Here is a 453,618-nt window from a genome sequence, read left to right as displayed (position 1 = left end):
CGGTCGTGGCACCGACATCCAGCTCGGCGGCAATCTCGAAATGCGCATCCAGCGCGAGACCCAGGGTCTGGAAGGCGCCGAGCGCGAGGCCAAGATCGAAGAGATCAAGCGCACCATCGCGTCGGACAAGGCCAAGGCCCTGGCCGCTGGCGGCCTGATGGTGATCGGCACCGAGCGGCACGAAAGCCGCCGCATCGACAACCAGCTTCGCGGTCGTTCCGGCCGCCAGGGCGACCCCGGCCATTCGGCATTCTTCCTGAGCCTGCAGGACGATCTGATGCGCATCTTCCCGGTGGACAGCATGGATTCCATGCTGGGCAAGCTGGGTCTTGAGCAGGGCGAATCCATCACCCACCCCTGGGTGACCAAGGCCATCGAGCGCGCCCAGGGCAAGGTGGAAGCGCGCAACTTCGACATCCGCAAGAACATCCTGAAATACGATGACGTGATGAATGATCAGCGCAAGGTGATCTTCGAACAGCGCATCGAAATGATGGATGCCGAGGACATCTCGGAAACCGTCGTGGAAATGCGCCACGACGTTGTCGAGAACATCGTCGCCAAGGCCATTCCGCCCCGCTCCTATCCCGAGCAGTGGAACATCGAGCAGCTCGAGGCCGCCGCCAAGACCTATCTGAACATCGAAGTACCGATCAAGGACTGGGCAGCCGAGGAAGGCATCGATGCCGAGATCGTCACCGAGCGCCTCAAGGGCGCCGTGGACGAGGCGGCTGCCGTCAAGGAAGCCAGCACCATTGCCACCATGGAAGCGGCTGGCACGCCCAACCCCACCATCATGCGTCAGGTGGAAAAATCCATCCTGCTGCAATCGGTCGACGGCTTGTGGCGCGAGCACCTGGTGACCCTGGACCACCTGTCCAAGGTGGTCGGCTGGCGCGGCATTGCCCAGCGCGATCCGCTCAACGAATACAAGCAGGAAGCCTATGAGCTGTTCCAGGCCCTGCTGGCCAATCTGCGCGAACTGGTGACCACCCAGCTCAGCCACATCGTGCTGCAGCCGCGCCCCGTGGCGCCGCCGACCCCGGACCTGAGCCGCCTGCAGGAAACCCATATCGACCCGCTGACCGGCGAGAATGATGCCGATGAAGGTGACACCATCGCCGACTCGCTGGGTGCGGTGGGCAGCGATCCCTCGCTCAAGCCGATCGACCCCAAGCTGCTGATTGGCGTCTCGCGCAATGCCCCCTGCCCCTGTGGCTCGGGCAAGAAGTTCAAGCACTGCCACGGCCAGTTCTAGGACGCGGCACAGCAGAAATAACAAAGGGCCCGGACATCTGTCCGGGCCCTTTGCTTTGGCTGGGTCTTGGTGGGCGGTGGCGCTTACACCAGCGCCTTGATGGTCTTCTTGCGCCACACGAACTGGTACCAGCAGCCCTGCAGCACCAGCATCATCACAAAGCTGGCCGCATAGGCCACCCAGATGCCGGTGAGGCCCAGGCTCGTCTGGCTCAGCACGATGGCGCCCGGCAGTTCGATGCCCAGGATGCAGATCAGCGACAGCACCATGGGCGCGATCACCGTGCCGCTCGAGCGCATGATGCCCGAGAACACCACGCTGCCGCCAAAGGCCAGAATGCTCCACAGCACCACATGCAGCAGCGTCTCGGCGACGTCGATCACCGCCGGATCGGTGATGAACAGCGCCACCAGATGCGCGCTGAACAGATAGGCCAGCACAATCAGCGTGCCGGTGATGATCACATTGAGCATCAAGCCGGTGCGGGTGATGGCGCCCAGCTGATCCACCTTGCCGGCGCCGATGGCCTGCGCGCCAAAGATCGAGGCGGCAATGCCGATCGACATGGCCGGGAACTGCACATAGCTCATCACCTGGCCCAAAGCGCCATAGGCGGCCGTGGCGCTGGAGCCGAAGCGATTGACCAGGCCCACCACCACAATGCCCGAAATCGAGGACACCACCATCTGCAGCCCCGCCGGCAGGCCAAGCCGCAGGATGAGTCCGAGCAGCGCGAAATCGGGACGCAGCATGGCCGCCAGCAGCTTGCCATCGGGCGCCAGCGGCATGTCGCGCAGGCGCAGATAGACGAACAGGAACAGTAGAACACTGACAAAGCCAGCCACCGAGCCGAAAGCAGCCGCATTGGCGCCCAGCTGCGGCAGGCCGAACCAGCCCTGGATCAGCGCCGGCGTCACCACCAGGCCCACCGCCAGCGACAGCACCAGCGAGAACAGCGGCGTCATGGTGTCACCCACCCCGCGCAGCACCGAGGTGGCCACGATGAACAGGAAAAAGCCCGGCATGCAGCCCAGCATCACCTTGGCATAGCTGGCCGTGATCGGGGCGATATCGGCCGGCACGGCCAGAACGGTGAGGATCTGGTCGGTCCAGATGACACCCACCACGGCCACCACCACGCCCATCAGGAACGCGGTGGCCAGCGTCGTGCCAGCGATCTGCTTGACCTTGTCGATATTGCGGGCGCCCCAGGCCTGCCCGATCAGCACCGTCGAGCCCGATGACAGCCCGATCAAAAAGCTGAGCAGGAAGAACATGATGGGGAAAAAGGTCGCCGTGGCCGCCAGAGCGTCCACACCCACCAGTTGCCCCACATAGATCGAATTGAGGGTGCCGGACAGCGACTGCAGAATATTGCTGGCCATCAAGGGCAGAAGGAAAATGACGAACCGCTGCCAGAGCGGCCTGGATTGAAAACTCACCTTGAACTCCCAAGACCTGAACACAGACGCGTCACATCACGGCCCCCACGATAGGGCAAAGGGGTCACACAATGGGTTGGACCTTTGCGGGGACCTGTTCACATCCCTAAAGAGTAGGATGCCGGCTGGACGGGCGCTGGTGGCGTAGCAATGACACGGCGCTGTCTCTACGCCCGCCGCCCAAAGGCGTCAACGCCTCCACCGCGGCAGCAATCACCGGGTTTGATGCCCGTCATCACCACTTGTCATGGCCAATCCTGCGCTTTGCCAGTGCATCAAATGCAAGGCCCCGCTATGGCTTGGGCCATGCAGACCACCCTGTCCAATGGCACACGATTTGCCGACCAGTTCTTCGCCGGCGCCCGGGCCTGCATCCCCGTTGTGCTGTCCGTGGCCGCCTATGGCATGGTCTGGGGCGTGCTGGCGCGCGGCGCCGGCCTCAGCCAGCTCGAAGTGCTGCTGATGAGCGGACTGGTCTTTGCCGGCTCCGCCCAGTTCGTCGCACTCGACCTCTGGACGGCAACGCCCGCCACCCTGCCGATTGGTCCGCTGATCCTGGCGGCGCTGGTGATCAACCTGCGCTATCTGCTGCTGACCGCCACGCTGCGCCCGCTGTTCCGCCCCGACCAGACGGGACGCGGCGCGCTGATGATGGGCATCGTTTCGGACGAGACCTGGGCCATGACCATGCTGGAAATGCAGCAGGGGCGCGGCACCATCGCCTTCCTGCTCGGTGGCGGCGTGCTGGCCTATGTCTGCTGGCTGCTGACCACGCTGCTGGGCTTCATGCTGGGCTCGGCCATTGCCGATCCGGCCACCTATGGCCTCGACTTCGCCTTTACCGCCACGTTCCTCGTGCTGCTGCTGGGCATGTGGAAGGGCAAGGCCGACCTCTTGCCCTGGGCGGTCGCCGCGCTCAGCGCCACCATCGCGTCCCATCTGGTGCCCGGCAATTGGTATGTGCTGATCGGCGGCCTGGCGGGGAGTCTGGCCGGCGCCATAGCCGATAGCGTGCGCCATGTGGACTAGCCCCCAGGCCCTCGCCGCCATCTTGGGCATGGCGCTGGTAAGCTTTGCGGTCAAGGCGCTGGGCCTGCTGCTGGCCAACCGCCTGCCGCGCCACGGCTTTGCCGCCGCCTGGTTGCGCCACGTGCCGGGCGCCGTGCTGGCCTCGCTGGTGGCGCCGGCGCTGGCCACGGGCAATCCGGCCGAGCTGATCGCGGCGCTGGCCACGGGCCTGGTCTATTGGCGCAGCCGCAGCCTGCTGCTGGCCATGGCCCTGGGGGTGCTCACCGTTTATCTCGCCCGCCTGGCTCTGGCGGGATAAACCGCCGACCCCGTTGCAGACCGGCCCGACCTGGGCTAGAGACTTTGACCGTGCCCCTCTGGCGGAATGGTAGACGCAGAGGACTCAAAATCCTCCGCCGCGAGGCGTGCCGGTTCGAGTCCGGCGGGGGGCACCAGAGACCATGAGAGTGTCCTCCAACTACCTGACGTAAATGCGTTTCTATTTGAGTCGTACAACCTGGGGCACGTTTGGGGCGCGTTCTCTTGACGGGCAACAAGCGGTCGCTCTGGTAGCCACCCATCCACGCAAAAAAATCGGGAGCGCGCAACAAACGCTCCCCCTATATTCGCTCTACCTGCCTAGTCTCATTTCATTCCCAAGGCTGAGGCCGGTTTGCATTCCACAATTGTTAGCTTCCTAACATCCGTGATTTGAAATCGCTGTGGGATTGGAGCGGCCATGAATATATTGGGAGCTCTCAGGGGATTGCAAATGCCGATCAAGACTACTGACGTGTTTGGCCTTCGAACCACGGTAAGCGAGCACTCGTACGTAGACCGAGGAAAACTCGACAAAGCACTTCTCGATTTGTCGCAACAAAATCAGCACATTGCGCTCAAAGGCGAGTCTAAATCTGGCAAGTCCTGGTTAAGACAGAGAATTTTCCAAGACGCTGTGGTGGTTCAATGTCGGGTCCATCACCTGATGCCAGATATTTACACACAGATCCTGGCGAAGCTGGACATTAAGATCGCAGTCCAACAGTCGTCGGGCTTCGGTGGTTCAATGACATTGGAGGGCACAGCAGAGGCGGGCTGGAAATGGCTAGCAAAGGCGACCGTGACGGCAGGGGGTGCTGCCTCGGCCGACATCTCCACGGAGAAAGTGACTCGATCCGTAGGCCGCAACGAACTTGACATTGAGTTTATTGCGGATGTGATCAAGGCCTCAGGGAAGAGGATCGTAATCGAGGACTTCCACTACCTATCCCATCCGGTACGGGAGGTATTTGCCCACGAGCTCAAGACGCTCTGGGATTACGGCGTTTACGTGATAATTGTCGGTATCTGGCACCGGAAGAACTACTTAACGTTCCTAAACGGTGATCTCGCTCTTCGTCTCACGGAGGTAAACGTTGGATGGACCGTCGAGGAACTGGCCAAGTCTTTTCAAAAGGGCTGCGCTGCTCTCAACGTTGACGTTCCGCGCGCTATTATCGAGCGAGCGGCCAAGGACAGCTACAGTAACATTGGAATTCTGCAGTCAATCGCGCTCGGCTTCTTGACTGCAAGTGGGATTCAAGAGGAGCAAGAGGTAGCTCCAACCTTGGCTGACTCTGTAAAACTTGATGATGCTGGAATGCAATATGCGGACCAGCTAGCAGCTGTCTACGCGAATTTTGCCGAGCGCGTTTCGGAGGGCATTCGTAAACGCAAAGACGCGACGCAAATCTATGCTTTCGCTTTGTGGTCAATAATGGAGTCACCTGACAACGAAGCTATGCAGGGGCTATCCGTCGATTGGATCTTTCAAAAATCACACGCGCGCCAACCTCGTATACAAAAGCCGAATTTGCGGAAAGTTCTGCGTAAGTTCTATAGCCTCCAAGTGGACGATAAAGGAAAAGGCTTGGTGATTGCTTTTGATGAGGGCAGTGACGTTGTCATTATTATCGACAAGGGCCTCCTTTTCTATCGAAAGTATCGCACAGAGCCTTGGCCGTGGGAGAGGATTGCGGAAGAGGCTAAAGAGCGAGATGAGGGTCTCATCGGGGAAGACGACTAGTCACTGGGCCCCCTGCTTCGGGAGCAGGGGGACAATTGTTCGAATCACTCTACTCCGACCAATCAAGCCCGGCCTCTCACCAGGCCGAGCTTTTTCGTCCCGACACAGTTGGCGCGGATAAGCGCCCTCTATGTTCCCGGTTGACTTCAAAGAGCTTTTTGCTGTGTTTAGCCAACCGAGCCGACGCCTCTTTGGCGGAGTGACCTTGGCGAACGATGAAATGTTCTCTGTCGCCGAGAATAGTGGGGCGAGAATGACTGAACAGACGGCCGAACGCCTCGATGCGATCGTCACCGGCATAGGAATTGCGGCCTCGACGCTGGCGCTGCTAAGTGCCTTCTTCCCCAATGCCACCGGGTTGACGATCGCCAGTGCGGCGGTCGCCTTGCTAGCGGCACTATTCCGCCTCTTCATTTCGCGCCGCCTTGCGGTCTTTGAGGAAGCGGAGAAGGCGTTGCACGACGGGCGGATTGCTGAACTTGAGAAGCTCACAGTACATCTTGCGGGTAGTGAGCGGCTTTCCGCCTTTGTTCGGCTGGGCACGGCTGGCGAGATACTGAAATCGAAAAACGTCTCCAGCGTCACTGACCATGGCGTCGGCCATTTCGGTGTTACCTTTACTCGGGCGTTTAGGACGACCGACTACGCCGTAACGCCAATAGGCGGTGCTGCTCAGGCTTACGAGGTCCTGGACCAAACTCCTCAGGGGCTGAACCTGCGGATACAGGGTGGTGACCCGAAGTCACCTATGGCGTTCCTGTTTGAGGACAAGGGATTTTAGGCCTTAGGTGGTAGGCCCTCCAGGCAAACGATTACCTAGATCTGGCCCCCTTCGAGTCCGGCGGGGGGCACCAAATCATGACATTGCTGGACCCAACGCACACAGGCGTGACCCGCCTGCGGGACTTTGCCGTGGGGAAATCGCGGCTTGGCCAGCGCGTTAACCCTATTCCTTACCGAGGCATTAATCGTTTGCGTCGCATTTTAGCACAAAGTTCACCGCATACCCGTGACGAGGCTAAACCATGAAACGCAAGTCCCTCTTGCTGTCCGCACTCCTGTTGCTCTCGCCTGCCGCCATGGCAGCCGACCTGGGCTGGAACGGTGGGGACTCGGGCTCGATCTATTCCCCCGTGCCGGCCTCGGGCTGGTCAGGCTTTTATGCCGGCATCAGCGGCGGCTATGGCTGGGGCACTGCGCTGCGCAAGCCCACCGCCGGCGGCGCCGAGACCTCCAACGGCACGACCGGCTTCGTGCTGGGCGGCCAGATCGGCTACAACCTGGATCTTGGCGGCATGGTGATCAGCACCGAAGCGGACCTGCAGGGCACCAACCTGGGCTATGAGCAGGCCATTCCCGGCATCGGTACCTTCAAGACCGGTGTGGATTTCTTCGGTACGTTGCGCGGCCGCGCCGGCATGAGCTTTGGCCAGGTCATGCCCTATCTGACCGCCGGCTTTGCCGCTGGTCGCGGCACCGCCAGCGTCACCAGCCCGGCCAATGTGGTGACCTCGCAGTCCGCCAATCATCTGGGCTGGACAGTGGGCCTGGGCATGGAAGCCATGGCCACCCAGAACATCACCTTCAAGGCCGAATACCTCTATGTCGACCTGGGCACACAGGGCTACGCCGGCCTTCCGGTAGGCAATTCGGACGTCACCCAGCGCTTCAGCGTCATCCGCGGCGGCGTCAACTACAAGTTCTAACGGCCCGGCGGCCTCGGCCGCCGATCCCATGCAACGACAGGCCCGGTCAGGCGCAAGCCTTGCCGGGCCTGTCGCCGTTTCGGGCAAGCGATCATTTGCCCGTTATTTGCTGGAAATCGCACAAGCCAAGGTCTATCCAGCCCATGCCTGATCCCACCATGATGGAACCTGCCATGGCCGCGCTGCCGCATCCACTCGACAAGAAATCGGCCGGACTGGCCTTTGTGCTGGGCCTGGCGACCATTCTGGGGGCCTGGGGCAGCCAGATCATCGGCGGGCTCTACCCGTGCGAATTGTGCCTCGAACAGCGCATGGCCTATTACTACGGCCTGCCGCTGCTGCTCATCGTGCTGGTCACCTGGAACCGCCTGCCGCTGGCGGTGTGGTATCTGGTCATGGCGATCGTCACGGCGATCTTTGTCTGGGGCACCTATATGGGCGCCTATCACGCCGGCGTCGAATGGGGCTTTTGGCCCGGCCCCACCGCCTGCACCGGGGTGGGCGACGCCATGGACTTCAACGCGCTGAGCAATATGACACCGGTGATCGGCTGTGATGTCGTGCAGTTCCGTCTCTTTGGCCTGTCGCTGGCCGGCTACAATGCGCTGATCTCGCTGGCCATCGTCACCCTGCTGGGCATTTCGATCTGGGCCCAGATGCGCGGCAATCGGCGGGGCTAGTCGCCCTCGAGGACTGACTCGATATCCATGGCCGCCGAGATCACGCGCAGGATCTGCACCCGGTCGACGCCAATGGTGTAGAAGATTCCATAGCGGCCATATACGCGCCGTCGGATGGCACTGGCTTCAAAGCCAGCCATCACCGGAAAGCGCAGCGCCTGGCTTGCCAGGCCCTCACAGGCCGCCTGCAACTCATCAACAAAGCTCAGGGCACGGGCCGGATTGTCGGCAGCGATATAGAGCGCAATGTCCAGCAGATCCCGCTCCGCCAGCGCCGTCAGCTCGACGCGCATCACGAGGCCTTCTTGGCACCTGCATCCTTGATCCGGCTCCTGATCCGGTCAAAGACCTCATCGGCCGGATGGACCCGCCCCGCATTGACATCGTCCTGGCCGGCCTGAAGCTTAGCTTCGAGCTCCCGGAACCGCGCTTCACGCTCCTGCACCAGGCGGACGCCTTCGCGCAGCACTTCGCTTTTGGAATGATAGCGGCCCGTGGCCACCAGCTCATTGACGGCCTGTTCGAGGGCCTCACCCAGTTCCGCACTGATCGCCATGTGTCGGCCTCCTGCTTACCAACCAATAATAGTTATTGGTCACGGCTGTCGCAAGGCCACCATCATTACGGCTCGAGTTCGATGTCCCAATAGAGATAATCGAGCCAGCTCTGGTGCAGATGGTTGGGCGGGAAGGCGCGGCCATTGTTGTGCAGATCATGCACCGTGGGGTGATAGGGCGCCTGATGCGGGAACATCTTGATCTCGCTGGGCATCCTGTTGGCTTTTTTCAGATTGCACGGCGCACAGGCGGCCACCACGTTTTCCCAGGTGGTCTGGCCACCCTTGGAACGCGGAATGACGTGATCAAAGGTCAGATCATCGCGCGAGCCGCAATATTGGCACTGGAACCGGTCGCGCAGGAACACGTTGAAGCGCGTGAAGGCCGGATGGCGGGCCGGCTTCACATAATCGCGCAGCGAGACCACGCTGGGCAGGCGCATCTCGAAACTGGGGGAGTGGATCACCGTGTCGTACAGGCTGACGATATTGACCCGGTCCAGGCACACCGCCTTGATCGCGTCCTGCCAGGACCACAACGACAACGGATAGTAACTGAGCGGCCGGAAGTCGGCGTTCAGAACCAGAGCGGGACAGGCCTCAGGCGACACGTGAATGGTCACTTGAGTCTCCCGAAAAGGGAATCGAGTAAGTCCATATCCCCTTTATACTAGGCCCTTTGTGTCAGGGCTGTGAAGCGGGGGAGGAAGTGTTATTTTTGCGGCAGACCGGCGATGAAGGCCGTCGCATAGGCCAGCCCGTCGGGGGCAATGCCATGCCCGACGCCGGGGCTGACGTGATAGTGCACATCCACCCCCGCCGCCCGCAGCGCCGCATCGGCCTCAGCGCTATGGGCCGGATCAACCACGCCATCGCTGTCCCCATGCACCAGGCACACCGGCGGGCGCGCCAGCGCGTCCTGGCCAAAGCCCTCGGGCGGCAGGAAGGCGCCGGAAAAGCCGATGATGCCCATCAGCTGCTGCCCCTTGGGCAGCGCCAGGCCGACATGCAGCGCCATCATCGCGCCCTGGCTGAAGCCGACCAGCAGCGTCTGCGCCGGCGCAATGCCGGTCTGGCTCCACAGATCGCCCAGAAACTCGACGAGCACCGGCGCCGCCCCGATCACGCCCAGCTGGCGCTTGGCCAGTTGGTCCGCGTCGAAGCTGACATCGAACCACTGATAGCCCGCGGCGAACTGCTTGCAGGCATCCGGACCATTGGGCGCAATGAACACCGCATCGGGCAGCACATCCTGCCAATGCGGCGCCAGCCCGATCAGATCATTGCCATCCGAACCATAGCCATGCAGCAGCACGACGGCCTGTTGCGGCAGGCCGCCCGAACGGGGTGGCAGCATGGGGCCGGAGAGCTTGGTCAAAGGGCAATTCCTTCCTTGTCGCGCAGGACAGCGAAATAGCGCCAGAACAGCAGGGCGGCGGCCGAACGATGCGGCGCCCAGGCGGTGGCGAGGCCGATCATGTCCTTGATCGTCGGACGGGCGTCAAGCCCGAGCCCATGCGCAACCGCCTTGAGCAGGGCCAGATCGCCGGCCGGGAACACATCGGGGTGCCCGGCGCAGAACATGAGATAGACCTCCGCCGTCCAGGGGCCGATGCCCTTGTGGGCCACCAGATAGGCCACAGCATCGGTGACCGGCAGGGTTTCGAGATGCGCAAAGTCCAGCGTGCCATTGGCCATGGCCTCGGCGATCGCCCGCACGGTGCGGTATTTGCTGCCCGAAAAGCCCACGCTGCGCACTGCTTCCTCGCTGAGGTCGAGATAGCGCAAGGGATCGAGCGCGCCGTCCAGCGCCGCAAAGCGCGACCAGATGGCGCTGGCGCTGGCCACCGACACCTGCTGACCGCAGATCACCTTGGCAATGCCGGCAAAGCCAGGCTCGGTGATGCGGGGCGCGACGTCGCCCGCCACGGCCCGCACTGGCGCGAGACGAGGATCGAGCGCCACGAGATGATCGAGAGCCTCGGCAATGGCCGCAACACTGTCGAGCCGTCGTGACGACACCATCGGCCTCATGTTATCACCCGGCTGTGCCATACGATCCGTCCCGTCCTGTCCTGCGTTTTGCCCCCAGCCCCAATGGCCGGCTGCACCTCGGCCACGCCTATTCGGCGCTGGTGACCTGGCAGGCCGCCGCGCGGCTGGGCGGCACCGCCTTGCTGCGCATCGAAGACATCGACACCGAACGCTGTAAACCCGAATTTACCGAAGCCATCGCGCAGGACCTACATTGGCTGGGGCTCGACTGGCCCGAGCCCGTGATGCACCAGTCGCAGCGCATGGACACTTATGCCGCGGCCGGCAATGCGCTGCGCGACCAGCACCTGCTCTATCCCTGCTTTTGCAGCCGCACCGAAATTGCTGCCCTCGCCACCGAGACCGACCCGGACGGGGCGCCGCTCTATCCGGGCAGTTGCCGGCATCTGCATCGCGGCGAACAGATCGAGCGGCTGGAGCGCGGTGACCCCGTGCAGTTCCGCCTCGACACCAGCGCGGCCATGGCGCGGGTCGGCATGCTGACCTATACCGTGCTGGGCCCCCTCATCACCGACCGACCGCAAATCCGCCATGCCCGCCCCCAGCGCTGGGGCGATGTGGTGCTGCAGCGCAAGGGCACGCCCACCAGCTATCACCTCAGCGTTGTCGTCGACGACGCAGCGCAGGGCATCACCCATGTCACGCGCGGCCGCGACATGGAGGCGGCCACCGATATCCACGCGCTGCTGCAGATGCTGCTGGGCCTGAGTTCCCCCATCTATCACTTCCACCGCCTGATCCTGGATGCCGATGGCCGCAAGCTGGCGAAATCGAAAGGCTCGCCATCGCTGGCGAGCCTTCGTGAAGCCGGATGGACGCCGGATGATGTGCGTCGCGCCGTGGGGCTGGAGAACTAGGCCGCCGCCTGCGCTTTTGCCAGCGGCCCAACCACCTGGGCGATGGCCGCAGGAAACGGCGTCGCGAAATCGGGACCGAGCAGGGCATCGAGCCGCGGATCGACCAGTTCCATCGGGTTGTTCCACAGATAGCGCATCTTGACGATCTCGCGCAGCACGCCATTGACCAGGCCCACGGCCTGCAGCAGCAGCCATGGCACGGGCGTCACCTGCAGCGGCTTTGGCCAGGCGGTCTGGATGGCCTCCATCATCGTGCCATGTGTCACATAATGCCCGGCGAAGTGGAAGGTCTCGAAAGCCCCCAGTTCAGCGCGTTTGTCACCCAGCACGGCAAAGGCCCGGCCGAGATCGGGCAGGTAGGCCCAGGCATGGCTGAGATCGAGCGCAGCCAGGTGGTGGATCTTGCCCTTGCCGATATCGGTCAGCATGGCCTGGTCGAACCAGTCGCCCACATTGGCTGGCGCATAGAAATCGCCGGCGCGCAGGATGATGGTCTGGAACTTGCCCGCCCGGCTGGCGGCGGCCAGCATCTCTTCCTGCCGCACGCGGATGGCGCCGCGCGGCGTCTGCGGGTTTTGCGGCGTCTGTGGCGTGATCCACCGGTCCGTGGCGGCATAATTGTAGATATTGCCCGGGAACATCAGCGTCTTGCCGCCCTCGCCCATGGCAGCGATCACTGTGGCCAACTGCGCCTCGGCCCGGCCCTTGTCCCATTTGTCATAGGGCAGGTTGAGCGCATTGACCACGATATCGGCCGGCGCAATGGCAGCCTTGAGATCGTCCAGGCTCGCCGCATCGCCGGGCACAAAGCGCACGCCGCTGATCGGATGGCGATTGCTGCGCCCCATGCCGATGACGCTGTAGCCGGCCGCGAGGAACGCCCGCGCCGCGTGATGGCCGATATGGCCGTTGATCCCCAGTATCGTCACAGTGCCTTTGGTCATTTTGGCTCTCCACTTGTCTTGACCACCAGCATGCGCCATTCATTGTCGTGGTGCGATTGCCGTAAATCGAACAGCGGGCATTCAATTATGAATAGAGAGCCGGATTGGGCCCTGTGGCGCAGCTTTGCCGCCGTTGTCGCCAATGGATCGCTGTCCGGCGCGGCGCGGGAACTGGGCATCAGTCAGCCGACGGTGGGCCGCCATGTCGAAACGCTCGAGGCCGATCTGGGCCTGCCGCTGTTTGAACGGAGCCTCACCGGCCTCAAGCCCAATGCCACGGCGCTGCGGCTGTTTGACTCGGTGTCCCGCGCCCAGGCGCTGCTGGCCGAGGCGGCCATCGTCGCCCAAGGGGCGCTGGATGATTTTGGCGGCACGGTGCGCATCACGGCCAGCGAGATGATCTCCAACCACGTGCTGCCGCAGCTGCTGCTGCCGATCCGCCAGCGCTATCCGCGCATTGCCGTCGAGATCGTGCCATCGGATTCCGCCGAAAACCTGCTGCTGCGCGAAGCCGACATCGCGATCCGCATGTTCCGCCCCACCCAGCTCGAACTGGTGACGCGCCGCCTCGGCGCCATCGAGATCATCCCGGCCGCCCATGCCGACTATCTCGCCCGGCGCGGCACGCCCCGCCAAATCACTGACCTCTACGACCACGACCTGATCGGCTTTGACCGCTCGGACGCCATCGAAACCCATGCCCGCAGCCTCGGCTTCCCCCTGACGCGCGACAATTTCCAACTGCGTTCCGATTCGCAGCCCCATCTATGGGCCCTCATGGTGGCCGGGCTCGGCATCGGCTTTGGCCAGGCCAAACTGGTGGCCAGCACCCCCGGCATGGTGGCCTTGCCGATCGATCTCAAGATCCCGCCGCTGGACGTCTGGCTCACCACTCACAGGGAATTGTTCACCTCACATCGGATTCGTGCGATCTATGATGCCCTTGCCGAGGGTCTCGAAACGTATATCAACGGCAAGGCACCCTTTCGGTAGGACTCAATGCAAACAGCGCTCAACATCGCCATCGCGCTTGCGATGCTCTTCGTGGTCATCGTTCTGGGCATGGGCCTGTGGAACATGCTCAAGGCCGGCCCAGGCAACACCAGTCAGCGCCTGATGCGGCTGCGCGTGATGGGGCAGGCCATTGCCCTGGCGCTGCTGCTGGCCGCGCTGTTCCTGTTCGGCGGACGGCAGGGCTGAACGGCACCATGGTCAAGCTCAACGTCATCTATACCAAGACCGGCGACGACGGCACCACCGGCCTGGTGCGGGGTCCGCGCCGGCCCAAATATGATCTGCGGGTGGAAGCCTATGGCACGGTGGATGAGGCCAATGCCTGCCTCGGCCAGGCCCGTCTGCATTCGTCCGGCATGCCGCGCATCGACATGCTGCTCAGCCGCATCCAGAACGATCTGTTCGATGTCGGCTCGGACCTGGCGACGCCTGGCGCCGATGATCCGGCCGCCGAGTATCCGTCGCTGCGGGTCCGGGCCGTTCAGACCGCAGCTCTCGAGGCCGCTATCGATCAATACAACGCCAGCCTGGAGCCGCTGACCAGTTTCGTGCTGCCGGGCGGCTCGCCGCTGGCGGCAACGCTGCATCTGGCGCGCACCGTTACCCGTCGGGCCGAACGCATCACCGTCGAACTGGCGGCCGCTGAGCCCGATACCAATCCCGAAGCCATCCGCTATCTCAATCGCCTGTCGGACCTGTTGTTCGTGCTCTCGCGGGTGGCCAATGGAAATGGCAGCCGTGACGTGCTCTGGGTACCCGGCGGCAATGGCGATCAGCGCAAACGCGACGGATAGTCTGGTCGGACGCGCCTCAGGCGGCGCGGGGCGGCGCCGGATGGTCCAGCGCCATCTGCGCCCTGTCGAGCGCCAATACGATCTCTTCGGCGGCCGGATCGAGCCAATCGTCGGCGAACACCACGCGGTTGCGGCCGGCGTGCTTGGCAGCGTAGAGCGCCGCATCAGCCTGGGCGAACAGCTCCGCGGACGATGTATCGCCCTTGGCCAGGGCGACGCCAAAGCTGGCGCTGATGTGGATTGATTGCCCCTCCCAGCCGATGGCCATTCCGTCAATGGCCTGGCGCAGGCGCTCGGCCACCTGCTGGGTTACAGCCAGAGAGGTGTCGGGCAGCAGCACCGCCAGCTCCTCGCCGCCCAGCCGCGACAGCAGATCGCGGGTGCGCAGGCTGGCGCGCAGTGTGCGTGACACCTGCTGCAACACATGGTCACCCGCCGCATGGCCAAAGGTGTCGTTGACGGTCTTGAAGTGATCGAGATCGATGATGACCAATGCGGCCAGCTGATCGGGATGACGCAGGCCCTTGATGCCACGTTCAAAGGCGCGACGGTTGGGCAGTGCGGTCAGGGAATCGGTGAGCGCGCTGGTCTTCCACTCCTGCTCGCGCAGAATCTGCGCCAGCTCGCGCTCGACAAACAGGCCCAGCACCACCGCGCCCAGCACTGATGCCATCACCACATAGGGGCCAACCTGGGTCAGCAGCGACCAGACGCTGGCATAGCCCATGATCGCGCCGGTGAGCACATAACAGGACACCACCAGCCCCAGCACCAACAGGTGCCGCGCCTTTACGGCGGTTTTCGGTCGCAGGCCATAGCGCCAGCCCAGGCCCAGCAGAGCCGCTGCGACCATGCCAATAGCGCCCGGCAGCGCGCCCGAGCCGCCCAGCCACACGCGATAGGCCCCGCCCATGAGCACGGCCACCAGGGCGGCCGGCCAGCCGCCGAAGGCGGCAGCAAAACCAATGACAATGCCGCGCGGATCCACCATCACGCCGCCGCCGATATGGGTGGGCGCCATGATCGCGGCGACAGCGCCCAGGCCAAAGACCAACCCCTGGACCACCGAGCGCACACCGCGTGGCCAGTCCTGCCGTTCAACAACGCCGAACAGGATTGCCATCAGCGCCAGAACGCCGGTGCCCTGCATGATGGCGATGAACATATCCTGCAAGATCATGGGGCTAGGGTCCGACCTCTCGTCTATGCCCACATCACCCGACAAACGTAAGGGATCAGTGAAAAAGCCACGGCAAGCGCGATTGGATTGGTTCAGGCTTAGCTATGGATTAACGCTGCCAGTGCCGGCGCGACGCAGTGGGTGGTATTTCCATCAAACTGTCACAGGGGCGGAAGGCTTTGTTTACGGCTGACCCTTAGCCTCGGAAAATGGACATCAAGCAACAAGGAGGTCCGACATGAATGCCGACCTCTCCACGCAGATGCTGGCCATGAACACCATGAAGACGCAGAACAGCGTCCAGATCGCGGTGTTCAAAAAGGCCAATGAGATGCAGAACGAACTGCTGACCACGCTGACGCAGGCCGCGCTGTCGCCGCCCCTGCCCGGACAGGGCACCCAGGTGGACAAGCGCGCCTGACCCTTAAAGGGAGCGCATCAATGAGCAACGCCCTGGGCATCAGCCCGGCCGTGATGATCAACCGCATCGTCACGCGCAACGCCACCCCACTGGCGGCCCACTTGGGCAAGGTGGCCGAACTGCGCATGAAGCTGGAAAATGCCCGCGCCGCCGAACAGGCACAGGCAGAACTGCTCAACCCTGCTGAGCCGGCCGCCAAGCCCGCCATGGTGACCGGCGCCGACGTCGACCGCCTGGTCTAGCTCTCAGGACTTCAGATCGCTTAGCGCCTGCACGACCGCTTCACCATCGGGCGTATTCCACTCCGCCGGGCCCTGTAGCACGGCCAGTTCGCAGCCATTTTTGTCCAGGATCAGCGTCGCCGGCAGACCAACGGCCACCGCCTGCTGCTTGAGCCGTTCGAAAGCGGAAAAACTGCTGTCGGCGTAGAGCGGCAAATGGGCGAATGTGTTCTCGTCCAGGAAGGCCTTGGCCTTGTCCAGACCGCCGGCGCCATTGTCCAGATTGATCGGCAGCACCATGAAATCATCGGAATTGTACTTGGCGGCCAGCGCATCGAGCGCCGGCATTTCCGCCCGGCAGGGCACGCACCAACTGGCCCAGAAATTGACCAGCAGCGCCTTGCCCTTGAAATCGGCAATGGTCATCGGCTTGCCGGCTGCGTCGGTGAAGCCCAGCGTGGCATAGCCGCGCCCTTCGCCGGTGCCGTTGAGCGCCGCCAGCTCGCCCACCGCTGCCGCATCGATCGCGGCTGCGGCCGCTGGTTGCGCGACGCATTCGCCGGCCTGTCCGGCATTGCCGAGCCAGACCCACGTCGCTATAGCTACGCCCAATCCCGCCACCCCCAGAGTGACCAGCAGCCGCCTGCGGCCGGACGGTCGGGGGGCTGGCGCTTGCGTTTCGGTCATAACAGTTCTCCGAGGTAGTCGATGAGCAACAAGATGTGGGGCGGCCGGTTCGCCACGGGCCCCGATGCCATCATGGAAGAAATCAACGCCTCGATCGGGTTCGACCAGCGCCTGTTCCGCCAGGATATTGCCGGATCGATCGCCCATGCCACAATGCTTGCCGAGACAGGCATTCTGACGCATGCCGACCGCGACAGCATCCTGGCCGGTCTAAACGAGGTGCTCGCCGAAATCGAGGGTGGCACCTTCACGTTCTCGCGGGCACTGGAAGACATTCACATGAATGTCGAAAGCCGGCTGCGCGAGAAGATCGGCGACGCCGCCGGGCGCCTGCATACCGCGCGCTCGCGCAATGACCAGGTCGCCACCGACTTCAAGCTCTATGTCCGCGACACCATCGACACGCTGATCATCCAGGTGACGACGCTGCAGCTGGCCCTGGCCAACAAGGCCGAGGACGAAGCTGCCACCATCATGCCCGGCTTCACCCATCTGCAGAGCGCCCAGCCGGTGACCTTTGGCCACCATCTGCTGGCCTATGTCGAAATGCTCGGCCGCGACGCCGGCCGCCTCGCCGATGCCCGCAAGCGGCTCAATGAAAGCCCGCTCGGCTCGGCGGCCCTCGCCGGCACGCCCTACCCCATCGACCGCCACATGACGGCCGAAAAGCTGGGCTTTGACCGCCCGACCGCCAATTCGCTCGACGCGGTCTCCGATCGCGACTTCATCATCGAGACCGTTGCTGCTGCCGCCATCTGCGCCATGCACCTCTCCCGCTTTGCAGAGGAAATGGTGATCTGGAGCTCGGCCCAGTTCGGCTTTGTGCGCCTCTCCGACAAGTTCACCACCGGCTCCTCCATCATGCCGCAGAAGCGCAATCCGGACGCCGCCGAACTGGTGCGCGCCAAGATCGGCCGCATCCTGGGCGCCCTCACCAGCCTGATCGTGGTGATGAAGGGCCTGCCGCTGGCCTATTCCAAGGACATGCAGGAGGACAAGGAAGTGGCCTTCGACGCGCTCGATGCGCTGTCGCTGTCGCTGGCCGCCATGACCGGCATGGTGGGCGACATGGTGCCCAATCGCGAGCGCATGCGCGTGTCGGCCGCTGCCGGCTTTTCCACCGCCACCGACATTGCCGACTGGCTGGTGCGCGAGCTTAACATCCCCTTCCGCGATGCCCATCACATCACCGGCCAGATCGTGGCCCTGGCCGAGCAGAAGAACTGCGGCCTGGAGGGCCTGACCATCGAGGACTTCAAGTTCATCGACCAGCGCATCGATAGCCGCATCCACAAGGTGCTGACCGTGGAAGCCTCGGTGGCCGCCCGCCAGAGCTATGGCGGCACCGCCCCGGCCAGTGTGCTGACCCAGGCGGCGCGCTGGAAGACCCTGCTCACCGGCCAGCAACATGATCCCCGTCCGCTGCCCGCCAAAAAGCATGGCGGCCATGGTGACGGCGGGGTTGCGTAGCCGCCAGCGCCATCTAGTCTAGGCGCACAAGTGATTTGGATCGGACCGGATGGCGGGTATTCCCCGGCAGATGCGACTGACGGAACGCCATGTGGGCTATGTGCAGCCCACGGGCGTGTCCACCGACATGCCCGCCCCGCCCGAGGGCATGTGGACGGCCTCCGAGGCTGAACACCAGGCCATCATCGAGCAGCTCTTGGGGCCGGACCGGGCCGACCGCGAAGTCTGGATCTTTGCCTATGGCTCGCTGATCTGGCGACCGGCGTGCGATTTCGTCGAGAGCCGCAATGGGCTGGTGCATGGCTGGCACCGCGCCTTTTGCCTGGGCTGGAACAATCGCTTCCGCGGCTCGGACGAAAACCCCGGCCTGATGCTGGCGCTTGATCGCGGCGGCGCCTGCAAGGGCGTGCTCTATCGCCTGCCGCCCGACCGCATCGATACCTGCATGATGGCGCTGCTGCAGCGCGAAATGGCCTGGCTGCCCTCGGCCTTTCCGCCACGCTGGGTCAATGCCCGCTCGGGCGATCGCACTATCCGGGCGCTGACCTTCTGCATCGATCGCCATTCGGGGCGCTATGTGTCCGGCCTCACCGACCAGGCGATTGCCGAAGTGCTGGCCAAGGCGGTGGGCGCGCGCGGCTCGATGGCCGAATATCTCTTTGCCACCGTGCAGCACCTGGAGGCCATGGGCATCCATGATCCCCATCTGTGGCAGCTGCAGGCCCTGGTCGCAGACCATATCGAAGCCGCTTATGAGCCGGATCGATAAGTCTTGCTTTCGTTTTGCGCGCCGCTGCACTAGGGAGTTATCCCGCAAACTTCCACCATCGCGGTGTCATTCCGGCGCAGGCCGGAATCCATCCTGATATGCTGCCAATCCGCCGATCTCAGGATGCTCGCCGGCCGTCGCCGGAGCGACATTGGGAGTGGTGAACACTGTTGAGGACGATGAGCTTGGTCCACCATTTTCAGCATCGCGACGGCACGCTCTATGCCGAGGACGTCAATCTCAACGCCCTGGCCGAAAAGGTAGGCACGCCGTTCTACGTCTATTCCAGCGCCACGCTGCGTCGCCATGTGCGGGTGGTGAAGGCAGCGTTTGAGGGCATTCCGACGCTTTTGGCCTATGCCATGAAGGCCAATTCCAACCAGGCCGTGCTCAAGCTGATGGCCTCTGAAGGCGCCGGCGCCGATGTGGTCTCGCTCGGCGAGCTCGAACGCGCCCTGGCCGCCAGCATTGCGCCCGACATGATCGTCTTTTCCGGCGTCGCCAAGACCATTGCCGAGATGCGCCGTGGCCTGAGCGTGGGCATCAAGTGCTTCAACGTCGAGAGCGAACCCGAGCTGGAGCGCCTCTCCATGGTGGCCGCCGAGATGGGCGCCACCGCCCGCGTCTCGGTGCGCATCAACCCCGATGTCGACGCCAAGACCCATGCCAAGATTTCGACCGGCAAGGCCGAGAACAAGTTCGGCATCGCCTATGGCCGCGCCCGCGCCGTCTACCAGCGCATTGCCGAGCTGCCCAATCTGGTGGCCGTGGGCGTGGACATGCATATCGGCAGCCAGATTACCGACCTCAGCCCCTTTGGCGACGCCTTTGACCTGTTGGCGAGCCTAGTCGATGACCTGCGCGCCGATGGCCATGACATCCGCCATGTCGATGTGGGTGGTGGCCTGGGCATTCCCTATCACCTCGAGGAAGACGCCCCGCCGCTGCCCGAGGCCTATGCCAGGGTGGTGCGCGACAAGATTGGCCGGCTCGGCTGCACGCTGGTGATCGAACCGGGGCGCCTCTTGGTGGGCAATGCCGGCATCATGGTCACCAAGGTGGAATATGTGAAGGAAGGCGGCACCAATTTCGTCATCGTCGATGCGGCGATGAACGATCTGATCCGCCCCACGCTTTACGAGGCCCACCACGATGTGGTGCCGGTCAACCACTCCAACCTGCCGCCCATCACGGCCGATATCGTCGGCCCGGTCTGCGAAACCGGCGACTATCTGGCCAAGGCGCGCACCATGCCCGGCGTCAAGGAAGGCGATCTGCTCGCCATCATGAGCGCCGGCGCCTATGGGGCAGTGATGGCCTCAACCTATAATTCGCGGGCCCTAATTCCCGAGGTGCTGGTGGACGGCGACCGTTTCCATGTCATCCGCCCGCGCAAGTCGCTCGATGAGCTGATCGCGCTCGACAGCGTGCCCGACTGGGTCTGACGCCGACCTATTGCGGCTCGCGATGCTGCCGGGCGAGGGACACCACCTCGACCGGCTTGCCCGCCAGGGCATCGTCGATCTTGGTGAGCAGGTCCGCCAGGGTGAACGGCTTGACGATGACGTCATAGATCAGCGCATCGAGCCCATGCGCCCGTTCGCGCTGATCGGCAAAGCCGGTCATCAGCACGATGATGATATGCGGATACTTGGCCGCCACGTCGAGCGCCAGGGCAATGCCGTCCATGATGGGCATCTTGATGTCGCTCAGCAGCAGATCGAACCGCCCCTGCTCGGCATCGGCGGTTTCGGCCGCCAGTCCGCCATCCTCCTCGGCGACCACCTCATGGCCCTTCATGGTCAGCGCACTGACCACAAAGGCGCGTACGGAGGGATCGTCTTCGGCAACAAGTATGCGGGCCATCAATGATGCTCCGGTGTAGCAGGTTCGGGTGTCGCCGCGCCGTGACCGGCAGCGGCATCGGAAGTCGGTTCGCCATGGGCGTCGCCAGCCGGCGCAGCGTGATCGGCGGCGGCCGGTTCTGTCGCGCCATGGGCATCGGTTGCACCATGGGCTTCCGCGGCTGGGGCTTCGGCGCCAGGGGCAGCATGTCCGTCGGCCGCGGGCGCAGCATGACCTTCAGTCGCCGCTGCCCCATGGGCATCGGCCGGTGCAGCCTCGCCGCCGTGCGCGTCGCCGGTTTCGGCGGCAGCGCCATGGGCGTCGCCGGTTTCAGCAGTGGCGCCATGGGCATCTGCGGCACCATGCGCATCTCCCGCCGCACCATGGTCCTCAGCGGCAGCCTCTGCACCAGCAACAGCCGGCAGCGCCGACTCGGCAAAAGCCAGGCGGATGCGCACGGCGCCGGCCGGCGGCTGCGACAATTGGGTGTCCAGCGTCGCCCGCTCACCCGCCATCAGATCATGCACCAGGGGATCAACACTCCACTGGTAGACCGTGGCGCCATGCTCATCGAGCAGCGTCACCACCACCGAGGGCACGGGCGCCGGGCTGGCCCGCAACCCGACAATCTGCGCTGAGACGATCAGCATTTCCTTGCCATTGCGCGTGGTGCGCAGCGTGCTGAGGCCGGTGAAATCAAGCCCCACCACATTCACGCCCAGCCCAATCCTGTCATAGACGGCGGCCATGGACGGGAACTGCTGCACGATCTGCACACGCCCGAAATAGGCGCCGGCGGCGGTGCCAGCCAGGGCCAGCACGGCCAGAACCCGCGCGATACGCCGCAACCGCGCCACCGGCAGTTCGGACATCATCGAGCTCTGGCGGCGGGAAAAATTCTTCTGGCGCCGGCGCACTTCGGCCGGGTCCATCTTGCCGGCCACGCGGCCCGCTGCCGCGGCCTTGTCGGCCTTGGCAGACTTCTTTCCGGCGCGCTTGAGGAGATCGGCGGCCCTTTCCTCGGTGGCCATGGCCTCATCGAGGCCGTCTTCGGCGATCACCTCTTCGGCCTTGCGCACTTCGGGCGCCGGCGGCGGCTCATCCTTGGGCAGCGGCGACTGTTGCCAGGCCTCCTGGCAATGGGCGCACTGCACCTTGCGGCCGGTGGCACCAATGGCCTCGTAGGTCACCTGATACTTGGTCTGGCAATGTGGGCAACTGATGATCATGGGGCCAGACGATGCTTGCGAACGCGACTACAGCGCCCGCCAGTCTAGAGCCAGGGTGTTAAGACTCCTCAAACCCAGGTCGCGGCAGCACAATCCACCACATTTGTGCCGCTTTCATCCCGCCTAGGACGGTGCATGCCGCTTCGTTGCGCACACGCTGCTATGCTGCGGCCGATCCCTGATTCGCAGGGCCATTCCGAACCTTGGGGAGCCGGCAGTCTTGATCGAATTTTCCGATGTAGGATTGCGCTATGGCAATGGTCCTGAGGTGCTGCACGACCTGACCTTCAAGGTCGAGCCGGGGTCCTTCCACTTCCTCACCGGCCCCTCGGGCGCCGGCAAGACCAGCCTGCTGCGGCTGCTGCTGCTGTCACTCAAGCCGTCACGCGGCCGGGTGACCATGTTTGGCGAGGATGTGAGCCATCTCAGCCAGGATCGCCTGCTGCAGATGCGCCGCCATATCGGCATTGTCTTTCAGGAATTCCGCCTGCTCGACCATCTGACCACCTTCGAGAATGTGGCGCTGCCGCTGCGCGTGCTCGGCCAACCCGAGGCCGAATATCGCCCCAATGTCACCGAACTGCTCGAATGGGTCGGCCTGGGCGAGCGCATGAATGCGCCACCGTCGCTGCTGTCGGGCGGCGAAAAGCAGCGTGCCGCCATTGCCCGCGCCGTCATCGCCCGGCCCAAGGTGCTGCTGGCCGACGAACCCACCGGCAATGTCGATCCGGAACTCTCCAGCCGCCTCGTGCATCTGTTTGCCGAGCTCAACCGCACGCTGGGCATGACCATAATCCTCGCCACGCATGAATTGCCGCTGCTCGACAAGTTCAGCTATCCGCGCATGCTGCTGAACAAGGGGGAACTGACGATCCATGATTGAGCGTCTGTTGTCCCTGCTGCCGCGTCGCGGAGGCGCTGCCCCCATTGTCCCGGAAAAGAGCGTCGCCGGCCGCACCCTGCTGCTGATGATCACCATCATGGGCTTTCTCTCGGCGGTAACGCTGGGCGGCGTGGTGCTGGTGCAGAAATCGGCCATCGCCTGGTCGTCCGATGTCGGCCGCGAGGTCACCATCCAGATCCGGCCGGTGTCCGGCGAAGTCATGGACTCCAATCTGCGCACCGCCGTCTCGCTGGCCGAAGCCACGCCGGGCGTTGCCAGCGCGCGGGCCCTGACCGTCGAGGAAAGCCAGAAGCTGCTTGAGCCCTGGCTGGGCGCCGGACTTGACCTGTCGGCCATCGAAATCCCCCGCCTTGTGGTGGTGCAGCTGGCCGATCCGGTCGATGCCGATATCGAGGGGCTGCAGCGCAATCTCGCTGCCATCAAGGGCGCCAGCCTGGACACCCATGCCGCCTGGCGGCAGCAGCTCAACACCATGGCCGGCACCATCGTGCTCTCGGGCCTGCTGGTGCTGGTGCTGATCGGCGCGGCCACCGTGCTGGCCATTATCTTTGCCACCCGCGGCGCCATGGCGACCAACCGCGAAATCGTCGACGTGCTGCACTATATCGGCGCCTCCAACAGCTTCATTGCCGGCGAGTTCCAGGGGCGGTTTCTCTCCATCGGCCTGCAAGGCGGCCTGTTGGGTACGGCGGCCGCGCTGGCCTTCTTCCTTTTGGTTGGCACCGCGGCGGGCAATATGCTGCCCAGCGAAGCGGGGGCCCAGATCGGCGTGCTGTTCGGGCGCTTTGCGCTGGGGCTCGACGGCCTTTTGATGATCGTGGCCGTCATTCCGGTGATTGCGGCGCTGACGGCCGTCACCTCGCGCCAGACCGTCCGCCGCTACCTCAGCCAGACATCCTGACGCGCTACGGCCTCGCCAAGCCGCAATTTGCCCGCTATGACGCTGCCACGGCATCAGGCCGAGGGAGACTCTTTGTGGCGGTGTTTCAGGCAATTCGTACGGCCGTGTTCTATGTGCTGTTCATCGGCCAGACCGCCATCATCGCCATTATTCTAGGGATTATCGCGCTGGTCACCGGCCGGACCCGGGTGAGCTGGGCCATGGCCGTCTATTGGTGCAGCTCGAACCTGGCCTATCTGCGCGCTCTGACCGGTGTGAAGACGCTGGTCACCGGCGCCGAGAACATCCCCGAGGGCGGCTGCATCATTGCCGCCAAGCACCAGAGCGACTGGGATGTGTTTGCCATTTTCCCCTATACCGGCCGCCCTGCCTATATCGTCAAGAAGGAGCTGATGCGCATTCCCTTCTTCGGCTGGGCCGCACGCTCGCTGGACTGTATCGAGGTCGACCGCAAGAAGGGCGCTGAGGCCATTCCCTCCATGATGCGCCAGGCCCATGCCGCCGTCGAACGCGGCTGCCGCATTGTCATCTTCCCCGAAGGCACCCGCCGCGCGCCGCTGGCGCCGCCCGACTACCGCCAGGGCATTGCCCGCCTCTATGCCGAGCTCAAGGTGCCCGTGGTGCCGGTTGCGCTCAATTCCGGTCTGTTCTGGGGCCGCAACAGTGCCATCATCTGGCCCGGCACGGCCGAGGCAAAGTTCCTGCCGGCGATCGAGGCGGGCCTTGCGCCCGACGTCTTCATGGACCGACTCAAAAAAGCCATTGAGTCGGATTCCGATGCCCTCATTCTCAAGGCTGACGAACAGGGGCTTTCCCGCCCGGTCGGACCCGAACTGCGCAGCAAGCTCGATGCGCTCCGGCAAGCGACCCAGGGAAGGCCATAACCACTATATATTGACCAAAAACACGAACAGCCCCATAGATGTAGTTGTCACTCGTTAGGCGAGTTGACACCACGTGCATTTTGTTCTATTTTTGTTCTAATGCGATGAGCGCTGTGGGGATAGCGTGTGATGGTTGGAATCGAGAACAAGGTCGTCAGCCATGCCTTCGGGCGACACAGCCATTGGCAGGGTCGCTCCGGCCGTGCCTATGACCTGGTGAGCGAGAATGTCGACAAATTCGCCATGGGCGACGCCGACCTTTATGTCATCGCCAAGGGCAGCCATGTCATGTGGGTGGGCTCGACCAGCGAGCTGGTGGGCGATCCGCTGAGCCGCTCCCGCTTCCGCCTGGCGCTTGATTGCGCTGACCGCGTCTTCCGCCTGCTGACGCCGGGCGCCGCTGCAGAACGTCTGTCCACCATCTGGGATCTCGAAGGCGCCGCGCCGATGGCCGACGCCCAGGCCGCCTGAACACAGGTCAGGCTGCGGCAGTGGTCTCAGCCAGCAGCAGATCGACCAGCGCCGTCAACTGCCGGTCGCGGATCCCCAGCTCGGACAGATGCCGCGCCGTATTGACCACATAATCAATATTGGGGCCCGAAAGGCCCACCCCGGCCCGCACCATGGCCAATTGCTGCTCAAGGCTCAGCTTGCCGGCGAACTGGGCATGGCGCTCATCGACCACAAAGGTCAGCGCCGTCACCACGCCGCCGCCGCGCAAATGCACCGGGCGCATCACATCGCGATAAACCGCCGTCACCTGCTCACGGGCTTCGAGATAGGCGCGCACATCGCTCCAATCGCTGTCGGCCACCTCGAACGCCATGCCGCGACAGGCGCCGCCCCGCGTCAGTCCGAACACCAGACCCGGCCGCTCCGGCGTGCCGCGGTGGTGATGCGACACAATCGACAGGCTGCGATGGGCACCGCGCAACAGGCCCTGCTCGGCCCGGAGATGGGCAAAGCCCGGATTCCAGATCAGGGAACCATAGCCAAATACCCAATGGGTGGGCGGAGCCGTCAATGTGTCGTGTGTTGTCATGTCCTGGCCCAAAATCTAGGCAAGCCTTGGCGCCAAGGCAATTGCCATGACTGGATATGCGCCCTGCTCGATGCAGACCACCCGCTTTTGCCGGGCTTAACCCAGCCGATAGCGCTTTGCCGCCGCCCCGGCTAAGAGTTTGCACCATGAAAAAACGAATCATCATTCTGGGCGGCGTGGTCATCGCCGTCATCCTGGCCTGGTCCACCGCCTGGTTTGTGCTCTCCGGCATGGTGCGCCAGCAGATCCTGGCGCAGGCCGAGGCCGATGGCATCACCAGCCCAAGGATCACCTGCGGCACGCTCAACGTCAGCGGCTTCCCGTTCCGCTTTGACGCCGACTGCCAAGACGCTGAGATCATCTCCGGCGATCTGGCGCTCACCGTGCCCGGCATCCGCGCCAGCATCCGCGTCTATGCGCCCACCCATCTCTTGGCTTCGGCCAAGGGCCCGCTGCAACTGGTCGACAGCTTCACCGGCACGCGCAATGCCGTCGCCTGGTCGACGCTGGAAGTCAGCATTCGCCTCCAGGACTGGCGCATCGCCCGGGCTTCGGTGTCGGGCAAGGATCTGGTCTGGTCGGACACGCTGCTGGGCGACACCACCATCGCCACCGCGCCGCTGATGGAAGCGCATCTGTTCGACATTCCCGAGCGCCACGACGCCGACCGGCACCTGGCCGGGCTCGCCGGCTATGTGCTGGCCAAGGATCTGGCCTATCCCGGCCTGACCCTGAGCCAGACCAATGCTGAAATTCAGCTCGAACTGGCCGGCCTGCCCGATGATGTGCGCAATTGGGGCGCGCCGGACATGCTGGCCAATATGCAGGCGGCAGGCAGCACGCTCGATATCGTGGGCATCCATGGCACCGACGCCGATTCGGTGCTCGATGCCACCGGCTCGCTCAAGCTTGATGCCCAGGCCCAGCTCGAGGGCCAGATCACCATCACCTCGACCGGCGTGGCCGAACGCATTGGGCCGCTGCTCGAAGAGCCCCTGCGCACCCTTGTGCTGGGCGCGCCCGGCGCTGACGGCAGCTACTCCAACCAGCTGAACTTCCGCAATGGCGGCATTTTCTCGGGCCTCGTGCCGATCGCCGCGATCGGCCCGCTGTTCTAGCCAGCGACGCCGCTAGGCGTCGTCGCCACCACCATGCTCGCGCACGAAGGGCACTTCGGACGCGGGTGGCGCATCATGCGGCCGGCCGAAATCGGCCGCGGCGGTTTCCTGCCCAGCCGAGATGATCGACCGGCGGATGGCGCGGGTGCGGGTGAACATGGCTTCGAGCGCCGGGCCATCGCCCATGCGCACGGCCCGCTGCAACACGCTGAGATCCTCGGTGAACCGCCCCAGCATTTCGAGCACGGCATCACGATTGGTCAGGAACACGTCGCGCCACATCACCGGGTCCGAGGCGGCGATACGGGTGAAATCGCGGAAACCCGAGGCCGAGAACTTGATGACCTCGGACTGGGTTGCCGCTTCCAGATCAGCCACCGTGCCCACGATATTATAGGCCACCAGATGGGGAATATGGCTGGTGATGGCCAAAACCATATCGTGGTGACCGGCCTCCATGCTTTCCACATGGCTGCCCATGGCGCGCCAGAAGCCCGCCAGCTTCTCAGTCTGGGCGGGATCGACCTCGGCGCCCGGCGTCAGCACGCACCAGCGGCCGGCAAACAGCTCGGCAAAGCCGGCCGAGGGTCCGGAATGCTCCGTGCCAGCAATCGGGTGGGCCGGGATGAAATGCACCCCCGCCGGCACCTGGCTCTTGAGCACCTTGACCACATGGCCCTTGACCGAGCCGACGTCGGACAGGATCGCGCCCGGCTCCAGCGCCGGGGCAATGGTCTGCATCACCCCTTCATAGGCGCCCACCGGCGTGCACAGGATCACCAGATCGGCGCCGCGCACGGCTTCGGCGGCGTCGAGCGTATAGATATCGCCCAGCCCCAGCTCACGCGCCTCGTCCAGCGTTTCCTGCTTGCGCGTGGCAATCGAGATCACCTCGACCAGCCCCTGCCGCCGCGCCGCCAGCGCGATGGACGACCCGATCAGCCCGATGCCCACCAGGGCAAGCTTGCGAAAATGAACACTCATGAGATCTTGACCAATGCCTTGAGAATGCCGACGACGCCCCGCATCGCCTGTTCCGAACCAATGGAAATGCGCAGCCCATGCGCGATGCCATAGGAGCCCGCCACCTCGCGTACCACCAGCCCGCGCTCCATCAGCGTGTTGAAGGCCAGGCGCGCATGCTCGGCGTCCGGGAACAGCACCAGCACGAAATTGCCCTGGCTGGGCACCACATACATGTGGTTGCTGGTCAGCTCCTGGGTGATCCAGTCGCGCCACTGCGCATTATGCGCCTTGAGCCGCGCGGTGAACTCGATATCGCGGGCTGCCGCGGCGCCGGCCATCTGCGCCGGCAGGTTGACGTTGAACGGCCCGCGGATGCGATTGATGGCGTCGACCAACTCGGGCGTGCCCACCATCCAGCCAATGCGCGCCGCCGCCAGACCCATTTTGGAGAAGGTGCGGACCATGACCACGTTCTGGGCCTCGCGCACGAGATCGAGCCCCACCGCGAAATCCTCGGCCGTGACATATTCGGCATAGGCATTGTCGATGACGAGCAGGATATCGGGGCGCAGGCCCGCATGCAGCCGGCGCACTTCGGCGTCGCTGATATAGGTGCCGGTGGGATTGTTGGGATTGGCCAGCCAGACCACCTTGGTGCGCGGCGTTACCGCGGCCAGCAATCCATCGACATGAGCGGTATAGTCCACCTCATCGACCATGATGATCGCAGCGCCCGTGGCCCGGGTAATGATGGGATAGACCGAAAAGCCATATTGGCTCATCACCGCATTGTCGCCCTCGCCCAGATAGGTCTGCGCCAACAGGTGCAGCAGATCGTCCGAGCCATTGCCGCAGACGATGGTATCGGGGTCGATGCCATGCACCTCGCCCAGCGCCACGCGCAGCAGCCGCGACGAGCCCTCGGGATAGATCTCCAGATGCTGGGCGGCCGCGGCAAAGGCTTCCTGCGCCTTGGGGCTGGCGCCCAGGGGCGATTCATTGGCGGACAGCTTGATGGCATTGCTGCCCGCCGCGCCCGACTTGCCGGGCACATAGGGAGCGATATCAAGAATTCCAGGCTGCGGCTGCGGGCGGATCGGGTCGGACATGATGCCAATTCTGGGCGGAAAAACCGCGCGGACCATAGTCAAACTGCTCGGCGATGGCAAAGCGCTTCTGCAGCCTCGGCTCGCAGCGCTGACGACGGCCAGGCAGGGCCCTGCCCTGCCCTGTCCTGATCCGGGACGGTCAATGCGGTTTATCGTGAAGATGGGGCGCAGGCGCCCAGCCTGGGCGGCCTCCGGCGGGATAACGCTATAGATTTTTTGGGCCTCTCGCACGTTAACCCCCTGATCACATTTGCTGATTCTGGGCCGAACTTAACCAGGCGTTAGCACTGATGAAGGCAAATTGGGGCTGTTGCCACAGAGCTCGGCCCGCAGGCGCGGCGCTGGTGGGTCCCAGGCGTCCTACCCCCCAGAGCTAGCCGTGAACGAAGCAGCATTTTTGAGTCTGCGCCGATTCGAGCCCGTTTCGTTCCCCACCCGTTCTGTCCGTTAAGGCCTGTGGCAGGACTGTGACAAGCCTGTGCTTTCTTGGGACAATGCGCCCTGCCTCTCGCAACTGTCGCAGGGACCGCCTACATTGCCCGCACATGACCTTTGCGCCCGCCCAGTCCGTCAAGGCGATCCTTGGCCCGACCAATACCGGCAAAACCTATTTTGCCATTGAACGCATGCTGGCCCATCCTTCCGGGATGATCGGCCTGCCGCTGCGCCTGCTGGCGCGCGAGGTCTATCAGCGCTGCGTCGAACGCGTCGGCGAACAGGCCGTGGCCCTGGTGACGGGCGAAGAGCGCATCGTGCCCGCCAAGCCGCGATTCTGGGTCTGCACCGTCGAGGCCATGCCCACCGACATAAGGGTCGACTGCGTCGCCATCGACGAAATCCAGACCGCCACCGATTTCGACCGCGGCCATGTCTTCACCGACCGCATCCTGCACGCACGGGGCACCAGCGAGACTCTGCTCTTGGGCGCGGCGACCATGGAGCCGGTGATCCGCAAGCTCCTGCCCCATGCCGATATCATCGACCGGCCGCGCTTCAGCCATCTGACCTATGCCGGCTCCAAGAAGATTTCGCGCCAGCCGCCGCGCTCGGCCATCGTCGCCTTCTCGGCCCGCCAGGTCTATGCCATTGCCGAACTGATCCGCCGCGAGCGCGGTGGCGCCGCCGTGGTCATGGGGGCGCTCAGCCCCCGCACCCGCAATGCCCAGGTCGAACTCTACCAGAATGGCGATGTCGATTTTCTCGTCGCCACCGACGCCGTCGGCATGGGGCTGAACCTTGATATCCATCACGTCGCCTTTGCCGACGACAGCAAGTTTGACGGTCATACCAGCCGTCCGCTGACCCCTGCCGAACTTGGCCAGATCGCCGGCCGCGCCGGTCGCCACGCCAGAAATGGCACCTTCGGCGTCACCGGCGGCACCGAGGGATTCGACGAGGAAATGGTCGTGGCGCTCGAAACCCACGATTTTGCCCCGCTCAAAGTGCTGCAATGGCGCAACAATCAGCTGGATTATTCATCCATCAACGCCCTGCTCAACAGCCTGGAAAAGCCGCCCGAGGACCGCGCGCTGACCCGCGTGCCGATCGCCACCGACCAGCGCGCGCTCGAGTTCGTTGCCCGCAATGAAGCCGGCAAGCTGGCGCGCGGCCTCGATGGCGCGCGTTTGCTGTGGGAATGCTGCCAAATCCCTGATTATCAGGGCATTTCGCCGGCCAACCATGGGGAGATCGTCACCCGTGTTTACTCCGATCTCGTCCGTCGCGGCAAAGTCGACGCAGACTGGATTGCCGAGCAGGTCCGCTTTTGCGACAATGCCAGTGGCGACATCGATACACTGAGCAACCGGATCAAGCAGATCCGCACCTGGACCTTCATCGCAAACCGCAAAAACTGGCTTGCAGACCCTTCACATTGGCGCGAAAAGACCCGAGACATTGAAGACCGTCTGAGTGATGCGCTGCATGAGCGGCTCACCCAGCGGTTCGTCGACCGGCGCACGAGTGTGTTGCTTCGTCACCTGAAAGACAAACGTATGGCATCTCCCGAGATCAATGAGCGTGGCGAAGTGCGGCTGGAAGGCCATCTCATCGGCACGCTTGAAGGCTTCCGCTTCACCCTGGCCCGCACCGACGGCGACGTCGACAGCAAGGGCCTGCGCACAGCGGCCGACCACGTTGTGGCGCCCGAAATCCACAACCGGGCGGAACGCCTGGCAGGCGCACCCAACGAAGAGCTGGTGCTGGCCACCGATGGCCGGCTGCGCTGGAAGGGTGACCTGGTTGCCGAGCTGATCGAAGGCGAGACGCTCTATCGTCCCCGCATCCTGATCCTGGCGGACGAAAGCCTGACCGGTCCCGATCTCGAACGCGTACAGGACCGGCTCAACCTCTGGCTGCGCCACCACATCAATACCGTGCTCGAGCCGGTGATGGCCCTTGAGGCCCCCGCTGACCTCGAAGGCGCGGCCCGTGGCATCGGCTACCAGCTGTTCGAAAACCTCGGCCTCATTCCCCGCAGCCAGGTCTCCGACGAGGTCAAGAACCTCGACCAGGACGTGCGCGGCCGCATGCGCAAGCTGGGCATCAAGTTCGGCGCCTATCACATCTATCTGCCGCTCTCGCTCAAGCCCGCTCCGCGCGAGCTGGCGCTGATCCTGTTTGCGCTCAAGCATGGCGGCGTGCGCCAGGCCGGCGTCACCGACATTCCCCATATCGTGCTGTCGGGCCGCACCAGCTTTGTGGTCGACCCCGAAGTCGATACGCGCCTTTATGAAATTGCCGGCTTCAAGGTGGCCGGCAAGCGCGCCGTGCGCGTCGATATTCTCGAGCGTCTCGCCGATATCATCCGCCCGCTGATCGCACTCGACCCGACCCGTCACCAGGGCGAAGTGCCCGCTGGCGCCGCCGAGGGCAATGGCTTCCGCGTCACGGTGGAAATGACCTCGCTGCTGGGCTGCTCGGGCGAAGATTTCGCCTCGATCCTGACCTCGCTGGGCTATCGCGTCAAACGCCTGCCCAAGGTAGCGGCACCGGCTGCACCAGCTGACGCCAGCGCCGAGGCCCCGGCGCTGGAAGAAACGCTGACGGAAAATCCGTCCGCGACCGAACCGGTCGCCGAGGCGCCGCTCGACGCCATTGCCGAGACGCCCACCCCGGCCATGGATGCCTCCATGCCGCAGACCACCATTGTCGAGGCCGCGCCGGCCACCGCCGAGCAGACCCCGGCCACGCCGGCCGAGCCCGAGTTCGACGAAATCTGGTCGCCTGCCGGCAAGCGCAGCGAGACCAAGCGTCACGAACCCCGTCGTCGCCCCGAAGGCGAGGGTCGTCAGCGCCCGCATGCGGCCCCGGCCGCCAAGCGTCGCCCGGAAGGGGAAGTGCAGGACCTCACCAAGGCCCAGCACCTCAACCCCAAGCCCAAGTTCGAAGGTCGCGGCCGCAATGACAACCGCCGCCCCGAGGACCAGAAGGGCGAACGCGCCAAGTTCGAACGGCCGCGCAACGACAAGGTCGAGCGCCCGCGCGAAGAGAAGCGCGAAAAGGCCTTCGATCCCGATAGCCCCTTTGCCAAGCTTGCGGCCCTGCGTGACCGCAAGGCCGAGTAGACCTTGCCGGGACCTGTCGCGCCCGCCCTCCGCAAGGAGCGGCTCGACAGGTTCCTGTTCTTTTCCCGCGCGCTGAAATCCCGCACGCTGGCGCAGAAGATCATCGAATCGGGCGCCATCCGCGTCAATTCCGAACGCACCGACCGCACCGACCACAAGGTCGGCGCGGGCGATGTGCTGACCATGACGCTGCACAACCGCATCCTGGTCTGGCGCATCATCGACCCGGGTACCCGCCGCGGCCCGGCCAGCGAGGCTCAGGGGCTTTACGAGGATCTGTCGCCACCAGCGCTGCCCAAGGCCGAACAGAGCCCCTATGAGGCCGCGCTGGCCCAGCGCGACGATGGCGCCGGCCGCCCCACCAAGAAGCAGCGCCGCGACACCGACCGGCTGCGCCCGGACGCCGACGAGACCTAGCGGCTGGCCGAGCGACACGTCTGCAGGTCAGATATGCCAAAGCGAAGGCCATTGCTGGCAAGCTCTGCCCCGGGCCAGCCTTGCAGCGACACCAGAAAAAGTTTAGCAACGAAGCCGTTGAGACCTGCCGCGCTGCGCCATCTGCCCCAGCCCGGCTCCTGTTCGGGATGCCCGCCTAGATGACCTATATCGTCACCGACAATTGCATTGCCTGTAAGTACACCGACTGCGTGGAAGTCTGTCCCGTGGACTGCTTCTACGAGGGCGAGAACATGCTGGTGATTCACCCGGACGAGTGCATCGACTGTGGCGTCTGCGAGCCCGAATGCCCCGCCGAAGCCATCAAGCCCGACACCGAAAGCGGTCTCGACCACTGGCTGCAGATCAACACCAAATTCGCCTCGGTCTGGCCCAACCTCACCGAGCGCCGCGACCCGCTGCCCGAGGCCAAGGAGAAGGACGGGGAAACCGGCAAGTTCGAGAAGTATTTCTCCGAGGCCCCCGGCGAAGGCGACTGATCGCCGCCCAATCGGCCGCGCCAAAATCAAACCGCCTGCGCCAGGACTGGAGCAGGCGGTTTTTCATTTTTGGGTTAGGCCTGCGCCTGAGCGCCCAGCGGCGGCAGCGGCATCAACCGGCCCATCAGCGCCCGATAGGGCGCCAGCAGCAGCAGCGCGGCGAGGAACTTGACCAGGAAATCGCCCGAGGCCAGCGAGAACCATAGCGGCACCTCCGGCCCAACGCCCAGCCAGGGGGCGGGGAAGCCCAGCGAGCCATCGGCCAGGCCGAAGAGACCATCAATACCGGCCAGCGCCGGGGCGAACGCCACCGAGAAGAAAATGGTGGTGTCGATCAGCGAACCAAAGAGCGAGCCGGCCAGCGGCGGCAGGAACCAGGCCCGGCTGGCGCGCAGGCGCGAGAACACCGCGATGTCGAGCAGCTGGCCGACGAGGAACGCGGTGGCCGAGGCCAGGGCGATGCGCTGCGTGGTCGCCGGGGCGCCATCAGCGCTCCAGGGCAGGCCATGAAAGCTGAGATAGAACGACAGGCCCAGCCCCACCGCAAAGCCGGCCAGCACCACCAGCCGCGCATTGCGCGGACCATCGAAGCGATTGGTGAGGTCGGTGATCAGGAACGCAAAGGGGAAGGTGAAGGCGCCCCAGGTGAGCAGATCGGCCAGATTGACCGTGCCCAGCTGCAGCTGCAGCGGATAAAGCACCAGGATATTGGACGCCGCGACAACGACGACCATGGCGGCCACGGCCGCGAACAGACGAGCAAGCATGACAATGCACCTCTATGTAACCCGCCTGCCGGCATCAGACCGGAGCGGGGGTGCGCCAGGATTGGCGCAAAAGAAAACCGCGCAGAGAAACGCTCCCTACGCGGTCAATTCGTTTGGCGTCCGTATCGCTTAGGCAGCGAGAGCGGCGCGCACTTCCTTCTTGATGCCCTGGGCGAGCGGCGACAGCTGCTCGTCGCTCTGCTTGAGCAGGAAGGCATCCAGACCACCGCGGTGTTCGACCGAACGCAGGGCATAGGCCGAGATGCGCAGCTTGACGGGGCGGTTCAGCGCCTCGGAAATCAGCGTCACGTTCAGCAGGTTCGGGAGGAACCGGCGACGCGTGCGATTGAGCGCGTGCGAAACGTTGTTGCCAACCAAAACGCCCTTGCCGGTGAGTTCACAGCGACGTGCCATGGTTATGTATCCTGTTGCAAAAGGCCACTGTCGCGGGGATCGAGCCCCGCAGCGGGCCTGTCTTGTCCTGAAATCTTGGGCCTCTTTAGAGAAACTGCAGGGCGCCGTCAAGACAATGGAGCCCTCAAACCCCTGCGAGTGCCTTGCGCGGGTGGATTGAGCGCGGCACTTTCGAACATTCCCCTGATTCGCGCAGCAACCGCAGAGACGCCCGACCGTGATCCAGTTTCGTTTTGCCTCGTTGGCCACTCTGTTGCTGCTGGCCTGCGCGCCGGCCCGCGCCGCCGATGTCGATGCCCGCGCCAGCTATATCCTGACCCTGGGCGGCATCAACATTGCCTCCATGGACGTCGGTCTCACCGATGACGGCGCCAGCTATGCAGTCGACCTATCGGCCAATGTCACGGGCCTGGGCGCTGTTGTGGCCAGCGGCACGGCCAAGGCCAACACCACCGGCCGCTCCTCGGGATCGCAATTGGTGGCCCGCACCTTCGGGCTGCAGACGCGGGCCAATGGCGATAATTTCAAGATCGATGTGACCTTCTCCGGTGGCGATGTCGATAGCTTCAAGGTCGAGCCGCCCATCATCGACAATTATGATCGCGTGCCGCTCGAACGCCGCCATCTGACTGGGGTCACCGACTTCCTCTCCGCCTTCCTGCTGCGCGGCAATGGCCTCGACAAGAGCCTCTGCCAGCGCCGCGTCGGCATCTTCACGGGCGTCGAACGCTTCAATGTCGAGCTGAGCTTTGCCGGCACCGACGAGGCCACCTCCCCGCGCACCGGCTACCAGGGCCCGGTTGTGCTGTGCTCGGTGAACTACAAGCCCGTTTCGGGCCATTTCACCAGCTCCGACATCACCACCTATCTGGCCGACAATGACCGCATTGTCGTCTGGTACGCCCCGCTGGGCGAGACGGGCTATTTCATCCCCTATCGCGTGCTGCTGGGCACCAGCATGGGTGATCTCTCCATGGTGCTGACCAGCATGCGCCCCTGAGGCGCAACCAGCCTAGATCAACGCCGCTTTTGTCAGGCCCGACAGGGCCGGCGCGCGATTGCACATCCGCCAGGACGCGGTCGCCCTTTCAGACGCCGCGTCCCGCTTCGGGACGGTCAACAGCGATTTTGACAATATTGTCGCACTGAGCGCCCCAATCGCCGCCCCGCAGACCTTAACGCCTACGGTTTTCTTGGCGCCGCCTGCGCTTACCTTTGCGCAGCACTTCAACTAAAAGCGCGGAAATTAATCGCTTCTTCATGTCGGTGAACGGTTCCGGCCGGCATTTGCTGGCCTGCGGCATGCCGAGGGTGCCTCTTGTGTCTCCACCGCACCAACCCGCTACATATGGCCGTGAACAAAGCCGCATTCCGGCGGCTCGCTCGATTCGCCCCCTGTTCGTTCCCGCTTTGATCGCAAGGTTAACGTAGCTGCATCATCGTGCTGACCACCGTACCGCAGCGGGACAGGCAACAGCCGCTCAGCCCTGTCGGGCGGTGGCGGCGTTGAGGCCGGGCACCCGCACGAATCGCTCTTCGCGGCGGCGACGGGGCACGGCCGGGAAGGCCTCCTTGCGGGCCCTGACGCAGATGACTCCGCTCATCGCCGGCCCGAGCAGCCGCCCCAGCGTCTCGAACAGGCGAGCCGACTTCAGCACCAGCGAACTGCGCACCGGCGGCAGGAACAGCCCGTCGCGCCAGGCCTCAGGCACAAAGCTGTGGTCGCGCAGCAGCTTGTCGAGCTGCCCGCCCGAATAGGGATTGCCCTGGCCAAAGGGCGTGTTGTCGCGCTGCGCCCAGATGCCCCGGCGCCGCGGCACCACCAGAATCAGATGGCCATTGGGCGCGGTGATGCGCCAGAGCTCGCGCATCAGCTCTTCGGCATCGGCCACATGCTCGATGGCATGAATGGCAATGGTGAGATCGATCGCCGCATCGGTGAGCGGCATTTCCAGCGGATCGCACAATACCGTGTGCGACGGCCCCTCGCGCGGCCAGGCCGACGAGCCCTGCCGCGCCGGCATGAAGGCCAGCACCCGCTCGGCCCGCTGCAGCGTGAAGCGCAGATAGGGCGTGGCAAAGCCCAGCCCCAGCACGCGTTTGCCTGAGACATCGCCGGCAAGCGCGGTCACCTGTTCGCGCACCAGGGCGCGCGAAATGCGCCCCAGCGGCGTGCGATAAAACCCGATCAGGCGATGGACGTCAGCAGTCATGCGCGCAACTCTGCCGCTTTCAGCGGGACTTGTCTAATGCCGCCTTGTCATGTCAGGTCGGGCATCCCAGCTTTCAACTGCCCTGACTTCCGGAGTAGCCCCTTGAGTGTGATCGTCGACGTCTTTGCCGCCCGCAGCGACAATTTTGGCTATCTTGTCCACGATACGGCGACCGGCCGCACCGCGACGATCGACGCGCCCGAGACGGCCGCGATTGTGGCGGCGCTGGAGCGGCGCGGCTGGGAGCTGACCGACATCTTCATTACCCACCACCATATCGACCATGTCGAAGCCATTCCAGAGCTCAAGGCTGAGTTCGGCGCCCGCGTCGTCGGCCCCAAGGCCGAAGCCGAAAAGATCGCCGATCTCGACGTGCTGGTAGGCGGCGGCGACACGGTGACCCTGGGCGAAACCAGTTTCGACATCTTTGACACCCCCGGCCACACGCTGGGCCACATCGTCTATCACGACCCGGTCGGCAAGCACCTGTTCAGCGCCGACGCCCTGTTCTCGCTCGGCGTCGGCCGCATGTTCGAGGGCACGCCTGGCCCGATGTGGGAGGGCGTCAAGCTGATGCGCGCCCTGCCCGACGACACGCTGGTCTATTGCGGCCATGAATATACCGCCAGCAATGCCAAATTCGCCCTATCGGTCGACCCCGACAATGCCGCGCTGCAGCAGCGGGCGGCCGAGGTCACCGCGCTGCGGGCCGAGGGCAAGCCGACCATCCCCTTCAACCTCGGTGAGGACAAGGCGGCCAATCCCTTCATGCGGGCCGATGACGCCGGCATCGCGCGCCATTTCGGCCTTGAGGGCGCCAGTCCCGCCGAAGTCTTTGCCGCCATCCGCAAGGCCAAGGACAACTTCTAGGCCTTCTCCGCCCCCCGCCCCAAGCGGCACCAAAATCACAGAGCCGGCGCAGGATCTGCGCCGGCTTTTTCGTACCTGACGAAAATCAGAACCCTGGGTAAAACCGCCCCTTTGGCGTTAACCACGCCCTAGTTTCGCCTCCCAAATCGTTAACAAATCGTTAGCATCTGGCACGCCGATTGCAGTGTCAGGGGCATAGGGCGCGCAATGCTGTCTCATTTCGACACAGCTAGCCCCGATTTGAGACAGGCGGGATCAAGATGCGTGATATCGAGACAGTTCAGCCCGGATTGCCCATGGTGCTGGAGGCATCTGCTCCGCGTCCCTCGCTGCACCGCATCCAGCCCGGCGCCGCCTTTGTCAGCCAATTGCTCGCCGCGCGCGACAACATGGCCCCCCAGCGCGCCCGTCGCCGCAGCACGCCGCAAGGCGCCACGACGGCCTATGCCGAAACGGCCCGCGTCGCCGTCAAGCGCATGCCCATGGGCTATCGGAAGACCGTTGTGGCCTAGTTCATCGTCACATCGCGCCCGGCGCTGGTGATCGAGACGGTGAAGCCCGCCACCACATCGATCAGGCTCATCACCATGAGCAGGAAGAACACCGAGCTGGAGGCCGCGCCGACCAGCAGGAACTCCACCAGGAACAGCACGAACAGCAGCATCGAGAGCATGTGCTCGACGATGGAACTGCGGCTGGTATTGGTGGATTTGAGCACTTCCACGAACAGGCAGACCACCCCAACCACCAGGATGAAATCCCCGGCCGATACCGCCCAGGGCATGCCCGAGGGCATGGGAATGGCAAACATGCCGGCGCCCCAGTTGACCGGATTGGCGCCGAAGAAGATGAACACCACCAAATTGTAGAGCACGAAGGGCACCACCAGCAGCGGCGGGATGAAGGCGCCGCGCGGACGGCGGTTGCTCGTGGTCGGCATGATCACGGTTTCGGTCAATTCAGGGCCTCCGGTGGCATTGGCCACACCATGCCAGAGCTTGTCCGCGGGCGAAAGGGGCGCGCGGGCGCAACAAAATCGCTCTAGCCTGTCCAAATGCCCGCGCCCCGTTCGACGTGCAGGCAAGCGCCGGAGATTCCGGCTGCGCAGACAGGCGGCCAGGGCCGCTAAACAGGAGGACGCCATGGCAACGCCCAAGAACATCATTTGCATCTGGTATGATGGCCAGGCCGAGGAGGCCGCCAATTTCTATGCCGGGCTGTTCCCGGACACCAAGGTCACCGGGGTCCACCGCGCGCCCAGCGACAATCCCTCCACCAAGGCCGGCGCGGTGCTCACCGTGGAATTCACCGTCATGGGCATTCCCTGCGTCGGGCTCAACGGCGGCCCGGCCTTTCCGCACTCCGAAGCCTTCTCGTTCCAGGTGGCCACGGACAACCAGGACGAGACCGACCGCTACTGGAACGCCATTGTCGGCAATGGCGGGCAGGAGAGCATGTGTGGCTGGTGCAAGGACAAATGGGGCATCTTCTGGCAGATCACCCCCCGCGCCCTGGTCGCGGCGATCACGGCGGGCGGCGCGGAAGCCAAGCGCGCCTTCGACGCCATGATGACCATGAGGAAGATCGACATCGCCACCATTGAGGCGGCCATCAAGGGGTAAGGGCTCTATCACTGGTCGTTTTGGGGGCGCCTGACGTCACTCAGGCGCTGCCCTTGGATCATTGGCGCAGGATCTTGTCCATGGCCTTGCCTTTGGCAAGCTCGTCGACGAGCTTGTCGAGGTAGCGAATCTCGCGCATCACCGGCTCGGCAATCTCCTGAACCTTGACGCCACACACAGAGCCGGTGATGCGGGAGCGCGCCGGATTCATGTTTGGCGCTTGCGCGAAGAAGTCCGCAAAATTGGTCTTCTTGTCCAATTCGGCGGTGAAGGATGATTGGCTGTGGCCGGTCAGCCAGCAAATGATCTCATCCACCTCTTGTTTTGTCCGTCCCTTGCGCTCGGCCTTGGCGATATAGGCCGGGTAAACGCTGGCGACGGCCATGGTGTAGATGCGATGATTTTTCTGGTCCATGGCTCTCTCCCCGCCATTAGCCTCTCAGGTCAGCCTGGCACAATGGTTCGACCAGGGGAACAGATGCCGCCTGTTGCAGCCCGGCGTGATAGGCCGGCAGGGACGGCGGCTGCTGTGTGTAGGCGTCCGTCCCCCTTTTGTTTGTGCGCGGCTCACTTCGAATGGCGACCCGATATCACGAGGCGCGGGCGGTCAGTTCGATGACAGGGATGATGTCGCGCGTGGTCTTTTTCTCGTAGTCGGCAAACTGGGGGAACAGCTCCGCTTGCCTGGCATAGGTTTGGTCGCGCTCTTCACCCGCGAGCTCACGGGCATGAACGGGAACGCGCGAAATGGTGGTGCCATCGCCCACCGAAATATCGAAATCGGGGTTGGCAAGCAGGTTGTGATACCAGGCCGGGTTCTTGGGGGCACCACCGTAGGATGCGAACACGTACCAGCGGCGTTCACCGCCGGGCAGATACATCAGAGGCTGCGTGCGCTCCTGTCCGGACTTGGCGCCAATCGAATGCAGCAGCAAGACCGGCGCGTCCTTGAAATAGCCACCAGGCTTGCCGCCGTTGGCATTAAAGTCTGCAATGACCTGTGCGTTGAAGTCGTTCATGGGTCTTCACCTCCTATCGGTTCAAAGACCAAACGCCTCACGGTCCCGCTGACCGCCCTCTTGCGCCCTGGCCTTATGTTGATCGGTGCGTCGTTCCCTCAAGACCGATGACCATCTTGAGGCGATAGGCTCAAGCTAGTGGTCGCGGCCGGCCTGAACAAGAAGCAGGATCGAAACGAAGAAAGCCGCCCAGATGGGCGGCTTTCCAGGAGAGCGGGGCCTTAGGCCTTACTTCTTGAGCTTGAGCGGACCGACCATCTGCTCGGGCTTGACCTCGGCGTCGAACTCTTCGCCGCTCAGCAGGCCCAGCGCGATGGCGGTCTCACGCAGCGTGGTGCCATTCTTGTGCGCCGTCTTGGCGATCTTGGCGGCGTTATCGTAGCCGATTTTGCGGTTGAGCGCAGTCACCAGCATCAGCGACTTGTCGACCAGCTCCTTGATGCGCGCACGGTCAGGCTCGATGCCCACGGCGCAATTGTCATTAAAGCTCTTGGCGGCATCGGCCAGCAGGCGCACCGACTGCAGGAAGTTGTAGGCGATGACCGGCTTGAAGACGTTAAGCTCGAAATTGCCCTGGCTGGCGGCAAAGCCGATGGCCGCGTCATTGCCCATCACCTGGGCGACGACCATGGTCATGGCTTCCGACTGGGTCGGATTGACCTTGCCCGGCATGATCGAGCTACCCGGCTCGTTCTCCGGAATGGTGATCTCGCCCAGGCCCGAGCGGGGGCCCGAGGCCAGCCAGCGCACGTCATTGGCGATCTTCATGAAGGCCACGGCCAGCTGCTTGAGCGCGCCCGAGGTGCCCACAAAGGCGTCGTGCCCGGCCAGCAGAGCAAACTTGTTGGGCCCGGTGACGAAATCATGCCCGGTCAGCCCGGCGATTTCCTTGGCCACGGCCACGGCATAGTCGGGATGGGCATTGAGCCCCGTGCCCACCGCCGTGCCGCCCAGCGCCAGCTCCTTGAGCTGGGGCAGCGTCACCTTGATGGCCGAGACGGCATAGTCGATCTGGGCCACCCAGCCCGAGATCTCCTGGCCCAGCGTCAGGGGCGTCGCATCCTGCAGATGCGTGCGGCCGATCTTGACCACATCCATATAGGCTTCAGCCTTGGCGGCCAGCGTGTCGCGCAGCAGGGCCACGCGCTCGAACAGATAATTCTCCAGCGCCTCGACGGCGGCGATGTGCATGGCCGTGGGATAGGTGTCGTTGGACGACTGGCTCATGTTGACATGGTCATTGGGGTGCACGGGCTTTTTCGAGCCCATGGTACCGCCGGCCATTTCAATGGCGCGGTTGGAGATGACCTCATTGACATTCATGTTGGACTGCGTGCCCGAGCCGGTTTGCCAGACCACCAGCGGGAAATGCCCATCGAGCTTGCCGGCGATCACCTCATCGGCGGCGGCCACGATCAGGTCGCGCGTGGCTTCGTCGAGCAGGCCCAGCTTGTGATTGGCCAGCGCGGCAGCCTTCTTGAGCACGCCAAAGGCGGTGATGATTTCCTTGGGCATCTTTTCGCCGCCAATGTCGAAATTGGCGAGACTGCGGGCCGTCTGCGCGCCGTAGTACTTGTCGGCAGGCACATTGATGGTGCCCATGGTGTCCGATTCAACGCGGGTCGTCATGGCAGTCTCCAGGAAACAGGCCGCCGCAGCGGGCGAGCAGGAATGGCAGGCAGAACAAAAACGGCCGACCCTTTACAGGGTCGGCCGCTTGCATATCAGACCGGAGCGCATTGCGCTGTCCGTCTTTCGATTACTTCTTGGCCGCGAGGATCTGGCGACCGCGGTACATGCCGGTCTTCAGGTCAACGTGGTGCGGGCGGCGCAGCTCGCCCGAATCCTTGTCTTCGACATAGGACGAGGAAGCAAGAGCGTCGGCCGAGCGGCGGAAGCCGCGCTTCATCGGCGAGGTCTTTCGTTTTGGCACTGCCATGGTCGGTACTCCGAATTCAATATCATTGCGCCGCCAGAGCGGCCCAGAGACTTAACTCTGTGGGGATTGGCGGTTCCTATAGAGCAAGTGCGGGGGCTTGGCTAGGGGGTTTGTGGAACCCCGTTTGCCCTGTGCGCAAGCCGGCCCGGCCGGCCCGCCACCGCTAGAGCGCCAGCCGCCCGCCCGCCCCCACGCAGGCAGCCCGCTCACCATATTCCCCCACGCGCTGCACGATGACGCCAGCGATCCGCTCCATCCCCGCCGAGGGGCGCCCAGGCTGGCGCAGCAGGGGATTGGGCAAGGCCGTGACCAGAAGGCTCGCCTGGCGCCAGCTCAGCCGGTCCGGCGCGATGCCAAAGGCCCGCTCGGCCCCGGCCACGGCGCCGAACTGGCCTTCCGGTCCCCATTCGGCGATGTTGAGATAGATCTCCATGATCCGCCGCTTGGGCAGCACCAGGTCGATATAGATCGCCAACGGCACCTCAAGCGCCTTGCGCAGCACGCTCTGCCCGTTCCACAGGAACAGATTGCGCGCCACCTGCATGGTGATGGTGGAGGCCCCTCGGGCGTCTTCACCGGCCATATAGCGCTCAACCTCGTCGCGCAGCGCGCCCAGGTCCACACCCCAATGGCGGCAGAACTGCCCATCTTCGGACAGCACAACGCCCGCCTTGAGACGATCAGAGATCGCGTCGATATCCCGCCACTGCCGATCCACCGGCCGTCCCGTGACATAGCGCTCGAGCATGGGCACAGAAATCGGATCGACAAACAGATAGAGCGGGGTCAGCAGCAGCGGAATCGCCACCAGCACGGCCAGGGCGATGCCCAGAGTGCGGAAGAGACGCCAGATGCCCTTGGGTTTTCGTCTTGCCATGCCATCCCTTAGCCGAGCGGGCCGGCCGATTCCAGCCTGTGCCGGCCCCGTATCTGTCCGCACGCTCTATCACCAATGGCCTCGCCATCTTGCCGCCCGCAAGGGGACAGGCTAGCAACGGGGCATGTATGATTTTGATGCCGAAATGGCCCATTGCGCCAATGACGTGGAACGCGCCCTGGGTGACCGCCTGAGCGCCGCGCGCCTGTCCGGACCCGGCCCGGCGCCGGAGCGGCTGGTGGACGCCATGCGCCATGGCAGCCTGGAAGGCGGCAAGCGCCTGCGCCCGCTACTGGTGCGTCAGGCGGCGGCCATCTTCAGCGTGCCGGCCGAGCGCACCCTGCCCGCCGGCCTCGCCGTCGAGATGATCCATTGCTATTCGCTCATCCACGATGACCTGCCGGCGATGGACAATGACGATCTGCGCCGCGGCCGCCCCACCGTGCACAAGGCCTATGACGACGCCACCGCCATTCTGGCCGGCGACGCTCTACTGACCCATGCCTTCGACCTGCTTGCCGACCCGGACTGCCATCCCGACGCCAGCGTGCGCATTGCCCTGGTGACCGAGCTGGCCCGCGGCTCTGGCGCCGGCGGCATGGTGGGCGGGCAGATGCGCGACATCGAGGGCGAGCAGGGGCAACTCTCGCCTGCCGAGATCGCCACCATGCAGGCCATGAAAACCGGCGCACTGATCCGCGCCAGCGTGCGCATGGGCGCCATATTGGGCGGCGCCGATGCGCGGGCGCTGGCCGTGCTCACCGCCTATGCCGAGGCGTCCGGGCGCGCCTTCCAGCTGGCCGACGATATTCTGGACGTGACGGCCACCGCCGAGGCCCTGGGCAAGGCCGCCGGCAAGGACGCGGCCCTGGGCAAGCAGACCCTGGTGGCAACGCTGGGGCTCGAGGGCGCGCGCAAGCATCTGGCCGATACGGTCAATGCCGCGCTGTCGGCGCTGCGCACCTTCGGCCCCAAGGCCGATGGCCTGCGCGCCACCGCCCGCTTTTTCGCCAGCCGGGAGCACTGAGCCATGGCCATTCTCGCCAGCGTCAATATCGGTGAACCCCAGCCCATTCCGGGCAAGACCGCCAAGACCGGCATCTACAAACAGCCCGTGGAAACCGATGTGCAGGTGACGCGCGAGGGCCTCGTGGGCGACGCCGTCCTCGACCGACGCCATCACGGCGGCCGCGACCAGGCCGTCTATGTCTATTTCGCCGATGACTATCAGTGGTGGTCCCAGGAGCTGGGCACCGAGCTCGCCCCCGGCACCTTTGGCGAGAACCTCACCATTGCCGGCGTCGAAGGCCATGCCGTGGCCCCCGGCGATCGGTTCCAGATCGGTCCGGTGACCCTGGAAGTCACCTCCCACCGCACCCCCTGCAACGTGCTGGCCGCGCGCATGGGCGACAAGGGCTTCGTCAAGCGCTTCCACCAGGCGGGCCGCCCCGGCGCCTATTGCCGCGTGATCGAGGACGGCAGCCTCCGGGCGGGCCAGCCCGTGCTCATCACGCTCTTTGAGGGCGATCGGGTCAGCGTGCGCGATCTGATGGCGCTGGAGCGCGATGCCGACCCCGCGGTGATGCGCCGGGCGCTCAAGGCGCCGATCCATCACAAGATGCGCAGCGAATACGAAGACAAACTTGCCCGCCTGTTCTGAAAGAAGCCGATGAGCCTTGCATCCGTAACGGCCGACCTCGCCACCCGCGCCCCCGATCTCACCGTCGAGGTCACCGAACTGTCCACGGCCACCGTGCAGCTGGCTGCCGAGGTTCATGGCGTGGCCCCCGGCCAGATCGCCAAGACATTGTGCATTCGCGTGCGCGACGAGGTCGTGCTGCTGGTGACCCGCGGCGATGCCCGGCTCGACAACCAGAAGGCCAAGGCGGCCTTTGGCGGACGGCCGCGCATGCTGGGCGCCGAAGAGGTCGAGCAATTGACCAGCCATCCCGTCGGCGGCGTCTGCCCCTTTGGCCTGCCGGCGCCACTGCCGATCTATCTCGACAGCTCCCTTCAGATCTATGATCTGGTCATTCCCGCCGGCGGCCACACCCATGCCTCGGTGCGCCTCAGCCTGTCGCGACTGGCGGCGCTGTGCGGCGACAACTGGGTCGACGCCTGCCTGCTACCGACTTGACTTTATTCACACCTTCGCAATAGCCACACAGTAGTGTGTGCGGCGATGGATCTGGCGCCAAGCCGGCATCGGGAAACAACAGTCTTGCTCGCCAAAGTCATCGACAGTCCCGCCCCCATCCAGGCAACGAACGAGGAGCGCTACGAGCGCCAGTTCGCCAAAGGCTTTTCAAGACTGCGGTTCGAGCCCGCGCTGGAAGCTGAGTACCGCAAGGCCCTGGCCGACGAACAACGCCCTGCCGCCATGGTCTGCGCAGCCGCCACACTGATCATCTGGTTCTGCTTTGTCGCCTTCGACTTTGTCCGGCTCGATGTGGCCCGCAACGGCATCCCGCGCCCTGACCTGTGGTTTCTGGTGAGCGGGCGCATTGCTTCGCTTGTTATCATCGCTGTCATCCTGCTCAGTCCGCTGCGCAAGCGCATGCCGCTGGGCACTGTGGCCGTGATCGTCTATTCCCTTGTGGCGACCGTGGCCGCAATCAACGCCATCATCTACAAGTCCCATGGCATCCCGTCGGCCGATGCGGCGCTGGTGGTCGCGGTGCTCGCGGCCTTCCTGCCGCTGGGCATGGTGTTTTCCTGGGCCCTGATCGCGTCGCTCTTGCCCATCGGCGCAGCCACAATTGCCGGCTTCCTGCTGCTCAACGACATCACCGGGCGCGGCCAGTTCGGCCTGATCTTTGTGCTGGTGCTGGCCGTGCCGGTGGGCAGTATCGGCGGCTATATGCGCGAGCTGGCCCATCGCCGCCAGTTCCTGCTCACCGGCATGCTGGCGCGCCAGGCCCAGTTTGATCCGCTGACCGACCTGGCCAACCGCCGCCTGTTCCAGCGCCACGCCACGGCCGCCCTGGCTCATGCAGCGCGCACCGACGAGCCTATCGTGCTGGCGGTGATCGACATCGATCATTTCAAGCTGTTCAACGACCAGCATGGCCATACAGCGGGCGATGTGGCGATCTGCGCCGTGGCCGATGCCATCCGCAATCTGGCGCGCCGTCCCATGGATATGGCCACCCGCCTGGGCGGCGAGGAATTTGCCCTGCTGCTCTATGGCACCGATATGGAGCGGGCCCGGCAGGTGCTGGAGGCGCTGCGCAGCCGCGTGCTCGAGGTCACCCCGCCCCGTCCGCAGGACAGGGGCGTGACCATCAGCATCGGCGTGACCGAGCCGCAGCCCGGCGAGGACCTGCTGGCCGTCTATCACCGGGCAGACCAGCTGCTTTATGCCAGCAAACGCAATGGCCGCGACCGCATCACCGAGGGCTGAGCCCCGCTATTGCGCCGCCGTCCGCGCGCCGTTGCCGAACTTTCTTTCGATATAGTCGGCCACCATCACCTTGAACTGATCGGCAACATCGGTGCCGCGCAGTGTCGCCACTTTCTGCCCGTCCACGAACACCGGCGCGGCCGGCGATTCCCCGGTGCCCGGCAGCGAAATGCCGATATTGGCATGCTTGGATTCGCCCGGACCGTTGACGATGCAGCCCATCACCGCCACCGACAGCGTCTCAACGCCAGGATAGCGCTCCTTCCACTCCGGCATCGAGCTCGACAGATGCGCCTCGATATCCTTGGCCAGCGTCTGAAAGGTCGTCGAGGTGGTGCGCCCGCAACCGGGGCAGGCCGCGACCACCGGCACGAACTGGCGGAAGCCCATGGTCTGCAGCAGCTCCTGCGCCACCTTGACCTCGGTAGTGCGATCGCCGCCCGGCTCGGGGGTCAATGAGATGCGAATGGTGTCGCCAATGCCCTGCTGCAGCAGAATGCCGAGCGCCGCCGAGGAGGCCACCACGCCCTTGGTGCCCATGCCGGCTTCGGTCAGACCCAGGTGCAGCGCATAATCGCAGCGCGCCGCCAGATCCTGATAGACCGCGATCAGATGCTGCACATCGCTGACCTTGGTGGAGAGGATAATCTTGTCGCGGCCCAGGCCGATCTCCTCGGCGCGCTGGGCGCTGAGCAGCGCCGACTGGATGATGGCCTCGCGCTGCACGGCGGCAGCGCCAAGCGGCGAACCGGCGGCGGCATTCTCGTCCATCAGCCGGGTCAGCAGCTCTTCATCGAGCGAGCCCCAGTTGACCCCGATGCGCACCGGCTTGTCATATTTCAGCGCCAGCTCGATCAGCGTCGAAAACTGCGTGTCGCGCTTGGCCTTGAAGCCCACATTGCCCGGATTGATTCGATATTTCGCCAGCGCCTCGGCACAGGCCGGATGGTCGGTGAGCAGCTTGTGGCCGATATAGTGGAAATCGCCCACCAGCGGCACGTCATAGCCCAGCACGGCCAGCCGGTCGCGGATGATCGGCACCGCGGCCGCGCTCTCGTCGCGATCCACCGTGATGCGCACGATCTCCGACCCGGCCCGGGCCAGCTGCATCACCTGCCGCACCGTCGCATCAATATCGGCGGTGTCGGTATTGGTCATGGACTGCACGACGATGGGGGCGCCGCCGCCCACCAACACGCCGCCCACATTGACCCCAACCGAATGCCTGCGTGCGAGCGGACCAGCCATGAAACACCTCTAATACCTGCCCGGAGAAATAAGCCTGTCGCTCTAGCAGCGCAATGCTTCTCGATTGTGTCGAACTGGCATCGCGCGCGCACTCGTGTAGCATCCGTCCAGCGGAGGAGGATTGTGATGAGTTTTGCCGCCTATATGGCCAATATCGAAAAGCAGACGGGTGTGACGCCGGACGAATTCGTGCGCCTGGCCATCGAGAAGGGCCTGACCGCGCCCGGCGCCAAGGCGACGCCGATCACCGACTGGCTCAAGGCCGACTATGGCCTGGGCCAGGGCCATGCCATGGCCATCGTCAAGCTGCTGCGTGATCGGGGCGTATTGGCATGAGGCGCACCTTGATCCTCCTGCTGTTCGCCCTGGCCAGCAGTGCTGCCCAGGCGGAAGCGCTCAAGGGCAATATCTATATCCACGATCCGTCCATCGCCGTGCTCGACAATGGCCTTGTCTCCTTTGCCACCGGCGTCGAAAGAGCCCCCGATGGCGGCACGCCCCGCACCAAGACCTCGCCCGACGGCATCACCTGGCAGGAGGCCGGCGCCCTGCCCGGCGGCATGCCAGCCTGGATCGTCCGTGAACTGGGCTTTACCCCGCGCAATATCTGGGCCCCCTCGGTGTTTGAGACGGGCGGCACGCACTACCTCTATTATTCCGCCTCGAGCTTCGGCCGCAACGACAGCGCCATCGGCCTGATGACCAATGCCGCGCTTGATCCGACGCAGCCCACCGCGGGCTGGGTGGACCAGGGCCTGGTTGTCCGCTCCCGCGCTGGCGACAGCTTCAACGCCATCGACCCCTTCCGCACCGATGTCGGGGACAAGGCCTATCTGAGCTTTGGCTCCTTCTGGGATGGCATCCGCCTGCTGGAGCTGGACCCGGCCAGCGGCAAGCCTCTCCCCGGCGCTGAACCCATGCCCATCGCCTCGCGCGGCGGCGGCGCCATCGAGGCGCCGGCCATCATCGCCCATGACGGGCGCTTCTACCTCTTTGTGTCCTTTGACAGCTGCTGCCGCGGTCGCAGTTCCACCTACCGCATCATGGTGGGCCGGGCGGACGCCATTGAGGGGCCCTATGTCGATGCCAGCGGTACACCCATGCTGGAAGGTGGCGGCACCGAACTGCTGGCCAGCACTGGAAGGACTATCGGCCCCGGCGGCCAGGAGGTCTTCGAGCGCGATGGCGCGCCCTGGCTGGCCTTCCACTATTATGACGGCGAAGACGGCGGCCGCCCCAAGCTGGGGCTGCTGCCCATCGGCTGGACCGCCGAGGGCTGGCCCACCCTGCCCGATCTGCCGTGATAGACGGGTCGGGGCCTTGAACGCGGTCCCGGCCCTTCCCATTTATTGGCTATGTTCAAGACACTCCTCCCCCGCATCATTCTGTTCCGCAAGGAAGTCGTGCTGCTTTGGCAGGCGTTCTTTGCCCCCGAGACCCCGTTCTACCTCAAGGCGGCGACGGCCCTTACCGCCTTCTATCTGGTGAACCCATTCGACATCATCCCCGACGTCATTCCGGTGCTCGGCTGGGTTGATGACATCATCCTGGTGCCGCTGATGGTCAGCTGGATCGTCTCGCGCCTGCCCATCAAGGCCCGCGCCGACCATCGCGATCGCAATGATCGCGGCCCCAATCGGGGCGGTCCCACCATCGACGGCCGCGCCCGCCGGCTCTAGCCGCGCGCCTGTGAAAAGAGGAAGGCCCGGATCGCTCCAGGCCTTCTTGTTGTTTATTCGAAGCGGATCAGCAGATCCTTGGCGTCGATCTGGTCGCCCGGCTTGACCAGCACTTCGGCGATCACCCCGTCGATCTCGGCATGGATGGCCGTTTCCATCTTCATCGCCTCGATCGAGCAGATCACATCGCCCGCCGTCACCTTCTGGCCAGCCTTGGCATTGAGGCCGGAAATGACGCCCGGCATGGGTGCGCCGACCTGCTTGGCATCGCCCAGCGCCGCCTTGGCGCGCACCTTGACTTCGCCGACCTTGAGGCGATCCGGCACCAGAATGGTGCGCGGCTGGCCATTGAGGTCGAAGAACACGCGCACCTCGCCCTTCTCGTTGGTCGGGGCGCGGCCGAGATACTGCAGGACCAGCGTCTTGCCCTTCTCGATATCGACCAGCAGTTCGTCGCCCTCGCTCAGCCCATAGAAATAGACCGGGGTCGGCAGCGCTTCGGTGGGGCCATAGCGGTCCTGGGTCTTTTCGAAATCCGAATAGACCTTGGGATACATCAGGTACGACGCGAGACGGAAATCATCGATGGGATGACCGACCTCTTCGGCGATCTTGGTGCGCTCGGCTTCCAGATCGACATCCTTGAGATAGGAGCCCGGCCGCTCGGTGAGCGGGGCCTTGCCCTTGAGGACTTTCTTCTGCAGTGCCTGGGGGAAGCCGCCCGGCGGCTGGCCCAGATCACCGGCGAAGAAGCCCACCACCGAATCGGGGAAGGCGATATCGCGATTGGGATCTTCGACATCGGCGCGCTTGAGCCCGGCCGAGACCATGGCCAGTGCCATGTCGCCCACCACCTTGGACGATGGCGTCACCTTGACGATATCGCCGAACATCTGATTGACGTCCGCATAGGTCTGGGCGACCTCGTGCCAGCGGGTTTCCAGACCCAGCGAGCGCGCCTGTTCCTTGAGATTGGTGAACTGGCCGCCCGGCATTTCATGCAGATAGACTTCCGAGGCGCCGCCCTTGAGATCGCTCTCAAAGGCCCGATACTGCGTGCGCACGGCTTCCCAATAGAACGAGATCTGCCGGATCGCCTTGGCATCAAGGCCCGGATCACGATCGCCATCGGCGAGGGCCGCGACCAGCGAGCCCAGCGTGGGCTGGCTCGTCGTGCCGCTCAGCGCATCCATGGCCGCATCGACCGCATCGACGCCCGCATCCACTGCCGCCAGCACAGTTGCCGCCGCCGCACCCGAGGTGTCGTGGGTATGCAGGTGAATCGGCAGGCCGATCTCCTGCTTGAGCGTGGCGATCAGCTTTTTGGCCGCAGCCGGCTTGAGCAGACCCGCCATGTCCTTGAGGCCCAGCACATGCACGCCCGCCGCTTCCAGCTCCTTGGCCAGACCGACGTAGTATTTCAGGTCATACTTGGCCCGGTCGGGGTCCAGCATGTCGCCGGTGTAGCAGATGACGCCTTCGGCCACCTTGCCCGCCTCGACAACCGCGTCGAGCGAGACGCGCATGTTCTCCACCCAGTTCAGGCAATCGAACACGCGGAAGATGTCGACGCCGCCCTTGGCCGCCTGGGCGACAAAGAACTTGACCACATTGTCGGGATAATTGGTGTAGCCCACGCCATTGCTGCCGCGCAGCAGCATCTGGGTGAGGATATTGGGCGCGCCTTCGCGCACCTTGGCCAGACGCTCCCAGGGGTCTTCGTTGAGGAAGCGCATGGAGACGTCGAAGGTCGCGCCGCCCCAGCATTCGAGGCTGAAGAGGTCCGGCAGGCCGCGGCTATAGGCCTGGGCAATGCGGGTGATGTCAAAGCTGCGCATGCGGGTGGCCAGCAGGCTCTGGTGCGCATCGCGCATGGTGGTGTCGGTGAACAGCACCCGCTTCTGGCTCTTCATCCAGTTGGCCAGCGCCACCGGACCGTCGCGATCCAGAATCTGCCGGCTGCCCTCGATGACCGACAGCGGCGGGAACTCGGGCACCATGGGCGCCGCAGCTTCCGCCGGCGGCTTGGGCCGATCGCGCACTTCGGGATGCCCGTTGACGGTGACGTCGGCGATGTAGCTCAAGAGCTTTGTCGCGCGGTCCTTGCGCGGCTTGAAGTTGAACAGCTCCGGCGTCGTGTCGATGAAGCGCGTGGTGTAGCGGTTCTCGACAAAATCGGGATGGGTGATGATGTTCTCAAGGAACGCCAGATTGGTCGAGACGCCGCGAATGCGGAACTCGCGCAGGGCGCGGTGCATGCGGGCGATCGCCTCTTCGGCGCTGGGCGCCCAGCAGGTGACCTTTTCCAAGAGCGGATCGTAAAAGCGCGTGATGACCGCGCCGGCATAGGCCGTGCCGCCATCAAGCCGAACGCCGAACCCGGTCGCGCCGCGATAGGCAGTGATGCGGCCATAATCGGGAATGAAATTGGCTTCCGGATCCTCGGTGGTCACGCGGCACTGGATGGCATTGCCGTTAAGGTGGATATCCTGCTGCAGCGGCACGCCGGATTCGGGCGTCCCGATGACGGCGCCATCGAGCAGATGGATCTGCGCCTTGACGATGTCGATGCCGGTCACCTCTTCGGTGACGGTATGCTCCACCTGGATGCGCGGGTTCACTTCGATGAAGTAGAACTTGTCGGTATCGGCATCCATCAGGAATTCGACCGTGCCGGCGCCGCGATAGCTGGCCGCATTACCCAGGCGCACCGCGGCGTCGGTGAGTTCCTTGCGCACGGCTTCGCTGAGATAGGGCGCAGGGGCGCGCTCGACCACCTTCTGGTTGCGCCGCTGCACCGAGCAGTCGCGCTCGAACAGATGCACCAGATTGCCATGATCGTCGCCGATCAGCTGCACTTCGACGTGCCGGGCACGCTCGACCAGCTTTTCGAGATACATCTCGTCCTTGCCGAACGCTGCCTTGGCCTCGCGCTTGCCTTCGCTGACTTCGCTCAACAGGCTCTTTTCGTCCATGATGCGGCGCATGCCGCGGCCGCCGCCGCCCCAGCTGGCCTTGAGCATGAGCGGATAGCCGATCTCGGCGGCAAGGCGCTTGATCTCGTCCGGGTCATCGGGCAGCGCCTCGGTGGCGGGCACCACCGGCACATTGGAGGCGATCGCCATATTGCGCGCGGCGACCTTGTTGCCCAGGTCGCGCATGGTCTGCGCCCGCGGGCCGATGAAGATGATGCCGGCTGCCTCGCAGGCGTCGACGAACTCCGGGCTCTCCGACAGCAGGCCATAGCCGGGGTGGATGGCGTCCGCGCCCGACAGGCGTGCAATGCGGATATATTCGTCGATCTGCAGATACGCCTCGACCGGGCCTTTGCCCTTGCCGATCAGATAGGCCTCATCGGCCTTGAAGCGGTGCAGTGCCAGCTTGTCTTCCTCGGCATAGGCCGCCACGGTCTTCAGACCCAGCTCATTGGCGGCGCGGAAGACGCGAATGGCGATTTCGCTGCGGTTGGCGACGAGGATTTTCTTGATGGGCATAAGTGTCCGTCCGAGCAAGAGGGGTTGAGGACCGTTGGGTCCGGCTCAGCAATCTACGAACGGTGCGGCCGGGTGCCCGGCTGCACCGCGGAATATAGCGCGTCTATGTCCGGCTGAGATGACCGGCCAGATGGCTCATGTCATAGCCAGCATCAGCCGCCTGCGCGATGATGGCGCTGGCGTCCATGGCCCCTGCCTGGCTGAGGGCCCACAGGGTAGTGGACCGCGTACCGCTGCGGCAGAAGCAGAAGACCGGACCGGCGCTCCCCTCGAGCACTTGTCTGGTCTGTTCGACCATGGCGGGGGACACCCCGTCACGACCCAGGGGAATGGCATGGTAGGCCATGCCATTGGCAATTGCGGCGGCTTCGATATCGGCACCAGCCGGCTGGTCGGGCGATTCCCCGTCCGGACGATTGTTGATGATGGCGACGAATCCGGCGGCTTTGAGGGCAGCGACGTCTTCAGGCCAAACCTGCCCTGAAACACTGACGTGATCGTTGATCCGCTTCAAATCCAAGTCACTACTCCCGATGCCACCAATCGGCTTCCCCGCTCCCCTTATATCCGTGCGCCGCATCGCGACGCAACCGGGTGCACGCACAAGCTGTCATCACCCTGTCATCGGCTGGTGGCGCCGGGGCTGATCAGGCGGCGTTGGCCACGCTTGTGGCCGACAGGGGCTGCGGGCGCCCCAGCAGATAGCCCTGAAAGGCGGTGCAGCCAGCCTGCTGCAGCAGGCGCAACTGCTCCTCGGTCTCGACGCCCTCGGCGATCACATCCACCGGCAGGGCCCGGGCAATCTCGCAGATGGCCGAGACAATGATCGCATTGATGCGGTTCTCAGCCAAATTGCTGACATAGCTGCGGTCGATCTTGATGATGTCGCAGGCAAAGCTGCGCAGATATTGCAGGCTCGCATGGCCGGCGCCGAAATCGTCGATGGCAATGCGCACGCCCAGGGCCCGCAGCGCATCGACCTGCGCCAGCTCGACCCCCCGCGCCTGCAGCGGCACGGTCTCGGTGATCTCGACAATGATCTGGGCGGGATCGGTGTTCATTTCCTCCAGCACCGCAGCAAAGCGCGGCGCGAAATCGGCATGGCGCAGCTGGGCCGGCGAGACGTTGACCGCCACTGGCGTGCGCAGGCGCGGCAGGTCGCGGCAGGCCCGGCGCAGCACCCATTCGCCCAGCTTGTCGATGAGATCGCTCTCCTCGGCGATGGCGATGAATTCCGATGGCGGGATCAGGCCGCGCACCCGGTGGCGCCAGCGCACCAGCGCCTCATGCGAGCGCACCGCCATGTCCCGGCCATAGACCGGCTGGTAGTGCAGCTCCAACTCGTCCATCAGCAGCGCCGCGCGCAGTTCGCGTTCGACAAAGCGCCGATGCCGCTCATCGCCCAGCATGTCGCGGTCAAAGGCCACGACCATGCGGCGGCCATTGCGCTTGCCCTTGTAGAGCGCCAGATCGGCCTTGGAGATCAGCTCGTCAGCCTCTGTGGCGTCCTGCGGCGACATGGCGATGCCGATGGTGGCCGAGAGCCGCACCGGGCGCCCGCCAATGCCCACAGGCCGATCCAGCCGGCGCAGCAATTCTTCGCCCAGCCGCTTGAGGGCCGGCTTGTTGTCATGCCCGAAGATGGCAATGCCGAATTCGTCGCCACCCAGCCGCCCAACCACAGCCTGTGGCATCAATTCGCGGATGGTGGCAGTCAGATGCACCAGCGCCGCATCGCCGGCCCCATGTCCGGCGGTGTCATTGAGCACCTTGAGATTGTCCATATCGAGCTGCAGATAGCCAACCGGGCGATAGGCGCCGTGATAGACCTCGTCGCGCAGGGCATCGAGGAAGAACGAGCGCGTGGAGACGCCCGTGAGCGCATCCCGATGCGCCGAGGCCAGCCGCGCCTGCTCGGCAGATTGCGCCTGGCGGAGACGGCCCCGCAGCACGTAATAGCTGAAAACCTGGGTGACCATCAGCAGCACGACCAGGCCGGCAACCGAGAGCTGGATCATCAGCTGCGTATTGAGCCCATGGGTCTCACCGAAGACGATCCAGGCCATCAGCCCGATCAGGACGGCCGAGCCCACGACCACGGTGCAAGTCAGGTAGCCGTCCAGGATACGAGAAGGCGCAATACTATGGCGCATGGTGGCCTATCCTTCAGATCCGATACGCAGGATCGCAGACACAATGCCGCACCGACCGTAAAAAATGCGTGAATGCAAAATGAATACTGTGTATTTCCAGTAGTTTAACAGAAATTTACGAACGCGCGACAGTCAATCTATCCAGCCTATGTGACAACGGGCCGACACCGCGGGACCAAACGCAATCGTGGTGAACCGCGCCTTAAGGCGTGCCGGCCCCCACCCAGGCGCCCCAGATATCCTGCCGCTCGGCAACAAAGCGGTCCGCCACGCTTTCCACGCTCGCCCCGCCCTCGCTGAGCTGCGCCAGCAGCGTGCTCATCTCCTGCAGCGGCAGGCTGGAGCGGCGGAAATAGCCCGCAACCACCGGCACATCGGTGGCCAGCCACTCGCTGATCGCCACCACCACAGTTTCCGGCGCAAAGGCACTCGGCTTGGGATCGGCGCAGCTGACCTGGGCCAGGCACTTGGCGGCACCGGCGTCATAGGCGCCCATGTCGAGCGCGGTGAAGCTGAGCTGGGCCAGGATGGCATTGGGCTGCCAATAGTAGAAAACAACCGGCTCCTTGCTGCTGACCGCCTGGGCAATCAGCGTATCCATCTCGAGCCGATTGGCCGGCTCGACCACATCGACTTGTCCTGTCAGCCCATAGGCCTTGACCAGATTGCGGTTGATCACCGCACAGGCCCAATCGGGCGGGCAGGAAATCAGCCGCACGCGACCGGTGCCGGCCAGCGCAGGCAGCACCGCGGCCAACTCGCTGGCCGCCTTGAGCTGGGGCTGCGCCTGCGCCAGATAGTCGGGGATGAACCAGCCCTCGAGCTGGGCCTGGGCATAGGTGGTGGCGGCGGCACGCAGGGTCTGCGCATTAACGCCGGCATTCCACAGTTCGGCAATGCGATTGGGCCACATCTCGGGCGCCACCGCCGGCTCGCCCGTCGCGCTCATCGTCGACCCAATGGCCGCCAGATCGGCCTGCATCACCCAGACGGTGCAGCCAAAGGCCTTGGCCAGCAGACGCGCGTGGATTTCGGCGAGGATCTGCGCCGAAGGCCAGCCGACGCGGGCAATCGAGATGGTGCGCGTGCCGCACAGCGGCGCCGGTTGCGCCACGGCTTCCGGACTGGGGGCCGCGCCGCCATCCTGGGCGTGATCGAGCACGGTGAACTGCGCCCAGGCCGGCGAGACCAACAGGCCGACAACCGCCAGCATCAAAGCGCCAATCAGACGATTCATCACGACCCGGCCGTTGCAGAAGACTTTGGCCAACTTGCAGAAAACGCGCCTGTTAAGCAACAGCGCGCTTGGCCGCAAACCCAGATCAATACCCGGTGACTCCCTCCCCTCAAATGTGCAACAGTTGCTGCAGCGGGGCGCGGGTTGCGCCCCCTTTATCGCGTTGACCCGCCCGGCAAGACGCGCCCGTTCAAGGGCCGCTCCACGGATCAACCCATCAGAGGGACGTACATGCTCAATCTCAAGACAACGCTGGCCCTGGCCGTAGCTGCCTCGGCTCTGGTCGCCGCCGCACCGGCCATGGCGCAGGATACCGGCGCCACCATCGGCTTCATCGGCGGCTTCACCGGCCCCATTGAATCGCTGACTCCGCCGATCTTTGCCGGCGCTGAGCTGGTTGTTAAGCAGGTCAACGAACAGGGCGGCATCCTGGGCGGCGAGCTCAAGCTGATCTCCGCTGACGGCGCCTGCGACGCGACGGCCGCTGCTGCCGCTGCCGACAAGCTGATCAACACCGACAATGTCACCGGCGTCGTGGGTGCCCTGTGCACCGGCGAAACCATCGGCGCCTTCAATGGCTCGGGCCTGTCGGGCAATGTGGTGTTCATCTCCCCGGCCTCCTCGGCCCCGGCCCTGACCACCCTGGAAGACAACGACCTGGTGTACCGCACCACCCCGTCGGACGCGCTCCAGGGCGTCAAGATGGCTGACCTGCTGCTCGCCAAGGGCGTCAAGGACATCGCCATCACCTATGTGAACAACGACTACGGCAAAGGCTTCGCCGAAGCCCTGACCGCAGCCTACACCGCCGGCGGCGGCACGGTTGCAGCCAGCGTCGCCCATGAAGAAGGCAAGGCCGACTACCGCGCCGAGCTGGGCAATCTGGTCGCCAGCCAGAACCTGGTGATCCTGGCCTATGCCAATGCCTCGGGTAACACCATCCTGCGCCAGGCCGTCGAGTCCGGCAATTTCACCACCTATGTCGGCGGTGACGGCATGGTCGGCGACGACCTGCTCAGCGGCATCGACGCTGCAGCCGTGGAAGGCCTGATCGCCACCCGCGCCGGTGCTCCTTCGGGCGGCGCCGTGGACATCTACAACGCCTTCACCAGCGACGGCTTTGTGGCCAACGCCACCTATGCCCCCCAGGCCTATGACGCAGCGTTCCTGCTGGCCCTGGCCATCGAGAAGAATGGCTCGGCCTCGCGTGACGGCCTCTCGGCTGCCCTGCGCGATGTGTCCTCGGCGCCCGGCGAGAAGATCCTGCCCGGCGAATGGACCAAGGCTGTCGAGCTGATCAAGGCCGGCACCGACATCGACTATGAAGGTGCCGGTGGCGCCCTCGACTTCGACGCAGCCGGCGACGTGGATGGCATCATCGTCGAGCTGGCCGTCGAAGGCGGCAAGTTCGTCGAAAAGGGCCTGATCAAGTAGGCTCCATCCGGCGCAAGCCGACAAAACCCTCCGGTGGAGGGTTTTGAGGAGACGACGCCCGGAGCGCTGCGCGCGCAGGGCCCGGCCGTCGATCCGCACAATCTATTCAGGCCCGGGAGAAATCCCGGGCCTTTTGCTTGGAGCCAAGATGCCCGATCCCGAGACGCTGAAATTTTACGCCGACAATGCCGAAGCCTATGCGCAGCATGCCGAGCGCCCATCGGCGCAGCTGGCCGGCTTTCTGGCGCAGCTCCCGCCGGGCGGCGCCGTGCTGGAACTGGGCACGGGCAATGGCCGCGATGCCGCCGCCATGCGAACCGCCGGCTTTGCCGTGACGCCCTCCGACGCCTCCCCCGAACTGGCGGCCGAAGCCGAAAAGCGCCTGGGCATGCCGGTGCGCATCATGGCCTTCCACGAACTGGCCGATGAGAGCGCCTATGACGGCGTCTGGGCCTGCGCCTGCCTGCTGCACGCGCCGCGCCATGAGCTGACCGACGCGCTGGCACGCATCTTTGCCGCGCTGCGCCCCGGCGGCCGATTGATGGCGAGCTTTAAGGCCGGCGACGCCGAAGGCCGCGACCAGTTTGGCCGCTACTACAATTATCTGAGTGCCGATCAGCTACACGATCACCTCCGCGCTTCCGGGCCCTGGGCCAGCCTGGACATCACCGCGGCCGATGGATCGGGCTACGACGGCAAGCCGACGCGCTGGCTCTGGGCAGAGGCGTGCAAAGCCGCTGCGCGGTGACGGGGCGGGCGCTGTCGCGCAACCGCGCCGCCGCTCCGTTCCGCACGAAACAGCGCCCATCGTCCGCCCGTGTCAAAACCACTGCGCCCCGCCACAAGGACACGCAGCAATGGCACAAGACGACCGCCACCCCTGCCTCGCAGAGATTGACATTGATGGCCTCTATTGCGGCAAGCCTGGACAGTTCTTGCAATGGCGCGGCATCATCGCCGATATCGTCGGCGCGCCGCTGGAGTATGTGTCGCGCCGCCACCCCTTCGAGGGCCCGGCGGACGTCCCCAACCCGCCACTGACGCTTGAGTTTTGGGAGCCACGGATCACCGATCAGGCCTGGGGCCGGGATCTGCCCGCCGGGATCCGCGCCGGGCGCTGGGACGCCACGCCCGAGGAACCCCTGCTGATTGTCCTTTTGGCCAGTGTCCCCGGCGCCATGTTCCACGCCCGCCACGCCGGCGCCATCGCGCAACGCCTCGATGACATCGACGAACTGGTGCATGTCCTCGGGGACGGCTGGGTCACCAGCCTGCACGAACACGCCCGCCGCTGCTTTGCCGAACAGGCCATCACTGGCAAGGACATCGCCATGTCCGGCGGCTACGAACCCGGCGGCTGGTGGACACCCCGGCTCGACGACTAGTGGTTTGTAATGGGGGACGGACGGTGACGAGCCGGACCATCCCTCCGCCAGTGCAGAGCCCTCGGGTCAAGCCCGAGGGTGACGACGGTGGCGGGGCAGGAGAGTGGCAGCGTGCAGGAGTGGCCGCCATTCCTCTCCCCGCGTCATCTCAGCCAACAGCCGTTTGGCCTAGCGCGGCGCCCGTCGCCGCACCCTGCCCGCTACGCGTCCTGGCGGACGCGTTCGGGGATCAGACCCTTGGGGGCGTAGCGCAGGGCGATGGTGATGACGAGGCCGAGCACGAAGACGCGCATCTGGGCCGAGCGCGATTCGATGTCGGGGATTTCGGACCAGCCAACCGTGGTGGACCAATAGCTGATCGTCTCAAAGATCGCCTTGGCCACCGGCTCGCTGACCACCCAGACCAGCCAGATCAGCACCGCGCCGAAGACCGCACCCCAATTGTTGCCGGCGCCGCCGACAATGATCATCACCCAGATCAGGAAGGTGTGGTTGATCGGCTGGTAGCTACTGGGATCAAAGATCTGCGTGAAGCTGACCAGCATGGCGCCGCCAATGCCCATCAGCACCGAGCCGAAGATGAAGATCTCGAGCTGGCGCGATTTGACGTCCTTGCCCATGGAAGCGGCGGCAATGTGATTGTCGCGGATGGCGCGCATCATGCGGCCCCAGGGGCCGGAATAGGCGCGGCTGACCAGCCACATGGCCAGGCCCAGCACGACAATGGCCAGCGCCAGATAGCCGCCACGGGCCAAGAGCAGCGCGGTCACCTGATCGGCGCCGCCAGCCTGATAATCCTGCGGCAGCGGCGTCGGCCATGGAATGGGCGAGACGGTCAGCGTGCCACGGGTCAGCCAATCCATGTTCTTGATCAGCGCGCGGATGATTTCGGAAATGCCGATGGTGGCAATGGCGAGGTAATCGGTGCGCAGGCCCAGGGCGATCTTGCCCACGATATAGGCGACGCCAGCGGCCAGAATGCCGCCGAAGATCCAGCCGAACACCGCATTGAGCCCCAGCCCGCCGACAAAGCCGGCATTGGCCTCGATATAGGCCGCCGCCGGATCGATCTGGCTGCGATAGACGCAATAGCCCACAAACCAGGCCAGCACCACCAGCGTCGCCTTCCAGCGCCCGGTGATGCCAATGCGATCACTGCGCCGCGCCGCCAGCACCAGCAGCACGCCCAGCGCAAAGGCCAGGAGCGCCCGGCCGAGCAGCATGGGGCCATCGCCGCCCCAGAATTCGGCATTGACCGGATAGGACATGAAGGTGACGGCAAAGCCGCCCAGCATCAGAAAGCCCATGATGCCGAAGTTGAACAGCCCGCCATAGCCCCACTGGATATTGAGCCCCAGGGCGATCAGCGCATAGGCGGCCGCTTCCACGAGGCGGCTCGAGGTAAAGGGCAGGCCCATCAACCAGCCGACCACCAGGATCAGCACGAAGAGACCCGCAAAAAGGCTGAGCGAGCGCCGGATCATGACGAGGCTCCCTTGAAGATTCCCGTGGGTCGCACCAGCAACACCACCACCAGGATCACGAATGCCACGGTGAGCTTATATTCGGTGGGCACCAGCGCCAGCGTCGCCGGCAGCTGCGCCCATTCGGGCAGCACGGCATTGAGCGGGCGCAGCACCATGGTCCAGTTGAACACGGCCAGCGATTCGGCAAAGCCGATCAGCAGGCCCCCGGCGATGGCGCCATAGGCCTGGCCCAGCCCGCCCACGATGGCGGCGGCAAAGATCGGGATGATGATGTTGAAGGCGAGGTCCGGCTTGAGCGTCACGTCGAGCGCCAGCATGGTGCCGGCCATGCAGGCCAGCGCGCCGGCGACGACCCAGGTGACCCGGACCACCAGCGCGGTATTGATGCCCGAGACCTGGGCCAGATCGGCATTGTCGGCCATGGCGCGCATGGCCTTGCCCAGGCGCGAGCGCGTCAGGAACAGATGCAGCGCCAGCACGGAGATCACCGTGACCACGATCATCAGCAGCTGCGGCTCGGTGATGACCAGCGGCCGGGTGGACCCGAGGAAGCTGGTGTCGATGCGGAACACGTCCTTGGTTTCGGTCTCAAAGAACGAATAGCTGCCGGCCCCGAAGAACAGGCGGATCAGGCCCTGCACCATCAGCGTCACGCCGATCGAGGCAATGAGCAGGATCACCGGCTTGGCGCCGCGCTTGCGCAGCGGGGCATAAAAGCCCTTGTCGATGCCCAAGGCAAAAATGGCCGACATCACCATGGCCAGCGGCAGCACGACAAAGCCGGTGGGAATGGGCGTGACAATGCCCCAGCTGGCAAACAGCGCCGCCAGCATGAAGGCAAAAAAGGCGCCCGAGGTCATCAGCTCCGAATGGGCGAAATGGGCAAAGCGCAGGATGCCGAAGATCAGCGTGATGCCGACCGCGCCCAGGGCATAGATGCAGCCCAGCACGGCGCCGGCGATCACGACCTGGTTGATGAAGAAGACGAGTTCGGTCACGGCTTAGCCCCCGAGGAAACTTTTGGCGACTTCGGGATCGGCAATGAGCTCGGCGCCCGTGCCGGTGAAGCGGTTCTGCCCGCCAGCCAGCACAAAGCCCTTGGAGGCAAAGGCCAGCGCCTGGCGCGCATTCTGTTCGACCATCAGGATGCCAACGCCCTCGGCATTGACCCGCACGATGGTCTCAAAGATCTCGATGACATAGCGCGGCGACAGGCCCGCCGAGGGCTCATCGAGCATCAGCAACTTGGGCTTGCTCATCAGGGCGCGGCCCATGGCCACCATCTGACGCTGGCCGCCCGAGAGCTCGCCCGCCGGCTGCCGGCGCTTTTCCGCCAGCACGGGGAACATCTCGTAAACCCAGGCCATGGTCTCGGCAAAGCTGTCCTTGCGGGTGAAGGCCCCCATCTCAAGGTTCTCTTCCACGCTCATGGAGGTGAAGACGTTCTTTTCCTGCGGCACAAAGCTCAGCCCCTTGGGCACGAGCTTGTCGGGCAGGGAATTGGCGACATTTTCGCCAAGGAAATCAATGGTACCGGCGGTGACCTTGAGCAGGCCGAAAATGGCCTTGAGCGTGGTCGACTTGCCCGCGCCATTGGGGCCGACGATGACGCCGATGTCGGATTGCTCGATGGCCATGTTGACGCCATTGAGGATCGGCGCGCCGCCATAGCCGCCCACGACATGCTTGAGTTCGATAAGTGGCATCTACGCGACCTCCACCGGTGTGCCGAAATAGGCTTCGACAATCGCCGGATTGGCGCGGATTTCGCTCATCGGGCCTTCGGCGATCTTTTCGCCCTGGGCCATGACGATGACCGGGTCGCACAGGCGACCGATCAGATCCATGTCATGCTCGATGACAAAGAAGGTGTAGCCCAGTTCGGTGTTCATGCGTTCGATATTGGCCGCCAAATCATTGAGCAGGGTCTTGTTGACGCCGGCTGCCACTTCGTCGAGCAGCACCACCTTGGCGTCCACCATCATGGTGCGGCCAAGCTCGAGCAGCTTTTTCTGCCCGCCGCTGAGATTGCCGGCCAGCTCATTGCGCACATGGCCCAGCTTGAGGAAATCGATGACGTCGAGCGCCTTCTTGCGCACCTCGGTCTCGCGCGAGCGGCTGAGGCCGGGGCGGAACCAGGCATTGCCCAGCGATTCGCCGGGCTGGTCGCCGGGGACCATCATCAGGTTCTCCAATGCCGTCATATTGGAGAATTCATGCGCGATCTGAAAGGTGCGCAGCATGCCGGTGCGGAACAGCTCATGGGGCGCCAGGCCCGTCACGTCGCGCCCGTCAAAGATGATCGCGCCCTCGTCGGGCACGATATTGCCGGCCACGATGTTGAACAGCGTGGACTTGCCGGCGCCGTTCGGGCCGATCAGCCCGGTGACCGAGCCACGCCGGACCGAGAGGGAGCAGTTGTTGACAGCGGTCAGACCGCCAAAGCGTTTGCTGACGTTGCGAACGTCAATAACCAGGTCGGAGGACACCAATAAAGCCTGTTTCCTGAGCCAAGGGTGCCCGGTTTAGTCCGGGCGATTTTGCGGCATCTGCTCATATGGCGGGCACATGGTCAACCATGTGCTGATTGGAGGCGTTCTGCGCCCCCTAGAGATAGGCCAGCACGGCATTGGCCGTGGCCTCATTGTTGGCGCACATCACGTCGTAAAGCGTGGCGAGCCGGGTCAGCGCCTTGACGTCGACATCATGCGGCTGGGCCGACAGCGGATCGATGAAGAAGATCAAGACGTCCAGCCGCCCCTCGGCGATCATGGCGCCCAATTGCTGGTCGCCGCCCAATGGTCCGCTCTTGAGCAGGGTGACCGGCAGGCCCGTCGCCGCGATCACCCGGCTGCCCGTGGTGCCCGTGCCCCACAGCTCATGCTCGGACAGCTTGTGCCTGTGCCGTTCGGCCCAGGCGCACAATTCGTCCTTCTTGTCGTCGTGTGCCACCAGCCCGATACGCGCCATGCCGATCTCCATTTTGCTCCCTGCTTCAAGCATGGTTCAGGCAAAAAGGGCAATGGCCTCGGCCAGCAGGACCGCAACCGTGTCACGCGGCACGGCGTCGCCGGGCAGGAGGCGCAGCACGCGGCCTTTCTTGAGCCCCTCGCCCACCAGAAGGCCCGCATCATCCTGCAGTAAGCGCCCATGCTCGAAATAGAGCGACACCCGCTCGGGCTGGGCAAACACCGCGCAGACATGCCCGGCCTGGGCATGGCGGAAATTGACCGAGCGCCAACCGGGCATGACGCGGCCACGTAGCCCGGGATGGCAGGCAATGGCCGCGATCAGCTCGCGGGCCAGGCTGGCGATGGGGGCCGGCATGGGCGCCAGCAGACCGTCCACCGCTGGCCAATCCAGCGCAATCTGCTCCCGCTGCGTCATGAAAAAAGCTCCGCACAGGACATCTGATCTGTGTCCGATGCGGAGCTATGGCATCACGGTGCTGACAGGCCCCGTCAGCAGGCTTGGGCTAGAACTCGTTCCAGTCCGGCGAGACGGCGGCACTGCTGGTGGTCTTGAGCGCCCGGACCGGTTTGGCAGAAGCGGCCGGCTTGATAGCGGCCTTCGGCCGGGCCGGCTGACGGGTGGGCGCGGTGGCGTGGGCCGCCTCGTCACCCAGGACAAACACGTCGACGATCTCGTCGAGCTGGCTGGCCTGGCCCTCGGTCTGCTCGATGGCCGCATTGGTCTCTTCGACCAGCGCCGCATTGTGCTGGGTCATCTCATCCATCTGCCGCACCGCCACGGCAATTTCGCCCAGGGCATCGGACTGCTGGCGATTGGCCGAGGCAATGGTGTCGATCAGCTGCGCGCTTTCCTGCGCGCTGGTCAGAATGTCGAGCAACGTATCGGCGGCCTTGGACACCAGCTGGGTGCCGCTGCGCACTTCAGCCGCGCTGGTCTCGATCAACTGTTTGACCTCGGCCGAGGCATTGGCCGCCGACTGGGCCAGACGGCGGACTTCCACGGCCACCACGGCAAAGCCCTTGCCGGCATCGCCAGCGCGGGCGGCTTCCACCGAAGCATTGAGCGCGAGCAAATTGGTCTGGAAAGCGATGTCGTCGATCAGCCCGATGATGTTGGAGATCTTGGACGATGACGCCTGGATGGCGCCCATGGCGCTATTGGCTTCGCCCATGACAGTGCCGCCCACGGTAGCGTTCTGCGACACGGCCTGGGCCTTGTCGCTGGCGACCCCCGCCATCTTGGCATTCTCCACCACGGTGGAGGACAGCTGTTCGACTGCGGCGGTGGTCTCTTCAATAGTCGCGGCCTGGCGCGTGGTGCGATCGGCCAGATCATTGGCGCCGGCCAGGATTTCACCCGTCGCCGTCCGCAGCGACCGCGACGTCTGGCGCAATTGGCCAACGATGGATGTCAGGCGATCGGCGACCGCATTGGTGTCGCTCTTGATCTGCTCGAATTCTGGCTCGAAATCTTCGGTAATGCGGCTCGTCAGGTCGCCACGGGCGAGATCCTGCAGCACGGCACCGGTCAGATCGACCGCGCGGCTGACCTTCTGCTTAGCCGCCTCATCCGCGGTGCGGGCCTCGGAGGTGAGCTTCTCGAAATAGGCTGAAACGCCGATGTCGATATCGAGCAGCATGGACTTGAGCACGTCCGAGAGCACCAGGCTCATCTGCCGGCTCGCCGCCATCACCTCTTCAGGATCGGGCGCAACCTTCTGGCCAAAGCGCCCGCGCTTGGGCTGGACGGCGGCCTGCATCAGCTCTTCGACCAAGCCCTGCACCAGCGTCTCGGCGATCACGCCATAGCCGCCAATGTGCCAGCGCGGCTCGAGGCCGATCTGGGCATGGCGCAGGCCAACCTTGCCGCTGGCCTCGAAATAGGCATCGTCAAAGGCGCCGGCCCCGATGGCTTTCCAATGGCCGATCTGCTTGCCCTGCGCCCGGTCCATCTGCGGCTTGCCGTCGAAGAAGCGGGCAACAGCCGGTACGGTTCTGATCTTGGCGTAGAATTTGTCCAGCGCGATCGGCAGGTGCTTGTCCAGAGCGCCCTGCACGCTGGACAGCCTTTGGCGGGCAGCGTCGTCGAGGCCGATAAAGTCGAGGCGGTCCTGAAGCTCCGGCTTGTTTTTCATAGTGCGCACCAAATGTTCAATATTGAATCACTTGATCAGCGCTCAAATCCCAGGCGTTTGATGCGGATCAATCCTACGCAATCTTACGCCTCATACTGTTAACCATGGATAAATACCTGTTTGGAAGGAATAATCCATCGCTGCGGCGGAACACAGGGGGCCAATAGCAACACGTCCCGACTTGTTGCTGGCAAGTACCGGGCAGCCAGAACCTGGTGCACCGCTGGGGGTATGGGCGGCAATTAACCAGCCCGCCGCGCCGACGGCAACACCACCGGCCGCGGTGCATCCAAATGCACGCTTTGCCCCTCGCCCAGGGCCCGAATCGTTTCGACCAGATGACCGGCCTGCTGCGACAGGGCCGCCAGGCCGCCAAAGGCCTGGGCAATACTGTCCACGGTTGCCAGTTCAGCCTGGCTGCTGTGCAACAGCGCCTCAAGCACGGCAACATTGTCGCCAATGGCCTGCTGCATGCCCGCCAGCCCCTGGGCCGCCTCGCCAACCAGGCGCGAACCGCCATCGACTTCGGCGACACTGTTCTCGATCATCTGTTTGATATCGGCCGAGGCCGCAGCCGCCGATTGCGCCAGACGGCGCACTTCCACGGCAACCACCGCAAAGCCCTTGCCCGCCTCGCCGGCGCGGGCAGCCTCCACCGAGGCGTTGAGGGCCAGCAAATTGGTCTGAAAGGCAATATCGTCGATCAGCCCGACAATATTGGCGATCTGCGCTGAGGCGGCGCCAATGCGCTGCATGGCCGCCGTCGCCTCGTCCATGACGCGACCGCTGCTCGAAGCGCCCGCAGCAATGGCGTGCGCCTGGGATCTGGCCTGCTCGGCCAGCGCCACACCATCGGCAATGGTCTGCTTGCAACCCGCCAGCGTGCCGCCGGCCTGATCGAGCGCCTGCCCCTGCTGGTCGGCATGTTCGCCCAGCGTCTCGGCCACGGCGGCCAGAGCCTCGGCCTGCTCGGCCTCGGCATGCCGGCGCGTGGCCAGTTCGGCTTCCAGCACCGCCGTTCGGCTGGCCAGGGCGCCCGCGATCTCTGTCAGACCCGCGAGCCCGGGCGCATAGGCCTGGCCCGCTGGGGGCGGAACCAGATCGGACAGGACATCGCCCAGCCCGGCCAGGCCATCATCAAGGGCGGCCACGGCCCGGTTGACCGGCTCGGCCAGCGCCCGCAGATCGGCATCGAGCCGGTCCAGCGACAGCCGCTGACCATAGTCCCCCGCCGCCACGGCGGCCATTATGCCCGCAATCTCATCATGCAGCTGGCTGAGGATCGCGTCGTGCTGCGCACGCTCGGCCTGATTGTCCTGCTCCATGGCCCGCAGGTCGCGCAGCTTGCGCCCCTTGTCGCGCACCGTGGCGACGGCCTCGGCCATAAAGCCCAGCTCGTCGGCCCGCTCCAGCCCCGGCACGCGGGCATCGAGTTCATTGTCGGCAATATCGGCCATGGCATCGGTGAGGCCGATGACCGGGCGCATCACCCGCGCCGCAAACAGCAGCGCCACCAGCGCCGCGCCAACCAGCACAATGCCGCCGGCAATCAGCACGCCCAGGCCCAGGCCGGTCACGGCGGCCGCGGCGACCGCCGGCCGCTCCAGCGCCAGCATAGCCCAGTCATGGCCGGCAAACTGCAGCGGCCGCGCCATGGCGCGATAGGCCTGACCATCGGCAAGGGTGAGATCGCCCACCGCCTGTGGATCGGCCAGCATCGCCGCCACGCCGGCGCTGCCGACAAGGTTTGCCATGGGCTGCACCGTCCCGAGGCCGGCCGCAGCCAGGATTGCCCCGTCGTCGCCGACCAGCAGCACGGCACCATCGTTGCCAAGGGTCTGGGCTCGCCGCGCGGCCTGCTCAAAAAACGCCAGCGGCAAGGCAACGGACGCCACGCCAACGGCCTGCCCCTCGGCAACAACCGGTGTCGCCAGGAACGCCATGGGCGCATCGCCCGCCGCGCCATAGCCGGCGACATCGGCCATTGCGACGCTGCCGGCCGGGGCAGCAATGGCCGACCGCACCAGTGTCCCCAGGGCCGAGCTGGCCCAGGGGCCGGCGCCTGTCGCAAAGCCGGTGCCGAAATCGGCGCGCTTGTCGACCGAATAGACCGCCGTCAGATTGGCGTCGAACAGGGCAATATCAGCATAGCCGCGCCCCAGCCGCTGGGCGCGCAGCGGACCATGCCAATGGGCATGGGCTGTGTCGTAGGCGCCAAGGCTGGTGGAAGCATCGAGTTGGTAGCGCGCATCAGCCGGATTGGGATTGGCAGTGATATAGGCGGCCTGCAGTTGCTCGGCCACATCGCCCTGCTGCGGCAGGGCGGCAGAAAATTCTGTGATGGCCTGGGCGGTGTCACCGCGCGCGGCCAATAGCGTCAGATCGAGCGCGGCACCATCGAGTGCCGCCTGCAGATCAAGAGCAGCGGCATCGGCCGCCGCCGTGAGCCGCTGCTGTGTCTGCTGGCTGGCCTGGCCGAGGCCCAGCACAACACCCACCCCGCCGACCGTGACCACGCTGGCCAAGGCCACGCCCATGATCACCGCAGGCAATTTGAAAGACAGTTTCAGCTGACGCACTTCAACACTTCCCCACACAGCCGGACCGCCGCCTGCACACAGCGGCGTCAGCCAGGACCAGCACCGGCTCCCGGCCTCCTGGCCGCCGGCGCCCCTCCACACTGACCGGTGCCGCTTAAGCCCAGGTTAAGTACAATTGTGGCGGCGCCCACCAATGCGAAAGGGGCGCCGCTAGCGACGCCCCTTCTGGCTGTTTCAATTCGGCTGGAACGACCTAGAACTCGTTCCAGTCCGTCGAGATGGCCGCATTGCCCTGGCTGAGATATTGCGTGGCGGCCTTCTGCTTGCTGGCCGGGGCAGCAACGGGGGCCGGACGCTTGGCCGCGCGGCTCGGCGCGGCATGGGCGACGGGCGCCGCATGGGTGGTGAACACGGCCACGATCTGGTCGAGCTCGCCGGTCTGGCCCTCGGTCTGCTCGATGGCCGCATTGGTTTCTTCCACCAGCGCCGCATTGTGCTGGGTCATCTCGTCCATCTGGCGGACGGCGACATTGACCTCTTCGATGGCCGAAGCCTGCTCGCGGCTCTCGCGGGCAATGCCTTCCATCAGCGCATTGTTCTCGCGGGCCGCCTCGAGCATCTTGCTCAGCCGTCCGGCTGCATCCGACACCAGGCGCGAGCCCATGGTCACTTCATTGGCGGACTGTTCGATCAGCAGCTTGACATCAGCCGAGGCCGAAGCCGCGCTCTGCGCCAGGCGGCGGACTTCCACGGCCACCACGGCAAAGCCCTTGCCGGCATCGCCAGCACGGGCCGCTTCCACCGAGGCATTGAGCGCCAGCAGATTGGTCTGGAAGGCGATGTCATCGATCATGCCGATGATGTTGGAGATCTTGGCCGAGCTGGCCTCGATGGCCGACATGGCCTCATTGGCCTTCTGCATCACCTGGCCGCTCTCTTCAGCGGTGCGGGTGACTTCGCTGGCATTGACGCTGGCGTCGCGGGCGCGTTCGGCATTCTGCAACACCGTGCCGGCCAGCTGTTCCATGGTCGCCGAGGTTTCCTCGATGGTGGCGGCCTGCTTGGTGGTGCGTTCGGAGAGGTCATTGGCGCCAGCAAGGATCTCGCCCGTCGCCGTGCGCAGGGTCTGCGAGGTGGTCTTGAGACGCTCCACCACGTCGGTCAGCCGGTCGGCCACCGCATTGGTATCGGCCTGCAGCTCGCCAAAGGCGCCATGGAACTGGCCCTGCACGCGCTCGGTGAGGTCCGTATTGGCCAGGGCCTTGAGCACGCGGCCGGTTTCACTGAGACCGCCATCGACGGTCTGCACCAGGCTGTTGACACTGCTGGCCAGGCCATTGAGCTCGGGATCGGGGAACTCGGCCTCGACGCGGCGGGTGAAGTCGCCGGCAATGGCGGCATCCACCACCGCGCCGAACGCGCCCTGCAGCTCGCTCATCATGGTGCGGCGCTGCTGCTCGTCGGCGATGATGCGGGCGGCTTCCGCCTCGGTCATCTGGCTGACCTTGAGGCCCTGTTCGCGGAACACGGCCACGGCGCGCACCATATTGCCGATCTCGTCGGTCCGGTTCTCGCCCTCCAGCACGATGTCGAACTCGTTCTTGGCCAGGCGCTGCATATTGGCCGTGAGCTTGGAGACCGGCTGGCTGATGGAGCGGGCGATCAGACCGCCGAGCACCAAAACCACCGCCATCACGGCCAGGGTGATCACACCGCTGGTCAAAGCGGCTTCCCAGAAGATGGCATCGACCTGGGTCAGCAGCACACCCGAAGCCACCGTCCAGCCCCAGGGCTCGAACGCCTTGGCAAAGGTCACCTTGTCCTTGGACAGGCCGTCCTTGTCCTTGAAGGCATAGTCCACGAAGTAGCTGCCCGACGCCTTGGCGCCGTTGATCATCTCTTCCATGTAGCGCTTGCCATTGACGTCGGTGGTGTCGCGGCGGTTGGAGCCCTCTTTTTCGGGCTGATAACCGTGCATGATATTGTTGTAGTCAAAGTCGTCGATGAACAGATACCCGCCATCGCTATACTGCATGTGGCGCAGCGTTTCCTTGGCCGCCTGCTGGGCTGCCTCGGTGGTCAGCGTGCCGGCCTGCGCCTGATCGTAATAGTTCTGCACGATCGAGACGCCGGATTCCACGACCGACTGGAGTTCGGTCCGTTTGAAATCGCCCAGGTTATCGCGCAGCGCGCTCAGCTGGTAGGTCACCACGCCGGCAAAGCCGAGCGCAAAAACCAGCAGCAGGCTATACAGCCGACGTGCGATGGAACCGGTGAAGAGGCGCAACATTCCTGGACTCCTGTCTCGTCAGGGCGACCCGTCCGGTCCGACCCGCCTTGGGCCGCATTCGAGCATCCGGATGTCGTTCTGACGACTATTCAATTGGTGTGGTCGGGCGGCGTTCTGCCGTCCGACGGGTTGGTTGGACACAGCATTCTTTTCGGTGCCCACTTGGAATGAATAATCTAGATAGCGTTAATGCGCCGTGAATTGTGATCGCGGTCGCCACGGAAAAAAGGGCGCCGCAAGCGGCGCCCTGTCAGACAGGTCCGGTTCAGCCGGCGCTGATCTAGAACTCGTTCCAATCCGTCGAAACGGCCGCATTGCCCTGGCTGAGATAGCCGCGCGCCGCCGAAGCCGAGCGCTGCGCCGGGGCTGGCCGAGCGGGTTCGGGCCGGCGGGCGGCCGGCGGAGCCTTGGTGCTGCCGGCAATGGTGAACACATCCACCACGCGATCGAGCTCGCTGGCCTGGGCCTCGGTCTGCTCGATGGCGGCATTGGTCTGTTCGACCAGCGCAGCATTGTGCTGGGTCATTTCGTCAAGCGTCCGCACCGCCACCGACACTTCCTCGATGGCGACGGCCTGGGTGCGGCTGGCGGCGGCGATCTTGTGCATCATGGCCGCATTCTCATCGATCGCGGCCAGCATGCCGACCAATTGCTCGGCGGCGCTGGAGACCAGACGCGTGCCGCCCTGCACTTCCATGGCCGACTGCTCGATCAGCGTCTTGACGTCGGCCGATGCACTGGCCGCCGACTGGGCCAGGCGCCGCACCTCAACCGCCACCACGGCAAAGCCGGCACCGGCATCACCGGCCCGCGCCGCCTCCACCGAGGCATTGAGCGCCAGCAGATTGGTCTGGAAAGCAATGTCGTCGATCAGACCGATGATGCTGGAAATCTTGGCCGAGCTGGCGGTGATCCGCTCCATGGCCGCATTGGCCTCGTTCATCGTCACGCCGCTCTGGGCCGCATTGCCCGACACCGCCTGTGCCTGGCTGCTGGCGGATTCGGCCATTTCGGCATTGCTGGTCACCGTGCCGGCCAGCTGTTCCATGGCCGCCGAGGTCTCCTCGATGGTTGCGGCCTGCTTGGTGGTCCGCTCGGCCAGATCATTGATGCCCGACAGGATCTCGCCCGTCGCTTGCTTGAGCGAGCCGGAAATCTGCTTGGCATTGCTGACCACATCGGTCAGCCGGTCGGTTACGGCATTGGTGTCTTCCGCCAGCCGGGCAAAGGCGCCCTGATAGGTGCCGGTCATGCGCTGCCGCAAATCGGTATCGGCCAGCGCCGCCAGCACATGGCCCGTCTCGGACAGGCCGCGGTCCACCGTCTCGACCAGCTGGTTGACGCTCTGGGCCAGGGCATTGAGCTCGGGATCGGGGAACTGGGCATGCACGCGCTTGGAGAAGTCCCCCGAGATGGCCGCATCCACCACCTCGCCAAAGGCCGCCTGCAGCGTCATCATCATGTCGGTGCGCTCTTCCCGACGCCGCAGCGAGGCCTGCTTTTCTTCGTCGGTCATCTGCACCAGCGCCAGGCCACGCGTGCGGAACACCTCCACCGCACGGGCCATGTCGCCCACTTCATTGCCGCGCCCCAGATAGTCGATCCTGGTGTCATACTGGCCATCGGCCACCTGCTTCATCACCTTGGCCAGGCGCGGCACCGGCGCCATCATGAAGCGCGACAGCAGATAGCCCAGGCCACCCAGCACCACCAGAACGCCGGCGCCCACCATCAGCAGCAGCTGGACCGTTGCCTGGATGCGCGCATCGATCTCGGCGCGGTCGATGCCGACAAAGACAATGCCCACCGGCTTGCCGGCCTGGTCAATGATGGGCTGATAGGCGGTGTAGAACGGGCGACCCACGATATTGGCCGCACCGTAATAGACCTTCCCCTCCATCATCGAGCGATAGGCGGCGCTGTCCTGGCCCAGCTTGGTGCCCACGATGCGCGCGCCGTCGGCCCCCACGATGGTGGTGGTCATGCGCACGAAATCCTGATCGGCCTCGCTCCAGCCAAACAGCGTGGCGGCCTCGCCGGTGACCCGCTTGATGGAATCCACCAATTCGTCATTGCTGAACTGCTTGGGCATGGCCCAGGTCTTGATGGCGTCAATGCTGCCAGTGTCGGACCATTGCACTTCCGCACCCGGCAGGCTGCTTTCCAGAATGGTCGCCGCAGTCTTGAGATTGGTGTCCTGCTGCTTGATCGCATCGCGGCGCGAGGACTCGCTGAGGTTCAGATAGAGCGCCAGCGTCACCACACTGACCGACACAATCACCGCCGAGATCACCAATGCGGCAATCATCGTGGTCAGCTTGATACGACCGGCAAAGGCAGCAATACGACTGGTCATGAATAGACTCCAGGATCATCCGCCAGGCGCAAAAAGCCCGCAGTCACAAAACAGTAACAGCACAAAATTAACCAAGTATTGCCTCTATTTATGCGGCTAAGCCATTGAAATAAAACGAGGTTGATGCCTGACGTCGCCGCTTTTACAGCGATATGGACTGCTTTGACGATCTTCGCGCCGAGCCGGCCTGGCGCGATTGCGCCCCTGGCCAGGGCCCTGCGCCATGGGCCACGAGCAGGCGCCGCAAAACAATAGGGGCGCCCTGCCGGACGCCCCTATTGTCGTGCTGTTCGTTGAGACGAGCCTAGAAAGCCGTCCAGTCATTGTCGAGAGCGGCATTGCCGTGGCGCTTCGGCACCGGTCGGCGCGGCGCCGCAGCCGGTGTCCGCGCCGCGGCCGGCCGCCGGGCCTGTGCTCCGGCCGAACGTCGATCATCGTCCACGGCGAACACATCGACAATCAGGTCGAGCGCGGTTGCCTGGGCCTCGGTCTGCTCGATGGCGGCGTTGATCTCCTCCACCAGCGCCGCATTGTGCTGGGTCATCTCGTCCATGGTGCGCACGGCGATCGACACCTGATCGATGGCGCCCGCCTGGTCGCGGCTATCGCTGGCAATGCCGGTCATCAGCTCGCTCGACGAGCGCGAGGCTTCCAGCACCGCCTCAAGCTTGCTGGCGGCATCGCCCACCAGCGAGGTGCCGCCGCGCACTTCATTGGCGCTCTGCTCGATCAGCTGCTTGACCTCGCTGGAGGCATTGGCAGCCGACTGGGCCAGCCGCCGAACCTCGACGGCCACCACGGCAAAGCCCTTGCCGGCATCGCCGGCACGCGCCGCTTCCACCGAGGCATTCAGTGCCAACAGGTTGGTCTGGAACGCGATGTCATCGATCAGCCCGATGATGTTGGAGATCTTGCCCGAGGACTGCGAAATGCGGCTCATGGCCTGCGTCGCCTGTTCCATCACCAGGCCGCCGTCTTCGGCAGCGCGCATGACGGTGGAGGCCACCGCACTGGCCTTGCCGGCCTGATCGGCATTGCGCATCACCGTGCGCGCCAGCTCTTCCATCGCCGCCGAGGTCTCTTCGATCGTGGCGGCCTGACGCGTGGTGCGCTCGGACAGATCATTGGCGCCGCTCAGGATTTCGCCGGTAGCAGTCTTGAGCGTACCAGAGGTCTCGCGCAACTGACCCACCACTTCGGACAGCTTGTCGGCAACCGCATTGATGTCGGTCTGCAGCGTGGCGAACGCGCCCTCGTAGGCGCCATCCATGCGCTGACGCAGATCGGTATTGGCCAGGGCGGCCAGCACACCACCAATGCCGGTGACGCCGCGGTTGAAATTGGCCACCAGCGCATTGATGCTCCTGGCCAGGCCATTGAGCTCGGGATCGGGGAACTCGGTCTCGACCTGGCGGGTAAAGTCACCAGCCGAAGCGGCATCCACCACCTGGCCGAAGGCCGACTGCAACTGGGTCATCATCTCCTGACGGGCATCGCGATCGGCAATGATACGCGCAGCCTCGGCTTCGGTCATTTCGCTGACGCGCAGCCCATTGGCGCGGAACACGTCCACGGCCCGCGCCATGGCGCCCAGCTCATTGCCCCGGCTGAGATAGGGCACTTCGGTGTCGAACCGGCCTTCGGCAATGGCATCCATGGCCTTGGCGATGCGCGGAATGGGCCGGGTGAGCAGGCGCGTTGCAATTAGGCTGATCGCGCCCAGCACGACCAGCAGCACCAGGCCAAGCAGCGCCGTCGAACCCAGGCTCGCATCAGCGGCCGCCTCGGCAACGGCGGCATCGCTACCCACAAAGAACGCGCCGATCAGCTCGCCCTTGAGACTGCTCATGGGCTGGAACGCGCCGAAAAAGCGCGTGCCCTGCATGGTCACGGTGCCAAAATAGGGCAGGCCCTGCGCCAAAGCGGCCTGTTCGGGCGAGGCCGGATCGAGCGCAAAATCGATGACCCGCTTGCCGTCAGCAGCCTCAAAGCTGGTTGATTTGGCGATGAACTGACCGCTGGCCGGATCAAGCCCGAAGATGGCCGCCGCGCCATGGGTGATACGCGTCACCGAATCGATGGCCGCCGTGTCGTGGAAGAAGGGCAGCGAATAGGCCTGCAGCGCAGCAATACTGCCATCCTCGGCCCAAGTCAGCACCGCGCCGGACAGGCGTTTTTCCAGGATCGTGCCGGCCACCTGCAGATTGGCGACCTGCTGGTTGATCGACTGCTGCACGGCCTGGCGCCGCAGATCGAGATAGCCACTGACCGAATAGGCTGTGATCGTCACCACGATACTGCCCAACACCAGTCCGGCAATAGCCGTCGTCAGCTTGATATTGCCCCAGAAACCCGACTTCGCCTTCATTCCGCGCATTCCCCCCGCTGCCGAACAACCACAATCTTGTATGGTAGCCCCGGGATAGCGCACAGCATCTTAACATCGCGTTGCCGTGGCGCAGTAAACCGCTATCAGACAACAAAACGGGGCCCTGAGGCCCCGTTTTCATCGGCTCTGCAATCACCGGCGCCGGCGGGACTAGAACTCGTTCCAGTCCTGCCCGACAGCCGTATTGCCCTTGCTGAAATAGGACTTTGCCGCGCTGCGGATCTTGTCCTGCAAGCCCCGCGCACCCTCGGCAATGCCCCGCACCGGATTGGACGAACGCGCCACAGGCGCCTCGGCCCGCTGCCCATCCTCGGTGTCGAACACTTCCACAATACGGTCCAGCTCGGAGGCCTGCGTCTCGGTCTGCTCGATGGCCGCGTTGATTTCCTCCACCAGCGCCGCATTGTGCTGGGTCATTTCGTCCATGGTGCGCACAGCCGTGTTGACCTCCTCGATCGAGGCGGCCTGGGCACGGCTTTCGCGGGCAATGCCGCTCATCAGCTCATTGGACGAGCGTGCCGCCGTGAGCATGGATTCCAGCTTGCTGGCCGCGTCGGCCACCAGGCGCGACCCGCCATTGACCTCATGGGCCGATTCCTCGACCAGCAGCTTGACCTCCGACGAGGCCGAAGCGGCAGACTGTGCCAGGCGCCGCACTTCCACGGCGACCACGGCAAAGCCCTTGCCGGCGTCACCAGCGCGGGCCGCTTCCACCGAGGCGTTCAGCGCCAGAAGGTTGGTCTGGAAGGCGATGTCATCGATCATGCCGATGATGTTGGAGATCTTGGACGAGGAGTTCGAAATGCGCTCCATCGCCTTGGTCGCCTGTCCCATCACCACGCCGCCCTCTTCGGCGGTGTGCGACACGCTGGCGGCGGCCTTGCTGGCCTCATTGGCCCGCTCGGCATTGTGCATCACCGTGGCGGCAAGCTGTTCCATGGCCGCCGAGGTCTCCTCGATGGTGGCGGCCTGCTTGGTGGTGCGCTCGGAGAGGTCATTGGCGCCCGAGAGGATTTCGCCGGTCGCCGTCTTGAGCGAGCGCGAGGTCTGCTTGAGCTGGCCGACCACTTCGGTCAGCTTCTCGGCCACCGCATTGGTATCGGTCTTGAGCTTGGCAAAGGCGCCGTCATACTCGCCCATCATGCGCTGCGTCAGATCGGTATTGGCCAGCGCCGCCAGCACCACGCCGGTTTCGCCGACGCCACGATCGACCGTATCGACCAGATGGTTGACCGAACGCGCCAGGCGGTTGAGCTCCTCATCGGGGAATTCGACATCAACACGGCGGCTGAAGTCGCCGGCGATGGCGGCATCGACCACCGTACCGAAAGCCCGCTGCAGATTCTGCATCATATCGGCCCGCTCGGCCTGACGGTTGAGCACCTGGGCCGCCTCGGCCTCGGTCATCTCGGCCACCTTGAGACCGTTTTCCCGGAAGATCTCGACGGCCCGCGCCATGGCGCCGATCTCGTCATGGCGTTCACCGCCGCGCACCGTCACACTCAGATCGCCATCGGCCAGCGCCGCCATGGTATCGGTCAGCCCCGTGATCGGGCGGCTCACCGAGCGCGAGAACAGATAACCGGCCACCGCTGCAATCGCCAGCAGGCCCGCGCCGACCAGCAGCATCATATTGCGCATGGCCACCACCGGCGCCTGCGCCTCGTCCTTGCCGATCACCGTCACCACCGCCCATTGGGTATTGCCCACGGTCAGTGGCTTGGCGGTCAGGATCATGTCCATGCCGCGATAGGCGTTCGAGGTGCCCGAAACGGCCGTGCCGGCCAAAGCAGAGGCCACGTCGGGCGATTCAAACCGGGCGACCAGCGCATCGGCCTCGGCGGTGAAGCGCGAATCCGAGCGCATGAGGAAGTCTGAACCGACCAGGAAGCTCTCACCGGTTTCGCCCAGGCCCTCGGCCTTGCTCATGATGGCATCCACCGATGCCGTCGAGATGGCCACGGCCAGCACGCCCACCAGCTTCTGGCGATTGTCAAACAGCGGCGTGGCCATAAAGCTCTGCGCCGAACCGGCGGCCGCAGCATAGGCGGCAAAATCGGCAAAGGCCACCTGACCGGACTCGGTCATGCCGGCCGCAGCCTGAAAGGCCTGCCCCAGGCCCGTGGCGGCACCGGGACCACCGGCGCCGAAATTGGTCGCGAAATCATCGCGCTTCATCACCGAATAGATCAGATTGCCAGCCGGATCGAGCAGCATCAGATCGGCATAGCCGCGCGCAGTGAGCTGGCGGCGGAACGCCGGATGCACCTTGGAATGGGCAAAATCATAATTGCTGCGCTTGGCGTCGGTCGACGCATCGAGCAGTTCACGCTGGCTCGGATCGGGATTGTTCTTGATATAGGCGTCCTGCAGGGCGACCACCGGATCCTTGGGCGGCTTGGCCGTGCCAAACTGACCCCAGGTGATGTTGAAGTCCCGCATGGTGGTCTGGGTCGATTCGGTCGCCGCCGTGATCGCCAGATCCTTGGAAATGCCATCGAAATAGGCGGCCAGTTCCGACGACGCCTGGGTGGCGATCGTGTCGATCTGGCGTCTGGACAGCTCATCAACCGTTGCCGAACCAATCAGATAGCTGGCAATCCCCACGCCCACGCTCACCAGCAGTGCTGAACCAACCAGTGCCAAAGGCAATTTCTGGGCGATTTTGAAATGCGGCAACAGTCCCATCAAATACTCCAGCTTTCCTATGCAATGCTGCGCCCGTCACGCTCGACGTGATCTTGGCTCTGGCGCGTCGCAATTGCGCCGATGGCAGCAAGACTCCCCCATGCGGGCAAAGCCCGGCTATGCAAACGATACACATGGCGCATTAACCACTTATTACGACGCATTTTTTGCGCCGCCGGTCCGGTCTGGCGGGGGAATTTGCCGCCCAAAACGCCGAACCCCTCCCAGCGCGCGGGCTGGAAGGGGTTCGAAAAATTCAGGTCGAAAAGGCGGGCGGGCGACTAGCTCAGCTAAGCTTAGCTTAGCTCAGCGCGCCGATCACCGCCTCGATGCGCTTCTTCATGGTCGAAGCGTCATAGGGCTTGACGATGTAGTTGTTCACGCCAAAGGAAATGGCTTCCTTGACCTGCTCCTTGTCGGAACGGCCGGTGGCCATGATGAAGGGCATGGCCTGGGTGCGCGGATGCTTGCGGATCACCTTGAGCAGCGTCAACCCGTCGATATCTTCCATGTTCCAGTCGGAAATGATCAGGTCCACATTGGACTTTTCCAGCTTGCCCAGGGCATCCCGACCGCTCTTGGCTTCAATGATGTCCTTAAAGCCCAGTTGGGTAAGAATATACTTGCAGATACCGCGCATGGACTGCTGGTCGTCAACGACAAGAACACTGACAGCGCTGGCTTTAGGCATGGTCTTGATCACCTTCTTGGTGCGCGGGGCAACCACCCCGTGCATTCGGACAAACACTAAGCAACAAGCGTTACAAATGTCTCAATTGGTACCGCCACATTGCATATGAGCGGCCTTAGGCCGCTGATTTGATGCGCACCAACGCATTGGCCAGACGCGCCGCAATGGCCTCGACGGGCGCCTGCTCCACCACCGCGCCTTCCTCGAAGGCGACACGCGGCATGCCATAGACCAGCGCCGAACGCTGGCTCTGGCCGACCGTATAGGCGCCGGCGTCGCGCATCAGTTTCAGCCCCCGGGCGCCGTCGCGGCCCATGCCGGTGAGAATGGCGCCCACAGCCATGGGACCAACCGCCTTGGCGACCGATTCAAACAGCACATCCACGCTCGGGCGATGGCCCGAAGCCAGGTCGTCATGCGTCAGGCGGCACTTGAGCATGCCTGACGAGCGCTCGACGCGCAGGTGGAAATCGCCCTTGGCCACATAGGCATGGCCGGGCTGCAGCTGCATGCGGTCTTCCGCTTCCACAACCTTGAGTGCGCACAGTTCGTCGAGGCGCGCTGCAAAACGGGCGGTGAAGCCGGCGGGCATGTGCTGGGCGATGACCACGGGCGGGCAATCGGCGGGCAGCTGGGTCAGCACGGCGCGAATGGCTTCGACGCCACCGGTCGAGGCGCCGATGGCAATCAACGCCCCATTGGGGGCAGCGGCCGTCTTGATGGCGACCTGGGGCACGCTGACCTTGTCGGCAGCCCGTCCCCGCACGTCCGACTTGGCCGCGGCGCGGATCTTGTCGCGCAGGCCGGCGCCGAAATTGTCGAGGCCCCCCTGCAGGTCCGCACTGGGCTTGGCCACGAAGTCGACGGCGCCCAGTTCGAGCGCCAGCAGCGTCTCGCTGGCCCCCTTGGTGGTCAGCGTCGACACCATGATCACCGGCGTGGGCCGCAGGCGCATCAGCTTTTCGAGAAACTGCAGCCCGTTCATATTGGGCATTTCGATGTCGAGCGTGACGACATCGGGATTGAGTTGCTTGATCTTCTCGCGCGCGTCGATCGGATCGGTGGCCGTGCCGACCACGACGATATCGCCATCGCGCGTCAATGTGCGCGACAACACTTCGCGGATCAGCGCGGAGTCATCAACTACAAGAACCTTGATACTCATGCCGCTGCTCGATTGTTGGATTTGGGTTTGCACTGGTAGATGGTCTTGCCGACCAGGCGGAAGCCTTCGCCGCCGGACCCCAGGTTCTCGGAATGACCGATGTAGAGAAAGGCGTCGGGCGCCAGGAGCTTGCTGAAGCGTCCAAACACTTCGCCCTGTGTCGGCTTGTCGAAATAGATCGCGACATTGCGACAGAAGATGGCGTCAAACGGCCCCTTCATCGGCCACTGGCCAATCAGGTTCAGCGGCTTGAACGACACCAGCTCGCGCACCGCGTCGGGAATCTTGACCGTGCCGTCGCCCAGCCGCTGGAAGGGCTTGAGGCGTTCCGGCGACAGGCCCGCGGTTTCATTTTCCGGATAGATGCCGCGCGCCGCCTTGGCGATCACGGCCGTGTCGATATCGGTGGCCAGGATCTTGAAGTCCCAGCGCTTGAGCTCGGGGATCGCGCCCAGCAGATCCATGCCGATGGTATAGGGCTCCTGCCCGGTCGAGCAGCCGGCCGACCAGATGCGCAGGCGCGCACCGCGCGGCTTGCTGGCAACCAGACCGGCCACATAATTGCGCAGATGATCGAAATGGTGATCTTCGCGGTAAAAGCGCGTCAGATTGGTGGTCAGGGCATTGACGAAATCCTGCCCGTCCTGTGCCGAACCGCCCCGCTCCAGATGATCGACATAGCTGTCAAAGCTGGACAGCCCCAGGCTGCGCACGACCTTGGACAGACGCGAAACCACCAGGGTTCGCTTGGCATCGCTTAGCGAGATTCCGGCCACCTTGTAGACCCGAGCCTTGATCCGCGAAAACTCGCGCTCGCTAAGGGAGATTTCCCCCTGTTCCATCCGACGTTCCCCAATTGCCCCAGGCGTCCATGCCGGACACCCGTCTAAGCACTGGCTCGCCGTGCCGGCACTCTTGCCGGCGCCACAGACGCGCCACTCGATCCCATGCGTCCGGCCAGACGGCCCAGTGCCGTCTCTCCCTGACCTATGGTGGCAGCTATAGTGTCGGTTTCATTACTTAGATTGCGTAAATGGCCCTCAAGATTTGTCAGCATATTCTGCAATGAGAGCGCCTCGGCCACCCCGGTTTCCGCCTGTGCGCGGCCGCGCCCAAGCGCGGAACGGATGTCCTTGGCCGAGCGGCTGGTGAGCTGGGCCAGCTGGCGCACCTCATCGGCGACCACGGCAAAGCCAGCACCCTTTTCCCCGGCCCGCGCCGCCTCTACCGCGGCATTGAGCGCCAACATATTGGTGCGGAAGGAAACATCTTCGATGGCCTGCACCATCTTGTCGATGTCCAGCGTCATCCGGTCGATCTCGACCACCACCTGACCGGTGCGCTGCGCCGCCAGTTCGGCATCACCGGCCAGCCCCTGCGCCGCCCGGCCCAGGCGCCGCGCCTGCTGGATCTGCTGGACACCACTGCGCATCGATGTGTCGAGCGTTCCGACATCCTCGCGATTGTCTTCGGACGCCGCGTCCATACGCCTCAGGCGCATCTCGAAGCCTTCGACCAGCTCGCTCACCTGCGCCAGCCGGCCTTCGAGCCGGCTGCGCAGCCCGCGCTCGACCGTGATCTGGTCACCCAGCGCGCGCAGCACATCCTCGGCGCGGCGAGCAATCGAGCCCAGCGGCCCATCAAAGGCGTCGGGCAGGTCATCGCGGCCAGCGATCACGCCATCGAGCTGGCGCAGCCCCTCGTCAAGCGCCTCCAGTCCGGAGTTGAGCGCCCCCATGGCCGGGTTGCGCGCCACGGTCGCCGCATCGAAGCGGAAGCCGGTCTGCCCGGCCGCCAGCGCCCCGACAAAGGAATCCAGCTCATCGTCCTCGATATAGCTCCCGGCCGGCACCAGCTCGACCAGGTGCCGATTGGTGGCAATGGCATAGCGGCGCACGGCATAGCGTCGCTCGCCCAGCATGGCCATGGTTTCTTCCGGCACGCCGCCCCCGGCGCCGAGATAGCCCGGGCCAAACAGCGCATCGATTGTCGCGCCTTCCACGGCACCGGCCGCCAGCCGGGCCATGCCGGCGCTCGCCGCCAGGATCACGCCGCCCTCGTCGAGCACAACCACCGGCTCATGCATATGGCCGATGGCGCTCTTGAAGTGATGCGCGCGCTCCAGCCGCTTGCCCAGCCGCCCCACGATCTCGGAAATGCTCAGCACATCATCGGCGCTCTGGCTGAGCCCGGCGGCCAGAGCGACATCGACCAGCATGCGATTGTTCTTGCGATCGAGCCACATCGCCAGGCCGGTGGTGGCCAGCAGCGCCACGACGGCCAGGCCAGCCAGCAGCCCGAACTGCACCGGGCCTGCCACCGTCAGCACCACCAATCCACAGGCCAGCGCAGACGCGCCCAGCCAGATGGCCGCGATGATCAATGCGAGGCGCAGACTGGACATGACAGGGCCGGCGAACCGAAAAACGGCAGGGTTTTGGACATTCTCCAAACCTAAACCGGCAATGGTTAACCAACTCTATAGCAACGCCCCTTGGGGAAAGGCTTTGCTAACCTAAATTGTCAGAGTCTCAATCGAGCGGGCTATTTCTGCCCCATTCTGGCGCACAATTGTCCAATCGGGACAGCAACGACCGGCAAAGACAGTAGATCGTCTCCACCAGCCAATAGAAAAGGCCGCCAACGCGTGGCGGCCCTGATTGGCAATAAGGCCAGAGGCCCTAGAACAGTTCGATATCGTCCACCGGCGGAGCGACCACGACGCGGCGCTTGGCGATCGCCAGTTCTTCGCGGGCCACATTGGCACCGACATCGCTATCGAGGCGCTTGCAGAAAGCGCGGCCGGAATGCGGCTTGAACAGCACGCGCCGCGCATAATTGCCGCCCAGATCCTCGCCCATCATCACATAGCCTTCGTCGGCCATGAAGCTGCGCACGAATTCGATGTTCTTCAGGCCCACATCATCGAGCGAGGCATTGATCTTGCCGCCGCCGAAGATCTTGATCTCCAGGTTGGACTTCTTGCCCGTGCCCTTGCTGAGCACCTTGTTGATCAATTGTTCCATGGCAAAGGCGCCATAGCGGGCCGAGGCGCCGTAGCGATCCTTGGCCGAACCGGACTGCTCGGCCAGAAGGAAATGGTTCATGCCGCCCACATTGGCGACCCGGTCGCGCACGCAGGCGGAGATGCATGACCCCAGGACCGTTGAGAAGGTCAGGTCAACATCGCCAGAAACGTGGCACTCACCCTGATGGACGGTGGTGACAACGCCACGATCGAATTCAGGTGGCAAGGAATTCGGCAGTGCCATAAGCGCTCTCGGGCCCCAGGTAACTTAATTGTTCCGATGGTAGCTTTAAACTCGTTATCCAATCGCTAACCACATCGTTCGATGTCTCAGATTGTGGCAACAGATTGCAAGGCCTGCTTTAGAAATCCCGGGATAGGGTGGCATCACGGGGTTAGGACAACAAGTACATGTCACTGCAGAAACTGGCAAAAGAGCTCGATGAAACAGCACGCCAAAGTGCGGCCATGCTGGAAGGCATTACCGATGCCCTCGAAATTCTGGCCGACAGCAAACTGAACAAGGATGCTGCCGTCCGCGATGCCGTTGCCATGATCATCACGGCCCTGCAGGGTCAGGATCGAATCGAGCAGCGTTGCCACAATCTGGCGCTGGCCACGCGCCAGTTCGCCATTCTCCCGCCCTCCTCACCCGACAGCGTCTATGACGAGGTCTGGGCCAGCCTGACGCTCGATGAACTGCGCGTCCCGGCGCTGTCCGGCATTGCCGCCCACCAGGCGCACGGCGACGTCGACCTGTTCTAGCGCGTAGCGCCCGTCCCTTTGTCTGACTGATCCGCCGCCACGCGCCGGTCGCTTGCACAGTGTTGCAGCGGCCGCTGTGCGCTTTGGCACGCTCACCGGTGTTCTGGCCCGGCCCCGCACAGTCCCACCACACGCGGCAATGAGAAAGGGCGCCTCGCGGCGCCCTCTGCATCTTCGGCAAGATTGGGTGTGGACTAGCCGTCCAGCTTGGCGCCGCTGACCACCGCATGCAGGTCGATCAGGCCAACCATGCGGCTGTCATGGGTGACAATGCCATTGAGCAGTTCGGTATCGACCGAATTGCCCTCGGGCACATTGTGGATGTCTTCGCGCGAGACGGTCAGGATGTCGCTCACCGCATCGACCAGGATGCCGACCCATTTTTCGCCCACGCTCATCACCACCACGACGTGGTTCTTGGTGGGCGAGGTCGGGCCGTCGCCGAAGCGGGCGCGCAGGTCAAAGATCGGCACGATGGTGCCGCGCAGATTGATCACGCCGCGCACGAATTCGCGGGTATTGGGCAGCGGCGTCGCCCCGTTCCAGGCGCGGATTTCGCGCACGGTGGTGATCTCGACGCCATAGGTCTGTTCTCCGATGGAGAACGCAATCAGCTGCATGGAATTGTGAGCGGCGATGGCGGAGTTCTCGCCCGAGTCGTCGCGCAGGTTGAGCGCTTCCATTTGGTCTGCCTTTCTGCCGCCGGTTCTGGACGGCTACGCTTTTACACTCGGCTGTCAGGCCGCATTCTTGTGGATCAGTTGGGTCTTCAGGCCCTGCACATCGACGATCAGCGCGACATTGCCGTCGCCCAGGATCGTGCCGCCGGCAATGCCTTCAACGCGCTCGAAATTCTCTTCGAGCGATTTGATCACGACCTGCTGCTGCCCGATGATGTCGTCAACGATCAGCGCCACCTTCTGGCTGCCTTCGGCCTCGCACAACACCACAAAGCGGCTTTCCGGATCGGTCTGGCCCTTCATGTCGAAGCGCTTGGCCAGGTCGATCACCTGCACATATTCGCCCCGAACCTGCAGCACCTGGCCGCCGCTCGGCACACGTTCGAAGCTGGCGCGCGACACCTGGATGGTTTCCACGATCGAGGACAGCGGCACCACATAGGGGCTGTCGCCGACCTTGACCAGCATGACGTCCAGCACCGCCAGCGTCAGCGGCAGGCGCAGCGTCATGCGCGTGCCCTTGCCGGTGGACGAGCGCACATGCACCGAGCCGCCGATCTTCTTGATATTGCTCAGCACCACGTCCATGCCCACGCCGCGGCCGGACAGGTCGCTGACCTCGGCTGCCGTCGAGAAGCCCGGCGCAAAGATCAGCTGGTCGATCTGCTCGTCGGTCGGATTGGTGTCGGGCGGAATGACGCCCTTGTCGCGCGCCACCTGCAGCACGCGCTCGCGGTTGATGCCGCCGCCATCGTCCTCGACGATGATCAGGATATTGCCACCGGCCTGCTCGGCCGACAGGCGAATCGTGCCGGTTTCGCTCTTGCCGCGGCCCAGGCGCACCTCGGGCTGCTCAATGCCATGATCGGCCGAATTGCGGATCATATGCGTCAGCGGATCGCTGAGCTGCTCGATCACGGTCTTGTCGATTTCCGTGTTCTCGCCGATCGTTTCGAGCTTGATCTTCTTGCCCGTCTTGGTGGCCAGTTCGCGCACCAGGCGCGGCATGCGCGAGAACACCGATTTGACCGGCTGGGCGCGGATGGCCATCACCGAATCCTGCAGGCCACGCGTGGTCTGCGCCAACACTTCCAGGCCGCGCACCAGCTCGGTATAGCGGGCGCGCAGGGTCTCATCCATCTGCTGGGTGAGCATGGACTGGGTAATCACCAGCTCGCCCACCATGTTGACCACGCGGTCGACCTTGTCGAGGTCCACGCGGATCGACTGCACGCCAACAGCGCGACCGGCATGCTCTTCGCCGTCGGCAGCCGGAGCCGCTGCAGCCAGCGCCGTCGGCTTGGCGCGCGGCGGCGCAGCCGGCTTGGGCGGCGGCGCCATGGTTTCGGCCAGCTCGGAAAAGCTCAGGCCCGGCGCTTCTTCAAACTTGTCCTGTGCGCTGGCGGCACTGGCGGCCTTGGCAGACGATTTGGCAGCGGACTTGGCCGGCGCAACGCCCACCTCGTCGTCGGCCAGCGCCAGCAGGTCGAGGCCCGCATCGGCCGCTGCGGCCGGAGCCGACTTGGCGGACGCCGGCGCCGCACTCGCGCCAACCTGGGTGACCGTGATGTCGCAGTCGCCTTCGACGAATTCAAACACTTCCCGGATCGCCGCCTCGGTCAGCGTGGGCGAGACAATGCTGATCTCCCACGAACAATAGACGGCAAACGGCTCGAAATTGGCCAGCGGCGGGATTTCCCCGAGCACGGCGCGCGTATGCATCTGGCCCAGGGCCGCCAGTTCGCGGAACAGCAGCAGGGGATCATTGGCGCGCTCATAAAGCGCGCGGTGTGGGGTGAAGATGACTTCCCAATGGCCCGATTCGGGCTGCAGCGGGGCGGTATCGAAGGCGTCCTCGGCCGGGGCTGCGTCGTCCTCGGCAGGCGCCTCGAGATTGACCATCACCGGGGTGAAGTCGATATCGAACTCTTCGATGATCTCGCCACCGGTCTCGTCGTCGTCATCGGCCGATTCGCCGCGCGCCAGGGCGTCGAAGCGCTCTTTTTCTTCCATGCCATAGTCGGCAGCCAGCACATCGCCGGACTGCGCCGCCTTGACGTGGTCGGCGATAATATCATTGGCGCGGATGCACAGCGCGCAAACATCGTCGGTCAGCTCGACCCGGCCATCGCGCACATAGTCCAGAAGGGTTTCGTAAGCATGGGCAAAGCCCACCAGAGCGGAGAACCCGAACGCGCCGGCGCCGCCCTTGATCGAGTGAATGGCCCGGAACACTGCATTGAGGCGATCGGAGTCACGCTCACCCGCCTCGATGGCGGCGAACTGTTCTTCCAGCTCGTTCAGGAGCTCGGAGCATTCGTCGAAATAGGTCGCTTTGAAGTCGTCGAGATCGCTCATACGAAACCGTCCAACCCTAGAGGGCTCTGGATGCTTAGTGGACTACGCGGTGAATGACGGAGATCAGTTTCTCCGGATCAAACGGCTTAACGATCCAGCCCGTGCCGCCAGCGGCCTTGCCCTGGTCGCGCTTGTCCTGGCTGGTCTCGGTGGTCAGGATCAGGATGGGCAGGCTCTGGTGATTGCCAGTGGCCCGCACATGGCGGATGAACTCGATGCCGTCCATCACCGGCATGTTGATGTCGGTGATCACCACATCCACCGATTCCTTCATCAGCACGTTCAGCCCCTGCTGCCCGTCTTCGGCCTGCAGAACTTCAAATCCCGCATTGCTCAACGTGTGATGCAACATGGCGAGAATTGTTCTTGAATCGTCCACGGTCAGAACGCGCAAAGTCGTCATCCTCTCATCATCCCTGAAAACTGGGCATCCAGGCCCAGCCGCTCGATAGCGGCAGCAAAGGCAGGGCTCGGCTGCTCTATCGCGAAATCAAAACGGTTCCTGCGTGCCGTTTCCGCAGCGCTGATCAGCATGAACAGCGCATTGGTGCTCACCCGTTCCACCGCATTGGCGGAAATGGTCACTGCACCTTCATCGAGCGCATCCACCAGCACGTCGCGGACACCCTCAAGGGAGTCGAGATCCACGATTGCGGGCAGCGCGACGGATTTTCCGGCCTGTTTGACCATGACGAATGAGAGCCCCCAGAGTTTCTCCGTCACCAGTTTCCATGCGAACGGTTTAAGAAGTGCTAAATTCCGGTCCGGAACCTACAAGACTCCCTGCAGAATGCGGCATGATCGGCCCCACCAGCGCCTTTGCCGCCCCCCATCTGCCCGGCCACGGCCCGACCACCCCTGCGCGGTTTTTCTTGCGTTGCACGCACCCGCGGGGCTAGGCAGGCACACCAGCCTCGATCGGACCCGTCATGACTTCAAAAATCGCCCTGACCGGACTTGCCCGCGACCTCGCCGCGCGGGCGCAAACCGGCAAGCCCATCCGCGTTGGCGTGATAGGCTCGGGCGAAATGGGCACCGATCTGGTGACGCAGATGTCGCTGATGACCGGCATCGAAATGGCCGCCATCGCCACGCGCCGCCCCCATACCGCACTCGAGGCCATGACCATTGCCTATGGCGAGGATTCCCGCGGCAAGGTGACGGACTCCCCGGCCCAGGCCACCGCCGCCATCGAAGCTGGCAAGATTGCCATCACCTCGGCCGAAACCCTGGTGACCACGCCCAATATCGACGTGGTCATCGACGCCACCGGCAAGCCGGGCGTTGCCGCCGACTATGACCTGTTGGCCATGGAACACGGCAAGCATCTGGTGATGATGAATGTCGAGGCCGATGTGACCATCGGCCCCTATCTCAAGGCCCAGGCCGACCGGCTGGGCGTGATCTATTCGGTGGGGGCCGGCGACGAGCCCAGTTCCTGCATGGAGCTGATCGAATTCGTCAGTGCCCTGGGCCTGCCCATTGTGGCGGCCGGCAAGGGCAAGAACAATCCGCTCAACTATGACGCCGTGCCCGACGACTATCGCGAGGAAGCCATCCGCCGCAACATGAACCCCCGCATGCTGGTGGAGTTCGTGGATGGCTCCAAGACCATGGTGGAAATGGCCGCCATCGCCAATGCCACCGGCCTGGTCCCCGACGTGCCGGGCATGCACGGCCCCAAGACCGACCGCGACGACATGGCCAAGGTGTTGATTCCCAAGGCCGATGGCGGGATTCTCAACAAGATGGGCGTTGTCGACTATACCGTCGGCAAGGGCGTGGCCCCCGGCGTCTTCGTCATCGTCAAGGCCGAGCACCCCCGCATCATCGAGCGGATGGATGATCTGCACATCGGCCATGGGCCCTATTATGCCTTCTTCCGGCCCTATCACCTGACGAGCCTGGAAGTCCCGCTCACCTGCGCGCGCATCATGCTGCATGGCAAGCCCGACATGGTGCCCCTGCCCCAGCCGGTGGCCGAGGTCTGCGCCGTGGCCAAGCGCGACCTCAAGCCGGGCGAAACCTTTGATGCTATTGGGGAAACCTGCTATCGCAGCTATACCATGACCATCGCTGACAGCCGCGCCGCCAAGGCCGTTCCGGTCGGCCTGCTCGAAGGCGGCAAGGTGACGGCAGCGGTCAAAAAGGGCGAATTGCTGACATCAGCCAATAGCCAGCCCGACACCAGCACCCGCCTGTTTGCCCTGCGCCAGGCGCAGGACCGCATGCTCGGCCTGCTCTAGCAGCCCGGTGCGCCAGCAGTCTCCCTTCAGTTCATTCCGCTAACGTCCGGTTAGCCCGAACCGCAACACAACGGGCGCTTGCCCGCAGGCGGGCGGACATGAGAAGAGGATGGCACCATGCGCCCCACCATCCTGGTGGGGACACGTTCAGCCAGAGGCCAGTCCCGTGCACGTCATTCCAACCATCCTCGTCGCCCTGGTGGCACTGCTGCATCTCTACATCATGGTGCTGGAAATGTTCCTGTGGACCACGCCGCGCGGCCACAAGGCCTTTGGCCTCAGCCCCGAGTTTGCACAGACCACCAAGGTGATGGCCGCCAACCAGGGCCTCTACAACGGCTTCCTGGCCGCCGGCCTGATCTGGGGCCTGGTCTATCCCGACCCCTATTTCGCCTGGCAGATCCAGATGTTCTTCCTGGCCTGCGTGGCCGTGGCCGGGCTCTATGGCGCCGCCACCTCGAGCCGCAAGATCCTGTTCATCCAGACTGTGCCGGCCGTGATCACCATCCTGGCCGTGATCTTCCTCTAGGCGCCAAAAAAGCATCGCCGTCCCCCAGGAGGGACGGCGGCACGCTTGCGGCAACCTCAGGACGCAGAGCGGTCAGACCGCGAAGGCCGCCAGCACCCGCACCCAGCTGCGAATGCCGCGGTGAAAGCTCTCGAGATCATATTTCTCATTGGGGCTGTGGATCTGATCATCCACATGGGCAAAGCCGATCAACAGCGTATCGAGCCCCAGGATGCGCTTGAAATCGCCGGCGACCGGGATCGAGCCCCCCGAGCCGGTGATCACAGCGGGCTTGCCCCATTCGGCCGAGAGCCCGGCCAGCGCCTGCTGCAGATAAACGCCATCGCTGGGCACGGTAATGGCGCGCGAACCGCCATGGGCATGAAAGCTGACCGAACAATCGGCCGGGATCATCGCCTCGACATGGCGGCGGAAGGCGGCGCGGATCTTTTCCGGGTCCATGCCCGAGACGAGGCGGAAGCTGATCTTGGCGCTGGCCTTGGCGGGAATGACCGTCTTGAAGCCATCCCCGGTATAGCCGCCGATCATGCCATTGATCTCGCAGGTCGGCCGCGCCCAGAGCATTTCGAGCACGCTGCGATTGGCCTCGCCGGCCGGCTGCGACAGGCCCGCTTCACCCAGGAACGCCTTGTCATCAAAGCCCAGGCCGGCCCATTGCGCCTTGAGCTCGGGACTGATCTCGGCGACATCGTCATAAAAGCCGGGCAGCGTCACGCTGCCATCGGGCGCGCGCAGGCTGGCAATGATCTCGGCCAACAGCTGATTGGGATTGCGCGCGGCATTGCCGAACATGCCCGAATGCAGATCCTTGTTGGCGCAGGTGACGGTGATCTCCTCGGCCACCATGCCGCGCAACATGGTGGTGACCGATGGCGTCTGCCGGTCCCACATGTCGGTGTCGCACACCAGCGCCACATCGGCGGCGCCCAGCTCGGCCTTGTTGGCCTCCATGAAGGGCGGCAGGTTCTTGCCGCCGCTTTCCTCTTCGCCCTCCAGCATCAGCGAGACGCGCACCGGCAGCGATCCCGTCGCCGCCTTCCAGGCGCGGCAGGCCTCGATGAAGGTCAGCATCTGGCCCTTGTCGTCCGACGCGCCCCGCGCCACGATGATCTTGCGGCCGGCGGCATCGGTGGTCAGCACCGGCTCGAACGGATCGCTGTGCCACAGCGCCAGCGGATCGACCGGCTGCACGTCATAATGGGCATAAAACAGCACATGCGGGCCCGCCTGATCCGGCCCATGCGCCACCACAACCGGATGGCCCGGCGTCGCCCGCGCCTCGGCGGCAAAGCCCAGGCCATTGAGCTCGACCACCAGCCAATCTGCCGCGCGCTGGCATTCGGCGGCATAGGCCGGATCGGTGGAGATGGACTTGATGCGCAACAGGCCGTAGAGCCGCTCCAGGCTCTGGTCGAGCCCGGCGTCAACGGCGGCCAGCACCTGGTCGACGGCGGCGGGGGAGAGTTTGGTGTCGGACATGGCGGCGATTCCTTTTTGCCGCAACACTGTCCAAGCGAGCCCGCCCTGTCCAGCCTTGCTTGTGTCCATAGCGGGCAAGGTCTAACTCATATAGTAACACTAATGGTCGCCACCGGAACGGCGGCCGCAGCAGGAGGGGAACAGGCCATGGCCAGCACACCGCAGGATCAGCGCACATCGGGCGAGTTGATGGCCGCCATCGCTGGCCGCGTGCCGCTGCGGAACCTGCATTCCCAGGTGCTCTGGCACCTGGGCGTGGCCATTGTGCGCGGCGACTATCCCGAAGGCTCCATCCTGCCCTCCGACAGCGAATTGCTGCAGCAGTTCGCCGTGTCGCGCACCGTGCTGCGCGAAGCCCTCAAGACCCTGGCTGCCAAAGGCATGATCGAGGCGCGCGCCCGCATCGGCACCCGCGTGCTGCCCCATGCGCGCTGGAACCTGTTCGACGCCGATGTGCTGGCCTGGCATTTCGAGACCGGGCCCGACCTGGGCTTTCTGCGCAGCCTGTCGGAAATCCGCATCGGCATCGAGCTGGAATCGGCGGCCCTGGCCGCCAGCCGCCGCACGCCCGAACAGGCTGCCGCCCTGCTCGATTGCGCCCGCCGCATGGGCGAGGCCGCCACGCCCGAAGACTTTGCCCGCACCGACCTCGAATTCCACCGCACCGTGGCCGAGGCGACCTCGAACCCCTTCATGGCCTCGATCAGCACGCTGGTGGAACTGGCGCTGACCGCCGCCTTCACCTTCAGCTCCCCGGTGCGCGATCCCGCCGCCATGGAGGCCACCGTCGCCGCGCATGGCCGCATCGCCCGCGCCATCGAGGCCGGCGACCCCGACGAGGCGCGCGACGCCATGAAGGCCGTCATCACCACCGGCTTTGCCCGCGCCGCCGCGCGCATGGAGGGCGAAGGGGCCTGACCCCCGCCAGCGCTATTTGGATTGTCGGCGCGCGCGGCAACTGACCTGGCCACCGACTTGGCCATCAGTACCAAGGCGACGATCATCAGCGTGGTTGTCGCGGCGCGACTAAATGAATCCAAGATCGACGCGCCACTGGTCCCCCAAATGGGCAGGCGTCAGCGCATCGGGCAGATGGGTTGTCATCGACAGACGCAGCCGGAACACTCGCCGCAGGCCTTACCGGTTCTGCCGATGTCACCAGCACCAGACGAGAGTGTTTTCCTCGCCAGTCGTTTGCAAAATAATGGCCACAGCCCCATGCGAGGCATCGATTCCTGCAGACCTGCGGCGCAGGCCGGCGAGCCCCTTTGCGCCACCCATACCGCGACCGCGGCAGTTCGGTCGAAGAGGGTGGTACGCAGGAGCAAGAACAGGGCTGGGGAGAGACAGATTGAAGACGTCCTGAGACTGGGCGACGTAGGGGTTGCGCGTGGGCAATGCTACCCCTTCGTTCAGTCCGTCAATCGGGTCGAGTTCATCTGCATGCTCATAGTTCCAACACCACACCTCGCCCTCGTCGCCGCTGCATTTTCTTGTCTTGCCGTCCCTGCAGTCGCGCAGTCCGCCCCCGAGAACCGGTCGCTCCCGCGCCTGGAGGCGATCCAGCCGCTGGGTTCGAGCGGGACAGCGGGGCCGATCCGCAATGTGCAGATCACCGTCTCCGGCGCCTATGCCAATGCGGTCAATACCAACCAGCCCACATCGCGCGACCAGAAGACCTGGGTGGGTAGCCTGGGCGTCTCGGCCGATCTGGGCGACTGGATGTATGCCGGCATCACCGGTACCTATTCGCGCGAGGACATCACCTCGACCAACCTCGCCTTTGCCCTGCCCATGGCGGGCCTTGCCAATGTGCTGGGTGTCGACGGCATGGTGGGCGTGCGCCCGCTCCCCTTCCTGGCCATGGGCGTGACCGCGGGCATGGGCCGCTCGGATGCGTCCTATCGCTTCACGGGCGTGGGCATGGCCGGGCCCGCCACGCCCGCCGATGGGTCCACCGCGCGCCTGGGCGCCTTCATGGCGGCCTTCTACCAGCTCGACCGGTTGGGCCTGACAGCCAAGGCCGAGCTGCTGGGCAGTGCCTCCAATATCACCTATGGCCCCGGCAATATTCCGGCCTCCGACAGCTTCGGCAACACGCTGCTGGTGGTGAGTGTGGGCGCAAAATACGCCCTCACTGACCAGTTGAGCGTCACCGGTGGCGCGGGCCTGGTGCAGCTGATCTCCGAAAAAGTGCCGGCGGCGCAGACCGGGCTCGACCCCAGCTGGGGCCTGCTCGAGGCTGGGCTCGACTACCAGCTGACCGACCAGCTCTCCATCGGCGGCCGGCTCACCACCTGGGTGTTCAACGACCGCATGAGTTTCAACCGCGCTGCCGTCTCGGCGACCTACAGCTTCTAGGAGAGGTTCCCATGGCCCTTTTTCGCTCCACCAAGCCGGTCTGGCGCGCGTTGGGTGTGCTCGCCCTGGCTCTGCCTCTCGCAGCCTGCGACGTGGCGATGAACTCTATGGTTGCTTATTACGACCTGCCCCCCGCCGAACGTCAGGAATTCATCCGCCAGACTTTTGGGGAGGGCAAGCAGATCGGTTCTTTCATCAGCGGCGAGATGATCCTGGGGACGGCGGCGCTCTATGTCAGCTTCGACGAGTTCCGAGCGCTCATCGTGGATGAGGAAAGCCTCTACCGCTATGGCCTCGGCCTCTATCTCGCCCGGTTTCCAACCACCACCTACGAAGAGTTCACGCGGCAAACCACGAACGTGATCACCGGCGAAATCTTCATCAGCCGCGAGCAGTTCGACTTCTACCGCAGCTGGGGCATGGCCTATTACGACGAAATCCGGTCCCGCCCGGAAAACCGCTATCTCGTTGAGCGCGAGGAATTGTTCCGCAAGCGGGTGCAGCCCATGGAACAGGAGATGAAGGAAATCGGGATCGGCCCCTATATCGAGTTGATCCATGACACCGACAAGCTCAACAAGCTGCTGACTGATGATCGCTTCGCACAGGACTGGCTCATCAGGGCCCTTGACGAACCCAAGCCGCGCAGCAGCGGAAACTGGCCCGGCACGCTGGGGCCGGTGCAGACGCCCGTGTCGCCCGGTACGGCCAGCTAGTGCCCCATTGCCGGGCGCTACACACTGGCGCTGAGCACAAGCGAGCCAATGCCAAATGCGATCTGACCGGTTCCGGCAATCGGTGAGATCGTCTATCGCCCGCCTTTGCGCACCTCCGAGGGCGCCACACCAAAGCGGCGGCGGAACATGCGGGAGAAATTGACCGTGTCATAAAGCCCGCATTGCTGGGCGATATCGCCAATGCTCAATTCTATCGGCGCGTGCTCCAGCATGTCGCGCGCGCGATCAAGCCGCATCTCGCGGATGGCTTCGGCCACACCCAAGTCCTGCGCGGCAAAGGCCCGATACAGCGTGGCCCGCGAAACCCCCAGGGCCCCCGCCACCCGTTGCGCCTCAAGCTGGGGATCGGCGAGCCGATTGGCAATATAGCGCAGTGCTGTGTGAAACAGCGCATGGTCTTCGCTCATCGGCTGGTCGTTCTGGCTGCGCGGCGCCAGCGCAAACAGCATCAGCTGGATGGATTGCTCCATCAAGAAGCCCTGCGCCTCTGTGCCCAATTTCGCGTGATACTGTCCCAACCGGCGCAGTTGCTCGCCCACCAGATGGCGCATCGACGACATGGCCAGCCGCGCCATGAGCGTGCTTGCATCGGGAACATCCTCGCCCAGCACGCCCTGCACATCGCTCCGGCGCAGCACGATGAAACTGGCCTGGTGCTCGGTCCAATGCACCTGGCTGGGCTGGCTGGCGTCATAGACGAACAGGCCGTTGGCCTGGGTCACCAGCCTCTGGCCCGCGCGATCGGTCGTCATCCGGCGCCCGGCGCGCACCAGGCCGATGCTGATCGTGCCCAGTCCGTCCCGCTCGAACTGCTGGCGTGTGCGGTGGCCGCTGATGGCCGAGGATCGAGTCTCGAAGAAATCGGCGCGGTGGTAGCTGAGCCCCGTCGCCCGCGCCTGAAAGGTGCCAGCGGCCTCGCGTGCCCGGTCTGGTGCAAAGTCGGAGAAGGCCAGGTCACACCAATAGTCATAGCGTGAGCGGTCGGGCACGCCATCGGTCGATACACGGACAAGGCTGGGGGTCTCGGAATAGCCATAGCGGTCCATGCGCCATGGGCCCAGCTCCGGCTTCCACGTCCATGCCTCACCCATGCTGCCCTCTTCCATTCTCCCGGCGACAGCTTATTGTGCAGGTCGATTTTGGCAATCCTGTTGTGTGGCACTTCATGCGCGCTGAGCGGATCACGGCGGACCCCGGCTTTGCTCCTCTACTCTGTACCCAGGCCCTGACCGCGCTGCATCACAATCTGCTCCGCTCGGCCGTGTTGACCATGATTGCTTTCGGCGCCATCGACACGGGCGCCTGGCCAGTCGAATCTGTCGTTGGGGCCACCACGATTCTGGCAGTTGTGCCGTATGTTGTACTGTCGCTGTCCGCCGGACGCTGGACTGACCGCTGGTCGCGCGCCGGCGTCATCCGCCTGTGCAAGCTAGCCGAGGTGGCCATCGCCGGTATCGCTGCTGTCGGCCTGCTGAGCGGAAATCTGGCCATGCTGCTGGCGGCCGTGCTGGTTTGCGGCGTCGAGGCGGCGGTGCTGGGCCCGGCTAAATTCGCCATCCTGCCAGAGCTCGTTGCAGCCAAGCGTCTTGTCGCTGCCAATTCCTGGGTCACGGCAACCAGCACCATCGCCATTCTGCTTGGGCTGGTGCTCGGCAATGTTCTGGCAGCGATATCCTCGGGTCCCGGGCTATTGTCCATATTGGGCGTTACGCTGGCTTTGGCTGGCGTTGGTCTGTCCCGCGCCATCCCGGATGCCGAGGCCCCCCAGGCTGGTTTGGCATCGTCCGCCTGGAGCGACGCCGCCCGTATTCTGACTGAGGTCGCTCGACAGCCCCCAGTTCTCCTGGCCATCCTGGGCTGCAGCTGGTTCTGGTTCCAGGGTGCCTTCAACACGACCGCCATTCCCCTGCTCATTGCCGCGATGGGCGAGGGGGAGGTCGCTGTGTCCATCGTCTTCCTGGTTTCAAGCATCTGCGTGGCAGCCGGCGCCATGGTGGCGCGCCTTGTTCAGGGCAAGCTCAGCCACCCTGCCGTCCCGGCTGCCGTCGCCCTGATGACGGTGCTGCCCGCGACCGACATCGGCTTTTTGTCGGCAGCCCATTCCTATTCCCGGCTCCTGATTGATATTGCGCTGATGTCCACTGCGTCCGGGCTCTACATCGTTCCGGTTGGCCTGGCCATGCAGGTCCTGCCGCCGGCGGCCGACCGCGGGCGATACATCGGGATCAACCACGTGTTCAACGGCCTCGCCATGCTCTTGGCTGGCGCATGCGTCGCAGGACTTGGTGTGCTGTCAATGCGCCCGGACAGCGCAATTGGCAGCATCGGCGTGATGAGCGCCTGCGTCGCCATCATCACGCTGCCGACCCTGCTGCCAAGCCTAACAGCCTTTCGGACAAGGTCAGCGACCGCGGATCTCGCCGCATAGCCAAGACAGACGCCCTGACGCACCTCGAGGAGCCAACAGCTGCATTCGTCCGTCCGTGGGGATGTCTGTCGGGTCGAGCTTGCGGCGCGGGGCAAGGGCAAACGGGAATATGCCGTGCCGAGAGCTTTGCAGATAGGTCGGGTCGAACACGCCAATGTCCCACTTGGATGTCCCACCAAGCAAAACCCGCAGCAAAGTCTTTGGCCTTTATCGGAATGGTGGAGCTGAGCGGGATCGAACCGCTGACCTCGTCATTGCGAACGACGCGCTCTCCCAACTGAGCTACAGCCCCGTTCCGACGGCACTGATATGGACAAAATCGGAGGCGAGGGCAAGGGGGTGCTTTGGCTCTGCGCCCCCCTGCGCAGCTCAGACATGACCGAAGGCGATCAGGCTCCTGGCGGTGGCGATGACGGCCTCGTCGGCCGGGATCAGCGTCCGGCCCAGCCGCTGCGGGCCGCGACGACCGTCGACGCGCTTGACCACGCCCAACTCGCCCAGATTGTCGCGCACGTCACGGTCGAACAGTGCCACAAGGCGCAGCACCCAATCGGGCAGTTCGCGCGTGGGAATGCGGCGATCCGGAAAGGCCGGGCGCAGCAGCGCGCCCAGCTGCGCCATGGAATAGCTGCCCTGCGAGGCGATGCAGCGCTGGCCGCCAGCCGCCGGATTGGTCATGGCATCAATCTGCAAGGCCGCCACATCGCGCACATCGATCAGCGAGAAGCTGAGGCGCGGCACGGCGGGGAGGCGCCCGTCGATCAGGCGCCGGACCATCATCGATGACGTACCAGGGTCTTGATCGAGCAAGGGCCCCAGGATCACCGCCGGATTGATCACCGCCAGATCATTGTGACGCCCGGCCGCATCCACCAGCGCCCAGGCGGCCTGTTCGGCCAGGGCCTTGGAGGCCGGATAGGCCCCGGTGGCCGGCGATTGCAGATTGCTCCAATCGGCCTCGGTCATCACCCGCCCATAGTCGGCATGGCCATATTGGATGGCGGCAATCGAGGAGGTGAGCACAATGCGCTCCACGCCACTGGCCAGGGCCGCCGTGACGGCGCGGCGCGTGCCCTCGACAGCCGGGCCGATCAGCTCCTGCGGGTCCTTAGGCGTCTCCAGCACAAAGGGCGAGGCGGTATGCTGTAGATAGCGCACGCCAGCCATGGCCTCGGCCCAGCCGGTGTCGCGTGTCAGGTCCAGCGCCACGAACTCGAGCCGGCTGGTGTCGGCGCCGGCGCGGGTCAGGGTCTGACGCACCGCATCGGCCTTTGCCAGTTGGCGCAGGCTCCCCCGCACGCTATAGCCTGAATTGAGCAACTGCAGGGCGACATGGCCGCCCAGGAAGCCGGATATCCCGGTAACAAGAACACGATCGGACATGGGTCTCTCCCGATGAAACTGAACGATATGTATGATATTCGTTCAATTCGTTCAATAGGCGGAGAGCACTGATGGTCACTCCGGCGCAGACGCGCACCTCAGACAAGCGCGACAAGCTGCTCGATGCGGCGCGGGAGCTGTTCCTGCGCCAGGGCCTGCGCGCCACCAGCATGGAGGCCATCGCCCGCGCCGCCGGCGTGGCCAAGCCCACACTCTATGCCTATTTTCCGGACAAGGATGCGCTGTTCCTGGCCATTGTTGCCCAGGTGCTCGATGACAAGGCGAGGGCCTTTGCCGCAGGCCTGGCCGGTCCCGGAGCGGTGGATGTGCGCATCGGCGCGGCGCTGGCCGCCGAATTTGCCGTGGTCAGCAAGGCCATCGGCACCTCGCCCCATGCCGATGAATTCTTCGCCGCCCATCGCGCCAGCGCGGCCCTGGTGGCTGAGGCTGAGGCCAAGGCAACCGCGCAACTGGTGGCGGCCCTCACCGCGGCGGGGGTGACCTCTGCGGAACGGCTGGCGCACCTGCTGCTCGATGCCTGCTTTGGCCTGGCGCAGAAGAACAGCAGCCGCGACACGCTGGGCGAGGACATCCGCCTTCTAGCCCAGCGGCTGATTGCTCCGGAACTGATGGCAAAGCCCTAGTCGGGCTGGCCGCCGATCGCCTGCACGGCGCGCGCCCCGGCGGCAATGCCCTGCGTCAGGGCCGTCGCCTCGTCGGCGTCCTTGAGCCAGGCCGCGACAAAGCCGGCGGCAAAGGCATCGCCCGCGCCCGTGGTATCGCGCACCGGCACCACCGGCGCCGGCAGGCTGAGGCTGATGCCATGCCGGTCGCCCAGCACCGCACCGGCCGCGCCGCGCTTGATCACGACACGGCCGAACCGCGTCCCCAGGGCAACCACCTGCGCAGCGACGTCAGCCAGCCCGGTCAGGGCCTCGGCCTCTTCGGCATTGGCAAAGATCCAGTCGGCGCCGGTGACCCAGCTCAGGAAAGTCTCGGTGCCCACGTCGCGCAGGAAACCCACCGAGGCCGGATCAATGGCGATGGCGATGCTGCGCGACTGGGCCTCGGCAAACAGGCCCTGCACAGCCGCACGCGGCCCGGGGGCAAACAGGCTATAGCCCGAGACCAGCACCAGCCTGACGCCATCGAGCAGGTCGGGCGGCAGGTCGGCAGCACACAGGTTCAGATTGGCACCGCGATCGGTGAGGAAGCTGCGCTCGCCATCGGGATCGACAATGGTCACCAGCACGCCCGAGGGCAGGTCCGGGTCACCCGCCAGCACCGGCACCACATCGCGGCCGCGAAAATAGTTCTCATAGGTGCTGCGGTCGGCCGCGCCCACCCGGGCGGCGAACAGCACATTGGCGCCCATGGCGCCCAGCCAGACGGCCTGGTTGGCGCCCGAACCACCGGGGCGGCTGCGCACGGTGGCGCGCCGGTCACTGCCTTTGATGATCGGTCCCTCGGGGACGACGATGACATCGGTCATCACATCCCCGACCACCAGCACCCGGGCGGTCATGCGCGGTGGATGACCGGCTTGCTGGTCTTGCGGGCGGCCAGGGCCACCGCGATATCGGCGCCGACCCGGGCATTGTTCTTCACCAGCGCAATATTGGACTCCAGCGACTTGCCGCCGGTGAGCTCGAAGATGCGCTTGAGCAGGAAGGGCGTCAGCGCCTTGCGGGTCACCCCGCCGCGCTCGGCATCGGCAATGGCCTCGGCAATGCGCGCCTCGATAGCCGCGGCATCGAGTGCATCGGCTTCCGGGATCGGATTGGCCACCAGAACGCCGCCCATGCCCAGATCCGCCTGGATGGCGATCAGCCGGGCAATGTCGGCGACATCGTCAAAACGGTGGTCGACCGGATAGCCGCTCTGCCGCGTCCAGAAGGCGGGGAATTCGTCGGTGCCATAGCCCAGCACCGGCACGCCATTGGTTTCGAGCACTTCGAGCGTCTTGGCGATATCAAGGATCGACTTGGCGCCCGCGCAGACCACGGCCACCGGCGTGCGGCCCAATTCCTCGAGGTCGGCGGAAATATCGAAGGTGTCCTCGGCGCCGCGATGCACGCCGCCGATGCCGCCGGTGGCGAACACGGAGATGCCGGCCAGGGCCGCGATCTGCATGGTGGTGGCCACCGTGGTGCCGGCCATGGCACCTTTGACCAGCAGCGCCGCGATATCGCGCCGGCTGGCCTTGGCGGCCGTGGCGCCTTCCAGCGCCAGGCGCTCGAGATCCTCACCCGAAACGCCCACGCAGAAGCGCCCGTCCATGATGGCAATGGTCGCCGGCACGGCACCGCGGGCGCGGATTTCGCCTTCCACTTCACGCGCCATCGCCAGATTCTGCGGATAGGGCATGCCATGGGTGATGATGGTGGATTCCAGCGCCACCACCGGCTCGCCGGCTGCCAGCGCCTGTTTGACTTCCGGACTGATCGACAAATAGGCCTTGGCCGACATGATATTGCGCTTTCCATCACAGGGATCAGGCGCCGCCGGGGCGCCGTTTGCGCGGGTTTTGCGCCTTGTTGCCGCAGGGCGTCAAGCCCCGCAAATTCCTGGCCTGCCATCCCTTGTCCATGGGGGGATTTCGCTCTAGGGTTTGCCCAGCATCCAACGGAGAAAGGGCACTTCGCTGACCGCACACAAGGTTGATCGCGCCGTTGCGGCCGATCGATACGCGCCCCGAATGGGGCTCAGGCCAGCCAAGACCACAAGCGCCCCCGGGCGCCCCTTTCCTGTACCCCGCACCACGGACCGGCGGATGCCGAGCCCACAAACATGAGCCTTGCCCTGTGCCCGTTTGGGCACGGGACCCCATAGTGTCGCCGACAGGCGCCGTGCATTGACCGACCGAGACAATATTAAACTGGAGACCCGCCCCCGATGAACAAGTCGCTCGCCCTTGCCCTTGGCACCATCATGATCGCCAGCCCGGTGCTGGCCCAGGAAGAGCCGGTCCTGAATGTCTACAACTGGTCCGACTATATCGCCGAAGACACCATCGCCAATTTTGAGGCCGCCACCGGCATCAAGGTCAACTACGACGTCTATGACAACAACGAGATCGTCGACGCCAAGCTGCTGGCCGGCAATTCCGGCTATGACATCGTGGTGCCCTCGGGCAATTTCCTCGAGCGCCAGATCCAGGCCGGCCTGATCCTGCCGCTCGACAAGGCCAAGCTGACCAATCTGGGCAATCTCGACCCCGCCGTGATGGCCACCGCCGCAGCCCAGGATCCGGGCAACGCCCATGGCGTGCCCTATATGATCAACACCATCGGCTATGGCTACAATGTCGCCAAGGTCAAGGAGATCCTCGGCGATGCCGCGCCCACCGACAGCTGGGACCTGATCTTCAAGCCCGAATTTGCCGAAAAGCTCGCCAGCTGCGGCATCAGCCTGCTCGACAGCCCGTCCGAAGTGGTCGGCATTGCGCTGAACTACCTGGGCCTCGATGCCAATTCGGAGAAGGAAGAGGACCTGGCCAAGGCTGAGGAACTGCTGACCTCCATCAAGCCCTATATCCGCTACTTCCACTCCAGCCAGTACATCGATGACCTGGGCAATGGCGAAACCTGCGTGGCCCTGGGCTATTCGGGCGATATCTTCATCGCCGCCGACGCCGCTGCCGCCGCCAACCGCGGCGTGGAAGTCCAATACGTCATCCCCAAGGAAGGCGCCGCCACTCTGTTCGACTTCCTGGCCATTCCCGTGGATGCACCGCACCCGGACAATGCCCACAAGTTCATCAACTACATCCTGGAACCCCAGGTTGTCGCCGCGATCACCAATTACGTCTTCTACGCCAACCCCAATCTGGCTGCGACCGAGTTCGTGGCCGATGAGGTCAAGACCAACCCCGGCATCTATCCGCCGGCCGAAACCATCGCCAAGGCCTTCGTGATGAAGGCGCATAGCCCTGACTTCGAAGAGGTCTTGACCCGCACCTGGACCCGCATCAAGACGGGTCAGTAAGTTCGATCCGGGGGCGGCCGTCGGCCGCCCTCCAATTCTACTCTAGGGGCCGACATGGTCAAAAAGCCGCAACTCGCAATCGACACCCGTCCCTGGCGCGACCCCGCGGCCAAGCCTTTCGTTCGCATCAAGAACGTCACCAAGAAGTTCGGCGACATCATCGCCGTCTCCGATGTATCGCTCGACATCTACAAGAGCGAGCTGTTCTGCCTGTTGGGCGGCTCGGGCTCGGGCAAATCGACCCTGCTGCGCATGCTGGCCGGCTTCGAGGCGCCCACCAGCGGCACCATCGAGATCGACGGGCAGGACATGACCCATGTCGCGCCCTATAACCGGCCTGTGAACATGATGTTCCAGTCCTATGCGCTGTTCCCGCATATGAATGTGGAACAGAATATTGCCTATGGCCTCAAGCGCGACGGCCTGCCGCGCGCCGAAATCGCCGAGCGCGTGCGCGAACTGCTCGCCCTGGTCAAGCTGAGCGACTACGGCAGCCGCAAGCCGCACCAGCTCTCGGGTGGCCAGCGCCAGCGCGTGGCCCTGGCCCGTGCGCTCGCCAAGCGCCCCAAGCTGCTGCTGCTCGACGAACCGCTCGGCGCGCTCGACAAGAAGCTGCGCGAGGAAACCCAGTTCGAACTGGTCAAGATCCAGGAAACCCTGGGCGTCACCTTCATCGTGGTGACCCACGACCAGGAAGAGGCGATGTCGCTCGCCACCCGCATCGGGGTGATGAACCAGGGCGAGATCGCCATGATCGGCGAACCCACCGACATCTATGAGTTCCCCAATTCCAAATTCGTCGCCGGCTTCATCGGCTCGGTCAACATGGTCGATGGCGTGGTCACCGAAGACGAGCCGGCCCATGTGCGCATCCGCTCCGACGAGCTGGGCTGTGACATCTATGTCGGCCATGGCGTGGACTGCGCCCCCGACCAGCATCTGAGCTGGGCCATCCGCCCCGAAAAGATCGTGCTGAGCCGCGAAAAGCCCGAGGGCATCCACGACGCCAATGTGACGCGCGGCATGGTCGAAGACATCGGCTATCTGGGCGACATGAGCGTCTATCAGGTGCTGCTGCCCAGCGGCAAACGCCTGCGCGTGACCCAGACCAATGTGACGCGCGGCAATCCCGACGCCATCACCTGGGACGAGGAGGTCTATCTCTCCTGGGGCGTCAGCGCCGGCTCGGTGCTGACAGTATGAGCACCTTCGACGCACAATCGGCGCCCCCGCCCCGCCCCCGCGCCTGGTCGGGCGTGGAGCGCGCGCTGGCCGCCGTCGGCCTCTCCGGCAAGGCGCTGGTAATCGCGGCGCCCGCCATCTGGCTGGCCATCTTCTTCCTGGTGCCGCTGGCCGTGGTCTTTGGCATTTCGCTGACCATGAAGCAGTTCGGCCGCCCGCCCTATACGCCGCTGCTGACCAATGAGGACGGCACGGTGCAGCTGACGCTGCACCTGAACAATTACCTGCGCCTGTTCAGCGACAGCCTCTATGTCGCCGCCTATCTCAGCTCGATCAAGATCGCGCTGATCTCGACCATCATCACCCTGCTGATCGGCTATCCGATGGCCTATGCCATCGCCCGCGCGCCCGACCGCTGGCGCAATATCCTGCTCATGCTGGTCATCCTGCCGTTCTGGACCTCGTTCCTGCTGCGCGTCTATGCACTGAGCGGCTTCATGCGCGGCAATGGCGTGATCAACCAGTTCCTGGGCCTGTTCGGCATTCCGCCGCTGGTGATGATGCAGACCGATTTCGCCGTCTATGTCGGCATCGTCTATACCTATCTGCCCTTCATGATCCTGCCGCTCTATACCAATCTGGTCAAACTCGACGGCGCCCTGCTGGAGGCCTCGGCCGACCTGGGCGCCCGGCCGGTGCGCACCTTCCTCTCCATCACGCTGCCGCTGTCGCGTCCCGGCATCATCGCCGGCTGCATGCTGGTGTTCATCCCGGCGATCGGCGAATTCGTCATCCCCTCGCTGCTGGGCGGCCCCTCGACGCTGATGATCGGCCGTGTGCTGTGGGACGAGTTCTTTGCCAACACCAATTGGCCCCGCGCCGCCGCCGTGGCCATTGCCATGCTGATCGTGGTGGTGGTGCCCATCATGCTGCTGCAGCGGGCGCAGGACGCCGTGCAGGACAAGGAACGGGGGAATTGAGATGAGACGCGGCTGGTTCCTGCCCATCACGGCAACCCTGGGCTTTGCCTTCCTGTATGCCCCCATCATCTCGCTGGTGGTGTTTTCGTTCAACGAAAGCGACCTGGTGACGGTCTGGTCGGGCTTTTCCACCAAATGGTACGGCAAGGTACTGGCCGACCCGCAGATCCTGGGCGCTGCCTGGCTCAGCGCGCAGATCGCCTTCTGCGCCGCCAGCATTGCCCTGGTGCTGGGCACGCTCTGCGCCGTGGCGCTGGTGCGCTTCCGCAAGTTCCGCGGCCGCACCCTGCTGGCCGGCACGGTGTCGGCGCCGCTGGTCATGCCCGACGTCATCACGGGCCTGTCGCTGCTGCTGCTGTTCGTGGCCATGGAGGCCACCATCGGCTGGCCGTCGGGACGCGGCCTGCTCACCATCATCATCGCCCATTCCACCTTCTGCATGGCCTATGTGGTGGTGGTGGTGCAGTCGCGCCTGCGCGACCTCGATATGAGCCTGGAAGAAGCCGCCATGGACCTGGGCGCCACCCCGGTGCGCGTGTTCTTTGACATCACCCTGCCCATCATCGCCCCGGCGCTGATCTCGGGGTGGCTGCTGGCCTTTACCCTCTCGCTCGACGATCTGGTCATTGCCAGCTTCGTCTCCGGCCCCGGCTCGTCGACCCTGCCCATGGTGATCTTCTCCAAGGTCAAGCTGGGCGTCTCCCCAGACGTCAATGCCCTGGCCACCATCATCATCGGCTTTGTCGCCCTGGGCGTGCTGCTGGCCACCATCGTGCAGCTGCGTGCCCATCCCAAGCGCGCAAAGGCCTGACAGGGCAGCCGAAACCGTCGATCCAGTGGCCGCAAAACGGCCTCTGGACAGATGCGAAAAATCGGCGCACCATTCCTGTCATGTTCAACCAACGTGAAGGAGGTGATCCAATGTCCTATGAGATGACGGCGCTCGAAGCAGGTCTTGGGTATAAGGTGTTTGTGCGGGAGATGCTCGCCTGACACCCCCCTCCTCCGGCCTCGAGGCCGAAACTCAGGAAGGGCCGCCCCTGCGGGCGGCCCTTTTTGCATGGCCGCAATTTCAGAACTTGACCCCGGCCCCAAGCCATTGATACCGCTGCCCTCAATTCTTGGAGTGCGCCCAATGTCCTCGGCCAATTTCGTCCTGACCCTGTCCTGCGCCGACCGTCCCGGTATCGTGGCGGCCGTCACCACGGAGCTGGCGGCGCTTCAGGCCAATATTGCGGAATCCAACCAGTTCTGGGATCGCGAAACCGGGCGCTTCTTCATGCGCCTGGCCTTTGCCGCGCCCAGTGGCGTCAGCCGCGACGCCATCGAGCGCGCGCTGAAATCCCCCATCGAGCGCTTTTCGATGAAGACGAGCCTGGTCGATCAGAGCCGCCGCAAGCGCATCGTCATCCTGGTCAGTAAGTTCGACCACACCCTGCTGCACCTGCTCTACCAGATCCGCGTCGGCTGGCTCGACGCCGAGGTCGCCGCCGTGATCTCCAATCACCCCGATGCGCAAAAGATCGCCGAGGATGCTGGCATCCCCTTCTACCTGTTGCCGGTCAGCAAGGACACCAAGGCCGCCCAGGAGGCGCAGGTGCTCGACATCATCCAGAAGGTCGGCGCGGACCTCGTGGTGCTGGCGCGCTATATGCAGGTGCTGTCCAATGAGCTGTCGACGCGGCTGTTCGGGCAGGTGATCAACATCCACCATTCCTTCCTGCCCAGCTTTAAGGGCGCCAAGCCCTATCACCAGGCCCATGAGCGCGGCGTCAAGATCATCGGCGCCACCGCCCATTATGTGACGCCGGACCTGGACGAAGGCCCGATCATCGAGCAGGAAACCGCCCGCGTCACCCATGCCATGAGCGCCGAAGACCTGGTGGCCGCCGGCCGCGACATCGAAAGCCGCGTGCTGGCCCGCGCCGTCAAGCTGCACCTGGAAGACCGGGTGATGCTGAACGGGCGCAAGACCGTGGTATTTGGCTGAGGTCGGTCTCTCTCGTTTGGCGAGAGATCAGAGCGTCTAGACCGGCAGGTCTTCGAGCCGCAGGGAATCGGCCAGCGTGGTGGTATCGAGCACCGCGCGGGTGGCCAGCGTCACGCGCTCGAACACATGGCGGATTTCACAGCTCCCCTCGTCCCGGCAATCCTCGCATTTGCGATAGGCGATCTTGGATAGGCACGGCAGCGGCGCGATGGGCCCGTCGATCAGCCGCAGCACTTCGCCGAACATGATCTCCTCAGGCGCCCGCAGCAGCTCATAGCCGCCCGAGCGGCCGCGCCGGCTGGCGACAAAGCCCGCCCGCTTGAGCTCGAGCAGGATCTGCTCGAGGAACTTCTTGGGGATCGCCTGCGCCTTGGAGATCTCGCCGATCATCATGGTCTCGCCACGTGGCGCCCGGGCCAGCGACACCAGCGCACGCAGGGCATATTTGGCTTTTTGCGAGATCATGGGACGAGGCTATTCCATTGGTCAGCTGGCAAGGCAGGGCCCAAGGCTAACGCGACCGGGCGGCTCAACAAACGGAAAATCCGCACCATAGTGAATGCCCGCCCCGCTAGGCCTTGGGTTCCGGTTCGACCGGCGGCACCACAGGCCCGCCTTCACTGATTTCCTCGGCCACCTGCTCGGCTTCCGTCATCGTCTCGACCGGCGGCGCATCGCTGACCACCACAACGGCGTCGCCGTCGCTCTTGATGGTTTCGACCGTGTCTTCAGCAACCGGTGGCACCACGGGCCCGCCTTCGCTGATTTCCTCAGCCACCTGTTCGGCTTCGCTGATCGTTTCGGCCGGCGCCGCATCGGCGACCACCACAACGGCGTCGCCATCGCTCTTGAGAGTTTCGACCGTGTCCTCGGCCATCGGCGGCACAACCGGCCCGCCTTCACTGATTTCCTGAGCCACCTGTTCGGCTTCGCTGATCGTCTCGGCCGGCGGCGCATCGGCGACCACCACAACGGCATCGCCATCGCTCTTGATGGTTTCGACCGTGTCCTCTGCCACCGGCGGCGCAACCGGGCCACCCTCGCTGATCTCCTCGCTCACCTGCTCGGCGACGCTCAGCGTCTGGCTGGGCGCCGCATCGGTCACCACGATAGTCTCAGCACCATCGGTCTTGCTGGTTTCGACCACCGCAGCCGCGCCGGCAGCCGCCTTGGCCAGCAGGTTTTCCCCGCTCGGCAGCTTGGGCTCGACGGGCGGCACCACGGCAGCCGGGGCCTCGCCGCGCTCGCCGCGCAGCCAGGCCAGCATGCCCAGGCCGATTTCGCGCTCGCCCATGATCACCGTATCGGCGCCCAGATGGCGCAGATGCTCGGCTTCTTCATCGGAATGGGCGCGGGCAATGATGCGGATCGACGGATTGAGCTTGCGGCCCACTTCGCACACCGTGCCGGCCTCAAAGCCATTGGGAATGGCGATCAGCAGGCAGGCGGCGGCCGGCAGATTGGCCAGCTTGAGCACCTCGACATCGGCGGCATTGCCGAACACCACCTCGATGCCCGTGGCACGCGCCGACGCCACCGAATGCTCGGTATCCTCGATCACCACCAGCGGCGCGCCGGCGGCATGGATGCCCTCGCCCACCACGCGCCCGACGCGGCCAAAACCGACCACCACGGTATGGCCGGTCTGGATGCTGGCTTCGGGCCGATCATCGCTCTCGCCCGCGGTCTCGGTGACCGCCTGGCGCGGCTCGGCGGCAACGGCAGCAGCCGCCGCGTCCTCTGATGTCACCGGCGGATCAACACGCTCGACCTCGCCGCCCGCACGGGTGGCACGGCGCTGCGCCACGCGGGCTTCCAGATAGGGCTTGGCGCGATCAATGCCCCAGAACACCACCGGATTGAGCACGATGGAGATCAGCGCGCCGGCCAGGATCAGATCCTTGCCTTCGTTGGGCAGGATGGCCAGAGCCACACCCATGCTGGCCAGGATGAACGAGAATTCGCCGATCTGTGCCAGCGAGGCCGAAATGGTCAGCGCTGTTGCCAGCGGGCGCCGCGCCAGCAGCACAATGGCCAGCGCCGCCACGGACTTGCCGATGACGATGATGAACACCGTCGCCAGAACCGGCAGCGGATTGGTGACGATGATCGAGGGATCAAACAGCATGCCCACCGACACAAAGAACAGCACGGCAAAGGCGTCGCGCAGCGGCAGGGTTTCCTGCGCGGCGCGATGGGACAATTCACTCTCCGACAGGATCATGCCGGCAAAGAACGCGCCCAGCGCCAGCGACACGCCGAACAGCACGGCCGAGCCCAGCGCCACGCCCAGGGCAATGGCCAGCACGGCCAGGCGGAACAGCTCGCGGCTGCCGGTATGGGCGGTGCCATGCAGCGCCCAGGGAATGACGCGGCGCCCCACCACCAGCATGAAGCCGACAAAGGCCGCGACCTTGACCATGGTCAGGCCCAGCACGCCCCAGATGCCGACATCGGCGCCGATGACGCGCTCGACAAAGGACACGAACGGGTCATGCACGGCATTGTCGCCGCCATTCAGGCTTGCAATGGCCGGGATCAGCACCAGCGCCAGCACCATGGCCAGATCTTCCACGATCAGCCAGCCCACCGCGATGCGGCCGCGTTCGGTCTCGATCAGGCGGCGATCCTGCAGCGCCTTGAGCAGCACAACGGTGGACGCCACCGACAGCGCCAGGCCGAACAGCAGGCCCGCACCCAGATCCCAGCCCAGAAGCGTGGCGAGGCCCAGACCCAAAAGGGTCGCAAAGGCAATCTGGGCCAGGGCGCCCGGAATGGCCAGCGCCCGCACGCTCATCAGATCCTTGAGCGAGAAATGCAGGCCCACCCCGAACATCAGCAGGATCACGCCCAGCTCGGCCAGTTCGGCACCCAGCGCCTGGTCGGCCACGAAACCGGGCGTATAGGGACCAGCCAAGATGCCGGCAAACAGATAGCCCACCAGCGGCGGCATCTTCAGCCGATTGGCAATCATCCCGAAAATATAGGCCAGCACCAGACCTGCCACGATCGTTGTGATCAAGGGAGTGTCGTGGTGCATGTTGCCTCCGTGGCGGGTTGGGTACCTGGTGCTGAAATCAATCTCTAGCGCCAAGATGGGGTATAGGGCGCTGATCTGCAAGCGCTTTAGCCCAAGTCTATGGCAGCAAAGCGGCCCCGCGCCGCGTTTTTTGGTCATGGCGGCCGCGCCGATCTTGCCCGCGAACGTGCCATGCTTTCGTCGTCAATAGCGTGCTAGCATGCCCTCATAGACTGCATTCCGCACGGGCATGTTCCCAGCACGGCGGGCCCTACAGCAAGGATGTGCCGTGCGTTTGTCCGTTGGCTGCCAGATCAGCTATGACGTCCTCGATACCGCGACCCTGATCTTCAATATCGAGGCCATGCACGGCGGGCGACAGCGCCTGGTCAACGAGAAACTGACCATCACGCCGTCGCTAATGTTTGACGAAAAGACCGCGCAGGAAAGTGGCAATCGCTATCTGCGCCTGACCGCTCCGCCCGGCCCGCTGCAATTGCGCTATGAAGCCGAGATCGCGCTCGATCCGCTGCATCTGGCGCCCGCTGTGGTGGGCGAAGTGCCCGTCGCCATCCTGCCGCTCGATACGCTGGCGTTCCTCAATCCCTCGCGCTACTGCCCCTCGGACGAGCTGGCGCGCTTTGCCACCCGCCAGTTCGGCAAGATCGCCCCCGGCTTTGGCCGCGTTGTCGAAATCTGCAACTGGATCAACAGCGAAGTCGACTATCAATTCGGCACCAGCGACACCACGACGACCGCCGCCGACACCTTCTCGCTGCGCGCCGGCGTCTGCCGTGACTTTGCCCATCTGGGCATCACCTTCTGCCGCGCCCTGGGCATCCCGGCCCGCTTCGTCAGCTGCTACGCTTGGCAGCTCGAGCCGCAGGATTTCCACGCCGTATTCGAGGCCTATCTGGGCGACCGCTGGTATCTGTTCGACCCCACCCGCATGGCCGCGCTCGATGGTCTGGTGCGCATCGGCGTCGGGCGCGACGCCGCCGACACCTCCTTTGCCACCATCTTCGGCCCGGTCAATCCGCAGCAGGTGCAGGTTTGGAGCCAGGCGCTCGACCAGGGCACCGACCAGCAATGGACCACCGACGCCATCAGCGTCGCCAACAACTGAGCCCAGAGGCTCAGGACACCACTGTGATCTTTTCGGCGGCGCGGGTGATGCCGGTATAGAGCCAGCGCGCCCGCTCCTCGCGGAACACGAAACTCTCGTCGAAGAGATACACATTGTCCCATTGGCTGCCCTGCGCCTTGTGCACGGTCAGGCAATAGCCAAAGGTGAATTCGTCGAACTGGCGCCGCTCTGGCCAGCTCATGGCGTCTTCCTCGCCGGCAAAGAAGGCTTTGTGGGTGAGCACCTTGGCCTCGCCCTTGCCCTCGTCGGCCCCCAGCAGCAGGCTCCACTTGCCATTGGTGCGCCGCGTCGCTTCGGTGACGATCCAGATCTGCCCGTTCAGCAGCTTCTTGCGCGGATTGTTGCGCAGGCAGACCATGCGGTCGCCCTCGACCGGCTCGTGGAACGGCAGGCCCTTGAGCTCGCGCAGCCGGTCATTGTACTGCAGCCGCGTCTTGTTGCGACCCACGAGAACCTGATCGGCCTCCAGCACCGCATTGCGGTCGACATTGTCGCGCCCCACCACGATGGATTCGCCATAGCTGCCGCGCTCAAGAAAGCCGCCTTCGCGCACCTGCATGGACAGGTGAATGATCGGATTGTCGGCCGCCTGGCGGTGGATCTCGGTGAGCATGATGTCGGGCTCATCGGCGGTGAAGAAGCCCGCGCCCTGCACCGGCGGCAGCTGGAAGGGATCGCCCAGCACCAGAACCTTGACGCCAAAGCTCAACAGGTCCCGGCCCAGCGCTTCATCGACCATCGAGACTTCGTCGATGACGATGAGATCGGCATCGGCCGCCGGGCTCTCGGGGTCGAGCACGAAGCGCGGTTCGCCATCTTTTTCGCTGACCAGCGAATAGATCAGGCTATGGATGGTCTGCGCGCCCTTGCAGCCGCGCTTGCGCATCACCAGCGCTGCCTTGCCAGTGAAGGCGGCATATTTGACGCTGCGGATATCCTGCGCCAGATGCACCGCCAGCGTCGACTTGCCCGTGCCGGCCCAGCCAAACAGGCGGAACACCTGCTTGCCATTGGGCTCCTTGAGCCAATCGGACACCGCCTTGAGGGCGGCATCCTGCTGGGGCGACCAGACCGGCATCAGGAAATGGTGGTGCGCACGCTGCCGACCCCGGCAATGGCGCCCTCAAGAACATCGCCGCGCACCACTGGCCCGACGCCGGCCGGCGTCCCGGTCATGATCAGATCACCCGGCTGCAGCGTGACAAAGCCGGAGAGATGCGCAATCGCCTCGGCCACGCTCCAGATCTGATCGCTGAGATCGCCCGACTGGCGGACTTCGCCATTGACCTTGAGCGTGATGGCGCCGCTGGTCGGATGGCCGATGCTGGCGACAGGCTCGATAGTGCCGATGGGGGCGGAGAAATCAAAGCCCTTGGCCATTTCCCACGGGCGCCCGGCCTTTTTGGCCTGGGCCTGCAGATCGCGCCGCGTCATATCCAGGCCCACCGCATAGCCATAGACATGGTTGAGCGCATCGGCGACCTCGATATCGGCGCCCTCGGCGCCAATGGCCACCACCAGCTCGATCTCATGCTGCAGATCGTCGGTGCGCGGCGGATAGGGAATGGCGGCGCCCCCCGCCACCACCGCATCGGCCGGCTTGGCAAAGAAGAACGGCGGGTCGCGCGTGTCATTGCCCATCTCGATGATGTGCTCGGCATAATTGCGACCCACGCAATAGACGCGGCGCACGGCAAACAGCCCGCCGCGGGCGATCGGCACGGTCACCGGATTATACGGCGCAAACAGAAAATCACCCACGTTTGAACGCTTCCACATAAGGGGTTAGGAGATCGGCATCGGCGGCGCCGAGACGATCATTGGCCGTATAGGTCTGGTGCCAATAGGGGTAGAGCAGCGGCGGCTGACTGACCGCATCGAGCCGCTGGCGTTCCTCGGCGGTGAGACGCAATTCGGCGGCAGCCAGATTGTCCTTGAACTGCGCATCGCTGCGCCCGCCGATGATCACCGAGGTGACGCCCGGCCGACCCAGCGACCAGGCCAGCGCCACCTGTGCACCCGAGACGCCCCGCTCCTGCCCGATGGCGACGATGACATCGACAATGTCATAGAGCCGTTCACGATCGGGCACCGGCGGCTCGCGATAGCCCTCGACATGGCGACCGCTCTCCGGCCCGCCGTCGCGGCGATATTTGCCTGACAAGAGGCCCCCGGCCAGCGGCGACCAGATCAGGATGCCCAGGCCCTGGTCCTGACTGACCGGCACCAGCTCATATTCGGCTTCGCGCGAATAGAGCGTGTAGTGAATCTGCTGGGAGATGAAGCGCTCGGCCTGGCGCCGTTCGGCCGCGCCCAGCGCCTTCATGATATGCCAGCCCGAATAGTTCGAGCAGCCGATGTAGCGCACCTTGCCCTGGCGCACGAGCGTATCGAGCGCTTCCATGGTCTCCTCGATGGGCGTCTGCCCATCCCATTCATGCACCTGATAGAGGTCGATGACATCGGTCTTGAGGCGTTTCAGGCTCGCCTCGGCCTGGGCGATGATGTGATGGCGCGACAGGCCCACCTCATTGGGCCCATCGCCCATGCGGAAGCGCACCTTGGTGGCGACCAGCGCCTTCTGACGGCGACCATTCTCGCTCAGCGCCACCCCGATCATCTCCTCGGAGACCCCGGCATTATAGACATTGGCGGTGTCGAGCAGGTTGATGCCGGCATCCAGGCATAGATCGATCTGCCGCGTCGCATCGGCCTGGTCGGCCGCGCCGATCTTTTCGGAACCACCAAAGGTCATGGTGCCCATCGTCAGGGTCGAGACCTTCAGGCCCGACCGGCCCAGATAGCGATATTCCATCGGCATTCCTCCTTTGTTCCCCGTGTTAGCGCTAAAGCGCAATCAGAGTCGGGTCAATCGCACTGTGCGGGCCGCGCGCCGCCCCACCATGTTCCGGTTGCACGGCGCAGATTTGACTTTATTCTGCGCCCACCCATTGGGAGGGGTTTGCCATGCTCTACGCCGTGTTGTGCTACAATGACGAAAAGCTCGTCTCCGCCTGGACCCAGGAAGAGGACGACGCCTGCATGGTGCGGCTGGGCGCGGTGCAGGAGACCATGAAGGCCAAGAACAAACTGGGCCCGGTGGTGCGGCTGCAGAACACCGACACCGCCACCACCCTGCGCAAGACCAGCGGCGCGCCCGTGGTGCTCGATGGCCCCTTTGCCGAAACCAAAGAGCAGTTCCTGGGCTTTTATGTCGTGGACTGCGACACGCGCGAAGAGGCCATCCAGTTCGCCCGCGACCTGTCCGCGGCCAACCCGGACGGCGGCGCCTATGAGATCCGGCCGCTGCGCATCTATAACCCCGTCTGAAGCAACCCGGACCCCGAATCAATATTTGCGTTAGGGCGTTCCACCCCCTTGCTTTCCGACCGCCAGTCATCTCCTTATGCTGCTCTCAAAAGCAGTCTGGGAGGACATCATGGCCATCACGCGTGGCATGGTTCGTTGGTTTGGCGCGGCGCTGGTTCTGGGGCTGGGCTTGACCCAGGTACAGGCTGCCGATTCCAAGGTGACGCTCCTCCCCGGCACCGACCTGCCCGGCTTTGACTATGCCGTGGTCAAGGACACCGATCTCGACGCCTGCAGCACCAGTTGCGCGGATGACAAGATCTGCCAGGCCTTCACCTTCAACGAAAAATCCAACTGGTGCTTCCTCAAGGGCGCCGTGGGCGAAGAGACCCAGTTCAAGGGCGCGACCTCGGGCAAGATCAGCCGCGTGCCGTCTGCCGCCGTCATCCAGGCCGAGCGCCAGGCCGAACTGCCCTTCCCCGCCCAGGACGTGATCGACGCGGCCAACCAGCTGGTCAACGAGCTGCCCCAGACCGATGCGCCCCCGCCCAAGACCACCTATGCCGATCTGGTGGCCGCCGGTGACGAGGCCTATGGCGCCGAGAACCATGCTGGCGCCATCATCGCCTATCGTCAGGCCCTGGCGATCAATCCCAATGACAATCTGGTCTGGCTGAGCCTGGCTGACGCCCTGCTGACCCGCGCCAATGCCGTTGCCGGCCAGTCCGAAGGCGACAATAGCTACGATCTGGCGGTCACCGCCTCGTCTGCCGCCATGAATGCCTTCCTGCGCGCCACCGAGCCGCAGGATCGCGCCGACGCCCTGCGCGACCTGGCCTATAGCTTTGAATATCGCGAGATGTGGCGCGAGGCCATTGCCAGCATGCGGGTGAGCCTGGCGCTGGTCGATGACAGCGAACTGGTGACCCATCTGGCCGATGTGGTCGCCCAGCATGGCTTCCGCGTGTCCGACCATGTGGTCGATGCCGAAGCCGCATCGCCGCGCATCTGCGCCATTTTCTCCAATCCGCTGGGCAGCACAGACCTCTCCGCCTATGTGGTGGTGGCCGATGCGCCGCAGGTGTCGGTCGAAACCGAAGCCGACCAGATCTGTATCGAAGGCGTCCAGCATGGCAGCCGCTATGCCATCAAGCTGCGCGCCGGCCTGCCCTCGGCCGATGGCGAAGTGCTGGCCAGCGACGTTGACCTCAATGTCTATGTGCCCGACCGCGCGCCCTTCGTCGGCTTTGCCAATAATGCCTATGTCATGCCTGCCGGTCTCGGCGGCGGCCTGCCGATCACCTCGGTCAATGCCGACACCGCTGAGCTCAAGATCTACCGCATCGGCGATCGCGGCGTTGCCGCCGCCGTGCGCGACGGCATTTTCCAGGGCAATCTGACCGACTATGCCGCCCAGGACATTGCCGACCGCGTCGGCGAACAGGTGTGGACCGGCGAGATCGACCTTGCCCGCGGCCAGCCCAATGAGCTGACCACCACCGCCATTCCGGTGGCCGACGCCATCGGCGAGATGCCGGCCGGCGCCTATGTGGTGACCGCCCGCATCAAGGGCGACCGCGATGATGACTATTGGAGCGAAAAGGCCACCCAGTGGTTCATCGTCACCGATCTGGGCCTGACCACCGTGGCCGGCGACGACGGCGTGCACGCCTTTGTGCGCAGCCTGAGCAGCGCCCAGCCGCTGGCCAATGCCAAGGCGCGCCTGGTGGCGCTCAACAATGACATCCTGGGCGAAGGCACCACCGACGCCAATGGCCAGGCCGTGTTTGCGCCGGGCCTGGCCCGTGGCACCGGCGGCCGCGCACCGCAACTGCTGGTGGCCGAGACCGAAGACGGCGACTATGCCTTCCTCGACCTCTCCAAGCCGGCCTTTGATCTGACCGACCGTGGCGTCGAGGGCCGTCCCTCGCCCGGCCCGCTGGACCTGTTTGCCACCACCGAGCGCGGCGTCTATCGCCCCGGCGAAACCGTGTTCCTCACCGCGCTGTTGCGCGATGACCATGCCAAGGCCGTGTCCGGCCTGCCGCTGACCCTGGAAGTCGAGCGCCCCGATGGCGTGGTCGCCAGCAAGCAACTGCTCGATGACACCGGCCTGGGCAGCTATTTCTCCGCCCTGCCCATGGCCGAGGAAGCCATGCGTGGCTCCTGGACGCTGCGGCTCTATTCGGACCCCAATGCCGAGGCCCTGTCGTCCACCAGCTTCCTGGTCGAAGACTTCGAGCCCGAACGCCTGGCCTTTGAGGTCTCCACCCCCGATGCCGCGCCCTTTGTGGCCGGCGCCGTGACCCCGATCAATGTGGCGGCCAAATATCTCTATGGCGCCACCGCGCCGGACCTGGCCATCGAGGCCGATGCCATCATCCGCCCGGTGACCACGCTGGCCGATTTTCCCGGCTACACCTTCGGCCGGGTGGATGACACCATGGAAACCACCCGCGAGCCGCTGGGCGTCGTGGGCACCACCGACGCCCAGGGCAATGCCGTGGCCGAGGTGACCCTGCCTGAAATGCAGACCACCACGCGGCCGCTGGAAGCCCAGGTGCTGCTGCGCCTGATCGACACCAATGGCCGCAGCATCGAACGCGCCATCAGCCGCCCCGTGCTGGCCACCAGCGACCGCATCGGCATCAAGCCGGTGTTCTCGGACCCGTCGGGCCTGGCGTCGGGCAGCGCCGCCGAGTTCGAGGTGATCGCCGTTTCGCCCGAGGGCAAGGCCGTGGCCAAGAGCGGCGTCACCTGGACGCTGCAGCGCCTCGACACCAATTACCAGTGGTACCGCAATGGCAGCACCTGGCAGTGGGAAGCCATCACCACCACCCGTGACGTCGCCAGCGGCACAGTCGATACGCCAGATGGCGGCGCGATCAAGGTGGGCGCCAATGTCGATTGGGGCCGCTATCAGCTGACCGTGGAAACCACGGGCGATGACGCGACCTCCTCGAGCTATGAATTCTACGCCGGCTACTACTATGCCCAGGCCGGCTCCAACACGCCCGACACCCTGTCGGTCGCGCTCGACAAGCCGGCCTATCGCGTTGGCGAAACGGCCAAGCTCAAGCTCGACCCGCAGTTCGCCGGCACCGCACTGGTGATGGTGATCGACAACCGCGTCATCGACATGCAGGCCGTGGACGTGCCCGCCGACGGCACCACCGTGGACCTGACCGTCACTGACGAATGGGGTCCGGGCGCCTATGTGACGGCCGTGCTCTATCGTCCGTCAGATGCCGGCGAAAAGCGCATGCCCGCACGCGCCCTGGGCTTGGCCTTTGCCGATGTCGAGCCGGGTGACCGCAAGCTCGACGTCCAGCTGACCACGCCCGAAGTCTCCCTGCCGCGCCAGACCGTGACCGTCGATGTCGCCCTGGGCAATCTGGCCGCCGGCCAGACCGCCTATGTCGCCGTCGCCGCCGTGGATCTGGGCATTCTCAACCTCACCAACTTCGGCGTGCCCAGCCCTGACGGCTGGTATTTCGGCCAGCGTCAGCTCGGCATGGACATCCGCGATCTCTATGGCTCGCTGATCGACCCAACCCAGGGCATGGCCGGCGCGCTGCGCTCGGGCGGTGACGGCGGCGGTTCGCGCCTCGGCACGCCCCCGGCGACGTCGGTTCTGGTCGCCCTGCACTCGGGCATCGTCAAGACCGATGCCGACGGCAAGGCCACCGTGACCTTCGACATGCCCGACTTCTCGGGCACGGTGCGGATCATGGCCATGGCCTGGTCCGAAACCGCCGTGGGCCATGCCTCCGCCGATGTGGTGGTGCGTGATCCCGTGGTCGTGACGCTGAGCCCGCCGCGCTTCCTGCGCGTCGATGACGCCTCGCGCCTGCTGGTGGAAGTCAACAATATCGACGGCGCGCCCGGCAGCTATGGCGTGGCGCTTTCGACCGGCACCGGCATTGCCACCACCGCCGAGGCCAAGTCCGTCGACCTGGCCAAGGGCGACCGCACGGCCCTCGACCTGCCGCTGACCGGCGTCGCCATCGGCGACTGGCCGGTGGTGGTGACCATCACCGCGCCCGACGGCAGCACGCAGACCAAGGAGCTGACCCTGGGCGTGCGCCCGATCAGCGCGCCGGTGACCACCAGCACGCTGATTCCGATCAAGGCCGGGGACAGCACCACGATCGATGACTCCATCTTTGCCAGCTACATGGCCAATACCAGCGCCATGACCCTGGCGGTGGGGCCGCTGGCCCGGCTCGACGTGCCCGGCCTGCTGCTGTCGCTGGACCGCTACCCCTATGGCTGCGCCGAACAGGTTTCGAGCCGGGCTCTGCCCCTGCTCTACCTCAATGACGTGGCCAAGCTGATCGGCGTGGCGGGGGACGATGCGCTCAGCCAGGCCGTCAAGGACGCCATTGCCAATCTGCTCAGCAAGCAGAACTCCGGCGGCGGCTTCGGCCTCTGGGGTCCCTTCGATGGCGGCGACACCTGGCTCGATGGCTATGTCACCGACTTCCTGCTCCGCGCCAAGGCGGCCGGCTATGCCGTGCCCGAACAGGCCATGAGCATGGCGCTCGACAACCTGGCCAACCAGCTCGCCTATGCGGCTGACTTCGAAAAGGGCGGCGAAGACATCGCCTATGCGCTCTATGACCTGGCCCGTGCCGGGCGGGCGACCATGGGCGACCTGCGCTACTACCTCGAAGCCCGCCTCGACGCCCTGGCCACCCCGCTGGCCAAGGCCCAGCTCGGGGCAGCCCTGGCGCTCTATGGCGACACCACACGGGCCCAGACGGCCTTTGAGGCCGCCGTTACAGCCCTGAACGAACCGGTGGACGACCGCGCCTATCGCGCCGACTATGGCACTCACCTGCGGGACACCGCAGGCGTGCTGGCGCTGGCGGCCGAGTTCAAGCCCGCCGGCGTCGACCTGGTGGACCTGGCCAACCGCCTTGCCAAGCTGCGCGACCGCGCCGCCTATACCTCGACCCAGGACGACGGCTGGACCCTTCTGGCCGCCTCTGCCCTGGGCGCGGCGACCACGGACGGCTCGATCAGCATCAATGGCGAAGCGCTGACCGGACAGGTCTATCAGCGCCACGAGCAGGCCGACTTCGCGCCCCTCGAGGTGACCAACACCGGTGCCGCCGATACCCAGGCCAAGGTGACCGTGACCGGCTACCCGGCCACCCAGCCCGAAGAAGCCAGCAATGGCTTCACCCTGACGCGCGAATACTTCCTGCCCGATGGCACCGCGATCGATCCGGTCGCCAACCCCATCGCGCAGAACGAGCGTCTGGTGGTGGTGCTGACCGTTACGCCCGATACCCTGGGCTCGGGCCAGTACATGGTGGCCGATCCGCTGCCGGCCGGCTTCGAGATCGAAAACCCCGATCTCTCGGCAGGCGACGGCGCCTCCGACATCGCCTGGCTGACGCTCGATGCCGCCAGCCACGTGGAGTCGCGCACCGACCAGTATGTGGCGGCCTTCCGCTACTATTCGGACGCAAAGACCTTCACCACCGCCTATATGGTGCGGGCGGTGACACCGGGCAGTTTCACCCTGCCTGGCGCCACGGTGGAAGACATGTATCGGCCCGAGCTGCGCGCCAATACCGCAGCCGGCACCGTTGAGGTCACCGCGACCGGGCCATGATCAGGCCCGACGCACCACAAGCCGATCAGGCCCCGCACCCCTGGGTGCGGGGCCTCACCCTTGCCGGGTTTGGCCTGTTCGTGCTCGGCTGCGCCGGCACCATCCAGCTTGCCTCGATCACCACGAAGATCGCGGCCACGCTGCCGCCGGCGCCGCATGCCGAAACCCTCCCCGTCTCGGCCGAAGTCACCGACCGCGACGGCAATCTGCTACGCCCCTTTGCCACCGCCGATGGCCGCTGGCGCCTGCCGGTCAGCCGCGAGGCGGTTGATCCCCGTTTCATCGACATGCTGCTGGCCTATGAGGATCGCAGCTTTGCCAGCCACGACGGCATTGCCTGGACGTCCATGCTGCGCGCGGCCGGCCAGTTCATCGCCGCCGGCGGCCATGTCGTCTCGGGCGGCTCGACGCTGACCATGCAGGTGGCGCGCCTGATCGAGGGCGAACCCACGCGCAATGCCTGGGGCAAGCTGCGCCAGATGGTGCATGCCAAGGCGCTGGAACAGAGCCTGAGCAAGGACGAGATCCTCGACCTCTACCTGACCCTGGCCCCCTATGGCGGCAATATCGAAGGCATCCGCGCGGCGAGCCTGGCCTATTTCGGTAAGGAGCCGACCCGGCTGACCACCGCCCAGGCGGCGCTGCTGGTCGCCCTGCCGCAATCGCCCGAAGCCCGTCGCCCTGACCGCGACCCCGTCGCCGCCCGCGCCAGCCGCGACAAGGTGCTCGACCGTCTGGTCGCCCTGGGCGCCCTGCCCTTTGAAGAAGCGCTGGCCGCCAAGAACGAAGCCGTGCCCACCGCGCGGCGGGACTTCCCCATGCTGGCCGCCCATATGGCCGAGCAGGCGGTCAAGACCCGGCCCGACGAGCGCACCATTCGCCTCACCATCGATCGCAAGCTGCAGGATGCGCTGGAACGCCTCGCTGCCGCCCGCGCCCGGCTCATCGACCCCAAGGTTTCCGTCGCCATTGTCGCCGCCGATATCGAGAGCGGCGAAATCCTCTCCTCGGTCGGCTCGGCCGGCCTATTGGCCACCCAGAGCGATGGCTTTGTCGACATGACGCGCGCCGTGCGCTCGCCCGGCTCGACGCTCAAGCCGCTGATCTATGGCCTCGCCTTCGAGCAGGGCCTGGCCCATCCCGAAAGCCTGATCGAGGATCGCCCCACCGCCTTTGGCGGCTATGTGCCGGTCAATTTCGACGGCTTCAGCCGCGGCACGGTGACCATCCATGATGCGCTGACCATGTCGCTCAATATTCCCGCCGTGGTGGTGCTCGATGCCGTGGGCCCGGCGCGGCTGGTCTCGCGGCTCAAGCGTGCCCATGCCGATCCGCGCCTGCCGGTCGATACCGCGCCGAGCCTGGCCGTCGGCCTCGGTGGCGTCGGCATCTCGCTGCGCGATCTGGTCTCGGTCTATGCCGCCATCGCCCATGGCGGTGAGCCGGTGACGCTGAGCGATGGCATTACCCCGCCGCCGCCGCCCAGTCTCTCGGCGCCGGTGCTCGACCCGGTGTCGGCCTGGTACGTCGCCGATATTCTGGCCGACGTGCCGCCGCCGCTCAATGGCTCGCCCGGCCGCGTGGCGTACAAGACCGGCACCTCCTATGGCTATCGCGATGCCTGGGCCATTGGCTTTGATGGCAAGACCGTCATTGGCGTCTGGGTTGGCCGACCCGATGGCGCGCCGGTGCCGGGCCTGTCGGGCATTCTGGGCGCGGCGCCGATCCTGTTTGAAGCCTTTGACCGGCTCGGCAATCGCCGGGCTCCGCTGCCGCGTGCGCCCAAGGGGGCGCTGATCGCCTCCAATTCGGAACTGCCGGCGCCGCTGCGCCGGTTCCGCCACCCCGACGACGACATGGTGGCGCGCGATGCCGCCCCCGAGATCGCCTTTCCCGGCGATGGCGTCGCCGTGGAACTCGGGCTCGATCAGGGCAGCGCCGCCCAATTGATGGTCAAGGTGCGCAATGGCGTGCCGCCCTTCACCTATTTCGCCAATGGTGCGCCCTTCGGCCGGCCCAATTTCGCCCGGCAGGAGGCCTGGACACCCGATGGTCCCGGCTATGTCACCCTTTCGGTGGTGGACGCCGAAGGCCGGGGAGACAGCGTGACGGTGTTTCTCAACTAGACAGCAAAAAGGCCCGCAACCGGGGTTGCGAGCCTCAAGTGTTGTGACGGTCAGGCTGGCTTAGCTGACCTTGGCCAGCGCCTGCTCGACATCGGCGATGATGTCATCGATATGCTCGATGCCCACCGAGATGCGCACCAGATCTTCCGAGACACCGGCCTTGGCCAGTTCCTCGGGCGCGAGCTGACGATGGGTGGTCGAGGCAGGATGGCAGGCCAGCGACTTGGCGTCGCCGATATTGACCAGCCGCAGGATCATGTTGAGCGCGTCGATGAACTGGCCGCCAGCGACAGCGCCACCCTTGATGCCGAAGCTGACGATGCCCGAAGCCTGGCCCTTGGTGATCTTGTTGGCCGTGGCATTGTACTTGCTGTCCGGCAGGGCCGCGTAGTTGACCCAGCTCACCTTGGGATGCGCCTTGAGGAAATTGGCCAGCGCCAGGGCGTTTTCGCAATGACGCTCCATGCGCAGGCCCAGGGTTTCAAGGCCCATCAGGAACAGGAAGGCGCTGTGCGGCGAGAGGGCCGCGCCGGTATTGCGCAGCGGCACCACGCGGCAGCGGCCGATATAGGCCGCCGGGCCCAGCGCCGCCGTATAGACCACGCCATGGTAGGACGGATCGGGTTCGTTGAGGATCTTGAAGCGATCCTTGTTCTTGACCCAATCGAACTTGCCACTGTCGACGATGATGCCGCCGATCGAATTGCCGTGCCCGCCGATATATTTGGTCAGGGCATGCACGACGATGTCGGCACCGAATTCGATGGGCTTGCAGAGATAGGGCGTCGCCACGGTGTTGTCGACGATCAGCGGCACGCCATGCTTGTGCGCGATTTCGGCCAGGCGCTGGATATCGACCACATTGCCGGCCGGATTGCCGATCGATTCGCAGAACACCGCCTTGGTGTTTTCATCGATCAGCGCCTCGAGGCCGGCGAAATCGCCCTGATCAGCAAGGCGCACTTCAATGCCCTGGCGCGGGAAGCTGTGCACGAACAAATTATAGGTGCCGCCATAGAGCTGGCTCACCGAAACGATATTGTCGCCAACCCCGGCAATGGCCTGGATGGCATAGGTGATGGCGGCCATGCCCGAGGCGACGCAGAGCCCGGCAATGCCACCCTCCATCTCGGCAACGCGCTGTTCCAGCACGGCCGTGGTCGGGTTCATGATGCGGGTATAGATATTGCCCGGCACGGCCAGGTTGAACAGATCCGCGCCATGCTGGGTGTCGTCGAACGTATAGGACGTGGTCTGGTAGATCGGCACTGCGGCCGATTTGGTGGTGGCCTCGGCGGTATAGCCGTGGTGCAGCGCAATCGATTCAAGCTTCATCGGTATCCCCTCTCGCTTTGGGCGGATCTTGTGTCCGCGCCACCGATAGCATTGCCCAGCCGGCTTGGGCAGCCACCTCTTGGCCTTTCCAGACCTTTGGGACGGTGCGGCGCAACCGGGAAAAAGCTGCGCCGCTGCAAGCGATTAGTTCATCAGGTCAAAGGCATCGCCCCAGGTGTCGGCCACTGAATAGCCCAGCTGATAGGGGTCGGACGGGTCCACCCCGATCTGGTGGATGCCGTGGATCCAGCCGCGCCCCGAGATGATCGGCTGCACCGCCGGACGTCCCGCCACGGTGGTGTCGCTGGCATAGGTGACCTCAAAGGTCGAATCGATGATCGAGCGCGCGGTGAAGCGGTCGCCGGGCTTGGCGAGGCCACGCGCGGCCGCCACGGCCAGCCGCGCCGAATTGCCGGTGCCGCAGGGCGAGCGATCAATGCGGCCGGGCGGCATGATGGTGGCGCCCTTGAGCTCGCCAGCCGCGTTGAAGCTGTTGAACATGGTGTAGGAAATGCCCTTGATGACGTCGATCTCGGGATGGGCGATGTCGAGCTGGGCGTTGACGGCGCGGTGGATGGCGCTGCCGGCCTCGACCAGCTTCTTGGCCTGATCGGGGCGGATTTCGAGGCCGAGCTGGGCCGGGTCAATCAGGGCATAGAAGATGCCGCCATAGGCAATGTCGAGCTTGACCTTGCCATAGCCCTCGACCTCGACCACCGCATCGAGCAGGTGCGCATAGGACGGGTTCATGGTCAGCTCGACGCGTTCGCACTTGCCATTGCGGCAGGTGGCGCGGGCCGTGACGAGACCCGAGGCGGTCTCGATGCGCACGATGGTTTCGGGCTCGACCATGGGCAGCATGCCGGTTTCGAGCAGCACTGTGGTGAGGCAAATGGAGTTCGAGCCGCTCATGGCATGGGCCTTGTCACCCTGGAGGATGATAAAGCCGATATCGGCATCCGGCCTTGTGGGCGGAAAGATCAGGCACGTGCTCATCTGCGCCGAGGCGCGCGGCTCGAACACCAGGAAGCGGCGCAGGCTGTCGTCCACCTCGTTGAGATGCTTGATCTTGTCGGCAATGGTTGCCCCCGGCACGGTGATGACGCCGCCGGTGACGATACGGCCCACTTCGCCCTCGGCATGGGCTTCCACCAGCGTGACCGTCTTGGACCAGTTCATTGAGGGCATTCCTTGTCGACTATAGAGATTGCAGCAGCGGCCGCGCGCGGCGGTTCTAGCCTTCGCGCAGCCACACCACCATGCCACCGGGCTCCCGATTGGCCCAGAGGTGATAGGGGATGGCGGTGAGCGTGGCCGGCCGGGTCTGCGGCCGGCTGGTGCGGTAGAGCTGGCCGCCCCAATCACCGGTCTCGGCCGCCTGCGCCGGTGCGCTGAGGCGCACCGCGCCACCCAAAAGATCGGGATCAAAGCGCGCCGTGATCGGCGCGTCCGCGCCCAGCGTCAGGCTCTGCGGGGCAAAGCCGAGATCGGCCTCTTCCACGCAATAGACCACCGGCCCGCGCTTGAGCGCCACGCGGCCGGCATCTTCGCTCACCGCCGGATGCGCATAGAGTCGCTCCACCGGCATATCGAGCGCGATGCGCACCACATCGCCCGCCTGCCATGTCCGCGCGATGCCGAGATAGCCCTTTTGGGCAGCAGCGACATCAAGGCTTTCGCCATTGACCGAGACCTTGGCCGCGCGGCACCAGCCGGGAATGCGCAGGCGCAGCGTGAACTCCACCGGCGACGCCGGATCCAAGCTCAGCGCAATATCACCATCCCAGGGATAGGCCGTCTCTTGCGCCACCCGCACGCTCTGTCCGCCCAAAGCAATGGTTGTGCTGTTGGCAGCATAAAGATGCACGGCCAGCTCATCACCCTTGGTGGAATAGACATAGCTGCCCAGCGAGGCGATCAGCCGGGCAATATTGGTCGGGCAGCAGGGGCAATAATGCCATTTCCAGCGCCGGTGCTGGCCATGGCTCTCCAGCACATTCTCGTAGAAATAATGTTCGCCATCGCGGGCAATGCCCGAGAGCGCGCCGTTGAAAATGGCCAGCTCCACATGGTCGGTGAAACGGGCGTCCAGCGTGATCTGCGCCATGCGATGGCCCCAGAAGGCCAGCGCCACCGCCGCACAGGTTTCGGCATAGGCGGTTTCATTGGGCAGATCATAGGGCCGGGTAAAGCCCTCGTTGACCCCCGACGGCCCCAGCCCGCCGGTGACATAGAGCTGGCGCCCGGTGAGATTGTCGAACAGCCGGTCACAGGCCGCCAGGAGCGTCAGATCGCTGGTTTCCACCGCGAGGTCAGCCATGGCCGAGAACAGATACATGGCGCGCACCGCATGGCCCACCACCTCGGTCTGCTCGCGCACCGGCATATGCGCCTGGCTATAGGAATAGTCCTTATAGACATAATCCTTGGGGTCATCGCCGCGCTGGCGCGCCTCGGTGTCGTAGTAGGACGGCATCTGCCCGCGCTCATCGACGAAATACTGCGCCAGTGCCAGATGCCGGGGATCATGGGTGACGCGATAGAGCTTGACCAGCGCCAGCTCGATTTCCTCATGCGCATCATAGCCGCGCAGCTTGCCCGGTTCGCGCCCGAAGGTGGCATCGATATGCTCGACAGCGCGGATCATCACATCAAGGAACCGTCGCTTGCCGGTCGCCTCGAAATAGGCCACAGCGCCCTCCAGCAGGTGCCCCATGGAATACATTTCATGCAGGTCGCGCAGATTGGTCCAGCGCTTGTCCGGCTCGCGCCGGATGAACCAGGAATTGAGATAGCCATCATCCATCTGCCCCTGGGCGAGCTTGTCGACAATGGCGTCGATCTTGTCTTCCAGCGCCGGATTGGGATGGGCCTTGAGCGTATAGCTGGCCGCCTCGATCCACTTGCCGAAATCGCTGTCAAAGAAATGCTGCATCGAGAGGCCCGAAGGCTGGATCGGGCGCGCCAGCGGCGCCGGCGGCTGGTCAAAATTGAGCACTTCGAGAAAGCGCTCCTCGTCGAGCCGCTGGTGCTGGCTGGGCACGGTGACCTCGCGCACGGTGCGGCTCCAGCTCTCCCAGAAGCCACCGGCGAAATCGACGCTGGCATGGTCCACTGGAACAAAGCGCGCAATACGGGTTCTGTTGGCTTGATCGGTCATCGGACACCTTTCGGGCGGCTTGGGCGGCGCTCAGCCGGCAGGAAACACGGGCGCGGTGGCGCTGTCGAGCCAACTCTGGGCGCGCGGCGTGAGCCGTCCGCTCAGCGCTGCCCGCACCTGGGCATGATAGTGATCGAGGAAGCGCAGTTCGGCCCTGGTCAGCTCATCACGATTGACCATGCCGAGATCGATAGGGACCAGCGTCAGCGTCTCAAAGCGCAGGAAACCCGGGGCAGCGGCAACCACCTCGACCTGGTTTTCGACCCTGAGGCCAAAGCCGTCCTCGCGATAATAGCCCGGCTCGATGGTCATCACATTGCCTGGGGCAAAGGGATGCGCATTGACCACCTTGCCGAAGCGGTGCGGATGCTCATGCACCGACAGAAAATGCCCCACGCCATGGCCGGTGCCATGATCATAATCGAGCCCCAGATCCCACAGCGGCCGCCGCGCCAAGGCATCGAGATGATGGCCGCAGGTACCCAGCGGAAACTGCGCCGTCATCAGCGCGATGAAGCCGCTGAGCACCGCCGTATAGGTCTGGCGCACTGCCGCGTCGGGCGTGCCCAGCATCACCGTGCGCGTTACATCGGTGGTGCCACCGAAATATTGCCCGCCTGAATCGATGAGATAGGGCAGCTCGGCCGTGATCGGCGCATTGCTGGCCGGCTTGGCATTATAGTGGCACATGGCCGCATTGCTGCCCGCCGCCGAGATGGGGGCAAAGCTCTCGTCGACAAAGCCGGGCTGTTCGGCGCGAAAGGCCCGCAGCCGCGTCTGCGCCTCGATTTCAGTGATCGGATTGCCCGCAGCGAGCCGCTCGGGCGCCGTCTCGGCCAGCCAGGCCAGGAACTCGACCATGGCCACGCCATCGGCGACATGGGCCTGGCGGAAGCCGTCGAGCTCGACCGGGTTCTTGACCGCCTTGGCCAGGGTAATGGGGCTGAAGCCGAACTGCGCTGTGCCGCCTGCCGCCTCCACCGCATGGCGCACGGCGACGGGCGCAAAGGCGGGATCAATGGCCACCACCGCCCGGGGCGCCCGTGCGCTCAGCCGCGCCAGCAGGTCATCAGGCCCGGCCAGCACCAGCCCCTCGGCATCGAGCCCACTCCGGTCATTGGGCAGCTTGCGCGCATCGATAAACCACTCAACGCTCCCCTGGGCATCGAGCAGCAGCGTGGAATGCGCCACCGGCAGCATGGGCACATCGCCGCCGCGGATATTGAGCAGCCAGGCCACATTGTCCGGCTGGGTTTCGACCAGCAGATCAGCGCCCATATCGCGCAGCATCGCGGCAATGCGCCGGCGCTTGGCGGGGCTGTCTTCCCCGGCATGATTGAGCGGAAACAGCGTTACCGGCGCCAGCGGCGGCGCCGGCTGGTCCGGCCAGATGGCGTCGACCGCATCTTCGACAAGGGGCACCAGCGTGCCGCCCGCAGCCGCCAGACCAGAGGCCAGCTTGGTATAAAGACTATTGGGGACCAGGCCCGTATTGACCCCGATGCGCATGCCCGCCGTGGCATTGTCGGCCAGCCACTGCTCGATGGGCGCCTCGAAGAAATGAGCAATCTCGAACTGCTCGGTATTGACCTCCTGGCGCACCTGGATCTGGTAGCGACCATCGACAAAGATCACCGCATCGTCCTGCGTCACCAGCGCAATGCCGGCCGAGCCGGTAAAGCCGGTGACATAGGCCAGGCGGGCATCGTGATCGGCCACCACCTCGCCCTGATAGGCGTCAAAGCGCGGAATCACCACGCCATCGAGCTGCCTCTGACGCAGTTGCGCGCGCAGCGCGGCCACGCGCTCATCCCGGGCAATTGGTGCGGAAAGATGGGTCATGCGGGGCGCGGGCCTCATGGTTGGCGCAGCTATTGTCGACAAAGTGAATACTCTATAGGATCGGTGCTGTCAGCGAAAAAAGCGCCCACACCGCAGGGCGCAATTGGGCGGACAAACTTGACTTCGCCCCGGGCCTGTCGGAGGCAGGAGGAACAGATGCTTCTGCCCGGACCGCACCCATGGTAGCCAAAGACGCCCAGCCTATCCGCCGCAAGACTTCCAAGCCCCTTCCCGATGGCACGACAGCCGCGCCGCGCGTGCGCGGGTCCGGCGCCAAAACGGTCTATGACCAGCTGCGCCAGTCGATCCTGGACCTTTCCCTCTCCCCGGGCAGCCCGCTCGACGAGGTGACCCTGTCCGAGCAGTTCCAGATGTCGCGCACCCCCATTCGCGAGGCGCTGGTGCGCCTGAGCGCCGAGGGCCTGGTGCGCACTCTGCCCAATCGCAACACGATTGTCTCATCGATCGATTTCGTACAATTGCCGGTCTATTTCGAGGCACTGCGCCTGATGTATCGCGTCACCACGCGGGCCGCGGCCGTCAACCGCACCGAAGAGCATCTGGTGGTCATCCGCGGCTATGAGGCCGCCTATGCCGACGCCGTGCGCCGTCGCGACGCCCTGGGCATGATCCAGTCCAACCGCGATTTCCACGTCGCTATCGCCCAGGCCGGCGGCAATCCCTATTTCATCGGGCTCTTCGAACGGCTGCTTGATGAAGGTCGCCGCATTTTGCGCATCTATTACCAGAGCTTCGACGACCGGCTGCCGCTGCAATATGTCGACGAGCACAGCATCATGGTCCGCGCCATCGAGGCCCAGGACGCAGTGGCCTGCGACCGCCTAGCTGGCGAGCACGCCGACCAGATCATCCGGCAGATCCAGGCCTATATGGCGCGCGACACCGTTTCCCACATCACCTTGACATAACAGGCACACCAACATGGCACGGATCGCGGTCATCGGAGCAGGCATCGTCGGAGCTGCCGCGGCAACGCGGCTGATCGGTGATGGCCATGCGGTGACCGTCTATGAGCCCGATCCGGCGGGCCTGCCCACCTCCTCGGGCAATGCGGGCCTATTGGCCTTTCCCGAGATCGCGCCCATTGCCAGCCCCGATATGCTGACCGCCGTGCCGCGCTGGCTGCTCGATCCGCTGGGACCGCTGACCCTGCGCTGGATGGATGTGCCGGCGCTGATGCCGTGGCTGCTGGCCTTTCTCGGCTCGGCCACGCCCGCCAAGGTGGCCCGCACGCGCCAGGCCCTGACCATGCTGATGCGCACCGCGCTGACCGACCATGAGGATCTGGCCGCCATTGCCGGCATCACCGGCCATCTGCGCCAGACCGGCTATATTTCTGTCCATGACAGCGAGGCCAGCATCAAATCGGCGCTGCACGAGGCCCAAAGCGTCGAGCAGGCGCTGGGCTATCCCTTTGAACGCCTGAGCACCGAGGCAGCGCGGGCCATGGTGCCGCAGCTCGAGGGTCAATTTGCCGGCGCCGTGCACCAGCCCATCTATTGGATGGTCAGCAATCCGCTGACCGTGCTGCGGCAATACCAGGCCTTTGTGCGCACACGGGCGGAGATGGTGACGGACGCAGTCACCGCCATCGACCGCGGCAGCGACGGGCTGACGGTGGTTGCCGGCGGTACGCCCAAGGCGCGTTTTGACCGCGTCGTGGTGGCCGCGGGCGTCTGGTCGCGCACGCTGGTGCGCCAGATGGGCACGCGGGTGCTGCTGGAAAACGAACGCGGCTACAACACCACCTTCACCGACCTGGGCTGGAACCTGTCCATGCCGGTGGGCTTTGCCGACCATGGCTTTATCGCCTCGCCGCTGGTCGACGGGCTGCGCGTGGGCGGCGCGGTGGAGCTGGCGCGTCCCCAGACCAGCCCCAACTACAATCGCGCCAAGGCCATGCGCGCCAAGATGCGGCGCTATGTGCCATCCCTGCCTGAAGGCGGCACGCAATGGATGGGCCGGCGCCCCTCGACCCCCGATTCCCTGCCGGTGATCAGCCGCGATCCCCACGACCCCCGCGTCGTCTATGCCTTTGGCCATGGCCATCTCGGCCTGACGCTGAGCGCCGTGACGGCGCGGCTGGTCGCCGAGCTGGTCAAGCCCGAGGCGCACGACGCCGCCCTAGCGCCCCTCTCGATCAACCGCTTCCAATAGAGAATGGCCGGCGCCAAGGGCGCCTGTCACCGTCCCCTACCACACCCCGCATCGGGCGAAACCGCGCCGGGCGTCGGCGGCGCCTGGGCCGTCACACGCCCGACATCGGCACAGCCGTAATGTATTTAGTTTGTCGACAAATCCGTTGACTCGCTTCTCCGCATCTGGTGTCTTGCTGGCGCGGGGCAGCGCCAACCTGCTCGGCCCGAAGATTTTTCAGCGCTCGGAGGGAGCTCATCCAAATGTCCGGTATCACTCGACTGGCCCTGGCAGGCCTTATGGCAACGACCAGCGTTCTTGGTTTGACGACGTTTGCAGGCGCGCAGGACGGCACGCCCGGCGGCACCCTGCGCATCCTGGGCACGGCCGATATCGACCACTTTGACCCCACCTCGGGCGCCCTGGTGACCACCAATAATTTCCTGCGTGCGGTCAGCCGCCAGCTGATCAGCTACCAGGCCTCCACCGACGAGAATGTGCGCATCACCCCAGAGGGCGATCTGGCCGTCGAGGTGCCGCAGCCGACCAATGACGGGCTGACCTACACCTTCAAGCTGCGCCAGGGCGCCATGTGGAATGCCCCCTCGGGCCCGCGCCAGATCACCTCGGCCGATTTCGAGCTGGGCATCAAGCGCCTGTGCAACCCCGCGCTCGGCTCCGCCGCGCTCACCTATTATCAGGACCTGATCGTCGGCCTCGCCGATTTCTGTGCCGGCTTCTCCAAGGTCGAGCCGACCGTGGAAGCCATGAAGGCCTATATCGAGGCCAATGACGTCACCGGCATCGAGACCCCTGATGACGAAACCATCGTCATCAACCTCACCCAGAAGGCTGGCGACTTCATCTATATGCTCAGCCTCCCCACCGCCGCCCCGGCTCCGGTGGAAGTGCTCGACTATATGCCCGATGGTCCGGACTACCGCGCCAATTTCATCGCCAGCGGCCCCTATACGCCGGGCACCTATGTCCCCGACAGCCAGCTGCAGCTGGTCCGCAACCCGGCTTGGAGCGCCGAGAGCGATCCGCTGCGCAAGGCCTATGTCGATCAGATCGACATCACCTTCGGCGTCCAGCCCGATGCCGCCCTGCAGCAGTTGCAGTCCGGCGACGGCGACATGACCTATGACATCACCATTCCCCCGGCCATCCTGCAGCTGCTGACGGCCACGGGCGATGACAAGCTGATGACCGTGTCATCGGGCAACACCGCCTTCCTGTTCATCAACACAGTGTCGGACAACAACAATGGCGCGCTCAAGGATGTCCGCATCCGCCAGGCGCTGAACTATGCCATCGACAAGACCGCCATCGTGCAGCAGCAGGGCGGCCCCACAGTCGGCCAGCCGGTGCATGGCATCTTCGGGCCCGGCGTGCTGGGCTATCACGAGTTCAACCTCTATCCCTCGCCCGAGGACAAGGGTGATCCGGAAAAGGCCAAGGCCCTGCTCGCCGAGGCGGGCTATCCCGATGGCATCACGCTCAAGATGCCCTTCCGCAACCAGAACAATGAGCCCGCCATCGCCCAGACCATCCAGGCGAGCCTGGCCAAGGCCGGCATCACCATCGAGCTGACCCCGGTTGCCCCGGCGGACTACTACTCCAAGTTCATGACCAACCCGGTCAACACCAAGGACGGCACCTGGGACATTGCCCCCGTGGGCTGGACGCCCGACTGGGCCGGTGGTTCGGCGCGCTCGGTGTTCCAGCCGCAGTTCACCTTCAACGGCACGCACCAGACCTATAACTACACCGACTACAATAATCCCGAAGCTACGGCGCTCGGCCTTGAGGCCGTCAACGCCACCACGCCCGAGGAAGTCGCCGCGCTCTGGAGCAAGGTCGACGAACTGGTGATGGCCGATGCCCCCGTCGTGCCCTACCTGGCCAACAAGGTGCTGCTCTACCGCGGCCCGGCCGTGCAGAACTTCCAGCCCTATGCGCTGGGCGTCCAGGGCGACTGGACCAACGTCTGGCTGCAGCGCTAGGCTCATTGCATCCCATGGCTCGGGCACCCGCCCGGGCCATTTTGTTTTCCCTGTTACGGAGCGGCTCATGCCAGTGCTGGAGGCCCGCGCGCTTACCGTCTCGATCCCCACCGAGGACGGCATTATCCATGCCGTGCAGAATGTCTCCTTCGCCATCGAGGCGGGGGAAGTGTTTGGGGTCGCCGGTGAATCCGGCTCCGGCAAGAGCGTGATGATGCAGGCCATTCTGGGCCTGCTGCCCAATGCCGAAATCTCGGGCGAAGTGCTGTTCGAGGGTCAGGACCTGCTCAAGCTGCCGCCCCGCACCCTGCGCCAGATGCGCGGTGCCCGCATCGGCATGATCTTTCAGGATCCGCTCTCCAGCCTGCACCCCTATTACACCATCGGCAGCCAGATCACCGAAGCCATTGCGGTGCACGAAAAGGTCAGCCCCGCCGCCGCACGCAGCCGCGCCATCGAAATGCTGGCCAAGGTGGGCATCGCCAATGCCAGCGAACGCTTCGACAGCTTTCCCCATCAGTTCTCCGGCGGCATGCGCCAGCGCGTGATGATCGCCATGGCGCTGATCCTCAATCCCGCGCTGATCATCGCCGACGAACCCACCACCGCGCTCGACGTCACCGTCCAGGCCCAGATCGTGGATCTGCTCGGCAAAATGCGGGACGAATTCGGGACAACCGTGGTCATGATCACCCATGACCTGGGCCTTCTCGCCTCCATCGCGGACCGCATCATGGTCATGTATGCCGGCAATCGCATGGAATATGGCCCAGCCGCCCCCATATTTGCTGCCCCGGCCCACCCCTATACCGCTGGCCTCCTGCGCTCCTCGCCGGCCCACTACGCTGCCGGCGCCGAGGTCATCGCCATCCCCGGCCGGCCGCCCAGCCTGCTGCACAAGCCCGCCGGCTGCGTCTTTGCTCCACGCTGCGCCAATGCCTTGGCCAGCTGCCAGACCGAACATCCGCCGATTCGCCGCTTCAGCGACGGGGTGCAGACCCTGTGCTGGCTCGAGGCTGGTCCCGCTGCCCCGGCCGTCCGGCAGATCGACGACACTGGCCGCGGCAGCCACGAAACCGCGCCGGTCGTGCTCGATGTCCGCGACGTCGAACTGAGCTTCCCCACCGGCGGACTCTTCGGTCGCGCCGGGAAGTTCCAGGTGCTCAAGGACATCAACCTGTCGGTGCGGCGCGGGGAAACCCTTGGCCTGGTGGGCGAAAGCGGCTGCGGCAAGTCCACGCTGGCCCGCGTGATTGCCGGCCTGATTGCCCCCAGCAGCGGCACGGTGCTGCTCGATGGCATCGAAATGTCGAGCCTGGATCCCGCCGGCTGGCGCGAGACGCGGAAGCATGTGCAACTGGTGTTCCAGGACCCTTTCGGCTCGCTCAACCCGCGCCGCCGCGTCGGCGCCATCATCGGCGACCCCTTCCGCATCCATGGCGTAGCGGCAGGCGCCGAGCGCAAACGGCGCGTGCAGGAGCTCATGGAGCTGGTCGGCCTCAACCCCGAGCACTACAACCGCTTTCCGTCCGAATTCTCCGGCGGCCAGCGCCAGCGCATCGGCATCGCCCGCGCCCTGGCGCTCAACCCGGGCCTGATCATTTTCGACGAGCCGGTCTCCGCGCTCGACGTCTCCATCCAGGCGCAGATCCTCAACCTGATGCGCGACCTGCAGCAGCGGCTGGGCCTGACCTACCTCTTCATCTCGCACGACCTGGCCGTGGTGCGGCAGGTCTGCGACCGCATCGCCGTGATGGACAAGGGACAGATCGTCGAGCTCGCAGCGGCCGAGGATATCTATACCCGGCCGCAGCACGCCTATACCCGTACGCTGCTGGCGGCCTCGGTGGTGCCGCCCAAGCCGCAGGACTCCAGCGACCGCCAACTGGTCGAGACAACCCAATGGGTGGCCGCATGACCACAGCTCCCCTGCCCGGCAACGCCCCCATCGTCGTCCAGCGCGGCGCCCTGGCGCTGACCCTGCGCCGCCTGCTGCGCGACCAGGCCAGCATGGCGGCAGTTCTCTTCATCGTGCTGCTGGTGGTTTTTGCCGCCGCCGCGCCCCTGGTCGAAACCTGGGCCGGCCATTCGCCCATCGAACAGTTCCGGGAGACCGGACTTTCCGCCATGGGCCTGCCCGTGGCGCCCAATGGCGAATTCCTGCTCGGCACCGACCAGCTTGGCCGCGACGTGCTGGTGCGCCTGGCCTATGGCGCGCGGGTCTCGCTGCTGGTGGGCGTGGTGGCCTCGCTGGCCGCCGCCCTGATCGGCATCACCATCGGCGTCATCGCCGGCTTCTTCGGCGGCTGGATCGACACCGTTTTGAGCCGCACCATGGATCTGGTGATGAGCGTGCCCTTCCTGCTCTGCGCCCTGGCGCTGGTCTCGGTGTTCGGACCCAGCCTGGCGCTGAGCATCGGCGTCATCGTGTTTTTCAGCTGGACCACCATGGGCCGCGTCATTCGCGGGCAGGTCATCTCGCTGCGCGAACGCGACTTCGTCCAGGCCAGCCGCTCGCTGGGGGCCGGGCCGCTCTCGATCATGCTGATCGACATCCTGCCCAATCTGAGCGTCCCCATCATTGTCTACACCACCATGATGATCCCCAGCTCGATCGTGTTTGAGGCGACACTGTCCTTCCTTGGTCTGGGCATTGTGCCGCCAGCGCCCAGCTGGGGCGGCATGCTGGCCGATGCCGCCGCCAATTCGATCTATCTGGTCGCCTGGTGGCTGGTGATCGTGCCGGGCACGGTGCTGCTGCTGACCACGCTGTCGTTCAACATCCTGGGCGATGGCCTGCGCGATGCCCTCGACCCCAAGGCGCGCCCGGTCCGCCCGCGCCGCAAGCGAGCCAAGCCATGATCCGATTTCTTGCCGGGCGCCTCGCCTTTGCTGCCCTGATCCTGTTCGCACTGAGCACCTTCGTCTTCGTGCTGTTCTTCATCGCCCCAGGCGATCCGGCGCGGCTGGTGGCGGGCGACAAGGCCACAGAAACCCAGCTCATCCAGATCCGCGCCAATCTCGGCCTCGATCGCCCCATCCACGAACAATATCTGGCCTTTCTCGGCCGCGCCGCCCAGGGCGACCTCGGCTATTCCTACCGCAACCAGCAGCCGGTGCTGACACTGATTGCCAACCGCCTGCCGGCCACCATTTCCCTGGTCATTGGCGGCGTCATCCTCTGGCTGAGCGTCGGCATTCCCATCGGCATCATGTCGGCCCGCAACGCCGGTGGCTGGCGCGATCGGCTGGGCCAGGGCTTCATCCTGGTCGGCCTGAGCTTTCCCACCTTCGTGCTCGGCATGGTCTCGCTCTATGTGTTCTATTTCCTGCCCCGCCAGGCCGGCTTCACCCTGTTTCCCGCCGGTGGCTTCAAGCCCTTCTGGCCCAATCCGGCCATCTGGGCCTGGCACATGGCCCTGCCCTGGGCGACCGTGGCGCTGACGACAGCCGCTGTCTATGCGCGCCTCACGCGCGGCCAGATGCTCGAGGTGATGAGCGAGGACTATATCCGCACCGCCCGCGCCAAGGGCGTGCCCGAACACAAGGTGGTCTATAAGCACGGTCTGCGCGCGACACTCACCCCATTGGTGACCCAGCTGGGCGCCGACATCGCGTTCCTGCTCGGCGGCGCCATCGTCATCGAGCAGGTCTATGGCCTGCAGGGCGTCGGCGCCCTGGCCATTCAGGCGGTCAACAACCAGGATCGACCGGTGATCATTGGCGTCGTATTGCTGGGCGGATTTTTCATCGTGATCTCCAACATCATCGTGGACATCATCTATTCCCTGCTCGACCCCCGCGTGCGCTAGACCCGTCCACAGTCTCGCCGCGCGGCAGGACGCGCCAAGCCCTTGTTTCGTCAGTGTTTCGGAGCCCATCGTGATCGTTTCCACCTACACCATCCCCGGCATGCACATCACCGACCGGCTGATTGATGTGCCGCTCGACTGGTTCGGCGGGCGCGACGGCCCGACCATCAAGCTCTTCGCCCGCGAGGTGGTCGACCCGGTCAAGAAGGACGCAGACCTGCCCTTGCTGGTGTTTCTCCAGGGTGGCCCCGGCGGCAAATCCCCCCGTCCCACCGGCGGTGGTCCCGGCTGGCTGGCCGAGGCGATCAAGACGCACCGCGTCATCCTGCCCGACCAGCGCGGCACCGGTCGCAGCACGCCTATCAACGCCGCGACGCTGGCCGGCATGGATGGCACCACGGCCGGCGACTATCTCAGCCATTTCCGCGCCGATTCCATCGTGGCCGATTTCGAACACCTGCGCCAAACCGTCTATGGCGGCAAACGCTGGGAAAGCCTGGGCCAGAGCTATGGCGGCTTCCTGACGCTGACCTATCTCAGCACGGCGCCCGAGGCCCTGGCCGCCTGCTATGTCACCGGCGGGCTTGCCGGGCTCAACCCCTCGGCCGACGAAGTCTATCGCCGCACCTATCCCCGCGTCGCCGCCAAGACCGCCCGCTACTACAAGCGCTATCCCGACGATGTCGCCACCATTGGCGCCATTGCCGATTTCATCGACGCCCATGATGTGCGTCTGCCCGATGGCGACCGGCTGAGCGTGAAACGCCTGCAAACCATCGGCATCGACTTCGGCATGGCGCCGGGCTTTGAGAACATCCACTGGCTGATCGACGAGGCCTTTGCCACCCCCGAGCGCGACCGGCTGAGCGACCATTTCCTGTTCAGTGTGATGACCGCCACCAGCTATGACACCGGCCCGCTGTTCATGGTGCTGCAGGAGAGCATCTATGGCCAGGGCGACGGCGCCACCAATTGGGCGGCCCAGCGCGCCTATGACAGTCGCCCCGAGTTTGCCACCAGTCAGCGGCCGCTGCTGTTCACCGGGGAAATGATGTTCCCCTGGATGCTGGACGACATCCGCTCGCTGCGCCCCTTCAAGGCCGGGGCCGAGGCGCTGGCGCAACGCCCGCACTATTCGCGGCTCTATGATCCGGCGCGCCTCGCCGCCAACGACGTGCCGGTGGCCGCCGTGATCTATCACGACGACATGTATGTCGATGCCGGCCTGTCGCTGGAGACGGCCGCAGCTGTGGGCAATCTCGAGCACTGGATCACCAATGAATATGAGCATGATGGCCTGCGCCAGAGCGCCACGGTATTCCGCACGCTGGTCGACAAGGTGGCGCAGCGCGGCGGCCCGGTCCGCGGCTAGGACACAGGGGACGTCTGCTCACCTTGGCGTGCGCGGGCACGGCGGAGATTGCAAGCCGAGGCCATTGGGATACAAGCTTGGGGCTGAGGCTCAGGCCATGCGAAGGCCCCTCGCCGCCCAGTTCGAGCAGGATGATCCACGTGACCTCGCCATTTGCCTTTGTCTCCGGCGCCCTCGACCGGGCGGCCCCGCTGCGCAGCGATCCCAATATTGCCAGTGACCCGCGCGCCCGCACGATGGTGTTCTGGCGCGGCAAGCTGCTGACGGCGGACGGTGGCACGCCGCTCTGGGTGCCACTGGATCATCCCGCCCTCAAGGATGCCAACGAGCCGCCGGTCTTCCTTGGCCTGCGCCCCGCCGGGCCCGCCTTTGCCAGCGAGCTGACCCAATGGTCCCCGCCCGAGGACGCCACCACCATCGGCGAGTTCACCGACCGCTCCCAGCAGATTCACCCCGCCTGGCCGGAGGCCCGGCTGGTCGAGCTGCGCGCCATGATGCCCGAACTCGATGCGCTCGATGGCGAGTGCGCCGCCGTGGGCCGAGCCCTTTTGGGCTGGCATGCCAGCCACCGCTTCTGCGCCCGCTGCGGCCACGCCAGCCAGCCCGACACAGGCGGCTGGGTGCGCAAATGCCCGCAGTGCAGCGCCCAGCATTTTCCCCGCACCGACCCCGTGGTGATCATGGCCATCACCCATGGCGACAGGCTTCTGCTGGGCCGCGGCACCACCTGGCCGGACCGCATGTATTCCCTGCTCGCCGGCTTTGTGGAGCCCGGCGAGACCATCGAAAGCGCCGTGCGCCGCGAGGTGCTGGAGGAAAGCGCTGTCCAGGTGGGGTCTGTGCGCTATGTCACCTGCCAGCCCTGGCCCTTCCCCATGTCGCTGATGTTTGGCTGCCAGGGCGAGGCGGTGAGCGAGGCGATCACCATTGACCCCCTGGAGCTGGCCGATGCGCGCTGGCTGAGCCGCAGCGAGGTGCAATCCATGCTCGCCGGCACCCACCCCGATATCGCGCCATCCCGGCCCGGCACCATTGCCAATGCGCTGATCACGGCCTGGGCTGAAGACCGGCTCGGTGACGCCAGTGCCTGGCGCAACTGACTAGATCAGGGCCGCCCGCAAGGTCTCGAGCGGCGTTTCATGGAAGGTTTCCGCATAATAGGCGGCAAAGCGCCCGAAGTGGAAAAAGCCATTCTCCATGGCAATCTGCGCCACGCTCTTTTTGACGCTTGAGCTTTGCGTCAGGGCCCGGCGTGCCCGGTCGAGCCGGCGCTGCCGCAGCCAGACGGCGGGATTGAGGCCGGTGGCCTGCACGAAGGCGGACCGCAGCACATGGTCGGGCACGCCCAGGTCTGCGGCCAGATCGGCCACGGTCAGCAGCCCCTCGCTGTCGGCATCGAGCCGGCGCTGCGCCCGCACGAAAATGGAATAGGCGTGACTCTCGCGCAGCTTGCTGGCGCCGCCCAGCGGCGTGACGGCGGCGCAGACCTCCGACACCTTGTCGATGATCAACCCGGGCAAGACCTTTTCCATCTCGCCGGGCGCCTGGCGCGCCGCATCGGGCGCCGAGATCAGCAGCGACGAAAGCCATTCGCGCAGCTCGGCCGCACCGGGATAATTGGTGACCGCGGCGATGGGCGGAATCCGGCGCCGGTCATAGCCCGGCAGGGCCGCCTCATCGACGGTGACATAGAGCCCGCGGGTGACCTGCTCGGTCACCACACTGATCTCGTGCCCACCGCGATGCAGGAACGCGACTGGCGCATAGCGGTCGCCATTGATCAGGCACTTGTGCTCGTCAATGGGCAGGATGAGCACCACCTTGCCAGGCGGGGGTGCTGTGGTCTGACCTACGGCCACATTGATGCGCTCCTCGCCCACCGAGACATGGCCGAAATCCATCTGGGTCAGCGAGCCACGGAATTTTCCGCCGGCCAGCTGCACATAGCGCTGGCCCCAGCCGCGCAGGGCCGTCTCCTGCTCGGCTGCGTCCAGATAGGTCTGTACCGTAAATTGGCTGGTTGAGCGCACGGACCTCACTCCTACCCGGCTTTAGTAGATCACGCCTTCAAATTTGGCAATCACATGCTCTGCTCATAATTTGAGCAGATATTTTTCGGTTTTCGGATTTCGCCGCTCGGCCTGCGCTGTTGGTGTGTCGCCGACCTCGTTGATGGAGACCCCGATGGCCAACAGAACTGCTGCCGCCTTCGGTCTGCTTTGCGTGATTGCCGGCGCCTATGCGCCGACACTCGCCTTTGCGCAGGCCGAGGAGTTCGTTCCCGAAACCGTGACGACCAAGGAACGGATGGATCCCGGACAGAATGTATTTGTGAACATGCAGAACTGGGGCGGCGGACCCAGCGTGGCCTATATCTATGACGCCAAGGATCTGACGCTGAAGGGCAGCGTGAGCGGCGGTTCGCAGAGCCATTTCACCATTTCGGCCGATGGCAACACCGCCTACATGGCCTCGGGCTACTACCCGCGTTACGATTCGGGCGCGGGCGAGCACGTCCTGCAGATCTTCGACGTGCCGACCAATGCGCTGACCAAGGAAATCGTGCTGCCCTACAAGCTGGCGCAGTACACCGACGACATCGCCTTCCTGCGCCTGAGCAGCGATGAGAAGCTGATCTATATCCAGAACGCGACGCCGGCCACCTCGGTGACCGTGGTCGATCTGACCAGCGGCACCGTGGTCCAGGAAGTGCCGACCCCCGGCTGCTTTGGCATCTATCCGACGCTCGAAGACCACGGCTTTTCGACCATCTGCAATGACGGCGCCTTCACCACCTTCACCCTGAGCGAAGACGGCACCAGCGCCGAAAGCCAGAAGAGCGCCAAGATCTTCGATCCCGATGCCGACCCGATCTACCTCTCGTCTGACCGCGCCGAGGGCAATCTGCTGTTCATCTCCTACCACGCCAATGTCTATCGTCTCGACGACAGCAAGGGCGTGATCGAAAAGCTCAGCGTCACCCCCATCGCCGAGGGCGTCGAGGGCAATTGGGGCACCAGCGGCTATTCCGTGGTGACCTATAACGAGCCCAACGGCATCCTGTTCGTGCCCATGCACTCCGAGCACCACGACGGCAGCCACTACCATGGCTCCGAGGAAGTCTGGGCCTATGACCTCAAGAACAAGACCCTGCTCTATCGCTCGCCGCTGGCCGACCTGACCGCCATCCATGTGACCGACGAAGAAGTGCCGCAGCTCTTCGGCCTGAGCCTGAAGAACACCAAGATCTACAAGTTCGACGTCGACCCCACGGCCAAGTTTGCCGCCAAGCAGGTCGCCGAGCATTCGGACTTCGGCTTTGCCACCACGCTGATGGCCTCGCCATGACCGAAATCACCCTTGGCTCCATGCTGACGGCAACGGTGACGGTGTTCCTGTCGCTGCTGTTTGCCCGCGCTGCCTGGCACAAGATCGGCGAATTCACCGAGTTCACCGGCTTTGTGGCCGACTACCAGCTGCTGCCGCAGCCGCTGGTAGTGCCGGCCGCCATGCTGATCGTCGGCGCCGAAGTGCTGGTGGTGGCCCTGCAACTGGTCCTTGGTGGCCAGGTGTTCGGCCTGCTGCTCGGCATGGCCATGCTCACCCTCTATGGCCTGGCCATGGCCATCAACATCCAGCGCGGCCGCACCAGCATCGAATGCGGCTGTGGCGGCGCCGTGCAGCCGCTGAGCTGGTCGCTGGTGCTCCGCAATGCCGTGCTGGTCACCATGGGGGCGGCCGCCGTCGCCACCGCCCCCTATGCGCTTGATGCCGCCGGCGCCGTCGCGGCCCTGGCCTCGGGCTTCACCCTGTGGACCGGCTTCGTGCTCGCCGAGCAGATCCTGGCCAATGCTTCAACCGCCCGGCTGACGCGATAGGCGCGGCTCAACCAAAGGAAATCCTACCATGAATGCACTTGTCTTTGCCGTGGCGGCCCTGTTCGCAATGGTCATTGCGCTGACCGTCGGCCTGTTCGCGCTGGCCCGCCAGGTTGGCGTGCTGTTCGAACGCGTTTCGCCCATGGGCGCCCTGGTCAATGACTCCGGCCCCGAAGTGGGCCAGCAGACGCCGCTGTTCCAGCTACCGAGCCTGAATGGCGGCATGGTGGCCCTGGGCCCCAAGCCCAGCCGCGCCACCCTGGTGTTCTTCCTCTCGCCCACCTGCCCGGTGTGCAAGAAGCTGCTGCCGGTCATTGAATCGGTGCGCAAGGCCGAAGGCCGCTGGCTCGACGTGGTGCTGGCCAGCGATGGCCAGAAGGCCCAGCATGAACGCTTCATCGAGACCGCCAAGCTCAGCGAATACCCCTATGTGGTGTCTACCGAGCTGGGCCTGGCCTATCGCGTCGCGCGCCTGCCCTATGCCGTCCTGATGGACGAGCACGGCATCATCCGCTCCAAGGGCCTGATCAACAGCCGCGAGCAGTTCGACAGCCTGTTCAACGCCTTCGACATGAACGTCAAGTCGATCCAGTCCTACCTCGATCACCAGCACGCCGTTCAGCACTGACCCGTTCCCCTGCGGGCGGCGCCAACCCTGCCCGCCTCTCACCCCACAGTATCGGAGGGCCAGATGGCCAAATTGATCGACTCATTTCTCGGATGGATGGACACCGCTGCGGAGAACCGGGCGCGGCGCATCGCCAATGTCTCGGGCCGCCGCAGCTTCCTGCAGAAGGCCGGCTGGGCGCTGGTCGGCGGCGCCGTGCTGCCCATGCTGCCCTATGACAATTCCAACGGCCAGGCCTTTGCCCGCGGCCTGGGGGAACCGGACGAACTGCCCGAGGATTGCGAATACTGGCGCTATTGCTCGCTGCATGGCTCGCTGTGCAGCCAGTGTGGCGGCAGCGTGACGCAGTGCCCGCCCGGCTCCACACCGTCCAAGGTCGCCTGGGTCGGCACCTGCCGCAACCCCAATGACGACAAGGATTACCTGGTCTCCTACAACGACTGCTGCGGCAAGGGCGGCGGTTGCGGCGACGGTTGTTCGCGCCAGGAAGGCGACCGTCCCGGCTACCGCTATGGCCTGGCCAGCGAATCGAGCTGGTGCCTGGCCAATGAAGACAAGGGCATTCACTGCACAGTGGCCATCGTGGTCGGGCTGGCAGAATGAGGCTGACGCTTTGTCTGACACATCTGGGATTGGCGCTGCTGCTTGCAGCGCCGGTTTCCGCTGAACAAGCCGGTGAACAGCTCTTCATCGATTCCTGCAGTGGCTGCCACCAGTTGGGCGGCGTCGGCGAGCCGGGCCTGGCGCCGCCGCTGGTGGACCCCGCGCTGTGGTCGGGGCTGGGTGAAAAGGCTCCGCAATACCTGGTGGGCATCATGATGGGCGGGCTGACCGGCAAGATCACTGCCCTTGGCCAGGACTATATCGGCCTGGCCATGCCGCCACAGGACTGGATGACCGACGAGGAGATGCAGGCGGTGGCCGCCTATGTGCTGGGCGATCTCAATGGTCTTGAGGCCCGTCCCACGCCCGAGCTGATCGCCGCCACACGCGCAGCACCGCCCCCGCACACCCAGTCGCGCGCCATGCGCAAGGAGGCCCTGCCATGACAATGCGTCGCCTGCCGCTGCTGGTCCTGCTGCCCGTGCTGCTGATGGGGTCGGCCCAGGCCGCCGAGCGCCAGGCCAAGACCAATTTCGTGCTCAAATGCATCGGGTGTCACCTGGCGGACGGCACCGGCCTGCCGGGACAGGGCATTCCCGATTTCGTCGGCAAGGTGGGCGTCTTTGCCGGCCTGCCCGAAGGGCGCGCCTATCTGCTGCATGTGCCCGGTGTCATCGGATCGAGCCTCACCGACAATGAGACCGCCGAGGTGCTCAACTACATCATGGACAAATGGGCCGGCGACTCGCTGCCCAAGGACTTCGTGCGCTTCACCGGCCCCGAAGTGGCTGTGCTCAAGGCGACCAATATCGGCAATGTCGTCAATTACCGCCGCGTCGTTGCCGACAAGCTGGCCAAATCCGGCCTGACTGTCGCCGACTATCCCTGGCCCTGATGGTCAGTCTAACCACGCTGCACGGATCAAGAAGAGGCCCCGCACTGCGGGGCCTTTTGCATGCTTCACCGAAGCGACGCCAGCCTGCTCAACTGCGCTTGATCGGGTTGAGCTTGCGCCAGGCCTCGTATTCGCCCTGCGCATCGGGATGGAGCGGGTAATAGCGCTGCAGCGGCTCGCCGGCCATCAGCTTGAGGCGCGAGAACTCTTCCCACTCGGCATGCTTTTGCCCGTCTTCGATGACCTGCGCGGCCATGGAGACCGGCACCACCACCGCGCCATCGTCATCGGCCACGATGATATCGCCGGGCATCACCGTAACGCCGCCACAGGCGATCGGTACATTGACGGCATTGGGAAAGATGTCGGTCTGCACATGGTAATTGGGCGACCAGCCCTTGAGCCACAGCGCCAGATCGAGCTTTTCGACATTGGGCCGATCGCGCATGACGCCATCGATGATGATGCCGGCGCCGCCGCGCCCCTTGAAATAGGTGCTCATCATGTCCCCGAAAATGCCCGAGCGCATGTCGCCACGCGCATCGACCACCACCACGTCGCCTGCCTGCACATGATAGAGCACATGGCGATGCAGCTGGGTTTCGGGGTCGGCATATTCGCCTTCGTTGAAAATATCCGGCCGCTGCGGCAGGCATTGCAGGGTCAGCGCCGGCCCGCAGATCGACTTGCCATGCGTCTGCGGCAGGATGCCGGTCATATGCGGATTGCGGAAACCCATATGGCCCAGCGTTCCCGCAATGGTGGCGGCACCCAAATGGCGCAGGCCCTCGATCAGGTGCTGCGGCGGGCGCACGATGTCGGCCGTCTTGATCATGGCAGTCTTCTCCCTTGCGGCCCGGCGCCTACCAATTGGTGACCGAACCATCGTTGCGGCGCAGATGGGGCGCTTCCCAGAAGGCGAAGCTCTCCCGATTGAGCAGCGCCTCATTGACCTCAACGCCCAATCCGGGCGCATCGCTGACCGGATAGACCGCACCCACCATGCGGGGCTGCACCGGAAAGAACTCGCTATTGTCAAAGCCCAGCGCCCGCTCGGGCACCCGCGTCTCGAGCCAGGCGAAATTGGGCACGGCGGCGGCAAAATGCACCGTCGCGGCGGTGCAGACCGGGCCGAGCGGATTGTGCGGCATCAGATCGACATAATGCGCCTCGCTCCAGCCGGCCACTTTCATGGCCTCGGTGAGCCCGCCGACATTGCAGACATCAAGCCGGTTGAACTGATGGATGCCCCGCTCGATATAGGGCAGGAACTGCCACTTGCTGGCAAATTCCTCGCCGATGGCGAAGGGAATGTCGGTCATGCTGCGCAGCGATTCATAGGCCTCGGGCGTCTCGTCGCGGATCGGCTCCTCAAGGAAATCCAGCACGCCGCGATCGAGCCGGGCGCAGAAGCTGGCGGCCTCGGCCACCGACAGGCGGTGGTGATAGTCGATCCCCAGCACCACCGCACTGCCCAGCGCCTGGCGCGCCCGGTTCAGCAGATTGGCCGTCGCCGCAATCGACTGGCGCGGCTCGAATATGTCGCGGCTGTCCTGCCCGATGGGAAAGAAGCGGATGGCATCAAAGCCGGCTTCCATCAGCTCCTGCGCGCGCTCGATGGCGCCTTCTCCGGCCGAGTCGCCGGTCGAGGCAAAGGTGGGAATGGCATGGCGCTGCTTGCCACCCAGCAGCTCATAGACCGGCACGCCCAGCGCCTTGCCCTTGATATCATGCAGGGCAATGTCGATCGCCGAGATCGCCGCCTGCAGCACCCGGCCGCCCTCGAAATACTGGCTGCGATACATCTCCTGCCAGATGCGGCCGATCTGCATGGCATCCTGGCCGATCAGGAATTCGCGATAGTGCTCGATGGCGCCGGCCACCGCCTTTTCGCGCCCGGTCAGCCCGCTTTCGCCCCAGCCAAAAACCCCCTGGTCAGTCTCCACCTTGACCAGGAACTGGTTGCGAATACCGACCCGCGCCGGGAAGGACTTGATGTCGGAAATCTTGAGTTTGGGCGGCATGGAGGGCCTCGAACAGTCTGTCAGCTGGCGCGCAGCGCCATTTCGGTTTCGCCATCGAACAGGTGGATGCGCTCCTGGTCGAACTCCAGCCAGACCTTGTCATCGGGCGCGACCCGCGCCGTGGGGGGCAGGCTGATATTGACGATGGCGCCGGCAAGGAAGGCCTGCACAAAGGTGATGTCGCCCGTGGGCTCGACGGTATAAACGCGGGCCGGCACGGCACCGGGCACCGGATCCTTGTGCAGGCGGATGGTGGAGTGCCGTGCCCCCAGAACCACCTTGCGCGAGGTGGCCGTGGCGACCTTGCGCGCATTGGCATCCGACAGCGGCAGGGTCCAGCCCTCGGCACTGCTCAGCACCGGACGACCATCGGCCGAAGAGGCTTCGAGCGGCACCAGGCTCATGGCCGGGCTGCCGATGAAGCTGGCCACGAACATATTGACCGGATTGGCGAAGACATTGGCCGGCGTATCATATTGCTGCAGCAGCCCGCCATTCATCACCGCCATCTTGTCGGCCATGGTGACGGCTTCGAGCTGATCATGCGTGACATAGATGATGGTCGCATGCAGATCCTGATGGAAGCGCTTGATCTCGCTGCGCATCTGCACGCGCAGCTTGGCATCCAGATTGGAAAGTGGCTCATCCATCAGGAACACCGCCGGATCGCGCACCAGGGCGCGGCCCAGCGCCACACGCTGCTGCTGGCCGCCGGAGAGCTCACGCGGCTTGCGCTCGAGCAGATGGGTGATGTCGAGCACCTTGGCGGCCGCCTGCACCTTGCTCTCGACTTCTGCCTTGCCCAGCTTGCGCATCTGCAAGGGGAAGGCGAGGTTCTGAAACACCGTCTTCTGCGGATAGAGCGCATAGTTCTGGAACACCATGGCGATGTCCCGGTCCTTGGGGTCGAGGTCGTTGACCACACGGTCCCCGATGACAATGTCCCCCGAGGTGATCGGGATCAGCCCGGCCACGAGGTTAAGCGTCGTCGTCTTGCCGCAACCGGACGGCCCGACCAGGGCGACAAACTCGCCGTCATTGACCGTCAGCGAGACGTCCTTTGCGGCATAGATCGAGCCATAGGTCTTGACGAGATCCTTGAGAACCACCTGGGCCATTGGAGAACCTTCTAGTGTTTGACGGCGCCTTCGGTCAGCGCACGCACGAAGTATTTCTGGAGGAGGAGGAAGAGCACCACGACCGGCACGCTCATCATGAAGCTGGCCGCCATCAGGCCGGGGAAATCCGTGGTGTTCTCGGAAAAGAACCGCTGGATGCCGACCGGCAGGGTGAGCTGCTCGTTCTTGGTGAGGAAGGTGGCGGCGTAGATATATTCGTTCCACGCCCCGATGAACGAGTAGATGGCCGTGGCAATGATCCCGGGCACCGATAGCGGCATGACGATGTAGAGGAAGGCCTGGAAGCGGGTGGCACCATCGATGCGCGCCGCCTGTTCGAGCTGGAAGGGGATATTGTCGTAGAACCCCTTGAGCAGCCAGATGGCCAGCGGCAGGCCGAAGGTGAGATAGGTCAGGATCAGCGATCCATGCGTATTCACCAGGCCCAGCCAGCGCATCAGGATGAACAGCGGAACCAGAAAAATCACCGCCGGAAACATGTTGCGCAGCAGCACGGCAAAGAACAGGAACTTGCGGCCCGGAAAGCGGAAGCGCGAGAAGGCATAGGCCGCCGGCACCGCCACAGCGACCGCCAGGATGGTGGTGACGGTCGAAACGAAAAGACTGTTCCAGAAGAAGCGCAGGAAATCCTGCCCCACGCTGTTCTGCGGATCGAGCAGCTTCTGGTAGCTCGCCAGCGTCGGCTCGGATGGCCACCATTGCGGCGGAAACTGCATGGCGGCAAAGCCGGACTTGATCGAGGTCAGCAGCATCCACACCATCGGCAGGGCCGTATAGAGCAGCATGAAGGCAAGGAAGATGCGCCCGGCCCAGCGCCAGCCGTCTATGCGCCTGGCGCCACGCGGCGCGCTAGTCTGTGCTGTCGAGGTCACGGGCTGTCCTCCTTCCGCTCATTGCTGCTCAGGGCGCGCACATAGAAGTAGCCCAGCGACATCACGATGATGAACAACAGCACCGAATAGGCCGCCGCCACGCCCCAGCGCTGCCGCCCGAAGGCCAGCTCGTAAATGTGGGTAATCCAGATATGGGAGGCATTGGATGGCCCGCCGCTCGTCGTGATCCAGGGCACGATGAAGGAATTGAAATTGGCCACAGCCAACAGGAGAATGGTGACGGTCGAGACCCCGCTGAGATAGGGGAAGGTCACGTGCCAGAACCGCTGCCAGGCCGATGCGCCATCGACCCTGGCGGCCCGCAGCAATTGCTCGGGCACGGTCTGCAGCCCGGCCATGATCATGATCATGGCAAAGGGAAACTCGCGCCAGATATTGACCACGATCAGCGACGGCAGGACCGTGTGCACATTGTCGATGAAATTGGGCTGCCGGTCGACAAGGCCCAGCTGCACCATGACGGCGCCGATAATGCCAAAGTCAGAATGGTACATCCACTTCCAGATATAGGAGGCGGCAACGGCGCTGATGACCCAGGGAATGATCAGGATGGCGCGCAGCACGGCGCGGCCGGCGAAATCGCGGTGCAGCGCCAGGGCAGAAGCATAGCCCAGCACAAAGGCGATGAGCGTAGATGCGACAGTCCAGATCACCGTATTGAGCGTCACCTTCCAGAACACCTCGCTGGAGAGGATTGCTGTGTAGTTTTCGGTGCCGACGAAGATCTTGTCGCGCAGCTGCAGGCCGGGCGGTGTTTTGAAGAACGACAGATCGATCGTGTAATAGACCGGATAGGCGATGACGATGAGCATCACCACGATGGCGGGCAGCACGTAGAGATAGTCGGCGCGGGCGGTCCACATCTGGCTCAGCAGGCCAGGCTGCCTGATGACCGGTTTGCGGGGCGCGCCGGCGGGGCCTTCCAGAATGGTCAATGACTTGCTCCTCGTGGCAGGGGAGAGAGACCGGCAGCGCCAGGGCGCCGCCGGTCATTGGCATAGAGGGGGCTAGAGCCCGCCACCTTCGGTGATGTCCCTGACCTTCTGGGCGGCATCGGCAGCCGCCTCATCGACGGTCATCGCGCCGGTCAGCACATTCTGCAGCATGTCCGGGATGATGATGTTCATGATCTCGGGCGTTTCGGGCAGGGTGGGGAACGGAATGCCGTAGGGCAGCATGGACGTGGTGACATCGAGGAACTTGATGGTCTCGAGGCGCTCCTTCATCCACTTGGTCTTGAAGCCGTTGAGATTGCCGGGGTTGGAGCCGGCATAGGCCATCTTCAGCGACCATTCCGGGCTGGTCCAGAAGCAGACCATGGCCTTGGCCGCTGCCTCGTCCACTTCGCCACCCTCGACATATTCGGGGTTGAGGATGTGGATGTTGGAGCCGCCGAACACCACGGCGCGCTTGCCGTCCGGGCCGGTGGGGATCAGGCCATACCGCATGTTGTCGATAACGGTCTGGGCCTTTTCCTTGTCCGAACCGGTCGCCTTGGCCTGGAGGTCCAGCATCACATTGTAGTCGGACGGATGGCTGATCATCATGCCCAGCTGACCGGCCAGGAACAGTGGCTGGTTGTCGGCCTGCTGATTGGTCAGGGCCGAAACCGGAACCGACTGGTCGCGGACGTACATGTCATAGGACGCCTGCAGCGCCGCCTTGCTGGCATCGCTGTCGAGTCGGACTTCGCCATAGGTCGGGCTCGGATCGGCCTCGTCAAACACACCGCCGCCATAGGCCCAGAGCTGGGGCATGAAGCGATAAGGCGTATTGCCGGCATTCTTGCGGGCCACCAGACCATAGCCAGACACGCCCAGCTTATCGTGGATCTGCTTGGAATAGGCGACCACGTCATCCCAGGTGGCGGGCGGCGTTTCGGGGTCGAGGCCGGCACGTTCGAAGATATCGGCGTTCCAGATCAGGGCCATGGTCTCGTTATTGGTCGGGATGCCATAGGCCTTGCCCTCCCACATCACGGACTTCATCGCACCCGGCCAGAAATCCTCGCTCTTCCAGCCCACATCCTCGGGGCTCAGCTCCTGCAGATAGCCCTTGGAGGCGAATTCCACGCCGCCCAGGATCTGCAGGCGCACCACCATCGGCCCGGCATTGCCAAGCAGGGCCGTGCGGAACTTGTCCAGCAGGTCGTTATAGGTCAGCGCCTGTTCCTGCAGGTCGATATTGGGATAGGTGGCGCGGAACGCCTCGAAAAATTCTTTGTAGTACTGGCGCAGCAGATCGGGGTCGCCCTCGAACACGCCCTGATACCAGAACGTCAGCTTGCCTTTGTAGTCGAGCGGCGTCACCGCGCCGCATTCCTTGGCGGTGTCATATTCCTCGGTGCCAGCGATTGATCGCACATATTCGGGCGACCACTTGCTGAGATCGACGCTTTGAGCGTGCACCGAGGTGTTCAGCATCGACACCGCAAGCGCAGAGACGACTGCGCCGCGCGCAAGCGCACGGCCCAATGGGTAATTCCTCATCTAGTCCTCCTGTCACCCTGCCAGCGTCTGATCGCGGCAGGTCCCTATGCAGCGGCATACGGGGGCTTTTGCCTCTCCTGGGTATGCGCAGCGGTTATAGCGTTGCAGATGACATATTGCGTGTCAACTGGATCAGATTATACACTATCCAAACGATTTGACGTACGAAGTGACTTAATTCCGCATTGTGAGGTAATCCGATCCGACTATGCTGACCCGGCACAGCCTCACAAACCAAGAGATCTGGATGGACAATTACAAGGCGCAGCCGCCGGCCGGCATGGAGCCAAGCGGCGCCTCCAACGAGGGCGCATCGATCTATATGCAGATCCGCGACGACATCATCTCTGGCCGCCTCAAGGCCAATGAACGCCTGGTCGTGGCCGATCTTGCCAAGCGCCTGAACACCTCGACCAACCCCATTCGCGAAGCCCTGCAGCTGCTGCGTGGCGAAGGCTTTGTCATCATCTCGCCCAATCGCGGCGCCCGTGTGCGGCCCATCGACCAGAATTTCGTGCGCGACATCTACGAGATCGGTGTGCTGATCGAGCCTGCCCTGACCCGCTGGTTTGTCGGCATGGCCACCCACGAGGATATTGCCGAGCTCGAACGCATCCAGGGCGAGATCGAAGACAATAATTTCGCCGACGCCCTGCGCCACAGCGAACTCGACACGCGCTTCCACACCATCATGTACGAGCGCCACTACAACCAGCACGCGGCCGAGCTGTGGTGGAAGCATCGCGAGGTGCTGCGCGCCGTCAGCCGCCGCTTCAACTTCACGCTGGCACGGCGCGCCCAGGTGATGCGCGAACATCGCGAGCTGATCCAACTTATCAAGAACGGCGAAGCCGACGCCGCCGCGGCCCTGGTGGCCCAGCATGTCGAAGGCTCCGGCCGGCACATTCTCGAACACATGCGGGCGGCCGAAGCCGCAAGAGCCAGCTAACGCGCCGCGCCTGACCGGGAGGGTCGGGCCGGCCAAGGGGGGAACGATGAAGATAACGGGCGTCCGGCCGTGGTTGATCAAGACCACGGCGTCCTATTGGGGCGAGTTCCTGTTCGTGGAGGTCACCACCGACGCCGGAATCTCCGGCTGGGGCGAGATCACCACCACCACCTATGTGGCCAACCGCGCGCTCTGCGTCATGCTCAAGCAGATCAGCAAGATCGTCGAGGGTGACGACCCCAGCCAGATCGAGCGCATCTGGCACAAGATCTTCCGCAACTTCACCTATATGGGCAGCCGCGGCGCGGCCGTGGAATGCGTCAGCGCCATCGACATCGCCCTGTGGGACATTCGCGGCAAGGTGCTCGGCCAGCCCATCTACGAGCTGCTCGGCGGCCCGGTGCGCGACGATATCCTGCTCTATACCCACCCCGACCAGAGCAAGTTCACCAGCACGGAAGGCGTGGTCCGCGAAATCCAGGACATCATCGCCTCCGGCCACACGGCGCTCAAATTCGACCCCTTTGCCCAGCAGGGCCCGATCGGCAAGGATGGTCGCGCCCGCGAGCAGTCCGAGGGCTATCTCGATGGTTCGATGACCCGCAAGGACGAGCGCGAAGCCGCCGAACTCACCGCCCTCATCCGCGACACCGCCGGCCCCGACATCGAAGTTCTGATTGATGCCCATGGCCGCTTCGATGTGCCCACCGCCATTCGCCTGTGCCGCACGCTGGAAGAGGCTGGCGATATCGACTGGTTCGAGGAGCCGGTGCCGCCCGAAAGCGTCAAGGCGCTCAAACAGGTGCGCGACAAGGTCAACACCGCCATTTCCTGGGGCGAGCGCGGCCACACCAAATGGGACTTCGTGCCCATTCTAGAGAACGGCCTGGCCGATTACATCATGCCCGACGTCACCTGGACCGGCGGCATCACGGAACTCAAGAAGATCGCGGCCCTCTGCGAGGCCTATTACATCCCCATCTCGCCCCATGACGCCGCCGGGCCGATCAATGTGGTGGCCGGGGCGCAGGTGATGATGACCGTGCCCAATTTCTACCGGCTCGAGACCTCCGAGTGGAACCTGAGCAAATACGACCATCTGATCAACCGGCCGCTCGACAATTCCAACGGCAGTCTCAAGCTCAACAAAGCGCCGGGCCTGGGGATCGAGATGAACCGCGACTATCTCGAGGACAATCAGCTGGCGCTCGACTGAGGCCGCCAATCCAGCACGGGAGGGGAACCCATGGATGACCAACTGGCCGCCGAAAGCATCGGCAACAATGTAAACACCGCATCGCGACCAAGCGAGTTGCGCATTACCGACATCCGAGTCGCCGAGATCGTGGGCGCGCCCTTCACCTCGGCGCTGCTCAAGATCTATACCAACCAGGGGATTGTTGGTCTGGGCGAAGTGCGCGACGGCGCCAGCGCCACCTATGCACTGATGCTCAAGAGCCGGCTGCTCGGCGAAAATCCCTGCGATATCGACCGCCTGTTCCGCCGCATCAAGCAATTCGGCGGCCACGGCCGCCAGGGCGGCGGCGTCTCGGCCATCGAGATCGCGCTGTGGGATCTGGCCGGCAAGGCCTATGGCGTCCCCATCTACCAGATGCTGGGCGGCAAGTTCCGCGACAGGGTGCGCTGCTATTGCGACACCGACGCCGACAAGCCCAGCGGCACCGAAACCGGCAAGCGCCTCAAGGCCCGCATGGACCTTGGCTTCACCTTCCTCAAGATGGACCTCGGGCTGATGCAGATTGCCGATATCCCTGGCGCCGTGGTCGCGCCGGCGGGGTCGCTCGAAGGCTATCGCCTGCACCCCGAGCGCGGCCCGGCCCGTTCACTGGAGGACCGCCGCAACCGCAATGCGGTCTATGACACGCACAATGTCCGCCATCCCTTCACCGGGCTGCACTTCACCGACAAGGGCATCGACCTGCTCGAGCAATATATCCACGAGGTGCGCGAGGTCATCGGCTACGAAGTGCCACTGGCCATCGACCATGTCGGCCATATCTCGCTGCAGAACGGCATCCGCCTGGCGCGGCGCATCGAAAAATATGTGCCGGCCTGGCTCGAGGACGTGATCCCCTGGCAATATGCCGAGCAGTATCGGCAATTGCAGCAGGCCACCACCGTGCCGATTTGCACCGGCGAGGACATCTACCTCAAGGAGGGCTTCGAGCCGCTGCTCAAGGCCGGCATCTCGGTGATCCACCCCGACCTGCTCACCTCGGGCGGGATTCTTGAGACCAAGAAGATCGGCGACATGGCGCAGGACCATGGCGTGGCCATGGCCATCCACATGGCCGAAAGCCCGATCGCCGCCATGGCCGCCGCCCATGTCGCGGTGGCCACCGAGAACTTCATGGCGCTCGAATATCACAGCGTCGAGGTCGACTGGTGGGACGACATCGTCACCGGCCTGCCCAAGCCGCTGGTGCAGGATGGCTTCATCACCGTGCCCGACAAGCCGGGCCTCGGCATCGATGACGTGGTCGACGCCGTGATCAGCCAGCATCTGCAGCCCGGCGTCAGCGGCATCTGGCAGCCGACCGACCATTGGGACCAGGAATATTCCTGGGACCGCACCTGGAGCTGAACAGCGTCGCGCTCCACTGGCTTATCTAGGGACACTACTCTCCATGATCTACGAACTGCGAATCTACGACTGCCTGCCCGGCCGCCTGCCGGCGCTGCTCACCCGATTCAATGACCACACTCTGGCGCTGTGGCAGCGGCACGGCATCCGCCAGGCCGGCTTCTTCACCACCATGGTGGGCGAGAACAGCAATCGCCTGACCTACCTATTGGCCTGGGACTCGCTGGCCGAACGCGAGGCCAAATGGACCGCCTTCATCCGGGATCCCGACTGGCTGGCCGCGCGCGATGCCTCCGAACGGGACGGCCCGATCCTGGCCAATGTGCGCAATGAACTGCTCGCCCCCACCGCCTTCTCGTCCGTGAAGTAACCGCCATGAAGATCACCGACCTGCGCTGCGCCGTCATTGGCAAGCACCCCATCGTCCGCATCGTCACCGACGAGGGGCTCTATGGCCTGGGCGAGGTGGAATTCACCAAGCCCTATCTCAAGCCCTTTGTGCTGCACTTCCGCGACGCGCTGATCGGCCAGGACCCCACCGATGTCGAGCGCTGCATGCTGGCCATCCGCCAGCGCGGCAGCTTCAAACCCTATGGCGCCGCCGTCAGCGCCATCGAGCATGCCCTGTGGGACATTGCCGGCAAGGCGGCCAATGTCCCGGCCTACAAACTGCTCGGCGGCAAGGTGCGCGACAAGGTGCGGGTCTACAATGGCTCCATCCGCCGCAAGCGCAGCGGCGACCGGCCGGAAGACTATGCCGCCGACGTCAAATGGATGATGGAGCGACCCGAAAAATTCTTCATGGTCAAGCAGGGCATCAGCTTTCATTCCAACATGAAGGACAGTGTCGAGGACTTCCACTATGGCGTGCGCCAGACCCAGTCTGGCTATCATGGGGCCATGGACCAGGGGCAGATCTCAGAGCGCGGTTTCAACCATATGCTCGACTGCGTCGCCGCCATGAAGGAGGTGCTGGGCGACACCGTGTCCCTGGCGCTCGACTGCGGCCCCGGCTGGTTCCTCAACGACGCCATCCGCTTTGCCCGCGCCGTCGAGAAATACGACCTGATGTGGCTCGAGGACATGCTGACCGGCGACTATGTGCCCTGGGTCAATCCCCAGGCCTATCGCGAGCTGACGGTGTCGACCTCGACGCCCATTCACACCGGCGAGCAGATCTATCTCCGGCACAATTTCAAAGAATTGATCGAGACCCAGGCTGTGCGCGTCATCGGCCCCGACCCGGCCGATATCGGCGGCATTGCCGAGCTCAAATGGGTGGCTGAGCACGCCTATATGCACTCCATCATGATGGCCCCGCATGGCACGGCCAATGGCCTGCTCGGCCTGGGCGCGCTGATCAATGTCTGCGCCACGCTGCCGGCCAATTATATCGCGTTCGAATATCCAAGCGCCTCAGACCCATGGTGGTCCGACATTGTCATGGGCCTGCCTGAGACCATCGTCACCGACAGTCACATCGACCTCTTGCCCGGTCCTGGCCTGGGGCTCGACATCGATCCGGAAGGCGCGCGGCGCTATCTCCTGGAGGAAGACACCGGCTTCTTCGACCCCTGAGATCGACGCCGCTTCTTGCTCGAAAGCCATGCTGCTTTTCTCGGGAAGGCGCCCTGAAACCACTGGACCCGCGGGGTGAATTCCAGTGTGATCCGCTCCACGTTCCATTGGGGGTTTTAATGCGCGTGCTCATTGTGGATGACAGTCGGTCAAGCCTGGCCATGATCTCGGCGATCATCAAGGCGTCCACACTTGCCGAGGTTGAGAGCTGCCTGCACCCCCACGCCGCCCTTAACGTCAGCCTGGATACCCAGTTCGATCTGGTGCTCGTCGATCACATCATGCCGGACATGGACGGCGTGCAATTCACCAAGGCCCTGCGTGAACGCGAATCCTATCGCACGGTGCCCATCATCATGGTCACCTCGGACTTGGACCCCAACACCCGTATCGAGGCCATCCAGGCCGGCGCCACCGACTTCGTCAACAAGCCCTTCGACCCCACTGAACTACAGGCGCGCGTCGCCAATCTTCTGGCCCTGCGCAGCGCCCAGGTCGAACTGGCCAATCGCGCCAACTGGCTGGGGCGCGAAGTCGAGCGGGCCACCACCCATCTGCTGGCGCGCGAGGAGGAGATTATCTGGCGATTGGCGCGCGCCATCGAATATCGGGACGGCGATACGGGCGAACACGTCTCGCGCGTCGCCCAGATCGCCCAGCTGATCGCCAGCGGCATTGGCCTGAGCCCCCAGCGCTGCCGCACCATCTATCTGGCCGCGCCCTTGCACGATATCGGCAAGATCGGCATTGCCGACGCCATCCTGGGCAAGCCCGGCAAGCTGACCCCGGAAGAACTGGCCATCATGCGCCAGCATGTGACCATCGGCGCGCGCATTCTGGAGAACGGCAGCTCCGACCTGATCCGCACGGCCGAGCTGATTGCCCAGAGCCACCATGAACGGTGGGATGGCACAGGCTATCCAGATCGCCTCTCGGGCACCGACATTCCGGTGGAAGCCCGCGTGGTGGCCATTGCCGATGTCTTTGACGCGCTCTGCTCGGAACGCCCCTACAAAAAGGCCTGGCCAATCGACAAGGCCGTGGCGGAGATTCGCGCCTGCAGCGGCACGCATTTCGACCCTGCCTGTGTCGCCGCCTTCATGGAAAAATGGCCCGAGATTCAAGCCATCATGGGCCCGCAAACCGAATCAACCCACGCCTGACCACAAACGGCATGCCGCACAACAAGGCTTTTGCACGGCTGCGGAAGTAGACGCCGCCGCGGGTGTTATTTCGTCACAATGGGCGAGACTCTCCGGTATCGATTTCCGCACATATCTGACCAGTTTGTACGGCGTTCCGGCGCGGCTTCACGCCACAAGTGCGGGCTTGCGCTGCTAGAGCGCGAAGTAAAGCACCGCCCCAGAGTCCGGTCTGACTCTGGCTACTGAATCGAAGACTCCGGCAACCTGAATCAAGATTCAGACATGACTCTGCGGCGACCAAGATAATTTTAAATATTCATATAAATACTGAGAGTTATACGAAGTGAAATTGCGTCGCGGCAGAATGTAAGCAGGTAATGTTGCTTTAATCAAAGTCCGTTAAATTCAGACATGCGCCGTAGAAAGCACGACGCAACCAAAATTCATGAATAAACGCGTGATCGTGTCCTCACGCGCACCTCCGGGCTGCGCGCGCGAGCAGGTCATTCTTTGAGCGGTTGAAGAGCAATGCCTCGTATTCCAAGTCTCGCAGCAGGGTTGCCATCATGAGCAGTGGCAGCCCTTTCGTCGTTTCACTATCCGGCGAGGCCGGCCTTCGTGGTGCGCAGGAACTGGCAACAACCCTGCGCCAGGCGTTGGCGACACGCGACAATCTCGCCATTGCCACCCAGGCCATTACCAGCGCCGACATCACCACCATTCAGCTTCTGCTGGCCGCCCGCAAACAGGCGCAGGCCGCCGGCAAGTCGCTCATACTGGCGGGGGCGCCCACGGGGGCCCTGCGAGAAGCACTTGTCGCTATGGGCTGCATCGACGCCGGCGGACACGCCGTCAGCGACGATGACAATTTCTGGACCCCAGACACACACCAGCACGAGGGCAAGGCGGCATGAGCAAGACCATCCTGACAATCGATGATTCCGCGTCCATTCGACAGATGGTCAAGATGACCCTGTCCTCGGCGGGCCTGGACGTCATCGAAGCCATCAATGGCTCGGACGGCTACACCAAGGCCACCACCAACACCGTGCACGCGGTGATCACCGATCTGAACATGCCGATCATGAACGGCATCGAATTCATCCGCAAATACCGCCAGCACCCCTCCAGCAAGGGCATCCCGATCATCCTGCTGACCACTGAGTCCGACGAGGAACTCAAGCGTCAGGCCAAGGAGGCCGGCGCCACCGGCTGGATCGTCAAGCCCTTCAAGCAGGATCAGCTGCTGGCCGTCATCAAAAAGGTCACCGGCGCATGAGCTTTTCAGACCCCAATGAGACCTTCCGGCAGGAGGCCCGCGAACTGCTTGAGCAGCTCGAGCTGGGCCTGCTCGATCTGGAACAGAACCCTGGCAATGACGATCTGGTCAATTCGACCTTCCGCGCCCTGCACACCATCAAGGGCTCGGGCGCCATGTTCGGGTTCACCGCCGTGGCCGCCTTTGTGCACGAGTTCGAAACCGCATTCGATCAGGTGCGCAAGGGCCAGAGCTCGGCCACCCCGGCCCTGATCGCTGTGGCCCTCGACGCCAAGGACCATATCCACAAGCTGATCGAACAGCCCGACCAGACCCATGCCGGTGGCGACGCCATTCTGGATGCCCTGCGCGCCACCATCGCGGGAACATCGGCGACAGCCGAGATCCCAGAGGCACCGGCACCTGAAGCCCCCGCAGCAGCCAGCCAGCCCAGCGCGGCAGAGGGCCGCTGGCGCATCCGCTTCCGCCTCCCGGCCGATGCACTGGTCTATGGCACCAATCCCCTGCTGCTGCTCGACGAGATCAAGGCCATCGGCCCCTGCACCATCAAGGCACTGACCGATACCATTCCCGGGCTCGACGTCATCGATCCCGAAGTGCCCTATCTGGGCTGGCAGGTCGATCTGGTCAGCGCCGATCCGCGCGAAGCCATTGATGATGTCTTCCTGTTCCTCAAGGACGGCATGGAGCTCTCGGTCGAGCCGCTGCTCGACGAACCCGGGCAAGTCGCAGCCACGCCGGTGTCCGCGCCGGCAATAGCCGCGCCCGAAGCGGCGGCACAACGGCCCGAGCCCGCCATGCCTGCCCCGGCCCAGGCGGCACCTGTCCATGCCAAGGCCAAGCCGACCAAGACGGCCGAGCCCGACGGCGCATCCGGCTCAGACCGGCCCGCCTCCTCCTCCATGCGCGTCGATGCCGAACGCCTCGACGAGCTGATGGATCGGGTTGGCGAACTGGTGATTGCCCAGGCGCGCCTGACCCAGATTGCCAACATGAGCAGCGACGGCAATCTCAAGACCATCGCCGAGGAACTCGAACGCCTGAGCTCGGGCCTGCGCGACACCACCATGGGCATCCGCATGGTGCCCATCGGCACCCTGTTCAGCCGCTTCCGCCGACTGGTGCATGACCTGTCGCGCGATCTGGGCAAGGAAATCGAGTTCATCACCACCGGTGAGGACACCGAGCTGGACAAGACCATGATCGAGCGCCTGGCCGATCCGCTGGTGCACCTGATCCGCAATTCGGTCGACCATGGCCTGGAAAGCGCCGACAAGCGCCTGGCCGCCGGAAAGCCGGCGCAGGGCACGGTGCGGCTCTCGGCCGTCTATGCCGGTGCCGAAGTGGCCATCTCGGTCACCGACGACGGCGCCGGACTCAATGCCGAACGCATCCGGGCCAAGGCCGAAGAGGCCGGCCTGCTGGCGCCCGACGCCAAGATCGCCGACCAGGACCTCTGGCAGATGATCTTTGCCCCCGGCTTCTCCACGGCCAAGGAAGTGACCTCGCTCTCCGGGCGCGGCGTGGGCATGGACGTGGTCAAGCGCACCATCGACGGCCTGCGCGGCAGCATCGATGTCGCCACCACGCCTGGCCAGGGGTCGAGCATGACGCTACGCCTGCCGCTGACGCTGGCCATCATCGATGGCATGCTGGTGCGGGTCGGCAACGGCCGCTTCACCATCCCGCTGGCGGCCGTGGAGGAATGTGTCGAGCTGCCCGAGGGCATTGAAGCCAATGCACGGGGCCGCAACTTCCTCGACATCCGCGGCAGCCTGGTGCCCTTCCTGCGGCTGCGCGAGGTCTTCGGCACCACCGCCCCCGCCGATCCTCACCAGAAGGTGGTCATCGTCTCCTCCGGCGAAGGCCGGGTCGGCCTGGTGGTCGACCAGATCATCGGCAACAACCAGACCGTCATCAAGCAGCTCAGCAAGCTGCACTCGTCCATCAAGTCGTTCTCCGGCGCGACCATCCTGGGCGACGGCACCGTCGCACTTATTCTCGACACCTCGCATCTGGTCGCCTTCGGCCAGGGCTATGTCGACCAGGGGAGAGCAGCATGAGCAGCATCCAGACCGGCTCGATGAAGGCGCTCACGCTGCGCCTGCAGGACGAGCTGTTTGCCGTCGAGGCCGAAAACGTGCGCGAGATCCTCGATCTCGTGCCGATCACCGAGGTGCCCAATGCCTCGCCCTTCGTCAGCGGGCTGATCAATGTCCGGGGCCGCGTCGTGCCCCTGGCCGATCTGCGCGTGATGTTTGGCATGGACCGCCCCGAGCCCGACCAGGACACCCGCATCGTGGTGATGGAAGTCACCATCGATGGCGAACCCACCGTTGCCGGCATCCTGGCCGACAAGGTGCACGACGTTACGGACATTGAAGCGGCCTCCATTGAGGACGCACCAAAGGTCGGCATGCGCTGGCGCCCCGAGTTCATTCGCGGCATCGGCAAGCGCAATGGCGGCTTCATCATTATCCCCAATCTGGGAAAAATTTTTGAAACGCAGGGGGGCAGAAGCCCGTCCTCGGCAGCATCAGAAGAAAGGTCTGCATCGTGAGACTAACCATCAAGACAAAACTGGCCACCACCTTTGCGGTGATTGTCGCCATGACCGGCGTCGGGATGTTCATGGGCATCCAGAACCTGGGGGCCCTCAACGACTCCATGCAGCGGATTGTCGAGGGCAATGTGCAGCGCGTGCAGACCGCGGCCAGCATCAACGCCCGCTCCCTGCGCATTGCGCGGGACGAGAAGAACTACATCCTGGCCAGCACGGCCGACGAAATGAAGGCCTTGGGCGAAACCATCGCGACCGAAGAGGCCAGCCTGCAGGCCGAAGTGCAAAAGCTCTTCGATCTGTCCAGCGATGCCGGCAAGCCGGCCGTCGAGGCCTATCGCGCGGCCTGGAACACCTTCATGGCCCTGCACAACCAGGTTGAGGACCTGTCCGACAAGAATTCTGCGGTCGTGGCGCGCAACCAGGTGGAATCCGCCCGCGCTCTGCAGGCAAAGGCTATGGAGACTGCCACAGGCATCGACAAGCGGCTCGAGGAGCGCCTGTCAGCGGCCGCCGATCCGGCATCCGTGCAGGCTTTTGGTCGCTTGCTGCGTCTGGAGACCGCGATGATCGGCCTGGCCCGGGACGTGCGGAACGTGATCCTGTCCATGGATGATCCGGCACTGCAGGCGGGCTATTCGGAAACCGTCGACGCCAACGCCGCCAGCCTCACCGCCGAGGCACAGGCCCTCAGCGCCCTGATCCCGGTCAGCGAGGCCGCCGCATTCCGCACCTTCAACGAACAGATGAATGCCTGGATGCCCGAACTCCTCAAAGCGCGCGACGTTGCGCTTGAGAATGGCAATTACTTCGCGTCCCAGCTCGCCAACAACGAGGGCCGCACGGCACGCCTCAAGTCCGTCGACGAACTCAATGTCGTCATCGACCTGAACAATGAGCAGATGGCCAAGGCCACCAGCGACGCCACCGCGCTGTACGAGCAGAGCCGCATGCTGCTGATCGCCCTGCTGATCGGCTCGGCCGCCATCGCCGGCGTCGCCGCCACCTGGATTGTGCTGTCGATCACCCGCGCCATGTCCAGCGCCGTGCAGCTCGCCACTGAAGTGGCCAATGGCAACCTCAGCGCCACCTCGGACGTCAAGTCCGACGATGAAGTGGGCGATCTGATCAAGGCCCTCAATGGCATGACTGCCAAGCTGCGCGAGATCGTCGGCGAAGTGACCAGTGCCGTCCGCAACGTCGCCGCCGGCAGCCAGGAACTCTCGGCCACCGCTGAACAGCTCAGCCAGGGCTCGACCGAACAGGCCTCCTCGACCGAAGAGGCTTCGGCCTCGATGGAAGAAATGGCCTCCACCATCAAGCAGTCGGCCGACAACGCCAGCCAGACCGAAAAGATCGCCCGCCAGTCCGCTGCCGACGCCATCGCCTCTGGCGAAGCCGTCAACAGCGCCGTCAACGCCATGCAGACCATCGCCGAAAAGATCATGGTCGTGCAGGAAATCGCCCGCCAGACCGATCTGCTCGCCCTCAACGCTGCGGTGGAAGCCGCTCGTGCCGGTGAACATGGTCGTGGCTTCGCGGTTGTGGCCTCCGAAGTGCGCAAGCTGGCTGAACGCAGCCAGGCCGCCGCAGCCGAAATCTCGACCCTGTCGGGCACCACGGTCAAGGCCGCTCAGTCTGCCGGCGAAATGCTCGGCAAGCTGGTGCCCGATATCCAGCGCACCGCTGAACTGGTGGAAGAAATCTCCGCCGGCAGCCGTGAGCAGAATGCCGGTGCCGCCCAGATCAACACCGCCATCCAGCAGCTCGACAAGGTGACCCAGCAGAACACCTCGGCCGCCGAAGAAATGTCGGCGACCTCCGAAGAGCTGGCCAGCCAGGCCGAGCAGCTGCAGTCCGTGATCAGCTACTTCCGCATCGATGGCAGCGCGCAGAACACAGCCGTGGCAGCCCGCAAGCCCAAGGCCGCCGATGCCCGCATGCGCGACGCCATCATGGCCAAGTCCCCCCACCTCAGCGCCAGCAAGCCTGCTGGCGGCAAGAAGGCGGCTTCCAGCAGTGGCGGCTTTGACCTCGACCTCGACGACGGCCACGACGACCTTGACGGCGAGTTCAGCCGCCGCGGCGCGGCCTGACAACCCCTGACTAATCGGGGCCACGCCATGGCGCGTGGCCCCCAATAGCCAGCACCAATCGCAAAGCAGTCACGACATCATCGACTTACGGCAGAGAACTGCCTGTATAGACACAGAAGGTTTGAGAGATGAGATTAACTATAAAAGTCAAGCTGATCGCAGCTTTCGGCGCTCTGGTGCTGTTGATGGGTGCAATAGGCCTGTTCGGCCTTTACCAGATGCAGCAGATCAACGCCAAATCCACTGAGATCGCCCAGAACTGGCTGCCAAGTGTCGACGCCGTGAATCGTCTGAACACCCTTACCTCCGATCTCCGGGTGGCCGAACTGCAGCATCTGACGCTGACCGATGAAGCTGGAATGCGGACCTGGGCGGCCAGCGTTGACGCCAATATCGCCAGCATCAGCGAACTTCGGGCCACCTACGAGAAGCTGATCTCCAGCCCGGAGGAACAGGCGCTCTATGACCAGTTCGCCAAGAGCATGGATCGATATCTGCTGCAGCATGAGCGCGGGTTTGCTCTGTCATCGTCCAATCAGAACGATGCCGCACTGCAGGTTTACAACGGTGAGGCGCTGCAGCTGTTCAACGAACTGTCTGCCGATCTGACCAAGCTCGTTGCGCTCAATGCAGCCGGCGCCGAAAAGGCCAGCAACGAAGGTGATGCGCTCTACAGCCTGGCCACCACATTGGTGATTTCCTCGCTGCTGGCTGCCACTGTCATCGCAGCGCTGACGGCCTTCTGGATCATTCTGGGCATCACCCGCGGCCTCAGCCGCGTCAAGCAGGTGGTCAGCGCCGTTGCCCTTGGCGATCTCGACCAACGCGTCGAAGTCAAGAGCAATGACGAGATCAAGGACCTTGTCGATACGGTCAACGTCATGACCGACAACCTGCGGACCACGGCAACGCTGGCCGACCAGATCGCCAGCGGCGACCTGACCGTCACGCCAAAGCCCCTGTCGGACAAGGACACGCTCGGCATCGCCCTGCTGCGCATGGTCGAAAAGCTGCGCGAGGTCATCGCCGACGCCATCGCTTCGGCCAACAACGTCTCGGCTGGCTCCCAGGAAATGTCGGCAACGGCTGAACAGCTAAGCCAGGGCGCAACCGAGCAGGCCTCCTCGACCGAAGAGGCTTCGGCCTCGATGGAAGAAATGGCGGCGACGATCAAGCAGTCGGCGGACAACGCCAGCCAGACCGAAAAGATCGCCCGCCAGTCCGCAGCCGACGCCATCGCTTCCGGCGAAGCCGTCAACAACGCCGTCAATGCCATGCAGACCATCGCTGAAAAGATCATGGTCGTGCAGGAAATCGCCCGCCAGACCGATCTGCTCGCTCTCAACGCCGCAGTGGAAGCTGCCCGTGCCGGCGAACATGGCCGCGGCTTTGCCGTGGTGGCTTCTGAAGTGCGCAAGCTGGCCGAACGCAGCCAGGCCGCCGCAGCCGAGATCTCGACCCTGTCGGGCACCACGGTCAAGGCCGCTCAGTCTGCCGGCGAAATGCTCGGCAAGCTGGTCCCCGATATCCAGCGCACCGCTGAACTGGTGGAAGAGATTTCCGCCGGCAGCCGCGAACAGAATGCCGGTGCCGCCCAGATCAACACCGCCATCCAGCAGCTCGACAAGGTAACCCAGCAGAACACCTCGGCCGCCGAAGAAATGTCGGCGACTTCCGAAGAGCTGGCCACCCAGGCCGAGCAGCTGCAGGCCGCGATCAGCTACTTCCGCATCGAGGCTGGTTCAGCCCATCGTGCCTTGACGGCCCCCGCAGCCGCCAAGGCAAAGGCCCGCGGCGCCGGCCTGCGCGACGCCGTTATGGCCAAATCGCCCCACATGGCCGCGGCAAAGTCTGACGCCGGCAAGAAGGGTCGCACGGGTGGTGGTGGCTTTGATCTCGATCTCGACGATGGCCAGGACGACCTCGATGGCGAGTTCAGCCGCCGCGGCGCGGCATGATCGGAGCGCACCATGGCTGAACAGGCTCAATATGTCACCCTGGGCGTCTGCGAAGAACTCTTCGCAGCACCCGTTGAGAAGGTCCAGGAGATCCTGGACATGCGGCCCATCGCACGGTTGCCGCAGGCCCCCGATACCCTGCTGGGCATGATCGACGTGCGCGGCCAGGGCATTCCGGTGGTCGATCTGCGGCTGGCCCTGGGTCTGCCTGAGGCAGCAGACAATGAGAACACCCGCATCATCGTGCTGACCCTGGCGGGTCAGCACGGCGAACTCAAGCTCGGCCTGCGGGCAGACCGCGTGTTCGAGGTCACGGTGCTCGATGAAGCCGACCTCGACCCGCCACCTTCCGTCAATGGCAGCTGGAGCGGACGTTGCATCGCCGGTATCGGCCGGCGCAACGGACGCTTTGTCACCGTGCTTGATCTCGAGCGCCTGCTTGGCTCGGTCCAGATGTTGACCGAGGCCGCCTGATCGTCCCGGCACGCGAGCTAATCGCGTGCCGCCTCTTCCCGGAGTATTGCCGTGTCCCTGCGCGCTCACGATATTCAAGCCACCGCCACAAGCGATAACGATCACCTGTCAACGCGTGACTTCAAGCGCATCTCCGATCTGATTGGCGCCGAGGTCGGCATCAAGCTGCCGCCCGGCAAGCGCCTGATGGTGGAAGGACGCCTGCGCAAGCGCGTTCGTGCGCTGGGCCTGTCGAGCCTGGACGAATATGCGCTGCATCTGTTTCAGCGCGACGGTCTGGTGGCCGAGCGCGTCCATCTGATCAACGCCGTCACCACCAACAAGACCGATTTCTTCCGCGAACCCGAGCATTTTGACCTGCTCCGGGAGCGGCTGGTGCCCGACCTGCTGGGCTTGCGCAGCCGGGAGCGCAACCCGCTGCTCAAGATCTGGAGCGCGGCCAGCTCAACAGGGGCAGAGGCCTATACTCTGGCCATGGTGCTGTCGGACCTGGCGGCCCAGCGCAACGATTTTCGCTTCGCCATCTTGGGCACCGACATTTCCACCAATGTGCTCGAGCAGGCCGCGCGGGGGGTCTACCCCAGCGACCAGATTGCACCCGTGCCCGCGACCATGCAGCAGCGCTACCTGATGTTCTCGCGACGCCCCGGCCCGCGGCCCGAGGTGCGTATCGTGCCCGAGCTGCGCAAGCTGACGCGTTTCCAGCGCCTGAACCTGATGGATGCCAGCTATCCCTATGATCAGGACGTGGATGTCATCTTCCTGCGCAACGTGTTGATCTATTTCGACAAGGCGGACCAGGAGAAGGTCATCCTGCGGCTGGTGAGCCATCTACGCACCGGCGGGTACCTGATCTTAGGACATTCTGAGTCAATGATCGGCACAAATGTGACGATGCGCCAGGTCGCCCCGGCGGTCTTCCAGAAGGTATGAGAGCCGAACCATGATGGTTTCCCGCAAGATCCGCGTCCTGATCGTGGACGACAGCGCCTCGGTCCGCATGACGCTCAGCGAGATCATCGCCAGCGACCCAGACCTTGAGGTCATGGCGACCGCGGCCGACCCCTATGTCGCGGTCGAGCGCATCCGTCAGGAAGTGCCGGACGTGATGTTTCTCGATATCGAGCTGCCGCGCATGGATGGGCTGACCTTCCTGCGCAAAATCATGAGCCAGCGGCCCATTCCGGTGGTGATCTGCTCCAGTCTCGCCGAGGCAGGTTCGGAAACGCTGATGCAGGCCCTCGAAGCCGGCGCCGTCGACGTCGTGGCCAAGCCGCGGGTTGATACGACCCAGTTTCTGCAGGAATCGCGCATGCGCATCTGCGATGCTGCCAAGGCGGCCGCACACGCCAAGTTCCGCGGCATGCAGAAGGCCGCGCCGCCGCCGATCAATGTCGAGGCCAAGCTGACGGCGGACGCCATCATTCCGCCGGTGTCGGCCGCCCGGGCCGCGTCCATGCGCGCCAACATGCCAGTGACCGATCCGATCATCTGCATCGGCGCCTCCACCGGCGGCACCGAGGCGCTGCGCGACGTGCTCGAACACCTGCCAGCGACCAGCCCGGCGATCATCATCGTCCAGCACATGCCGGAAAAATTCACCAATGCCTTTGCCAAGCGTCTGAACGGGCTTTGCGCCATCGAGGTCAAGGAGGCCGAGGACGGCGATGTGGTCCAGGCCGGCCGCGCCCTGATCGCGCCGGGCAACCAGCACATGCTGCTGCGCCGCGCCGGCAGTCGCTACACGGTCAGCATCGTGGACGGCCCGCATGTATCGCGCCACCGCCCCTCGGTTGACGTCATGTTCCGCTCCGCATCACAGACCGCCGGCCGCAACGCCATGGGCGTCATTCTCACCGGCATGGGCGACGATGGCGCAAGGGGCCTGCTCGAAATGCGCGAGGCCGGCAGCCACACCATTGCTCAGGACGAAGACAGCTGCGTGGTGTTTGGCATGCCCAAGGAGGCCATCCAGCGCGGCGCCGCCGTCAAGATCGTGCCGCTCAAGCGGGTAGCCGATGAGATCGAGGCCTTTGGCCTGAACCCACGCCGCATGGGAGGCACAGCATGACCGCCCTGGCTCGGGTGCCTGTCGCACAGGACAGCGCCGCACCCGCTCTGCGTAGCCTGGCCGACGCTCTGGTCGGCCCGCGCGAACAGATCGAATCCACCTTTCTGGACGTCGGTGCCGGCCTGGCAGAAGGCGCCGACATCCTCAACCGCGTCACCCGCGCCTTTGAGGCCCTGCCCGCACAATTGCAGAGCCCCGACATGGCGGAAGCCTCCTCGCGCCTGGCCGAAGTGGGCGAACAGGCCCAGGCCATGGCCATCCTGTTCGCCAATGAGCAGGCCGACCTCGCCCGCCTCGACACCGTCGTGGCTGCTGCCGCGCACCCGATCGCCGACCTGCGCCGGGCGGTCAAGATGATGAACATCGTGGCCATCAACGCCCGTGTCGTCGCCGCCGGCATCGCCGTGCGGGGCGATGATTTCGAAGTCTTCACCACCGACATCGCTGCGCTGTCCGAAAGCGCTGCCAGCACCATTCAGGCCTTCACCCAGGTCTATGAGCGCCTGACCAGCGAAGTGGCCCAGGCGGCCCACCAGAGCGGCCAGTTCGAGAACGCCCATGCCGACACCCTGGGCGCCCTGGCCCAGAGCATGCAGCAGGCCCTGGATGCGCTGGCCCGGCAACGCGCCATATCGGTGGACGGCACGGCCGAGACCGGCCGCATCACGCGCCAGATCGCCGACCGCATCGGCAATGCCGTAATGGCGCTGCAGGTCGGCGACTCCACCCGCCAGCGCATCGAGCACGTCGAGAGCGGCATCTCAGCGCTCTGCGCGCTGATCGAAAGCGATGATCTGACCGAGGCGCAACGCACGCAGGCCACTGCGGCCATGGGGACGCTGCAGGCCAATCAGCTGGGCGCCGCAGCCGATGCGTTCGAACAGGATGTCGCCGACGCAGGGGCAGCCCTGGCCGACCTGGCTGCCGACGCCAGCGGCATCGTCAGAAAGAGTCGCGAAACCTATGGCCACAACGACGGGGGTGAATCGGCGCTGGCAACCTTGAGCCAGGCCGTCAGCAACGCTGCCAAGGTGCTGCACGATTGCGAATCCGAACGCGGCAAGCTCGAGCAGGTTGCGTCCGCTGTTCTGAGCACCGTCGGCATCCTGCTGGGCCATGTCGAAGCCGTGCAGGAAATCGAAGCCAATATGCGGCTGGTGAGCCTGAACGCGGCCGTCAAATGCGCCCAACTGGGCCCGCGCGGCGCGGCCTTGAACGTCATCGCCCGGCAATTGCGCGAACTGACTGGCGAAACCGTCACAGCCGCCGAAGGCGCCATGCAGGGTCTGCACGAAGCCGGCAAGCTGGCGCGCGCCTTTGGCGAGGCCGCCAGTGGCGACACCACCAGTCGCATCGGCCGGCTCGAACATGACGCGACCGCCTCGCTGCTGCTGCTGCAGGGCGTGGAGACGGCGCTGGCCCAGGCGCTGGGCGCCCTGGAACGTGACGTGCCCAAGGTCCGCGCCCTGCTCGAAGACGCGGCCGGTCGTTTCACCACCCAGGCCATGATCTCCGATGGCATGCGCAGCCTCAAGGAAGAACTGGTGGAACTGTGTCCCCAGGCGGATTTCGACAGGCCGGAGGGCGCCCTGGCCCTGGCGCTGACCGAGCATAGCCGCCGTTACACCATGGATGGCGAGCGCCGCATCCATGAGCAGATGTTCGGCAAGACCCTTGCCGTCGCCGCCCCCACGCCAGCGCCGGCCGATACGGCAACCGACGATCTCGACATCTTTTTCTGACAGACATCCCGCAGGCGGGGACCACCCGCCTGCATGCAGAGCCAGTCACGCGGACACGTCCGAGAGACTGCGGCTGGCAAAGCGATCAGGCAAAGTGACTGGCGGAGAGAGAGGGATTCGAACCCCCGATGGAGTTGCCCCCATGCCGCATTTCGAGTGCGGTGCATTCGACCACTCTGCCATCTCTCCGCGAGATCGGTGAACTACCCCGAGGGGTGGTTGGTCGATACGGGGCGGCTTATGGCATAGCTCATCGGAGCCTGCAACTCCCCTGATGGCGTTTGCTGCGGCTTTACGCACCCGCCAGGCAGATATTGGCAAAAAGCGGCGGGGCGGCCTTGTCGGCTTGCGGCGGCGCGGTCACGAAATCGTGGGGCGGCGAACCGAGCCCGCCCAGGCTACGTATCGAGGATTGGTTTCACCGATACGAGGAACACGACATGACGAACCGTCGCAAGATTGTTGCCGGCATGGCAGCGCTTCCCCTGCTGTCGCTCTCGAACGCCTGGCTATCGCCCCTGCTGGCTGCCACCCCCTCGCTGGATGGCGACGCCATTCCGACGCCCGAGGGCGATATCATCATCCACCCGGTCGACCACGCCAGCCTGCTCATCGGCTTTGGCGACCAGGTGATCTATATCGATCCCGTTGGTGGGGCCGACCGCTACAAGGGCCTGCCCGCGCCCACTGCCATTCTGATCACCCATGGCCATGGCGATCACTTTGACCTGCCCACGCTTGAGGCCATCGCCGGCACGGCGCCGATCATCACCAATGCCGATGTGTTTGGAAAACTACCCGAAACGCTCAAGGCGCAGGCCTCGGCACTGGCCAATGGCGAGGACGGCACGCTCAACGGCGTGGCCGTCAGCGCCGTTCCGGCCCACAACACCACGCCCGACCGCATGAACTATCACCCGGTCGGCGTCGGCAACGGCTATGTGATCACCCTGGGTGGCAGAAAAATATACGTCGCCGGCGACACCGAACCGACGCCCGAAATGCTGGCGCTGACCGATATTGCCGTGGTCTTCCTGCCCATGAACCTGCCCTATACCATGACGCCTGAGCAGGCCGCCGAAGCGATCAACAGCTTCAAGCCTGCCATTGTCTATCCCTACCACTATGGGGAAAGTGACCTGTCGGTGCTGCAGCCGGCGCTGGCCAAAGGCATCGACCTGCGCCTGCGCAACTGGTATCCAAACGGCGCCTGAACCTGCGCAGACGCTTGACTCTTGGGGCATTTGCCCTGATAAGCCGCATCGGAATTGCGCGCTGGCTGGTCTGGCGCGCTTCCTTTGTTTGAAAACGCTGTTCGAGGCTGCCCGCCGGTTTGATCGCCGGCACGCATGTCAGAAGACCGCAGGATCTGGGCTTAACCTGCGGCGCCACAGAGCGCGACACAATGGGACCGGGCGTTTGACGCTCCCGGTTATGCTATGACTTTTGCCGTGATCAAAACCGGTGGCAAGCAGTACAAGGTTGCCGCCAACGACATTCTCAAGATCGAAAAGCTCGATGCCGAAGCCGGCACGATCGTGACCTTTGACCAGGTCCTGATGGTTGGCGACGAAGTCGGCGCTCCGCTGATCGAAGGCGCGCTCGTCGCTGCCGAACTGCTCGAGACCAAGAAGCAGAAGACGGTCATCATCTTCAAGAAGAACCGTCGTCACAATTACCGTCGCCGCAACGGCCACCGCCAGTTGCTGTCGACCGTGCGCATCACCGAAATCCTGACCGGCGGCGCCAAGCCGACCATCAAGGCTGCCGGCGTGACTGCCCCGGCCGCAACTGAAGTGTCCACCAAGCCGGCCAAGATTCGCGCCGCTGCCAAGGCAGCCGCTGCGACCGAAGCCACCGAGGCCAAGGCCCCGGCAAAGAAGGCTCCGGCCAAGAAGGCTGCGCCCAAGGCTGCTGCAACCGAAGACACCGCCGCTGAAAAGCCGGCGAAGAAGGCCCCGGCCAAGAAGGCCGCACCCAAGGCCGACAAGGAATAAGGAGCTAGACCATGGCACACAAAAAAGCAGGCGGTTCATCCCGCAACGGTCGTGATACCGCTGGCCGTCGTCTCGGCGTGAAGAAGTTTGGTGGCGAGACTGTGATCGCCGGCAACATCATCATCCGCCAGCGTGGCACCAAGTGGCACCCCGGCACCGGCGTTGGCCTGGGCAAGGACCACACCATCTACGCACTGGTGGACGGCAATGTGTCGTTCCGCACCCGCGCCAATTCGCAGGTCTTCGTTTCCGTCGACCCGGCAAAGGCCGCCGAATAACCCGGCCGGTCCGTCGAACCAGCCGGTGACCAGTTCCCCGGCTCGCGTTCGCTGACAGCGACATTGACAAGGGGAACCGGTTCACCGGTTCCCCTTTTCGTTTTGGCAGAGCACAGCAGCATGGACAGTCTTTCCCATCGCCTCCCCGCGTCGATCACCACCGATCGCCTCGTGCTGACCACACCCACTCTGGACCATGTTCCCGAGATGGCGCTGCTCGCCAACAATCACGCCATCTACCAGGTGCTCGCGCGCCTGCCGCATCCCTATACCGAGGCCGATGGTCGCTTTTTTGTGCAGACCATTGCGCGCGGCGAGAGCGAATTTGCCTGGTCGATCCTCTATCAGGGCCGCTGGATCGGCATCGTCAGCCTGATCGGCATTGACCTCAAGGACAGCCCTATTCCCGAGATCGGCTATTGGCTGGGCCAGCCCTTCTGGGGCCAGGGTTTTGGCACCGAAGCCGCCAAGGCGGTTGTTGCGGCGGCCGCCACCACCGGTCTGCCGGCCCTGGGAGCAATGGCCCTGACCAGCAACACCGCCTCGCGGCATGTGCTGGCCAAGGCGGGCTTTGTCGAAACCCACCAAGGTGCCGGCACGCGCGGCAGCACCATTGGCAAGCCGACGACCTTCATGCGGATCGAGTTTGCCCGATGACCCGCGATCTGCCCGAAACCATCGCCTGCGCCCGGCTGACGCTGCGCCCCCTGCAGGCCGGCGATGTCAGCGACATCGTCGCCATGGCCAACAATCCCAAGATGCTGGAGACCACGGCCACCCTGCCGCATCCGTTCGGCATGGCCGACGCGGACGCTTTGATTGCCCAGGCCGCCACGTCGGGTGCCCAGGCCATCTATGGCATGGTCGATGGCACGGACCGCCTCATGGGCGTGCTGATGGTCCGCTTCAAACCCGACCAGCCGCCCGAAGTGGGCTATTGGCTGGGCGAGCCCCATTGGGGCCATGGCTATGTTGCCGAGGCGCTGAACGGCCTGCTCGCCGCGGTACGCCAGCTACCCGACTTTGCCGTCGTCTCGGCCCGTGTGCTGCAATCCAATGCCGCCTCGGTGCGTGTGCTGGAAAAGGCGGGCTTTGCCATAGTCGAGCACACCTTCGGCGTGCTGGAGCGCCATCGCGGCAAGCCGCTTTATGTCATGCAGTGGAGGGCGGGATGAACACCACCCTGCTCACCGAGCGCCTGCTGCTGCGGCCGGCCCAATTGGGCGATGCCGAACCGATTGCGCGCTATCTCAATGACTTCGCCGTGGCCGGCAATCTGGCCCGCGTGCCCTTCCCCTACCATCTCAGCGATGCCAAGGCCTGGTTGCGCACGCGCCTGCCCACGCTGCCGGTGGACGACACCAGCTTTGCCATCGACCTGCCCGGACACGGTTTTGTCGGCCAGGTGGGCTTTCACCGCGGCGCACAGGGCCCGGTGATCGGCTATTGGCTGGGCCAGCCCTTCTGGGGCCAGGGAATCATGACCGAGGCGGTTACGGCCAGCCTCGACTGGTTCTTTGCCACCACACAGGCAGACACCATCTATTCGGGTGTCTTTATCTTCAATGCTGCCTCGCTGGCCATTCAGGACAAGCTTGGCTTTACCCAAACCGGCCGCTCGCGGCTGCTCTGCCTTGCGCGCGACGCCGAGGTAGAGCATATCGACACCAAATTGACGCACAGCGTCTGGAAGGCCAGAGAAAAATGAAATTCCTTGATCAGGCCAAGGTCTATGTCCGTTCGGGCGATGGCGGCGCCGGCGCCGTCTCTTTCCTGCGTGAAAAATTCGTCGAATTCGGCGGTCCCAATGGCGGCAATGGCGGCCGGGGCGGCGACATCGTCGTCGAATGCGTCGACGGGCTCAATACCCTGATCGACTATCGCTATCAGCAGCACTTCAAGGCCCCGACCGGCACCCATGGCATGGGTAAGGACCGGGCCGGCGCCAATGGCGAGCCCACCGTGCTGCGCGTTCCCGTCGGGACGCAGATCTTTGAGGACGACAACGAGACGCTGATCGCCGACATGACCGAAGTCGGCCAGCGCATCGTGCTGCTCTCGGGCGGCAATGGCGGCTTCGGCAATGCCCATTTCAAGACCTCGTCCAACCAGGCGCCGCGCCATGCCAATCCGGGCATCCCGGGCGTTGAAAAATGGATCTGGCTGCGGCTCAAGCTGATCGCCGATGCGGGGCTGGTTGGCCATCCCAATGCCGGCAAGTCGACCTTCCTTGCGGCCGTGTCGGCCGCCAAGCCCAAGATCGCCGCCTATCCCTTCACTACGCTCCACCCCAACCTGGGCGTGGTGTCGATTGGCGAACGCGATTTCGTGCTGGCCGACATTCCCGGCCTGATCGAAGGCGCCAGCGAAGGCATTGGCATTGGCGACCGGTTCCTGGGCCATATCGAGCGCTGCGGCGTGCTGATCCATCTCATCGATGGCACCCAGGACGACGTCAAGCACGCCTATCAGGTGATCCGCTCCGAGCTGGCCGCCTATGACGAGCGCCTGGCCGAAAAGCCCGAGATCGTGGTGATCAACAAGATCGATTCCATCCCGCCCGACGAGCTCAAGGAAAAGGTCAAGATTCTCAAGAAGGTCAGCAAGCAGGACGTGCTGCAGGTTTCCGGCGTCACCGGCCAGGGCACCGACATGGTGCTCTATGGCGTGATCGAGACGCTCGACGCCGAAAAGGCCGCCCGACTGGAAGCCGAGCGCCGCAAGGCCGAACCCAATTGGACGCCCTGACCAGTATCAGTGCCGGCAGCGGCGCAACGGAGCGTGTGTTTGCATGAATGCCCTAGCGCCCTATAAGCGCCTGACCATCAAGATCGGCTCGGCCCTGCTTGTTGACAAGCAGGGCAAGCTGCGGGCCGCCTGGCTGGCGGATCTCGCGAGCGACATTGCCGCGCTCAAGGCGGCGGGCTGCGAAGTGGTGATCGTCTCCTCCGGCGCCATCGCCCTGGGCCGTGGCCTGTTGGGCCTGTCGGCGGTTGCCCTGACGCTTGAGCAGAGCCAGGCCGCCGCCAGCGCCGGGCAGATTGCCCTCAGCCAGGCCTGGGCCAGCGCCCTGGGCGCCCATGGCATCGTCACCGGGCAAATCCTGATCACGCCCAATATCACCGAAGAGCGGCGCTACTACCTCAACGCCCGCACCACCATCGCCACCCTGCTGGGTCTGGGCGCCATCCCGATCATCAACGAGAACGACAGCGTCGCCACAGCCGAAATCCGCTATGGCGACAATGATCGCCTGTCGGCCCGCGTCGCCACCATGATCGAGGCCGACTGCCTGGTGCTGCTCAGCGATATCGACGGGCTCTATACCGCGCCGCCGGCGCAGGATCCCAATGCCACCCACATTGCCGAGGTGCGCGTCATCACCCAGGCCATCGAGGCCATGGCCGGCGGCGCTGCCAGCCATCTGTCCCGCGGCGGCATGACCACCAAGGTCGAGGCCGGCAAGATCGCCACCCAGGCCGGCACGGCCATGATCATCGCCAAGGGCACCGAGACCCATCCGCTCGCCGCCCTGTCCCAGGGTGGGCGCCACACGCTGTTCCATCCTGCCCAGAGCCGCGCCCAGGCGCGCAAGCGCTGGATCATGGGCACGCTGGCCCTGACCGGTTCGCTGCAGGTCGACGCCGGCGCCGCCCGCGCCCTGCTCACCGGCAAGTCCCTGCTGCCCATTGGCGTTACCAAGGTGGGCGGCGAGTTCGAACGCGGCGATGCCGTGGCGGTGCTCGGCCCCGATGGCGCCGAGATTGCCCGGGGCCTCGCCGGCCTCGACAGCGACGAGGCACGGCTGGTGATGGGCAAGCGCAGCGACACGGTGATCGAGCTGCTGGGCGTCGCCAACCGCGCCGCTCTCATCCACCGCGACAATCTGGTATTGGTGGGCGCCAAGGAGGATCGCAATGACCACGTCTGATGCAGATGCAGCCATCGCCGGCGTCATGGCCGAACTGGGCCGCAATGCGCGCCAGGCCGCGCGCGCCCTGGCCATTGCCACACCCGAGCAGAAGCGCCTGGCGCTGCAGACGGCCGCTGGCGCCATCAACGCCCATCGCGCCAAGATCCTCGCCGCCAATGCCAAGGACATGGCTGCGGCCCGCTCCAAGGGCATTTCCAAGGCCTTTCTCGATCGCCTCGAGCTCAATGACGCCCGCATCGACGGCATCATCGAGGCCGTGCGCGCCATCGCCGAACTGGCCGACCCCGTGGGCAGCATCATCGCCGAATGGGACCGCCCCAATGGCCTGCATATCGAGCGCGTCCGCACCCCCTTGGGCGTGATCGGCGTGATCTTTGAATCCCGTCCCAATGTGACGGCCGACGCCAGCGCGCTCTGCATCAAGGCCGGCAATGCCGTGATCCTGCGCGGCGGCAGCGACAGCTTCCATTCCAGCCACGCCATCGTCGAATGCATGCTCGATGGGCTGCATGCCGCGCGCCTGCCGGTCGAGGCCGTCCAGCTCGTGCCCACCACCGATCGCGCCGCAGTGGGCGAAATGCTCAAGGGCCTTTCTGGCAATATCGACGTCATCGTGCCGCGCGGCGGCAAGACCCTGGTCGCCCGCGTCCAGGACGAGGCGCGTGTGCCCGTGTTTGCCCATCTCGAGGGCCTGGTGCATGTCTATATCGACAAGGCTGCCAACCTCGACATGGCCGTCAAGGTGACGCTGAACGCCAAGATGCGCCGCACCGGCATCTGTGGCGCCGCCGAAACCCTGCTGGTCCACAAGGACGTGGTGGCGACCCACCTCAAGCCCATCATTGAGGTGCTGGTCGCCAAGGGCTGCGAGATCCGCGGCGATGCCACGGTGATGGCCATGATCCCCAGTGCCATTGCGGCCACCGAGCTCGATTGGCGCACCGAATATGAAGACGCCATCATCTCGGTGAAGGTGGTCGACAGCCTCGACGAGGCCATCGCCCATATCGAGCACTATTCCAGCCACCATACCGAGGCGATCATCACCGAGGACCCCGCGGCGGTGGAGGCTTTTTTCAACCGCATCGACAGCGCCATTGTGATGCACAATGCCTCCACCCAGTTTGCCGACGGCGGCGAATTCGGCTTCGGCGGCGAGATCGGCATTGCCACCGGCAAGATGCATGCACGTGGTCCGGTCGGCGTCGAGCAGCTCACCAGCTTCAAATACCGCGTCCGCGGCACCGGCCAGACGAGACCCTGACCCTTTTGACCCTGCGCCACCCAATCCGCATTCCCGGCGTCACTGCCCTGCCGCCCTCCGGGCGGGGCATGCGCATTGGCCTGTTCGGCGGCAGCTTCAACCCCATCCACGACGGCCATCGCCTGGTGGTCGAGGAAACCCTGCGCCGGCTTGATCTGGATGCGCTCTGGGTTCTGGTGACGCCAGGCAATCCGCTCAAGAACCACGCCGACCTAGCGCCTCTGGCCGACCGGGTCGAGGCTGCGCGCCAGCTGCTCGACAACCCAAAGGTGCGCGTCACCGGCTTTGAGGCCGAACACGGCTTCACCTATTCCTGGCAGACCATCCGCTTTTTGACCACATCCCTGCCCGACCGGCGCTTTGTCTGGATCATGGGCGCGGACAATCTGGTCGATTTTCACCGCTGGGAACGCTGGCGCGATATCGCTGCCATGGTGCCCATGGCCATCTATGTCCGCCCCGGTTCCGGGCGCCTGGCGCCGGTCTCCATGGCCGCCAGCGCCCTGGCGCAATGGCGCTATGATGAGACCGATGCGACCCGCCTGGCCTATGCCAACGCACCGGCCTGGGTCTATCTGCACGGTCGCCAATCACCGCTGTCGTCCTCGGCCATCCGGGCGAGACGGCAACACGTTAAGTCAAAGTGAAGGCGCAATCTTGCGAAACCGTCATCAAACGCGCATATTGAGGGCGTGTGATCTTTGTCACCAAAACAGGAACTGATTGCTTGCCGTTTGCAAAGACGCCTGCACATTCCGATCAACCACCAAGGATGCTGATCCCCCGCATGACCCATGCACTTGCATGGGCGGAAGGCCAATGTTGATGGCCGCGCTGCCCGAAAATACCGCCACGCCCGTTCCCACGCCCATCGCGACTCCGGACCGTCCCATGATCGATGTCATTCTCGGCTGCCTTGATGATGCCAAGGCCGAGCAAATTGTCTCCGTCGACATCATGGGCAAGTCCTCGCTCGCCGACCACATGGTGGTTGCCTCGGGCCGCTCGCAGCGCCATGTCGGCGCCGTGGCCGACCAGATGGTCACCGCCCTGCGCGACGCCGGCTACGGCAAGCCGCGCATCGAAGGCCTGCCGCATTGCGACTGGGTCCTGGTCGACGCTGGCGACGTGATCGTCCATATCTTCCGTCCGGAAGTGCGCGAGTTCTACAACATCGAAAAGATGTGGCAGGCCGACTTCGCCGCTGACGCCCACTAGCCAGCGCGCATGCGACTGAGCATTGCGGCCGTGGGCCGCATGAAGGCCGGACCCGAGCGGGAAATGGTCGCGCGTTATCTCGAACGGGCCGTGGGCGGCGGCAAGCCGCTGGCCCTGACCGGGTTCGACGTGATCGAGCTCACCGAGTCACGCGCCTCTTCCAGCGCCAGCCGCAAGGCCGATGAGGCCAAGGCCCTGGGCGCCAGCCTGCCCGAGGGCATTATCGTCGCGCTCGATGAGCGCGGCAAATCGATCGGCTCGGAAGTCTTTGCCGCCCAGATCGGTCGCTGGCGCGATGACGGCCGCCCGGCGGCCAGCTTTGTCATCGGCGGCGCCGACGGGCTCGATCCCGCCTTTGTCGCCAAGGCCGATCTGGTGCTGAGCTTTTCGCCCCTTACCTGGCCCCACCAATTGGTGCGCATCATGCTGGCCGAGCAGCTCTATCGCGCCACAACGATCCTGGCTGGCCACCCCTATCACCGGGGCGATTGAGCCAGCACATTCACGGTATGGTTAAGCAGCGTTAACCTGCATTTTCCCGCCCGCTTGCTATGGTGCCGGAATTGATTCGGGTGCCCGGCGCACCCTAGCTGGAGACGTCATGGCAGTGCGGCCAGGCAGGACTGTGGGACGAGTGCTGGCCGGCGTGACGCTGGCCCTGGCTGCGTCCCTGCCGCTGCTGGCGCAGACCGAGGTTCCGGCCCAGCCGGAGAGCACTGCCGCCCCGGCCCAGGCGGACCCTGCAGCCACCACCACGCCAGCCGAGGCGACAACTGCGGCACCAGCCACAGCGCCATCCGACCCCAAGCTCGACCTCGAAACCGTCCAGTCGTCCATCAGCCTGAGCCAGAAGCGCATCGACGAGCTCAAGGCCGAGATCGCTGACATGGAAGGCGACCGCACCAAGCAGAATGCGGCACTGATCGCGGCGGCCCAGCGCGTCAAGCTGGCCGAGATCGAAGTCGCCGATGTCGAGCAGCGCCTGTCGGACCTGATCGTGCAGGAGCTCGAAGTCCGCGGGCGGCTCGATGGCTCAAACGCCCAGATCGCCAATGTGCTGGCGGCGCTCGAGCGCATCTCGCTCAATCCGCCCCCGGCGCTGATTGTCGATCCGGCCGATGCCCTGGGCTCGGCCCGCAGCGCCATCCTGATCTCGGCCATCGTGCCGCAGCTGCGCGCCAAGGCCGATGCCGTCACCGCTGACCTGACCAAGCTCACCGACATCAAGGCCGCAGCCCAGGCCGAAGAGGCGACCCTCAAGGCCAATCACGAGGTGCTCGAGGAAGAGCAGCTGCGCATTGCCACGCTGATTGCCGCGCGCAAGCAGGGCATCGGCATGCGCAGCGCCCAGCTCGAGGCCGAAGAACAGCAGGCCATCGAGCTGGCGGCCCGTGCCGCTACCCTCAAGGAACTGGTTGGCAGCCTCTCGGCCCAGGCCAATTCGGTTTCGACGGCCGCCGCCACGGCCGATGCCGGCCTCGACCCCACCGCGCCCGTGATGACCGCCCAGGAGATCCAGGTTGCGCTGGCCAATACCGCGCGGACCGAACCCGCCATCCCCTTCGGCGCTGCCCGCGGCTACCTCACCATGCCGGCCAATGGCGTCAACGTTGCCGACTATGGCACCAGCGACGGCTTTGGCGGCATCAGCCATGGCATTTCGCTGATGACCCGGGCCGACGCCCAGGTCGTTGCGCCGGCCGATGGCTGGGTGCTGTTCAAGGGCCCCTACCTCAATTACGGCCAGATCATCATCTTCAATACCGGGCAGGGCTACACCATGCTGCTGGCTGGCCTTGACAAGGTCAGCGTCGATATTGGCCAATTCGTGCAGATGGGCATGCCCCTTGGCACCATGGGATCACGGACAAGTGGCCGGACCGTAACCACCAACGCTGGCGCTGACCAACCGACCCTTTATATTGAACTGCGAAAAGACAACGAGCCCGTCGATCCCACCGGTTGGTGGGCGACCCCGACACAGAGTGGATAGACCCCTCATGCGCCTAAATTCCGTTTCGACATTGGCCCTTGCGCTGGCGCTGTTGGTGCCCACTGGACTGTCCGTGGCCCAGGAGGCCCAGCCAGCGCCCGCCGGGCAGCAGGCGCCTGCCGAACAGCCGGTTGCTCCCGCCGATCCGGCGGCTCCGGCAGCGCCCGCAGAGGCTGCCGCTGCCGAGGGCCAGGACAAGCCGCGCGATCCGCTCGAGGTCTATGCCGATCTCAACCTGTTCGGCGAGATCTTCGACCGTATCCGCGCCGAATATGTCGATGCGCCCGATGAGCAGAAGCTGATCCGTGCCGCCATCCAGGGCATGCTGACCTCGCTGGACCCGCATTCGAACTATCTGCCGCCGGCCGACTACAAGGACATGGGCGTCGATATCTCGGGCGAGTTCGGCGGCCTGGGCATCGAAGTCACCATGGAAGAGGGCATCATCAAGGTGGTCTCGCCCATCGATGATACCCCCGCTGCCAAGGCCGGCATTCTGGCCAATGACCTGATTGTTGAACTCGACGGCGTCCAGGTCCAGGGCATGAGCCTGGACGATGCCGTGGCCAAGATGCGTGGCCCGATCGGCACCACCATCAAGGTGACCGTGGTGCGCGAAGGCGTCGAGCAGCCGCTCGACTTCGAACTGACCCGCGCCACCATCGCAATGCGCGCCGTGCGCTCGTCGCTGGAAGGCGATGTGGCCGTGATCCGGCTGTCGCGCTTTTCCGAGCAGGCCTTTGTCGGCATCGAAAAGGCCATCAAGGACATGTTCAGCGTCGAAGGACCCAAGCCCAAGGGCATCATTCTTGACCTGCGCAACAATCCCGGCGGCCTGGTCGATCAGTCTGTCTATGTCGCCGACGCCTTCCTCAAGCAGGGTGCCGTCGTGCTGACCCGCGGCCGCGTGCCCGAGGAAAGCGCCCGCTATGATGCCCAGCCCGATCCGCTCGATGCCATGATCGCCGATGTGCCCCTGGTGGTGCTGATCAACGGCGGCTCGGCATCGGCCTCCGAAATCGTCGCCGGCGCCCTGCAGGACCACAAGCGCGCCACCCTGGTGGGTACGCGCTCCTTCGGCAAGGGTTCGGTGCAATCCATCATCTCGCTGGGGCCCGATGGCGCCATGCGGCTGACCACGGCGCGCTACTACACGCCCAACAACCGCTCCATCCAGGCGCTGGGCATCACGCCCGACATCGAAGTGCTGCAGAAGGTGCCCGAGGAACTCAAGGGTCGCGACGAGATCATCGGCGAAGCGGGCCTGGCCGGTCACATCAAGATCGAAGGCCAGGAAGAGACCACGGTCGGCTCCTCGGTCTATGTGCCGCCTGAAAAGGCGGACGACACCCAGCTGCAATATGCCATCCGGCTGATCGACGGCCAGGAAACCAACCCGGCCTTCCCGCCCAAAGCGGAATAGCGCCGGTCTGTGCTAGAAATCGATGGGGCGAGGCAGCTGATTCGCTGCCTTGCCCCATCTGCGTCTGGAACCCCATGCGATGTCCGATAGTCTGAGCAAGCCGCTGACCGGAAAGAAAGGCAAGACAGGCGCCAAACGCCATCTGCCGATCGCCCGCGTCCTGTTCGGCCTGCTGGCCCTGATCGGCCTGGCCTTTGCCTTGCGCGTCGGGCTGGTCAACGACCCCAATGGCGGCCGCCCCACCACCGAAGCCGACATCACATCGACCCGCAATGGCAATGCCCTGGCCAATGACGTGGCCAATGCCGATCATTCGGGGCCGGTGACCATCACCGCCGACCCCCAGCAATATCCCGCAGGCGAGACCCCGCATGCCGAGGGCCATGATGCCACGGCACCGGCCAGCGACATGGGCCAGCCCGATATTTTCGGCGCTTTGCCCGATCTCAGCGAAGAAACTGCGGATGGCCCCATCCCGCGCATTTCGGCCACCGGCCTGACGCCCTTTGCCGCCTATCAGCGCCCCGCAGCCGAAGCCGTGGCCAGCGGCGGTCCCATGATCGCCATCATCGTCACCGGCCTGGGGATCAACGAACAGGGCTCACTGGGCGCGATCGATCAATTGCCGGCCGATGTCACCATGGCCTTCGCCCCCTATGGGCGCACGCTCACCACCACCGTCGCCGCAGCCCGCGCCGATGGCCACGAAGTGCTGCTCGAAGTGCCCATGGAGCCCTTTGATTATCCGCAGAACGACCCGGGCCCACAGACGCTGCTGAGCGGCGAGCCGGCGCGCGCCAACCTCGACAAGCTGTTCTGGCTCATGGCGCGCTTTGGCGGCTATGTCGGGCTGATCAACAATATGGGCGCCCGCTTCTCCGCCTCGGCCGCCGATTTCTCCACCATCATGGAAGAGCTCGGCGCGCGCGGCCTGGGCTATCTCGACGATGGCTCGTCGAACCGCTCGCTGGCGCCGCAACTGGCCGAAGGCAACAAAGTGCCCTTTGCCAAGGCGGACCTGGTGATCGACACCAACCCGTCGCGCACATCCATACTTGCAGCGCTTGCCAGCCTTGAGGCCAAGGCGCTGGAGAATGGACAGGCAATCGGTATTGTCAGCGCACTACCCATTTCCGTGGCTACCGTCGCCGAATGGGCCCGCGAGCTGGACGCCAAAGGCATCGCCCTGGTGCCGGCCAGCGCCCTGATGAAATAGAGTTCCGCCATGACCCAGCCCCGCCCTGACCGCCAATCCCTGCCCTATCGCGACTGCGTGGGCGTCGCCGTGTTCAACCAGCAGGGCAATGTCTTTGTCGGTCGCCGCAAGTCCGATGACACCCCTGAAGACACCTCAGTCGTGGACGCGCCCTGGCAGATGCCGCAGGGCGGCATCGACAAGGGCGAGGATCCCCTGCGCGCCGCCCTGCGCGAGCTGCACGAGGAAACCAATATCTCCAGCGTCAGCCTCTTGGCCGAGGCGCCGGAGTGGATCTATTACGATCTGCCAGACGCGGCGCTCGGCATTGCGCTGCGCGGCAAATACCGTGGCCAGCGCCAGCGCTGGTTCGCCTTTGCCTTCACCGGCAATGACCGCGAGATCGACGTCGCCACCCCGGGCAGTGGCAAGTTCAAGGCCGAATTCGATGCTTGGCGCTGGGAACGCCTGAGCCGCACGCCCAGCCTCATCGTGCCGTTCAAGAAGACCGCCTATGAACAGGTCGTGGCCGCCTTCGCCGATATTCCGCAGCGCTTCACCCACGCCTGAGCCATGAAAACCATCGGCCTGATCGGCGGCATGAGCTGGGAATCCACCGCGCACTATTATCGCGTGCTCAACCAGCAGACGGCGCACATCCGGGGCGGCCTGCATTCCGCGCCGGTGATCGTGCACTCGCTCGACTTTGCACCCATTGCCGCGATGCAATCTGCCGGCGATTGGGACGGTGCCGGCCGTCAGCTGGCCCTAGCCGCACGCCAGCTAGAGGATGCGGGCGCAGAGGTCATTGGCCTGGCCACCAACACCATGCATCTGGTGGCCGATGCCATCACCCAGGCCATCAGCGTGCCCTTCGTGCACATTGCCGACCCCACCAGCGATGCCCTGCTGGCCGACGGCTTTGACACCGTGGGTCTATTGGGCACGCGCTTCACCATGGAAATGGGCTTCTACCGCGATCGCCTGGCTGATCGCGGTTTGACGGCACTGGTCCCCGACGTGGACCGCACCAATCTCAATGCCATCATTTACGAAGAGCTCTGCCGCGGTATCGTCAGCGAGCCATCCCGCAAGATCTATGTGGCCGCCATCGAGCGCCTGGCCGCCAGAGGCGCCCAGGCCGTGATCCTGGGCTGTACCGAGATCACCATGCTCATCGATGATTCCGTCAGTGCCCTGCCGGTCTATGACACGACCGATCTGCACGCCAAGGCCCTGGTGGCCGCCGCGCTGGCCTAAAGCGCTTCCAGCAAAACTGGACACCACTTTTGCGGTTCGGAAACGCGTCCAGACAAGACTCTAGAGCCGGTTCACCGATACAGTGAAGCGGTGAAACGCTCTAGAATTCGTTCCAGTCCTGCGCGACAGCCGTATTGCCGCGGCTGACGAAGCCCTTGGCGGCCTGTTTCACCCGATCCTGCAAGCCCTTGATGCCGCTGCGCGGTGCCGCACCAGCCGCCGGCGGGGTGCTGCGTTTGCCCTGCGCGCCATCGTCCAGCACGAAGATGTCAACGATCCGGTCGAGCTCACTAGCCTGACCTTCGGTCTGCTCGATGGCGGCATTGGTCTGTTCCACCAGCGCGGCATTGTGCTGGGTCATCTCATCCATCTGCCGCACTGCGACATTGACCTCGTCGATCGAAATGGCCTGTTCGCGGCTGTCTTGCGCAATTGCTTCCATCACCTCGCTGTTCTCCCGAATGGACAACAGGATCTGCGACAGCTTGCTGGCCGCGTCGGACACGAGCTTGGAGCCGCTGGCCACCTCGGTGGCGCTTTGCTCGATCAGCAGTTTGACGTCAGCCGAGGCCGAAGCCGCAGACTGCGCCAGGCGCCGCACTTCCACGGCCACCACGGCAAAGCCCTTGCCGGCGTCGCCGGCCCGCGCCGCTTCCACCGAGGCGTTCAGCGCCAGGAGGTTAGTCTGGAAGGCGATGTCGTCAATCAGACCGATAATATTGGAGATCTTGGACGAGGAGGTGGTGATCCGTTCCATGGCATGGGTTGCTTCATCCATGGCAACACCACCCTCTTCGGCCGTCAGCGAGACCGCCTTGGACTTGGCGCTGGCTTCGCCGGCCTTGTTGGCACTCTGCTGCACCTTGGTGGCCAGCTGTTCCATGGTCGCCGACGTTTCCTCGATGGTCGCGGCCTGCTTGGTGGTGCGTTCGCTGAGATCGTTCGCGCCCGCCAGGATTTCGCCGGTCGCCGAGCGCACACCACGCGAGGTGCGGCGCAGCTGGGCGACGATATCGGTCAGCTTGTCGGCCACGGCGTTGGTGTCGTCGCGCAGCCGGCCAAAGGCGCCCTTGTAATCGCCCTGCACGCGCAGGGTCAGATTGGTATCGGCCAGCGCTGACAGCACTTCGCCGGTCTCGGCCAGGCCGGAGTCCACAGTCTGCACCAGATTGTTGACACTGCCCGCTAGGGCATTGATCTCGGCATCGGGGAAATTGGTATCCACGCGCTTGCTGAAGTCGCCCACGACGGCAGCATCAACCACGTCGCCGAAGGCCTGGCGCAGCGAGGTCATCATGGCGACGCGCTCGGCTGCGGTGCGGTTGCGCTGCTCGGTCTCGGCAAGGCCCATCTCACCCATCCGGACGCCATTGTCACGGAACACGGCAACAGCGCGGGCCATTTCGCCCAATTCGTCAGTACGGTGCGTCGAGGGCACTTTGTCCACCGACAGCGGATTGTCGGCGATCTGCGAGGCCGTATGGACCAGCTGCAGCAGGGGCGCAGTGACCGACATGCGGATAAACACATAAAGCGCGATGATCAGCACGACGCTGACGGCCACGCCCACCAGGATCGAGGTGATCAGCGCATCATTAAGGCGCGCCAGGGCGGCGCTGATGTCCCAGGCAAAGGTGGCTATGCCGACCGTGGCCTTTTCGGGGCCGAACTTGGCGGGGACCGCGACATAGGCGATCGGCCCGACCTGCAGCACCTGAACGGCATTGCTGGTCAACGCCTTGCCGGCCAGTTCGGTCAGCGCAGCCATTTCGGCGGCATCTTCGGTGGTGCTGGCAATCAGCTGCGACTGCACGCTGAACCCCGCGCCCGCCAGGAAGCGGTCACCCAGGGATTCCTTGAGCGCCGTATAGGACGCCAGCACGGTATCACTCTTGCCGAAGCGAATCCCGCCGGCGAGCTGTTCGGTGCTGGCCGTTGAGACTGTCACATTGGCTTCTGCCAGTTCGCTCTCCAGCAAGGCCGCATTCTGTGCGGCGCCCATATAGGTGATAACCGCCGACCCGGCGATCATCGCCAGCACGACAAGGCCAATGATCTTGCGAATGAGAGTGAGCTTGAACATAGGGTGCTTTCACAAAGCCGACAGAACGACGGCGGCGGCCGAAGCCGCCGCCAGAAGGATCAGAGCATCGAAACGTCGACGCCCACGGTGATGGCGCCAATCAGATTGCCCGTCGCCGGATCAGCAACCGGCACAGAGACCTGGCTCTGGAAGACCTGGGTGCTCTCGTCCTGCTCGACGTCGCTAACATGGACGGCACCAGCGCCGGCGCCGAAGCTGGCGGTGAACTTGTCCTCGTCACCCTGCCAATAGTCAGAAGTGAGCGAGCTCTGCGCGACATTGAGGCCCTTGGCGTCCATCACGAAGATCTCGGTATATTTGCCGCCGGAGGCTTCCTGCACGCCCTTGAGATATTGCGAGGCGGCATTGGCCAGCGTGGCGTCAACGAGCGGCTTGCTCGCCGCGTCCACTTCGGCACGCCACTGCTTGTCCAGCTCGTCGATCTTGGCCTGGTCATAGCTGGCGGTCACCGCATTCTGGGCGATGATGGCCGAGATAACGGCGGGATCGCTGGCAATGGCAACGATTTCACTCTGCGCCAGCGCAGTCAGCGGCGCGGTGAATTCATCCTCGGCCTGCGTGGCAGCGCCAAAGGACATCAGGGTGACAAGGCCGAGCGCATAGGCGCCGGGACGCAGCAGATTGGTAGTCGTCATGGATTGTGCTCCTCACCGTTCGAGACGGCCTGAGCTCACAATGACGCCAGAACGTAAAGAGTTGATAAATTCCACTCACCGCAGAACTTTACGGTTTAGGCAGCTTGGCGGCGATTTGTTGACACTGTTTGTGCTGCAACAAGACGGAAGACATCCACGATCTCGTCCAGTTTCCGGGCCTCCGCCTCGGTCTGTTCAATGGCCGCATTGGTCTGTTCAACCAGCGCAGCATTGTGTTGCGTCATCTCATCCAGGATGCGCACCGATTGGGACACTTCATCGATTGCCCCCGCCTGATCGCGACTGGCCCGGGCGATATTCTCCACCAGCTGGCTATTATCCCGCGCGGCATCAAGCATGCTGTTGAGCCGTTGCGCTGCATCAGCCACCAGCTGGCTGCCGCCCTTGACCTCCCGGGCCGACTGCTCGATCAGCGCCTTGACGTCGGCCGATGCACTGGCGGCGCTCTGCGCCAGCCGGCGCACCTCAACCGCAACAACCGCAAAGCCCTTGCCGGCGTCGCCGGCCCGCGCAGCTTCCACCGACGCGTTGAGCGCCAGCAGATTGGTCTGGAAGGCAATGTCGTCGATCAGCCCGATGATGTTGGAAATCTTGCCCGAACTGGCCGTGATCCGCTCCATGGCATTACTGGCCTCGGCCATGACGGTGCCGCTTTGCGCAGCAGACTTGGACACGGCCTCGGCCTTGCTGGCGGCATCCTGCGCCATGCGGGAGTTGCCAGCCACTGTGCCGGCCAGCTGCTCCATGGCCGCCGAGGTCTCTTCGATCGTCGCCGCCTGGCGCGTGGTACGCTCGCTGAGATCATTGGCGCCCGAGAGGATTTCACCGGTTGCCGAGCGGACCGAGCGTGACACGGCGCGCAGCTGGCCCACCACATCGGCAAAGCGCGTCACTGTGTCGTTGAGCGCCAGCCGCAGATCCTCGAACTCCGCCGAGAAGCTTGTGTCGATGGTCTGGGTCAGATCGCCCTGCGCCAGCTCCAGCAGCGCAGCCCGCACCGCAGCGACGGCCTGCACTCGCGCCGTGACATCGGTGGCAAACTGGACGACTTTGTAGGGTGCGCCATCGACCCCCAGGATCGGCGCGAATGTGCTCTGAATCCAGACCTCGCCGCCGTCGCGGCTGCGTCGGCGATATTCGCCATTCTTGGAGGCGCCCGCCGCCAGATCAAGCCAGAACTGGCGATAGCCCATGGAACTGGGGTCGGCATCGAACAGAATTGTCGCATTGGGCTGCCCCACCAGCTGGTCGAGCCGGTAGCCCAACCGATCGAGGAAGTTCTGGTTGGCGCTGATGATCTCGCCGGTGAGGGTGAACTCGGCCACGAGCTGGGCTGTGGAAATCGCATTGAGCTGGCCGGTATGATCGGCAGCCAGGTCCAGATGCTGACGGGTCTCGACGCCCAACTCAGCCACACGCTCCGAACTATGGCGCAGCACTTCCACCGCGCGCGCCATGGCACCGACTTCATTGCGCAAGTCGACATAGGGCACAGGCGTGTCTGTCTGACCGTCCGCAATGGCGCTCATCACCGCCGACAATCGCGGAATGGGGCGCGTCAGCCGGCGGGCCAGCAGCAGCGCCAGAGTGCCAATGACCAGCAGTGCGCCGCCGCCCACCACGGCCAGCACCTGCATGCTGCTGCCCAGAACGGCCTCGATGGGCGCGCGGGCCACCGCCACCATCAGCGCACCGATCACGGTGCCGTCGGCCATAGCGATCGGCTGGTACTGTGTGAAATAGTCCTGCCCGTTGATGGTCTCTTCGGTACTGACGGCCGTGTTGGCCATCAGGCTGTCAAACAGCGACGTGCCGGCCGCTATGCTGGCATCAAGCCGGCGCTCGCCATCGGCCTGCAGCAGGCTCGTGCTGCCCACGACAAGGTCAGGGCTGGCTTCGCTGTTGTACACATAGATGGCTGCATCCTGTGCGGCGACCATGGCAATGGTGTCGATGACGCCATGGTTGCGGAATTTGGGCATGGACCGCATGCTCAGTGCCGCCACATTGCCCGCTTCGTCTGCGGTCACTTCCAGGCTGGGCAGGTTGACCCGCAGGATTTCTGCACTGATGCGGGTGGCGTCCTGCACCGCCCTGATGGCATCGTGCTGGGTCGACTGGGACAGGCTGACATAGAAGCCGGCGACAACCGCGCCGATGGCTATGGTGATCGACAGGATCGCCATTGCGGCGATGGCAAAGGTCAGGCGGATATTGGCCAGCAGAGAACCCATGGTGCACCCCAGGTCATATCAGTCGCCCCCAAGGCGCCCGTTTGCGTGTCAGTGTGCGGCCGAGGCGTTAACGGACCGTTGCAGGCGCCTATTTTGTCATAGATACCAATAAGTTGCCTATTCTTTGAGCGCATTGCGCCAACATCGGGCAGGCCGTAGCCGACGCCATCTCGCGTAACAGCCAGCACAAAAACAGAAGCGCCCACGGGCACTTGCCAGTGGGCGCCTCAATATATCGGGTTGTATCGACCGGTGTTAGTGGACGTGGCCGCCGTTGATCTGGCCGGCTTCGATGGCCAGATTGGCCAGCGCGCTCACCACTTCCTGGGCATAGGACTTATGCTCGGGCGTGGCAGCATTGGCGAGATCGGCTTCGGCAGCCTTGATCTGGGCAGCCAGGTCAGCATGGTCGAACTCGGCATACGGCACAGACTGCTCGGCCAGGATGGTCAGGCCATCGGGCGAGACATCGGCAAAGCCGCCCTTGACGAAATAGATCTCGTCCTTGCCGTTCAGGCCGTTCACGGTGATGAAACCGGGACGCAGCGTGGTCATGAACGGGGCATGATCATTCATGACCGTGAAATAGCCTTCCGTGCCCGGAACGGTGACCGAGGTCACGACTTCCGACAGCACCAGACGCTCCGGCGACACGATCTCGATCTTGAGGCCTTCAGCCATAGTTTTGGTCCCTTAGCGGAAGCTCGGGCTCGCCCTTTGGGCAAGCCCGATCGTAAAATTAGGCAGCCTGAGCAGCCAGCTTCTGGGCCTTCTTGACGGCATCTTCGATGGTGCCGACCATGTAGAAGGCAGCTTCGGGCAGGTGGTCGTACTCGCCGGCCACCAGACCCTTGAAGCCCTTGATGGTGTCTTCAAGCTGCACGAACACGCCGGGCGAACCGGTGAACACTTCGGCCACGTCGAAGGGCTGGCTCATGAAGCGCTCGACCTTGCGGGCGCGGGCCACGACCAGCTTGTCTTCTTCCGACAGCTCGTCCATGCCCAGGATCGCGATGATGTCCTGCAACGCCTTGTACTTCTGCAGCACTTCCTGCACGCGGCGGGCCACCTGGTAGTGCTCGTCGCCCACGACCAGCGGGTCGAGAATGCGCGAGTTCGATGCCAGCGGATCCACGGCCGGATAGATGCCCTTTTCCGAGATGGCGCGGTTCAGCACGGTCACGGCGTCGAAGTGGGCGAACGAGGTGGCCGGCGCAGGGTCGGTCAAGTCGTCAGCCGGCACATACACGGCCTGCACCGAGGTGATCGAGCCCTTGTTGGTGGTGGTGATGCGTTCCTGCATCGCGCCCATGTCGGTGGCCAGCGTCGGCTGATAACCCACGGCGGACGGGATACGACCCAGCAGAGCCGACATTTCGGCGCCGGCCTGGGTGAAGCGGAAGATGTTGTCCACGAAGAACAGCACGTCCTGGCCCTGGTCGCGGAAGTTCTCAGCGATGGTCAGGCCGGTCAGCGCCACGCGAGCGCGGGCACCCGGGGGCTCGTTCATCTGGCCGAACACCAGGGCGCACTTCGAACCGGCAGCAGAACCGCCATGCTCGGTCGGGTTCTTGTTCACGCCCGATTCGATCATTTCGTAGTACAGGTCGTTGCCTTCACGGGTGCGTTCACCCACGCCAGCAAACACCGAATAACCACCGTGCGCCTTGGCGACGTTGTTGATCAGTTCCTGGATCAGCACGGTCTTGCCCACGCCGGCGCCGCCCATCAGGCCGATCTTGCCGCCACGTGCGTAAGGAGCGATCAGGTCCACAACCTTGATGCCGGTGACCAGCACCTGGCTCTCAGGGTTCTGCTCGGCGAAAGCCGGAGCGTCCTGGTGGATTTCGCGACGCTCGGCCGAGGCAATCGGGCCGGCTTCGTCGATGGGCTCGCCGATCACGTTCATGATACGGCCCAGCGTGGCTTCACCAACCGGCACCGAGATGGCGGTGCCCAGGTCAGTCACTTCCGCGCCGCGGACGAGACCTTCGGTGGTGTCCATGGCGATGGTGCGCACGGTGTTTTCACCAAGGTGCTGGGCAACTTCCAGAACCAGACGCTGGCCATTGTTCATGGTCTCAAGCGCGTTGAGAATCGCCGGCAGGTGACCGTCGAACGTCACGTCGACGACGGCACCGATGACCTGCGATACGCGACCGGCCTTTTTCTCTGCCATTTGTTTCGTCCTTCGCTTCGATTGCTTAGAGCGCTTCCGCGCCCGAAATGATTTCGATGAGTTCTTTGGTGATCTGGGCCTGGCGCTGGCGGTTATAGCTCAGCTGCAGCTTGCCGATCATTTCGCCGGCGTTCCGGGTCGCATTGTCCATTGCCGACATCTGCGCGCCATAGAACGAGGCACTGTTTTCCAGGAGCGCCCGCAGCACCTGCACCGCAATATTGCGCGGCAGCAGGTCTTCCACGATCGCCTCTTCGCTCGGCTCATATTCATAGGGCACGCTGGGTGCCTCGGCCTGGCCTTCGGCCTTGGTCGGCAGCTTGGCAGGGATCAGCTGCTGGGCCGTCGGCACCTGGCTGATCACCGAACCGAACTTGGCAAAGTAGAGCGTTGCCACGTCGAATTCGCCGGCATTGAACATGGCCAGGATCTTATCGGTCACCAGCTGGGCCTGGGTAAAGCCCACCTGCTTGACTTCGCGGAAGTTGAAGGTGTCCACGATATGGTCAGGATACTGGCGCTTGAGGATGTCGTTGCCCTTGCGGCCCACGGTCAGGATCTTGACCGTCTTGCCCTGGCCGAGCAGCTTGGCAGCATGCTCGCGCGCCAGGCGGGCGATCGAAGAGTTGAAGCCGCCGGCCAGGCCGCGCTCGCCGGTGGCAACCACCAGCAGATGCACCTGATCCTTGCCCGTGCCGCCCAGCAGCACAGGCGCATTTTCCTGACCGTCATAAACGGCACCAAGCGCAGCCAGCACCTTGCCCATGCGTTCAGCATAGGGGCGCGCGGCCTCCGCAGCATCCTGGGCACGGCGGAGCTTGGCCGCCGCGACCATCTGCATGGCCTTGGTGATCTTCTGGGTCGATTTGACCGAGTCGATCCGGTTCTTGAGGTCCTTTAGCGAAGGCATTGGCCGTCGATCTCCCTGCTGGCCTTAGGCCGCGTAGGTCTTCTTGATCTCGTCGAGCGCAGACTTGAGCTTGGCACGGGTGTCGTCGCTCAGGGCCTTCTCGGTGGCGATGGTCTTGAGCAGCTCGGCATACTTGCCGCGCAGTGCCGACAGCACCGTCTGCTCGAAATCACCCACCTTGTTGGCCGGGATGCTGTCCAGATAGCCATTGGCGCCGGCAAAGATCACCGAAACCTGCTCTTCCATCTTGAGCGGGCTGAACTGGGGCTGCTTGAGCAGCTCGGTCAGACGCGCACCACGGTTGAGCAGACGCTGGGTGGCAGCGTCCAGGTCCGAACCGAACTGGGCGAAGGCGGCCATTTCACGATACTGGCTGAGCTCGCCCTTGAGCGAACCGGCAACCTGCTTCATCGCCTTGACCTGGGCCGAAGAGCCCACGCGGCTCACCGACAGACCCACGTTCACGGCAGGACGGATGCCCTGGAAGAACAGGTTGGTCTCAAGGAAGATCTGGCCGTCGGTGATCGAAATCACGTTGGTCGGGATATAGGCCGACACGTCGTTGGCCTGGGTCTCGATCACGGGCAGCGCGGTCAGCGAACCCAGACCATGGTCTTCGTTCAGCTTGGCAGCGCGCTCGAGCAGGCGGGAGTGCAGGTAGAACACGTCGCCCGGGTAAGCTTCGCGCCCCGGGGGACGACGCAGCAGCAGGCTCATCTGACGATAGGCAACGGCCTGCTTGGTCAGATCGTCATAGGCGATCACGGCATGCTTGCCATTGTCGCGGAAGAACTCGCCGATCGCGCAGCCGGTGAAGGGCGCGATATACTGCAACGGTGCCGGATCGGACGCGGTAGCGGCGATCACGACCGAATACTGCAACGCGCCGGCTTCTTCGAGCTGACGCACGAACTGGGCAACGGTGGAGCGCTTCTGACCCACGGCGACGTAGATGCAGTAGAGCTTGTCGGTGTCCGAAGCATTGGCGTCATGCGCCGGCTTCTGGTTGAGGAAGGTGTCCAGGATGATGGCGGACTTGCCGGTCTGGCGGTCGCCAATGATCAGCTCGCGCTGGCCACGGCCGATCGGGATCAGCGCATCGATGGCCTTCAGGCCCGTCGACATCGGCTCATGCACCGACTTGCGCGGCAGAATGCCCGGAGCCTTGACGTCAACGCGGCGACGCTCGGTGTGCTCGATCGGACCCTTGCCGTCGATGGGATTGCCCAGACCGTCGACAACGCGACCCAGCAGGCCCATGCCAACCGGAGTGTCCACGATCGAGCCCGTGCGCTTGACGACATCGCCTTCCTTGATGGAACGGTCATTGCCGAAGATCACGACGCCGACATTGTCGCTTTCAAGGTTCAGGGCCATGCCCTTGATGCCGCCCGGGAACTCGACGAGCTCACCGGCCTGCACCTTGTCCAGGCCATAGACGCGCGCAATGCCGTCACCGACCGAGAGCACCTGACCAACTTCGGAAACCTGGGCTTCCTGGCCGAAATTCTTGATCTGGTCCTTGAGGATCGCAGAAATTTCCGCGGCTTTGATGTCCATTATCCGACCTCTTTCATGGCGATCTTCATCGCAGCGAGTTTTGTCTTAATCGAGCTGTCGATCATCTGGCTGCCGACCTTCACCTGAAGGCCGCCGATCAGGGACGAATCGACGAATTGGTTGAGCGTGACGGTCTTGCCGACCTTGGCCTTGAGCGTGTCCGCCAGTGCGGACACCTGCTCGGCGCTCAGCGGCGCGGCAGAGGTCACATCGGCGGTGATTTCGCCGCGGGCCTTGGCGGCCAGCTCACGGAAACCCACGATGATCGCATCGAGCGCAAACAGACGGCCGTTCTTGGCCACCAGGCGCAGGAAATTGCTGACCAGCGGATTGGTATTGGCCTTGGCCAGTAGGGCATCGAGCGCCTGGGCCTTGGAGTCTGCGGTAATGACCGGCGACCGCAGGAAGCGCGCAAAGTCTGCGCTTTCCCCGATCAGGCGGGAGACATCCGACAAGGACGTCTCGACCGATGCCAACTGGTTCTCGCTCTCAGCGAGATCGAACAGCGCCGACGCATATGGCCGAGCGATCTGGGTAAGCACTGAATTCTGCGCTGCCAATGCCGCATCACCCTCTTGGTTGCTTGCCTGCTTGCCGCCTGAACTGGTTGGATAACCCGGGCGGTCGCTGACGCTTATTCTTATTTGGAAAAGGGGACGTCCGGAGACCCCTTCAAAGTCGCGCTCGCTCTAGCACAAGGCTCGCGCGCCTTGCAAGGCTTGGTCCGACGATTCAATTGCGGCGAAAGTGTCGCAGGGGCGGCTACATAAAGCTCATCGGATCGATATCCACCTGAACCCGCAGATTGCCCGTGGGTTTTTCGGCGGCGCCCAGCCAGAATCGCACATAGCCCGAGAGGTCGAAATCCTTGCCCGACTGGGCCAGGAGCCGCACCCGGTGGCGGCCGCGCACCATGGCGACTGGCGCATCGGCCGGCCCGAACAGGCGCACACCCTCGGCCATGGGCGCTGCCGACAGCAGGCGCTTGGCAAAGCCCATGGCGGTAGTGTGGTCATTGGCCGAGACGATCAGCGCCGCCAGCCGGCCAAAGGGCGGCAGACCCCCGGCCTGCCGCGCCGCCAACTCATGGGCATAGAAGGCCTCGCGGTCCCCGGTCACCATGGCCCGCATCACTGGATGGTCGGGATGATAGGTCTGCAGGAACGCCTTGCCATTCTTTGAGGCGCGCCCGGCCCGGCCGGCCACTTGCGTCAGAATCTGGAAGGTCTTTTCCGCCGCCCTGGGATCGCCATGCGCCAGGCCCAGATCGGCATCGAGCACGCCCACCACCGTCAGCTTTTCGAAGTGGTGCCCCTTGGACACCAGCTGCGTGCCGATGATCAAATCGTATTCACCGCGTTCAATCTCGGCCAGGCGCTCGCGCAACTGGGCATTGCTGCCCATGTCCGAGGACAGAATCACCCGCCGCGCATCGGGGAAACGCGCAGCCGCCTCCTCGGCCACCCGCTCGATGCCCGGCCCCACCGCCACCAGCGCATCGGCCTCGCCGCAGGCACTGCATACGGTGGGCGTGCGCACCTCGTGCCCGCAATGGTGGCACATCAGGACGCCGCGAAAGCGGTGCTCCACCATCCAGGCCGAACAGTCCGGGCATTGATATTGGTGACCGCAGGATCGGCAGAGGGTCAGCGGGGCATAGCCGCGGCGGTTGAGGAACAGCAGCGCCTGTTCGCCACGATCGAGCGCGGCAAACACCTCACGCGCCAATGCCGGTGCGATCCACTGCCCCTTCTCGGGGCCATCGATGCGCATGTCGATGGTTGTGATATTGGGCATCGCCGCTTCGGCATAGCGGCTGGTCAGCAGCACATGGGCATAACGGCCGCTATTGGCATTGTTGCGCGTTTCCACCGATGGCGTCGCCGAGGACAGGATCACCCGGGCTCCGCTCAGACGCGCCCGCACCACCGCCATGTCGCGGGCATGATAGGTAATGCCATCGGCCTGCTTATAGGCCCCGTCATGCTCTTCATCGAGCACCAGCATGCCCAGTTCTCGGAACGGCAGGAACAGTGCCGAGCGGGCGCCCACCACGGCCCGCACCGAACCGTCCAGCACGCCGCGCCAGACTTTGGCGCGCTGCACCGGGGTCATGTCGGAATGCCATTCGGCGGGGCGGGTGCCGAAGCGCTTGGTGAAGCGGTTGATGAAGGTATTGGTCAGCGCAATCTCGGGCAGCAGGATCAGCGCCTGTCGCCCCGCCCGCAGCGTATCGGCTACGGCTTCGAAGAACACTTCGGTCTTGCCGCCACCGGTAACCCCATCAAGGAGGGCCACGCCGAACTGCTGCGCATCGAGCGCCAGAATGTCGTTGAGCGCCGCCTGTTGCCCCTCCGACAGGGTCGCCACGGCCGCATCGGGATCAGGCAGTTCGACAATTGGCCCCGGCGGCATTTCGATGCGTTCAATCGCGCCGGCCTTTTCCAGCCCCTCGATCACTGATGCTGACACGCCCGTCGCCCCGATCAGCGCCGCCTTGGGCCAGGCCAGATCATCATTGAGCGCATCGAGCACGCGCAAACGCGCCGGCGTCAGCTTGCCCGGCTCATGCCCGGTGCGGCGATAGGCCACCACCGGCTTGGGGGCATCGAGTGCTTCCGTCGAGCGCAGCACGGCGCGCAGCACCTGGCCGGGCGCCGCCAGCGTATAGCGCGCCACCCAATCGACCAGCTTGAGCAGCTCATCACTGAGCGGCGGCACGTCATAGGCCATGGCAATGTCGCGCAGCCGATTATGCGCCACCATGTCCTTGGGCGGACCCCACACGACGCCCGGCACCAGCCGCGGCCCCAGCGGCACCGACACGATGGAACCGCGCTCCACCGCCATGCCGGCGGGCACGCGATAGCTATAGGGGCCTTCCACGGCCACGCTGACCATGACGGCCACGATGTCAGGACGATGTTCCATTTGTGCCCGGTCTGTTCGCATCAGACCATATGGGGGCGCAACTGATTCTGCCAAAGCCGGGGCGCCGGCTTTTTCGCTGTCTGAGCTAGAAGCGGCCGCGCAGGCCTGCGGTGATTTCAGCGCTGCGCAGATCGCCACCGGCACTGTTGTCGTCCACGATCGTGCGCACCCCGGTCCTGGTATCGAAATATTCGGCCTTGCCACGCATCAGGAAGGCCTGGTCATAGCGCGCCGCGACCACGAACTCGGCCAGTGGTCCGAGCGCGAAACCCACATCCAGGCCTGCCGCGAAGGTCGGGGCCGGGCGGAAGCTGTCGATCACCAGCAGATTGCGCATCCAATGGTTGTCCTCGGCGCGCCCCATCACCGTCAGGCCACCGCGCAACATGCCGCCGACCCGCACATTGCCATAGGTCTGATCGCCATCGAAGCCGACAAAGAGCTCGGGCAGTTTCTGCCGATAGCTGATGCCAGGAACGCCATCACCAAAATTGCCGGTCGTATCGCGGAACGTGTTGACGCTGTAAACATAGGAGCCGCCATAGGCCGCCCATTTGACATCGGTATATTTGACGCCAGCCTGGACCCGCACCACGGCATCGGGGTCCTTCACCAGATCATAGCCCACCATGGCCGCGCCCGTGACATAGTGCTCAAGGCGGGTATCGGGATGCTGCGACCGATGCGTCCAATTGTCGAAATTATTGGTGCGGATCAGCCAGTCGTAGTCTTCCATATAGCTTGAGCCGAAGCCGGCCACGCTGCCCTCGGCCGAGAGGCTGACGCCGCTGCCGACATCCACGGCCAGGCTACCGCGCAGCACCGGGGCACGCGTCTCCCAGATCAGCTGGCTGAGCGTAGCATCGCCGGTAAAGACATATTCATTGCCGCGCAGATAGAGTGCGCCGATGCCGCCATTGATCCGCACGGCGCTGTCGGGGCTGGTATAGCTGTAATCCTGCGCCAGAGCGCCCGATGTGAGCAGTGCCAGCATCAGCCCGGTGCGGCAGGCGGTAAGCAATGTCGTCATCGGCTGGCTCTCCTGTCAGATTTCACGGTAACGCCAGCCAGTTAACGATGGGTTTACCATAGCAACCGAGAGTGAACCCATGGTCGACTCCGCCTTTGCCACCGATGCCTTCGTCCGCAGCCAGGTCGATGCCTGGCAGCGCGAGCTCGGCTCGGTGCGGCGCCTGGCGGAAAATACGCTCGAAGCCTATGGCCGCGACCTCGACCAGTTCCTGAGCTTTTTGGCCGGCCATACCGGCGGGCCGGTGACACTGGCAACGCTCAAGGCCCTGCGCGCCGCCGATATCCGCGCCTTCATGGCGCAGCGCCGCAACGAGACCCTGGGCTCGCGATCCCTTGCCCGGGTCCTTTCCGCGCTCAAGAGCTTCTTCCGCTTCCTCGAACGTGAGGAGGTGATGGCGACCGAAGCGCTCAATGTCATCCGCACGCCCAAGCTGCCGCGCTCACTGCCCAAGGCGCTGACGGTGGCCGAGGCGCGCGCCACCATCGACACCACCCATGAGCTGGAGGAGCGCCCCTGGGTCGCCGCCCGTGACATGGCCGTGCTCTCGCTGTGCTATGGCGCGGGGCTCCGCATTGCCGAGGCGCTGTCGCTGACCAAGGGCGACCTTGATGCCCAGGTGCTGCGGGTCACCGGCAAGGGCGGCAAGGTGCGCATGGTGCCGCTGATCGACCCGGTACGCCAAGCCATTGATCTTTATCTCGAACTCTGCCCGTTCAAATCCTGGCCCGAGGAGCCGCTGTTCCGCGGGGTCAAGGGTGGCGTGCTCTCGCCCCGGCTGATCCAGCTGCGCGTCGCCCAATTGCGCGGCGCGCTGGGCCTGCCCGCCTCGGCAACCCCGCACGCCCTGCGCCATTCCTTTGCCACCCACCTGCTGGGACAGGGTGGCGATTTGCGCGCCATCCAGGAATTGCTGGGTCACGCCAGCCTCTCCTCGACCCAGATCTATACTGCCGTTGACACCGACCGCCTGCTCGACAGCTATCGCAAGGCCCATCCCCGCGGGTGAGCGATGACCGCTCACACCCACCGGATAAAGACTATCACATCGGACCGAACCGATAGCGTCCAGTTAGCCTTGTCAGCACCGATCCATAGCCGCTAGGAAATCCTCATGCGCACGACCACCATTTTGCTTAGCATCTGGCTTTCTGGCTCCTCTTCGGACCGGAACGAGCGCTGACGCCAGCCCTTCGTCTCACCGGTCCGCCAATGGCGGTCGGTGACTGACAATGGCGGACCTCTTCAGGAACCGCCTCATGTCTTCGACCACCCCGCCCGCCACCACCGCCAATGATCCGCTCGGCTATGGATTTGCCGTCGGCGGCGCGATCCTGTTTTCCACCAAGGGCATCTTCATCAAGCTTGCCTATGGCGAGGGCGTCTCCACCGAAATGCTGCTCAGCCTGCGCATGCTGGTGGCGCTGCCGGTCTATCTGGTGGTCATGCTGACCATTCTGCGGCGCGAACCCCGGCTGCGCGGCCTGCTGACGCCACGCCTGGTGCTGGCCAGCATGGCCGTGGGCATCCTGGGCTACTACATCTCGAGCTATCTCGATTTCCTGGGGCTCAACTTCGTTTCCGCCCAATATGAGCGGCTGGTGCTGTTCACCTATCCCTTCTTCGTGCTGCTGTTCGGCGTGTGGTTCTTTGGCGACCGCATGGTCTGGCGCGTGGTGCCGGCCATGCTGGTGTCCTATGCCGGGCTGCTGGTGATCTTTGGCTGGAACCTGGCGATCAATCCCGATGGCCTGGTGACCGGCACGCTGCTGGTCCTGGGCTCGGCCATCACCTTTGCGCTCTATCAGCACCTGGCCAAGCGGCAGATGCTGGTGCTGGGCTCGGCCCTGTTCACCTGCATCGGCATGTCCACCGCCGCCGTGGCCGGCATCGCGCAGAACCTGATCCTGGCCGGCCCCGCCAGCTATGGTGCGCTATCGCCTGAAGTGTGGGCCTATGGCCTGGCGCTGGGCCTGTTGGGCACCGTCTTGCCAAGCTTTCTGATGAATGCCGGCATGGCCCGCATCGGCGCACGCGCCACATCCTCGACGGCCGCCTTTGGTCCGCTCGTGACCATTGTCATCGCCGTCTGGGTACTGGGTGAGCCTTTTACGCCCTATCACGCACTGGGTACCGCCCTTGTGCTGGCCGGATCGGTGCTGTTCAGCCGGGCCGAACGCCGCGCCCGCCAGGCTTCGGGCTGAACGCCCGGTTAAGCCTCGGGGCGATTCTTTGGCGCCGGGGCTGTTGGCCGCCCAAAAGCCGCTCTAGTGTGGTGGCAGGAGACTGCGGACCGTTTAACGAGGGGACATCATGATGACTTTCAGGACACTGCTCGCGCAGACTGCGCTGGGACTGGTATTGCTGGTTGGTGGCATGGCACCGGCCCTAGCACAGCCGACCAATCCGCCGGCGCCGGGCACGGCCAGCACGCCCGACATCGACTTTGGCGATGACACCAGCCAATGGGCCAATGATGGCGAGTGCGACGATCCGCGCTTTGCCGGCACGGGCGCGGCCACCGAACTGCTGGAGGCCGACAAGGGCCATGACGCTACCGACTGCAAGGCCGCCGTTACGGCCGGCACGGTGACCCTCAAGGACGATGCCACCGCGGCCACCCCGGCTGATACCACCACTGCCGACCTGCCCGATTTCGGCGACGACACCAGCGAATGGGCCAATGACGGCGAATGCGACGATCCGCGCTTCTCCGGCACCGGCTCGGCCGCCGAGCTGCTCGACGTCGACATGATGCATGACGCCACCGACTGCCGCACCGCCTATGAGAACGGCACGGTGATCCTGGCGGGCGACGGCATCGAGCCACCACCGGCCGACGTGGCCACGGTGCCCGGCGCCGGGCTGATCAGCCGTATCAATTTCGGCGATGATTCCGGCGAATGGGCCAGGGACGGGGAATGCGACGACCCCGACTTCACCGGCCCCGGCATGACCGCCAAGCCCTCGCCGGAGAGCCGCATGCGCGACGCCACCGACTGCCAGGCTGCCTTTGACATCGGTACCGTGACGCTGCGCCTGCCCGGCACCAGCGATGTGCCGGCCTTCGACTATGGCACCGACACCAGCATCTATGCCAATGACGGCGAATGCGATGACCTGCGCTTCACCGGCCCGGGCACCGACAAGAAGCTGCTGAGCGAAGATATGGGCGCCGACGCCAGCGATTGCCGCAGCCTTGAGGCCGACGGCCAGGTCAGCATCCGCACCGTCTATACGCCGCAATATGTGGCCGGCGCTCCCTATGACAGCAGCGGCATCGAATTCGGCGACGACGACTCCAGCTATGCCAATGACGAGCAGTGCGATGACCCGCGCTTTGAAGGCCCCGGCGCCGCCTCGGTGCTGCTCGACAGCGACAATGGCCATGACGCCAGCGACTGCCGTACCGCCTATGAAGCCGGCCGGGTCGTGCTGCGCTAGGCCGACCGCCACACGCTAACACTGCAACGGCGGGGGCGACCCCGCCGTTTTTTTTGCCTACCAGGCGGCGAACGTGCCCGGCGTGGCGATGGTGTCGGTGGCGCAATCGAAATCGCCGGCCTTGTCGGCCGCCGCGCGCGCCAGCTCATTGGCATCGCTGTTGGCCCGGGCATCGACATAGGCGATGTGGCAGGTGTTGCCCGGCGCCAATTGGGTCACCACCAGCACCTGACCGCTGTTTTCCCCCGTCTCGGGGTCTGCCAGATGATAGCGCACAATGGTGGCCACGGGCATCCAGCGGCCGGAGGCATTGCTCAAGCGCCATTCGAGCTTGGCGCCAAGGTTATTGAACGGCGGCGGGGTCTGGAACGGGCTGTCGACATCGATGTTGAAGCCATAGCGGATGCCATAGCGGAGATCGCCTTCGCTGACTTGCACCGGATAGCCCTTGTAGCCCGGGCAGGCCCAGATAACGCTGAAGTCGTCGGCCTCCAGCACCAGGCAAGCGGTGTCGAGGTTAAGATCGGTATAGGCGCTGGTAAAGCCCGACTGGGCCAGCGCCGGCGCGGCGCCAAGGCCGATGCCCAGCGCCAGGGCTGACAGCACGATGGATTTGAGGCGCCCCCGGGGGCGGGACTGGGACATGGTTCGACCTCCTCGAGCGCAGTGACAGGGCGGCGCATCCGCCCGATGATCCAGATCAATGTGACGCCAACGCGGCCATGGCAAGCTCTGTTGCATCAGGCTTTGTCGCCCAAGGAGGCCACGCCCATGTTCACCACCCTTTTGATTGCCACCGACGGATCGGAACTGAGCAACAAGGCCCTGGCGGCCGGACTGGACCTGGCCCGCCTGCACGGCGCCACGGTCACCATCATGACGGCCACCGACCCGGTGAGCACGGCCCTGGGGGCCGGCGGCTTTGGCGCCATGGACGCCGGCCCGATCCTCGATCAACTCGATGCGGCCTATGCCGCCCAGGCGACACAGGTGCTTTCGGCCGCTCGCGACATCGCCGACAAGGCCGGCATTGCCGTGCAGACCATCCATGTTCCCCAGCAGCGCCCGGCCGACGCCATCGTGCAGACGGCGTCCGAGCGCGGCTGCGACACCATCGTCATGGGCTCGCACGGCCGACGCGGCATCCAGCGCATGCTGCTGGGCAGCCAGGCCGCCGAAGTGCTGGCGCGCGCCACCATTCCGGTGCTGATCGTGAAATAAGCATGGGCCGCTTGCGCTAAATTGCCTTGCCTTTGGGGGGCGTATTGGGCAGAACCTGCCCCTGTTCCGACCCCTCTTGTGAACGGCACATAGCCCATGAATATCGACGCCATTGCGATCGGCAAGAACCCGCCCGACGACCTCAACGTCATCATCGAAGTCCCCATGGGCGGCGAGCCGATCAAGTACGAGATCGACAAGGCCAGCGGCGCCCTGTTCGTCGATCGCTTCCTCTATACGCCCATGCGCTACCCGGGCAATTACGGCTTTGTGCCCCACACCCTGTGCGGTGATGGCGATCCGCTCGACGTGATCGTGATGAACTCCCGCCCGCTGGTGCCCGGCGCCGTGGTACGCTGCCGCCCCATCGGCGTGCTGTTCATGGAAGACGATGGCGGCCAGGACGAAAAAATCCTTGCCGTGCCGGTCTCCAAGCTCACCAAGATGTATGACGCCATTCAAGATATCGGCGACATGCAGGAAATCCAGGTCGAGCGCGTCAAGCACTTCTTCACCCACTACAAGGATCTCGAGCCCGGCAAATGGGCCAAGATCAGCCATGTTGGCGGCTATGAGGACGCCAAGAAGGTGATCCTCGACTCCATCGCCCTGGCCGAGGCTGCCAAGAAGTAAGCCGGCAAGACGCTGGCGAGCCAAGTTCTGAACGGGGGTGAGCAATCGCCCCCGTTGTCGTTTGAGGGAAAGCGCATGACTGGTCGCATCGTCATCCTCAATGGCGCCCCGCGCGCCGGCAAGTCGTCCATCGCTGCGGCCATGCAGACCGACCTGCCCGGCCACTGGATCAACCTCGGCGTCGATGCGCAGAACCGCAGCCTGCCGCCGCATCTGCGGCCCGGCATCGGCCTGCGCCCGGGCGGCGAGCGCCCCGATCTCGAACCCATGGTCCGCCCGCTGTTCCTGGCGCTCTATGCCAGCATTGCCGCCCATGCCCGCGCCGGCTTTGACGTGGCGGCCGATGTTGGCCATCACGACCACTATTCCCAACCCCTGGGCATCCTGCGCGAATGCGCCCGGAGCCTCCATGGCCTCGATGCGCTGTTCGTCGGCGTCCATTGCCCCATCGAGACCATCATGGCGCGGCGCAATGCAGATGCAGACAGCCTGTATGTTAAAGGCGAGGGCGTGCCGGCGCCGGTGCAGCGCTGGCAGGATGCGGTGCATGTGCCGGGGATCTATGACCTCGAAGTCAATACCGGCGCCATGACGCCGGCGGCCTGTGCCCAGGCGATCGGCGCGGCGCTGGCCGCCCCGCCGCGCCCCAGCGCGTTTGCGCGCCTGGCCGAAATCGGTCCGACGCCGTGACGCGGCGGCGCGTCTAGTCCGCCTTGCGATAGGTCGAAACCACATTGCCCTTGGTGGTCACCACGCTGCGCACCAGATCGAGCCGCGTGGTGGGATCATCGGGCTCGAACAAATGCCGACCCTCACCAGCCACCACCGGATGGGTGATCAGCGTCAATTCGTCCATCAGGCCCGCGAACAGCAATTGCCGCACCAGCGAAATGCCGCCCATGGCGGCAATCGTGCCGCCAGGCGCCGCCTTGAGCGCCCGGACATGTTCGAGCAGGTCGCCATAGATGAGATGGGAATTGGACCAGGTGAGGTCCGCCTGGGTCAGCGAGCTCGACGCCACATGCTTGGGCACACCATTGATGAAATCGGCAAAATCGCCGTCCTGGCTGGCGGTCGGCCAATAGCCGGCCCATTCCGACCAGCCCACGCGCCCCATCAGCACCAGATCGGTCTCCACCTGGATGGCGGTGAGCATCTCGCCCAGATCATCGTCAAAGCGATCGAACTGGAACTTGTAGGGCGCTTCCACCACGCCATCGACGGAATGAAACAGGCCGGCCATCACTTTGCGCATTATTGAAATCTCCCAAGGCTGCGGCCCGTCCCACAGAAGGGCCATTCGATAGCATGACGAACGGGGCACGGCGATTTCGACAGGTTCGCGCGCAGACGAGCGCGCCGGCCGGCCGCTGTCGGCGCCCGGGTGATGGATGGGCGGGCCCGGGGCGGGGAGATGGGGATAGGTCTCGATATCGGGGCTCTCTTCACCCCCTCCTAGCCTCCCCCATCAAGGGGGAGGTACGGCTCCACTCTTGGGCAGCATCACGTTCAACCCACCGGGTTTCACCTCCCCCTTGATGGGGGAGGTCGGGAGGGGGTGATGCCGCTTGCGTCCAGCGCCGCGGCGACCGCGAGAAAGACCGCATCATCGCTTTCCAGCACGTCGAGATTGTCGAAGCGCAGCAGGCGATAGCCCTGGCTTTCGAGGAAGGCTGTTCGCACCGCGTCGCGGGCGATTCCGTCGTCGGTATAGTGGCTGTCGCCGTCGATCTCGATGATGAGCTTGGCCCGGTGGCAGACAAAATCCACCACATAGCGCCCAATCGGCGCCTGCTTGCGAAAGTGCCAGCCGGCCTGGCGCAGGGGATGGATCAGCAGCCAGAACTTGACTTCGAATGGCGTCGGTTGCTGACGCAAGGTTCTGGGCAGCGATGGCCTGGGCATGGCTGACTGGTCCTGGCTGTCCTTTCACGTGGGGCAGTCGACACCCGATTGCTGGGAGGGATCAAGGGGAGCGTCATTGATATCGGGGCTCTCTTCACCCACTCCTAGCCTCCCCCATCAAGGGGGAGGTACGGCTCCACTCTTGGGCAGCATGTTGGCCAACCCATTGGACACCACCTCCCCCTTGATGGGGGAGGTTGGGAGGGGGTGACGCCGCCATCGTCTGGCGCCTTGCTTCGAAATACTATGGGCAACCGATGGTCCCTCAGTCGCTGCCTTTCGGAGACCTAGAAGTCCGACTCAGGGCGATAGCAGCCATCGATTCAGACCAGACCATAAATTCGCTGCCCCACTTATGCCCGCCTTCAACATTGCCCCTATGCTAATTGCAAGGAGGCCGGTCATGAAGCACACGCAACTCAAGACAATGCAGCAACTCGCGCGCGCCAGGCTGACATTTGCCATGATTTCACTGGGCAGATCACTGGTGAAATATAGTCCAGATCAGCCTCGTGTTCCGGCCGGCGATCCAACAGGCGGCCAATGGACGCGAACGCGCGTTGCCGGCAAGTGGAATGAACGCAATCGCCAGGACTGCGAGGTCCAGTATGAGACCGATATGTTTCAGTGTAAATTTATCGTCAGCTGGCGTGCCTGCCAGAGCCAAGCCATGGTCAGACTGGTTGCCTGCATGAAGGGCGATCCGCTTCCCTCATTCAACTATTGATGTGCCATGATTATTGCTGTTCGTACGCTCAACATCAATTCAGCAGGCAAGGTGACACCGGTTGACGTGCGCATCTTCATGCCGGAAGCCGATGACCATGTCTTCATCTGTCGTTATGAGATCGACTGGCCCGACGGAACGATCGCCAGCCGTGCCCAGGGCAACGACATGGTGGAGGCCCTGCATCTGGCGCTGCACAAGCTCGGCAGTGAAATGTACATGTCACGCTATCACCATGAGGGCACCCTGAGCTGGAGGCCCGGATGGGTAGGCTACAATTTCCCGCTCCCCAAGAACGGTCGCGACCTGCTGATCGGGGATGACCAGCGCTTCTTCGGCCTTGATGAAAAATAGGCCCGGAGCGCATGCCCCGGGCCTTCTTCATTCCAGTCCAGACGCCGTATGGTCAGCCCAGATGGGCCAGCACGGCCAGCAGCAAGAGCGCCACGATATTGGTGATCTTGATCATCGGGTTGACGGCGGGGCCCGCCGTGTCCTTGTAGGGGTCGCCGACGGTGTCGCCGGTGACACTGGCCTTGTGCGCGTCGCTGCCCTTCATGTGCTTGACGCCATGGCTGTCGGTGAAGCCGTCTTCAAAGCTCTTCTTCGCATTGTCCCAGGCGCCGCCACCGGCGGTCATGGAAATGGCGACGAAGAGCCCGGTGACGATGACGCCCATCAGCATGGCGCCCAGGGCCGAGAAGCCCGCGGCGGCCCCGGCGATCCAATAGATCACGAAGAACACCACGATCGGGCTGAGCACGGGAAGCAGGCTCGGCACGATCATTTCCTTGATCGCCGCCTTGGTCAGCATATCGACGGCCCGGCCATAGTCGGGCTTTTCGGTGCCGGCCATGATGCCCGGCCGCTCCTTGAACTGGCGGCGGACTTCGACCACCACCGACTGTGCGGCGCGACCGACAGCCGTCATGCTCATGCCGCCGAACAGGAACGGCAGCAGCCCACCAAACAGCAGGCCCACCACCACATAGGGGTCGGCCAGCGAGAAGGTGAGCGTGCCCATGCCCTTAAAGATCGCCGGGGCATCGGGCAGGCCCGAGAAGTAGATGAGGTCCTGCGTATAGGCGGCGAACAGAACGAGAGCGCCCAGACCCGCCGAGCCAATGGCATAGCCCTTGGTGACGGCCTTGGTGGTATTGCCGACAGCGTCGAGCGCATCGGTATTGTGGCGCACGGCCTTGTCGAGCCCGGCCATTTCGGCAATGCCGCCGGCATTGTCGGTGACCGGACCAAAGGCGTCGAGCGCCACCACGATACCGGCCAGGGCCAGCATGGTGGCGACGGCAAAGGCGATGCCGAACAGGCCCGCCAGATTATAGGTGACGATGATGCCGGCAATGATGACCAGCGCCGGCAGGGCGGTGGACTCAAGCGATACCGCCAGGCCCTGGATCACATTGGTGCCATGGCCGGTGACCGAAGCCTCGGCAATGGAATTGACCGGGCGCCGATTGGTGCCGGTGTAATATTCGGTGATGACGATGATCAGACCGGTGATGACCAGGCCCGCCACGCCGCACCAGAACAGGCTCATCGGCGTAAAGGTCTTGTCATTGGCGGCAATGGACACATTGAGATCGCCAAAGACGAACCACAGCACCGGCAGCAGCGCCACCAGCGACAGCACGCCCGTGGCAATGATGCCCTTGTAGAGCGCGCCCATGATGTTGTTGTCGGCGCCCAGCTTGACGAAATAGGTGCCGATGATCGAGGTGACGACGCAGGCGCCGCCGATGGCCAGGGGCAGCACCATGCCCATCAGCCGGAACGGCTCGGGCAGGATGATGGCGGCCAGCACCATGGTGGCCACGATGGTGACCACATAGGTTTCGAAGAGATCGGCCGCCATGCCGGCACAGTCGCCGACATTGTCGCCCACGTTATCGGCAATGGTGGCCGGGTTGCGCGGATCATCCTCGGGAATGCCGGCTTCGACCTTGCCCACCATGTCGCCGCCCACATCGGCACCCTTGGTGAAGATGCCGCCGCCCAGACGGGCGAAGATGGAAATCAGCGAAGCGCCAAAGCTCAGCGCCACCAGCGCATCGATGACCACGCGGTCATTATAGGCAAAGCCCAGCACCTGGGTGAGGACGATGAAATAGAGCGTGACACCCAATAGGCCCAGGCCCGCCACCAGCATGCCGGTGACCGCGCCGGACTTGAACGCCAGATCCAGCCCATTGCCCAGCGAGGAAATCGCCGCCTGGGCCACGCGCACATTGGCCCGCACCGACACATTCATGCCGATAAAGCCCGCCGCGCCGCTCAGCACCGCGCCCAACAGGAAGCCGATGGCGGCATAGATGCCCAGCAGGAAAAAGGCGGCGATCAGGATGACCACGCCCACGATGGCGATGGTGGTATATTGCCGCTTGAGATAGGCCGAGGCGCCTTCGCGCACGGCCGCCGAAATCTCCTGCATGCGGGCCGAGCCGCTGTCGGCGGCCAGCAATTGCTGCGTGGTGATCACGCCATAGACGATGGACAGAGCGCCGCATACGACGATCAGCCAGAGTGCCAAAGTCATAGAAAGTCCCTCTAGATGTTCCTCCAGGGACTCAACGCTGACCCGGCCGGGTCCTCCAACCCGTCGCGGGACGCCCTCCTTAGAGCCCCCTCCGACTATCGAGATTAGCCGGATTGCTTGGTTAAGCAATGGAGAATGCGATGAATTGTCGCGGGGGGCACGGGCGAAGATCGAGGCTGTGGCGCCACCCCCTCCTAGCCTCCCCCATCAAGGGGGAGGTCTCTCTCCACTCCTGGGGCAGCATCGGGTTCAACCCACCAGACGGCACCTCCCCCTTGATGGGGGAGGTTGGGAGGGGGTGATCTACGGCAGCGATTGCTCCGGCCTGCGCCTCAAGCGGGCGTCGCCAAAGCGGTGATCGCATGAACCAGCGCCGGACCATCGCCGGCCACGGCCAGCGTCTTGAGCCGGGCGGTGTCGCCGCTGGTGACGTTGATTGACGATTTGGGCACGCCGAGCGCCTTGGCCAGCACGACGATGACGGCTGCCGTGGCCTTGCCCTTGTCGGGCACCGCCTTGACGCGCACGCGCAGCACGGCGGTGCCATCATCGCGGATTTCGACGCCCTCGATGCCGTCGCGGCCGGCATTGGGGGTGACGCGAACAAAAAGGCTCAGCCCCGAAGGGCTGAGCCGATAGCAGAGCGGCGTTGCTGTCACGGCCGATCAGAGGCCGGCGCGCGCCACGGCGGGATAGACATAATAGCCGATCAGCTGCTGGATGAAGAAAATCAGCAGGAACGCCACCAGCGGGCTGAGATCGAGCCCGCTCATATTGGGCAGGAAGCGGCGGATGGGGCGCAGCACCGGCTCGGTGAGCTGGTTGAGCACGCGCCACAGGCCTTCGACAAAGGCATTGCGCGTGTTGATCACGTTAAAGGAGATCAGCCAGCTCATGATGATCATGGCGATCAGGATCCAGCGATAGAGATCAAGGATCACAAGGATGATGTCGAGCACGGCGCGCATGGGCGTCTCCGGAACAAAAACTGTGCTTTATCTAGTGGGTAGCGGCCCCGGCCACAAGAGAGCCAACCCAAAAGCATGAAGACCCCGCTCCGGTCGCACGGAACGGGGCCTCAATGACTTTGGATCCGGTACGCAAAACTAACTCTCCGGACGGCGCCATCAATGCACGAACCGTGCCAGTCGCCCCGGGGCCCGCAAACCGGGCCTCAGATGTTAAAGCCCTGTGAATTCTCGCAATTTGCGGGCGGCCAAGCGATGCAGAATGCGAGGCGCCTTGCAATTTGCGAGAAGCGCCCCGCCTAGGCGGCGAGGCTTTCGCGGGCGTTGACGCCCAGCATCAGATTGAGATTTTGCACCGCAGCGCCCGAGGCGCCCTTGCCCAGATTGTCATAGACCGCCACCAGCACCGCCTGGGCGCGCGCATCATTGGCGAAGACATGCAGGGTCAGCGTATTGGTGCCGTTATGCGCCTGGGGATCGAGCGCCGGCGTCTTGCCCAGCGCTTCGTCATAGGGCGCAACGACAACGAAGCTGTCGGCGATGGCAGCGAAATGATCGGCAATGGCGGCATGCAGCTCGCGCCCAGTGGGCACGCGCGGCAGCTGGCCGAGCTGCAGCGGCACAAACGTCGTCATGCCCTGGGCGAAATCGCCCACGGTGGGCACGAAGAGCGGCGCGGTGGTGGTGCCGGTATAAAGCGTCATTTCCGGCACATGCTTGTGCTGGAAGGTGAGGCCATAGGGCATGAACTGGCTGGCGGAGTCGCCGGCCGCCTCATATTCGGCAATCATCTGCTTGCCGCCGCCCGAATAGCCGGAAATGCCATTGTAGCTCAGCGGATAATCGGCCGGGATCAGCCCGGCGGCGATCAGCGGCCGCACATGGGCGATCAGCCCCTGCGGCCAGCAGCCGGGGTTGGAGACAAAGCGCGCGCCGGCGATCAGCGCCGACTGGCCCTTGTCCATTTCGGCAAAGCCATAGGCCCAGGCCGGATCGACGCGATAGGCGGTCGAGGCATCAATGACGCGGGTGGTGTCGTTCTCGATCAGCGACACGCTTTCCTTGGCCGCATCATCGGGCAGGCACAGGATCGCCACATCGGCCGCATTGAGCAGCCGCTTGCGCTCGTCCATGTCCTTGCGCTTGTCGGCGGCAATGGACAGCACCTCGAGATCGCGACGACCAGCCAGGCGCTCGCGGATCTGCAGACCCGTGGTTCCGGCTTCCCCGTCGATGAATATCTTGGCGACCATTGGCGTTTCTCCCGTCTGGGCGTCGTAAATGGACCGCGATGGTGACGAGGTCAAGACACCCAGGGCCGCTGCCGCCGCTTGCCGATCCGCCGCGCCAGTGGCAATGCTTGGGCCAAACGACACCAGCAAGGACGAACACCATGACGCCGCACAACCACGCCAAAGCCGGTGACTATGCTGAGGCCGTGCTGCTGCCCGGCGATCCGCTGCGCGCCAAATGGATTGCCGAGACATTCTTTGACAATCCCAAACTGGTCAATTCGGTGCGCAATTGCCTTGGCTATACCGGCACCTGGAAGGGCAAGCCCATCTCGGTGCAGGCCAGCGGCATGGGCCAGCCCTCGCTGTCGATCTATGTGCATGAGCTGATCAACACTTATGGCGCCAAGACGCTGATCCGCGTGGGCACCTGCGGCGGGCTCAATGCCAAGGTGAAGGTGCGCGACCTGGTGCTGGCGCAGGGCGCCTCGACCGACAGCTCCATCGTCAAGGGCCGCTTTGGCGCCTTCAATTTTGCCCCGCTCGCCGATTTTGGCCTGCTGCGCGCCGCCGCCGACAAGGCCGAGGCCGCCGGCATGCGCTATCACGCCGGCAACATGCTCTCGAGCGACATCTTCTACCATGCCAATGGCATGGCGGGTTATGACACCCTGCCCCAGCACGGCGTCATCGGCGTCGAGATGGAAGCGGCGGCGCTCTATACGCTGGCGGCACGCTTTGACGTGCGGGCGCTGACCATCTGCACCATGACCGACTGCCTGATCACCGGCGAGGAAATCGACGCCGAACAGCGCCAGACCTCGCTGCGCGACATGGTGACCATCGCCCTCGACGTCGCCGTCGAAGCCTGAGCACCGCCGTGAGCATCACCCTGCGCCCCGGCGGCCCGGCGGACGCCGACGCTGTCGCGGCGCTGCACAACCGCGTCTGGCAGGTGGCGTTTGCTGAGCTGGCCCCGCCCGAGGCGCTGGCAAAGCTTGACCTCAACAGTCGCCAGGCCAAATGGCGGCGCGTGTTGGCCGAGCCCGTGCCCGACCAACTGGTGCTGCTGGCCGAGGACAAGGGCGTTCTGGTGGGCATGGCCGCCACCGGCGCCTCCGATGACCCGGCCTTTGGCGGACGGGCGGAAATCCACTCGGTCTATGTCGATCTCGGCCAACAGGGGCGTGGCATCGGCGAAAGCCTGCTGCGCGGCCTCGCCCGGCATTTGCGCTCTGTGGGTCGCGACGCCGCCGCGCTCGACGTGGTGGAGGGCAATACCGGCGCCGCCCGCTTCTACCAGCGCCTCGGCGCCCGCGAAATCGCCCGAACCATCGACCCTGGCCCGATCTGGAAATCGAACAATGTCATTTATGCCTGGGATGGGCTGGATGGGCTGATTGGGTGAGAGCGTGGCGGGGCGAGGGGAATGGCCGAGGACGCTGTTGGCTGCAGGACGTGGCCGATCCGAAGTGGCGTGCGGACTGGCGGCTCCTAGCTGGCCGGCGTGCGAAGCACAAATCTAGGTTAGTCCATTACCTTCAGCTTTGGGCACTCCAGTTCGATCATTCGAGATTGCAGAAATGCGGCAGTGGTCGATGCAGTTCCTCGGGCGCGGATGAGAATCCTGCCAAGCATAAACCTGCGCTAGAGAAGCAACTGCAGACAGCCGTCAGAGCACTGGTGCGTCGACAAAGCAAATGCCAATATTCGCTGTATTTTTCTGCGTCAGTTCAATCAGCAGGATTGACTTGCAGTCAGCGCCCTGGCGCAATTCGCTTCAGCCGTAGGTTAACGGTGGGTTGTCTCGGAGCAGGTCATGCCAGTCGTCGATGCCCGCATTCTCATCCTTTGCAAGACGTATCCGTCGCCCAGTGGAAAATATGCGGAGACAACTTGCGTGGCTGGCATGGACGAGACCGGCAACCTTATTCGACTGTTCCCTGTGCCGTTTCGTTTGATCGCTGAGGAAAGACGATTCAATAAGTGGCAGTGGATTAAGGCAAAGATCGAAAAGGCCAAAAAAGATCATCGGCCCGAAAGCTTCACCATCAAGACGGATACCATCGAGGGCGGGCCGGTGGTCGAGCCTGGTAAGAATTGGGGCGAACGTCGCCGCTTGCTATCTCCAGTCAAGCTATTCACTAACTTCAACGAAGTGGAGGATGCGCGCAAGAGCAATGGAACATCGCTGTCTCTGCTGAAGCCTCACAGGATTCTCGGTTTGGATATAGAGCCTGTTTCTAATCCACAGTGGACCGAAGATGACCTAGCAAAGCTGCTTGGCGGTCAGAATCAAGGAGGGCTCTTCGACAATGAAGACAAACCGTCTATCAAGACGCTGCGGAAGCTGCCGTATGACTTCTATTATAGATATGAGTGTGGTGAGGATGGTGCCACCACGGTCTTCAGGCACAAGCTAGTCGATTGGGAGGTCGGCGCGTTGTACCTGACCTGCGACCGCCTTTATGGAGCGGATTGGGAACGCCATTTCCGCGACAAGCTTGAGCGGGAGATCCCGTCAAAGGACTTGATGCTGCTGATGGGGAACCAGCACAGATTTCAGGATCAATGGCTGATCATCAGCTTGATTTACCCACCGCACCAGTTGCAAGGCGAACTCTTCTAGCTCTAGACCGCACGCTTCGGCAGCTTGTCTTGGTAGCGAACGTAGCGGGCTGGGTCGTCGCCAAAGAGGTGAAGCATTTGGTAGCCAAAGGCACCCATGCGCTCGCCGACTATGTATCGGTGACAGGTTTTCGGATCGCGCTCGAAACATAGCAGGCAGACGGCCTGATCCTGCGAAGTGAACGCGAGCTTCTCGATGGCCGCGACGGATTCTGGCTGATCGACATGTGCCGAGTAAACCGTGCGGAAACGAGCATAGTCTCCAGACTTCGCTGCTTCTCTTCCTTCTTTAGGGTCTCCAAGCTCCTGCATGGGCAGATATTTGATGCCAGCGTTCTCGAGATGAACGCGTAGCGAGTTTTTCGAGAAGCCCTTCTTGCGGGACAGCGGAACAGCCCGCACGTCGGCAACAGCTTGCACACCAACCACGGTGAGCGTCTCAATGAGCCGTTCGATGTCTGTGCCTTCATACCCGATCGTGTAGACAGTTTTCATCAAGTGCTCCTTCTACGCCAATACAATTGGCTTCGTTGGCCCCACGCTTGCACAGCCAGCGCGTCTCGATACGATATCAGTTTGCGGGCCGCCAGAGGCCAGGGGCAAATTACAGGACACCAGATTAGCGCCGCATAGGTCGAATATCGACGTTTCCTATCAGCAACTGCCCGTTCGGTGTCGGGCAGGCCAAGATGAAAGCAGGCGCCACACGGCCGGCAGGTTTTTGATTGTCGTGAAGAGCATTTCGAACGACCGAATTGACGACCCCGCCCCCCCCCCCATTAACCCCACTCCACCGCGCCCCTATTCCGCCGCCATCGCTGTGTTAACCTCCCCTTAAGCCCTGGGGGACACGCGCCGATGCAGCTCAAGCCGAATGCCTATCGTCTCAACGAGACCGTCAAGGGCATAGAGACCATGACCCGCTTTGCCCTGGCCGTGCTGGCCCTGGCCTCGGGCGTTTATACTTATCTTGGTGTGCGCGGCCTGCTCGATGGCTCGGCGAGCTTCGTGTTCTTTGCCGCCATCGTCTATTCCACCGCCGTCTCGGTGGCCATCTACGCCTTCTGGAGCTTCATGCTGCGCTTTGTGCCGCTGGTGACCAATGGCGTGCAGCGCATTGGCCTGTTCATCACCATGGCCATCGGCTGCGTGATGATCATGGCCATGTCGAGCTGGCTCAATGCGGCGGCTCTGGCCGGCTCTGCCGCGCTGGAACAGCATATGGCGGTGACCCTGCAAGGCTATGCCGAAGATCTCGACGCCGCCCATGCCAATGCACTGGCCAGCCAAAGCCTCCTCCCCGACGTGCAGCGCGCGGCGGAACGCTTTGCCGGCCTTGCCGCCGACGAACGCGAGACGGGCGCGCTGACCGGCACCACCGGCTCGGGCAGCGTGGTGCAATTGCTCACCCAGATGAGCGCGCAGATGAACCAGCTCGGCGCCAGCATCACCGGCAGCCGCGACGCCGTATCGTCGCTGTTTGAAGATGGCTCCACAAGGCTGGCCACCATGCGCGAACTGGTCTCGACGCCCGGCGCCATCGAGCCGCGCTCGGACAGTTTCCAGGCCGAGGCCGTGCAGCTCTCGGCGGTGATCGCCGCACTGCAGCAGACCGATATTGCCGCTTCCGTGAAGCGCGCAGCGGCCGATCTCTCGGCCGGTTTCATCGCCCCGGTGGCCAATGGCCAGACGGCGGACCTGGCCAATCGGCAGGATCAGGTGATGGAAACCGTGCGCGTCTCGGTAGCGGCGCAATCGGCGGCGCTGAGCACGGCGGCGGACGAAATCCTTGCGACGCCGGCGGTCGAGCAACGCCGCTTCGTGCCGCTGTCGAGCGCCGAGGCCGTGCTGCGCTATTGGCAGGATTTCATCCCGAGCTGGGCCGGCGCCATTTCCATCGACCTGCTGCCGGTGGTGCTGGTGTTGGTGCTGATGATTGTCAATGACGCCATGCGGCGGGATTCGGAATCCATGGTGGAGGCCGAGAACATCACCGCCGCCGAAATGCTGCGCGCCATGCGGCTCTATCGCCAGATGGAAGCAGCCGGGATTGATGTGGCCACCGGCCTGCCTGTTGCGCCAGGCGTAGAGCCCGCCCCTCTGCCCGAGGACAAGCCGGCGCCACTGGCGGCGACAGAACCCGCGTCGGCACCACCGGACGATGCCACGGTGACCCCGATTGACGCCGCGCAACGCAAGCGCACCGACGGCCCGCGCCCGGCATGAAGACCGCGGCCAATGCCCGTCTGCCGAGCCGCAGCGCCCCGCTGCACCGGCGGCTGATCGACCGCTTCATCGCCACCGACGATGGCGCCATCCTGCGCGTGGCCTTTTATGCCCTGCTGGCCGGCACGGCCTCGGTGCTGTTCGTCGACTATCGCGAACTGACTGGCGCGGAAGCGACCAGCCTCGCCACGCCGCTTAGGCCCATTCTGCCGCCGGTGCAGGAGGGCCCGGTGGACGGCAGCATGCCCGCGGTGACCACCGCCCCCGAAGTGCTGGAACAACCCCTCGTCATTAGCCTGGGCAGCGGCGGCGTGTTGAGCCTTGTCGGCACCATCGACCCCGGCGCCGCCGAACGCTTTGCCGCCGAACTCGATGCGCGCGGCGAATATGTGCAGTCGGTGACCCTCGATTCTCCCGGCGGCTCGGTGACCGATGCGCTGGCCATGGGCCAATTGATCCACGCGCGGGGCCTCAGCACCCGCGTCAAGGTCGGGGCGCTCTGCGCTTCGTCGTGCCCGATTGTCTTTGCCGGCGGCACCACGCGCAGCGCCAGCGCCCAGGCGGCCATCGGCGTGCATCAGATCTATGCGGCGGCCCTGGGCGAAACCAACCAGACCGGCGAACAACTGGCAGGCATGGTGATGAGCGACGCCCAGACCACCACCGCCAGCATCATTGCGCAATTGACGCAAAGTGGAATCGACCCCGCACTCTGGCTGCATGCGCTGCGCACCCCGCCCGAGCGCATGTATTATTTCACCCCGCAAGAGCTGACCGGCCTCAAACTCGTCACAGACTTGGCAGAGGATTGAGTCTGTTCGCGACCGTTTCAGCAAAGGACTGATTCGCGTCGGCCTGAGACCGAACCGGTTCGCGCACAACTTTGGAGGGGAAGCCAAAATGACTCAGACACTGACACGTCACCGCGACATCCAGAATTGGGTGAGCAATCGCCAGGGCACGCCGGCCATCGTGCGGCTGCGCAATACCTATGGCCAGGAGCGCGCCCAGCTGCGCCTGCGCTTTGCCAATCACCGCCTGCCGTCCCCGCTCGATGAGCAGGCCTCCACCAGCCCCGTCTCCTGGACGGCCTGGCTGGCCGAGCTCGACCGCCAGCAGCTGGCGCTGCAGATCGATGACGAGGCCGACGCCTTTGCTCTGGTGGAGCGCCGCGCGCCCAACTAGTTGCCGGGCGGCACCGACCGCAACCAGCTTGCCCCCAGCCGGGACGATGCCACATCGGCATCGGCCAGGCAGACCCGATTGCGCCCGTCCGACTTGGCCTGATACAGCGCCCGGTCGGCGCGGCGCAGCAGGTCGGTCAGCGGCTCGCCTGGGCGATATTGCGCCACCCCGAAGCTGGCGCTGATCGCCTGGCCCGGCGCCTGGTCGCCAATGGGGTCATGGGCAAAGCCGCTGCGGGCGCTTTCGGCGAACAGCCGCCCGGCCGCCAGATTGCCCCCCGGCAGGAGCGCGGCAAATTCCTCGCCGCCCAGCCGGCCCAGCACCAGGCGCGGATCGGCCAGCGCGCGCAGGATCTCGGCAAAGCTGACGATCACGCGATCGCCCACGGCATGGCCAAAGCTGTCGTTGATGGTTTTGAAATTGTCGAGATCGGCGACAACAAGGGTCACCGGCACGCCGGCGCGCTGTGCCGTGGCCAGCAGGCGCTCGGCGCGATCCTCAAAGCCGCGCCGGTTGAACAGGCCCGAGAGCACATCTGTCTCCGAGCGGGCGGTCATTTCCGCCATGGCCCGGCGCACCACGATCAGCAGCACTAATAGGCCATTGGCCACCAGCAGCACCGCCCCCATGGTCTGGGAAATGGCGGCATAGGTGGAGCCGATATAGGCCTGCGGCGTCGCGCCCGAACCAATGGCCGCCGCCAGGAGCGGCTTGGCCAGGAACTGCAGCCCGGCCAGCGCCGACAACACCAGCAGCAGCAGGTCGAGCGCCCCGCGCCGCGGCGCGCGCAGGATGACCACAACGCTGAGCGCCTGCATCAGGCCATAGGGCAATTGATAGAGCAGGGCCCGCAGCAGCGAGCCGCGCTCCATGCCGATGATCAGCACGATGGTGACCAGCGCCCCGCCCACCACCAGGCCCAGCAGGCGCCAGGGCGGCGTGATCTCATAATGCCGGGCCAAGCCCACCACATTGAGCGCCTGGGCAAACAGGAAGGCGCAGAAGATGCCGATGCCCACCAGGCGCGGATCGCTCTGCCAGGGCAGGATGAACTCGAGCAGGCCATCGAAAATGCCGATGCCATAGGCCGCCGCCATCCAGCGCGCGCTGGAATTGGCGCGCGTTGTCATGGCGACTACAGCAAAGGCCGTCGCGAATATGCCGGCGACACTCATATTGATCGCCAGGACGAAGACAGCCGCGCTCATCTGCAGTCCGCTTTTATACTGCGCCCATGATAGGTTCATGGCCACCAATGAGACGTTAACGAAGCAGCAACCGTCGCCAGATCTGCGCGCCCATCAATCCCTTGGCGCGATGCCGAAGGCCTCGGCGACCAGGCCATAGGACCGCCGGCGCAGCGCATAGGAATGGATGGTGGTGGTGATCATCACCTCATCGGCCTCTGCCGCTTCGGCCTTTTCGGCGATGGTGTCGCGCACGGTCTCTGGCGAACCCACGATCCACAGGCTCGACTGGTGATCGATCACCGCCTGCTGCTGGGCGGTCAGCACGCGGGCATGCGCCTCCTCCGGGCTCATCAGCTTGCGCTGCTCGCCGGTGGTGAACAGCGCCCAGCTCACCGCCTGCGAGCGCGACAGATATTGCGCCTCTTCATCGGTCGGCGCGCAGATGACCGAGACGCACAGGATCGTGCGCGGCGCCGGGAAAGCTGCGCTGGGCACAAAGCCGGCGCGATAGGCATCAAAGGCGGGCCCGGCCGGGGTATGGCTGAAATGGGCAGCAAAGGCATAGCCCATGCCCAATTGCCCGGCCGCCTGGGCGCTGGCGCCTGAAGAGCCCAAGAGCCACAGCGGCGGCAGGCGCACGCCGCCGGGCGACACCGGCACGCGCGAAAACGGATGCTCGGGCGGAAAGCTCTCCTCGTCAAAGGCCATCAGTTCGGCCAGATAATTGGAGAACTCCTCGCCACCGCCACTGCGCAGCGCCCGCATGGCATAGCCATCGCCGCCCGGCGCGCGGCCCAGGCCGAGATCGATGCGGCCGGGATAGAGCGCCTCGAGCGTGCGATAGGCTTCGGCAATGCGCAGCGGCGCATGGTTGAGCAGCATCACCCCGCCCGAACCGACGCGGATGTGGCGCGTGTGGGCGGCGGCACTGCCGATGAGGATTTCCGGCACCGACGAGGCAATCGAGGGCATGCCATGGTGCTCGGCATACCACAGCCGCGTATAGCCCAGCCGGTCGGCCTCCTGTGCCAAAGCGATGGTTTCGGCCATCGCCTGGCTGGTGCTGGTGCCCTCGGCAATGGGGGCAAGATCCTGCAGGGAAAGGGCAAAGGGGGCAGCCATGGCAATCACCGGTCTGAAAACACTGCGCCCCTTCTATCGGCAAATTGCGATGAAAGCGAGACGTGAAGCGCGCCGGCCACGCTGGCGTAACAAATCCTACATCAGGCCATGCGCAAGATTGACTCCGCCGCCGGTCTGCGGCTTTTACTGTGGGCTCAGTCCGGAGAAACCACTCGTGTCCAAACTGCACGTCCTTGCTGTTGCTGTGTTGCTGGTGTTCGGCGGGGTCGCCACGGCCCAGGCCCAGACCTTGAACCAGGCACAGGTGCTCAGCCAGGACGCCAGCGTGATGGCGCCGTCGCCCTTCGCCAATGTGGTCAGCGAAGTGCGCCTCGGGCTGAACTACCACATGGCCTATTACACCATGCTGCCGCCGCTTGATCCGCGCAGCCTCTATCTCACCCGGCTCGAGGACGTGTCCTTCGACGTGCTGTTCACCACGCCGGACCTCGATGTGTTCCGCTGGCTCGGTTCGCCCCGCCCCGAGATTGGCGCGACGATCAATACCCTTGGCGAAGACAGCCTGCTGCATGCTGGCCTGACCTGGACCGTGCCGCTGTTTGACAGCCCGTTCTATTTCGAAGGCACTTTTGGTGCCGCAACGCACAATGGCTATCTGAGCAATGAAGCCCCGGCCGGCCGCCGCAAATATGGCTGCCGCGTCAATTTCTATGAACGCTTCGGCCTGGGCGTCAACGTCAGCGACAATATGACGGCGACCCTGGCCTATGAGCACATGAGCAATGCGGGCCTGTGCGACTACAATGCCGGCATTTCCAACCTCGGCCTCAAGCTCGGCTGGAAGTTCTAGGGCTTTTAGCCCCTCCGACCGGGCGGCAGCGTTAACGCCCGGTTAGCAGCAATTTGAACTAAATCTTGCTCACCAGCGCCCCGCAGCGCCCTATGGCGCCTCCAATCGAGGAGGCCAAGGCCATGATCCGCATCGTGCTGACGAGCCTGCTCACCCTGCTGGGGCTGCTCTGCGCCAGCCTGCCGGCATCGGCGCAGGTGAACCTGCTGCCCGAAGTCCGCGCCGGCATTTCGGCGCGCGGTATCGACGGCGGCGGCAATCTGCTTGATCCCAATCGCATTGCCGACGCCAATGTCGAACTGCTGTTCGCCCCGCCCGGCATCAACCTGCTCAACCTCACCGGCGAAATCCGCCCGCATATCGGCGCCACGATGAATTTCCGCGGCCAGGATTCCTATGGCTATGCCGGCCTGAGCTGGACCTTTTCTGCCCCGGCAATGCCAGTGTTTGTCGAGGCGAGCCTGGGCGGCGTGGCCCGCACCAGCCTGATCTCGGCCCCGGCCAATGACCCCAGCCGCAATTTTGGCTGCGCCATTGGCCTGCGCGCAGCCGGCAGCATCGGCATCAACCTGCCGGCGGGCATGGCACTAATCACCACGCTCGAACACCTGCCCGACTTCGGCACCTGCGGCACGCCGGCGCGCGCCAATACCAATCTGGGCGTGCGGCTGGGCTTTCGCTTCTAGGGTTTAGGCGGCCTGGCCGGCGGCATAGCCCGAGGCCCAGGCCCACTGGAAATTATAGCCACCCAGCCAGCCGGTGACATCGACCACTTCGCCCACGAAATAGAGCCCCGGCACGTCGCGCGCCGCCATGGTCTTGGCGTCGAGATCGCGGGTATCAACGCCCCCCAGCGTCACTTCAGCCGTGCGATAGCCTTCCGAACCCACCGGCTTGAGCGTCCAGCCCTTGAGCCGGGCTTCGACCAGCGCCAGCTTCTTGTCGGAAAAATCCCCCACCATGCCACTGAGATCCAGCTCGTCGCCGAGGAGCTGCGCCAGTTTCTTGGGCAGCATGCCAGCCAAGACGGTCTGCAATTGCAGCTTGGGCGTAGCCTGGCGCGCCTGGCGCAACACCTCGCCGGCATCCTGATGCGGCAGCAGATCGACCGCAATGCTGTCGCCCTCGCGCCAATAGGACGAGATCTGCAGGATCGCCGGGCCCGACAGCCCGCGATGGGTGAACAACAGGGCCTCTTCAAACGCCGTCTTGCCGTGGCTGACAATGGCATCGGCAGCAATGCCGGCCAGCGCCTTGAGCCGCTCCAGCGCCCCGGTCTCAAAGGTGAGGGGCACCAGGCCCGGCCGTGTCTCGACGAGGCGCAGGCCGAACTGCTCGGCGAGCTGATAGCCGAGACCCGTGGCGCCCATCTTGGGAATGGACTTGCCACCGGTGGCCACGATCAGGCTCTCGCAGGTGATCGACGATGTGGTCAGCTCAAGCGCAAAGCCGCTCTCGGCCTTGGCCACGCTTTCGACGCCGGTTTCGAGCACCAGCGTCACGCCGGCCTTGCGCATCTCGCCCAGCAGCATGGTGTTGATCTGCGTCGCCGGCCCGTCGCAGAACAATTGGCCCAGCGTCTTTTCGTGGAAACTGATGCCATGCTCGCGCACCATGGCGATGAACATCTCGGGCGTGTAGCGGCTGAGCGCCGACAGGGCAAAGCGCGGATTGGCGCTCAGAAACCGGTCGCGCCCGCGCTCGGTGGTGGCATGCACATTGGTGAAATTGCAGCGCCCGCCGCCCGAAATGCGGATCTTTTCGCCGGCATATTGGCCATGGTCGACCACCAGCACCGAACGGCCGCGCTGGCCGGCCTGGATGGCGGCCATCATGCCGGCGGCACCGGCGCCAACAATGACGACATCATAATGAGGCATGGCGGGCTCCTGGACTGTTGCGGCCCGGTCTAGTGCAAGCGGGCGGCCCTGCCAACCGGCACATGCGCATATGGCGCGGTCCGCCGGCAGATCGGGCTACCAAAGGCGGCCACAGCAGGTCATTGACTATTTCCTATTTCGGCGTATGACTTCGCCTGCTTTCCAACCAAAGCAGTCATTTTATGCACAGCATGATCGACATTGCGACCATCGCAACCACCCGGCTCACCGCCGGTGGCGTCGCTGCGCTTATGACCAAAACCACCAAAACCGCCTGACGCTTTTCCCCGGGTCGTCTCCCGACGGGGAGAGGCCGAAAACCGAATGGCCGCAAGCCAAGGCTTGCGCGGGGGCGAAGATGGTAAGGGACTGGAGTTCCAACAAATGGGTTATCGCGTCGCCGTCGTCGGTGCCACAGGCAATGTGGGCCGTGAAGTTCTCAACATCCTGGCTGAACGCAAGTTCCCGGCCGACGAGGTGGTGGCGCTGGCCTCCTCGCGCTCGATTGGCCGCGAAATCTCCTATGGCGACAAGATCCTCAAGGCCAAGAACCTTGACGATTTTGACTTCAAGGGCGTCGACTTTGCCATCATGTCGGCCGGCTCGACCATTTCCAAGGACTGGGGGCCGCGCATTGCCGCCTCCGGCTGCATCGTGATCGATAATTCGAGCTTCTGGCGCTATGATTCCAACGTGCCGCTGGTGGTGCCGGAGGTGAATGGCGACGTGCTCAAGGCCTGGCTGGCCAATCCGACGCGCCTGAACATCATTGCCAACCCCAATTGCTCGACCGCCCAGCTGGTGGTGGCGCTCAAGCCGCTGCATGACTTTGCCAAGATCACCCGCGTGGTCGTCTCGACCTATCAGTCCGTCTCCGGCGCCGGCAAGGAAGGCGTCGACGAGCTGTGGAACCAGACCAAGGGCATTTTCGTCAACGACAGCCCGGGCAATGGCACCAAGTTCCCCAAGCAGATCGCCTTCAACGTCATCCCGCACATCGACGTCTTCATGGAAGACGGTTCCACCAAGGAAGAGTGGAAGGTGATGGCCGAGACCAAGAAGATCCTCGATCCCAAGATCAAGGTGACCTGCACCGCCGTGCGCGTGCCGGTGTTCGTGGGGCATTCGGAAGCGGTCAATATCGAATTTGCCAACCCCATCTCGGCCGACGAGGCCCGCGATGTGCTGCGCGAGGCGCCGGGCGTGTCGGTGATCGACAAGCGCGAGCCCGGCGGCTACGCCACCCCGGTGGAATGCGTGGGTGAATATGACACCTTCGTCAGCCGCATCCGCGAAGACGCCACCATCGAAAACGGCCTCAACATCTGGGTCGTCTCGGACAATCTGCGCAAGGGCGCGGCGCTCAACACCATCCAGATCGCGGAAACGCTGATCGAACATGGCCTCAAGCCCCGCAACGCGGCCTGACCTGACCACGGGCACCGCAGCCTCACGGCTGCGGTGCCCGTCCGCGCGGGCCTAAGCCAAGCGGGAGCGCAGAATGGACCTTGTCTATCGCCCTGGCCGCGCCGCTGACCTGGCTTTGGTCGTTGATCTGTTCGCCCGCAGCCGCGCCATCGCGCTGCCCTTTGTGCCCGTGCTGCACAGCAGGGACGAGGACCTGGCCTTTTTTGCCCGCTATCTCCCAAACGATGCGCTGACCTTGGCGCTGGCGCCGCAGGGTCTGGTCGGCTTTGTGGCCACGACCCCCGGTTGGATCGAACAGCTTTATCTCGACCCCGACTGGCGCGGACGCGGCATTGGCAAGGCTCTGCTCGACCGCGCCAAGGCGGCCCAGGGCAGCCTGCAGCTCTGGTGCTTTGCCCAGAACCTGCCGGCCCAGGCCTTTTATCGCGCCCAGGGCTTTGTCGAGCGCGGGCGCAGCGATGGCGACAATGAAGAGCAGCTGCCCGATATTCTCTATGGCTGGACGCGCCCGGATTGACTAAGCCAAGGCTCCTTGCGGCGCCCGGCCGCCCCTCTGAGCTGAAAGCGCACCATGTCTCCGCGTGACATAGCCCTGGCCCTTGGCGTCGTCGTCATCTGGGGGCTCAATTTCGTCGCCATCAAATGGGGCGTCGACGAGGTCTCCCCCTTTCTGATGACCGGGCTGCGCTATCTCGGCTGCGCCCTGCCGGCCATTTTCTTCGTGCGGCGCCCGGCGGTGGGCTGGCCGATTTTGATCGCCTATGGCCTGACCGTGGGCGTGCTGCAGTTCAGCTTCCTGTTCTCGGCCATTGGCCTGGGCATGCCGGCGGGGCTGGCGAGCCTGGTCATGCAGATGCAGGTGTTCTTCACCCTGGGCCTCGCCATGGTGTTTCTCGGCGAGCGGCCGACGCCGCTGCGCCTGGTGGGCGCAGCCATTGCGCTGTTTGGCCTGTTGACCATCGGCGCTGAACATCTGGGCGGCGCCGTGTTGCTGCCGCTGCTGATGACGCTGCTGGCGGCCTTCTTCTGGGCCAGCTCCAACATCATCACCAAGCGGGCCGGCCAGGTGGACATGTTTGCCTTTGTGGTGTGGTCGAGCCTAGTGCCGCCGCTGCCCATGCTGGCGCTGTCGCTGATTCTCGAGGGCCCCGGCCCGCTGCTGGCCCTGCCGTTCATCAGCCCGCAGGCGCTGTTTTCGATTGCCTTTATCGCCTATGGCTCGACCTTGGTCGGCTATGGCCTTTGGGCCGAGCTGCTCGGGCGCTATCCGGCGAGCCTGGTCGCGCCCTTCACGCTCTTGGTGCCGGTGGTGGGCTTTGCCGCCGCCTTCGTGCTGCTGGGCGAACAGATGACCATGCTCGAGGTCATTGGCAGCCTGCTGATCTTTGCCGGGCTGATCGTCAATGTGTTCGGGCCGGGCTTTGTCGCCCGGCGGCGGGTGGCCTGATGCCCATCGCCCATATCGGCATGGCGCTCCTGGTTGTGGCCATCTGGGGCTTCAACTTCGTCGTCATCAAGCTCAGCGTCGCCGCTTTGCCGCCGCTGCTGGCGGCGTCGCTGCGCTTTCTGTTTGCCGCGGTGCCGCTGGTGTTCTTCATCAAGCCGCCGCGCGTGCCCTGGACGCTGGTCATCGCCTATGGCTTTGCCTTTGGCGTCGGGCTCTATGGCTTTTTGAACCTCTCCATGGCCTGGGGCATGTCGGCGGGCCTGAGCTCCCTCACGCTGCAGACCCAGGCCTTTTTCACCATGGCGCTGGCCTTTGTGCTGCTGGGCGAACGCCCGCGCCCCACCCAGATCCTGGGCGCGGCCATCGCCTTTGCCGGCATCGCCGTGATTGCCAGCGAGCGGCTGGGCGATGCCGCGCTGCTGCCGCTGGGCATGAATTTGATGGCGGCGCTGAGCTGGGGCCTCGCCAATGTGCTGATCAAAAAGGCCGGCCGCGTCGATCCCGTCTCGCTCACCGTCTGGGGCGCGCTGGTCGTGCCGCTGCCGCTGCTGGCGCTGTCGCTGCTGGTCGAGGGCCCGACGGCGGTGATGAGCGCGCTCGCCGGCTTTAGCTGGGCCGATGCGGGCCTGATTGCCTTTCTCGCCTATCCGGCGACATTGTTGGGCATGGCGATCTGGAGCTGGCTGATGGCGCGGCACCCCGCTTCAGTGGTGGCACCATTTACGCTCCTGGTGCCGATCACCGGCATTGCCTCGGGCTATCTGGTGCTGGGGGAGACCATCACCCCCATCGAGATCGCCGGCGCCCTGCTGGTGATTGCGGGCCTGGTGGTGACCCTGCTGCGCAGCCGCCCGCGCCCGAGCGTCTAGTCCCGATCTCAGGGCAAGAAAAAACCACCCCTGCGCGAGCAGGGGTGGTCATCAGGCGCCCGCAGATGCGAGCGAATGACTTACTTGGCGGCTTCAGCAGCAACCAGAGCAGCGAATTCTTCAGCGGTCAGTTCGCCATTGGCATCGGCGTCAACCTTGGCGAATTCCTCGGCGGTCAGGGCCGGGTAGGCAACCTGGGCTTCGACCAGCGACACGGTGCCGTTTGCATCGGTGTCGACCGTTGCGAATTCGGGAGCAGCAACAGCTGCGGTCTCTGCGAAGGCAGCGCCCGAGAGAGCCAGGGTAGCAACGGCGGCGAGAATGATCTTGTTCATGGTATTCAACTCAAGTTGGGGAGGTTTAGGCGGTTTCCGTTTCCGGAACCGACGCACCGCTCTCCGGCGGGGCGCGCTGTCACATAGTCGTTACACTGTGTCTGGACAAGGCCGGAATTGGAGCAATCTCGCGGAAAATGTTAGGCAAAATCAAGGCGTTAGTAGAGATTTGACTATGTGACGCCTGCCGCAGTCTTCGCCCCGCCCGGCACTGAATCCATAGTCATCAGGTAGAGATTTAACCGCGTCAAAATCGCTCACGTGGAAGTGAAGCGGCGCGATGTTGAGGCCGTACGGACAGCAACATGCAGACGCGATCGGACCCGTGATCGGCACTACTGAACGCTTGGGCCGCTAGACTTGTCCGCGCAAACCGCCATTGCACACCAGGCACGAAAAGTCCTGGTCAGGCCGGTGTGCACAAAAAAGCCACCCCAGGCGAACCTGGGGTGGCACGGCATGCCCACGGGGCGGGTGGGCGTACCGTCTTAGTTGGCGGTGGCCGGCGTGTTGGCGCCGGAAGCCAGCAGGCCATATTCTTCGGCCGACAGTTCGCCATTGGCGTCGGTATCGGCAGCAGCAAAAGCCTCGGCGGTCAGATCGGGCCAGGCAACCTGTGCCTCTTCCAGGGTAACGCCGCCGCTCGCATCGGCATCAACCGTTGCGAACTCGGGAGCCATCGGGGGGGCTTCCGTGGTGGTGGTGGTGGTGGCCTGAGCGAAGGCAGCACCGGTCATGCCGAGGACGAGCAGAGTGGAGAGAACGATCTTATTCATGGGAGTTTAGCTCCAATAATGTGGGAGATGAATGCGGTGACCGGTTAGCCGATCCCCGACGGGCTGATCTCCTGCAGCCCGTGAGACAGACAATGACTTGGCAATGTGGTCCACACAGGCCCGAAATCCGGCACGCGCCGGGAAAATATAGGGCCATTTCTGGGCAGCATAATTTCGTTGATCTTCGCTGTCCAACAGTCCATCGCAAAGACTATTCGCACCGCAATTCAAGATTTTATCGGATGGATTGTCCGGCGATCGGCCCGATATGCAGACATGATCGAAATAGACTGCAAGACGATACAATCGTCTTTACTTCACAGCGACGCGATGAATGGTTCGCCCGCACTTCACGCGGGCGTGAGACCAAGTTAACGGCTCGGTAAGGTCAGATTTCGGGGCGAACGAAGTCGCCGCTTTCCCCGTCCATCACCCAGAGCTCGCCGGTGGAAATATCAAACCAGGCGCCATGCACCGCCAGTTTGCCCGCCGCTTCGAGATCGGCCACATAGGGGAAGGTGCGCAGATTGCGGATCGAATTGCGGATCGAGATGCGCTCCAGCGCCGTCTGCCGCTCCGCCGCGGTCATCAGATCATTCTGGCCGACCTGATCGGGCAGATCGCCCAGCATGCTCATCCACTTGCCGATGAAATCGCCAGAGTGCAGCGGGCTGGGCGCCGGATTGAGCGCCGCCTTGATGCCACCGCAGCGGCCATGGCCCATGATGACGATATTGGAGATGCCCAGGCCCTTGACCGCAAACTCGATGCCGGCCGAGGTGCCATGCTGGCCGCCATCGGGCTGATAGGTCGGCACCAGATTGGCCACATTGCGCAGCACGAACACTTCGCCCGGCTCGCAGTCAAAGATCATCTCGGGCGCCGCGCGGCTGTCGCAGCAGGCAATGATCATGGTGGTGGGGTTTTGGCCAGAAGCCGCCAGCTCGCGATAGCGGTCCTTCTCGCGGACATAGCGGCCCGCCATGAAATTGGCGTGACCCTTTAGCAGATGATCCGGAAAGCTGTGCATGTCGTATCGATTAGCGGTATCATCGACCAAGATCAATATGGCGTTCGGCACGCCACTGCATTGGGGATATGCATGCTTATCTACCGCTTCCTGACCGGCGAGGACGACGCCACCTTCTGCCACAAGGTGACCAAGGCCCTCAGCGAGGGCTGGCAGCTCTATGGCAGCCCGACCTATGCCTTTGACGGCCACGCCAAGAAAATGAAGGCCGGCCAGGCCGTGACCCGCATCGCGCCAGACCAGCCCTATGACCCGGACAAGCGCCTGATTGATTTTTGAGGGCTTCGCCTGCGGCTAAGCCAGCCGTCAGGACGCCCACAGCGGTCCGGCTGCCAGGCGCAGCATCAGAGCCTGCAGAAGAAGAATGGTCTTGGCGTCGACGATCTCGCCGCTGCCGACCATGGCCATGGCGGATTCGAGGGACATTTCGAGCACTTCGATATCCTCGCCCTCAGCCGCCAGCCCGCCGCCGGCCTCGGGTTTTTGCCCCTGCGTATAGCGCGCGATGAAGCAGGCGCATTTTTCGGTGAGCGAGCCGGGGCTCGAATAGGCATTGCAGACAAAGATCAGATCACGCGGCGCATAGCCGGTTTCTTCCAGCGCCTCGCGCTGCGCCGCCGCCTCGGGCGCCTCGCCATCGAGCATGCCGGCCGGCACCTCAATCAACCAGGCCTCATCGCCATTCAGATGCGCCGGCAGGCGGAACTGCCGGGTGAGGATCACCGTGCCGGCCTCGGGCGCATAAAGCAGCACGGCGGCCGAACTGCCGTGATCATAAATCTCGCGGGTAATGGTCAGCAGGCCGCCATCGCGCGTGCCATGGCTGACCTGATAGTCATCGAACCGCCCCCAATTGTGGCTCAGCTTGGTGACGGAATGAATGGTGACGGTCTTGGACATCGGCGCTCCGGAATTTTCCGGCGCGAGATATGACCCAAGTGAGGGCTTTGGGCCAGAGGGGCGCGAGCGTAGCTGCTGCGCACACGACCAAAGTCGACGGCACAAGGTCTCATTGTCGCCCGGCGGGGCGGGGGACCATAGTGGACATCGTCCCAACCGCCGGCCCGCAACGCCAATGATCCCAGACCACCCCGACCGCAGCGCCCTGATGGATGAGGTGCATGCCCGCCCCATCGATCTGATCGAAGCGACCTGCCGCGTGCGGCGCCTGGTGATCATCATGCCCGACCGTGCCGGCGCCATGGCGGAGGCCTTTGCCCAGTTTGCCCGCCATTGCGATCACCTTGACCTGCCACCGCCTGCGCCGCACGCCCGCCAGCATGGCTTTACCCGCGATGGCCTGGCCATCACCTGGGAGTTCCACACCGAGTTCCTCACCGTCACCTGGCGCGGCCCGCTCGCCGAGCCGGTCAAGGCGCCACAAGCGCTGGGCATCGAGGGCATTGCCGAGGGCCGGCTGATCGGCGCGATGCGCATCGATGTGATCGCCGACGAGACCGTGCCCGATGCTTTGCTGCCCGGCTTCAGCCTGCCCAGCCTCTGCCTCTCGCGCGTCGAAGATGGCCGCGCCGAGGTGGCGACCGATTTCGTGCCCGATGGCGATCGCTTCACCCGCTTTGAATTCGCCGCCGGCGGCCTGACGCCGCTGCGGCGCTCGATCATCGTGCGGCGCCTCCTGGAAGTTGAAACCTATCGCACCATGGCGCTGCTCGGCCTGCCGCTGGCCCGCGCCGCGACGCCCGAGCTGCGCGAGGTGGAACTGGCGCTGTCCGAACTGGTCGAGGGCATGACCCATGGCGCCGAGGCCGACACCTCGCAGTCGACGCTCGAACAGCTGCAATTGCTCTCGATCCGCACCAGCAAGCTCTCCGAACGGCTGCACTATCGCTTTGCCGCCGGCCGCGCCTATGGCGACATCCTCAAGGTGCGGCTGGGCGGGCTGCGCGAAGCCCCCACCACGCGCGGCTCGACGCTGGGGCATTATCTGGGCAACCGCGTCGATCCGGGCCTGGCCACCTGTGCGGCGGTGGAAAAGCGCCTGGCCAGCGTCGCCGCCAAGATCGAACGCGCCATCGGCGTGCTCAATGTGCAGATCGGCGTGCAGATGCAGCATCAGAATGCCCAGGTGCTGCAGCGCATCGCCCAGACGGCGCGCAGCCAGTTCCTGCTGCAACGCACGGTCGAGGGTCTCTCCACCATTGCCATCAGCTATTATATGCTCGGCATCCTGGCCTATGCCCTGGCCGGGCCGCTCGAGCGCGTGCATTGGGACAAGCCCCTGGTCATCTCCATCGCCGCCCCTTTCGTCATCTTCGCCGTCTGGCTCACCAGCCGCCGCATCCGGTCAGCGCATGATCATTGAGGGGGAGGGGCAAGGCGACTTCATCGAGCTGTCATCGGCAGGCAGTATCGGACCATGACGACCATCTTCCCCTTAGCTTACTAATGCAGAAGAACGCCGATGCTCGAGGTCACGTCGCCACCGCCGCCCGGTATCGTTTCTTTGATTTCGCAGGGTATCGCGCGAGAAAATGAACTGTCGTCGGTCGCCAGGCATGATTTTGCAATCGTGGAGCGTGAAGGCGACGCAATTATCGGCGGCGTGACCGCATCCATCTCGTTTGCCGTCCTGTTCATCAACAACATCTGGGTTGATGGCCACGCCAGAGGGCGTGGGGTTGGTAGGGCTTTGGTTGCCGCTGCCGAAGCTGAAGCTGTCCGGCTGGGCGCAAAAACCGGTTGCGTAGACACGTTGACCACGCAAGCTCCGGGTTTCTATTCAAGCCTGGGCTATGCAGAGTTCGGTCGTCTGGAAGGCTGGGTGGACGGCAAGGCCGTCGACCGCATCTGGTTCAGGCGCCGGCTGTAAAGCCAGGCTTTGACCTCTGGGGTACCTGTGGGCCGACGGATAGACCTTCAGCAGAAAGCGACGACCCGAATGGCCGCGCCACCCGCCACAGCCCCGCCGTTCGCCGCATCCACCCCCTCCCACCGTCCACCCCGCGCACATCGTGTGCGCTATACGAACAAAGTGCGCATTCCGCCAAAAGTGCTAGTCGCGACGGGGTTAACTGCTTTGATTTTGTAACCTTTGGGCGCTAGAAGTCTCGAACCATTCCAAACTGCGACGGCTCTGACCGCTCGCCAGCGAGGCCCCATGACGGTTCGATCCCGCCCCCTTTCGCCCCATCTGCAGATCTATCGCTGGACCATCACCATGGCCATGTCGATCGCCCACCGCGCCACCGGCATTGCCCTTTACGCCGGCACGGTGCTGCTGGTGATCTGGCTGGGTGCTGCCGCCAGCAGCCAGCAGGCACTCAATGTCGTCAACGACCTCTATGCCAGCTGGTTCGGCCAGCTCGTGTTGTTCGGCTACACCTGGGCGCTGCTGCACCACATGCTGGGCGGCATTCGCCATTTCATCTGGGATTTCACCATCGGCATGCTGCCCGGGCAGCGCGAAATGCTCGCCTGGGCCAATCTGATCGGCTCGATCGTGCTCACCGTCCTCGTCTGGACCGTTTTTGTGTGGACCGCCTGATATGACCGCATACCGCACCCCCGACGCCGTGATCGCCAATCCCAAGACCAAGTTCGGCAATGCCAAAGCGTCGACGCGCCATTTCATCACCCAGCGGGTGACCGGCGCGATCAACATCGTCTTCATCGGCTTTCTGGCCTTTATCGTCATCCGCCTGGGCGGCCAGGACCGCACCGACATGGTGGCCACCATCGGCAATGGCTGGATCGGCCTGCCGCTGGCTACGCTGCTGGTCATCGTCACCGTGCATATGCGCAACGGCATGCGCGACACGCTGGAAGACTATTTCCACGGGTCGACCTATCGCTTCTACATGCTGCTCAACACGGCATTCTGCATCCTGATCGCGGTGGCCGGCGTGGCCGCCATTCTCAAGCTCGTCTTCTGGGGTTAAGTCCATGGCGCAATACGAACTCATCGACCACGAATTCGATGTGGTGGTGGTGGGCGCCGGCGGCGCGGGCCTCCGCGCCACCCTGGGCATGGCCGAACAGGGCCTGCGCACCGCCTGCATCACCAAGGTGTTCCCCACCCGCAGCCACACTGTGGCCGCCCAGGGCGGCATCGCAGCAAGCCTGCAGAACATGGGCCCCGACAGCTGGCAGTGGCACATGTATGACACCGTCAAGGGCTCGGACTGGCTCGGCGACAACGACGCCATGGAATATCTGGCGCGCGAGGCCCCGGCGGCCATCTATGAGCTCGAGCACTATGGCGTGCCCTTCTCCCGCACCACCGAGGGCAAGATCTACCAGCGCCCCTTCGGCGGCCACATGACCGAATTCGGTGACGGCCCGCCGGTGCAGCGCACCTGCGCCGCCGCCGACCGCACCGGCCATGCGATCCTCCACACGCTCTATGGCCAGAGCCTGCGCAACAATGCCGAATTCTACATCGAGTATTTCGCGCTCGACCTGATCATGGGCGACAATGGCGCCTGCGAGGGCGTGATCGCCTGGAAGCTCGACGACGGCACGCTGCACCGCTTCCGCGCCAAGACCACGGTTCTGGCCACCGGCGGCTATGGCCGCTCCTATTTCTCGGCCACCTCGGCCCATACCTGCACCGGCGACGGCAATGGCATGGTCGCCCGCGCCGGCCTGCCCCTGCAGGACATGGAATTCGTGCAGTTCCACCCCACCGGCATCTATGGCGCCGGCGTGCTGATCACCGAAGGCGCCCGTGGCGAAGGCGGCTATCTCACCAATTCGGAAGGCGAGCGCTTCATGGAGCGCTATGCCCCCAATGCCAAGGATCTGGCATCGCGCGACGTCGTCAGCCGCTGCATGACGCTCGAAATCCGCGAAGGACGCGGCGTTGGTCCCAAGAAGGACCATATCTACCTGCACCTCGACCATCTCGACCCCAAGGTGCTGCATGAGCGCCTGCCGGGCATCACCGAGAGCGCCAAGATCTTTGCCGGCGTCGACCTGACGCGCGAGCCCATCCCGGTGCTGCCGACGGTGCACTACAACATGGGCGGCATCCCCGCGAACTACCATGGCGAAGTGCTCAACCCGACGCCCGAGAACCCCGACGCTATCGTGCCCGGCCTGATGGCCGTGGGCGAAGCCGCCTGCGCCTCGGTGCACGGCGCCAATCGCCTGGGCTCCAACTCGCTGACCGACCTGGTGGTCTTTGGCCGCGCCGCCGCCATCCGCGCCGGCAAGGTGATCGACCGCGCCGCACCGATTCCGGCGATCAACAAGGCGCAGGACGACAAGATCCTCGCCCGCTTCGACCGCCTGCGCAACGCCTCGGGCAGCCAGCCCACCGCCAAACTGCGCGACGCCATGCAGCGCACCATGCAGGAAGACGCCGCCGTGTTCCGCACCGGGGAAACCCTGCAGTCCGGCGTCAAGCGCATGAGCACCATCTTCGCCCAGCTGCCTGACGTCAAGGTCACCGACCGCAGCCTGGTGTGGAACTCGGACCTGGTGGAAACCCTTGAGCTCGAGAACCTGATGGCCAATGCCATGGTCACCGTGGTCTCGGCCGAAGCGCGCCAGGAAAGCCGCGGCGCCCATGCCCGCGAGGATTTCGCATCGCGTGACGATGTCAACTGGCGCAAGCACACGCTGAGCTGGATCGACACCAACACCGGCGCCGTCACGCTGGGCTATCGCCCGGTGCATGTCGACCCGCTGACGCCCGAAAGCGAAGGCGGCATCGACCTCAAGAAGATCGCGCCCAAGGCGCGCGTCTACTGATGCGCAACCTGGCCGGATATTCGGGCACGCCCCTGGCAAACAAGCTGGGGCTCAAGGATGGACAGCGCGTGCTGTTCATCGACCTGCCCGCGTCTCTGGCCGAACTGGCGACCGCGCGCGATTTTGTCGAGACCGCCCGGCTTCCGGCCGGCGCTCTCGACGCCATCACGCCCGGCTATGATGTGATCCACCTGTTCACCGCTGCCCGGGCCACCCTTGAAACCCTGGCGCAACGGCTGATGGACCTGATCGCCCGCAATGGCATGATCTGGGTGAGCTGGCCCAAGAAGGCCGCCAAACGCGCCACCGATATCACCGAGGACGTCATCCGCACGGTCGTGCTGCCGCTCGGCCTGGTCGACGTCAAGGTCTGCGCCGTGGACGCGACCTGGTCGGGCCTCAAACTGATGATCCGCAAGGAGCTGAGATGAAACGCCTCGCCGCACTGGCCGCAGTGGCCCTGCTGACCACACCCGCCTTTGCCGCTGCCCCCACGGCAGCGCAAAAGGACGAATTCTACCGCGTCTGCATGGGCATCGCCCAGGATGCAAAGCTGTGTGGCTGCAAGGCCGAGGCGGCCATGACCCTGATCGACGAGCGCTTCATGGGCGTGGTGATCAAGTCGATGAAGGGCGCTGCGCCCGCCGACAGCGATTTCGTCGCCTACAACACCTATGTCGCCAAATCCAACCAGATCTGCAAACCCAACTACTAGGCCCGGGGGCAAGCCCCCGACCCCAGCATGGACCCCGGCCGCGGCCGGGACGACATCGCGGATAGACCGAATTCAGTGCCGGTTGCGCGGCACATAGAAAAGGATGACCGACCCATGGTCGAACTGATGCTCCCCAAGGCCGACCGGCCCACCCAAGGCAAATCCTGGCCCAAGCCGGCCAATGCCAAGCGGCTGCGCGAGTACCACATCTATCGCTACGACCCCGACCAGTCGGCCAATCCGCGCATCGACACCTATTTCGTCAATCTCGACGATTGCGGCCCGATGATCCTGGACGGTCTGCTGTGGATCAAGAACAACATCGACCCCACGCTGACCCTGCGCCGCTCCTGCCGCGAGGGCATCTGCGGCTCCTGCTCGATGAACATCAACGGGCTCAACACCCTGGCCTGCACCAAGGGCATGGATGACTCCACCGGCCCCATCAAGATCTATCCGCTGCCGCATATGCCGGTGGTCAAGGATCTGGTGCCGGACCTGAGCACCTTCTACGCCCAGCACCGCGCCATCGAGCCCTGGCTCAAGACCACTTCGCCCACGCCCACCAAGGAGTGGACGCAGACCGTGCCGCAGCGCGCCAAGCTCGACGGGCTCTATGAGTGCATCCTGTGCGCCTGCTGCTCGACGTCCTGCCCGAGCTATTGGTGGAATGGCGACAAATATCTCGGCCCCGCAGCCCTCTTGCAGGCTTATCGCTGGCTGATCGACAGCCGCGACGAAACCACCAATGAGCGCCTCGACGACCTCGAAGACCCCTTCAAGCTCTATCGCTGCCACACCATCATGAACTGCGCCAAGGTGTGCCCCAAGGGCCTGAACCCGGCCAAGGCCATCGCCGAAATCAAGAAGATGATGGTCGAGCGCAAGGTCGCCTGAAACCCTGATCGATCGCTGACAAACCTGCAGCCCCTGGAGCGATCCGGGGGCTGTTTTGGTTTTGGGGGCGTGAACGCCGCTGACGCGGAGCTTGCCGTCACCCCCTCCCAACCTCCCCCATCAAGGGGGAGGTGCAGCGCTGTGGTTGTGGCTGGATGTTGCCCCATGAGTGGAGAGAAACCTCCCCCTCGATGGGGGAGGTAGGAGGGGGTGATGCTATTCGGAAAGGAGCCAATCGACCCCGGCTCAGATCGGGTCCGAAACGGCGCTGCCGATCTGTTTGCGCAGGATGGTGCGGTCGCGGCTGGAGACGCCGATCAGTTCGGCGACGCGCCAGACCATATTGTCTTCCATCTCGTGGTTTTCCTTGTCCGCGAAGACCACGGTCCACATCATGCGGATGATGTTGATACGCTCATCCATCTCCATGCCTGACAGCGTCGAGGTGAAATTGTAAAAATCCACCGCCTCGGCATCGCGGGCCGCGGCCTCCTTGATCAGCCGCTCGACGCTGGATTCATCGAGCCCATATTGCTCCATCAGCGTGGTCTTGATGACGGCGCGCTCGGCCTCGCTCATCTGCCCGTCGACGGCGGCCAGGTGCACCAAAAGGGCCGCCACGGCCACCTTGGGTTCATGGCCCGAGAGCGGCGCTTCGGATTTGGTGAACAGGCTGGTGATGGCCTCGAACATGGCGAGCCTCCGGACGGGAGCGTGTGTCAGCAATGGGGGCCGGCTGGGAGGCAGGCCCGATGACAGTGAACAAGCCATCCGATTTCCTCAATGGGCTGTGGGCCGGGCGGCGCGCTCTTGCCGCGCTTTGATGCGCAATGGCCACACAAGCGCCGGAAGCGGGCCGATTAACAGCCTCGACGGCAGCAAAAATGACTCGACTCCCGGCAGATTCGGAGTCTAAATGTTCCTGTTTTGTTCACACCAACACGGTTGCCCATGGGCCCCTCTGATCGCCAGCAGCGCCTTGCCGCGCTGCGCGACGCCATTGCCGATATCGAGCGCAAGCCGGCGCTGGCCGAGGCACGCCCGCTGCTGCAACCGGGCGCCACGAGCGACTTTCCCATGCCCGCCGCCGGCCTGCTGCAGGAGATCTTCACCGATGAGCAGCGCCATGCCGGCGCGGCGCTGGGCTTTGCCCTGGCCCAGGCGCGCAGCCTGCTCACCCCCGCCCGCCCGGCCGTGATCTATCTGCAGCTGGCGCGCCAGGCCCAGGACAGCGGCCTGCCCTATGGTCCGGGCCTGCGCAGCTTTGGCCTGGACCCGCGCGCGCTGCTGCTGGTGCGCACCCAGACCATCACCGACCTGCTCTGGGCCAGCGAGGAGGCCCTGGCCTGCCGCGGCGTGGCGGCGGTGGTGGCCGATGTCGCCGGCCAGCACAAGGCGCTCGATTTCACCGCCAGCCGGCGCCTGGGCCTGCGCACGGCCGGCATGGGCAGCTCCATGCTGCTGCTGCGCTATGGCGCCGGGCGCGAGGCCAGCGCCGCCCATCTGCGCTGGCGGCTGACGCCGGTGCTGAGCGCGCTGCGCCGCTTTGATGCCCTGGCCCCCGGCGCCCCGCGCTGGCTGGCGCAACTGGAGAAAGGCATTCTCCGCCAACAGCAGACCCAATGGCTTGTGGGATGGAACCGCGATGGACTTGTCACACACCAGGCCGGCCCAATCGCCGGCGCAACCGATGCCGCCCAGCCTGCTGCCGGCGCGCCGCTTCCTCAGCCTCTATCTGCCCAATTGGCCGACCGATTACCTGAAGCGGGTTGAGCCGGGCCTCGCCGCCGCCCCGCTGGTGCTCTACGAACGCATCAAGGGCGGGCTGCGCCTGGCTGCCGTCGACGCCGCCGCCGCCCAGGGCGGGCTGCGCATCGGGCAGAACCTGGCCGATGCCCGCGCCCTGCTGCCCGGTCTCGTCGTGCGCGAGATCGACCGCCCGCTGCTGGCCGCCGCCTTTGCCGATTTTGCCGACTGGCACTCCAATGCCAGCCCGCTGGTGGCGGTGCTGGACGATATCAGCGCCTTTGGCGACCTGGTGCTCGACATCACCGGCGTGGCCCATCTGTTCGGCGGCGAGGCGCCCATGCTGCGCCTGCTGCTGAGCCGGCTGCGCGCCCTGGGCTATACCGTGGCCGGCGCCATTGCCTCAACCATCGGCGGCGCCTGGGCGGTGAGCCATTTTGGCCGCAGCCAGGTGGTGGCCGACGACGCCCTGACCCAGGTGCTCGACACCCTGCCGGTGGCCGCGCTCCGCCTCGATGACAGCCAGGTGGCAGGACTGACGCAGATGGGGCTGACACAGCTCGGGCACGTGCGCCCGCGCCCGCGCAAGCCGCTGCAGGCCCGCTTTGGGCTGAGCCTGCTCACCCGGCTCGACCAGGCCTATGGCCAGCAGCAGGAGCGGCTCAACCCGCGCCTGCCCCTGGCCGAGCGCCATGCCGAACGCCGCTTTGCCGACCCCATCGGCCTGCTCGACGATGTGCTGATGACCACGCGGGACCTGGCCATCCAGCTCGGCCTGCGCTTGGAAGGCGAGGGCCTGGGCGGCCAGGCCTTTCACCTGTTTCTCTATCGTGTCGACCACAAGGTGATGACCCTGTCGGTCAATTCGGCCCGGCTGACGCGCGACCCAGACCATATCAGCGCCCTGTTCAACAACCGCGCCGAACGGCTGGCCGGCGAATATGACCCCGGCTTTGGCATCGACATGATCCGCCTGGCGGTGAGCTCGGTGGGCAGCCTTGACGCCACCCAGCTGGGCGCCTTTGCCGATGACGGCGGCACGGCGGACCTCGACCAGTTGCAGGACCGCATGAGCAGCCGGCTGGGGCCCATGGCCGTGCTGCGCACGCAATTGCTGGCCAGCCATATCCCCGAACGCGCGGCACGCCTGGTGCCGGCGCTGGCCGCCAGTGCCGCGCCCGACGAGGCGCCGGGCCCCCCGCTGCTGCGCCCGCTGCGGCTGCTTCCCGTGCCCGAGCCGGTAGCCATCAATGCCGAAGTGCCCGATGGCCTGCCCGCCTCCATGATCTGGCGCCGCGTCAGCTATCGCATCACCAAGGCGGCCGGGCCCGAGCGGCTGGGCGCCGAATGGTGGCGCAGCGGCCAGCGGCTCGACCTGCTGCCCCTGCCGCCCCCGCCCGAACCCGCGCCCGAAAAGCCGGGCACACTGCCTGCTCCGCCCCCCGTGCTGCTGCAGCGCTTCGACGCCGAGGCCGGCACGCGCGACTATTATCGCATCGAGGACGCCCAGGGCCGCCGCTTCTGGATTTTCCGCAACGGGCTCTATGCCCCCGGCACCAGCCCGGCCTGGTATCTGCATGGGCTGTTTGCATGAGCCAGCCCATTGCCCTGATCCCGCCCGAGCGCAGCCCGACCCGGCCGCTGCCGCCCGCGCCGGCCTTTGCCGAACTGGTAGCGATCAGCAATTTCTCGTTTCTGCATGGCGGCTCGCATCCCGAAGAGCTGGTGACCCTGGCCGCGCATATGGGGCTGAGCGCCTTCGGCCTGGCCGATCGCAACAGCTTTGCCGGCGTGGTGCGCGGCTATGTGGCGGCGCGCGACCTGTCGCCCGCCCCGACCGATTTTCGCTATCTGGTGGGGGTGCGACTGTGCTTTGCCGATGGCACGCCCGACATTGTCGCCTATCCCGGTGACCGGCTGGCCTATGGCCGGCTGTGCCAACTGCTGACCCGCGCCAACCAGCGCGGCGACAAGGGCAAGCCGCGCCTGCTGTTCCCCGACCTGTTCGACGCCGGCGCCGCCGGGGAGAGCCATGCGCTGGGACAATTGTTCATCCTCGTCCCCGACGAGACCGACTGGGGCCTGAGCGAACGCACACTGGCCAGCCTGAGCGCCGCAGCGCCCGGCCGCGTCTGGGTGGCGGCCAGCCATCGCTTTGACGGCGATGACCGCGCCCGGCTCAACCGCATTGACCTGCTTGCCCGCCGCCACCAGGCCGCCATGCTGGCCAGCAATGACGTGCGCTATCACCACGCCAGCCGCAGGATCCTCCAGGACGTGGTGACCTGTATCCGCGAGCACCAGACGCTCGAAAGCGCCGGCTGGGCGCTGAGCGCCAATGCCGAGCGCCATCTCAAGCCGGCGCGCGAAATGGCCCGACTGTTTGCCGATTACCCCCAGGCCCTGGCCGAGACGCAGCGGCTGATCGCCCGCATCGGCTTTTCGCTTGACCAGCTCAAATACAACTATCCCGAGGAGACCGTGGGCAATGGCGAAACCGCCCAGCAGACGCTGGAGCGCCTGACCTGGGCCGGCGCCGCCCGGCGCTATCCGCAGGGCATCTCCGAAAAGGTCAAGCGCTCGATCTGGTCCGAGCTGTGCCTGATCGCCTACAAGGGCTATGCCGCCTATTTCCTGACCGTGCAGGACATCGTGCAATACGCGCGGCACGAGCGCAAAATCCTCTGCCAGGGGCGCGGCTCGGCGGCCAATTCCACCGTGTGCTTCTGCCTTGAGATCACCGAGGTTGACCCCGAGGTCAGCACGCTGGTGTTCGGCCGCTTCATCTCCACCGAGCGCGACGAGCCGCCCGATATCGACGTCGATTTCGAGCATGAGCGGCGCGAGGAGGTGATGGCCTATATCTATGCCAAATATGGCGGCCGCCGCACCGGCCTGACCGCCAATGTCATCTGCTACCGCTCCAAGAGCGCCCTGCGCGAGGCGGCGAAAGTGTTTGGCGTGTCCGAGGACACAGTGGCCGCGCTCAACCAGCTGCACTGGGGCTGGGGCAGTCGCCTCGACACCACGGACCTGACGAGCCTGGGGCTCAACCCGGCCGACCCCACACTGACCCAATTGTTCGAGGTGGTGAGCGTGCTGCGCGGCTTTCCGCGCCACCTCAGCCAGCATGTGGGCGGCTTTGTCATCACCCGCGATGCGCTCGACAGCCTGGTGCCCATTTCCAAGACGGCCATGGACAGCCGCACCATCATTGAATGGAACAAGGACGATATCGATGCCCTGGCCATTCTCAAGGTCGATGTGCTGGCGCTGGGCATGCTGAGCTGCCTGCGCCGGGCGTTTGAATTGATGCAGACCCATTACGGGCAGAGCCTGGCGCTGGTCGACCTGTTGAGCGAAGAGGCCCACCCCGATCAATCCAAGAAAGCCGAGGTCTATGCCATGATCCAGCGCGCCGACACGCTCGGCGTGTTCCAGATCGAGAGCCGGGCGCAGATGAGCATGCTGCCCCGGCTCAAACCGGAGAAATTCTACGATCTGGTGATCGAGGTGGCCATTGTCCGCCCCGGCCCCATCCAAGGCAATATGGTGCATCCCTATCTGCGCCGCCGCCAGGGGCTGGAAGAGCCCGTCTATCACGACGACAAGCTCAAGGGCGTATTGGGCCGCACGCTGGGCATTCCCCTGTTCCAGGAACAGGCCATGCAGATCGCCATCGTCGGCGCCGGCTTTTCCCCTGGCAAGGCCGACAGCCTGCGCCGCGCCATGGCTGCCTGGCGCCGCACCGGCCGCATCGCTCAGTTTGGCGAGGAATTCCTGGCCGGCATGCAGACCAACGGCTATCCGCTCGAATTTGCCAAGAACTGCTTTGCCCAGATCCAGGGCTTTGCCGAATATGGCTTCCCCGAAAGCCATGCGGCATCCTTTGCCCTCTTGGTCTATGCCTCGTGCTGGCTCAAGTGCCACTATCCCGATGTCTTTGCCACGGCCCTGCTCAATTCCCAGCCCATGGGCTTTTACGCGCCCTCCCAGATCATCCGCGACGTGATCGAGCATGGCGTGGAGGTGCGCATTGTGGATGTGAACCTGTCCGACCGCGACTGTGTATTGGAGGGCAAGAGCCGTCCGGCCCGCGCGCACCTGTGGGCCCAGCATGCCTCCATGGTGACCCACGTCCATGCCGACAAGGCCATCCGCCTGGGGCTCGGCCAGATCGTGGGCCTGGCGGACAAGGACATCAACATCATCGTGGCGCGGCGCGGCGCCGGCTATGATTCGGTGCGCGATCTCTGGCTGCGCACTGGCCTGCCCATAGCCAGCCTCGAAAAACTCGCCCGCGCCGATGCCTTTGCCTCGCTCGGCCTCAGCCGGCGCGAGGCGCTCTGGGCGGTCAAGGGCCTGATCGGCACCCATGGCGCCGACACCCTGCCGCTGTTTGCCGCCGCCGGCCGCGTCGAGACCGAGGCCGACAGCGAGGCGGGCCTGCCTACCATGCTGCCCGGCGAAGAGGTGATCCACGACTATTCGACCCTGTCGTTTTCGCTCAAGGGCCATCCGCTGCAGTTCATCCGGCCGCAGCTGGACGCCCGCCGCACCCTAAAGTCCATCGGCCTGCAGCAGGCCCGGCCCAGCAGCCGGGTCGAGGTGGCGGGCCTGGTGCTGGTGCGCCAGCGGCCAGGCACCGCCAGCGGGGTGATCTTTGCCACGCTCGAGGACGAGACCGGCGTCGCCAATATCGTCATCTGGCCGAAAGTGTTCGAGGCCAATCGCAAGACCGTGCTGGGGGCGCGCATGCTGGCGGTGCGCGGGCAGGTGCAGCGCGAGGGCCTGGTGATCCACATCATCGCCGAGCAATTGACCGACATGACGCCGCTGCTGCTCGACCTGGCCCATGGCAAGGACATGGGCGAACGCATCCTGGCGCGTGGCGACGAGGGGCGCTCAGGGCCCCATCCCGGCCGCGACCACAAGGCGCTGCTCGAGATTGAGCGGGCCCGCCGCGCCGCCTATGCCGCCATGCCTGAGGGGCGCAATTTCCACTGAGGCCGAGCCAAGTCAGCCGGCGATGGCGTCAATGGCCTTGGCCAGCGCAATGTCGCGGGCGCTGATGCCGCCAGCATCATGGGTGGACAACCGGATCGTCACCCTATTGTAGCTATTGCTCCAGTCGGGGTGATGCCCGGCCTTTTCGGCCGCCAGCGCCACCCGGCTCATGAAGCCGAAGGCCGCCGAAAAATCGTCAAACTTCAGCACCCGCACCAGGGCGTCCTCGCCTGTGCCGGTCTCCAGCCGCCACGCGCCCAGATCGCGCACCGCGCGCGCCAGGCTGTCTGCATCCAGACGCTCAACCATCGGCTTGATCCTCCCGCCGCACGGCGCGGCAACAACTGCCCGGACCGGCAGCACACCGGGCGGAAACCACCGGCACAGCGGTTAAGACCACCGCAACAGCTTTGCCGCATAGTGACACCATCACCGCCCCGAGGCCAATCACGCTCGCGCTTATGACCCGTATCAGCCGTCCGGCGCCCCGCAGCGCCATCCGACCAGCCGCGCGGGCCCAGGCAGCCTGCCGACGGGCCGTTGCCGTGACAGCACTGAGCCTGATGGCAAGCCTGAACATCCAGCCCGCCCAGGCCGGCGACCTGCTGCTGATGCATCGCTGGTCCACCCCCGCCGAACTGGCGGCGCTCAACGTACTGCGCGACAAGGTGGAATCGCGCGGCGACCGCTGGATTCCCCTGGCCATCAATGGCGATGGCGCCCGGGGCCGCACCGTGCTCGACATGCTGGCCGAGGGCATCGCCCCTACGGTGTTTCTCGAGATGCACCCGGAAATCTATCGGCCGCTGGCCAAAATGGGCCGCCTGCTGACGCTCGAGCGGCAGTTTACCAACACCGGCCTGATCGAGCATCTGCCCGAGCTGGTGCGCCAGGCCATCACCGTGGACGGCGCCGTGGTCAAGGTGCCGGCGGCGCTGCACGCCGACGCCACCATCTATTACAACAAGGACGTGGCCCGGGCGGCCGGCATCGACCCCGAGACCTGGACCAGTCTGGACGCCATGTGGGCCGATTTCCCGGCCATCCGCAAGGCCGGCATCCTGCCACTCGCCATTGGCCGGCAACCCTGGCAGATCACCTATCTGGCCATGTCTCTGCTGGCCAGCCTGGGCGGGGCAGAGCCATACAACGCCACCTTTGGCACGCGGCCCGACCCGCGCGCGCTCAACGATCCGGCCTTTGCCGACATGCTGACCTGGCTGCGGCGCTTCCAGCAGGAAGCCGACGCAGCCGCGCGCGGCCGCGACTGGAACATCGCCACCCGCATGGTGATCTCGGGCCAGGCACTGATGCAGATCCAGGTCGATTCCATGAAGGCCGAATGGCACGCCGCCGGCAAGGCCGAGGGCACCGACTATGGCTGCATCTTCCTGCCCGGCGCCCGCGCCGTGCCCTTCAGCGTGGAAAGCTGGGGCCTGGTGGGCGGCTCCTCCCCGGAGGCCGACGCCACGGCCCGCGCCTTTGCCGACGATATGACCGCCATCGACACCCAGACCCGCTTTGCCGCGGCCATGGGCGCCATACCGGTGCGCCGCGACGCCTGGACCGATCTGGACGGCTGCGCCACAGCCGCAGCGGCCGCCGTCGAGCGCCCCGGCTATGCCGTGCCCACCCCGATGCTCACCACCCCGGTGCCCTGGATCCTGGCCATCCAGACCGTGCTGACCAAATATTGGGATGACGCCAGCATGTCGCCCGAACAGGCCATCCACGCCCTACGCAACGCGGCGCCGCGCGCCCTGGCCAACCCGTCAGGCCATTAGCGACAAATTTACCCTGTCGCCAGAACCTGTCAGACCCCCGCCCCGCTGCCAGCCAGCGGAAAGGCCCCATTAATCCCTTGTGGTGCCTAATGACGCGGCAAAATGAGGGGTAGTGTGTGTTCAGCTCGGCCCGGAAGACAATGCCGGCCCTCGACTATGTATCGATCATGCGATCGGTATATGGTGATCGTCGCGCCATGCTTGCAGGCGCCTTTGCCAGCGCCATCATCGGTGGCCTGAGCGCCTACAAGGCGCAATCGCTGCCCCTGCTGCTGTGTGCGATCGCCTTCGTGGTCATCGGCACCATCCGCTACATCGACATGCGCAGCTTCTGGCGCGCGGGCATCGGCAATGAAGACGCCGCCACTGCCGAACACTGGGAAAACCGCGCCGTGGTCATCGGTGGCGCCCTGGCGGCCGTCTATGGCATCTGGTGCTATATCTCGATGGCCATCGAGCAGGACCCCTTTGCCGCCCTGGCCAGCGCCTCGATCTCGATTGCCGTGATGGTGGGCATCTGCGCCCGCAATTTCGGCCTCGACCGGCTGGTCACCATCCAGATGCTCGCCGTCATCCTGCCGCTGTCGCTGGGCTATTCGGCCCATGGCGACGTCTACCATCTGGTGCTGGCAGCACTGCTGGGCATGATGCTGGTCAGCTTCCGCAAGCTGGCCGCCGATATCCGCTCCATCCTGCTCAGCGCCGTGCATGGGCGCGTCGAGGCCTCGCGCCTGGCGAGCGAACTGGACATGTCCATCAGCATTCTCGAGCACGGGCTGTGCATGCTCGACGAGAACGGCCGCATCGCCGTGATCAACAAGCGCGCCGTGCGCCTGTTTGGCCTGGTGGGCCTGGGTGATCTGCTGCACCAGACCTTTGATACCGTCACCAGCCGGCTCAGCGCCGCCGCGCCGCTGTCGCGCGAGACCATCGAACAGCTCAGCCTGATGGTGGCCAGCAAGACCTCCGGCAAGATCCTGCTGCATCTGCCGCCCGGCTATTTCTATGAAATTACCGTCAGCACCCGCAACCAGCGCGTTGTGCTGCTGTTCGAAGACATCAGCGAGCGCATTGCCTCCGAAGAGCGCATCACCTTCCTGGCGCGACACGACACGCTGACCAACCTGCCCAACCGCAGCCATTTCGGCGACCTGATCGAGGCCGATCTCGCTGCCCGCCGCACCACGCCCGAGCCCGCCCGTCCGGTGGCGCTGATGCTGGTGGACATCGACGACTTCAAACATGTCAACGACAGCTTCGGCCATGTCGCCGGCGACACGCTGCTGGCCCAGGTGGCGCGCCGGATGCGCGAACATGCGCCCCCCGATGCCGTGCTGGCGCGCCTGGGCGGCGACGAATTCATCATCTATTGCCGCAATCTGGACAGCGATGACGAGGCCGAAACCGTGGCCCGCACCATTGTCGACAGTTTCGGCGAGCCCTTTGTCTTTGACGGGGTGACCCTGCCGGTCAATGTCAGCATTGGCCTGGTGACCAGCACCGCCGTGACCGACCAGCTCGACGACCTGATGACCAAGGCCGACCTGGCGCTCTATGCCGCCAAGGCAGACGGCAAGGGCCGCACCCAGGTGTTCCACACCCAGATGGACATCGATTACCACTATCGCCAGCGGCTCAAGACCGACCTGGCCCTGGCCGTGCGGCAGGGCCAGCTGACGCTGGCCTTCCAGCCGCTGCTCGACATCTGCAGCCGCAAGGTGGTGAGCTGCGAGGCTCTGGCGCGCTGGCAACACCCCCAGCTGGGCGCCATCCCGCCCGCCACCTTCATCCCGCTGGCCGAGGAAATGGGCCTGATTTCCGACATCACCGCCTGGGTGATCGAAGAGGCAGCCGCGCAATGCGTGCTCTGGCCGGGCGAGATCAGCGTGGCCGTCAATGTCTCGGCGCGCGATTTCCGCGGCGCCGATCTCGAAGCCCTGGTGCGCGGCGCGCTCGAGCGCACGGGCCTGGCCCCTGCGCGCTTTGAAATCGAGGTGACCGAGACGGCCGTGATCGAACAGCACGAAACGGCCCAGCGCGTGCTGCAGCGCCTCGCCGACCAGGGCATCGCCATTGCCCTGGATGATTTCGGCACCGGCTATTCTTCGCTGAGCTATCTGAACGCCCTGCCCTTCACCAAGCTCAAGATCGACCGCTCCTTTGTGGCCGATATCACCACAAATCCGCGCGCCCTGCGGCTGTTGGCCAATGTGGCACGGCTGGGTCGCGACCTCGACCTGACGGTGATCGCCGAGGGCGTCGAGACCGAGGATCAGCTCAATATCATGCTGGGTCATACCCAGGTGCAGCAGGTGCAGGGCTATTTGTTCAGCCGTCCGCTGCCCCAGCGCGACATTGGCGAGCTCATCGCGCGGCTCAACACGGCGCCCCGGCGCCTGGGCGCAAAACGTCGACACGGTTAATTTGCGTTAAGCTTTTGCCAAAGAACGGAAATTCGCCGGCGAGGCCCGTTAGCTTCTCCTGAAGCATTTATCATTTCCCTGCCGTTATGGCTAACAAGAGATTAATATCGCGCCAGTCCAAGAGGCGCGTATCGCATGTCCACCGTCAGTTCGGCACCCACCGGCACATCCCAGTTCGCCCTGACCCTGATCGACCTGCTCGATCGCGTGCAATACCGCCGGGTCACGCCCAGCGAACAGCTCGACCCGGTCTATCGCCTGCGCTACGAGGCCTATCGCCGCGAGGAGTTCATCCCGGTCAATTCCCAGCGCATCACCCGCGACGCCTATGACGACGCCGCCAACTGCTACTGCTTTGGCGTATATATCGACGACCGGCTGGTGAGCTCGATCCGCCTGCATATTGCCACCCAGGGCGACCCCACCTCGCCCAGCCGCGCCATCTGGCCCGATGTGCTGGGCGACATCCTGGACAAGGGTGGCAGCTATATCGACCCCAGCCGCTTCACCGCCGACCACGAGGCCTCGCTGGCCTTTCCCGCCCTGCCCTACCTGACGCTGCGCATGGCGGTGATGGCCTGCGAGCACTTCAAGGCCACCTATTGCATCTCCTCGGTGCGCCCCGAGCATGCGCCCTTCTACAAACGCGTCTTCGGCTCCACCCAATTGGCCGGCGAGGGCTATTGGGGCGAGCTGACGTTTCCGGTGTGCCTGTACGCCTCCTATATCCCGGTGATGTATCCGCGCGTCATCTCCCGCTATCCGTTCTTTGATTCGACTCCCGAGGAACGCGCCATCCTGTTCGGGCCGGCCGCCCAGGCCATTGCAGCCATTACCCCCACTGCCCGCCAGGCCCAGCGCCTGCGCCAGCTGGAAACCCAGGACTAGTCAGCGCTTGCAGCCCCGGCACGGGCGCCCGGCGCCACGCCGCAACCGGGGCGGCGGGATCATTGTATCGTTTGCAATTTATTAAATTCCTCCAAGGTACGTAAATATCCTGGAGCGCCGCCCTGTCGATTGCGGGATTGCGCTCTCGTGCTGATGCCGGCTTGGGAGCGGGCAATGGCGCGCCAGAAAAGGGACTGGGGGGAGGTCGGCCGCCCGGTTCACCAGAACCCGACCTGTGGACGCCAATGTCAATCAAGTCGAAGCTGACTCTCGCGCTGGGTATTCTCGGCGTCATCATCCTTGTCCTGGCCGCATCGAGCTACCGGACCCTGGTCATTGCCAAATCCAGCATGGGTTCGATCGTCGCCGATCGTGTCGCGCCCCTGGCCCAGCTCAAGCAGGTCGCCGACGGCTATGCCGTCTCCATCGTGGACAATGCGCACAAGGTCCGCTCCGGCGCGATCGACTTTGCCACCGGCAGCGCCAGCATGCAGGCCGCCGAAACCAATATTGCAGCCTATTGGGCAGCCTATCTGGCTACCCAGCTGACCACCGAGGAACAGGCGCTGGTCGAACAGGCCAAGGCCGACATGGTGGCCGCAGAGCCGGCCATGACCGAACTGCGCCAACTGCTGGCCAACCAGGACATGGCCGGACTCGAAGAGTTCATCGCCCACAGCCTCTACCCCGCCATCGACCCGATCAGCACCCAGGTGAGCCTGCTGGTCGATTTGCAGGTCAATGTCGCCCGCGCCGACTATGCCGATGCTGTGGCGCTGTTTGATGGCACCACATTGCTGATGGTGGTGCTGACCGCGCTCAGTGCAGTGGCCATGGTCTATGCCGCCATTGTGGTGATGCGCACGGTCGCCGCCCGGCTGGGCCGCATGGCCGAGGCCCTGGGCGAAATCGCCGCCGGCCATTTCGAGCGCGCCATTCCCTCGGCCGCCGACCGCGACGAAATCGGCAGAATTGCCGCCGCCGCCGAGACCTTCCGCCAGAACGGTATCCAGGTAACCGAGCTGACCCGCGCCGAGGCCGAGCAGTCGCTGGCCGCCATCGCAGCGCGGCGCCAGATGATGACCGACCTGCGCGACGCCTTTGGCGATGTGGTCGATGCTTCGACCGCCGGCAACCTTACACGCCGCGTCACCACCAGCTTTGCCGACGCCGAGCTCAATGCCATCGCCGCCGGGGTGAACCGCCTGCTCGACACCGTGTCGCGCGGCATTGCCGAGACCGGCAGCGTGCTGGCGGCACTGGCCGAAAGCGATCTGACGCAGCGCGTCAAGGGCGACTATGCCGGCGCGTTTGACAAGCTCAAGAGCGACACCAATGCCGTTGCCGACCGCCTGGCCCAGATCATGGGCCAGCTGCGCACCACCTCGGGCGCGGTCAAGAATGCCACCGGAGAGATCCTGGCCGGCGCCAATGACCTGTCCGAGCGCACCAATCGCCAGGTCGCCGCGATCGAGCAGACCTCCGTGGCCATGCAGCAGCTCGCCAGCACCGTGGTCGACAATGCCCGGCGCACCGAACACGCCTCCGGCCAGTCGCAGAGCGTGGCCGATGGCGCCGAACAGGTGGCCGGCGTCATGATCGAGGCCAACCAGGCCATGGAGCGCATCGCCAGCAGTGCTGCCACCATTTCCTCGATCATCGGGGTGATCGACGACATCGCCTTCCAGACCAATCTGCTCGCCCTGAATGCCTCGGTGGAAGCCGCAAGGGCTGGCGACGCCGGCAAGGGATTTGCCGTGGTGGCCGTTGAAGTGCGGCGCCTGGCGCAATCGGCCGCCAATGCCTCCCATGAGGTCAAGGCGCTGATCGAGCAATCCTCTGTTGAGGTGCGCAATGGCTCGGCCCTGGTATCGGACGCCGCCGAACGGCTCTCGACCGTCTTGAGCGGCATCCGCACCAGCGCCGAACTGGTCGGCCAGATCGCCACCGCCACCCAGGAACAGTCCACCGCCATTGGCGAGGTCAGCACCGCGCTGCGCGACATGAGCGTGATGACCCAGCACAATGCCGCCCTGGTGGAAGAGACCAATAGCGCACTCGTGCAGACCGAAGCCGAAGCCAGCCGGCTCGACAGCATCGTGGAGGTCTTCGTGCTCACCGACGCCCGCGCCATGCGCCCGCAGGTCGCCATGGGCCGCACCGGCCGTCCGCTCAGCGCCTACGCCGCCTAAAGACAGCGATCAACACCCGCCTGCCGCGCGCAAAGCTGTGCGGCGGGCCAAAGGGAGCGCGGATCGATATGGGAGAAGGACTGGTGCCGCATAGGTGACTCGAACACCTGACCCCATCATTACGAATGATGTGCTCTACCAACTGAGCTAATGCGGCAACGCGGGCCTTTTACGTCGGGTTTTGGGCCGGTGCAAGAGGCAACGATGCGGGGACGGGCAATTGTGCGGCGCCCGGCGCCTCCATGCGGGCCGAAGAGGCCGACTGCACCATGGGCACTTTCCACTCGAAGGCATCGAGCTGCCCGGTGACCGGCGACAGCGGCTCCCATTCGTCGCTCACCATGCCATCGGCCGTCCAGGCCGGATCGCGCGGCGCCCGCACGGCGCGGGCCAGCCACTCGCGCGCCTTGCCCTGATCGCCGTTTTCGCCCTCTTCGATCTCGGCCATCAGGCTGGCGACGCCCTGGGTGGCATCGGGACCGGAAAACGGCGCCAGCGCCTGGCGGGCCTGCGGCCAGTCATAGGCATCAATCGCCGCGCGGGCCAGCGCCATGCCCGCGGCGCGATGCGGCGGCGGCGATTCGATGATCTCGCCCAGGCGCTTGAGCCGGTCGACGGCCGAGGCGCCAGGCTGGGCATGGGCATAGAGCGCGGCGACATCGGGATGGCCGGTGGCGCGCCAGATGCGGCGCAACAGACTCATGGCCTTGCGCGTTTCCCCGCGGTTGATGTGAATGCGGGCCGCGATTAGCGCGGCGGGCACGAAATCGGGCAGCAACTTGAGCGCGGTCAGCGCATGGTCGAGCCCGGCCAGCGGCGCGCTGGTCTCCGCCTCGCGCGCCCGCGCTGTCTCGATCACCGCCTGGCGGCGACGCTTGGCGGCTCGCGCTTCGCGCGTATTGGCCGGCTCGACATTGACCATGGCAACCGCCTCGGCCCATTGCCCGCGCCGCGTCAGATCGCCGAACACCGCCTCGGCCGCCCAGGCACTGGTGGGCGCCAGGGCCAAGGCCTTGCGGGCAAAGGTCAGAGCGGCCTCGGGCCGGTGCTGCGTGCGGGCCTGATCGTAAAGCCCGGTGAGCGCGGCCAGCGCCGTCTTGTCGCTGGCGATCAGCGCCCGGTAATGCTCGCGCGCGGCCGGCATGTCGCCCAGCGCCAGATCGGCCCGGGCTTCGAGCAGCCGCGCCGCGGCATTGTCGGGCAGGCGGGCCTGCGCTTCACGCGCCAAGAGCCGCGCGCGGGCGGCATCGCCGGACTGTAGCGCCACCACGGCATCGCCCAAGGCTTCCACACCCTGTTCGCGCCGCCGCTCCTGGCTGCGCCGGGCGAGAAGCTTGGGCGCGGCAATGATGCGCCGCACCACCGCCCAGACCAGAATGACCACGAGAGCGACACAAATGAAGATGAACACCGCCGTGCCCAGGCGCGGCTGCATGCGATAATTGGCCACTTCCAGCGTCAGCGTGCCGGGCAGCGAAATCATCCAGGCCGCCAGCGCGGCGATCAACAGGCTGCCGACAATCCAGGAGGCGAGACGGATCATGGCGTCACCTCACCAGCCAGCGCCTGGCTGCGCAGCGTGAGCAGGAACTCTTGCGCCGCCGCCTGATCGGCGATGAGCCCGGGCACTGCGCCAGCCGCGTCGCGCATGGAGGCAGGCAGGCTGGCGATCAGGGCCTGGGCCGCGGCGAAATCGCGGCGATCCACCGCCGCCTTGGCCCGCGACAGCACCGCATCGGGCGAATCGCCCTCAATCTCGCCACTGGGTTGCAAGGCGATGACCCCGGCAAACCAGTCGAGCGCGCCAGCCTGCCAGCCGGCATTGGGATCGACCGGACGCCCGGCCAGCATGGCCGGAACCACATCGGCAAACTGGCGGGCAATGGTATCGGGCCGTGGCAGGCCCGTGGCGGCTGCATTGGCAATGACGGTGGGCACGCTGGCCTTGGGCAGGCCAGCCCGCAGCGCCGCCAGCTCGGTCTCATAGGGTCGGCCGCTGGCAAAGGCGGTTTCGAGGCCCGAGAGGATCAGCGGCAATTGCAGCACGGCGCCGATGTCACTGGGCTGCTGCGCCAGGGCGGCGCTGGTGGTGGCCACGGTGCTTTCGAGGGTCTTGAGGCTGGCTTCGCCGGTGCCGACGCGCGCCGCCACTTCGTCGAGGCGAGAAGTGAGGCTCGCCAAATCGCTGCGCAGGCCATCGAGCGCGGCGCTGTCGCTACTGCCCTGCGGCGCGGCGGCCAGCGCATCAAGCCGCTCGGTCAAACCGGCGATGGAGGCTTCGATCGCTGCGGTGTCGGGTGCAGCGACAGCTTCAGTGGCCGCCGGCGGGGTCGCCGATTCCAGCGCGGCCAGGCGCTGATTGGCGCGGGCCAGTTCGGACTGGGTGGTCTGGGTAACGGTTTCGAGCTCGGGGATGGCCTTGGCCAGCGTGGCGACCTGCGGATCAACCGCCGTCGGGGGCAAAGGCTGCGCCGGCCAATTGCCGGTGACGGCCAGGCCATAGGCGCCACCGAGACCCAACAGGCCACCGATGATCGCTGCACCCACCAGGCCCCCTGCACCCGAGCCGGTCTTGGACGGCAGCGCGGCTGCGGCGGGCTTGGTGGAGCTGGACGATGGGGAGGCAGCTGGCTTGTCATCGGGCTTGCCGGTTGGCGGCACGCCCGGCTTGGGCGGCACGGCGGTGCCGGACGCAGGCGCGCTAGCGGGCTTGGACTCGGCGGCGCTGGCCGGGGCGCTGGGCCGGGCCTTGAGGTCGAGCACGGGCGGCTTGACCGCGCCCGAGCCCGTCTCGCCTGCCTTGGGATCCTTGCCAGTGCTATCCGCCATTGCGCCTATCCTTGTTGTTGCCGGTTGACTATGACCGAGTCTGATCGCGGGAAAAACCCAGCGCCAGGCTCATCATGGCGTCTTCGTCGGGACGATCAGCCAGACTGATGCGGCTGAAATGCGCCGCCAGCAGCGGCTCGGCCACCGCTTCGCTCATGCACAGCATTGCCAAGTTCTGCCGGCTATGCCGATCGAGCCCGCCGGCTAGCCGAGCAAATATCTCCGCCGTGCGCCGCGAATAGACCAGAACCGCGTCGATACCGCCATGGCTGAGATCGGCCAGCACCGGCGCGGGCAGCGCATCAATGGCCACCATGTCATAGATGCGGGCCGTGACCACCATGACGCCCAGCGGGGCCAGCGCATGCGCCAGATCGGCGCTCTGGTGCTTGCCGGCCGGATAGAACAGCGGCCCGCCCAGACCCGAGAGGCCAATGGCATTGACCAGATCGCCCAAAGCCCCTGCCGCGCTGCTGACCCGGGCAAAGCCCGCCACTTCGGCGTCGCGCGCCGTGCGGTCCCCCACGGCCAGCACGGGCAGATGGGCATAGCGCGCCACCACATTCCGATCGACCAGGCTCCGCACCGCATTGGCACTGGTCAGCACCATGGCCTTGAAACCATCCGCCGGCGGCAGCGAGCAATCCAGCGTCTGCCGCTGCATCAGCGGCGCCACACTGGCCGCTATGCCGAGCGCCGCCAGGCGCGCCGCGCTCGACTGCCCATCGGGCTCAGGCCGTGTGACCAGCATGCGCATCAGCTACGCGCCCATTGCGCCAGCCACTCGCTGCCAGCCTGGGCGATGAGGTCTTCGCCCACCTGCCGGCCCAGGGCCAGCGGATCGCTGCCGCTCGCCTGGCTCTCAAACGCCGTCTTGCCATCAAGGCTGAGGATCTGCCCCTTGAGCAGCAGCCCCGCGCCATCGGTGCGGCTCAGCGCGCCCACCGGCGTGCGGCAGGAACCATCGAGCACCGCCAGCATGGCGCGCTCGGCAGTGATGGCGGTATGGGTCGGCGCATGATCCAGCGCCGCCACCAACCCGGCCATGCGGGCATCATCGCTGCGCACTGCCAGCCCGATGGCACCCTGCGCCGGGGCCGGCATGAAAATCTCGGGATCGAGCTGGCTGGTAGCGCGGTGACCCTCGCCCAGCCGGTTGAGCCCGGCCATGGCCAGCAGGGTGGCGTCGGCCACATCATCGAGCAGCTTTTGCAGGCGCGTGCCGACATTGCCGCGGAAGGGCACGATCTCGAGGTCCGGCCGCTGCCGCAGCGCCTGGGCCGCACGCCGGATCGAGGAGGTGCCGAAGCGCCCGCGCTCGGGAAGCTGATCCAGGCTTGCCGCCTTGATTGAAATGAACGCGTCGCGCACATCCTCGCGCTCAAGGAAGGCGGCCAGCACAATGCCCTCGGGCAGGCCGGTGGCCACATCCTTGCTCGAATGCACGCCGATATCGACCCGGCCACTCAGCATGGCCTCATCGATTTCCTTGGTAAACAGACCCTTGCCGCCAATATCCCCCAGGCTGACATTGCTGGCCTGGCTGCGGTCACCGCCAGTGGAGATCACCTCGATGGCGATGTCATCCGGGTTCACCCCATGCGCTTCGGCCAGAAGGCGCCGCACCAGCCGGGCCTGCGCCAGGGCGAGCGGGCTGCCACGGGTGCCGATGCGGGCGAAAGTCTGGGGCGATTGCATTGTCATTTCGTCCTATAGTAGGCACACACACCCCCGAGGGAGTAACCAGTTCATCGTGACCGGGCAAGCACAAGCGACCATTCTGGGTATCGAGACCAGCTGCGACGAAACCGCCGCGGCCATTGTGCTGCGCGATGCATCGGGCCATTCCACCATTGCCTCCAATGTGGTGCGCAGCCAGCTCGATGAACATGCGGCTTTTGGCGGGGTTGTGCCCGAGCTGGCGGCACGCGCCCATGTGACCTATCTCGACCACATCATCGCCCAGGCCTGCCGCGAGGCGGGCATTCGCCTCGATCAGGTCGACGCCATTGCGGCCACCGCCGGGCCGGGCCTGATCGGTGGCGTGCTGGTGGGGCTGACCACCGCCAAGGCGCTGGCCGCGGCGCTCGACAAACCACTGATCGCGGTCAACCATCTCGAAGCCCACGCCCTGACCGCGCGGCTGACCAATAATGTCGCCTTTCCCTATCTGATGCTGCTGGTGTCGGGCGGGCACAGCCAGTTCGTGCTGGTGCGCGGCGTCGGCGACTATGAGCGCTGGGGCACAACGATCGATGATGCGCTGGGCGAGGCCTTTGACAAGGTGGCCAAGCTCCTCAGCCTCGGCCACCCCGGCGGGCCGGCGGTGGAGGCCATCGCTGCCAAGGGCGATTCCAAGCGGTTCAAGTTCCCCCGCCCCCTGCTGCGCGAGGCGCGGCTCGACTTCTCGTTCTCAGGCCTCAAGACCGCCGTACGGCTGCAGGCCGAGGCGCTGGCGCCGCTGAGCGATCAGGATGTCGCCGACATTGCCGCCAGCTTCCAGGCCGCCGTGGCCGAGATCGTCGCGGTGCGGGCCGGCCAGGCGCTGGCGCGCTTTGCTGCCGAACTGCCGGGCACGCGCCCGACCCTGGTGGTCGCCGGCGGCGTGGCGGCCAATCGCCGCATCGGCGCCGCGCTGGGCAAGGCCTGTGCCGCCGCCGGAGCGGACCTCGTGGTGCCGCCTATGGCGCTCTGCACCGACAACGGCGCCATGGTGGCCTGGGCCGGGGCCGAACGCTTTGCCCTGGGCGCCACCGATGGGCTCGACTTTACCGCCCGTCCGCGCTGGCCGCTCGATCTGCCTGACATGAAGGTGAACCATGAAGCCGCTTGAAACTGTGCTCGTTATTGGTGGCGGGGCCTGGGGCACAGCCCTCGCCCAGGCCGCCGCCATGGCCGGGCGCCAGGTGCAATTGCTGGTGCGTGACGCGGCCCAGGCCGACGAAATCAACAAACAGCGTACCAATCGCGCCTATCTCGGTGACCAGGCGCTGCACCCGGCCATCGGCGCGACGACCAGCGCGGCTGCGGCCGATATGATCATCCTGGCCGTGCCCGCCCAGGCCAGCCGTGGCGCGCTGGGCGCGATCGACCCCAAGCTGCTCGCGCATCGCCCCGTGGTGCTCTCGGCAAAGGGGCTTGAGACCGGTACACTGGAGCGCCAGAGCGAAATTCTGGTCGACATGGCGCCCCATGCCATTCCCTTTGTGCTCTCGGGCCCCAGCTTTGCCGCCGATGTCGCGGCCGGCCGCCCCACCGCGGTGACGCTGGCGGGCGACGACGCTGACCAGACCTCCTCGCTGGCCGCGGCGCTGGCCGGTCCCAGCTTCCGCCCCTATGCCAGCGATGATCGTATTGGCGTCGAGATCGCCGGCGCGCTCAAGAATGTCTATGCCCTGGCCGCCGGCGCCATTGATGGCGCGCAGCTGGGCGCCTCGGCCCGCTCGGCGCTGATCGCCCGTGCCTATGCCGAAATGGCCCGCATGGTGCAGGCCATGGGCGGCTCGACCTCGACGCTGACCGGGCTCGCCGGCCTGGGCGATCTGACACTGACTTGCACCTCGGTGCAGTCGCGCAATTACCAGTTCGGCATGGCGCTGGGGCGCGGCGAACGGCCTCAGGCCATCATCGACGCCGGTGCCAAGCTGGCCGAGGGCGTCAGCACCACGCCGGTGGCCGATGCACTGGCGCGCAGCCTTGATGTCGATGCGCCGTTGATTGCCGCTGTCCATGCCGTGCTGACAGGCGAGGAATCGATTGCCACTGTTGTTGCGGGGCTGATGTCCCGCCCGCTCAAACGCGAGGATTAAGAAACATGCTGTTTGTATTTATTGGCCGGGACAAGCCCAATGGGCTCGATCACCGCCTGGCGGTGCGTCCTGTGCACCTGGAACACCTCAAGAGCCTGGGCGACAAGCTCGTGCTGGCCGGGGCACTCTGGGACGCCGATGACAAGCCCGAGGGTTCAGTGATGGTGCTCGAGGCCGAGAGCCTTGAGGCCGCGACATCAGCGTTCTCCGCCGATCCCTTCGTGCAGCAGGGCGTGTTTGCCAGCTGGGAGGTCAAGCGCTGGAACCTGGCGATCGACAATATGTCGGGCCGGAGCTGACGCGCATGGCCTATTGGCTGATGAAATCGGAGCCCAATGTCTTCTCGTTTGACGACATGACGGCCAAGACCGCACGCGGCGAACCCGAGCAGTGGCATGGCGTGCGCAATTATGCCGCCCGCAACAATATGAAAGCCATGGCCCTGGGCGACGAAGCCTTCTTCTACCATTCCAATATCGGCAAGGAGATCGTCGGCATCATCCGCGTCATCGCCCTGGCCCATCCCGACGACACCGCCGAGCTCAATGCCAAGGGCGAGGTGGTGTGGGAATGCGTCGATGTCGAAGCGGTCAAGCCGCTGCCCAAGCCGGTGACGCTCGCGACCATCAAGGCCACGCCCTCGCTGGCCAATATCGAGCTGATCAAGCTGTCGCGCCTTTCGGTGTCCAAGGTTTCGCCGGCCGAATGGGCCGAGATCTGCGCCATGGGCGGGCTCTAGGCGCCCTACCCAATCGGCGCCCGCATTGCTAAGCTCACGCCCGGTGCAACGACACCGGGGGGAGTACAGACAATGGGCTATCTGAGTGTGAACTGGCTGGCCGTCATTCTGGCGGCAGCTCTGGCCTGGGCCTTTGGGGCCGGCTGGTACATGGTGCTGGCGCGGCCCTGGCTGGCCGCCATCGGCAAGGCACCCGAGGACATCAACCGCGCCGACTACACGCCCTATCTCTGGTCGGTGCTCTGCGTGCTGGTGATGGCCTACTTCATTGCCCTGCTGACGCCGGCGATCACCGGCGCCATGACCCCGGCCAATGGCCTATTGGTCGGCGCCCATCTCTGGCTCGGCTTTGTGCTGACCGGCATGGTGCTCAACCACCGCTATGAGGGCAAGAGCTGGACGCTGACCGCCATCAACGGCGGCTATCTCCTCGCCGTGCTGCTGATCGAAGGCGGCATAATCGGGCTGTTCGGCTAGACGCCTAAAGCTCGACCACAATCGGCGGCACATGCTTGGGTTCGTCGACCGGGGCATATTTGCTCAGCAGCGACACCTGGCTGATCGAGAACAGCACGGTCAATGGCATCACGCCCCAGACCTTGAAGGCCACCCAGAGGTCGGTGGCGGCCTTGGGATCGGTGGCAAAATAGGCGTTCGAGCCGCGCCAGACCACTTCATTGATCACCGCGAGCAGCACGAAGAACAGGCCCCAGTTGCGCGTGAGCTTGCTCCAGCCTTCCGGCCGCAGGCGATAGACATCGCCGAACACATATTTGAGCAGCGACTGGCCGAACATCAGGCCGCCCAGCAGCACCACGGCAAACAGCCCATTGGTGATGGTGGGCTTCATCTTGATGAACGTATCGTCCTTGAGCCACAGCGTCAGCCCGCCGAACACCAGCACCACCGCGCCGGTGACCAGCGGCATGACGGCAATCTTTTTCAGGATCAGCCAGCTGGCGGCCAGCGACACCACCATGGCGCCCATGAACCAGGCGGTGGCGACAAAGATATCGGCCCGCGCATTGGCAATGAAGAAAATGACCAGCGGCCCCAGCTCCAGCGCCATCTTGATGATCTGGGGACGCAGTTCGTCCCACTTGATCTCTGGTTCAGCTTTGTCGGTCATGGACATGTCTCAAATCGGCTTTCTGACAATAGTGGGCGCTGGGCCCGCATCATGCAAGCTCTCGCTAGGCTGCAAGCTTGGTCAGATTAGGGCTAGTCGCGCCCGGCAATGGCCTGGGCAAAATCGGCGGCGGTAAAGGCTTCGAGATCGCCCACCCCCTCGCCCACGCCGATGAAATGCACCGGCAGGCCGAACTGGCGCGCAATGGCCACCAGAATTCCGCCGCGTGCCGTGCCGTCGAGCTTGGTCATCACCAGCCCGGTCACCCCGGCGCGCTTGCCGAAGATTTCGACCTGCTTGAGCGCATTCTGCCCGGTGGTGGCATCCAGCGTCAGCAGCGTCGCGTGCGGGGCCGTGGGATCGACCTTCTTGATCACGCGGATGATCTTTTCGAGCTCGTTCATCAGCTCGTCGCGGTTCTGCAGGCGGCCGGCCGTATCGATGATCAGCACATCGCGCCCTTCGGCCCGCGCCTGGGTCACCGCATCAAAGGCCAGGCCCGAGGCATCAGCGCCGGCCGGGCGCGAAACCACGGTGGCCCCGGTGCGGTCACCCCAGATCTGCAGCTGCTCGATGGCGGCGGCGCGGAAGGTGTCGCCGGCCGCCAGCATCACCGACTTGCCTTCGGCGGCATATTTCTGCGCCAGCTTGCCGATGGTGGTGGTCTTGCCCGAGCCATTGACCCCGATCATCAGGATGATGAAGGGCTTTTGCGTGCCAGAGATCTCGAGCGGCTGCGCCACGGGACCGAGCACTTTTTCCACCTCGGCGGCCAGCACGGCACGCACATCCTCGCCCGAGACATCGCGGTCAAAGCGGTCGCGGCGCAGGGTATCGGTGATAGCCGTCGCGGTTTCGATGCCCAGATCGGCCTGGATCAGCACGTCTTCGAGTTCTTCCAGCGTTGCCGCATCGAGCTTGCGCTTGGTGAAGACGGCGGTGATCGAGCCGGTGAGCTGATCGGACGAGCGCTTAAGCCCCGACGCCAGGCGGGCGAACCAGCCCTTGGGCTCGGCCGGTTCAGCCGGCGCGGGCACAGCGGCGGGTGCCGCAGGCGGAGCGCCGACCTGGGCGGCGTGGGTAGCCTCCTCGACCGCCTCGATATAGGCCGGCGTCGCCTCGGGCGGACCGGGCGGCACGGGCGGCACGGGCGCGGGCGCTTCGGGTGCGGCAGGCACAACGGGCGGAACCGGCGGCGTGGGCGCGACATCGCCGCCGAACAGGCGCTTGAAGAAGGACGGTTTCTTGTCGGTCATCGGCGCTCTTTCTAATGGGTTCAGGCGGCGTGGCGCAGCACGTCACCGACGAGGCCATCGGCCGTGGCAGCGGTGATCCGCACATTGAGCAGATCGCCCGCCTTGGCACCCGGCATCTGTACGGGCACGAAGTGTTCGGTGCGACCGATTTCGCCATGCTCGACCAGCACCCGCTCGACATGCCCGACGCGGCTGGCGCAGAGCCGGGCAAACTGGCGCTCCCCCGCCGCCCGCAACTGCGCGGCGCGCTCGCGCACCACCGCACCGGGCACCTGCGGCATGCGCGCCGCCGGCGTGCCCGGGCGCGGCGAATAGGGAAAGACATGCAGATGGGTGATATCGGCGTCGGCGACGATGGCCAGGCTATTGGCAAACATCGCCTCGTCCTCGGTGGGAAAGCCGGCGATGATATCGGCGCCCAGCGCCATATCGGGCCGCAGCGCGCGCAGCCGGCTCACAATGGCCAGGGCCTCCTCGCGGCTGTGCCGGCGCTTCATGCGTTTGAGAATCATGTCATCGCCCGACTGCAGGCTCAGATGCAGATGCGGCATCAGCCGGTGTTCGCTGGCGATCAGCTCATAGAGCGCCGGATCGGCCTCAATGCTGTCGATCGAGGAAATGCGTAAGCGCGGCAGATCCGGCACATGGCGCAGAATGGCCTGGCACAATTGGCCCAGCGTCGGACTGCCCGGCAGGTCCGGACCATAGGAGGTGATGTCCACCCCGGTCAGCACCACTTCGCCACAGCCATTGGCGACCAGCTTTTTGACCTGCTCGACCACAAGGCCCATCGGCACCGAGCGCGAGGGGCCGCGACCAAAGGGAATGATGCAGAAGGTGCAGCGATGATCGCAGCCATTCTGCACCTGGATGAACGCCCGCACCCGGCCGTCCATGCCCTCGATCAGATGGCCCGCGGTCTCGCGGACGCTCATGATGTCGTTGACCTGCACCTTGTCGTTGAGCGGAGCGCCAAACAGCATGGGTGCATAGCTCTTGGCCTGCATCTTGTCGTGATTGCCGATCACCAGATCGACCTCGGGCATGTCGCCAAAGCTGCGCGCCTCGGTCTGGGCGGCACAGCCGGTGACAATGATGCGGGCGGTAGGATTGTCGCGCCGCGCCTTGCGCACCGCCTGACGGGCCTGGCGCACGGCCACCCCCGTCACGGCGCAGGTATTGATGATGATCGCATTATCCAGACCGGCCTTTTCGGCCTCGGCCTTCATCACCTCGGCCTCATAGGCATTGAGGCGGCAGCCGAAGGTCAGCGTCTCGACTGCCATCAGGCCGCGGCCTCGTCCCGCGTCCAGACCCCTGTCTGCGGATCGACCATGCCGGTCCATTCCAGCTCCGCCGGGCCGGTGAGCACCACATGGTCATCGTCGCGCCAGGCAATGCGCAGATCGCCGCCCGGCAGGGTGACGGTGACATTGCGCCCGGTGCGCCGTGTGCGCGCGCCATTGACCGCCGCCGCACAGGCCGCGGTGCCGCAGGCTTCGGTGAGGCCCGCGCCGCGCTCCCAGGTGCGCAGGATGATGCGGTCGGGCGCGACCACCTGGGCAATGGAAATATTGGCGCGCTCGGGAAAGATCGGGTGGTTTTCCAGCATCGGCCCGAAGCGGTCGAGCGCATAGCTCCACACATCGTCCTGCACCCAGAAGGTGGCATGCGGATTGCCCATCGAGGCCACCGAGGGCGAATGCAGCACCGGCGCTTCGATCGGTCCGATCTGCAGCTCGATCTGGCGGGTGTCCATGAACTCTTCGGCCAGCGGGATCTCGTACCAGGCGAACTTGGGCGTGCCCATGTCCACCGTGATCAGCCCGTCTTCGAGCTCTTCGCCGAACAGCAGGCCCGCCACGGTTTCGAAGGTGAAGCGATGCCGGCCCTGCTCGGCCGTCAGCGCCTGCACTACGCAGCGCATGCCATTGCCGCAGGCCTGGGCGCGCGAGCCGTCCGAATTGACGATTTCGATGTAATTGGCAGTGCCGGGCGTGCGCGGATCATGAATGGCCATGATCTGGTCGAACTTGGTGCCCGCCGTGCCATTGATGGCAATGGCAGCCGCCGGCGCCACGCGATCGGCGCGGCCGCGCATATCGACAACCACGATCTGGTTGCCCAATCCGTTCATCTTGAGAAACGGCACGCCGTTCACGCTCTGCCTCGCCCGCACTGGGAATGAATGGCCCCTATATGGCCGATGCGGCACGCAATTGCCAGTGGCCGGGCACACAGGGGCGCCATGTCCCGGCTCGAGCGAACCAGAGGACAATAGAATTGTTCATATTTCTTAAGGGTTTCAGCATTCATGGCGGCTTAACCAGCCCAAGAGCTTGGCCGCGCCAATAGAGCCGATCCGGGTTAGGGTAAGACAATGACCAGACCAGCTGCCGCGTCTTGACGCGCTATCGGAGTGTCCGACCATGAATATGCCCGTGATCACTGACCAGATCATCACCAATTGGCAGCCGCACTTCCCCTCCCTGTTCGGCACCCATTCGCTCGCTCTCAACCACCGCCTGGCCGCCTCGCCGCTGTTTAGCGATGACGCGCTGGCCGCGCTGATCGATGCGACGCCGCGCGAATATTACCACGTCAACTATTCCCAGAAGACGCCGGGCAATCCGCCCAAGCGCCGCGAAGGCCAGATCAAGGGCCTCACCGGCGCCCAGGTGCTCGAAGTCGTGCGCAACGGCAATATCTGGATCAACCTGACCGCCCCCGCCAAGACCAATCCGGCCTATGGCGAACTGCTCGACAGCCTCTATGCCGAGTTTGAGGAGCGCGTGCCGGGCTTTGTGAGCTACAAGCGCAATCTGACGCTGCTGATCTCCTCCCCCAATGTGTCGGTGAAATATCACTCCGACGTGCCCGGGCAGAGCCTGTGGCAGGTGCGCGGCACCAAGAAGGTCTATGTCTATCCCGCCAAGGCCCCTTTCATCTCCCAGCCCGCGCTGGAAAAGCTGATCCTGGGCCAGCTGCGCGAAACCGACATGCCCTATGAGCCCTGGTTCGACGACTATGCCGAAGTGCATATGCTGGAAGCCGGCAAGATGCTGCATTGGCCGCTGAACGGACCGCACCGCGTGGTCAATGAGAACATGCTCAACGTCAGCTTCACCACCGAGCACTGGACCGACGAGCTGCGCAAGCACTACGCCGTCAACTATGCCAATGGCATCCTACGCTCCAAGCTGGGCATGACCAATCTGAGCCAGCAGGTCACGGGCCTGTCCTATTATGCCAAGCTGGCGCTGGCGGGCCTGGTCAAGTTCACCCCGCTCAATCCGCAGAAGAAGAAGATCTACACCGTCGACTTCCAGGTCGACCCCGCCGCCCCCGAAGGCGTGCGCGACATCGAGGCCTATACGTTCAGCAAATGACCTCACTCAGCGCCGTCCCCAGAGCCAATGAGCGGCGACGTATCCCGTCTCCGGCTGTCCAGTCCGGCGTGCGCAGCCATGTGCTGCGCACCGAACTGCTGACCAGCCGCGCGGCCGTGGACGCCATTGCCGTGCAATGGGAGGGGCTCGAGGCGCAGTCTGACGGGGCCGTGCTGTTCCAGGGCTGCGGCTGGGCCCGCGCCGTGTTCGATTTCGAGGCGGCGCGCGGCAATACCGACTTCGCCCCAGTGATCGCTGCGCTGCTCGATGGGCAGCGCCTGGTTGCCATTCTGCCCATGGAGCGCATCCGCACCAGGGCGCGCACCATGCTGGTGCCGCTCGGCCATGCCTTCAGCCAGTATTCCGACGCCCTGCTGGCGCCCGGCACCGACGGCAGCGAGGCCATTGCGCTGCTGCTCAAGGCGGCCATTGCCGCCGTGCCCTGCGACGCGGTGAGCTTTCTCAAGGTGCGCTCGGACAGCGTGCTGGCCCGCAGCATGCCGGCCAACCATATCATCACCGGCACCGAACAGGGCGCGCCCTATGTCGCCCTTGATGCCTTCCCCGATTTCGAGGCCTATTTCGCCACCATCAAGCCCAAGACGCGCAAGAACATGCGCAATGCCCGCAACCGGCTGGAGCGCGACGGCGCAGTGACCCACCATGTCGCCAGCACCACCGCCGAGCAGCTGGGCGTCATCACCCGGACCCTGACCGGCCGGGCCGAGCGGCTTCGGGATCAGGGCCTGACCTCGCGCGCCTTCCGCGATACCGCCTTCACCGATTTCTGCACATCGCTGGCCGGTCGCGCCGATACGCCGCTGCTGGCCATGTCGCTGCACCACAAGGATATGGCCATTGCCGAGCAATGGGGCTTCATCCACAACCAGCGCTATTATGCCTTTGTCGCCAGCCGGGATTTTTCCAATTCCGACGAGAGCCCGGGCAAGATGCATCTGGGCGAGGTGATCCGCACCTGCGCCGAACACGGGCTGCATGGCGCCGACCTGATGGTGCCCGCCATGCCCTATAAGCTGACTTGGGCCACCGAAGTGGTGACCGTCTCGGACTTTGCCCTGCCGGTGACCCTGCGTGGCCGCATCGTGCTGGGCCTGTGGGACCAGATCGCCCGCCCCTGGCTCAAGGCAATGGTGCTCAACATGCCCTCAGGCCTGCGCACCACGCTGATGAAACTGGCCGGCCGCAGCCTTTAGTTGCTGCCCACTGCCGGCGGCGGCCCGCCCCGGAAACTGTCCATCACCCGATCAAGCCGCGCATTGTCGATCTCCGGATTGATCGCGGCCAGGCACGGCAGCAGCACGGCCTTGTTGTCGCGCTCGCGCTGGCCATTGAGCTCGGCCGCGCTGCGCGCCGGCGTTACCCCGGCAAAGCAGGTGGCAAACTGCAGGGGCGTCACATCGAGCGCGGCCGCCACCGCGGCCACCGGACGATTGGGATCGTGCAGCACCTGCTCGACAGTTGAAACCGCAAAAGCACTGCCAGCCAGACAACACAGCGGCAGGGCGAGCACGATGGAACGATAATGCGGCATGGGGCTTTCCTCCTCTTGGCCCGCCGAGCATTGCTGCGGCAACCCGCGCCAGCAAGTGAAGCTTTGGTCATTGTCTTGCCGATCTGGTAAGGTTGGCGCGACGCCTCAAGCCCGATGGCCCGCCTGTTCCTTGACTCCGCGCCCGCTTTCCCGTACAGCGACCCCATTCATCAGGCTTTGCTCCTGACCCGCCGACCGGGACCCCGCAAGGGTCTAGACGATCCCGGAGGCCACCACCCACCAGCGCGTTGCGCCCGTGGGTGCGCTTGGCGTTTGGACTGATGGATCCTATCTCTGCCGGATCGACTGGCAGACACAAGGACGGACAATGTTTGAGAGCTTAAGCGACCGGCTTGGCAAAATCTTTGATGGACTGCGTGGCCGCGGGGCTCTGAGTGCCGCGGACGTCGAGGCAGCGCTGCGCGAAATCCGCCGCGCGCTGATCGAGGCCGACGTCTCGCTCGAAGTGGTCCGCGCCTTTGTCGAACAGGTCAAGGACCGCGCCGTCGGCGCCGAAGTGACCCGCTCGGTCACCCCCGGCCAGCAGGTGGTCAAGATCGTCCATGACGAGCTGGTGGCCGTGCTCGGCGACAGCGCCGTGGCCATCGATCTCAATGCCCCCGCCCCGGTGACGCTGCTGATGGTGGGCCTGCAGGGCTCGGGCAAGACCACCACCACCGCCAAGATTGCCAAGCGCCTCAAGGACCGCAACAAGAAGAAGGTTCTGCTCGCCTCGCTCGATACCCGCCGCCCCGCTGCCATGGAGCAGCTGCGCGTGCTGGGCGAACAGGTGAGCGTGGATACCCTGCCCATCGTCACCAGCGAAACCCCGGTGCAGATCGCCCGCCGCGCCGAGCGCGAGGCCCGCCTAGGTGGCTATGACGTTCTGATTCTCGACACCGCCGGCCGCACCCATATCGACGAAGAGCTGATGGTGGAAACCGTCAGCATCAAGGATATCGCCAAGCCGCATGAAATCCTGCTGGTGGTCGATGCGCTGACCGGCCAGGACGCCATCAATGTGGCGCGGTCCTTTGATGGGCGCCTGGACATCACCGGCATCGTGCTGACCCGCGTGGACGGCGACGGCCGCGGCGGCGCCGCGCTCTCGATGCGCGCCGCGACCGGCAAGCCGATCAAGCTGATCGGCGTTGGCGAAAAGATGGATGCGCTGGAGGATTTCCACCCCAGCCGCATCGCCGACCGCATCCTGGGCATGGGCGACATCGTCAGCCTGGTCGAAAAGGCCGCCGAGCATGTGTCGGCCGAAGACGCCCAGAAGATGGCCAAGAAGCTCAAGAAGGGCTCCTTTGACCTCGACGATCTGCGCAACCAGCTGATCCAGATGAAGAAGATGGGCGGCATGGGTGGCCTGATGGCCATGATGCCCGGCATGGGCCAGATCAAGAAAGCCATGGCCGGCGCCAATATCGACGAGAAGGTGTTCGATCGCCAGATCGCCATCATCAATTCGATGACCAAGAAGGAACGGGCCGAGCCCGACCTGCTCAATGCCAGCCGCCGCAAGCGCATCGCTGCCGGCGCCGGTGTCGAGGTCAGCGAGATCAACAAGCTCGCCAAGCAGCACCGCCAGATGGCCGACATGATGAAAAAGGTCGGCAAGGGCGGCATGGGTGCCCTCGGTGGCATGATGGGCGGCAAGATGATGGGCGGCATGGGCGGCATGCCCGACCTCTCCAAGATGGACCCGGCCCAGCTCGAGCAGATGGCCCGCCAGGCCGGCATCGACCCCGCCCAGCTCAAGGGCCTGCCCGCGCCCAAGCCGCAGCTGGCTGAAAAACTGCCGACCGATGTCGGCGCCCTGTTCAAATCCGCCGGAACCGGTCTGCCCGGGCTTGGCGGCGCACCCCGTTTCCCAGGCCTGCCGGGCCTGGGCAAGAAAAAGTAACCGTTCAACCTAACCTAGGATACCAATATGTCCCTCAAGATCCGTCTGGCCCGTGGTGGCACCAAGAAGCGCCCGTTCTACCAGATCGTCGTCGCCGATGCCCGTTCGCCCCGCGATGGCCGTTTCATCGAAAAGCTCGGCACCTTCAACCCGCTGCTGGCCAAGGACAATGAAGGCCGCGTCGTGATCGACGCCGAGCGCGCCAAGCATTGGCTGAGCGTTGGCGCCCAGCCGACCGACCGCGTGCTGCGTTTCCTCGACGCCGTCGGCGTTGCCAACCGCGAAGCCCGCAACAACCCCAACAAGGCAAAGCCGGGCGAGAAGGCCACCCAGCGCGCTGAAGACAAGGCTGCCAAGGCTGCCGCCATCGAAGAAGCCAAGAACGCCCCCAAGGAAGAAGCAGCCGCCGAATAAGGCTGGCTCTCCGCGCAAGACAGAAAAGCCCCGGTGCGAAAGCGCCGGGGCTTTTTGTTTGATGCGCATCGGCAAGCTCACGCGATGTCATCCCGGCCGTCGCAGGTTTGGGGGCCTCAAGCCTTCAGCGTCCCCAAATCGGCGCCGATTTCGTCGTCCAGGCGCATTGTTGACAGGATCGCGCCGGGCAGAAAGATAGTGATCGATATTACCGCCTGCATCGGAGCTGCTACCTCGTGAGCGCCACGCCCCGCCTCGAATTCGTCGACGAGCCGAGCCCTTCCGACATAGAGGCGGTGGTGGGCATCCTTGGTGAGGCCGCCGAGGCGCAGCGGCCTGGGGGCAACTATCGCGACTATGGCTTCCTCCTCAAGGATGAGGCAGGCACCATCAGGGGGGGCCTTACGGGCTATGTGCTCTACGACTGGATGTTTATTCAGTTCGTGTCGGTGGCGGCGGACCTGCGCGGCCAGGGCCTGGGCAGGATGCTGATGCAGGAGGCCGAAAACTGGGCACGCCGGCAAGGCCTCGGTGGCATGTGGCTCGACACCTTCGCCTTCCAGGCGCCCGAGTTTTACCGCGACCTCGGGTTTGTCGCGTTCGGCACCATCGAGGACCATCCGGCCGGATCACGCCGCATCTTTTTCCAGAAGCGGCTGAGCTAGTCCGTGCGCCCCGGCCTTAGGCCGGGGACATCGTGTTTGGAGAGCCGCTGGGGTTAGGCCTTGAGCTTGGCCAGGATGGCGGCGCCCATTTCTTCGGTGCCGACCGTCTTGCGGTTGTCCTGGGCGATGTCGCCGGTGCGCAGCCCGTCGCTGAGCACGGCCGAGATGGCGTTCTCGATGCGGGTGGCCAGCTCGATCATGCCGAAGCTGTAGCGCAGCGCCATGGCCACCGAGGCGATCATGGCGATGGGATTGGCAATGCCCTTGCCGGCAATATCGGGGGCCGAGCCGTGCACGGGCTCGTAGAAGGCCTTGCGCTTGCCGGTGACCGGATCGGGCGCACCCAGGCTGGCCGAGGGCAGCATGCCCAGCGAACCGGTGAGCATGGCCGCCACGTCCGAGAGAATATCACCGAACAGGTTATCGGTGACCATCACGTCGAACTGCTTGGGATTGCGCACCAGCTGCATGGCCGCGTTGTCGGCCAGGATATGGTGCAGCTCGACGTCCGAATAGTCCTTGGCAACGCCCTTGACCACTTCGTCCCACAGCACGCCGGACTTCATCACGTTCTTCTTGTCGGCCGAATGCACCTTGTTGTTGCGGGTGCGGGCGAGGTCGAAGGCCACGCGGGCGATGCGGTCGATCTCATAGGTCTCATAGACCTGGGTATCGATGGCGCGCTTCTGCCCGCCACCCAGATCGGTGATGGTCTTGGGCTCGCCGAAATAGACGCCGCCAGTCAGTTCGCGCACGATCAGGATATCGAGGCCTTCCACCAGCTCGCGCTTGAGCGAGGAGGCTTCGGCCAGCGCCGGATAGCAGATGGCGGGGCGCAGATTGGCAAACACGGCCATTTCCTTGCGCAGACGCAGGAGAGCCGCTTCCGGACGGTGCTCATAGGGCACATTGTCCCACTTCGGCCCACCCACCGCGCCAAAGATCACCGCATCGGCGGCCTTGGCCTTTTCGGTGTCTTCATCGGTGATGGCCACCTGATGGGCATCATAGGCCGCGCCGCCAGCCAGGCCGCGCTCGGTGGCGAAATCGGTGAGCTGCTCGCTATTGGTCCAGGCGATCAGCTTGTCGACCTCGGCCATGATTTCGGTACCGATGCCGTCGCCGGGCAGCAGGAAGAGGGAATGGGTGGCCATGGTGGCTCCTTGCCGTACTGATGGTTACGCCTGTGGCTCCGCACATAGCCTCATTTGACCTGCCCGCGCAAGCGGTGGAGCCGGTGAGCGCCAGGCGATCAGCTGTTGGCGGCGCCGATGCGGGCGGTGACTTCGATCTCGATCTTCATGCCGGCTTCGATCATCTGCACGATCAGCATCGAGGCGGCCGGGCGAATGTCTTTGAACACCGGACCCACGGCCTTGACCACGGCGTCGACGTCGTTGCGGTCGCCCACATAATAGACCACGCGCACGGTGTCCTGAATGGACGAGCCGGCTTCCTTGAGGGCCTTGTCGATGGTGGCCAGGGCATTGGCGGCCTGCTGGCCGACATCGTCGGGCATGGTCATGGTGGCATAGTCATAGCCCGTCGTGCCGGAGACATAGACGGTGTCCTCATGCCGCACGGCACGGGAATAGCCAAAGGTGGCTTCGAAGGGGGAACCGGTGGAAACGCGCTGGACCATGATCAACTCAGGAGTTTTTGCAGGAAGAATCGGCTCGCGCCGGGCGGATATTGGGTGATTTCGCCAAAAACGGCATAGCCAAGCTTGGCGTAAAAGTCGGGCGCCTGGAAACTGAAGGTATCCAGCCAGATGCCGGCGCAGCCCGCTTCGCGCGCCAGCACTTCGGCCTGGGCCATCAATTGGGTGCCCACACCTTGCCCGCGCAGCCGCTCGGGCACGATGAGCATCTCAATGAACATCCAGTTGAAACTGATCCGGGCGGTCATGCCGCCATCGATCACCCCGGTCTCGGGATGCCGCAGCGTCAGCCCCAGGGTGCGCGGCGCCGGAAAATCCGGCACCTGCGCGCGGTTGAAGGCGATCAGGGCGGCCCCGATGGCCGCTTCGCTGTCAGGCTGCAGAACGGCTTCGTAGCCGATCTCCACCATGGCTCAGAGCCAGGGGCGGTCTGTCGCCATCTTGTTTTCAAAGCTGGTGATCGAGGGATCGGACTTGAGCGTGCCGGCGATATCGTCCAGGCCCTCGAGCAGGATCTGCTTGCGGCTGGGGTCGATGTCGAAATGCAGCGTGCCGCCATCGGGGCCTTTGATAGTCTGGCTTTCCAGATCCACCGTCAGCGTGGCGTTGGAGCCGCGATCGGCATCGTCGAGCAGCAGCTTGAGCTGTTCGGGCGACACCACCAGCGGCAGAATGCCGTTCTTGAAGCAGTTGTTGTAGAAGATGTCGGCAAAGCTGGTGGAGATCACGCAGCGGATGCCGAAATCGAGCAGGGCCCAGGGGGCATGCTCGCGGCTGGAGCCGCAGCCGAAATTGTCGCCGGCCACGATGATGCTGGCCTGGCGATAGCCCGGCTTGTTCAGCACGAAATCGGGGTTCTCGGTGCCGTCTTCGTTGTAGCGCATCTCCGAAAACAGCGCTGTCCCCAGACCCGTCCGCTTGATGGTCTTGAGATACTGCTTGGGGATGATCATGTCGGTGTCGATATTGATGATCGGCAGGGGCGCCGCGACACCGGTCAGGGTGGTGAACTTGTCCATGAGGAAACCTCGCTTTGCCCAGCGTCTTGGCGCAAAAGCCGGCTCCGGGTCAAGCCAGCAAACGCACAATCCGTTCGGCTAGCCGCGCGCCGTGCTCGGCCGCCAGGTCACGACCTTGATCAGATAGAGCACAACGACCAGCCCCAGCACGGCATAGCTCAGCGGATCGAGCACCACTTCGATCACCTCGTAATGCTCATGCAGGATAAAGCCGGCCAGGGTGAGGATGGTGTTCCACACCAGCGCCCCGGCGGTCGAGGCCAGAAGAAAGATGGGCAGCGGCATGCGCGACAGGCCCGCCGGAATCGAGATCAAGGTGCGGATCAAGGGGATCAGCCGGCCGAACAGCACGATGACGGGCCCGAAACGGGTAAACCAGCCCACCGCCATGTCGATCTCGTCAGCATTAAAGGCCATGACCCGACCAAAGCGGTCAGCGAGGGCGCGGACGCGGTTGAGCCCGAACAGCCGCCCGGCAAAATACCAGGGCAGCATGCCCACCACCGCGCCAACGGTGGCCGCGGCGATGACCCCGAACAGGTTGAGCTCGCCATTGGCGGCGGCAAAGCCGGCAAAGGGAATGATCAGCTCGCTCGGAATGGGCGGAAAGATCGATTCCGCCAGCATCACGAGAAAAATGCCGAGATAGCCCCAGCTCGAAATGGTGTGGATGATCCATTCGGTCATGCTGGGTCTCCTGTTGGCCTGGACGGCACACTGTCGGCAAACCACCAACAAAAAGTTAGGGCCCCTGGATTTCCCCAGGAGCCCCTATTGGCTTAGGCCGACTTGGAGGCGCGGCTCATGCGCTTGCGATCATTGGGATCGAGCCAGATCTTGCGCAGGCGGATCGACTTGGGGGTCACCTCGACATATTCGTCTTCGGCGATATAGCCCAGCGACTGCTCGAGGGTCAGCTTCTTGGGCGTGGTCAGGCGCACCGCTTCGTCCTTGGACGTGGTGCGGATATTGGTGAGCTGCTTGCCCTTGAGCGCGTTGACCTCAAGGTCATTCTCGCGGGAATGCTCGCCGATGATCATGCCTTCATAGATGTCCACGCCCGCATCGATCATGATCGGGCCACGGTCTTCCAGGTTCCACAGCGCGAAGGCCACGGACTGGCCGGTGCCGTTGCTGATCAGAACGCCGGTGCGGCGGCCGGGCAGATCGCCCTTGAAGGGCACGAAGGAGTGGAACAGGCGGTTAAAGATCGCCGTGCCGCGGGTGTCGCTGAGCAGTTCGGGCTGGTAGCCGATCAGGCTACGGGTGGGGACCAGCAGCTGGATACGGGTGCGGCCGACGCCCGAGGGACGCATGTCGGTCAGCTCGCCCTTGCGCTCGGTCAGCTTCTGCACAACCGTGCCGGTGTGCTCGTCATCAACGTCGATGATGACTTCTTCAATCGGCTCGTGGCGCACGCCATCGATATCGCGCATCAGCACCTTGGGGCGACCGATGGTCAGCTCGAAGCCTTCGCGGCGCATGTTTTCGATCAGCACCGCCAGCTGCAATTCGCCGCGGCCAGCCACGTCATAGGAATCATTGTCGTCGCCGGGCGTCACCTTGATGGCGACATTGCCTTCGGCTTCGCGGAACAGGCGCTCGCGGATCACGCGGGACTGCACCTTGTCGCCTTCGCGGCCGGCCAGCGGGCCGTCGTTGATGCGGAAGGTCACCGACAGGGTCGGCGGATCAATCGGCTTGGAGGCGATGGGCGTGGTCACCTGCGGCGCGCACAGCGTGTCGGCCACGGTGGAGGTCACGAGACCCGCGATGGCGACGATGTCACCGGCTTCGCCGATGTCCACCGGGGTGCGCTCAAGGCCACGGAAGGCCAGAACCTTGGAAACGCGGCCCTTTTCGACTTCCTTGCCTTCACGGTTGAGCGTGTGAATGGCGTCGTTGGACTTGACCGTGCCCGAGGTGATGCGGCCGGTCAGGATGCGGCCCAGGAAGGGGTTGCGCTCGATGGTGGTGACCAGCATGCGGAACTGGCCTTCTTCCACGGTCGGCTCGGGCACATGCTCGATGACCTTGTCCAGCAGCGGGCCGAGATCGTCCTTGGGACCCTCGGGCTCCAGCGCCATCCAGCCCTGCTTGGCCGAACCATAGAGCACGGGGAAGTCGAGCTGCTCGGGCGAAGCATCCAGCGCGATGAACAGATCAAAGATCTCTTCGAGCACTTCCATGTGGCGCTCGTCGGACTTGTCGATCTTGTTGATCGCCACGATGGGACGCAGGCCCTGGGCCAGCGCCTTGCCGAGCACGAACTTGGTCTGCGGCATCGGGCCTTCGGCCGCGTCCACCAGGATCACCACGCCATCGACCATGGACAGGATGCGCTCGACTTCGCCGCCGAAGTCGGCGTGGCCGGGGGTGTCCACGATATTGATGCGGGTGTCTTTCCAGAGCAGCGAGGTCACCTTGGCCAGAATGGTGATGCCGCGCTCGCGCTCGATATCATTGCTGTCCATGGCGCGTTCTTCGACGCGTTCGTTTTCGCGGAAGGAACCCGACTGCTTGAGCAGCACGTCGATAAGCGTGGTCTTGCCGTGGTCAACGTGGGCGATGATAGCGATATTGCGCAGGGACATATGGATCCGGCCTGTTTGGCATGATCCCAAAACCTTGTGCCGCGAAAGGGGCGGCGGCAAACGGCTGAACCATGCAGGAATGAAGACGCGCCAACCCTCCGCAGCGATGCGGAATTGGCGCATTTGGCGCTGCATTACAGGAAGACGCGGTTTTCCACAAGCGCGGGGGGCGCAAAGGTGGGTTGCGACCGGCCACCGGCGCCCGCCATGGTTACCTGACCTGCATGCTGTCTAGGTCGAGCCGGTCGCGCCAGACCGGATTGACCCCAATCCCTTACTCCGCCGCTGCTTCCACATCGACGGCCATTTCCGCCAGCGAGATATCCTCGCCATTGGCCAGCAGGATGACGGTCATGCCGGTATCGAGATTGCGCTGGTAGTAGGTCGAGGTTCCCATCCAGCTGCCGCTGTGGGTGGCATATTGGTCTCCGCCCCAGGTCTCCAGCCCCCAGCCATAGCCATAGCCGGCGCCATCTTCGTTGATCGGCGAGCCGTCATCGAGCGTACCGTTCTCAAACAGCGTCTTGATTGCCTGCTCGTCGAGCAGCGATCCATCGCTCAAGGCGGTCTCATAGAGTGCCAGATCATCAAGGCAGGTCAGCACATTGCCGTCGCCTTCCAAAAGGCTCGGCACATGGCTGAGTTCGAAGTCACCTTCCAAGCCACTATAGCCGGTGGCCATACGGTCGGGGTCCACCCCCTCGGCCAGCACCACCAGATTGGTCGACTCCATACCCAGATCATCCCAGATCCGCGCATGCAGCACCCCATTGAGGCTGTCGGCGCCATCAGCCATGGCCACCAGACTGCCCAGCGTGACATAGCCGCTGTTGGAATAGTCAAATTGTGTGCCAGGGGCATGGTCGAGCGGCTGGTCGGCCAGCCAGTTCACCACAACGGCATTGGTCGCCTCAGTGCCCGACACGGACTCCTCATCGGCATTGATATAGTCGGTGAGCCCGGAAACATGGTGGATCAGATCGCCCACGACGATGGCGCGGTCATCCGAAGCCTGATCGGCAAACACCGGCAGGATATCGGCAACCGCGGTGTCCTCATCATAGAGCCCGTCCTGCATCTGAAGCCGCGCGGCCAGCGCCGTCATTTCCTTGGACACCGAGGCCAGATCGAAGATGGTTTGCGCGGTCACCGGCCGTTCCGCGTCAATATCGGCAAAGCCATAGCCGCTCTTGTGCAGCACAGTCCCTTTCGACATCACCAGCACCGCCAGTCCCGGCGTGTCGCGCCCGACATAGGGCTCAACCACATTGTCCACGGCAACAAGATGCGGCGCATCGGAAGCCGTGGCACCGGACACAAGAACCGGGAGACACGCAATCAGAACGGCAGCAAGACGGACCATCAGCAACCCCGGATAAAGCACCACCCTAGGTCGTGCCGCAGCCAGATTAGACTGTCAATCGGGCCGTCACACAGGCGCTGGAACAGGCCCGGACGCGGGCCGGACAGCGGGGTCCGTGCCGTGCTCAGGATGCCTTGCGCCGATGCGACACCGCGCGGGCCGCATCGGCCCGCAGCAGATTGACCAGCGCCTCGGGCGGCAAGGGCGGGGAGAACAGGAAGCCCTGCACTTCCGTGGCGCCCTGCGCCCGCACCAGGGCCAGCTGTTCCTGGGTTTCAACGCCCTCGGCCGTGGTCGACATGCCCAGCGACCGGCCCAGGCCGATCACCGCCTGCATGATGGCCTGGCTGTCCTTGCGCTCGGTCAGATCATGCATGAAGGAGCGGTCGATCTTGATCTTGTCGAAGGGGAAGCTGCGCAGATAGCTCAGCGAGGAATAGCCGGTGCCGAAATCATCCATCGAGATGCGCACGCCCATGGCGCGCAGGTCATGCAGCGCCTGCAGGGTGGCTTCGCTTTCCGTCAGCAGCAGGGATTCGGTGATCTCGAGCTCAAGCCGTGCCGGCGGCAGGCCGGCAGCGGACACCGCCGACTGCACCATGCCCACCAGGTCACGCGCCTTGAACTGCACCGGCGAGAGATTGACCGCCACCCGCACGTCGCCCGGCCAGCTGGCGGCCGCCCGCGTCGCTTCGCGCAGCACCCATTCGCCGATGGCCACGATCAGCCCGGTTTCCTCGGCAATGGGCACAAATTCGGTGGGCGAGATGGTGCGATCCTCATGGTCCCAGCGCAGCAGCGCCTCCACGCAGATCACCCGGTCTTCCTCGAGCCCCAGCAGCGGCTGATAGACCAGGCGCAATTCGTCGCGCTGCAGCGCCAGGCGCAACCCAGCCTCGATATTGCGCCGCCGCTGCAGCTCGGCATCCATGCCGTTTTCGAAGAAATGATAGGTTGAGCGCCCGTCGCTCTTGGCGCGGTACAGTGCCAGATCGGCATTCTTGACCAGCGCATCGGTCTTGACCCCGTCGCCCGGCCCCACGGCAATGCCGATGCTGGCGCCGATCTCGATCTGCTGGCCGCCGATATGCATGGGCGCACTGATGGCGCGGATGATGCGGTCGGCCACCTTGGCGGCCGCCGAGGCATCATCGATCGGCCGCATCAGCAGGGCAAATTCATCGCCGCCCAGCCGGGCCAGCACATCGGTCTCCCGCGTTGCGCCCCACAGCCGGGCCGAGGCCTGCTTGATCACCTCATCGCCCACCGCATGACCCAGCGTGTCATTGACCGCCTTGAAGTGATCGAGGTCGATATAGAGCACCGCCGCCTGTTCGCCGCGGCTGAGATTGATCTCGGTCTTGGCCATCTGCTCGAGGAACTCGATGCGATTGGGCAGATCGGTCAAGGCATCATGACGCGCCAGATGACGGATACGCGCCTCATTCTGGCGCTGCTCGGTGATATCCTCATGGGTGGACACCCAGCCACCATCCTTCATCGGATGGTGCTGCATCATAATGGTGCGGCCATTGAGCTCGTGGACATTCTTGCCATATTCGCAGCGCGCGATGACGTCGCGCCGCCAGGTCAGATATTCCTCGCGCGTCATGTCCGCACTCATGCCGACATCGAACAGGTGGTTGAGAATATCGTCCAGCTGCGTGCCCGGCGTGAGCAGTTCAGGCGGCAAATTATAGATGCGGGCATAGGGCTCGTTGCAGATCACCAGCCGGCCACGCGCATCCATCATGCACAGGCCCTGGCTGATATTGTTGACCGCTGCATCGAGCCTGATGTTCTGCCGTTCCAGCTCCAGCTTGCGCTTGAGCGCCACTTCCGAGCGGGCCACTTCCTCGGTGATGTCCTCATGGGTCACCACCCAGCCCAGCGCCGGCGAATAGACATGGGCGGTCTCCACCGTGCGGCCGCCATCGACCACCTCGGTGTTTTTCACCCGCGCGCCGCTGCGATTGGCCAGCAGCTCGGCGGTATAGAGCTCATAGAATTCGTCGGGCTTTTGGTGGGGATGATTGCCCAGCGTGCTGCTCAGATGCACCACATCTTCCAGGCTCATGCCGCGCTTGAGCGAACTCAGCGGAAAGCCATAGATGTCCCGATAGTGCTTGTTCCACATCACCAGGCGGAACTGCGGCGACCACACACAGAAGCCATAGGGAATGTTCTCGAGGGCGGCGTCGAGAAGCAGGGCCTCGGCAAGACTGGATACGTCGCTGAGACTGTCTGCTTGCACGCGCTCTGCCCCCACGGGCGCACGCCCAGGCGCGCCACAGCGGAACGCTAAACTGTTCACCTTAAGGAAAAATTAAGCGCGTTACAGAACTGTCACGGGCATAGCGCCGCAGGGCCGCCCGAGGGTGCTGGCCGGACCCTGCCAAAGCAGCGGATCCGGCCGAACCGAGCTCAGTGATCAGCCTTCGGCCTTGGCATTGCGGGCGGCCCAGGTCTTGAGGCGTAGGCCGTTGAGGCGGATAAAGCCCTCGGCGTCGTGATGGTCATAGGCCACCGCGCCCTCTTCAAAGGTCACCAGATCCATCGAATAAAGCGAATAGGGCGAGGTGCGCGCGATGACATTGGCGCTGCCCTTGTAGAGCTTAACGGTGACCTCGCCGGTGACATAGGTCTGGCTCTTGTCGATCAGCGCCTGCAGCATTTCGCGCTCGGGCGAGTACCAGAAGCCATTGTAGATCAGCTCGGCATATTTGGGCATCAGCTCATCCTTGAGATGGGCTTCGCCACGGTCGAGCGTGATCGATTCAATGCCGCGGTGTGCCACCAGCAGGATCGTGCCGCCGGGGGTCTCGTAGAGCCCACGGCTCTTCATGCCCACAAAGCGGTTTTCCACCAGGTCCAGCCGACCCACGCCATGCTTGCCACCCAGCTCGTTGAGCTTGGTGAGCAGCGCAGCCGGCGACAGCGTCTCGCCATTGATCGAGACCGGATCGCCCTTTTCAAAGCCGATGGTGATGATCTCGGCCGCGTCAGGGGCCTTTTCGGCGTCGACCGTGCGCTGCGGCACATAATCGGGATAGGGCACAGCCGGATCTTCCAGCACCATGCCTTCGGACGAGGTGTGCAGCAGATTGGCGTCCACCGAGAAGGGGGCCTCGCCGCGCTTGTCCTTGGCGATCGGGATCTGGTTGGCTTCGGCATAGCTGAGCAGGGCCGTGCGCGAGCGCAGGTCCCACTCGCGCCAGGGGGCGATGACCTTGAGGCCCGGCATCAGCGCATTGGCGGTGAGCTCGAAACGCACCTGATCATTGCCCTTGCCGGTGGCGCCATGGGCGATGGCGTCAGCGCCGGTCTCGCGGGCGATGTCGACCAGATGACGGGCGATGACCGGGCGGGCGATCGAGGTGCCCAGCAGATACTGGCCTTCATAGAGCGCATTGGCGCGGAACATGGGGAACACGAAATCGCGCACGAACTCCTCGCGCACGTCCACGATGCGGATGTCCTTGATGCCGAACATCTCGGCCTTCTTGCGCGCCGGCTCGAGCTCTTCGCCCTGGCCCAGATCGGCTGTGAAGGTGATGATCTCGGCCTGGTAATGCTCCTGCAGCCATTTCAGCATGATGGAGGTGTCGAGCCCGCCCGAATAGGAAAGCACGATCTTCTTGATGTCTTTTGCCATGGTTCGCCGTCGCAGTGATGGGTGGCCGCAGGGGGCCGGAAATTTGGCGCACCCTATTCAGGTGCAGGCGCGCGTGCAATTGTCGGCGCGCAGATTCTTGAGTTCATCATGCCCGCCTTCGTTCCTGACGTCTCTGTCATCCTGACCTTTGCCCTGGCCGGCTTCGTTCTGGCCATCACGCCCGGCCCCGATATGGCGCTGTTTGTCTCCCGCACCATCAATTTCGGCCGCGTCCATGGCATGGCCACGGTTCTGGGCGCGCTGACCGGCATTGCGGTGCACACAAGCCTCGTTGCCTTCGGCATTTCCGTGCTGATCGTGGCGGCGCCGGCCGCCTTCTGGGCGCTCAAGATCGTTGGGGCGCTCTATCTGGTGTGGCTGGCCATCCAGGCCATCCGCGAGGGCGGGGGCCTGTTGGTCAATCGCGCCGCCGGGCGGCAGCCAAGCTTTCTGCAGAGCTATATGACCGGGCTGGGCATCAACCTCACCAATCCCAAGGTCGCCCTGTTCTTTGTGACCTTCCTGCCCCAGTTCGTCTCCGCCCATGATCCGGCGGCGGCCGGCAAGCTGCTGTTCCTGGGCGTCGAATTCGTCGTGGTCTCGCTGCCCATCGTCATCGCCATCGTGCTGGCGGCCGAATGGCTGACCACCACGCTGCGCGACAATCCCTGGGTGTCCAGGGCGCTGAACTGGAGCTTTGCCGCCGTGTTCATGGCCTTTGCCGCCACCATTCTTCTGGCGGAAGGGCGGAAGTAGGATCATGGCCCTTCGCATGGCTCAGGGCGTTCATTGCTCAAATCGCGCCACCGGCGCGATTTGCCCCGGTGGGTCGCGATGAACTATCGACACATCTTCCACGCCGGCAATTTTGCCGATGTGGTCAAGCACCTGATCCTCGTCCGCATCATGGCCTATCTGCAGCGCAAGCCGGCGGCCTTTCGCGTCATCGATACCCATGCCGGGGTGGGGCTCTACGATCTCTCGGGCGATGAAGCCGGCCGCACCGGCGAATGGATCGATGGCATCGGGCGGCTGTTTACCCACGACCTGCCGGCGCCGGCGGCCGAACTGGCTGCGCCCTATATCGAAGCGGTGCGCAGCCGCAATCCCGATGGCGAGCTGCGCTTTTATCCCGGCTCGCCGCTGATCGCCCGCCAGCTGCTGCGCGAGCAGGATCGCCTGTTTGCCCTGGAACTGCATCCCGAAGATGCCGCCGCCCTGCGCGAGAACCTGGCCGGTGACATCCAGGCGCGCGCCACCCATCTCGATGGCTGGGCGGCGCTGGGCAGTTTCCTGCCGCCCAAGGAAAAGCGCGGCCTGGTGCTGATCGATCCGCCCTTTGAGGAAAAGGGCGAATTTGCCCATATGGTGGCCGCTCTCGCCAAGGCGCACCAGCGCTGGCCCGGCGGCATCTATGCGCTGTGGTATCCCATCAAGGACCCGGCCCAGACCGAGGCCTTCATCGCCGACCTCAAGCGCACCGCCATTGCCAAGGTGCTGCGCATCGAGCTGACCATCCGCGCCCCGGCCACCCCGCCGCGCCTGTTTGGCACCGGCATGATCGTGGTCAACCCGCCCTACGCGCTGGAAGCCGACATGGCCATCCTGTTGCCTGAACTCGCCAAGGTGCTGGGCGAAGATGGCCGCGGTCAATGGCGCATGGACTGGGTGGCGGGGGAGTAGCCTAAACTGTAACGAATGGAATTTCGGAACACGAGACTTGAATCGCCATTTTCTTGATCCGGAAATACTCCCGCAAGGAAGAGGCAATTCGCTCTTGATGAGCAGATGGGCCCACCAATATCCCTTTTAGAGCGCTAGTCTCGGGGGTGCAGAACGGCAACTCAATGTATGGCACGACTGCTCCATTCGCGTATCTGGCGCGAACTTCCTTTACAGGCAAAAGCGATCTGGGGTGGGTATCCACGATCGCTGCTGCAGCAATTCTGAATTCAGCTTCTTCTTTGAACGAGGCATGTTTGATGAAACAGAACACGCCCACAATGTCGTCAAGATGATCTATGGGCGCTGACTTTATCCTATCCAAGGGATAGACCAACCCGGCGCTTTTGGCGTCGACCGAAATTGCCCAAGGGGTCAAGTCGGCCAAATTGCTAAAGAGCCGCTTGGTTGGTCCAGTTGGTCGTTGACCCGGCCTCATATAGGCGACGCTGCGGTGCCAGATATCTGCATACCTAGCTACTTCACGATCTGCAGCTGTCGCTTTGACCAATTGCTCTTGGTCGAAAACGAGGGCAACGCCTCGACTTCCATAACCTCGCCAGAGGCTTAGAACCCCATGCAGCCTGGCGTAATCGTCGCCGGGCTTTGTGAAACAAGCAACATATATCGGCGACAGCTTTTCCAGGGGCTGGGTAATTGCATCTACGAGAACGGCTCCATTCTCGAAGGGTCTTGGCTCGAGGCCTTGGACATACTTCAGTTCTTCGTCTGCCCGATTATTGATCACCGAAACAGCCATATCTCTGGCAAAATCAAACTCGAGACTGTCGTTCAGAAACCTTATGTGACTCGCGAAAATCTTGCCGCTATCGATGATCTTCAAGGCAGATTCGACGGTGGTATAGTGAAAGACGGTGTCCTTCGTCATCACACCCCCGCCAGGGCGTCCCTGTCCTTCTTGCTTAGCCTCTCGCTCTCGCTTTTGAGCTGGCCGCAGGCGGCAAAGATGTCGCGACCGCGTGGGGTCCGCACCGGACTGGCATAACCGGCCTTGTTGACAATATCGGCAAAGCGCTCGATGCGGCTCGAGGGCGAGGTGCCGTAATTGGCGCCCGGCCAGGGATTGAACGGGATCAGGTTGATCTTGGCCGGAATGCCGGCCAGCAGCCGCACCAGTTCGCGCGCCTCGGCATCGCTGTCATTGATGCCATCGAGCATCACGTATTCGAACGTAATGCGGCGGGCATTGGAGAGGCCGGGATAATTGCGGCAGGCTTCCAGCAGCTCTTCGAGCGGCCACTTCTTGTTGATCGGCACCAGCACGTCGCGCAGATCATTATTGGTGGCATGCAGCGAAATGGCCAGCATGACATCGATCTCGCGGCCGGTCGGCTCGATGAAGGGCACCACGCCCGATGTGGAAAGGGTAATGCGGCGCTTGGACAGGCTCATGCCGTCGCCCGCCGAGGCAATCAGCAGCGCCTGCTTGACGTTCTCGTAATTGTAGAGCGGCTCGCCCATGCCCATCATCACGATATTGGTGATGGCGCGGGTATCGCCATGCGGCACCAGGCCCCCATCGTCCGGCCGCGTGCCGCCAGGGAAATCGCCCAGCCGTTCACGCGCCATCAGGATCTGGCCCAGGATTTCGCCGGCGGTGAGATTGCGCACCAGCTTCTGCGTGCCGGTGTGGCAGAACGAGCAGGTCAGCGTGCAGCCCACCTGCGAGGAGACGCAGAGCGTGCCGCGGTCTTCCTCGGGGATATAGACGGTTTCGACCTCGACCGGCGGATAGTTAGGATTGGCCGGATCGCGGAAGCGGAACAGCCATTTGCGCGTGCCGTCGCTCGACACCTGCTCGGAGACGATCTCGGGACGATCGAGATTGAAGGCATCGCTGAGCTTCTGGCGCACCGGCTTGGCCACATTGGTCATGCGCTCGAAGTCAGTGGTGCCATTGACATAAAGCCAGTTCCACAGCTGGCTGGCGCGCATGCGCGCCTCCTTGTCGCTGGCGATACCGGCCGTGGTCAGGGCTTCGGCCAGCGCCGGCTTGCTCAGGCCGATCAGCGACGGACGGCTGGCGACAGCCGGGCGGACTGCGGTCGAATGGTCAAGGTTCAGCGCGATGCTCATGGCAGGCCAGGGATCCCTTCAAAGGGGCAACAATGCAGGAAAGTCCGCGCGCCATAGCATAGCCGGCGACAATTATCAAAGTCACGCCAGCGGGAGGCGGCCTTGCGTCACCCGCCGGAGCAGCATGACGGGCGGGAAACGCCTAGCAGCCCGAGGCGATGGACTGTTGCGCGGCCGTGGCGCCCGAGAGCGAATAGGACTGGGTGACCTTGATGCCACCGGCGGTCACGCCCTCCACCGTCATGCTCGAGCCGGCCCGGATGGCTGCGGCCAGCGTTGCAGCCTGGCCGGCATCGTCAAGCCAGGCGGCGTCATTCTGGGTGAACAGGTTGAACACCTGCCCGCTCACATTGACGGTGGCCTTGCTGTCGGGCTGGAAGGAGAAGCCAGCGACCAGGTTGAACTCGGCATCGATATTCTCGGCCGGGCGCTTGGTCACATAGATATAGGCCTGGGTATAGCCATCGGGCGTGGGCACCACGCTTTCCGGCTTGGTCATGGCAAAGCAGACCGTGCCCGTGCTGTCATTGGCGCTATAGCTCGACCAGGCGCGATGCTCGCCCAGCAGACGCACCTGCTGGGCCTGGGCCGCAACGGGGGACATCAGGCCGGCAACAAGGGCTAGCGCGACGGCGAACTTGGTCATCAGGGCCTCGGCATCGGATTTAGACGACGGACCGGTCGGCCCAGCGCCCAGTTATGGCGGATTGCCCGCCGGGGGCAACCCGCAATGACGGCTTATTTACAGGCCGCGTCGATGGCGTTCATCGCCGCCGTGGCCCCACTCAGCGAATAGCTGTCGGTGGTATTGGTGCCACGCTGGCTGGTGCCCTTGACCTGCAGCTTGGTGCCAGCCTTGAAGGCCTGCACGAACCCGCCCTCGTCGCCCGTCGAGGCCAGCCAGGCGGCCGAGCCTTCGGTGACCATGGGATAGGCCTTGCCATCAATGGAGGCGCTGGCCTTGGCATCGGTGCTGTTGAACGGGTAGCCGATGATGGTCTGCACCTCGTTCTTGGTGCCCATGCCCTTGCGGTGGATGATCATGAAATGGATCGGGTCGCGATTGGCGCCCGCCGGTTCACTGCTCTGCGGGGTCGCCGAGATATAGCAGATCAACCCGCTCGCATCAGTCGCCGACCAGGCGGTCCAGGCATTGAACGTGCCCAGTTCGGTGGCCTGCTGTGCCTGTGCGGCAGGGGCCAGGGCGATCATCGCGCCCAACGCGAGCCCAACAACCAGACTGCCGGATTTCATCGTCATCGCCAATCTCTTCCTCATCTTGAAGGTCCGCTGCCAGGGGGAACTGCCCGCCAAGTGTGCCCCCAACATGGTTACCAAGGTGTCAAATGCCGCCGCATAAGATTGATTTTGCATCAATAGCAGATCAATCACGGCGGCATTTTGGCGGCCCTGGCCATGTGGCCTCCGGTTTGCGCTGTCAGGGTTAAAATAGCCCTAACATCAGCGTCGGCCGACAGGCCGATCGCAGCGTCGGCGTCAGCCGATCGCCCGGTGTCGGCGTTAGCCGATCGCTCACCCGTGACCGGACGTGCCTCAGGCAGCAAGCGGATAGCTCAGCTTCGGCCGACAGGCCGATAGCTCAGCTTACGCAGCAAGCGGATAGCTCTGTTCCACCACATAGGGGCCGCCGCCCACCGAATCCCGGCTGGAAAACAAGACGAACCGTCCCACCGGAAACTGCAATGGCTCGAAGCGCCCGGCCTCGGCCATGAAGCGCGCCGCATCCAGCGCATTGGTGCCGCGCAGCCGCGCCAGGGTGACGTGCGGCACGAATTTGCGCCCTTCGGCCGGCAGGCCCGTCCGCTGCAGCACCCGTTCATGCGCCGCCTGCAACTGGCTCAGCGCCGGGCTGGGCTCGACCCCGGCAAACAGCGCCCGCGGCTTGTCGCCGCCAAAGATGCCCAGATGGGTGAGCCGCACATCAAAGCGCATCGAATTGGACAGCCGGTCCAGGCTATCGGCCACCTCGTCGGCGGTCTGGTGATCGACGTCGCCGATGAACCTCAACGTTATGTGATAGCTGTCGGTATCGATCCAGCGGGCGCCGGACAGGCCGCCCCGCTTGAGCGAGAGGGCAAAGCCCACCGCCTCGGGAACCTCTAGACCGGTGAAGAGCCTGGGCATTTTGGCCCTCCTCTGTTCGGGATCAGCACGATTCGCGCCTCAGCCTAGCACAGCAATTGTGACCGGCCAGTCGTTTCGTCGCATAGGTTCAACACGTCTTGTAAAGCCCCGGAGTGGCATCCATATTGATCGGCAAGTGGCAGATAGTGCCCACCGGCGGAAAAAAACACCGCTCCATAATCGAAAGGAACCGAAATTGGCTCAATATGACCGCCAGACCCTCGGAGCACGGGCCGGATCGGCCTTGGCCATTGACGAAGGTTTGCGCAGCTACATGCTGCGTGTTTACAATTACATGGGGATCGGTCTGGTCGTGACCGGCCTGGCAGCCTGGTTTGCCGCCGCTGCCGCCGTGACCACCAATCCCGACGCCGCCGTTGCCACCATGAACAACGGCACCATGCTCACCCAGTGGGGCTATCTGCTGTTCGCCAGCCCGCTGCAGTGGGTAGTGATGCTCGCCCCGCTCGCTTTTGTGCTGGTGCTGAGCTTTGGCATCAACAAGCTCTCCGTGCCGGCCGCCCAGGCCACGTTCTGGGCCTTTGCCGCCATCATGGGCGTGTCGCTGTCGTCCATCTTCCTGGTCTATACCGACGCTTCGATCGCCAAGGTGTTCTTCATCACCGCCGCGACCTTCGGTGCCATGAGCCTTTATGGCTACACCACCAAGCGGGACCTGACCCAGATGGGCAGCTTCCTGATGATGGGCCTGATCGGCCTGATCATCGCTTCGGTGGTCAATATCTTCATGCAGTCCTCGATGATGGAATTCATCATCTCGGTGGTCGGCGTGCTGATCTTTGTCGGCCTGACCGCCTATGACACGCAGAAGATCAAGGAAGGCTATTCGGAGTCCTATGGCGCCGAAGTGCTGGCCAAGGGCGCCATCATGGGCGCGCTGAGCCTCTACCTCGACTTCATCAACCTGTTCATGATGCTGCTCCGCCTGTTCGGCAACCGCGAGTAAGCATCAAGCCGGCTTGATGGCCATCAAGAGCCCTTGATGGACACATCAAGCAATTTGGTTGGACGATGATCCGGACCGCAGCCTACAAGGGTTGCGGTCCTTTTGTTTGCCTGTTGAGCCCGTCGCCGAGATCATGTCCGAACCCCTGCCCGCGATCACCCTGCGCCCCTTTGCCTGGAGCGATGTTCCCGCCATCACCGCCATCTATAAGTACTATGTGGAACAGACGGCGATCACCTTCGACACCGAGGTTCCCGGCGAAGAGGCCATTGCGGAGAAATACGCCGGGCTCAAGCGGCTCGGCCATCCCCTGATCATCGCCGAGTTGGACGGAGAGACGGTGGGCTATGCCTATGCCAGTTTCTATCGGCCGCGCGCCGCCTATCGCTTCACCTGCGAGGATTCGATCTACCTGCGCCCCGACATCAAGGGCCGCGGCATCGGCAGGCTGATGCTGACCGAACTGCTGGCCCAATCGCGCGCCTTCGGTTTCAAGCAGATGATTGCCGTGATCACCGCCGATACCGCCAATTCCATCGCCATCCACGAAAAATTCGGCTTCCGCCATGTCGGACGCTATGAGGCCGTGGGCTACAAATTCGACCGCTGGCACGACATCGTGCATCTGCAGCTGGCACTGTAAGCCGTCGGCTAGAGCGCCTTGCGCATCGGGTAGCTGGTGGAAAAACCCTCGACCTCGGGCGGGCCGTCGTCGTGCCAGCCACGATCGAGATAGAATCGGTGCGCGGTGGTGGTGCTGACCAGCCGTGCTTCGGCATGGCCAGCGGCCTTGAGCACCGCCTCGAGATGGGCCATCAGCGCACCGCTGACGCCGCAAAACCGGTGCTCTGGCGAAACATAGTTGAACATCACAATGCCCGCGTCATTGACGGCGCCGACAGCGGCCAGCGCCCCGTCGCGCTCGGCCACAAAAAATGTCTGGGTCGGATTGGCCATCATCCTGGCGACCCCGTCCGGCGTGCGGTTGCTCACCCATTGCGCGACATTGCCGGGGTCATCATGATGATCGGCACTGCACAATTGGGTGACCGACGCCGTCATCACCGCACTCATGGCAGTGACATCGGCCGCAACGGCGCGGCGAACGGTGATCACCCCACGACCGCCAGCTGCGGATCGAGCACGCGCAACACCAGTCCCAGCTCATGACCACGCTTGAGAATGCGCCCCTGCTGGTTGGTCACCGCATATTGGCCCTGCCGGTTGCGCAGCTTGGGCGTCTTTTCGATGATGAACAGCGGGCGCTCCGACACGCGGGCATAGACCGAGAACACCGCCCGCTCGCGCAGGAAATCCATGGCATAGTCGCGCCACTCGCCCTGCCCCACCTTGCGGCCATAGAGCGACAGGATCAGCGCCAGTTCCTTGCGATCGAATGCAACAATGACCGGGGGCTTGGCTGGCGCGGCACTCGCCAGGGGCTCGCCGGCATGCACCAGCGAGAGCGAAACGGCCTTGTCGATCGGTGTACGGCTCTGCACCGGTCCGCGTGCTCCCGTGTCAAAGAACCGTCATGATCGCGGCATTTGCGCCGCGACGCAAGGGGCTGCGTCGCGCGCCACAAACCCCAATATGGTCACAATTCTTCCCTGAAGGCGCCAGATTGGCCTGACAACCTCTGATCATTGCCTCCAGTGGCGAACACCTGGGCTGACTGAGCCCCCAAACCTGACGCTCAGGTGTTCGCTCGTCATTCTCAATGACCTATGCGACTTGCCCCGACCTTCCCCCAAGGTCGGGGCTTTTTTCTGTTCGGTATCTGGCGCGGATGGACCGGCGCTCAGCGCTCGAAGGCAGCGGCGCCCAGGATCGGCCCGGGCAGGCCATTGTGTTCCTGCTGCACGATCACGGCGATGCCCGTGCTGGTATCGGCCAGCATTTCGGGTATGGGCAGCTTGAGGCTGGCGCCACTCTTGCTCTCCCACAGGCCCAGCGCCTGCCGCCCGGTCACCACCTGGGTATAGACCATGGATTTGCCGGCATTATTGCCCGTCTCAATATCCACATCGGCTCGGCTGATATAGGTCACCAGCCACACCACCGCATCGCTGAGCGCGCTGTCGGCGGGAATGGTCACCTTGAGCATGTTGCGATCCTGCGTCACCGCCACATCCAGCGGCAGCTTGGCGCGATCGATGGCGCCATTGACCTCATTGCGCCGCGACCCCACCACGCCGATGGCGCCATTGACCACCATCTGCGGCGTATAGATGCGCGAGGAGCCCCAGCTCTGCGCATAGGCGCGCTGGCGATCAGAATAGGCGGCCGAACCAAACGTGTCCTTCCAGCCCACATAGTCCCAATAATCGACGTGATAGGCCAGCGCCAGCACATCGCCACGCTCGGAGAGGCTGGTCAAAAGCGCATCGGCCGGCGGGCAGGACGAACAGCCCTGGCTGGTGAACAGCTCCACCACTGCCTTGGGCTGCACACGCAGGCTGTCGGCCTGGACCGGCAGGGTCAGGCACAGCGCGAGCAGGAATGGGCCCAGCAGGGCTGACAAGGGGGGCCGGAGGATCATGACAAGGTTGTAAGCCGCCGCCGCCCGGACTCGCTAGTCAAAAGAGGGTGAGAAAGCCGAATTCCTCTGGCTCAACGAAAAATGGCGGCCCTTGCGGGGCCGCCATCGCTTGTCTCAAAACGCCAGCGCCTTATGCGGCAACCAGGCTGCGCAGCACATACTGCAGGATGCCGCCGTTCTTGTAATAGTCCAGCTCATTGGCCGTATCGATGCGGCAGCGCGTCTCGACCGAGAGTTCGCTGCCATCGGCGCGGGTGATCTTGACCGTGACCATGGCGCGCGGCGTGATTTCGGTGACGCCGGCAATGGTGACGGTCTCGCTGCCATCCAGACCCAGGGTCTGCCAGCTGGTGCCGTCTTCGAACTGCAGCGGGATCACGCCCATGCCGACCAGGTTGGAGCGGTGAATACGCTCGAACGACTGGGCAATCACGGCGCGCACGCCCAACAGGTTGGTGCCCTTGGCGGCCCAGTCACGGCTCGAACCCGTGCCATACTCCTTGCCAGCAAAGATCACCAGCGGCGTGCCGGCGGCCTGATAGGCCATGGCGGCATCATAGATGGCCATCTGGCTGCCATCGGGGCCCTTGGTGTAGCCACCTTCGACGCCATTGAGCATCTGGTTCTTGATGCGGATATTGGCAAAGGTGCCGCGCATCATCACTTCATGATTGCCGCGACGGGCGCCATAGGAGTTGAAATCACGCGGCGCCACCTGGCGCTCTTCGAGATATTTGCCGGCCGGGGTGCTGGCCTTGAACGAGCCAGCCGGCGAGATGTGGTCGGTGGTGATGGAATCCAGGAACAGCGCCAGGATCTTGGCATTGTCCACATTGGTGATCGGCTTGGGTTCCATCGACATGCCCTCGAAATAGGGCGGGTTCTGCACATAGGTCGAGGAGGAATTCCACTTGTAGGTCTCGCCGCCATCAACAGCGATGCCCTGCCAGTTCTTGTCGCCCTTGAACACGTCCGAGTAGCGCCCCTGGAACATCTCCTTGGTCACATGCTTGCGCACGATCTCGGCGACCTCATGATTGGTCGGCCAGATGTCCTTGAGGTACACCGGCTTGCCATCCTTGGAGGTGCCGATGGCATCCTTGGTGATGTCGATATTCATAGAGCCGGCAATGGCATAGGCCACCACCAGTGGCGGCGAGGCGAGGAAGTTCGCCTTGACGTCGGGGTTCACGCGGCCTTCGAAATTGCGGTTGCCCGAGAGCACCGAAGCGGCGACCAGATCGCCTGATTGCACGGCCTTGGAGATCTCGGCCGGCAGCGGACCGGAATTGCCGATACAGGTGGTGCAGCCATAGCCCACGAGGTTAAAGCCGATGGCGTCGAGGTCTTCCGAAAGGCCTGCGCTATCGAGATAATCGGTGACGACCTGGCTGCCGGGGGCGAGCGAAGTCTTGACCCAGGGCTTGGAATCCAGGCCCAGCGCGCGGGCCTTGCGGGCCACGAGACCCGCTGCCACCAGCACGGACGGATTGGACGTATTGGTGCACGAAGTGATAGCCGCAATCACCACATCTCCGTGACCGATTGCGTAGTCGGTGCCCTCAACGGCAATGCGCGGATTGTCGGTCTTGCCGAATTCCTTGGGCAGGCCGGTGATGAACTTGTCCTTGGCCTGGTCGAGCGCGATACGGTCCTGCGGACGCTTGGGACCCGAGATCGACGGCACGACGGTGGTGAGATCGAGTTCGAGCGTCGCGGTGAACACCGGGTCGGGCGAATTGGTTTCGCGGAACATGCCCTGGGCCTTGGAATAGGCTTCGACCAGCGCCACACGGTCCGCCGCGCGGCCCGAGGTGGTCAGGTATTTCAGCGTATCGGCATCGACCGGGAAATAGCCGCAGGTGGCGCCATATTCGGGGGCCATGTTGGCGATGGTCGCCTGGTCTTCAAGGCTGAGGTAATCCAGGCCCGGGCCGTAGAATTCGACGAACTTGCCGACCACGCCCTTCTTGCGCAGCATTTCGGTGACGGTCAGCACGAGGTCGGTGGCGGTAATGCCTTCGTTGATCTTGCCGGTAAGCTTGAAGCCCACGACTTCCGGGATCAGCATGGTGATCGGCTGGCCCAGCATGGCCGCCTCGGCTTCGATGCCGCCGACGCCCCAACCCAGCACGGCCAGGCCATTGACCATGGTGGTGTGCGAATCGGTGCCCACCAGCGTGTCCGGGTAGGCGACGGTCTCGCCATTCTCGTCCTTGGTCCACACGGTCTGGGCGAGATATTCCAGGTTCACCTGGTGGCAGATGCCGGTGCCGGGGGGCACGACGCGGAAATTGTCAAAGGCCGACTGGCCCCAGCGCAGGAACTCATAGCGTTCGCCATTGCGCTCATATTCGAGCTCGACATTCTGGCCAAAGGCCAGCGCCGTGCCGAAATTGTCCACCATCACCGAGTGGTCGATGACCAGGTCAACGGGCACCAGCGGATTGATCTTCTGCGGATCGGCACCCAGCTTGGCAGTGGCGTCGCGCATGGCGGCCAGATCCACCACGGCGGGCACGCCGGTGAAATCCTGCATCAGCACGCGGGCCGGGCGGTAGGAGATTTCATGTTCGGAGGTGCGGGTCACCAGCCAGGTGGCCACGGCCTCGATATCGGCCTTGGTCACGGTGCGGTTGTCTTCGAACCGCAGCAGGTTCTCGAGCACCACCTTCATCGAGTGCGGCAGGCTGGAAACGCCCTTGAGGCCGTTCTTTTCCGCTTCCGCGATCGAGTAATAGGTGTAGGTCTTGCCGCCGACCACGAGGGTCGATTTGGACTTGAAGCTGTTTACCGAGGTCACTTTGTTCCGCCCGTCATCTGGTGTTGCGGCAGGCGCTCCGGTTTCGGACTTTTGCCCGACAAACCGTCCAAATGCGCTGCCTTTCCTGGAATGACTCCAATCTATAAGCGCTTATAGAGAAAGACGATTGGGCTTGCCAGCCCGACCCGTGGTTCAATACGAGAAGGGGTCATGACTGATCGGCAAGTCTTTTCCCCTCTGCGCCTGTCTGCGAGCGGCCTCAGCTGCGGTCGCGGCGGCATGGCGCTGTCCAGCAATATCGGCTTTGACCTGGCCAATGGCCAGGCGCTGCTGCTGCGCGGCCCCAATGGCACCGGCAAGACCACGCTGCTGCTGACCCTGGCCGGTGTCATCGCGCCGCTGGCGGGGACCTTCAGCGCCGAGGGCGCCGATCCCGACAGCCGCTGGCTGCATTATTGCGGCCACCGCAATGCCATCAAGGCCCGGCTGACCGTGCTGGAAGACCTCAGCTTCTGGGCCGAGCTCAACGGCCCCACCGGCATGGCGCCACTCGAGGCCCTGGCCGAAGTGGGCCTGGGCAAGCTCGATGGGCTGGACGCCGGGTTTCTGTCCGCCGGGCAGTCGCGCCGCCTGGCGCTGGCGCGCCTGCTGGTGAGCCTGCGGCCCGTCTGGCTGCTCGACGAACCCACCGCCGCGCTCGACACCGAGGGCCATGCGCTGGTGACACGCCTGCTCGACCGGCACCTGGGCATGGGGGGCCTCGCCATCGCCGCCACCCACGATCCCATCACCCTGTCCGATCCCACCCGCCTGGGCGTGCTGCAGCTGGAGCGGGCATCATGAGCGCCTTTGCCGCCATGCTGCGCCGCGAATTGCGCCTGTCCCTGCGCGGCGGCGGCGATGTGCTGACGCTGGTGCTGTTCTTCATCATCGTGGGCGCCATCGTGCCCTTTGCCGTCGGCCCCGACCGCACGCTGCTAGCGGCTATTGCCCCCGGCATTGTCTGGATCGCAGCGTTCCTGGCGATGCTGCTCGGCCTCGAACGCCTGTTCCGCCCCGACCATGAGGATGGTGCCCTGGTGCTGCTGCGCCAGGCCGAGCTGCCGCTGAGCGCCATTGTAGCCGCCAAGCTGATCGTGCACTGGCTGGTGTCGGCCGTGCCGCTGCTGCTGGCGACGCCCGTGCTGGCCGTGCTGCTGGCCATGGATCTCGACAGTTTCGGCCGCACCATGATCTCGCTGGCCCTGGGCACCCCGGCGCTGGCCGCCTTTGGCGCCATCGGCGCAGCGGTGACCGTTTCGATCCGCCGCGGCGGGCTGATTGCCCCGATCCTGATCGCGCCGCTGTCCATTCCGGTGCTGATCTTTGGCGTGGGCAGCATCACCTCGCCGCAATCGAGTGCGGCCACGCTGTTTCTTGCGGCATTGAGCCTCATGGCTCTGGCCTTGGCTCCCTTTGCCGCCGCGCTTGCGATAAGCTCCGCCGAAGATTAGAGCCATGGCCCCATGACAGCAGATACCGAACCCAAGCTCAATTGGTGGAACCGCCTGGCCAATCCGGGGCAGTTCGTTGCCTGGACCACGCCATTGCTGTGGCCGCTGACCATACTCACCGCCGTGCTCTTTGTGCTCGGCCTCTGGTTCGCCTTCTTCAATTCGCCCGCGGACTACCAGATGGGCGACACCGTGCGCATCATGTATGTGCATGTGCCCAATGCCTGGCTGAGCCAGTTCGTCTACGCCACCATGAGCGTCTCGGCGCTGGGCACGCTGGTCTGGCGCCACCCCATGGCCGATGTGTCCATGAAGGCCGCCGCCCCCTTGGGCGCGCTGTTCACCGCCCTGGCCCTGTTCACCGGCGCCCTGTGGGGCCGCCCCACCTGGGGCACCTTCTGGGAATGGGACGGCCGCATGACCTCGACCCTGGTGCTGCTGCTGATCTATCTGGGCCTAGTTGCCCTGTGGCGCGCCTTTGACGACCAGCTGCGCGCCGCCCGCATCATCGCGGTCTTCACCCTGGTGGGCGCCATCAACATTCCCATCATCAAATTCTCCGTCGACTGGTGGAGCACGCTGCACCAGCCGGCCAGCGTGTTCCGCCCCGATGGTCCGCGCATGCCCGGCTCGATCCTCGTGCCGCTGTTCGTGATGTTTTTCGCGTTTACATTCCTGTTTCTCACGCTGCACCTCAAGGCCATGCACACCGAGGTCAAGCGCCGCCGGGTGATGACGCTCAAGCGCCGCCTGGCGCAGGGAGGCTCGGCATGATCGATCTGGGACCGCACGCCGTCTTCATCGTTTGGGCCTATGTCGGGGTCGCCCTGGGCATTGCCGGGCTGATCGGCTGGACGCTGTTTGACGCGCGGCGCACCGCCAGCGAACTCAGCCAGCTCGAGGCCCGCGATCCCCGCCGCCAACGCCCGGCGGACGCAACGCCATGATGCGCTATGTGCTCTTTGGCCTGCCACTGATCGCCCTGATCGCCCTGGTGGCGGTGTTTGCTGGCTCGATCAACCGCGATCCAAACCTGGTCCGCTCGGTGCTGATCGACAAGCCGGCGCCCAGCTTTGCCATGCCCGCAGTGGAGGGGCTGGGCGTGCCCGGCTTTGATACTGAAGCGCTCAAGGGTCAGGTCAGCGTGGTCAATGTCTTTGCCAGCTGGTGCATCCCCTGCCGCGCCGAGCATCCCCTGCTGCTGGCGCTCAAGGATGTGACCGACGCCAAGCTCTTTGGCATCAACCAGGCCGACGCCCCCGAAAACGCCCGCGCCTTCCTTGAGGAGCTTGGCAATCCCTATGCCGCCGTCGGCGCCGACCGCGACCGCCGCGTCTCCATCGACTGGGGCGTCTATGGCGTGCCGGAAACCTTTGTGGTCAATGCCGAAGGGATCATCACCTTCAAGCATGTCGGCCCGCTCGATCCGCAATCCTTCGAGACCGAGCTGCTGCCCGCCATCGCCAAGGCGCAGAACTAGCCTGTCTTAGATTGTTTCAAGTTCAGATTGACGCGGTTCTATCGCCCCCTCCCCACCCGGGTCGCGCCTCGGCGCGCCCGAGTGCAAGCTCCTGAGGGGAGGGTTGGGGTGGGGGTGGTTCTGCGGGCCACCGATGGACCCCCTCCCTCGTTCCCTCCCCTCAAGGGGGAGGGAGGCAAAGGAGCCGCAAAGCCACTGCAGACTGAAACGATCTCGCTGCGTTCAGCCTGGGTTCAGCCCACGCCCGCCATGTTCGGGGCATAGTTTGCGTGTTCAGGGCGTAGTATGTTTGTTTCGATCCAGCGTTTTATCCGTGACGAGGCCGGTGTGACCCCGGTCGAATATGCCCTGATCGCGGCCATCATCACCGTGGCGACCACCTTTGCCGTCTCGGCCGCCGGCTATAGCCTCGCCGATCTCTTCGACTGACCGACTGGACGCTGCGGCTCAGAAGTCGCTGGTCAGGCCTTTGATCTCCCAGTCCCCATAACGCGCCGGTTCCAGCCCGCCACGGCCGCCCACTTCCTTTTGCGCAAAGGCGCCCTTGGCGTCGATCGCCTGGCGCCGCGCCTCGGCTTCGGCCAGCGCGCGCTTGGCCGCTTCGCTCAGCGGCGGCCGGGGCGTCTCGGGAGGGGTCGGAGTGTCGGTCATTGCCGTTTTCGCAACTCATGTCTGGTTTGATGGTGTTGGGTCACCCGCTTGCGCAGGGCCGCATGGGACCCAACATAATGGCTCGAGACCACGAACCCAAGGGCTTCCGATGTTCAACGCCTTTCGCACCACTGTCCTTCTGGCCGCGCTGACCGCGCTGTTCATGGTCGTGGGCTATTTCATTGGCGGCACCAATGGCATGGTGGTCGCCTTCCTCTTCGCGCTGGCGACCAATCTCTTCGGCTATTGGAACTCCGACAAGATGGTGCTGCGCATGCAGAACGCCGTGCCGGTGGAGCGCAGTCGCGTGCCCGAGCTCTATGACATGGTCGATATCCTGGCGCGCAAGGCCGGCCTGCCCACCCCGGCGGTTTATCTGATCCAGTCCGACCAGCCCAATGCCTTCGCCACCGGCCGCAATCCGCAGAATGCTGCCGTCGCCGTGTCGAGCGGCCTGCTGCAGCATCTCGAGACGCGCGAGGTTGCGGCGGTGGTGGCCCATGAGCTGGCCCATATCCGCAATCGCGACACGCTGACCATGACCATCACGGCCACCTTTGCCGGCGCCATTTCGGCCCTGGCGCAGTTTGGCCTGTTCTTTGGTGGCGGCGACCGCCGCGACAATCCGCTGGGCGGCATTGGCGCGCTGCTGATGGTGTTTCTGGCCCCCATGGCGGCCATGCTGGTGCAGATGGCCGTCAGCCGCACCCGTGAATATGAGGCCGACCGCATCGGCGCCGAGATCTCCAGCGACCCGCTGGCCCTGGCCTCGGCCCTGCACAAGATCGCGACGCTTGCCGGCCGCGAAGTCAATGTTGCGGCCGAGCGCAACCCGGCCATGGCGCATCTCTACATCATCAATCCGCTCTCCGGGCAGCGCATGGACAATCTGTTTTCCACCCACCCGGACACCGGCAATCGCATTGAAGCACTACGCGCGCTTGCAGCATCCATGCAGGTGGACGATAAGGGCCGCAGGCCTCAGCCGCGCCCAGCCCCGACCAGCACCGGTCGCGACATTGGCGGCGGCTGGCGCGTGCCGACCGTCGGACGGACCGACGAGGACGGCGGACAACGCGGTCCCTGGGGATAGAAAAGAAGCGTGGCTTACAAACCTGAACCGGCGGGGCTCAAGCTCCGCCTCGTCGCCGCACAGCGGCTGAAATCCGTGCTGGCCGGGGAGAACTTCTCGCCCCTCACCCAGGCCGATCTGGCTGACGGGCGCGACCGCGCCCTCGCCAACCGGCTGATCACCACCGCCCTGCGCCGGCACGGCCAGCTCAACTTCATCATCCATGCCCTGCTCGACAAGGGCATGCCCGGCAAGTCCGGCACCTTCGAGGCCGTGCTGCGCCTGAGCCTGGCGCAACTGGTGTTCCTGCCGGACCTGGGCGCCCACAGCGCGCTGTTCCTGGCCGTCGAGGCCGTCAAGCGCGACCCCAAGGCGCGCCACTTGTCTGGCCTGGTCAACGCCGTGCTGCGCAGCGCCCAGGCCAATTCAGCCAAGTTCGGCATGCTGAGCGATGATCTGTTGATCCCCGACACCTTTGGCGACACCTGGCTGGAGGCCTATGGCGAAGAGGCCATTTCCGGCTTCTCGTCGGCGCTGCTGGCCGGCGCCCCGCTCGACCTCACCCTCAAGGCCGCCGATCCCGAGCTGATCGACGCGCTGGGCGCCCAGCCCGTGCTGGCCGATACCGTGCGCATCGAGCAGCGCGACCGGCCGGTCGAGGCCCTGCCCGGCTTTGCCGAAGGGCAATGGTGGGTTCAGGACACGGCCTCGGCCATTCCCGCGCGCCTGCTCGGCCTCGCCCCGGGTGATCGCGTGCTCGATCTCTGTGCCGCCCCCGGCGGCAAGACCGCCCAGCTGGTCAAGGCCGGCTATGCCGTAACCGCGCTCGACAGCGACGCCAAGCGCATGGAACGCCTGCGCGAGAACCTCGGCCGCCTCAACTACAGCGCCGAAACCGTGGTCGCCGACGCCGGCAATTATGCGCCCGCCAGCCCCTATAAGGGCGTGCTGCTCGACGCGCCCTGTTCGGCCACCGGCACCTTCCGCCGCCACCCCGAAGTGATCTGGCATCGCTCGGTCGGCGATGTCGCCGGACGCATGCGGCTGCAGCGGGCCCTGTTGGCCAATGCCTATCGTTGCCTTGATACCGGTGGCGTGCTGATCTATTGCGTGTGTTCGCTCGAACCCGCCGAAGGCGAGGAGCAGGTCGACTGGGCGCTCGAATCGCTGCCTGGCCTCAAGCTCTGGCCGGTGACGGCGAGCGATCTGCCGGGCCTCGAACAGGCGGTTTCGGAGCGGGGTCTGGTCAGGACGCATCCGGGAATGAACCCGGGCGGACGGGACGGCGGCATGGACGGTTTCTTCGTCGCCCGCTTCCGGCGCACATAAGACGCAACAGAGAGAACACACGCGGCGCCAAGGGGAAGGGCGCCAAACCGGGAATCAGGCTTTTGACGGGCAGACAGGCAGCGACGCAGGCTCCGGCCGCGGCGGACAATCGCACAGGTGCAATGGCCCAGCTGGGCCACGGCCTGCGCCGCTTTGCCTATGGCCTGGCCGATACCGTCGTGACCCTGCCCGTGCTGCGCTGGACCTGGCGGGGCCTCGCCGACGATGCCTTTGCCGGCGACCTGCCCGAACTCCGGCCCGCCGACCGCGAAGCCGTGCGCGACATGATGGCCGGCCGCTATCTGCTCGCCAGCAAGTTGATCGAAACCGGCGGCGGCTCGCCCTTTGCCATCGATGTCGAGCACATGGACTGGTGGCTCAACCTGCATGGCTTCTCCTGGCTGCGCCATTTCCGCGATGTGCGCGACACCGGTGAACGCCATTTTGCCCGCACCCTGGTGCTCGACTGGATCGGCCGCGAAGGCGGCTTTGCCAGCGACAGCTGGGCCCCCATGGTCACCGCGCAGCGCGTGCTGAACTGGCTGCGCCACCTGCCCCTGCTGCTCGATGGCGCCACGCCCGACCAGGCCAAGACCATCCAGCGCGTGCTGGGCGCGCAGATCCAGAGCCTGAAACTGCGCGGGCGCCTGGCGACCAACCCCAGCGACTCCCTGTTTGCCGCCATTGCCCTGTTGGGCGCCGAATTCTGCGAACAGGGCGAGCGCACCGACGTGCCCGGCCGCATCGCGCGGCTCAATGCCCTGCTCGCCCGCCAGCTCGACAGCGATGGAATGCATCTGTCGCGCAGCCCCAAGCTGCAGCTGCAGCTGCTGGTGGAACTGGTCAGCGTGCGCCGCATCGCCAGCCTCGACAAATCCGAGGCCGGCAATGAGCTGATGGCCCAGATCGACCGCATGCATGACTGTCTGGACGCACTGACCCTGTCGAGCGGCGAACCCGCCTATTTCAACGGCACCGGCCACCTGCCCCATGACGTGCTGATCGCCATCCAGGCCAATGCCGCCGGGCGCCGCCGCCGCTCCATGCTCTTGGGCGGCTATGGTATTTTGCGCGATGGCGACGCGGTGCTGATCGCCGATTCCGGCCTCGTGCCGCCGCCCGGCTTTGACACCGACGCCCATGCTGGCGCGTTGGCCATTGAATTCTCCCATGGCAGCGAGCTGATCCTGGGCAGTTGTGGCCCGGCCCCGGCCGATCTGCGCGCCAGCCAGGCGCTGTTCCGCCAGGGCGTGGCGCACTCTGCGCCCACCATTGACGCCGAAGACGCCGCCACCACGCCCATCCCCAGCATGGCGCTCGACAGCGCCGACCAGCTGCTGTGGCTGACCACGCAGGGCTATGCCAAGCGCTTCGGGGTCGACATCGAGCGGCGCATCACCCTGCTCTCGGGCGGCACGACGCTGGTGGGCCAGGATCGGCTGATCCCCCATGGCACGCCCGAAGGCCTGTTGGCCGTGCGCTTTCACCTGGCGCCCGGCGTCATGGTGCGGCGCAATCGCGGCGAAGCTATTGTGCGTCTGGTGCTGCCCAATGGCGCGGTGTGGAGCTTTTTGTGGGAAGGCGCCAGCTTCCGCGAAGAGGAAAGCGTGCGCCAATCGGCCTATGTCGGCCTGCACAAGACGCGCCAGCTGGTGCTTGAGGCCGATGTGACCGCCAATGCCGAGATCGCCTGGATCTTTACCCGCGAACAATAATCGCCGGTTGGCGCGCGGGGCGCTTCGTGCTAGCGAGCGGCCAAACTCACCACGATAGGGCACACACCTCATGGGCAAGACGGTCAAGGTCGGGCGCGCACTGCTTTCTGTTTTTGACAAGTCCGGCATGGCCGACTTCGCCAAGGGCCTCAGCGCCGCGGGGGTGGAACTGGTCTCCACCGGCGGCACGCACAAGCTGATCGCCGACGCCGGCCTGCCGGTGCGCGAGATTGCCGACCTCACCGGCTTCCCCGAAATGATGGACGGCCGCGTCAAGACGCTGCATCCCAAGGTGCATGGGGGCCTGTTGGCCGTGCGCGACAAGGCTGACCACGCCGCTTCGATGGCCGAACACGAGATCGGCGCCATCGACCTAGTGGCCGTCAACCTCTACCCCTTCGAAAAGACGGTGGCGTCCGGCGCTGGCTATGACGACATCATCGAGAACATCGATATCGGCGGCCCCGCCATGGTGCGCTCTGCCGCCAAGAACCATGCCTATGTGACCGTGGTGGTCGACCCCGCCGACTATCCGGCAATCCTGGCGTCCATCGCCGCCACTGGCGGCGTGCCCTTCGCGATGCGCCAGAAGCTGGCCGCCAAGGCCTATGCCCGCACGGCGGCCTATGACAGCGCCATTTCAACCTGGTTCGCCAAGGCGATCGACTATCCCGAAATCCCCTATCGCAGCTTTGCCGGCACCCTGCGCGAAGTCATGCGCTATGGCGAAAATCCGCACCAGTGGGCCGGGTTTTATGCCAATGGCGACAGCCGCCCGGGCGTGGCGACTGCCACCCAGGTGCAGGGCAAGACGCTCAGCTACAACAATATCAACGACACCGACGCGGCATTTGAGCTGGTGAGCGAGTTCGACGCCGCCGAAGTGGCCGCCGTTGCCATCATCAAGCATGCCAATCCCTGTGGCGTTGCCGTCGCCGGCGACCTGCTGACCGCCTATCACAACGCCCTGCGCACCGATCCGGTCTCGGCCTTTGGCGGCATTGTCGCCACCAATCGCGAGATCGACGCCGCCACCGCCACCGAAATCGTCAAGGTCTTCACCGAGGTGATCGTAGCCCCCTCGGCCACCCAGGAAGCCCAGGACATTATCGCCGCCAAAAAGAACCTGCGCCTGCTGCTCACCGGCGGCCTGGCCGATGCCAAGGCCGATGGCCTGATCGTCAAATCGGTCGCGGGGGGCCTCCTGGTCCAGTCGCGCGACAACCGCAATATCGATGATTGCGAGCTCAAGGTCGTCACCAAGCGCCAGCCCACCGCCGCCGAAATGGCCGACCTGCGCCTCGCCGCCAAGGTGGCCAAGCACGTCAAGTCCAACGCCATTGTCTATGTCAAAGATGGCGCCACCGTCGGCATCGGCGCCGGACAGATGAGCCGGGTTGACTCCGCGCTCACCGCGCATCGCAAGTCGATCGACGCCGCCAAGGCGGCCGGCATCGAGGGCGCGCTGACCCAGGGTTCGGTGGCCGCCTCGGACGCCTTCTTCCCCTTCGCCGATGGGCTTGAGGCCCTGGTGGCCGCTGGCGCCACGGCCGTGGTGCAGCCGGGTGGCTCGATGCGCGACGATGAAGTGATCGCCGCCGCCGATGCTGCCGGCATTGCCATGGTGATGACCGGCATGCGCCACTTCCGGCACTGACCGCGCGCGCAGTAACCAATCGCATTGAATTACCAATTCGTAATACACGCTGGCATGGAGCTTAACGGCATTTGCAGGTAGCCATACGATAATGCAGATCGGGGACACCTGTTCCCGATCCAGAGGCGTGCACATGCGGCTTGGACTACCCTCGGAACTGACCCAATTGCTCAGCACGGGCCTGGCGCGCTCTGCCGGGTCGCTGGGCATCAAGGTGGCCACGGCCGGGCTGACCTACATCACCTATGTCGTGCTCTCGCGCACCATGACGCAGAGCGAATATGGCCATTTCGCCTTTGGCCTGGCGCTCGCCACCGTATTGGCCATCGCCGCCGCCGTCGGCCAGCCCACCGCCATCCTGCGCTTCTGGCCCGAGGCCATGGTGGCCGGTCGCCGCGACGCCGCCCTGCGCGCCATCCGCTCGGGCACGACGCTGATCATCCTGGCCTCGCTGGGCATCATCGTCGCCCTGGTGCTGCTGGTCTTTGCCGTCACCAGCTCGGTGACGCTGAACGACACCACCAATCACTTCTATGGCGCGGCCTTTCTGGTGCTGCCCATGGCCCTGGCCGAGTTCAATTCCGCCGCCCTGCGCGCTCAGGGGTCTCTCTGGACCGCCCTGCTGCCGCGCGACGTGCTCTGGCGCCTGGCGGTCCCTGTCGCCGTCATCGCCCTCTATGCCATGGGCATTGTGCTCAGCGGGCCGGACGCCCTGGTGCTCTCGGCGGGCCTGTTGATCGGCGCGCTGGCCCTGCAATACTGGACCGCGATGCGGCTCAATCTCGAGCTGCGCCTGCAATGGGCCGGCACCCGCGCCTATTGGGCCGAGAATGGCGCCATCAGCCGCTGGCTGCTGGCTGGCGCGCTGATCGAGACGGCCGCGCTCAATGTCGACGTCATCCTCGTCGGCCTGATGGACAACCTCGAACACTCGGCCCTTTATTTCAACGCCTTCCGCACTGCCGGGCTGATGACGCTGATCAGCTATGCCATCGTGCTGGTTATTGCCCCGATGATCACCCGTGCCTTCTATGCCAAGGAAATGCGCAAGGCCCAGCTGCTGGCCACCGCCAGCGTCTGGGTCGGCTTCAGCTTTGCCCTGATGGTGTTCCTGGCCTTTGTGCTGTTTGGCGGGCCGATCCTGGCGCTGTTCGGTCCGGCCTATGACGATGGCCAGCTCATTCTGGTGCTGCTGGCCGTGGGCCTATTGGCCGACGCCGCCACCGGCCCCTCGCGCACCCTGATGATGACCACTGGCCACGAGCGCACCTATGTCTATGGCCTGGGCGCCATTACCCTGATCGGCTTTGTCGTGCAGGTGCTGGTGCTGCCCACCTACGGCATGATTGGCCTGGCACTGGTCAATATGATCACGCGGCTGGTGTCGCAGGCCTTCATGGCCATCTGGTGCATCGTCTATATCAAGATCGATCCCACCATCTTCGGCATCCTGCACCTGCGGCGGCCGCTCGCCGCCTGAGCGCTGGGCTTTATGCGAAGTCGAAATCAACGCCCTGGTAGCGGCTGAACGCCACGCTGTCGTCCGGGTTGACCAGATCGCGCAGATCCAGCGTCATCGGCGAGGGGCGCAGCCGGTCGGGCAGCGCAATGCCCGGCAGCGCCGGCATCACCTCGTCATGGCCGATATAAATGCCCAACCGCGCCTTCTGCACGTCGCAGGCGGCCCGCATGGCCCGCCTTGCGTCGCCGGCCACCGGCGTCGCGTCGCGGGCCGGGAACAGCCCGCACAGCAGGGTGAAATCCACCCCCTTGCGCTCGCGGCGGGTCGAAATAGCCAACAAGCGCTCATTGTAATGGATGGCATAATCCTGCTGCGTGCCGGTCAGGCGCGAGAACAGGCCTTCGGCCGTCCATTCCACCGCATTGTCCGGCGCCAGGGCAAAGCGCTCGAACAGCGCAATGGCCTCGGCATGGTCGACATCCTTCATCTGGCGCGAGACGATATCGCCTGTGCCCAGCAGCGGCAGCCGCCAACTCGCACGGATATCGAGCTTGAGATAGGGGATCATCTTGAGAAAGTGATCATTGATCGAGCGCGCCGAGGTATTGGGCATGCCCAGGATGAAGCGCACACCGCGCGCCTGGCAGCTTTCCAGCACCTGCGCAAACAGATCGACCAGCACCTGGCGCGAGCGATATTTTTCCAAGATGAACAGATCGGTCAGCAGCACCGCTTGTTCCTCCTGGCCGCGCACCTGGATGTTCTGATGGATCAGGGCGATCTGCCCGACCTTGCGGCCGTCGGCATGGGCGGCCAGCACCGTGGTGCCATGGGAGAAACTGTCATTGTAGAGCCAGCGCATCTGGTCGGCAGTGAACACCTTGCCGCGCGCCGAGAAGGCCTCGGTCGCGATCTGCGCCGTTTCCTCGAAATTGACATTCGATTCGCGGCGGACGGCCGGCAGGCTCGCCGCCATGGCCAGGCCCAGGCCCAGCTTGAGCGCAGACCCGACCATAAGCACGCCCTTGCCGACAGCGGCCGCAGTGACGACAAGCATGGATGTTCAACCTCTACCTAGTGGCTGTACAATACAGCCGCTGCGGCAGATTTGCGAAGGCAACACGCTGATGTCGTTAACACTTCATCGAACGGCCCGCCCATTGACCGCACAGTCGCCCCGTCGGCCGAACCGTACCGGTGAGTACGGTATTGCTTGACCCCTGCGGCGCTCCGGCTTAGAACCGATCCAAACTTTCCCCGCCGGAATACCGCCATGACCAAGGCTCGCACGCTTTACGACAAGATCTGGGACGACCATCTGGTCCAGAACAACGAAGATGGCACCTCGCTCATCTACATCGACCGCCACCTGGTGCATGAAGTAACCAGCCCGCAGGCCTTCGAAGGCCTGCGCATGAGCAAGCGCAGCGTGCGCCACCCCGAGCGGACCCTGGCCGTTGTCGACCACAACGTGCCCACCACCGACCGCTCCCTGCCCAATCCCGACCCCGAGAGCGCGATCCAGATCGCGGCCCTGGCCGAGAACACCAAGGACTTCGGCATCGAATATTTCGACCCCTTCGACAAGCGTCAGGGCATTGTGCACATCGTCGGCCCCGAGCAGGGCTTCACCCTGCCCGGCATGACCATTGTGTGCGGCGACAGCCATACCTCGACCCACGGCGCCTTCGGTGCCCTGGCTCACGGTATCGGCACCTCCGAGGTCGAGCATGTGCTGGCCACTCAGACGCTGATCCAGCAGAAGGCCAAGAACATGTTGGTGCGCGTGGACGGGAAGCTCCCGCCCCATGTCACCGCCAAGGACATTATCCTGGCCATCATCGGCGAGATCGGCACGGCTGGCGGCAATGGCCATGTGATTGAATTTGCTGGCGAAGCCATCCAGGCCCTGTCCATGGAAGGCCGCATGACGGTCTGCAACATGACCATCGAGGGCGGCGCCCGTGCCGGCCTGATCGCCCCCGACCAGACCACCTTTGACTACGTCAAGGGCCGCAACCGCGCCCCGACCGGCAAGGCCTGGGACATGGCGCTCGACTATTGGAAGACCCTCTATACCGACGAAGGCGCCGTCTATGACAAGGTGGTGATCCTGGACGCCGCCAATCTGCCGCCGATCGTCTCCTGGGGCTCCTCGCCCGAGGACGTGATCTCGGTGCAGGGTGCCGTGCCCAATCCGGACGACATCGCCGACGAGAACAAGCGCGCCTCCAAGTGGCGGGCGCTGGACTATATGGGCCTCAAGCCCGGCACGCCCATCACCGACATCGCCATCGACCGCGTCTTCATCGGCTCGTGCACCAATGGCCGTATCGAGGATCTGCGCGCCGCTGCCGCCGTGATCCAGGGCCGCACCGTGGCCTCCACGGTCAATGCCATGGTTGTGCCCGGCTCGGGCCTGGTCAAGGATCAGGCGGAAGCCGAAGGCCTCGACCAGATCTTCAAGGCCGCCGGCTTTGAATGGCGCGAGCCCGGCTGCTCGATGTGCCTGGCCATGAACCCCGACAAGCTCAAGCCGCAGGAGCGCTGCGCCTCGACGTCCAACCGCAATTTCGAAGGCCGCCAGGGCTTCAAGGGCCGCACTCACCTTGTGTCGCCCGCCATGGCCGCTGCGGCTGCCATCGCCGGCCACTTCGTCGACATCCGGCAGTGGCAGTAAGCCAGGCCGACTGGGGGGCGCGCTACGCGCCCACCCTTGACGACATCGAGGCCCTGGCCAGCCAGGCCCTCAAGGAACTGCCCGAGCCTTTCCGCTCCTTGGCGGCCGACGTCACCTGTTCGGTGGCTGACTATGCCGAGGACGATGTGCTCGAAGGCTTCGGCATGGAGAGCCCCTTCGAGCTGATGGGGCTGTTTGTCGGGATTGGCATGACCGAGGACGGCGCCGTGCCCCAGACCGGTCAATTGCCCAATACGGTGTTTCTCTATCGCCGCGCCATTCTCGACTACTGGGCCGAGAATGACGACAACACGCTGGGCGAAGTGGTGACCCATGTGCTCATCCATGAGCTGGGCCACCATTTCGGCTTTTCCGACGAGGACATGGAGGCCATCGAGGCCGCCGCAGATAGCGACGACTGACGTCTCGGCCCCTGGCCGTGGTCAGGCTTTCTGCACGAACTCGAACTCGGCCTCATTGCCGCCGGCGGGATCGTCCGAGACGCGGACGGCCAGATTGTTGGCGTCGAGCGCATCGAACCACTCGTCCCAGCTCACCAGCTGGAAGCCACCGATGCGGTCGGGCCCCTCATTGCCGTCGGTATTGAGCTCATACTGGCCGAATGTCAGCTGCAGCAGCGTGCGCGACCCCGTGCCGTCGGGCGTTTCCATCAGCATCGGGTTGCCCGCGCGGGCCGCGGCCCATTGGCGGATGTCTTCTCGTTTGGTCAGAATCTTGGCCATGTCGTGCACTCCTGAACTGGCAATCCCGCAACGGGGGCGCCCACCGATGGGCGGGACAATTCCCAATATGGGTATTGCCTGCTAAGAGCACCATAGACTCCCCGGAGCTGTCATGACCACCAAGACCAATTCCATCCTGCTTGGCCAGATCGGCGCCGCCCATGGCATCAAGGGCGCCGTGCGCATCGCCACCCATACCCAGGACCCGCTGGCCATCGGCGACTATGGCCCGCTGGCCACTGACCGTCCGGGCCTGACCATCACCATCAGCAAATTGCGCCTGCACAAGAATGTTGTCGTTGCTCACATCAAGGGCATCGATGATCGCAACGCGGCTGAAGCGCTCAATGGCGTGAGCCTCTTCGTCGAGCGCGACCGCCTGCCCGACCCTGATGACGAGGACGATTTCTATCACACTGACCTGATTGGCCTCGAGGCGCGCATCGCCTCGGGCGTGGTGATCGGCAGCGTGGTGGCCATTCCCAATTATGGCGCAGGCGACCTCATCGAGATCCGCGACCCCAATAGCGGGGATACCTTCTTGTTCCCCTTCACCAAGGCCGTGGTGCCCAGCGTGCACTTGTCCGAGGGCTATCTGGTGATCGAAGTGCCGCTCGACGCCGAAGAGGGCGAGGAAGAGCCCGATTGAGCTTTTCTGCTGACATCATCACCCTGTTTCCCGAGCTGTTTCCCGGGCCGCTGGGCGCCTCGGTGCTTGGGCGGGGCCTGGCGGACGGGCTGTGGTCGCTCAACGCCACGCAATTGCGCAGCTTTGCCACCGACCGCCACCACACGGTGGACGACACCCCCTCGGGCGGCGGCGCCGGCATGGTGCTCAAGCCCGATATCCTGGCCAGCGCCATTGACGCCATCGCGCCAGCCGGCGACCCGCGGCCGCGCATCCTGATGTCGCCGCGCGGCACGCCGCTGACGCAGAAGCGCGCCCGCGAACTGGCCCTGGGCCCCGGCGCTGTCATCATCTGCGGCCGCTTTGAGGGCATTGACCAGCGCGTCATCGACGCCCGGGCGCTCGAGGAAATCTCGATTGGCGACTATGTGCTGGCGGGCGGCGAAGTGGCGGCCATGGTGCTGCTCGAGGCCGTGGTGCGGCTTATTCCCGGCGTGCTGGGCGGGGCCGACAGCCATGCCGACGAGAGCTTTGAGAACGGCCAGCTCGAATACCCGCAGTATACGCGGCCGCAACTGTTTGAAGGCATCCCCATTCCCGCCGTTTTGACCTCGGGCGACCATGGCAAGATCGCCCGCTGGCGGGCCGAACAGAGCCTGGCGCTGACCCAGGCGCGCCGGCCGGACCTGCTGCCGCCCGGCAAGTCATAAAACTGTCCGAAACACTGGACTCTCGGGCGGTTTTCCCCTATAGCCGCGCCACTATCCGCAGGATGGGCTAATCGGACCCGGCCTGCACCAATAAAAAGACGACCACCCTCCGTTACCAACCAAGACCGGGCGGTCGGGCCGCAAGACCCGAACAAAGCCCCTTTGAAAAGATTCAGAACGGAATCATCGATGTCCAATATCATTCAGCAGCTCGAAGCCGAGCAGATGCAGGCTGTCGCCGAAAAGCGCCAGCTCCCCGAATTCACCCATGGTGACACCATCAAGGTGTGGGTCCGCATCACCGAAGGCAGCAAGGAACGTCTGCAGGCCTATGAAGGCGTTGTGATCGCCATCAATGGCGGCGGCGTCATGGAAAGCTTCACCGTGCGCAAGATCTCGTACGGCGAAGGCGTTGAGCGCGTGTTCCCGCTCTATTCCCCCAATATCGCCAGCATCGAAGTGCTCAAGCGCGGCAAGGTGCGTCGCGCTAAGCTGTACTACCTGCGCGATCGTCGCGGCAAATCGGCTCGTATTTTCGAATCGACCAACTCGCGCACCAAGAAGATCGAAGCCACCGAGCGCACCGCAGCCCAGGCTGCCAAGGATGCTCGCGAAGCTGAAAAGATCGCCGCTGCCGAGGCCTTTGCCGCCGAACAGGCTGCCAAGGACGCTGAAGCCGCAGCAGCTGCCAAGGCCGCCGAGGCTGCAGCCGCCGCTGAAGGCGAAGCCAAGAGCGAATAAGACAGGGCGACATAACCGCCCTTGCCTGATCACGAGATTGGAGCCCGGCCCCGCAAGGAGCCGGGCTTTTTCTATTGCGGAGACCAGAACGATGCAGACAGAGGCAACACTCAAGCAGCGTGCAGAGGCGATCCTGCGCGATACCGGCTGGCTGGACATGTTCATCGGGCGTTTTGGCGCTTGCGCGGTGACCGGCAGCTTGCGCTACGACCTGATGGTCTGGCCCGACATCGACATCCATATGCCGGTGCCGGCCAGCGCCCGCCTCGCCTGGACCAGGCTGCTTGGCGACCTCAATGACGGACTGGAGCGGGCCGGTTTGCGCCTGCACAAGGCCCAGATGCTCGATGACTATGTTGATCCCCACCCGCTTGGCGCGGGGCTCTATTGGGGCGTCCAGTTTGTCGCCGGGGACGGCACGGCCTGGAAGACCGATTTATGGGGTTGGGAGCCCGACGACTACGCGCGGCGCCAGCAATCGGACGCCCAGCTCATTGCAGCGCTCGACACCGCCGACCGCGCGCTGATTCTGCGCCTGAAGACCCAGGCCCGGACGCGGAAGGACTATTATGGGGTCGTTGTGAGCAGCTGGGACATTTACCAGTTCGTGCTGGCCAGGGCCGGAACCACACTGGACGATATCGAGGCCTGGAAGGCAGGCCCGACGGCGAATCCCTGACCGGCCGCGACAGCGATTCACGTGAAACCATTGCACGGGGCGCCGCAGGCATTGCGAATTCCGGCTTGTCCTTGTGACGCCTCTTGGCGATAACTAAGCCCCCGCCAGCCAAAGGCTTGTCATGCCCGTCTCCGTTGTCACCTGGAACATCAACTCGGTCCGCCTGCGCCTGCCCATGGTGCTCGATTTTATCGCGCAGTATCGCCCCGACGTGCTGATGCTGCAGGAAATCAAATGCACCAATGACCAGTTCCCGACCAATGCCTTTGCCGAGGCGGGCTATCCCTATCAGGCCGTGCATGGCCAGAAGGGCTATCACGGCGTCGCCATTGTCTCCAAAGTGCCGCTGACCGACATCTCGAGCCGCGTGTTCTGCGAAATCCCCGAATCACGCCATGTCTCGGCCGTGCTCGACCTCGGCCATGGCCCGCTGACGGTGCATAATTTCTACATCCCGGCCGGCGGCGACGAGCCCGACGTCGAGATCAACCCCAAGTTCAAGCACAAGCTGGGGTTCCTGAGCGAGCTGACCAGCTGGTTCAGCGAGCCCATGTTCGCCAAGGGCCATCTGATTGCCGGCGACTTCAACATCGCCCCGCATGAAAATGACGTCTGGAACCACAAGCAATTGCTCAAGGTGGTGAGCCACACCCCCGTCGAGACCGAGGCGCTCAACGCCATTCTCAACGGCGGCCATGGCTGGACGGACCTGGTGCGCAAGCATGTGCCGCATGACCAAAAGCTCTATTCCTGGTGGAGCTATCGCGGCCAGGATTGGGACGCCTCCGATCGCGGCCGGCGGCTCGACCATATCTGGGCCACCGGCGACGTCGCCGCCCATTGCATTGCCGCCGAAATCATCCGCCCGGCCCGCGGCTGGACCGACAAGCCCAGCGACCACGTCCCCGTCATCGCCACGTTTGCGGGGATCTGATCCCGCTGCGGCCCACCTGCGTCACGCCGGGTGGGCCGAGGCTGCACAGTGCGGGCCTCAAGCAAGCCTTGCTTGGACTTATTGTGCGCCGTCGCGCGCCTTCATCTTGCGGCCCACGGGCTCAAGTGCACCCAGATAGCTGCCCAGATCATGCTCGATACGGGCCACGGCCTTCTGCGCCAGTTCGGGCGACTGTTGCACCAGCTTCATGAAGGCATGGCGCGGGATGAAGAGCGTAAGGCACTCGGTGACCGCCGTCACGGTGATCGGACGCGGCTTGGCCAGGATCAGCGCCATGGTCAGCACCACGCTGCCAGGCTCGGAAATGGCATAGGGTTTCCCAGGGGTTGACCCTTCGGGCTTGGCCTTGAGCGTGCCAGAAATCAGCACATGGGCGCCCTCGGGCACATCGCCGGCCTGATAGAGCACAGCATCGGGCTCATGCAGGCGACGATCACCGGCAAACGCCAGCAGGCTACGCTGCTGGTCGTCGCAGATATCGAAGAATTCGGCCCGTGCCAGCGCATCGGCCGCATCGTCGCTGATCATGTGCCCCAATCCGGATGCGCCTTGGCCCCGCAACGCGGAGCCACTTCATCCTATAGGGCAATTCGCGCGGATTTGTACCGGATTTTGTGTTTCCGCCGCGCCGTCCACGGCTTTCACGGCACGAGGCGATATCCGCCCTCTTCGGTGACCAGCAGACGGGCATTGGACGGGTCCCGCTCGATCTTCTGGCGCAGGCGATAGATATGGGTTTCCAGCGTATGCGTGGTCACGCGGTTGTTGTAGCCCCAGACTTCCTTGAGAAGGATATCGCGGCTGATGGTCTTGGGGCCCTGCCGATAGAGATACTTCAGAATGGAAGTTTCCTTGTCGGTCAGGCGAACCTTGCTGCCCTCGGTGGTCTCGAGCACCTTGGCCGACGGCTGGAAGCTGTAGTGACCGATGGTAAAGACCACATCCTCGCTCTGGTCGTGCTGGCGCAGCGCGGCATTGATGCGCGCCAGGAGCACCGGAAAGCGGAAGGGCTTGGTCAGATAGTCATTGGCGCCCGAATCAAGGCCACGGATCTCGTCGGCTTCACTGTCGTGGCCGGTCAGCATCACAATGGGACTATTGTATCCATCGGCGCGCAGCAGCTTGATCGCTTCGCGTCCATCCATGTCGGGCAGTCCGACATCGAGGATCATCAGATCGATATTGTTGTCGCGGGTCGCCTTGAGGGCATCATTTGCCGTTTCGGCCTGAACAATCTCGAATTCGGGAAGAGCTCCGAGCTGTTCGACCAGGGTCTGGCGCAGATCCGCATCATCGTCTACCAGCAAGATGCGTCGCTTGTTCATTGTTTTCTCCGGTCTTTTTGCCTCTGCCCGCCCGTGGTCACTTTATTGCGACCCGATTCGGGCCAGCCAATCACATCGGCGTTATGGGAGGAGGAACGAAGACTTAGCCCGACAAGTTGCAGGCATTAAGGCAGACTTGGACGAAGATAGACTTGTTTGTTAGGCGCCCGGCGCAGCAGCCAGGCGCGGGCGGGCGCCAAACAGCGCCGAACCGACGCGCACATGGGTCGCACCCATGCCGATCGCCACCGAAAAATCGGCGCTCATGCCCATCGACAGCTGCGCGACCCCGGCCGCTTTGGCCAGGCCCACCATTTGCGCAAAATAGGGGCCGGGCGGGACGCCTTCAGGCGGAATGCACATCAGCCCGACGATATCGAGCCCATGCACATCGCGGCAGCGGGCGACAAAATCCACCGTCTCGGCCGGGGCAATTCCGGCCTTTTGCGGCTCCAGCCCGATATTGACCTGCACCAGGCACGGCAGGCGCCGGCCGGCCCGGGCCATTTCCTCGGCCAGCACACCGGCCAGCTTGTCGCGATCCACCGTCTCGATGACATCAAACAGCGCCACCGCATCACGCGCCTTGTTGGTCTGCAGCGGCCCGATCAGATGCAGGCTGACGCCGGCAAAGCGCTCGCGCAGGCCAGGCCATTTGTCCTTGGCCTCCTGCACCCGGTTTTCCCCGAACACCCGCTGCCCGGCCTCGAGAAACGGCACGATGGCCTCGGCATCAAAGGTCTTGGACACGGCCACCAGCGTCACCTGTTCGGGTGGCGGCCCGAAGCGCAGGCGGGCGGCCTCGATCTGGCCGGTGATCTCGGCGAGCTTTTCGGCGGCACTGGCATCCATGCTTTCGCCCTGTTCCTGTTGACCTTGCGGGGGATTTCTGGTGATGGTCCGGTAGACAAAATCCCCCAGAAACGCAAGCCGGACCCAAGCTTCCCTCAGGCATTGCGACACATTCCCAAGGACGACACAAGTGAGCGGCGAACGCTACAATCCGCGTGAAATGGAACCCAAGTGGCAGAAGGTCTGGGACGACGCCCAGAGCTTTGTCACCTCCAATGACGATCCGCGCGAACCCTACTATGTGCTCGAGATGTTCCCCTATCCCTCGGGTCGCATCCACATGGGCCATGTGCGCAACTATTCCATGGGCGATGTGGTGGCGCGCTACCAGCGCGCCCGCGGCAAGAATGTGCTGCACCCCATGGGCTGGGACGCCTTCGGCCTGCCGGCGGAAAACGCCGCCATCGAGCGCAAGACCCATCCGGGCACCTGGACCCGCCAGAACATCGCCTCCATGAAAGCACAACTGCAGTCGATGGGCCTGGCCATCGACTGGACGCGTGAGATCGCCACCTGCGAACCCGAATATTACCAGCACCAGCAGGCCATGTTCATCGACATGATGGCGGCAGGCCTGGTCACCCGCAAGCAGAGTAAGGTCAACTGGGACCCGGTCGACATGACCGTGCTGGCCAATGAACAGGTGATCGACGGCAAGGGCTGGCGCTCGGGTGCCCCGGTGGAGCAGCGCGAGCTGACCCAATGGTTCTTCAAGATCTCCGACTATGCCGAGGATCTGCTGGCGGGCCTGGATACCCTGACCGAATGGCCCGAGAAGGTGCGCATCATGCAGCGCAACTGGATCGGCAAGTCCGAGGGCCTCCGCCTGCATTTCGAGCTGCTGGCCGACAATGCCACCAGCGCCCGTACCGTCGAAGTCTTCACCACCCGGCCCGACACGATTTTCGGCGCGTCGTTCATTGCCCTGTCGGCCGACCATCCACTGACCGCCCAGCTGGCGGCCAACAATGCCGAACTGGCCGCCTTTGTCGCCGAATGCCATCGCCAGGGCACCGCCACCGAAACGCTGGAAAAGGCCGAGAAGAAAGGCGTCTTCACCGGCTTGCGCGTCAAGCATCCGGTGATCGAGGGCGCAACGCTACCCGTCTATGTCGCCAATTTCGTGCTGATGGATTATGGCACCGGCGCCATTTTCGGCTGCCCGGCACATGACCAGCGCGATCTCGACTTCGCCCGCAAGTATGACCTGCCCGTCAAGGCTGTGGTGCTGCCGGCCGGGGCCGACGCCCAGAGCTTTGCCGTCGATGATGTCGCCTTTACCGACACCGGCACCATCTTCAATTCCGGGTTCCTCGATGGCATGAGCATCGAGGCGGCCAAGGCGGCCATCTCCGCCCATTTCGCCGCCCAGACCATTGACGGCCAGCCGCAGGGCAAGGTCGAGGTCAACTATCGCCTGCGCGACTGGGGCGTGTCGCGCCAGCGCTATTGGGGTTGCCCCATTCCGGTGATCCATTGCGAGGTCTGTGGCACCCTGCCGGTGCCCAAGAAGGACCTGCCGGTGGTGCTGCCTGAGGATGTGAGCTTCGACAAGCCCGGCAATGCGCTGGACCATCACCCCACCTGGAAGCATGTGGATTGTCCGCAGTGTGGCGCGCCGGCCCGGCGCGAAACCGACACTATGGACACCTTTGTCGATTCCTCGTGGTATTTCGCCCGCTTCACCGCGCCCAAGGCGACCACGCCCACCGAGCCCGCCATTGCCAACCGCTGGCTGCCGGTGGACCAGTATATCGGCGGCGTGGAGCACGCGATCCTGCACCTGCTCTATTCGCGCTATTTCACCCGCGCCATGAAGGCCACCGGCCATGTCGGGCTCGACGAGCCCTTCAAGGGCCTGTTCACCCAGGGCATGGTGACCCACGAGACCTATAAGGGGCCCGCCGGCGAATGGGTTGCCCCGGTTGACGTTGTTATCGAGACCTTCGGCGAAGGCCGCCGCGCCAAGCATCTGCGCTCGGGCGAGGCCATTGCCATCGGCTCGATCGAGAAGATGAGCAAATCCAAGAAGAACGTCATCGACCCCGACGAGATCGTGGCCACCTATGGCGCCGATACCGCCCGCTGGTTCATGCTGTCGGACTCCCCGCCGGAGCGCGATGTGCAGTGGACCGAGGCGGGCGTTGAAGGCGCCAGCCGCTTCCAGCAGCGCATCTGGCGCCTGGTCAGCGAAACCATCGATATTGTGAAACAGTCTTCGGGCGTTGTTCGCACTTCTGACGACGATGAAGGCCTGGGCCTGCGCAAGATCGTGCACCGCGCCGTGCACAATGTCGGTACGGACATCGAAGGCCTGCGCTTCAACCGCGCCGTGGCCCAGATCTATGAACTGACCAATGCCCTGGTGCGCCAGGCCGGCATCTGCTCGGCGGCCCCCGCCGGGCGTCTCGATGCGCTGGAACAGGGCGTGAGCCATCTGATCCAGCTGATTGCCCCGATGATGCCGCATCTGGCCGAAACCTGCTGGGAGGCCCTGGGCAAACAGGGCCTAGTGGCCGATGCGCTCTGGCCGGCGGTGGACGCAGCCCTGCTGGTCGACAATACCGTGACCCTGCCCATCCAGATCAATGGCAAGCGCCGCGGCGAAGTCACCGTGGCCAAGGGCACGCCGGCGGCGGAAGTGGAGAAACTTGTCTTGTCTCTGGACGAGATTGTCCGCATTCTCGACGGCAAGGCTCCCAAGAAGATCGTCATCGTCCCGGACAGGATCGTCAATGTCGTGGTCTAAGGCTCTGCGTGCATCGCTGTTGACGGGAATGCTGCTGGGCACAGGGGCCATTCTGGGCGCCTGCAGCTTCAGCCCGGTCTATAGCGGCACGCTGGCCAGCCAGCCTTCGCTGAACCTGGCCTATGCCAAGCCCACCAGCCGTCTCGAACAGGTGGTCTATCAGGAGCTTTCGCTCCGCCTGGGCGAATCGACATCCGAGATGGCGCCGCTCGCCAGCGTCACCGTCTCCAGCAGCGCTGGCGACATGATGGCCACAGCCACGGCCAATCCGGCAAAGGCCGTTCGCGTTACAGTGACGGCCAAGCTGACCATCACACCCCGCGACGGCGCGGACGCCAAGCCCATCGTGTTCACCCGCACGGCAACCGCCCAATATACCCGCAACGGCCAGGTGCTGGCTGACAATGCCGCGGCCGACGAAGCTGCCGAGCGCGCCGCCAAAAGCGCCGCCGAATCGCTGCGCCTCGCCGTCCTGGCATCGCTCAGCCGCAAATGACCGCCCTTAAGGCGCATGAGGTCGCGCGCTTCCTGGCGCGGCCGGACATATCGAGCGGCATTTTCCTCGCCTATGGTCCCGATGCAGGCCTGGTGCGGGAGACGGCGCAGCGCCTGATCCGCCAGCTCAGCGGCAATGACCCCGAATCGGCCAGCCTTGTGGTGCTCGACGGCAGCGAAGTGGACGCTGATCCCTCCATTCTGGCGGTGGAAGCGCGCAGCGTGTCGCTGTTTGGCGGCAAGCGCATCGTCCGCGTGCGCGGCGCCGGCAAATCGCTGGTGATGACGCTGACCGAACTGCGCGATGACATCGGCGACGCCGCCATCGTGCTCGAGGCTGGCAATCTCACCCCCAAGGATGCCCTGCGGGCCCTTGTGGAGGCGGCAAAGAACGGCCGCGCCCTCCCCTGCTTCCCCGACAGCGACGAGGCTCTGCAGGCCCTTATTCGCGAGACATTCAACCAGCAGGGCATCAGGGTCGATGCCGATGTGATTGCCACACTGCGCGAAATCCTCGGCAATGACCGCGAGATCACGCGGCGCGAGCTGGAAAAGCTCTGCCTCTATGCGGCCCAGAGCAAGGTGCTGACCCGCGAGGACGTGCTGTTGCTCTGCGCTGACAATGGCATGCTGGTGATCGACGCCATTCTGGACGCCACCGGCGGCGGCCATGCCGAAAAGCTCGAGCTGGCGCTCAACCGTGCGCTTTCCTCGGCCGTCGATCCGCAGCGGCTCCTGGCCATGAGTAACATCCACTTTGCCAATCTGCGGCGCTGGCGCACCGAAGTCGACGCCGGCAAGCCGCCGCGGGCGGTGCTGGATGGCCAGCGGCCCAAGCTGCATTTTTCCCGTATTGGCGCGCTTGAGCAGCAATTGCGCCTGTGGAGCGACAGTGCCCTGGCCACCGCCTCCGGCCGCATCCTGCAGGCGACCGCCGACTCGCGTCGCCGCCCGGCACTGGCCGAGACCACGCTGCGGCGGGCGCTGCTGGCCATCTGCATGATGGCCGCGACCCACTAGGCGCTATCGCCAGACGCAAAAAAGCCCGGCGCCAGGGGACTGGGGCCGGGCTTGTCTTATTACTGTGACCGTTTCACGTGAAACTAATTGGCATATCCGGTGAGTTTGACGCAGAGCCCGTCGAGCTGTTCGAGCGTCTTGTAGCGGATCTCGAGCTTGCCGCCGCGGTCGCTATGCGCCAGCGACACCGATAGCCCCAGGGCATCGGACAGGCGGCGCTCCAGCGCCACCGTATCGGCATCGCGCTCCTGCGCCGAAGCGCTGGGCTTTTTGGTGCCGGCGATATCGCGCTGCTGGCTGAGGGCTTCTGCCTCGCGCACCGAGAGGCCGCCGCTGACGATCTGCCGCGCCAGGGTGGCCGGATCCTCGGCGGTGATCAGCGTACGGGCATGGCCGGCAGTCAGCGAGCCGCTGGAGACCATTTCGCGCACGTCTTCGGGCAGCCGCAGCAGACGCAGCGTATTGGCGACATGCGAGCGGCTCTTGCCGATCACCTGCGCCAGATCCTGCTGGGTATAGTCGAACTGCTCGATCAGCTGGCCATAGCCCATGGCTTCTTCCAGCGGATTGAGATCGGCACGCTGTACGTTCTCGATGATGGCGAGCTCAAGGGCTTCCTTGTCATCGACATCGCGCACAATCACCGGCACATCATGCAGGCCCGCGCGCTGCGCGGCGCGCCAGCGCCGTTCACCGGCAATCAGCTCGAAAATATTGGGGTCATTGCTCGGCCGCACCAGCAGCGGCTGCATCACGCCCTTTTCGCGAATCGAATTGGTCAGCTCTTCCAGCTGCTCGCTGTCGAAGGTGCGGCGCGGATTGGAACGGTTGGCGATGATGAAATCGACCGGCAGGCGCTTCACACCACCCGATTCGGTGACCCTGGCGCCCTCGACAGTGGCCATATCGCCAATCAGGGCAGCCAGCCCGCGGCCAAGACGTGTGGGTTTCTCGTTCATGGACGGGCTCCTATGCCGCGTTGAGCTGCCGCTCGCGGCGGATCACTTCGGTAGCCAGGCGCAGATAGGCCTGGCTGCCGGCACATTTCAAATCATATAGCAGCGCGGGCTTGCCATAGGAGGGTGCCTCCGACAAGCGCACATTTCGCGGGATCACCGTGTCATAGACCAGGTCGCCCATTTCACTGCGCACGTCGTGCAGCACCTGTTCGCTCAGATTATTGCGCTTGTCGAACATGGTCATCACCACGCCCTGGATGGACAGGCGCGGATTGAGCGTCGAGCGGATCTGCTCGATGGTCTGCAGAAGCTGGCTCAGGCCCTCCAGCGCGAAAAACTCGCACTGCAGCGGCACCAGCACGGCATCGGCCGCCACCAGCGAATTGACGGTGAGCAGGTTCAGCGACGGCGGGCAATCGATCAGGATGTAGCTGACCGGCTTGTCATTGATGCTGAGCTCGTTGAGCTGCTTGAAGGCATTGCGCAGCTTGAAGGCCCGATCGGCATGGCCGGCAATGGTCAGCTCGACGCCCAGCAGGTCCATGGTCGAGGGGACAATGGCCACATTGGGCACGCTGGTCATGATCGCCGCCTGGGCCACGCTGGCTTCGCCGACCAGCAGGTCATAGGACGAAACTTCGCGATCCGTGCGGGAAATGCCCAGACCCGTCGAGGCATTGCCCTGCGGATCGAGGTCAACAATAAGCACGCGTTCGCCAATAGCCGCCAGGGCCGTGGCGAGATTGATGGCAGTCGTGGTCTTGCCCACGCCGCCTTTCTGATTGGCCAGTGTCAGGATACGGGGCGCCACTATCGGCCTCCAGCTCGTTCGCCGCTAACTAACTGATTTCTCTCGCAAATTGCTCAGCGTGAGAAGGACACCGCTTCGATCAGTGTCACTAGGGGTTATTAACACGTCGTAGCTCCAGCGCGTAGCGCTTTCGGCGAGTTCTTCAACATGTTCCCGCCCTTTGTGCAGGATCGCCCGTGTCTTGGGCGTCATGAACGGCGCCATCCAGCCGCACAATTGCGGCAGACTGGCCAGCGCGCGCGAGGTGATGACGTCGGCGGGCGGTGTCTCACGTGAATCAATCTGATCGGTGCGCCGCCCTTCGACGGTTACCATCAGCCTGAGCTCGCGCGCCACGGTGCGCAGGAAACTGACCTTTCGCCCATTGGGCTCCATCAGCGTGAAGTGGCGATTCGAACCCTTGAGGGCGATCGCGAGAGGCAATGCTGGCAGGCCGCCACCGCTGCCCATATCGATGAAGCTCTTGTCCGACTCGGTGAGCAGGTTCAGCACCTGCAGGCTGTCGGCAAAATGCCGGGTCCAGACCTCGTTGAGTGTTTCACGTGAAACAAGATTCTGTATGGACTGCCACTTGCGCATCAGGACAGCATAGGATTCCAGATCGGCAGCAACGGCCTCGATGGGGCGGACAAAATGGCGCTCATAGGGCGCGATGGCGGACAGTTCGGGCATCAGCTGGCCTTGCGCAATTCGCCGCGGCGGATCACCGCCAGCAGCAGGGTGACGGCGGCCGGCGTCATACCGTCCATGGCCTGGGCTTGGGCAATGGTCTGCGGTCGCAGCTGCTTGAGCTTTTGCCGCAGTTCCATGGAGAGGCCGGGAATGGCGTCATAGTCGATGGCCTGAGGGATCGACTTCTGTTCGTCGCGCCGCACCGTCTCAATGTCATCGCGCTGACGGTCCAGATAGACGGCATATTGGGCATCTACCACCAACTGGTCCAGCACCGCCGGGGCAATGCCAGCGATCTCGGGCCACAGCCGCGTCGCATCAGCGGGCGTCACGTCAGGATAGGACAACAGGTCGAAGGCCGAACGCAGCTTGCCGTCCTCATTGACGGCAATGCCGGCCTTGCGCGCCACGCTGGGCGTCGCACTCAGCTGGCGCAACAGGGCCCGGCCTGTGGCGAGAGCCTCTGCCTTTTCCAGATAGAGTTCGGACCGTTGCTCGCCAACCAGGCCCGTGGACATGGCCAGCGGCGTCAGCCGCTGGTCGGCATTGTCAGCGCGCAGATGCAGGCGGAACTCGGCGCGTGAGGTGAACATGCGATAGGGCTCGGAGACCCCGCGCGTCACCAGATCATCGACCATGACGCCGAGATAGCTCTCGGTGCGCGAGAGGACCAGCGGCTCACGCCCTGCCGTGGCCAGGGCGGCGTTGGCGCCGGCCAGCAGGCCCTGGGCGCCGGCCTCTTCATAGCCGGTGGTGCCATTGATCTGGCCAGCGAGGTACAGGCCCGGCTGTCGCTTGACCTCGAGCGTCGAGCGCAATTCGCGCGGATCGACATAGTCATATTCGATCGCATAGCCTGGCCGCACGATCCGCACGTTTTCCAGCCCCGGCATGGAGCGCAGGAAGGCCTCCTGCACGTCGGCCGGCAGCGAGGTCGACAGACCATTGGGATAGATGGTCGTATCATCAAGCCCTTCGGGCTCAAGGAAGATCTGGTGACTCTCGCGATCGGCAAAGCGGACGATCTTGTCCTCGATCGAGGGACAGTAGCGCGGCCCGCGGCTCTGGATGCGGCCCGAATACATCGCCGAGCGATGCAGATTATCGGAAATGATCCGGTGCGTTTCCTGCGTGGTGCGGGTGATGTGGCAGGCAATCTGCGGCGTGGTTATGGCCGTCGTCAGCGCCGAAAACGGCTCCGGCGGTTCGTCGCCGGGTTGCGATTCCAGCACCGAGAAGTCAATGCTGCTGCCATCGAGCCGCGCCGGCGTGCCAGTCTTGAGACGCCCCAGCGCCAGGCCCAGCGCTTCGAGCCGGGTGGAGAGGCCCAGCACTGGCGCCTCACCGACGCGACCGGCCGGCACCGTCTCTTCGCCGCGATGAATCAGCCCGCGCAGAAAAGTACCGGTGGTCAGCACCACGGCGCGGGTACCGAAGGCGCGGCCATCGAGCAGGCGCACGCCGGTGATGGCGCCAGCCTCGACGATGATGTCATCGACTTCGCCTTCGATCACCGTGAGAATGGGCTGCGCTGATATGGCCGCCTGCATGGCCAGCCGATAGAGCTTGCGATCGGCCTGGGCGCGCGGTCCGCGCACGGCGGGACCCTTGCGGCGATTGAGCACGCGAAACTGGATGCCGGCGGCATCGGCGACGCGGCCCATCAGCCCGTCCATGGCGTCGATTTCGCGCACCAGATGGCCCTTGCCCAAGCCACCGATGGCCGGATTGCAGCTCATCTCGCCTATGGTCGCGAACTTGTGGGTGATCAGGGCCGTGGGGACGCCCAGGCGCGCCGAGGCGGCGGCGGCTTCGCAGCCGGCATGGCCTCCTCCGACAACGACAACGGCAAAATCGCTCATGGGTGTGTTCTCCGGTCGCGGTCCATAGGGCAATGTTTCACGTGAATCAATTCACAGCCTCGTCCGCAGTGTTTCACGTGAATCATTTGCCGATGCAGAAACTCGAAAACAGCCGATCCAGAACCCGCTCGGCATCGATGCGACCGATCAACCGTTCGAGCGCCTGCGATGCCTGCCGCAGGCTTTCGGCAGCCAGTTCGGGCTGTGCCAATTGCGCAGCTGCCTGATCCAAGGCCGCCACTGCCGCCGTCAGCGCCAGTCTATCACGTTCCCGGCTCAGGAGCATCGATCCCGTGCCGGTCAGCCCCTGGCCCACAATCTCGATAGCGGCCAGGAGGTCGTTGATGCCAGCGCCCGTCATGGCAGACACCGCGATGTCGGCGCTGCCGGGATGGTCCAGATCGCTTTTGGTCGCCACGGTGATGTCGGCGCGCTCGACCAGCGGATCATCCGTCGCCGCAATATCGGGCGCCTGGAGCCAGAGCACAATATCGGCCTGCTCAATGGCGAGGCGCGCGCGGCGCACGCCTTCGGCCTCGGCCTTGCTGTCGGTGTCGCGCAGCCCGGCCAGGTCGAGCAGCACATAGAGCTGGCCATTGATGTCGAGCGGCACTTCGCGCACGTCGCGCGTGGTGCCGGCCTCGTCGGTGACAATGGCGATGTCGGATTTGGCCAGCGCATTGAGGAGGCTCGACTTGCCGGCATTGGGCGGGCCGGCCAGCGCCACGCGAATGCCTTCGCGAATGATGCGGCCGTGTTCGACCGATTGCAGCGCCGTGTCGATGTCTGCACGTAGGGCGGCAATATCAGCGCCAAAGCTGGCCGGCAGGGCGTCGCCGACGTCACCTTCATCGGAAAAATCGAGATTGGCTTCGATCTCGGCGCGCAGATCGAGCAAGTGGTGACGCCAGCCATCGATGCGCTGGGTCAACCCACCCTCGAATCGCGCCAGGGCCTGGCGGCGTTGATTTTCGGTTTCCGCGTCGAGCAGATCGCCCAGGCCTTCGATCTCGACGAGATCGAGCTTGCCATTTTCGAAGGCGCGGCGGGTGAATTCGCCGGCCTCGGCCAGGCGTGCGCCCAATTGCGTCAGGAGCTTCAGGATGGCCCGAACCCCGGCCGGGGAGCCATGCACCTGCAGCTCGGCACAATCCTCGCCAGTGAAGCTGGCTGGGCCCGGAAACCAGGCCACAAGGCCACGATCAAGCAGGGAGTGGTTACCGATGGGGCGCAGCACCAGGCGCCGCGGTTCCGGCAGGGAACCGGCGATAGTCGCAACAATGCTGGAGACAGAGGGGCCCGAGAGACGGATCACCGCCACCCCAGATGGCGTTGCCCCGGAGGACAGCGCCACAATGGTATCGCCTGACCGCATGGGGTCAGGCAATGAAATGGGCGACGGCATGAAGCAGCGCGCCCATCACAGTTACGTATTCATCGATTCGAAGAATTCGGCATTGTTCTTGGTCTGGCGCAGCTTATCGAGCAAGAAGTCGATAGCATCCACTGTCCCCATCGGGTTCAGAATACGGCGCAAGACATAAGTCTTCTTGAGCGCATCTGGAGCAACCAGCAGTTCTTCTTTGCGCGTGCCGGATTTCAAAATATCGATGGCCGGGAAGACGCGCTTGTCTGCAATCTTGCGATCGAGCACGATTTCCGAGTTGCCGGTGCCCTTGAATTCTTCAAAGATCACTTCGTCCATGCGGCTGCCGGTATCGATCAGCGCGGTCGAGATGATGGTGAGCGAGCCACCTTCTTCGATATTGCGGGCGGCGCCAAAGAAGCGCTTCGGGCGCTGCAGCGCATTGGCGTCCACACCACCGGTCAGCACCTTGCCCGATGACGGAACAACGGTGTTATAGGCGCGGCCGAGGCGGGTGATGTTGTCGAGCAGGATCACCACATCGCGCTTGTGTTCGACCAGCCGCTTAGCCTTTTCGATGACCATCTCGGCCACCTGGACGTGACGGATCGCCGGCTCGTCAAAGGTCGAGGCAATCACCTCGCCCTTCACGGTGCGCTGCATGTCGGTGACTTCTTCGGGCCGCTCGTCGATGAGCAGCACGATCAGATAGCACTCGGGATGATTGGTCGAGATCGAGCGCGCGATATTCTGCATCATGATGGTCTTGCCGACGCGCGGCGGCGCGACGATCAGGCAGCGCTGGCCCTTGCCGAGCGGAGCAACCAGATCAATGACACGGCCCGAGCGATCCTTGAGCGTGGGATCATCGATCTCCATGCGCAGGCGTTCATCGGGATAGAGCGGCGTCAGATTGTCGAAATTGACCTTGTGGCGAACAGCCTCGGGGTCTTCGAAATTGATGGTGTTGACCTTGAGCAGCGCGAAATAGCGCTCGCCTTCCTTGGGAGACCGGATCTGGCCTTCAACCGTGTCGCCGGTCCGCAGACCAAAGCGGCGAATTTGCGAGGGGCTGACGTAGATATCGTCAGGACCGGGAAGATAATTGGCATCAGGGGAGCGCAGAAACCCGAACCCGTCGGGGAGAACCTCAACCACGCCCTCGCCGGTGATATCGACTTCCTGGGCGGCAAGTTCCTTGAGAATGGCAAACATCAATTCCTGTTTGCGCATGGTCGAGGCATTCTCGACCTCGTGTTCTTCGGCGAACACCAACAGTTCGGCCGGGGATTTGGCCTTGAGCTCACTGAGCTTCATATTCTGCATGTAGCGGATAAACCCTTGAGGGAAATCTGGACGGCTAGTCGTTTTGGGAGGGTAGGCACCGCGCAGCGACCGGGGCCGGTCAGCTCATTGATGGGATGCGTTAAAACCCATGTAACCCGATCCGCCGCCAGTTTCAAGATTGAAACCGCGGACGGACCGGCCGATTCACGTGAAACAGCCCCTAGAAGGGCTTCACAATCACCGCAATCACGATAACAGCCGCGATGACGAAGGGGATTTCGTTGATCGAGCGGAAGAACTTGTGGCTGCGCGTATTGCGGTCTTGCGCAAAGGCTCGCAGCAGCGAACCGTAAAAGCCATGCATGCCGCTGAGCGCAATGACCATCACAGCTTTGAGCCACATCCAGCCCTGCGAGAAATCCACCAGGCCATAGCCAAAGGCCAGCCAGAGCCCGAAAATCCAGGTGGCGATCATCGCCGGGGTCATGATGCCGCGATAGAGCCGGCGCTCCATGATCTTGAGCGTTTCAGAGAGCTCGGAACCCACCGTGGCGCCGGCGTGATAGACGAACAGCCGTGGCAGATAGAGCAGCGCGGCCATCCAGGCGATCACCGAGAGCACATGCAGTGCCTTGACCCATTCCATCGTCGAATCCTCTAGAGTTTCGGCCAGTTAGCCGGCCTTGACCCGTTCGATCAAGCGGGCGACGTGCTCGATGGGCGTTTCGGGCACAATGCCATGGCCAAGATTGAAGATATGCGGCCGGTCGGCAAGAGCGGCAATGATTGCGTCGACTCGCTCATCCATCTGCGCGCCACCGGCTACGAGGCGCAGTGGATCGAGGTTTCCCTGCACCGTGAGACCCGCCGGCAGATGCTGCGCGGCAAAGTCGAGCGGCGTGGCATAATCAAGACCCAGGGCATTAACGCCGGTGCCGGCCGCATAGCGCGCCAGATTGCCGGCTGCGCCGCGCGGAAAGCCGATGATCGGCGCATTGGGCACGCGGGCGCGCACGCCCTCAACGATCCGGCGATTGGGGGCAATCACCTGCGTTTCAAAAGCCGCATCGTCCAGGTTGAGCGCCCAGCTCTCAAACAGCTGCACCACATCGGCGCCCGCTTCAAATTGCCCAACGAGATAGTCGATGCTCGTCGCCACCAGAACATCCATCAGGGCGGCAAAGGCCTCTGGGTGGCGCAGGGCGAAGAGCCGCGCCGCAGCCTGGTCCGTCGACCCGCGGCCGCCAATCATATAGGTGGCCACCGTCCAGGGCGAACCGCAGAAGCCAATCAGCGTCTTGTCGTCAGCCAGCTCGGCGCGCAGACGAGACAGTGTCTCAAACATCGGCGCCAAATGGGCCAAAGCCCGTTCGGGCTTGAGCGCACCGATCGTCTCTTCGGTCACCGGCTCAAGGATGGGCCCCTCGCCTTGTTCAAAGCGAACCTTCTGGCCCAGGGCATCAGGGACCACCAGAATGTCGGAGAACATGATGGCGGCGTCGAGATCAAAGCGTCGCAGCGGCTGCAGCGAGACTTCCACAGCCAGGTCTGGCGTGTAGCAGAGATCGAGGAAGTCCCTGGCGAGGGCGCGGGTCTGCCGGTACTCGGGCAGATAGCGGCCGGCCTGACGCATGATCCACACCGGGGGACGCGTCTGGCGTTCGCCCAGGACCGTGGCGAGCAAAGGCTTATGGCTCACGTCAAACTTCCCTTTCCAAAAACCCCAAAGAGTCTTTCTGACTTAGTATTTGTATTATCATGGCGGTGTTTTGAGCCAATTCATCGCTCTCCACAATCGCGCTCGTGGCGGCACAAGCGCGCAGGCTCATGGTTAATGCCCTGTTAACAGACGGTTCGGGGCATCGCCTCCGACACGCCGCCCTAACCCTTAACGAAAGCTTAACGCGGCGACTCCGGAGTCAATGATTCGCTTTGGCATGTGCAAAACCGCTTAGTAGCCCCGATCGCCGCGCGAACACTTATCCCCAGAGCTATCCCCTAGTCTGCCGACCCCTCCCCCGCAGCCGGAGTGTTAACACTTTGGTAACCAGCGGGGACAAGTTTGGCCGATCGGCAAAACCATGAGTCATTGTCACAGCTTGGGCTTGAGCTGTGCATGACAGTGTGGAAAACATGGTGCCCATGTTGATCCTTGCATCCCGCAGCGCCACCCGCAAAGCCTTGCTGCAGCAGGCTGGATTGCGTTTTTCCAGCGTGCCGGCCGAGGTCGATGAACGCGGGCTCGAAGCCAGCGCGATTGCTGCCGGCGGCGACGGCCGGGACGTCGCCATTATCCTGGCGCAACGCAAGGCCGAGGCGGTTTCCGCCGCCCATCCGGGCGCCATTGTGATCGGTGCCGACCAGACGCTGAGCCTGGGCACCGAGCTTTTGCACAAGCCGGCCAATCGCAGCGACGCCGCCAACCAGCTCGACCATCTGCGCGGCAAGACCCATCGCCTGCATGCGGCGGTGAGCCTGGTGCGCGACGGCACTATCTTGTGGTCCGACGTGCAGACCGCCGAGCTCACCATGCGCGACTTTACCGCCCAAGAGCGCAACGATGTGCTCGACCGCGAGGGCGATGCGGTGCTGGCCTCGGTGGGTGGCTATCGGCTGGAAGGCCCCTCGATCCGGCTGTTTGAAACCGTGACCGGCGATTATTTCACCATTCTGGGCCTCCCGCTTCTGCCGCTGCTGGCCGCCCTGCGCAGCTTTGCGCCCGAGACACTGCAGTGAGCATCAAGGCTTTTGTGATCGGCCATCCGATCAACCATTCGCGTTCGCCCCTGATCCATGGGCGCTGGCTGGCCGAGCACGGCATCGACGGCAGTTATGAGGCGATCGACGTCGCCCCGGCGGACTTGCCCACGTTCTTTGAGAGGCTGCGGGCCGGGGAATTTGCCGGCGGCAATGTCACCATTCCGCACAAGGAAGCCGTGTTTGCCCTGTGCGACAGCATTGATCCGCTGGCCCGCACCATTGGCGCGGTCAATACGCTCGTGGTGACCAATGGCCAGGTTGCCGGCAGCAACACCGACTATCTCGGCTTTCTCGGCAATCTCGATGCCGGGGCGCCGGGCTGGGACAAGGGCACGGGTCCCGCTATCGTCTTGGGGGCCGGCGGCGCGGCGCGGGCCATCCTTGTGGCGCTGCAGAGCCGGGATATCCCGGTGGTGCTGCTCAATCGCACCGTCGCGACGGCCGAGAAGCTGGCGCGCGAACTGGGCGGCGCCATCACGCCCAGCGCGCTGGCCGATTTCAACGCCCTGGCCGGCGACGCAAGGCTAGTGGTCAACACATCCTCGGTGGGCATGCATGGCAGCCGGTTTGAGGACATTGATCTCCATCGCCTGCCGGCCACGGCGCTGGTGACCGACATCGTTTATGTGCCGCGCACCACGCCGCTTTTGGCCGATGCGCAAGCCCGTGGCCTGCGCACAGTCGATGGTCTGGGCATGCTGCTGCATCAGGCGGTGCCGGGCTTTGCGGCCTGGTTTGGCACGCGGCCAAGTGTGACCCCCGACCTGCGCGCCGCCATCGAGGCGACACTGGAGCATTGAGCATGTGGCGCATTGGCTTGACGGGCTCGATAGCCACCGGGAAATCCACCGTCCTCAAGGCCTTTGCCGATCTGGGGGTGCCGGTGCTCTCGGCCGATGACGTCGTCGCCGCGCTTTATGCCGGGGCCGCGGTGGCGCCGGTTGCGGCACTGTTCCCCGGCGTCGAACGCGACGGCAAGATTGATCGCGGTCTCCTGGCGGCCAAGCTGGCGGCCGACCCCAGCGGCTTTGCCGCGCTGGAGGCTGTCGTCCACCCCATGGTCCGCGCCGGCATCGCTGCTTTTCTGGCCAAGGCCGAGGCCGATGGCGCGCCCCTGGCCGTCGTCGAAGTGCCGCTGCTGTTCGAGAGCGGGCATGACTATGGCTTTGACGCCATCGGCGTCACCTGGGTCGATCCCGCCATCCAGCGCCAGCGGGCGCTGGCACGACCCGCAATGAGCGGGGAAAAGCTCGACACCATCCTTGCCCGCCAGATGCCGCAGGACGACAAGAAGGCCCGGGCGAGCTATCTCTTTGATACCGGCCTGCCCATCGACAAGACCCGCGAACAGGTGGCCGCATTGGTGGCCGCCATTCGCGCCAGGAAGGCGATGTCATGACCCGCGAGATCGTGCTCGATACCGAAACCACCGGCCTCTCCCCCGCTTCGGGCGACCGCCTGGTCGAAATCGGCTGCGTCGAGCTGATCAATCACATCCCCACCGGCCAGACCTTCCACGTCTATATCAACCCGCAGCGCTCCATGCCCGAAGAGGCCTTCCGCGTGCATGGGCTGAGCGAGGAATTCCTGGCCGACAAGCCGCTGTTCAAGGATGTCGAGGCCGATTTCCGCGCCTTTATCGGCGATGCCACGCTGATCATCCACAATGCCGCCTTTGACATGGGCTTTCTCAATGCCGAGCTGGAGAAAGCCGGCCAGCGGGCGCTGCCCAATGTGGTGATCGATACCGTGCAACTGGCGCGGCAAAAACACCCGGGCGCAAGGGTGAGCCTTGATGCCCTGTGCAAGACCTATGGCATCGACAATTCGCGCCGGACCCTCCATGGCGCGCTGCTCGACAGCGAGATCCTGGCCGAAGTTTATCTCGAGCTGATCGGCGGCAAGCAGGTGAGCCTGGCGCTGATCGCAGAAAGTAATGTCTCGGGCGCCGATGCCATTGCCGGTCGCACCATTGCCCTGCCCCGTCCCACATCACTGCCACCCCGCATCAGCCAGGCCGAGCGCGAGGCCCATGCCGCCTTTGTCGCGGGGCTGGGGCCCGAAGCGCTGTGGGCCAGCTACGATAAATAAGCCGGTTCCGAGCCCCCGGGGATAACAAAACCCCCAGATTGCTCCGGGGGTTTGTAAGGCTTTGCGTTATTGCGAAAAATCAGTTCGGCTTGTCGGTCGCCGGCTGGGCTGCGCCCTGCTGGGCGGCGAGCTTGGCCAGATTCTGCCGATAGATGGCGGCGAAATCGACCGGCTCCATCATCAGCGGCGGGAAGCCGCCCTGCTGGGTGACGCTGGCCAGCACCTGGCGGGCGAACGGGAAGATCAGGCGCGGGCATTCGATCATCAGCAACTGGCTGAGCGTGGCCTCGGGCACATTCTTGAGACGGAACACGCCGCCATAGATCAGCTCGACATTGAACAGGATGGCCTGTTCGCGATTGGCCTTGGCGTTCAGCGTCAGCTCGACGGCATAGATGTCATCGGCCTGCTTCTTGACCGCCACCGAGATGGAGACGTTGAAGGCCGGGTTGCCGCCGCCGGTCATGATCGAGGCGGGTGCGCCCGGATTCTCGAACGACAGGTCGCGGATATACTGGCCCACCATGTTCATCGAGGGCATGTTGGCCTGGGCGGATGCTTCGCCCTGGGTCTCGTCGGACATAGACGGTTCCTTTGTCGAAAAACGTTGAAGCTGGCTACCACCTTTGCCGGACAGTCACAAGCGTGCGAGCCATGGCAAGGTTACTGGCGGCAGCGGGCGGTTCACTTGGGACGATAATGCTCGTCATCGAGGTCAATCACCGCCGGACCATCGACGCGCCGATCCTCTGGCGGCACGCCCGGACGGGTGTAGCTGGTGTAGCTGCTGGCATTGACCACGGTGACGCGTTTGGCGAGGCTATCGTAGATCAGCCCGCGCACCGGCGGCAGCAGCAGGGCCAAAGCGACGATGTCGCTGAGAAAGCCCGGCAGCACCAGCAGCACGGCGGCCAGCCCGATCATCATCGCATCGGCCAGATCGCGGGCCGGCAGGCGGCCGGCGCTGACATTGCTGCGCATTTGGCTCAGGATCTGGATGCCCTGCAGGCGCAGCAACAGGCTGCCGGCAATGCCGGCGCCGATCACCAGCGCCAGGGTCGGCCACAGGCCAATGGACTGGCCGACCTTGATGAACAAGGCGATCTCGATAATGGGCAGGGCCAGAAACCCCAGGGCAATAAATCGCAACACGTGTGATGTCCTTCCCGCGGCGGCGCGGCAAATCAGCGTTCGCCCCATCGTGAACTGGTTTTGGGGTGAGGCTTTCCCTATATATAGGTCAATTCCTGCGCTCAGCGAGCGCTCCCGCGTCATTTCTTGGCGCAGTTGACGGTAAGGTGCATTGCCCAATGGACGAATTCTTCGATCTGCCCACTCTCATTGTGATCGCCATCGCGGTTTTCGTGCTGTTCCGCCTGCGCTCCGTGCTGGGGACCCGCACCGGCACCGAGCGCCCGCCGGTGGAGCGCCGCAAGCCGGCTGACCCGGTGGCCAAGGACGATGTGGTCGTGCCCATGCAGCCGCGCGGCACGGCCGCCCCGGAGCTGGACGATGACCGCCGCAACCGCAAGCTCGAGGCCGAGATCGAGCAGTTTGCCCGCAGCGATGCCGAACTGGCCACCGGCCTGCGCGCCGTGGCCGAGGTCGATCCGACCTTTACCCCCAAGAGCTTCCTCGAAGGCGCCAAGCAGGCCTATGAGATGATCGTCACCGCCTATGCATCGGGCGATCGCGCTACCCTCAAGAATCTGCTGGAAAAGGACGTGTTTGACGGCTTCCAGAGCGCCATCGCCGAGCGCGAAGCCGCTGGCCAGACCGTGGACTTCACCTTTGTGGGCCTGCCCAAGGTCGAATTCTCCGACGCCGAATACGACCGCAAGAACGTGCTGGTGACCATCCGCTTCCACGCCGAAGTGGTCTCGGCCACGCGCGACAAGGCCGGTACGCTCGTTGAGGGCAATGCCGACCAGGTGCAGACCATCGCCGACGAATGGACCTTCCAGCGCAATCCGAAATCGCGCGACCCGAACTGGAAAGTCGTGACCACCAGCCAGCTCGACTAAGGACCAGGCCAGAGCCGGGCGGCACCTTTCCATGTCCAAGCGCGACAACAAGCGCCTGCCGCATGATTTCCACCTGTGGACGGCCGTGGCCGCTACGGTCGATCCCCTGCGGCGCAAGGGATTGCTCAAGCTCGGCACTGGCCCGCTGCCGCTGCCCGAACCCGAATCGGTGCCCGTCACCACCACGCCCTCGGCGCCGCCACCGCCCAAGCGGCAGCCGCCACGCCGGCCATTTCTGCCGCCATACCAGGCGCCGGCGCCACAGGCCAATCTGCCCGACAAGGCAGTCGACCCCGCCATCCGCAAGAAGGTCGGCCGCGGCCGCATCGATATCGATGCGCGCATTGACCTGCATGGCATGACCCAGACTGAGGCGCGCAGCGCGCTGCATGGGTTCCTGCACACCCGCTTTTCGCGCGGCGACCGGACGGTGCTGGTCATTACCGGCAAGGGGCTCAAGACCGACAATGACTATATCGCCGCCATGACCGAGCGCGGGGTGCTGCGCACCATGCTGCCGATCTGGCTGAATGAACCATCGCTGTCGCCCATGGTCTCGGGCTGGAGCGTCGCCGCGCGCGGCCATGGTGGGGAGGGCGCCTGGTATGTGCGCCTGCGCCGCGCATGACCCCGCTGGGCGCCCGCATACGGCAGATGCGCGAGGAGCGCGGCATCTCGCTCAAGGACATGGCGGCCGCGCTCAATGTCTCGAGCGCCTATCTCTCGGCGCTTGAACATGGCAAGCGCGGCAAGCCGACCGGATTTCTGCTGCATCGCATCATCGCCTTCTTCAACGTCATCTGGGACGAGGCCGAGGAGCTGCAGCGCCTGGCCGAAGTCAGCGACCCAAAAGTCACCATCGATACCGGCGGCATGCTCCCCGAAGCCACCGAGCTGACCAATCGTCTGCGCGATGATATCAGCCGGCTCGAGACCGAGGATTTGAAGTTCTTGCGCGATGAGCTGATGCGGCGCTCGGGGCGCAAGCGGTAGGGGCTGGCCCCTGTATTGGGGCTCCCGACACCCCCTCCCAACCTCCCCCATCATGGGGGGAGGTGCAGATCGTGTATGCGGCGCATCCGGGCCCTTCGAGCCTAGCTCTTGGGGCCTAGCCGCCTAAAATCGCTCCACCGGAGCGATTTTGCGTCGAGGCGCCGGCGGCTAGAGCACGAACTTGCTGAGGTCCGTATCCTTGGCCAGGGCGCCGACTTTTTCGGCGACGAAGGCCGCGTTGATGGCGATGGTCTGGCCCGGCTTGTCGGGGGCTTCAAAGCTGATGTCTTCGACCAGCCGTTCCATCACCGTCTGCAGCCGGCGGGCGCCGATGTTCTCGACCGTATTGTTGACCAGCACGGCCGCATCGGCGATCGCCTCGATGGCGTCCGGACTAAAGGTCAGCGTCACGCCCTCGGTGCCCATCAGCGCCACATATTGCTTGATCAGGCTCGCCTCGGTGTCGTTGAGGATGCGGATGAAATCCTCGCGGGTCAGCGCCTTGAGCTCGACCCGGATCGGCAGGCGACCCTGCAGTTCGGGCAAGAGATCGCTGGGCTTGCTGACATGGAAGGCGCCCGAGGCGATGAACAGGATATGGTCGGTGTTGACCGGGCCATATTTGGTCGAGACCGTGGTGCCTTCGATCAGCGGCAACAGATCGCGCTGCACGCCTTCGCGCGACGGACCGCCCTGGGCGCCGCCTTCGCGATGGGCCACCTTGTCGATCTCGTCGATGAAGACGATGCCGTGGTTTTCCACCAGGGCGATGGCCTCGCTCTTGAGCTGATCCTGATCGAGCAGCTTGTCGGCCTCTTCGGCGATCAGCGGCTCATAGGCGTCCTTGACCTTGACCTTGCGCTTGACGCCCCGCCCGCCCATGGCCGACTTGAACATGTCGGAGAGGTTGATCATGCCGATGCCGCCATTGGGCATGCCGGGGATCTCGAAGCCGCCGGTATTGGGCGCCGGCGTCATCTCGATCTCGATTTCGCTGTCATCAAGCTCATTGTTGCGCAGCTTTTTGCGGAACGAATCCCGGGTCGAGGGCGCGGCCGACTGGCCGACCAGCGCATCGAGCACGCGGTTTTCCGCATTGGCATGCGCCTGGGCCTGCACATCGGCGCGGCGCTTGTCGCGCAGCACGGCAATGCCGGCTTCCACCAGGTCACGAATGATCTGTTCGACATCGCGGCCGACATAGCCCACTTCGGTGAATTTGGTGGCTTCCACCTTGATGAAGGGCGCCTGGGCGAGGCGCGCCAGGCGGCGCGAAATCTCGGTCTTGCCGACGCCCGTGGGGCCGATCATCAGAATGTTCTTCGGGCTCACCTCGCGGCGCAGCTCGGGCGGCAGCTGCTGCCGGCGCCAGCGATTGCGCAGGGCCACGGCCACGGCGCGCTTGGCGTCGTTCTGGCCTACGATATGGCGGTCCAGCTCGGAAACGATCTCGCGGGGGGAGAAATTGGTCTCAGTCATTTTGGTTCTTTCCTGGTGCCTCGTCGAGATAGCGCACCATCAAATGATCGCCGTAGAACCGACCGCCCCAGTAATAGGCACGGGGGTCACTGGCGTAGATATGGAAGCCGGCTTTTTCATAGAACCGGATGGCGGCCGGGTTCTGATCCCAGACACCCAGATGCAGCTGCAGCACGCGGCCCCGGGCATAATCGAGGATGGTCTCAACCAGCGCCATGGCGCAGCCTGTGCCGCGCAAGGCCGGATCGACATACATCTGGATCAGCCAGCCCCTGTGCCGGTCCTTGTCGCCCAGCTCGGCCATGAAGCCGGCCAGACCAACAAGCTGGCCAGCTTTGTTCACGGCGCCGAACAGGCTGAGCTTCTCCAGCGTCTGGGTCCAGTAGTCATCGGGCTTGCCCGACGCACTTTCATAGGTGCTGGCATAGGCTTCGGGATGATCGCGCAGGCTTTTCAGCCGAATCGCCCGATAGGCCGCCATGTCGTCGGTCGTCAGAAGCCGGACGGTGATGCTCACTGGCCCAGCTCGATGCTTTCGACCGTCACATTGCCATTGGTATAGACGCAGATCTCCTCGGCAATCTTCATGGCGCGGCGGGCGATGTCCTCGGCGTCGAGCTCGGTGGCCTGATGCAGGGCCAGCGCCGCCGAATGGGCATAATTGCCGCCCGAGCCGATGGCGATGACGCCATGGTCGGGGGTGAGCACATCGCCATTGCCGGTCAGCACCAGCGTGTCGGTCTTGTCGGCCACGATCATCATGGCTTCCAGCTTGCGCAGATAGCGATCGCCGCGCCAGTCCTTGGCCAGTTCGACCGCCGCCCGCATCAGCTGGTCGGGATATTGCTCGAGCTTGGCTTCGAGGCGTTCAAACAGCGTGAAGGCATCGGCAGTGGAGCCGGCAAAGCCGCCGATCACCTTGCCGCCGGCCAGGCGCCGCACCTTCTTGGCGCCGTGCTTCATCACGGTCTGGCCCATGGACACCTGGCCATCGCCGGCGACCACGACCTTGTTGCCCTTGCGCACGGACACGATCGTCGTCCCGTGCCAGCCGGGGAATGCTGAATCACTCATGGTGGGAGATACTCCGAATTGTTGAGTGATATTTAGGAGCCCCCGAACGGAATGCAACAGACGCGCGCAAGCGCCCCTCGGCGCCAGGGCGCCTGGGGGACACGGTATGAAGCGGCTTTCGCCCCGGACGGCTTGCGCCGCCTGGTTGTTTATTGAAGAGGCGAAAGCCGCTTCACACGAGCTGGTATTCCTGCGCACGCATCGAGCGGCCGCCCTTTCGGGTTGGACCTGCCGGCGTAGGGCGGGGCACCCAGCCCCTCTCTCCCCACGGCCCGCATCCGGCCGGTGGTCAGCATACACGCATCGGCCTGGGCGACCCCATGCAGCCAGTCTCCCCGCCCGATGCTTCGTCGGCACCGCGTGAGCGGCGGGAATGGGGGCAGTGTGGCACAGGATTTTGGGGGCGGGGATAAGGGGGATTGGGAAACCCGGAAACCAGGGGCTCCCAACACCCCCTCCTAGCCTCCCCCATCAAGGGGGAGGTACGGCCCGGTGGGTTGAACACGATTGTGCCCCAAGAGTGGAGCGTCACCTCCCCCTTTATGAGGGAGGCCGGGAGGGGGTGAGGCTTGGCCCTGATGTCACGGCGTTCACACCCCGCCGCACCGCCATCAGCCGGTTCAACGCAATCTTCACCTGACCATGCCTATCTGCTAGGGACTGCCGACCCCTCGGAGATCTGCCCATGCGTAAAGCCACCATCGCCCGCAAGACCAACGAGACCGAGATTGCCGTCTCGATCAACCTCGACGGCACGGGCGCCCATGCCATGGCGACCGGGGTGGGCTTTTTCGATCACATGCTCGACCAGCTCAGCCGGCACTCGCTGATTGATATGGATATCTCCTGCAAGGGCGATCTGCACATCGACTTCCACCACACGGTGGAAGACGTCGGCATTGCGCTGGGCCAGGCGATCAGCCAGGCGCTGGGCGACAAGAAGGGCATCCGTCGCTATGCCAGCGCCGACCTGCCCATGGATGGCACGCTGACCCGCGCCGCGCTGGATGTGTCGGGCCGGCCGTTCCTGGTGTTCCGCGCCGAGTTCACCCGCGACAAGGTGGGCGAGATCGACACCGAGCTGTTCCGCGAGTTCTTCCAGGCCTTCGCCATGAACGCCGGCATCACGCTGCATATCGAGAACTTCTACGCCGACAACAACCATCATCTGGCCGAGTCCATGTTCAAGGCCGTGGCCCGCGCCCTGCGCGAGGCGGTCGAGATCGATCCGCGTCAGGCGGACCGCGTGCCCAGCACCAAGGGCACGCTCTAGGCCCCAGCGCCAGTCGCTGGAGTGGTGGCAACGCGGGCTTTCGTTTGCGGCCCTTTTGCACTAAGTCCAAAACCATCGCGGTGACGCCCCGACCAAGGCCGGGGTCCATCCTGAGATTTCGAGGTCATTCCGGCGCGTGCCGGCAGGCCATCGGGCTTGATGGACGGTGCCGCACGGGAAGCGATGACATGACCCTCTACGCTATTTTTGACCCCAAGCCCGGCAGGCCCGACCTGCCCGTCGCTGTGCCGGAGCGCTTCTCCTGGCTGGCCGCACTGCTGCCGCCGCTGTTCCTGATCGCCCACGGGCTCTGGCTGGAGCTGGTGGCCTTTGTGCTCAAGCTGGTCGCGCTGCTGGTGCTGGCCGATTACATCGGCGGCGACGCAGCCTTTGGCCTTTATCTGCTGGTGGCGCTCTGGCTCGGCTTTGCCGCGCCGGGCCTGCGCCGCCATGCCCTGGTCTGGCGCGGCTGGACCCATCGCGGCACCCGCATCGCCCTGAGCGCCGAAATGGCCCAACTGGAGGCACTGGCATGAGCCTTGTGACCATCATCGACTATGGCGCCGGCAATCTGCACTCGGCCGCCAAGGCCTTCGAGCGCATGGCCGATGGCCTGGGCGGCATCACCGTCGAGGTGACCGCTGACCCCGAGCGCGTGCGCCGGGCCGACCGCATAATGCTGCCCGGCGTCGGCGCCTTTGCCGATTGCAAGGCCGGGCTCGATGCCGTGACCGGCATGGCCGAAGTGCTGACCGAGCGGGTCATTCGGGGCGGCGTGCCCTTCCTGGGCGTCTGCGTTGGCATGCAGCTGCTGGCCAGCGAGGGCCGCGAAAAGACCATCACCCCGGGCCTGGGCTGGATTCCCGGCGCGGTGGTGCCCATCACCCCGGCCGACCCGGCGCTCAAGGTGCCGCATATGGGCTGGAACACCATCGCCATCACCCGCCCGCATGCGCTGTTCGACGGCATCACCGCCGGACCCGACGGGCTGCACGCCTATTTCGTGCATTCCTATCATTTGGTGACCGAGAGCCCCGATACGCTTTTGGCCACCACCGACTATGGCGGGCCGCTGACCGCCTGCGTCGGCCGCGACAATATTTTCGGCACCCAGTTCCATCCGGAAAAAAGCCAGGCACTGGGGCTCAAGCTGATCGAGAATTTCCTGAGGTGGACGCCATGATCCTGTTTCCTGCCATCGACCTCAAGGACGGCCAATGCGTGCGGCTCAAGCTGGGCGACATGGAACAGGCCACCGTTTTCAACGACGATCCTGCCGCTCAGGCGAAGAGCTTTGAGGACCAGGGGTTCGAGTATCTGCACGTCGTTGATCTCAACGGCGCCTTTGCCGGCGAGAGCGTCAATGGCGCGGCGGTCGAGGCGATCCTCAAAGCCGTGGACTTTCCGGTGCAGCTCGGCGGCGGCATCCGCACGCTGGCCCATATCGAAAGCTGGCTCGACAAGGGCCTGGCCCGCGTGATCCTGGGAACGGTGGCGGTGCGCGACCCCGCGCTGGTCAAGGCTGCCGCGCAGAAATGGCCCGGCCAGGTGGCCGTGGGCATTGATGCGCGCAAGGGCATGGTGGCGGTGGAAGGCTGGGCGGAAACCTCCGAGCTCTCCATCATCGAATTGGCCAAGCGCTTCGAAGGCGCGGGCGTCGCCGCCATCATCTATACCGACATCGACCGCGACGGCGTGCTGGCCGGGATCAACTGGGAGTCGACGCTCGAGCTGGCCCGCGCGACCTCCATTCCGGTGATCGCCTCGGGGGGGCTGGCCTCCATGGCCGATATCGAGCGGCTGACCCGGCCGGATGCTGCAGTGCTCGAAGGCGCCATCTCGGGCCGCGCGCTCTACGATGGCCGCATTGATTCACGTGAAGCATTGGCTCGGCTCAAGGGTGCCGCATGAGCAGTCCCGCCCCCGCCCGGCCCCGGCGCTTTCCCTGGCTGACCTATGGCCTGATCAGCTTCGCCATCGCTTTTCTCGCCGCCCTGCCGCTGTTCTCGGTGCTGTTCACCGCCTTTGTCGCCGATATGAACGGCTGCCAGGTCGATGAAGGCAGCCCGCACCCCTGCATGGTCATGGGCCAGGACTGGGGCGACACGCTCTATTTCACCGGCGTGATGGGCTGGCTGATGCTGGCGACGTTGCCGCTGGGCATCATGGGTCTGGTGGGCATCATGGTGATCGCCATCATCCACCGCATCATCTGGGGCCGCCGGCAGAAGGACGCGCAGTGATGGCCACGCCGCGCCCGATCCTGGTCACCTCGATCAACTTCCTCTGGTACCTCTTGGCGCCGATCCCCATATTGGCGCTGGGCTATGCGGCGCTGGTCAATTGGTTGCCCGGCTGGTTCCTGCTCATTGCGCTTTTTGCTTTCTTCATGTGGCTGTTCTCGCTGGCCTTTGCGCTCTATGCCGCGCTGCGCCGGCGCAGTGGTCAACCCAAGGATCCCCGACAGTGACGCTCAAGACCCGTCTCATTCCCTGCCTTGATGTCATGGGCGGCTCGCCCGCGTCGCCCGCAGCGCCTGCGGCGCGAGGACGCGCAAACCAGAAAGGACGCGGCCGTTGACCCTCAAGACCCGCCTCATTCCTTGCCTCGATGTCATGGGTGGCCGCGTCGTCAAAGGCGTCAACTTCGTTGACCTGCGCGACGCCGGCGACCCGGTGGAAGCAGCCATGGCCTATGACGCGGCCGGCGCCGATGAGCTGACCTTTCTCGACATCACCGCCAGCCACGAGGGCCGCGACACGATTTTTGACGTCGTCGCCCGCACGGCCGAGCACTGCTTCATGCCCGTGACCGTGGGCGGCGGCGTGCGCAGCATTGAGGATATCCGCAAGCTGCTGCTGGCCGGCGCCGACAAGGTGGCGATCAATTCGGCCGCCGTCAGCGACCCCGACTTCATCGCCCGCGCCGCCGACAAGTTCGGCAACCAGTGCATCGTCGTCTCGGTCGACGCCAAGCAGCGCCTGACCCAATCCGTGGGTGGCGACAACCGCAGCGAATGGGAAATCTTCACCCATGGCGGGCGCAAGCCCACCGGGCTCGACGCGGTGGAATTTGCCGCCCGCATGGTTGAGCGCGGCGCCGGCGAACTGCTGGTGACCTCGATGGACCGCGACGGCACGAAGTCCGGCTTTGACCTCAAGCTGACCCGGGCCATTGCCGATGAAGTCCCCGTGCCGGTGATTGCCTCGGGCGGTGTCGGCTCGCTGCAGGACCTGGTCGATGGCGTGGTTGAAGGCCATGCCAATGCCGTGCTCGCCGCTTCGATCTTCCACTTCGGCACCTTCACCATTCCCCAGGCCAAGCGCTATCTGGCCGACCATGGCGTGGCGGTGCGGCTGGACGGCGTCGTCTGAGCCAGAGGTCGCAGATGACGCGGCGGCAATAATTTGCTCTAAGCCAGACCCAACACGGTTGTCCCCGGCCAAACGGCCGGGATGCCAGCGCGGATGATGGAGCCTTGACGGACATGACCCTCGACGACCTCGACGCCCGCATTGCCAGCCGCGCGGCGGCGTCCCCCGATGAGAGCTACACCGCCAAGCTGATCAGCCGCGGCATGGAAAAATGCGCGCAAAAGCTCGGCGAGGAAGCGACGGAAGCCGTGATCGCCGCGGTGACCGGTAATGGCCCCGAACTGGTCAAGGAAAGCGCTGACGTGCTCTATCACCTGCTGGTGGTGCTGCGCGCCGCCAATGTGCCGCTGTCGGCCGTGATGGCCGAGCTCGATGCCCGCACCGCCCAGTCGGGCCTGGCCGAGAAGGCCGCCCGCAAGGACCAGGCGTAATGAGCAAGCGCAAGCCGGTCTTGGCGCCCTATCACCAGTTCACCAAGGCACAGTGGAGCGCCCTGCGCGCCGACGAGCCCATGACGCTGACCGCCGAGGACATCGCCCGGCTGCGCACGCTGAGCGACCCCATTTCGCTCGAAGAGGCCGAACAGACCTATCTGCCGCTGACGCGCCTCCTCTCGTTTTACGTCGAGGCCATCCAGAACCTGCATTCCGTCTCGACGCGTTTCCTTGAAACCGCCGACCAGAAGGTGCCCTTCATCATTGGTGTCGCCGGTTCGGTGGCAGTGGGGAAATCGACCACCGCGCGTATCCTCCAGGCGCTGCTGCAGCGCTGGCCGACCAGCCCCAAGGTGGATCTGGTCACCACAGACGGCTTTCTCTACCCCAATGCGGTGCTGGAACAGCGCGGCATCATGGCCCGCAAGGGCTTTCCCGAAAGCTATGACCGCACCCGCTTCGTGCAGTTCCTGGCCGATATCAAATCGGGCAAGAGCGACGTCAAGGTGCCGGTCTATTCGCACCTGGTCTATGACGTGGTGGCTGGCAGCGAGGTGGTGATCGACCGCCCCGATATCCTGATCGTGGAAGGGCTCAATATCCTGCAGCCGGGCGAACTGCCCAAGACCGGCAAGCCGATCCTCTTCGCCTCCGACTTCATCGATTTCTCGATCTATATCGACGCCGACAATGCCGATCTCGAAGACTGGTTCATGGAGCGCTTCTTCCGGCTGCGCGACACGGCCTTTAAGGACCCGACCTCCTTCTTCCGCCGCTTTGCCGAGATGAACGAGGCCGAGGCCGGCGAATTCGGCCGCATGGTGTGGCGCACCATCAACCTGCCCAACCTGCTCGACAACGTCCTGCCCACGCGCGGCCGGGCCGACCTGGTGCTGAAAAAGGGCAAGGACCATCTGATCGAGATGGTGCAGCTGCGCCGCGTCTAGTCGCGCGGCCTCAGTAGGTGCCGTGCTGGGGCTGGCTCAGCACGATCTGATTGCCATCGGGATCGCGGAACTTGGCGGTCTTGAAGAAATCGCCCATCGACTTGGCCACCGGCATCAGGCCCTGCAGGCTCAATCGGCCGAGATCTTCGGCCAGATCATCCACGATCAGGGTCAGCAGGCTCGCCCCCGCCCGGTCGGCATCGGCGGTGATCTGCACCCAGCCACCGCCAGGCAGTTTCCATTCGGCCACATCGCTGATGGGGCGAGCGTCGGGCGGCCGGCCAAACAGGCGTTCGTAGAAATCGAGGGCATCCGTCAGATCGTCCACCGCGATACCGGCCAGCGCGTTGGTGATGGTCAATTCAGCGTCCTTGGTTTTGGCGTTAAGGCAAGCTTACCATGTTGACGGCAATGGGGCACCGGTGTTGGCGTTTTGTCACGGCGCTGCTATAGCCCTGACCCGATCGAGGAGTTGGACCATTGGCTGATCTCAAGGTGGTTGTGGCGGGCGCCGGCGGGCGCATGGGCGTGGCCAATATCCGCGCCGTGGCGGAGCGCAGCGGCATGAGCCTGCATGGCGCGCTGGCCAATCGAATGACCCTGCATGCTGCCGTCGACCGGCCCGGCACTCCGGCCATCGGCCAGGACGCCGGCGTCTATGCTGGTATCGGCGCGCTGGGCGTGGCCATCACCGATGACATGGACGCCGCGCTCCAGGGCGCCGACGCCATCATCGACTTTACCGCGCCGGCCGCCAGCGTGGCGCTGGCCGCCAAGGCAGCAGAGCTGGGCCTGACCCATGTGATCGGCACCACGGGCTGTTCGGAGGCCGATGACGCCGCCATCGCCCAGGCCGCCAGCCAGGGCGCCGTGATCATCAAATCCGGCAATTTCTCCATGGGCATGGTGGTGCTGGCCAAACTGGTCGAAAAGGCCGCCGCAGCGCTGGCCGAATACGACATCGAAATTCTCGAAATGCACCACAACAAGAAGGTCGATGCCCCCTCGGGCACCGCCCTGATGCTGGGCGAGGCGGCGGCCAAGGGCCGCGACATCAGCCTCAAGGACCATTCGGTGCGCGTGCGCGACGGCCATACCGGCCCGCGCGAAGCCGGCACCATCGGCTTTGCCACGCTGCGCGGCGGCAATGTGATCGGTGATCACCTGGTGATCCTGGCTGGCCCCTCCGAGCGCATCGAGCTCAACCACCGGGCGCAGGACCGCACCATCTATTCCAATGGCGCCACCCAGGCCGTGCTCTGGGCCGCCGGCAAGGCGCCCGGGCTTTATTCCATGGTCGACGTGCTCGGCCTCAACGACGCAACAAGGACCTAAACCATGACCGGCACCCTGATCCTCGTCCGCCACGGGCAGAGCGAGTGGAACCTGAAAAACCTGTTCACCGGCTGGCGCAATCCGGACCTGACGGACAAGGGCCAGGGCGAGGCGCGGGCCACCGGCCAGGCGCTCAAGGCCGCCAAGATCGTGCCCGACCTCTATTACACCTCGGGCCTGCGCCGCGCCCAGCACACGCTGGACCTGATGCTCGAAGAAATGGGCATCGCCAATGTCACCATCACCCGCAATATCGCGCTCAATGAACGCGACTATGGTGATTTGAGCGGCCTCAACAAGGATGATGCCCGCGCCAAATGGGGCGAGGAGCAGGTGCTGGTCTGGCGCCGCAGCTTTGATGTGCCCCCGCCGGGCGGCGAGAGCCTGAAGGACACCGCGGCGCGCACCCTGCCCTATTACGAGGCCGAAATCCTGCCCCAGCTCAAGGCCGGCAAGACCGTGCTGATCGCCGCGCATGGCAATTCGCTGCGCGCCCTGGTGATGGCCATTGAAGGCCTGACCCCGGCGCAGATCCTCGAGCGCGAGATCGGCACGGGCGAACCAACCGTCTATCGCATCGGGCCGGACGGCAAGCTGGTCGAGCGCGTGGTGCTCTAGCAAGCTCAAGGGCGGAGCAGGCCGCCCAGGGATTCACGTGAAACGTCGCACCGGCAACAGGCCAAATCGCTCCAGTGGAGCGATTTGCGGTGAGACGGCCTTGAGCGCTATGCGCGAATGGCTAATGGGCGGCGGAGATGACGCCCGCCTCCCAACCCAGAATGGCCCGCTTGCGCGGCACGCCCCAGTGATAGCCGGTCAGCGCGCCGGAGGTGCCAACCACGCGATGGCAGGGCACCACGAAACTGATCGGGTTCTTGCCCACCGCTGCGCCCACCGCCCGCGAGGCGGTCGGCCGGCCGATGTGGTTGGCAACCGCCGAATAGGTGGTGGCCTGACCCACCGGGATCTTGAGCAGCGTCTCCCACACCTTGACCTCGAAATCAGTGCCGATCAGCACCACCCGCACCGGGCGTTCCGGCGACCAGTGCGCCGGATCAAAGGCCTGCGCCACCATTGGGGCAATGCGGGCATCGTTGCGGGTGAAGCGGGCATTGGGCCAGCGATTGGCGAGGTCCTCGAAGGCCTGTTCGACGCTGGTATCGGCATCGGCAAAGCCCAGGCCCGACATGCCGTAATCGGTGGCGGTGACCACGGCCAGGCCAAAGGGCGAGGGGGCGGCGCCCCAGATCATGTCGAGCCCTGCCCCACCGGCGCGGAACACGCCGGGCGGCATGGCCTCATAGGTGACGAAGAGATCATGCAGCCGCGAGGTGGAGCTGAGCCCCACCGCATAGGTGGTGTCGAGCACGCTCTCCTGCGCGCGCAACAGGCTCTTGGCATGGTCGAGCGCCACGGCCTGGGCAAAGCTCTTGGGGCTGAGGCCACACCAGCGGCGGAAGAGATCGGTCAATTGCCGCTCGGTCAGCCCCAGGGCGCGGGCGAAGCGGCCGAGGTCGGCGACATCCGGGCCGTTCTCACTGAGATAGCGGATGGCGGCCTGGATGCGCTCATAGTCGCTGGCCGAATCAATGGCGACAATCTGGTTCATGGGGGCACCCGGTGATGCAGGACAGTCAGAGCTGCCGGTCTAGCGCGGGACTGAGTCCGCGGCGACCCGGTTTTTACCGGCGCTGCGCGCGGGCCTGCCGCAGCGCGGTGCCCAGCGCCCGGCCGAAACTGGAGCGATCCTCAAGGCTGAGGAAAGCCCCGACCTCGACCACATCCTTGCCATGGCGCAATTGCACCGCAGTGGTCTTTTCATCGGCATCGCGGGTGAGCAGCAGGCGCACGCTGGCGGGCTGGAAGCGCTTGAGCGTGCGCAACCCGCGCTCGTCGGTGGCGAGCAGCTCGACCTGATCGGCCCAGACGGTGATATGTTCGCGCCGCCGGCTGCGACCGCGCCGGGCCAGCACGACAACCATGCCCAGGCCGGCCAGCGCCATCACGCCGGCCACCACGGCCAGCTCGACAGGCAGCAGCAGGAACCACGGCGCCAGGAACAGCACCAGCGCCAGAACGCCCAGCAGCCAGCCATCGCGCCGGCTCATGCCGCGATGCGGTGTCAGCTCGGCCGCAAACAGCGGCGTGGTTGTCGTGGTGGTGTGCATTGGCGCGGGGCTCTCTCCCCTTTAACTATAGCGCCAGAATCGGAGCGGTGAGAATGCCTGCCAGCAAAAAAGTGAAGCCCCTGCCCAAGGCCGATGTCGCGGCGATTTTCGAGCGCTTCCATGCCATCGAGCCCGAGCCCAAGGGCGAGCTGGACTATGTCAACGCCTTTACCCTGCTGGTGGCGGTGGTGCTCTCGGCCCAGGCGACGGACGTCGGCGTCAACAAGGCGACCAAGCGCCTGTTCGAACTGGCGCCCAATCCGGCCGCCATGGTGGCGCTGGGCCAGGCCGCCATCGAGCAGGAGGTGCGCACCATTGGCCTGTTCCGCACCAAGGCCAAGAATGTGTTTCTCTTGAGCCAGCAATTGCTCGAGTTGCATGGCGGGGAAGTGCCAGCGGACCGCGACGCGCTCGAGGCCCTGCCCGGTGTCGGTCGCAAGACCGCCAATGTGGTGCTCAACATCTTCTTCAAGCAGCCCACCATCGCCGTGGACACGCACCTGTTCCGCGTCGGCAACCGCACGGGCATGGCGGTGGCATCAACGCCCCTGGCGGTGGAACAGATCCTGCTCAAGACCATTCCGCCCCAATATATGCTGCATGCGCATCACTGGCTGATCCTGCACGGGCGCTATATCTGCAAGGCGCGCACGCCCGAATGCTGGCGCTGCCCGATTGCACAATGGTGCCGCTATAGCCCCAAGACGCCGGCGCCCAACAAGCCGTTGCCGGCCCATGTGTAAGGTTCAGGCGGCGCCATAGCCGCGCGCCATGCCGGCGGCAAACAGCGGGATCAGAAAGAGGCCGATGATTTCGAGATGCAGGAACCGCCGGCTGCGGGCCACCTCGGCATCGGGAACGACATAGCCGGGATCAGCCTTGAGGCGCTTGGCCCAGCCAAGGATGGCGAGGGTGGGCTGGATGGAGAAGAGACCCACCAGCACAAACAGCACCATCTTGCCCCAGAAGGCGTGGTTGCCCAGGTAATAGCCGGCATCGGTGGCGCCCATGAACACGCGCATCAGGCCCGCCACCACCACCAGGATGGCGAGGAGGCCATAGGCGCGGTCGATCATCGCCAGCCGCTTGAGCGGCGCGCTGCCCAGGCCCGGCCGCAGCAGCGCGAACTCAACGGCGACAATGCCCACCAGGCTAAACACCGCCAGATGGTGCGCCATGGCCAGACCCAGATCGATATCCATTTGCAGCCTCGCCCGATGATATGTAATCAGTGCATACATATCTGCAGAGTCATGTGAACAATGTCAACATCCGCCAATGCCCCCTATCATCACGGCGATCTGCGCAATGCCCTGCTGACGGCGGCGCTGCTTATCCTGGACAGCGAGGGCGAGGCCGGCCTGGGCCTGCGCGATCTGGCGCGGGCGGTCGGCGTCTCCCCGGCCGCGCCCTATCGCCATTTCGATAGCCGCGCCGGCCTGCTCGAAGCCCTGGCGGTGACGGGCTTTCAGAAATTTACCGCCGAGATGCGCGCCGTGGCCGAGAGCAGTCCGGCCGATCCGCTGCTGGCCATGGGCCAGGCCTATCTGCGCTTTGCCCTGGGCAACCGGGCGCTGTTCCGCCTGATGTTTGCCGCCCAGCTCAAGCGCGACAATCGCCCCGGCCTGCGCATGGCCGCCGAGGCGGCCTTTGCCACGCTGCGCCAGGTCAGCGGCGGCTATACCACCGCCGGCCGCATTGCGGCGCTCGCCGCCTGGTCCAAGGTGCATGGCCTGGCGGTGCTGCTGCTCGACGAGCAGATTGCGCTGCGGCCCGATGAAACCCTTGAGCAACTGATCGAACAGGTCCTGGCCCGGCGCTGAGCCAGCCTGCGTTGCGCCAAACGTCATAATCCACTAAACCGGCCCTCGGCCCGTTTCCAGCTGCACAGACATATGACCCAGACCCGCTTTGACGTTCTCACCATCGGCAATGCCATTGTCGACATCATCGTTCCGGTGGACGAGAGCTTCATCATCGGGGAGGGCATGAACAAGGGCATCATGCATCTGATCGATACCGATCGGGCTGAAGACCTCTATGGCAAGATGCCGCTCAACCGTCAGCAGATCTCGGGCGGCAGCGCCGCCAATACGGCGGCCGGCGTCGCCTCGCTCGGTGGCCGCGCCGCCTTTGTCGGCAAGGTGGCCGACGACGGGCTGGGCGATGATTTCGAGAATGATTTCAATGAGATTGGCGTTCATTACGCCACCAGCCGCCTCAAGAACGGCGCGCTGACCGCCCGCTGCATGATCTTCGTCACCGACGATGGCGAGCGCACCATGAACACCTATCTCGGCGCCTGCCAGCAGCTCACCGAGCAGGACATCCGCCCCGACGAGATCGGCGCCGCCGCCATCACCTATATGGAAGGCTTCCTGTGGGACCCGCTGGAGGCCAAGAAGGCCTTCGTTTTGGCCGCCCACTACGCCCATAAGGAAGAGCGCGCCACCGCCTTTACGCTCAGCGATCCCTTCTGCGTTGACCGCTATCGCGCCGAATTCCTCGACCTGATGCGGTCCAAAACCATCGACTATGTCTTTGCCAATATCCATGAGCTGAAATCGCTCTACCAGACCGATGATCTGGGCGAGGCCGTGCGCCAGATCGCCAAGGACACCGAACTGGCCGCCATCACCATGGGCGCCGACGGCGCCATGGTGGTGCACAATGGCGAAGTGACCTCGGTGCCCGCCTTCCCCATCGATCATGTGGTTGATGCCACCGGCGCCGGCGACCTCTTCGCCGCCGGCTTCCTGCTCGGCATGGCGCGGGGCCAGACGCTGGAAACCGCGCTCAAGACCGGGTGCCTAGCGGCCAGCGAAGTGATCTCCCACATCGGCGCCCGCCCGCTGGTCGATCTGCACGACCTGACGCGGCAGCATGGGCTGGTGGGGTAGCTTATAGGGACTGCCGGCCTGCGGCTTTAGATTTTGCGGCTTGGATAATTCGTCCTATCCGCCGCTGCCTGCGGTGCAGCTGTCGAAGTCCAAAGTAACTAATTGTTGCCCCAGCAAATAAGGCGACGACACAGATCCAAAAAAGTAGGTCGCCTTCTAGCGCGTTCGGAATTGTGGCTAAGCGCTCGATGCCGAGCCAAAACGATCCGGATGCAAGAAAGCCACCAACCGAGAATTGCCCCAACTCTTCGGCTGAAGAGTCCATGAAGTCCTCTAGGTCTTCAACGGCGACGCCCACCGTCGGCAAGTCTCTATCGAGATAGTTCGCATTGACCTGTGCACCTTTCGCGGCCGCCTCTCGCTTGACAGAGCGGGGCCGCGATGAGGCTGCAGCTTCCGCGATTGCTGGGTGACTAACTGCGGCGCCAGCGGCTGCGCTAGACTTCGCTGTAGCCACTTGGGCTCCCCTCTGTCTTCTCAGTTCGCTCTATCTGCGCCGTGAGTAGGTCCCTTAAGGACACCATATCTGGGTAGCTGAGAAAAATGGCCGACCGAAACTCGGGACTGTACGCTTCGTCGAAGAATTCCAGAAAGGCGACACGAAAGCCGATGCCCGTTGGGATGCTTATGAAACGATTTACTGCATGGGCAGGTCCGCTGTACGCGGCTTTCACGTCGTCTAGTGATACCGGCAACGCCTTTGCGCGCGCTTCGCCGTCTTCTGCCATCCGAATTCTCCAAATGTCCTGACGATGCATAGTGGCACGAAAGAACAACCAACCTGAGTCTGCAATTCGCATTCTCCCCGGAAGTGGCAATCAGTGTGTTTGATACATGCGGCTGGAACTTAGGAGTGAGACTGTCCTTTCGTCGACCACGACGAAGGCACTAGCTCTCAATTGTGGAAGAGGGAATAGCCCCGCTGAGCAAGCCGAGAAAGCGATCCGAGGGACAATCGCGCATAAGGCTGGCAGACCATTTCCTCAAGCCGATGGACGACATGCGGCAGCTCATCGCCCGCGCCAGCATCAACGACCGGCGCGGAGTCGCACACCTGCTGCATGAGTGGGAAAAGCAGAATGCCCGGCGCCTTGAGGTAGAAGACGACTGGGAGCCGACGCCGTTCCCGCTCGAACGGGACCTTTAGGACGTCAGTCCAAGCTCCCCCGCATCACCGCGAGCGCATCCGCCGTCGTACCCGTCGGCCGGAACTCCAGCCCGACGGCGCCTGTACGGCCTGTCTTACGTTCCGACATCTGCAAAGATGACATCAAGACCGGTTGCAAAGACCCAATCCTGTGCAGACCGAAGGAGATTGCTGACCGCCTGGTGTCACAATACCCTCGGGTAGCAATCTTCATCATTGAGGGTCGCCCGAAGCCATGACGACTGCAGCTGAAGTCAAAAAATGGACACGCGCCCTCACATCCAGCAGGGATGACATCGTTTTGCGCGGGCGAGACTTGTTTCTTGTGCCGATACGACACGTCGTCTGCGGCCTGTCATTTCCGGGATCATGGGACAAGACACTGCCCCGGCCTTACTGGTTTGCGTCTGTCCCCTTCACGCCCCCCGCCGCAACTTTTGGCGGCAAGTGGCGAGGCAACCTGCTTGTCGGGCGATCGAACGAGGAAGGATTCACGAAATCCCTGATCGAACTGGCGGCACGCGCCATAGACGAAAAGCTCAAGCCGCTGGCGTCATTGAACCATTTCTTTGACGCGACCACGACGGGCGAAAGGCCAGCTCTGGTCTTTGGGAACTGGGAGCGGTTGCAGGATTTCCCTGACTATCACGCCCCCGTTCTGGCGGCCTTGGGCCGCCTCGAAGAGGCCGCTGATGTCGCGCTAGGCTTTGTCAGCCAACACGAACCGCGATGGCAAGCACTGCGTGCCGAGGGTGAACGCCAGATCGCTGGATATCGAGAGCGCGGCATCGGGCGGGACGCTGTCGCGTTGGCCAATCATCAACTTGCCCTTCTAGAAGATCTCAGAGCGCTGGGGCGGCTATCCGCCGGCCAAGACCGAGCCGGGGTTGTCGCCCTCCTGCACAGTTGGGAGCAGCAGGGTCTGGAGCGCTGGAATGTTCTCGATCTCTGGGAACCAACGCCCTTCCCGCTCGAGCGGAGCCCATGACCACAGCAGCGCAGGTCAATCGTTGGCTGAGGCCCGTTCTCCAGCAGCGCAGTGACCTTATCTTGCGTAAGCGCATGCTGGTGGTGCGGCCGGTGCGCCACGTCCTGCGCTGGATTTATTTCAACGGTGCTTCCTGGGACAAAAACCACCCCAAGCCTTACTGGTATATCGACTTTTTGCCATCGCCGCCCTTTTGGCGCGGGCGTCCCTGGTTCGACGAGATATGGGTTGGCTATACGACCGATATCGACTTCGAGACCAGCTTGAACGCCAATGTCTTGCAGACCCTAACGGGCAGACTCGACCAAGTTCCGTCCATAGAGGCGCTTCTCGACAAGACGCAGGGCAGCACTGGGTTCGGCGACGTGACCGGTCTCACGCGGCTAGACAGCCTTGTCGCCTACCACGGTCCCGCACTGGCGGCGGCAGGGCGGATGGCCGAAGCGGCGAAAGTCATCGATGATTGGGTCCGCCGGACTGAGGCTGCCTATCTGAACGAGCTGGCTGAAGGCCGGCGGTTGCTCGCCAAACGGCCCAATAGCCGCTTGGGACAAGTAACTTCGCGCCTGGCGACGGAGTATCTGGACTTGCTTGGTGAGCTCAAAGCACTCGCAGCGCTGTGTAAATCAGGGGATCGCGCGGCAATTGGAGCCCAGCTACGACAGTGGGAGGCCCACAACGTCAACCGCCTCGGCCTGGTCGACCTCTGGGAGCCTTGCCCCTATCCAGTTGAACTGGGCTGCGGAGATCAGGCCTAGTCGCCTATCCCTTCCCGCTCGAGCGGGACCTTTAGGACGTCAGCCCAAGCTCCCCTGCATCATCGCCAGCGCATCGGCCGTCGTCCCCGTCGGCTTGAACTCCAGCCCGACGGGGCCGGCATAGCCCTGTGCTTCGAGCCAGGCGAGTTTCTGCTTGAGCGGCAGCGTGCCGCTGCCGGGCTGGTTGCGGCCGGGGTGATCGGCGATGTGGACGTGAAAGATGTGGTCGAGTCCGCCGGCGAGGACCGCTTCGGGGTCTTCGCCCATCACCATGGAATGGTACATGTCATAGGTCAGCCCGATCTCGGGCCGGTTGACGGCGGCGCAGATGGCGAGACCCTCGGTGGTGCTGGTGAGATAATAGCCCTTGTGATCGACGCGATCATTGAGCGGTTCGAGCGCCAGGCGCACGCCGCTGCCCTGGAGCACATCGGCCGAGCGGGCCATGGCACTGGTCAGCGCCTCATGCTGGCGGGCGCGCTCGACACCGGCCAGCAGCGGCCCGGACTGGCAGATCAGGATCGGGGCGCCCAGGCGCAGCGCCACGTCGCGGCTTTTTTCCAGACCAGCCAGGAACCGGTCATGGTCGGTTTCCCGCGTCAGCTCGGCAAAGGGCTCGGCGACGATGCCGGCCAGTTGCACGCCGGTGTCGCTGAGGGCGCGTTCGATGGCGTCGAGATCCTTGTTGGACCACATCCAGAATTCGACGCGGTCAAAGCCGGCGCCTTTGGCCAGGCTGATGCGCTGGGCAAAGTCAGCCGTCTCGGGGACGAACAGCATTTCGATGCAGGCGGAATAGCTCGTCATGCCAGGCGCGTCCCGCTGTTCATGTCCGCCAGGACCGCCCGGGCAGCGGCGGCAGGATCGGCGGCTTCGATGATCGGGCGCGCCACCACCAGATGGCTGGCGCCGGCACTAAGCGCCTGGGCGGGGGTGGTCACCCGCTTCTGATCGCCCTTCTCGCCGCCGGCGAGGCGAATGCCGGGGGTGACCACGGCCATCTTGGGCCCGACGATCGAGCGCACCATCTGCGCCTCCTGGGCGGAAGCCACCAGCCCGCCAATGCCGGCGTCGCGGGCTTGCTCGGCGCGCAGGGATACCAGGCCCGCCGTATCGCGGGCAAAGCCGGCTTCGAGGAGATCGGCATCATCCATCGAGGTCAGCACCGAGACGCCCAGCACACAGAGGCCGCTGCCGGCCGCGCCGCGCACGGCAGCGCGCATGCACTGCGGATAGGCATGGACGGTCAGCATGGTCGCGCCGGTCTCGGCGATGGCGGCGACGCCCTTTTCGACCGTATTGTCGATGTCGAGCAGCTTGAGATCGAAGAACACCTTCTTGCCCGCCTTGAGCAGATCCTTACCCAGGGCAAAGCCATCGGCGCCATAAAAGCACTGGTAGCCAATCTTGTAGAAATCGACGCTGTCGCCCAGAAGCGCGACGATCTCCTCGGCGCGTGCGCGGGACGAAACGTCCAGACCCACGATGAGTTGGCCAGCCATGGTCTTTCCTCCGATGTCGATTGATCAGCCCGGACTAGACCAATTTGCCGCGCGCCGCAACGGCTTCAGGCAAACCAGCCGGGCTTGAGATCTTCCATGGCGGTCCAGTCGCAGCCCAGATGGCCTGCGTCCAGATCGAAGAAAAAGCCATTGCCGCCGCCCGGATGGGCGAGGCGCCGCTGGTCCTCGCGCCGGTCGATGCGGCGGGCGCCGACATGGCATTTCAGCAGCGTGCCCACCGCGCCATGGCCGCAGAACACTGCCGGCGTGCCCTTGGGCACCCCGGCCAGCGCCGTGGTCACCGTATGGACGATGCGCCGCTGCGCATCGATGGCGCGCTCCCAGCCATCGGCACTGTCGCGCGGATGGGCAAAGAAGCGATCGGCGGTGGCCTCGAACAGCGCGGGCGGCAGAAAGCCGGTGGCGCTGCGATCGTTCTCGCCCATCAGATGATCGGTGAGCACCAGCGCGCCACAGGCGGCGGCGAGGATTTCGGCCAGTTCCATGGCCTTGGTCTCGCGGCTGGAAAAGACCATCGCGCCCATCGGCACTACGCCCCTTGCGGCAAAGGCTTCGGCGCGCTGGCGGCCCTCGTCACTGAGGCCCCACAGCGGCACCGGCACCTTGGCGTCGATGCGCACCTGCGGATGGGTCAGATAGAGCGCCAGCATGGGCCTAGCCTCGCGAAAAGCTGGTCAGCTCAGTGACCATCTGCTCGACCTTGCGGGTAATGGCCGGCTCGACCAGTTCGCCCTTTTCGTCAAAGGCCTGATCGGCCGGGCCGATGCCCAGGAGGGTCGGCACCACCAGCGCGCCCATTTTGGTGAGGGATTCGCGCAGATGGCTGAGGCCCCAGATGGTGCCATATTTGCCCGAGCTGACCCCGCCAATGCCGAAGATGGCGTGGCGGAAGGGGCTGGGGCGCTGCCGGCTGACCCAGGTGACGGCATTGACCAGCAGCGGCGTCAGCCCGCCATTATATTCGGGGCTGGCGATGAAGACGATGTCGTGGCTGCGCCACAACTCGGCCAGTTGCACGGCCGCCTCGGGCACGCCATGGGGCTCAAGGTCTTCATTAAAGATCGGCATGGGGAAATCACCGAGGCTAATGGCATTGACCGCAACGCCCGCCTCGGTCAGTTTTCTGCCCATCTGCGCCTGCAGCATGGTGTTGACCGATCCCTTGCGGATGGATCCGGATAGCGTCAGTGCCGTTTTCATGCCGACCTCGTGTCATGGAATGTCGAAACTGGCCCGGCTCGACCGTAGAGGCAAGGGCGTTGTCCGAACCATCGGACCGCCGGGACCAGTAAGGCCCCACTGCCAATGTGAAGGAGACTGCCATGTCGACAATGCTTTTCGTCAACCTGCCCGTGCGCGACCTGCCGGCGGCCATGGCCTATTACAAGGCCCTGGGCTTTGACCACAATCCGCAGTTCACCGACGAGACGGCGGCCTGCATCGTCATCAGCGACAGCATTTTCGTCATGCTGCTGACCCATGACAAGTTCAAGCAGTTTTCCAGCGCGCCCATTCCCGATCCCATGCTGCAGACCCAGGCACTCTATGCCCTGTCATGCGACAGCCGCGCAGCGGTCGATGCCATTGCCGAGGCCGGGCTCACGGCCGGCGGCCGCGAGACCCGCGACGCGCAGGACTATGGCTTCATGTTTTCCCGCGCCATCGCCGATGTCGACGGCCATGTCTGGGAATATGTCTGGATGGATATGAGCCAAATGCCGCCCGCCTGAGCGGGGCGGCAACACAGGGGGCCGAGCGGGGGGCACCCGCGTGCCATGCGGGCATAGCCCTTATGGCCTTGAGGCGGGAAATCGCTCCACCGGAGCGATTTCGTTCCCGCCTCAAGCTTCGAACATCTTCTTGATCTTGTCGAAGAAGCCGCCCGAGGTGGGATTGGTTTCTTCGGTTTCGAGCTTGGCGAATTCTTCCAGCAGCTCGCGCTGGCGCCGGCTGAGCGCCTGGGGCGTCTCGATGTCGAGCTGCACATAGAGATCGCCGACATCCTTGCTGCGCAGCACCGGCATGCCCTTGCCCTTGAGGCGGACACGCTGGCCCGGCTGCGTACCAGCGGCGACCTTGACCTTGGCGCGGGCGCCATCGAGCGTGGGCACCTCGAACTCGCCGCCCAGGGCAGCGGTGGTCATGGCGATGGGCACGCGGGCATAGAGATCGGCGCCATCGCGCTGGAACAGGTCATGCGGGCGCAGCGAGATGAAGATGTAGAGGTCGCCCGGCGGGCCGCCGCGCAGCCCGGCCTCGCCCTCATTGGCCAGGCGAATGCGGGTGCCGTCTTCAATGCCCTTGGGAATATCGACGCTGAGCTTGCGGTTTTCCTGCCGGCGACCCTGGCCGCCGCAATCGGTGCAGGGCTGGTCCATCATCTGGCCGCGGCCCTGGCACACCGGGCAGGTGCGCTCGATGGTGAAGAACCCCTGCGCCGCGCGCACCTTGCCATGGCCATTGCACTGCCGGCAGGTGTGGGTGCCCGTGCCGGGCTTGGCGCCGCTGCCATCGCAGGTGGTGCAACCCACAAGGGTCGGCACGTCGATCTCGACGGTGCGGCCCTCAAAGCTCTCTTCGAGGCTGATTTCCAGATTATAGCGCAGATCGCTGCCGCGCAGCTTGGCGGCCCCGCCGCCGCCACCGCGCCGGCCACCGCCCATGAAGTCGCCAAAAATGTCCTCAAAGATATCGGACATCGACGAATTGAACTCCGGCCCGAAGCCGGAAGGACCCCGACCGCCGCCATTTTCAAAGGCGGCATGGCCGAACCGGTCATAGGCGGCGCGCTTCTGGCCGTCCTTGAGCGTGTCATAGGCCTCGTTGATTTCCTTGAACCGCGCCTCGGCCGCCGCGTCGCCCGGGTTGCGATCGGGGTGATGCACCATGGCCAGCTTGCGGTAGGCGCTCTTGAGAGCGGCGTCATCGGCGCCCTTTTGGACGCCGAGCACCTCGTAGAAATCCCGTTTGGACAAGAACCTGTGTCTCCAATACGTTGCCGTCGCGGCGCGCGCGCCCAGCCCGAACCTGGCCCCTAGATGGCAATCAACGGCCCGACTCACAAGGGGGCCGAGGCGCCTGTGTGGCCCTTGGCGTCGATTGCGCGTCGTTTTCCGCCAGCGGCGGCTGTCACTGCGTCCTGGGGCAAACCAATTGGCGCTGATGTATCAACTGCGCGCGCCCGCTTCAACACGCCTGATTCGCCCAAAACGCCCGCCCAGACATGACAAGGCCCCGGATCGCTCCAGGGCCGCTTCATGGATTCACGTGAAACTCTGGCGTTTCGATCAGCCCAGCAGCTCGGCGACGGGCACGCCCTTGTCCATCAGCTTCTTGCGCGCGGCATTGACCACATCGACGCTAAAACTGTCTTCGTGGCGCATCACGATGGCTTCGCTGGTCAGCGCCGCCTTGCCGCCGGCCACCAGACGGTCAAAGCCGTCGCTGATCGCCTCTTCCATCATCTGGTCGGCCAGCACGCGCTCGGCGCCGACCCGCTTGTGCTTGGCCCGCACCTTGACCAGGCGCGTGACGCGGCCATTGTCGGCGGTGCGGAATTCCTCGGCGGCCACCAGGCTCGTCCAGAATTCACGTTCGATATCGCCGTCATGGGCGTTGCCGGCCAGCTCGGCGATGCGCATCTGGCAGCCAAAGGCCAGGTCGGCATAGCCAAGGCGGACGGCATTGGCCATCAGCTTGCGCAGTTTTTCAGGGTCGGTGAAGCTTTGGGGGTCTGGAATGTTCATGGATCACCTTACCCACTTCCCCGGTAAACAAAAAGGGGCCCGGCAGATGCCGGACCCCTTTATCTCTTGGCAAAGGCCGCTTAGGCGGACTTTTTGCCGTCGTCGTCCTTGACCTCTTCGAAGTCGGCGTCGACGACGTCGTCATCGCTGTCATCGGCGGTGCCATTGGCCTTGGCTTCGGCTTCCGCCTGGCTGGCCTTGTACATGGCCTCGCCCAGCTTCATCGATGCCTGGGCCAGCGCCTCGGTCTTGCTCTTGATCGCCTCGGCGTCGTCGCCGTCGAGCACGCTCTTGAGATCGGCAACGGCCGCCTCGATGGCGCCCTTGTCCTCGGCCGAAACCTTGTCGCCATATTCACCCAGCGACTTTTCGGTCGAGTGGATCAGGCTTTCGCCCTGGTTCTTGGCTTCGACGGCCTCGCGCTTCTTCTTGTCAGCCTCCGCGTTCAGCTCGGCTTCCTTGACCATGGCCTCGATGTCAGCATCGCTCAGGCCACCCGAGGCCTGGATGCGGATCTGCTGTTCCTTGCCGGTGCCCTTGTCCTTGGCCGAAACCTGGACAATGCCGTTGGCGTCGATGTCGAAGGTCACTTCGATCTGCGGCACGCCACGCGGTGCGGGCGGAATGCCGGTCAGGTCGAAATTGCCCAGCAGCTTGTTGTTGGCGGCCATTTCGCGTTCGCCCTGGAACACGCGGATGGTCACGGCGCTCTGGCTGTCCTCGGCGGTCGAGAAGGTCTGGCTCTTCTTGGTCGGGATGGTCGTGTTGCGGTCGATCAGGCGGGTGAACACGCCGCCCAGGGTCTCAATGCCCAGGCTGAGCGGGGTCACGTCGAGCAGCAGCACGTCCTTGACGTCGCCCTGCAGCACGCCGGCCTGAATGGCTGCGCCCAGCGCCACCACTTCGTCCGGGTTCACGCCCTTGTGGGGCTCCTTGCCGAACAGCTGCTTGACGATTTCCTGCACCTTGGGCATGCGGCTCATGCCGCCCACCAGCACGACTTCGTCGATCTGCGCGGCGGTGACGCCGGCATCCTTCATGGCCATCTTGCACGGCTCGATGGTCTTCTGGATCAGATCATCGACCAGGCTTTCCAGCTTCGACCGGCTCAGCTTGAGCGTCAGGTGCTTGGGACCCGAGGCGTCGGCGGTGATGAAGGGCAGGTTGATTTCGGTCTGGGTCGAGCTCGAGAGTTCGATCTTGGCCTTTTCAGCGGCTTCCTTCAGGCGCTGCAGCGCCAGCTTGTCGCTGCGCAGGTCAATGCCCTGTTCCTTCTTGAACTCGTCGGCCAGGTAATCGACCAGACGCATGTCGAAGTCTTCACCACCCAGGAACGTGTCGCCATTGGTGGACTTCACTTCGAACACGCCATCGCCGATCTCGAGGATCGACACGTCGAAGGTGCCGCCGCCAAGGTCATAGACCGCGATGGTGCCGGTGTTCTTCTTGTCCAGGCCATAGGCGAGCGCAGCAGCCGTCGGCTCGTTGATGATGCGCAGCACTTCCAGGCCGGCAATCTTGCCTGCATCCTTGGTGGCCTGGCGCTGGCTGTCGTTGAAATAGGCCGGAACCGTGATCACGGCCTGGGTGACGGTCTCGCCGAGATAGGACTCAGCGGTTTCCTTCATCTTCTGCAGGATCATGGCCGAGATCTGGCTGGGCGAATACTTGTCGCCCGATGCCTCGACCCAGGCGTCGCCATTGTCGGCCTTGACGATCTTGAAGGGCACAAGGTTCTTGTCCTTGGCCACAACGCCATCGTCGAAGCGGCGGCCGATCAGGCGCTTGACCGCAAACAGGGTATTTTCGGGATTGGTCACGGCCTGACGCTTGGCGGGCTGGCCGACCAGGCGTTCGCCATCCTTGGAGAAGGCGACCATCGAGGGGGTGGTACGCGCCCCTTCCGCGTTTTCGATGACCTTGGGATTGGTGCCATCCATAACAGCGACGCAGCTGTTGGTGGTGCCCAGATCGATACCGATAACTTTAGCCATTACGAAGCCTCTCTTTCAGCAAACCCATCGTGCAACCCCTCTCGCGAGGCAGTTCCGTGGCCATCAGGCCGGGTTCCCTTGCAATCAGATTGTGCCCATCGCTGGGCCTGCGGCGTATATAGGGGGGTCGCCGAGAGGCTTCAAGCGCTGCTGCGGTACAATTGCCACAGATGGGCCGCCCAAATGCGCGCCCGCGCGGAGCAAAGGGGGCCGGCCACACGGACCGACCCCACTGCGACCAGAATTAGTCGTTCAGCGTATAGCTGTTCAGCGAGCAGATATCGACCTGCGGCACTTCCAGAACGGCGCCCTCGCCGGTCTCGAAACGGAAGTCATACAGGCACTGATCCGAACCATCGCCGATGGTCACGGTGCCCTGCATGCCGGGCTCCAGCGTGCCGTCGGCGCCGAGCAGGTCTTCACCCCAGGTATTCTCATTGCTGGGCGTGGTATAGAAATAATGCAGTGCCTGGCTGCTGTTGTTGATCAGCGTGAACTCGACGTTCTGCGCCATGGCGGGAACGGCACTGGCCAACAGTGTGAGCGCGGCAAGGCCGGCCTTGAAATAGGTGTTCATTGTATAGGTCTCCCCGAGGCCGGCAGCACCTGCGGCCGGCGCCCTAATATGTCTCGGAGAGGCTATTAAACAAGGGTTTTGAAGGACGGCCCGCGGCTTTTCTTTTTCATTCCAAGGCCCTAGAAGCGAAGCATGTTCATGCCCGGTTCAGTCTTGCTTCATGACAGCCTCAACCGGGGCGATGGCAACCTGCTGTTCATGGCGCCGCAGCGGGTCTTGCAGGCTTATGATGCCGCCGGCGTGCGCGCGGCGCTGGTCGCGCTGGAGGCCGCGCTGGCCGATGGCCTCTGGGCCGCCGGCTTTATCGCCTATGAGGCCGGCTACGCCTTTGAGGAGCGTCTGCTCCCCCTCATGCCGCCGCCAGGCGATACGCCCCTGCTCTGGCTGGGGCTTTATAGCGGCCCGCAGCGGCTCGATACGCAAGCGGTCGCCACCCTTTTGGCCGCCAGCACCACCGGCACCGCCGAGATCAGCGACATCGTCCCCGCCCTCAACGTGACCGACTATGCCGCAGTTTTCGCCCGCGTCAAAGCCCTGATCGCCGCCGGGGACACCTATCAGGTCAATCTGACGCTGCGGGCGCACTTTGATCTCAAGGGCGACCCCGTCGCGCTCTATTCCCGCCTGCTGCAGCGCCAAAAGGTGGCGCATGGCGCGCTGATCGATACCGGCAGCCACCATGTGCTGTCCCATTCGCCGGAGCTGTTTGTGGCCAGCAGCGGCGGCCAGCTCAGCGCCCGGCCGATGAAGGGCACGATGGCGCGCGGGGTCAATCCGGACGCGGACGCTGCCAACCGCGCCGCGCTGGCCGCCGACCCCAAAAACCGCGCCGAAAACCTGATGATCGTCGATCTGCTGCGCAATGACCTCGCCCGCGTGGCGGACGTCGGCTCGGTCAAGGTCACCGACCTCTTCACGGTGGAAACTTATGAAACGCTGCACACGCTGACCTCGGGCATTACCGCGACGCGCCGGGCCGATGTCGGCGTCACGGCTTTGCTCGCGCAACTGTTTCCCTGCGGCTCGATCACCGGCGCGCCCAAGCTGCGCGCCATGCAGATCATCGCCGACCTAGAGGCCGCGCCGCGCGGCGTCTATACCGGGGCGATCGGCTTCTTCGCGCCCAATGGCGATCTGGCGCTCAATGTCGCCATCCGCACCGCCGTGATCGACCGCAGTGGCGCCGGCACCATCGGCGTCGGCGGCGGCATTGTCGCTGACTCCACTGCTGAGGACGAATATCGCGAGGCCCTGCTCAAAATGGCATTCTTCACACCGCAGCCCGAACCAGTGACCCTGATCGAAACGCTGAGCTGGACGCCGGAAACCGGCTATGCCCTGCGCCAGCGGCATCTTGATCGCCTGACGGCCTCGGCCGCGTTCTTTGGTCTGCCCTGTGATCCCGTTGCTATCGATGCCCTGCTCGACGCTCAGGCGTTTGATGCCCCCATGCGGGTGCGGCTGACGCTCGATGCCAATGGCCCTGCCCTCACTGCCGTGCCGCTGCCGCCCAATCCGGCCGTCTTTCGCTTCATGCTGGCCGAGGAGACCCTGCAGTCGGACTCCGTCTGGCTGGCGCACAAGACCACCAACCGCGCCTTCTACGACGCGCCGCGCCAGGCGGCCCATGCGGCGCACGGTGTCGATGAAGTGCTGTTCCGCAACGAGCGCGGCGAATTGACCGAAGGTTCGATCACCAATCTCTTTATTGAACGCGATGGGCACCTGCTGACGCCGCCGCTGGCATCGGGCCTGTTGCCCGGCACGCTGCGCGCCGAACTGCTCGCCACTGGCCGCGCCGTGGAACAGGTTTTGCGGCTTGCGGACCTGGAGACGGCCGAGGCAATCTGGCTGGGCAATTCGGTGCGCGGGCTAATGCCTGCACACTGGATCAAGCCCTGACACCCTGCGGAGACACAGGCCCATGACCATCGAGATTTCGCCCCGCGACGTGCTGGTGGTGGTGGACGTGCAAAACGACTTCCTGCCCGGCGGGCGGCTGGGCGTCGCCGGTGGCGACGAGATCGTGCCGCTGATCAATGCGCTGGCCAAAAAATTCACTCAGGTCATCTTCACCCAGGACTGGCACCCGGCCGATCACATCTCCTTTGCCAGCCAGCATGCCGGCAAGGCGCCGTTCGAGATGATCGAGCTGCCCTATGGCCCGCAGGTGCTCTGGCCTGACCATTGCACCTGGAACAGCCCGGGGGCCGAACTGGCCGCGGGGCTCGATATTCCCCATGGCCAGCTGATCATCCGCAAGGGCTATAACCGGGCCATTGATTCCTATTCCGGCTTCCAGGAAGCCGACCGCGAGACGCTGACGGGCCTGGCCGGCTATCTCAATGAGCGCGACCTCGACCGGCTGTATCTGGTGGGCCTGGCCACCGATTTCTGCGTCGGCTGGACCGCCATCGACGGCGCCGCCGCCGGCTTTGACGTCACTGTCATCGAGGACGCCACCCGCGCCATCGACAGCAATGGCAGCCTCGCCACCGCCTGGGCCGACATGGCCGAAGCCGGGGTACAGCGGGTCATGAGCCGGGAGATTCTGGGGTGATCGAAGGATCCTGCCATTGCGGCGCCGTGCACTGGCGCTTTGACAGCACACCCGATGCGGCCACCGCCTGCAACTGCACCATCTGCCGCCGCTATGGCGCGCTGTGGATCTATGGCCATGAAAATGAAGACGTGTTCGTCTCCGGCCCGACCACGACCTATGTGCGCGGCGACAAGAGCCTGAGCTTCAACTTCTGTCCGCACTGCGGCTGCATCGCCTATTGGCGCGGGCTCGGCACCGGTCCCGACGGGCGGCGGCGCATGGCGGTCAATGTGCGGCTGGCCGAACCCGAGGCGGTCAAGGCCATCCCCATCCAGCGCTTTGATGGCCTGCACAGCTGGGACGACCTGCCGCGAGATGGCGCCACCGTGGGCGACCGCTGGTTCTGAGGCTATGCGAAGTTGACCAAGAAAAAAGGGCACCACAGGCGCCCTTTGTTCAGATCAGAGAGATGCCCGCCGCAGCGCGGATTCACGTGAAACGCTGCTGACGCTCAGCCGTCAAACGCTCTTGTCGACGGCTTCGTCGGCCGGGGCGTGGCTGGGGCCGCCCTTGGCGACGCCGACCATGGCGGGGCGCAGGATGCGGTCGCCAATGGCAAAGCCAGCCTGCACCACCTGCACCACAGTGCCCTCGGGCTTGCTGGCATCGGGCACTTCGAACATGGCCTGGTGCTTGTGCGGATCGAACTTCTCGCCCTGCGCCTCAATCGGCTTGACGCCATGCTTGGCCAGAAGGCGTTGCATTTCGCGCTCGGCCAGCTCGATGCCCTCGATCAGCGTTTTGGTCGTCGCATCGCCTGATTCGCGCGCTTCGGCCGGCAGCATCATCAGGGCGCGGCTCAGTGCATCGGTGGCGCTCAGCATGTCGCGGGCAAAGCCGGCGATGGCATAGGTGCGCGTGTCGCTGACTTCGCGCTCGGTGCGCTTGCGCAGGTTTTCCATCTCGGCGACGGTGCGCAGCACGCGGTCCTTGAGCTCGCTGTTCTCGACGCGCAGGGCTGCGGTGGGATCAATGCTCTCGATGGTCTCTTCGACCGGGGTCTCGACTTCAGGCGTTTCGCCCGAGGCGGCGTTTTCGTCGCTCATCATTGCTGTGTTCCGCAAAATGCCAAAGGATTTGCCCCGCATATCGGCCAATATGGGGGCGATTTCAAGCCCAAGCCGTGTTGCCGCGGTGGCGCTAGCCAGCAGCGGGCACCAGCGCATGGCTGCGTCGGCGGGCCAGCAGCAGCAGCAACACCAGCGCCAGGCCGCAAAACCCCATGGTTGTGGCCAGTAGAGCTGTCGGCCCCGGCCCGGTCAGCAGGCTGGCAAACAGCGGTGCGGCCAGCGCAGTCAGCACATTGAGCGGCAGCGCGATGCGCATGCTGGCCCGGGCAAAATCGGCCCCATCATAGAAGGTCAGCGGCATGATGGCGCGCGTGACCGCCAGCGAGCCGGCGCTGAGGCCATAGATCACCACAAAGGCGCCGATCAGCAGCGGCGTGCCCTGGCCCAGCAGCAAGAGGGCAAAGGCCAGCATGACCCCTGCAGTGGCAAAGATACCAGTGGTGATAGCGTCCCAGCGGCGGGCGCCGACAAAGTCGAGCAGCCGCGCGCCCACCTGCAGCAGGCCCAGCATGGACGCAAAGGTGATCGCCTGGCCCGGCGGCAGGCCCTCGGCCTTGAGCAGTTCGATAAACAGGGCACTCAGGCCAAAGGTGACAATGGCATTGAGCACAATGGCCCCGGTGATCAGGACAAAGATCGATCCGGGCACCGGCCGGGTGGTTGGTTTGGCCGGCTCGGTGGCGCTCGACTTCGGCGCTGGCGGCGTTCGTCGCGGCAGGGCCAGCCCATAGAGCGGGATCGAGACCAGCCCGATCAACGCCGCCAGAACCAGGCACAGCCCGCGCCAGCCAACACTGCCCGAGACCAGCGCAGAGACCGGCCAGAAAATACTGCCCGACAGGCCCGTCACCAGCATCAGGGCGCCGATGGCCCGGCGGCTGGCGGCGCCGGCCACTTCATTGACCAGCACATGGGATGTGGTGGTGAGCGTCGCGGCGCCCGCCAGGCCCAGCAGGGCCCAGCACAGATAATAGCCGATGGCGCCACTGGCCATCGACAGCAGCACAAAGCCCGGCACGGCAAGGGCTGAACCAGCCAGCATGACCCATCGGGCGCCCCAGCGCGCCAGGGGCCGCGCCAGCAGCGGCGAGGCCAGGCCCATCACGATGTAGAACACCGTGGTGCCGGCAAACACTGCCGGCACGCTCATGTTGAGAGCGGCGGCGATATCGCCGGCGACGACGGCCAGCAGCCCCACCGAGCCCCAGCCGATGTTCTGGGTAATGCCCAGAACCACAAGCGTCTGGATGATTCGGCCCGTCGTGCCCTGCGTCTTGGCCGTGCTCACCCGTCGATCCCATCAGTTGCAAATCATTCGCATCTGCACAGACCAGAGCTTGATGACAGCTTGAATACGCCTGCGGCCGAATCGGCCCTAGCGCTTGCGCGCCATCATGGCGGTGATGACATGGGCGGTGTAGTCGACCACTGGCACGATGCGGGCATAGTTGAGCCGGGTCGGGCCGATCACGCCCAGCACGCCCACCACCTTGTCATTGGCGTCCTTATAGGGGCTCAGAATCACCGAGGAGCCCGACAGCGAGAACAGCTTGTTTTCCGAGCCGATGAAGATGCGCACGCCCTGGGCCTTCTCCGCGTCGCCGAGCAGGTCCAAGAGCCCATCCTTGCTTTCCAGTTCATCGAACAGCTGGCGCATGCGCAGCAATTCGTCGCTCGCCATGGCGTCATTGATCAGGTTCGCCCGCCCGCGCACGATCACCGTGGGATGGCTGGCGGCGGAGGCCTGGCCGAGCGTGGCAATACCGGCATCGACCAGTTTCTGCGTCAGCTCGTCGAGCTCGGCCCGCTGTTCGGCGCGCTGCTCGGACAGCACCTTGCGCGCTTCGGCGAGCGTCCGGCCGACCACGTGATGGGCGATATAATTGCCGGCCTGGGTCAGGGCGCTGGCGGTGAGACCCGCCGGGGTCTCCATGATGCGGTTTTCCACCTGCCCGTCCTGGCCCACCAGGATGGCCATGGCGCGGGTGGCGTCGAGTCGCACGAATTCGAGATGGCGCAGCACGAGATCCGCCTTGGCGGCAATGACCACGCCGGCGCCCTGGCTGAGCCCGCTCAGCAATTGGCTGGCTTCGGTGAGCACGTCTTCCACCTGGCCGCGGCGCTGGCCTTCGATCGATTGGGCAATCTGGCTGCGCTCGGCCTCGTTGACCGCGCCGACCTCGAGCATGGCATCAACGAAAAAGCGCAGGCCCTCCTGCGTCGGCGCCCGCCCGGCCGAGGTATGCGGCGCGGCAATCAGCCCGAGATCTTCCAGATCGGCCATGACATTGCGCACCGAGGCCGGCGACAGCCCGCCCTGCAGCATGCGGCTGAGATCGCGTGAGCCCACCGGGCTGCCGGTATCCAGATAGCGCTCGACAATCTTGCGAAAGATGTCCTGGCTCCGGCTGTTGAGCACGCTCAAAAAGTCTTCAGACGGCTTGCTCATGCGGTTTTGCTAAAATCGTTCGCTTTAACTGTGGTGCATCATTTAAGCGCATTGCTGCCTCCCGCCAAGCGCCCGCGGCTTGTGAGGCGGACCGAGGAGGGTTAAGAGGCGGTTAATAGCAATTGCAGTCGGAGACCCTATGCGCCCGTCCGGACGTGAGCCCAACCAGATGCGCAGCGTGAGCATCGAACGCAATGTCTCCATGAAGGCCGAGGGCTCTTGCCTGGTCAGCTTTGGCAATACCAAGGTTCTGGTGACGGCGTCGGTGGAAACCAGCGTTCCCGGTTGGCTGCGCGGCAAGGGCCAGGGCTGGGTCACCGCCGAATATGGCATGCTGCCCCGCGCCACCGGCAGCCGCACCCGCCGCGAGGCGACCGCCGGCAAGCAGACCGGCCGCACTCAGGAAATCCAGCGCCTGATCGGCCGCTCGCTGCGCGCCGTGGTCGATATGCAGCTCTTGGGTGAAGCCCAGATCACGCTCGACTGCGATGTGCTCGAGGCCGATGGCGGCACCCGTACCGCTTCGATCACCGGCGCCTATGTCGCCCTGGCCGATGCCATTGCCTGGATGGACGAGCGCAAGCTGACCAAGGGCAAGGCCCTGCGTGATTCGGTGGCTGCTGTGTCTTGCGGCATTTATCGCGGCGCGCCCGTGCTCGACCTCGACTATCTCGAGGACGTCGAAGCCCATACCGACGCCAATTTCGTCATGACCGGCGCGGGCAAATTCGTCGAGATCCAGGGCACCGCCGAACAGGCGCCCTTCAGCCGCGCTGAATTGGAGAGCCTGATGGGCCTCGCTGAACAGGGCATTGGCGAATTGACCGCATTGCAGAACAAGGTGCTCGGCGCATGATCGGCTGGTTCAAGAAGCTTGCGGCCGCCAAGCCGGCGACCCGCCCGGTCACCAGCCTGCGCCAGCCCTCGCCGGAAAACTGCGCGCTGTGGCGCGACGTGGCCCGGGCGCTCGACGCCAAGCCCAAAGGGATCAGTAAATGAGCATTCCGCGTCTGGGTCCCGGCGATCGCCTGGTGCTGGCCACCCACAATGCCGGCAAGCTCAAGGAATTCCGCGAACTCTTCGCCCCCTTCGGCCTCGAGATCGTTTCGGCGGGCGAACTTGGCCTGCCTGAGCCCGAAGAAACCGGCACCAGCTTTGCCGAAAATGCCCGCCTCAAGGCGCATGCCGCCGCCCAGGCAACCGGCATGCTGGCACTCAGCGATGATTCGGGCCTCTGCGTTGATGCGCTCAATGGCGATCCCGGCGTCTATACGGCCGACTGGGCCGGCGTGCCGCGCAATTTCGACCATGCCATGAAGCGGGTCGAGGATGCGCTGCAGGCGGCCAATGCCACCTCGCCCGGCCTTCGAGGCGCCTCGTTCAACGCCACCATGTGTCTGGCCCATCCTGATGGCCGCGATGTGCTCTATGTCGGCAAGGTCGAGGGCACGCTGGTCTGGCCGCCGCGCGGCACCGTTGGCCATGGCTATGATCCGGTGTTCATGCCCAAGGGCTATGACATCACCTTTGGCCAGATGCCGGCCGAGATGAAGCATTCCTGGGCGCCCGGTGAACCCGGCCTCAGCCATCGCGCCCGCGCCTTTGCGCAGTTCTACGAGGCCCAGATTGAAAAATAACCCCAACGATCTGTTCGGGGTTTATGTGCACTGGCCCTTCTGCGCCAGCAAATGCCCATATTGCGACTTCAACAGCCATGTCCATCGCGGGCCGTTCGACGAGGATGGCTATGTCGCCGCCTATGAGCGCGAGATCGCCACGGCGGCTGCGCTGGTGCCCGGCCGCGTGGTGCAGTCGATCTTTTTCGGCGGCGGCACGCCCTCGCTGATGTCGCCCAGCGCCACCGGGCGCATCATCGATGCCATCGCCAGGCACTGGACCGTCGAGCCCGGCGCCGAAATCACGCTCGAAGCCAATCCGACCAGCGTTGAGGTCGACCGCTTCCGCGGCTTCCGCACCGCTGGCGTCAACCGCGTGTCGCTCGGCGTGCAATCGCTGCGCGAAGGGCCGCTGGCCGAACTGGGCCGTCGCCATTCGGTGGACGAAGCCATTGCCGCCGTGCGCATCGCCCAGTCGGTGTTCGAGCGCTCGAGCTTTGATCTGATCTATGCCCGTCCGCGCCAGACGCTTGAGGACTGGGAAGACGAGCTCAAGGAAGCGCTGTGGATGGCACGTGGCCATATCAGCCTTTACCAGCTGACCATCGAGCAGGGCACGCGCTACTTCGACCTGCATCGCGCCGGCAAGCTGATCATGCCAGATGAGGACCTGGCGGCCGATTTCTATGAGCTGACCCAGGAATTGACCGCGGCGGCGGGCCTGCCCGCCTATGAGATTTCCAACCATGCCCGCCCGGGCCAGGAGAGCACGCACAACATGCTCTATTGGCGCTATGGCGAATATGCCGGCATCGGGCCGGGCGCCCATGGCCGGCTGATGATCAACAACCAGCGCCACGCCACCGCTGCCGAGAAACTGCCCTTTGAATGGCAGAAGCAGGTGCAGGCCAAGGGCCATGGCATGGTGGTGGACGATGTTCTCACCTGGGAAGAACAGGGCGACGAGTTCCTCGTCATGGGCCTGCGGCTCAAGGAGGGCATTTCGCCCGCCCGCTTCAGCGCGCTCTCGGGCCGCCAGATCTCGCCGCGCCAGATCGATGCGCTCAAGGGCTATGGCTTTGTCGAGACCCTGCCCAATGGCAATATCCGCGTCACCGACCGCGGCTGGCCCGTGCTCGACGCCGTGGTCGCGGACCTCGCCGCCTAAAGGGCGGCCGGTTCGACCTGTTGGGCTCCAGCCGGGGTCACCCGCTTGATGGCCAGGGCATAGTCGGCGCGGCCATCGCTGTTGAAGCGGAACATGCCGTCCCGGCCATTAAAGCCCGTCGGCGCTGTCATGATCGCCGGATTATAGGGCGGGCTGGCCAGCGACAACGGCTTGGCATTGGCCAGGATCGTCGCGGTATAGGCGATGGTGGTCAGTGCATGCGGCGGGCTGCCGAAGCGGGCCTGGTAATCGAGCGAAATCGCCTTGAGGCCCGCATCATCCACCCCTGGATAGATCGCGCCGGCCAGCGCCGCCGTGCTGGTGATGGCGGGATCGCCCTGCCAGTCGGCGGAGCCGACAATCATCACGTCATCGGGCTTGACCCCGGCCTGGGCCAGAAGCGTCGCGAATGTCGGGGCGCTGAGCCGGTCGGGCAGGAAGAAGCTGTCGATCAGCCCCTTGTCGATCAAGGGCTTGGCCTGATTGATAATGCCCTTGGCCTCGCTGGCATCGGAAAAACTATAGACCGCCGAGGGCGAAAAGCCCGCGGCAATGGCCTGCTGGCGGAAGGCGGTCTGCTGCGCCTGGCCATAGGCCGTATTGGGAAAGGCCCCGGCCACGCCGCGCCGGCCATTGGCCTTGAGGTAGCGCAGCGCCCGTCTCATCTCGGTCTCGGGCAGGACGCTTAGCAGATAGACCCCCGGCCCGGCCGCGCTGGCATTGTTGGAAAAACCGATGAGGGGCAAACCGTTGGAGCGGGCCACCGCGCCGGCGGCGGTGACTTCATCGCCCTTGAGCGGGCCCAGGATCAGCTTGGCCCCCTGCTGCGCCGCGGCGTTGACCGCATTGGTGGCGCCCGCCACTGAGCCGCCGGTGTCATAAAGCGTGATGGTGGTGTTCTCGGCGATATTGGGATTGGCCTCGATAAAGCTCATCGCCAGCTGGCTGCCATTGGCCATGGCCCGGCCGACGCTGGCCAATCCCGGATCGCCCGACAACGGCAGCAGCAGCGCCACCTGCACCGGCCCATGGCCGAAACTCTGCTGCCCGCTGGTTGGTTGCAGCGGTTGCATGGTGGAGGCCTGGGGCGCATTGGCCGGGGTCAGCGTGCCCGGGGGCCGCGCGCCGCCGCCAAAATCAATGGTGCGGGAGCCCAGCTGGATGGGCGAGCAGCCCGCCAGCACAAACAGCGCCACGCCCGCCAGTGCCCGTGCTATGCCGTAACCGGCCATGCCAATACACCTTACCCGTGGTCCCAATGTGTGAGCGATGTGTTAACACTCTGGCGACAATTGCTTAACCAAGTCTCAATGCAGGAACCCGCCGCGCATGGCCGATGCAGCTCCAAGCTACTTTATCTTTGGCAGCGCCTTTGCCGCCCCGCCGCTGGCGCCCGGGCTCTATGTGGTGGCGACGCCCATCGGCAATCTGCGCGACATCACCATCCGCGCGCTCGAGACTCTGGCCGCCGCCGATGCGATCCTGTGCGAAGACACGCGCATGTCCGCCCGCCTGCTTGACCACTATGGCATCAAGGCGCGGCGCATTGCCCTGCATGAGCACAATGAACGCGCCAAGGCCGACGATATCGTCGCGCGCATCGCCGCCGGACAGAGCCTGGCGCTGATCTCCGACGCCGGCACGCCGCTGTTGTCCGACCCCGGCTTTCCGCTGATCCGCGCGCTGGCTGAAGCCGGCCAGCCGGTCTATCCTATCCCCGGCGCCTCGGCGCTGCTCTCGGCGTTGGTCACGGCGGGCCTCCCCACCGACGCCTTTGCCTTCCACGGCTTTCTGCCACCCAAGGCCGGCGCCCGGGCCAATGCCATCAAGGCGCTCAGCGATTCACGTGAAACGCTGGTGTTCTACGAAAGCCCGCGCCGGCTCGACGATACGCTGGCGGCCATGGCCGAACTCTGGGGCGACCGCCAGGCCGCCGTGGCGCTCGAACTCACCAAGCGCTTCGAACGCGTCATGCGCGGAACCCTGGCCGAACTGGCCGCCCAGTTCGCCGATGCCGAAACCAAGGGCGAGGCGGTGATCGTGGTGGCCGGCGCCGCCGAAGCGGCCCAGCCTGATGAAGCTGACTGGCAGGCGGCGCTGCTGGCCGAGATGAACACCCAGCCCCTGCGGGTCGCCGTCGATGCGGTGACGGCCCGCTTCGGCCTCAAGCGCAAGGATGTCTATGATGCCGCCCTCGCCCTCAAGGCCCAGCAATAGCAAGCCCGGTAACAGCCGCCTTGCCGCCTATCGCGGCGGCCACCGCGGCGAAATGCTGGCCGCCTGGCTGCTGCGCGCCAAGCTCTATCGCCTCTTGGCCCGGCGCTACAAAACGCCTGTGGGCGAGATTGACCTGATCGCCGAACGCTTCGGCACCATTGTGTTCGTCGAGGTCAAGACCCGGGCGCGCGCCAGCGACGAAGCCACGGCGCTCGAAGCGGTCAACCAGGCCCGCATCCTGCGCGCTGCCGCCATCTGGCAGGCGCGCCACCCCAGGCTGGCCGACTGGCCCTGCCGCTTCGATGTGATTTTCCTTGCGCCGGGCCACTGGCCGCGCCATGTCATCAACGCCTTCGACGCCAATTGAGAGACACCATGACGCTCAAAGTCGCGGTCCAGATGGACCATGTTGCCACGATCAACCCGCGCGGCGATTCCACCTTTGCCATGATGCTGGAAGCCCAGGCGCGTGGCCATGCGCTGCTGCATTATACGCCCGACACGCTGGCGCTGCGCGGCCACACGGTCTCGGCGCTGGCCCAGCCCATCACCGTCTTCGACAAGCCCAAGGGCGAGCACTTCAGCCTCGGCGAGGCGCGCCGCGTCGATCTGTCGACCCAGGACGTGATCCATATGCGCCAGGATCCGCCCTTTGACATGAACTACATCACCATCACCCATCTGCTCGAAAAGCTGCATCCCAAGGTGCTGGTGGTCAATCCGCCGGCCGCCGTGCGCAATGCGCCCGAAAAGATCCTGGTCACCGACTTCCCCGAGCTGATGCCGCCCACGCTGGTGACGCGCGACCGCGCCATGATCCATGACTTCCGCAAGGAGCATGGCAACATCATCGTCAAGCCGCTCTATGGCAATGGCGGCGCCGGCGTCTTCTTCATCCAGGAAGGCGACCATAACCTGGCAAGTCTGCTCGAGCTGTTCGAGAGCAATTACCGCGAACCCTTCATGATCCAGAAATACCTGCCCGATGTGCGCAAGGGCGACAAGCGGATCATCATCATCGATGGCGAGCCGGTGGCGGGCCTCAACCGCATTCCCGCCGATGGCGAGGCGCGCAGCAATATGCATGTCGGCGGCCGCCCCGAACTGAGCGAACTGACCGCCCGCGAGCGCGAAATCTGCGCCACCATCGCCCCGGCGCTGAAAGAACGCGGCATGATCTTTGTCGGCATCGACGTCATCGGCGACTATCTCACCGAGATCAATGTCACCTCCCCCACCGGCATCCGCGAAATCAAGCGCTTCGGCGGGCCCGACATTGCCGTCATGATCTGGGACGCCATCGAAAAGCGCCGCGCCTGATGTGGCTGGCGCTGACGGCCTTGGCGGCTGGTATCGGCTGGTTCCTGCTGCGCCGCTGGCGCAGCAGCCTGCCCGTCGATGAGCGGCTGACGCTGCGCTACTGGCGCGATTCGGCCATTGTGCTGGGCGCCTATCTGCTGCTGGTGCTGGCCGGCGCCGGCATCACGCGCATCATGGTGGGCTTCAACCGCTCCGGTTGGGCCGATCTGCTGATGGTGGCCTTCTTTGCCGTCTGGGTGCTCTATGGCGCGGTGTGGCTGCTGCGCTTCCTGCCCAGCTCGCGCCCCCGCCCCGCCTGGCTGGTGCGCTCGCGCGGCTGGCTCGATGCCCTGGGGCTATTGGCCCTGGCGGCACTGGCCACGGGCGCGCGCATGCTCTAGTCGCCGGACAGCAGCGCTGGCAGGTCGGCAATGCTGTCGATGATGATGTCGGCCCGCGCTTCCAGTTCACCCCGCGTGCTGTTGCCGGACAACACCCCGATTGCCAGCCCCGCCCCGGCCGCATGAGCCATGTCCAGATCATGAGTGTTGTCGCCCACCATGGCGATCGCCCGGGCCGGAAGGCCGGTCCGCGCCGCGAACAGCTCGAGCTGGTCGGGCCAGGGCTTGGGCTGCGTCACCGAATCATAGCCGATAATGCTGTGGAACAGCCCGCTGAGCCCAAGCGCGCCGGCCGTGGCGCGGGCGCCGGCTTCGCTGTCATTGGTAGCGATGCCGAGCAGCAGGCCACTGGCGGACAGGTGTTCGAGGGCGGGAGCAAGACCGGGAATCGCCACCGCGCGCCTGGCCCCCTCGATGGTCGTGAACGCATTGAAGTCTGCGATCCTGGCTGTTCGATCCTCACCCACAAGGTCGGGGTAAAAGACATCGACGATGTCGGCATTGGTCCCCGCCGCGACTGCCGAGCCGCTGCGAAAGCGTTGTGCCGCCCAATCATAGCCGCCCAGCGCGACCAGGTCGCGAGCCCCGTTCTCGTCGCCGGGCCGCGCTGCGCGCGCCAGCGCCATCACAACGCCGAACCACGTCCGATTGAAATCGATGAGCGTGCCATCCTTGTCGAACAGGATGCCGCGAATTTCGGACAGGTCGCGCATCGTGCAGGCTCCGGACAACTGGCCGCAAGCCTAGGGGGGCAGGCTGATCCTGGCAAGGTTGGCCTGGCGCGACAAATGCCGTACAGCTTGGAGAAACCGGAGACCCAGCCATGCCCACCACGACATTCCTGGTCGCCTTTGCGACACTGTTTGCCACTGTGGGCGTGGCCGACATTGCCTTTATCTTTGCCGCGCTGACCAAGCACAACACCGCCAAGCAGCGCTTTGCCTTTGCCACCCGCGGGGTGATCATCGCCGCGTTGATCCTGCTGCTGTTTGCCGTGCTGGGCAGCGCAATCCTGGAAGTGTTCGGCATCACCATTCCGGCGCTGCGCACCGCCGGTGGCCTGCTGCTGTTCCTGATCGCCATCGACATGGTGTTTGCCCGCCATTCGGGCGGCACCGACATCACCGATCAGGAAGAGGTGGAGGCGCGCTCGCGCGACGATATTGCCGTCTTCCCCCTGGCTATGCCGCTCCTGGCCGGCCCCGGCGCCATCAGCGCGGTGATCCTGCTCACCACCGGCACCAAGACCGATCTCGAGTTCTGGGCCGTGCTGGTGGCCATTGTGGTGATCCTGTTCCTGGCCTGGCTGACGCTGCTGGTCGCCATCCCGATCCAGCGCCTGCTGGGCGTGACCGGCCTGGCCGTGGTGTCGCGCGTCATCGGCATTCTGCTAGCCGCGCTGGCCGTGCAATTCGTCTTTGACGGCGTCAAGGCCAGCGGCGTGCTGACCGGCTGAGGCGCCCGTGTTCGTGGCCGCCCGTGTTCGTGACCATCGGGTAAATTTTTACCGTTAAGCACATCTTAACGGCGGCGTTGACCCCCAGCCATCGACGGCGCAAACCTGGGCCAGGATCTGGCGAAGGAGGAACGCCACATGCGCGTCGCGGCAGTTCTGTGCCTGGTGATCATCGCCATGATGGCGGCCAGCGGCGGCAATGCTGCGGCCGCGGTCGCGCCAGCCCCCTGGTCCCTGGCCGTTGCCGGGACACGCTAGCACCAGCGCAAGCAAAAGGCGGCCGACCCCTGTCGACCGCCCTCCTGTGTCTCAATCCGATTGGACTATTTCTTGCCGGTATTGCCCGAGCTGCCGGCGCCCAGACCGGTGATCGGCTTGGCGATCTCAACCTTGTCCTTTTTCGGCTTCTTGGCCTCTTTATTGCTGCGCATCTGACCCTTGGCCATCTCACGTCCTCCTGCCTCCGGACCCCCTGGCCCGGATCGATTACACGGGTCAGGCTATGCCTGCGTCCCGGCGCTGGCAAGGCCCGGCAGGGCCTCAGAGCGCCGGAAAACCCTTATTTTGCAGGCACGCAGCGGCCCGTCGGCGCCAGCGCAGCAATGGCGCGCGGGTCACAGCCGGTCTGCAGGAATGCCAGCCAGTCATTCTGGCTGCCGAAGAAGGCATTGCGGTCCACCTGGCCCTTGACGCCGCGCACCAGCCCGGTCTGCGTCCACTGCCAGAACGTCCAGGTGCGGTTGCGATAGCGCTCATGCGGCTCGGCCGCTGTCGAACGCAGCCAGAAGGCATTGGGGAAATACTCGCCCTCCAGCACATCGCGGTGGAAGTTCATGTCGGTATAGATGATGGGCAGCTTGCCGGTGTGGCGTTCCATGGCCTCGAGCATGACGCGGATCTTTTCCAGCGCATCGGCGCGGTTCGGCTTGGTCTTGCACGAGGAGTGATTGTTCCACTCCAGATCGAGCACCGGCGGCAGCGCATCGGCATCATCGGGCACATTGGCGACGAACCAAGCGGCCTGTTCGGAGGCCAGCGAGCACCAGGTCATGAAGTGATAGGCGCCGCGCGGCATGCCGGCTTCGCGCGCCCGCACCCAATTGGCGCGGAAATTGGGGTCGACATAGTCCTTGCCTTCCGTGGCCTTCATGAACACGAAGTGGATGCCCGACTGGAAGGTGGTGCGGAAATCGATGTTTTCCTGATAGCGCGCCACATCGATGCCCTGGATGGGCATGGTGCGCGCCCGGTCCACGCCCGAATGCGGCCGGGCATCGCCCTGGATGGGGCCATAGAGCCCGCCACCCGAGGAACAGGCCACCAGCACACCGACCAGCAGCGCCGAAACGGCGGCCTTGGCGAGCGTGGAGAAACGAAAGGATGGCCGGCTGAAAGGCATGGATAACAAACTCTGCGCACAAAACTCAGCCATTGATTCAACATGGCGCGGTTAACGGGTGCTTAGGTTAACCAGTGTGGCAATCGCCATGGTTAACGCGCCGTATTGCGTTCGCGCTACGTTCTTGTTGCCCCGCGCCGGCTTTGCTAAGCTGGCCCCAGGCTTGAGGATAAAGACATGGTCACGCGTGTCCCCACTGTCGCGTTTCAGGGTATTGAGGCGGTACCCGTGGACGTTCAGGTGCAGATTGCGCCCGGCGCGGCCAAGTTCATCCTGGTTGGCCTGCCAGACAAGGCGGTGAAGGAGAGTGGCGAGCGCGTGCGCGCCGCGCTGGTGGCCTCCGGCCTCGGCCTGCCGCCTCGGCGCATCACGGTGAACCTGGCGCCCGCCGACCTGCCCAAGGAAGGCAGCCATTATGACCTGCCCATCGCCCTGGGCATTATGGCAGCCATCGGCGCCATTCCCCAGGATGCGCTCGACGGCTATCTGGTGCTGGGAGAACTGGGTCTGGATGGGCGCCTGGCCCATGTCGGGGGCGTGCTGCCCGCCGCCATTGCCGCCCAGGGGCGCGAGCTCGGGCTGATCTGCCCGGCGCAATCAGGCCCCGAAGCGGCCTGGGCCGGCGAAGAGCTCGATATCATTGCGGCCGATAGCCTATTGGCCCTGGCCAATCACCTGACCGGCCATCAGCGCGCGGCCCGGCCGCAGCCGCGCCGCCATATCGCCAGCACCAGCCTGCCGGACCTCAGCGAAGTGCGCGGCCAATTGGTGGCGCGGCGGGCGCTGGAAGTGGCGGCGGCCGGTGGACATAACCTTTTGATGATCGGCCCGCCGGGCGCCGGCAAATCCATGCTGGCGTCGCGCCTCCCCTCAATCTTGCCGCCGCTCGATGCGCGCGAACTGCTCGATATCTCGATGATCCAGTCCATTGCCGGCGAGCTGGTCGGCGGCGCCATTTCCGATCGCCGGCCGTTCCGCGCGCCGCATCATTCCGCCTCCATGGCGGCGCTGGTGGGCGGTGGTCTGCGGGTGCGGCCGGGCGAGGTCAGCCTGGCGCACAATGGCGTGCTGTTCCTTGATGAACTGCCCGAATTTGCCCCCGCCGTGCTCGACAGCCTGCGCCAGCCGCTCGAATCGGGGGAAACCGTGATCGCCCGGGCCAATGCGCGGGTGAGCTACCCCAGCCGCGTGCAGCTGGTGGCGGCGATGAACCCTTGCAAATGCGGCCTGGCCGGAACCCCGGGCCACACCTGCAGACGCGGCGACGCCTGCGCCAGCGAGTATCAGGGCCGGGTCTCGGGCCCGTTCATGGACCGCATCGATATCCGCATCGATGTTCCGGCAGTGAGCGCGGCCGATATGATCGGCCCGGCCACCACGGCGGAAAGCTCGGCCAGCGTCGCCCAGCGGGTGGCCCAGGCGCGCGACCGGCAGAAGGCGCGCTATGCGGCGCTGGGCGCCAACACCGTCTTCACCAATGCTGCCGCAGGCCCCACCCTGATCGAACAGGTGGTCAATCCGGACAAGGAGAGCCAGGCGCTGCTGCTGGCGGCGGCGGAACGCTTCAACCTCTCCGCCCGCGCCTATCATCGCGTGCTCAAGGTGGCGCGCACCCTGGCCGATCTGGCCGGAGTGGAGCGGGTCAGCCGGCCGCAGATCGCCGAGGCGCTGAGCTATCGCCTGCCCATGGCAAGCGGGCACTAGGCCTTGGGCCTGTGCATAAGTCTGTGGACAAATGTTTCACGTGAATCGCCACGTGCTGGACCGGCCAGCGACCCCGATCACATTTCTGTCGGCAAGGGCGCAGCTGCAACGTATCAGATTGCCAATGCTGGCAATCTAAACTATCGCAAGGCCAGTAGACGTTCTGCCGAATCTGCTTCGGCCGGAACCAGACTGTCAGGTACAGTTTCGGGCCATAATGCGTAGATCCGGCAAATTGGTGCAATGGAACAACAATGCCGGCTTCGGCTTTGTTCGCGACAGCGCCGGCAATGACTTCTATGTCCATATATCCAAGCTGAAAACCGATCAGCCGCGCCCGCGAATTGGCGATACGCTCGAATTCGGGCTTGTCACCGGTCGCAAGGGGCGCCCGGCGGCCAGCGACATCACCGTCACACCAGCCGCCGAACCGGTGCCGGACCGCAGCATGCGCGATGTCACCCGGCCGCCGCAGGCCATGTCCCGCTTCACCATCGGCCTGCGGGTGGTGGCGGCCACCATGATGACACTGCTGCTGCTGCTGGCCATGATGGCCCAGCACGCACCCCTCTGGCTGGGCGCCACCTATGCGCTGATGGGGACCGCCTCCGCCCTGCTCTATCGGTTTGACAAATTCTATGCCCTGAGCGGCCGCTGGCGCGTCAGCGAGACCAATCTGCATTTGGTCGATCTGTGCTTTGGCACTATTGGCGGCCTGGCGGCGCAGGAGCTCTACCGCCACAAGACGGTCAAGCCAGCCTTTGTCGCCACCACCTGGGCCATTGCCCTGCTGCATGTGGTGTGGCTGGCCGCGCTGGCGCTGGGCTGGGTCCACGCCGCACTGCCCTTGATCTAGGGGTCGCGCCGCCCTTACGGGCGGCACGACCGGGGCTGGGATTAGTGGAACTGCGCCGTTTCGGTGGATTCGCCCATCGCCGTGGTCGCGCTGCGCCCCTCGCTGACCGCCATGGACACCGCGTCGAAATAGCTGGTGCCCACTTCGCGCTGGTGCCGCACGGCCGAAAAGCCGTGTGCCTCGGCGGCGAACTCGGCCTGCTGCAGCCGCGAATAGCCCGCCATGCCATCCTGCTTGTAGGCCCGGGCCAGCTCGAAAGTGGTCAGGCTCAGATTGTGGAAACCGGCCAGCGTGATGAACTGGTATTTGTAGCCCATTGCCGCGATCTCGCGCTGGAAGCTGGCCATGGCCGTCTCATCCATATGCTTGGCCCAGTTAAAGCTCGGCGAGCAATTATAGGCCAGCATCTGCTCGGGATGCGCCTTGCGCACGGCTTCGGCGAACTTTTTGGCCTCGGCCAGGTCAGGCTTGCTGGTTTCGCACCAGATCAGATCGGCATAGGGCGCATAGGCAATGCCGCGGGCAATGGCCGCGTCGATGCCGCCCTTGAGCTTGTAAAAGCCCTCGGGCGTGCGCTCGTCGGTGACGAAGGGCGCGTCATAGGGATCGATATCGGAGGTGATCAGCCGCGCCGCTTCCGCATCGGTGCGCGCCATGATCAGCGTCGGCACGCCCATCACATCGGCCGCCAGCCGCGCCGCATTGAGCGTGCGGATGAACTGGCTGGTGGGCACCAGCACCTTGCCGCCCAGATGGCCGCACTTCTTCTCGCTGGCCAATTGGTCCTCGAAATGCACGGCGGCGGCGCCGGCCTCGATCATGGCCTTCATCAGCTCAAAGGCATTGAGCGCACCGCCAAAGCCGGCTTCAGCATCGGCAATGATGGGCACGAAGAAATCGTGATCGGTGGTGGCGATGCCTTCGGCCTGCTCCATGGTCTGGATCTGGTCGGCGCGCTGCAGCGCCTTGTTGATGCGCTTGACCACCGAGGGCACGCTGTCGACCGGATAAAGGCTCTGGTCGGGATACATATTACCCGAGCTATTGGCATCGGCCGCCACCTGCCAGCCGCTGAGATAGATTGCCTTGAGCCCGGCCTTGACCTGCTGCACCGCCTGATTGCCGGTGAAGGTGCCCAGCGTGGGGACAAAATCCTCGCTGTGCAGCAGCTCCCACAGGCGTCGCGCGCCATTTTCGGCCAGGGTGTGGCGGATGGGCAGCGAGCCGGACAGCCGCGCCACATCGGCCTGGCTATAGGTGCGGGCAATATTGCGCCAGCGGTCGGGCGCATAATCGGGGGTCGGGAACAGGGGCTTGTCGAGCATTTCGGATGTCCTCCTCATTGGGAATTGTTGTGTTTGGGCATGGCTGCGCCGGTCCGGCGGGCCGGCGCTGGCGCTGATTCACGTGGAACATGCGGCGGGTTGGACCGCTTCAGGTGGAGCGCGACGGCGGGGCCGTCGGACGCGGGCTCTAGGCCAGAACCTTGCGGCTGAAGGTGGCGGCGATCAGGCCGTCGCCGGCGAACAGGGACGTGCTGCCCTCTTCACCCACCAGGGAAAACTGGTGCCGGCCGATCTTGCCGGTGATGGCATAGCCCTGGGTGTCCAGGCCCTGGGCCTTGAACTGCGCCATGGCCTGGCTGGCCGTGGGTGCGATGATGGTCAGGTACTCTTCGCGTTCGCTGATGTTTGGGCTCATGGCCGATCTCCTCGTTTGTTGATGTAAAGATTTGACAAAACGCGGAGACATGCAAGAAGTAAGCGCATATGGCCCTGTAAACCAGTAAATCGCTACACAGACCGCAGCGCGGAATCTGTAAAGCGTGTAAAGCTGGGGGCCGGGAGGATTGGCATGAACGACAGTGGGGACCGCCAGATCGGCGGCCGGATCAAACGCCTGCGGCGCCTTCGCAAATTGGCGCAGGCGGACCTGGCGGCAGCGCTGGGCATTTCGGCCAGCTATCTCAATCTGATCGAGCACAATCGCCGCAAGGTGACCGTGCCGCTGCTGTTTGCCATCGCCGGCCATTTCGGTGTCGAGCCCGGCGAATTGGTTGACAGCGACGACGGCCGGCTGCTGGGCGATCTGATGGAGGCCTTTGGCGACGACATCTTTGCCGATAGCGACGTCACTAATCTGGAAATCCGCGACCTGGCCCAGGCCAATCCCGCCGCCGCCCGCGCCATCCTCAAGCTCTATGACCGCTATCGCGCCGTCACCAAGCCGGGCACGGCAAGCCCGGCGGCTCCGGGTGCCGAGCCTTTTCACCTGGCCACCGACGCGATTTCCGATTTCCTGCAGGAAAACGCCAACCACTTCCCCACTCTGGAGGCCGCCGCCGAGCGCATGCGCGCCGACATCGACCGCTCGGGCGACAGCTTTGAGGCGGCGCTGCGCAGCTATCTGTTCAATGTGATGGGCGTGGAGGTGCAACTGGCCTCTCTGCCGCATGGCATCGCGCGCCAGTTCGATGCCGCGCGCCAGCGCCTTTTGGTGTCCGACCTGCTGCCGCCTGAATCGGCGCTGTTCCTGGTGGCGCATCATCTGGGACAGGCCGCGGCGGGCCCCGAGATCGCCGGGATCATTGCCGCCTCAAGCCTGCCCGAGGGCGACGCCCCGGCGCTGGCGGGCAATGTGCTGGCGGCCTATCTGGCCGCGGCGCTGGTGATGCCCTATGCGCCGTTCCTGCGCGCCTGCCGCGACTATCGCTATGATATCGAACGCATCGCGCGCCGTTTCGGCGCCAGCTTCGAACAGGTCTGCCACCGCATGACCACGCTGCAGCGGCCCGGGGCCAGCGGCATTCCGCTGCATCTGGTGCGCACCGATATTGCCGGCAATATCTCCAAGCGCTTTTCGCTCTCGGGCATCCACATCCCGCGCCATTCCGGCGCCTGCCCGCGCTGGAATGTCTATGCGGCGTTCCTGTCGCCGGAACGCATCAATATCCAGCTCAGCCAGATGCCGGACGGGCAGCGCTATTTCTGCATCGCCCGCACCATTGCCAAGGGCGACTATCGCTACAATGCGCCGCGCCGCTACATGTCCATCGGCCTGGGCTGCGCCATCCACCATGCCCGCGAGATGATCTATTCGGACGGCATGGACCTCACGGGCGATAGCCAGCTGGTGCCCATCGGCGTGGGCTGCCGCATCTGCCCGCGGCTGGAATGCGGCCAGCGTGCCCATCCGCCGGCCGATCACCGCTTCGCGCTGGACCCGACCAATCGGCCAGAAAGCCTTTATGGGCGGATTGGCTAGATCGTTTCATGTTCAGATTGACCCGGCTCTGTCGCCCCCTCCCCACCCGGGTCGCGCCTCGGCGCGCCCGAGTGCAAGCTCTTGAGGGGAGGGTTGGGGTGGGGGTCGTTCCGAGGGCCACTGAGAGACCCCCTCCCTCGCTCCCTCCCCTCAAGGGGGAGGGAGGCGAAGGAGCCGCAAATCTACTTATGAGGGAAACGCTTTAGGGATTGTGGTCCCAGCTCTCGCGCCATAGCTTTTCCAGCACGGCGCGGCGCTTGCCATAGCGCTCTTCGGTGACGCTGAGCGCTACGATGCGGTCGGTGCGGAAATTGCGGAAGGCCTGGCGCAGGCAGCACCAGGCGGCGATGGTCTGCTTGCCCTCGTAATAGGCCAGTTGCACCGGCCAGATGGTGCGTTCCGACGGCGTGCCGGCCTCGTCTTCATAGCTGATGCGCACGGCCTTTTCGGTGCGCATGGCCAGCCGGACCTGACCCAAAACCGGCATGGGCGGACGCATATTGGCGCCCCAGACGGCCACCGGCCAAAGACCCGTGTCATTGATGCGATCGCGCAGATCCTCGGGCGAGGCGGTGGCAATCTTGGCCAGGGCATTCTTGGCCGCGGCGCCCAGCCCGTCATCGGGCTGCGCCCCCACCCAGCGGGCGCCCAGCACCAGGGCTTCAAGCTCTTCGGGCGTAAACATCAGCGGCGGCAGGAAGAAGCCGGGTTTCAGCATATAGCCAACCCCGGCTTCGCCATCGATGGGCGCGCCCAGCCCCACCAGGGTCTGCACGTCGCGATACATGGTGCGGACGGAAACGCCCTGTTCCTCGGCCAGCTTGGCCGCCGTAACGGGCTGGCGATGGCGTCGCAGCGCATCCATGACGGCAAATAGCCGCTCGGTCTTGTCCATGCCTGGCTCCCCTGAACAAAACCGGAATGCCAGATTCCCCGGGCGCCGCCAAGGCCTTGCCGCAGCCTAGCAGCGGCGGCCCCTGACGGCGGATCGTCCGAACCGATTGGTCTTTGGGCCATGGCCCGCTCCCCTGCTGGTCAGGGGAGCAGTCTCACACGGGCTGCTGACGGTTGACGGCAGCAGCCCTCAGGCCTGACTTCAGGTGACGTCAGGCGATTTCGATATCGCACCAGTGGTGATAGGCGCGGTCGGGCGTGCAAATCACATTGGGGAAATGCGGATTGTGCACGGCATCGGCAAAGGCCTGGTCTTCCAGGCACAGGCCCGAATGCTTGCCATAGGTTTTGCCACCAAGGCCCGGCACCGGAATATCGGTCCACACGCCATTGTAGACCTGAAGGCCCGGCCGGTCGGTCCACAGCTTGAGCGTCAGCGCCTTGTCGGGGCCAACGACGGTTGCCACCGGCTCGCTGGTCTTGCGGCCGGTGTCGAGCACCATGCCGATGTCATAGGCCACTGCATTGCCGGCCGCGTCGCGCATGGTGCGCGCATGGCGCAGATCATACTGCGTGCCGCGCGATGGCAGAATGGCGCCGGTCGGCGCCAGATCCTCGCCCAATTCGGTATAGGCGCTGGAATTGACCTGGATGGAATGGTCCAGCACGTCATCGCCCGTGCCCAGGTTGAAATACTGGTGCTGCACCAGGCTGATCGGCGTCGCCGCATCGGTGGTGGCATTGAGCTCGAGGCGCAGCTTGTTGCCCTTGAGCGAATAGGTGGCGGCAAAATTGACATTGCCGGGATAGCCCATGGCGCCATCGGGGCTGAAAAAGGTGAAGCGCACCGCATTGTTGGCTTCGTCCACCTGCCCGTCCCACACCTGGCGGCCCAGGCCCTCGGTGCCGCCATGCAGATGCAGCGACCCGGCATTGGGCGGCAGCTGATAGGTCTTGCCATTGAGATCGAAGGACGAATTCTTGATGCGGTTGGCCACGCGGCCGGCCAGGGCGCCAAAATGCGGGCTGTGCTCGACATAGGCTTCAAGCCCGTCAAAGCCCAGCACCACGGTGCGTTCGCCGCCGGCCACCGGCACGCGCCAATCGCGCACGGCCACGCCATAGCCGATGATATCCACGCTCACGCCGGTGTTGCTGACCAGCCGGAACTGGTCCACCCGCTTGCCGTTGACGTCGCCGAAAGTTGAAACCGCGATGGCCATGATGGCGTATCCCCCTGAGTTTTGCGCAGTGGTCTACCCTGCTTTGTCGGTCGTCTGCAACGTCGCACTTGACCTTTTGGGGGTGGGTGCAGAAGCTTGGGGCAGGACGGCCGGGGACCCAGCGTGAACGAGATCGAAGTGAAACGGCGCGCGACGGTGCATGATGTGGCGCGCGCGGCGGGGGTATCGCTGGCCACTGTTGACCGCGTGCTCAATGGCCGGGCCGGGGTGCGCGCCGCCACGGCCGAAAAGGTCGCTGCCGCCATCGCCGCCATCGGTTTCCAGCGTGATCTCTCGGCTTCGCTTTTGGCGCGCGGCCGCGATCTGCGCCTGACTTTCATCATCCCCGATGGGTCCAATGAATTCATGGCGAGCCTTGCCGATGCGGTCAGCGCCCGCGCCGACCAGGCCCTGGCCGAGCGCATGCATATCCAGACCCGCCGGGTGCGGGCGCTCGACGGCGCAGCGCTGGCCGCGAGCCTTGACGCGCTTAATCCGCATGACTGCGACTGCGCCATCATCGTGGCCAGCCAGGAGCCGGCCGTGGTGGCGGCGGTCGATGCGGCCAGCCGGCGCGGCGTGGCGGTGATGACCCTGGTGTCGGACCTGCCCGGCACGCAGCGGCGGCTGTTCATCGGCATCGACAATGTCGCCGCCGGCCGCACCGCCGCCTCGCTGATGGGGCGTTTTCTGCCGCACGGTGGCACGGTGGCGGTGATCGCCGGCTCGCTGCATCTGGCCGACCATATCGATCGCCTCGCCGGCTTCCGCGCCGCGCTGGAGGCCGAATTTGCCGGCATCACCCTGCTTGGTCCCATCGAGGGGCATGACGAGCGCAGCGAGACGGAGGCGATCGTCGGCGATCTGCTCAAGCGCCATCCGGACCTGGGCGGCATCTATAATCTGGGCGCCGGCAATGCCGGCCTCGTCGCCGCCCTTGAGGCCTCCGGGCGCGGTGGCGCCATCCGCGTCATCGCCCATGAGCTGACCGAACCGACCCGGCGTGGACTCAAATCGGGGGCCATCGACGTGGTGCTCGACCAGAATCCGGATGGGGAAATCCGCGCCGCCTTGGCCGCCGCCAGGACCCTGGCGCTGGGCGACAATCGCATAGTTGTTGCCGACCCCATTGAAATCGGGATTTTCCTGCGCGACAATCTGCGCTAACAAGACGCCATTCACAAAACCGGCGGGACCCGAAAATCGGGTCGGGAGGACGTTCCGATGTTTGACTTTCCTGCTCATGAGGTACGTGCCTCATGACCTATCTCGGCATTGATATCGGCACATCGGGCGTCAAGGCGCTGCTGATCGACGAGCACGGCCGCGCCCTGGGCGAAGCCACGGCCGCCGCCGTTGAGCCGGTGCGTCCGCACCCCGGCTGGTCCGAGCAGAACCCGGCCGACTGGTGGACGGCGACCCTGGCGGCCATCGATGCGCTGTCCAAGTCGCACCCCACCGAGCTGGCCAGCGTGCGCGGCATTGGCCTCTCGGGCCACATGCATGGCGCGACCCTGCTCGACAAGAACGACCAGGTGCTGCGCCCCTGTATCCTCTGGAACGACGGCCGCTCGGCTGCCGAGTGCCGCGAGATGGAAGCCGCGCTCCCGACCCTGCGCGATATTGCCGGCAATATCGCCATGCCGGGCTTTACCGCGCCCAAGATCGCCTGGGTGCGCAAGCATGAGCCCGAGATCTTTGCCCGCATCGCCAAGGTCCTGCTACCCAAGGCCTATGTGCGCCTGCTGCTGACGGGCGAACATGTCGAGGACATGTCCGACGCCGCCGGCACGCTCTGGCTCGATGTCGGCAAGCGCGACTGGTCTGACGAACTGCTGGCCGTGACCGGCCTCAATCGCAGCCACATGCCGCGCCTGGTCGAAGGCTCGGCCCCCTCGGGCGCGCTCAAGCGCGAATTCGCCCAGCGCTGGGGCATGGACGCCAATGTGGTGGTGGCCGGCGGCGCCGGCGACAATGCCGCGGCAGCCTGTGGCATCGGCGCCATCCGGCCTGGCGAGGGCTTTGTCTCGCTGGGCACCTCGGGCGTGCTGTTTGTCTCCAACGACCGCTTCCGCCCCAATACTAAGGGTGCCGTGCATGCCTTCTGCCATGCCGTGCCCGACACCTGGCACCAGATGGGCGTCATTCTCTCGGCTACCGATTCGCTGAACTGGCTGTCGCGCATCACCGGCCAGAAGCAGGCCGCGCTCTCGGGCGCCGCCGAAGCCCAATTCACCGGGCCGGGCGAGGAAATTTTCCTGCCGTACCTCTCGGGTGAACGCACGCCGCACAACAATGCCGGCGCGCGCGGTTCCTTTGTGGGCCTCAGCCATCTCTCCGATCCGGCGAAGCTCGCCCAGGCGGTGATGGAAGGCGTGACCTTTGCCTTCCGCGACAGCCAGCGCGTGCTGCAGGACGCCGGCACCCGCATCGATCGCCTGTTGGCGGTGGGGGGCGGCAGCAAATCGGCACTGTGGCTCAAGATGATCGCCACCAATCTGGACATGGAAATCGCTCTGCCCGAGGACGGCGATTTCGGCGGGGCGCTGGGCGCGGCCCGGCTGGGGCTCTGCGCCGCCGAAGGCGCTGACCCCGCGGGCGTCATGACCATGCCGCCCATCGCCAAGACCATTGCGCCCGACCGTTCGCTGTCGGCCGCCTATTCCGATCAATATGCGCGCTACCGCGCGCTCTACCCCGCCATCGAGGAGGCACGTTCGTGACTGATTTTTTCAAGGGCATTTCGCCGGTAAAGTTCGAGGGTGCCAACAGCACCAATCCGCTGGCCTATCGTCACTACAACAAGGACGAACTGGTCGCCGGCAAGCGCATGGAAGACCATATCCGCCCGGCCATCGCCTATTGGCACACCTTTGCCTATGAGGGCGGCGACCCTTTTGGCGGCCGCACCTTTGATCGCCCCTGGTATGACAAGGGCCTCGAAGGCGCCAAGCTCAAGGCCGACGTGGCGTTTGAGTTCTTCGACCTGCTCGATGCTCCCTTCTTCTGCTTCCACGACGCCGATATCGCCCCCGAGGGCGCCTCGATCGCCGAATCCAACAAGAACGTCCGCGTGATCGGCGACATCTTCGCCAAGAAGATGCAATCGAGCCGCACCAAGCTGCTCTGGGGCACGGCGAACCTGTTCTCCAACCGCCGCTATATGGCCGGCGCCGCCACCAATCCCGATCCGGAAGTGTTCGCCTATGCTGCCGCGCAGGTGAAGAACGTGCTCGAGCTGACCCATGAACTGGGCGGCGAGAACTATGTGCTCTGGGGCGGTCGCGAGGGCTATGAGACCCTGCTCAACACCAAGATCGGCCAGGAGCAGGACCAGATGGCCCGCTTCATCCATCTGGTGATCGAGCATGCCGAAAAGATCGGCTTCAAGGGTCAGATCCTGATCGAACCCAAGCCGCAGGAACCCTCCAAGCACCAGTATGACTTCGACGTCGCCACGGTCTATGGCTTCCTCAAGAAGTATGATCTCGACAAGAAGGTGAAGTGCAATATCGAAGTGGGCCATGCCTTCCTCGCCAACCACTCCTTCGAGCACGAGCTGGCCGTCGCTGCCTCGCTGGGCATGCTCGGCTCGGTCGACGCCAACCGCAACGACATCCAGTCCGGCTGGGATACTGACCAGTTCCCCAACAATGTCCCCGAGATGACGCTGGCCTTCTACCAGATCCTCAAGAACGGTGGTCTGGGCCAGGGCGGCTTCAACTTCGACGCCCGCGTGCGGCGTCAGTCGCTTGATCCGGCTGACCTGTTGCTTGGTCACATCGGCGGTCTTGATGTTCTGGCCCGCTCGCTCAAGGCGGCGCAGGCCATTATCGACGACGGCACCTACGACAAGATTGTCGACGAGCGCTATGCCGGCTGGCAGCAGAAGGGCGCCCAGGCCATGCTCAAGGGCGAGCGCTCGCTCGCCGAGATCGCCGCCTGGGTGGAAGCCGAGAACATCAACCCGCAGCCCCGTTCGGGCCAGCAGGAATATCTCGAGAACCTGATCAACCGCTTCGTGTGATACCGGGCCAGTGGGCGGGGCAAGGTTGTGCCCCGCTCACAGGCCGTCACCCTCGGGCTCGACCCGAGGGCTCTTGACTTGGCCGGACCCCGCAAGTGCAGTCCCCTCGGGTCAGGCCCGAGGGTGACGCGCGGTGGTTGTGGCTATCGTGAGCGCGCCCAGAGGAAAGCCACCATGCCCCAACTGACCAATCCCATCCTGCCCGGCTTCAACCCCGACCCTTCGATCCTGCGGGTGGGCGAGGACTATTACATCGCCACCTCGACCTTCGAGTGGTTCCCCGGCGTGCAGATCCATCACAGCAAGGACCTTGCCAACTGGACGCTGCTGACCCGGCCGCTGACGCGCCAGAGCCAGCTCGACATGCGCGGCGATCCCGATAGCTGCGGCGTCTGGGCGCCCTGCCTCAGCCATGACGGCGAAAAGTTCTGGCTGGTCTATACCGACGTCAAGCGCAAGGACGGCTCGTTCAAGGATGCGCATAATTACATCGTCTGGGCAGACAACATCGAGGGGCCCTGGAGCGATCCGATTTATATGAATTCCTCCGGGTTCGACCCGAGCCTGTTCCACGATGACGATGGCCGCAAATGGTTCGTCAACATGCTCTGGGACCACCGCCGCCGGCCGCTGCTGTTCGCTGGCATCGCGCTGCAGGAATTCGACCCCAAGGCGGGCAAGCTCGTCGGCCCGATCAAGAACATCTATCAGGGCACCGACCTCAAGCTGGTCGAGGGGCCGCATCTCTATAAGCGCAAGGGCAAGGATGGCACGCCCTGGTACTATCTGCTGACGGCAGAAGGCGGCACGGCCTATGAGCATGCCTGCACCTTCGCGCGCTCACGCACTATCGACGGGCAATACGAGACCCATCCCGACAAGCACATCTTGACCTCCAAGGACGCTCCGCTTGCGCCGCTGCAGCGCGCCGGCCATGGCGATCTGGTGGAAACGCCTGATGGCAAGACCTTCCTCGTGCATCTCACCGGCCGCCCCACCACCCAGGAGCGCCGCTGCGTGCTGGGTCGCGAGACGGCGATCCAGGAAGCCTATTGGGGCGATGACGACTGGATTCACGTGAAACACGGCCCCGTGCCGTCGCTGCATGTCGAGGTGCCCGGCACGCGCGACGACGCGCCCTATTGGGCCGAGCAGCGCTATGGTTTCGACAAGGGCCTGCCCATCGACTTTCAGTGGCTGCGCACCCCCGAAACCGAGCGCATCTTTTCCCTTGAGTCCAACAAACTCCGTTTGTTTGGGCGCGAATCTCCCGGCTCCTGGTTCGAGCAGGCGCTGGTCGCCCGCCGGCAGCAGCACTTCTCCTATGATGCCGAAACTCTGGTGGATTTTACCCCCACCGATGAACGCACCATGGCGGGGCTGACGGCCTATTACAGCCGCTACAATTTCTTCTATCTGGCGGTGACGGCCCATTCGGACGGCAAGCGCGAACTGCTGATCATGAGCTCGGAAATGAGCTGGCCGGATGGTCATCTCAGCTTCCCGGCCGCCCCGGTCTCCATTCCCCAGACCGGCAAAATCCGCCTGGCGCTCAGCATTCGGGGCCGCGCGCTGCAGTTCTTCTATGGTCTCGAAGGCGGCGAGCTCACCCCCATCGGCCCGGTGCTCGACGCGTCGCTGCTCTCGGATGAATGCGGCGGCCACCAGGCCCATGGCAGCTTCACCGGCGCCTTCGTTGGCGTGGCGGCCCATGACCTCAACGGCACGGCCAGCCCGGCGGATTTTGACTATTTTGTCTATCGCCCGGTGCGGCACGAGAGCGATCGCTACGAGGTGTAGACGGCTGCGGATCGCGCCTACGGGCGCGATCCGTCCAAACCCTGAAACCCTCAACGGGCGCGTTTTCTCGCGCTCATGATAAACTGGACTAATCCAGTCTTGTTTTCTTCGGCCGGCTGCGGCAGTGCTGCGCGGTGTTTGTCCTGTTCGGATCCCGTGCGTGCCGGTTCATCCCTTTCTGCTGCTGTCCAACCAGCTGGTCTTCAACCTCGGCTTCTACATGGTGGTGCCGTTTCTGGCGGCCTATCTGCGCGATGATCTGCTGCTGGCCGGGGCCAGCATCGGCCTGGTGCTGGGCCTGCGCACCTTCTGCCAGCAGGGCCTGTTCGTCTTTGGCGGCGCCCTCTCCGATCGCCTGGGCACGCGGCGGCTGATCCTCTTGGGCTGCGTGGTGCGCGTGCTGGGCTATCTTTGCCTCGGGCTGGGCGGGAGCTTGGGCATGGTGGTGCTGGGCGCCTGCCTCACAGGCGTCGGCGGCGCGCTGTTCTCGCCGGCCATTTCGACGCTGGTGGCGCAGCTTGGCGCGGCCAGCGAGGCCAAGGGCAAGCGCACGCGGGCGCAGTATTTCGCCCTCCTCGCCGTCTGGGGTGAGAGCGGCGCCGTGCTGGGGCCGCTGCTGGGGGCGCTGCTGATCGGCATCGGCTTTCAGGCCATCGCCCTGATCGGCGCGGCAGTCTTTGTGGTGGCCGGGCTGATCCTCGGCCGCTTCCTGCCGCAGGATGCACCGGCGCCCTCCCCCACGCCGCGCGGGCTCGACTGGGGCACCATTTTCACCGACCGGCTGTTTCTCGCCTTCGTCACGGCCCATGCGGCGTTTCTCTTCAGCTATAACCAGCTCTATCTGGCCCTGCCGGTCGAGATCACCCGGTCGGGCGGCAATGACCATGACCTGGCGCCCATGTTCATGATTGCCTCGCTGCTGGTCATCACCCTGCAATTGCCGATCGCCCGGCTGGCCCGCGCCATGGGCTATCAGCGCAGCCTGCCGCTGGGCTTTGCCCTGATGGCGCTGGGCTTTGCCGCCGTGGCGCTCAGCGCGCCGCACGCGGCGATGCCCGGGCTCATGCGCCTCGCGCCGGCGGTGACCCTGGTCGTGCTGCTGACGCTGGGCCATTGCATTGTCCGCCCCATCGGCATGGACCTGGTGCCGCACTTTGCCGGGGCCCGGGCGCTGGGCGTCTATTATGGCGCGCTGGCCTCCTCGGGCGGCATCGCCGTTCTAGTGGGCAATGTGGCGCTGGGTGGCCTGCTCGACCGGGCGCTGGTGGCCGGGCCTGACGCCGCCCTGCCCTGGACTGTGCTCGCCGCCGTGCCGGCCGCCAGCGCCCTGGCCATGCTGGTCATTCTCCGCCGCCTCGACCGTCGCATCAGCGTTCCGGCGGCCGCTTGACAGGCGAGGCCCGAGAGAGGCATTAAAGCTGAGTATTATACTCTACTTATAGGAAGACCATGTCTTTTCATCATGTGCTGCGGGCCGGATTGCTCACGCTGGCGCTTGCCCTTTCGGCGCCGGTCATGGCGCGCGACATCACCCATGCCATGGGCACCGCCAGCGTGCCCGACCACCCGCTGCGCGTGGTGACGCTGACCAATGAAGCCACTGAGGACATGGTGGCGCTCGGCATCGTCCCGGTGGGCGCGGCGCGCTCGGCCAATTCGGACCCTTGGTACGACTATCTCCAGACCGACCTGGCTGACACCGTGGTGGTTGGCGAGGAACTGGCGCCCGATCTCGAAGCCATTGCCGTGCTGCAGCCGGACCTGATCCTGGGCAACAAGCGCCGCCACGAAAAGATCTATGACCAGCTCGCCGCCATCGCCCCCACCGTGATGGCCGACACCATCCAGGGCACCTGGAAGCAGAACATGGCACTCTATGCCGATGCCGCCGGCGCGGCTGACAAGGGCCAGGCCCTGCTCGATGCCTATGCCGCCCGCGTCGCCAGCATCAGGACCGGCCTGGGCGACCACGCCACCGATGAAATCTCGGTGATTCGCTTCCTTGCCGGGCAGAGCTACGCCTATTACCCGGCCAGCTTTTCCGGCGCGATCCTGAGCGATATCGGCTTTGCTCGTCCCGTGGCGCAGCAGGCTGAGGGCCTCGCCGGGCTGATCACCAAGGAGCGCATCGGCGAACTGGCGGCCGACCGCATCCTGCACTTCACCTATGAGACCGGCGACGGCCAGGCCGATAGCGAAGCGCAGTCCTGGCAGGCCGAAGCGCTGTGGCAGAACCTCGAGGCCGCCAAGGCCGGCCATGTTTATGCCGTCTCCGATGCTGTCTGGGCCACCGCCGGCGGTATCATGGCTGCCAATTTTGCCCTCGACGATATCGAAAAGATCTACGACCTGCCGGCCTCGCGCTGATTGGGGGCGGGGCTGCCTTAGGGCGGCCCCTCTCTCTGTCCGTCGCTCAGTGAGACGGCGCAATAGCGCCGAGCGCCCGCGCGCAATCCCGGGCAAATCTGTCCTGCGCCCGATTGGCTTATCGGTCACAAACGCCTAAGTTCGCGCCTTGTTTGCCCGAACCGCCTGAGCTCATGGACAATTCTTCCCCCGCGGCCAATGCCAGTTTGCCCTCGGCGGCGCTGACGCCCATGATGGCGCAGTTTTTCGAGATCAAGGCGGTCAATCCCGGCTATCTGCTGTTCTATCGCATGGGCGATTTCTACGAGCTGTTCTTCGAGGACGCCGAGATCGCCAGCGCTGCCCTGGGCATTGTGCTGACCAAGCGCGGCAAGCATCTGGGCGAAGACATCCAGATGTGCGGCGTGCCCATCCACGCCGCCAATGATTATCTGAACAAGCTGGTCAAGCTCGGCCACCGCGTCGCCATCTGCGAACAGGTCGAAGACCCCAAGGAAGCCAAAAAGCGCGGCGCCAAATCGGTGGTGAAGCGCGATGTGGTGCGGCTGATCACCGCCGGCACGCTGACCGAGGACGATCACCTCGATGCCCGCGCCTCCAATTTCCTGGCGGCCCTGGCCATGCTGCGCCATGGCGAGACCGATTTTGCCCTCGCCTGGGCCGATGTGTCGACCGGCGAGACCTTTACGGCGGATTTGGACGCCGAGCAGTTGGCTGACGAATTGGCCCGCATCGCTCCGGCCGAACTGCTGCTGGCCGAAACGACGCGCCAGGCCCTGACCGAGCGGCATCTGTTTGCCCCGGCCTGGGGCGCCATCGCCCATGCCGCACCTGCCGAAAGCTTTGACAGCCAGGCCGCCAGCCAGAGCCTGCGCGCCGCCTTTCCGCCCGAGAGCTTTGACCCCACCATGCTGTCGCGGGCGGCGCGCGGCGCCTTGGGCGCGCTGGTCGCCTATGTCAGCGACAGCCAGAAGGGCGTCGGCGTGGCGCTGCGCGCGCCACAACCCGAAGCGGCTGGCCGTCACATGGCCATCGACGCCGCCACGCGGGCAAGCCTTGAACTGCACCAGACCCAGCGCGGCCAGGCCCGCGGTGCGCTGCGCCATGTCATCGATCTGACGGTGACCGCGCCGGGCTCGCGCCTGTTGTCGGCGCGGCTGGCGGCGCCTTTGGCCGAGGCCGGGCCGATCAATGCCCGGCTCGACGCGGTCAGTCTGCTCAGCAACGACACCATGCTCACCGCCCGCCTGCGCAGCGACCTCAAGGCCGTGCCCGATCTGGCCCGTGCCCTGACCCGACTGGCGCTCGATCGCGGCGGGCCGCGTGACCTCGCCGCCATCGGCCGCGCCATCTCGGCGGCGTCGGCGCTGGCCGGCCAGTTGCAGAGGATTGAGGACGCGCCCGAAGTGCTGGCGCGGCTGGGCACCACGCTGGCGGCGGCGCCCCTCGACCTGGCCAGCCAATTGGCGCTGGCGCTGGACGATGACATGCCGCTGCTGGCCCGCGACGGCGGCTTTGTCCGCGCCGGCTATGACGAGACGCTGGACAATGAACGGGCACTCGCTAGCCAGACCCGCGATGTGGTGGCCGCCCTCCAGGCCCGGCTGATCGAGGAGACCGACGTCCGCTCGCTCAAGATCCGGCACAATGGCGTGCTGGGCTATTTCGTCGAAGTGCCCGCGGCCCATGGCACGCGGCTGCTCGAAGAGCCGCATCGACAGAGCTTTATCCATCGCCAGACGCTGGCCAATGCCATGCGCTTCACCACCACTGAGCTGGCCGAGCTCGAGGGCCGCATCGCCCGGGCGCATGAGGCCGCGCTCGATATCGAGCTGCGCCTGTTTGCCAGCCTGCGCCAGGCTGTTCTGAGCCAGACCGCTTTGCTGCGCAGCCTCGCCGATGCGCTGGCCGAAATGGATGTGACCGCCGCGCTGGCCCATCTGGCGGCAACGCGCAGCTATACCCGGCCCGAGATCGACAATTCCCTGGCCTTTGAGATCATCGGCGGCCGCCATCCGGTGGTTGAGGACATGGTGATGGCCGCCGGCCAGAGCTTTGTCGCCAATGATGCCGATCTCTCCGGCGACGAGGCCAGCGGCGGTGGCCGGCTCTGGCTGGTGACCGGGCCCAATATGGGCGGTAAATCCACCTTTCTGCGCCAGAACGCGCTGATCGCCATCCTGGCGCAGATGGGCAGTTTCGTGCCCGCCAGCAAAGCCCATATCGGCGTGGTGGACCGCGTGTTCTCCCGCGTCGGCGCCAGCGACGATATCGCCCATGGCCGCTCGACCTTCATGGTCGAAATGGTCGAGACGGCAGCGATTCTCAACCGCGCGACGCGGCGGAGCCTTGTGGTGCTCGACGAAATCGGCCGCGGCACGGCGACCTTTGATGGACTGTCCATTGCCTGGGCGGCGGTGGAGGCCCTGCATGACGCCACCGGCTGCCGGGCGCTGTTTGCCACCCATTTCCATGAGCTGACCAGCCTCGCGCGGACCCTCGCCCGTGTGTCCAATGTCACCATGAAGGTGCGCGAATGGGAGGGCGAGGTGGTGTTCCTGCACGAAGTGGGCCCCGGCGCTGCCGACCGCTCCTATGGTATCCAGGTTGCCCGGCTCGCCGGCCTGCCCGAGCCGGTGCTGGCGCGGGCCCGCCAGGTGCTCACCGTGCTCGAACAGCGCTCGAGCGGAACCGCCTCTTCCAGCAGCAAGGCCAGCGTGCTAGACGATCTACCTCTGTTTGCGCACCAGACGCCGCCAAAGCCGGTGCCGAACGACCCCGTATTGACAGCGCTCGACGCGGTTCGCCCGGACGAGATGACCCCAAAGCAAGCGATCGAAGCGCTCTACGAACTAAAGAAACTCCGCGATGACGCTCGCCGAAGCTGACGCCAAACCGCGAAAATCGCTGTTCGTGCTCAAGTCCGCCGAAACCATTCTGGGCGAGCTCGATGCCGTGATCGGCGAGCACGCGCCCAAATCTGCCCCCGCCCGCGCCGCCGTGCTGGCCCATGTGCGCCAGACCCTGGCCGAAGCGCGCAAGAGCGCCGAGGCGGAACTGCTGGTTTCCGGCAAGGGCCAGCGCTGCGCGCAGAACCTGAGCAATGCCCAGGACGAGATCATCACCGCCCTGCATATGTTTGCCACCCGCCGGGTCTATCCGGTGGACAATCCTTCGGGCGCCGAAGCCATCGCGCTCTCCGCCGTGGGCGGCTATGGCCGGGGCACGCTGGCCCCCGGCAGCGATATCGACCTGCTGTTCATCCTGCCCTACAAGCAGACGCCCTGGGGCGAACAGGTCACCGAATATATTCTCTATATGCTCTGGGACCTCGGCCAGAAGGTCGGCCACGCCGTGCGCTCGGTGGATGAGTGCATCCGCATGGCCCGCGCCGACATGACCGTGCGTACGGCGACGCTCGAAGCCCGCTATCTCACCGGCGACAAGGGGCTCTTTACCCAGCTGGTGCAGCGCTTTGAAAACGAGATCATGCCGCGCACCGGTCCCGAATTCATCGCCGCCAAGATGAGCGAGCGCGACGAGCGCCACAAGGCCATGGGCAATACCCGCTATGTGGTCGAGCCCAATATCAAGGACGGCAAGGGCGGGCTGCGTGACCTCAACACCCTGTTCTGGATCGGCAAATATTTCTACCAGGTCAAGACCAGCCATGAGCTGGTGGGCAAGGGCGTGCTCAGCGCCGCCGAATACCGCCTGTTCTTCCGCGCCGAGGACTTTTTGTGGGCGGTGCGCTGTCACCTCCATTTCGTCACCGGGCGCTCAGAGGAAAAGCTGACCTTTGACGTGCAGCCCGAATTGGCCCAGCGCATGGGCTATGCCCAGCGCGTCGGCATGCTGGGCGTCGAGCGCTTCATGAAGCGCTATTTCCTGGTGGCCAAGGACGTGGGCGACCTCACCCGCATCATCTGCGCGAGTCTCGAATTCAACCACGCCAAGGATATGGATCTGGTGGGCCGCGTGCTGGCCCCTTTCCGCCCCGGCAAGTCCAAGATCAAGGGCGAAACCGATTTCGTGCTCGATACCGGGCGGCTCAACATTGCCGGCCCCGATGTCTTCGAGAAAGACCCGGTCAACCTGATCCGCATGTTCCTGGTGGCCGGGCGCGAACAGCTGCTGTTCCATCCCGACGCCATCAAGCACATCTCCCGCTCGCTGCGCCTGATCGACAACAGACTGCGCAATGACCCCCGAGCCAATGAGCATTTCCTGACCATTCTGACCGCGCCGCAATCGGTCGAGCGCATTCTGCGCCAGATGAACGAGAGCGGTGTTCTGGGCAAGTTCGTGCCCGAATTCGGCAAGATCGTCGCCCTGATGCAGTTCAACATGTACCACCACTATACGGTGGACGAGCATCTGATCCGCTCGGTGGGCGTGATGGCCGATATCGCCAATGGCGGGCTGCGCGACCAGCTGCCGCTGACCCACGAACTGCTGCCCCAGCTCAACGACACCCGCTTGCTCTATGTGGCGCTGTTCCTGCACGATATCGCCAAGGGGCGCCCGGAAGACCATTCCATCGCCGGCGCCCGCGTCGCCCGCCGCTTCTGCCCGCGACTGGGCCTGTCGGAAGCCGAGACCGATACGGTCGCCTGGCTGATCGAGTATCACCTGCTGATGAGCGAGATCGCCCAGGCCCGCGACATCCAGGATCCCGAGACCGCCAAGGCCTTTGCCGATGTGGTGCAATCGCCCCAACGCCTGGCGCTGCTGCTGATCCTGACCGCCTGTGATATCCGCGCCGTGGGCCCGGGCGTATGGACCGGCTGGAAGGGCAGCCTGTTGCGCGCCCTCTATTATGCCACCGAACCCCTGCTTTCGGGCGGCCACAGCCAGGTGACCCAGTCCGACCGCATCGGCGCCGCCCGCCAGCAGCTGGCCCAGGCACTGACAGCCTGGCCCGCCGACGAGGTACAGGCCTATCTCGCGCGCCACTATGACCACTATTGGCTGCGTGCCGAGCCCGAACTGCAGCTCGAACATGCGCGCATGATCCGCCAGGCCGACAAGGCCGGCGAGCCTTTCGCCGGCTCGATCCGCGTCAAGGCCTTCGAGAGCATCACCGAGGTGAGCTTCTATACGCCCGACCACCCCCGCCTGCTCTCGCTGATCGCTGGCGCCTGCACCATGCAGGATGCCTCCATCATCGGGGCGCAGATCTTCTCCACCCGCGACGGCCGCGCCATCGATACCTTCCGCCTGCGCCGGGCTTTCACCAGTGACGAGGACGAAAAGGTTCGCGCCACCCGCATCATCGATACCGTCAAGCAATTGCTGCAGGGCAAGCGCCAGGTGCAGATCGACCAGAGCAAGGACAGCCGCCACAATCGGCGCCTGAAGCCCTTCTCGCTGCCCGCCCAGGTCTCGGTCAGCAATGCGCTGAGCGAAAAATTCACCGTCATCGAGGTCTCCGGCCTCGACCGCACGGGCCTATTGCATGCGCTGACCCACCAGATCGCTGATCTGAGCCTGACCATCGGTTCGGCCCATATCGGCACCTATGGCGAAAAGGCCGTGGACGTCTTCTACGTCACCGACCTCACCGGCCAGAAGATCATGAGCAAGCCGCGCCAGCGCAAGATCTATGAGGCGCTGATGGGCGTGTTCCACCCCCGCGCCGCCGAGAAGGTGGCCAATGGATAGGTCTGGACCGCCGGCTCAATCGCCTCCCTCCCCCTTGAGGGGAGGGACCGAGGGTGGGGGTCCATTTGTGAGCCGCAAGGCCCCCCCCACCCCAGCTTTGCTAGGCCTGGCCGGCCAAGCGGCGCTACCCTCCCCTCAAGGGGGAGGAAGGGCAGCCGGAACGGTTCGGGCCTTCTCCCAACCATGAGCCTCTACCGCAACTTCCTCTCGGTGGGCGGGCTGACACTGGTGTCGCGCATCGCCGGCTTTGCCCGCGATGCCCTGATGGCGGCAGTGCTGGGCATCGGCCCGGCAGCAGACGCCTTCAATGCCGCCTTCCGCTTCCCCAATCTGTTCCGCCGCCTGTTTGCCGAAGGCGCCTTCAACACCGCCTTTGTGCCCATGTTCTCCTCGGCGCTGGAAACCCAGGGCGAGGAACAGGCCAAGCTCCTGGCCAGCCGCATCATGAGCTGGCTGGTGGCGGCCATCGTCGTGATCACCATCCTGGCCGAAATCTTCATGGAACCCATCATGCGGGTCTTCGTGCCGGGCTTTACCGATCCGGAAAAATTCGCGCTGACGGTGTTTCTCACCCGCATCATGTTTCCCTATCTGGCCTGCATGTCGCTGATGGCCGCCTATGGCGCCATTCTGAACACGCTGGGCCGCTTTTTTGCCGCCGCCTTTGCCCCGGTGATCCTCAATATCGTCAATATCGCCGCCCTGGTGCCGCTGGCCATTTTCGTGCTCGAGGACAAGGCCGATGCGGCCTTCTGGGTGGCCATCGCCACCATGCTGGGCGGCATTGCCCAGCTGGCGCTGGTCTATGGCGCGGTGCGCCGTTCGGGCTTTGTGCCGCGCCTGGGCCTGCCCTGGCCCAATGCCGAGGTGCGCCGCTTCTGGCTGCTGGCCATTCCGGCGATCCTGGCCGGGGGCATCACCCAGATCAACATCGTGGTGGGCACGGTCATCGCCTCGACGGCCGCAAACGCCATCTCCATCCTCTCCTATGCCGACCGGCTCTATCAGCTGCCGCTGGGCATTATCGGCATTGCCATTGGCACCGTGCTGCTGCCCGAACTCAGCCGGCACCTGAGCGCCGGGCGCGACGCCGAGGCCAAGGCCAGCCAGGACCAGTCGCTGCTGCTGGCCATGCTGCTTTCCATGCCGGCAGCGGCGGCGCTGGCTTCGCTCGCCCTGCCCATCGTGCGCGTGCTGTTCGAGCGCGGCGCCTTTGACGCCAGCGCCAGCGCCCATGTCGCCGAGGCGCTGGTCGGCTATGCCTGGGGCCTGCCGGCCTTTGTGCTGATCCGCGTGCTGCAGCCGGGCTTTTTCTCGCGCAAGGACACCATCACGCCCACCGTCTTTGCCGGCATTTCGGTGGTGGCCAATATAGGTCTGTCGCTGCTGCTGTTCCCCAGCCTGCAGCATGTCGGCATTGCGTTGGCCACCACACTCTCGTCCTGGCTCAACGCCATCATGCTGGCGTTTTTTCTGGCGCGGCGCGGCTACTTCGCCCTGCCAATGGCCTCGCTGCGCAAGCATGTGCTGACCATTGCCAGCAGTCTCATCATGGCCGGCGTGCTCTATCTGATGGCCCAGCGCGCCGGCGGCATCTTCGCGCCCGGCGCCAGCTTTGCCATCCAGGCTGTGGCGCTGTTTGCCATCTGCGTGTTCGGCACAATCGTCTATTTCACCCTCGTCCACATCACCGGCGCCCAGCCCCTGGGCATGCTCTGGCGCCGGTTGCGGCGGCGCGGCTGACTTGCTCCCTTTGGCCTGCGGGTGTACTTCGGCAGGCTGCTAAACCTGATCGGTGTGACTTATGACTTTCACTCCCCGCGTCTTTTCCGGCATCAAGCCCTCGGGCGATCTGCATCTGGGCAATTTCCTGGGCGCCATCCGCCGCTTCGTGCCGCTGCAGGAGACGCATCAGACCATCTATTGCGTGGTCGACATGCACGCCATCACGGTCTGGCAGGACCCCGAGGATCTCAAGCGCTGGACCTATGAGATCGCGGCCGCCTATATCGCCTCGGGCCTGGACCCCAAGAAGTCGATCATCTTCAACCAGTCCCAGGTGATGGAACACGCCGAGCTCGGCTGGATCTTCAACTGCGTCGCCCGCGTCGGCTGGATGAGCCGCATGACCCAGTTCAAGGACAAGGTGGGCACCAGCGAAGGCGGAGAAAATTCCGAAGCCGTTTCGCTGGGCCTATACGCCTATCCCAGCCTGATGGCGGCCGACATCCTGCTCTACAAGGCCACGGCCGTGCCGGTCGGCGAAGACCAGCGCCAGCATCTCGAATTGACCCGCGACATCGCCAAGAAGTTCAATCACGACTACAAAAAGCAGATCAAGGCGCTGGGCATCAAGGGCGACTTCTTCCCCATCACCGAGACCCTGGCCACCGGGGCGGCCGTGCGCGTGAAGAGTCTGAAGGACGGCACCAAGAAGATGAGCAAGTCCGACGCCTCGGACCTCTCGACCATCTATATGATGGACGATGCCGACCTCATCGCCAAAAAGATCAAGCGCGCCACCACTGATGCCGCGGCCCTACCCAGCGAGGCGGCCGGGCTCGCCGACCGTCCCGAGGCGGAAAACCTGGTGGGCATCTATGCCGCGCTCGCCAATACCGGCGTTGATGACGTGCTGGCCCAATATGGCGGCCAGGGCTGGGGCAGCTTCAAGCCGGCACTGGCCGATCTCGCCGTCTCCGTGCTCGCCCCGATTGCCGGGGAAATGCGGCGCCTCGTCGCCGACCGCGGCGAAATGGACGCCATCCTGCGCGACGGCGCCGAGCGTGCCCGCGCCATTGCCCAGCCGGTGATGGACGATGTGCGCAAAATCGTCGGCTTTGTCCGCTAGCCAGGAGGTCCGGCCATGTACGCGACCGAATACAAGCGCAAATTCCTGGTGGTGATCGACGAGACCGCCGAATGCGACCGCGCCCTGACCTTTGCCGCCTATCGCGTCAAGCGCACCGGCGGCACGGTGGTGCTGATGAGCATTGTGCAGAAGCCCGAATTCATCGGCCTGGGCGTTGAGGACGTGTTGCGTGCCGAGGCGGTGGAACTGGCCGAGCGCAATCTCGATGCCCGCCTCGCCCGCATCCGCGACATCGGCGAGGTCAAGGTCGAATCGGTGATCCGCGAAGGCGAAGGCGCCGAGGAGATCGAGAGGCTGATCGGCGAGGATCGCGACATCGCCATCCTGGTGCTGGCGGCCTCCACCGGCAATGAGGGCCCCGGTCCGCTGGTGACCCATTTTGCCGCTCGCGCCCACGCGCTGCCCATTCCCCTGACCGTGGTGCCCGGCCGCATGAGCGACGACGAGATCATTGCCATCTGCTGACGCGCAGGCGCCATGCAGACGGTCCGCACAGGGCATTTGCCCTTGCATCCTGAGCCCAAAAGACTATTTTAGAAGCGTTCTAATCGTAAACCGCAGGCGCCCCGATGTTCATTCAGACCGAAGCCACGCCCAATCCCTCCACGCTCAAGTTCCTGCCCGGACGCGACGTGCTGGTGGGTGAACCGCGCGATTTCCGCGGTCCGGACGCCGCCAGCGTCTCGCCCCTGGCCACCGGCCTGTTCGCCATTTCCGGCGTTTCGGGCGTGTTCCTGGGCTCCGATTTCATCTCGGTGACCAAGGACGACACCAATTGGGCCCATATCAAGCCCGCCATCCTGGGCGTGATCATGGATCACTTCCTCTCCGGCAAGCCGGTGATTCAGGAAGGTGGCCCCGCCATCGCCAATCACGACGAGGTCGATGAATTCTTCGACGCCGACGACAGCGAGACCGTCGAAGTGATCAAGGAGCTGCTGGCCACCCGCGTGCGCCCGGCCGTGGCCATGGACGGCGGCGACATCACCTTCAAGGGCTTCAAGGAAGGCACCGTGTTCCTCCACATGCAGGGCGCCTGCTCGGGCTGCCCATCCTCGACCGCCACGCTCAAGAGCGGCATCGAGAACCTGCTCCGCCACTTTGTGCCGGGCGTGGAATCGGTGCAGCAGGTCTAGGTCTGCAATCAGTCGCGCTGCGGGCTCCGCACGCGCGCCAGAAACACAAAGGCCCGGTGATCGCTCACCGGGCCTTTTGTCTGTCGTGTTGCTTGTCCTGAGAGCCGGGCCAGTGTCGCGACAGCAGTGAACTTCGCTTCGGTGACTACGGATTCCGAAGCAAGGCGCCCCACTGTCGCGGCATTGGCCCGGCCACGGGGCCGGAAGCCGCAATCAGGCGTTGATCACCACAACGCGCGTGCCGGTGGGCACGCGGCCATAGAGATCGATGATATCCTGGTTCATCAGGCGGATACAGCCCGAGGACACATTGGTGCCGATGGTATAGGGCTCGGTGGTGCCATGCAGGCGGAACAGCGTGTCCTGGCCATCCTTATAGAGGTAGAGCGCGCGCGGGCCCAGCGGATTGGTCGGGCCGCCTTCCATGCCGCCGGCATAGGGACCATAACGGTCGGGTTCGCGCTTGATCATCGACTGGGTCGGCGTCCAGCGCGGCCATTCGGCCTTGCGGCCGATGGTGGCCGTGCCGCGGAACACCAGGGCTTCGCTCTTGCCCACGCCGACGCCATAGCGCAGCGCCCGGCCGCCTTCGAGCACCAGATAGAGGAAGTGGTTGGGGGTATCGACCACCAGCGTGCCGGGACGCTCAGAGGTGACATAGGGCACTTCCTGGCGCCAGAACTGCGGATCGACGCGGCGCAGATCCATGGCCTGGACGACGAATTTCTCGTTGGTCAGCGTGCCATACATCGCCTGGTAATAGGGATCGATGCGCTGCTCCTGCACCACCGGCGTACGGGTGCTGGAACAGGCGGCGAGAGCGACGGCCGGCAGGCCGATCATGAACAAGCGACGAGAGAGCAAGGTGAAACCTTAATCGGGGTTCGAACGGACAAAAGACAATACTTGATGGGTTCACTAGGGGTTGCGGCCCCGCTTCGCTAGTGCAGGAAAGCCTCAATCCAGCCACGGCTTGGGCAGGGGCACCGCTCTCGCGGAATTGTGATTGATATCAGGGCCCAAAGCGCGGTGGGCGCAGCAAAAAGGCCCGGATTGCTCCGGGCCTTGATGACGGGTGAAGCGCCGGACTTACTCGGCGGCTTCTTCCTTGATTTCCTTGCCAGTGGCCTGATCGACCACCTTCATGGACAGCCGGACCTTGCCGCGCTCGTCAAAGCCGAGCAGCTTGACCCAGACCTTGTCGCCTTCCTTGACCACATCGGTGGTCTTGGCAACGCGGGCTTCAGCCAGCTGGCTGATGTGGACCAGGCCGTCCTTGGCGCCGAAGAAGTTCACGAACGCGCCGAAATCGGCGGTCTTGACCACGGTGCCCTGGTAGATGGCGCCCACTTCGGCTTCGTCGGTAATCGAGCGGATCCACTTGATGGCCGCTTCGATCTGGCTGCCGTCGCTCGAGGCGATCTTGATGGTGCCGTCGTCCTCGATATTGATCTTGGCGCCGGTCTTTTCCACGATCTCGCGGATGACCTTGCCGCCGGTGCCGATCACTTCACGGATCTTGTCGGTCGGGATCTTCATGGTCTCGATGCGCGGCGCGAACTCGCCCACTTCCGAACGGGACGCGGTGATGGCCTTGGCCATTTCGCCCAGGATGTGGATACGGCCGCCCTTGGCCTGCTCGAGCGCGATCTTCATGATCTGCTCGGTGATGCCGGCGATCTTGATGTCCATCTGCAGGCTGGTGACGCCCGCTTCGGTACCGGCCACCTTGAAGTCCATGTCGCCCAGGTGATCTTCATCACCCAGGATGTCGCTCAGCACGGCGAACTTTTCGCCTTCCAGGATCAGGCCCATGGCAATGCCGGCCACCGGACGCGCCAGCGGCACGCCGGCATCCATCAGCGCCAGCGAGGTGCCGCACACGGTTGCCATCGAGGACGAGCCATTGGACTCGGTGATCTCAGACACCACGCGAATGGTGTAGGGGAATTCCTCGATCGAGGGACGGATCGGATTGATCGCGCGCCAGGCCAGCTTGCCATGGCCGATTTCGCGACGGCCCGGGGAACCCATGCGGCCAGCTTCACCCACCGAGTAGGGAGGGAAGTTGTAGTGCAGCAGGAAGTTCTGCTTGTAGGTGCCTTCCAGGCTATCAATGTACTGCTCGTCATCGCCCGTGCCCAGCGTGGCAACGACCAGCGCCTGGGTTTCGCCACGGGTGAAGATGGCCGAACCATGGGTGCGCGGCAGCACGCCCACTTCCGACACGATCGGACGCACGGTCTTGAGATCGCGGCCGTCGATGCGCAGACCGGTGTCGAGCACGTTCCAGCGCACGATCTTGGCCTGGAGGTTGTGCACCACCTCGCCGAGATCTTCCTTGGAGAATTCGCCGGCTTCGACGCGGGCCGCAAAAGCAGCCTTCACCTTGGCATTGGCGGCATCGACCGCAGCATAGCGCTGCTGCTTGTCGGTGATCTTGTAGGCAGCGCGCAGGTCGGCCTCGGCAACAGCCAGGACTTCCTTTTCCAGCGCCGAGTAATCGGGCGGGGTAAAGTCGCGGGGTTCCTTGGCAGCCAGCTCAGCCAGCTTGATGATGGCCTGGATCACCTTGCGGCTCTCGGCATGGCCGAACATCACGGCGCCCAGCATGACTTCTTCGCTGAGTTCCTTGGCTTCGGACTCAACCATCAGCACGGCATCATCGGTGCCGGCCATGACCAGGTCGAGCTTGGATTCGCTGCGACGGTCAACGGGCAGGTTCAGCACATACTGGCCATCGACATAGCCGACGCGGGCAGCGCCGATCGGGCCCATGAAGGGCACGCCCGAAATGGTCAGGGCCGCCGAGGCGGCAACCATGGCCAGCACGTCGGGGTTGTTTTCCATGTCGTGCTGCAGAACGGTGACGACCACCTGGGTCTCGTTCTTGTAGCCTTCGGGGAACAGGGGACGGATCGGACGGTCGATCAGGCGCGAAACCAGGGTCTCGTTCTCGGTCGGACGGCCTTCACGCTTGAAATAGCCACCCGGGATCTTGCCAGCGGCAAAATACTTTTCCTGGTAGTTCACGGTGAGCGGGAAGAAGTCCTGGCCCGGCTTGGCGCTCTTGGCGCTGACCACGGTGGCCAGCAGCACGGTCTCGCCCAGCGTGGCGAGCACGGCGCCATCGGCCTGGCGGGCGATCTTGCCGGTTTCCAGGGTCAGCGGCTGGCCGCCCCAGTTGAGCTCGACCTTGTGGTGATCAAAATTGATCGTCATTGCTATCGTCTTTCCATTCTGCCGGCTGAGCGGTAACGCGGGAGGCGTAGGTCATCCCGCGAACTCATCCGGTGCGCCCGCACCTGCGACCCCACCCCATGTGCGGTCCAGGCTCAAAATCAGGCACTGTTGCGTCTGGCGAAGACGAAACATGGGCAAGACAACAAGCAGCTCCCGAACATGTCCGGGTGCCTCACGTGATCAAAACCATTGCCTGATTTTGCTGAGCGTGAGGCGAGGGGAGCGGCCAATAATCCTGCCATGCTCCGGCATGCGCCGGTCTACGCTTTTCGCCGCCCCGCACGGTGCGGGTGGACGGCGGCGAGTGCGGAGACAGGCCCCGCACCCGCAATTCTGCTGGCGCGCCTAGCGGCGCAGGCCGAGCTTTTCGATCAAGGTCTTGTAGCGAGCCTCGTCGACCTTCTTGACGTAGTCGAGAAGGCTGCGGCGGGTCGAAACCAGCTTGAGCAGGCCGCGGCGGGAATGGTTGTCCTTGGCGTGGCCCTTGAAATGCTCGGTCAGATTGGCAATGCGTTCCGACAGGATCGCCACCTGAACTTCCGGCGAGCCGGTGTCGTTGGCAGAGTTGGCATATTCCTTGATCAGAGCGGTCTTGCGCTCGGCAGTGATCGACATCGGTTAGATCCCTTCAAAATGAGGATTGCGGTCGCCCCGGCCGGGATGTCGTCCAGGAGGGGCCATGAGATGTCGCCGGTCCAATGGGCCCGCGACAGGCGTCCCTATAGTGCAAATGCCGCCCCAACGCCAGACCATATTGCGCCCTCGGCTGCCCAGAGGCCCGGCCGGCGGGCCGATTCTGCGGCAGGCCATATGGCCGTCCCGGCTTGAAAGGCGCAGCCGACGCCTTTCACTGGCTATGACGCTCACCGCAAAGTCTGGTAAAGAGCCGGCATGACCGAGATGACCCCGCCCCGCCCCAACACCAAGAAGCTGTTCATCAAGACCTATGGGTGCCAGATGAACGTCTATGACAGCGACCGCATGACCGATGCGCTGGCGCCGCACGGCTATGTGACCACGCTCGACATGGCGCAAGCCGATCTGGTGCTGCTCAACACCTGCCATATCCGCGAAAAGGCATCCGAGAAGGTGTTTTCCGAGCTGGGGCGCCTCAAGGAGCTGCAGACCGAGCGTCGCGCGCTGGGCGGCGACATGCTGATCGGCGTGGCTGGCTGCGTGGCCCAGGCCGAGGGCGAGGAAATCGCCCGCCGCGCCCCGGTGGTCGACATGGTGTTCGGACCGCAGGCCTATCACAAGCTGCCCGACATGCTGGCCCGCGCCGAAGGCCAGCGGCACCTCCATCCCGCGCTCAAGAAGGCGATCATCGACACCGACTTCCCCGAGGAAGACAAGTTCGAGCACCTGCCGGCCGCCCGCAAGGAAGTGACCATCAAGCGGGGCCTGACCGCCTTTCTGACCGTGCAGGAAGGCTGCGACAAATTCTGTAGCTTCTGCGTGGTGCCCTATACCCGCGGCGCTGAAGTGAGCCGCCCGGTGAGCCAGGTGCTGGCCGAGGCGCGTGGCCTCGTCGACGCCGGGGTGCGCGAAATCACCCTGCTTGGTCAAAACGTCAACGCCTATCACGGCGACGACAAGGGCCGCGTGGTGGGCCTGGGCGAGCTGGCGTATCTCCTGGCCGAAATTCCCGGGCTGGAGCGCCTGCGCTACACCACCAGCCATCCCCGCGACATGGACGATGCCCTGATCGCAGCCCATCGCGACCTCGATATCCTGATGCCCTATCTGCACCTGCCGGTGCAGTCGGGGTCCGACAGCATCCTCAAGGCCATGAACCGGCGTCACACGGCGGCCGAATATCTGGCCGTGATCGAGCGCATCAAGACCGCGCGGCCCGACATGGCGCTCTCGGGCGATTTCATCGTCGGCTTCCCCGGCGAGACCGACCAGGATTTCGAGGACACGCTGAGCATCATCCGCGCGGTCGGCTATGCCTCGGCCTATTCCTTCAAATATTCCACCCGCCCCGGCACGCCGGGCGCAGGCCTGGGCGATCAGATCGCCGAAGAGGTCAAGACCGAGCGGCTCTACCGGCTGCAGGAACTGGTCAATGCCCAGACCACGGCCTTCCATCTCAGCTGCGTCGGCAAGACCCTGCCCGTGCTGATCGAACGCCCCGGCCGCATGCCCGGCCAGGTCGGCGGCCGCTCGCCCTATCTGCAGGCGGTGCATCTCGAGGGCTCAACCGATCTGATCGGCGCGATCCATCCGGTGGAGATCATCGGCACCAGCACAAACTCGCTGGTTGGCCGACTGAAGCAGGCGGTGGCGGCGTAAGGCGCCATGAGCTCGATTGCCTTGCAGATCGGGCTCGTGGATTTCCCTGAGCCGACCCTGCTGATCCTCGGCGACGCGGAGTCCTTCTTTTGGTTCGCCCAGGAGATTTCGTCCCGCCGCCACGTGACGCTGGACCATCGGGGCACCAGGCTCAGTGTCGTGCCGACGGCTTCGAGCGGCAGCCTGGCCCAAGACGGCGCTCAATTCACGTGGGAGATTTCTGCGACCGAGGCGCTGTTTGTGGCCGGCCAGCTGAGCGCACTGGCGGCTTCGGGTAGTCCCGCCCATCACTATTTGGACCCCGAACGGAACGAGACGGGTGTCCAGATTATCGCATCCCTGGGCGAATACGACGCTCGAGTTCTTGCCGGATCGGCGTGAGTCGGTTCAGCCATTGGGGGCATAAGCAGTGGGGCAGGCGATAGACACCGTCATCCCAAATCTGGTCCTGCGCGCGCTGTGCGCAAGCGACGCGCCAGCACTGCACCGCCTTGTCGAGGACAGCGCCGCGCACCTGACGGCTCACGGAGACTATGGCGATCTGGTCGCCGCTACGCTGGATGACATGGTCCATGCATTGGCTGGCCAGGCCAACGAGCCGTTGTGCTTCGGCCTGATCGCCAATGACCAGTTGGTGGGACGCCTCGATCTCGTCCCGGTAGACCCGCCGCGCTACAGCATCGGCTATTGGCTGGCGGAAGATGCGACCGGCAGGGGCTACGCCACCGCAGCCATTCTGGCGGCATGCGCCTATGCCCGCGACGATCTGGGCGCGTCCGACATCTATGCCGGCGTGACCCATGGCAACCACAAGAGTGCTGCTGCGCTGGAACGCGCAGGTTTTCGCAAGGTCGAGACCTTCGAGCACTATGCGCGATTCCACCTGTCCTTGCGGACATAGGCCCCAGCCTCAGCCTGCCAGCTCGACAAGGATAGCGTCGAGCTGGTCGAACTGTTCGGGCGCGGCGTCGAGGCCGCCCAGGGAGGCTTCGAGGGCGGCTTTGCTGGGATAGACTTCGCTGAAGGTCAAATGCGTCTTGCCGTCCACCTCGACCAGGGTGACGGTGGAAATGGCGCCGTCCGGGCCTTCGTCATTGCTCCAGACGATGCGGTGCGGCGGAACGACATCGAGATAGCGGCCGAAAAAGGCAAAGCTTGTGTCGCCCCCCTCGGCGAATTCGAGGCGATAGGTGCCGCCGCTGCGCACATCCATGGTGCAGGCGCGCAGAATTGCGCCCAGCGATTTGGGCACCCACCAGCGCTGGAACAGCGCCGGATCGCTCCAGGCCTCAAACACCAGCCGCGCCGGCGCGTCAAAGACGCGCGTCACCGCCATTTCGGTGTCCGACACCCGTCTGACCGTCGTGCGCCCATCGGCTGCGCTATCGTCCTGCCTAGTGACCATTGCTGCTCTCCCTGTGTTTGAGGTCCTGAACGACACTGTCCAAGGCATCGAGGCGCGCTTCCCAGAGCCGGCGATAGCGCTCGATCCATTGCGCTTCCTCGGCGAGCCCGCTGACGCCGAGCCGACAGGTGCGCACCCGCCCGATCTTCTGCGTGGTGACCAGCCCCGCCTCTTCAAGCACGCCGATGTGCTTTTTCATGCCCGTCAGCGTCATGTCGAAGCTCTCGGCCAGCTGGGTGATCGAGGCGTCGGATCGCATCAGCTGTTCCAGCACGCCCCGGCGGGTGGCGTCGGACAGCGCGGCGAAGGAGCGGTCAAAGCGGGTTTGGGAAAACTGAACCATATGGTTCACTATAGCGCGATGGCCGCGTTGTGCAAGGGCGAAATGGTATTGGTCCGCGCCCTTGCCGATCGCCGGCCTTGTCACAATATTGCTACAGACACGGGGGGCAAATCGTCCTAGCCTCGTCAATGTAGTCGCGGCGCAAGCCCGCAGCCGCGCTGAGCGTGGAGCCACACCAGTTTGAGCAGGCACTTGTCCCCGACCGCAGACAACGCACTCGCATCCCAACTCGAACTCGCTTTTGAAGACAATCGCCTGGCTGCCCAGCTCTATGGCGACTTCGACCAGAACCTGGCGCTGATCGAACAGCGTCTCAAGGTAACGGCCACCCCCCGCGGCAATCATGTTCTGCTCAAGGGCGCTGCCAGCGCCGTGGACCAGGCCCGCCGCGTGCTGGAATCGCTCTATGGCAGCCTCGAGGAAGGCCACAGCATCGATATCTCCGATGTCGATGGCGTGATCCGCATGATCCAGACCGAAGACAGCCAGCTCACGCTCCCCACGCTGGAGCGCAAGGGCAAGGTGCGCATGGCCCAGATCGCCACGCGAAAATCCACCGTTGTCGCCCGCACCCCGTCCCAGGACGCCTATATGCGCGCCATGGACCGCAGCGAGCTGATCTTCGGCGTCGGCCCGGCCGGTACCGGCAAGACCTATCTGGCGGTGGCCCATGCGGCGAGCTTGCTCGAACGCGGCGACATCAACCGCATCATCCTCTCCCGTCCCGCCGTCGAAGCCGGCGAGCGCCTGGGCTTTCTGCCCGGCGACATGAAGGAGAAGGTCGATCCCTATCTGCGTCCGCTCTATGACGCGCTCTATGACATGATGAAGCCCGAAACGGTCGAGCGCTGCATCACCTCGGGCATCATCGAAGTGGCGCCCCTGGCCTTCATGCGCGGCCGCACCCTGGCCAATGCCGTGGTGATCCTGGACGAAGCCCAGAACACCACCTCCATGCAGATGAAGATGTTTTTGACCCGCCTGGGCGAGAACTCCAAGATGATCGTCACCGGCGACCCCACCCAGGTCGACCTGCCGCGCGGCGAGAAATCCGGCCTCGTCGAAGCCGTCAACCTGCTCGATGGCGTCGAGGGCGTGCATATCTCGCGCTTTGGCGACAAGGACGTGGTGCGCCACGCCCTGGTGGGCCGCATCGTGCGCGCCTATGAAGCCGATACCGCCAAGCGCCTGGCCGACAAGGCCATCGACGGCGCCAGCCGCTGAGCGACGGACTGGACTGGCACCGGGACCTGACCTGAGACTTCAGGCCGGCCCCGGCGCATATCCGGCGTGACACCGGGGACAGCCATGGCGTATGCCATGCCCCTCTGAGCTGAACAGATTGAGTTGCATGCCCCCGACCCCGCCCCTCGATATCGCCGTCATCATCAATGACGAGGCCTGGCCCCAGACCATGGAGCCGCTGGCCGAGCGCGCCGTGTTCGAGGCGCTCAAGCTGAGCAAGGCCAAGGTCAAGGGCGCCGCCGAGCTGGCCATCGTGCTCACCAATGATGCCGAGCAGCGCGAGCTCAACCAGCAATGGCGCGGCAAGGACAGCTCCACCAATGTGCTGAGCTTCCCTCAGATCGAGCCTTTTGGTCCGGTGATCGGCATTCTGGGCGACATCACCCTGGCCCGCGAGACCCTGATCGCCGAGGCGGCTGAGCAGGGCACCAGCCTTGAGGATCACTTCACCCACCTTGTGGTGCATGGATTTTTGCACATTTTAGGCTATGATCACCTCACCGACGACGAGGCCCAGATCATGGAAGGCCTTGAAACCCGGATTCTGGCCAGCCTGGGGATTGCCGATCCCTATGCAGACTGAGGCGGACCGATCCGCCTGCCGGCCCAGACCCCTTTTTAGGACAGTGAGCTGCTGTAATGGCAGCGAGAAAACATGAACGATAGCGACAGTCTGGGCCCCACAGCGCCCACCAATCCCGAGCCTCCTTCTAGTCCCGCCTCCGTGCCTGCACGGAGGCCATCGTTGTGGAACCGCGTCCGCGCCATGCTGGCCCGGGGCACGGTGTCCCTGCGCGACGATTTGCAGGTCGCGCTCGATGAACAGGGGAGCGCCGAAGCCGCCGACTTCTCCGAAAGCGAACGCACGATCCTGCAGAACGTGCTCAAACTCTCCAATGTGTCGGTCGGCGACGTCATGGTCGAGCGCAGCGACATCCAGGCCGTCGAATCCGACGTCAACCTGGGCACGCTGCTGGCCCGCTTCCGCCAGGTCGGCCATTCGCGCCTGCCCGTCTATGAGGACGGGCTCGACAACATTGTCGGCTTCATCCATGTCAAGGATGCGCTGGGCAAGATCACCGAGCCGGTGACCGACCCGACCAAGGACGTGCCGGTCAAGCTGGTTTCGACCGTGCTCAAGCAGAAGATCGGCAAGTTCGACCTGGTGCGCACCGCCATGTTCGTGCCCACCTTCATGCCAGTGGGCGATCTGCTGCAATCCATGCGCGCGTCTCGCGTGCACATGGCCATCGTGGTCGACGAATATGGTGGCACCGACGGGCTCGTCACCATCGAGGACCTGCTCGAGGCCGTCGTCGGCGAGATCGAGGACGAGCACGACGAATTGGCCGCGGCGCTGATCCGCAAGGTTGGCCCCGACACCTATATTGCCGACGCCCGCGCTGAACTGAGCGATGTGCGCCAGCTGCTCGGCCCCGATTTCGACCCCGGCGACTATGCCGAAGAGGTCGATACCATCGGCGGCCTGGTGTTTGACCTGGCCGGCCATGTGCCCAAGCGCGGCGAACACGTGACCAAGCTGGCCGGCTTCCAGTTCGAAATCCTCGCCGCCGACAGCCGCCGCATCAAGCGGCTGCGCATCCGCCGCCTGGGCGCCGAAACTGCCGAGCCGCTGGCCATCACCGACCAGCGCAGCGACGCCGACAAGGCCGCAGTGGAATAGGGCACTTCAGACCCAAGACAAATCAAAAAGGGCGCGGCGCCAGCCGCGCCCTTTTTGCTGGCCGGGTGTGAACTCGCCGAGTGTTGCCGCCCGGGCCGCCGGACAAACAAAAAGGGCGCGGTGTGGACCGCGCCCTTTTCAGTATCGATAGCGATCAGACTACAGCGTGCGCTGCACGGTCTCGACGCGGAAGCATTCGATGACGTCGCCGGGGCGCATGTCTTCGTAGTTTTCGAAGGCCATGCCGCATTCCTGGCCGATCTGGACTTCCTTGACTTCGTCCTTGAAGCGCTTGAGCGTCTTGAGCTTGCCTTCGTGGATAACCACGTTCTCGCGGATAAGGCGCACGCCCGAGCCACGCTCGACCATGCCCTCGGTAATCCGGCAGCCGGCAACCTTGCCCACCTTGGTGATCTGGAACACTTCCAGGATCTCGGCATTGCCGATGAAGGTCTCGCGACGTTCCGGCTTGAGCAGGCCGCTCATGGCGTTCTTCACGTCATCAACGAGATCGTAGATGATGTTGTAGTAGCGGATTTCGATGCCGTCGCGGGTGGCGAGATCGGTCGCCTGCTTGTTGGCACGCACGTTAAAGCCGATGACGATGGCGTTCGAGGCCGAAGCCAGGGTCACGTCGGATTCGGTGATGCCGCCCACCGCGCTCATCAGGATCTGCGCCGACACTTCGTCGGTCGAGAGCTTGTTGAGCGAGGCCACGATGGCTTCCACCGAACCCTGCACGTCGCCCTTGATGATCAGCGGGAACTTGGCAATGCCGGCCACCTTGAGCTGATTCATCATCTGCTCGAGGCTGGTGGCGCCGCCGCCGGCCGTCTTTTCACGGATGGCGCGCTGACGATATTCGGTGACTTCGCGGGCACGCGCTTCCGTCTCGACCACCGAGAAGCGGTCGCCAGCATTGGGCACGCCGGTAAAGCCGAGCACTTCCACGGGAACCGACGGACCGGCTTCCTTGACCTGCTCGCCCTTGTCGTTGATCAGGGCACGCACGCGGGCAAATTCGGTACCGGCGACCAGAATGTCGCCGATCGCCAGCGTACCGCGCTGCACCAGAACCGTCGCCACCGCACCGCGGCCGCGATCAAGCTTGGCTTCAATGACCAGACCCTCCGCACGGCCGTCGCGGGCCACGCGCAGCTCAAGCACTTCGGCCTGCAGCAGGATGGTTTCGAGCAGCTTGTCGAGACCCTTCTGCGTCTTGGCCGAGACCTCGACGTCCAGCACGTCACCGCCCATGGATTCCACGAACACTTCATGCTGCAGCAGCTCGGTACGGACCCGCATCGGATCGGCATCGGGCTTGTCCATCTTGTTGATGGCCACGATGATCGGAACGCCGGCCGCCTTGGCATGCTTGATGGACTCGATGGTCTGCGGCATCACGCCGTCATCGGCAGCCACCACCAGCACGGCAATATCGGTCGCCTGGGCGCCGCGGGCACGCATGGCGGTGAACGCCTCGTGGCCGGGTGTATCCAGGAACGTGATCTTGCTGCCGTTCTTTTCCACCTGATAGGCGCCGATATGCTGGGTGATGCCACCGGCTTCGCCCGAGACCACATTGGCTTCGCGGATCGCATCGAGCAGGCTGGTCTTGCCGTGGTCGACGTGACCCATGATGGTCACCACCGGCGCGCGGTCGGTCAGATCCTCGGCCTTGTCGTCCGCGGGGATGTCATAGAGACCTTCTTCCACGTCCGCATCGCTGACGCGACGCACGGTATGACCCAGTTCGGCAGCGATCAGCTCGGCGGTATCGGCATCGATCACATCGTTGATCGTGGCCATGGTGCCCTGCTGCATCAGCATCTTGATGACGGTGACGGAGCGCTCGGCCATGCGGTTAGCCAGTTCGGCAACCGTGATGGCTTCCGGAATCACCACTTCGCGGCTCAGCTTGGGCGCATCCTGCTGGTTGCGGCCCATCTTCTTGTCGCGGCGGCGGCGCATGGCGGCCAGGGACGGACCCTTGTCGCGATCGCTCTCGGCGCCGGCATTGGTCACGGTCAGGCGACCGCGGGCATTGGTATCAAGGCCTGCACGGCGCGCCGGACGTTCCGGCGCTGCGCGCGAGGCGCGGCGGGCATTTTCCAGTTCCGCCTCGGTGGTCGGACGCACCTGGGGTGCGCCGGTCCGGGTCTTGCGACCATCGGCTTCGCTCGGCGGAGCCGGCGGCACATTGCCGATCGGCGCCATGCCGGCGCCCGCGGGACGACGCTCGCCGGGCGGCCGGGTGGCCGTGCCGGAGGGACGGGCGCCGGCGGTGCCGGGACGGATCAGCGCATTGGCGCCGCGTTCATTTTCCGGGCGGGTATTGCCGCTCGGGCGTTCGCCGGCCGGACGCGTCGGGCGTGGCGGCTGGCCAGGACGGCCGGCCACGACGCGCACGCTGGACGGGCCAGCATTGCGCTGCGATGCCGGAACCGGCGCCGGTGCAGACGGTGAAGCAGGGGCGGCAGCGGGAGCGGCGGCCGAAACGGGAGCAGCAGCGGATTCAGCGGCCACCGGCGCGGCGGGTGCCGCAGGCGCTGCTTCCACGGGCTTGGGCGCTTCGACCGGAGCAGCAGAGGCAGCGGCCTCGGCAGCTTGACGCTCTGCCTCGGCGCGGGCCGCCTCTTCGCGGACCTGGCGGCGGCGGGCATCGTCTTCCATGCGACGGGCTTCTTCGGCCGCGAAACGCTCGCGGTCTTCAGCCTGACGGGCACCGGCCAGCGCCAGTGCCTGGCGTCGGGCCTCGGCCTCGGCAGCCGACAGGCCCAGCGGGGCGCGCGGCGCCTGCTGGCCCGGGCGTCCGCCCTGCGGCCGGCTATTGGGGCTCGATGCACTGGCAGCGGGGCGCTGGGCCGGGCTGGGCGCATTGGGCTTGGGGACCAGGCGCGTGCGTTTCTCAACGACCACCGTCGAGCGGGAAGGACCGCGCGACATGCCGGGACGGTTGCCCAGGCCTGGGCCGCCCTTCAATGTCAGCGTCTTCTTCGCGCCATTGTCGTCGGTGCGCTTGTCGTCGTTATCAGCCATGTATCTCGCGTCTTTCGTCTTGTTCCTCGGGCAAAAGGTCACCGTCAACCGCAGGGCGGCCGGTGTCCGTTTCCGTCGGTTTGGCAGTGAAAACAGCCAGTCTTCTGGCCTTTTCTACTGCCGCTTGGGCTGCAGCCCCTCTTGTGAGGGCAGCATGTATCACATTTTCTATCCCGAGTGCCAAACCCATTTGCTCTGAGGAGAGCAATTCGAAATGGGGCACCGAATAGCCGGCAATTCCTTCTTCTGCAGCAGCATAATGCAGCGCCTTGAGCGGCCCCATCATCTTGCTGCGCCCGTCGTCGGCGGCATCGGTCGCCGTGATCAGCGCGATCAGGTCGCCGGTGGCGAGCAGGCCGCGCACCTTGGTGGCGCCAAAAATGATCTGCCCGGCCTTGCGCGCCATGCCCAGCGCACTGAGATAGCGCTGCTGCAGGCGCAGCTCGGTCAGGCCCGGCAAATCTTCGGGCAGGCGCACCGCCGTCTTGAGGCTGCGCGCAAACACGTTCTTCTTGACCGCTTCGGCCACCGCCGCGCGGCTCAGCGTAATCCAGACGCCACGGCCCTCGGCCTTGGCATCGGTATCGGGCACCAGCAGGTCATCAGGGCCGAGCACAAAGCGGATGAGCTCTGCCACGGGCTTTTCCACCCGTGTCAGCGCACACATCCGCTCCGTTTCCTCGCGCCGGGCCATCTCTGGTGCCCTCGCCCGGTTCCGGCCGTTAGGCCGAAACCTCGTCGCCATCGACGGCCACTTCGCCGTCATTGTCGCTCGGAACGTCTTCGGCATTGATCCAGCCGGCCTTGATGCGGGCCTGCATGATCATGTCTTCGGCCTCTTCACGGCTCACGGGGAAATCCTTGAAGGTGCCCTCGAAGCGCTTGGTCTCGCCATCCTTGCGTTCGCTCCAGCCGATCAGATCGTCAGCGGCGCAGCCGGCAAAGTCTTCCACGCTCTTGACGCCGTCCTTGCCCAGGGCAACCAGCATCGAGGCCGTGAGGCCGGCGATCTCGTACAGCTCGTCCTCGACGCCCAGCGCCTTGCGCTCGTCGTCATGGGCGCGGTCGATGGCGGCCAGATATTCGGTGGCGCGATTCTGGATCTCGCCAGCGGTCTCTTCGTCAAAGCCTTCGATGGAGGCGATTTCATTGGCGTCGATATAGGCCAGTTCCTCGACCGAGGAGAAGCCTTCGGACGCCAGCAGCTGGGCCACCATCTCGTCAACGTCCAGCGCCTGCATGAACAGGGTCGAGCGCTCGGTGAATTCCTTCTGGCGGCGTTCGCTTTCTTCCTGCTCGGTGAGGATGTCGATGTCCCAGCCGATCAGCTGGCTGGCGAGGCGCACATTCTGGCCACGACGGCCGATGGCCAGGCTCAACTGCTCGTCGGGCACCACCACTTCGATGCGCTCGGCCTGTTCGTCCAGCACCACCTTGGCCACATCGGCCGGCTGCAGCGCCGAAACGACGAGGTCGGCAATGGTGTCGGTCCACGGGATAATGTCGATCTTTTCGCCCTGCAGCTCGCCAACGACGGCCTGCACGCGGGAGCCGCGCATACCAACGCAGGCGCCCACGGGGTCGATCGAGGAATCCGAGGAGGTGACGGCGATCTTGGCGCGCGAGCCCGGATCGCGGGCGATCGAGCGGATGGTGATCACGCCATCATAGATCTCGGGCACTTCCTGCATGAACAGCTTGGCCATGAACTGCGGATGGGTGCGGCTGAGGAAGATCTGCGGGCCGCGCTGCTCGCGGCGCACGTCATAGACATAGGCGCGCACGCGATCGCCATAGCGGAACATTTCGCGCGGGATCAGCTCGTCGCGGCGGATAATGGCTTCGCCACGACCCAGGTCGACAATGACATTGCCATATTCGACGCGCTTGACGGTGCCGTTGACGATTTCGCCGATGCGGTTGAAATACTCGTCATACATGCGCTCGCGCTCGGCATCGCGCACCTTCTGCACGATCACCTGCTTGGCCGACTGGGCGGCAATGCGGCCGAATTCCATCGGCGGCAGCGGCTCGGTGAGGAAATCGCCGATCTTGGCTTCAGGCGACTTGATCTGGGCATGCTTGAGATCGACCTGGCGGCCGGGCTCTTCGACCGAGTCCACGATCTCCAGCAGACGCCACATGCGCGTTTCGCCCGAGCGCGGGTTGATCTCGACCTTGATCTCGGTCTCCGCGCCATAACGGCCCTTGGCCGCCTTTTCCATGGCATCCTGCATCGCCTCGATCACGACCATGCGGTCGATCGACTTTTCGCGGGCAACGGCGTCTGCGATCTGCAACAGTTCAAGGCGGTTCGCGCTAACGGCCATTTAGTGTGTCTCCTCGGAGATAGTGTCGTCGTCGGTGTCGGCGATTTCGACCGTTTCGGTCTCATCGTCATCAAGCGGATGCAGTTCCTGGTCGATGCGCGCCTTTTCCATCAGGGCGTCGGTCATCACCAGCTTGGCCTCGCCAAGCGTGGACAGCAGAAGGCGATGGTCGGGATCGGTGCCGGCCGGGGCGTCGGGCAGGGTGATGGTCACCGACTCATCGTCCACCGCCTTGATGAAGCCGCGATAGCGCTTGCGACCATTGATCATGTCGCTGAGCTCGATCTTGGCCTCATGCCCGATATAGGCGGCGAAGTCGCGCTGGCGCACCAGCGGCCGGTCGATGCCCGGCGAGGACACTTCCAGATGATATTCCCGGTCGATGGGATCCTCGAGGTCGAGCACTGGCGAGATGTCCTTGGACAGGGTCTCGCAATCGACAATGGTAAAGCGACCATTGGCGTCTTCCGCCATGATCTGCAGCGTCATGCCATTTTCCTGCGTGATGCGTACGCGCACCAGCGCATAGCCCAGGCCATTGGCAACGGGCTCGATGATGCGAGCCACGCGGGCCTCCAGGCCCGTTTCCTTGATAAAGCGCGGTGCGGTGAGATCGAAGCTCATCGGTCCCTTCAGGTAATAAAAAAGAGCGGGGCCGGGAGGCGCCCACTCTGCAAACTTGCTGAGATGTTGGCCCCTTTATAGCGCTGTTGGCGCCAGCAAGCAAGGCCGCGGCACCGGCCGCGATGTCATGCCGGCAATTGTACCGTGCCATCCACCGGTGTCCCGGCCGGCCACGAGGCTGTCGGGCGGTCCGTTCCGGGCGCGCCCACTGACCGATCTGACACCAAACAGACCGGGCACGACGATTTTTTCGCATTTTGTTGGACTGTCACGCCTCTGTGATGTCATGCTGGTTTATCGGCTTTCGCACCGGCCCCAATGGGGATGACGGAGGCTCGTTCATGCGGTTTTTGACGCGCCAATCGGCCGCAAACCCCAGCCATTCCGGACCGTCACACAAACCACACATGGTTGCCTTTCGGAAACCAAGGAACCTATTACTTCCTTGATTTCCTTAGCAAAACCCTCGTTACGATCTCCGAGGATTCAAGGGCTTCAATGTGCGAAAAGCCCCCTTGAGGCTTGGGGCCGGCAGGGTCATTTCCAGGGTGTTCAAGACGAAAGGAACACTGAAATGATCAAGAACACTGTTATCGCCCTTATCGCTGCTGCCTCGTTTGCCGGTGCCGTTGCACCCGCCATGGCCGACACCGAAGCCTTCGGCACCGGTTCGACCGAAATGCGCGAGTTCACTGCCGACAGCATCCTGACCAACCTGCACCAGAAGGGCGTCAACGCGACGGCAGTCGAAGAATGGGGCGGCCTGGTCCGTGCCTATGTCACGCTCGACAATGGCCAGCAGACCATGGAACTGTTCCAGCCCGGTTCGCTGGAAAAGGTCTCGCTCTGAGCCTAGCCGACCACGGCGCCGCCGGAGTGTTCCGACGGCGCCCGTCGATCAGACGGGTTGGCGAAGCACGATTTCGGGCTCGCCACCCGCTGCATCGAATCGCTCGCGCGCCGCATGAATTTCGGCGCGATGGCGCACCGTGAACACCCGCAGATTGTCGGCCAGCTCCAGCAGGCCCCGGCCCAGTTCGGTCAGCTGATAATCGACCCGCGGCGGTATGGTGGCAAACATGGTGCGTTGCACAAAGCCGTCCCGCTCCAGTTCGCGCAGCGTGATGGTGAGGGTTTTTTGCGATATGCCGCCGGCGCTGCGCCGCAGCTCGCTGAACCGCAGGGTCTCTTCCCGCAGCAGCGTCACCACTGTCAACGTCCACTTTCCCGGTCGCACCGTCAGCGCATCATCACCTGTCGGGGAAATCGCGGGAACGGACATGGGACGCCTCAAAGCTGTGGTCGAAGCCCCCGATATGGGGCCCATGCGTCAATTATCCAGCCCTATGGAATGTTAAATTTGTATCCGGCAGGCCAGGATAGCGGCCCGAACGCTGGCCGTGCGCGCCCTCAGAGCCGGGTGAAGGTGAAGTAAAAGCTCACCATGCGCCCCTCGCGGCGCGCCTTTTGCTCATAGCGGGTGGCCTGCCAGTCCGGATAGGGAATGTGCCAGTCGCCGGGCGTCTTGGCCTCAAAGGCGAAATCGGGCGCGCGCAGCACATGCGCCAGCGTCCAATTGGCGTAATCCTCGATATCGCTGGCAAAATAGAAGTGCCCGCCGGGCCGGATCACCCGCGCCAGCTCCGCCAGCGTCGTCGGCGAGACGAAGCGCCGCTTGTGGTGGCGCGTTTTGGGCCAGGGATCGGGATAAAGCAGGAACACGGCATCAAGGCTCGCATCGGGCATGGCCAGCAGCAGCTTGAGCGCGTCGTCGGTGAACAGGCGGATATTGCTCAGGCCCTTGGCGGCGATGGTCTGCACCATCTTGCCAATGCCGCCGGTGAACACTTCGCAGCCGATATAGCCGGTGTCCTCATGCAGCCCGGCCTCGAGCGCCAGGTGCTCGCCGCCGCCATAGCCGATCTCGACCACGATCTTTTCGGCTTCGGGGAACAGGCTTTTTGGATCCAGCGGCCCATCGAGCACGATTTCGAGCGCGGGCAGGCTGGCGTCAAAGATCGCCTGCTGGCCGCCATGCAGCTTCTTGCCCGAGCGGCGCCCGAAAAAAGCCCGCGGTTCGCCCGAACGGGTCTTTGGCAATTGGTGATCGGGCTTGGCGGTCATGACGGAGCCTGGGCGTGAGAAAAGCTGAGCTGCCCCTTAGCAAGCAGACCCGGGGTCAGGCCAGCATTATCCAAGCAGGACAAGGCCGGGACAGCACAGCGCGGCGTCCCCGTTGCCGGGGCGCCGCGCTGGAGCTGAACTGCGTGGAGTGCTTATGCGCTGGCCTTGACCGCGGCCTTGAGGGCAGAGACCAGATCGGTCTTTTCCCAGGAGAAGCTGCCGTCGCGGCCCGGCTTGCGGCCGAAATGCCCATAGGCCGAGGTCTTGGCATAGATGGGCTTGTTGAGGTCGAGATGGGTGCGGATGCCGCGCGGGGTCAGATCCATCACCTTGGACAGCGCAGCCTCAACCAGTTCTTCATCGACCGTGCCGGTATCGTGCAGATTGACGTTGATCGAGAGCGGCTGCGCCACGCCGATGGCATAGCTGAGCTGGATGGTGGCGCGTTCCGCCATGCCGGCAGCGACCACATTCTTGGCCAGATAGCGCGCCGCATAGGCCGCCGAGCGGTCCACCTTTGTCGGGTCCTTGCCCGAAAACGCGCCGCCGCCATGCGGGGCCGCACCACCATAGGTGTCCACAATAATCTTGCGACCGGTCAGGCCTGCATCGCCATCGGGGCCGCCGACGACAAACTTGCCCGTCGGATTGACGTGCCAGATGGTGTCCGCGGAAATCCAGCCCTCGGGCAGGACCTGGCGGATATAGGGTTCCACGATCTTGCGCACATCGGCCGAGGTCAGTGTCTCGTCCAGATGCTGGGTCGACAGCACGATCTGGGAGACCCCGACCGGTTTGCCGTCCTGATAGCGCACGGTCAGCTGGCTCTTGGCATCGGGGCCGAGCAGCTTTGCCGGGCCGGTGCCGTCCTTGCGGGCCTGGGTCAGCACTTCGAGAATCTTGTGCGCATAATAGACTGGCGCCGGCATCAGCTCGGGCGTTTCGCGCGATGCGTAGCCAAACATGATGCCCTGGTCGCCTGCGCCGACATCCTTGTTGCCTGATTCGTCCACGCCTCGGGCGATATCGGCCGACTGGCCATGCAGCAGCACGTCGATCTTGACCGTCTTCCAGTGAAAGCCAGCCTGCTCATAGCCAATGGCGCGAATCGCCTTGCGCGCCGTCGACTTGAACTTGGACGGATTGACCGTCGGCGCGCCCGACGCATCCAGGATGACATTGCCGTCCCGGTCTTTCTTGAGCAGGGACGGGGGCACGCGCACTTCGCCGGCGATCACCACGCGATTGGTCGTCGCCAGGGTCTCACAGGCGATTCGCACCTGGGCCGGGTCCATATTGGCCTTCTTGGCTTCGCGGAACACCAGATCGACGATTTCATCGCTGATCCGATCACAGACCTTGTCGGGATGTCCTTCAGACACCGATTCCGAGGTGAAGAAAAAAGACGATCGGACCACGAGAAATCCCCTGAGCTTATCAAGAGCGGCCCAAAACGAGCCATTCTAGCGAGTTTGTGACACCCAACGCCCAACCGGTCAAGGCGGATATAAAGAAAGCTTGATATGATGCGGAACGAGGTCAACGGGAGATTACGGAGGCCTTTTGGCTGGTCCGCACGGACCATTCCGGTCTTGTGGCCCTTGGCAATCCTCGGAAAACCAAAAACCCCGGCCCAACTTTCGTTGGACCGGGGTCAAAACTTGGTGCCCAGAAGAAGACTCGAACTTCCACACCTTGCGGTACACGGACCTGAACCGTGCGCGTCTACCAATTCCGCCATCTGGGCAGGCAGGGGGGTAACTATTGGCAGTCATGCCCGATGTCAATCACCTATTCGCATCCAATTACCAGTTCGCACCATCCCAGTGTTTGATCGCAGCCGGATCGACCGCCACGGCGGGCTCGAGACAGTTCACATTGATCATCACCAGACTCTTGCCCTTGCCGTCGCTGCCCCGGGCAAAGGACTGGATGCCACAATGGCGGCAGAACAGGTGGTCGATGGTATGGGTGTTGAAGCGATAGAGCGTGAGGGCCTCGGCATCGCTGAGCAGGGTGAAATTCTCGGCCGGCACCGATTGCATGATCCAGCCCAGGCGTCGGCAATGCGAACAATTGCAGGCACTGGGGCCTGACAGGTCGGTGTGCACGCTAAAGCGCACGGCGCCGCAATGGCATTGGCCGTCATAGGTCTGGCTGTCAGTCATGATAGGTCTCCAAATTAGAACATAACAGGAACAAAGGCCGCGCCGAGTCAAGGTGATTCCCGCCCATGGCCCTCGACAGCCCCAAGCGCCTTGGGCTAGAAGCGGACACACTTGACCCTTGCCGGAGTTCCCCCATGGACAGCCTTGATCCCAAGCTCGTGACCGTTTTCGGCGGCTCGGGATTTGTCGGCACCCAGATCGTCCAGCAGCTGGCACGCAATGGCCATCGCGTCCGCGTCGCCGTGCGCCGCCCCGACCTGGCCGGCCATCTGCGCACCCTGGGCACCGTGGGCCAGATTGTCCCGATCCAGGCCAATCTGCGCAACGCGGCCTCCATCCAGCGCGCCGTGGCCGGTGTCGAGATCGTCATCAACCTGGTCGGCATCGCCGCCAATCGCGGCGCCCAGACCTTTGATGCGGTCCATGTCGATGGCGCGGCCGAGATTGCCCGCGCATCCAAGGCCGCCGGCGTCACTCAGCTGGTGCATATGTCAGCCCTGGGCGTCGACAAGGCGGCCGACGTCAGCCGCTACGCCGCCTCCAAGCTGGCGGGCGAAGCCGCGGTTCTCGCCGCTTTCCCCGAGGCGATCATCCTGCGCCCCTCGCTGCTGTTCGGCCCGGGCGATGGCTTCTTCAACCTGATGGGCACGCTCGCCCGCCTGCTGCCGGTGATGCCGGTGATCGGTGGCAATACCCTGTTCCAGCCCGCCTATGTCGGCGACGTCGCCCAGGCCTTTGTGCTGGCGGCCGAAGGCAAGCTCAAGCCTGGCAAGATTTATGAACTGGGTGGCCCGCAGGTCGAGAGCCATCGCCAGCTGCTCGAGCGCGTGCTGCGCGAGGCCATGCGCAAGCGTCCGCTGCTGCCCGTGCCCTCGGGCCTGGCCAAGCTGATGGCTGGCGTTCTGGGCATTCTGCCCGTGCCGCCGCTGGTGACCGCCGACCAGGTGGAGCTGCTGGGCGTCGACAATGTCGTCTCCGAAGCCGCCATCAAGGACAAGCGCACCCTGGCCGGCATGGGCATTGTTCCCACCGCCATGGACACCATCCTGCCCGGCTATATGTGGCGCTTCCGCAAGCATGGCCAGTTCGACAAGACCGCGCCGGTCGCCGCTGTCGAGAACGACACCGTCTAGGCCCGGCGCAAGCCTGCAAGGTTCCGGCCCGCGACGCCCACCGTCGCGGGCTTTTTCATGCGTGTTATTTCCGTAAGATATATCTTGAACCCAAAGCCGCGCCGCCCAATCTAGGGTGCAAGGGCGTCAAAGATATATCGGAGACCAATCATGAGCACATATTGGAAGAACGGCGAGCCCAATTGGCGCCGCATGGAAGCCATGGCCCGTCGCGGCTGGGGGCGTCTGGCCGGTGGCATGGATAATCCCGAGCGCTGGAACAGCGCCGGCGGCAATTTCCGCATCGGCCGCATGCTGGCTTCGGGCGATTTGCGCCTGGTGGCGCTCTATCTCATCGAGCAGCAGCCCCGGCACGGCTATGATTTGATCAAGGTGATCGAGGAGAAATCGGCCGGATTCTATTCGCCCAGCCCAGGCGTGGTCTATCCTGCCCTGACCTATCTCGAGGAAGCCGGCTTTGCCACGGCCCAGGCCGATGGCAACAAGAAGCTCTATGCCATCACCGATGCCGGGCGGGCCCATCTGGCGGACAATCGCGAGGCCATCGAATCAACTTTGGCGTTCCTGGCCAAGGCCGGCGAGCAGATGCAGCGCTTCCGCGACTTCGCCCGCTCCGAATGGCCCTTTGATCGCGAGCAGGGGCCGGCGCATGACCATGAGCCCGAATACGGCCACGGTCCCGGCCATCGTCAGGGTCCAGGCCAACACCATGGTCCCGGCCATCGCCCGGCGCCCGAGGCCGACCGCGACATGGCCGATGTGGTTCCCGAACTCAACGACGCCCGCCGCACGCTCAAGGCCGCCATCAAGAAGGCCCGGCGCAGCGGCGAGGAGCAGCAGCATCGGGCCGCCGAGATCCTGCGCCGCGCCGCCGCCGAGATCGAGGCCCTGGGCGAGGATGACGTCGACATCTAGTCGGTCGACCACATGACTCTGCGGTTCCCGTCCACGGGGGCCGCATGTCGCAAATCTGCTGTCGCGGCGCGATGGAATCCCTTCGCAGCCCAGCGCTAACATGTTAGTGCTGCTCTATGCAGCACGCTTCCTCCGCCCCCCGCCACACCGTCACGCCCGAACGACAGGCCGCAGGCCAGCGCCTGGTCACCCGCCTCGCCGGCATGGTGCGGGGCGCCATGTATACCGACCCGCTGATGACCTATGCATGGAGCGGCGACGCCAGCTCCTATCGGCTGATTCCGGCGGCGGTGGTGTTCATCAACTCCGAGGATGAGGTGCGCGCCGTGTTGACGGCGGCGCGGGCCGAAAACCTGCCCATCACCTTCCGCGCCGCTGGCACCTCGCTGTCCGGTCAGGCCGTAACCGACGGCGTGCTGGCCGTGCTCGGCGATGGCTGGCGCAAGCTCGAAATCCATCCTGGCGCCGACCAGATCACCCTGGGGCCGGCCATCATCGTTGCCCAGGCCAATAGCGCGCTCAAGCCGTTCAACCGCAAGATCGGTCCCGATCCGGCCAGCCAGGCGACCTGCAAGATCGGTGGCGTGGTCAACAATAATTCGTCCGGCATGTGCTGCGGCGTGGCGCAGAACACCTATCACACCATGGCGCGGCTACGCATTGTGCTGGCCGACGGCACCATGCTCGATTCCGGCGATGCCAAGAGCTGCGCTGCCTTCCGCCAGAGCCACGCGCCCATGCTGGCTGCGCTGCATGATCTGCACCACCATGTGATGGCCGATGCCGAACTGGTGGCGCTGATCCGCAAGAAGTACAGAATCAAGAACACGGTTGGCTATTCGCTCAATGCGCTGGTCGATTACCACGACCCGCTCGATATCCTGATCCACCTCATGGTGGGCTCGGAAGGCACGCTCGGCTTTGTCTCCGAGGTGACCTACAACACCGTGCCCGAGCACCCCTTCCGCGCTACCGCGCTGGTGCCCTTTCCCGATCCGCAATCGGCCGGCCGCGCCATTATCGAAATGGCCAATGGCGGCGTGCAGGTTACGACCGGCGTCACTGCGGCCGAATATATCGAGCGCCGGGCTCTGGCCACGGTGGAACATCTGCCGCCCATGGCACCGCTGCGCCCCTGGCTCACCGATAATTCGCCAGCCGTGCTGATCGATGTCACCGCGCCCGACGCAGCCACACTGGCGGCCGAAACCGCCAAGGCCGAGGCGCTGCTGGCCCGCCATGGCGCCACCCATATTGATTTTTCCACCGACCCCGACCGCAGCCATGCGCTCTGGGACATCCGCAAGGGCTTTTTCGCCTCCGGCGGCGCGGCGCGGCCCAAGGGCACCTCCATGCTGACCGAGGATGTGGCCGCGCCCATCGAGCGGCTGGCCGAATTCGTCATCGATATGCGCGCGCTGCTCGATGCGCATGGCTATGAGGACGCCATTATTTTCGGCCATGCTTTGGCCGGCAATCTGCATTTCCAGATGAGCGACGACTTCTCCCAGCCTGATGCGGCGGAAAAATTCGATGCCTTCTCCAGGGCGCTGAGCGATTTGGTCTCGATCCAGTATGGCGGCTCGCTCAAGGCCGAGCATGGTACCGGCCGCGCCATTGCCGCGTTTGTCGAGGCCGAATGGGGCAGCAAGGCCTATGGGCTGATGCGCCAGATCAAGGCGCTGTTTGACCCCGAAAACCTGCTCAACCCCGGCGTGCTGCTCAACGCCGACGACAAGATCCACATCAAGCACCTCAAGGTCATGCCGCTGGCCGATGACCTGGTGGACCTCTGCATCGAATGCGGCTTCTGCGAGCCGGCCTGTCCCAGCCAGCATATGACGCTGTCGCCGCGCCAACGTATTGCGGTGACCCGCGAGCGGGCGCGGCTGCGCGAGACGGGCGAGGACAATGCCCGGCTCGAGCGGCTCGATGCCGATTTCCAGTATCCCGGGCTCGATACCTGCGCCGCCTGCAATCTCTGTTCGCTGCGCTGCCCGGTGGGCATCGAGACCGGCACCATGATTCTGAGCCAGCGCGCCGAGCGGCGCGGCAGCACAGCGCGATCTGTCGCCGGCTTTGTCGCCGACCATCGTGGCGCGGTAGAATCCATGATGCGCGCCGGCGTGGCGCTGGCCGATGCGGCCAGAACCATAATCCCCGCATCGGCGGTGGAAGCCATCACCGAGACGGCGCGCCGCGTTACTGGCAAGCGCGTGCCCCGCGTGTCGCGCGCGCTGCGCCATGGTCCGGGCGCGCCAAAGGCCAGGAGTACGCGCCAGGATGCGCGCGCCACGGGCTTTCCCGTGCCCATCGCCCAATCCGGGCGGCCATCGGTGGTCTATTTCCCCAGCTGCGCCACGCGCATGTTTGGTGCGCCCAAGTCCGCGCATGACCTGCTCGCGGTGCCCGACGCCATGCTGGCGCTGCTCGAGCGGGCCGGCTTTGATGTCATCGTGCCAGACAACCTCAATGGCCAGTGCTGCGGCCAGCCGTTCCAGTCCAAGGGCTTTCCCGAACAGGCAGCCGAGGTCGGCGGGGCGCTCAAGCGCAATCTCTCGGCCCTGTCCGACGCCGGGCGGCTGAGCGTGGTCACCGATGCCTCGACCTGCGCCAAACATCTGCGCGATTTCCCCGGCGATGCGCCGGTACAGGATTCGGCACAGTTCCTGCTCGCCCAAGTGCTGCCGCGTCTGACCATCACCCGGCAATTGCCGGTGGTGGCGGTGCATCACAATTGCTCGGCACAGCGCCTCAGCGAACAGCCCATGACCGAGGCCATTGCCCGCGCCTGTGCAAGGGAGATCGCGGTGCTGAGTGCCGTGACCTGCTGCGGCTATGCCGGCGACAAGGGCCTGTTCGTGCCCGAGCTCAATGCCCATGCCACGCGGTTCGCCAAGACCAACATACCGGCAGACTGTACGTTAGGCGTTTCGACGGTGAGCACCTGTGCTTCGGGCTTGAGCGAACACGCCGGCGTGCCCTTTGTCGGGCTGGCGAGCCTGCTCGAATGGGCCAGCCGGCCACTGTAACAGGCGGAGGGACGCGCCTTGTCATGGCTGTCCCTCTGGCATCGGGCCTTGCGATGCCTGGCTATGGCGGCTACTGAACCGCCTCAGCAAGCCCCGGATCGTCATGACCATCACCACCACCATCTCCAGCCTCGGCCACAAGGGCGAAGGCATTGCCGACGTCGATGGCCGCAAGGTCTTCGTGCCGCTCGTGCTGCCCGGCGAACGGGTGGAGATCACGGCAGAGGGCGAACGCGGCACGCTTTTGGGCGTCATCATCCCGGCGCCCAATCGTGTTGAACCCTTCTGTGCGCATTTCGGCGCCTGCGGCGGCTGCCAGTTGCAGCATATGGATCGCGAGAGCTACGAGGCCTTCAAGACCGCTTTGGTGGAAACGCCGCTGCAGTTCGCCGGCATCGACGTCAAGGTCAGCCGCTTCATTGATGGCTCGGGCGGCGGCCGCCGCCGGGCGACCCTGCATGCCCGCAAGGAAGGCGCCGGCTATATGCGGCTGCGCAGCCACCAGGTGCATGACCTCGACGCCTGTCCGATCTTGGCGCCGGGCCTGGCCAAGGCGCCCGACATTGCCCGCGCGGTGATGCAGGCGGTTGGCGAGGCCGATGTGAGTTTTGTTGCCTCGCTCACCGGGCTCGACGTTGCCATCCGCACCGAAAAGAAACAGGCCCGGCCTGAGCGCGTGGCGCCGCTGGTCGGCCGCTTCAAGCTGGCGCGGCTGGCGCTCAATGGCGAAATGGTGCTGCAGGCCCAGCCCGCCATCATCGCCATGGGCCGCGCCCAGGTGGAAATGCCCATCGGCAGCTTCCTGCAGGCGACCGAACAGGCCGAGCAGGTGCTGTCCGATTATGTGCTGGCGGCCATGGGTCCCAAGGTCAAATCGGTCGCGGATCTGTTCTGCGGCGTCGGCCCCTTTGCGCTGCGCCTGGCCGAACAGCGCACTGTCGCCGCCTTTGACAGCGACAAGCCCGGCATTGCCGCCCTCGACAAGGCGCGGCGCTTCACCAAGGGCCTGCGCGAAGTTACCGCCAAGGCGCGCGACCTGTTCCGCGACCCCCTGACCCAGTTCGAGCTGCCCTTTGACGCAGTGGTGCTCGATCCGCCGCGCGCCGGCGCCGAGGCCCAGGTGCGCGAACTGGGCAAGTCCAAGGTCAAGACCGTGGTGATGGTGGCCTGCGACCCCCGCACCTTTGCCCGCGATGCCGCCATTCTGGTGGGCGCGGGCTACACGATGAGCGACCTGATCGCGGTCGATCAGTTCACTCAATCCACCCACATCGAAATTGCTGCCACATTTCGTCGCTAACAGGGGGCCCGTCGCGTCCTCTGATCCTTTTTTCGAGTCGGGACGTTTAAACCTTCAACAGTGAACTGCGACGCGTGGGGCGGCGCTGTCGACCGTGGAGACCGAACATGCATTTCTTCAAGACCAGCCTTGTTGTCGGCCTGCTGTGCGCAGCCAGCATTGCGCCAGGCTATGCCGATAGCAAAACCGTGCCGACCGGCCAGTTCAAGGATTCCTATGGCACGGCGTTCAAATTCTCGCCCTGTGGTTCGGGCACCGATCTGTGCGGCGTGCTGCTCGATATCCAGGGCCAGTCGCGCACCAAGGAAAACCTCGCTCTGGTGCAAAAGCAGGTGGTGAAGGCCGAACAGGTCTCCGACAACCAGTGGAAGGGCACCGTTGAGCTCAATGGCAGCGTGGCCCAGGCCACCATCACCCAGGTCAGCGCCGATCAGGTGGAAATCCAGGGCTGCCGTGCTGCGATCCTGTGCCAGACGCTGGTGTTCAAGCGCGTCTGATCGACGCGTTGAGCCGACTGACATAACAGAACCCCCGGTCATGGCCGGGGGTCCTGCTTTTCCTGCGTGGGGCGTTAGGTATCTAGCAGACCGTGGCGACGCGCTGCTTGATCACGGCGAGCACCTCGTCGCCGTCGCGCTTCCACCAATTGTCCTGGCTGAAAATCTCAACCTCCTGCGGGCCGAAAAAGCCGGCATCCTCGATCATCTTGCGGATGGCGGGCAGGTCGATGACGCCATCGCCCATCATGCCGCGATCAAGCAGCATGTCTTTGGTGGGCACCAGCCAGTCGCAGATGTGATGGGCAAAGATGCGGTTCATCCGCCCGGCCCGGGCAATGGCTTGGGCCAGCCTGGGGTCCCACCACACATGATAGACGTCGATGGCCACGCCCACCGTCTCGCCCAGCATTTCGCAGATATCGAGCGCCTGATCGATGGTGTTCACGCAGGCCCGGTCGGCCGCATACATGGGGTGCAGCGGCTCGATGGCGATTTTGACGCCACTGGCCTTGGCATGGGGCAGCATGGCCGCAATGCCATCGGTGACCATCTGCCGGGCGCCCGGCAAATCCTTCGATGACCCCGGCAAGCCGCCGACCACCAGCACCAGGCAATCGGCATTGAGCGCGGCGGCCTCGTCGATGGCGCGCAGATTATCGTCGATCTGCGCCTGCCGCCCTGCCGCCGTCTCTGCCGGGAACATGCCGCCCCGGCACACGCCGGTGACCTGCAGCTTGTTGTCCCGCACGATGCGTGCGGCCTCATTGAGCCCGATAGCCGCGATCTGGTCGCGCCAGGGCGAAATGGCGGTGATATCGGCGCGCAGGCACCCCTCGACCGCCTCCTTGAAGCCCCAGGCCTGGCGGGTGGTGGCGAGATTAAGCGAAATTTTGCGTTCAGTCATGTGTAGGCCCTCGGTGTGGGGCTCCCCTCCCCCCTGAGGGGAGGGGATTGGGGGTGGGGGTCTATCTGTGAATCACCGCACCACCCCCTCCCTCGGTCCCTCCCCTCAAGGGGGAGGGAGGCGCAACTGGAACCTTCCGGGATCATGCTGCCACTCCATTGACGCTAAGCACCGCCTGCATGCGCTGGACAGCCAGATCCGGATCGCCCAGCACGCCGGCCTGGTCGGCAAGGCGGAACAGCTCGGCCAGATGCTGGATCGAGCGTGTCGACTGCTGACCGCCGATCATGCTGAAATGGTCCTGCAAGCCATTGAGATAGGCCAGGAACACCACGCCGGTCTTGTAGAAGCGGGTCGGGGCGGCAAAGATATGCCGGCTGAGGGCCACCGTGGGTTCGAGCACGGCGTGGAATGCCTGGGTGTCGCCCTTGCCCAGGGCTGCCAGGCCCGCCGAGGCGGCCGGGGCAATGGCGTCGAAAATGCCGAGCAGGGCATGGCTATAGCCCTGCGCATCGCCGGCGATCAGCTCGGCGTAGTTGAAGTCGTCGCCTGTATACATCTTGACCGAGGCCGGCAGGCGCCGGCGCATGGCGATCTCTTTTTCGGCCGAGAGCAGCGAAATCTTGATGCCGTCGACCTTGTCGGCATGGGCGGCGATGACGTCCAGACACACATCCATGGCCGCGTCGTGATCGGCTTTCCCCCAATAGCCGGCCAGGGCCGGATCGAACATTTCGCCCAGCCAGTGCATGATCACCGGCTGTTTGACCTGGCTGAGAATGCGGCCATAGACCTTGGCATAGTCATCCGGCGTCCTGGCCGCAGCCGCCAACGCGCGGCTGGCCATCAGGATGACGCGGCCGCCCTGGCCCTCGACAAAGCCGACCTGTTCTTCATAGGCGGCGATGATCGCATCGATGGTGACATCGGGGCCGGGCATCAGGTGATCGGTGCCGGCACCATAGGCGATCAGGCTATCGTCGCGCGTGCGGGCCTCAGCCTGGGCGCGGCGGATCAGCTCCTGCGCCTCGGCCCAGCCCAGGCCCATGCCGCGCTGGGCGGTATCCATGGCCTCGGCAACGCCCAGGCCCAGATCCCACAACCGATGACGGAATTTCAGCGTCGTGTCCCAGTCGATCGCCGGGGTCAGCCAGGGATCATTGCTGGCCAGCGGATCGGCCACCACATGGGCCGCTGCATAGGCAATGCGATTGAAGTCGCTCGCCTTGTGCTGGACGAAGGGAATGGGCGTCCCGGTCAACCCATAGGGGGTGATGGAGCGATCGGCATTGGGCAGGCGAATGGTGGTCATGTTCGACTTCCTCAAAGTCTCACCAAAACGCGATGTCATCCCGGCCCTGAGCCGGGATCCATCTCGAGATTTCGCCACTGCCGCGAGGTGGTTCGATCTGGCGGTCTGCGGAACCATCTCAGGATGGGCCCCGGCTCAAGGCCGGGGTGACACCGTGGGTGGGCTAGATTGTGCCATGCACTGTGTGTGTCAGAACTGCAGTTTCGGCACGTCGAGCCAGCGGCGCTCGGCCCAGCTCTGAAGGCCCAGCTCGGCCAGCTGCACACCCTTTGCGCCGGCTTCCAGGCCATATTCCCACGGCGCATCCTCAGCCACATGGCGCAGGAACATTTCCCACTGCGCCTTAAAGCCATTCTGCGCCGGCCAATTGTCCGGCACTTCTTCCCAATCTGCAAAGAAGTTCATGGTCTGCGGCTGGTCGGGGTTCCACACCGGCTTGGGCGTATTGACGCGATGCTGCGTCCAGCATTTGTGCAGCCCGGCAACGGCCGAGCCATGCGTGCCATCGACATGGAAGGTGACCAGATCATCGCGGCGCACGCGGGTGGTCCAGCTCGAATTGATCTGGGCGATCACGCCGCCCTCGAGCTCGAAGGTGGCGTAGGCGGCGTCATCGGTATCGGCTGTATAGCGATTGCCCTTTTCGTCGACGCGGCTCGGAATATGGGTGGCGCCCAGGCAGGAGACGGCCTTGACCTCACCGAAGAGATTATCGAGCACGTAGCGCCAGTGGCACAGCATATCCAGGATAATGCCGCCGCCATCGGCCTTGCGATAGTTCCAGCTCGGGCGCTGCGCCGGCTGCCAGTCGCCCTCGAACACCCAATAGCCGAACTCGCCGCGCACCGACAGGATCTCGCCGAAAAAGCCGGAGTCGCGCAGCATCTTGAGCTTCATCAGGCCGGGCAGAAACAGCTTGTCCTGCACCACGCCATGCTTGAGGCCCGAGGCGCGGGCGGTCTTGGCCAGGTTGACGGCGACCTCGAGGGAATCGCTGGTCGGCTTTTCGCAATAGACATGCTTGCCGGCGGCCAGCGCCTTCTCGATCAGCGATGCGCGCATCAGCGTCGTGCCGGCGTCAAAGAACACACTGTCTTCGGGATTGGCCAGCGCGGCATCGAGATCGCTGCTCCAGCGCTTGATGTCGTGCTTTTTGGCCAGGCGCTCGATCTTGTCGGCGTCGCGACCCACGATGATGGGGTCCACCACCAGCCGGTCGCCATTGCTGAGGGCAATGCCACCCTGATCGCGGATCGCCAGGATCGACCGCACCAGATGCTGGTTATAGCCCATGCGGCCGGTGACCCCGTGCATGATCAGGCCAAGACGTCTATCCGCCATTGCAGAACCTCCCTACGCTCGCTCGCGTGTAACTGATTAGTTACTTAGCTACACGCTGCGGCGATATCCCGTCAAGCCGGCAGCGCAGGATTTGTGGCAAGCGTTTGCAGAACGGGGGACTTGGGGCTGCGAGCCGGCACGGCCACGTCCCGCCGATGAGCGGGGCAAACTCACCGACCCGTTCTTTACCCTGCGGCAAGGGGCTGCTATCTCAATTTGCAGGCGGGACCGATCCCTGCCGCAACCGTGGCGGAGCCATTGTGACCGAGCCTGATCCATCGCCAGCGGGCAGCAGCAAGCCGAAAGCCCGCACCCGGGCCACGGCCGACGCTGCCGCGAGCAAGCGGTCGCGCGACAGCGCCCGCACCAAGGCAGAAATCCTGGAGGCCGGCCGCGCCGAATTCGCCGAGCGCGGCTTCGAGGGGGCGCGGGTGGACGCCATTGCCGCGCTGGCCGGGGCCAACAAGCGGCTGCTCTACCATTATTTCGGCAATAAGGAGGAGCTCTACCGGGCGGTCCTCCTCGATGCCTATCAGGAGATCCGCCGCGGCGAGCGGGCGCTGAGCCTGGATCAATATGGCGCCGTGGAGGCCATGGACCGGCTGGTGCGCTTCACCTTCCGGCATTTCCTGGCCAATCCCTGGTTCCCGCGCCTGCTCAACACCGAGAACATCGAGAACGCCCGCTTCCTCAAGACCATGCCCGATATCCAGGCGCTGCATTCGCCCCTGGTCGGGCAGATCACCACCATTGTCGAGCGCGGCGCCGATGCCGGCGTGTTCCGCCGCGATGTCGATCCGGTGCAGCTCTATATTTCCATCGCCGCGCTGGGCTTTTTCTACGTGTCCAACATGGCCACGCTCTCGGTGATCTTCGCCCGCGACCTCAGCGGCATCGACATGGTGCAGGAGCGCGAGGCCCAGGCGGTGCAGATGGTGCTCGACTATCTGCGCACACGGCCGGTCTAGCCCTCGGGGCCAGCGGGCAGCGCGGCGCTGGCGGCGCCCTTGAGCCAGCCGATCAGCTCAACCACGCGTGGCTCGTCGGCGCGCTCATCCAGCACATAGAGCCCCACCCGGCTGGCGCGGGTCGCCTCGGTCACCGTGACCCGCTGCAGGCCGCGCCGGGTGAAATCGGCATCCATCACCGCCGTATGGTTGATCACCGCGTCGGTGCGCGCCACATAGTCGACGCAGGCAGCCAGGGAGTTGGAGGCAAAGGCATATTTGCCCTGGTCAAAGCGCGCGCCGGCCGTGGTGGTGCGGCTCCAGGTCTCAAAGAAGCGCTGGTGGCGTGCCTCGGGCAGGGCGCTGGTGACAGCCGGATAGGCCTCGATCTCCTCGATGCTGCGCGGCGCATCGAGCAGCGGATGGCCGGCCCGCACGAAATAGCCATGTTCCACCTGCGCCAGCGGGATGAAACGCGCGCCAGTGCTGCGGTTCAGCCCCTCGATCTCATGGCCGACAAACACCGAGATATCGCCGCTCAACAGCTGGTCCATCAGGCGCAGCTGGTTGCCCAGGCTCACATGCACCCGGGCATTGGCGAAACTGCGCGAATAGTCCACCACCATGTCGCGGATGAACAGCGTCCACCACGAATAGCCGGTGCCGATATTGAGCCCTTGCTCGATCCGCCCCTGCTGTTCGGCAATGGCCTTGAGCGTATTGTCATAGAGCCTCTGCATCAGCCGGGCATTCTGGTAGAGCGTTTCGCCATAGGCGGTGAGCGTCACCCCGCGCCCCGAGCGGGTGAGCAGGGGCACGCCCATGGTCTCTTCCAGCTTGCGCATGTTGAAGGTCAGCGTCGGCTGGGTGATGAACAGCGTCGTCGCCGCCCCGCTGATCGTGCCGGCCTCGGCCACGGCCAGGAACTGGGTCAACAGCTTGTCCATCGCGTCTCCTATAGATTTCATCTATATCTCGCACGATATTTCGTATTTTTCTTTTGGTCCAGCCTGGTCCAATCTTGCCGCTGCAACGCAAGATCGCCTGGCAAGGGCGGCGCAAGCACCATCCACCGGTCGTCGCAACAGGCCCGGCGGAGACTGACAGGGAGACGATCAAGACCCGCAAAAGACCAGGCGCACCCGGAGCGTTCACGACGTCGTCAATCTTCCATACAAGTCGATTGCGCGCCGTCAAACCAGTGTGCTATGTCGTAACCAGTCGGTTATTTGCGGAATTGCCGGACTGAAAAAACCGCAAAAAACGCGAAACACCGCTCTGGACAAGACGGTGTGCTTGCAGGACTATGTAACCGATTAGTGACTTAGCAGCGGGAGGCTGCTGGTCAATCCGCATTCCCCGCAGCGGAATGCACACGTTCATGGGAGGAAACCTTATGACAATTCGTATCGATCGCCGCCAGTTCCTGATGGGCAGCACCGCCATGGTTGCCGCCGGCGCCGCTGGCGTCATGCCGGCCTGGGCCCAGTCCGACAGCCTGCGCCTGCTGTTCTGGGGCGGCCAGGCCCGCGCCGACCGCACCTATGGTGTGACCGACCTCTATACCAAGGCCAATGGCACCGCCGTTGAGGGTGAATTCCTCGCCTGGAACGACTACTGGCCTAAGCTGGCCACCCAGACCGCCGGCGGCAATGCCCCCGACGTGGTGCAGATGGACTATCGCTATATCGTTGAATACGCCAAGCGCAACGCCATCGCCCCCCTGGACGAATTCGTTGGCGGCGCCCTCAAGCTCGACAGCTTCGACGCCGACCAGCTCGAAGGCGGCAAGGTCGATGGCAAGCTCTATGGCATTTCCCTGGGCGCCAACTCGGTGGCCATGATCTACAACGTGGCGGCTTTTGAAGAAGCTGGTGTCGCTCCGCTCACCAATGCCTGGACCTATGACGACCTGATGGCCGTTGGCGAGGCCTTCAAGGCTGCCAACATCCGTGGCGGCATGAAGGCCATCATGGACGGCTCCTATTCCGAGCCCATGCTGCAGAACTGGCTCCGCCAGAAGGGCAAGGACCTCTACACCGCCGACGGCAAGCTGGCGTTCGAAGAGGCCGATGCCGTGGAATGGTACACCATGTGGGCCAAGTTCCGCGAAGCCGGCTATTGCGTGTCGGCTGAAGACCAGGCGCTCGACACCGGTCCGCTGGAAACCACCATGCTCGTGCTGGGCAAGGCGGCCATGATCCCGTCCAACTCCAACCAGCTCGTGGCCTTCCAGACCCTGATGCAGGACAAGCTGGGCATGAACGGCTTCCCGCGCGTGGCAGCCGGCGTTGGCGGCGGTCACTACCGCAAGCCCTCGATGTTCTTCTCGCTGGGCGGCACCTCCGCCAACAAGGAAAAGGCCGCCGAGTTCCTGAACTTCTTCATCTCCGATCCGGAAGCGGCCAAAATCCTGGGCGTCGAGCGCGGCATTCCCTGCCTGCCCGCCACCCGCGAAGTGGTTGCCCCCACGCTCGACGAACAGAGCCAGGTTGCTCTGAACTTCGTGTCCAACCTGGGCGATCTGCTTGGCCCGCTGCCGCCGCCGCCGCCGGCCTCGGCTGGTGAAATCGACGCCTCCCTGATCCGGACCCTCGGCCAGGAAGTCGGTTTTGGCGCCAAGACGCCCGAACAGGCTGGTGCCGAGCTGATCAGCGGCGCCAACGACATCCTCAGCCGAGCCTAAGACATGACCGCGCGCTCTCTTCAATCGGGCGCTCCCGCAGGGGAGCGCGCGGCCACCACTCCGTCGCTTTGGGCTCGGATCTGGCACAATGATGCCCCGGGCTATCTGTTCCTGCTGCCCTGGCTGATCGGTTTCCTCGGGCTGACCATCGGCCCGATGATCACCTCGTTCTACCTCAGCTTCACCGATTTCGATCTGTTGACCTCGCCCGACTGGGTCGGGGCCAACAACTACATCCGCATGTTCTCCAACGACCCCAAGTTCTGGGCGTCCATGCGGGTCACCATGTTCTTTGTGGTGTTTTCGGTCCCGCTCAAGCTGGCCTTTGCCCTGGCGGTGGCCATGCTGCTCAACCGTGGCATCCGCGGCCTGCCGCTCTATCGTGCACTGTTCTATCTACCGAGCCTGTTGGGCGCATCGGTCGCCATCGCCATCCTGTGGCGCCAGATCTTTGCCAGCGACGGCCTGATCAACAAGCTGCTCGCCATGGTGGGCATCATGGGCCCGAGCTGGATCTCCAACCCCAAGACCTCGCTGTGGACGCTGATCATCCTGTCGATCTGGCAGTTCGGTTCGCCCATGATCATCTTCCTGGCCGGCCTACGCCAAATTCCGCAGGACATGTATGAGGCGGCCAGTCTCGACGGCGCCAGCAAATGGCGGCAGTTCGTCAAGATCACCCTGCCGCTGCTGACCCCGGTGGTGTTCTTCAACGCCATCATCCAGACCATCGAGGCCTTCAAGAGCTTCACCCCGGCCTTCATCATCTCCGGCGGCACGGGCAATCCGATCAATTCGACGCTGTTCTATACGCTCTATCTCTACCAGGAGGCCTTTGGCTTCTTCCGCATGGGCTATGCCTCGGCCCTGGCCTGGGTGCTGCTGGCGCTGGTGAGCGTGTTCACCGCCTTCTCCTTCCTGACCTCGAAATATTGGGTGCACTACGATGAGTGATGCTTCCGCCCGACTGACGGTGGTCACCGGCGCCGTGTCGCCCACCCGCAAGCGCATCACCACCATTTTGGTGCATGTGGCGCTGCTGGCGGCCTCCATCTGCATGCTTTATCCGCTGCTCTGGCTGCTGGCGGCCTCGTTCCGTCCTGAAAACGAGATCTTCACCTCAGCCAGCATCATCCCGTCGTCTTGGAGCCTGGATTCCTACATCCGCGGCTGGAACGGGCTGCGCACCGGCTTTGGCACCTTCTACCTCAACAGCTTCATCATCTCGGGCCTGTCGGTGATCGGCAATGTCATGGCCTGTTCCATGGCCGCCTATGCCTTTGCCCGCCTCGAATTCCGTGGCAAGAACTTCTGGTTCGCCATGATGCTGATGACGCTGATGCTGCCCTATCAGGTCACGCTCATCCCGCAATATGTGCTGTTCCGCCAGCTCGGCTGGGTCAATACCTTCCTGCCCCTGGTGGTGCCCAAGTTCCTGGCCGCCGATGGCTTCTTCATCTTCCTGATGGTGCAGTTCTTCCGCGGCCTGCCCAAGGAGCTCGACGAGGCCGCCCAGATGGACGGCTGCTCGCCCTGGCGCATCTATTGGAAGATCATCCTGCCACTGTCGACGCCCGTTTTGGCCACGGCCGCCATCTTCACCTTCATCTGGACCTGGGACGATTTCTTCGGGCCGCTGATCTATCTGAGCGAGATGAAGTCCTACACGGTCATGTTGGGCCTGCGCACCTTCACCGACAGTACCGGCGAAAGCGACTTCGGCGGATTGTTCGCCATGAGTGTGCTCAGCCTCGTGCCGATCTTCCTGTTCTTCCTGTTCTTCCAGCGCATGCTCATCGAGGGCATCGCCACCACCGGTATGAAACGCTAGACCTATGACCGACATCAAATTTGCCGCCATCGGCATCAACCACGCCCATATCTATGGCCAGGTGGACTGCCTCAAGCGCGCCGGCGCCCAGTTTGTCGCCTTCCATGCCATCGAGGATGACCTGGCCGCGGCCTTTTCGGCCAAGTTTCCCGAGGCGCGCCGCGTTGCCGACCCGCGGGAAATCCTCGAAGACTCCTCGATCTCAGTGATCACCACCGCCGCCATTCCAGGCGACCGCGCTGCCATTTCCATCGCGGCCATGCAGCATGGCAAGGACGTCCTCTCCGACAAGCCGGGCATGACCACCTTTGCCCAGCTCGACGAGATCAAGCGCGTGCAGGCCGAGACCGGCCGCATTTATGGCGTGCTCTATTCCGAACATTTCGAGGTGCGCGCTGCCGTCGAGGCCGGCAATCTGGTGGCCCAGGGCGCCATCGGCAAGGTGATCAATACCGTTGGCCTCGGGCCGCATTCGCTGCGCCTCAACAACCGGCCGGAATGGTTCTTCACCCGTCAGCGCTACGGCGGCATCCTGTGCGATATCGCCAGCCACCAGTTCGAGCAGTTCCTGTTCTTCTCCGATGCCATGGATGCCGATGTCGTCTCCGCCAGCGTCGCCAACCGCGGCCATCCCGACAAGCCGGGCCTGCAGGACGTCGGCGATGTGCATCTCAAGACCGCCAACACCTCGGGCTATATCCGCGTCGACTGGTTCACCCCCACGGGCCTGCCCACCTGGGGCGACGGGCGCCTGACCATTCTGGGCACCGAGGGCTACATCGAGCTGCGCAAATATATCGACATCGCCGGCCGCCCCGGCGAGGAACACCTCTTCATCGTCAACCAGAATGGCCCGCGCCATATCGACTGCTCGCAGGTCGATCTGCCCTTTGGGCGCCAGTTCCTCGATGACGTGCGCAACCGCACCCAGACGGCCATGCCGCAGGAGCGTTGCTTTAATGCCATGAAGCTGGCGCTGACCGCCCAGCAGATGGCCGAAATTGGTACGGAGTGGGCCCAGTGAGCCGGATTTTCAACGTCGCCGTCGTGGGTGTCGGCATCGGCCGCAGCCATATCGTTGAGGGCTATGTCCCCAATGCCGACAAGTTTAAGGTGCTGGCCCTGTGCGACCTCAACCAGGAGCGCATGGCCGCCGTGGGCGATGAGTTCGGCATTGAGCGCCGCACCACCGATTTCGACTCGCTGCTGAGCATGGCCGATATCGACGTCATCGACGTCTGCACCCCGCCCATGCTGCACCATCCCATGGTGCTGGCCGCGCTCAAGGCCGGCAAACATGTGATCTGCGAAAAGCCGCTCGTTGGCTCGCTCGCCCAGATCGACGAAGTCATGGCCGCTGAAAAGCAGTCCAGCGGCAAGCTGATGCCAGTGTTCCAGTATCGCTTTGGCGATGGCATCGAACAGGCCAAGGCCGTGATCGACGCGGGCCTGGCCGGCAAGCCCTTTGCCGCGACGGTGGAAACCTTCTGGCGCCGCGACGCCGACTATTATGCCGTGCCCTGGCGCGGCAAATGGGCGACCGAACTGGGCGGCGTGCTGATGGGCCATGCCATCCATCCCCACGACATGTTCACCTATCTGATGGGCGATATCGACCGCGTGTTTGGCCGCGTGGCCACCCGCGTCAATCCCATCGAAGTGGAAGACACCATTTCGGCCTCCGTGCTGCTCAAGAGCGGCGCGCTGGCGAGCCTCACCGCCACGCTCGGCGCCGCCGACGACACCACCCGCATTCGCCTGGTCTTTGAGAATGTGATGATCGAGAGCGACCATGCCGCCTATAATCCCGGCGAAAAGCTCTGGAAGATCCAGCCGCGCAACGAGGCGACCAAGGCCGCCATCGACGCCCTGCTCAAGGACTGGAAGCATGTTCCCTCGCGCTTCCAGACCCAGATGGAGCGCTTCCACGGCGCGCTGGTTGGCACCCGGCCGCTGCCGGTGACATCGGCCGATTCGCGCCGCTCCCTGGAGCTGGTGACCGCCTTCTACCACTCGTCCAGCACGGGCACCGATGTGGTGCTGCCGCTTGGCACCGACCATCCCCTCTACCAGAGCTGGGTCCCGGCCCAGTTCCGGACGGCATAGGAGTTCAGCCATGGCGACCAACATCGAACTGCGCAAGATCGTCAAATCCTACGGGGAGGTGAAGGTCGTCCATGGCATCGACCTGACCATCAACCCCGGCGAATTCACCGTCTTCGTCGGCCCCTCGGGCTGTGGCAAGTCAACCCTGCTGCGCATGATCGCCGGGCTCGAGCCGATCACCGGCGGCGAACTGCTGATCGATAGCGAGCGCATGAACGAAGTGCCGGCGGCCCGCCGCGGCATCGCCATGGTGTTCCAGAGCTATGCGCTCTACCCGCATATGAATGTCTATCAGAACCTGGCTTTCGGCCTCGAGACGGCCAAGATGCCCAAGGCCGAGATCGCCCAGCGCGTCGCTAAGGCGGCCGCCATCCTCAAGATCGAGCCGCTGCTGCAGCGCAAGCCCAAGCAGCTTTCGGGCGGCCAGCGCCAGCGCGTGGCCATCGGCCGCGCCATCGTGCGCGAGCCGCGCATCTTCCTGTTCGACGAACCCCTGTCCAACCTGGATGCCGAGCTGCGCGTGCAGATGCGCGTCGAGATCGCCAAGCTGCACAATGATCTCGGCAATACCATGATCTATGTGACGCATGACCAGGTCGAGGCCATGACCATGGCCGACAAGATCGTCGTGCTGCGCGCCGGCGTGATCGAACAGGTCGGCGCCCCGCTCGAGCTCTATAACAGTCCCAAGAACCTCTTCGTGGCCGGCTTCATCGGCTCGCCCAAGATGAATTTCCTCACCGCCAGCGCCGATGGCAGCAAGGTCAATGTCGCCGGGGGCAGCCTTGAACTCGGCCGCGCCGTCGCCGGCACGACGACGCTGGGCGTGCGCCCCGAGCACATCACTTTGGCCGAAGGCAGCGGCGTCAAGCTGGCCGATGTCCGCGTCGACCTGGTCGAGAGCCTGGGCGGCCAGACAGTGATCTACGCCACCACGGCCGACAACCAGCCGATCAACATCGTGCTCGAAGGCCAGCGCAGCGTGGCCCTGGGCACCATGGTGGCGGCCCATATCGATCCGGCCCGCCTGCATCTGTTCAATGCCGAGGGCGACGTCATCTGAGCCGACGTCAGGCCTTGCCTTTGGGCGCTCGTGTACCAACATGAGCGCCTGACCGGCAGGAGCGCGGCGTGACAGACCATCCATCGGCCGTGCGCATGGCCCTCAAGCGCGATATCGTAGTGATCGGCGCTGGCCAGGCGGGTCTGAGCGCCGGCTATCACCTCAAGCGCCTCGGCCTTGAGCCCGAGCGCGATTTCACCATTCTGGACGCCGCGCCGCGGCCCGGCGGCGCCTGGCAATACCGCTGGCCCTCGCTGACCCTGACCACCGTCAACCGCGTCCATGACCTGCCCGGCATGAGCTTTGCCGAGCGGGCAGGGGATGATGCCAGCGTGCTGGCTTCGGTGGCGGTGCCAGACTATTTTGCCGCCTATGAGGAGCGCTTTGCCCTCGCCGTGCAGCGGCCCACCACGGTGCGTCTCGTCTGCAACCGCGGCGACCGCCTGCGCATCGAGAGTGATCGCGGCCTGCTCTCGGCCCGCGGCATCATCAACGCCACCGGCACCTGGGAAAAGCCCTATATTCCCGACTATCCCGGCCGCGACAGCTTTGCCGGGCGACAACTGCACACCCATGACTTCCACACGGCCGAAGACTTCGCCGGCCAACATGTGTTGATCGTGGGCGGTGGTATCTCGGCCATCCAGCTACTCGACCAGATCTCGATGGTGACTCGCACCACTTGGGTGACCCGCACGCCGCCACGCTTTCGCGAGGGGCCGTTCGACGAAGAGGCCGGGCGCGCCGCCGTCCGCCTGGTGGAAGAGCGCGTGCGCGCCGGCCTGCCGCCCAATTCGGTGGTCTCGGTCACCGGCCTGCCCATGACGCCAGCCATTGCCGCCATGCAGCAGCGTGGCGTGCTCAATCGGCAACCCATGTTCGATGCCATCACCCCCACAGGGGTGCGCTGGGCCGATGGCACCACGCTTGATGTCGATGTCATCCTATGGTGCACCGGCTTTCGCAGCGCGCTCGACCATCTGGCGCCGCTGGACCTGCGCGAGCCCTCGGGCGGCATCACCATGACCGGGCGGCTGGCCACCCAGGTCGCCCGGGACCCCCGTATCCACCTGGTCGGCTATGGCCCTTCGGCCTCCACCATTGGCGCCAATCGCGCCGGGGCGGCAGCGGTCGCCGAGCTGGTGCGCACGCTGGGAGAAAATTCGCCCGCAGCAGTATGATGGCGTGCCATACTCCGCTTGGGCCAGGAGAAGAGACCGATGCCATCGGAGCCACGTTCGCCACGTCTCGCCGTTCTCATCGACGCTGACAACACCTCGGCAAAGATCGTCGACGGTCTCTTCCAGGAGATCGCCAAACTGGGCGAAGCCAGTGTGCGGCGCATCTATGGAGACTTCTCCAGTCCTCGCTCCAAGGGCTGGACGGATGTGCTGGCCCGCCACGCCATCATTCCGCAACAGCAGTTCGCCTATACGACAGGCAAGAATGCCTCCGACATCACCCTGGTCATTGACGCCATGGACCTGCTCCACAGCGGCCGTTTCGACGGATTTTGCCTAGTGTCCTCGGATAGCGACTTCACACGGCTGGCGGCCCGCATTCGAGAGCATGGCGTGGAAGTCTATGGCTTTGGCGAGCAGAAGACCCCCGAGAGCTTTCGTCAGGCCTGTCGGCGCTTCGTCTATACGGAAAATCTGATCCCGCAGCCGATTGCGAGCGCAGGCGAACCGGCCACGCCGCCGCTGCAGCCCGTTTCGGCTGCGGCAAAGATCATCAGCACCATTGTCGCCCAGATGGACAGTGACGACGGCTGGGTGGCGCTGGGCGCGGTCGGCAACCAGCTTGCCAACCTAGCCTCCGACTTCGACCCCAGAACCTATGGCTATCGCAAGCTCAGCGATCTTGTTCGTGGCGCCAATGCGTTTGACGTCGAGCATCCCCAAGGTGGCGCGATCCGCATCAAGGCTAGATCAGCCGCCCGTCCCAAGCCAGCCAAGCCCGTCGCGAAAGCCAAGTAGTCTTCACTCTCGAACGGCCAAAAGAGGTGATCGCCGTTGCGCTATGTTAGCGTTAACATAACAGCGCCTTTCAGCCCGTGATTCCGGAATACTCATCCATGAAGACTTTTAGCCTGCCCCATACCGATCGCGTCCTCTCCAGCGTCGTGCTGGGCCTCATGCGCATCGTCAAGATGAGCGATTCCGACGTGCAGGCGCTGTTCGGCGCCGCGCGTGAGGCCGGCATCGACACTTTCGATCACGCCGATATCTATGGCGGCGAGCGCCATGCCTGCGAGGCCCGCTTTGGCGAGGCCATTCGCCTCAGCGCTGCCGAGCGCGAGGCGGTGTTCATCCAGTCCAAGGCCGGCATCCGCAAGGGCTATTTCGACTTCTCAGCCGAGCATATCCTCAATTCCGTCGATGGCTCGCTCAAGGCGCTGCGCACCGACTATCTCGACCTGCTGCTGCTGCACCGGCCCGATACGCTGGTGGAGCCCGAGGAGGTCGCGGCCGCCTTCGACAAGCTGGCCGCCTCCGGCAAGGTGCGCCATTTCGGCGTCTCCAACCAGACGCCGGGTCAGATCGAGCTGCTCAAGACTGCCGTGACCCAGCCGCTGGTGGCCAATCAGGTGCAGCTCTCCATCACCCATGCACCACTGATCGCCCAGGGCGTGGCGGCCAATATGGCCGGCCTCGACCAGTCGATCAGCCGCGACAATGGCCTGCTCGACTATTCGCGCATCAACAAAATGATGCTGCAGGCCTGGTCGCCCTTCCAGAAGGGCTTTTTCGACGGCGTGTTCCTGGGCGACAGGGTCAATTTCCCCGAGCTCAACGACGCCATCGATGCACTGGCCAAGAAATATGGCGTCACGCCCACCGGCATCGCCGTGGCCTGGATCACCCGCCATCCCGCCAATATCCAGGTGGTGCTGGGCACCACCAATCCCGGCCGCGTCCGCGATTCGGCCGCAGGTTCTGACGTGACCCTGACGCGCGAGGAATGGTATCGCCTGTTCACCACCGCCGGCCACACCCTGCCGTAAGCGGACGCGAATCGGTCGAAAACCCCGGGCAGCACCCGGCCCGGGGTGCGCCTCTTAGGCCTTTGTTAACCATGCGGACACTTCATGGATCAGGGGGAACCATTCCCTGATTTGGAGTGACGGACATGGGTGGAAACGGCGCGCATATCATTGCCGTGGGCAATGAAAAGGGCGGTTCGGGCAAGTCGACCACGGCGCTGCACCTGGCCATCTACCTGCTGCATCTGGGCCATCGCGTCGCCACCATCGACGTCGACAGTCGCCAGCAGACGCTGACCCGCTATGTGCGCAACCGCCGCGCCACTGTCGATGCCACGGGCCGCGACGCGCCCATGCCGCGCCATGTGCATCTGCCCACCGCCTGGGGCGATTCGATTTCCGAGAATCAACGCGCCGAGCGCGACATCTTCACCCGCGCGCTGACCGAGCTGCGCGACAGCACCGACATTATCGTGATCGATACCCCCGGCTTTGACGGCAATCTGGCGCGGCTGGCGCATGGCTTTGCCGATACGCTGGTGACCCCGGTCAACGACAGCATGATTGACCTCGACGTGCTGGCTCACGTCGACGCCGTCAGCGGCGAACCCATCGAAACCAGCCCCTATTCGCGCAATGTGCAGAAGGCCCGAGCCGAGCGCCTGGCGACCGAAGGTCGCAGCATCGACTGGGTATTGGTGCGCAACCGCATCTCCAACCTGGGCTCGCGCAATGCCAGCCAGGTGCAGACCACCATTGATCGTGTCGCCGCGCGGCTGGGCTGCCGGGTGGCCGACGGCATTGCCGAGCGGGTGATCTTCCGCTCGCTGTTTTCCATCGGCATGACGGTGTTTGATCCGCTCGACGCGGCCATGCTGGGCGGCGCGCCCTCGATGTCCCATGTCAATGCGCGCCAGGAATATCGGGCTCTGGTGGCGGCGCTGCGCCTGCCTGCCCCGGGCCATAATCAGGCCGAACCCGTCCGCCTCTCGGCCTGAGAGGCGGCGCAGCGCGGTAGCGCATGCCGGAAAAAACGAAAGGCCAGGCACGAATGCCTGGCCTTTTCATCGTGTCTTCTCTTGCGAAGGAGAAGATTGGAGCGGGCGAAGGGATTCGAACCCTCGACCCTAACCTTGGCAAGGTTATGCTCTACCCCTGAGCTACACCCGCACTCCATTTGTCAGCGCCACAGTCTTGTTTGGCGGCGACGAGGCGCTATATGCCCAATCACTTGCCCGAATGCAACCCACATTTTGACGTGAACGTCATCTTCGTGTTGCTCTGTGGATTGTGGGGCTTGTCACACCGCCGTTTGCGGGCGCAAGAAAGGCCCGCAACATTGTCATTTTGCCTAGCTGCAAGGGCCTTTTCGCCATGTCTTCCCCGTTCAACGACATTGCCCCCGCCACCCCAGGGGCCACCCCGGCCGGCGCACTGATCAAGGACTCCAGCGATTCCGCGTTCAAGGTCGATGTGATCGACGCCTCGCTCGAACAACCCGTACTGGTCGACTTCTGGGCCCCCTGGTGCGGGCCCTGCCGCCAGCTGACCCCGTCGCTGGAGAAAGTGGTCAAGGAGAAGGCCGGGGCGATTCGGCTGATCAAGATCAATATCGACGAGCATCCCCAGATTGCCGGCCAGCTCGGCGTACAGTCCATTCCGGCGGTGTTTGCCTTTGCCGGCGGCCGCCCGGTCGATGGCTTCATGGGCGCCATGCCCGAGGGCGAGGTGCGCCGCTTCGCCGACAAGGTGATCGCCGCTGCGCCGCCCGCCCCGCCGGCCCGTGGCTCCCTGGAAGACCAGATTGCCGACGCCCTGGCCGCCGCCACCGAAGCCCAGACCGCCGGCGACCTGGGCGCTGCCGCCCAGATCTATGGCATGGTGCTGCAGCACCAGCCCGAGAACGCCCCCGCCCTGATCGGGCTGGCCCAGGTCTATCTCACCGCCGGCGAAGCCGACCAGGCCAAGGCCATGCTCGATCTGGTGCCCGAGGCCGAACGCAAGGGCGAGGCCTATACCCGCGTCTCCAATTCGGTGCGCCTGGCGGACGAAGCGGCCAATGTCAGCGAGACCTCGGCGCTCGAAACTGCGCTGGCCACCAATCCAGATGACCATCAGGCGCGTTATGATCTTGCGCTGGCCCTCAATGCCGAAGGTAAGCGTGTCGAGGCGGCCGAAGCCCTGGTGACCCTGTTCAAGCGCGACCGCAGCTGGAACGAGGACGGCGCGCGCAAGAAGCTGCTCGAATTCTTCGATGCCTGGGGTCCCAAGGACCCTGCCACGCTCAAGGGCCGCCGCCTGCTCTCGGCGGCGCTGTTCTCCTAAGGAAGCCAGCCATGCTCAAGCGCCCCACGTCTCCGGCAGACCTGCCCCGATCGGTGCCGGTGTTCCCGTTGTCGGGGGCGCTGCTGCTGCCCTTTTCGCACCGCCCACTCAATGTGTTTGAGCCGCGCTATATCGACATGGTCGACGCTGCCCTGCGCGGCGACCGGCTCATTGGCCTGATCCAGCCCGAGGACACTTCCGAGGAAAGCCCGCGCGCGCCCGGCGCCCTGCAGCCCATCGGCTGCCTGGGCCGCATCACCCATTTCGAGGAAAGCGGCGAGGGCCGCTACTTCATCATTCTCGAAGGGGTGACGCGGTTCCGCCTCACCCATGAGCTGACAGTGATGACGCCCTATCGCCAGGGCACCATCTCGGCCGAGGAATTCGCCACCGATTTCACCCGGGCCTATGGCGAGGATGCGGTGGACCGCGAGCGCTTCGTCAAGATGATGCGCGACTATGCCGAATTCGCCAATATCGAGCTCAACTGGGACGAGATCGAACGCACCGGCACCGCCGAGCTGGTCAATTTCTGCTGCATGGTCGGCCCCTATGGCCCGGCTGAAAAGCAGGTGCTGCTCGAAGCCGCAACCTTGGAGCAGCGCGCCGAGACGCTGATCGCCATGACCGAATATGAAATGGCGCGCGGGGCCGGCGGCAGCGCGACGCCGCTCAACTGATGACCACGCCGGCGCCCCCGCCCGAGCCGCGACATGTCTTTGACATCAAGACGCTCGAAATGCTGGTCTGCCCGCTCACCAAGACGCGGCTGGTGCTGTCGGCCGACCGCAGCGAGCTGATCTCGGTGGCGGCGCGTCTGGCCTTTCCCATCGTCAAGGGCGTGCCCCTGCTGGCGCTGGACGAGGCGCGCAATGTCGATCCACAAACCCTGCGCCACCTGCCGGACCTCGATGCCGGCGGCACCCCGCGCCAGGCAACGCCCCGGAACGACGAGGCCTAGATCGGCAAACCGTTGAGGAGGCGCGGTCCGCCGGCCGAGAGGCCCGCCGCCGTGCGGATCAGCGCATTTTTGACCGGTCCGGTGCGATCCACCAGGCCCAGGCCAAAGTCGCGCAGCGCGCGCACCGGCGCCAGATCATTGGAGAACAGCCGGTTGAGCGTATCGGTCATCGCCGCCATGCTGGCGACATCAAGCCGGCGCCAGGCCTGGTAGCGCTCCAGCACATCGACGCTGCCATGGTCGAGCCCCAGGCGGATGGCCGACACCACGACTTCAGCCAGCGCCGCGACGTCCTTGAGGCCCAGGTTGAGCCCCTGGCCGGAAATGGGATGCACCACATGGGCAGCATCGCCGATCAGCGCCAGGCGCGGGGCAATGAAGCTGCGTGCGATCTGTAGCCGCAGCGGAAAGCCGGCCAACTGGTCTTCCAGCGTCACCGCGCCCAGCGACGACCCCATGGCCGCCTCGATCTCCAGCGCCAGGGCGGCATTGTCGAGGGCGAGGAGGCGCTTGGCCTCGTCGGCCCGCTCGGTCCACACCAGCGAGGAGCGCTGGCCGGGCAGCGGCAGGCTGGCAAAGGGCCCGGCGGGGCGGAAATGCTCATAGGCCACGCCATCATGCGGCAGCGCATGGCCGATGGTGGCGACGAGCCCGGTCTGGCCATAGTCGCTGGCGATCACCTCAATGCCGGCCATGCCGCGCAGCATGGAGCGGGCGCCATCGGCCGCCACCAGCAGCGGCGCGGTCAGCACGCGGCCATCCGCCAGCACCAGACGCGCACAGGTGCCATCGGCGCTATAGCTGGCCACTTCGGCCGGGGCGATGACCGTCGTCTGGTCGCCGAGCCGCGCCAGCAGCGCCCGGGCGCTGGTCTGGTTGGGCACCATATGGGCGAAGGCCTCGCCAGGGGCAACCTCGCCCTCAAAGGTCAGAAACAGCGGCCGGGCGATGTCACCCGTGCCCGAATCGGTGATGCGCATGGCGGTGATGGCCTGGCTCTCGTCCAGCATCTGCGGCCAGGCGCCCAGTGCCTCGAACACCCGGCGCACGCCGGCGGCGATGGCCGAGGCGCGATTGTCGCGCGGCACTTCCAGCGGGCGCCGGTCGACCAGCGCCACCCTGATGCCCCGCGCCGACTGCACCAGCGCCAGGGCCAGGGTCAGGCCGACGTGACCGCCGCCCACAATGATGACATCGAACGAATTCTGCTGCGGCATCTCGGGCTGCATGGCCATCTCCATCTGACGGTTCGACCCCTACGCCCATCGGCTGCGCCTGCCAAGCGGATCGGCGTGCTCGAACGGGCCTCGTGCCGCTATGTCGCGGGGGCTGGTGGGGCCGCTGTCTACTGCCACAGCTTTGCCTTAATATCGCACACGCTTTGAACAATGTGCCTGATAAATAGGCAGAATACAGCTCACGGACGGGGCTCTGCCTACCACCAGATTCTAACATGTTGTTATTCAAGACAATTTTATGTCGGTGCAACTTGGCACGGCTCTTGAGTCTACTGGGCCTATCCAGACCAAGCGCCAAGCTGAAAAGGGGCACACATGAAACTGGTGATCGCAATTATTAAGCCGTCACGCCTCGAAGAGGTTCGCCAGGCTCTCAACTCGCTCGATGTGCACGGCATGACCGTCACCGAAGTGAAGGGCTACGGCCGCCAGAAGGGCCATTCGGAAATCTACCGCGGCACGGAATATGCCGTGCACTTCCTGCCCAAGCTCAAGGTTGAGATTGCGGTCGACGACGCCATCGCCGACGCTGTTTCCACTGCCATCCGCGACAGCGCCCAGACTGGCCGCATCGGCGACGGCAAGATCTTCGTGCTCGACCTGCTGGCCGTCACCCGCATCCGCACCGGTGAAACCGGCGCGGCAGCCCTCTAAGCGTCATCGGGAGAATCAACAGATGAAGATGTCAAAGATCCTGGGGAGCGCCGCGCTGGCCTCCCTCCTGCTGGCGGTGCCAGCTTTCGCTCAGGACGCAGCGGCTCCCGCAGCTGAAGCCGCCGCCGTCGTCGACAAGGGCGACGTGGCCTGGATGCTTGTTTCCACCATGGTCGTGATCGTCATGACCGTGCCGGGCCTGGCCCTGTTCTACGGCGGCCTGGTGCGCGCCAAGAACATCCTGTCCGTCCTCACCCAGGTGTTCCTCGGCTTCTCGATGATCGCCATCCTCTGGGTTGCCTACGGCTATTCGCTGGCTTTCGCCGGCCCGACCGAAGGGGGCCTGTCGGCTTTCGTCGGTGACTTCTCCAAGTTCTTCCTCTCCGGCGTGACGCTGGACTCCCGCGCTGCCACCTTCTCGGCCGGCTTCGAGCTGCCCGAAATGGTCTTCGTGGTCTTCCAGATGACCTTTGCCTGCATCACCTCGACCCTGATCGTGGGCGGCATTGCCGAACGCATGAAGTTCGGCGCGCTGATGGCGTTCCTGGCCATCTGGTTCACCTTCTCCTACGTCCCGATGGCCCACATGGTCTGGGCTGGTCCTGGCCTGCTGTTCGGCCTGGGTGCCTATGACTTTGCCGGCGGCACGGTCGTGCACATCAACTCCGGTGTGGCCGCCCTGGTCGCTGCCATCGTGCTCGGGCCGCGCCTGGGCTACATGAAGGAACCGATTGCTCCCCACAACCTGGTCTGGACCTATGTCGGTGCCGGCCTGCTGTGGTTCGGCTGGTTCGGCTTCAACGCCGGCTCTAACCTCGAAGCCAATGCGCTGACCGCCGTTGCTTTGGTCAACACCATCATTGCTCCTGCTGCTGGCGCTCTGGCCTGGGCCATCGCTGAACGCGTCACCCGTGGTCATGCCTCCGCTCTCGGTGCCGTCTCCGGCGCTGTTGCCGGCCTGGTTGCCATCACCCCCGCCGCTGGCTTTGCCGGCATCGGTGGCGCCATCGTGCTGGGCGCCGTGGCCAGCGTCATCTGCCTGTGGGCCGTGGTCAACCTCAAGCCCATGCTCAAGTATGACGACAGCCTGGACGTCTTCGGCATCCATGGCGTCGGCGGCATCGTCGGTGCCCTGGGCACTGCCATTGTCGCGTCCCCTGGCCTCGGCGGCTATCCGCTGGGCGATGCGGCTGCCTACTCCATCGGTGGCCAGTTCATGATCCAGCTGACCGCTGTCGGCATTGCCGTGGTCTGGTCCGGCGTGGTGGCCCTGGTTGCCATGTTCATCGTCAAGGCGATCTTCGGCGGTGCCCGTGTGGCCGAATCGGCCGAAAGCGATGGCCTGGATCTCTCCAGCCATGGCGAGCGCGCCTACAACTAAGCTTTCTCCGGGCGGCGGTTCGCTGCCGCCCGGTTCCTGCCCCTGGCGCAAAGAGAGCGCACAGGCGGCCTGAATTGATCGTGGCGTGCGGTTCGTGTCCCTCTTGGCCCGCCACAGAGGCTTCCCACTCGCAAAATGCACGGGCCGCACACCACGATCAATTTGACGACCCGGGCCCGCTCCTCCCTCGTGTGCCTGTGGAACCCTGGCCCGCCGCTGTCCCCGGACAGTCTGGCGGGCCTTTTCTTGTCTCGGCCAGGCCACGCCCTCCCATCGCCCCATGGTTAGCCTCGGGTTAACCAGACCCCGATAGCATGCAGCCAATGTGGGCCCGGTCTTCAGCCGGGCAAGTATTGAGTTCGCCCATGCCCAGTTCCCCCTCGCCCGTGCTCGACGAAGTCCGCTCCATGCCCCAGCGCAGCACGCGCAGCGCCACCAAGGCCCTGCCAGCGCCGCCGCCGGCACTGTCGATTCGCATTCCGGTGCGCCTGGCGGGCCTGATCGTTCTGGCGCTGGTGGGCATCTGCCTGGCCGCGCTCGCCTCCTGGTCGGTGGACGATCCGAGCTTTTCCTATGCCACGGCCAAGCCGGCGGCCAATTGGCTGGGCTTTCCGGGAGCGGTGATTGCAGACACGCTGTTTCAGGTCTTTGGCTTGGCCGCCCTCGTAATGCTCGTGCCGCCGGCGCTATGGGGCTGGGCCTTTGCCCGCCGCCGCATGCCCAGCCATCTCGGCCTGCGCCTGCTCGGCTGGGTCGGCGCCAGCGTCCTGGCTGCCGGCGCCTTCGCCTTTGTCGCCATGCCGGCCACCTGGCCGCTGCCCACCGGCCTGGGCGGCCTGGTCGGGTCTGGCTTCATGAGTCTGGCCACCCTGGTCAGCGGCGCCCAGCCGCAGGCTGTTACCCAGGTGCTGTTCGCCATCATCATCGCCGTGCCGGCGCTGGCCCTGTTCTGGATTGCCATGGGCCTGGGCAGCTCGGTCCCCACCGGTCCGCGCAAGCCCGCTGCCGCTACTGCCGGCCGCAAGGGCGCTGCTGCGGCCGCCCAGGAGATGGACGAGCCCGAAACCAACCCCATCATCGATGTCGCTCTCGGCGCCATGGTGCACATGGGCTATTCGCTGCGCACCGCTTTCCGCCGCGCCCGTGCCAGCCATGCCGAACGCCGCGCCGCCGATGCCGCCACCTGGCGCGATGACGAGGTCGAGCCTGGCCTGGATGACGCCCCCGTGGCCCGGGCCGCCACGCCCGATCGGCGCGAGCCGGCCGTCGCGCCTGCGCCGCGCCGCATCCATGCGCCGGTCGAGCACAGCGTCGAACCCGCCTTTGCCGATACGCCTGTCCCCGCGGCCTCTGCCGAGGTGTCCTCGCGCATCAATGCCCGTCCCAGCTATGACGAGGACGAGATCGATTATCCCGACGAGCACGAGGACGACATTCCCTTCGTGCCCGACCTTCCGGTCGCGCCCGTTGTCAATCACCGCCAGCAGGGCGATTCGCGCTTCCACCCGGTCGATCCGGCCAAGCCGCGCGTCACGGCTCCGGCCCCGCGCCCGGCCCAGGGCCAGCGCATCCTGCGCGAAGCCCAGACCTCGTTCCTGGACGAACCCGGTGGCTTCGAGCTGCCGCCGCTGAGTCTCTTGGCCGAGCCCAAGCACAAGGGCCCTTCGCCCGAGCACGCCCCCGAGCGGCTTGAGGAAATGGCGCGCCAGCTGGAGGGCGTGCTGGAAGATTTCGGCGTCAAGGGCGACATCATCAATGTCCGCCCCGGCCCTGTGGTGACCCTGTTTGAGCTCGAGCCCGCGCCCGGCATCAAGTCGAGCCGCGTCATCTCGCTGGCCGACGATATCGCCCGCTCCATGAGCGCTATTTCTGCCCGCGTCGCCGTGGTGCCGGGCCGCAATGCCATTGGCATCGAGCTGCCCAACCAGATGCGCGAGACCGTCTATTTCCGCGAAATGCTGGCCAGCTCCGACTTTGAGAAGATGAAGGGCAAGCTGCCCATTTGCCTGGGCAAGACCATTGGTGGCGAACCCGTCATCGCCGATCTCGCCCGCATGCCGCATCTGCTGATCGCCGGCACCACCGGCTCGGGCAAGTCGGTGGGTATCAATACCTTTATCCTCAGCCTGCTCTACCAGATGACGCCGCAGCAGTGCCGCATGATCATGATCGATCCCAAGATGCTGGAGCTCAGCATCTATGATGGCATTCCCCATCTGCTCACGCCCGTGGTGACCGACCCGCAAAAGGCCGTGGTCGCCCTCAAATGGGCCGTGCGCGAGATGGAAGACCGCTATCGCAAGATGAGCAAGATCGGCGTGCGCAATATCGATGGCTTCAACCAGCGCGTCAGCGAAGCCGCTGCCGAGGGCAAGACCATCACCCGCACGGTGCAGACCGGCTTTGATCGCGAGACCGGCGAAGCCATTTTCGAGAGCGAGGAATTCAACCTCGAAGTGCTGCCCTATATCGTGGTCATCGTCGACGAAATGGCCGATCTGATGATGGTGGCCGGCAAGGACATCGAAGGCGCCATCCAGCGCCTGGCCCAGATGGCTCGCGCCGCCGGCATCCACATTATCACCGCCACCCAGCGCCCGTCGGTGGACGTCATCACCGGCACTATCAAGGCCAACTTCCCCACGCGCATCTCGTTCATGGTCACCTCCAAGATCGATTCGCGCACCATTCTGGGCGAGCAGGGCGCCGAGCAGCTGCTGGGCAATGGCGACATGCTCTATATGGCCTCGGGCGGCCGCACCAAGCGCCTGCACGGCCCCTTCGTCTCGGACGCCGAAGTCGAGGCCGTGGTGGCCCATCTCAAGACCCAGGGCCAGCCGGATTACCTCGATTCCATCACCGAGGATGAGGACGAGGCCGCCATGGCAGCCGATGGCGGCGCCGGCGGTGGCGACGATTATGCCGGCTCGGGCGACGAGCTCTATGACAAGGCCGTCCACATCGTGCTCACCGATAAGAAGGCCTCGACCTCCTATGTGCAGCGGCGCCTGGCCATTGGCTACAACAAGGCGGCGACCCTGATCGAGCGCATGGAACGCGAAGGCGTCATCAGCCAGGCCAACCATGCCGGCAAGCGCGAAATCCTGGTGGGCGGGGACCAGTACTGATCCCCGCTGCCATCACGGCTATTGGCTGCAGGCCGGCGTGCCCAGCACGAGTTTGAACTCGCGCGGGCCGGCCCAGCCGGCCTCGTGGGTATTGGGCACATCCTCGATGGTGACCGACAGCACGCAGGCGCCGCCGCGCACCAGATAGTGGTCCGGCGCAATCAGCTCGATCGCATCCACGCCTGAAAAGCCGAAGGCATCGGCCACACCCATGTCGGCAATGATGGCGGCCAGCTCGGCCTGACGCTGATATTGCGGCGGCAGGGCGGCCTGGGCGGGCAGGGCTGTGAGCAGCCCGACCACGACGGCAAGGCTGGGCAAGACAAAGGCGCGCATGACAGAAAATCTCCCGTGTGACTGCGGCCCCGGCCCCGCTCTCGGAACCCGCTGTTGCCGCAATTGCTTTCTAGGCTAGCCTGAGACGAACCAACAGTCAGGAAACTCAATCATGATTCGCCGCGATGCCTTGCTGCTCGGACTTGCCGCCGTCTTTGCGATGGGATCTTCGGCCTGGGCGCTTGACCGGGCCCTGACGCCCGAAGAGCAGCAGATGATCGACAGCATCGGCGCGCATAATTCGGCCATCCGCTCCATGGTGGGCCGGTTCCTGCAGATCGACACCAATGGCGGCCGCACCGAGGGCACCTTCTTCCTGGAGCGCCCCAACAAGATCGCCTTCCGCTATGCCCCGCCCAGCCGCGAGGAAATCGTCTCGGTCGGCAATGGCTTTTATGTGCTCAACCGGCGCGACGAGACCTATTACGCCTATCCGCAGGACACCATTCCGCTGCGCCAGTTCCTGGGCGACCAGATCAATCTGATGAATGCCAATGTGGTCAATGTGGCAACGTCCGACGGCTACATGACCGTGACGGTGATCGACGAAACGGTCGCGGGCACGGTGCAGGTGTCGCTGGTGTTCGGCACCGATACGCTTGATCTGGTGCAGTGGAGCCTGGTCGAGCCCAGCGGCGCCGAGCTGACTTTTTCGCTCTATGACGTGGAAAAAGACGTCAAGATCCCCTCGACCTTCTTTTCCATCCCCGCCAACTACAAGGCCGCCCAGCGCAGCTGAGGCGACCCTGGCACCGGTTAGTGCAGGGTCAGCAGCGCAATGATGCCGGCCCCGCCCACCACGATGCGCCACCAGGCGAATGGCGCAAAGCCATAGTTGGAGACAAAGGCCAACAGGTACCGCACCACAATGGCGCCGACCACAAAGGCCGCCGCAAAGCCGACGGCGACATTGAGCGCAATGCTGGCGTCAATCAGGTCGCGGCTCTTGTAGAGGTCATAGCCAAAGGCGCCCACCATGATGGGCAGGGCGACAAAGAAGGTAAACTCGGCCGCGCTGCGCTTGCTGGCGCCGAACAGCATGGCGCCCACCACGGTCGAACCCGAACGCGACACGCCGGGGATGAGGCTGAGCATCTGGAACAGGCCGATGATCAGCGCCAGATGCCAGGGGAACTGGTAGATGTCGTCATAGGTTTCGCGCTTGGGCATGCGGTCGACCAGCAGCAGCACAATGCCGCCAAGCACCAGCGAGATGCAGATGGTCATCGGCGATTCCCACAGCGCGCCCTGGATGAAGTCGCGCAGCAGCACGCCTGCGATGATCGCCGGGACGCAGGCCAGCAGCACCGAGCCGGCAAACTGCCAGGCATAGGCCTTGCCGCGCAGCGCATCGCCGATCAGCTGCGCCAGCTTGGCAAAATAGATGGTCACAATGGCCAGGATGGCGCCCAGCTGGATCAGCACGATAAAAGTCGCCGGTTGGGTGAGCCCGAAGAAATGCCCTGCCAACAGCAGATGCCCCGTCGAGCTGACGGGTAGGAATTCGGTAAGCCCTTCGAGAACTCCCAGCACCAACGGCACAAAAAGACCTTGATCGGCGTTCATTTGATCCCCTAATTCTGTCCATTGGTCCCAAGCGGGTGGGCAAGCTCTATCGCGCTTCGCAAAAGCCGCCAAGCTGGCTTGCCACACCGGACCCAAAAAGAGACAAGCACGCCATGCCAAGCCTGTTGCACCATCCTCTTGACCCGTCCTCCCGGCTGATCCGCCTGATGTGCGCCGAATATGGCGTGCCGCTGGATATGGAGGAGATCAAGCCCTGGCTGCGCACGCCCGAGCTGCTCGAGATCAATCCGGCGGCCACGCTGCCTATCATGATCGATGAGACCGATCAGCCCATCATTGGCCTGCTCGCCAATATCCACACCATCGAGGACCTGCACACGCCGGCCATCGTTACCGGGCTCATTCCGGCCGAGCCGGTGCGGCGCGCCGAGATGTGGCGGATGATCGAATGGGTGATCTCCAAGCTCAATGACGAGGTGACCCGCTATGTGCTGGAGGAAAAGATCGTCAAGCGCGACCAGCGCGGCGCGACGCCCGATCCGGCCGTGCTGCGCGTGGCCAAGGCCAACCTGAATGAGCACATGCTTTATTTCAACTGGCTCTTCGCCAACCGCTCGTGGCTGGCGGGCGACGAGATGACCCTGGCCGATTTTGCCCTGGCCGCCCATCTCTCCACGCTCGACTATCTGGGCGATATCGACTGGGGCAAGGCCGGCGAAACCCGCGACTGGTATTCGCGCATCAAGTCCCGGCCCGCCTTCCGGACCCTGCTGAACGACCGCGTCGTCTCCATGCCGCCGCACAAGGGCTATGCTGATCTCGACTTCTAGTCTCTTGCGAGAGAGTATATGCAGTCGTATATACAAATCATCGATGCAGCAGGATTTGACTGGGATGATGGCAACAGCCTGAAGTGCCAAAAGCACGGCATGTCGCAGAGTGATATCGAACAGGTGTTTGCCGATATCATCCACGTCGCCATGGATGAAGCCCATTCGATGACCGAGCCGCGGCAATTGGCCATCGGCCGCACAGCCGCCGGAAGACCCGCTTTCGTGGTCTTCACACTCAGGGTGGTTGAGGGGCAGACCATGATCCGACCGGTAAGTGCCCGCTACATGCACGACAAGGAGCTCAAACGCTATGACCGGTAGGCGCGTTCCCCATTTCGAGACGGACGAAGAAGCGGCAGCCTTTCTCGAGCAGGACCTGTCTGATCTCGATTTCAATCAGTTCAAACCCGTCAAGTTCGAGTTCAGTCCCAAGGCGGCGCAGTTGAACATGCGCCTGCCCGAGGCGCTTCTTGAGGCCGTCAAGAGCAAGGCCAAGGCGCAGGGCATTCCCTATACGCGCTATATTCGGCAACTGCTCGAGCACGACATTTCCCGGCGTTGACCTCCACCGCAGACCTTCTCGTTGCCGAGCTGAAGTCGCGCGCGCAAGCGCTGGGCTTTGAGAGCTTCGGCATTGCCCCGGCCGATGCGCGGCCCGACCTGCCCGACAAGCTGCGGGCGGCGCTCGATGCCGGCTGGCATGGCGACATGGACTGGATGGAAACCACCGCCGAGCGCCGCGGCAGCCCCCGCGCCATGTGGCCCGAGGCGCGCTCGGTGATCGTGGTGGGCATCAACTATGGGCCAGAGGCCGATCCGCTGGCGCTGCTCGACCAGCCCGGACGCGGCATCATCTCGGTCTATGCCCGCAACCGCGACTATCACGAGATCATCAAGGGCAAGCTCAAGGAACTGGCGGGGCTCTTGGCGCGCCGGGCCGGGGCGCAGGTCAAGGTGTTTGTCGATACCGCCCCCCTGATGGAAAAGCCGCTGGCGGAAGCCGCGGGCCTGGGCTGGCAGGGCAAGCATACCGTGCTGGTCAGCCGCGACTTCGGATCCTGGCTGTTTTTGGGCGCCATCCTAACCGATGCGGACCTGCCTGCGGACAAGCCGCATGACGAGAGCTGTGGCAGTTGTACGCGCTGTCTCGACATCTGCCCCACCAAGGCCTTCCCGGCGCCGTTCCAGCTCGATTCCCGCCGGTGCCTCGCCTATCTCACCGTCGAGCACAAAGGCCCGATCCCCGTGGAGTTTCGCGCGCCCATGGGCAATCGCATCTATGGCTGCGATGATTGCCTGGCCGTCTGCCCCTGGAACAAGTTTGCCTCCATCAGCCGCGAGGCGCGGCTGCAGGCCCGGCCCGAGCTCGATGGCCCGGCGCTGGCCGACCTGGTGCAACTGGACGATGCCGGATTTCGCACTCTGTTTGCCGGCTCGCCGATCAAGCGCATTGGCCTTGCGCGTTTTCTGCGCAATGTCTTGATCGGCATCGGCAATTCGGGCGATGTGAGCCTGCTGCCGTTGGTGGAAGCCCGCCTCGGCGATTCTGCGGATGTGGTGCGCGGCGCTGCGGTCTGGGCACTGCGCCGCCTCGATGCGGCGCGGGCCGAGACGCTGCGGGGCGCCGCTCTCGCCGGCGAGACGGCCGACGCCGTGGCGGCCGAATGGACAGGTGAACTCCAATGAACGCATTCATTTTCGGTATGGGCTTTTCCGCTGCAGCGACGGCAGAATTCCTGCGCGCCAACCATCCCGACATGCCCATTGCCTGCACGGTTCGCACGCCGGAGAAGGCTGCCCGTCTGAGCGCCCAGGGCTTTTCGGCCCATGTGTTTGACGGCACGGCGCCGGGGCTGACCCTGGGGCCGAACTTGCGCGCGGCCAGCCATGTCGTGTTCTCCATTGCCCCCGGCGCCGAGGGCGATCCGGCGCTGGTCCACCACCGCGCCGATCTCGACGCGGCCGCGGGGCTTGAGTGGCTGTGCTACTACTCAACGGTCGGCGTCTATGGCGATTTCGGCGGCGACTGGATCGACGAAAGCGCCCCGCTGGTGCCGCGCAATGACCGCTCGGACCGCCGCGTGCTGGCCGAACAGGCCTGGCGCGACTATGCCACCCAAAGGGGCGTGCCGCTGACCATCCTGCGCCTCGCCGGCATCTATGGCCCCGGTCGCTCAACCTTCGACAAGCTCGAGGACGGCACCTCGCGGCGCATCGTCAAGCCGGGCCAGGTGTTCAACCGCATCCATGTCGCCGATATCGGCCGGATCACCGCGCTGGCCGCAGAGGCGCGGCTGAACGGCACCTTCAACCTCAGCGACGATGAACCGGCCCCGCCCCAGGATGTCATTGTTCATGCCGCCGAAATGCTCGGCATGGCGCCGCCACCGGCGCAGGATTTCGCCACGGCGCCAATGACGCCGATGCAGGCGAGCTTTTATGCCGACAACAAGCGGTGCTCCAATGCCGCCATCAAGGCCGCACTGGGCATCGAACTGCTCTACCCCACCTATCGCGAGGGCCTGGCCCAGATCTTGGAGACGCGATCATGACCCTGACCCCTGCCAAATCGGCACCCGAACCCATTGTCCTGCAAGGCCGCTTTGTGCGGCTTGAGCCCATGGCACCCCAGCATGCCAAGGGCTTTTTCGACGTGTCGACCATGCCCGGCGGGCCCGAGCGCTATCGCTGGCTGTTCAGCAATGCGCCCGAAACCCTCGCCGAGCTTGAGGCGCGCATTGCCGGCATGACCTGGGGCGAGAACCGCTATGTCGCCGTGGTCGATCAGAAGACCGGCAAGGCGGTGGGGCAGCAGGGCTGGATGCGCATCCGCCCCGAGCATGGTTCCATTGAGATCGGCGGCGTCTATTGGGGCCTGCCGATGGCCCGCACGCCGCTGGCCACCGAAGCGCTCTATCTGTTTGCCCGCCACGCCTTTGACGATCTGGGCTACCGCCGCTTTGAGTGGAAGTGCAATGACCGCAACGAGCCCTCCAAGGCCGCAGCGACGCGCTTCGGCTTCAGCTTCGAGGGCATCTTCCGCCAGGACATGATCTTGAAGGGCGAAAGCCGCGACACTGCCTGGTTTTCCATGCTCGACAGCGAGTGGCCGGCGCTGCGCGCCGAATATGAGCGCTGGCTGAGCCCAGACAATTTCGACGCCAATGGCCAGCAGAAGAGCCGGCTGGCGACGCGATGAGTCTGTTTCACATCAGCGAGGATCCCGCGATCCCGCTGTTTGTGCCTCGGCCATCGGCCTATACGGCCGAGCCGGTGGTCTGGGCCATCACGCCCGAGCGCCTGGTCAATTACCTGTTGCCCCGCGACTGTCCGCGCGTCTGCTTCTGGGCGCGCGCCGACAGCACCATGGGTGATCGGCAGACGCTGTTGGGCCAGGATGCAGCGGTAATCGCCATTGAAGCGGGCTGGTTCGAGCGGGTGCAGCAGGCCAGCCTCTATTGTTACAGCATGCCGCCGGAGGGATTTGTCGAACTGGATGCCAATGCCGGCTATTGGGTCAGCACCAGCCCGGTCTGGCCCATCGCGACCACGGTGATGACCGATCTGCCGGACCAGATCGCTCGCCGCGGCGCTTCCTTGCGCGTCTTGCCGCATCTGGGCCCGCTGCAAGCCGACGTCGCCGCCTCCAGCCTGGGCTTTTCCATGATCCGCATGCGCAATGCGGCGGCGATCTAGGCCCGCGGTCTAGCCAGCAGTGCCGGTGGCCTTGGGCAGTTCGGGCTCGGAATAGAACAGCGCGCTCACCGATTCCCCGCAGTTGATGCGGCGGATGGCTTCGGCCAGGGCCGGGGCCACCGACAGCACGGTCAGCTTGGGATGGCGCTTGCCGGTCGCGATCGGCACGGTATTGGTGCAGACGATTTCGAGAATATCGGCCTCGGCGGCCAGCCGGGCAATGCTGTCGCCGGCAAACACGCCATGGGTGGTGGCCACGCGCACCGAGCGCGCGCCATGCGCCCGCAGATGCGCCAGCAATTCCAGGATCGAGCCGCCGCTGGCAATCTCGTCGTCCAGCACGATGACGTCGCGATTGCGCACTTCCCCGATCAGCGTCGAGATGCGCACCGTGGTGTCATTGATGCGCTCCTTGGCGCCGGCCGCCACCGGCAGGCCCAGGCGCTTGCCGAAGGCTGCGGCATTCTTGGCATTGCCCAGATCGGGGGACACCACCACGGCATTGCTGAGGTCATAGGCGCGGAAATGCGCGGCCAGCTCGTCCAGCGCATGCAACTGATCGACCGGCACGCTGAAAAAGCCATGCACCTGCGGCGAATGCAGCGCCATGGTCAGCACGCGATTGGCGCCGGCGGTGGCCAGCATGTCGGCCACCAGGCGCCCGCCCAGCGAAATGCGCGGCGCGTCCTTCTTGTCCGAACGGGCATAGGAGAAATAGGGGATCACTGCAGTGATGCGGGCCGCCGAGGCGCCGCGCGCCGCATCCAGCATCAGCATCAGCTCCATCAGATTGTCCTGCACCGGCGCGCTCAGCGGCTGGATGATGAACACATCCTGCGCCCGGCAATTGGCCTGCAGCTGGACTTCCAGACAATCATTGGAGAAGCGCTTGATCCGGGTCGGCGCCAGCGGCACGCCAAGATGGCTGCAGATTTGCTGCGCGAGTTCGGGATGGGCATTGCCGGTGAAAACTGCCAGTTCGTTCATGCCACGACCTCGGTTCCCGATAGGAGCCGAT

The 453,618-nt window shown here is 64.5% G+C and carries 448 protein-coding genes, 6 tRNA genes and 2 pseudogenes (1 of these 456 running past the window's edge); 263 read left to right on the top strand and 193 right to left on the bottom strand.

Annotated elements, in window-relative coordinates; genetic code table 11:
- A protein-coding gene (gene secA / locus E8M79_RS04805; protein ID WP_137150767.1) for a preprotein translocase subunit SecA crosses the window boundary here: on the top strand, positions 1-1,258 show its final stretch. Its footprint begins 1,487 nt before the window's first position; 1,258 of the gene's 2,745 nt are visible here — the last part of the coding sequence; its start codon lies off the left edge, out of view; the stop codon is at positions 1,256-1,258.
- Positions 1,259-1,341: 83 nt separating this feature from the next.
- Here the strand turns inward: secA and E8M79_RS04800 are convergent, their stop codons facing one another.
- Entirely contained in the window at positions 1,342-2,643 is a 1,302-nt protein-coding gene (locus E8M79_RS04800; RefSeq protein ID WP_137150883.1) for an MATE family efflux transporter, read from the bottom strand.
- Between the two features lie 363 nt (positions 2,644-3,006).
- On the opposite strand from E8M79_RS04800, the gene E8M79_RS04795 reads away from it, so the two are divergent.
- The 7 genes from E8M79_RS04795 to E8M79_RS04765 all read left to right on the top strand — a co-directional run bounded on the left by E8M79_RS04795 (position 3,007) and on the right by E8M79_RS04765 (position 8,159).
- Positions 3,007-3,729 (top strand): AzlC family ABC transporter permease, encoded by a 723-nt coding sequence (locus tag E8M79_RS04795; protein ID WP_137150766.1) that lies wholly within the window; start codon positions 3,007-3,009, stop codon positions 3,727-3,729.
- Positions 3,719-4,027: an AzlD domain-containing protein gene (locus tag E8M79_RS04790; RefSeq protein ID WP_137150765.1), complete on the top strand. Its 309-nt coding sequence runs from the start codon at positions 3,719-3,721 to the stop codon at positions 4,025-4,027. The genes E8M79_RS04795 and E8M79_RS04790 overlap by 11 nt, the downstream gene beginning before the upstream one ends.
- 52 nt (positions 4,028-4,079) lie before the next feature.
- Positions 4,080-4,163, top strand: a tRNA-Leu gene (locus E8M79_RS04785).
- 317 nt (positions 4,164-4,480) lie between these two features.
- Entirely contained in the window at positions 4,481-5,773 is a 1,293-nt protein-coding gene (locus E8M79_RS04780; RefSeq protein WP_205747865.1) for a hypothetical protein, read from the top strand.
- A gap of 130 nt (positions 5,774-5,903) precedes the next feature.
- Positions 5,904-6,554, top strand: a complete 651-nt coding sequence (locus tag E8M79_RS04775; protein WP_137150764.1) for a hypothetical protein — start codon at positions 5,904-5,906, stop codon at positions 6,552-6,554.
- 244 nt (positions 6,555-6,798) lie between these two features.
- Positions 6,799-7,479, top strand: a complete 681-nt coding sequence (locus E8M79_RS04770) for an outer membrane beta-barrel protein (protein ID WP_137150763.1) — start codon at positions 6,799-6,801, stop codon at positions 7,477-7,479.
- A gap of 158 nt (positions 7,480-7,637) precedes the next feature.
- Entirely contained in the window at positions 7,638-8,159 is a 522-nt protein-coding gene (locus E8M79_RS04765; protein WP_137150882.1) for a disulfide bond formation protein B, read from the top strand.
- Here the strand turns inward: E8M79_RS04765 and E8M79_RS04760 are convergent.
- The 5 genes from E8M79_RS04760 to E8M79_RS04740 all read right to left on the bottom strand — a co-directional run bounded on the left by E8M79_RS04760 (position 8,156) and on the right by E8M79_RS04740 (position 10,740).
- Positions 8,156-8,452: a type II toxin-antitoxin system RelE/ParE family toxin gene (locus E8M79_RS04760; protein WP_137150762.1), complete on the bottom strand. Its 297-nt coding sequence runs from the start codon at positions 8,450-8,452 to the stop codon at positions 8,156-8,158. The two genes, E8M79_RS04765 and E8M79_RS04760, sit on opposite strands and share 4 nt — an antisense overlap.
- Entirely contained in the window at positions 8,452-8,715 is a 264-nt protein-coding gene (locus E8M79_RS04755) for a type II toxin-antitoxin system ParD family antitoxin (RefSeq protein ID WP_137150761.1), read from the bottom strand. The genes E8M79_RS04760 and E8M79_RS04755 overlap by 1 nt, the downstream gene beginning before the upstream one ends.
- Before the next feature lie 65 nt (positions 8,716-8,780).
- On the bottom strand, positions 8,781-9,338 hold the full coding sequence (locus E8M79_RS04750) for an HNH endonuclease (RefSeq protein ID WP_137150760.1): 558 nt from the start codon (positions 9,336-9,338) through the stop codon (positions 8,781-8,783).
- 89 nt (positions 9,339-9,427) lie between these two features.
- A complete protein-coding gene (locus tag E8M79_RS04745; protein ID WP_137150759.1) occupies positions 9,428-10,093 on the bottom strand; it encodes a prolyl oligopeptidase family serine peptidase in 666 nt (221 codons plus the stop codon).
- A complete protein-coding gene (locus E8M79_RS04740; protein WP_137150758.1) occupies positions 10,090-10,740 on the bottom strand; it encodes a DNA-3-methyladenine glycosylase in 651 nt (216 codons plus the stop codon). Before E8M79_RS04740 ends, E8M79_RS04745 begins: the two co-directional genes overlap by 4 nt.
- Between E8M79_RS04740 and gluQRS the strand changes: the two genes are divergently transcribed.
- Entirely contained in the window at positions 10,728-11,627 is a 900-nt protein-coding gene (gene gluQRS, locus E8M79_RS04735; protein ID WP_248304885.1) for a tRNA glutamyl-Q(34) synthetase GluQRS, read from the top strand. The genes E8M79_RS04740 and gluQRS overlap by 13 nt on opposite strands.
- On the opposite strand, the gene E8M79_RS04730 is transcribed toward gluQRS, so the two are convergent.
- Positions 11,624-12,571, bottom strand: a complete 948-nt coding sequence (locus E8M79_RS04730) for an NAD-dependent epimerase/dehydratase family protein (protein WP_171015705.1) — start codon at positions 12,569-12,571, stop codon at positions 11,624-11,626. The genes gluQRS and E8M79_RS04730 overlap by 4 nt on opposite strands.
- An 87-nt stretch (positions 12,572-12,658) precedes the next feature.
- Here E8M79_RS04730 and E8M79_RS04725 point away from each other — a divergent pair, with 87 nt between their 5' ends.
- From E8M79_RS04725 to E8M79_RS04715, 3 genes are read left to right on the top strand one after another with little or no spacing between them, the layout of a single operon-like run.
- A complete protein-coding gene (locus E8M79_RS04725; RefSeq protein WP_137150756.1) occupies positions 12,659-13,564 on the top strand; it encodes a LysR family transcriptional regulator in 906 nt (301 codons plus the stop codon).
- A gap of 6 nt (positions 13,565-13,570) precedes the next feature.
- The gene (locus E8M79_RS04720; protein WP_137150755.1) at positions 13,571-13,771 is read left to right on the top strand and encodes a twin transmembrane helix small protein; all 201 of its coding nucleotides are present in this window, start codon (positions 13,571-13,573) and stop codon (positions 13,769-13,771) included.
- Between the two features lie 8 nt (positions 13,772-13,779).
- A complete protein-coding gene (locus E8M79_RS04715; protein WP_137150754.1) occupies positions 13,780-14,379 on the top strand; it encodes a cob(I)yrinic acid a,c-diamide adenosyltransferase in 600 nt (199 codons plus the stop codon).
- A gap of 16 nt (positions 14,380-14,395) precedes the next feature.
- Here E8M79_RS04715 and E8M79_RS04710 read toward each other — a convergent pair whose 3' ends face one another.
- A complete protein-coding gene (locus tag E8M79_RS04710; RefSeq protein ID WP_137150753.1) occupies positions 14,396-15,559 on the bottom strand; it encodes a sensor domain-containing diguanylate cyclase in 1,164 nt (387 codons plus the stop codon).
- Between the two features lie 238 nt (positions 15,560-15,797).
- Here E8M79_RS04710 and E8M79_RS04705 point away from each other — a divergent pair, with 238 nt between their 5' ends.
- Together E8M79_RS04705 and E8M79_RS04700 are read left to right on the top strand one after the other, a co-directional pair.
- On the top strand, positions 15,798-15,980 hold the full coding sequence (locus tag E8M79_RS04705; RefSeq protein ID WP_137150752.1) for a putative motility protein: 183 nt from the start codon (positions 15,798-15,800) through the stop codon (positions 15,978-15,980).
- A 20-nt stretch (positions 15,981-16,000) separates the two neighbouring features.
- Positions 16,001-16,222 (top strand): hypothetical protein, encoded by a 222-nt coding sequence (locus E8M79_RS04700; RefSeq protein ID WP_137150751.1) that lies wholly within the window; start codon positions 16,001-16,003, stop codon positions 16,220-16,222.
- 3 nt (positions 16,223-16,225) lie between these two features.
- On the opposite strand, the gene E8M79_RS04695 is transcribed toward E8M79_RS04700, so the two are convergent.
- On the bottom strand, positions 16,226-16,888 hold the full coding sequence (locus E8M79_RS04695) for a TlpA disulfide reductase family protein (protein ID WP_137150750.1): 663 nt from the start codon (positions 16,886-16,888) through the stop codon (positions 16,226-16,228).
- A gap of 21 nt (positions 16,889-16,909) precedes the next feature.
- Between E8M79_RS04695 and argH the strand changes: the two genes are divergently transcribed.
- From argH to lysA, 3 genes are all read left to right on the top strand, one after another.
- Positions 16,910-18,358, top strand: a complete 1,449-nt coding sequence (argH, locus tag E8M79_RS04690) for an argininosuccinate lyase (RefSeq protein WP_137150749.1) — start codon at positions 16,910-16,912, stop codon at positions 18,356-18,358.
- A gap of 49 nt (positions 18,359-18,407) precedes the next feature.
- On the top strand, positions 18,408-19,127 hold the full coding sequence (locus tag E8M79_RS04685; RefSeq protein WP_137150748.1) for a gamma-glutamylcyclotransferase: 720 nt from the start codon (positions 18,408-18,410) through the stop codon (positions 19,125-19,127).
- Between the two features lie 179 nt (positions 19,128-19,306).
- A complete protein-coding gene (lysA, locus tag E8M79_RS04680) occupies positions 19,307-20,572 on the top strand; it encodes a diaminopimelate decarboxylase (RefSeq protein WP_137150747.1) in 1,266 nt (421 codons plus the stop codon).
- 7 nt (positions 20,573-20,579) lie between these two features.
- Here the strand turns inward: lysA and E8M79_RS04675 are convergent, their stop codons facing one another.
- Together E8M79_RS04675 and E8M79_RS04670 are read right to left on the bottom strand one after the other, a co-directional pair.
- The gene (locus tag E8M79_RS04675) at positions 20,580-20,993 is read right to left on the bottom strand and encodes a response regulator (protein WP_137150746.1); all 414 of its coding nucleotides are present in this window, start codon (positions 20,991-20,993) and stop codon (positions 20,580-20,582) included.
- Complete coding sequence (locus tag E8M79_RS04670; RefSeq protein WP_137150880.1) at positions 20,993-22,201, bottom strand: zinc-ribbon domain-containing protein; 1,209 nt, start codon at positions 22,199-22,201, stop codon at positions 20,993-20,995. Before E8M79_RS04670 ends, E8M79_RS04675 begins: the two co-directional genes overlap by 1 nt.
- A gap of 220 nt (positions 22,202-22,421) precedes the next feature.
- On the opposite strand from E8M79_RS04670, the gene ftsE reads away from it, so the two are divergent.
- From ftsE to E8M79_RS04650, 4 genes are all read left to right on the top strand, one after another.
- Positions 22,422-23,084, top strand: a complete 663-nt coding sequence (gene ftsE / locus E8M79_RS04665; RefSeq protein ID WP_137150745.1) for a cell division ATP-binding protein FtsE — start codon at positions 22,422-22,424, stop codon at positions 23,082-23,084.
- Positions 23,077-24,006 (top strand): ABC transporter permease, encoded by a 930-nt coding sequence (locus E8M79_RS04660; protein WP_137150744.1) that lies wholly within the window; start codon positions 23,077-23,079, stop codon positions 24,004-24,006. The genes ftsE and E8M79_RS04660 overlap by 8 nt, the downstream gene beginning before the upstream one ends.
- A 74-nt stretch (positions 24,007-24,080) precedes the next feature.
- A complete protein-coding gene (locus E8M79_RS04655) occupies positions 24,081-24,890 on the top strand; it encodes a lysophospholipid acyltransferase family protein (RefSeq protein WP_137150743.1) in 810 nt (269 codons plus the stop codon).
- A 129-nt stretch (positions 24,891-25,019) separates the two neighbouring features.
- The gene (locus tag E8M79_RS04650; protein WP_137150742.1) at positions 25,020-25,361 is read left to right on the top strand and encodes a hypothetical protein; all 342 of its coding nucleotides are present in this window, start codon (positions 25,020-25,022) and stop codon (positions 25,359-25,361) included.
- A gap of 7 nt (positions 25,362-25,368) precedes the next feature.
- On the opposite strand, the gene E8M79_RS04645 is transcribed toward E8M79_RS04650, so the two are convergent.
- Complete coding sequence (locus E8M79_RS04645; protein WP_137150741.1) at positions 25,369-25,932, bottom strand: gamma-glutamylcyclotransferase; 564 nt, start codon at positions 25,930-25,932, stop codon at positions 25,369-25,371.
- A 146-nt stretch (positions 25,933-26,078) separates the two neighbouring features.
- Between E8M79_RS04645 and E8M79_RS04640 the strand changes: the two genes are divergently transcribed.
- Complete coding sequence (locus E8M79_RS04640) at positions 26,079-27,050, top strand: DUF2125 domain-containing protein (RefSeq protein WP_171015704.1); 972 nt, start codon at positions 26,079-26,081, stop codon at positions 27,048-27,050.
- Between the two features lie 12 nt (positions 27,051-27,062).
- Here the strand turns inward: E8M79_RS04640 and E8M79_RS04635 are convergent, their stop codons facing one another.
- Positions 27,063-28,034, bottom strand: coding sequence for a prephenate/arogenate dehydrogenase family protein (locus tag E8M79_RS04635; RefSeq protein WP_137150739.1), 972 nt, complete (start codon positions 28,032-28,034; stop codon positions 27,063-27,065).
- A complete protein-coding gene (gene hisC / locus E8M79_RS04630; RefSeq protein ID WP_137150738.1) occupies positions 28,031-29,125 on the bottom strand; it encodes a histidinol-phosphate transaminase in 1,095 nt (364 codons plus the stop codon). The genes E8M79_RS04635 and hisC overlap by 4 nt, the downstream gene beginning before the upstream one ends.
- A gap of 545 nt (positions 29,126-29,670) precedes the next feature.
- Between hisC and E8M79_RS04625 the strand changes: the two genes are divergently transcribed.
- From E8M79_RS04625 to fdxA, 3 genes are all read left to right on the top strand, one after another.
- The gene (locus E8M79_RS04625; RefSeq protein ID WP_137150737.1) at positions 29,671-32,691 is read left to right on the top strand and encodes a helicase-related protein; all 3,021 of its coding nucleotides are present in this window, start codon (positions 29,671-29,673) and stop codon (positions 32,689-32,691) included.
- Positions 32,692-32,694: 3 nt separating this feature from the next.
- A complete protein-coding gene (locus E8M79_RS04620; RefSeq protein ID WP_137150736.1) occupies positions 32,695-33,108 on the top strand; it encodes an RNA-binding S4 domain-containing protein in 414 nt (137 codons plus the stop codon).
- 179 nt (positions 33,109-33,287) lie between these two features.
- Positions 33,288-33,626, top strand: coding sequence for a ferredoxin FdxA (gene fdxA, locus E8M79_RS04615; RefSeq protein ID WP_137150735.1), 339 nt, complete (start codon positions 33,288-33,290; stop codon positions 33,624-33,626).
- Positions 33,627-33,700: 74 nt separating this feature from the next.
- Here the strand turns inward: fdxA and E8M79_RS04610 are convergent, their stop codons facing one another.
- Complete coding sequence (locus E8M79_RS04610; RefSeq protein ID WP_137150734.1) at positions 33,701-34,393, bottom strand: queuosine precursor transporter; 693 nt, start codon at positions 34,391-34,393, stop codon at positions 33,701-33,703.
- A 129-nt stretch (positions 34,394-34,522) separates the two neighbouring features.
- The gene (rpmB, locus tag E8M79_RS04605; RefSeq protein WP_137150733.1) at positions 34,523-34,807 is read right to left on the bottom strand and encodes a 50S ribosomal protein L28; all 285 of its coding nucleotides are present in this window, start codon (positions 34,805-34,807) and stop codon (positions 34,523-34,525) included.
- Positions 34,808-35,024: 217 nt separating this feature from the next.
- Between rpmB and E8M79_RS04600 the strand changes: the two genes are divergently transcribed.
- Positions 35,025-35,807, top strand: coding sequence for a DUF3108 domain-containing protein (locus tag E8M79_RS04600; RefSeq protein WP_137150732.1), 783 nt, complete (start codon positions 35,025-35,027; stop codon positions 35,805-35,807).
- A 481-nt stretch (positions 35,808-36,288) separates the two neighbouring features.
- Here E8M79_RS04600 and E8M79_RS04595 read toward each other — a convergent pair whose 3' ends face one another.
- On the bottom strand, positions 36,289-37,020 hold the full coding sequence (locus E8M79_RS04595; protein WP_137150731.1) for a methyltransferase domain-containing protein: 732 nt from the start codon (positions 37,018-37,020) through the stop codon (positions 36,289-36,291).
- A 102-nt stretch (positions 37,021-37,122) separates the two neighbouring features.
- On the opposite strand from E8M79_RS04595, the gene gloB reads away from it, so the two are divergent.
- Together gloB and E8M79_RS04585 are read left to right on the top strand one after the other, a co-directional pair.
- On the top strand, positions 37,123-37,890 hold the full coding sequence (gene gloB / locus E8M79_RS04590) for a hydroxyacylglutathione hydrolase (RefSeq protein WP_248304884.1): 768 nt from the start codon (positions 37,123-37,125) through the stop codon (positions 37,888-37,890).
- A 260-nt stretch (positions 37,891-38,150) separates the two neighbouring features.
- Positions 38,151-38,402: a hypothetical protein gene (locus E8M79_RS04585; protein WP_137150729.1), complete on the top strand. Its 252-nt coding sequence runs from the start codon at positions 38,151-38,153 to the stop codon at positions 38,400-38,402.
- Here the strand turns inward: E8M79_RS04585 and E8M79_RS04580 are convergent.
- Positions 38,399-38,848, bottom strand: a complete 450-nt coding sequence (locus E8M79_RS04580) for a hypothetical protein (RefSeq protein ID WP_248304883.1) — start codon at positions 38,846-38,848, stop codon at positions 38,399-38,401. The genes E8M79_RS04585 and E8M79_RS04580 overlap by 4 nt on opposite strands.
- Positions 38,849-39,032: 184 nt before the next feature.
- On the opposite strand from E8M79_RS04580, the gene E8M79_RS04575 reads away from it, so the two are divergent.
- Positions 39,033-39,512 carry a VOC family protein gene (locus E8M79_RS04575; RefSeq protein ID WP_137150728.1) on the top strand — a complete coding sequence of 160 codons (480 nt, stop codon included), beginning with the start codon at positions 39,033-39,035 and terminating at the stop codon, positions 39,510-39,512.
- A gap of 58 nt (positions 39,513-39,570) precedes the next feature.
- Here the strand turns inward: E8M79_RS04575 and E8M79_RS04570 are convergent, their stop codons facing one another.
- The 5 genes from E8M79_RS04570 to E8M79_RS04550 all read right to left on the bottom strand — a co-directional run bounded on the left by E8M79_RS04570 (position 39,571) and on the right by E8M79_RS04550 (position 43,347).
- Positions 39,571-39,927, bottom strand: a complete 357-nt coding sequence (locus E8M79_RS04570; protein ID WP_137150727.1) for a DUF2200 domain-containing protein — start codon at positions 39,925-39,927, stop codon at positions 39,571-39,573.
- Positions 39,928-40,102: 175 nt separating this feature from the next.
- Positions 40,103-40,531 carry a nitroreductase/quinone reductase family protein gene (locus E8M79_RS04565; protein WP_137150726.1) on the bottom strand — a complete coding sequence of 143 codons (429 nt, stop codon included), beginning with the start codon at positions 40,529-40,531 and terminating at the stop codon, positions 40,103-40,105.
- Positions 40,532-40,759: 228 nt separating this feature from the next.
- Positions 40,760-42,160: a class II fumarate hydratase gene (gene fumC / locus E8M79_RS04560; protein ID WP_137150725.1), complete on the bottom strand. Its 1,401-nt coding sequence runs from the start codon at positions 42,158-42,160 to the stop codon at positions 40,760-40,762.
- Positions 42,161-42,290: 130 nt separating this feature from the next.
- Positions 42,291-42,470, bottom strand: a complete 180-nt coding sequence (gene rpmF / locus E8M79_RS04555; RefSeq protein ID WP_137150724.1) for a 50S ribosomal protein L32 — start codon at positions 42,468-42,470, stop codon at positions 42,291-42,293.
- 163 nt (positions 42,471-42,633) lie between these two features.
- Entirely contained in the window at positions 42,634-43,347 is a 714-nt protein-coding gene (locus tag E8M79_RS04550; RefSeq protein WP_137150723.1) for a transglycosylase domain-containing protein, read from the bottom strand.
- 124 nt (positions 43,348-43,471) lie between these two features.
- On the opposite strand from E8M79_RS04550, the gene E8M79_RS04545 reads away from it, so the two are divergent.
- The 4 genes from E8M79_RS04545 (at position 43,472) to E8M79_RS04530 (ending at position 46,750) form a co-directional block, all read left to right on the top strand.
- Positions 43,472-44,374: a polyprenyl synthetase family protein gene (locus E8M79_RS04545; protein WP_137150722.1), complete on the top strand. Its 903-nt coding sequence runs from the start codon at positions 43,472-43,474 to the stop codon at positions 44,372-44,374.
- A gap of 3 nt (positions 44,375-44,377) precedes the next feature.
- Positions 44,378-45,007: an MOSC domain-containing protein gene (locus tag E8M79_RS04540; RefSeq protein WP_137150721.1), complete on the top strand. Its 630-nt coding sequence runs from the start codon at positions 44,378-44,380 to the stop codon at positions 45,005-45,007.
- 9 nt (positions 45,008-45,016) lie between these two features.
- Complete coding sequence (locus E8M79_RS04535) at positions 45,017-45,484, top strand: YbaK/EbsC family protein (protein ID WP_137150720.1); 468 nt, start codon at positions 45,017-45,019, stop codon at positions 45,482-45,484.
- 84 nt (positions 45,485-45,568) lie between these two features.
- Positions 45,569-46,750 (top strand): GGDEF domain-containing protein, encoded by a 1,182-nt coding sequence (locus tag E8M79_RS04530; RefSeq protein WP_171015703.1) that lies wholly within the window; start codon positions 45,569-45,571, stop codon positions 46,748-46,750.
- 6 nt (positions 46,751-46,756) lie between these two features.
- On the opposite strand, the gene ispG is transcribed toward E8M79_RS04530, so the two are convergent.
- Positions 46,757-47,998 (bottom strand): flavodoxin-dependent (E)-4-hydroxy-3-methylbut-2-enyl-diphosphate synthase, encoded by a 1,242-nt coding sequence (gene ispG, locus E8M79_RS04525; protein ID WP_137150718.1) that lies wholly within the window; start codon positions 47,996-47,998, stop codon positions 46,757-46,759.
- A 126-nt stretch (positions 47,999-48,124) separates the two neighbouring features.
- Here ispG and E8M79_RS04520 point away from each other — a divergent pair, with 126 nt between their 5' ends.
- From E8M79_RS04520 to E8M79_RS04510, 3 genes are read left to right on the top strand one after another with little or no spacing between them, the layout of a single operon-like run.
- Entirely contained in the window at positions 48,125-48,334 is a 210-nt protein-coding gene (locus E8M79_RS04520) for a DUF4287 domain-containing protein (protein WP_137150717.1), read from the top strand.
- Entirely contained in the window at positions 48,331-49,302 is a 972-nt protein-coding gene (locus E8M79_RS04515) for an arabinan endo-1,5-alpha-L-arabinosidase (RefSeq protein WP_137150716.1), read from the top strand. The genes E8M79_RS04520 and E8M79_RS04515 overlap by 4 nt, the downstream gene beginning before the upstream one ends.
- 51 nt (positions 49,303-49,353) lie before the next feature.
- The gene (locus tag E8M79_RS04510) at positions 49,354-49,677 is read left to right on the top strand and encodes a YkvA family protein (protein ID WP_137150715.1); all 324 of its coding nucleotides are present in this window, start codon (positions 49,354-49,356) and stop codon (positions 49,675-49,677) included.
- Between the two features lie 53 nt (positions 49,678-49,730).
- On the opposite strand, the gene pyc is transcribed toward E8M79_RS04510, so the two are convergent.
- The 4 genes from pyc to E8M79_RS04490 all read right to left on the bottom strand — a co-directional run bounded on the left by pyc (position 49,731) and on the right by E8M79_RS04490 (position 56,561).
- Positions 49,731-53,171 carry a pyruvate carboxylase gene (gene pyc, locus E8M79_RS04505; protein WP_137150714.1) on the bottom strand — a complete coding sequence of 1,147 codons (3,441 nt, stop codon included), beginning with the start codon at positions 53,169-53,171 and terminating at the stop codon, positions 49,731-49,733.
- Positions 53,172-53,274: 103 nt separating this feature from the next.
- A complete protein-coding gene (locus E8M79_RS04500) occupies positions 53,275-53,691 on the bottom strand; it encodes a TIGR01244 family sulfur transferase (protein WP_205747864.1) in 417 nt (138 codons plus the stop codon).
- 127 nt (positions 53,692-53,818) lie between these two features.
- Positions 53,819-55,324: a GGDEF domain-containing phosphodiesterase gene (locus E8M79_RS04495; RefSeq protein WP_137150712.1), complete on the bottom strand. Its 1,506-nt coding sequence runs from the start codon at positions 55,322-55,324 to the stop codon at positions 53,819-53,821.
- Between the two features lie 202 nt (positions 55,325-55,526).
- On the bottom strand, positions 55,527-56,561 hold the full coding sequence (locus E8M79_RS04490) for a glycine betaine ABC transporter substrate-binding protein (protein ID WP_137150711.1): 1,035 nt from the start codon (positions 56,559-56,561) through the stop codon (positions 55,527-55,529).
- A gap of 231 nt (positions 56,562-56,792) precedes the next feature.
- Between E8M79_RS04490 and E8M79_RS04485 the strand changes: the two genes are divergently transcribed.
- The 3 genes from E8M79_RS04485 to E8M79_RS04475 all read left to right on the top strand — a co-directional run bounded on the left by E8M79_RS04485 (position 56,793) and on the right by E8M79_RS04475 (position 59,380).
- Positions 56,793-57,995, top strand: a complete 1,203-nt coding sequence (locus E8M79_RS04485) for an ABC transporter substrate-binding protein (protein WP_137150710.1) — start codon at positions 56,793-56,795, stop codon at positions 57,993-57,995.
- A 148-nt stretch (positions 57,996-58,143) separates the two neighbouring features.
- Complete coding sequence (locus tag E8M79_RS04480) at positions 58,144-58,743, top strand: class I SAM-dependent methyltransferase (RefSeq protein WP_137150709.1); 600 nt, start codon at positions 58,144-58,146, stop codon at positions 58,741-58,743.
- 109 nt (positions 58,744-58,852) lie between these two features.
- On the top strand, positions 58,853-59,380 hold the full coding sequence (locus E8M79_RS04475) for a hypothetical protein (protein WP_137150708.1): 528 nt from the start codon (positions 58,853-58,855) through the stop codon (positions 59,378-59,380).
- Between the two features lie 200 nt (positions 59,381-59,580).
- On the opposite strand, the gene E8M79_RS04470 is transcribed toward E8M79_RS04475, so the two are convergent.
- From E8M79_RS04470 to E8M79_RS04390, 17 genes are all read right to left on the bottom strand, one after another.
- The gene (locus tag E8M79_RS04470) at positions 59,581-60,864 is read right to left on the bottom strand and encodes a branched-chain amino acid ABC transporter permease (protein WP_137150707.1); all 1,284 of its coding nucleotides are present in this window, start codon (positions 60,862-60,864) and stop codon (positions 59,581-59,583) included.
- The gene (locus E8M79_RS04465; protein WP_137150706.1) at positions 60,861-61,865 is read right to left on the bottom strand and encodes a branched-chain amino acid ABC transporter permease; all 1,005 of its coding nucleotides are present in this window, start codon (positions 61,863-61,865) and stop codon (positions 60,861-60,863) included. The genes E8M79_RS04470 and E8M79_RS04465 overlap by 4 nt, the downstream gene beginning before the upstream one ends.
- 3 nt (positions 61,866-61,868) lie before the next feature.
- Positions 61,869-62,573: an ABC transporter ATP-binding protein gene (locus tag E8M79_RS04460; RefSeq protein WP_137150705.1), complete on the bottom strand. Its 705-nt coding sequence runs from the start codon at positions 62,571-62,573 to the stop codon at positions 61,869-61,871.
- Positions 62,574-63,356, bottom strand: a complete 783-nt coding sequence (locus tag E8M79_RS04455) for an ABC transporter ATP-binding protein (protein WP_137150878.1) — start codon at positions 63,354-63,356, stop codon at positions 62,574-62,576. It abuts the gene before it with no gap.
- A gap of 118 nt (positions 63,357-63,474) precedes the next feature.
- The gene (locus E8M79_RS04450) at positions 63,475-63,849 is read right to left on the bottom strand and encodes a methylglyoxal synthase (protein WP_205747863.1); all 375 of its coding nucleotides are present in this window, start codon (positions 63,847-63,849) and stop codon (positions 63,475-63,477) included.
- A gap of 24 nt (positions 63,850-63,873) precedes the next feature.
- Positions 63,874-64,254, bottom strand: coding sequence for a DUF1801 domain-containing protein (locus tag E8M79_RS04445; RefSeq protein WP_137150703.1), 381 nt, complete (start codon positions 64,252-64,254; stop codon positions 63,874-63,876).
- A gap of 88 nt (positions 64,255-64,342) precedes the next feature.
- Entirely contained in the window at positions 64,343-65,974 is a 1,632-nt protein-coding gene (locus E8M79_RS04440) for a globin-coupled sensor protein (RefSeq protein ID WP_137150702.1), read from the bottom strand.
- A 242-nt stretch (positions 65,975-66,216) separates the two neighbouring features.
- Positions 66,217-68,553, bottom strand: a complete 2,337-nt coding sequence (locus E8M79_RS18645; RefSeq protein WP_137150701.1) for a methyl-accepting chemotaxis protein — start codon at positions 68,551-68,553, stop codon at positions 66,217-66,219.
- 214 nt (positions 68,554-68,767) lie between these two features.
- The gene (locus E8M79_RS04430; RefSeq protein ID WP_137150700.1) at positions 68,768-70,804 is read right to left on the bottom strand and encodes a methyl-accepting chemotaxis protein; all 2,037 of its coding nucleotides are present in this window, start codon (positions 70,802-70,804) and stop codon (positions 68,768-68,770) included.
- A gap of 280 nt (positions 70,805-71,084) precedes the next feature.
- Entirely contained in the window at positions 71,085-73,160 is a 2,076-nt protein-coding gene (locus E8M79_RS04425; RefSeq protein WP_171015702.1) for a methyl-accepting chemotaxis protein, read from the bottom strand.
- A 304-nt stretch (positions 73,161-73,464) separates the two neighbouring features.
- Positions 73,465-75,528 (bottom strand): methyl-accepting chemotaxis protein, encoded by a 2,064-nt coding sequence (locus tag E8M79_RS04420; protein WP_171015701.1) that lies wholly within the window; start codon positions 75,526-75,528, stop codon positions 73,465-73,467.
- 171 nt (positions 75,529-75,699) lie between these two features.
- Positions 75,700-78,237 carry a methyl-accepting chemotaxis protein gene (locus E8M79_RS18320; RefSeq protein WP_137150698.1) on the bottom strand — a complete coding sequence of 846 codons (2,538 nt, stop codon included), beginning with the start codon at positions 78,235-78,237 and terminating at the stop codon, positions 75,700-75,702.
- Positions 78,238-78,538: 301 nt separating this feature from the next.
- Positions 78,539-78,928 carry a response regulator gene (locus E8M79_RS04410; RefSeq protein WP_137150697.1) on the bottom strand — a complete coding sequence of 130 codons (390 nt, stop codon included), beginning with the start codon at positions 78,926-78,928 and terminating at the stop codon, positions 78,539-78,541.
- Between the two features lie 115 nt (positions 78,929-79,043).
- Positions 79,044-80,093 carry a chemotaxis response regulator protein-glutamate methylesterase gene (locus E8M79_RS04405; RefSeq protein ID WP_137150696.1) on the bottom strand — a complete coding sequence of 350 codons (1,050 nt, stop codon included), beginning with the start codon at positions 80,091-80,093 and terminating at the stop codon, positions 79,044-79,046.
- On the bottom strand, positions 80,090-80,935 hold the full coding sequence (locus E8M79_RS04400) for a protein-glutamate O-methyltransferase CheR (RefSeq protein ID WP_137150695.1): 846 nt from the start codon (positions 80,933-80,935) through the stop codon (positions 80,090-80,092). Before E8M79_RS04400 ends, E8M79_RS04405 begins: the two co-directional genes overlap by 4 nt.
- Before the next feature lie 44 nt (positions 80,936-80,979).
- Positions 80,980-82,497, bottom strand: coding sequence for a methyl-accepting chemotaxis protein (locus E8M79_RS04395; RefSeq protein ID WP_137150694.1), 1,518 nt, complete (start codon positions 82,495-82,497; stop codon positions 80,980-80,982).
- A 277-nt stretch (positions 82,498-82,774) separates the two neighbouring features.
- Entirely contained in the window at positions 82,775-83,365 is a 591-nt protein-coding gene (locus E8M79_RS04390; RefSeq protein ID WP_137150693.1) for a chemotaxis protein CheD, read from the bottom strand.
- 167 nt (positions 83,366-83,532) lie between these two features.
- Here E8M79_RS04390 and E8M79_RS04385 point away from each other — a divergent pair, with 167 nt between their 5' ends.
- A complete protein-coding gene (locus E8M79_RS04385; protein WP_137150692.1) occupies positions 83,533-83,886 on the top strand; it encodes a hypothetical protein in 354 nt (117 codons plus the stop codon).
- Positions 83,887-84,080: 194 nt separating this feature from the next.
- Here E8M79_RS04385 and E8M79_RS04380 read toward each other — a convergent pair whose 3' ends face one another.
- From E8M79_RS04380 to E8M79_RS04365, 4 genes are read right to left on the bottom strand one after another with little or no spacing between them, the layout of a single operon-like run.
- Positions 84,081-84,569 (bottom strand): chemotaxis protein CheW, encoded by a 489-nt coding sequence (locus E8M79_RS04380; RefSeq protein ID WP_137150691.1) that lies wholly within the window; start codon positions 84,567-84,569, stop codon positions 84,081-84,083.
- A gap of 54 nt (positions 84,570-84,623) precedes the next feature.
- A complete protein-coding gene (locus tag E8M79_RS04375; RefSeq protein WP_137150690.1) occupies positions 84,624-86,924 on the bottom strand; it encodes a chemotaxis protein CheA in 2,301 nt (766 codons plus the stop codon).
- A gap of 34 nt (positions 86,925-86,958) precedes the next feature.
- Positions 86,959-87,327, bottom strand: a complete 369-nt coding sequence (locus E8M79_RS04370) for a response regulator (protein ID WP_171015700.1) — start codon at positions 87,325-87,327, stop codon at positions 86,959-86,961.
- Positions 87,324-87,647, bottom strand: coding sequence for an STAS domain-containing protein (locus tag E8M79_RS04365; RefSeq protein ID WP_137150688.1), 324 nt, complete (start codon positions 87,645-87,647; stop codon positions 87,324-87,326). The genes E8M79_RS04370 and E8M79_RS04365 overlap by 4 nt, the downstream gene beginning before the upstream one ends.
- 206 nt (positions 87,648-87,853) lie before the next feature.
- On the opposite strand from E8M79_RS04365, the gene E8M79_RS04360 reads away from it, so the two are divergent.
- A complete protein-coding gene (locus E8M79_RS04360; RefSeq protein WP_137150687.1) occupies positions 87,854-89,170 on the top strand; it encodes an NAD(P)H-dependent oxidoreductase in 1,317 nt (438 codons plus the stop codon).
- Positions 89,171-89,336: 166 nt separating this feature from the next.
- On the top strand, positions 89,337-89,699 hold the full coding sequence (locus E8M79_RS04355) for a DUF1304 domain-containing protein (protein ID WP_137150686.1): 363 nt from the start codon (positions 89,337-89,339) through the stop codon (positions 89,697-89,699).
- Between the two features lie 72 nt (positions 89,700-89,771).
- Here E8M79_RS04355 and E8M79_RS04350 read toward each other — a convergent pair whose 3' ends face one another.
- Positions 89,772-91,178, bottom strand: a complete 1,407-nt coding sequence (locus tag E8M79_RS04350) for a M20/M25/M40 family metallo-hydrolase (RefSeq protein WP_137150685.1) — start codon at positions 91,176-91,178, stop codon at positions 89,772-89,774.
- 147 nt (positions 91,179-91,325) lie between these two features.
- On the opposite strand from E8M79_RS04350, the gene E8M79_RS04345 reads away from it, so the two are divergent.
- The 3 genes from E8M79_RS04345 to E8M79_RS04335 all read left to right on the top strand — a co-directional run bounded on the left by E8M79_RS04345 (position 91,326) and on the right by E8M79_RS04335 (position 94,255).
- Positions 91,326-92,096, top strand: coding sequence for a FadR/GntR family transcriptional regulator (locus E8M79_RS04345; protein ID WP_248304882.1), 771 nt, complete (start codon positions 91,326-91,328; stop codon positions 92,094-92,096).
- A 525-nt stretch (positions 92,097-92,621) separates the two neighbouring features.
- Positions 92,622-93,539 (top strand): hypothetical protein, encoded by a 918-nt coding sequence (locus tag E8M79_RS04340; protein WP_137150684.1) that lies wholly within the window; start codon positions 92,622-92,624, stop codon positions 93,537-93,539.
- A gap of 11 nt (positions 93,540-93,550) precedes the next feature.
- Positions 93,551-94,255 (top strand): hypothetical protein, encoded by a 705-nt coding sequence (locus E8M79_RS04335; protein WP_137150683.1) that lies wholly within the window; start codon positions 93,551-93,553, stop codon positions 94,253-94,255.
- A 92-nt stretch (positions 94,256-94,347) separates the two neighbouring features.
- On the opposite strand, the gene E8M79_RS04330 is transcribed toward E8M79_RS04335, so the two are convergent.
- On the bottom strand, positions 94,348-95,367 hold the full coding sequence (locus E8M79_RS04330; RefSeq protein WP_171015698.1) for a helix-turn-helix domain-containing protein: 1,020 nt from the start codon (positions 95,365-95,367) through the stop codon (positions 94,348-94,350).
- Here E8M79_RS04330 and E8M79_RS04325 point away from each other — a divergent pair.
- A complete protein-coding gene (locus E8M79_RS04325; protein WP_137150681.1) occupies positions 95,328-96,704 on the top strand; it encodes an MFS transporter in 1,377 nt (458 codons plus the stop codon). The two genes, E8M79_RS04330 and E8M79_RS04325, sit on opposite strands and share 40 nt — an antisense overlap.
- 216 nt (positions 96,705-96,920) lie before the next feature.
- Here E8M79_RS04325 and E8M79_RS04320 read toward each other — a convergent pair.
- A tRNA-Ala gene (locus tag E8M79_RS04320) sits at positions 96,921-96,996 on the bottom strand.
- A gap of 77 nt (positions 96,997-97,073) precedes the next feature.
- Positions 97,074-98,087 carry an aldehyde reductase gene (locus E8M79_RS04315; protein ID WP_137150680.1) on the bottom strand — a complete coding sequence of 338 codons (1,014 nt, stop codon included), beginning with the start codon at positions 98,085-98,087 and terminating at the stop codon, positions 97,074-97,076.
- Positions 98,088-98,158: 71 nt separating this feature from the next.
- Here E8M79_RS04315 and E8M79_RS04310 point away from each other — a divergent pair, with 71 nt between their 5' ends.
- Positions 98,159-98,731 carry a TetR/AcrR family transcriptional regulator gene (locus E8M79_RS04310; RefSeq protein WP_137150679.1) on the top strand — a complete coding sequence of 191 codons (573 nt, stop codon included), beginning with the start codon at positions 98,159-98,161 and terminating at the stop codon, positions 98,729-98,731.
- Here the strand turns inward: E8M79_RS04310 and E8M79_RS04305 are convergent.
- Both E8M79_RS04305 and E8M79_RS04300 read right to left on the bottom strand, forming a co-directional pair.
- On the bottom strand, positions 98,728-99,612 hold the full coding sequence (locus E8M79_RS04305) for a sugar kinase (protein ID WP_137150678.1): 885 nt from the start codon (positions 99,610-99,612) through the stop codon (positions 98,728-98,730). The two genes, E8M79_RS04310 and E8M79_RS04305, sit on opposite strands and share 4 nt — an antisense overlap.
- Positions 99,609-100,556 (bottom strand): pseudouridine-5'-phosphate glycosidase, encoded by a 948-nt coding sequence (locus tag E8M79_RS04300; protein WP_137150677.1) that lies wholly within the window; start codon positions 100,554-100,556, stop codon positions 99,609-99,611. Before E8M79_RS04300 ends, E8M79_RS04305 begins: the two co-directional genes overlap by 4 nt.
- Positions 100,557-100,982: 426 nt before the next feature.
- Between E8M79_RS04300 and E8M79_RS04295 the strand changes: the two genes are divergently transcribed.
- From E8M79_RS04295 to purU, 5 genes are all read left to right on the top strand, one after another.
- On the top strand, positions 100,983-102,074 hold the full coding sequence (locus E8M79_RS04295; protein WP_137150676.1) for a polyamine ABC transporter substrate-binding protein: 1,092 nt from the start codon (positions 100,983-100,985) through the stop codon (positions 102,072-102,074).
- A 54-nt stretch (positions 102,075-102,128) separates the two neighbouring features.
- Complete coding sequence (potA, locus tag E8M79_RS04290) at positions 102,129-103,277, top strand: polyamine ABC transporter ATP-binding protein (RefSeq protein ID WP_137150675.1); 1,149 nt, start codon at positions 102,129-102,131, stop codon at positions 103,275-103,277.
- Positions 103,274-104,236 (top strand): ABC transporter permease subunit, encoded by a 963-nt coding sequence (locus E8M79_RS04285; RefSeq protein WP_137150674.1) that lies wholly within the window; start codon positions 103,274-103,276, stop codon positions 104,234-104,236. Before potA ends, E8M79_RS04285 begins: the two co-directional genes overlap by 4 nt.
- Before the next feature lies 1 nt (position 104,237).
- Positions 104,238-105,047 carry an ABC transporter permease subunit gene (locus tag E8M79_RS04280; protein WP_137150673.1) on the top strand — a complete coding sequence of 270 codons (810 nt, stop codon included), beginning with the start codon at positions 104,238-104,240 and terminating at the stop codon, positions 105,045-105,047.
- A gap of 324 nt (positions 105,048-105,371) precedes the next feature.
- Positions 105,372-106,226: a formyltetrahydrofolate deformylase gene (gene purU, locus E8M79_RS04275; protein WP_137150672.1), complete on the top strand. Its 855-nt coding sequence runs from the start codon at positions 105,372-105,374 to the stop codon at positions 106,224-106,226.
- A 36-nt stretch (positions 106,227-106,262) separates the two neighbouring features.
- Here purU and E8M79_RS04270 read toward each other — a convergent pair whose 3' ends face one another.
- Both E8M79_RS04270 and E8M79_RS04265 read right to left on the bottom strand, forming a co-directional pair.
- Positions 106,263-106,691 (bottom strand): Rrf2 family transcriptional regulator, encoded by a 429-nt coding sequence (locus E8M79_RS04270; protein WP_137150671.1) that lies wholly within the window; start codon positions 106,689-106,691, stop codon positions 106,263-106,265.
- Positions 106,692-107,502: 811 nt separating this feature from the next.
- Positions 107,503-109,266: pseudogene (locus tag E8M79_RS04265) on the bottom strand (cation:proton antiporter); the annotation flags it as partial.
- A gap of 268 nt (positions 109,267-109,534) precedes the next feature.
- Between E8M79_RS04265 and E8M79_RS04260 the strand changes: the two are divergent.
- On the top strand, positions 109,535-110,371 hold the full coding sequence (locus E8M79_RS04260; RefSeq protein ID WP_137150669.1) for a transglutaminase family protein: 837 nt from the start codon (positions 109,535-109,537) through the stop codon (positions 110,369-110,371).
- A gap of 10 nt (positions 110,372-110,381) precedes the next feature.
- Here E8M79_RS04260 and E8M79_RS04255 read toward each other — a convergent pair whose 3' ends face one another.
- Genes E8M79_RS04255 through E8M79_RS04245 form a run of 3 tightly spaced genes read right to left on the bottom strand, consistent with a single transcriptional unit; the run spans position 110,382 to position 113,207 of the window.
- Positions 110,382-111,470, bottom strand: a complete 1,089-nt coding sequence (locus E8M79_RS04255; protein WP_137150668.1) for an AAA family ATPase — start codon at positions 111,468-111,470, stop codon at positions 110,382-110,384.
- Entirely contained in the window at positions 111,470-112,120 is a 651-nt protein-coding gene (locus tag E8M79_RS04250; protein ID WP_248304903.1) for a fumarylacetoacetate hydrolase family protein, read from the bottom strand. Before E8M79_RS04250 ends, E8M79_RS04255 begins: the two co-directional genes overlap by 1 nt.
- 25 nt (positions 112,121-112,145) lie before the next feature.
- Positions 112,146-113,207 (bottom strand): aldo/keto reductase, encoded by a 1,062-nt coding sequence (locus tag E8M79_RS04245; protein WP_137150666.1) that lies wholly within the window; start codon positions 113,205-113,207, stop codon positions 112,146-112,148.
- A gap of 152 nt (positions 113,208-113,359) precedes the next feature.
- Between E8M79_RS04245 and E8M79_RS04240 the strand changes: the two genes are divergently transcribed.
- The 3 genes from E8M79_RS04240 to pbpC all read left to right on the top strand — a co-directional run bounded on the left by E8M79_RS04240 (position 113,360) and on the right by pbpC (position 121,453).
- Positions 113,360-113,722, top strand: coding sequence for a YciI family protein (locus tag E8M79_RS04240; RefSeq protein ID WP_137150665.1), 363 nt, complete (start codon positions 113,360-113,362; stop codon positions 113,720-113,722).
- 109 nt (positions 113,723-113,831) lie between these two features.
- A complete protein-coding gene (locus E8M79_RS04235) occupies positions 113,832-119,327 on the top strand; it encodes an alpha-2-macroglobulin family protein (protein ID WP_171015697.1) in 5,496 nt (1,831 codons plus the stop codon).
- On the top strand, positions 119,324-121,453 hold the full coding sequence (pbpC, locus tag E8M79_RS04230) for a penicillin-binding protein 1C (protein ID WP_137150663.1): 2,130 nt from the start codon (positions 119,324-119,326) through the stop codon (positions 121,451-121,453). Before E8M79_RS04235 ends, pbpC begins: the two co-directional genes overlap by 4 nt.
- 60 nt (positions 121,454-121,513) lie before the next feature.
- Here the strand turns inward: pbpC and E8M79_RS04225 are convergent, their stop codons facing one another.
- The 4 genes from E8M79_RS04225 to E8M79_RS04210 form a co-directional block, all read right to left on the bottom strand.
- The gene (locus tag E8M79_RS04225) at positions 121,514-122,788 is read right to left on the bottom strand and encodes an aminotransferase class I/II-fold pyridoxal phosphate-dependent enzyme (RefSeq protein ID WP_137150662.1); all 1,275 of its coding nucleotides are present in this window, start codon (positions 122,786-122,788) and stop codon (positions 121,514-121,516) included.
- 144 nt (positions 122,789-122,932) lie between these two features.
- Entirely contained in the window at positions 122,933-123,967 is a 1,035-nt protein-coding gene (locus E8M79_RS04220; protein ID WP_137150661.1) for a proline racemase family protein, read from the bottom strand.
- Between the two features lie 55 nt (positions 123,968-124,022).
- Positions 124,023-125,948: a beta-L-arabinofuranosidase domain-containing protein gene (locus E8M79_RS04215; RefSeq protein ID WP_137150660.1), complete on the bottom strand. Its 1,926-nt coding sequence runs from the start codon at positions 125,946-125,948 to the stop codon at positions 124,023-124,025.
- A 30-nt stretch (positions 125,949-125,978) separates the two neighbouring features.
- Positions 125,979-127,790, bottom strand: coding sequence for an aminopeptidase P family protein (locus E8M79_RS04210; protein WP_137150659.1), 1,812 nt, complete (start codon positions 127,788-127,790; stop codon positions 125,979-125,981).
- 179 nt (positions 127,791-127,969) lie between these two features.
- Here E8M79_RS04210 and E8M79_RS04205 point away from each other — a divergent pair, with 179 nt between their 5' ends.
- The 8 genes from E8M79_RS04205 (at position 127,970) to nudC (ending at position 138,237) form a co-directional block, all read left to right on the top strand.
- Positions 127,970-128,719: a GntR family transcriptional regulator gene (locus E8M79_RS04205; RefSeq protein WP_137150658.1), complete on the top strand. Its 750-nt coding sequence runs from the start codon at positions 127,970-127,972 to the stop codon at positions 128,717-128,719.
- A gap of 13 nt (positions 128,720-128,732) precedes the next feature.
- Positions 128,733-129,968: an FAD-dependent oxidoreductase gene (locus tag E8M79_RS04200; RefSeq protein WP_137150657.1), complete on the top strand. Its 1,236-nt coding sequence runs from the start codon at positions 128,733-128,735 to the stop codon at positions 129,966-129,968.
- A gap of 242 nt (positions 129,969-130,210) precedes the next feature.
- Entirely contained in the window at positions 130,211-131,953 is a 1,743-nt protein-coding gene (locus E8M79_RS04195) for an ABC transporter substrate-binding protein (RefSeq protein WP_248304881.1), read from the top strand.
- Positions 131,954-132,020: 67 nt separating this feature from the next.
- On the top strand, positions 132,021-133,871 hold the full coding sequence (locus E8M79_RS04190; RefSeq protein ID WP_137150656.1) for an ABC transporter ATP-binding protein: 1,851 nt from the start codon (positions 132,021-132,023) through the stop codon (positions 133,869-133,871).
- The gene (locus tag E8M79_RS04185) at positions 133,868-134,815 is read left to right on the top strand and encodes an ABC transporter permease (RefSeq protein ID WP_137150655.1); all 948 of its coding nucleotides are present in this window, start codon (positions 133,868-133,870) and stop codon (positions 134,813-134,815) included. Before E8M79_RS04190 ends, E8M79_RS04185 begins: the two co-directional genes overlap by 4 nt.
- Positions 134,812-135,765 carry an ABC transporter permease gene (locus E8M79_RS04180; RefSeq protein ID WP_137150654.1) on the top strand — a complete coding sequence of 318 codons (954 nt, stop codon included), beginning with the start codon at positions 134,812-134,814 and terminating at the stop codon, positions 135,763-135,765. The genes E8M79_RS04185 and E8M79_RS04180 overlap by 4 nt, the downstream gene beginning before the upstream one ends.
- Before the next feature lie 73 nt (positions 135,766-135,838).
- Positions 135,839-137,137 carry an alpha/beta fold hydrolase gene (locus E8M79_RS04175; protein ID WP_171015721.1) on the top strand — a complete coding sequence of 433 codons (1,299 nt, stop codon included), beginning with the start codon at positions 135,839-135,841 and terminating at the stop codon, positions 137,135-137,137.
- A 140-nt stretch (positions 137,138-137,277) separates the two neighbouring features.
- Positions 137,278-138,237, top strand: a complete 960-nt coding sequence (gene nudC / locus E8M79_RS04170; protein ID WP_205747862.1) for an NAD(+) diphosphatase — start codon at positions 137,278-137,280, stop codon at positions 138,235-138,237.
- Here nudC and E8M79_RS04165 read toward each other — a convergent pair whose 3' ends face one another.
- Positions 138,238-139,167 (bottom strand): helix-turn-helix domain-containing protein, encoded by a 930-nt coding sequence (locus E8M79_RS04165; RefSeq protein ID WP_137150652.1) that lies wholly within the window; start codon positions 139,165-139,167, stop codon positions 138,238-138,240.
- Between the two features lie 154 nt (positions 139,168-139,321).
- Between E8M79_RS04165 and E8M79_RS04160 the strand changes: the two genes are divergently transcribed.
- The 6 genes from E8M79_RS04160 (at position 139,322) to E8M79_RS04135 (ending at position 143,141) form a co-directional block, all read left to right on the top strand.
- Complete coding sequence (locus tag E8M79_RS04160; protein WP_171015696.1) at positions 139,322-140,485, top strand: amine dehydrogenase large subunit; 1,164 nt, start codon at positions 139,322-139,324, stop codon at positions 140,483-140,485.
- Positions 140,482-141,015, top strand: a complete 534-nt coding sequence (locus E8M79_RS04155; RefSeq protein WP_137150650.1) for a MauE/DoxX family redox-associated membrane protein — start codon at positions 140,482-140,484, stop codon at positions 141,013-141,015. The genes E8M79_RS04160 and E8M79_RS04155 overlap by 4 nt, the downstream gene beginning before the upstream one ends.
- A gap of 28 nt (positions 141,016-141,043) precedes the next feature.
- On the top strand, positions 141,044-141,643 hold the full coding sequence (gene mauD, locus E8M79_RS04150; RefSeq protein ID WP_137150649.1) for a methylamine dehydrogenase accessory protein MauD: 600 nt from the start codon (positions 141,044-141,046) through the stop codon (positions 141,641-141,643).
- A 63-nt stretch (positions 141,644-141,706) separates the two neighbouring features.
- Complete coding sequence (locus E8M79_RS04145) at positions 141,707-142,246, top strand: methylamine dehydrogenase light chain (protein ID WP_137150648.1); 540 nt, start codon at positions 141,707-141,709, stop codon at positions 142,244-142,246.
- Complete coding sequence (locus E8M79_RS04140; protein ID WP_137150647.1) at positions 142,243-142,692, top strand: cytochrome c; 450 nt, start codon at positions 142,243-142,245, stop codon at positions 142,690-142,692. The genes E8M79_RS04145 and E8M79_RS04140 overlap by 4 nt, the downstream gene beginning before the upstream one ends.
- The gene (locus tag E8M79_RS04135; RefSeq protein WP_137150646.1) at positions 142,689-143,141 is read left to right on the top strand and encodes a cytochrome C; all 453 of its coding nucleotides are present in this window, start codon (positions 142,689-142,691) and stop codon (positions 143,139-143,141) included. The genes E8M79_RS04140 and E8M79_RS04135 overlap by 4 nt, the downstream gene beginning before the upstream one ends.
- A gap of 88 nt (positions 143,142-143,229) precedes the next feature.
- Here E8M79_RS04135 and E8M79_RS04130 read toward each other — a convergent pair whose 3' ends face one another.
- From E8M79_RS04130 to E8M79_RS04105, 6 genes are all read right to left on the bottom strand, one after another.
- Positions 143,230-143,976 carry a ribonuclease activity regulator RraA gene (locus E8M79_RS04130; protein ID WP_137150645.1) on the bottom strand — a complete coding sequence of 249 codons (747 nt, stop codon included), beginning with the start codon at positions 143,974-143,976 and terminating at the stop codon, positions 143,230-143,232.
- 28 nt (positions 143,977-144,004) lie between these two features.
- The gene (locus E8M79_RS04125) at positions 144,005-145,165 is read right to left on the bottom strand and encodes a mandelate racemase/muconate lactonizing enzyme family protein (RefSeq protein WP_137150644.1); all 1,161 of its coding nucleotides are present in this window, start codon (positions 145,163-145,165) and stop codon (positions 144,005-144,007) included.
- 20 nt (positions 145,166-145,185) lie between these two features.
- Positions 145,186-146,283, bottom strand: a complete 1,098-nt coding sequence (gene ugpC / locus E8M79_RS04120; protein WP_137150643.1) for a sn-glycerol-3-phosphate ABC transporter ATP-binding protein UgpC — start codon at positions 146,281-146,283, stop codon at positions 145,186-145,188.
- 11 nt (positions 146,284-146,294) lie between these two features.
- Positions 146,295-147,089, bottom strand: a complete 795-nt coding sequence (locus E8M79_RS04115; protein ID WP_248304902.1) for a carbohydrate ABC transporter permease — start codon at positions 147,087-147,089, stop codon at positions 146,295-146,297.
- Between the two features lie 83 nt (positions 147,090-147,172).
- The gene (locus E8M79_RS04110) at positions 147,173-148,132 is read right to left on the bottom strand and encodes a sugar ABC transporter permease (protein WP_137150641.1); all 960 of its coding nucleotides are present in this window, start codon (positions 148,130-148,132) and stop codon (positions 147,173-147,175) included.
- A gap of 72 nt (positions 148,133-148,204) precedes the next feature.
- Positions 148,205-149,686 (bottom strand): sugar ABC transporter substrate-binding protein, encoded by a 1,482-nt coding sequence (locus tag E8M79_RS04105; RefSeq protein WP_137150640.1) that lies wholly within the window; start codon positions 149,684-149,686, stop codon positions 148,205-148,207.
- Between the two features lie 247 nt (positions 149,687-149,933).
- On the opposite strand from E8M79_RS04105, the gene E8M79_RS04100 reads away from it, so the two are divergent.
- From E8M79_RS04100 to E8M79_RS04025, 16 genes are all read left to right on the top strand, one after another.
- A complete protein-coding gene (locus E8M79_RS04100; RefSeq protein WP_137150639.1) occupies positions 149,934-150,635 on the top strand; it encodes a GntR family transcriptional regulator in 702 nt (233 codons plus the stop codon).
- Between the two features lie 46 nt (positions 150,636-150,681).
- Positions 150,682-151,851 carry a mandelate racemase/muconate lactonizing enzyme family protein gene (locus tag E8M79_RS04095; protein WP_137150638.1) on the top strand — a complete coding sequence of 390 codons (1,170 nt, stop codon included), beginning with the start codon at positions 150,682-150,684 and terminating at the stop codon, positions 151,849-151,851.
- Positions 151,852-151,881: 30 nt separating this feature from the next.
- Positions 151,882-153,240, top strand: a complete 1,359-nt coding sequence (locus E8M79_RS04090) for a mandelate racemase/muconate lactonizing enzyme family protein (RefSeq protein WP_137150637.1) — start codon at positions 151,882-151,884, stop codon at positions 153,238-153,240.
- Between the two features lie 43 nt (positions 153,241-153,283).
- Positions 153,284-153,610 carry an NIPSNAP family protein gene (locus tag E8M79_RS04085; protein ID WP_137150636.1) on the top strand — a complete coding sequence of 109 codons (327 nt, stop codon included), beginning with the start codon at positions 153,284-153,286 and terminating at the stop codon, positions 153,608-153,610.
- Between the two features lie 5 nt (positions 153,611-153,615).
- Positions 153,616-154,818, top strand: coding sequence for a mandelate racemase/muconate lactonizing enzyme family protein (locus E8M79_RS04080; RefSeq protein ID WP_137150635.1), 1,203 nt, complete (start codon positions 153,616-153,618; stop codon positions 154,816-154,818).
- Between the two features lie 119 nt (positions 154,819-154,937).
- Positions 154,938-155,981: an HD domain-containing phosphohydrolase gene (locus tag E8M79_RS04075; protein WP_137150634.1), complete on the top strand. Its 1,044-nt coding sequence runs from the start codon at positions 154,938-154,940 to the stop codon at positions 155,979-155,981.
- Positions 155,982-156,529: 548 nt separating this feature from the next.
- A complete protein-coding gene (locus E8M79_RS04070) occupies positions 156,530-156,877 on the top strand; it encodes an STAS domain-containing protein (protein WP_137150633.1) in 348 nt (115 codons plus the stop codon).
- Positions 156,874-157,242 (top strand): response regulator, encoded by a 369-nt coding sequence (locus tag E8M79_RS04065; protein WP_137150632.1) that lies wholly within the window; start codon positions 156,874-156,876, stop codon positions 157,240-157,242. The genes E8M79_RS04070 and E8M79_RS04065 overlap by 4 nt, the downstream gene beginning before the upstream one ends.
- Positions 157,239-159,305 (top strand): chemotaxis protein CheA, encoded by a 2,067-nt coding sequence (locus tag E8M79_RS04060; RefSeq protein ID WP_137150631.1) that lies wholly within the window; start codon positions 157,239-157,241, stop codon positions 159,303-159,305. The genes E8M79_RS04065 and E8M79_RS04060 overlap by 4 nt, the downstream gene beginning before the upstream one ends.
- Entirely contained in the window at positions 159,302-159,802 is a 501-nt protein-coding gene (locus tag E8M79_RS04055; RefSeq protein ID WP_248304880.1) for a chemotaxis protein CheW, read from the top strand. The genes E8M79_RS04060 and E8M79_RS04055 overlap by 4 nt, the downstream gene beginning before the upstream one ends.
- Entirely contained in the window at positions 159,799-161,898 is a 2,100-nt protein-coding gene (locus E8M79_RS04050; protein ID WP_137150630.1) for a methyl-accepting chemotaxis protein, read from the top strand. The genes E8M79_RS04055 and E8M79_RS04050 overlap by 4 nt, the downstream gene beginning before the upstream one ends.
- Before the next feature lie 128 nt (positions 161,899-162,026).
- The gene (locus E8M79_RS04045; protein WP_137150629.1) at positions 162,027-163,856 is read left to right on the top strand and encodes a methyl-accepting chemotaxis protein; all 1,830 of its coding nucleotides are present in this window, start codon (positions 162,027-162,029) and stop codon (positions 163,854-163,856) included.
- Between the two features lie 12 nt (positions 163,857-163,868).
- The gene (locus tag E8M79_RS04040) at positions 163,869-164,330 is read left to right on the top strand and encodes a chemotaxis protein CheW (protein ID WP_137150628.1); all 462 of its coding nucleotides are present in this window, start codon (positions 163,869-163,871) and stop codon (positions 164,328-164,330) included.
- Positions 164,331-164,381: 51 nt separating this feature from the next.
- A complete protein-coding gene (locus E8M79_RS04035; protein WP_248304879.1) occupies positions 164,382-165,263 on the top strand; it encodes a CheR family methyltransferase in 882 nt (293 codons plus the stop codon).
- Between the two features lie 10 nt (positions 165,264-165,273).
- Positions 165,274-166,401, top strand: a complete 1,128-nt coding sequence (locus E8M79_RS04030; RefSeq protein WP_137150627.1) for a chemotaxis response regulator protein-glutamate methylesterase — start codon at positions 165,274-165,276, stop codon at positions 166,399-166,401.
- Entirely contained in the window at positions 166,398-168,143 is a 1,746-nt protein-coding gene (locus tag E8M79_RS04025; protein ID WP_137150626.1) for a hypothetical protein, read from the top strand. Before E8M79_RS04030 ends, E8M79_RS04025 begins: the two co-directional genes overlap by 4 nt.
- Before the next feature lie 99 nt (positions 168,144-168,242).
- On the opposite strand, the gene E8M79_RS04020 is transcribed toward E8M79_RS04025, so the two are convergent.
- Positions 168,243-168,332: transfer RNA gene (locus tag E8M79_RS04020), tRNA-Ser, on the bottom strand.
- A gap of 251 nt (positions 168,333-168,583) precedes the next feature.
- Between E8M79_RS04020 and E8M79_RS04015 the strand changes: the two genes are divergently transcribed.
- The 17 genes from E8M79_RS04015 to E8M79_RS03935 all read left to right on the top strand — a co-directional run bounded on the left by E8M79_RS04015 (position 168,584) and on the right by E8M79_RS03935 (position 182,705).
- Complete coding sequence (locus E8M79_RS04015) at positions 168,584-169,357, top strand: MBL fold metallo-hydrolase (protein ID WP_137150625.1); 774 nt, start codon at positions 168,584-168,586, stop codon at positions 169,355-169,357.
- A 225-nt stretch (positions 169,358-169,582) separates the two neighbouring features.
- A complete protein-coding gene (gene rplU / locus E8M79_RS04010; protein ID WP_137150624.1) occupies positions 169,583-170,140 on the top strand; it encodes a 50S ribosomal protein L21 in 558 nt (185 codons plus the stop codon).
- 11 nt (positions 170,141-170,151) lie between these two features.
- Positions 170,152-170,418 (top strand): 50S ribosomal protein L27, encoded by a 267-nt coding sequence (gene rpmA, locus E8M79_RS04005; protein WP_137150623.1) that lies wholly within the window; start codon positions 170,152-170,154, stop codon positions 170,416-170,418.
- Between the two features lie 120 nt (positions 170,419-170,538).
- The gene (locus E8M79_RS04000; protein ID WP_137150622.1) at positions 170,539-171,075 is read left to right on the top strand and encodes a GNAT family N-acetyltransferase; all 537 of its coding nucleotides are present in this window, start codon (positions 170,539-170,541) and stop codon (positions 171,073-171,075) included.
- Positions 171,072-171,593 (top strand): GNAT family N-acetyltransferase, encoded by a 522-nt coding sequence (locus tag E8M79_RS03995; RefSeq protein ID WP_137150621.1) that lies wholly within the window; start codon positions 171,072-171,074, stop codon positions 171,591-171,593. The genes E8M79_RS04000 and E8M79_RS03995 overlap by 4 nt, the downstream gene beginning before the upstream one ends.
- Complete coding sequence (locus tag E8M79_RS03990; protein ID WP_137150620.1) at positions 171,590-172,126, top strand: GNAT family N-acetyltransferase; 537 nt, start codon at positions 171,590-171,592, stop codon at positions 172,124-172,126. Before E8M79_RS03995 ends, E8M79_RS03990 begins: the two co-directional genes overlap by 4 nt.
- Positions 172,123-173,166 (top strand): GTPase ObgE, encoded by a 1,044-nt coding sequence (gene obgE / locus E8M79_RS03985; protein ID WP_137150619.1) that lies wholly within the window; start codon positions 172,123-172,125, stop codon positions 173,164-173,166. Before E8M79_RS03990 ends, obgE begins: the two co-directional genes overlap by 4 nt.
- A 43-nt stretch (positions 173,167-173,209) precedes the next feature.
- Positions 173,210-174,349, top strand: coding sequence for a glutamate 5-kinase (gene proB, locus E8M79_RS03980; RefSeq protein ID WP_137150618.1), 1,140 nt, complete (start codon positions 173,210-173,212; stop codon positions 174,347-174,349).
- The gene (locus E8M79_RS03975) at positions 174,336-175,616 is read left to right on the top strand and encodes a glutamate-5-semialdehyde dehydrogenase (protein ID WP_137150617.1); all 1,281 of its coding nucleotides are present in this window, start codon (positions 174,336-174,338) and stop codon (positions 175,614-175,616) included. Before proB ends, E8M79_RS03975 begins: the two co-directional genes overlap by 14 nt.
- A gap of 5 nt (positions 175,617-175,621) precedes the next feature.
- Complete coding sequence (locus tag E8M79_RS03970) at positions 175,622-176,263, top strand: nicotinate-nucleotide adenylyltransferase (protein ID WP_349236035.1); 642 nt, start codon at positions 175,622-175,624, stop codon at positions 176,261-176,263.
- A gap of 244 nt (positions 176,264-176,507) precedes the next feature.
- The gene (rsfS, locus tag E8M79_RS03965; protein ID WP_137150870.1) at positions 176,508-176,834 is read left to right on the top strand and encodes a ribosome silencing factor; all 327 of its coding nucleotides are present in this window, start codon (positions 176,508-176,510) and stop codon (positions 176,832-176,834) included.
- A gap of 9 nt (positions 176,835-176,843) precedes the next feature.
- Complete coding sequence (gene rlmH / locus E8M79_RS03960; RefSeq protein ID WP_137150616.1) at positions 176,844-177,326, top strand: 23S rRNA (pseudouridine(1915)-N(3))-methyltransferase RlmH; 483 nt, start codon at positions 176,844-176,846, stop codon at positions 177,324-177,326.
- 109 nt (positions 177,327-177,435) lie between these two features.
- A complete protein-coding gene (locus E8M79_RS03955; protein ID WP_137150615.1) occupies positions 177,436-178,827 on the top strand; it encodes a peptidoglycan DD-metalloendopeptidase family protein in 1,392 nt (463 codons plus the stop codon).
- A gap of 7 nt (positions 178,828-178,834) precedes the next feature.
- Positions 178,835-180,250 carry a S41 family peptidase gene (locus E8M79_RS03950; protein ID WP_137150614.1) on the top strand — a complete coding sequence of 472 codons (1,416 nt, stop codon included), beginning with the start codon at positions 178,835-178,837 and terminating at the stop codon, positions 180,248-180,250.
- 79 nt (positions 180,251-180,329) lie between these two features.
- Positions 180,330-181,466, top strand: coding sequence for a divergent polysaccharide deacetylase family protein (locus E8M79_RS03945; RefSeq protein WP_137150613.1), 1,137 nt, complete (start codon positions 180,330-180,332; stop codon positions 181,464-181,466).
- 9 nt (positions 181,467-181,475) lie between these two features.
- Complete coding sequence (locus E8M79_RS03940) at positions 181,476-182,015, top strand: RNA pyrophosphohydrolase (RefSeq protein WP_137150612.1); 540 nt, start codon at positions 181,476-181,478, stop codon at positions 182,013-182,015.
- 3 nt (positions 182,016-182,018) lie between these two features.
- The gene (locus E8M79_RS03935; protein WP_137150611.1) at positions 182,019-182,705 is read left to right on the top strand and encodes an aspartate/glutamate racemase family protein; all 687 of its coding nucleotides are present in this window, start codon (positions 182,019-182,021) and stop codon (positions 182,703-182,705) included.
- Between the two features lie 100 nt (positions 182,706-182,805).
- Here the strand turns inward: E8M79_RS03935 and E8M79_RS03930 are convergent, their stop codons facing one another.
- The 10 genes and pseudogenes from E8M79_RS03930 to E8M79_RS03885 all read right to left on the bottom strand — a co-directional run bounded on the left by E8M79_RS03930 (position 182,806) and on the right by E8M79_RS03885 (position 196,309).
- Entirely contained in the window at positions 182,806-184,788 is a 1,983-nt protein-coding gene (locus E8M79_RS03930) for a methyl-accepting chemotaxis protein (protein WP_248304878.1), read from the bottom strand.
- A gap of 59 nt (positions 184,789-184,847) precedes the next feature.
- On the bottom strand, positions 184,848-185,444 hold the full coding sequence (locus E8M79_RS03925; RefSeq protein WP_205747861.1) for a PDC sensor domain-containing protein: 597 nt from the start codon (positions 185,442-185,444) through the stop codon (positions 184,848-184,850).
- Positions 185,445-185,539: 95 nt separating this feature from the next.
- A complete protein-coding gene (locus tag E8M79_RS03920) occupies positions 185,540-187,699 on the bottom strand; it encodes a methyl-accepting chemotaxis protein (protein WP_137150610.1) in 2,160 nt (719 codons plus the stop codon).
- 255 nt (positions 187,700-187,954) lie between these two features.
- Positions 187,955-188,380, bottom strand: a complete 426-nt coding sequence (locus tag E8M79_RS03915) for a F0F1 ATP synthase subunit epsilon (RefSeq protein WP_137150609.1) — start codon at positions 188,378-188,380, stop codon at positions 187,955-187,957.
- A gap of 58 nt (positions 188,381-188,438) precedes the next feature.
- Positions 188,439-189,860 (bottom strand): annotated as a pseudogene (gene atpD / locus E8M79_RS03910) (F0F1 ATP synthase subunit beta); the annotation flags it as partial.
- A gap of 43 nt (positions 189,861-189,903) precedes the next feature.
- Complete coding sequence (locus E8M79_RS03905; protein ID WP_137150607.1) at positions 189,904-190,788, bottom strand: F0F1 ATP synthase subunit gamma; 885 nt, start codon at positions 190,786-190,788, stop codon at positions 189,904-189,906.
- A 24-nt stretch (positions 190,789-190,812) separates the two neighbouring features.
- Entirely contained in the window at positions 190,813-192,348 is a 1,536-nt protein-coding gene (gene atpA / locus E8M79_RS03900; RefSeq protein WP_137150606.1) for a F0F1 ATP synthase subunit alpha, read from the bottom strand.
- The gene (locus E8M79_RS03895; protein WP_248304877.1) at positions 192,348-192,890 is read right to left on the bottom strand and encodes a F0F1 ATP synthase subunit delta; all 543 of its coding nucleotides are present in this window, start codon (positions 192,888-192,890) and stop codon (positions 192,348-192,350) included. Before E8M79_RS03895 ends, atpA begins: the two co-directional genes overlap by 1 nt.
- Before the next feature lie 220 nt (positions 192,891-193,110).
- Positions 193,111-195,279: a primosomal protein N' gene (locus E8M79_RS03890; protein ID WP_137150604.1), complete on the bottom strand. Its 2,169-nt coding sequence runs from the start codon at positions 195,277-195,279 to the stop codon at positions 193,111-193,113.
- Between the two features lie 85 nt (positions 195,280-195,364).
- A complete protein-coding gene (locus E8M79_RS03885) occupies positions 195,365-196,309 on the bottom strand; it encodes an omptin family outer membrane protease (RefSeq protein ID WP_137150603.1) in 945 nt (314 codons plus the stop codon).
- Positions 196,310-196,388: 79 nt separating this feature from the next.
- Between E8M79_RS03885 and E8M79_RS03880 the strand changes: the two genes are divergently transcribed.
- The 3 genes from E8M79_RS03880 (at position 196,389) to E8M79_RS03870 (ending at position 199,753) form a co-directional block, all read left to right on the top strand.
- Entirely contained in the window at positions 196,389-197,318 is a 930-nt protein-coding gene (locus E8M79_RS03880; RefSeq protein WP_137150602.1) for a tyrosine recombinase XerC, read from the top strand.
- 250 nt (positions 197,319-197,568) lie between these two features.
- Positions 197,569-198,513, top strand: coding sequence for a DMT family transporter (locus E8M79_RS03875; RefSeq protein WP_171015695.1), 945 nt, complete (start codon positions 197,569-197,571; stop codon positions 198,511-198,513).
- Between the two features lie 112 nt (positions 198,514-198,625).
- Positions 198,626-199,753 (top strand): hypothetical protein, encoded by a 1,128-nt coding sequence (locus E8M79_RS03870; protein WP_137150600.1) that lies wholly within the window; start codon positions 198,626-198,628, stop codon positions 199,751-199,753.
- A gap of 57 nt (positions 199,754-199,810) precedes the next feature.
- Here the strand turns inward: E8M79_RS03870 and E8M79_RS03865 are convergent, their stop codons facing one another.
- Positions 199,811-200,398, bottom strand: a complete 588-nt coding sequence (locus E8M79_RS03865; RefSeq protein WP_137150599.1) for a hypothetical protein — start codon at positions 200,396-200,398, stop codon at positions 199,811-199,813.
- A 126-nt stretch (positions 200,399-200,524) separates the two neighbouring features.
- Between E8M79_RS03865 and E8M79_RS03860 the strand changes: the two genes are divergently transcribed.
- The 3 genes from E8M79_RS03860 (at position 200,525) to E8M79_RS03850 (ending at position 202,297) form a co-directional block, all read left to right on the top strand.
- On the top strand, positions 200,525-200,974 hold the full coding sequence (locus E8M79_RS03860; protein ID WP_137150598.1) for a universal stress protein: 450 nt from the start codon (positions 200,525-200,527) through the stop codon (positions 200,972-200,974).
- A gap of 96 nt (positions 200,975-201,070) precedes the next feature.
- Positions 201,071-201,607 (top strand): inorganic diphosphatase, encoded by a 537-nt coding sequence (gene ppa / locus E8M79_RS03855; RefSeq protein WP_137150597.1) that lies wholly within the window; start codon positions 201,071-201,073, stop codon positions 201,605-201,607.
- Positions 201,608-201,682: 75 nt separating this feature from the next.
- Positions 201,683-202,297, top strand: a complete 615-nt coding sequence (locus E8M79_RS03850) for a chloramphenicol phosphotransferase (protein ID WP_137150596.1) — start codon at positions 201,683-201,685, stop codon at positions 202,295-202,297.
- 13 nt (positions 202,298-202,310) lie between these two features.
- Here the strand turns inward: E8M79_RS03850 and E8M79_RS03845 are convergent, their stop codons facing one another.
- Together E8M79_RS03845 and E8M79_RS03840 are read right to left on the bottom strand one after the other, a co-directional pair.
- A complete protein-coding gene (locus E8M79_RS03845; protein ID WP_137150595.1) occupies positions 202,311-202,862 on the bottom strand; it encodes a dihydrofolate reductase family protein in 552 nt (183 codons plus the stop codon).
- A 269-nt stretch (positions 202,863-203,131) separates the two neighbouring features.
- Positions 203,132-203,512, bottom strand: coding sequence for an endonuclease domain-containing protein (locus E8M79_RS03840; protein ID WP_137150594.1), 381 nt, complete (start codon positions 203,510-203,512; stop codon positions 203,132-203,134).
- 403 nt (positions 203,513-203,915) lie between these two features.
- Between E8M79_RS03840 and E8M79_RS03835 the strand changes: the two genes are divergently transcribed.
- Together E8M79_RS03835 and E8M79_RS03830 are read left to right on the top strand one after the other, a co-directional pair.
- Positions 203,916-204,239 (top strand): hypothetical protein, encoded by a 324-nt coding sequence (locus E8M79_RS03835; RefSeq protein WP_137150593.1) that lies wholly within the window; start codon positions 203,916-203,918, stop codon positions 204,237-204,239.
- 6 nt (positions 204,240-204,245) lie between these two features.
- Complete coding sequence (locus E8M79_RS03830; RefSeq protein ID WP_137150592.1) at positions 204,246-204,593, top strand: hypothetical protein; 348 nt, start codon at positions 204,246-204,248, stop codon at positions 204,591-204,593.
- Between the two features lie 52 nt (positions 204,594-204,645).
- Here the strand turns inward: E8M79_RS03830 and E8M79_RS03825 are convergent, their stop codons facing one another.
- The 4 genes from E8M79_RS03825 to argC all read right to left on the bottom strand — a co-directional run bounded on the left by E8M79_RS03825 (position 204,646) and on the right by argC (position 209,011).
- Complete coding sequence (locus tag E8M79_RS03825) at positions 204,646-206,790, bottom strand: sodium-translocating pyrophosphatase (protein ID WP_137150591.1); 2,145 nt, start codon at positions 206,788-206,790, stop codon at positions 204,646-204,648.
- Positions 206,791-207,122: 332 nt separating this feature from the next.
- A complete protein-coding gene (locus tag E8M79_RS03820) occupies positions 207,123-207,449 on the bottom strand; it encodes a DUF167 family protein (protein WP_137150590.1) in 327 nt (108 codons plus the stop codon).
- 6 nt (positions 207,450-207,455) lie between these two features.
- Entirely contained in the window at positions 207,456-207,758 is a 303-nt protein-coding gene (locus E8M79_RS03815) for a YggT family protein (RefSeq protein WP_137150589.1), read from the bottom strand.
- A 299-nt stretch (positions 207,759-208,057) separates the two neighbouring features.
- Positions 208,058-209,011, bottom strand: a complete 954-nt coding sequence (gene argC, locus E8M79_RS03810; protein ID WP_137150588.1) for an N-acetyl-gamma-glutamyl-phosphate reductase — start codon at positions 209,009-209,011, stop codon at positions 208,058-208,060.
- Between the two features lie 140 nt (positions 209,012-209,151).
- Between argC and deoD the strand changes: the two genes are divergently transcribed.
- The 3 genes from deoD (at position 209,152) to E8M79_RS03795 (ending at position 211,619) form a co-directional block, all read left to right on the top strand.
- Positions 209,152-209,862: a purine-nucleoside phosphorylase gene (deoD, locus tag E8M79_RS03805; protein WP_137150587.1), complete on the top strand. Its 711-nt coding sequence runs from the start codon at positions 209,152-209,154 to the stop codon at positions 209,860-209,862.
- Positions 209,863-209,870: 8 nt separating this feature from the next.
- Positions 209,871-210,398, top strand: coding sequence for a GNAT family N-acetyltransferase (locus E8M79_RS03800; protein WP_171015694.1), 528 nt, complete (start codon positions 209,871-209,873; stop codon positions 210,396-210,398).
- Positions 210,399-210,809: 411 nt separating this feature from the next.
- Positions 210,810-211,619, top strand: a complete 810-nt coding sequence (locus tag E8M79_RS03795; protein WP_137150585.1) for a hypothetical protein — start codon at positions 210,810-210,812, stop codon at positions 211,617-211,619.
- 2 nt (positions 211,620-211,621) lie between these two features.
- Here the strand turns inward: E8M79_RS03795 and E8M79_RS03790 are convergent, their stop codons facing one another.
- Positions 211,622-212,113, bottom strand: a complete 492-nt coding sequence (locus E8M79_RS03790) for a DUF488 domain-containing protein (protein WP_137150584.1) — start codon at positions 212,111-212,113, stop codon at positions 211,622-211,624.
- 363 nt (positions 212,114-212,476) lie between these two features.
- Between E8M79_RS03790 and E8M79_RS03785 the strand changes: the two genes are divergently transcribed.
- The 3 genes from E8M79_RS03785 to E8M79_RS03775 all read left to right on the top strand — a co-directional run bounded on the left by E8M79_RS03785 (position 212,477) and on the right by E8M79_RS03775 (position 215,029).
- A complete protein-coding gene (locus E8M79_RS03785) occupies positions 212,477-213,844 on the top strand; it encodes a hypothetical protein (RefSeq protein ID WP_137150583.1) in 1,368 nt (455 codons plus the stop codon).
- Entirely contained in the window at positions 213,841-214,656 is an 816-nt protein-coding gene (locus E8M79_RS03780) for a hypothetical protein (protein ID WP_248304876.1), read from the top strand. Before E8M79_RS03785 ends, E8M79_RS03780 begins: the two co-directional genes overlap by 4 nt.
- Before the next feature lie 88 nt (positions 214,657-214,744).
- Positions 214,745-215,029: a hypothetical protein gene (locus tag E8M79_RS03775; protein WP_137150582.1), complete on the top strand. Its 285-nt coding sequence runs from the start codon at positions 214,745-214,747 to the stop codon at positions 215,027-215,029.
- Here the strand turns inward: E8M79_RS03775 and E8M79_RS03770 are convergent.
- Complete coding sequence (locus tag E8M79_RS03770; protein ID WP_137150581.1) at positions 215,026-216,237, bottom strand: GGDEF domain-containing protein; 1,212 nt, start codon at positions 216,235-216,237, stop codon at positions 215,026-215,028. The two genes, E8M79_RS03775 and E8M79_RS03770, sit on opposite strands and share 4 nt — an antisense overlap.
- 93 nt (positions 216,238-216,330) lie before the next feature.
- Complete coding sequence (locus E8M79_RS03765) at positions 216,331-217,341, bottom strand: LLM class flavin-dependent oxidoreductase (RefSeq protein ID WP_137150580.1); 1,011 nt, start codon at positions 217,339-217,341, stop codon at positions 216,331-216,333.
- 175 nt (positions 217,342-217,516) lie between these two features.
- On the opposite strand from E8M79_RS03765, the gene E8M79_RS03760 reads away from it, so the two are divergent.
- On the top strand, positions 217,517-218,152 hold the full coding sequence (locus tag E8M79_RS03760) for an acyloxyacyl hydrolase (protein WP_171015693.1): 636 nt from the start codon (positions 217,517-217,519) through the stop codon (positions 218,150-218,152).
- A gap of 92 nt (positions 218,153-218,244) precedes the next feature.
- On the top strand, positions 218,245-218,838 hold the full coding sequence (locus E8M79_RS03755) for a hypothetical protein (protein ID WP_137150578.1): 594 nt from the start codon (positions 218,245-218,247) through the stop codon (positions 218,836-218,838).
- A 3-nt stretch (positions 218,839-218,841) separates the two neighbouring features.
- Here E8M79_RS03755 and E8M79_RS03750 read toward each other — a convergent pair whose 3' ends face one another.
- A complete protein-coding gene (locus E8M79_RS03750) occupies positions 218,842-220,032 on the bottom strand; it encodes an NAD(P)/FAD-dependent oxidoreductase (RefSeq protein WP_137150577.1) in 1,191 nt (396 codons plus the stop codon).
- Positions 220,033-220,416: 384 nt separating this feature from the next.
- Here E8M79_RS03750 and E8M79_RS03745 point away from each other — a divergent pair, with 384 nt between their 5' ends.
- The 4 genes from E8M79_RS03745 (at position 220,417) to E8M79_RS03730 (ending at position 223,776) form a co-directional block, all read left to right on the top strand.
- A complete protein-coding gene (locus tag E8M79_RS03745; protein ID WP_137150576.1) occupies positions 220,417-221,460 on the top strand; it encodes an aspartate-semialdehyde dehydrogenase in 1,044 nt (347 codons plus the stop codon).
- Between the two features lie 73 nt (positions 221,461-221,533).
- Positions 221,534-221,977 carry a GNAT family N-acetyltransferase gene (locus tag E8M79_RS03740; RefSeq protein ID WP_137150575.1) on the top strand — a complete coding sequence of 148 codons (444 nt, stop codon included), beginning with the start codon at positions 221,534-221,536 and terminating at the stop codon, positions 221,975-221,977.
- Between the two features lie 54 nt (positions 221,978-222,031).
- A complete protein-coding gene (locus E8M79_RS03735; RefSeq protein ID WP_137150574.1) occupies positions 222,032-222,907 on the top strand; it encodes an EamA family transporter in 876 nt (291 codons plus the stop codon).
- Complete coding sequence (locus tag E8M79_RS03730) at positions 222,907-223,776, top strand: EamA family transporter (protein WP_137150573.1); 870 nt, start codon at positions 222,907-222,909, stop codon at positions 223,774-223,776. The genes E8M79_RS03735 and E8M79_RS03730 overlap by 1 nt, the downstream gene beginning before the upstream one ends.
- Before the next feature lie 80 nt (positions 223,777-223,856).
- On the opposite strand, the gene E8M79_RS03725 is transcribed toward E8M79_RS03730, so the two are convergent.
- The 3 genes from E8M79_RS03725 to E8M79_RS03715 all read right to left on the bottom strand — a co-directional run bounded on the left by E8M79_RS03725 (position 223,857) and on the right by E8M79_RS03715 (position 225,917).
- Positions 223,857-224,111: a lipoprotein gene (locus E8M79_RS03725; protein WP_137150572.1), complete on the bottom strand. Its 255-nt coding sequence runs from the start codon at positions 224,109-224,111 to the stop codon at positions 223,857-223,859.
- Positions 224,112-224,599: 488 nt separating this feature from the next.
- Entirely contained in the window at positions 224,600-224,887 is a 288-nt protein-coding gene (locus E8M79_RS03720) for a hypothetical protein (protein WP_205747860.1), read from the bottom strand.
- A gap of 388 nt (positions 224,888-225,275) precedes the next feature.
- Positions 225,276-225,917 carry a carbonic anhydrase gene (locus tag E8M79_RS03715; protein WP_137150571.1) on the bottom strand — a complete coding sequence of 214 codons (642 nt, stop codon included), beginning with the start codon at positions 225,915-225,917 and terminating at the stop codon, positions 225,276-225,278.
- A 72-nt stretch (positions 225,918-225,989) separates the two neighbouring features.
- Here E8M79_RS03715 and E8M79_RS03710 point away from each other — a divergent pair, with 72 nt between their 5' ends.
- Positions 225,990-226,196 carry a DUF1737 domain-containing protein gene (locus tag E8M79_RS03710; RefSeq protein WP_137150570.1) on the top strand — a complete coding sequence of 69 codons (207 nt, stop codon included), beginning with the start codon at positions 225,990-225,992 and terminating at the stop codon, positions 226,194-226,196.
- A gap of 27 nt (positions 226,197-226,223) precedes the next feature.
- Here E8M79_RS03710 and E8M79_RS03705 read toward each other — a convergent pair whose 3' ends face one another.
- Positions 226,224-226,817 carry an NUDIX domain-containing protein gene (locus E8M79_RS03705; RefSeq protein WP_137150569.1) on the bottom strand — a complete coding sequence of 198 codons (594 nt, stop codon included), beginning with the start codon at positions 226,815-226,817 and terminating at the stop codon, positions 226,224-226,226.
- Positions 226,818-226,992: 175 nt separating this feature from the next.
- On the opposite strand from E8M79_RS03705, the gene E8M79_RS03700 reads away from it, so the two are divergent.
- The 8 genes from E8M79_RS03700 (at position 226,993) to E8M79_RS03665 (ending at position 233,244) form a co-directional block, all read left to right on the top strand.
- Positions 226,993-228,240, top strand: coding sequence for a DUF3422 domain-containing protein (locus E8M79_RS03700; RefSeq protein ID WP_171015692.1), 1,248 nt, complete (start codon positions 226,993-226,995; stop codon positions 228,238-228,240).
- Positions 228,241-228,339: 99 nt separating this feature from the next.
- Positions 228,340-228,747: a GNAT family N-acetyltransferase gene (locus E8M79_RS03695; RefSeq protein WP_137150567.1), complete on the top strand. Its 408-nt coding sequence runs from the start codon at positions 228,340-228,342 to the stop codon at positions 228,745-228,747.
- A gap of 288 nt (positions 228,748-229,035) precedes the next feature.
- Positions 229,036-229,422, top strand: coding sequence for a succinate dehydrogenase, cytochrome b556 subunit (gene sdhC / locus E8M79_RS03690; protein ID WP_137150566.1), 387 nt, complete (start codon positions 229,036-229,038; stop codon positions 229,420-229,422).
- A gap of 1 nt (position 229,423) precedes the next feature.
- On the top strand, positions 229,424-229,816 hold the full coding sequence (gene sdhD / locus E8M79_RS03685; RefSeq protein WP_137150565.1) for a succinate dehydrogenase, hydrophobic membrane anchor protein: 393 nt from the start codon (positions 229,424-229,426) through the stop codon (positions 229,814-229,816).
- Between the two features lie 4 nt (positions 229,817-229,820).
- Positions 229,821-231,632: a succinate dehydrogenase flavoprotein subunit gene (gene sdhA, locus E8M79_RS03680; RefSeq protein ID WP_137150564.1), complete on the top strand. Its 1,812-nt coding sequence runs from the start codon at positions 229,821-229,823 to the stop codon at positions 231,630-231,632.
- The gene (locus tag E8M79_RS03675; protein WP_137150563.1) at positions 231,632-232,063 is read left to right on the top strand and encodes a DUF3052 domain-containing protein; all 432 of its coding nucleotides are present in this window, start codon (positions 231,632-231,634) and stop codon (positions 232,061-232,063) included. Before sdhA ends, E8M79_RS03675 begins: the two co-directional genes overlap by 1 nt.
- The gene (locus E8M79_RS03670) at positions 232,060-232,347 is read left to right on the top strand and encodes a hypothetical protein (protein ID WP_137150562.1); all 288 of its coding nucleotides are present in this window, start codon (positions 232,060-232,062) and stop codon (positions 232,345-232,347) included. The genes E8M79_RS03675 and E8M79_RS03670 overlap by 4 nt, the downstream gene beginning before the upstream one ends.
- Positions 232,348-232,461: 114 nt before the next feature.
- Positions 232,462-233,244 (top strand): succinate dehydrogenase iron-sulfur subunit, encoded by a 783-nt coding sequence (locus E8M79_RS03665; protein WP_137150561.1) that lies wholly within the window; start codon positions 232,462-232,464, stop codon positions 233,242-233,244.
- A 246-nt stretch (positions 233,245-233,490) separates the two neighbouring features.
- Here the strand turns inward: E8M79_RS03665 and E8M79_RS03660 are convergent, their stop codons facing one another.
- Positions 233,491-233,937 (bottom strand): TerB family tellurite resistance protein, encoded by a 447-nt coding sequence (locus E8M79_RS03660; RefSeq protein WP_171015691.1) that lies wholly within the window; start codon positions 233,935-233,937, stop codon positions 233,491-233,493.
- A gap of 258 nt (positions 233,938-234,195) precedes the next feature.
- Here E8M79_RS03660 and E8M79_RS18315 point away from each other — a divergent pair, with 258 nt between their 5' ends.
- The 3 genes from E8M79_RS18315 to E8M79_RS03650 are packed head-to-tail and all read left to right on the top strand — an operon-like array spanning position 234,196 to position 239,997.
- Entirely contained in the window at positions 234,196-235,017 is an 822-nt protein-coding gene (locus E8M79_RS18315) for a hypothetical protein (RefSeq protein WP_171015690.1), read from the top strand.
- Positions 234,935-236,584 (top strand): DNA polymerase Y family protein, encoded by a 1,650-nt coding sequence (locus tag E8M79_RS03655; protein ID WP_171015689.1) that lies wholly within the window; start codon positions 234,935-234,937, stop codon positions 236,582-236,584. The genes E8M79_RS18315 and E8M79_RS03655 overlap by 83 nt, the downstream gene beginning before the upstream one ends.
- On the top strand, positions 236,581-239,997 hold the full coding sequence (locus tag E8M79_RS03650) for an error-prone DNA polymerase (protein WP_137150558.1): 3,417 nt from the start codon (positions 236,581-236,583) through the stop codon (positions 239,995-239,997). Before E8M79_RS03655 ends, E8M79_RS03650 begins: the two co-directional genes overlap by 4 nt.
- A 12-nt stretch (positions 239,998-240,009) precedes the next feature.
- Here E8M79_RS03650 and E8M79_RS03645 read toward each other — a convergent pair whose 3' ends face one another.
- Positions 240,010-240,306, bottom strand: a complete 297-nt coding sequence (locus E8M79_RS03645) for a 4a-hydroxytetrahydrobiopterin dehydratase (RefSeq protein ID WP_137150557.1) — start codon at positions 240,304-240,306, stop codon at positions 240,010-240,012.
- Positions 240,307-240,542: 236 nt separating this feature from the next.
- Between E8M79_RS03645 and E8M79_RS03640 the strand changes: the two genes are divergently transcribed.
- The 4 genes from E8M79_RS03640 to E8M79_RS03625 all read left to right on the top strand — a co-directional run bounded on the left by E8M79_RS03640 (position 240,543) and on the right by E8M79_RS03625 (position 247,284).
- Positions 240,543-241,781: an extracellular solute-binding protein gene (locus E8M79_RS03640; protein WP_171015688.1), complete on the top strand. Its 1,239-nt coding sequence runs from the start codon at positions 240,543-240,545 to the stop codon at positions 241,779-241,781.
- Between the two features lie 197 nt (positions 241,782-241,978).
- Positions 241,979-244,204 carry an EAL domain-containing protein gene (locus E8M79_RS03635; protein ID WP_171015687.1) on the top strand — a complete coding sequence of 742 codons (2,226 nt, stop codon included), beginning with the start codon at positions 241,979-241,981 and terminating at the stop codon, positions 244,202-244,204.
- Between the two features lie 135 nt (positions 244,205-244,339).
- Positions 244,340-245,092 carry an acyl-homoserine-lactone synthase gene (locus E8M79_RS03630; protein ID WP_137150554.1) on the top strand — a complete coding sequence of 251 codons (753 nt, stop codon included), beginning with the start codon at positions 244,340-244,342 and terminating at the stop codon, positions 245,090-245,092.
- 245 nt (positions 245,093-245,337) lie between these two features.
- The gene (locus E8M79_RS03625) at positions 245,338-247,284 is read left to right on the top strand and encodes a methyl-accepting chemotaxis protein (protein ID WP_137150553.1); all 1,947 of its coding nucleotides are present in this window, start codon (positions 245,338-245,340) and stop codon (positions 247,282-247,284) included.
- An 81-nt stretch (positions 247,285-247,365) separates the two neighbouring features.
- On the opposite strand, the gene E8M79_RS03620 is transcribed toward E8M79_RS03625, so the two are convergent.
- From E8M79_RS03620 to hemC, 5 genes are all read right to left on the bottom strand, one after another.
- Positions 247,366-247,441 (bottom strand) — tRNA-Thr (locus E8M79_RS03620).
- A 12-nt stretch (positions 247,442-247,453) separates the two neighbouring features.
- Positions 247,454-248,827, bottom strand: coding sequence for a heme biosynthesis HemY N-terminal domain-containing protein (locus E8M79_RS03615; RefSeq protein WP_137150552.1), 1,374 nt, complete (start codon positions 248,825-248,827; stop codon positions 247,454-247,456).
- Positions 248,824-250,113, bottom strand: coding sequence for a hypothetical protein (locus E8M79_RS03610; protein WP_137150551.1), 1,290 nt, complete (start codon positions 250,111-250,113; stop codon positions 248,824-248,826). The genes E8M79_RS03615 and E8M79_RS03610 overlap by 4 nt, the downstream gene beginning before the upstream one ends.
- Before the next feature lie 28 nt (positions 250,114-250,141).
- Positions 250,142-250,870, bottom strand: coding sequence for a uroporphyrinogen-III synthase (locus tag E8M79_RS03605; RefSeq protein WP_137150550.1), 729 nt, complete (start codon positions 250,868-250,870; stop codon positions 250,142-250,144).
- Positions 250,870-251,811: a hydroxymethylbilane synthase gene (gene hemC / locus E8M79_RS03600; protein ID WP_137150549.1), complete on the bottom strand. Its 942-nt coding sequence runs from the start codon at positions 251,809-251,811 to the stop codon at positions 250,870-250,872. The genes E8M79_RS03605 and hemC overlap by 1 nt, the downstream gene beginning before the upstream one ends.
- 79 nt (positions 251,812-251,890) lie before the next feature.
- On the opposite strand from hemC, the gene tsaD reads away from it, so the two are divergent.
- The 5 genes from tsaD to E8M79_RS03575 all read left to right on the top strand — a co-directional run bounded on the left by tsaD (position 251,891) and on the right by E8M79_RS03575 (position 255,138).
- The gene (tsaD, locus tag E8M79_RS03595) at positions 251,891-252,946 is read left to right on the top strand and encodes a tRNA (adenosine(37)-N6)-threonylcarbamoyltransferase complex transferase subunit TsaD (RefSeq protein ID WP_248304901.1); all 1,056 of its coding nucleotides are present in this window, start codon (positions 251,891-251,893) and stop codon (positions 252,944-252,946) included.
- Positions 252,933-253,922, top strand: coding sequence for an NAD(P)H-dependent glycerol-3-phosphate dehydrogenase (locus E8M79_RS03590; protein ID WP_137150547.1), 990 nt, complete (start codon positions 252,933-252,935; stop codon positions 253,920-253,922). The genes tsaD and E8M79_RS03590 overlap by 14 nt, the downstream gene beginning before the upstream one ends.
- A gap of 5 nt (positions 253,923-253,927) precedes the next feature.
- Positions 253,928-254,221 (top strand): YciI family protein, encoded by a 294-nt coding sequence (locus E8M79_RS03585; protein ID WP_137150546.1) that lies wholly within the window; start codon positions 253,928-253,930, stop codon positions 254,219-254,221.
- Positions 254,222-254,226: 5 nt separating this feature from the next.
- Positions 254,227-254,661: an EVE domain-containing protein gene (locus E8M79_RS03580; RefSeq protein ID WP_137150545.1), complete on the top strand. Its 435-nt coding sequence runs from the start codon at positions 254,227-254,229 to the stop codon at positions 254,659-254,661.
- Between the two features lie 72 nt (positions 254,662-254,733).
- Positions 254,734-255,138, top strand: coding sequence for a DUF1761 domain-containing protein (locus E8M79_RS03575; RefSeq protein ID WP_137150544.1), 405 nt, complete (start codon positions 254,734-254,736; stop codon positions 255,136-255,138).
- A 4-nt stretch (positions 255,139-255,142) separates the two neighbouring features.
- Here E8M79_RS03575 and E8M79_RS03570 read toward each other — a convergent pair whose 3' ends face one another.
- From E8M79_RS03570 to dapF, 4 genes are all read right to left on the bottom strand, one after another.
- Positions 255,143-255,790: a septation protein A gene (locus E8M79_RS03570; protein ID WP_137150543.1), complete on the bottom strand. Its 648-nt coding sequence runs from the start codon at positions 255,788-255,790 to the stop codon at positions 255,143-255,145.
- Positions 255,791-255,882: 92 nt separating this feature from the next.
- A complete protein-coding gene (gene ftsY / locus E8M79_RS03565; protein WP_137150542.1) occupies positions 255,883-257,046 on the bottom strand; it encodes a signal recognition particle-docking protein FtsY in 1,164 nt (387 codons plus the stop codon).
- 20 nt (positions 257,047-257,066) lie between these two features.
- Positions 257,067-258,332, bottom strand: a complete 1,266-nt coding sequence (mtaB, locus tag E8M79_RS03560) for a tRNA (N(6)-L-threonylcarbamoyladenosine(37)-C(2))-methylthiotransferase MtaB (RefSeq protein WP_137150541.1) — start codon at positions 258,330-258,332, stop codon at positions 257,067-257,069.
- On the bottom strand, positions 258,332-259,183 hold the full coding sequence (gene dapF / locus E8M79_RS03555) for a diaminopimelate epimerase (protein ID WP_137150865.1): 852 nt from the start codon (positions 259,181-259,183) through the stop codon (positions 258,332-258,334). Before dapF ends, mtaB begins: the two co-directional genes overlap by 1 nt.
- Before the next feature lie 292 nt (positions 259,184-259,475).
- Between dapF and E8M79_RS03550 the strand changes: the two genes are divergently transcribed.
- Together E8M79_RS03550 and E8M79_RS03545 are read left to right on the top strand one after the other, a co-directional pair.
- Positions 259,476-260,435: a hypothetical protein gene (locus E8M79_RS03550; RefSeq protein ID WP_137150540.1), complete on the top strand. Its 960-nt coding sequence runs from the start codon at positions 259,476-259,478 to the stop codon at positions 260,433-260,435.
- Entirely contained in the window at positions 260,432-261,649 is a 1,218-nt protein-coding gene (locus tag E8M79_RS03545; RefSeq protein ID WP_137150539.1) for a GNAT family N-acetyltransferase, read from the top strand. The genes E8M79_RS03550 and E8M79_RS03545 overlap by 4 nt, the downstream gene beginning before the upstream one ends.
- Here the strand turns inward: E8M79_RS03545 and E8M79_RS03540 are convergent.
- On the bottom strand, positions 261,646-261,987 hold the full coding sequence (locus E8M79_RS03540; protein ID WP_137150538.1) for a hypothetical protein: 342 nt from the start codon (positions 261,985-261,987) through the stop codon (positions 261,646-261,648). The genes E8M79_RS03545 and E8M79_RS03540 overlap by 4 nt on opposite strands.
- Before the next feature lie 328 nt (positions 261,988-262,315).
- On the opposite strand from E8M79_RS03540, the gene ffh reads away from it, so the two are divergent.
- The 3 genes from ffh to E8M79_RS03525 all read left to right on the top strand — a co-directional run bounded on the left by ffh (position 262,316) and on the right by E8M79_RS03525 (position 264,975).
- Positions 262,316-263,896, top strand: coding sequence for a signal recognition particle protein (gene ffh / locus E8M79_RS03535; RefSeq protein WP_137150537.1), 1,581 nt, complete (start codon positions 262,316-262,318; stop codon positions 263,894-263,896).
- A 27-nt stretch (positions 263,897-263,923) separates the two neighbouring features.
- Positions 263,924-264,310: a 30S ribosomal protein S16 gene (gene rpsP / locus E8M79_RS03530; RefSeq protein ID WP_137150536.1), complete on the top strand. Its 387-nt coding sequence runs from the start codon at positions 263,924-263,926 to the stop codon at positions 264,308-264,310.
- 236 nt (positions 264,311-264,546) lie between these two features.
- Positions 264,547-264,975 carry a GNAT family N-acetyltransferase gene (locus tag E8M79_RS03525; protein WP_171015685.1) on the top strand — a complete coding sequence of 143 codons (429 nt, stop codon included), beginning with the start codon at positions 264,547-264,549 and terminating at the stop codon, positions 264,973-264,975.
- Positions 264,976-265,028: 53 nt separating this feature from the next.
- Here the strand turns inward: E8M79_RS03525 and leuB are convergent, their stop codons facing one another.
- The 9 genes from leuB to E8M79_RS03480 all read right to left on the bottom strand — a co-directional run bounded on the left by leuB (position 265,029) and on the right by E8M79_RS03480 (position 275,266).
- Entirely contained in the window at positions 265,029-266,129 is a 1,101-nt protein-coding gene (gene leuB / locus E8M79_RS03520) for a 3-isopropylmalate dehydrogenase (RefSeq protein WP_137150534.1), read from the bottom strand.
- A 98-nt stretch (positions 266,130-266,227) separates the two neighbouring features.
- Positions 266,228-266,617, bottom strand: a complete 390-nt coding sequence (locus E8M79_RS03515) for a RidA family protein (protein WP_137150533.1) — start codon at positions 266,615-266,617, stop codon at positions 266,228-266,230.
- 2 nt (positions 266,618-266,619) lie between these two features.
- A complete protein-coding gene (locus E8M79_RS03510; protein ID WP_137150532.1) occupies positions 266,620-267,045 on the bottom strand; it encodes a GNAT family N-acetyltransferase in 426 nt (141 codons plus the stop codon).
- 3 nt (positions 267,046-267,048) lie between these two features.
- Positions 267,049-267,654 carry a 3-isopropylmalate dehydratase small subunit gene (leuD, locus tag E8M79_RS03505; protein WP_137150531.1) on the bottom strand — a complete coding sequence of 202 codons (606 nt, stop codon included), beginning with the start codon at positions 267,652-267,654 and terminating at the stop codon, positions 267,049-267,051.
- Positions 267,655-267,732: 78 nt separating this feature from the next.
- The gene (locus tag E8M79_RS03500) at positions 267,733-268,341 is read right to left on the bottom strand and encodes a DedA family protein (RefSeq protein ID WP_137150530.1); all 609 of its coding nucleotides are present in this window, start codon (positions 268,339-268,341) and stop codon (positions 267,733-267,735) included.
- A gap of 92 nt (positions 268,342-268,433) precedes the next feature.
- Complete coding sequence (gene typA, locus E8M79_RS03495; protein ID WP_137150529.1) at positions 268,434-270,248, bottom strand: translational GTPase TypA; 1,815 nt, start codon at positions 270,246-270,248, stop codon at positions 268,434-268,436.
- Positions 270,249-270,522: 274 nt separating this feature from the next.
- Complete coding sequence (locus E8M79_RS03490; protein WP_137150528.1) at positions 270,523-271,611, bottom strand: serine hydrolase domain-containing protein; 1,089 nt, start codon at positions 271,609-271,611, stop codon at positions 270,523-270,525.
- Between the two features lie 124 nt (positions 271,612-271,735).
- The gene (locus E8M79_RS03485) at positions 271,736-273,865 is read right to left on the bottom strand and encodes an EAL domain-containing protein (RefSeq protein WP_171015684.1); all 2,130 of its coding nucleotides are present in this window, start codon (positions 273,863-273,865) and stop codon (positions 271,736-271,738) included.
- Between the two features lie 177 nt (positions 273,866-274,042).
- A complete protein-coding gene (locus E8M79_RS03480) occupies positions 274,043-275,266 on the bottom strand; it encodes an argininosuccinate synthase (RefSeq protein WP_137150526.1) in 1,224 nt (407 codons plus the stop codon).
- 108 nt (positions 275,267-275,374) lie between these two features.
- Here E8M79_RS03480 and E8M79_RS03475 point away from each other — a divergent pair, with 108 nt between their 5' ends.
- Both E8M79_RS03475 and E8M79_RS03470 read left to right on the top strand, forming a co-directional pair.
- A complete protein-coding gene (locus E8M79_RS03475; RefSeq protein ID WP_137150525.1) occupies positions 275,375-276,022 on the top strand; it encodes a LysE family translocator in 648 nt (215 codons plus the stop codon).
- A 78-nt stretch (positions 276,023-276,100) separates the two neighbouring features.
- Positions 276,101-276,949 (top strand): 23S rRNA (adenine(2030)-N(6))-methyltransferase RlmJ, encoded by an 849-nt coding sequence (locus E8M79_RS03470; protein ID WP_137150524.1) that lies wholly within the window; start codon positions 276,101-276,103, stop codon positions 276,947-276,949.
- A gap of 1 nt (position 276,950) precedes the next feature.
- On the opposite strand, the gene E8M79_RS03465 is transcribed toward E8M79_RS03470, so the two are convergent.
- The 5 genes from E8M79_RS03465 to thpR form a co-directional block, all read right to left on the bottom strand.
- Positions 276,951-277,877 carry a DUF2971 domain-containing protein gene (locus E8M79_RS03465; RefSeq protein ID WP_137150523.1) on the bottom strand — a complete coding sequence of 309 codons (927 nt, stop codon included), beginning with the start codon at positions 277,875-277,877 and terminating at the stop codon, positions 276,951-276,953.
- Positions 277,877-279,085, bottom strand: coding sequence for a 23S rRNA (adenine(2503)-C(2))-methyltransferase RlmN (gene rlmN / locus E8M79_RS03460; protein WP_137150522.1), 1,209 nt, complete (start codon positions 279,083-279,085; stop codon positions 277,877-277,879). The genes E8M79_RS03465 and rlmN overlap by 1 nt, the downstream gene beginning before the upstream one ends.
- Positions 279,086-279,227: 142 nt before the next feature.
- Positions 279,228-279,731 (bottom strand): invasion associated locus B family protein, encoded by a 504-nt coding sequence (locus tag E8M79_RS03455; RefSeq protein WP_137150521.1) that lies wholly within the window; start codon positions 279,729-279,731, stop codon positions 279,228-279,230.
- 92 nt (positions 279,732-279,823) lie between these two features.
- A complete protein-coding gene (locus E8M79_RS03450; protein WP_137150520.1) occupies positions 279,824-280,345 on the bottom strand; it encodes an invasion associated locus B family protein in 522 nt (173 codons plus the stop codon).
- A gap of 345 nt (positions 280,346-280,690) precedes the next feature.
- Positions 280,691-281,230 carry an RNA 2',3'-cyclic phosphodiesterase gene (gene thpR, locus E8M79_RS03445; protein WP_137150519.1) on the bottom strand — a complete coding sequence of 180 codons (540 nt, stop codon included), beginning with the start codon at positions 281,228-281,230 and terminating at the stop codon, positions 280,691-280,693.
- 196 nt (positions 281,231-281,426) lie between these two features.
- Between thpR and E8M79_RS03440 the strand changes: the two genes are divergently transcribed.
- Complete coding sequence (locus E8M79_RS03440) at positions 281,427-282,197, top strand: Bax inhibitor-1/YccA family protein (protein WP_248304875.1); 771 nt, start codon at positions 281,427-281,429, stop codon at positions 282,195-282,197.
- A gap of 133 nt (positions 282,198-282,330) precedes the next feature.
- On the top strand, positions 282,331-282,840 hold the full coding sequence (locus E8M79_RS03435; protein ID WP_171015683.1) for a GNAT family N-acetyltransferase: 510 nt from the start codon (positions 282,331-282,333) through the stop codon (positions 282,838-282,840).
- An 8-nt stretch (positions 282,841-282,848) separates the two neighbouring features.
- On the opposite strand, the gene E8M79_RS03430 is transcribed toward E8M79_RS03435, so the two are convergent.
- The 4 genes from E8M79_RS03430 to acnA all read right to left on the bottom strand — a co-directional run bounded on the left by E8M79_RS03430 (position 282,849) and on the right by acnA (position 287,542).
- Entirely contained in the window at positions 282,849-283,313 is a 465-nt protein-coding gene (locus E8M79_RS03430) for a GNAT family N-acetyltransferase (protein WP_137150518.1), read from the bottom strand.
- Entirely contained in the window at positions 283,310-283,657 is a 348-nt protein-coding gene (locus tag E8M79_RS03425; protein ID WP_248304900.1) for a DUF2794 domain-containing protein, read from the bottom strand. Before E8M79_RS03425 ends, E8M79_RS03430 begins: the two co-directional genes overlap by 4 nt.
- A gap of 341 nt (positions 283,658-283,998) precedes the next feature.
- On the bottom strand, positions 283,999-284,739 hold the full coding sequence (locus E8M79_RS03420; RefSeq protein ID WP_137150517.1) for a DUF1223 domain-containing protein: 741 nt from the start codon (positions 284,737-284,739) through the stop codon (positions 283,999-284,001).
- Between the two features lie 130 nt (positions 284,740-284,869).
- Positions 284,870-287,542, bottom strand: a complete 2,673-nt coding sequence (acnA, locus tag E8M79_RS03415) for an aconitate hydratase AcnA (protein ID WP_137150516.1) — start codon at positions 287,540-287,542, stop codon at positions 284,870-284,872.
- 171 nt (positions 287,543-287,713) lie between these two features.
- Here acnA and ccmA point away from each other — a divergent pair, with 171 nt between their 5' ends.
- The 6 genes from ccmA (at position 287,714) to E8M79_RS03385 (ending at position 290,905) form a co-directional block, all read left to right on the top strand.
- Positions 287,714-288,346: a heme ABC exporter ATP-binding protein CcmA gene (gene ccmA / locus E8M79_RS03410; RefSeq protein ID WP_137150515.1), complete on the top strand. Its 633-nt coding sequence runs from the start codon at positions 287,714-287,716 to the stop codon at positions 288,344-288,346.
- Positions 288,343-288,996 (top strand): heme exporter protein CcmB, encoded by a 654-nt coding sequence (gene ccmB, locus E8M79_RS03405; RefSeq protein WP_137150514.1) that lies wholly within the window; start codon positions 288,343-288,345, stop codon positions 288,994-288,996. The genes ccmA and ccmB overlap by 4 nt, the downstream gene beginning before the upstream one ends.
- Positions 288,997-289,008: 12 nt before the next feature.
- A complete protein-coding gene (gene ccmC / locus E8M79_RS03400; protein ID WP_137150513.1) occupies positions 289,009-289,770 on the top strand; it encodes a heme ABC transporter permease CcmC in 762 nt (253 codons plus the stop codon).
- Entirely contained in the window at positions 289,767-289,943 is a 177-nt protein-coding gene (gene ccmD, locus E8M79_RS03395) for a heme exporter protein CcmD (protein ID WP_248304874.1), read from the top strand. The genes ccmC and ccmD overlap by 4 nt, the downstream gene beginning before the upstream one ends.
- Positions 289,940-290,476: a DsbE family thiol:disulfide interchange protein gene (locus E8M79_RS03390; protein ID WP_137150512.1), complete on the top strand. Its 537-nt coding sequence runs from the start codon at positions 289,940-289,942 to the stop codon at positions 290,474-290,476. Before ccmD ends, E8M79_RS03390 begins: the two co-directional genes overlap by 4 nt.
- 285 nt (positions 290,477-290,761) lie before the next feature.
- On the top strand, positions 290,762-290,905 hold the full coding sequence (locus E8M79_RS03385) for a Flp family type IVb pilin (protein WP_137150511.1): 144 nt from the start codon (positions 290,762-290,764) through the stop codon (positions 290,903-290,905).
- A gap of 18 nt (positions 290,906-290,923) precedes the next feature.
- Here E8M79_RS03385 and E8M79_RS03380 read toward each other — a convergent pair whose 3' ends face one another.
- On the bottom strand, positions 290,924-291,127 hold the full coding sequence (locus tag E8M79_RS03380) for a DUF1674 domain-containing protein (protein ID WP_137150510.1): 204 nt from the start codon (positions 291,125-291,127) through the stop codon (positions 290,924-290,926).
- Between the two features lie 109 nt (positions 291,128-291,236).
- Here E8M79_RS03380 and htpX point away from each other — a divergent pair, with 109 nt between their 5' ends.
- From htpX to E8M79_RS03355, 5 genes are all read left to right on the top strand, one after another.
- Entirely contained in the window at positions 291,237-292,220 is a 984-nt protein-coding gene (htpX, locus tag E8M79_RS03375) for a zinc metalloprotease HtpX (protein ID WP_137150509.1), read from the top strand.
- A 9-nt stretch (positions 292,221-292,229) separates the two neighbouring features.
- On the top strand, positions 292,230-293,528 hold the full coding sequence (locus tag E8M79_RS03370) for an RsmB/NOP family class I SAM-dependent RNA methyltransferase (protein WP_137150508.1): 1,299 nt from the start codon (positions 292,230-292,232) through the stop codon (positions 293,526-293,528).
- A 122-nt stretch (positions 293,529-293,650) separates the two neighbouring features.
- Entirely contained in the window at positions 293,651-295,243 is a 1,593-nt protein-coding gene (locus tag E8M79_RS03365; RefSeq protein ID WP_137150507.1) for a heparinase II/III family protein, read from the top strand.
- Between the two features lie 70 nt (positions 295,244-295,313).
- Positions 295,314-296,900: a bifunctional phosphoribosylaminoimidazolecarboxamide formyltransferase/IMP cyclohydrolase gene (gene purH, locus E8M79_RS03360; protein WP_137150506.1), complete on the top strand. Its 1,587-nt coding sequence runs from the start codon at positions 295,314-295,316 to the stop codon at positions 296,898-296,900.
- A 133-nt stretch (positions 296,901-297,033) separates the two neighbouring features.
- Entirely contained in the window at positions 297,034-298,380 is a 1,347-nt protein-coding gene (locus E8M79_RS03355) for an oligosaccharide flippase family protein (RefSeq protein WP_171015682.1), read from the top strand.
- 10 nt (positions 298,381-298,390) lie between these two features.
- Here the strand turns inward: E8M79_RS03355 and E8M79_RS03350 are convergent, their stop codons facing one another.
- Complete coding sequence (locus E8M79_RS03350) at positions 298,391-299,419, bottom strand: GNAT family N-acetyltransferase (protein WP_137150504.1); 1,029 nt, start codon at positions 299,417-299,419, stop codon at positions 298,391-298,393.
- 216 nt (positions 299,420-299,635) lie between these two features.
- On the opposite strand from E8M79_RS03350, the gene leuC reads away from it, so the two are divergent.
- Both leuC and E8M79_RS03340 read left to right on the top strand, forming a co-directional pair.
- Complete coding sequence (gene leuC / locus E8M79_RS03345) at positions 299,636-301,042, top strand: 3-isopropylmalate dehydratase large subunit (protein ID WP_137150503.1); 1,407 nt, start codon at positions 299,636-299,638, stop codon at positions 301,040-301,042.
- Positions 301,033-301,464 (top strand): metallopeptidase family protein, encoded by a 432-nt coding sequence (locus E8M79_RS03340; RefSeq protein ID WP_137150502.1) that lies wholly within the window; start codon positions 301,033-301,035, stop codon positions 301,462-301,464. The genes leuC and E8M79_RS03340 overlap by 10 nt, the downstream gene beginning before the upstream one ends.
- Before the next feature lie 21 nt (positions 301,465-301,485).
- Here E8M79_RS03340 and E8M79_RS03335 read toward each other — a convergent pair whose 3' ends face one another.
- On the bottom strand, positions 301,486-301,785 hold the full coding sequence (locus E8M79_RS03335; protein ID WP_137150501.1) for a hypothetical protein: 300 nt from the start codon (positions 301,783-301,785) through the stop codon (positions 301,486-301,488).
- A gap of 112 nt (positions 301,786-301,897) precedes the next feature.
- On the opposite strand from E8M79_RS03335, the gene rimM reads away from it, so the two are divergent.
- The 5 genes from rimM (at position 301,898) to E8M79_RS03310 (ending at position 305,477) form a co-directional block, all read left to right on the top strand.
- On the top strand, positions 301,898-302,434 hold the full coding sequence (gene rimM / locus E8M79_RS03330) for a ribosome maturation factor RimM (protein WP_137150500.1): 537 nt from the start codon (positions 301,898-301,900) through the stop codon (positions 302,432-302,434).
- Positions 302,431-303,123 carry a tRNA (guanosine(37)-N1)-methyltransferase TrmD gene (gene trmD, locus E8M79_RS03325; protein ID WP_137150499.1) on the top strand — a complete coding sequence of 231 codons (693 nt, stop codon included), beginning with the start codon at positions 302,431-302,433 and terminating at the stop codon, positions 303,121-303,123. Before rimM ends, trmD begins: the two co-directional genes overlap by 4 nt.
- 189 nt (positions 303,124-303,312) lie before the next feature.
- A complete protein-coding gene (gene rplS / locus E8M79_RS03320; protein ID WP_137150498.1) occupies positions 303,313-303,864 on the top strand; it encodes a 50S ribosomal protein L19 in 552 nt (183 codons plus the stop codon).
- A 91-nt stretch (positions 303,865-303,955) separates the two neighbouring features.
- Positions 303,956-304,543 carry a hypothetical protein gene (locus E8M79_RS03315; protein ID WP_137150497.1) on the top strand — a complete coding sequence of 196 codons (588 nt, stop codon included), beginning with the start codon at positions 303,956-303,958 and terminating at the stop codon, positions 304,541-304,543.
- Between the two features lie 121 nt (positions 304,544-304,664).
- On the top strand, positions 304,665-305,477 hold the full coding sequence (locus E8M79_RS03310) for an exodeoxyribonuclease III (RefSeq protein WP_137150496.1): 813 nt from the start codon (positions 304,665-304,667) through the stop codon (positions 305,475-305,477).
- Positions 305,478-305,555: 78 nt separating this feature from the next.
- Here the strand turns inward: E8M79_RS03310 and E8M79_RS03305 are convergent, their stop codons facing one another.
- The 3 genes from E8M79_RS03305 to E8M79_RS03295 form a co-directional block, all read right to left on the bottom strand.
- Entirely contained in the window at positions 305,556-306,026 is a 471-nt protein-coding gene (locus E8M79_RS03305) for a cyclic nucleotide-binding domain-containing protein (protein ID WP_137150495.1), read from the bottom strand.
- Between the two features lie 113 nt (positions 306,027-306,139).
- A complete protein-coding gene (locus E8M79_RS03300) occupies positions 306,140-306,823 on the bottom strand; it encodes a response regulator transcription factor (RefSeq protein WP_137150494.1) in 684 nt (227 codons plus the stop codon).
- A 159-nt stretch (positions 306,824-306,982) separates the two neighbouring features.
- Entirely contained in the window at positions 306,983-307,675 is a 693-nt protein-coding gene (locus E8M79_RS03295) for a YggS family pyridoxal phosphate-dependent enzyme (protein ID WP_137150493.1), read from the bottom strand.
- A gap of 130 nt (positions 307,676-307,805) precedes the next feature.
- Here E8M79_RS03295 and leuS point away from each other — a divergent pair, with 130 nt between their 5' ends.
- From leuS to holA, 3 genes are read left to right on the top strand one after another with little or no spacing between them, the layout of a single operon-like run.
- Complete coding sequence (gene leuS / locus E8M79_RS03290) at positions 307,806-310,424, top strand: leucine--tRNA ligase (protein ID WP_137150492.1); 2,619 nt, start codon at positions 307,806-307,808, stop codon at positions 310,422-310,424.
- Positions 310,411-310,920, top strand: coding sequence for an LPS assembly lipoprotein LptE (lptE, locus tag E8M79_RS03285; protein ID WP_137150491.1), 510 nt, complete (start codon positions 310,411-310,413; stop codon positions 310,918-310,920). The genes leuS and lptE overlap by 14 nt, the downstream gene beginning before the upstream one ends.
- Complete coding sequence (holA, locus tag E8M79_RS03280) at positions 310,917-311,939, top strand: DNA polymerase III subunit delta (protein ID WP_137150490.1); 1,023 nt, start codon at positions 310,917-310,919, stop codon at positions 311,937-311,939. Before lptE ends, holA begins: the two co-directional genes overlap by 4 nt.
- Positions 311,940-312,022: 83 nt before the next feature.
- Here the strand turns inward: holA and E8M79_RS03275 are convergent, their stop codons facing one another.
- The 8 genes from E8M79_RS03275 to hemE form a co-directional block, all read right to left on the bottom strand.
- Positions 312,023-312,898 carry a ParB/RepB/Spo0J family partition protein gene (locus tag E8M79_RS03275; RefSeq protein ID WP_137150489.1) on the bottom strand — a complete coding sequence of 292 codons (876 nt, stop codon included), beginning with the start codon at positions 312,896-312,898 and terminating at the stop codon, positions 312,023-312,025.
- Positions 312,899-312,908: 10 nt separating this feature from the next.
- Positions 312,909-313,709 carry a ParA family protein gene (locus tag E8M79_RS03270; protein ID WP_137150488.1) on the bottom strand — a complete coding sequence of 267 codons (801 nt, stop codon included), beginning with the start codon at positions 313,707-313,709 and terminating at the stop codon, positions 312,909-312,911.
- Between the two features lie 24 nt (positions 313,710-313,733).
- Entirely contained in the window at positions 313,734-314,381 is a 648-nt protein-coding gene (gene rsmG, locus E8M79_RS03265) for a 16S rRNA (guanine(527)-N(7))-methyltransferase RsmG (RefSeq protein ID WP_137150487.1), read from the bottom strand.
- Positions 314,381-316,243 carry a tRNA uridine-5-carboxymethylaminomethyl(34) synthesis enzyme MnmG gene (gene mnmG / locus E8M79_RS03260; protein WP_137150486.1) on the bottom strand — a complete coding sequence of 621 codons (1,863 nt, stop codon included), beginning with the start codon at positions 316,241-316,243 and terminating at the stop codon, positions 314,381-314,383. Before mnmG ends, rsmG begins: the two co-directional genes overlap by 1 nt.
- An 82-nt stretch (positions 316,244-316,325) precedes the next feature.
- Positions 316,326-317,618 (bottom strand): tRNA uridine-5-carboxymethylaminomethyl(34) synthesis GTPase MnmE, encoded by a 1,293-nt coding sequence (gene mnmE, locus E8M79_RS03255; protein ID WP_137150860.1) that lies wholly within the window; start codon positions 317,616-317,618, stop codon positions 316,326-316,328.
- Between the two features lie 51 nt (positions 317,619-317,669).
- Positions 317,670-318,935, bottom strand: coding sequence for a transcription termination factor Rho (gene rho, locus E8M79_RS03250; RefSeq protein WP_137150485.1), 1,266 nt, complete (start codon positions 318,933-318,935; stop codon positions 317,670-317,672).
- 181 nt (positions 318,936-319,116) lie between these two features.
- The gene (gene hemJ / locus E8M79_RS03245) at positions 319,117-319,542 is read right to left on the bottom strand and encodes a protoporphyrinogen oxidase HemJ (RefSeq protein WP_137150484.1); all 426 of its coding nucleotides are present in this window, start codon (positions 319,540-319,542) and stop codon (positions 319,117-319,119) included.
- 27 nt (positions 319,543-319,569) lie between these two features.
- Positions 319,570-320,595, bottom strand: a complete 1,026-nt coding sequence (gene hemE, locus E8M79_RS03240) for a uroporphyrinogen decarboxylase (protein WP_137150483.1) — start codon at positions 320,593-320,595, stop codon at positions 319,570-319,572.
- Between the two features lie 434 nt (positions 320,596-321,029).
- Here hemE and E8M79_RS03235 point away from each other — a divergent pair, with 434 nt between their 5' ends.
- Genes E8M79_RS03235 through dnaQ form a run of 4 tightly spaced genes read left to right on the top strand, consistent with a single transcriptional unit; the run spans position 321,030 to position 323,747 of the window.
- Positions 321,030-321,632: a Maf family protein gene (locus E8M79_RS03235; RefSeq protein WP_137150859.1), complete on the top strand. Its 603-nt coding sequence runs from the start codon at positions 321,030-321,032 to the stop codon at positions 321,630-321,632.
- Entirely contained in the window at positions 321,629-322,456 is an 828-nt protein-coding gene (locus E8M79_RS03230; RefSeq protein ID WP_137150482.1) for a shikimate dehydrogenase, read from the top strand. The genes E8M79_RS03235 and E8M79_RS03230 overlap by 4 nt, the downstream gene beginning before the upstream one ends.
- Before the next feature lie 2 nt (positions 322,457-322,458).
- Positions 322,459-323,055, top strand: coding sequence for a dephospho-CoA kinase (gene coaE / locus E8M79_RS03225; protein WP_137150481.1), 597 nt, complete (start codon positions 322,459-322,461; stop codon positions 323,053-323,055).
- A complete protein-coding gene (dnaQ, locus tag E8M79_RS03220; protein ID WP_137150480.1) occupies positions 323,052-323,747 on the top strand; it encodes a DNA polymerase III subunit epsilon in 696 nt (231 codons plus the stop codon). The genes coaE and dnaQ overlap by 4 nt, the downstream gene beginning before the upstream one ends.
- Positions 323,748-323,826: 79 nt before the next feature.
- Here the strand turns inward: dnaQ and secB are convergent, their stop codons facing one another.
- Both secB and E8M79_RS03210 read right to left on the bottom strand, forming a co-directional pair.
- Positions 323,827-324,330, bottom strand: coding sequence for a protein-export chaperone SecB (secB, locus tag E8M79_RS03215; protein WP_137150479.1), 504 nt, complete (start codon positions 324,328-324,330; stop codon positions 323,827-323,829).
- A 101-nt stretch (positions 324,331-324,431) separates the two neighbouring features.
- On the bottom strand, positions 324,432-324,899 hold the full coding sequence (locus E8M79_RS03210) for an FxsA family protein (protein ID WP_171015681.1): 468 nt from the start codon (positions 324,897-324,899) through the stop codon (positions 324,432-324,434).
- Between the two features lie 158 nt (positions 324,900-325,057).
- On the opposite strand from E8M79_RS03210, the gene E8M79_RS03205 reads away from it, so the two are divergent.
- The 3 genes from E8M79_RS03205 to E8M79_RS03195 are packed head-to-tail and all read left to right on the top strand — an operon-like array spanning position 325,058 to position 326,764.
- The gene (locus E8M79_RS03205) at positions 325,058-325,771 is read left to right on the top strand and encodes a Tim44/TimA family putative adaptor protein (protein ID WP_137150477.1); all 714 of its coding nucleotides are present in this window, start codon (positions 325,058-325,060) and stop codon (positions 325,769-325,771) included.
- Between the two features lie 31 nt (positions 325,772-325,802).
- Positions 325,803-326,399 (top strand): Smr/MutS family protein, encoded by a 597-nt coding sequence (locus tag E8M79_RS03200; protein WP_137150476.1) that lies wholly within the window; start codon positions 325,803-325,805, stop codon positions 326,397-326,399.
- On the top strand, positions 326,396-326,764 hold the full coding sequence (locus tag E8M79_RS03195; RefSeq protein ID WP_137150475.1) for a helix-turn-helix transcriptional regulator: 369 nt from the start codon (positions 326,396-326,398) through the stop codon (positions 326,762-326,764). Before E8M79_RS03200 ends, E8M79_RS03195 begins: the two co-directional genes overlap by 4 nt.
- A 168-nt stretch (positions 326,765-326,932) precedes the next feature.
- Here E8M79_RS03195 and hslU read toward each other — a convergent pair whose 3' ends face one another.
- Genes hslU through hslV form a run of 3 tightly spaced genes read right to left on the bottom strand, consistent with a single transcriptional unit; the run spans position 326,933 to position 329,317 of the window.
- Positions 326,933-328,243: an ATP-dependent protease ATPase subunit HslU gene (hslU, locus tag E8M79_RS03190; RefSeq protein WP_137150474.1), complete on the bottom strand. Its 1,311-nt coding sequence runs from the start codon at positions 328,241-328,243 to the stop codon at positions 326,933-326,935.
- Positions 328,236-328,760 carry a GNAT family N-acetyltransferase gene (locus E8M79_RS03185; RefSeq protein ID WP_137150473.1) on the bottom strand — a complete coding sequence of 175 codons (525 nt, stop codon included), beginning with the start codon at positions 328,758-328,760 and terminating at the stop codon, positions 328,236-328,238. The genes hslU and E8M79_RS03185 overlap by 8 nt, the downstream gene beginning before the upstream one ends.
- Positions 328,757-329,317, bottom strand: coding sequence for an ATP-dependent protease subunit HslV (hslV, locus tag E8M79_RS03180; protein ID WP_137150472.1), 561 nt, complete (start codon positions 329,315-329,317; stop codon positions 328,757-328,759). The genes E8M79_RS03185 and hslV overlap by 4 nt, the downstream gene beginning before the upstream one ends.
- 685 nt (positions 329,318-330,002) lie before the next feature.
- Between hslV and hisB the strand changes: the two genes are divergently transcribed.
- The 9 genes from hisB (at position 330,003) to coaA (ending at position 335,345) form a co-directional block, all read left to right on the top strand.
- Positions 330,003-330,590, top strand: a complete 588-nt coding sequence (gene hisB, locus E8M79_RS03175) for an imidazoleglycerol-phosphate dehydratase HisB (RefSeq protein WP_137150471.1) — start codon at positions 330,003-330,005, stop codon at positions 330,588-330,590.
- 188 nt (positions 330,591-330,778) lie between these two features.
- Positions 330,779-331,126, top strand: coding sequence for a DUF2628 domain-containing protein (locus E8M79_RS03170; protein WP_137150470.1), 348 nt, complete (start codon positions 330,779-330,781; stop codon positions 331,124-331,126).
- Entirely contained in the window at positions 331,123-331,773 is a 651-nt protein-coding gene (gene hisH / locus E8M79_RS03165) for an imidazole glycerol phosphate synthase subunit HisH (protein ID WP_137150469.1), read from the top strand. Before E8M79_RS03170 ends, hisH begins: the two co-directional genes overlap by 4 nt.
- Positions 331,770-332,501, top strand: coding sequence for a 1-(5-phosphoribosyl)-5-[(5-phosphoribosylamino)methylideneamino]imidazole-4-carboxamide isomerase (gene hisA / locus E8M79_RS03160; protein ID WP_137150468.1), 732 nt, complete (start codon positions 331,770-331,772; stop codon positions 332,499-332,501). Before hisH ends, hisA begins: the two co-directional genes overlap by 4 nt.
- Positions 332,498-332,833: a hypothetical protein gene (locus tag E8M79_RS03155; RefSeq protein ID WP_137150467.1), complete on the top strand. Its 336-nt coding sequence runs from the start codon at positions 332,498-332,500 to the stop codon at positions 332,831-332,833. Before hisA ends, E8M79_RS03155 begins: the two co-directional genes overlap by 4 nt.
- Complete coding sequence (locus E8M79_RS03150; protein WP_137150466.1) at positions 332,833-333,060, top strand: hypothetical protein; 228 nt, start codon at positions 332,833-332,835, stop codon at positions 333,058-333,060. The genes E8M79_RS03155 and E8M79_RS03150 overlap by 1 nt, the downstream gene beginning before the upstream one ends.
- Positions 333,061-333,166: 106 nt before the next feature.
- The gene (hisF, locus tag E8M79_RS03145) at positions 333,167-333,964 is read left to right on the top strand and encodes an imidazole glycerol phosphate synthase subunit HisF (protein ID WP_137150465.1); all 798 of its coding nucleotides are present in this window, start codon (positions 333,167-333,169) and stop codon (positions 333,962-333,964) included.
- Between the two features lie 104 nt (positions 333,965-334,068).
- The gene (locus E8M79_RS03140; RefSeq protein ID WP_137150464.1) at positions 334,069-334,395 is read left to right on the top strand and encodes a phosphoribosyl-ATP diphosphatase; all 327 of its coding nucleotides are present in this window, start codon (positions 334,069-334,071) and stop codon (positions 334,393-334,395) included.
- The gene (gene coaA / locus E8M79_RS03135) at positions 334,395-335,345 is read left to right on the top strand and encodes a type I pantothenate kinase (RefSeq protein ID WP_137150463.1); all 951 of its coding nucleotides are present in this window, start codon (positions 334,395-334,397) and stop codon (positions 335,343-335,345) included. Before E8M79_RS03140 ends, coaA begins: the two co-directional genes overlap by 1 nt.
- 10 nt (positions 335,346-335,355) lie before the next feature.
- Here the strand turns inward: coaA and E8M79_RS03130 are convergent, their stop codons facing one another.
- Entirely contained in the window at positions 335,356-335,706 is a 351-nt protein-coding gene (locus E8M79_RS03130) for a VOC family protein (protein WP_137150462.1), read from the bottom strand.
- Between the two features lie 119 nt (positions 335,707-335,825).
- On the opposite strand from E8M79_RS03130, the gene dapB reads away from it, so the two are divergent.
- Both dapB and E8M79_RS03120 read left to right on the top strand, forming a co-directional pair.
- Positions 335,826-336,680, top strand: coding sequence for a 4-hydroxy-tetrahydrodipicolinate reductase (gene dapB, locus E8M79_RS03125; RefSeq protein ID WP_137150461.1), 855 nt, complete (start codon positions 335,826-335,828; stop codon positions 336,678-336,680).
- 3 nt (positions 336,681-336,683) lie between these two features.
- The gene (locus E8M79_RS03120; RefSeq protein ID WP_137150460.1) at positions 336,684-337,298 is read left to right on the top strand and encodes a 2,3-bisphosphoglycerate-dependent phosphoglycerate mutase; all 615 of its coding nucleotides are present in this window, start codon (positions 336,684-336,686) and stop codon (positions 337,296-337,298) included.
- A gap of 121 nt (positions 337,299-337,419) precedes the next feature.
- On the opposite strand, the gene E8M79_RS03115 is transcribed toward E8M79_RS03120, so the two are convergent.
- Both E8M79_RS03115 and E8M79_RS03110 read right to left on the bottom strand, forming a co-directional pair.
- A complete protein-coding gene (locus tag E8M79_RS03115; RefSeq protein ID WP_137150459.1) occupies positions 337,420-338,289 on the bottom strand; it encodes a bifunctional helix-turn-helix domain-containing protein/methylated-DNA--[protein]-cysteine S-methyltransferase in 870 nt (289 codons plus the stop codon).
- A 73-nt stretch (positions 338,290-338,362) separates the two neighbouring features.
- Positions 338,363-338,848 (bottom strand): DUF2244 domain-containing protein, encoded by a 486-nt coding sequence (locus E8M79_RS03110; RefSeq protein ID WP_137150458.1) that lies wholly within the window; start codon positions 338,846-338,848, stop codon positions 338,363-338,365.
- Positions 338,849-338,901: 53 nt separating this feature from the next.
- On the opposite strand from E8M79_RS03110, the gene nth reads away from it, so the two are divergent.
- Positions 338,902-339,591, top strand: coding sequence for an endonuclease III (gene nth, locus E8M79_RS03105; protein WP_137150457.1), 690 nt, complete (start codon positions 338,902-338,904; stop codon positions 339,589-339,591).
- Between the two features lie 3 nt (positions 339,592-339,594).
- Here the strand turns inward: nth and E8M79_RS03100 are convergent, their stop codons facing one another.
- Positions 339,595-340,050, bottom strand: a complete 456-nt coding sequence (locus E8M79_RS03100) for a DUF2214 family protein (RefSeq protein ID WP_137150456.1) — start codon at positions 340,048-340,050, stop codon at positions 339,595-339,597.
- Between the two features lie 60 nt (positions 340,051-340,110).
- Between E8M79_RS03100 and E8M79_RS03095 the strand changes: the two genes are divergently transcribed.
- Both E8M79_RS03095 and E8M79_RS03090 read left to right on the top strand, forming a co-directional pair.
- A complete protein-coding gene (locus E8M79_RS03095) occupies positions 340,111-340,671 on the top strand; it encodes a TetR/AcrR family transcriptional regulator (RefSeq protein ID WP_137150455.1) in 561 nt (186 codons plus the stop codon).
- 72 nt (positions 340,672-340,743) lie between these two features.
- Complete coding sequence (locus E8M79_RS03090; protein ID WP_137150454.1) at positions 340,744-341,748, top strand: adenosine kinase; 1,005 nt, start codon at positions 340,744-340,746, stop codon at positions 341,746-341,748.
- A 437-nt stretch (positions 341,749-342,185) separates the two neighbouring features.
- On the opposite strand, the gene E8M79_RS03085 is transcribed toward E8M79_RS03090, so the two are convergent.
- Entirely contained in the window at positions 342,186-342,476 is a 291-nt protein-coding gene (locus E8M79_RS03085; protein ID WP_137150453.1) for a hypothetical protein, read from the bottom strand.
- Between the two features lie 272 nt (positions 342,477-342,748).
- Between E8M79_RS03085 and E8M79_RS18310 the strand changes: the two genes are divergently transcribed.
- The 3 genes from E8M79_RS18310 to E8M79_RS03075 all read left to right on the top strand — a co-directional run bounded on the left by E8M79_RS18310 (position 342,749) and on the right by E8M79_RS03075 (position 344,641).
- Entirely contained in the window at positions 342,749-342,895 is a 147-nt protein-coding gene (locus E8M79_RS18310; protein ID WP_171015680.1) for a hypothetical protein, read from the top strand.
- Positions 342,896-343,130: 235 nt separating this feature from the next.
- Positions 343,131-343,883 carry a hypothetical protein gene (locus E8M79_RS03080; RefSeq protein WP_137150452.1) on the top strand — a complete coding sequence of 251 codons (753 nt, stop codon included), beginning with the start codon at positions 343,131-343,133 and terminating at the stop codon, positions 343,881-343,883.
- On the top strand, positions 343,880-344,641 hold the full coding sequence (locus E8M79_RS03075; protein ID WP_137150451.1) for a hypothetical protein: 762 nt from the start codon (positions 343,880-343,882) through the stop codon (positions 344,639-344,641). Before E8M79_RS03080 ends, E8M79_RS03075 begins: the two co-directional genes overlap by 4 nt.
- Before the next feature lie 39 nt (positions 344,642-344,680).
- Here E8M79_RS03075 and E8M79_RS03070 read toward each other — a convergent pair whose 3' ends face one another.
- The 4 genes from E8M79_RS03070 to E8M79_RS03055 all read right to left on the bottom strand — a co-directional run bounded on the left by E8M79_RS03070 (position 344,681) and on the right by E8M79_RS03055 (position 347,364).
- Positions 344,681-345,448: a TIM barrel protein gene (locus tag E8M79_RS03070; RefSeq protein WP_137150450.1), complete on the bottom strand. Its 768-nt coding sequence runs from the start codon at positions 345,446-345,448 to the stop codon at positions 344,681-344,683.
- Positions 345,445-346,143: an orotidine-5'-phosphate decarboxylase gene (gene pyrF, locus E8M79_RS03065; protein ID WP_137150449.1), complete on the bottom strand. Its 699-nt coding sequence runs from the start codon at positions 346,141-346,143 to the stop codon at positions 345,445-345,447. Before pyrF ends, E8M79_RS03070 begins: the two co-directional genes overlap by 4 nt.
- A gap of 65 nt (positions 346,144-346,208) precedes the next feature.
- On the bottom strand, positions 346,209-346,814 hold the full coding sequence (locus tag E8M79_RS03060) for a histidine phosphatase family protein (RefSeq protein ID WP_137150448.1): 606 nt from the start codon (positions 346,812-346,814) through the stop codon (positions 346,209-346,211).
- Between the two features lie 4 nt (positions 346,815-346,818).
- Positions 346,819-347,364: an NADPH-dependent FMN reductase gene (locus E8M79_RS03055; RefSeq protein WP_137150447.1), complete on the bottom strand. Its 546-nt coding sequence runs from the start codon at positions 347,362-347,364 to the stop codon at positions 346,819-346,821.
- Positions 347,365-347,486: 122 nt separating this feature from the next.
- Here E8M79_RS03055 and E8M79_RS03050 point away from each other — a divergent pair, with 122 nt between their 5' ends.
- The gene (locus tag E8M79_RS03050; RefSeq protein WP_137150446.1) at positions 347,487-347,894 is read left to right on the top strand and encodes a VOC family protein; all 408 of its coding nucleotides are present in this window, start codon (positions 347,487-347,489) and stop codon (positions 347,892-347,894) included.
- Between the two features lie 111 nt (positions 347,895-348,005).
- Here E8M79_RS03050 and dnaJ read toward each other — a convergent pair whose 3' ends face one another.
- The 4 genes from dnaJ to E8M79_RS03030 form a co-directional block, all read right to left on the bottom strand.
- On the bottom strand, positions 348,006-349,139 hold the full coding sequence (dnaJ, locus tag E8M79_RS03045; protein ID WP_137150445.1) for a molecular chaperone DnaJ: 1,134 nt from the start codon (positions 349,137-349,139) through the stop codon (positions 348,006-348,008).
- A 312-nt stretch (positions 349,140-349,451) separates the two neighbouring features.
- On the bottom strand, positions 349,452-349,910 hold the full coding sequence (locus tag E8M79_RS03040) for a hypothetical protein (protein WP_137150444.1): 459 nt from the start codon (positions 349,908-349,910) through the stop codon (positions 349,452-349,454).
- 80 nt (positions 349,911-349,990) lie between these two features.
- Entirely contained in the window at positions 349,991-351,904 is a 1,914-nt protein-coding gene (gene dnaK / locus E8M79_RS03035) for a molecular chaperone DnaK (RefSeq protein WP_137150443.1), read from the bottom strand.
- Between the two features lie 244 nt (positions 351,905-352,148).
- Positions 352,149-352,481, bottom strand: a complete 333-nt coding sequence (locus E8M79_RS03030) for a hypothetical protein (protein WP_137150442.1) — start codon at positions 352,479-352,481, stop codon at positions 352,149-352,151.
- 138 nt (positions 352,482-352,619) lie between these two features.
- Here E8M79_RS03030 and pabB point away from each other — a divergent pair, with 138 nt between their 5' ends.
- From pabB to E8M79_RS03015, 3 genes are read left to right on the top strand one after another with little or no spacing between them, the layout of a single operon-like run.
- Positions 352,620-354,383: an aminodeoxychorismate synthase component I gene (gene pabB / locus E8M79_RS03025; protein WP_171015679.1), complete on the top strand. Its 1,764-nt coding sequence runs from the start codon at positions 352,620-352,622 to the stop codon at positions 354,381-354,383.
- 22 nt (positions 354,384-354,405) lie between these two features.
- On the top strand, positions 354,406-355,041 hold the full coding sequence (gene pncA / locus E8M79_RS03020; protein WP_137150440.1) for a bifunctional nicotinamidase/pyrazinamidase: 636 nt from the start codon (positions 354,406-354,408) through the stop codon (positions 355,039-355,041).
- Positions 355,038-355,430, top strand: a complete 393-nt coding sequence (locus E8M79_RS03015; protein ID WP_137150439.1) for a GFA family protein — start codon at positions 355,038-355,040, stop codon at positions 355,428-355,430. Before pncA ends, E8M79_RS03015 begins: the two co-directional genes overlap by 4 nt.
- Positions 355,431-355,541: 111 nt before the next feature.
- Here the strand turns inward: E8M79_RS03015 and grpE are convergent, their stop codons facing one another.
- The 3 genes from grpE to hrcA all read right to left on the bottom strand — a co-directional run bounded on the left by grpE (position 355,542) and on the right by hrcA (position 358,602).
- A complete protein-coding gene (gene grpE / locus E8M79_RS03010; protein ID WP_171015720.1) occupies positions 355,542-356,129 on the bottom strand; it encodes a nucleotide exchange factor GrpE in 588 nt (195 codons plus the stop codon).
- 94 nt (positions 356,130-356,223) lie between these two features.
- Positions 356,224-357,441, bottom strand: a complete 1,218-nt coding sequence (locus E8M79_RS03005; RefSeq protein ID WP_137150438.1) for an MFS transporter — start codon at positions 357,439-357,441, stop codon at positions 356,224-356,226.
- 87 nt (positions 357,442-357,528) lie between these two features.
- Positions 357,529-358,602, bottom strand: a complete 1,074-nt coding sequence (gene hrcA / locus E8M79_RS03000; RefSeq protein WP_137150437.1) for a heat-inducible transcriptional repressor HrcA — start codon at positions 358,600-358,602, stop codon at positions 357,529-357,531.
- Positions 358,603-358,741: 139 nt separating this feature from the next.
- Here hrcA and rph point away from each other — a divergent pair, with 139 nt between their 5' ends.
- Genes rph through hemW form a run of 4 tightly spaced genes read left to right on the top strand, consistent with a single transcriptional unit; the run spans position 358,742 to position 361,386 of the window.
- Positions 358,742-359,458, top strand: a complete 717-nt coding sequence (gene rph, locus E8M79_RS02995; RefSeq protein ID WP_137150436.1) for a ribonuclease PH — start codon at positions 358,742-358,744, stop codon at positions 359,456-359,458.
- Positions 359,455-359,601, top strand: coding sequence for a hypothetical protein (locus E8M79_RS18305; protein ID WP_171015678.1), 147 nt, complete (start codon positions 359,455-359,457; stop codon positions 359,599-359,601). Before rph ends, E8M79_RS18305 begins: the two co-directional genes overlap by 4 nt.
- Positions 359,598-360,239, top strand: a complete 642-nt coding sequence (locus E8M79_RS02990; RefSeq protein WP_137150435.1) for a non-canonical purine NTP pyrophosphatase — start codon at positions 359,598-359,600, stop codon at positions 360,237-360,239. The genes E8M79_RS18305 and E8M79_RS02990 overlap by 4 nt, the downstream gene beginning before the upstream one ends.
- Complete coding sequence (gene hemW / locus E8M79_RS02985) at positions 360,229-361,386, top strand: radical SAM family heme chaperone HemW (protein ID WP_137150434.1); 1,158 nt, start codon at positions 360,229-360,231, stop codon at positions 361,384-361,386. Before E8M79_RS02990 ends, hemW begins: the two co-directional genes overlap by 11 nt.
- On the opposite strand, the gene E8M79_RS02980 is transcribed toward hemW, so the two are convergent.
- Positions 361,383-362,618, bottom strand: coding sequence for a penicillin-binding protein activator (locus E8M79_RS02980; protein WP_137150433.1), 1,236 nt, complete (start codon positions 362,616-362,618; stop codon positions 361,383-361,385). The genes hemW and E8M79_RS02980 overlap by 4 nt on opposite strands.
- A gap of 97 nt (positions 362,619-362,715) precedes the next feature.
- Here E8M79_RS02980 and rsmI point away from each other — a divergent pair, with 97 nt between their 5' ends.
- The 4 genes from rsmI to E8M79_RS02960 are packed head-to-tail and all read left to right on the top strand — an operon-like array spanning position 362,716 to position 365,303.
- Complete coding sequence (gene rsmI, locus E8M79_RS02975) at positions 362,716-363,603, top strand: 16S rRNA (cytidine(1402)-2'-O)-methyltransferase (RefSeq protein WP_137150432.1); 888 nt, start codon at positions 362,716-362,718, stop codon at positions 363,601-363,603.
- Complete coding sequence (locus E8M79_RS02970; protein WP_137150431.1) at positions 363,572-363,970, top strand: YraN family protein; 399 nt, start codon at positions 363,572-363,574, stop codon at positions 363,968-363,970. The genes rsmI and E8M79_RS02970 overlap by 32 nt, the downstream gene beginning before the upstream one ends.
- Before the next feature lie 8 nt (positions 363,971-363,978).
- The gene (gene gshB, locus E8M79_RS02965) at positions 363,979-364,923 is read left to right on the top strand and encodes a glutathione synthase (RefSeq protein ID WP_137150430.1); all 945 of its coding nucleotides are present in this window, start codon (positions 363,979-363,981) and stop codon (positions 364,921-364,923) included.
- Complete coding sequence (locus tag E8M79_RS02960) at positions 364,923-365,303, top strand: hypothetical protein (protein ID WP_137150429.1); 381 nt, start codon at positions 364,923-364,925, stop codon at positions 365,301-365,303. The genes gshB and E8M79_RS02960 overlap by 1 nt, the downstream gene beginning before the upstream one ends.
- Here the strand turns inward: E8M79_RS02960 and E8M79_RS02955 are convergent.
- Positions 365,300-366,016, bottom strand: a complete 717-nt coding sequence (locus E8M79_RS02955) for an HAD family hydrolase (protein ID WP_137150428.1) — start codon at positions 366,014-366,016, stop codon at positions 365,300-365,302. The genes E8M79_RS02960 and E8M79_RS02955 overlap by 4 nt on opposite strands.
- Before the next feature lie 110 nt (positions 366,017-366,126).
- Here E8M79_RS02955 and E8M79_RS02950 point away from each other — a divergent pair, with 110 nt between their 5' ends.
- Entirely contained in the window at positions 366,127-366,759 is a 633-nt protein-coding gene (locus tag E8M79_RS02950; RefSeq protein WP_137150427.1) for a MarC family protein, read from the top strand.
- 323 nt (positions 366,760-367,082) lie between these two features.
- On the opposite strand, the gene E8M79_RS18640 is transcribed toward E8M79_RS02950, so the two are convergent.
- Both E8M79_RS18640 and E8M79_RS02945 read right to left on the bottom strand, forming a co-directional pair.
- Positions 367,083-367,205 (bottom strand): hypothetical protein, encoded by a 123-nt coding sequence (locus tag E8M79_RS18640; RefSeq protein WP_282568093.1) that lies wholly within the window; start codon positions 367,203-367,205, stop codon positions 367,083-367,085.
- A gap of 113 nt (positions 367,206-367,318) precedes the next feature.
- The gene (locus E8M79_RS02945) at positions 367,319-368,158 is read right to left on the bottom strand and encodes a GH25 family lysozyme (RefSeq protein WP_137150426.1); all 840 of its coding nucleotides are present in this window, start codon (positions 368,156-368,158) and stop codon (positions 367,319-367,321) included.
- 177 nt (positions 368,159-368,335) lie between these two features.
- Here E8M79_RS02945 and E8M79_RS02940 point away from each other — a divergent pair, with 177 nt between their 5' ends.
- Positions 368,336-369,862: a YifB family Mg chelatase-like AAA ATPase gene (locus E8M79_RS02940; protein ID WP_137150425.1), complete on the top strand. Its 1,527-nt coding sequence runs from the start codon at positions 368,336-368,338 to the stop codon at positions 369,860-369,862.
- Between the two features lie 217 nt (positions 369,863-370,079).
- Entirely contained in the window at positions 370,080-370,718 is a 639-nt protein-coding gene (locus E8M79_RS02935) for a DUF1294 domain-containing protein (protein ID WP_137150424.1), read from the top strand.
- Between the two features lie 41 nt (positions 370,719-370,759).
- Here E8M79_RS02935 and aceA read toward each other — a convergent pair whose 3' ends face one another.
- Both aceA and E8M79_RS02925 read right to left on the bottom strand, forming a co-directional pair.
- Positions 370,760-372,043: an isocitrate lyase gene (aceA, locus tag E8M79_RS02930; RefSeq protein WP_137150423.1), complete on the bottom strand. Its 1,284-nt coding sequence runs from the start codon at positions 372,041-372,043 to the stop codon at positions 370,760-370,762.
- 148 nt (positions 372,044-372,191) lie between these two features.
- Positions 372,192-372,419: a hypothetical protein gene (locus tag E8M79_RS02925; protein ID WP_137150422.1), complete on the bottom strand. Its 228-nt coding sequence runs from the start codon at positions 372,417-372,419 to the stop codon at positions 372,192-372,194.
- Between the two features lie 153 nt (positions 372,420-372,572).
- On the opposite strand from E8M79_RS02925, the gene E8M79_RS02920 reads away from it, so the two are divergent.
- On the top strand, positions 372,573-373,982 hold the full coding sequence (locus tag E8M79_RS02920; protein ID WP_137150421.1) for an XRE family transcriptional regulator: 1,410 nt from the start codon (positions 372,573-372,575) through the stop codon (positions 373,980-373,982).
- A 202-nt stretch (positions 373,983-374,184) separates the two neighbouring features.
- Here E8M79_RS02920 and E8M79_RS02915 read toward each other — a convergent pair whose 3' ends face one another.
- Together E8M79_RS02915 and E8M79_RS02910 are read right to left on the bottom strand one after the other, a co-directional pair.
- Complete coding sequence (locus E8M79_RS02915) at positions 374,185-374,877, bottom strand: YafY family protein (protein WP_137150420.1); 693 nt, start codon at positions 374,875-374,877, stop codon at positions 374,185-374,187.
- Between the two features lie 211 nt (positions 374,878-375,088).
- On the bottom strand, positions 375,089-376,099 hold the full coding sequence (locus tag E8M79_RS02910) for an aldose epimerase family protein (protein WP_137150419.1): 1,011 nt from the start codon (positions 376,097-376,099) through the stop codon (positions 375,089-375,091).
- A 123-nt stretch (positions 376,100-376,222) separates the two neighbouring features.
- Between E8M79_RS02910 and E8M79_RS02905 the strand changes: the two genes are divergently transcribed.
- The 12 genes from E8M79_RS02905 to E8M79_RS02850 all read left to right on the top strand — a co-directional run bounded on the left by E8M79_RS02905 (position 376,223) and on the right by E8M79_RS02850 (position 393,965).
- The gene (locus tag E8M79_RS02905) at positions 376,223-377,266 is read left to right on the top strand and encodes a LacI family DNA-binding transcriptional regulator (protein WP_205747859.1); all 1,044 of its coding nucleotides are present in this window, start codon (positions 376,223-376,225) and stop codon (positions 377,264-377,266) included.
- Positions 377,267-377,358: 92 nt separating this feature from the next.
- Complete coding sequence (gene xylB / locus E8M79_RS02900; RefSeq protein ID WP_137150417.1) at positions 377,359-378,822, top strand: xylulokinase; 1,464 nt, start codon at positions 377,359-377,361, stop codon at positions 378,820-378,822.
- On the top strand, positions 378,819-380,126 hold the full coding sequence (gene xylA, locus E8M79_RS02895) for a xylose isomerase (RefSeq protein WP_137150416.1): 1,308 nt from the start codon (positions 378,819-378,821) through the stop codon (positions 380,124-380,126). The genes xylB and xylA overlap by 4 nt, the downstream gene beginning before the upstream one ends.
- 174 nt (positions 380,127-380,300) lie before the next feature.
- Positions 380,301-381,926 carry a glycoside hydrolase family 43 protein gene (locus tag E8M79_RS02890; RefSeq protein WP_137150415.1) on the top strand — a complete coding sequence of 542 codons (1,626 nt, stop codon included), beginning with the start codon at positions 380,301-380,303 and terminating at the stop codon, positions 381,924-381,926.
- Positions 381,927-382,086: 160 nt separating this feature from the next.
- The gene (locus E8M79_RS02885; RefSeq protein WP_205747858.1) at positions 382,087-383,316 is read left to right on the top strand and encodes an MFS transporter; all 1,230 of its coding nucleotides are present in this window, start codon (positions 382,087-382,089) and stop codon (positions 383,314-383,316) included.
- 59 nt (positions 383,317-383,375) lie between these two features.
- Positions 383,376-384,293: an iron-siderophore ABC transporter substrate-binding protein gene (locus E8M79_RS02880; RefSeq protein WP_137150414.1), complete on the top strand. Its 918-nt coding sequence runs from the start codon at positions 383,376-383,378 to the stop codon at positions 384,291-384,293.
- Between the two features lie 173 nt (positions 384,294-384,466).
- The gene (gene mutS / locus E8M79_RS02875) at positions 384,467-387,181 is read left to right on the top strand and encodes a DNA mismatch repair protein MutS (RefSeq protein ID WP_137150413.1); all 2,715 of its coding nucleotides are present in this window, start codon (positions 384,467-384,469) and stop codon (positions 387,179-387,181) included.
- On the top strand, positions 387,162-389,957 hold the full coding sequence (locus E8M79_RS02870; protein ID WP_137150412.1) for a [protein-PII] uridylyltransferase: 2,796 nt from the start codon (positions 387,162-387,164) through the stop codon (positions 389,955-389,957). The genes mutS and E8M79_RS02870 overlap by 20 nt, the downstream gene beginning before the upstream one ends.
- 183 nt (positions 389,958-390,140) lie before the next feature.
- Positions 390,141-391,700, top strand: coding sequence for a murein biosynthesis integral membrane protein MurJ (gene murJ, locus E8M79_RS02865; RefSeq protein ID WP_137150411.1), 1,560 nt, complete (start codon positions 390,141-390,143; stop codon positions 391,698-391,700).
- 61 nt (positions 391,701-391,761) lie between these two features.
- The gene (trpS, locus tag E8M79_RS02860) at positions 391,762-392,808 is read left to right on the top strand and encodes a tryptophan--tRNA ligase (protein WP_137150410.1); all 1,047 of its coding nucleotides are present in this window, start codon (positions 391,762-391,764) and stop codon (positions 392,806-392,808) included.
- Positions 392,809-392,823: 15 nt separating this feature from the next.
- The gene (locus E8M79_RS02855) at positions 392,824-393,294 is read left to right on the top strand and encodes a universal stress protein (protein WP_137150409.1); all 471 of its coding nucleotides are present in this window, start codon (positions 392,824-392,826) and stop codon (positions 393,292-393,294) included.
- Positions 393,295-393,398: 104 nt separating this feature from the next.
- Positions 393,399-393,965 carry a NifU family protein gene (locus tag E8M79_RS02850; protein ID WP_137150408.1) on the top strand — a complete coding sequence of 189 codons (567 nt, stop codon included), beginning with the start codon at positions 393,399-393,401 and terminating at the stop codon, positions 393,963-393,965.
- 213 nt (positions 393,966-394,178) lie between these two features.
- On the opposite strand, the gene E8M79_RS02845 is transcribed toward E8M79_RS02850, so the two are convergent.
- The 3 genes from E8M79_RS02845 to rpsO form a co-directional block, all read right to left on the bottom strand.
- Complete coding sequence (locus tag E8M79_RS02845) at positions 394,179-394,808, bottom strand: L,D-transpeptidase (protein ID WP_137150856.1); 630 nt, start codon at positions 394,806-394,808, stop codon at positions 394,179-394,181.
- 246 nt (positions 394,809-395,054) lie between these two features.
- A complete protein-coding gene (gene pnp, locus E8M79_RS02840; RefSeq protein WP_137150407.1) occupies positions 395,055-397,187 on the bottom strand; it encodes a polyribonucleotide nucleotidyltransferase in 2,133 nt (710 codons plus the stop codon).
- Positions 397,188-397,553: 366 nt separating this feature from the next.
- A complete protein-coding gene (gene rpsO / locus E8M79_RS02835; RefSeq protein ID WP_137150406.1) occupies positions 397,554-397,823 on the bottom strand; it encodes a 30S ribosomal protein S15 in 270 nt (89 codons plus the stop codon).
- 276 nt (positions 397,824-398,099) lie between these two features.
- On the opposite strand from rpsO, the gene miaB reads away from it, so the two are divergent.
- The 3 genes from miaB to E8M79_RS02820 are packed head-to-tail and all read left to right on the top strand — an operon-like array spanning position 398,100 to position 400,404.
- Positions 398,100-399,503: a tRNA (N6-isopentenyl adenosine(37)-C2)-methylthiotransferase MiaB gene (miaB, locus tag E8M79_RS02830; protein WP_137150405.1), complete on the top strand. Its 1,404-nt coding sequence runs from the start codon at positions 398,100-398,102 to the stop codon at positions 399,501-399,503.
- Between the two features lie 6 nt (positions 399,504-399,509).
- Positions 399,510-399,884, top strand: coding sequence for a hypothetical protein (locus tag E8M79_RS02825; RefSeq protein WP_137150404.1), 375 nt, complete (start codon positions 399,510-399,512; stop codon positions 399,882-399,884).
- A 28-nt stretch (positions 399,885-399,912) separates the two neighbouring features.
- Positions 399,913-400,404: a GNAT family protein gene (locus E8M79_RS02820; protein WP_137150403.1), complete on the top strand. Its 492-nt coding sequence runs from the start codon at positions 399,913-399,915 to the stop codon at positions 400,402-400,404.
- 9 nt (positions 400,405-400,413) lie between these two features.
- Here the strand turns inward: E8M79_RS02820 and E8M79_RS02815 are convergent, their stop codons facing one another.
- Positions 400,414-400,908, bottom strand: coding sequence for an SRPBCC domain-containing protein (locus E8M79_RS02815; protein ID WP_137150402.1), 495 nt, complete (start codon positions 400,906-400,908; stop codon positions 400,414-400,416).
- The gene (locus E8M79_RS02810) at positions 400,898-401,251 is read right to left on the bottom strand and encodes a metalloregulator ArsR/SmtB family transcription factor (protein ID WP_137150401.1); all 354 of its coding nucleotides are present in this window, start codon (positions 401,249-401,251) and stop codon (positions 400,898-400,900) included. Before E8M79_RS02810 ends, E8M79_RS02815 begins: the two co-directional genes overlap by 11 nt.
- A 192-nt stretch (positions 401,252-401,443) precedes the next feature.
- Between E8M79_RS02810 and E8M79_RS02805 the strand changes: the two genes are divergently transcribed.
- The 3 genes from E8M79_RS02805 (at position 401,444) to E8M79_RS02795 (ending at position 404,180) form a co-directional block, all read left to right on the top strand.
- The gene (locus tag E8M79_RS02805; RefSeq protein WP_248304873.1) at positions 401,444-402,475 is read left to right on the top strand and encodes a PhoH family protein; all 1,032 of its coding nucleotides are present in this window, start codon (positions 401,444-401,446) and stop codon (positions 402,473-402,475) included.
- A 127-nt stretch (positions 402,476-402,602) separates the two neighbouring features.
- Positions 402,603-403,079 carry an rRNA maturation RNase YbeY gene (ybeY, locus tag E8M79_RS02800; protein WP_137150399.1) on the top strand — a complete coding sequence of 159 codons (477 nt, stop codon included), beginning with the start codon at positions 402,603-402,605 and terminating at the stop codon, positions 403,077-403,079.
- 162 nt (positions 403,080-403,241) lie between these two features.
- The gene (locus E8M79_RS02795) at positions 403,242-404,180 is read left to right on the top strand and encodes a hemolysin family protein (protein WP_248304872.1); all 939 of its coding nucleotides are present in this window, start codon (positions 403,242-403,244) and stop codon (positions 404,178-404,180) included.
- Positions 404,181-404,339: 159 nt separating this feature from the next.
- Here the strand turns inward: E8M79_RS02795 and infB are convergent, their stop codons facing one another.
- Genes infB through rimP form a run of 4 tightly spaced genes read right to left on the bottom strand, consistent with a single transcriptional unit; the run spans position 404,340 to position 410,173 of the window.
- Positions 404,340-407,219, bottom strand: a complete 2,880-nt coding sequence (gene infB, locus E8M79_RS02790) for a translation initiation factor IF-2 (protein ID WP_137150398.1) — start codon at positions 407,217-407,219, stop codon at positions 404,340-404,342.
- Positions 407,212-407,985, bottom strand: a complete 774-nt coding sequence (locus tag E8M79_RS02785) for an RNA-binding protein (protein WP_171015677.1) — start codon at positions 407,983-407,985, stop codon at positions 407,212-407,214. Before E8M79_RS02785 ends, infB begins: the two co-directional genes overlap by 8 nt.
- Positions 407,942-409,549, bottom strand: coding sequence for a transcription termination factor NusA (gene nusA / locus E8M79_RS02780; RefSeq protein ID WP_137150396.1), 1,608 nt, complete (start codon positions 409,547-409,549; stop codon positions 407,942-407,944). The genes E8M79_RS02785 and nusA overlap by 44 nt, the downstream gene beginning before the upstream one ends.
- Positions 409,550-410,173, bottom strand: coding sequence for a ribosome maturation factor RimP (gene rimP / locus E8M79_RS02775; RefSeq protein ID WP_137150395.1), 624 nt, complete (start codon positions 410,171-410,173; stop codon positions 409,550-409,552).
- Positions 410,174-410,747: 574 nt separating this feature from the next.
- On the opposite strand from rimP, the gene E8M79_RS02770 reads away from it, so the two are divergent.
- Complete coding sequence (locus E8M79_RS02770; RefSeq protein WP_137150394.1) at positions 410,748-411,023, top strand: hypothetical protein; 276 nt, start codon at positions 410,748-410,750, stop codon at positions 411,021-411,023.
- A gap of 48 nt (positions 411,024-411,071) precedes the next feature.
- Here the strand turns inward: E8M79_RS02770 and E8M79_RS02765 are convergent, their stop codons facing one another.
- From E8M79_RS02765 to E8M79_RS02745, 5 genes are all read right to left on the bottom strand, one after another.
- Positions 411,072-411,455, bottom strand: a complete 384-nt coding sequence (locus E8M79_RS02765) for a helix-turn-helix domain-containing protein (protein ID WP_137150393.1) — start codon at positions 411,453-411,455, stop codon at positions 411,072-411,074.
- 128 nt (positions 411,456-411,583) lie between these two features.
- Positions 411,584-412,297 carry a tRNA (guanosine(46)-N7)-methyltransferase TrmB gene (trmB, locus tag E8M79_RS02760; RefSeq protein WP_137150392.1) on the bottom strand — a complete coding sequence of 238 codons (714 nt, stop codon included), beginning with the start codon at positions 412,295-412,297 and terminating at the stop codon, positions 411,584-411,586.
- A gap of 152 nt (positions 412,298-412,449) precedes the next feature.
- Complete coding sequence (gene metK, locus E8M79_RS02755; RefSeq protein WP_137150391.1) at positions 412,450-413,715, bottom strand: methionine adenosyltransferase; 1,266 nt, start codon at positions 413,713-413,715, stop codon at positions 412,450-412,452.
- A 244-nt stretch (positions 413,716-413,959) separates the two neighbouring features.
- Positions 413,960-414,044: transfer RNA gene (locus E8M79_RS02750), tRNA-Leu, on the bottom strand.
- 58 nt (positions 414,045-414,102) lie between these two features.
- Positions 414,103-414,465: a GFA family protein gene (locus tag E8M79_RS02745; RefSeq protein ID WP_137150390.1), complete on the bottom strand. Its 363-nt coding sequence runs from the start codon at positions 414,463-414,465 to the stop codon at positions 414,103-414,105.
- A 134-nt stretch (positions 414,466-414,599) separates the two neighbouring features.
- On the opposite strand from E8M79_RS02745, the gene E8M79_RS02740 reads away from it, so the two are divergent.
- From E8M79_RS02740 to E8M79_RS02720, 5 genes are all read left to right on the top strand, one after another.
- Positions 414,600-415,598, top strand: a complete 999-nt coding sequence (locus E8M79_RS02740; RefSeq protein WP_137150389.1) for a complex I NDUFA9 subunit family protein — start codon at positions 414,600-414,602, stop codon at positions 415,596-415,598.
- Between the two features lie 150 nt (positions 415,599-415,748).
- Positions 415,749-416,513, top strand: coding sequence for a PadR family transcriptional regulator (locus E8M79_RS02735; protein ID WP_137150388.1), 765 nt, complete (start codon positions 415,749-415,751; stop codon positions 416,511-416,513).
- 116 nt (positions 416,514-416,629) lie between these two features.
- On the top strand, positions 416,630-419,545 hold the full coding sequence (locus E8M79_RS02730) for an FAD-binding and (Fe-S)-binding domain-containing protein (RefSeq protein ID WP_137150387.1): 2,916 nt from the start codon (positions 416,630-416,632) through the stop codon (positions 419,543-419,545).
- A 103-nt stretch (positions 419,546-419,648) separates the two neighbouring features.
- Positions 419,649-420,845 (top strand): TRAM domain-containing protein, encoded by a 1,197-nt coding sequence (locus tag E8M79_RS02725; protein WP_137150386.1) that lies wholly within the window; start codon positions 419,649-419,651, stop codon positions 420,843-420,845.
- Positions 420,846-420,952: 107 nt separating this feature from the next.
- Positions 420,953-421,342: a hypothetical protein gene (locus tag E8M79_RS02720; RefSeq protein WP_137150385.1), complete on the top strand. Its 390-nt coding sequence runs from the start codon at positions 420,953-420,955 to the stop codon at positions 421,340-421,342.
- A gap of 82 nt (positions 421,343-421,424) precedes the next feature.
- On the opposite strand, the gene E8M79_RS02715 is transcribed toward E8M79_RS02720, so the two are convergent.
- From E8M79_RS02715 to E8M79_RS02705, 3 genes are all read right to left on the bottom strand, one after another.
- Positions 421,425-422,249, bottom strand: a complete 825-nt coding sequence (locus E8M79_RS02715; RefSeq protein WP_137150384.1) for a sugar phosphate isomerase/epimerase family protein — start codon at positions 422,247-422,249, stop codon at positions 421,425-421,427.
- A gap of 142 nt (positions 422,250-422,391) precedes the next feature.
- On the bottom strand, positions 422,392-423,561 hold the full coding sequence (locus E8M79_RS02710) for a dihydrodipicolinate synthase family protein (protein WP_137150383.1): 1,170 nt from the start codon (positions 423,559-423,561) through the stop codon (positions 422,392-422,394).
- A 189-nt stretch (positions 423,562-423,750) separates the two neighbouring features.
- Complete coding sequence (locus E8M79_RS02705) at positions 423,751-424,902, bottom strand: Gfo/Idh/MocA family oxidoreductase (RefSeq protein WP_137150382.1); 1,152 nt, start codon at positions 424,900-424,902, stop codon at positions 423,751-423,753.
- A 260-nt stretch (positions 424,903-425,162) separates the two neighbouring features.
- On the opposite strand from E8M79_RS02705, the gene E8M79_RS02700 reads away from it, so the two are divergent.
- Positions 425,163-425,870, top strand: a complete 708-nt coding sequence (locus E8M79_RS02700) for a TetR/AcrR family transcriptional regulator (protein ID WP_248304871.1) — start codon at positions 425,163-425,165, stop codon at positions 425,868-425,870.
- Here E8M79_RS02700 and E8M79_RS02695 read toward each other — a convergent pair.
- A complete protein-coding gene (locus E8M79_RS02695) occupies positions 425,867-426,796 on the bottom strand; it encodes a LysR family transcriptional regulator (RefSeq protein WP_171015676.1) in 930 nt (309 codons plus the stop codon). The two genes, E8M79_RS02700 and E8M79_RS02695, sit on opposite strands and share 4 nt — an antisense overlap.
- 449 nt (positions 426,797-427,245) lie before the next feature.
- On the opposite strand from E8M79_RS02695, the gene E8M79_RS02690 reads away from it, so the two are divergent.
- From E8M79_RS02690 to E8M79_RS02645, 10 genes are all read left to right on the top strand, one after another.
- The gene (locus tag E8M79_RS02690) at positions 427,246-428,535 is read left to right on the top strand and encodes an extracellular solute-binding protein (protein WP_137150379.1); all 1,290 of its coding nucleotides are present in this window, start codon (positions 427,246-427,248) and stop codon (positions 428,533-428,535) included.
- 3 nt (positions 428,536-428,538) lie between these two features.
- Complete coding sequence (locus E8M79_RS02685) at positions 428,539-429,489, top strand: sugar ABC transporter permease (protein ID WP_137150378.1); 951 nt, start codon at positions 428,539-428,541, stop codon at positions 429,487-429,489.
- A 103-nt stretch (positions 429,490-429,592) separates the two neighbouring features.
- A complete protein-coding gene (locus E8M79_RS02680; protein WP_248304898.1) occupies positions 429,593-430,366 on the top strand; it encodes a carbohydrate ABC transporter permease in 774 nt (257 codons plus the stop codon).
- Positions 430,367-430,370: 4 nt separating this feature from the next.
- On the top strand, positions 430,371-431,390 hold the full coding sequence (locus E8M79_RS02675; protein WP_137150376.1) for a Gfo/Idh/MocA family oxidoreductase: 1,020 nt from the start codon (positions 430,371-430,373) through the stop codon (positions 431,388-431,390).
- On the top strand, positions 431,387-432,472 hold the full coding sequence (locus E8M79_RS02670; protein ID WP_137150375.1) for a Gfo/Idh/MocA family oxidoreductase: 1,086 nt from the start codon (positions 431,387-431,389) through the stop codon (positions 432,470-432,472). Before E8M79_RS02675 ends, E8M79_RS02670 begins: the two co-directional genes overlap by 4 nt.
- Before the next feature lie 10 nt (positions 432,473-432,482).
- Positions 432,483-433,535: a sn-glycerol-3-phosphate ABC transporter ATP-binding protein UgpC gene (ugpC, locus tag E8M79_RS02665; RefSeq protein WP_137150374.1), complete on the top strand. Its 1,053-nt coding sequence runs from the start codon at positions 432,483-432,485 to the stop codon at positions 433,533-433,535.
- Positions 433,536-433,603: 68 nt separating this feature from the next.
- Positions 433,604-434,716: an NAD(P)-binding domain-containing protein gene (locus E8M79_RS02660; RefSeq protein WP_349236034.1), complete on the top strand. Its 1,113-nt coding sequence runs from the start codon at positions 433,604-433,606 to the stop codon at positions 434,714-434,716.
- Between the two features lie 39 nt (positions 434,717-434,755).
- Positions 434,756-435,514: an NYN domain-containing protein gene (locus E8M79_RS02655; RefSeq protein ID WP_137150373.1), complete on the top strand. Its 759-nt coding sequence runs from the start codon at positions 434,756-434,758 to the stop codon at positions 435,512-435,514.
- A 98-nt stretch (positions 435,515-435,612) separates the two neighbouring features.
- Positions 435,613-436,542 (top strand): aldo/keto reductase, encoded by a 930-nt coding sequence (locus tag E8M79_RS02650; protein WP_137150372.1) that lies wholly within the window; start codon positions 435,613-435,615, stop codon positions 436,540-436,542.
- Positions 436,543-436,667: 125 nt separating this feature from the next.
- Positions 436,668-437,519 carry a division plane positioning ATPase MipZ gene (locus tag E8M79_RS02645; protein ID WP_137150371.1) on the top strand — a complete coding sequence of 284 codons (852 nt, stop codon included), beginning with the start codon at positions 436,668-436,670 and terminating at the stop codon, positions 437,517-437,519.
- A gap of 97 nt (positions 437,520-437,616) precedes the next feature.
- On the opposite strand, the gene E8M79_RS02640 is transcribed toward E8M79_RS02645, so the two are convergent.
- A tRNA-Gly gene (locus E8M79_RS02640) sits at positions 437,617-437,691 on the bottom strand.
- A 204-nt stretch (positions 437,692-437,895) separates the two neighbouring features.
- Between E8M79_RS02640 and E8M79_RS02635 the strand changes: the two genes are divergently transcribed.
- The 3 genes from E8M79_RS02635 to E8M79_RS02625 are packed head-to-tail and all read left to right on the top strand — an operon-like array spanning position 437,896 to position 439,807.
- A complete protein-coding gene (locus E8M79_RS02635) occupies positions 437,896-438,846 on the top strand; it encodes a co-chaperone YbbN (RefSeq protein ID WP_137150370.1) in 951 nt (316 codons plus the stop codon).
- An 11-nt stretch (positions 438,847-438,857) separates the two neighbouring features.
- The gene (locus tag E8M79_RS02630; protein WP_137150369.1) at positions 438,858-439,526 is read left to right on the top strand and encodes an LON peptidase substrate-binding domain-containing protein; all 669 of its coding nucleotides are present in this window, start codon (positions 438,858-438,860) and stop codon (positions 439,524-439,526) included.
- Complete coding sequence (locus E8M79_RS02625; RefSeq protein WP_137150368.1) at positions 439,526-439,807, top strand: Trm112 family protein; 282 nt, start codon at positions 439,526-439,528, stop codon at positions 439,805-439,807. The genes E8M79_RS02630 and E8M79_RS02625 overlap by 1 nt, the downstream gene beginning before the upstream one ends.
- Here the strand turns inward: E8M79_RS02625 and E8M79_RS02620 are convergent.
- On the bottom strand, positions 439,804-441,036 hold the full coding sequence (locus E8M79_RS02620) for an FAD-dependent monooxygenase (RefSeq protein WP_248304870.1): 1,233 nt from the start codon (positions 441,034-441,036) through the stop codon (positions 439,804-439,806). The genes E8M79_RS02625 and E8M79_RS02620 overlap by 4 nt on opposite strands.
- A 324-nt stretch (positions 441,037-441,360) precedes the next feature.
- On the opposite strand from E8M79_RS02620, the gene E8M79_RS02615 reads away from it, so the two are divergent.
- The 3 genes from E8M79_RS02615 to E8M79_RS02605 all read left to right on the top strand — a co-directional run bounded on the left by E8M79_RS02615 (position 441,361) and on the right by E8M79_RS02605 (position 446,208).
- Positions 441,361-441,699, top strand: a complete 339-nt coding sequence (locus E8M79_RS02615) for a P-II family nitrogen regulator (RefSeq protein WP_137150367.1) — start codon at positions 441,361-441,363, stop codon at positions 441,697-441,699.
- 22 nt (positions 441,700-441,721) lie between these two features.
- A complete protein-coding gene (locus E8M79_RS02610) occupies positions 441,722-443,080 on the top strand; it encodes an ammonium transporter (protein ID WP_205747857.1) in 1,359 nt (452 codons plus the stop codon).
- A 365-nt stretch (positions 443,081-443,445) separates the two neighbouring features.
- Entirely contained in the window at positions 443,446-446,208 is a 2,763-nt protein-coding gene (locus E8M79_RS02605; RefSeq protein ID WP_248304869.1) for a DNA translocase FtsK, read from the top strand.
- A gap of 18 nt (positions 446,209-446,226) precedes the next feature.
- Here the strand turns inward: E8M79_RS02605 and E8M79_RS02600 are convergent, their stop codons facing one another.
- Positions 446,227-446,544, bottom strand: coding sequence for a hypothetical protein (locus E8M79_RS02600; protein WP_137150366.1), 318 nt, complete (start codon positions 446,542-446,544; stop codon positions 446,227-446,229).
- Positions 446,545-446,656: 112 nt separating this feature from the next.
- Here E8M79_RS02600 and E8M79_RS02595 point away from each other — a divergent pair, with 112 nt between their 5' ends.
- Positions 446,657-447,283 (top strand): outer membrane lipoprotein carrier protein LolA, encoded by a 627-nt coding sequence (locus E8M79_RS02595; RefSeq protein WP_137150365.1) that lies wholly within the window; start codon positions 446,657-446,659, stop codon positions 447,281-447,283.
- A gap of 17 nt (positions 447,284-447,300) precedes the next feature.
- On the opposite strand, the gene E8M79_RS02590 is transcribed toward E8M79_RS02595, so the two are convergent.
- A complete protein-coding gene (locus tag E8M79_RS02590; RefSeq protein WP_137150364.1) occupies positions 447,301-448,110 on the bottom strand; it encodes an undecaprenyl-diphosphate phosphatase in 810 nt (269 codons plus the stop codon).
- Between the two features lie 113 nt (positions 448,111-448,223).
- On the opposite strand from E8M79_RS02590, the gene E8M79_RS02585 reads away from it, so the two are divergent.
- Genes E8M79_RS02585 through E8M79_RS02555 form a run of 7 tightly spaced genes read left to right on the top strand, consistent with a single transcriptional unit; the run spans position 448,224 to position 452,600 of the window.
- A complete protein-coding gene (locus tag E8M79_RS02585) occupies positions 448,224-448,901 on the top strand; it encodes a glutathione S-transferase family protein (protein ID WP_137150363.1) in 678 nt (225 codons plus the stop codon).
- Between the two features lie 18 nt (positions 448,902-448,919).
- Positions 448,920-449,225 (top strand): BrnT family toxin, encoded by a 306-nt coding sequence (locus E8M79_RS02580; protein ID WP_137150362.1) that lies wholly within the window; start codon positions 448,920-448,922, stop codon positions 449,223-449,225.
- Positions 449,215-449,466: a CopG family antitoxin gene (locus E8M79_RS02575; RefSeq protein WP_137150361.1), complete on the top strand. Its 252-nt coding sequence runs from the start codon at positions 449,215-449,217 to the stop codon at positions 449,464-449,466. The genes E8M79_RS02580 and E8M79_RS02575 overlap by 11 nt, the downstream gene beginning before the upstream one ends.
- Positions 449,463-450,590, top strand: a complete 1,128-nt coding sequence (gene queG, locus E8M79_RS02570; protein ID WP_137150360.1) for a tRNA epoxyqueuosine(34) reductase QueG — start codon at positions 449,463-449,465, stop codon at positions 450,588-450,590. Before E8M79_RS02575 ends, queG begins: the two co-directional genes overlap by 4 nt.
- Positions 450,587-451,456, top strand: coding sequence for an SDR family oxidoreductase (locus tag E8M79_RS02565; protein ID WP_137150359.1), 870 nt, complete (start codon positions 450,587-450,589; stop codon positions 451,454-451,456). The genes queG and E8M79_RS02565 overlap by 4 nt, the downstream gene beginning before the upstream one ends.
- Positions 451,453-452,103 carry a GNAT family protein gene (locus E8M79_RS02560; protein WP_137150358.1) on the top strand — a complete coding sequence of 217 codons (651 nt, stop codon included), beginning with the start codon at positions 451,453-451,455 and terminating at the stop codon, positions 452,101-452,103. The genes E8M79_RS02565 and E8M79_RS02560 overlap by 4 nt, the downstream gene beginning before the upstream one ends.
- Positions 452,100-452,600, top strand: coding sequence for a DUF6886 family protein (locus E8M79_RS02555; RefSeq protein ID WP_137150357.1), 501 nt, complete (start codon positions 452,100-452,102; stop codon positions 452,598-452,600). Before E8M79_RS02560 ends, E8M79_RS02555 begins: the two co-directional genes overlap by 4 nt.
- A 9-nt stretch (positions 452,601-452,609) precedes the next feature.
- Here E8M79_RS02555 and E8M79_RS02550 read toward each other — a convergent pair whose 3' ends face one another.
- Positions 452,610-453,587, bottom strand: a complete 978-nt coding sequence (locus E8M79_RS02550; protein WP_137150356.1) for a ribose-phosphate pyrophosphokinase — start codon at positions 453,585-453,587, stop codon at positions 452,610-452,612.
- Between the last annotated feature and the right edge of the window lie 31 nt (positions 453,588-453,618).

The sequence above is a fragment of the Devosia sp. FKR38 genome, from assembly GCF_005222805.1.
Classification (GTDB): domain Bacteria; phylum Pseudomonadota; class Alphaproteobacteria; order Rhizobiales; family Devosiaceae; genus Devosia.
The sequence above is the reverse complement of the archived record's forward strand: the minus strand, read 5'-3'. Positions and strand labels throughout refer to the sequence as shown.

Coding starts and splice junctions, on each gene's coding strand:
- E8M79_RS04800 (WP_137150883.1), bottom strand. CDS start 2,643: ATGGCCAGCAATATTCTGCAGTCGCTGTCCGGCACCCTCAATTCGATC.
- E8M79_RS04795 (WP_137150766.1), top strand. CDS start 3,007: ATGCAGACCACCCTGTCCAATGGCACACGATTTGCCGACCAGTTCTTC.
- E8M79_RS04790 (WP_137150765.1), top strand. CDS start 3,719: ATGTGGACTAGCCCCCAGGCCCTCGCCGCCATCTTGGGCATGGCGCTG.
- E8M79_RS04780 (WP_205747865.1), top strand. CDS start 4,481: ATGCCGATCAAGACTACTGACGTGTTTGGCCTTCGAACCACGGTAAGC.
- E8M79_RS04775 (WP_137150764.1), top strand. CDS start 5,904: ATGTTCCCGGTTGACTTCAAAGAGCTTTTTGCTGTGTTTAGCCAACCG.
- E8M79_RS04770 (WP_137150763.1), top strand. CDS start 6,799: ATGAAACGCAAGTCCCTCTTGCTGTCCGCACTCCTGTTGCTCTCGCCT.
- E8M79_RS04765 (WP_137150882.1), top strand. CDS start 7,638: ATGATGGAACCTGCCATGGCCGCGCTGCCGCATCCACTCGACAAGAAA.
- E8M79_RS04760 (WP_137150762.1), bottom strand. CDS start 8,452: ATGCGCGTCGAGCTGACGGCGCTGGCGGAGCGGGATCTGCTGGACATT.
- E8M79_RS04755 (WP_137150761.1), bottom strand. CDS start 8,715: ATGGCGATCAGTGCGGAACTGGGTGAGGCCCTCGAACAGGCCGTCAAT.
- E8M79_RS04740 (WP_137150758.1), bottom strand. CDS start 10,740: ATGGTGTCGTCACGACGGCTCGACAGTGTTGCGGCCATTGCCGAGGCT.
- E8M79_RS04730 (WP_171015705.1), bottom strand. CDS start 12,571: ATGACCAAAGGCACTGTGACGATACTGGGGATCAACGGCCATATCGGC.
- E8M79_RS04725 (WP_137150756.1), top strand. CDS start 12,659: ATGAATAGAGAGCCGGATTGGGCCCTGTGGCGCAGCTTTGCCGCCGTT.
- E8M79_RS04720 (WP_137150755.1), top strand. CDS start 13,571: ATGCAAACAGCGCTCAACATCGCCATCGCGCTTGCGATGCTCTTCGTG.
- E8M79_RS04715 (WP_137150754.1), top strand. CDS start 13,780: ATGGTCAAGCTCAACGTCATCTATACCAAGACCGGCGACGACGGCACC.
- E8M79_RS04710 (WP_137150753.1), bottom strand. CDS start 15,559: ATGATCTTGCAGGATATGTTCATCGCCATCATGCAGGGCACCGGCGTT.
- E8M79_RS04705 (WP_137150752.1), top strand. CDS start 15,798: ATGAATGCCGACCTCTCCACGCAGATGCTGGCCATGAACACCATGAAG.
- E8M79_RS04700 (WP_137150751.1), top strand. CDS start 16,001: ATGAGCAACGCCCTGGGCATCAGCCCGGCCGTGATGATCAACCGCATC.
- E8M79_RS04695 (WP_137150750.1), bottom strand. CDS start 16,888: ATGACCGAAACGCAAGCGCCAGCCCCCCGACCGTCCGGCCGCAGGCGG.
- argH (WP_137150749.1), top strand. CDS start 16,910: ATGAGCAACAAGATGTGGGGCGGCCGGTTCGCCACGGGCCCCGATGCC.
- E8M79_RS04685 (WP_137150748.1), top strand. CDS start 18,408: ATGGCGGGTATTCCCCGGCAGATGCGACTGACGGAACGCCATGTGGGC.
- lysA (WP_137150747.1), top strand. CDS start 19,307: ATGAGCTTGGTCCACCATTTTCAGCATCGCGACGGCACGCTCTATGCC.
- E8M79_RS04675 (WP_137150746.1), bottom strand. CDS start 20,993: ATGGCCCGCATACTTGTTGCCGAAGACGATCCCTCCGTACGCGCCTTT.
- E8M79_RS04670 (WP_137150880.1), bottom strand. CDS start 22,201: ATGATCATCAGTTGCCCACATTGCCAGACCAAGTATCAGGTGACCTAC.
- E8M79_RS04660 (WP_137150744.1), top strand. CDS start 23,077: ATGATTGAGCGTCTGTTGTCCCTGCTGCCGCGTCGCGGAGGCGCTGCC.
- E8M79_RS04650 (WP_137150742.1), top strand. CDS start 25,020: ATGGTTGGAATCGAGAACAAGGTCGTCAGCCATGCCTTCGGGCGACAC.
- E8M79_RS04645 (WP_137150741.1), bottom strand. CDS start 25,932: ATGACAACACACGACACATTGACGGCTCCGCCCACCCATTGGGTATTT.
- E8M79_RS04640 (WP_171015704.1), top strand. CDS start 26,079: ATGAAAAAACGAATCATCATTCTGGGCGGCGTGGTCATCGCCGTCATC.
- E8M79_RS04635 (WP_137150739.1), bottom strand. CDS start 28,034: ATGAGTGTTCATTTTCGCAAGCTTGCCCTGGTGGGCATCGGGCTGATC.
- hisC (WP_137150738.1), bottom strand. CDS start 29,125: ATGTCCGACCCGATCCGCCCGCAGCCGCAGCCTGGAATTCTTGATATC.
- E8M79_RS04625 (WP_137150737.1), top strand. CDS start 29,671: ATGACCTTTGCGCCCGCCCAGTCCGTCAAGGCGATCCTTGGCCCGACC.
- fdxA (WP_137150735.1), top strand. CDS start 33,288: ATGACCTATATCGTCACCGACAATTGCATTGCCTGTAAGTACACCGAC.
- E8M79_RS04610 (WP_137150734.1), bottom strand. CDS start 34,393: ATGCTTGCTCGTCTGTTCGCGGCCGTGGCCGCCATGGTCGTCGTTGTC.
- rpmB (WP_137150733.1), bottom strand. CDS start 34,807: ATGGCACGTCGCTGTGAACTCACCGGCAAGGGCGTTTTGGTTGGCAAC.
- E8M79_RS04595 (WP_137150731.1), bottom strand. CDS start 37,020: ATGACTGCTGACGTCCATCGCCTGATCGGGTTTTATCGCACGCCGCTG.
- E8M79_RS04585 (WP_137150729.1), top strand. CDS start 38,151: ATGCGTGATATCGAGACAGTTCAGCCCGGATTGCCCATGGTGCTGGAG.
- E8M79_RS04575 (WP_137150728.1), top strand. CDS start 39,033: ATGGCAACGCCCAAGAACATCATTTGCATCTGGTATGATGGCCAGGCC.
- E8M79_RS04570 (WP_137150727.1), bottom strand. CDS start 39,927: ATGGACCAGAAAAATCATCGCATCTACACCATGGCCGTCGCCAGCGTT.
- E8M79_RS04565 (WP_137150726.1), bottom strand. CDS start 40,531: ATGAACGACTTCAACGCACAGGTCATTGCAGACTTTAATGCCAACGGC.
- fumC (WP_137150725.1), bottom strand. CDS start 42,160: ATGACGACCCGCGTTGAATCGGACACCATGGGCACCATCAATGTGCCT.
- rpmF (WP_137150724.1), bottom strand. CDS start 42,470: ATGGCAGTGCCAAAACGAAAGACCTCGCCGATGAAGCGCGGCTTCCGC.
- E8M79_RS04550 (WP_137150723.1), bottom strand. CDS start 43,347: ATGGCAAGACGAAAACCCAAGGGCATCTGGCGTCTCTTCCGCACTCTG.
- E8M79_RS04545 (WP_137150722.1), top strand. CDS start 43,472: ATGTATGATTTTGATGCCGAAATGGCCCATTGCGCCAATGACGTGGAA.
- E8M79_RS04540 (WP_137150721.1), top strand. CDS start 44,378: ATGGCCATTCTCGCCAGCGTCAATATCGGTGAACCCCAGCCCATTCCG.
- E8M79_RS04535 (WP_137150720.1), top strand. CDS start 45,017: ATGAGCCTTGCATCCGTAACGGCCGACCTCGCCACCCGCGCCCCCGAT.
- ispG (WP_137150718.1), bottom strand. CDS start 47,998: ATGGCTGGTCCGCTCGCACGCAGGCATTCGGTTGGGGTCAATGTGGGC.
- E8M79_RS04520 (WP_137150717.1), top strand. CDS start 48,125: ATGAGTTTTGCCGCCTATATGGCCAATATCGAAAAGCAGACGGGTGTG.
- E8M79_RS04515 (WP_137150716.1), top strand. CDS start 48,331: ATGAGGCGCACCTTGATCCTCCTGCTGTTCGCCCTGGCCAGCAGTGCT.
- E8M79_RS04510 (WP_137150715.1), top strand. CDS start 49,354: ATGTTCAAGACACTCCTCCCCCGCATCATTCTGTTCCGCAAGGAAGTC.
- pyc (WP_137150714.1), bottom strand. CDS start 53,171: ATGCCCATCAAGAAAATCCTCGTCGCCAACCGCAGCGAAATCGCCATT.
- E8M79_RS04495 (WP_137150712.1), bottom strand. CDS start 55,324: ATGCGCCATAGTATTGCGCCTTCTCGTATCCTGGACGGCTACCTGACT.
- E8M79_RS04490 (WP_137150711.1), bottom strand. CDS start 56,561: ATGAATCGTCTGATTGGCGCTTTGATGCTGGCGGTTGTCGGCCTGTTG.
- E8M79_RS04485 (WP_137150710.1), top strand. CDS start 56,793: ATGCTCAATCTCAAGACAACGCTGGCCCTGGCCGTAGCTGCCTCGGCT.
- E8M79_RS04480 (WP_137150709.1), top strand. CDS start 58,144: ATGCCCGATCCCGAGACGCTGAAATTTTACGCCGACAATGCCGAAGCC.
- E8M79_RS04475 (WP_137150708.1), top strand. CDS start 58,853: ATGGCACAAGACGACCGCCACCCCTGCCTCGCAGAGATTGACATTGAT.
- E8M79_RS04470 (WP_137150707.1), bottom strand. CDS start 60,864: ATGATCCGGCGCTCGCTCAGCCTTTTTGCGGGTCTCTTCGTGCTGATC.
- E8M79_RS04460 (WP_137150705.1), bottom strand. CDS start 62,573: ATGCCACTTATCGAACTCAAGCATGTCGTGGGCGGCTATGGCGGCGCG.
- E8M79_RS04450 (WP_205747863.1), bottom strand. CDS start 63,849: ATGGAGATCGGCATGGCGCGTATCGGGCTGGTGGCACACGACGACAAG.
- E8M79_RS04445 (WP_137150703.1), bottom strand. CDS start 64,254: ATGACGCAGCGGGAGCAGATTGCGCTGGATTGGCCAGCGGTGGACGGT.
- E8M79_RS04440 (WP_137150702.1), bottom strand. CDS start 65,974: ATGAAAAACAAGCCGGAGCTTCAGGACCGCCTCGACTTTATCGGCCTC.
- E8M79_RS04430 (WP_137150700.1), bottom strand. CDS start 70,804: ATGTTGCGCCTCTTCACCGGTTCCATCGCACGTCGGCTGTATAGCCTG.
- E8M79_RS04425 (WP_171015702.1), bottom strand. CDS start 73,160: ATGACCAGTCGTATTGCTGCCTTTGCCGGTCGTATCAAGCTGACCACG.
- E8M79_RS04420 (WP_171015701.1), bottom strand. CDS start 75,528: ATGAAGGCGAAGTCGGGTTTCTGGGGCAATATCAAGCTGACGACGGCT.
- E8M79_RS18320 (WP_137150698.1), bottom strand. CDS start 78,237: ATGGGACTGTTGCCGCATTTCAAAATCGCCCAGAAATTGCCTTTGGCA.
- E8M79_RS04410 (WP_137150697.1), bottom strand. CDS start 78,928: ATGCCTAAAGCCAGCGCTGTCAGTGTTCTTGTCGTTGACGACCAGCAG.
- E8M79_RS04405 (WP_137150696.1), bottom strand. CDS start 80,093: ATGAGTATCAAGGTTCTTGTAGTTGATGACTCCGCGCTGATCCGCGAA.
- E8M79_RS04400 (WP_137150695.1), bottom strand. CDS start 80,935: ATGGAACAGGGGGAAATCTCCCTTAGCGAGCGCGAGTTTTCGCGGATC.
- E8M79_RS04395 (WP_137150694.1), bottom strand. CDS start 82,497: ATGTCCAGTCTGCGCCTCGCATTGATCATCGCGGCCATCTGGCTGGGC.
- E8M79_RS04390 (WP_137150693.1), bottom strand. CDS start 83,365: ATGGCACTGCCGAATTCCTTGCCACCTGAATTCGATCGTGGCGTTGTC.
- E8M79_RS04385 (WP_137150692.1), top strand. CDS start 83,533: ATGTCACTGCAGAAACTGGCAAAAGAGCTCGATGAAACAGCACGCCAA.
- E8M79_RS04380 (WP_137150691.1), bottom strand. CDS start 84,569: ATGGAAGCGCTCAACCTGCGCGACGACTCGGGCGAGAACTCCGCCATC.
- E8M79_RS04375 (WP_137150690.1), bottom strand. CDS start 86,924: ATGAGCGATCTCGACGACTTCAAAGCGACCTATTTCGACGAATGCTCC.
- E8M79_RS04370 (WP_171015700.1), bottom strand. CDS start 87,327: ATGACGACTTTGCGCGTTCTGACCGTGGACGATTCAAGAACAATTCTC.
- E8M79_RS04360 (WP_137150687.1), top strand. CDS start 87,854: ATGACTTCAAAAATCGCCCTGACCGGACTTGCCCGCGACCTCGCCGCG.
- E8M79_RS04350 (WP_137150685.1), bottom strand. CDS start 91,178: ATGTCCGACACCAAACTCTCCCCCGCCGCCGTCGACCAGGTGCTGGCC.
- E8M79_RS04345 (WP_248304882.1), top strand. CDS start 91,326: ATGGCCAGCACACCGCAGGATCAGCGCACATCGGGCGAGTTGATGGCC.
- E8M79_RS04340 (WP_137150684.1), top strand. CDS start 92,622: ATGCTCATAGTTCCAACACCACACCTCGCCCTCGTCGCCGCTGCATTT.
- E8M79_RS04335 (WP_137150683.1), top strand. CDS start 93,551: ATGGCCCTTTTTCGCTCCACCAAGCCGGTCTGGCGCGCGTTGGGTGTG.
- E8M79_RS04325 (WP_137150681.1), top strand. CDS start 95,328: ATGGGCCCAGCTCCGGCTTCCACGTCCATGCCTCACCCATGCTGCCCT.
- E8M79_RS04330 (WP_171015698.1), bottom strand. CDS start 95,367: ATGGGTGAGGCATGGACGTGGAAGCCGGAGCTGGGCCCATGGCGCATG.
- E8M79_RS04315 (WP_137150680.1), bottom strand. CDS start 98,087: ATGTCCGATCGTGTTCTTGTTACCGGGATATCCGGCTTCCTGGGCGGC.
- E8M79_RS04310 (WP_137150679.1), top strand. CDS start 98,159: ATGGTCACTCCGGCGCAGACGCGCACCTCAGACAAGCGCGACAAGCTG.
- E8M79_RS04305 (WP_137150678.1), bottom strand. CDS start 99,612: ATGACCGCCCGGGTGCTGGTGGTCGGGGATGTGATGACCGATGTCATC.
- E8M79_RS04300 (WP_137150677.1), bottom strand. CDS start 100,556: ATGTCGGCCAAGGCCTATTTGTCGATCAGTCCGGAAGTCAAACAGGCG.
- E8M79_RS04295 (WP_137150676.1), top strand. CDS start 100,983: ATGAACAAGTCGCTCGCCCTTGCCCTTGGCACCATCATGATCGCCAGC.
- potA (WP_137150675.1), top strand. CDS start 102,129: ATGGTCAAAAAGCCGCAACTCGCAATCGACACCCGTCCCTGGCGCGAC.
- E8M79_RS04285 (WP_137150674.1), top strand. CDS start 103,274: ATGAGCACCTTCGACGCACAATCGGCGCCCCCGCCCCGCCCCCGCGCC.
- E8M79_RS04280 (WP_137150673.1), top strand. CDS start 104,238: ATGAGACGCGGCTGGTTCCTGCCCATCACGGCAACCCTGGGCTTTGCC.
- purU (WP_137150672.1), top strand. CDS start 105,372: ATGTCCTCGGCCAATTTCGTCCTGACCCTGTCCTGCGCCGACCGTCCC.
- E8M79_RS04270 (WP_137150671.1), bottom strand. CDS start 106,691: ATGATCTCGCAAAAAGCCAAATATGCCCTGCGTGCGCTGGTGTCGCTG.
- E8M79_RS04255 (WP_137150668.1), bottom strand. CDS start 111,470: ATGCCGGTCTGGTCGCCCCAGCAGGATGCCGCCCTCAAGGCGGTGTCC.
- E8M79_RS04245 (WP_137150666.1), bottom strand. CDS start 113,207: ATGGAATATCGCTATCTGGGCCGGTCGGGCCTGAAGGTCTCGACCCTG.
- E8M79_RS04240 (WP_137150665.1), top strand. CDS start 113,360: ATGCTCTACGCCGTGTTGTGCTACAATGACGAAAAGCTCGTCTCCGCC.
- E8M79_RS04235 (WP_171015697.1), top strand. CDS start 113,832: ATGGCCATCACGCGTGGCATGGTTCGTTGGTTTGGCGCGGCGCTGGTT.
- pbpC (WP_137150663.1), top strand. CDS start 119,324: ATGATCAGGCCCGACGCACCACAAGCCGATCAGGCCCCGCACCCCTGG.
- E8M79_RS04225 (WP_137150662.1), bottom strand. CDS start 122,788: ATGAAGCTTGAATCGATTGCGCTGCACCACGGCTATACCGCCGAGGCC.
- E8M79_RS04220 (WP_137150661.1), bottom strand. CDS start 123,967: ATGAACTGGTCCAAGACGGTCACGCTGGTGGAAGCCCATGCCGAGGGC.
- E8M79_RS04215 (WP_137150660.1), bottom strand. CDS start 125,948: ATGACCGATCAAGCCAACAGAACCCGTATTGCGCGCTTTGTTCCAGTG.
- E8M79_RS04210 (WP_137150659.1), bottom strand. CDS start 127,790: ATGACCCATCTTTCCGCACCAATTGCCCGGGATGAGCGCGTGGCCGCG.
- E8M79_RS04205 (WP_137150658.1), top strand. CDS start 127,970: ATGGTAGCCAAAGACGCCCAGCCTATCCGCCGCAAGACTTCCAAGCCC.
- E8M79_RS04200 (WP_137150657.1), top strand. CDS start 128,733: ATGGCACGGATCGCGGTCATCGGAGCAGGCATCGTCGGAGCTGCCGCG.
- E8M79_RS04195 (WP_248304881.1), top strand. CDS start 130,211: ATGTCCGGTATCACTCGACTGGCCCTGGCAGGCCTTATGGCAACGACC.
- E8M79_RS04190 (WP_137150656.1), top strand. CDS start 132,021: ATGCCAGTGCTGGAGGCCCGCGCGCTTACCGTCTCGATCCCCACCGAG.
- E8M79_RS04185 (WP_137150655.1), top strand. CDS start 133,868: ATGACCACAGCTCCCCTGCCCGGCAACGCCCCCATCGTCGTCCAGCGC.
- E8M79_RS04180 (WP_137150654.1), top strand. CDS start 134,812: ATGATCCGATTTCTTGCCGGGCGCCTCGCCTTTGCTGCCCTGATCCTG.
- E8M79_RS04160 (WP_171015696.1), top strand. CDS start 139,322: ATGGCCAACAGAACTGCTGCCGCCTTCGGTCTGCTTTGCGTGATTGCC.
- E8M79_RS04155 (WP_137150650.1), top strand. CDS start 140,482: ATGACCGAAATCACCCTTGGCTCCATGCTGACGGCAACGGTGACGGTG.
- mauD (WP_137150649.1), top strand. CDS start 141,044: ATGAATGCACTTGTCTTTGCCGTGGCGGCCCTGTTCGCAATGGTCATT.
- E8M79_RS04145 (WP_137150648.1), top strand. CDS start 141,707: ATGGCCAAATTGATCGACTCATTTCTCGGATGGATGGACACCGCTGCG.
- E8M79_RS04140 (WP_137150647.1), top strand. CDS start 142,243: ATGAGGCTGACGCTTTGTCTGACACATCTGGGATTGGCGCTGCTGCTT.
- E8M79_RS04135 (WP_137150646.1), top strand. CDS start 142,689: ATGACAATGCGTCGCCTGCCGCTGCTGGTCCTGCTGCCCGTGCTGCTG.
- E8M79_RS04130 (WP_137150645.1), bottom strand. CDS start 143,976: ATGATCAAGACGGCCGACATCGTGCGCCCGCCGCAGCACCTGATCGAG.
- E8M79_RS04125 (WP_137150644.1), bottom strand. CDS start 145,165: ATGCCGCCCAAACTCAAGATTTCCGACATCAAGTCCTTCCCGGCGCGG.
- ugpC (WP_137150643.1), bottom strand. CDS start 146,283: ATGGCCCAGGTGGTTCTCAAGGATCTCGTCAAGACCTATGGCTCGATC.
- E8M79_RS04115 (WP_248304902.1), bottom strand. CDS start 147,089: ATGCTGCTCTATACGGCCCTGCCGATGGTGTGGATGCTGCTGACCTCG.
- E8M79_RS04105 (WP_137150640.1), bottom strand. CDS start 149,686: ATGAGGAATTACCCATTGGGCCGTGCGCTTGCGCGCGGCGCAGTCGTC.
- E8M79_RS04100 (WP_137150639.1), top strand. CDS start 149,934: ATGGACAATTACAAGGCGCAGCCGCCGGCCGGCATGGAGCCAAGCGGC.
- E8M79_RS04095 (WP_137150638.1), top strand. CDS start 150,682: ATGAAGATAACGGGCGTCCGGCCGTGGTTGATCAAGACCACGGCGTCC.
- E8M79_RS04090 (WP_137150637.1), top strand. CDS start 151,882: ATGGATGACCAACTGGCCGCCGAAAGCATCGGCAACAATGTAAACACC.
- E8M79_RS04085 (WP_137150636.1), top strand. CDS start 153,284: ATGATCTACGAACTGCGAATCTACGACTGCCTGCCCGGCCGCCTGCCG.
- E8M79_RS04080 (WP_137150635.1), top strand. CDS start 153,616: ATGAAGATCACCGACCTGCGCTGCGCCGTCATTGGCAAGCACCCCATC.
- E8M79_RS04075 (WP_137150634.1), top strand. CDS start 154,938: ATGCGCGTGCTCATTGTGGATGACAGTCGGTCAAGCCTGGCCATGATC.
- E8M79_RS04070 (WP_137150633.1), top strand. CDS start 156,530: ATGAGCAGTGGCAGCCCTTTCGTCGTTTCACTATCCGGCGAGGCCGGC.
- E8M79_RS04065 (WP_137150632.1), top strand. CDS start 156,874: ATGAGCAAGACCATCCTGACAATCGATGATTCCGCGTCCATTCGACAG.
- E8M79_RS04060 (WP_137150631.1), top strand. CDS start 157,239: ATGAGCTTTTCAGACCCCAATGAGACCTTCCGGCAGGAGGCCCGCGAA.
- E8M79_RS04055 (WP_248304880.1), top strand. CDS start 159,302: ATGAGCAGCATCCAGACCGGCTCGATGAAGGCGCTCACGCTGCGCCTG.
- E8M79_RS04045 (WP_137150629.1), top strand. CDS start 162,027: ATGAGATTAACTATAAAAGTCAAGCTGATCGCAGCTTTCGGCGCTCTG.
- E8M79_RS04040 (WP_137150628.1), top strand. CDS start 163,869: ATGGCTGAACAGGCTCAATATGTCACCCTGGGCGTCTGCGAAGAACTC.
- E8M79_RS04030 (WP_137150627.1), top strand. CDS start 165,274: ATGATGGTTTCCCGCAAGATCCGCGTCCTGATCGTGGACGACAGCGCC.
- E8M79_RS04025 (WP_137150626.1), top strand. CDS start 166,398: ATGACCGCCCTGGCTCGGGTGCCTGTCGCACAGGACAGCGCCGCACCC.
- E8M79_RS04015 (WP_137150625.1), top strand. CDS start 168,584: ATGACGAACCGTCGCAAGATTGTTGCCGGCATGGCAGCGCTTCCCCTG.
- rplU (WP_137150624.1), top strand. CDS start 169,583: ATGACTTTTGCCGTGATCAAAACCGGTGGCAAGCAGTACAAGGTTGCC.
- rpmA (WP_137150623.1), top strand. CDS start 170,152: ATGGCACACAAAAAAGCAGGCGGTTCATCCCGCAACGGTCGTGATACC.
- E8M79_RS04000 (WP_137150622.1), top strand. CDS start 170,539: ATGGACAGTCTTTCCCATCGCCTCCCCGCGTCGATCACCACCGATCGC.
- E8M79_RS03995 (WP_137150621.1), top strand. CDS start 171,072: ATGACCCGCGATCTGCCCGAAACCATCGCCTGCGCCCGGCTGACGCTG.
- E8M79_RS03990 (WP_137150620.1), top strand. CDS start 171,590: ATGAACACCACCCTGCTCACCGAGCGCCTGCTGCTGCGGCCGGCCCAA.
- obgE (WP_137150619.1), top strand. CDS start 172,123: ATGAAATTCCTTGATCAGGCCAAGGTCTATGTCCGTTCGGGCGATGGC.
- proB (WP_137150618.1), top strand. CDS start 173,210: ATGAATGCCCTAGCGCCCTATAAGCGCCTGACCATCAAGATCGGCTCG.
- E8M79_RS03975 (WP_137150617.1), top strand. CDS start 174,336: ATGACCACGTCTGATGCAGATGCAGCCATCGCCGGCGTCATGGCCGAA.
- rsfS (WP_137150870.1), top strand. CDS start 176,508: ATGATCGATGTCATTCTCGGCTGCCTTGATGATGCCAAGGCCGAGCAA.
- rlmH (WP_137150616.1), top strand. CDS start 176,844: ATGCGACTGAGCATTGCGGCCGTGGGCCGCATGAAGGCCGGACCCGAG.
- E8M79_RS03955 (WP_137150615.1), top strand. CDS start 177,436: ATGGCAGTGCGGCCAGGCAGGACTGTGGGACGAGTGCTGGCCGGCGTG.
- E8M79_RS03950 (WP_137150614.1), top strand. CDS start 178,835: ATGCGCCTAAATTCCGTTTCGACATTGGCCCTTGCGCTGGCGCTGTTG.
- E8M79_RS03945 (WP_137150613.1), top strand. CDS start 180,330: ATGTCCGATAGTCTGAGCAAGCCGCTGACCGGAAAGAAAGGCAAGACA.
- E8M79_RS03940 (WP_137150612.1), top strand. CDS start 181,476: ATGACCCAGCCCCGCCCTGACCGCCAATCCCTGCCCTATCGCGACTGC.
- E8M79_RS03935 (WP_137150611.1), top strand. CDS start 182,019: ATGAAAACCATCGGCCTGATCGGCGGCATGAGCTGGGAATCCACCGCG.
- E8M79_RS03930 (WP_248304878.1), bottom strand. CDS start 184,788: ATGTTCAAGCTCACTCTCATTCGCAAGATCATTGGCCTTGTCGTGCTG.
- E8M79_RS03925 (WP_205747861.1), bottom strand. CDS start 185,444: ATGACGACTACCAATCTGCTGCGTCCCGGCGCCTATGCGCTCGGCCTT.
- E8M79_RS03920 (WP_137150610.1), bottom strand. CDS start 187,699: ATGGGTTCTCTGCTGGCCAATATCCGCCTGACCTTTGCCATCGCCGCA.
- E8M79_RS03915 (WP_137150609.1), bottom strand. CDS start 188,380: ATGGCTGAAGGCCTCAAGATCGAGATCGTGTCGCCGGAGCGTCTGGTG.
- E8M79_RS03905 (WP_137150607.1), bottom strand. CDS start 190,788: ATGCCTTCGCTAAAGGACCTCAAGAACCGGATCGACTCGGTCAAATCG.
- atpA (WP_137150606.1), bottom strand. CDS start 192,348: ATGGACATCAAAGCCGCGGAAATTTCTGCGATCCTCAAGGACCAGATC.
- E8M79_RS03890 (WP_137150604.1), bottom strand. CDS start 195,279: ATGGAACATCGTCCTGACATCGTGGCCGTCATGGTCAGCGTGGCCGTG.
- E8M79_RS03885 (WP_137150603.1), bottom strand. CDS start 196,309: ATGACGACATTGCTTACCGCCTGCCGCACCGGGCTGATGCTGGCACTG.
- E8M79_RS03880 (WP_137150602.1), top strand. CDS start 196,389: ATGGTCGACTCCGCCTTTGCCACCGATGCCTTCGTCCGCAGCCAGGTC.
- E8M79_RS03875 (WP_171015695.1), top strand. CDS start 197,569: ATGTCTTCGACCACCCCGCCCGCCACCACCGCCAATGATCCGCTCGGC.
- E8M79_RS03870 (WP_137150600.1), top strand. CDS start 198,626: ATGACTTTCAGGACACTGCTCGCGCAGACTGCGCTGGGACTGGTATTG.
- E8M79_RS03865 (WP_137150599.1), bottom strand. CDS start 200,398: ATGTCCCAGTCCCGCCCCCGGGGGCGCCTCAAATCCATCGTGCTGTCA.
- E8M79_RS03860 (WP_137150598.1), top strand. CDS start 200,525: ATGTTCACCACCCTTTTGATTGCCACCGACGGATCGGAACTGAGCAAC.
- ppa (WP_137150597.1), top strand. CDS start 201,071: ATGAATATCGACGCCATTGCGATCGGCAAGAACCCGCCCGACGACCTC.
- E8M79_RS03850 (WP_137150596.1), top strand. CDS start 201,683: ATGACTGGTCGCATCGTCATCCTCAATGGCGCCCCGCGCGCCGGCAAG.
- E8M79_RS03845 (WP_137150595.1), bottom strand. CDS start 202,862: ATGCGCAAAGTGATGGCCGGCCTGTTTCATTCCGTCGATGGCGTGGTG.
- E8M79_RS03840 (WP_137150594.1), bottom strand. CDS start 203,512: ATGCCCAGGCCATCGCTGCCCAGAACCTTGCGTCAGCAACCGACGCCA.
- E8M79_RS03835 (WP_137150593.1), top strand. CDS start 203,916: ATGAAGCACACGCAACTCAAGACAATGCAGCAACTCGCGCGCGCCAGG.
- E8M79_RS03830 (WP_137150592.1), top strand. CDS start 204,246: ATGATTATTGCTGTTCGTACGCTCAACATCAATTCAGCAGGCAAGGTG.
- E8M79_RS03825 (WP_137150591.1), bottom strand. CDS start 206,790: ATGACTTTGGCACTCTGGCTGATCGTCGTATGCGGCGCTCTGTCCATC.
- E8M79_RS03815 (WP_137150589.1), bottom strand. CDS start 207,758: ATGCGCGCCGTGCTCGACATCATCCTTGTGATCCTTGATCTCTATCGC.
- argC (WP_137150588.1), bottom strand. CDS start 209,011: ATGGTCGCCAAGATATTCATCGACGGGGAAGCCGGAACCACGGGTCTG.
- deoD (WP_137150587.1), top strand. CDS start 209,152: ATGACGCCGCACAACCACGCCAAAGCCGGTGACTATGCTGAGGCCGTG.
- E8M79_RS03795 (WP_137150585.1), top strand. CDS start 210,810: ATGCCAGTCGTCGATGCCCGCATTCTCATCCTTTGCAAGACGTATCCG.
- E8M79_RS03790 (WP_137150584.1), bottom strand. CDS start 212,113: ATGAAAACTGTCTACACGATCGGGTATGAAGGCACAGACATCGAACGG.
- E8M79_RS03785 (WP_137150583.1), top strand. CDS start 212,477: ATGCAGCTCAAGCCGAATGCCTATCGTCTCAACGAGACCGTCAAGGGC.
- E8M79_RS03780 (WP_248304876.1), top strand. CDS start 213,841: ATGAAGACCGCGGCCAATGCCCGTCTGCCGAGCCGCAGCGCCCCGCTG.
- E8M79_RS03775 (WP_137150582.1), top strand. CDS start 214,745: ATGACTCAGACACTGACACGTCACCGCGACATCCAGAATTGGGTGAGC.
- E8M79_RS03770 (WP_137150581.1), bottom strand. CDS start 216,237: ATGAGCGCGGCTGTCTTCGTCCTGGCGATCAATATGAGTGTCGCCGGC.
- E8M79_RS03765 (WP_137150580.1), bottom strand. CDS start 217,341: ATGGCTGCCCCCTTTGCCCTTTCCCTGCAGGATCTTGCCCCCATTGCC.
- E8M79_RS03755 (WP_137150578.1), top strand. CDS start 218,245: ATGGCGCCTCCAATCGAGGAGGCCAAGGCCATGATCCGCATCGTGCTG.
- E8M79_RS03750 (WP_137150577.1), bottom strand. CDS start 220,032: ATGCCTCATTATGATGTCGTCATTGTTGGCGCCGGTGCCGCCGGCATG.
- E8M79_RS03745 (WP_137150576.1), top strand. CDS start 220,417: ATGGGTTATCGCGTCGCCGTCGTCGGTGCCACAGGCAATGTGGGCCGT.
- E8M79_RS03740 (WP_137150575.1), top strand. CDS start 221,534: ATGGACCTTGTCTATCGCCCTGGCCGCGCCGCTGACCTGGCTTTGGTC.
- E8M79_RS03735 (WP_137150574.1), top strand. CDS start 222,032: ATGTCTCCGCGTGACATAGCCCTGGCCCTTGGCGTCGTCGTCATCTGG.
- E8M79_RS03730 (WP_137150573.1), top strand. CDS start 222,907: ATGCCCATCGCCCATATCGGCATGGCGCTCCTGGTTGTGGCCATCTGG.
- E8M79_RS03725 (WP_137150572.1), bottom strand. CDS start 224,111: ATGAACAAGATCATTCTCGCCGCCGTTGCTACCCTGGCTCTCTCGGGC.
- E8M79_RS03720 (WP_205747860.1), bottom strand. CDS start 224,887: ATGAATAAGATCGTTCTCTCCACTCTGCTCGTCCTCGGCATGACCGGT.
- E8M79_RS03715 (WP_137150571.1), bottom strand. CDS start 225,917: ATGCACAGCTTTCCGGATCATCTGCTAAAGGGTCACGCCAATTTCATG.
- E8M79_RS03710 (WP_137150570.1), top strand. CDS start 225,990: ATGCTTATCTACCGCTTCCTGACCGGCGAGGACGACGCCACCTTCTGC.
- E8M79_RS03705 (WP_137150569.1), bottom strand. CDS start 226,817: ATGTCCAAGACCGTCACCATTCATTCCGTCACCAAGCTGAGCCACAAT.
- E8M79_RS03700 (WP_171015692.1), top strand. CDS start 226,993: ATGATCCCAGACCACCCCGACCGCAGCGCCCTGATGGATGAGGTGCAT.
- E8M79_RS03695 (WP_137150567.1), top strand. CDS start 228,340: ATGCTCGAGGTCACGTCGCCACCGCCGCCCGGTATCGTTTCTTTGATT.
- sdhC (WP_137150566.1), top strand. CDS start 229,036: ATGACGGTTCGATCCCGCCCCCTTTCGCCCCATCTGCAGATCTATCGC.
- sdhD (WP_137150565.1), top strand. CDS start 229,424: ATGACCGCATACCGCACCCCCGACGCCGTGATCGCCAATCCCAAGACC.
- sdhA (WP_137150564.1), top strand. CDS start 229,821: ATGGCGCAATACGAACTCATCGACCACGAATTCGATGTGGTGGTGGTG.
- E8M79_RS03675 (WP_137150563.1), top strand. CDS start 231,632: ATGCGCAACCTGGCCGGATATTCGGGCACGCCCCTGGCAAACAAGCTG.
- E8M79_RS03670 (WP_137150562.1), top strand. CDS start 232,060: ATGAAACGCCTCGCCGCACTGGCCGCAGTGGCCCTGCTGACCACACCC.
- E8M79_RS03665 (WP_137150561.1), top strand. CDS start 232,462: ATGGTCGAACTGATGCTCCCCAAGGCCGACCGGCCCACCCAAGGCAAA.
- E8M79_RS03660 (WP_171015691.1), bottom strand. CDS start 233,937: ATGTTCGAGGCCATCACCAGCCTGTTCACCAAATCCGAAGCGCCGCTC.
- E8M79_RS18315 (WP_171015690.1), top strand. CDS start 234,196: ATGGGCCCCTCTGATCGCCAGCAGCGCCTTGCCGCGCTGCGCGACGCC.
- E8M79_RS03655 (WP_171015689.1), top strand. CDS start 234,935: ATGCCGCCCAGCCTGCTGCCGGCGCGCCGCTTCCTCAGCCTCTATCTG.
- E8M79_RS03650 (WP_137150558.1), top strand. CDS start 236,581: ATGAGCCAGCCCATTGCCCTGATCCCGCCCGAGCGCAGCCCGACCCGG.
- E8M79_RS03645 (WP_137150557.1), bottom strand. CDS start 240,306: ATGGTTGAGCGTCTGGATGCAGACAGCCTGGCGCGCGCGGTGCGCGAT.
- E8M79_RS03635 (WP_171015687.1), top strand. CDS start 241,979: ATGCTTGCAGGCGCCTTTGCCAGCGCCATCATCGGTGGCCTGAGCGCC.
- E8M79_RS03630 (WP_137150554.1), top strand. CDS start 244,340: ATGTCCACCGTCAGTTCGGCACCCACCGGCACATCCCAGTTCGCCCTG.
- E8M79_RS03625 (WP_137150553.1), top strand. CDS start 245,338: ATGTCAATCAAGTCGAAGCTGACTCTCGCGCTGGGTATTCTCGGCGTC.
- E8M79_RS03615 (WP_137150552.1), bottom strand. CDS start 248,827: ATGATCCGTCTCGCCTCCTGGATTGTCGGCAGCCTGTTGATCGCCGCG.
- E8M79_RS03610 (WP_137150551.1), bottom strand. CDS start 250,113: ATGGCGGATAGCACTGGCAAGGATCCCAAGGCAGGCGAGACGGGCTCG.
- E8M79_RS03605 (WP_137150550.1), bottom strand. CDS start 250,870: ATGCGCATGCTGGTCACACGGCCTGAGCCCGATGGGCAGTCGAGCGCG.
- hemC (WP_137150549.1), bottom strand. CDS start 251,811: ATGCAATCGCCCCAGACTTTCGCCCGCATCGGCACCCGTGGCAGCCCG.
- E8M79_RS03590 (WP_137150547.1), top strand. CDS start 252,933: ATGAAGCCGCTTGAAACTGTGCTCGTTATTGGTGGCGGGGCCTGGGGC.
- E8M79_RS03585 (WP_137150546.1), top strand. CDS start 253,928: ATGCTGTTTGTATTTATTGGCCGGGACAAGCCCAATGGGCTCGATCAC.
- E8M79_RS03580 (WP_137150545.1), top strand. CDS start 254,227: ATGGCCTATTGGCTGATGAAATCGGAGCCCAATGTCTTCTCGTTTGAC.
- E8M79_RS03575 (WP_137150544.1), top strand. CDS start 254,734: ATGGGCTATCTGAGTGTGAACTGGCTGGCCGTCATTCTGGCGGCAGCT.
- E8M79_RS03570 (WP_137150543.1), bottom strand. CDS start 255,790: ATGACCGACAAAGCTGAACCAGAGATCAAGTGGGACGAACTGCGTCCC.
- ftsY (WP_137150542.1), bottom strand. CDS start 257,046: ATGACCGACAAGAAACCGTCCTTCTTCAAGCGCCTGTTCGGCGGCGAT.
- mtaB (WP_137150541.1), bottom strand. CDS start 258,332: ATGGCAGTCGAGACGCTGACCTTCGGCTGCCGCCTCAATGCCTATGAG.
- dapF (WP_137150865.1), bottom strand. CDS start 259,183: ATGAACGGATTGGGCAACCAGATCGTGGTTGTCGATATGCGCGGCCGC.
- E8M79_RS03550 (WP_137150540.1), top strand. CDS start 259,476: ATGAATATGCCCGTGATCACTGACCAGATCATCACCAATTGGCAGCCG.
- E8M79_RS03545 (WP_137150539.1), top strand. CDS start 260,432: ATGACCTCACTCAGCGCCGTCCCCAGAGCCAATGAGCGGCGACGTATC.
- E8M79_RS03540 (WP_137150538.1), bottom strand. CDS start 261,987: ATGCCGCATTATCGTTCCATCGTGCTCGCCCTGCCGCTGTGTTGTCTG.
- ffh (WP_137150537.1), top strand. CDS start 262,316: ATGTTTGAGAGCTTAAGCGACCGGCTTGGCAAAATCTTTGATGGACTG.
- rpsP (WP_137150536.1), top strand. CDS start 263,924: ATGTCCCTCAAGATCCGTCTGGCCCGTGGTGGCACCAAGAAGCGCCCG.
- leuB (WP_137150534.1), bottom strand. CDS start 266,129: ATGGCCACCCATTCCCTCTTCCTGCTGCCCGGCGACGGCATCGGTACC.
- E8M79_RS03515 (WP_137150533.1), bottom strand. CDS start 266,617: ATGGTCCAGCGCGTTTCCACCGGTTCCCCCTTCGAAGCCACCTTTGGC.
- E8M79_RS03510 (WP_137150532.1), bottom strand. CDS start 267,045: ATGGTGGAGATCGGCTACGAAGCCGTTCTGCAGCCTGACAGCGAAGCG.
- leuD (WP_137150531.1), bottom strand. CDS start 267,654: ATGGACAAGTTCACCACCCTGACCGGTGTCGCGGCGCCCCTGCCGATC.
- E8M79_RS03500 (WP_137150530.1), bottom strand. CDS start 268,341: ATGACCGAATGGATCATCCACACCATTTCGAGCTGGGGCTATCTCGGC.
- typA (WP_137150529.1), bottom strand. CDS start 270,248: ATGTCCCTGCGCAATATCGCTATCATCGCCCACGTTGACCACGGCAAG.
- E8M79_RS03490 (WP_137150528.1), bottom strand. CDS start 271,611: ATGGTCCGTCTTGCTGCCGTTCTGATTGCGTGTCTCCCGGTTCTTGTG.
- E8M79_RS03480 (WP_137150526.1), bottom strand. CDS start 275,266: ATGGCAAAAGACATCAAGAAGATCGTGCTTTCCTATTCGGGCGGGCTC.
- E8M79_RS03475 (WP_137150525.1), top strand. CDS start 275,375: ATGCCCGCCTTCGTTCCTGACGTCTCTGTCATCCTGACCTTTGCCCTG.
- E8M79_RS03470 (WP_137150524.1), top strand. CDS start 276,101: ATGAACTATCGACACATCTTCCACGCCGGCAATTTTGCCGATGTGGTC.
- E8M79_RS03465 (WP_137150523.1), bottom strand. CDS start 277,877: ATGACGAAGGACACCGTCTTTCACTATACCACCGTCGAATCTGCCTTG.
- rlmN (WP_137150522.1), bottom strand. CDS start 279,085: ATGAGCATCGCGCTGAACCTTGACCATTCGACCGCAGTCCGCCCGGCT.
- E8M79_RS03455 (WP_137150521.1), bottom strand. CDS start 279,731: ATGACCAAGTTCGCCGTCGCGCTAGCCCTTGTTGCCGGCCTGATGTCC.
- E8M79_RS03450 (WP_137150520.1), bottom strand. CDS start 280,345: ATGACGATGAAATCCGGCAGTCTGGTTGTTGGGCTCGCGTTGGGCGCG.
- thpR (WP_137150519.1), bottom strand. CDS start 281,230: ATGCCCAGGCTCTTCACCGGTCTAGAGGTTCCCGAGGCGGTGGGCTTT.
- E8M79_RS03435 (WP_171015683.1), top strand. CDS start 282,331: ATGTCCGAACCCCTGCCCGCGATCACCCTGCGCCCCTTTGCCTGGAGC.
- E8M79_RS03420 (WP_137150517.1), bottom strand. CDS start 284,739: ATGATCCTCCGGCCCCCCTTGTCAGCCCTGCTGGGCCCATTCCTGCTC.
- ccmA (WP_137150515.1), top strand. CDS start 287,714: ATGACTGATCGGCAAGTCTTTTCCCCTCTGCGCCTGTCTGCGAGCGGC.
- ccmB (WP_137150514.1), top strand. CDS start 288,343: ATGAGCGCCTTTGCCGCCATGCTGCGCCGCGAATTGCGCCTGTCCCTG.
- ccmC (WP_137150513.1), top strand. CDS start 289,009: ATGACAGCAGATACCGAACCCAAGCTCAATTGGTGGAACCGCCTGGCC.
- ccmD (WP_248304874.1), top strand. CDS start 289,767: ATGATCGATCTGGGACCGCACGCCGTCTTCATCGTTTGGGCCTATGTC.
- E8M79_RS03390 (WP_137150512.1), top strand. CDS start 289,940: ATGATGCGCTATGTGCTCTTTGGCCTGCCACTGATCGCCCTGATCGCC.
- E8M79_RS03385 (WP_137150511.1), top strand. CDS start 290,762: ATGTTTGTTTCGATCCAGCGTTTTATCCGTGACGAGGCCGGTGTGACC.
- E8M79_RS03380 (WP_137150510.1), bottom strand. CDS start 291,127: ATGACCGACACTCCGACCCCTCCCGAGACGCCCCGGCCGCCGCTGAGC.
- htpX (WP_137150509.1), top strand. CDS start 291,237: ATGTTCAACGCCTTTCGCACCACTGTCCTTCTGGCCGCGCTGACCGCG.
- E8M79_RS03365 (WP_137150507.1), top strand. CDS start 293,651: ATGGCCCAGCTGGGCCACGGCCTGCGCCGCTTTGCCTATGGCCTGGCC.
- purH (WP_137150506.1), top strand. CDS start 295,314: ATGGGCAAGACGGTCAAGGTCGGGCGCGCACTGCTTTCTGTTTTTGAC.
- E8M79_RS03355 (WP_171015682.1), top strand. CDS start 297,034: ATGCGGCTTGGACTACCCTCGGAACTGACCCAATTGCTCAGCACGGGC.
- E8M79_RS03350 (WP_137150504.1), bottom strand. CDS start 299,419: ATGCTTGTCGTCACTGCGGCCGCTGTCGGCAAGGGCGTGCTTATGGTC.
- leuC (WP_137150503.1), top strand. CDS start 299,636: ATGACCAAGGCTCGCACGCTTTACGACAAGATCTGGGACGACCATCTG.
- E8M79_RS03335 (WP_137150501.1), bottom strand. CDS start 301,785: ATGGCCAAGATTCTGACCAAACGAGAAGACATCCGCCAATGGGCCGCG.
- rimM (WP_137150500.1), top strand. CDS start 301,898: ATGACCACCAAGACCAATTCCATCCTGCTTGGCCAGATCGGCGCCGCC.
- rplS (WP_137150498.1), top strand. CDS start 303,313: ATGTCCAATATCATTCAGCAGCTCGAAGCCGAGCAGATGCAGGCTGTC.
- E8M79_RS03315 (WP_137150497.1), top strand. CDS start 303,956: ATGCAGACAGAGGCAACACTCAAGCAGCGTGCAGAGGCGATCCTGCGC.
- E8M79_RS03310 (WP_137150496.1), top strand. CDS start 304,665: ATGCCCGTCTCCGTTGTCACCTGGAACATCAACTCGGTCCGCCTGCGC.
- E8M79_RS03305 (WP_137150495.1), bottom strand. CDS start 306,026: ATGATCAGCGACGATGCGGCCGATGCGCTGGCACGGGCCGAATTCTTC.
- E8M79_RS03300 (WP_137150494.1), bottom strand. CDS start 306,823: ATGAACAAGCGACGCATCTTGCTGGTAGACGATGATGCGGATCTGCGC.
- E8M79_RS03295 (WP_137150493.1), bottom strand. CDS start 307,675: ATGGATGCCAGTGCCGCCGAAAAGCTCGCCGAGATCACCGGCCAGATC.
- lptE (WP_137150491.1), top strand. CDS start 310,411: ATGTCGTGGTCTAAGGCTCTGCGTGCATCGCTGTTGACGGGAATGCTG.
- holA (WP_137150490.1), top strand. CDS start 310,917: ATGACCGCCCTTAAGGCGCATGAGGTCGCGCGCTTCCTGGCGCGGCCG.
- E8M79_RS03275 (WP_137150489.1), bottom strand. CDS start 312,898: ATGAACGAGAAACCCACACGTCTTGGCCGCGGGCTGGCTGCCCTGATT.
- rsmG (WP_137150487.1), bottom strand. CDS start 314,381: ATGCCCGAACTGTCCGCCATCGCGCCCTATGAGCGCCATTTTGTCCGC.
- mnmG (WP_137150486.1), bottom strand. CDS start 316,243: ATGAGCGATTTTGCCGTTGTCGTTGTCGGAGGAGGCCATGCCGGCTGC.
- mnmE (WP_137150860.1), bottom strand. CDS start 317,618: ATGCGGTCAGGCGATACCATTGTGGCGCTGTCCTCCGGGGCAACGCCA.
- rho (WP_137150485.1), bottom strand. CDS start 318,935: ATGCAGAATATGAAGCTCAGTGAGCTCAAGGCCAAATCCCCGGCCGAA.
- hemJ (WP_137150484.1), bottom strand. CDS start 319,542: ATGGAATGGGTCAAGGCACTGCATGTGCTCTCGGTGATCGCCTGGATG.
- E8M79_RS03235 (WP_137150859.1), top strand. CDS start 321,030: ATGGTGCCCATGTTGATCCTTGCATCCCGCAGCGCCACCCGCAAAGCC.
- coaE (WP_137150481.1), top strand. CDS start 322,459: ATGTGGCGCATTGGCTTGACGGGCTCGATAGCCACCGGGAAATCCACC.
- dnaQ (WP_137150480.1), top strand. CDS start 323,052: ATGACCCGCGAGATCGTGCTCGATACCGAAACCACCGGCCTCTCCCCC.
- secB (WP_137150479.1), bottom strand. CDS start 324,330: ATGTCCGACGAGACCCAGGGCGAAGCATCCGCCCAGGCCAACATGCCC.
- E8M79_RS03205 (WP_137150477.1), top strand. CDS start 325,058: ATGGACGAATTCTTCGATCTGCCCACTCTCATTGTGATCGCCATCGCG.
- E8M79_RS03200 (WP_137150476.1), top strand. CDS start 325,803: ATGTCCAAGCGCGACAACAAGCGCCTGCCGCATGATTTCCACCTGTGG.
- E8M79_RS03195 (WP_137150475.1), top strand. CDS start 326,396: ATGACCCCGCTGGGCGCCCGCATACGGCAGATGCGCGAGGAGCGCGGC.
- hslU (WP_137150474.1), bottom strand. CDS start 328,243: ATGACTGAGACCAATTTCTCCCCCCGCGAGATCGTTTCCGAGCTGGAC.
- hslV (WP_137150472.1), bottom strand. CDS start 329,317: ATGAGTGATTCAGCATTCCCCGGCTGGCACGGGACGACGATCGTGTCC.
- hisB (WP_137150471.1), top strand. CDS start 330,003: ATGCGTAAAGCCACCATCGCCCGCAAGACCAACGAGACCGAGATTGCC.
- E8M79_RS03170 (WP_137150470.1), top strand. CDS start 330,779: ATGACCCTCTACGCTATTTTTGACCCCAAGCCCGGCAGGCCCGACCTG.
- hisH (WP_137150469.1), top strand. CDS start 331,123: ATGAGCCTTGTGACCATCATCGACTATGGCGCCGGCAATCTGCACTCG.
- hisA (WP_137150468.1), top strand. CDS start 331,770: ATGATCCTGTTTCCTGCCATCGACCTCAAGGACGGCCAATGCGTGCGG.
- E8M79_RS03155 (WP_137150467.1), top strand. CDS start 332,498: ATGAGCAGTCCCGCCCCCGCCCGGCCCCGGCGCTTTCCCTGGCTGACC.
- E8M79_RS03150 (WP_137150466.1), top strand. CDS start 332,833: ATGGCCACGCCGCGCCCGATCCTGGTCACCTCGATCAACTTCCTCTGG.
- coaA (WP_137150463.1), top strand. CDS start 334,395: ATGAGCAAGCGCAAGCCGGTCTTGGCGCCCTATCACCAGTTCACCAAG.
- E8M79_RS03120 (WP_137150460.1), top strand. CDS start 336,684: ATGACCGGCACCCTGATCCTCGTCCGCCACGGGCAGAGCGAGTGGAAC.
- E8M79_RS03115 (WP_137150459.1), bottom strand. CDS start 338,289: ATGAACCAGATTGTCGCCATTGATTCGGCCAGCGACTATGAGCGCATC.
- E8M79_RS03110 (WP_137150458.1), bottom strand. CDS start 338,848: ATGCACACCACCACGACAACCACGCCGCTGTTTGCGGCCGAGCTGACA.
- nth (WP_137150457.1), top strand. CDS start 338,902: ATGCCTGCCAGCAAAAAAGTGAAGCCCCTGCCCAAGGCCGATGTCGCG.
- E8M79_RS03100 (WP_137150456.1), bottom strand. CDS start 340,050: ATGGATATCGATCTGGGTCTGGCCATGGCGCACCATCTGGCGGTGTTT.
- E8M79_RS03095 (WP_137150455.1), top strand. CDS start 340,111: ATGTCAACATCCGCCAATGCCCCCTATCATCACGGCGATCTGCGCAAT.
- E8M79_RS03090 (WP_137150454.1), top strand. CDS start 340,744: ATGACCCAGACCCGCTTTGACGTTCTCACCATCGGCAATGCCATTGTC.
- E8M79_RS03085 (WP_137150453.1), bottom strand. CDS start 342,476: ATGGCAGAAGACGGCGAAGCGCGCGCAAAGGCGTTGCCGGTATCACTA.
- E8M79_RS18310 (WP_171015680.1), top strand. CDS start 342,749: ATGCGGCAGCTCATCGCCCGCGCCAGCATCAACGACCGGCGCGGAGTC.
- E8M79_RS03080 (WP_137150452.1), top strand. CDS start 343,131: ATGACGACTGCAGCTGAAGTCAAAAAATGGACACGCGCCCTCACATCC.
- E8M79_RS03075 (WP_137150451.1), top strand. CDS start 343,880: ATGACCACAGCAGCGCAGGTCAATCGTTGGCTGAGGCCCGTTCTCCAG.
- E8M79_RS03070 (WP_137150450.1), bottom strand. CDS start 345,448: ATGACGAGCTATTCCGCCTGCATCGAAATGCTGTTCGTCCCCGAGACG.
- pyrF (WP_137150449.1), bottom strand. CDS start 346,143: ATGGCTGGCCAACTCATCGTGGGTCTGGACGTTTCGTCCCGCGCACGC.
- E8M79_RS03060 (WP_137150448.1), bottom strand. CDS start 346,814: ATGCTGGCGCTCTATCTGACCCATCCGCAGGTGCGCATCGACGCCAAG.
- E8M79_RS03055 (WP_137150447.1), bottom strand. CDS start 347,364: ATGAAAACGGCACTGACGCTATCCGGATCCATCCGCAAGGGATCGGTC.
- E8M79_RS03050 (WP_137150446.1), top strand. CDS start 347,487: ATGTCGACAATGCTTTTCGTCAACCTGCCCGTGCGCGACCTGCCGGCG.
- E8M79_RS03040 (WP_137150444.1), bottom strand. CDS start 349,910: ATGAACATTCCAGACCCCCAAAGCTTCACCGACCCTGAAAAACTGCGC.
- dnaK (WP_137150443.1), bottom strand. CDS start 351,904: ATGGCTAAAGTTATCGGTATCGATCTGGGCACCACCAACAGCTGCGTC.
- E8M79_RS03030 (WP_137150442.1), bottom strand. CDS start 352,481: ATGAACACCTATTTCAAGGCCGGCCTTGCCGCGCTCACACTGTTGGCC.
- pabB (WP_171015679.1), top strand. CDS start 352,620: ATGCCCGGTTCAGTCTTGCTTCATGACAGCCTCAACCGGGGCGATGGC.
- pncA (WP_137150440.1), top strand. CDS start 354,406: ATGACCATCGAGATTTCGCCCCGCGACGTGCTGGTGGTGGTGGACGTG.
- grpE (WP_171015720.1), bottom strand. CDS start 356,129: ATGAGCGACGAAAACGCCGCCTCGGGCGAAACGCCTGAAGTCGAGACC.
- hrcA (WP_137150437.1), bottom strand. CDS start 358,602: ATGAGCAAGCCGTCTGAAGACTTTTTGAGCGTGCTCAACAGCCGGAGC.
- rph (WP_137150436.1), top strand. CDS start 358,742: ATGCGCCCGTCCGGACGTGAGCCCAACCAGATGCGCAGCGTGAGCATC.
- E8M79_RS18305 (WP_171015678.1), top strand. CDS start 359,455: ATGATCGGCTGGTTCAAGAAGCTTGCGGCCGCCAAGCCGGCGACCCGC.
- E8M79_RS02990 (WP_137150435.1), top strand. CDS start 359,598: ATGAGCATTCCGCGTCTGGGTCCCGGCGATCGCCTGGTGCTGGCCACC.
- E8M79_RS02980 (WP_137150433.1), bottom strand. CDS start 362,618: ATGGCCGGTTACGGCATAGCACGGGCACTGGCGGGCGTGGCGCTGTTT.
- rsmI (WP_137150432.1), top strand. CDS start 362,716: ATGGCCGATGCAGCTCCAAGCTACTTTATCTTTGGCAGCGCCTTTGCC.
- E8M79_RS02970 (WP_137150431.1), top strand. CDS start 363,572: ATGCCGCCCTCGCCCTCAAGGCCCAGCAATAGCAAGCCCGGTAACAGC.
- gshB (WP_137150430.1), top strand. CDS start 363,979: ATGACGCTCAAAGTCGCGGTCCAGATGGACCATGTTGCCACGATCAAC.
- E8M79_RS02960 (WP_137150429.1), top strand. CDS start 364,923: ATGTGGCTGGCGCTGACGGCCTTGGCGGCTGGTATCGGCTGGTTCCTG.
- E8M79_RS02955 (WP_137150428.1), bottom strand. CDS start 366,016: ATGCGCGACCTGTCCGAAATTCGCGGCATCCTGTTCGACAAGGATGGC.
- E8M79_RS02950 (WP_137150427.1), top strand. CDS start 366,127: ATGCCCACCACGACATTCCTGGTCGCCTTTGCGACACTGTTTGCCACT.
- E8M79_RS18640 (WP_282568093.1), bottom strand. CDS start 367,205: ATGGCCAAGGGTCAGATGCGCAGCAATAAAGAGGCCAAGAAGCCGAAA.
- E8M79_RS02945 (WP_137150426.1), bottom strand. CDS start 368,158: ATGCCTTTCAGCCGGCCATCCTTTCGTTTCTCCACGCTCGCCAAGGCC.
- E8M79_RS02940 (WP_137150425.1), top strand. CDS start 368,336: ATGGTCACGCGTGTCCCCACTGTCGCGTTTCAGGGTATTGAGGCGGTA.
- E8M79_RS02935 (WP_137150424.1), top strand. CDS start 370,080: ATGCGTAGATCCGGCAAATTGGTGCAATGGAACAACAATGCCGGCTTC.
- aceA (WP_137150423.1), bottom strand. CDS start 372,043: ATGCTCGACAAGCCCCTGTTCCCGACCCCCGATTATGCGCCCGACCGC.
- E8M79_RS02925 (WP_137150422.1), bottom strand. CDS start 372,419: ATGAGCCCAAACATCAGCGAACGCGAAGAGTACCTGACCATCATCGCA.
- E8M79_RS02920 (WP_137150421.1), top strand. CDS start 372,573: ATGAACGACAGTGGGGACCGCCAGATCGGCGGCCGGATCAAACGCCTG.
- E8M79_RS02915 (WP_137150420.1), bottom strand. CDS start 374,877: ATGGACAAGACCGAGCGGCTATTTGCCGTCATGGATGCGCTGCGACGC.
- E8M79_RS02910 (WP_137150419.1), bottom strand. CDS start 376,099: ATGGCCATCGCGGTTTCAACTTTCGGCGACGTCAACGGCAAGCGGGTG.
- xylB (WP_137150417.1), top strand. CDS start 377,359: ATGACCTATCTCGGCATTGATATCGGCACATCGGGCGTCAAGGCGCTG.
- E8M79_RS02890 (WP_137150415.1), top strand. CDS start 380,301: ATGCCCCAACTGACCAATCCCATCCTGCCCGGCTTCAACCCCGACCCT.
- E8M79_RS02880 (WP_137150414.1), top strand. CDS start 383,376: ATGTCTTTTCATCATGTGCTGCGGGCCGGATTGCTCACGCTGGCGCTT.
- mutS (WP_137150413.1), top strand. CDS start 384,467: ATGGACAATTCTTCCCCCGCGGCCAATGCCAGTTTGCCCTCGGCGGCG.
- E8M79_RS02870 (WP_137150412.1), top strand. CDS start 387,162: ATGACGCTCGCCGAAGCTGACGCCAAACCGCGAAAATCGCTGTTCGTG.
- murJ (WP_137150411.1), top strand. CDS start 390,141: ATGAGCCTCTACCGCAACTTCCTCTCGGTGGGCGGGCTGACACTGGTG.
- trpS (WP_137150410.1), top strand. CDS start 391,762: ATGACTTTCACTCCCCGCGTCTTTTCCGGCATCAAGCCCTCGGGCGAT.
- E8M79_RS02855 (WP_137150409.1), top strand. CDS start 392,824: ATGTACGCGACCGAATACAAGCGCAAATTCCTGGTGGTGATCGACGAG.
- E8M79_RS02850 (WP_137150408.1), top strand. CDS start 393,399: ATGTTCATTCAGACCGAAGCCACGCCCAATCCCTCCACGCTCAAGTTC.
- E8M79_RS02845 (WP_137150856.1), bottom strand. CDS start 394,808: ATGATCGGCCTGCCGGCCGTCGCTCTCGCCGCCTGTTCCAGCACCCGT.
- pnp (WP_137150407.1), bottom strand. CDS start 397,187: ATGACGATCAATTTTGATCACCACAAGGTCGAGCTCAACTGGGGCGGC.
- rpsO (WP_137150406.1), bottom strand. CDS start 397,823: ATGTCGATCACTGCCGAGCGCAAGACCGCTCTGATCAAGGAATATGCC.
- miaB (WP_137150405.1), top strand. CDS start 398,100: ATGACCGAGATGACCCCGCCCCGCCCCAACACCAAGAAGCTGTTCATC.
- E8M79_RS02825 (WP_137150404.1), top strand. CDS start 399,510: ATGAGCTCGATTGCCTTGCAGATCGGGCTCGTGGATTTCCCTGAGCCG.
- E8M79_RS02815 (WP_137150402.1), bottom strand. CDS start 400,908: ATGGTCACTAGGCAGGACGATAGCGCAGCCGATGGGCGCACGACGGTC.
- E8M79_RS02810 (WP_137150401.1), bottom strand. CDS start 401,251: ATGGTTCAGTTTTCCCAAACCCGCTTTGACCGCTCCTTCGCCGCGCTG.
- ybeY (WP_137150399.1), top strand. CDS start 402,603: ATGCCCCCGACCCCGCCCCTCGATATCGCCGTCATCATCAATGACGAG.
- infB (WP_137150398.1), bottom strand. CDS start 407,219: ATGGCTGATAACGACGACAAGCGCACCGACGACAATGGCGCGAAGAAG.
- E8M79_RS02785 (WP_171015677.1), bottom strand. CDS start 407,985: ATGACGGCGAAGTGGCCGTCGATGGCGACGAGGTTTCGGCCTAACGGC.
- nusA (WP_137150396.1), bottom strand. CDS start 409,549: ATGGCCGTTAGCGCGAACCGCCTTGAACTGTTGCAGATCGCAGACGCC.
- rimP (WP_137150395.1), bottom strand. CDS start 410,173: ATGAGCTTCGATCTCACCGCACCGCGCTTTATCAAGGAAACGGGCCTG.
- E8M79_RS02770 (WP_137150394.1), top strand. CDS start 410,748: ATGATCAAGAACACTGTTATCGCCCTTATCGCTGCTGCCTCGTTTGCC.
- E8M79_RS02765 (WP_137150393.1), bottom strand. CDS start 411,455: ATGTCCGTTCCCGCGATTTCCCCGACAGGTGATGATGCGCTGACGGTG.
- trmB (WP_137150392.1), bottom strand. CDS start 412,297: ATGACCGCCAAGCCCGATCACCAATTGCCAAAGACCCGTTCGGGCGAA.
- E8M79_RS02745 (WP_137150390.1), bottom strand. CDS start 414,465: ATGACTGACAGCCAGACCTATGACGGCCAATGCCATTGCGGCGCCGTG.
- E8M79_RS02740 (WP_137150389.1), top strand. CDS start 414,600: ATGGACAGCCTTGATCCCAAGCTCGTGACCGTTTTCGGCGGCTCGGGA.
- E8M79_RS02735 (WP_137150388.1), top strand. CDS start 415,749: ATGAGCACATATTGGAAGAACGGCGAGCCCAATTGGCGCCGCATGGAA.
- E8M79_RS02730 (WP_137150387.1), top strand. CDS start 416,630: ATGCAGCACGCTTCCTCCGCCCCCCGCCACACCGTCACGCCCGAACGA.
- E8M79_RS02725 (WP_137150386.1), top strand. CDS start 419,649: ATGACCATCACCACCACCATCTCCAGCCTCGGCCACAAGGGCGAAGGC.
- E8M79_RS02720 (WP_137150385.1), top strand. CDS start 420,953: ATGCATTTCTTCAAGACCAGCCTTGTTGTCGGCCTGCTGTGCGCAGCC.
- E8M79_RS02715 (WP_137150384.1), bottom strand. CDS start 422,249: ATGACTGAACGCAAAATTTCGCTTAATCTCGCCACCACCCGCCAGGCC.
- E8M79_RS02710 (WP_137150383.1), bottom strand. CDS start 423,561: ATGACCACCATTCGCCTGCCCAATGCCGATCGCTCCATCACCCCCTAT.
- E8M79_RS02705 (WP_137150382.1), bottom strand. CDS start 424,902: ATGGCGGATAGACGTCTTGGCCTGATCATGCACGGGGTCACCGGCCGC.
- E8M79_RS02695 (WP_171015676.1), bottom strand. CDS start 426,796: ATGGACAAGCTGTTGACCCAGTTCCTGGCCGTGGCCGAGGCCGGCACG.
- E8M79_RS02690 (WP_137150379.1), top strand. CDS start 427,246: ATGACAATTCGTATCGATCGCCGCCAGTTCCTGATGGGCAGCACCGCC.
- E8M79_RS02685 (WP_137150378.1), top strand. CDS start 428,539: ATGACCGCGCGCTCTCTTCAATCGGGCGCTCCCGCAGGGGAGCGCGCG.
- E8M79_RS02680 (WP_248304898.1), top strand. CDS start 429,593: ATGCTTTATCCGCTGCTCTGGCTGCTGGCGGCCTCGTTCCGTCCTGAA.
- E8M79_RS02675 (WP_137150376.1), top strand. CDS start 430,371: ATGACCGACATCAAATTTGCCGCCATCGGCATCAACCACGCCCATATC.
- ugpC (WP_137150374.1), top strand. CDS start 432,483: ATGGCGACCAACATCGAACTGCGCAAGATCGTCAAATCCTACGGGGAG.
- E8M79_RS02655 (WP_137150373.1), top strand. CDS start 434,756: ATGCCATCGGAGCCACGTTCGCCACGTCTCGCCGTTCTCATCGACGCT.
- E8M79_RS02650 (WP_137150372.1), top strand. CDS start 435,613: ATGAAGACTTTTAGCCTGCCCCATACCGATCGCGTCCTCTCCAGCGTC.
- E8M79_RS02645 (WP_137150371.1), top strand. CDS start 436,668: ATGGGTGGAAACGGCGCGCATATCATTGCCGTGGGCAATGAAAAGGGC.
- E8M79_RS02635 (WP_137150370.1), top strand. CDS start 437,896: ATGTCTTCCCCGTTCAACGACATTGCCCCCGCCACCCCAGGGGCCACC.
- E8M79_RS02630 (WP_137150369.1), top strand. CDS start 438,858: ATGCTCAAGCGCCCCACGTCTCCGGCAGACCTGCCCCGATCGGTGCCG.
- E8M79_RS02625 (WP_137150368.1), top strand. CDS start 439,526: ATGACCACGCCGGCGCCCCCGCCCGAGCCGCGACATGTCTTTGACATC.
- E8M79_RS02620 (WP_248304870.1), bottom strand. CDS start 441,036: ATGCAGCCCGAGATGCCGCAGCAGAATTCGTTCGATGTCATCATTGTG.
- E8M79_RS02615 (WP_137150367.1), top strand. CDS start 441,361: ATGAAACTGGTGATCGCAATTATTAAGCCGTCACGCCTCGAAGAGGTT.
- E8M79_RS02610 (WP_205747857.1), top strand. CDS start 441,722: ATGAAGATGTCAAAGATCCTGGGGAGCGCCGCGCTGGCCTCCCTCCTG.
- E8M79_RS02605 (WP_248304869.1), top strand. CDS start 443,446: ATGCCCAGTTCCCCCTCGCCCGTGCTCGACGAAGTCCGCTCCATGCCC.
- E8M79_RS02600 (WP_137150366.1), bottom strand. CDS start 446,544: ATGCGCGCCTTTGTCTTGCCCAGCCTTGCCGTCGTGGTCGGGCTGCTC.
- E8M79_RS02595 (WP_137150365.1), top strand. CDS start 446,657: ATGATTCGCCGCGATGCCTTGCTGCTCGGACTTGCCGCCGTCTTTGCG.
- E8M79_RS02590 (WP_137150364.1), bottom strand. CDS start 448,110: ATGAACGCCGATCAAGGTCTTTTTGTGCCGTTGGTGCTGGGAGTTCTC.
- E8M79_RS02585 (WP_137150363.1), top strand. CDS start 448,224: ATGCCAAGCCTGTTGCACCATCCTCTTGACCCGTCCTCCCGGCTGATC.
- E8M79_RS02580 (WP_137150362.1), top strand. CDS start 448,920: ATGCAGTCGTATATACAAATCATCGATGCAGCAGGATTTGACTGGGAT.
- E8M79_RS02575 (WP_137150361.1), top strand. CDS start 449,215: ATGACCGGTAGGCGCGTTCCCCATTTCGAGACGGACGAAGAAGCGGCA.
- E8M79_RS02565 (WP_137150359.1), top strand. CDS start 450,587: ATGAACGCATTCATTTTCGGTATGGGCTTTTCCGCTGCAGCGACGGCA.
- E8M79_RS02560 (WP_137150358.1), top strand. CDS start 451,453: ATGACCCTGACCCCTGCCAAATCGGCACCCGAACCCATTGTCCTGCAA.
- E8M79_RS02555 (WP_137150357.1), top strand. CDS start 452,100: ATGAGTCTGTTTCACATCAGCGAGGATCCCGCGATCCCGCTGTTTGTG.
- E8M79_RS02550 (WP_137150356.1), bottom strand. CDS start 453,587: ATGAACGAACTGGCAGTTTTCACCGGCAATGCCCATCCCGAACTCGCG.